This is a genomic window from Streptomyces sp. NBC_00009, from assembly GCF_045040855.1.
GTDB lineage: Bacteria > Actinomycetota > Actinomycetes > Streptomycetales > Streptomycetaceae > Streptomyces > Streptomyces aureus.
The window spans coordinates 7,185,400-7,639,478 of sequence record NZ_CP108312.1 but is presented as its reverse complement, the minus strand read 5'-3'; the positions used below and the strand labels follow the sequence as shown (position 1 = coordinate 7,639,478).

398 protein-coding genes, 15 pseudogenes and 1 riboswitch (2 of these 414 only partly in view) are annotated in these 454,079 nt (G+C 70.3%); of the genes and pseudogenes, 181 read left to right on the top strand and 232 right to left on the bottom strand.

Annotation, left to right across the window (positions count from 1 at the left end):
* Nucleotides 1-1,103: the 5' portion of an acyl-CoA synthetase gene (locus tag OHA58_RS34610; protein ID WP_405483656.1), read on the bottom strand. It extends 418 nt beyond the left edge of the window; 1,103 of the gene's 1,521 nt are visible here — the first part of the coding sequence; its start codon is at nucleotides 1,101-1,103; its stop codon lies off the left edge, out of view.
* A gap of 140 nt (nucleotides 1,104-1,243) precedes the next feature.
* Here OHA58_RS34610 and OHA58_RS34605 point away from each other — a divergent pair, with 140 nt between their 5' ends.
* On the top strand, nucleotides 1,244-3,661 hold the full coding sequence (locus OHA58_RS34605; RefSeq protein WP_405483655.1) for a penicillin acylase family protein: 2,418 nt from the start codon (nucleotides 1,244-1,246) through the stop codon (nucleotides 3,659-3,661).
* A 60-nt stretch (nucleotides 3,662-3,721) separates the two neighbouring features.
* On the opposite strand, the gene OHA58_RS34600 is transcribed toward OHA58_RS34605, so the two are convergent.
* Both OHA58_RS34600 and OHA58_RS34595 read right to left on the bottom strand, forming a co-directional pair.
* Nucleotides 3,722-5,278 carry an acyl-CoA synthetase gene (locus OHA58_RS34600; RefSeq protein ID WP_405483654.1) on the bottom strand — a complete coding sequence of 519 codons (1,557 nt, stop codon included), beginning with the start codon at nucleotides 5,276-5,278 and terminating at the stop codon, nucleotides 3,722-3,724.
* 123 nt (nucleotides 5,279-5,401) lie between these two features.
* On the bottom strand, nucleotides 5,402-6,517 hold the full coding sequence (locus tag OHA58_RS34595) for an NAD(P)H-dependent flavin oxidoreductase (protein ID WP_405483653.1): 1,116 nt from the start codon (nucleotides 6,515-6,517) through the stop codon (nucleotides 5,402-5,404).
* Between the two features lie 161 nt (nucleotides 6,518-6,678).
* On the opposite strand from OHA58_RS34595, the gene OHA58_RS34590 reads away from it, so the two are divergent.
* Complete coding sequence (locus OHA58_RS34590; protein WP_405483652.1) at nucleotides 6,679-8,499, top strand: serine hydrolase; 1,821 nt, start codon at nucleotides 6,679-6,681, stop codon at nucleotides 8,497-8,499.
* A gap of 76 nt (nucleotides 8,500-8,575) precedes the next feature.
* On the opposite strand, the gene OHA58_RS34585 is transcribed toward OHA58_RS34590, so the two are convergent.
* From OHA58_RS34585 to OHA58_RS34570, 4 genes are all read right to left on the bottom strand, one after another.
* Nucleotides 8,576-10,126, bottom strand: coding sequence for a phytoene desaturase family protein (locus OHA58_RS34585; protein WP_405483651.1), 1,551 nt, complete (start codon nucleotides 10,124-10,126; stop codon nucleotides 8,576-8,578).
* Between the two features lie 357 nt (nucleotides 10,127-10,483).
* A complete protein-coding gene (locus OHA58_RS34580) occupies nucleotides 10,484-12,742 on the bottom strand; it encodes a tetratricopeptide repeat protein (protein WP_405483650.1) in 2,259 nt (752 codons plus the stop codon).
* Nucleotides 12,715-13,692: an oxygenase MpaB family protein gene (locus OHA58_RS34575; RefSeq protein ID WP_405485327.1), complete on the bottom strand. Its 978-nt coding sequence runs from the start codon at nucleotides 13,690-13,692 to the stop codon at nucleotides 12,715-12,717. The genes OHA58_RS34580 and OHA58_RS34575 overlap by 28 nt, the downstream gene beginning before the upstream one ends.
* An 83-nt stretch (nucleotides 13,693-13,775) precedes the next feature.
* Nucleotides 13,776-15,260, bottom strand: a complete 1,485-nt coding sequence (locus OHA58_RS34570) for an MFS transporter (protein ID WP_405483649.1) — start codon at nucleotides 15,258-15,260, stop codon at nucleotides 13,776-13,778.
* Between the two features lie 232 nt (nucleotides 15,261-15,492).
* Here OHA58_RS34570 and mptB point away from each other — a divergent pair, with 232 nt between their 5' ends.
* Both mptB and OHA58_RS34560 read left to right on the top strand, forming a co-directional pair.
* The gene (gene mptB / locus OHA58_RS34565; RefSeq protein ID WP_405483648.1) at nucleotides 15,493-16,956 is read left to right on the top strand and encodes a polyprenol phosphomannose-dependent alpha 1,6 mannosyltransferase MptB; all 1,464 of its coding nucleotides are present in this window, start codon (nucleotides 15,493-15,495) and stop codon (nucleotides 16,954-16,956) included.
* Between the two features lie 279 nt (nucleotides 16,957-17,235).
* A complete protein-coding gene (locus OHA58_RS34560) occupies nucleotides 17,236-17,934 on the top strand; it encodes an SDR family oxidoreductase (RefSeq protein ID WP_405483647.1) in 699 nt (232 codons plus the stop codon).
* Nucleotides 17,935-18,038: 104 nt separating this feature from the next.
* Here OHA58_RS34560 and OHA58_RS34555 read toward each other — a convergent pair whose 3' ends face one another.
* The 12 genes from OHA58_RS34555 to OHA58_RS34500 all read right to left on the bottom strand — a co-directional run bounded on the left by OHA58_RS34555 (nucleotide 18,039) and on the right by OHA58_RS34500 (nucleotide 32,315).
* Entirely contained in the window at nucleotides 18,039-19,163 is a 1,125-nt protein-coding gene (locus OHA58_RS34555; RefSeq protein ID WP_405483646.1) for an alpha-hydroxy acid oxidase, read from the bottom strand.
* Nucleotides 19,164-19,183: 20 nt separating this feature from the next.
* Nucleotides 19,184-20,518, bottom strand: a complete 1,335-nt coding sequence (locus OHA58_RS34550) for a PLP-dependent aminotransferase family protein (RefSeq protein WP_405483645.1) — start codon at nucleotides 20,516-20,518, stop codon at nucleotides 19,184-19,186.
* A gap of 3 nt (nucleotides 20,519-20,521) precedes the next feature.
* A complete protein-coding gene (locus OHA58_RS34545; protein WP_405483644.1) occupies nucleotides 20,522-21,430 on the bottom strand; it encodes a prephenate dehydrogenase in 909 nt (302 codons plus the stop codon).
* A complete protein-coding gene (locus OHA58_RS34540; RefSeq protein WP_405483643.1) occupies nucleotides 21,430-22,347 on the bottom strand; it encodes a phytanoyl-CoA dioxygenase family protein in 918 nt (305 codons plus the stop codon). The genes OHA58_RS34545 and OHA58_RS34540 overlap by 1 nt, the downstream gene beginning before the upstream one ends.
* Before the next feature lie 53 nt (nucleotides 22,348-22,400).
* Nucleotides 22,401-23,465 (bottom strand): 4-hydroxyphenylpyruvate dioxygenase, encoded by a 1,065-nt coding sequence (gene hppD / locus OHA58_RS34535; protein ID WP_405483642.1) that lies wholly within the window; start codon nucleotides 23,463-23,465, stop codon nucleotides 22,401-22,403.
* 98 nt (nucleotides 23,466-23,563) lie between these two features.
* A complete protein-coding gene (locus OHA58_RS34530; protein WP_405483641.1) occupies nucleotides 23,564-24,070 on the bottom strand; it encodes a flavin reductase family protein in 507 nt (168 codons plus the stop codon).
* A 123-nt stretch (nucleotides 24,071-24,193) separates the two neighbouring features.
* Complete coding sequence (locus tag OHA58_RS34525; protein ID WP_405483640.1) at nucleotides 24,194-25,438, bottom strand: MFS transporter; 1,245 nt, start codon at nucleotides 25,436-25,438, stop codon at nucleotides 24,194-24,196.
* A gap of 52 nt (nucleotides 25,439-25,490) precedes the next feature.
* Nucleotides 25,491-26,735: an acetyl-CoA carboxylase biotin carboxylase subunit family protein gene (locus OHA58_RS34520; RefSeq protein ID WP_405483639.1), complete on the bottom strand. Its 1,245-nt coding sequence runs from the start codon at nucleotides 26,733-26,735 to the stop codon at nucleotides 25,491-25,493.
* A gap of 3 nt (nucleotides 26,736-26,738) precedes the next feature.
* Nucleotides 26,739-27,962, bottom strand: coding sequence for an ATP-grasp domain-containing protein (locus tag OHA58_RS34515; protein ID WP_405483638.1), 1,224 nt, complete (start codon nucleotides 27,960-27,962; stop codon nucleotides 26,739-26,741).
* Nucleotides 27,959-29,017, bottom strand: coding sequence for an LLM class flavin-dependent oxidoreductase (locus OHA58_RS34510; RefSeq protein WP_405483637.1), 1,059 nt, complete (start codon nucleotides 29,015-29,017; stop codon nucleotides 27,959-27,961). The genes OHA58_RS34515 and OHA58_RS34510 overlap by 4 nt, the downstream gene beginning before the upstream one ends.
* Nucleotides 29,018-29,088: 71 nt before the next feature.
* Nucleotides 29,089-30,315, bottom strand: coding sequence for an ATP-grasp domain-containing protein (locus OHA58_RS34505; RefSeq protein ID WP_405483636.1), 1,227 nt, complete (start codon nucleotides 30,313-30,315; stop codon nucleotides 29,089-29,091).
* An 809-nt stretch (nucleotides 30,316-31,124) separates the two neighbouring features.
* Nucleotides 31,125-32,315 carry an acyl-CoA dehydrogenase family protein gene (locus OHA58_RS34500; protein WP_405483635.1) on the bottom strand — a complete coding sequence of 397 codons (1,191 nt, stop codon included), beginning with the start codon at nucleotides 32,313-32,315 and terminating at the stop codon, nucleotides 31,125-31,127.
* A gap of 240 nt (nucleotides 32,316-32,555) precedes the next feature.
* Between OHA58_RS34500 and OHA58_RS34495 the strand changes: the two genes are divergently transcribed.
* Nucleotides 32,556-33,446: a GNAT family N-acetyltransferase gene (locus tag OHA58_RS34495; RefSeq protein WP_405483634.1), complete on the top strand. Its 891-nt coding sequence runs from the start codon at nucleotides 32,556-32,558 to the stop codon at nucleotides 33,444-33,446.
* A gap of 203 nt (nucleotides 33,447-33,649) precedes the next feature.
* Nucleotides 33,650-34,807 carry a hypothetical protein gene (locus OHA58_RS34490; protein WP_405483633.1) on the top strand — a complete coding sequence of 386 codons (1,158 nt, stop codon included), beginning with the start codon at nucleotides 33,650-33,652 and terminating at the stop codon, nucleotides 34,805-34,807.
* Nucleotides 34,808-34,894: 87 nt separating this feature from the next.
* Here OHA58_RS34490 and OHA58_RS34485 read toward each other — a convergent pair whose 3' ends face one another.
* Nucleotides 34,895-35,530 (bottom strand): HdeD family acid-resistance protein, encoded by a 636-nt coding sequence (locus OHA58_RS34485; RefSeq protein ID WP_405483632.1) that lies wholly within the window; start codon nucleotides 35,528-35,530, stop codon nucleotides 34,895-34,897.
* Between the two features lie 138 nt (nucleotides 35,531-35,668).
* On the opposite strand from OHA58_RS34485, the gene OHA58_RS34480 reads away from it, so the two are divergent.
* The 4 genes from OHA58_RS34480 to OHA58_RS34465 all read left to right on the top strand — a co-directional run bounded on the left by OHA58_RS34480 (nucleotide 35,669) and on the right by OHA58_RS34465 (nucleotide 41,026).
* On the top strand, nucleotides 35,669-36,052 hold the full coding sequence (locus OHA58_RS34480) for a DUF488 domain-containing protein (RefSeq protein WP_405483631.1): 384 nt from the start codon (nucleotides 35,669-35,671) through the stop codon (nucleotides 36,050-36,052).
* Between the two features lie 372 nt (nucleotides 36,053-36,424).
* Complete coding sequence (locus tag OHA58_RS34475) at nucleotides 36,425-37,789, top strand: dipeptidase (protein ID WP_405483630.1); 1,365 nt, start codon at nucleotides 36,425-36,427, stop codon at nucleotides 37,787-37,789.
* A 22-nt stretch (nucleotides 37,790-37,811) separates the two neighbouring features.
* Nucleotides 37,812-39,635 carry an alkyl/aryl-sulfatase gene (locus tag OHA58_RS34470; protein ID WP_405483629.1) on the top strand — a complete coding sequence of 608 codons (1,824 nt, stop codon included), beginning with the start codon at nucleotides 37,812-37,814 and terminating at the stop codon, nucleotides 39,633-39,635.
* Nucleotides 39,632-41,026, top strand: coding sequence for a hypothetical protein (locus tag OHA58_RS34465; protein ID WP_405483628.1), 1,395 nt, complete (start codon nucleotides 39,632-39,634; stop codon nucleotides 41,024-41,026). Before OHA58_RS34470 ends, OHA58_RS34465 begins: the two co-directional genes overlap by 4 nt.
* An 18-nt stretch (nucleotides 41,027-41,044) precedes the next feature.
* Here the strand turns inward: OHA58_RS34465 and OHA58_RS34460 are convergent, their stop codons facing one another.
* Nucleotides 41,045-41,656 (bottom strand): TetR/AcrR family transcriptional regulator, encoded by a 612-nt coding sequence (locus OHA58_RS34460; protein ID WP_405483627.1) that lies wholly within the window; start codon nucleotides 41,654-41,656, stop codon nucleotides 41,045-41,047.
* A 227-nt stretch (nucleotides 41,657-41,883) separates the two neighbouring features.
* On the opposite strand from OHA58_RS34460, the gene OHA58_RS34455 reads away from it, so the two are divergent.
* The 6 genes from OHA58_RS34455 (at nucleotide 41,884) to OHA58_RS34430 (ending at nucleotide 47,402) form a co-directional block, all read left to right on the top strand.
* A complete protein-coding gene (locus OHA58_RS34455) occupies nucleotides 41,884-42,810 on the top strand; it encodes an acyl-CoA thioesterase (RefSeq protein WP_405483626.1) in 927 nt (308 codons plus the stop codon).
* Nucleotides 42,811-42,852: 42 nt separating this feature from the next.
* Nucleotides 42,853-43,341: a PaaI family thioesterase gene (locus tag OHA58_RS34450; RefSeq protein WP_405483625.1), complete on the top strand. Its 489-nt coding sequence runs from the start codon at nucleotides 42,853-42,855 to the stop codon at nucleotides 43,339-43,341.
* A gap of 51 nt (nucleotides 43,342-43,392) precedes the next feature.
* Entirely contained in the window at nucleotides 43,393-45,081 is a 1,689-nt protein-coding gene (locus OHA58_RS34445) for a class I adenylate-forming enzyme family protein (RefSeq protein WP_405483624.1), read from the top strand.
* A gap of 284 nt (nucleotides 45,082-45,365) precedes the next feature.
* On the top strand, nucleotides 45,366-46,124 hold the full coding sequence (locus OHA58_RS34440) for an SRPBCC family protein (protein WP_405483623.1): 759 nt from the start codon (nucleotides 45,366-45,368) through the stop codon (nucleotides 46,122-46,124).
* A gap of 69 nt (nucleotides 46,125-46,193) precedes the next feature.
* Entirely contained in the window at nucleotides 46,194-46,706 is a 513-nt protein-coding gene (locus OHA58_RS34435; protein ID WP_405483622.1) for a DinB family protein, read from the top strand.
* A gap of 66 nt (nucleotides 46,707-46,772) precedes the next feature.
* Entirely contained in the window at nucleotides 46,773-47,402 is a 630-nt protein-coding gene (locus OHA58_RS34430; RefSeq protein WP_405483621.1) for a TetR family transcriptional regulator, read from the top strand.
* Nucleotides 47,403-47,422: 20 nt separating this feature from the next.
* Here OHA58_RS34430 and OHA58_RS34425 read toward each other — a convergent pair whose 3' ends face one another.
* Nucleotides 47,423-49,120: an AMP-binding protein gene (locus OHA58_RS34425; RefSeq protein WP_405483620.1), complete on the bottom strand. Its 1,698-nt coding sequence runs from the start codon at nucleotides 49,118-49,120 to the stop codon at nucleotides 47,423-47,425.
* Between the two features lie 56 nt (nucleotides 49,121-49,176).
* The gene (locus tag OHA58_RS34420) at nucleotides 49,177-52,410 is read right to left on the bottom strand and encodes a carboxyl transferase domain-containing protein (RefSeq protein WP_405483619.1); all 3,234 of its coding nucleotides are present in this window, start codon (nucleotides 52,408-52,410) and stop codon (nucleotides 49,177-49,179) included.
* A gap of 180 nt (nucleotides 52,411-52,590) precedes the next feature.
* On the opposite strand from OHA58_RS34420, the gene OHA58_RS34415 reads away from it, so the two are divergent.
* The 3 genes from OHA58_RS34415 to OHA58_RS34405 all read left to right on the top strand — a co-directional run bounded on the left by OHA58_RS34415 (nucleotide 52,591) and on the right by OHA58_RS34405 (nucleotide 54,548).
* The gene (locus OHA58_RS34415; RefSeq protein ID WP_405483618.1) at nucleotides 52,591-53,241 is read left to right on the top strand and encodes a TetR/AcrR family transcriptional regulator; all 651 of its coding nucleotides are present in this window, start codon (nucleotides 52,591-52,593) and stop codon (nucleotides 53,239-53,241) included.
* Between the two features lie 106 nt (nucleotides 53,242-53,347).
* Nucleotides 53,348-53,905 carry a DUF6069 family protein gene (locus tag OHA58_RS34410; RefSeq protein WP_405483617.1) on the top strand — a complete coding sequence of 186 codons (558 nt, stop codon included), beginning with the start codon at nucleotides 53,348-53,350 and terminating at the stop codon, nucleotides 53,903-53,905.
* Nucleotides 53,906-53,963: 58 nt separating this feature from the next.
* Nucleotides 53,964-54,548: a nucleosidase gene (locus tag OHA58_RS34405; protein WP_405483616.1), complete on the top strand. Its 585-nt coding sequence runs from the start codon at nucleotides 53,964-53,966 to the stop codon at nucleotides 54,546-54,548.
* Nucleotides 54,549-54,614: 66 nt separating this feature from the next.
* Here the strand turns inward: OHA58_RS34405 and OHA58_RS34400 are convergent, their stop codons facing one another.
* The 5 genes from OHA58_RS34400 to OHA58_RS34380 all read right to left on the bottom strand — a co-directional run bounded on the left by OHA58_RS34400 (nucleotide 54,615) and on the right by OHA58_RS34380 (nucleotide 58,403).
* Nucleotides 54,615-55,781, bottom strand: coding sequence for an alpha-hydroxy-acid oxidizing protein (locus tag OHA58_RS34400; RefSeq protein ID WP_405483615.1), 1,167 nt, complete (start codon nucleotides 55,779-55,781; stop codon nucleotides 54,615-54,617).
* A gap of 166 nt (nucleotides 55,782-55,947) precedes the next feature.
* Nucleotides 55,948-56,490 (bottom strand): TetR/AcrR family transcriptional regulator, encoded by a 543-nt coding sequence (locus OHA58_RS34395; protein WP_405483614.1) that lies wholly within the window; start codon nucleotides 56,488-56,490, stop codon nucleotides 55,948-55,950.
* Between the two features lie 11 nt (nucleotides 56,491-56,501).
* Nucleotides 56,502-57,086 (bottom strand): sugar O-acetyltransferase, encoded by a 585-nt coding sequence (locus OHA58_RS34390; protein WP_405483613.1) that lies wholly within the window; start codon nucleotides 57,084-57,086, stop codon nucleotides 56,502-56,504.
* A 79-nt stretch (nucleotides 57,087-57,165) separates the two neighbouring features.
* The gene (locus tag OHA58_RS34385) at nucleotides 57,166-58,155 is read right to left on the bottom strand and encodes a hypothetical protein (RefSeq protein ID WP_405483612.1); all 990 of its coding nucleotides are present in this window, start codon (nucleotides 58,153-58,155) and stop codon (nucleotides 57,166-57,168) included.
* Nucleotides 58,156-58,265: 110 nt separating this feature from the next.
* The gene (locus OHA58_RS34380) at nucleotides 58,266-58,403 is read right to left on the bottom strand and encodes a hypothetical protein (RefSeq protein WP_405485325.1); all 138 of its coding nucleotides are present in this window, start codon (nucleotides 58,401-58,403) and stop codon (nucleotides 58,266-58,268) included.
* Nucleotides 58,404-58,459: 56 nt separating this feature from the next.
* Here OHA58_RS34380 and OHA58_RS34375 point away from each other — a divergent pair, with 56 nt between their 5' ends.
* A complete protein-coding gene (locus tag OHA58_RS34375) occupies nucleotides 58,460-58,690 on the top strand; it encodes an integrase core domain-containing protein (protein ID WP_405483611.1) in 231 nt (76 codons plus the stop codon).
* A gap of 252 nt (nucleotides 58,691-58,942) precedes the next feature.
* Here the strand turns inward: OHA58_RS34375 and dmpG are convergent, their stop codons facing one another.
* The 3 genes from dmpG to mhpD are packed head-to-tail and all read right to left on the bottom strand — an operon-like array spanning nucleotide 58,943 to nucleotide 61,754.
* Complete coding sequence (gene dmpG / locus OHA58_RS34370) at nucleotides 58,943-59,971, bottom strand: 4-hydroxy-2-oxovalerate aldolase (RefSeq protein WP_405483610.1); 1,029 nt, start codon at nucleotides 59,969-59,971, stop codon at nucleotides 58,943-58,945.
* Complete coding sequence (locus OHA58_RS34365) at nucleotides 59,968-60,921, bottom strand: acetaldehyde dehydrogenase (acetylating) (protein ID WP_405483609.1); 954 nt, start codon at nucleotides 60,919-60,921, stop codon at nucleotides 59,968-59,970. Before OHA58_RS34365 ends, dmpG begins: the two co-directional genes overlap by 4 nt.
* Entirely contained in the window at nucleotides 60,918-61,754 is an 837-nt protein-coding gene (gene mhpD, locus OHA58_RS34360; RefSeq protein ID WP_405483608.1) for a 2-keto-4-pentenoate hydratase, read from the bottom strand. Before mhpD ends, OHA58_RS34365 begins: the two co-directional genes overlap by 4 nt.
* Before the next feature lie 134 nt (nucleotides 61,755-61,888).
* Between mhpD and OHA58_RS34355 the strand changes: the two genes are divergently transcribed.
* Nucleotides 61,889-62,611, top strand: coding sequence for an IclR family transcriptional regulator (locus OHA58_RS34355; protein WP_405485323.1), 723 nt, complete (start codon nucleotides 61,889-61,891; stop codon nucleotides 62,609-62,611).
* Nucleotides 62,612-62,626: 15 nt separating this feature from the next.
* On the opposite strand, the gene OHA58_RS34350 is transcribed toward OHA58_RS34355, so the two are convergent.
* The 5 genes from OHA58_RS34350 to OHA58_RS34330 form a co-directional block, all read right to left on the bottom strand.
* Nucleotides 62,627-64,033 (bottom strand): peptide MFS transporter, encoded by a 1,407-nt coding sequence (locus OHA58_RS34350; RefSeq protein WP_405483607.1) that lies wholly within the window; start codon nucleotides 64,031-64,033, stop codon nucleotides 62,627-62,629.
* A gap of 428 nt (nucleotides 64,034-64,461) precedes the next feature.
* A complete protein-coding gene (locus tag OHA58_RS34345) occupies nucleotides 64,462-65,445 on the bottom strand; it encodes a zinc-binding alcohol dehydrogenase family protein (RefSeq protein ID WP_405483606.1) in 984 nt (327 codons plus the stop codon).
* A gap of 25 nt (nucleotides 65,446-65,470) precedes the next feature.
* A complete protein-coding gene (locus OHA58_RS34340; RefSeq protein ID WP_405483605.1) occupies nucleotides 65,471-66,298 on the bottom strand; it encodes an ABC transporter permease in 828 nt (275 codons plus the stop codon).
* The gene (locus OHA58_RS34335; protein ID WP_405483604.1) at nucleotides 66,295-67,149 is read right to left on the bottom strand and encodes an ABC transporter ATP-binding protein; all 855 of its coding nucleotides are present in this window, start codon (nucleotides 67,147-67,149) and stop codon (nucleotides 66,295-66,297) included. The genes OHA58_RS34340 and OHA58_RS34335 overlap by 4 nt, the downstream gene beginning before the upstream one ends.
* Nucleotides 67,146-68,147, bottom strand: coding sequence for an ABC transporter substrate-binding protein (locus tag OHA58_RS34330; protein WP_405483603.1), 1,002 nt, complete (start codon nucleotides 68,145-68,147; stop codon nucleotides 67,146-67,148). Before OHA58_RS34330 ends, OHA58_RS34335 begins: the two co-directional genes overlap by 4 nt.
* 263 nt (nucleotides 68,148-68,410) lie before the next feature.
* Here OHA58_RS34330 and OHA58_RS34325 point away from each other — a divergent pair, with 263 nt between their 5' ends.
* From OHA58_RS34325 to OHA58_RS34290, 8 genes are all read left to right on the top strand, one after another.
* Entirely contained in the window at nucleotides 68,411-69,745 is a 1,335-nt protein-coding gene (locus OHA58_RS34325; RefSeq protein ID WP_405483602.1) for an MFS transporter, read from the top strand.
* Nucleotides 69,746-69,831: 86 nt separating this feature from the next.
* Nucleotides 69,832-70,623, top strand: a complete 792-nt coding sequence (locus OHA58_RS34320) for an IclR family transcriptional regulator (RefSeq protein ID WP_405483601.1) — start codon at nucleotides 69,832-69,834, stop codon at nucleotides 70,621-70,623.
* A gap of 79 nt (nucleotides 70,624-70,702) precedes the next feature.
* Nucleotides 70,703-73,030, top strand: a complete 2,328-nt coding sequence (locus OHA58_RS34315) for a CoA transferase (RefSeq protein WP_405483600.1) — start codon at nucleotides 70,703-70,705, stop codon at nucleotides 73,028-73,030.
* A gap of 94 nt (nucleotides 73,031-73,124) precedes the next feature.
* The gene (locus OHA58_RS34310; protein WP_405483599.1) at nucleotides 73,125-73,907 is read left to right on the top strand and encodes an enoyl-CoA hydratase/isomerase family protein; all 783 of its coding nucleotides are present in this window, start codon (nucleotides 73,125-73,127) and stop codon (nucleotides 73,905-73,907) included.
* A 71-nt stretch (nucleotides 73,908-73,978) separates the two neighbouring features.
* On the top strand, nucleotides 73,979-74,749 hold the full coding sequence (locus OHA58_RS34305) for an SDR family NAD(P)-dependent oxidoreductase (protein ID WP_405483598.1): 771 nt from the start codon (nucleotides 73,979-73,981) through the stop codon (nucleotides 74,747-74,749).
* 95 nt (nucleotides 74,750-74,844) lie between these two features.
* Nucleotides 74,845-75,690, top strand: a complete 846-nt coding sequence (locus OHA58_RS34300; protein WP_405483597.1) for an alpha/beta fold hydrolase — start codon at nucleotides 74,845-74,847, stop codon at nucleotides 75,688-75,690.
* A 65-nt stretch (nucleotides 75,691-75,755) separates the two neighbouring features.
* Nucleotides 75,756-76,610 carry an alpha/beta fold hydrolase gene (locus OHA58_RS34295; RefSeq protein WP_405483596.1) on the top strand — a complete coding sequence of 285 codons (855 nt, stop codon included), beginning with the start codon at nucleotides 75,756-75,758 and terminating at the stop codon, nucleotides 76,608-76,610.
* Nucleotides 76,610-77,557, top strand: coding sequence for a zinc-binding alcohol dehydrogenase family protein (locus OHA58_RS34290; protein WP_405483595.1), 948 nt, complete (start codon nucleotides 76,610-76,612; stop codon nucleotides 77,555-77,557). Before OHA58_RS34295 ends, OHA58_RS34290 begins: the two co-directional genes overlap by 1 nt.
* A gap of 118 nt (nucleotides 77,558-77,675) precedes the next feature.
* Here the strand turns inward: OHA58_RS34290 and OHA58_RS34285 are convergent, their stop codons facing one another.
* Nucleotides 77,676-79,166 (bottom strand): AMP-binding protein, encoded by a 1,491-nt coding sequence (locus OHA58_RS34285; RefSeq protein WP_405483594.1) that lies wholly within the window; start codon nucleotides 79,164-79,166, stop codon nucleotides 77,676-77,678.
* Between the two features lie 170 nt (nucleotides 79,167-79,336).
* Between OHA58_RS34285 and OHA58_RS34280 the strand changes: the two genes are divergently transcribed.
* The 8 genes from OHA58_RS34280 (at nucleotide 79,337) to OHA58_RS34245 (ending at nucleotide 87,186) form a co-directional block, all read left to right on the top strand.
* Nucleotides 79,337-80,569 carry a Rieske 2Fe-2S domain-containing protein gene (locus OHA58_RS34280; RefSeq protein WP_405483593.1) on the top strand — a complete coding sequence of 411 codons (1,233 nt, stop codon included), beginning with the start codon at nucleotides 79,337-79,339 and terminating at the stop codon, nucleotides 80,567-80,569.
* Nucleotides 80,570-80,684: 115 nt separating this feature from the next.
* Complete coding sequence (locus OHA58_RS34275) at nucleotides 80,685-82,040, top strand: M20 family metallopeptidase (protein WP_405483592.1); 1,356 nt, start codon at nucleotides 80,685-80,687, stop codon at nucleotides 82,038-82,040.
* Nucleotides 82,037-82,996, top strand: coding sequence for a catechol 1,2-dioxygenase (locus OHA58_RS34270; RefSeq protein ID WP_405483591.1), 960 nt, complete (start codon nucleotides 82,037-82,039; stop codon nucleotides 82,994-82,996). The genes OHA58_RS34275 and OHA58_RS34270 overlap by 4 nt, the downstream gene beginning before the upstream one ends.
* On the top strand, nucleotides 82,993-83,823 hold the full coding sequence (locus OHA58_RS34265; RefSeq protein WP_405483590.1) for an IclR family transcriptional regulator: 831 nt from the start codon (nucleotides 82,993-82,995) through the stop codon (nucleotides 83,821-83,823). The genes OHA58_RS34270 and OHA58_RS34265 overlap by 4 nt, the downstream gene beginning before the upstream one ends.
* 148 nt (nucleotides 83,824-83,971) lie before the next feature.
* Nucleotides 83,972-84,973: an NAD(P)/FAD-dependent oxidoreductase gene (locus tag OHA58_RS34260; RefSeq protein WP_405483589.1), complete on the top strand. Its 1,002-nt coding sequence runs from the start codon at nucleotides 83,972-83,974 to the stop codon at nucleotides 84,971-84,973.
* 5 nt (nucleotides 84,974-84,978) lie between these two features.
* A complete protein-coding gene (locus tag OHA58_RS34255) occupies nucleotides 84,979-85,299 on the top strand; it encodes an indolepyruvate ferredoxin oxidoreductase subunit alpha (protein WP_405483588.1) in 321 nt (106 codons plus the stop codon).
* A complete protein-coding gene (locus tag OHA58_RS34250) occupies nucleotides 85,296-86,348 on the top strand; it encodes an LLM class flavin-dependent oxidoreductase (RefSeq protein ID WP_405483587.1) in 1,053 nt (350 codons plus the stop codon). The genes OHA58_RS34255 and OHA58_RS34250 overlap by 4 nt, the downstream gene beginning before the upstream one ends.
* Nucleotides 86,349-86,391: 43 nt before the next feature.
* Nucleotides 86,392-87,186: an alpha/beta fold hydrolase gene (locus OHA58_RS34245; protein WP_405483586.1), complete on the top strand. Its 795-nt coding sequence runs from the start codon at nucleotides 86,392-86,394 to the stop codon at nucleotides 87,184-87,186.
* A 57-nt stretch (nucleotides 87,187-87,243) separates the two neighbouring features.
* Here OHA58_RS34245 and OHA58_RS34240 read toward each other — a convergent pair whose 3' ends face one another.
* The 8 genes from OHA58_RS34240 to OHA58_RS34205 form a co-directional block, all read right to left on the bottom strand.
* Nucleotides 87,244-88,770, bottom strand: a complete 1,527-nt coding sequence (locus OHA58_RS34240) for a GMC oxidoreductase (RefSeq protein WP_405483585.1) — start codon at nucleotides 88,768-88,770, stop codon at nucleotides 87,244-87,246.
* A gap of 51 nt (nucleotides 88,771-88,821) precedes the next feature.
* Nucleotides 88,822-89,718, bottom strand: a complete 897-nt coding sequence (locus OHA58_RS34235; protein ID WP_405483584.1) for a sugar phosphate isomerase/epimerase family protein — start codon at nucleotides 89,716-89,718, stop codon at nucleotides 88,822-88,824.
* 30 nt (nucleotides 89,719-89,748) lie between these two features.
* Complete coding sequence (locus OHA58_RS34230) at nucleotides 89,749-91,854, bottom strand: dipeptide ABC transporter ATP-binding protein (RefSeq protein WP_405483583.1); 2,106 nt, start codon at nucleotides 91,852-91,854, stop codon at nucleotides 89,749-89,751.
* A complete protein-coding gene (locus OHA58_RS34225) occupies nucleotides 91,851-92,726 on the bottom strand; it encodes an ABC transporter permease (RefSeq protein ID WP_405483582.1) in 876 nt (291 codons plus the stop codon). Before OHA58_RS34225 ends, OHA58_RS34230 begins: the two co-directional genes overlap by 4 nt.
* On the bottom strand, nucleotides 92,723-93,676 hold the full coding sequence (locus tag OHA58_RS34220) for an ABC transporter permease (RefSeq protein ID WP_405483581.1): 954 nt from the start codon (nucleotides 93,674-93,676) through the stop codon (nucleotides 92,723-92,725). Before OHA58_RS34220 ends, OHA58_RS34225 begins: the two co-directional genes overlap by 4 nt.
* 23 nt (nucleotides 93,677-93,699) lie before the next feature.
* Nucleotides 93,700-95,265, bottom strand: a complete 1,566-nt coding sequence (locus tag OHA58_RS34215) for an ABC transporter substrate-binding protein (protein ID WP_405483580.1) — start codon at nucleotides 95,263-95,265, stop codon at nucleotides 93,700-93,702.
* Between the two features lie 101 nt (nucleotides 95,266-95,366).
* Entirely contained in the window at nucleotides 95,367-96,287 is a 921-nt protein-coding gene (locus OHA58_RS34210; protein ID WP_405483579.1) for a sugar phosphate isomerase/epimerase family protein, read from the bottom strand.
* Nucleotides 96,288-96,328: 41 nt separating this feature from the next.
* Nucleotides 96,329-97,492: a Gfo/Idh/MocA family protein gene (locus OHA58_RS34205; protein WP_405483578.1), complete on the bottom strand. Its 1,164-nt coding sequence runs from the start codon at nucleotides 97,490-97,492 to the stop codon at nucleotides 96,329-96,331.
* 132 nt (nucleotides 97,493-97,624) lie between these two features.
* Between OHA58_RS34205 and OHA58_RS34200 the strand changes: the two genes are divergently transcribed.
* The gene (locus OHA58_RS34200; protein WP_405483577.1) at nucleotides 97,625-98,878 is read left to right on the top strand and encodes an ROK family protein; all 1,254 of its coding nucleotides are present in this window, start codon (nucleotides 97,625-97,627) and stop codon (nucleotides 98,876-98,878) included.
* A 643-nt stretch (nucleotides 98,879-99,521) separates the two neighbouring features.
* Here the strand turns inward: OHA58_RS34200 and OHA58_RS34195 are convergent.
* The 3 genes from OHA58_RS34195 to OHA58_RS34185 all read right to left on the bottom strand — a co-directional run bounded on the left by OHA58_RS34195 (nucleotide 99,522) and on the right by OHA58_RS34185 (nucleotide 102,799).
* Nucleotides 99,522-99,737: a hypothetical protein gene (locus OHA58_RS34195; protein WP_405483576.1), complete on the bottom strand. Its 216-nt coding sequence runs from the start codon at nucleotides 99,735-99,737 to the stop codon at nucleotides 99,522-99,524.
* 183 nt (nucleotides 99,738-99,920) lie between these two features.
* Nucleotides 99,921-101,495, bottom strand: a complete 1,575-nt coding sequence (locus OHA58_RS34190; protein ID WP_405483575.1) for an AbgT family transporter — start codon at nucleotides 101,493-101,495, stop codon at nucleotides 99,921-99,923.
* Nucleotides 101,492-102,799, bottom strand: a complete 1,308-nt coding sequence (locus tag OHA58_RS34185) for an amidohydrolase family protein (RefSeq protein ID WP_405483574.1) — start codon at nucleotides 102,797-102,799, stop codon at nucleotides 101,492-101,494. The genes OHA58_RS34190 and OHA58_RS34185 overlap by 4 nt, the downstream gene beginning before the upstream one ends.
* Nucleotides 102,800-102,953: 154 nt before the next feature.
* Between OHA58_RS34185 and OHA58_RS34180 the strand changes: the two genes are divergently transcribed.
* Entirely contained in the window at nucleotides 102,954-104,096 is a 1,143-nt protein-coding gene (locus tag OHA58_RS34180; protein ID WP_405483573.1) for an Lrp/AsnC family transcriptional regulator, read from the top strand.
* 19 nt (nucleotides 104,097-104,115) lie between these two features.
* Here the strand turns inward: OHA58_RS34180 and OHA58_RS34175 are convergent, their stop codons facing one another.
* The 3 genes from OHA58_RS34175 to OHA58_RS34165 form a co-directional block, all read right to left on the bottom strand.
* The gene (locus OHA58_RS34175; RefSeq protein ID WP_405483572.1) at nucleotides 104,116-104,271 is read right to left on the bottom strand and encodes a hypothetical protein; all 156 of its coding nucleotides are present in this window, start codon (nucleotides 104,269-104,271) and stop codon (nucleotides 104,116-104,118) included.
* A gap of 495 nt (nucleotides 104,272-104,766) precedes the next feature.
* Complete coding sequence (locus tag OHA58_RS34170) at nucleotides 104,767-106,131, bottom strand: nucleobase:cation symporter-2 family protein (RefSeq protein WP_405483571.1); 1,365 nt, start codon at nucleotides 106,129-106,131, stop codon at nucleotides 104,767-104,769.
* 13 nt (nucleotides 106,132-106,144) lie between these two features.
* The gene (locus tag OHA58_RS34165) at nucleotides 106,145-107,167 is read right to left on the bottom strand and encodes an isopenicillin N synthase family dioxygenase (protein WP_405483570.1); all 1,023 of its coding nucleotides are present in this window, start codon (nucleotides 107,165-107,167) and stop codon (nucleotides 106,145-106,147) included.
* A gap of 1,118 nt (nucleotides 107,168-108,285) precedes the next feature.
* On the opposite strand from OHA58_RS34165, the gene OHA58_RS34160 reads away from it, so the two are divergent.
* A complete protein-coding gene (locus OHA58_RS34160) occupies nucleotides 108,286-110,964 on the top strand; it encodes a SpoIIE family protein phosphatase (RefSeq protein WP_405483569.1) in 2,679 nt (892 codons plus the stop codon).
* Nucleotides 110,965-111,287: 323 nt separating this feature from the next.
* Here the strand turns inward: OHA58_RS34160 and OHA58_RS34155 are convergent, their stop codons facing one another.
* From OHA58_RS34155 to OHA58_RS34140, 4 genes are all read right to left on the bottom strand, one after another.
* Nucleotides 111,288-112,004 (bottom strand): plastocyanin/azurin family copper-binding protein, encoded by a 717-nt coding sequence (locus tag OHA58_RS34155; protein ID WP_405483568.1) that lies wholly within the window; start codon nucleotides 112,002-112,004, stop codon nucleotides 111,288-111,290.
* A complete protein-coding gene (locus OHA58_RS34150; protein ID WP_405483567.1) occupies nucleotides 111,992-112,516 on the bottom strand; it encodes a hypothetical protein in 525 nt (174 codons plus the stop codon). Before OHA58_RS34150 ends, OHA58_RS34155 begins: the two co-directional genes overlap by 13 nt.
* 101 nt (nucleotides 112,517-112,617) lie before the next feature.
* Nucleotides 112,618-113,700, bottom strand: coding sequence for a cupredoxin family copper-binding protein (locus OHA58_RS34145; protein WP_405483566.1), 1,083 nt, complete (start codon nucleotides 113,698-113,700; stop codon nucleotides 112,618-112,620).
* A 47-nt stretch (nucleotides 113,701-113,747) separates the two neighbouring features.
* Nucleotides 113,748-115,037 (bottom strand): copper resistance CopC/CopD family protein, encoded by a 1,290-nt coding sequence (locus tag OHA58_RS34140; RefSeq protein ID WP_405483565.1) that lies wholly within the window; start codon nucleotides 115,035-115,037, stop codon nucleotides 113,748-113,750.
* Nucleotides 115,038-116,092: 1,055 nt separating this feature from the next.
* On the opposite strand from OHA58_RS34140, the gene OHA58_RS34135 reads away from it, so the two are divergent.
* Entirely contained in the window at nucleotides 116,093-116,410 is a 318-nt protein-coding gene (locus tag OHA58_RS34135) for a hypothetical protein (RefSeq protein ID WP_405483564.1), read from the top strand.
* 31 nt (nucleotides 116,411-116,441) lie between these two features.
* Here OHA58_RS34135 and OHA58_RS34130 read toward each other — a convergent pair whose 3' ends face one another.
* The 6 genes from OHA58_RS34130 to OHA58_RS34105 all read right to left on the bottom strand — a co-directional run bounded on the left by OHA58_RS34130 (nucleotide 116,442) and on the right by OHA58_RS34105 (nucleotide 122,689).
* The gene (locus tag OHA58_RS34130) at nucleotides 116,442-117,461 is read right to left on the bottom strand and encodes a LacI family DNA-binding transcriptional regulator (RefSeq protein ID WP_405483563.1); all 1,020 of its coding nucleotides are present in this window, start codon (nucleotides 117,459-117,461) and stop codon (nucleotides 116,442-116,444) included.
* A gap of 62 nt (nucleotides 117,462-117,523) precedes the next feature.
* Nucleotides 117,524-117,844: an L-rhamnose mutarotase gene (locus OHA58_RS34125; protein ID WP_405483562.1), complete on the bottom strand. Its 321-nt coding sequence runs from the start codon at nucleotides 117,842-117,844 to the stop codon at nucleotides 117,524-117,526.
* Between the two features lie 79 nt (nucleotides 117,845-117,923).
* The gene (gene rhaS, locus OHA58_RS34120; RefSeq protein WP_405483561.1) at nucleotides 117,924-119,012 is read right to left on the bottom strand and encodes a rhamnose ABC transporter substrate-binding protein; all 1,089 of its coding nucleotides are present in this window, start codon (nucleotides 119,010-119,012) and stop codon (nucleotides 117,924-117,926) included.
* A 62-nt stretch (nucleotides 119,013-119,074) separates the two neighbouring features.
* The gene (locus OHA58_RS34115; protein ID WP_405483560.1) at nucleotides 119,075-120,115 is read right to left on the bottom strand and encodes an ABC transporter permease; all 1,041 of its coding nucleotides are present in this window, start codon (nucleotides 120,113-120,115) and stop codon (nucleotides 119,075-119,077) included.
* Nucleotides 120,108-121,163 (bottom strand): ABC transporter permease, encoded by a 1,056-nt coding sequence (locus OHA58_RS34110; protein ID WP_405483559.1) that lies wholly within the window; start codon nucleotides 121,161-121,163, stop codon nucleotides 120,108-120,110. The genes OHA58_RS34115 and OHA58_RS34110 overlap by 8 nt, the downstream gene beginning before the upstream one ends.
* Nucleotides 121,160-122,689 (bottom strand): sugar ABC transporter ATP-binding protein, encoded by a 1,530-nt coding sequence (locus OHA58_RS34105; protein WP_405483558.1) that lies wholly within the window; start codon nucleotides 122,687-122,689, stop codon nucleotides 121,160-121,162. Before OHA58_RS34105 ends, OHA58_RS34110 begins: the two co-directional genes overlap by 4 nt.
* 481 nt (nucleotides 122,690-123,170) lie before the next feature.
* Between OHA58_RS34105 and rhaI the strand changes: the two genes are divergently transcribed.
* The 8 genes and pseudogenes from rhaI to OHA58_RS34065 form a co-directional block, all read left to right on the top strand.
* Nucleotides 123,171-124,337, top strand: a complete 1,167-nt coding sequence (gene rhaI / locus OHA58_RS34100; protein ID WP_405483557.1) for an L-rhamnose isomerase — start codon at nucleotides 123,171-123,173, stop codon at nucleotides 124,335-124,337.
* Between the two features lie 52 nt (nucleotides 124,338-124,389).
* Nucleotides 124,390-126,429, top strand: coding sequence for a bifunctional aldolase/short-chain dehydrogenase (locus OHA58_RS34095; RefSeq protein ID WP_405483556.1), 2,040 nt, complete (start codon nucleotides 124,390-124,392; stop codon nucleotides 126,427-126,429).
* 86 nt (nucleotides 126,430-126,515) lie between these two features.
* A complete protein-coding gene (locus tag OHA58_RS34090) occupies nucleotides 126,516-127,997 on the top strand; it encodes a rhamnulokinase family protein (protein WP_405483555.1) in 1,482 nt (493 codons plus the stop codon).
* Entirely contained in the window at nucleotides 127,997-128,740 is a 744-nt protein-coding gene (locus OHA58_RS34085; protein WP_405483554.1) for a (Fe-S)-binding protein, read from the top strand. The genes OHA58_RS34090 and OHA58_RS34085 overlap by 1 nt, the downstream gene beginning before the upstream one ends.
* Nucleotides 128,737-130,161 (top strand): LutB/LldF family L-lactate oxidation iron-sulfur protein, encoded by a 1,425-nt coding sequence (locus OHA58_RS34080; protein WP_405483553.1) that lies wholly within the window; start codon nucleotides 128,737-128,739, stop codon nucleotides 130,159-130,161. The genes OHA58_RS34085 and OHA58_RS34080 overlap by 4 nt, the downstream gene beginning before the upstream one ends.
* A complete protein-coding gene (locus tag OHA58_RS34075; protein WP_405483552.1) occupies nucleotides 130,158-130,820 on the top strand; it encodes a lactate utilization protein C in 663 nt (220 codons plus the stop codon). The genes OHA58_RS34080 and OHA58_RS34075 overlap by 4 nt, the downstream gene beginning before the upstream one ends.
* A 272-nt stretch (nucleotides 130,821-131,092) precedes the next feature.
* Nucleotides 131,093-131,296, top strand: a pseudogene (locus OHA58_RS34070) (DUF4158 domain-containing protein); the annotation flags it as partial.
* A 45-nt stretch (nucleotides 131,297-131,341) separates the two neighbouring features.
* Nucleotides 131,342-132,728: pseudogene (locus tag OHA58_RS34065) on the top strand (Tn3 family transposase); the annotation flags it as partial.
* Between the two features lie 272 nt (nucleotides 132,729-133,000).
* Here OHA58_RS34065 and OHA58_RS34060 read toward each other — a convergent pair.
* Complete coding sequence (locus OHA58_RS34060) at nucleotides 133,001-133,978, bottom strand: aldo/keto reductase (protein WP_405483551.1); 978 nt, start codon at nucleotides 133,976-133,978, stop codon at nucleotides 133,001-133,003.
* Between the two features lie 344 nt (nucleotides 133,979-134,322).
* Here OHA58_RS34060 and OHA58_RS34055 point away from each other — a divergent pair, with 344 nt between their 5' ends.
* The 3 genes from OHA58_RS34055 (at nucleotide 134,323) to OHA58_RS34045 (ending at nucleotide 137,583) form a co-directional block, all read left to right on the top strand.
* Complete coding sequence (locus tag OHA58_RS34055) at nucleotides 134,323-135,210, top strand: helix-turn-helix domain-containing protein (RefSeq protein WP_405483550.1); 888 nt, start codon at nucleotides 134,323-134,325, stop codon at nucleotides 135,208-135,210.
* 141 nt (nucleotides 135,211-135,351) lie between these two features.
* Complete coding sequence (locus OHA58_RS34050; RefSeq protein WP_405485321.1) at nucleotides 135,352-136,197, top strand: aldo/keto reductase; 846 nt, start codon at nucleotides 135,352-135,354, stop codon at nucleotides 136,195-136,197.
* Nucleotides 136,198-136,677: 480 nt separating this feature from the next.
* Nucleotides 136,678-137,583 carry a recombinase family protein gene (locus tag OHA58_RS34045; RefSeq protein ID WP_405483549.1) on the top strand — a complete coding sequence of 302 codons (906 nt, stop codon included), beginning with the start codon at nucleotides 136,678-136,680 and terminating at the stop codon, nucleotides 137,581-137,583.
* Nucleotides 137,584-137,782: 199 nt separating this feature from the next.
* On the opposite strand, the gene OHA58_RS34040 is transcribed toward OHA58_RS34045, so the two are convergent.
* From OHA58_RS34040 to OHA58_RS34025, 4 genes are all read right to left on the bottom strand, one after another.
* Nucleotides 137,783-141,007: a family 78 glycoside hydrolase catalytic domain gene (locus OHA58_RS34040; RefSeq protein WP_405483548.1), complete on the bottom strand. Its 3,225-nt coding sequence runs from the start codon at nucleotides 141,005-141,007 to the stop codon at nucleotides 137,783-137,785.
* A gap of 188 nt (nucleotides 141,008-141,195) precedes the next feature.
* On the bottom strand, nucleotides 141,196-142,458 hold the full coding sequence (locus tag OHA58_RS34035; protein WP_405483547.1) for an ABC transporter substrate-binding protein: 1,263 nt from the start codon (nucleotides 142,456-142,458) through the stop codon (nucleotides 141,196-141,198).
* Nucleotides 142,459-142,560: 102 nt separating this feature from the next.
* On the bottom strand, nucleotides 142,561-143,382 hold the full coding sequence (locus tag OHA58_RS34030; RefSeq protein WP_329577625.1) for a carbohydrate ABC transporter permease: 822 nt from the start codon (nucleotides 143,380-143,382) through the stop codon (nucleotides 142,561-142,563).
* Nucleotides 143,379-144,182, bottom strand: a complete 804-nt coding sequence (locus tag OHA58_RS34025) for a carbohydrate ABC transporter permease (RefSeq protein ID WP_405483546.1) — start codon at nucleotides 144,180-144,182, stop codon at nucleotides 143,379-143,381. The genes OHA58_RS34030 and OHA58_RS34025 overlap by 4 nt, the downstream gene beginning before the upstream one ends.
* Before the next feature lie 498 nt (nucleotides 144,183-144,680).
* Between OHA58_RS34025 and OHA58_RS34020 the strand changes: the two genes are divergently transcribed.
* Nucleotides 144,681-145,721, top strand: coding sequence for a LacI family DNA-binding transcriptional regulator (locus tag OHA58_RS34020; RefSeq protein WP_405483545.1), 1,041 nt, complete (start codon nucleotides 144,681-144,683; stop codon nucleotides 145,719-145,721).
* 117 nt (nucleotides 145,722-145,838) lie between these two features.
* Here OHA58_RS34020 and OHA58_RS34015 read toward each other — a convergent pair whose 3' ends face one another.
* The gene (locus tag OHA58_RS34015; protein ID WP_405485319.1) at nucleotides 145,839-146,372 is read right to left on the bottom strand and encodes an alpha-L-rhamnosidase C-terminal domain-containing protein; all 534 of its coding nucleotides are present in this window, start codon (nucleotides 146,370-146,372) and stop codon (nucleotides 145,839-145,841) included.
* Nucleotides 146,358-146,720 (bottom strand): annotated as a pseudogene (locus OHA58_RS34010) (alpha-L-rhamnosidase); the annotation flags it as partial. The gene OHA58_RS34015 and the pseudogene OHA58_RS34010, both read right to left, overlap by 15 nt.
* Before the next feature lie 117 nt (nucleotides 146,721-146,837).
* Here OHA58_RS34010 and OHA58_RS34005 point away from each other — a divergent pair.
* Entirely contained in the window at nucleotides 146,838-147,101 is a 264-nt protein-coding gene (locus tag OHA58_RS34005) for an integrase core domain-containing protein (protein ID WP_405483544.1), read from the top strand.
* A gap of 42 nt (nucleotides 147,102-147,143) precedes the next feature.
* Here OHA58_RS34005 and OHA58_RS34000 read toward each other — a convergent pair whose 3' ends face one another.
* Nucleotides 147,144-148,061 carry a helix-turn-helix domain-containing protein gene (locus OHA58_RS34000; RefSeq protein ID WP_405483543.1) on the bottom strand — a complete coding sequence of 306 codons (918 nt, stop codon included), beginning with the start codon at nucleotides 148,059-148,061 and terminating at the stop codon, nucleotides 147,144-147,146.
* A gap of 611 nt (nucleotides 148,062-148,672) precedes the next feature.
* Between OHA58_RS34000 and OHA58_RS33995 the strand changes: the two genes are divergently transcribed.
* Entirely contained in the window at nucleotides 148,673-149,650 is a 978-nt protein-coding gene (locus OHA58_RS33995; protein WP_405483542.1) for an aldo/keto reductase, read from the top strand.
* Nucleotides 149,651-149,675: 25 nt separating this feature from the next.
* Nucleotides 149,676-150,527 carry an aldo/keto reductase gene (locus tag OHA58_RS33990; RefSeq protein ID WP_405483541.1) on the top strand — a complete coding sequence of 284 codons (852 nt, stop codon included), beginning with the start codon at nucleotides 149,676-149,678 and terminating at the stop codon, nucleotides 150,525-150,527.
* 85 nt (nucleotides 150,528-150,612) lie between these two features.
* Here OHA58_RS33990 and OHA58_RS33985 read toward each other — a convergent pair whose 3' ends face one another.
* Nucleotides 150,613-151,101 carry an aldehyde dehydrogenase family protein gene (locus OHA58_RS33985; RefSeq protein WP_405483540.1) on the bottom strand — a complete coding sequence of 163 codons (489 nt, stop codon included), beginning with the start codon at nucleotides 151,099-151,101 and terminating at the stop codon, nucleotides 150,613-150,615.
* An 11-nt stretch (nucleotides 151,102-151,112) separates the two neighbouring features.
* Between OHA58_RS33985 and OHA58_RS33980 the strand changes: the two genes are divergently transcribed.
* Entirely contained in the window at nucleotides 151,113-151,850 is a 738-nt protein-coding gene (locus OHA58_RS33980) for an IclR family transcriptional regulator C-terminal domain-containing protein (protein ID WP_405485317.1), read from the top strand.
* Between the two features lie 177 nt (nucleotides 151,851-152,027).
* On the opposite strand, the pseudogene OHA58_RS33975 reads toward OHA58_RS33980, so the two are convergent.
* The 8 genes and pseudogenes from OHA58_RS33975 to OHA58_RS33940 form a co-directional block, all read right to left on the bottom strand.
* Nucleotides 152,028-152,216: pseudogene (locus tag OHA58_RS33975) on the bottom strand (phenolic acid decarboxylase); the annotation flags it as partial.
* A complete protein-coding gene (locus OHA58_RS33970; RefSeq protein WP_405483539.1) occupies nucleotides 152,213-152,854 on the bottom strand; it encodes an NAD(P)-dependent oxidoreductase in 642 nt (213 codons plus the stop codon). The gene OHA58_RS33970 and the pseudogene OHA58_RS33975, both read right to left, overlap by 4 nt.
* 204 nt (nucleotides 152,855-153,058) lie before the next feature.
* A complete protein-coding gene (locus OHA58_RS33965; protein WP_405483538.1) occupies nucleotides 153,059-154,063 on the bottom strand; it encodes an ABC transporter substrate-binding protein in 1,005 nt (334 codons plus the stop codon).
* 463 nt (nucleotides 154,064-154,526) lie between these two features.
* Nucleotides 154,527-155,891 carry an MFS transporter gene (locus OHA58_RS33960; RefSeq protein ID WP_405483537.1) on the bottom strand — a complete coding sequence of 455 codons (1,365 nt, stop codon included), beginning with the start codon at nucleotides 155,889-155,891 and terminating at the stop codon, nucleotides 154,527-154,529.
* Nucleotides 155,892-155,917: 26 nt separating this feature from the next.
* A complete protein-coding gene (locus OHA58_RS33955) occupies nucleotides 155,918-156,682 on the bottom strand; it encodes an N-acyl homoserine lactonase family protein (protein ID WP_405483536.1) in 765 nt (254 codons plus the stop codon).
* A 64-nt stretch (nucleotides 156,683-156,746) separates the two neighbouring features.
* A complete protein-coding gene (locus OHA58_RS33950) occupies nucleotides 156,747-157,796 on the bottom strand; it encodes an NAD(P)-dependent alcohol dehydrogenase (protein ID WP_405483535.1) in 1,050 nt (349 codons plus the stop codon).
* A gap of 13 nt (nucleotides 157,797-157,809) precedes the next feature.
* Nucleotides 157,810-159,222, bottom strand: coding sequence for an aldehyde dehydrogenase family protein (locus OHA58_RS33945; protein WP_405483534.1), 1,413 nt, complete (start codon nucleotides 159,220-159,222; stop codon nucleotides 157,810-157,812).
* 421 nt (nucleotides 159,223-159,643) lie between these two features.
* On the bottom strand, nucleotides 159,644-160,606 hold the full coding sequence (locus tag OHA58_RS33940; protein ID WP_405483533.1) for an NADP-dependent oxidoreductase: 963 nt from the start codon (nucleotides 160,604-160,606) through the stop codon (nucleotides 159,644-159,646).
* A gap of 100 nt (nucleotides 160,607-160,706) precedes the next feature.
* Between OHA58_RS33940 and OHA58_RS33935 the strand changes: the two genes are divergently transcribed.
* Nucleotides 160,707-161,162, top strand: coding sequence for a winged helix-turn-helix transcriptional regulator (locus tag OHA58_RS33935; protein ID WP_405483532.1), 456 nt, complete (start codon nucleotides 160,707-160,709; stop codon nucleotides 161,160-161,162).
* Nucleotides 161,163-161,622: 460 nt separating this feature from the next.
* Here the strand turns inward: OHA58_RS33935 and OHA58_RS33930 are convergent, their stop codons facing one another.
* The 3 genes from OHA58_RS33930 to OHA58_RS33920 form a co-directional block, all read right to left on the bottom strand.
* The gene (locus OHA58_RS33930; RefSeq protein WP_405483531.1) at nucleotides 161,623-162,798 is read right to left on the bottom strand and encodes a MaoC family dehydratase N-terminal domain-containing protein; all 1,176 of its coding nucleotides are present in this window, start codon (nucleotides 162,796-162,798) and stop codon (nucleotides 161,623-161,625) included.
* 56 nt (nucleotides 162,799-162,854) lie between these two features.
* Nucleotides 162,855-164,024: an iron-containing alcohol dehydrogenase family protein gene (locus tag OHA58_RS33925; protein WP_405483530.1), complete on the bottom strand. Its 1,170-nt coding sequence runs from the start codon at nucleotides 164,022-164,024 to the stop codon at nucleotides 162,855-162,857.
* A 105-nt stretch (nucleotides 164,025-164,129) separates the two neighbouring features.
* Nucleotides 164,130-165,317: a CaiB/BaiF CoA transferase family protein gene (locus OHA58_RS33920; protein WP_405483529.1), complete on the bottom strand. Its 1,188-nt coding sequence runs from the start codon at nucleotides 165,315-165,317 to the stop codon at nucleotides 164,130-164,132.
* A 135-nt stretch (nucleotides 165,318-165,452) separates the two neighbouring features.
* Here OHA58_RS33920 and OHA58_RS33915 point away from each other — a divergent pair, with 135 nt between their 5' ends.
* Complete coding sequence (locus tag OHA58_RS33915; protein ID WP_405483528.1) at nucleotides 165,453-166,607, top strand: NAD(P)-dependent oxidoreductase; 1,155 nt, start codon at nucleotides 165,453-165,455, stop codon at nucleotides 166,605-166,607.
* 50 nt (nucleotides 166,608-166,657) lie between these two features.
* The gene (locus OHA58_RS33910) at nucleotides 166,658-167,062 is read left to right on the top strand and encodes a carboxymuconolactone decarboxylase family protein (RefSeq protein WP_405483527.1); all 405 of its coding nucleotides are present in this window, start codon (nucleotides 166,658-166,660) and stop codon (nucleotides 167,060-167,062) included.
* 176 nt (nucleotides 167,063-167,238) lie between these two features.
* Here OHA58_RS33910 and OHA58_RS33905 read toward each other — a convergent pair whose 3' ends face one another.
* Complete coding sequence (locus tag OHA58_RS33905) at nucleotides 167,239-168,723, bottom strand: aldehyde dehydrogenase family protein (RefSeq protein ID WP_405483526.1); 1,485 nt, start codon at nucleotides 168,721-168,723, stop codon at nucleotides 167,239-167,241.
* A 510-nt stretch (nucleotides 168,724-169,233) separates the two neighbouring features.
* Between OHA58_RS33905 and OHA58_RS33900 the strand changes: the two genes are divergently transcribed.
* Together OHA58_RS33900 and OHA58_RS33895 are read left to right on the top strand one after the other, a co-directional pair.
* Nucleotides 169,234-170,511, top strand: a complete 1,278-nt coding sequence (locus OHA58_RS33900; protein ID WP_405483525.1) for an MFS transporter — start codon at nucleotides 169,234-169,236, stop codon at nucleotides 170,509-170,511.
* On the top strand, nucleotides 170,508-171,257 hold the full coding sequence (locus OHA58_RS33895; protein WP_405483524.1) for an N-acyl homoserine lactonase family protein: 750 nt from the start codon (nucleotides 170,508-170,510) through the stop codon (nucleotides 171,255-171,257). The genes OHA58_RS33900 and OHA58_RS33895 overlap by 4 nt, the downstream gene beginning before the upstream one ends.
* 122 nt (nucleotides 171,258-171,379) lie before the next feature.
* Here the strand turns inward: OHA58_RS33895 and OHA58_RS33890 are convergent, their stop codons facing one another.
* The 3 genes from OHA58_RS33890 to OHA58_RS33880 all read right to left on the bottom strand — a co-directional run bounded on the left by OHA58_RS33890 (nucleotide 171,380) and on the right by OHA58_RS33880 (nucleotide 175,083).
* Nucleotides 171,380-172,420: an NAD(P)-dependent alcohol dehydrogenase gene (locus OHA58_RS33890; RefSeq protein WP_405483523.1), complete on the bottom strand. Its 1,041-nt coding sequence runs from the start codon at nucleotides 172,418-172,420 to the stop codon at nucleotides 171,380-171,382.
* 41 nt (nucleotides 172,421-172,461) lie between these two features.
* Complete coding sequence (locus tag OHA58_RS33885; RefSeq protein WP_405483522.1) at nucleotides 172,462-173,877, bottom strand: aldehyde dehydrogenase family protein; 1,416 nt, start codon at nucleotides 173,875-173,877, stop codon at nucleotides 172,462-172,464.
* A gap of 147 nt (nucleotides 173,878-174,024) precedes the next feature.
* Nucleotides 174,025-175,083, bottom strand: a complete 1,059-nt coding sequence (locus tag OHA58_RS33880; RefSeq protein ID WP_405483521.1) for an MBL fold metallo-hydrolase — start codon at nucleotides 175,081-175,083, stop codon at nucleotides 174,025-174,027.
* A gap of 160 nt (nucleotides 175,084-175,243) precedes the next feature.
* On the opposite strand from OHA58_RS33880, the gene OHA58_RS33875 reads away from it, so the two are divergent.
* The gene (locus tag OHA58_RS33875; protein ID WP_405483520.1) at nucleotides 175,244-176,788 is read left to right on the top strand and encodes an MFS transporter; all 1,545 of its coding nucleotides are present in this window, start codon (nucleotides 175,244-175,246) and stop codon (nucleotides 176,786-176,788) included.
* Here OHA58_RS33875 and OHA58_RS33870 read toward each other — a convergent pair.
* From OHA58_RS33870 to OHA58_RS33850, 5 genes are all read right to left on the bottom strand, one after another.
* Nucleotides 176,768-177,538 (bottom strand): IclR family transcriptional regulator, encoded by a 771-nt coding sequence (locus OHA58_RS33870; protein ID WP_405483519.1) that lies wholly within the window; start codon nucleotides 177,536-177,538, stop codon nucleotides 176,768-176,770. The genes OHA58_RS33875 and OHA58_RS33870 overlap by 21 nt on opposite strands.
* Nucleotides 177,539-177,576: 38 nt before the next feature.
* Nucleotides 177,577-178,323 (bottom strand): enoyl-CoA hydratase/isomerase family protein, encoded by a 747-nt coding sequence (locus tag OHA58_RS33865; RefSeq protein WP_405483518.1) that lies wholly within the window; start codon nucleotides 178,321-178,323, stop codon nucleotides 177,577-177,579.
* Complete coding sequence (locus tag OHA58_RS33860) at nucleotides 178,320-179,915, bottom strand: class I adenylate-forming enzyme family protein (protein WP_405483517.1); 1,596 nt, start codon at nucleotides 179,913-179,915, stop codon at nucleotides 178,320-178,322. Before OHA58_RS33860 ends, OHA58_RS33865 begins: the two co-directional genes overlap by 4 nt.
* A 106-nt stretch (nucleotides 179,916-180,021) precedes the next feature.
* Nucleotides 180,022-180,654: a zinc-binding dehydrogenase gene (locus tag OHA58_RS33855; protein ID WP_405483516.1), complete on the bottom strand. Its 633-nt coding sequence runs from the start codon at nucleotides 180,652-180,654 to the stop codon at nucleotides 180,022-180,024.
* The gene (locus tag OHA58_RS33850) at nucleotides 180,654-181,103 is read right to left on the bottom strand and encodes an alcohol dehydrogenase catalytic domain-containing protein (RefSeq protein ID WP_405483515.1); all 450 of its coding nucleotides are present in this window, start codon (nucleotides 181,101-181,103) and stop codon (nucleotides 180,654-180,656) included. Before OHA58_RS33850 ends, OHA58_RS33855 begins: the two co-directional genes overlap by 1 nt.
* Nucleotides 181,104-181,501: 398 nt before the next feature.
* Between OHA58_RS33850 and OHA58_RS33845 the strand changes: the two genes are divergently transcribed.
* From OHA58_RS33845 to OHA58_RS33820, 6 genes are all read left to right on the top strand, one after another.
* Nucleotides 181,502-182,857: an MFS transporter gene (locus OHA58_RS33845; protein ID WP_405483514.1), complete on the top strand. Its 1,356-nt coding sequence runs from the start codon at nucleotides 181,502-181,504 to the stop codon at nucleotides 182,855-182,857.
* Between the two features lie 4 nt (nucleotides 182,858-182,861).
* On the top strand, nucleotides 182,862-183,569 hold the full coding sequence (locus OHA58_RS33840) for a 2,3-bisphosphoglycerate-dependent phosphoglycerate mutase (protein ID WP_405483513.1): 708 nt from the start codon (nucleotides 182,862-182,864) through the stop codon (nucleotides 183,567-183,569).
* 20 nt (nucleotides 183,570-183,589) lie between these two features.
* Complete coding sequence (locus OHA58_RS33835; RefSeq protein ID WP_405483512.1) at nucleotides 183,590-184,333, top strand: alpha/beta fold hydrolase; 744 nt, start codon at nucleotides 183,590-183,592, stop codon at nucleotides 184,331-184,333.
* Entirely contained in the window at nucleotides 184,330-185,682 is a 1,353-nt protein-coding gene (locus tag OHA58_RS33830) for an MmgE/PrpD family protein (protein ID WP_405483511.1), read from the top strand. The genes OHA58_RS33835 and OHA58_RS33830 overlap by 4 nt, the downstream gene beginning before the upstream one ends.
* A 409-nt stretch (nucleotides 185,683-186,091) precedes the next feature.
* Entirely contained in the window at nucleotides 186,092-187,465 is a 1,374-nt protein-coding gene (locus OHA58_RS33825) for an MFS transporter (RefSeq protein WP_405483510.1), read from the top strand.
* A gap of 103 nt (nucleotides 187,466-187,568) precedes the next feature.
* Nucleotides 187,569-188,312, top strand: a complete 744-nt coding sequence (locus tag OHA58_RS33820; protein WP_405483509.1) for an alpha/beta fold hydrolase — start codon at nucleotides 187,569-187,571, stop codon at nucleotides 188,310-188,312.
* A 91-nt stretch (nucleotides 188,313-188,403) separates the two neighbouring features.
* Here OHA58_RS33820 and OHA58_RS33815 read toward each other — a convergent pair whose 3' ends face one another.
* Nucleotides 188,404-189,315 (bottom strand): helix-turn-helix transcriptional regulator, encoded by a 912-nt coding sequence (locus tag OHA58_RS33815; RefSeq protein WP_405483508.1) that lies wholly within the window; start codon nucleotides 189,313-189,315, stop codon nucleotides 188,404-188,406.
* A 231-nt stretch (nucleotides 189,316-189,546) separates the two neighbouring features.
* Here OHA58_RS33815 and OHA58_RS33810 point away from each other — a divergent pair, with 231 nt between their 5' ends.
* From OHA58_RS33810 to OHA58_RS33775, 8 genes are all read left to right on the top strand, one after another.
* The gene (locus OHA58_RS33810; RefSeq protein WP_405483507.1) at nucleotides 189,547-190,524 is read left to right on the top strand and encodes an aldo/keto reductase; all 978 of its coding nucleotides are present in this window, start codon (nucleotides 189,547-189,549) and stop codon (nucleotides 190,522-190,524) included.
* A 72-nt stretch (nucleotides 190,525-190,596) separates the two neighbouring features.
* On the top strand, nucleotides 190,597-191,448 hold the full coding sequence (locus OHA58_RS33805; RefSeq protein ID WP_405483506.1) for an aldo/keto reductase: 852 nt from the start codon (nucleotides 190,597-190,599) through the stop codon (nucleotides 191,446-191,448).
* Nucleotides 191,449-191,584: 136 nt separating this feature from the next.
* Entirely contained in the window at nucleotides 191,585-192,361 is a 777-nt protein-coding gene (locus tag OHA58_RS33800) for an SDR family oxidoreductase (protein ID WP_405483505.1), read from the top strand.
* A gap of 80 nt (nucleotides 192,362-192,441) precedes the next feature.
* Nucleotides 192,442-192,954 carry a flavodoxin gene (locus tag OHA58_RS33795; protein ID WP_405483504.1) on the top strand — a complete coding sequence of 171 codons (513 nt, stop codon included), beginning with the start codon at nucleotides 192,442-192,444 and terminating at the stop codon, nucleotides 192,952-192,954.
* 227 nt (nucleotides 192,955-193,181) lie between these two features.
* Nucleotides 193,182-193,508 (top strand): carboxymuconolactone decarboxylase family protein, encoded by a 327-nt coding sequence (locus OHA58_RS33790; protein ID WP_376252690.1) that lies wholly within the window; start codon nucleotides 193,182-193,184, stop codon nucleotides 193,506-193,508.
* Between the two features lie 10 nt (nucleotides 193,509-193,518).
* Nucleotides 193,519-193,932 carry a cupin domain-containing protein gene (locus OHA58_RS33785; protein WP_405483503.1) on the top strand — a complete coding sequence of 138 codons (414 nt, stop codon included), beginning with the start codon at nucleotides 193,519-193,521 and terminating at the stop codon, nucleotides 193,930-193,932.
* Complete coding sequence (locus OHA58_RS33780) at nucleotides 193,922-195,055, top strand: alpha/beta hydrolase (RefSeq protein ID WP_405483502.1); 1,134 nt, start codon at nucleotides 193,922-193,924, stop codon at nucleotides 195,053-195,055. Before OHA58_RS33785 ends, OHA58_RS33780 begins: the two co-directional genes overlap by 11 nt.
* A 64-nt stretch (nucleotides 195,056-195,119) precedes the next feature.
* Complete coding sequence (locus OHA58_RS33775) at nucleotides 195,120-195,956, top strand: oxidoreductase (RefSeq protein ID WP_405483501.1); 837 nt, start codon at nucleotides 195,120-195,122, stop codon at nucleotides 195,954-195,956.
* A gap of 210 nt (nucleotides 195,957-196,166) precedes the next feature.
* On the opposite strand, the gene OHA58_RS33770 is transcribed toward OHA58_RS33775, so the two are convergent.
* Complete coding sequence (locus tag OHA58_RS33770; RefSeq protein WP_405483500.1) at nucleotides 196,167-197,381, bottom strand: RNA-guided endonuclease InsQ/TnpB family protein; 1,215 nt, start codon at nucleotides 197,379-197,381, stop codon at nucleotides 196,167-196,169.
* Nucleotides 197,378-197,827, bottom strand: coding sequence for a hypothetical protein (locus OHA58_RS33765; RefSeq protein ID WP_405483499.1), 450 nt, complete (start codon nucleotides 197,825-197,827; stop codon nucleotides 197,378-197,380). The genes OHA58_RS33770 and OHA58_RS33765 overlap by 4 nt, the downstream gene beginning before the upstream one ends.
* A 294-nt stretch (nucleotides 197,828-198,121) precedes the next feature.
* Here OHA58_RS33765 and OHA58_RS33760 point away from each other — a divergent pair, with 294 nt between their 5' ends.
* From OHA58_RS33760 to OHA58_RS33730, 7 genes are all read left to right on the top strand, one after another.
* Nucleotides 198,122-199,075, top strand: coding sequence for an FAD:protein FMN transferase (locus tag OHA58_RS33760; RefSeq protein WP_405483498.1), 954 nt, complete (start codon nucleotides 198,122-198,124; stop codon nucleotides 199,073-199,075).
* A gap of 76 nt (nucleotides 199,076-199,151) precedes the next feature.
* On the top strand, nucleotides 199,152-199,619 hold the full coding sequence (locus tag OHA58_RS33755; RefSeq protein ID WP_405483497.1) for a hypothetical protein: 468 nt from the start codon (nucleotides 199,152-199,154) through the stop codon (nucleotides 199,617-199,619).
* Between the two features lie 213 nt (nucleotides 199,620-199,832).
* A complete protein-coding gene (locus tag OHA58_RS33750) occupies nucleotides 199,833-201,230 on the top strand; it encodes an MFS transporter (protein ID WP_405483496.1) in 1,398 nt (465 codons plus the stop codon).
* A gap of 114 nt (nucleotides 201,231-201,344) precedes the next feature.
* Complete coding sequence (locus OHA58_RS33745; RefSeq protein WP_405483495.1) at nucleotides 201,345-201,797, top strand: FMN-binding protein; 453 nt, start codon at nucleotides 201,345-201,347, stop codon at nucleotides 201,795-201,797.
* A 41-nt stretch (nucleotides 201,798-201,838) separates the two neighbouring features.
* On the top strand, nucleotides 201,839-202,210 hold the full coding sequence (locus OHA58_RS33740; protein ID WP_405483494.1) for a DUF2255 family protein: 372 nt from the start codon (nucleotides 201,839-201,841) through the stop codon (nucleotides 202,208-202,210).
* A 72-nt stretch (nucleotides 202,211-202,282) separates the two neighbouring features.
* Entirely contained in the window at nucleotides 202,283-203,323 is a 1,041-nt protein-coding gene (locus OHA58_RS33735) for a zinc-dependent alcohol dehydrogenase family protein (RefSeq protein ID WP_405483493.1), read from the top strand.
* A gap of 324 nt (nucleotides 203,324-203,647) precedes the next feature.
* Nucleotides 203,648-204,556 carry a helix-turn-helix transcriptional regulator gene (locus OHA58_RS33730; RefSeq protein ID WP_405483492.1) on the top strand — a complete coding sequence of 303 codons (909 nt, stop codon included), beginning with the start codon at nucleotides 203,648-203,650 and terminating at the stop codon, nucleotides 204,554-204,556.
* Here OHA58_RS33730 and OHA58_RS33725 read toward each other — a convergent pair.
* From OHA58_RS33725 to OHA58_RS33700, 6 genes are all read right to left on the bottom strand, one after another.
* On the bottom strand, nucleotides 204,553-205,248 hold the full coding sequence (locus tag OHA58_RS33725) for a flavodoxin (RefSeq protein ID WP_405483491.1): 696 nt from the start codon (nucleotides 205,246-205,248) through the stop codon (nucleotides 204,553-204,555). The two genes, OHA58_RS33730 and OHA58_RS33725, sit on opposite strands and share 4 nt — an antisense overlap.
* Before the next feature lie 86 nt (nucleotides 205,249-205,334).
* Nucleotides 205,335-206,609: an FAD-binding oxidoreductase gene (locus OHA58_RS33720; RefSeq protein ID WP_405483490.1), complete on the bottom strand. Its 1,275-nt coding sequence runs from the start codon at nucleotides 206,607-206,609 to the stop codon at nucleotides 205,335-205,337.
* 602 nt (nucleotides 206,610-207,211) lie between these two features.
* Nucleotides 207,212-207,589, bottom strand: a complete 378-nt coding sequence (locus OHA58_RS33715; protein ID WP_405483489.1) for a hypothetical protein — start codon at nucleotides 207,587-207,589, stop codon at nucleotides 207,212-207,214.
* Nucleotides 207,590-207,886: 297 nt separating this feature from the next.
* Nucleotides 207,887-209,224, bottom strand: coding sequence for an amidohydrolase family protein (locus OHA58_RS33710; protein WP_405483488.1), 1,338 nt, complete (start codon nucleotides 209,222-209,224; stop codon nucleotides 207,887-207,889).
* 40 nt (nucleotides 209,225-209,264) lie between these two features.
* Complete coding sequence (locus OHA58_RS33705; RefSeq protein WP_405483487.1) at nucleotides 209,265-209,747, bottom strand: nucleoside deaminase; 483 nt, start codon at nucleotides 209,745-209,747, stop codon at nucleotides 209,265-209,267.
* A 49-nt stretch (nucleotides 209,748-209,796) separates the two neighbouring features.
* Nucleotides 209,797-211,209: a purine-cytosine permease family protein gene (locus OHA58_RS33700; protein ID WP_405483486.1), complete on the bottom strand. Its 1,413-nt coding sequence runs from the start codon at nucleotides 211,207-211,209 to the stop codon at nucleotides 209,797-209,799.
* Nucleotides 211,210-211,444: 235 nt separating this feature from the next.
* Between OHA58_RS33700 and OHA58_RS33695 the strand changes: the two genes are divergently transcribed.
* Complete coding sequence (locus OHA58_RS33695; protein ID WP_405483485.1) at nucleotides 211,445-212,980, top strand: PucR family transcriptional regulator ligand-binding domain-containing protein; 1,536 nt, start codon at nucleotides 211,445-211,447, stop codon at nucleotides 212,978-212,980.
* 131 nt (nucleotides 212,981-213,111) lie between these two features.
* Here the strand turns inward: OHA58_RS33695 and OHA58_RS33690 are convergent.
* Nucleotides 213,112-213,402: pseudogene (locus tag OHA58_RS33690) on the bottom strand (transposase family protein); the annotation flags it as partial.
* Between the two features lie 41 nt (nucleotides 213,403-213,443).
* Here OHA58_RS33690 and OHA58_RS33685 point away from each other — a divergent pair.
* Nucleotides 213,444-213,734 (top strand): annotated as a pseudogene (locus OHA58_RS33685) (transposase); the annotation flags it as partial.
* 36 nt (nucleotides 213,735-213,770) lie between these two features.
* Here OHA58_RS33685 and OHA58_RS33680 read toward each other — a convergent pair.
* Entirely contained in the window at nucleotides 213,771-214,508 is a 738-nt protein-coding gene (locus tag OHA58_RS33680; RefSeq protein WP_405485315.1) for a transposase, read from the bottom strand.
* A gap of 113 nt (nucleotides 214,509-214,621) precedes the next feature.
* Between OHA58_RS33680 and OHA58_RS33675 the strand changes: the two genes are divergently transcribed.
* Nucleotides 214,622-215,389, top strand: a complete 768-nt coding sequence (locus tag OHA58_RS33675; protein ID WP_405476455.1) for a transposase — start codon at nucleotides 214,622-214,624, stop codon at nucleotides 215,387-215,389.
* Between the two features lie 375 nt (nucleotides 215,390-215,764).
* Nucleotides 215,765-218,491: a SpoIIE family protein phosphatase gene (locus OHA58_RS33670; RefSeq protein ID WP_405483484.1), complete on the top strand. Its 2,727-nt coding sequence runs from the start codon at nucleotides 215,765-215,767 to the stop codon at nucleotides 218,489-218,491.
* A 179-nt stretch (nucleotides 218,492-218,670) separates the two neighbouring features.
* On the opposite strand, the gene OHA58_RS33665 is transcribed toward OHA58_RS33670, so the two are convergent.
* The 6 genes from OHA58_RS33665 to speB all read right to left on the bottom strand — a co-directional run bounded on the left by OHA58_RS33665 (nucleotide 218,671) and on the right by speB (nucleotide 228,278).
* Entirely contained in the window at nucleotides 218,671-219,096 is a 426-nt protein-coding gene (locus OHA58_RS33665) for a hypothetical protein (RefSeq protein WP_405483483.1), read from the bottom strand.
* Between the two features lie 995 nt (nucleotides 219,097-220,091).
* The gene (locus tag OHA58_RS33660; RefSeq protein WP_405483482.1) at nucleotides 220,092-221,084 is read right to left on the bottom strand and encodes an ABC transporter permease; all 993 of its coding nucleotides are present in this window, start codon (nucleotides 221,082-221,084) and stop codon (nucleotides 220,092-220,094) included.
* Nucleotides 221,085-221,107: 23 nt separating this feature from the next.
* Nucleotides 221,108-222,001 (bottom strand): ABC transporter permease, encoded by an 894-nt coding sequence (locus OHA58_RS33655; protein WP_329577331.1) that lies wholly within the window; start codon nucleotides 221,999-222,001, stop codon nucleotides 221,108-221,110.
* A complete protein-coding gene (locus OHA58_RS33650; protein ID WP_405483481.1) occupies nucleotides 222,001-225,381 on the bottom strand; it encodes a dipeptide ABC transporter ATP-binding protein in 3,381 nt (1,126 codons plus the stop codon). The genes OHA58_RS33655 and OHA58_RS33650 overlap by 1 nt, the downstream gene beginning before the upstream one ends.
* A 7-nt stretch (nucleotides 225,382-225,388) precedes the next feature.
* The gene (locus tag OHA58_RS33645; RefSeq protein WP_405483480.1) at nucleotides 225,389-227,014 is read right to left on the bottom strand and encodes an ABC transporter substrate-binding protein; all 1,626 of its coding nucleotides are present in this window, start codon (nucleotides 227,012-227,014) and stop codon (nucleotides 225,389-225,391) included.
* Between the two features lie 52 nt (nucleotides 227,015-227,066).
* The gene (gene speB, locus OHA58_RS33640; protein ID WP_405483479.1) at nucleotides 227,067-228,278 is read right to left on the bottom strand and encodes an agmatinase; all 1,212 of its coding nucleotides are present in this window, start codon (nucleotides 228,276-228,278) and stop codon (nucleotides 227,067-227,069) included.
* A gap of 267 nt (nucleotides 228,279-228,545) precedes the next feature.
* On the opposite strand from speB, the gene OHA58_RS33635 reads away from it, so the two are divergent.
* Nucleotides 228,546-229,577: a LacI family DNA-binding transcriptional regulator gene (locus tag OHA58_RS33635; RefSeq protein ID WP_405483478.1), complete on the top strand. Its 1,032-nt coding sequence runs from the start codon at nucleotides 228,546-228,548 to the stop codon at nucleotides 229,575-229,577.
* A gap of 67 nt (nucleotides 229,578-229,644) precedes the next feature.
* Complete coding sequence (locus tag OHA58_RS33630; protein ID WP_405483477.1) at nucleotides 229,645-229,818, top strand: hypothetical protein; 174 nt, start codon at nucleotides 229,645-229,647, stop codon at nucleotides 229,816-229,818.
* Nucleotides 229,819-229,871: 53 nt separating this feature from the next.
* Here the strand turns inward: OHA58_RS33630 and OHA58_RS33625 are convergent, their stop codons facing one another.
* The 3 genes from OHA58_RS33625 to OHA58_RS33615 all read right to left on the bottom strand — a co-directional run bounded on the left by OHA58_RS33625 (nucleotide 229,872) and on the right by OHA58_RS33615 (nucleotide 232,377).
* The gene (locus OHA58_RS33625) at nucleotides 229,872-230,009 is read right to left on the bottom strand and encodes a hypothetical protein (RefSeq protein WP_405483476.1); all 138 of its coding nucleotides are present in this window, start codon (nucleotides 230,007-230,009) and stop codon (nucleotides 229,872-229,874) included.
* A gap of 37 nt (nucleotides 230,010-230,046) precedes the next feature.
* Entirely contained in the window at nucleotides 230,047-231,042 is a 996-nt protein-coding gene (locus OHA58_RS33620) for an LLM class flavin-dependent oxidoreductase (protein ID WP_405483475.1), read from the bottom strand.
* A 63-nt stretch (nucleotides 231,043-231,105) separates the two neighbouring features.
* Nucleotides 231,106-232,377 (bottom strand): MFS transporter, encoded by a 1,272-nt coding sequence (locus tag OHA58_RS33615; protein ID WP_405483474.1) that lies wholly within the window; start codon nucleotides 232,375-232,377, stop codon nucleotides 231,106-231,108.
* A 65-nt stretch (nucleotides 232,378-232,442) separates the two neighbouring features.
* On the opposite strand from OHA58_RS33615, the gene OHA58_RS33610 reads away from it, so the two are divergent.
* The 3 genes from OHA58_RS33610 to OHA58_RS33600 all read left to right on the top strand — a co-directional run bounded on the left by OHA58_RS33610 (nucleotide 232,443) and on the right by OHA58_RS33600 (nucleotide 234,466).
* Entirely contained in the window at nucleotides 232,443-232,805 is a 363-nt protein-coding gene (locus tag OHA58_RS33610; protein WP_405483473.1) for a MerR family transcriptional regulator, read from the top strand.
* 94 nt (nucleotides 232,806-232,899) lie between these two features.
* On the top strand, nucleotides 232,900-233,856 hold the full coding sequence (locus tag OHA58_RS33605) for a nuclear transport factor 2 family protein (protein ID WP_405483472.1): 957 nt from the start codon (nucleotides 232,900-232,902) through the stop codon (nucleotides 233,854-233,856).
* A 64-nt stretch (nucleotides 233,857-233,920) separates the two neighbouring features.
* The gene (locus OHA58_RS33600) at nucleotides 233,921-234,466 is read left to right on the top strand and encodes an LLM class flavin-dependent oxidoreductase (RefSeq protein WP_405483470.1); all 546 of its coding nucleotides are present in this window, start codon (nucleotides 233,921-233,923) and stop codon (nucleotides 234,464-234,466) included.
* Between the two features lie 330 nt (nucleotides 234,467-234,796).
* Here OHA58_RS33600 and OHA58_RS33595 read toward each other — a convergent pair whose 3' ends face one another.
* Nucleotides 234,797-235,120, bottom strand: a complete 324-nt coding sequence (locus OHA58_RS33595) for a hypothetical protein (RefSeq protein WP_405483469.1) — start codon at nucleotides 235,118-235,120, stop codon at nucleotides 234,797-234,799.
* Between the two features lie 227 nt (nucleotides 235,121-235,347).
* On the opposite strand from OHA58_RS33595, the gene OHA58_RS33590 reads away from it, so the two are divergent.
* Entirely contained in the window at nucleotides 235,348-235,590 is a 243-nt protein-coding gene (locus OHA58_RS33590) for a hypothetical protein (protein ID WP_266667170.1), read from the top strand.
* A gap of 380 nt (nucleotides 235,591-235,970) precedes the next feature.
* On the opposite strand, the gene OHA58_RS33585 is transcribed toward OHA58_RS33590, so the two are convergent.
* Nucleotides 235,971-236,597, bottom strand: coding sequence for a LysE family translocator (locus tag OHA58_RS33585; RefSeq protein WP_405483467.1), 627 nt, complete (start codon nucleotides 236,595-236,597; stop codon nucleotides 235,971-235,973).
* 106 nt (nucleotides 236,598-236,703) lie between these two features.
* On the opposite strand from OHA58_RS33585, the gene OHA58_RS33580 reads away from it, so the two are divergent.
* Entirely contained in the window at nucleotides 236,704-237,675 is a 972-nt protein-coding gene (locus tag OHA58_RS33580) for a LysR family transcriptional regulator (protein ID WP_405483465.1), read from the top strand.
* A gap of 342 nt (nucleotides 237,676-238,017) precedes the next feature.
* Here OHA58_RS33580 and OHA58_RS33575 read toward each other — a convergent pair whose 3' ends face one another.
* Nucleotides 238,018-238,590 carry an ATP-binding cassette domain-containing protein gene (locus OHA58_RS33575; RefSeq protein WP_405485313.1) on the bottom strand — a complete coding sequence of 191 codons (573 nt, stop codon included), beginning with the start codon at nucleotides 238,588-238,590 and terminating at the stop codon, nucleotides 238,018-238,020.
* A 63-nt stretch (nucleotides 238,591-238,653) separates the two neighbouring features.
* Nucleotides 238,654-239,349, bottom strand: coding sequence for a TetR/AcrR family transcriptional regulator (locus OHA58_RS33570; protein ID WP_405483464.1), 696 nt, complete (start codon nucleotides 239,347-239,349; stop codon nucleotides 238,654-238,656).
* A 348-nt stretch (nucleotides 239,350-239,697) separates the two neighbouring features.
* On the opposite strand from OHA58_RS33570, the gene OHA58_RS33565 reads away from it, so the two are divergent.
* Both OHA58_RS33565 and OHA58_RS33560 read left to right on the top strand, forming a co-directional pair.
* Nucleotides 239,698-240,864: an FAD-binding oxidoreductase gene (locus tag OHA58_RS33565; RefSeq protein ID WP_405483462.1), complete on the top strand. Its 1,167-nt coding sequence runs from the start codon at nucleotides 239,698-239,700 to the stop codon at nucleotides 240,862-240,864.
* A 540-nt stretch (nucleotides 240,865-241,404) separates the two neighbouring features.
* A pseudogene (locus OHA58_RS33560) lies at nucleotides 241,405-241,706 on the top strand (transposase family protein); the annotation flags it as partial.
* 60 nt (nucleotides 241,707-241,766) lie between these two features.
* Here OHA58_RS33560 and OHA58_RS33555 read toward each other — a convergent pair.
* From OHA58_RS33555 to OHA58_RS33470, 18 genes and pseudogenes are all read right to left on the bottom strand, one after another.
* Nucleotides 241,767-241,940 (bottom strand): annotated as a pseudogene (locus OHA58_RS33555) (hypothetical protein); the annotation flags it as partial.
* Between the two features lie 373 nt (nucleotides 241,941-242,313).
* Nucleotides 242,314-243,423: a CaiB/BaiF CoA transferase family protein gene (locus OHA58_RS33550; protein WP_405483460.1), complete on the bottom strand. Its 1,110-nt coding sequence runs from the start codon at nucleotides 243,421-243,423 to the stop codon at nucleotides 242,314-242,316.
* A complete protein-coding gene (locus tag OHA58_RS33545) occupies nucleotides 243,416-245,023 on the bottom strand; it encodes a long-chain-fatty-acid--CoA ligase (protein ID WP_405483458.1) in 1,608 nt (535 codons plus the stop codon). The genes OHA58_RS33550 and OHA58_RS33545 overlap by 8 nt, the downstream gene beginning before the upstream one ends.
* Nucleotides 245,023-245,742, bottom strand: a complete 720-nt coding sequence (locus tag OHA58_RS33540; RefSeq protein WP_405485311.1) for a crotonase/enoyl-CoA hydratase family protein — start codon at nucleotides 245,740-245,742, stop codon at nucleotides 245,023-245,025. Before OHA58_RS33540 ends, OHA58_RS33545 begins: the two co-directional genes overlap by 1 nt.
* A gap of 38 nt (nucleotides 245,743-245,780) precedes the next feature.
* Nucleotides 245,781-246,875 carry an MBL fold metallo-hydrolase gene (locus tag OHA58_RS33535; RefSeq protein WP_405483456.1) on the bottom strand — a complete coding sequence of 365 codons (1,095 nt, stop codon included), beginning with the start codon at nucleotides 246,873-246,875 and terminating at the stop codon, nucleotides 245,781-245,783.
* A 225-nt stretch (nucleotides 246,876-247,100) separates the two neighbouring features.
* Entirely contained in the window at nucleotides 247,101-247,976 is an 876-nt protein-coding gene (locus tag OHA58_RS33530) for a LysR family transcriptional regulator (protein WP_405483455.1), read from the bottom strand.
* 29 nt (nucleotides 247,977-248,005) lie between these two features.
* Nucleotides 248,006-248,770, bottom strand: a complete 765-nt coding sequence (locus OHA58_RS33525) for an SDR family NAD(P)-dependent oxidoreductase (RefSeq protein WP_405483453.1) — start codon at nucleotides 248,768-248,770, stop codon at nucleotides 248,006-248,008.
* Between the two features lie 30 nt (nucleotides 248,771-248,800).
* Nucleotides 248,801-249,946 carry an acyl-CoA dehydrogenase family protein gene (locus OHA58_RS33520; protein WP_405483452.1) on the bottom strand — a complete coding sequence of 382 codons (1,146 nt, stop codon included), beginning with the start codon at nucleotides 249,944-249,946 and terminating at the stop codon, nucleotides 248,801-248,803.
* Between the two features lie 27 nt (nucleotides 249,947-249,973).
* Nucleotides 249,974-251,104 (bottom strand): acetyl-CoA C-acyltransferase, encoded by a 1,131-nt coding sequence (locus tag OHA58_RS33515; RefSeq protein WP_405483450.1) that lies wholly within the window; start codon nucleotides 251,102-251,104, stop codon nucleotides 249,974-249,976.
* A 99-nt stretch (nucleotides 251,105-251,203) separates the two neighbouring features.
* Nucleotides 251,204-252,523, bottom strand: coding sequence for an MFS transporter (locus OHA58_RS33510; protein ID WP_405483448.1), 1,320 nt, complete (start codon nucleotides 252,521-252,523; stop codon nucleotides 251,204-251,206).
* A gap of 64 nt (nucleotides 252,524-252,587) precedes the next feature.
* Nucleotides 252,588-254,201 (bottom strand): acyl-CoA dehydrogenase family protein, encoded by a 1,614-nt coding sequence (locus tag OHA58_RS33505; RefSeq protein WP_405483447.1) that lies wholly within the window; start codon nucleotides 254,199-254,201, stop codon nucleotides 252,588-252,590.
* On the bottom strand, nucleotides 254,201-255,412 hold the full coding sequence (locus OHA58_RS33500) for an acetyl-CoA C-acetyltransferase (RefSeq protein ID WP_405483446.1): 1,212 nt from the start codon (nucleotides 255,410-255,412) through the stop codon (nucleotides 254,201-254,203). The genes OHA58_RS33505 and OHA58_RS33500 overlap by 1 nt, the downstream gene beginning before the upstream one ends.
* A gap of 64 nt (nucleotides 255,413-255,476) precedes the next feature.
* Complete coding sequence (gene fabG / locus OHA58_RS33495) at nucleotides 255,477-256,217, bottom strand: 3-oxoacyl-ACP reductase FabG (RefSeq protein WP_405483445.1); 741 nt, start codon at nucleotides 256,215-256,217, stop codon at nucleotides 255,477-255,479.
* Complete coding sequence (locus OHA58_RS33490) at nucleotides 256,201-257,511, bottom strand: CoA transferase (protein ID WP_405483443.1); 1,311 nt, start codon at nucleotides 257,509-257,511, stop codon at nucleotides 256,201-256,203. The genes fabG and OHA58_RS33490 overlap by 17 nt, the downstream gene beginning before the upstream one ends.
* Before the next feature lie 5 nt (nucleotides 257,512-257,516).
* On the bottom strand, nucleotides 257,517-258,287 hold the full coding sequence (locus OHA58_RS33485; protein WP_405483442.1) for an SDR family oxidoreductase: 771 nt from the start codon (nucleotides 258,285-258,287) through the stop codon (nucleotides 257,517-257,519).
* 43 nt (nucleotides 258,288-258,330) lie between these two features.
* Nucleotides 258,331-259,101, bottom strand: a complete 771-nt coding sequence (locus OHA58_RS33480) for an enoyl-CoA hydratase/isomerase family protein (RefSeq protein WP_405483440.1) — start codon at nucleotides 259,099-259,101, stop codon at nucleotides 258,331-258,333.
* Complete coding sequence (locus OHA58_RS33475) at nucleotides 259,098-260,255, bottom strand: acyl-CoA dehydrogenase family protein (RefSeq protein ID WP_405483439.1); 1,158 nt, start codon at nucleotides 260,253-260,255, stop codon at nucleotides 259,098-259,100. Before OHA58_RS33475 ends, OHA58_RS33480 begins: the two co-directional genes overlap by 4 nt.
* 49 nt (nucleotides 260,256-260,304) lie before the next feature.
* Entirely contained in the window at nucleotides 260,305-261,996 is a 1,692-nt protein-coding gene (locus OHA58_RS33470) for a class I adenylate-forming enzyme family protein (RefSeq protein ID WP_405483438.1), read from the bottom strand.
* A gap of 284 nt (nucleotides 261,997-262,280) precedes the next feature.
* Between OHA58_RS33470 and OHA58_RS33465 the strand changes: the two genes are divergently transcribed.
* From OHA58_RS33465 to OHA58_RS33455, 3 genes are all read left to right on the top strand, one after another.
* Complete coding sequence (locus tag OHA58_RS33465) at nucleotides 262,281-263,171, top strand: LysR family transcriptional regulator (RefSeq protein WP_405483437.1); 891 nt, start codon at nucleotides 262,281-262,283, stop codon at nucleotides 263,169-263,171.
* Between the two features lie 28 nt (nucleotides 263,172-263,199).
* Nucleotides 263,200-263,346 (top strand): LuxR C-terminal-related transcriptional regulator, encoded by a 147-nt coding sequence (locus OHA58_RS33460; RefSeq protein WP_405483436.1) that lies wholly within the window; start codon nucleotides 263,200-263,202, stop codon nucleotides 263,344-263,346.
* Nucleotides 263,347-263,409: 63 nt separating this feature from the next.
* Nucleotides 263,410-263,814 (top strand): integrase, encoded by a 405-nt coding sequence (locus OHA58_RS33455; protein ID WP_405483434.1) that lies wholly within the window; start codon nucleotides 263,410-263,412, stop codon nucleotides 263,812-263,814.
* Between the two features lie 237 nt (nucleotides 263,815-264,051).
* On the opposite strand, the gene OHA58_RS33450 is transcribed toward OHA58_RS33455, so the two are convergent.
* Nucleotides 264,052-265,131 (bottom strand): TDT family transporter, encoded by a 1,080-nt coding sequence (locus OHA58_RS33450; protein ID WP_405483432.1) that lies wholly within the window; start codon nucleotides 265,129-265,131, stop codon nucleotides 264,052-264,054.
* A 567-nt stretch (nucleotides 265,132-265,698) separates the two neighbouring features.
* Between OHA58_RS33450 and OHA58_RS33445 the strand changes: the two genes are divergently transcribed.
* Nucleotides 265,699-266,742 (top strand): GlxA family transcriptional regulator, encoded by a 1,044-nt coding sequence (locus OHA58_RS33445; protein ID WP_405483431.1) that lies wholly within the window; start codon nucleotides 265,699-265,701, stop codon nucleotides 266,740-266,742.
* A gap of 32 nt (nucleotides 266,743-266,774) precedes the next feature.
* Here OHA58_RS33445 and OHA58_RS33440 read toward each other — a convergent pair whose 3' ends face one another.
* Nucleotides 266,775-267,179, bottom strand: a complete 405-nt coding sequence (locus tag OHA58_RS33440) for a nuclear transport factor 2 family protein (RefSeq protein ID WP_405483429.1) — start codon at nucleotides 267,177-267,179, stop codon at nucleotides 266,775-266,777.
* Nucleotides 267,180-267,382: 203 nt separating this feature from the next.
* Here OHA58_RS33440 and OHA58_RS33435 point away from each other — a divergent pair.
* Nucleotides 267,383-267,877, top strand: a pseudogene (locus OHA58_RS33435) (integrase core domain-containing protein); the annotation flags it as partial.
* On the opposite strand, the gene OHA58_RS33430 reads toward OHA58_RS33435, so the two are convergent.
* The gene (locus OHA58_RS33430; protein WP_165914391.1) at nucleotides 267,875-268,828 is read right to left on the bottom strand and encodes an IS481 family transposase; all 954 of its coding nucleotides are present in this window, start codon (nucleotides 268,826-268,828) and stop codon (nucleotides 267,875-267,877) included. The pseudogene OHA58_RS33435 and the gene OHA58_RS33430 overlap by 3 nt on opposite strands.
* Before the next feature lie 332 nt (nucleotides 268,829-269,160).
* Nucleotides 269,161-269,991 (bottom strand): dienelactone hydrolase family protein, encoded by an 831-nt coding sequence (locus OHA58_RS33425; RefSeq protein WP_405483428.1) that lies wholly within the window; start codon nucleotides 269,989-269,991, stop codon nucleotides 269,161-269,163.
* A 143-nt stretch (nucleotides 269,992-270,134) separates the two neighbouring features.
* On the opposite strand from OHA58_RS33425, the gene OHA58_RS33420 reads away from it, so the two are divergent.
* A complete protein-coding gene (locus OHA58_RS33420; RefSeq protein ID WP_405483427.1) occupies nucleotides 270,135-271,181 on the top strand; it encodes a GlxA family transcriptional regulator in 1,047 nt (348 codons plus the stop codon).
* 14 nt (nucleotides 271,182-271,195) lie between these two features.
* Here OHA58_RS33420 and OHA58_RS33415 read toward each other — a convergent pair.
* Nucleotides 271,196-271,773, bottom strand: a pseudogene (locus tag OHA58_RS33415) (IS5 family transposase); the annotation flags it as partial.
* 120 nt (nucleotides 271,774-271,893) lie between these two features.
* Between OHA58_RS33415 and OHA58_RS33410 the strand changes: the two are divergent.
* Nucleotides 271,894-272,668: pseudogene (locus tag OHA58_RS33410) on the top strand (integrase); the annotation flags it as partial.
* Nucleotides 272,669-273,297: 629 nt separating this feature from the next.
* On the opposite strand, the gene OHA58_RS33405 reads toward OHA58_RS33410, so the two are convergent.
* The 13 genes from OHA58_RS33405 to OHA58_RS33345 all read right to left on the bottom strand — a co-directional run bounded on the left by OHA58_RS33405 (nucleotide 273,298) and on the right by OHA58_RS33345 (nucleotide 289,158).
* A complete protein-coding gene (locus tag OHA58_RS33405) occupies nucleotides 273,298-274,698 on the bottom strand; it encodes a glycoside hydrolase family 172 protein (RefSeq protein ID WP_405483426.1) in 1,401 nt (466 codons plus the stop codon).
* Nucleotides 274,699-274,750: 52 nt separating this feature from the next.
* Entirely contained in the window at nucleotides 274,751-275,599 is an 849-nt protein-coding gene (locus OHA58_RS33400) for a carbohydrate ABC transporter permease (protein ID WP_405483425.1), read from the bottom strand.
* Nucleotides 275,583-276,563 (bottom strand): carbohydrate ABC transporter permease, encoded by a 981-nt coding sequence (locus tag OHA58_RS33395; RefSeq protein WP_405483423.1) that lies wholly within the window; start codon nucleotides 276,561-276,563, stop codon nucleotides 275,583-275,585. The genes OHA58_RS33400 and OHA58_RS33395 overlap by 17 nt, the downstream gene beginning before the upstream one ends.
* A gap of 1 nt (nucleotide 276,564) precedes the next feature.
* Nucleotides 276,565-277,986 (bottom strand): ABC transporter substrate-binding protein, encoded by a 1,422-nt coding sequence (locus OHA58_RS33390; protein ID WP_405483422.1) that lies wholly within the window; start codon nucleotides 277,984-277,986, stop codon nucleotides 276,565-276,567.
* Nucleotides 277,987-278,057: 71 nt separating this feature from the next.
* Complete coding sequence (locus OHA58_RS33385; protein WP_405483421.1) at nucleotides 278,058-278,990, bottom strand: PfkB family carbohydrate kinase; 933 nt, start codon at nucleotides 278,988-278,990, stop codon at nucleotides 278,058-278,060.
* A complete protein-coding gene (locus OHA58_RS33380; protein ID WP_405483419.1) occupies nucleotides 278,987-280,471 on the bottom strand; it encodes a glycoside hydrolase family 32 protein in 1,485 nt (494 codons plus the stop codon). The genes OHA58_RS33385 and OHA58_RS33380 overlap by 4 nt, the downstream gene beginning before the upstream one ends.
* A 37-nt stretch (nucleotides 280,472-280,508) precedes the next feature.
* Nucleotides 280,509-281,897 carry a glycoside hydrolase family 172 protein gene (locus OHA58_RS33375; protein WP_405483418.1) on the bottom strand — a complete coding sequence of 463 codons (1,389 nt, stop codon included), beginning with the start codon at nucleotides 281,895-281,897 and terminating at the stop codon, nucleotides 280,509-280,511.
* 93 nt (nucleotides 281,898-281,990) lie between these two features.
* Nucleotides 281,991-283,019, bottom strand: coding sequence for a LacI family DNA-binding transcriptional regulator (locus OHA58_RS33370; RefSeq protein WP_405483417.1), 1,029 nt, complete (start codon nucleotides 283,017-283,019; stop codon nucleotides 281,991-281,993).
* 235 nt (nucleotides 283,020-283,254) lie between these two features.
* Nucleotides 283,255-284,718 (bottom strand): glycoside hydrolase family 32 protein, encoded by a 1,464-nt coding sequence (locus OHA58_RS33365; RefSeq protein ID WP_405483416.1) that lies wholly within the window; start codon nucleotides 284,716-284,718, stop codon nucleotides 283,255-283,257.
* Nucleotides 284,719-284,759: 41 nt separating this feature from the next.
* Entirely contained in the window at nucleotides 284,760-285,644 is an 885-nt protein-coding gene (locus OHA58_RS33360; protein ID WP_405483415.1) for a carbohydrate ABC transporter permease, read from the bottom strand.
* Nucleotides 285,641-286,606 carry a carbohydrate ABC transporter permease gene (locus OHA58_RS33355; protein WP_405483413.1) on the bottom strand — a complete coding sequence of 322 codons (966 nt, stop codon included), beginning with the start codon at nucleotides 286,604-286,606 and terminating at the stop codon, nucleotides 285,641-285,643. Before OHA58_RS33355 ends, OHA58_RS33360 begins: the two co-directional genes overlap by 4 nt.
* A 99-nt stretch (nucleotides 286,607-286,705) precedes the next feature.
* A complete protein-coding gene (locus OHA58_RS33350) occupies nucleotides 286,706-288,034 on the bottom strand; it encodes an extracellular solute-binding protein (protein WP_405483411.1) in 1,329 nt (442 codons plus the stop codon).
* 86 nt (nucleotides 288,035-288,120) lie between these two features.
* Nucleotides 288,121-289,158, bottom strand: a complete 1,038-nt coding sequence (locus OHA58_RS33345) for a LacI family DNA-binding transcriptional regulator (protein ID WP_405483410.1) — start codon at nucleotides 289,156-289,158, stop codon at nucleotides 288,121-288,123.
* A gap of 252 nt (nucleotides 289,159-289,410) precedes the next feature.
* Between OHA58_RS33345 and OHA58_RS33340 the strand changes: the two genes are divergently transcribed.
* A complete protein-coding gene (locus OHA58_RS33340) occupies nucleotides 289,411-291,810 on the top strand; it encodes a GH32 C-terminal domain-containing protein (RefSeq protein ID WP_405483408.1) in 2,400 nt (799 codons plus the stop codon).
* A gap of 40 nt (nucleotides 291,811-291,850) precedes the next feature.
* Here OHA58_RS33340 and OHA58_RS33335 read toward each other — a convergent pair whose 3' ends face one another.
* The 3 genes from OHA58_RS33335 to OHA58_RS33325 all read right to left on the bottom strand — a co-directional run bounded on the left by OHA58_RS33335 (nucleotide 291,851) and on the right by OHA58_RS33325 (nucleotide 295,928).
* Nucleotides 291,851-292,144 carry a putative quinol monooxygenase gene (locus OHA58_RS33335; protein WP_405483407.1) on the bottom strand — a complete coding sequence of 98 codons (294 nt, stop codon included), beginning with the start codon at nucleotides 292,142-292,144 and terminating at the stop codon, nucleotides 291,851-291,853.
* 32 nt (nucleotides 292,145-292,176) lie between these two features.
* Entirely contained in the window at nucleotides 292,177-294,741 is a 2,565-nt protein-coding gene (locus tag OHA58_RS33330) for a GH32 C-terminal domain-containing protein (protein ID WP_405483405.1), read from the bottom strand.
* 233 nt (nucleotides 294,742-294,974) lie between these two features.
* Nucleotides 294,975-295,928 carry a carbohydrate kinase gene (locus OHA58_RS33325; RefSeq protein WP_405483403.1) on the bottom strand — a complete coding sequence of 318 codons (954 nt, stop codon included), beginning with the start codon at nucleotides 295,926-295,928 and terminating at the stop codon, nucleotides 294,975-294,977.
* 288 nt (nucleotides 295,929-296,216) lie between these two features.
* Between OHA58_RS33325 and OHA58_RS33320 the strand changes: the two genes are divergently transcribed.
* The 9 genes and pseudogenes from OHA58_RS33320 (at nucleotide 296,217) to OHA58_RS33280 (ending at nucleotide 303,322) form a co-directional block, all read left to right on the top strand.
* Nucleotides 296,217-297,239: a sugar ABC transporter substrate-binding protein gene (locus tag OHA58_RS33320; RefSeq protein WP_405485309.1), complete on the top strand. Its 1,023-nt coding sequence runs from the start codon at nucleotides 296,217-296,219 to the stop codon at nucleotides 297,237-297,239.
* 101 nt (nucleotides 297,240-297,340) lie between these two features.
* Nucleotides 297,341-298,336 carry an ABC transporter permease gene (locus OHA58_RS33315; protein ID WP_405483401.1) on the top strand — a complete coding sequence of 332 codons (996 nt, stop codon included), beginning with the start codon at nucleotides 297,341-297,343 and terminating at the stop codon, nucleotides 298,334-298,336.
* Nucleotides 298,333-299,169: an ATP-binding cassette domain-containing protein gene (locus OHA58_RS33310; RefSeq protein WP_405483400.1), complete on the top strand. Its 837-nt coding sequence runs from the start codon at nucleotides 298,333-298,335 to the stop codon at nucleotides 299,167-299,169. The genes OHA58_RS33315 and OHA58_RS33310 overlap by 4 nt, the downstream gene beginning before the upstream one ends.
* 76 nt (nucleotides 299,170-299,245) lie before the next feature.
* Nucleotides 299,246-300,265: a LacI family DNA-binding transcriptional regulator gene (locus OHA58_RS33305; protein WP_405483398.1), complete on the top strand. Its 1,020-nt coding sequence runs from the start codon at nucleotides 299,246-299,248 to the stop codon at nucleotides 300,263-300,265.
* A gap of 230 nt (nucleotides 300,266-300,495) precedes the next feature.
* Complete coding sequence (locus OHA58_RS33300) at nucleotides 300,496-300,603, top strand: transposase (RefSeq protein WP_405483397.1); 108 nt, start codon at nucleotides 300,496-300,498, stop codon at nucleotides 300,601-300,603.
* 185 nt (nucleotides 300,604-300,788) lie between these two features.
* Nucleotides 300,789-301,016 (top strand): annotated as a pseudogene (locus OHA58_RS33295) (transposase); the annotation flags it as partial.
* 136 nt (nucleotides 301,017-301,152) lie between these two features.
* Nucleotides 301,153-301,437 (top strand): annotated as a pseudogene (locus OHA58_RS33290) (hypothetical protein); the annotation flags it as partial.
* 405 nt (nucleotides 301,438-301,842) lie between these two features.
* Entirely contained in the window at nucleotides 301,843-302,190 is a 348-nt protein-coding gene (locus OHA58_RS33285; RefSeq protein ID WP_405483395.1) for a hypothetical protein, read from the top strand.
* Nucleotides 302,191-302,512: 322 nt separating this feature from the next.
* Nucleotides 302,513-303,322, top strand: coding sequence for an IS630 family transposase (locus tag OHA58_RS33280; protein WP_405483394.1), 810 nt, complete (start codon nucleotides 302,513-302,515; stop codon nucleotides 303,320-303,322).
* Nucleotides 303,323-303,352: 30 nt separating this feature from the next.
* Here the strand turns inward: OHA58_RS33280 and OHA58_RS33275 are convergent.
* Nucleotides 303,353-303,841, bottom strand: a pseudogene (locus OHA58_RS33275) (transposase); the annotation flags it as partial.
* Between the two features lie 337 nt (nucleotides 303,842-304,178).
* Here OHA58_RS33275 and dhaK point away from each other — a divergent pair.
* From dhaK to OHA58_RS33250, 5 genes are all read left to right on the top strand, one after another.
* The gene (gene dhaK, locus OHA58_RS33270; RefSeq protein WP_405483392.1) at nucleotides 304,179-305,171 is read left to right on the top strand and encodes a dihydroxyacetone kinase subunit DhaK; all 993 of its coding nucleotides are present in this window, start codon (nucleotides 304,179-304,181) and stop codon (nucleotides 305,169-305,171) included.
* Nucleotides 305,172-305,215: 44 nt separating this feature from the next.
* Nucleotides 305,216-305,818 (top strand): dihydroxyacetone kinase subunit DhaL, encoded by a 603-nt coding sequence (gene dhaL, locus OHA58_RS33265; protein WP_405483391.1) that lies wholly within the window; start codon nucleotides 305,216-305,218, stop codon nucleotides 305,816-305,818.
* Nucleotides 305,811-306,254, top strand: coding sequence for a PTS-dependent dihydroxyacetone kinase phosphotransferase subunit DhaM (locus tag OHA58_RS33260; protein WP_405483390.1), 444 nt, complete (start codon nucleotides 305,811-305,813; stop codon nucleotides 306,252-306,254). The genes dhaL and OHA58_RS33260 overlap by 8 nt, the downstream gene beginning before the upstream one ends.
* A 205-nt stretch (nucleotides 306,255-306,459) precedes the next feature.
* The gene (locus OHA58_RS33255; protein WP_405483389.1) at nucleotides 306,460-307,446 is read left to right on the top strand and encodes a fibronectin type III domain-containing protein; all 987 of its coding nucleotides are present in this window, start codon (nucleotides 306,460-306,462) and stop codon (nucleotides 307,444-307,446) included.
* Between the two features lie 272 nt (nucleotides 307,447-307,718).
* Nucleotides 307,719-308,822: a Gfo/Idh/MocA family protein gene (locus tag OHA58_RS33250; RefSeq protein WP_405483388.1), complete on the top strand. Its 1,104-nt coding sequence runs from the start codon at nucleotides 307,719-307,721 to the stop codon at nucleotides 308,820-308,822.
* On the opposite strand, the gene OHA58_RS33245 is transcribed toward OHA58_RS33250, so the two are convergent.
* The 3 genes from OHA58_RS33245 to OHA58_RS33235 all read right to left on the bottom strand — a co-directional run bounded on the left by OHA58_RS33245 (nucleotide 308,819) and on the right by OHA58_RS33235 (nucleotide 311,952).
* Nucleotides 308,819-309,403, bottom strand: coding sequence for a PadR family transcriptional regulator (locus OHA58_RS33245; RefSeq protein WP_405483387.1), 585 nt, complete (start codon nucleotides 309,401-309,403; stop codon nucleotides 308,819-308,821). The two genes, OHA58_RS33250 and OHA58_RS33245, sit on opposite strands and share 4 nt — an antisense overlap.
* Nucleotides 309,404-309,464: 61 nt before the next feature.
* A complete protein-coding gene (locus tag OHA58_RS33240; protein WP_405483386.1) occupies nucleotides 309,465-311,486 on the bottom strand; it encodes an FAD-dependent oxidoreductase in 2,022 nt (673 codons plus the stop codon).
* Nucleotides 311,487-311,685: 199 nt separating this feature from the next.
* Nucleotides 311,686-311,952: a hypothetical protein gene (locus OHA58_RS33235; RefSeq protein WP_405483384.1), complete on the bottom strand. Its 267-nt coding sequence runs from the start codon at nucleotides 311,950-311,952 to the stop codon at nucleotides 311,686-311,688.
* A gap of 68 nt (nucleotides 311,953-312,020) precedes the next feature.
* Here OHA58_RS33235 and OHA58_RS33230 point away from each other — a divergent pair, with 68 nt between their 5' ends.
* The gene (locus tag OHA58_RS33230) at nucleotides 312,021-312,485 is read left to right on the top strand and encodes a MarR family winged helix-turn-helix transcriptional regulator (RefSeq protein ID WP_375989120.1); all 465 of its coding nucleotides are present in this window, start codon (nucleotides 312,021-312,023) and stop codon (nucleotides 312,483-312,485) included.
* Between the two features lie 29 nt (nucleotides 312,486-312,514).
* Here the strand turns inward: OHA58_RS33230 and OHA58_RS33225 are convergent, their stop codons facing one another.
* Nucleotides 312,515-313,234 (bottom strand): GNAT family N-acetyltransferase, encoded by a 720-nt coding sequence (locus OHA58_RS33225; protein WP_405483381.1) that lies wholly within the window; start codon nucleotides 313,232-313,234, stop codon nucleotides 312,515-312,517.
* A 196-nt stretch (nucleotides 313,235-313,430) separates the two neighbouring features.
* On the opposite strand from OHA58_RS33225, the gene OHA58_RS33220 reads away from it, so the two are divergent.
* The gene (locus OHA58_RS33220) at nucleotides 313,431-314,063 is read left to right on the top strand and encodes a peptide deformylase (protein WP_405483380.1); all 633 of its coding nucleotides are present in this window, start codon (nucleotides 313,431-313,433) and stop codon (nucleotides 314,061-314,063) included.
* A 51-nt stretch (nucleotides 314,064-314,114) separates the two neighbouring features.
* Here OHA58_RS33220 and OHA58_RS33215 read toward each other — a convergent pair whose 3' ends face one another.
* Nucleotides 314,115-314,906 (bottom strand): VOC family protein, encoded by a 792-nt coding sequence (locus tag OHA58_RS33215; protein WP_405483379.1) that lies wholly within the window; start codon nucleotides 314,904-314,906, stop codon nucleotides 314,115-314,117.
* A 209-nt stretch (nucleotides 314,907-315,115) separates the two neighbouring features.
* Here OHA58_RS33215 and OHA58_RS33210 point away from each other — a divergent pair, with 209 nt between their 5' ends.
* Nucleotides 315,116-316,141, top strand: coding sequence for an NAD-dependent epimerase/dehydratase family protein (locus OHA58_RS33210; RefSeq protein WP_405483377.1), 1,026 nt, complete (start codon nucleotides 315,116-315,118; stop codon nucleotides 316,139-316,141).
* Between the two features lie 33 nt (nucleotides 316,142-316,174).
* Here the strand turns inward: OHA58_RS33210 and OHA58_RS33205 are convergent, their stop codons facing one another.
* Nucleotides 316,175-317,287, bottom strand: coding sequence for a sensor histidine kinase (locus OHA58_RS33205; RefSeq protein WP_405483375.1), 1,113 nt, complete (start codon nucleotides 317,285-317,287; stop codon nucleotides 316,175-316,177).
* Entirely contained in the window at nucleotides 317,280-318,092 is an 813-nt protein-coding gene (locus OHA58_RS33200; RefSeq protein WP_405483373.1) for a response regulator transcription factor, read from the bottom strand. The genes OHA58_RS33205 and OHA58_RS33200 overlap by 8 nt, the downstream gene beginning before the upstream one ends.
* Nucleotides 318,093-318,214: 122 nt before the next feature.
* On the opposite strand from OHA58_RS33200, the gene OHA58_RS33195 reads away from it, so the two are divergent.
* From OHA58_RS33195 to OHA58_RS33185, 3 genes are read left to right on the top strand one after another with little or no spacing between them, the layout of a single operon-like run.
* Entirely contained in the window at nucleotides 318,215-318,949 is a 735-nt protein-coding gene (locus OHA58_RS33195) for a glycosyltransferase family 2 protein (RefSeq protein ID WP_405483372.1), read from the top strand.
* Entirely contained in the window at nucleotides 318,946-319,614 is a 669-nt protein-coding gene (locus tag OHA58_RS33190; RefSeq protein WP_405483370.1) for a DUF2064 domain-containing protein, read from the top strand. The genes OHA58_RS33195 and OHA58_RS33190 overlap by 4 nt, the downstream gene beginning before the upstream one ends.
* Nucleotides 319,611-320,264: a class I SAM-dependent methyltransferase gene (locus OHA58_RS33185; protein ID WP_405483369.1), complete on the top strand. Its 654-nt coding sequence runs from the start codon at nucleotides 319,611-319,613 to the stop codon at nucleotides 320,262-320,264. The genes OHA58_RS33190 and OHA58_RS33185 overlap by 4 nt, the downstream gene beginning before the upstream one ends.
* On the opposite strand, the gene OHA58_RS33180 is transcribed toward OHA58_RS33185, so the two are convergent.
* A complete protein-coding gene (locus tag OHA58_RS33180; RefSeq protein WP_405483367.1) occupies nucleotides 320,219-320,770 on the bottom strand; it encodes a hypothetical protein in 552 nt (183 codons plus the stop codon). The genes OHA58_RS33185 and OHA58_RS33180 overlap by 46 nt on opposite strands.
* Entirely contained in the window at nucleotides 320,770-322,002 is a 1,233-nt protein-coding gene (locus tag OHA58_RS33175) for a molybdopterin-dependent oxidoreductase (protein WP_405483366.1), read from the bottom strand. Before OHA58_RS33175 ends, OHA58_RS33180 begins: the two co-directional genes overlap by 1 nt.
* Before the next feature lie 154 nt (nucleotides 322,003-322,156).
* On the opposite strand from OHA58_RS33175, the gene OHA58_RS33170 reads away from it, so the two are divergent.
* The gene (locus OHA58_RS33170; protein WP_405483365.1) at nucleotides 322,157-323,515 is read left to right on the top strand and encodes a hypothetical protein; all 1,359 of its coding nucleotides are present in this window, start codon (nucleotides 322,157-322,159) and stop codon (nucleotides 323,513-323,515) included.
* Here the strand turns inward: OHA58_RS33170 and OHA58_RS33165 are convergent.
* Nucleotides 323,502-325,247 carry a phosphatidylglycerol lysyltransferase domain-containing protein gene (locus tag OHA58_RS33165; protein ID WP_405483364.1) on the bottom strand — a complete coding sequence of 582 codons (1,746 nt, stop codon included), beginning with the start codon at nucleotides 325,245-325,247 and terminating at the stop codon, nucleotides 323,502-323,504. The genes OHA58_RS33170 and OHA58_RS33165 overlap by 14 nt on opposite strands.
* Nucleotides 325,248-325,404: 157 nt before the next feature.
* On the opposite strand from OHA58_RS33165, the gene OHA58_RS33160 reads away from it, so the two are divergent.
* Nucleotides 325,405-326,631 carry an alpha/beta hydrolase gene (locus OHA58_RS33160; RefSeq protein ID WP_405483363.1) on the top strand — a complete coding sequence of 409 codons (1,227 nt, stop codon included), beginning with the start codon at nucleotides 325,405-325,407 and terminating at the stop codon, nucleotides 326,629-326,631.
* A 137-nt stretch (nucleotides 326,632-326,768) separates the two neighbouring features.
* Nucleotides 326,769-327,254 (top strand): DUF4440 domain-containing protein, encoded by a 486-nt coding sequence (locus OHA58_RS33155; RefSeq protein WP_405483361.1) that lies wholly within the window; start codon nucleotides 326,769-326,771, stop codon nucleotides 327,252-327,254.
* A 32-nt stretch (nucleotides 327,255-327,286) separates the two neighbouring features.
* Here OHA58_RS33155 and OHA58_RS33150 read toward each other — a convergent pair whose 3' ends face one another.
* Nucleotides 327,287-328,012: a class I SAM-dependent methyltransferase gene (locus OHA58_RS33150; protein WP_405483359.1), complete on the bottom strand. Its 726-nt coding sequence runs from the start codon at nucleotides 328,010-328,012 to the stop codon at nucleotides 327,287-327,289.
* A 410-nt stretch (nucleotides 328,013-328,422) separates the two neighbouring features.
* Between OHA58_RS33150 and rho the strand changes: the two genes are divergently transcribed.
* The 3 genes from rho to OHA58_RS33135 all read left to right on the top strand — a co-directional run bounded on the left by rho (nucleotide 328,423) and on the right by OHA58_RS33135 (nucleotide 330,720).
* Nucleotides 328,423-329,583: a transcription termination factor Rho gene (gene rho, locus OHA58_RS33145; protein WP_405483357.1), complete on the top strand. Its 1,161-nt coding sequence runs from the start codon at nucleotides 328,423-328,425 to the stop codon at nucleotides 329,581-329,583.
* 60 nt (nucleotides 329,584-329,643) lie between these two features.
* On the top strand, nucleotides 329,644-330,132 hold the full coding sequence (locus OHA58_RS33140) for a GNAT family N-acetyltransferase (RefSeq protein ID WP_405483356.1): 489 nt from the start codon (nucleotides 329,644-329,646) through the stop codon (nucleotides 330,130-330,132).
* A 153-nt stretch (nucleotides 330,133-330,285) separates the two neighbouring features.
* Entirely contained in the window at nucleotides 330,286-330,720 is a 435-nt protein-coding gene (locus OHA58_RS33135) for an inorganic diphosphatase (RefSeq protein WP_405485307.1), read from the top strand.
* Between the two features lie 36 nt (nucleotides 330,721-330,756).
* Here the strand turns inward: OHA58_RS33135 and OHA58_RS33130 are convergent, their stop codons facing one another.
* Entirely contained in the window at nucleotides 330,757-331,119 is a 363-nt protein-coding gene (locus OHA58_RS33130) for a metalloregulator ArsR/SmtB family transcription factor (protein WP_100597286.1), read from the bottom strand.
* An 89-nt stretch (nucleotides 331,120-331,208) separates the two neighbouring features.
* Nucleotides 331,209-331,433, top strand: a riboswitch (cobalamin riboswitch).
* 28 nt (nucleotides 331,434-331,461) lie between these two features.
* Between OHA58_RS33130 and OHA58_RS33125 the strand changes: the two genes are divergently transcribed.
* From OHA58_RS33125 to OHA58_RS33090, 8 genes are all read left to right on the top strand, one after another.
* Nucleotides 331,462-332,556 (top strand): HoxN/HupN/NixA family nickel/cobalt transporter, encoded by a 1,095-nt coding sequence (locus tag OHA58_RS33125; protein WP_405483353.1) that lies wholly within the window; start codon nucleotides 331,462-331,464, stop codon nucleotides 332,554-332,556.
* Between the two features lie 42 nt (nucleotides 332,557-332,598).
* The gene (locus OHA58_RS33120) at nucleotides 332,599-333,312 is read left to right on the top strand and encodes a YoaK family protein (protein WP_405483351.1); all 714 of its coding nucleotides are present in this window, start codon (nucleotides 332,599-332,601) and stop codon (nucleotides 333,310-333,312) included.
* A 91-nt stretch (nucleotides 333,313-333,403) separates the two neighbouring features.
* Nucleotides 333,404-334,126, top strand: a complete 723-nt coding sequence (locus OHA58_RS33115; protein ID WP_405483350.1) for a hypothetical protein — start codon at nucleotides 333,404-333,406, stop codon at nucleotides 334,124-334,126.
* A 541-nt stretch (nucleotides 334,127-334,667) separates the two neighbouring features.
* A complete protein-coding gene (locus OHA58_RS33110; RefSeq protein ID WP_405483349.1) occupies nucleotides 334,668-336,383 on the top strand; it encodes a sensor histidine kinase in 1,716 nt (571 codons plus the stop codon).
* 117 nt (nucleotides 336,384-336,500) lie between these two features.
* Entirely contained in the window at nucleotides 336,501-336,920 is a 420-nt protein-coding gene (locus OHA58_RS33105; protein WP_405483348.1) for a roadblock/LC7 domain-containing protein, read from the top strand.
* Nucleotides 336,917-337,276, top strand: a complete 360-nt coding sequence (locus OHA58_RS33100; RefSeq protein ID WP_376252563.1) for a DUF742 domain-containing protein — start codon at nucleotides 336,917-336,919, stop codon at nucleotides 337,274-337,276. Before OHA58_RS33105 ends, OHA58_RS33100 begins: the two co-directional genes overlap by 4 nt.
* On the top strand, nucleotides 337,257-337,871 hold the full coding sequence (locus OHA58_RS33095) for an ATP/GTP-binding protein (protein WP_266667251.1): 615 nt from the start codon (nucleotides 337,257-337,259) through the stop codon (nucleotides 337,869-337,871). The genes OHA58_RS33100 and OHA58_RS33095 overlap by 20 nt, the downstream gene beginning before the upstream one ends.
* On the top strand, nucleotides 337,868-339,112 hold the full coding sequence (locus OHA58_RS33090) for a cytochrome P450 (protein ID WP_405483345.1): 1,245 nt from the start codon (nucleotides 337,868-337,870) through the stop codon (nucleotides 339,110-339,112). Before OHA58_RS33095 ends, OHA58_RS33090 begins: the two co-directional genes overlap by 4 nt.
* Before the next feature lie 56 nt (nucleotides 339,113-339,168).
* Here the strand turns inward: OHA58_RS33090 and OHA58_RS33085 are convergent, their stop codons facing one another.
* Both OHA58_RS33085 and OHA58_RS33080 read right to left on the bottom strand, forming a co-directional pair.
* Nucleotides 339,169-340,392 carry a cytochrome P450 gene (locus OHA58_RS33085; RefSeq protein WP_405483343.1) on the bottom strand — a complete coding sequence of 408 codons (1,224 nt, stop codon included), beginning with the start codon at nucleotides 340,390-340,392 and terminating at the stop codon, nucleotides 339,169-339,171.
* A 113-nt stretch (nucleotides 340,393-340,505) separates the two neighbouring features.
* Nucleotides 340,506-341,387 (bottom strand): MBL fold metallo-hydrolase, encoded by an 882-nt coding sequence (locus OHA58_RS33080; protein ID WP_405483341.1) that lies wholly within the window; start codon nucleotides 341,385-341,387, stop codon nucleotides 340,506-340,508.
* A gap of 407 nt (nucleotides 341,388-341,794) precedes the next feature.
* Here OHA58_RS33080 and OHA58_RS33075 point away from each other — a divergent pair, with 407 nt between their 5' ends.
* Both OHA58_RS33075 and OHA58_RS33070 read left to right on the top strand, forming a co-directional pair.
* A complete protein-coding gene (locus OHA58_RS33075) occupies nucleotides 341,795-342,304 on the top strand; it encodes a transglycosylase SLT domain-containing protein (RefSeq protein ID WP_405483339.1) in 510 nt (169 codons plus the stop codon).
* 67 nt (nucleotides 342,305-342,371) lie between these two features.
* Nucleotides 342,372-343,508, top strand: a complete 1,137-nt coding sequence (locus tag OHA58_RS33070; RefSeq protein ID WP_405483338.1) for an LCP family protein — start codon at nucleotides 342,372-342,374, stop codon at nucleotides 343,506-343,508.
* A 19-nt stretch (nucleotides 343,509-343,527) separates the two neighbouring features.
* Here the strand turns inward: OHA58_RS33070 and OHA58_RS33065 are convergent, their stop codons facing one another.
* Nucleotides 343,528-343,974, bottom strand: a complete 447-nt coding sequence (locus tag OHA58_RS33065; protein WP_405483336.1) for a hypothetical protein — start codon at nucleotides 343,972-343,974, stop codon at nucleotides 343,528-343,530.
* Nucleotides 343,975-344,078: 104 nt separating this feature from the next.
* On the opposite strand from OHA58_RS33065, the gene OHA58_RS33060 reads away from it, so the two are divergent.
* Both OHA58_RS33060 and OHA58_RS33055 read left to right on the top strand, forming a co-directional pair.
* Nucleotides 344,079-345,140: a nitrous oxide reductase family maturation protein NosD gene (locus tag OHA58_RS33060; protein ID WP_405483334.1), complete on the top strand. Its 1,062-nt coding sequence runs from the start codon at nucleotides 344,079-344,081 to the stop codon at nucleotides 345,138-345,140.
* Between the two features lie 52 nt (nucleotides 345,141-345,192).
* A complete protein-coding gene (locus tag OHA58_RS33055) occupies nucleotides 345,193-346,221 on the top strand; it encodes a methyltransferase (RefSeq protein ID WP_405483333.1) in 1,029 nt (342 codons plus the stop codon).
* An 88-nt stretch (nucleotides 346,222-346,309) separates the two neighbouring features.
* On the opposite strand, the gene OHA58_RS33050 is transcribed toward OHA58_RS33055, so the two are convergent.
* The 7 genes from OHA58_RS33050 to OHA58_RS33020 all read right to left on the bottom strand — a co-directional run bounded on the left by OHA58_RS33050 (nucleotide 346,310) and on the right by OHA58_RS33020 (nucleotide 351,618).
* A complete protein-coding gene (locus tag OHA58_RS33050; RefSeq protein WP_227293243.1) occupies nucleotides 346,310-346,642 on the bottom strand; it encodes a TcmI family type II polyketide cyclase in 333 nt (110 codons plus the stop codon).
* A gap of 31 nt (nucleotides 346,643-346,673) precedes the next feature.
* Nucleotides 346,674-347,150 (bottom strand): SRPBCC family protein, encoded by a 477-nt coding sequence (locus OHA58_RS33045; protein ID WP_405483331.1) that lies wholly within the window; start codon nucleotides 347,148-347,150, stop codon nucleotides 346,674-346,676.
* Between the two features lies 1 nt (nucleotide 347,151).
* The gene (locus OHA58_RS33040; RefSeq protein WP_405483329.1) at nucleotides 347,152-347,412 is read right to left on the bottom strand and encodes an acyl carrier protein; all 261 of its coding nucleotides are present in this window, start codon (nucleotides 347,410-347,412) and stop codon (nucleotides 347,152-347,154) included.
* A 26-nt stretch (nucleotides 347,413-347,438) separates the two neighbouring features.
* The gene (locus OHA58_RS33035) at nucleotides 347,439-348,686 is read right to left on the bottom strand and encodes a ketosynthase chain-length factor (protein ID WP_405483328.1); all 1,248 of its coding nucleotides are present in this window, start codon (nucleotides 348,684-348,686) and stop codon (nucleotides 347,439-347,441) included.
* Nucleotides 348,683-349,951, bottom strand: a complete 1,269-nt coding sequence (locus OHA58_RS33030) for a beta-ketoacyl-[acyl-carrier-protein] synthase family protein (protein WP_405483326.1) — start codon at nucleotides 349,949-349,951, stop codon at nucleotides 348,683-348,685. The genes OHA58_RS33035 and OHA58_RS33030 overlap by 4 nt, the downstream gene beginning before the upstream one ends.
* A complete protein-coding gene (locus OHA58_RS33025) occupies nucleotides 349,948-350,427 on the bottom strand; it encodes a cupin domain-containing protein (protein WP_405483325.1) in 480 nt (159 codons plus the stop codon). Before OHA58_RS33025 ends, OHA58_RS33030 begins: the two co-directional genes overlap by 4 nt.
* 66 nt (nucleotides 350,428-350,493) lie before the next feature.
* Nucleotides 350,494-351,618, bottom strand: coding sequence for a SchA/CurD-like domain-containing protein (locus tag OHA58_RS33020; RefSeq protein WP_405483324.1), 1,125 nt, complete (start codon nucleotides 351,616-351,618; stop codon nucleotides 350,494-350,496).
* Nucleotides 351,619-351,848: 230 nt separating this feature from the next.
* On the opposite strand from OHA58_RS33020, the gene OHA58_RS33015 reads away from it, so the two are divergent.
* The gene (locus tag OHA58_RS33015; protein ID WP_405483322.1) at nucleotides 351,849-353,540 is read left to right on the top strand and encodes an FAD-dependent oxidoreductase; all 1,692 of its coding nucleotides are present in this window, start codon (nucleotides 351,849-351,851) and stop codon (nucleotides 353,538-353,540) included.
* Nucleotides 353,541-353,555: 15 nt separating this feature from the next.
* Here the strand turns inward: OHA58_RS33015 and OHA58_RS33010 are convergent, their stop codons facing one another.
* Nucleotides 353,556-354,326: a class F sortase gene (locus OHA58_RS33010; protein WP_405483321.1), complete on the bottom strand. Its 771-nt coding sequence runs from the start codon at nucleotides 354,324-354,326 to the stop codon at nucleotides 353,556-353,558.
* A 222-nt stretch (nucleotides 354,327-354,548) separates the two neighbouring features.
* Nucleotides 354,549-355,568 carry a hypothetical protein gene (locus OHA58_RS33005; RefSeq protein WP_405483320.1) on the bottom strand — a complete coding sequence of 340 codons (1,020 nt, stop codon included), beginning with the start codon at nucleotides 355,566-355,568 and terminating at the stop codon, nucleotides 354,549-354,551.
* A gap of 715 nt (nucleotides 355,569-356,283) precedes the next feature.
* On the opposite strand from OHA58_RS33005, the gene OHA58_RS33000 reads away from it, so the two are divergent.
* Nucleotides 356,284-357,672, top strand: a complete 1,389-nt coding sequence (locus OHA58_RS33000; protein WP_405483318.1) for an MFS transporter — start codon at nucleotides 356,284-356,286, stop codon at nucleotides 357,670-357,672.
* Nucleotides 357,673-357,810: 138 nt separating this feature from the next.
* Here the strand turns inward: OHA58_RS33000 and OHA58_RS32995 are convergent, their stop codons facing one another.
* The 4 genes from OHA58_RS32995 to lnt form a co-directional block, all read right to left on the bottom strand.
* The gene (locus tag OHA58_RS32995; protein WP_405483316.1) at nucleotides 357,811-359,754 is read right to left on the bottom strand and encodes a helix-turn-helix domain-containing protein; all 1,944 of its coding nucleotides are present in this window, start codon (nucleotides 359,752-359,754) and stop codon (nucleotides 357,811-357,813) included.
* Between the two features lie 90 nt (nucleotides 359,755-359,844).
* A complete protein-coding gene (locus tag OHA58_RS32990; protein ID WP_116500480.1) occupies nucleotides 359,845-360,636 on the bottom strand; it encodes a 3-hydroxybutyrate dehydrogenase in 792 nt (263 codons plus the stop codon).
* Nucleotides 360,637-360,691: 55 nt separating this feature from the next.
* Complete coding sequence (locus tag OHA58_RS32985; RefSeq protein ID WP_405483315.1) at nucleotides 360,692-361,171, bottom strand: NUDIX hydrolase; 480 nt, start codon at nucleotides 361,169-361,171, stop codon at nucleotides 360,692-360,694.
* Nucleotides 361,172-361,181: 10 nt separating this feature from the next.
* On the bottom strand, nucleotides 361,182-362,780 hold the full coding sequence (gene lnt / locus OHA58_RS32980; RefSeq protein ID WP_405483314.1) for an apolipoprotein N-acyltransferase: 1,599 nt from the start codon (nucleotides 362,778-362,780) through the stop codon (nucleotides 361,182-361,184).
* Between the two features lie 225 nt (nucleotides 362,781-363,005).
* On the opposite strand from lnt, the gene OHA58_RS32975 reads away from it, so the two are divergent.
* Entirely contained in the window at nucleotides 363,006-364,076 is a 1,071-nt protein-coding gene (locus tag OHA58_RS32975) for an O-antigen ligase family protein (RefSeq protein ID WP_405483313.1), read from the top strand.
* 14 nt (nucleotides 364,077-364,090) lie between these two features.
* Here OHA58_RS32975 and OHA58_RS32970 read toward each other — a convergent pair whose 3' ends face one another.
* Entirely contained in the window at nucleotides 364,091-364,642 is a 552-nt protein-coding gene (locus tag OHA58_RS32970; RefSeq protein WP_405483311.1) for a hypothetical protein, read from the bottom strand.
* 106 nt (nucleotides 364,643-364,748) lie between these two features.
* Nucleotides 364,749-365,537 carry a glutamate racemase gene (locus OHA58_RS32965; RefSeq protein WP_405483310.1) on the bottom strand — a complete coding sequence of 263 codons (789 nt, stop codon included), beginning with the start codon at nucleotides 365,535-365,537 and terminating at the stop codon, nucleotides 364,749-364,751.
* Nucleotides 365,538-365,595: 58 nt separating this feature from the next.
* Here OHA58_RS32965 and OHA58_RS32960 point away from each other — a divergent pair, with 58 nt between their 5' ends.
* Nucleotides 365,596-366,771, top strand: a complete 1,176-nt coding sequence (locus tag OHA58_RS32960) for a glycosyltransferase (RefSeq protein ID WP_405483309.1) — start codon at nucleotides 365,596-365,598, stop codon at nucleotides 366,769-366,771.
* 13 nt (nucleotides 366,772-366,784) lie between these two features.
* Here the strand turns inward: OHA58_RS32960 and OHA58_RS32955 are convergent, their stop codons facing one another.
* A complete protein-coding gene (locus OHA58_RS32955; RefSeq protein WP_405483308.1) occupies nucleotides 366,785-368,086 on the bottom strand; it encodes a TerD family protein in 1,302 nt (433 codons plus the stop codon).
* Between the two features lie 260 nt (nucleotides 368,087-368,346).
* Between OHA58_RS32955 and OHA58_RS32950 the strand changes: the two genes are divergently transcribed.
* The 4 genes from OHA58_RS32950 to OHA58_RS32935 all read left to right on the top strand — a co-directional run bounded on the left by OHA58_RS32950 (nucleotide 368,347) and on the right by OHA58_RS32935 (nucleotide 372,956).
* Nucleotides 368,347-368,784, top strand: a complete 438-nt coding sequence (locus tag OHA58_RS32950) for a DUF6643 family protein (RefSeq protein WP_383003474.1) — start codon at nucleotides 368,347-368,349, stop codon at nucleotides 368,782-368,784.
* 45 nt (nucleotides 368,785-368,829) lie between these two features.
* A complete protein-coding gene (locus OHA58_RS32945; RefSeq protein ID WP_405483306.1) occupies nucleotides 368,830-369,654 on the top strand; it encodes an MOSC domain-containing protein in 825 nt (274 codons plus the stop codon).
* A gap of 172 nt (nucleotides 369,655-369,826) precedes the next feature.
* A complete protein-coding gene (locus tag OHA58_RS32940) occupies nucleotides 369,827-370,432 on the top strand; it encodes a hypothetical protein (protein ID WP_405483305.1) in 606 nt (201 codons plus the stop codon).
* A 115-nt stretch (nucleotides 370,433-370,547) separates the two neighbouring features.
* Entirely contained in the window at nucleotides 370,548-372,956 is a 2,409-nt protein-coding gene (locus tag OHA58_RS32935; RefSeq protein WP_405483304.1) for a right-handed parallel beta-helix repeat-containing protein, read from the top strand.
* Here OHA58_RS32935 and OHA58_RS32930 read toward each other — a convergent pair.
* Nucleotides 372,926-375,265 (bottom strand): hypothetical protein, encoded by a 2,340-nt coding sequence (locus OHA58_RS32930; RefSeq protein ID WP_405483302.1) that lies wholly within the window; start codon nucleotides 375,263-375,265, stop codon nucleotides 372,926-372,928. The genes OHA58_RS32935 and OHA58_RS32930 overlap by 31 nt on opposite strands.
* 216 nt (nucleotides 375,266-375,481) lie before the next feature.
* On the opposite strand from OHA58_RS32930, the gene OHA58_RS32925 reads away from it, so the two are divergent.
* Nucleotides 375,482-376,309 carry a DeoR/GlpR family DNA-binding transcription regulator gene (locus OHA58_RS32925; RefSeq protein ID WP_383995021.1) on the top strand — a complete coding sequence of 276 codons (828 nt, stop codon included), beginning with the start codon at nucleotides 375,482-375,484 and terminating at the stop codon, nucleotides 376,307-376,309.
* Nucleotides 376,310-376,375: 66 nt separating this feature from the next.
* Nucleotides 376,376-376,873, top strand: coding sequence for an SRPBCC family protein (locus tag OHA58_RS32920; RefSeq protein WP_405483300.1), 498 nt, complete (start codon nucleotides 376,376-376,378; stop codon nucleotides 376,871-376,873).
* Between the two features lie 15 nt (nucleotides 376,874-376,888).
* Here the strand turns inward: OHA58_RS32920 and OHA58_RS32915 are convergent, their stop codons facing one another.
* Nucleotides 376,889-378,046: a PLP-dependent cysteine synthase family protein gene (locus OHA58_RS32915; RefSeq protein ID WP_405483299.1), complete on the bottom strand. Its 1,158-nt coding sequence runs from the start codon at nucleotides 378,044-378,046 to the stop codon at nucleotides 376,889-376,891.
* A gap of 305 nt (nucleotides 378,047-378,351) precedes the next feature.
* On the opposite strand from OHA58_RS32915, the gene OHA58_RS32910 reads away from it, so the two are divergent.
* Both OHA58_RS32910 and OHA58_RS32905 read left to right on the top strand, forming a co-directional pair.
* Nucleotides 378,352-378,696, top strand: coding sequence for a hypothetical protein (locus OHA58_RS32910; protein ID WP_405485305.1), 345 nt, complete (start codon nucleotides 378,352-378,354; stop codon nucleotides 378,694-378,696).
* A gap of 212 nt (nucleotides 378,697-378,908) precedes the next feature.
* Entirely contained in the window at nucleotides 378,909-379,427 is a 519-nt protein-coding gene (locus OHA58_RS32905) for an ATP-binding protein (RefSeq protein ID WP_405483298.1), read from the top strand.
* Between the two features lie 47 nt (nucleotides 379,428-379,474).
* On the opposite strand, the gene OHA58_RS32900 is transcribed toward OHA58_RS32905, so the two are convergent.
* The 3 genes from OHA58_RS32900 to OHA58_RS32890 are packed head-to-tail and all read right to left on the bottom strand — an operon-like array spanning nucleotide 379,475 to nucleotide 383,108.
* On the bottom strand, nucleotides 379,475-382,036 hold the full coding sequence (locus tag OHA58_RS32900; RefSeq protein ID WP_405485303.1) for an ABC transporter permease: 2,562 nt from the start codon (nucleotides 382,034-382,036) through the stop codon (nucleotides 379,475-379,477).
* A gap of 5 nt (nucleotides 382,037-382,041) precedes the next feature.
* Nucleotides 382,042-382,830, bottom strand: coding sequence for an ABC transporter ATP-binding protein (locus OHA58_RS32895; RefSeq protein ID WP_405483297.1), 789 nt, complete (start codon nucleotides 382,828-382,830; stop codon nucleotides 382,042-382,044).
* Entirely contained in the window at nucleotides 382,827-383,108 is a 282-nt protein-coding gene (locus OHA58_RS32890) for an SHOCT domain-containing protein (RefSeq protein ID WP_405483295.1), read from the bottom strand. Before OHA58_RS32890 ends, OHA58_RS32895 begins: the two co-directional genes overlap by 4 nt.
* A 183-nt stretch (nucleotides 383,109-383,291) precedes the next feature.
* Between OHA58_RS32890 and OHA58_RS32885 the strand changes: the two genes are divergently transcribed.
* From OHA58_RS32885 to OHA58_RS32875, 3 genes are read left to right on the top strand one after another with little or no spacing between them, the layout of a single operon-like run.
* On the top strand, nucleotides 383,292-383,852 hold the full coding sequence (locus tag OHA58_RS32885; protein ID WP_405483294.1) for a TetR/AcrR family transcriptional regulator: 561 nt from the start codon (nucleotides 383,292-383,294) through the stop codon (nucleotides 383,850-383,852).
* A 19-nt stretch (nucleotides 383,853-383,871) separates the two neighbouring features.
* On the top strand, nucleotides 383,872-384,456 hold the full coding sequence (locus OHA58_RS32880; protein WP_405483292.1) for a DUF4865 family protein: 585 nt from the start codon (nucleotides 383,872-383,874) through the stop codon (nucleotides 384,454-384,456).
* A complete protein-coding gene (locus OHA58_RS32875) occupies nucleotides 384,453-385,373 on the top strand; it encodes a phosphotriesterase (protein WP_405483291.1) in 921 nt (306 codons plus the stop codon). Before OHA58_RS32880 ends, OHA58_RS32875 begins: the two co-directional genes overlap by 4 nt.
* Nucleotides 385,374-385,382: 9 nt before the next feature.
* Here OHA58_RS32875 and OHA58_RS32870 read toward each other — a convergent pair whose 3' ends face one another.
* From OHA58_RS32870 to OHA58_RS32855, 4 genes are all read right to left on the bottom strand, one after another.
* Nucleotides 385,383-385,970 (bottom strand): DUF1097 domain-containing protein, encoded by a 588-nt coding sequence (locus tag OHA58_RS32870; RefSeq protein WP_405483289.1) that lies wholly within the window; start codon nucleotides 385,968-385,970, stop codon nucleotides 385,383-385,385.
* A 90-nt stretch (nucleotides 385,971-386,060) separates the two neighbouring features.
* Nucleotides 386,061-387,311 (bottom strand): amidohydrolase family protein, encoded by a 1,251-nt coding sequence (locus OHA58_RS32865; protein ID WP_405483288.1) that lies wholly within the window; start codon nucleotides 387,309-387,311, stop codon nucleotides 386,061-386,063.
* A 130-nt stretch (nucleotides 387,312-387,441) separates the two neighbouring features.
* A complete protein-coding gene (locus OHA58_RS32860) occupies nucleotides 387,442-388,506 on the bottom strand; it encodes an acetamidase/formamidase family protein (RefSeq protein ID WP_405483286.1) in 1,065 nt (354 codons plus the stop codon).
* Complete coding sequence (locus tag OHA58_RS32855) at nucleotides 388,503-389,534, bottom strand: carbamate kinase (protein ID WP_405483284.1); 1,032 nt, start codon at nucleotides 389,532-389,534, stop codon at nucleotides 388,503-388,505. The genes OHA58_RS32860 and OHA58_RS32855 overlap by 4 nt, the downstream gene beginning before the upstream one ends.
* A gap of 171 nt (nucleotides 389,535-389,705) precedes the next feature.
* Here OHA58_RS32855 and OHA58_RS32850 point away from each other — a divergent pair, with 171 nt between their 5' ends.
* From OHA58_RS32850 to OHA58_RS32835, 4 genes are all read left to right on the top strand, one after another.
* Nucleotides 389,706-391,322: a PucR family transcriptional regulator gene (locus tag OHA58_RS32850; RefSeq protein ID WP_405483282.1), complete on the top strand. Its 1,617-nt coding sequence runs from the start codon at nucleotides 389,706-389,708 to the stop codon at nucleotides 391,320-391,322.
* Between the two features lie 132 nt (nucleotides 391,323-391,454).
* The gene (gene fdrA / locus OHA58_RS32845; protein ID WP_405483281.1) at nucleotides 391,455-393,083 is read left to right on the top strand and encodes an acyl-CoA synthetase FdrA; all 1,629 of its coding nucleotides are present in this window, start codon (nucleotides 391,455-391,457) and stop codon (nucleotides 393,081-393,083) included.
* A complete protein-coding gene (locus OHA58_RS32840; RefSeq protein WP_405483280.1) occupies nucleotides 393,080-394,528 on the top strand; it encodes a DUF1116 domain-containing protein in 1,449 nt (482 codons plus the stop codon). Before fdrA ends, OHA58_RS32840 begins: the two co-directional genes overlap by 4 nt.
* 38 nt (nucleotides 394,529-394,566) lie before the next feature.
* Nucleotides 394,567-395,541 carry a DUF2877 domain-containing protein gene (locus tag OHA58_RS32835; RefSeq protein WP_405483278.1) on the top strand — a complete coding sequence of 325 codons (975 nt, stop codon included), beginning with the start codon at nucleotides 394,567-394,569 and terminating at the stop codon, nucleotides 395,539-395,541.
* Here OHA58_RS32835 and OHA58_RS32830 read toward each other — a convergent pair.
* The gene (locus tag OHA58_RS32830) at nucleotides 395,531-396,700 is read right to left on the bottom strand and encodes an RNA-guided endonuclease InsQ/TnpB family protein (RefSeq protein ID WP_405483276.1); all 1,170 of its coding nucleotides are present in this window, start codon (nucleotides 396,698-396,700) and stop codon (nucleotides 395,531-395,533) included. The genes OHA58_RS32835 and OHA58_RS32830 overlap by 11 nt on opposite strands.
* A gap of 24 nt (nucleotides 396,701-396,724) precedes the next feature.
* Here OHA58_RS32830 and tnpA point away from each other — a divergent pair, with 24 nt between their 5' ends.
* A complete protein-coding gene (tnpA, locus tag OHA58_RS32825; protein ID WP_405483274.1) occupies nucleotides 396,725-397,153 on the top strand; it encodes an IS200/IS605 family transposase in 429 nt (142 codons plus the stop codon).
* Nucleotides 397,154-397,302: 149 nt separating this feature from the next.
* On the opposite strand, the gene OHA58_RS32820 is transcribed toward tnpA, so the two are convergent.
* The 5 genes from OHA58_RS32820 to OHA58_RS32800 all read right to left on the bottom strand — a co-directional run bounded on the left by OHA58_RS32820 (nucleotide 397,303) and on the right by OHA58_RS32800 (nucleotide 401,742).
* On the bottom strand, nucleotides 397,303-397,794 hold the full coding sequence (locus OHA58_RS32820; protein WP_405483273.1) for a levansucrase: 492 nt from the start codon (nucleotides 397,792-397,794) through the stop codon (nucleotides 397,303-397,305).
* 63 nt (nucleotides 397,795-397,857) lie between these two features.
* On the bottom strand, nucleotides 397,858-399,120 hold the full coding sequence (locus OHA58_RS32815) for an ROK family protein (RefSeq protein ID WP_376252430.1): 1,263 nt from the start codon (nucleotides 399,118-399,120) through the stop codon (nucleotides 397,858-397,860).
* A gap of 69 nt (nucleotides 399,121-399,189) precedes the next feature.
* Entirely contained in the window at nucleotides 399,190-399,906 is a 717-nt protein-coding gene (locus OHA58_RS32810; protein ID WP_405483272.1) for an alpha-ketoglutarate-dependent dioxygenase AlkB family protein, read from the bottom strand.
* 60 nt (nucleotides 399,907-399,966) lie between these two features.
* On the bottom strand, nucleotides 399,967-400,818 hold the full coding sequence (locus OHA58_RS32805; RefSeq protein WP_405483270.1) for a ketose-bisphosphate aldolase: 852 nt from the start codon (nucleotides 400,816-400,818) through the stop codon (nucleotides 399,967-399,969).
* A gap of 39 nt (nucleotides 400,819-400,857) precedes the next feature.
* Complete coding sequence (locus OHA58_RS32800) at nucleotides 400,858-401,742, bottom strand: SIS domain-containing protein (RefSeq protein WP_405483269.1); 885 nt, start codon at nucleotides 401,740-401,742, stop codon at nucleotides 400,858-400,860.
* A 179-nt stretch (nucleotides 401,743-401,921) separates the two neighbouring features.
* Between OHA58_RS32800 and OHA58_RS32795 the strand changes: the two genes are divergently transcribed.
* The 3 genes from OHA58_RS32795 (at nucleotide 401,922) to OHA58_RS32785 (ending at nucleotide 404,868) form a co-directional block, all read left to right on the top strand.
* Complete coding sequence (locus OHA58_RS32795) at nucleotides 401,922-402,701, top strand: DeoR/GlpR family DNA-binding transcription regulator (protein ID WP_393875186.1); 780 nt, start codon at nucleotides 401,922-401,924, stop codon at nucleotides 402,699-402,701.
* A 152-nt stretch (nucleotides 402,702-402,853) separates the two neighbouring features.
* Nucleotides 402,854-404,071: an MFS transporter gene (locus OHA58_RS32790; protein WP_405483267.1), complete on the top strand. Its 1,218-nt coding sequence runs from the start codon at nucleotides 402,854-402,856 to the stop codon at nucleotides 404,069-404,071.
* Nucleotides 404,072-404,136: 65 nt separating this feature from the next.
* Nucleotides 404,137-404,868, top strand: coding sequence for a maleylpyruvate isomerase family mycothiol-dependent enzyme (locus OHA58_RS32785; RefSeq protein ID WP_405483265.1), 732 nt, complete (start codon nucleotides 404,137-404,139; stop codon nucleotides 404,866-404,868).
* Between the two features lie 31 nt (nucleotides 404,869-404,899).
* Here OHA58_RS32785 and OHA58_RS32780 read toward each other — a convergent pair whose 3' ends face one another.
* Complete coding sequence (locus OHA58_RS32780; protein ID WP_405483264.1) at nucleotides 404,900-405,304, bottom strand: MarR family winged helix-turn-helix transcriptional regulator; 405 nt, start codon at nucleotides 405,302-405,304, stop codon at nucleotides 404,900-404,902.
* A gap of 87 nt (nucleotides 405,305-405,391) precedes the next feature.
* Here OHA58_RS32780 and OHA58_RS32775 point away from each other — a divergent pair, with 87 nt between their 5' ends.
* Complete coding sequence (locus OHA58_RS32775; RefSeq protein WP_405483263.1) at nucleotides 405,392-406,930, top strand: MFS transporter; 1,539 nt, start codon at nucleotides 405,392-405,394, stop codon at nucleotides 406,928-406,930.
* Between the two features lie 148 nt (nucleotides 406,931-407,078).
* Here OHA58_RS32775 and OHA58_RS32770 read toward each other — a convergent pair whose 3' ends face one another.
* The 3 genes from OHA58_RS32770 to OHA58_RS32760 all read right to left on the bottom strand — a co-directional run bounded on the left by OHA58_RS32770 (nucleotide 407,079) and on the right by OHA58_RS32760 (nucleotide 409,912).
* Nucleotides 407,079-407,744, bottom strand: coding sequence for a response regulator (locus OHA58_RS32770; RefSeq protein ID WP_405483262.1), 666 nt, complete (start codon nucleotides 407,742-407,744; stop codon nucleotides 407,079-407,081).
* Nucleotides 407,741-409,033 carry a sensor histidine kinase gene (locus OHA58_RS32765; protein WP_405483261.1) on the bottom strand — a complete coding sequence of 431 codons (1,293 nt, stop codon included), beginning with the start codon at nucleotides 409,031-409,033 and terminating at the stop codon, nucleotides 407,741-407,743. The genes OHA58_RS32770 and OHA58_RS32765 overlap by 4 nt, the downstream gene beginning before the upstream one ends.
* Before the next feature lie 144 nt (nucleotides 409,034-409,177).
* Nucleotides 409,178-409,912 carry a TetR/AcrR family transcriptional regulator gene (locus tag OHA58_RS32760; RefSeq protein WP_405483260.1) on the bottom strand — a complete coding sequence of 245 codons (735 nt, stop codon included), beginning with the start codon at nucleotides 409,910-409,912 and terminating at the stop codon, nucleotides 409,178-409,180.
* Between the two features lie 289 nt (nucleotides 409,913-410,201).
* On the opposite strand from OHA58_RS32760, the gene OHA58_RS32755 reads away from it, so the two are divergent.
* Nucleotides 410,202-410,684 (top strand): nitroreductase family deazaflavin-dependent oxidoreductase, encoded by a 483-nt coding sequence (locus tag OHA58_RS32755; protein WP_405483259.1) that lies wholly within the window; start codon nucleotides 410,202-410,204, stop codon nucleotides 410,682-410,684.
* Here OHA58_RS32755 and OHA58_RS32750 read toward each other — a convergent pair.
* A complete protein-coding gene (locus tag OHA58_RS32750) occupies nucleotides 410,668-411,975 on the bottom strand; it encodes a geranylgeranyl reductase family protein (RefSeq protein WP_405483257.1) in 1,308 nt (435 codons plus the stop codon). The two genes, OHA58_RS32755 and OHA58_RS32750, sit on opposite strands and share 17 nt — an antisense overlap.
* 211 nt (nucleotides 411,976-412,186) lie before the next feature.
* Between OHA58_RS32750 and OHA58_RS32745 the strand changes: the two genes are divergently transcribed.
* On the top strand, nucleotides 412,187-413,545 hold the full coding sequence (locus OHA58_RS32745) for a dipeptidase (RefSeq protein ID WP_405483256.1): 1,359 nt from the start codon (nucleotides 412,187-412,189) through the stop codon (nucleotides 413,543-413,545).
* Between the two features lie 93 nt (nucleotides 413,546-413,638).
* The gene (locus OHA58_RS32740) at nucleotides 413,639-414,376 is read left to right on the top strand and encodes an MBL fold metallo-hydrolase (RefSeq protein WP_405483254.1); all 738 of its coding nucleotides are present in this window, start codon (nucleotides 413,639-413,641) and stop codon (nucleotides 414,374-414,376) included.
* A gap of 15 nt (nucleotides 414,377-414,391) precedes the next feature.
* Here OHA58_RS32740 and OHA58_RS32735 read toward each other — a convergent pair whose 3' ends face one another.
* Nucleotides 414,392-415,432 (bottom strand): NUDIX domain-containing protein, encoded by a 1,041-nt coding sequence (locus tag OHA58_RS32735; protein ID WP_405483253.1) that lies wholly within the window; start codon nucleotides 415,430-415,432, stop codon nucleotides 414,392-414,394.
* Nucleotides 415,433-415,580: 148 nt separating this feature from the next.
* On the opposite strand from OHA58_RS32735, the gene OHA58_RS32730 reads away from it, so the two are divergent.
* Together OHA58_RS32730 and OHA58_RS32725 are read left to right on the top strand one after the other, a co-directional pair.
* Nucleotides 415,581-415,811, top strand: a complete 231-nt coding sequence (locus OHA58_RS32730) for a hypothetical protein (RefSeq protein WP_405483251.1) — start codon at nucleotides 415,581-415,583, stop codon at nucleotides 415,809-415,811.
* Nucleotides 415,812-415,872: 61 nt separating this feature from the next.
* Nucleotides 415,873-416,250 carry an anti-sigma factor antagonist gene (locus tag OHA58_RS32725; protein WP_405483249.1) on the top strand — a complete coding sequence of 126 codons (378 nt, stop codon included), beginning with the start codon at nucleotides 415,873-415,875 and terminating at the stop codon, nucleotides 416,248-416,250.
* Nucleotides 416,251-416,264: 14 nt separating this feature from the next.
* On the opposite strand, the gene OHA58_RS32720 is transcribed toward OHA58_RS32725, so the two are convergent.
* Genes OHA58_RS32720 through OHA58_RS32710 form a run of 3 tightly spaced genes read right to left on the bottom strand, consistent with a single transcriptional unit; the run spans nucleotide 416,265 to nucleotide 419,397 of the window.
* The gene (locus tag OHA58_RS32720) at nucleotides 416,265-417,197 is read right to left on the bottom strand and encodes a carbohydrate ABC transporter permease (RefSeq protein WP_405483247.1); all 933 of its coding nucleotides are present in this window, start codon (nucleotides 417,195-417,197) and stop codon (nucleotides 416,265-416,267) included.
* Complete coding sequence (locus OHA58_RS32715) at nucleotides 417,194-418,117, bottom strand: carbohydrate ABC transporter permease (protein WP_405483245.1); 924 nt, start codon at nucleotides 418,115-418,117, stop codon at nucleotides 417,194-417,196. Before OHA58_RS32715 ends, OHA58_RS32720 begins: the two co-directional genes overlap by 4 nt.
* A gap of 11 nt (nucleotides 418,118-418,128) precedes the next feature.
* A complete protein-coding gene (locus OHA58_RS32710; protein ID WP_405483244.1) occupies nucleotides 418,129-419,397 on the bottom strand; it encodes an ABC transporter substrate-binding protein in 1,269 nt (422 codons plus the stop codon).
* Nucleotides 419,398-419,664: 267 nt separating this feature from the next.
* Here OHA58_RS32710 and OHA58_RS32705 point away from each other — a divergent pair, with 267 nt between their 5' ends.
* A complete protein-coding gene (locus OHA58_RS32705; protein WP_405483242.1) occupies nucleotides 419,665-421,731 on the top strand; it encodes an NPCBM/NEW2 domain-containing protein in 2,067 nt (688 codons plus the stop codon).
* A gap of 69 nt (nucleotides 421,732-421,800) precedes the next feature.
* Here OHA58_RS32705 and OHA58_RS32700 read toward each other — a convergent pair whose 3' ends face one another.
* Complete coding sequence (locus tag OHA58_RS32700) at nucleotides 421,801-422,748, bottom strand: ROK family protein (protein WP_405483240.1); 948 nt, start codon at nucleotides 422,746-422,748, stop codon at nucleotides 421,801-421,803.
* Nucleotides 422,749-422,908: 160 nt separating this feature from the next.
* Here OHA58_RS32700 and OHA58_RS32695 point away from each other — a divergent pair, with 160 nt between their 5' ends.
* Entirely contained in the window at nucleotides 422,909-423,946 is a 1,038-nt protein-coding gene (locus OHA58_RS32695) for a LacI family DNA-binding transcriptional regulator (protein ID WP_405483238.1), read from the top strand.
* A 31-nt stretch (nucleotides 423,947-423,977) separates the two neighbouring features.
* Here the strand turns inward: OHA58_RS32695 and OHA58_RS32690 are convergent.
* The 6 genes and pseudogenes from OHA58_RS32690 to OHA58_RS32665 form a co-directional block, all read right to left on the bottom strand.
* A pseudogene (locus OHA58_RS32690) lies at nucleotides 423,978-425,712 on the bottom strand (protein kinase domain-containing protein).
* 92 nt (nucleotides 425,713-425,804) lie between these two features.
* Nucleotides 425,805-427,097 carry a DUF6986 family protein gene (locus tag OHA58_RS32685; RefSeq protein WP_405483236.1) on the bottom strand — a complete coding sequence of 431 codons (1,293 nt, stop codon included), beginning with the start codon at nucleotides 427,095-427,097 and terminating at the stop codon, nucleotides 425,805-425,807.
* 173 nt (nucleotides 427,098-427,270) lie between these two features.
* Entirely contained in the window at nucleotides 427,271-428,233 is a 963-nt protein-coding gene (locus OHA58_RS32680) for an electron transfer flavoprotein subunit alpha/FixB family protein (RefSeq protein WP_405483140.1), read from the bottom strand.
* A 62-nt stretch (nucleotides 428,234-428,295) separates the two neighbouring features.
* The gene (locus OHA58_RS32675) at nucleotides 428,296-429,081 is read right to left on the bottom strand and encodes an electron transfer flavoprotein subunit beta/FixA family protein (protein WP_405483142.1); all 786 of its coding nucleotides are present in this window, start codon (nucleotides 429,079-429,081) and stop codon (nucleotides 428,296-428,298) included.
* Between the two features lie 168 nt (nucleotides 429,082-429,249).
* Nucleotides 429,250-429,756, bottom strand: a complete 507-nt coding sequence (locus OHA58_RS32670; protein ID WP_405483234.1) for a flavin reductase family protein — start codon at nucleotides 429,754-429,756, stop codon at nucleotides 429,250-429,252.
* A 210-nt stretch (nucleotides 429,757-429,966) separates the two neighbouring features.
* Nucleotides 429,967-430,374, bottom strand: coding sequence for a TlpA family protein disulfide reductase (locus OHA58_RS32665; RefSeq protein WP_405483232.1), 408 nt, complete (start codon nucleotides 430,372-430,374; stop codon nucleotides 429,967-429,969).
* A 76-nt stretch (nucleotides 430,375-430,450) separates the two neighbouring features.
* Here OHA58_RS32665 and OHA58_RS32660 point away from each other — a divergent pair, with 76 nt between their 5' ends.
* Both OHA58_RS32660 and OHA58_RS32655 read left to right on the top strand, forming a co-directional pair.
* A complete protein-coding gene (locus OHA58_RS32660) occupies nucleotides 430,451-430,867 on the top strand; it encodes a DUF4395 domain-containing protein (protein ID WP_405483230.1) in 417 nt (138 codons plus the stop codon).
* 175 nt (nucleotides 430,868-431,042) lie between these two features.
* Complete coding sequence (locus OHA58_RS32655; RefSeq protein WP_389533707.1) at nucleotides 431,043-431,771, top strand: lysophospholipid acyltransferase family protein; 729 nt, start codon at nucleotides 431,043-431,045, stop codon at nucleotides 431,769-431,771.
* A 40-nt stretch (nucleotides 431,772-431,811) separates the two neighbouring features.
* On the opposite strand, the gene OHA58_RS32650 is transcribed toward OHA58_RS32655, so the two are convergent.
* The 7 genes from OHA58_RS32650 to OHA58_RS32620 all read right to left on the bottom strand — a co-directional run bounded on the left by OHA58_RS32650 (nucleotide 431,812) and on the right by OHA58_RS32620 (nucleotide 438,761).
* Complete coding sequence (locus tag OHA58_RS32650) at nucleotides 431,812-432,498, bottom strand: B3/4 domain-containing protein (RefSeq protein WP_405483228.1); 687 nt, start codon at nucleotides 432,496-432,498, stop codon at nucleotides 431,812-431,814.
* Between the two features lie 34 nt (nucleotides 432,499-432,532).
* Nucleotides 432,533-433,126 (bottom strand): transglutaminase family protein, encoded by a 594-nt coding sequence (locus tag OHA58_RS32645; RefSeq protein ID WP_405483226.1) that lies wholly within the window; start codon nucleotides 433,124-433,126, stop codon nucleotides 432,533-432,535.
* A gap of 105 nt (nucleotides 433,127-433,231) precedes the next feature.
* Nucleotides 433,232-434,302, bottom strand: coding sequence for a low specificity L-threonine aldolase (locus OHA58_RS32640; protein ID WP_100598786.1), 1,071 nt, complete (start codon nucleotides 434,300-434,302; stop codon nucleotides 433,232-433,234).
* Nucleotides 434,299-435,057, bottom strand: coding sequence for an SDR family NAD(P)-dependent oxidoreductase (locus OHA58_RS32635; protein ID WP_405483223.1), 759 nt, complete (start codon nucleotides 435,055-435,057; stop codon nucleotides 434,299-434,301). Before OHA58_RS32635 ends, OHA58_RS32640 begins: the two co-directional genes overlap by 4 nt.
* 26 nt (nucleotides 435,058-435,083) lie before the next feature.
* Nucleotides 435,084-436,502 (bottom strand): DUF6421 family protein, encoded by a 1,419-nt coding sequence (locus OHA58_RS32630; RefSeq protein ID WP_405483221.1) that lies wholly within the window; start codon nucleotides 436,500-436,502, stop codon nucleotides 435,084-435,086.
* A gap of 82 nt (nucleotides 436,503-436,584) precedes the next feature.
* Nucleotides 436,585-437,529: an alpha/beta hydrolase gene (locus OHA58_RS32625; RefSeq protein WP_405485301.1), complete on the bottom strand. Its 945-nt coding sequence runs from the start codon at nucleotides 437,527-437,529 to the stop codon at nucleotides 436,585-436,587.
* An 89-nt stretch (nucleotides 437,530-437,618) separates the two neighbouring features.
* Nucleotides 437,619-438,761: an LLM class flavin-dependent oxidoreductase gene (locus tag OHA58_RS32620; RefSeq protein WP_405483219.1), complete on the bottom strand. Its 1,143-nt coding sequence runs from the start codon at nucleotides 438,759-438,761 to the stop codon at nucleotides 437,619-437,621.
* A 154-nt stretch (nucleotides 438,762-438,915) separates the two neighbouring features.
* Here OHA58_RS32620 and OHA58_RS32615 point away from each other — a divergent pair, with 154 nt between their 5' ends.
* On the top strand, nucleotides 438,916-439,500 hold the full coding sequence (locus OHA58_RS32615) for a PadR family transcriptional regulator (protein WP_405483217.1): 585 nt from the start codon (nucleotides 438,916-438,918) through the stop codon (nucleotides 439,498-439,500).
* 292 nt (nucleotides 439,501-439,792) lie between these two features.
* Nucleotides 439,793-440,476 (top strand): glycerophosphodiester phosphodiesterase, encoded by a 684-nt coding sequence (locus OHA58_RS32610; protein ID WP_405485299.1) that lies wholly within the window; start codon nucleotides 439,793-439,795, stop codon nucleotides 440,474-440,476.
* A 100-nt stretch (nucleotides 440,477-440,576) separates the two neighbouring features.
* Here the strand turns inward: OHA58_RS32610 and OHA58_RS32605 are convergent, their stop codons facing one another.
* Nucleotides 440,577-441,128 (bottom strand): GNAT family N-acetyltransferase, encoded by a 552-nt coding sequence (locus tag OHA58_RS32605; RefSeq protein WP_405483215.1) that lies wholly within the window; start codon nucleotides 441,126-441,128, stop codon nucleotides 440,577-440,579.
* A gap of 79 nt (nucleotides 441,129-441,207) precedes the next feature.
* On the opposite strand from OHA58_RS32605, the gene OHA58_RS32600 reads away from it, so the two are divergent.
* Both OHA58_RS32600 and OHA58_RS32595 read left to right on the top strand, forming a co-directional pair.
* On the top strand, nucleotides 441,208-441,594 hold the full coding sequence (locus OHA58_RS32600; protein WP_405483213.1) for a VOC family protein: 387 nt from the start codon (nucleotides 441,208-441,210) through the stop codon (nucleotides 441,592-441,594).
* Between the two features lie 135 nt (nucleotides 441,595-441,729).
* Nucleotides 441,730-443,088, top strand: coding sequence for an NAD(P)/FAD-dependent oxidoreductase (locus tag OHA58_RS32595; protein ID WP_405483211.1), 1,359 nt, complete (start codon nucleotides 441,730-441,732; stop codon nucleotides 443,086-443,088).
* A gap of 18 nt (nucleotides 443,089-443,106) precedes the next feature.
* Here OHA58_RS32595 and OHA58_RS32590 read toward each other — a convergent pair whose 3' ends face one another.
* The 6 genes from OHA58_RS32590 to OHA58_RS32565 are packed head-to-tail and all read right to left on the bottom strand — an operon-like array spanning nucleotide 443,107 to nucleotide 450,868.
* Complete coding sequence (locus OHA58_RS32590) at nucleotides 443,107-445,443, bottom strand: penicillin acylase family protein (RefSeq protein ID WP_405483209.1); 2,337 nt, start codon at nucleotides 445,441-445,443, stop codon at nucleotides 443,107-443,109.
* Between the two features lie 19 nt (nucleotides 445,444-445,462).
* Nucleotides 445,463-447,004 carry a sodium:solute symporter gene (locus OHA58_RS32585; RefSeq protein ID WP_405483207.1) on the bottom strand — a complete coding sequence of 514 codons (1,542 nt, stop codon included), beginning with the start codon at nucleotides 447,002-447,004 and terminating at the stop codon, nucleotides 445,463-445,465.
* Nucleotides 447,001-447,324, bottom strand: a complete 324-nt coding sequence (locus OHA58_RS32580; protein ID WP_405483205.1) for a DUF3311 domain-containing protein — start codon at nucleotides 447,322-447,324, stop codon at nucleotides 447,001-447,003. Before OHA58_RS32580 ends, OHA58_RS32585 begins: the two co-directional genes overlap by 4 nt.
* A 37-nt stretch (nucleotides 447,325-447,361) precedes the next feature.
* On the bottom strand, nucleotides 447,362-448,150 hold the full coding sequence (locus tag OHA58_RS32575) for an SDR family NAD(P)-dependent oxidoreductase (RefSeq protein ID WP_405483204.1): 789 nt from the start codon (nucleotides 448,148-448,150) through the stop codon (nucleotides 447,362-447,364).
* Between the two features lie 37 nt (nucleotides 448,151-448,187).
* A complete protein-coding gene (locus OHA58_RS32570) occupies nucleotides 448,188-449,636 on the bottom strand; it encodes an aldehyde dehydrogenase family protein (RefSeq protein WP_405483202.1) in 1,449 nt (482 codons plus the stop codon).
* Nucleotides 449,633-450,868: a M20 family metallopeptidase gene (locus OHA58_RS32565; protein ID WP_405483200.1), complete on the bottom strand. Its 1,236-nt coding sequence runs from the start codon at nucleotides 450,866-450,868 to the stop codon at nucleotides 449,633-449,635. The genes OHA58_RS32570 and OHA58_RS32565 overlap by 4 nt, the downstream gene beginning before the upstream one ends.
* A 142-nt stretch (nucleotides 450,869-451,010) precedes the next feature.
* Here OHA58_RS32565 and OHA58_RS32560 point away from each other — a divergent pair, with 142 nt between their 5' ends.
* Nucleotides 451,011-451,790, top strand: coding sequence for a FadR/GntR family transcriptional regulator (locus tag OHA58_RS32560; protein WP_405483198.1), 780 nt, complete (start codon nucleotides 451,011-451,013; stop codon nucleotides 451,788-451,790).
* Nucleotides 451,791-451,866: 76 nt separating this feature from the next.
* On the opposite strand, the gene OHA58_RS32555 is transcribed toward OHA58_RS32560, so the two are convergent.
* Both OHA58_RS32555 and OHA58_RS32550 read right to left on the bottom strand, forming a co-directional pair.
* Nucleotides 451,867-452,397: a MarR family winged helix-turn-helix transcriptional regulator gene (locus tag OHA58_RS32555; protein WP_405483197.1), complete on the bottom strand. Its 531-nt coding sequence runs from the start codon at nucleotides 452,395-452,397 to the stop codon at nucleotides 451,867-451,869.
* Nucleotides 452,394-454,079, bottom strand: partial view of an FUSC family protein gene (locus OHA58_RS32550; protein ID WP_405483195.1) — the 3' portion only. It continues 63 nt past the right edge of the window; only the last 1,686 of its 1,749 coding nucleotides appear in the window; its start codon lies off the right edge, out of view; the stop codon is at nucleotides 452,394-452,396. The genes OHA58_RS32555 and OHA58_RS32550 overlap by 4 nt, the downstream gene beginning before the upstream one ends.

Here is a 454,079-nt window from a genome sequence, read left to right as displayed (position 1 = left end):
TAGCCGTCGCACAACTGCGGTGAGCGGTAGACCACTTCACCGGCGGTGCCGTCGGGCACCTCCTTCCCGTCCTCGTCGACGACCCTTGCCTCGACGAACAGGACGGGCCGCCCGCAGGAGTCCATGCGGCCCTCGTGCTCGTCGGGTCCGAGGACGGTGGCGAGCGGTCCGATCTCGCTCTGGCCGAAGCAGTTGTAGAAGGCGAGTCCGGGCAGGTGCGCGCGGAGCCGTTCCAGGACCGGCACCGGCATGATCGACGCGCCGTAGAAGGCCTTGCGCAGGCCGCTCAGGTCCCGGGTCGCGAAGTCCGGGTGCTGCGAGAGGCCGATCCAGACGGTGGGCGGCGCGAAGAGGCTGTCGGCGTCACCGGCCTCGACGTGGTCGAAAATCTTCGCGGCGTCCGGCGCGTCGAGGATCGTGTTCTGCGCGCCGACGGCGAGGTACGGCAGCAGGAACACGTGCATCTGCGCCGAGTGGTAGAGCGGCAGGGAGTGGACGGGCCGGTCCGTCTCCGTGAGGCCGAGGGCGTGGATCGCGCTGACGTACTCGTGGACGAGCGCCCGGTGCGACATCATCGCGCCCTTGGGCAGCGCGGTCGTGCCGGAGGTGTACAGGAGCTGCACCAGGTCGTCGGCGTCGGGCTGCGGTCCGTCGTACGGCTCGGCGGACGGGATCCGGGCGAGCAGGGAGTCGTCCGCGTCGCGCAGTTCCAGGGTGCGCACGCCCGCGGGGAGCCGGTCCGCCAGGTCGGGGTCGGTCAGTACGAGCGCGCAGCCCGACTGGCCGACGATGTAGGAGAGGTCGTCTCCGGTGAGGTTCTGGTTGACCGGCACGTGCACGAGCCCGGCGCGCGAACAGGCCAGGAAGCCGATCAGGTACGCGTCCGAGTTGTGCCCGTACGCGCCAACGCGGTCCCCGCGTCCGAGTCCCAGGCCGCGCAGCACGCCGGCCGCGCGCGAGACGGCCGCGTCGAGTTCGGCGTACGTCCATGCGCGCGGGCCGTAGCGGACGGCGACGCGCTCGGGGGCGCGTCGCGCGCTGCGGCGCAGCGTCCCGTCGACCGTGCTGGCGCGTACGTCTTGTGCATCCCGGACACCCGTCATGGCGCGATCCTGTGCCCCGGCCGACGCGAAATCAAGGCCGGTGACGCGCGTCGCGCGAAGGCCGCACCGGACGCCGCCGTTCCGGGCATACCGGTTGGTACGCTCAACTGCCCCTTCCCTCACTCCAGTTGGGAGGCACGATGCGCACCCGCCCAAGACGCCTCGCGGTCATCGGTTTCGCCCTGTTGACCGCGTTGAGCACCACGGCCTCGCTCCCGTCGGCGGCCGCCGGCGGCCACGGCCCGCCCGAGCGCCACCCGCACGGCGGCGGCCTGTCCGCCACGATCCGCTACACCGAGTACGGCATTCCGCATATCGTCGCCAAGGACTACGCGGGCCTGGGCTTCGGCACCGGGTGGGCGCAGGCGGCCGACCAGGTGTGCGCGCTCGCCGACGGATTCGCCACCGTGCGCGGCGAGCGCTCCCGTTACTTCGGGCCCGACGCGGCCCCCGACGGCTCCCTGTCGTCCGCCACGAAGAACGTCTCCAGCGACCTCTACTTCCGAGGTCTCCGCGAGGCGGGGACCGTCGAGAAGCTCCTCGCCGAGCCGGCGCCCGCGGGCCCGAGCCTCGAGGTGAAGGAGACGATGCGGGGCTTCGCCGCCGGGTACAACGCGTGGCTGAAGCAGAACCGGATCACCGACCCCGCCTGCAAGGGCGCGGACTGGGTGCGCCCGGTGACGACCCTGGACGTCGCGGCGCACGGCTTCGCGCTCGCCGTGCTCGGCGGACAGGGCCGCGGCGTGGACGGCATCACGGCCGCACAGCCACCCTCCGCGGGCACCCCTGCCCGTACGCCGGACAAGGCCACGACGGCCGCGGCCGCCAAGGAGCTGTTCTCGAGCGAGGACGCCGACATGGGGTCCAACGCCGTCGCGTTCAGCGGCGCCACCACGGCGAACGGCCGCGGTCTGCTCCTCGGCAACCCGCACTACCCATGGCAGGGCGGCCGCCGCTTCTGGCAGTCGCAGCAGACGATTCCCGGCGAACTGAACGTCTCGGGCGGCTCGCTCCTCGGCTCGACGACGATCTCGATCGGGCACAACTCCCGTATCGCCTGGAGCCACACCGTCGCGACGGGCGTGACGCTCAACCTCCACCAGTTGACACTGGACCCGGCCGACCCGACCTCGTATCTCGTCGACGGCAAGCCGGAGCGGATGACGAAGCGGACCGTGAGCGTCGCGGTGAAGGACGGCGCGCCGGTCACCCGCACCCAGTGGTGGACGCGGTACGGACCGATCGTGAACTCGCTGAGCGCGTCCCTGCCGCTGCCCTGGACGGCCATGACGGCGTACGCGCTCAACGACCCGAACGCCCTGAACCTGCGTGCCTCCGACACAGGGCTCGGGTTCAGCAAGGCACGCTCCACGGACGACGTGCTGCGTTCCCTGAAGCGCACACAGGGACTGCCCTGGGTCAACACGATCGCCGCCGACGCGTCGGGGCACTCGCTGTTCGCTCAGGCGCAGGTCCTGCCCCGGATCACCGACGACCTGGCCGCGCGCTGCTCGACGCCGCTCGGCAAGGTGACGTATCCGGCGTCCGGCGTCGCGGTCCTGGACGGCTCGCGCGGCGACTGCGCGATCGGCTCCGACAAGGACGCCGTGCAGCCGGGCATCTTCGGACCGTCCAGGATGCCGGTCCTGAAGGACGCGCCGTACGTGGAGAACTCGAACGACAGCGCCTGGCTGGCCAACGCCGACCGGCCGCTGACGGGGTACGAGCGGGTCTTCGGGACGGTGGGCACGCAGCGGTCGATGCGGACGCGCGGCGGCGTCGAGGACGTCTCGGCGATGGCGGGTCGGGGCGGCCTGACCGTCCCCGACCTCCAGCGTCAGCAGTTCGCCGACCGGGTGCCCGCGGCCGATCTGGCGGCGGCGGACACGGCGCGCGCGTGCGCGGCGCTGCCGGGAGGCACGGCAACAGGCAGCGATGGCAAGGCCGTTGATGTGAGCCAGGCCTGCGATGTGCTCAAGAAGTGGGATCACACGATGCGCACGTCGAGCCGTGGCGCGCTGCTCTTCGACCGGTTCTGGCGGGGGCTCACGGCGGCCGTGCCGAACGACAAGCTGTGGAAGGTGCCGTTCTCGGCCGCCGACCCGGTGCGCACGCCGAACACGCTGAACACGCAAGCGCCGGGCTTCGCGACGGCACTCGCCGACGCGGTGGGCGAGCTGCGGTCGGCCGGGATCGCCCTGGACGACCCGCTCGGCGCGCACCAGTTCGTCGTACGCGGCGGCACGCGCATCCCCGTCCACGGCGGCACGGAGTCCCTCGGTGTGTGGAACAAGGTCGAGACGGTGTGGGACGCGAAGGCGGGCGGCTACACGGAGGTCGTCCACGGGTCGAGCTACATCCAGGCCGTCGGCTGGAACGGCGGCGGCTGCCCGGTGGCCCGCACCCTGCTGACGTACTCCCAGTCCTCGAACCCGAACTCGCCCCACTACAGCGACCAGACGCATCTGTTCTCGAACGGGCAGTGGGTGACCTCGCGCTTCTGCGAGAAGGACATCCTGAAGTCACCGGCGCTGAAGGTGGTGCGGGTGCACGACTGAACGACAGGAGCGGCTCGGGGGAATGCCCCGGGCCGCTCCTCCGTCAGACCTCCGCGTGGGTCACATCGCGCGGGTGCGGCCCTCCCAATAGGGGTCGCGCAGGCGGCGCTTGTAGAGCTTGCCGTTCGGGTCGCGTGGCATCGTCTCGATGAAGTCGACGGTCTTGGGCCGCTTGTAGCCCGCGAGTTGGCGCTCGCAGTGGGCGAGGATCTCGGCGGCGAGCGCGTCTGTGGCCACGTGCCCCTCCGTGGGTTCGACGACCGCCTTGACCTCCTCGCCCCAGTCGTCGTGCGGGATCCCGAAGGCCGCGGCGTCGGCGACGGCCGGGTGGGTGAGGAGTGCGGACTCGATCTCGGCGGGGTAGATGTTGACGCCACCCGAGATGATCATGTCGATCTTGCGGTCGCGCAGGAAGAGATATCCGTCCTCGTCGAGAATGCCGAGGTCGCCGACGGTGAAGAAGTCGCCGATGCGGTTCTTCTTCGTCTTGCTCTCGTCCTTGTGGTACGAGAATCCGCCGGTGCTCATCTTCATGTAGACGGTGCCGAGTTCACCGGCCGGGAGCCGGTTGCCGTCGTCGTCGAACACGGCGAGTTCGCTGATGGGCCAGGCCTTGCCGACCGTGCCCGGCTTCTTCAGCCAGTCCTCGGCGGTGGCGAAGGCGCCGCCGCCCTCACTGGCCGCGTAGTACTCCTCGACGCTGTGGCCCCACCAGTCGATCATGGCGCGTTTGACGTGGTCGGGGCAGGGCGCGGCGCCGTGGATGGCATGCCGCATCGCCGACACGTCGTAGGCGCTCCTGACGCTGTCGGGCAGGGCGAGCAGGCGGTGGAACTGGGTCGGCACCATGTGCGTGTGGGTGCACTTGAAGGTGTCGATGAGGCGCAGCATGTCCTCGGGGGTCCACTTGTCCATCAGGACGAGGGTGTGTCCGATGTGCAGGGACGCGCCCGCGAACTGGAGCACGGCGGTGTGGTAGAGCGGCGAGCAGACGAGGTGCACGTTGTCGTCGAACGGCTTGATGCCGAAGATGCCGAGGAAGCCGCCGAGGTAGGTCTCCTCGGGGAGCTTGCCGGGCAGGGGGCGGCGGATGCCGCGGGGGCGGCCCGTGGTGCCCGAGGTGTAGTTCATGACCCAGCCGAGGGTGCGGTCGTCCGGCACCGACTCGGGCTGCCCGTCGAGGAGTTGGGCGTAGGGGCGGAAGCCGTCGACGGTTCCGACCGCGTACCGCTGCCCTGCGGGGAGTGCCGCCTCGTCGGCGGCGGCCACGGCCTGTTCGGCGAACCGCTCGTGTGCGATGAGGACCTTCGCTCCGGAGTCGGCGACGATCCAGGCGATCTCGGGGCCGACCAGATGGTGGTTGACCGGTACGAGGTAGAGGCCGGCCTGGGAGGCGGCGAGGAACGCGGTGAAGAACTCGACTCCGTTGGGCAGGACGACGGCGAACGCGTCACCTCGTTCGAGCCCGGCGGCGCGCAGGCCGTGCACGAGCTTGTTGACGTCGGCGTGCAGCCGGCCGGCGGTCCACGCCTCCCCGTCCGGGGCGTACAGGACGGTGCGGTCGGGGTCGGCGCTTGCTTGCGCCCAGAAGCCGTTCGGGGCGGTCTGATCGGGCATGGGGTGCATCCCTTCTGCGGGTGGGGGTCGTCGCGGCTTCTCGTCTGCCGGAGGGCTGTGCGCTGCCGGGTGCGGGCTTCGTCGTGGCTGGTCGCGCAGTTCCCCGCGCCCCTCAGCGGCGCGTCATCGGCCGGCGATGCGGTTGATCCGGTCGACGGCGCGCTCGAAGCCGCGCGTGAGGTCGTCGAACACGGCCTGGACGGGGCGTTCGCTCGTCATCCGGCCGACGATCTGCCCGACGGGCGTGCCGAGCAGCGGATCGACCTCGTACTTCTGGATGCGGGAGACCGCCTCGGCGACGAGCAGCCCCTGGAGCGGCATGGGCAGCGTGCCGGGGCCCGCCGGGTCGTCCCACGCGTCGGTCCACTCCGTGCGGAGCTGGCGCGCGGGCTTGCCGGTCAGGGCGCGGGAGCGGACGGTGTCGCCGGACCCGGCCGCGAGGAGTTTGCCGGTGAGGGCGCGGGAGTGGAGGTCGGCCTCGGTGGTGGTGAGCCAGAGGGAGCCGAGCCAGACGCCCTGGGCGCCGAGCGCGAGGGCCGCCGCGATCTGCTCCCCGCTGCCGATGCCGCCGGCCGCGAGGACGGGCAGCGGCGACACGGCGTCGACCGCTTCGGGCGTGAGCACCATGGACGCGATCTCGCCGGTGTGTCCGCCCGCCTCGTAGCCCTGCGCGACGACGATGTCGATGCCCGCGTCCGCGTGTTTACGGGCGTGCCGGGCGCTGCCCGCGAGAGCGGCCACGAGTACGTTCTGGTCGTGGGCGCGCTGGATGACGTCGGCGGGCGGTGAACCGAGCGCGTTGGCAAGGAGTTTGATCGGGTAGTCGAAGGCGACGTCCAGCTGGTTGCGGGCGACCTGCTCCATCCAGCCGGTGATGCGCCAGCCGGACGCCTCGCCCTCGGCGAGCTCGGGCACGCCGTGCTTGGCGAGGGTGTCTCTGACGAACTGGCGGTGCCCTTCGGGGATCATCGCCTCGACGTCGGCCTCGGTCAGTTTCTGGTGGTTCGGGCCCTCGACCTTCTTCGCGGGCATCACGACATCGAGCCCGTAGGGCGCGCCGTCGATGTGTTCCTCCATCCAGTCGAGGTCGCGGGCCAGGTCGTCGGGTGCGGTGTAGCGGACCGCGCCGAGCACACCGAACCCCCCGGCCCTGCTGATGGCGGCGGCCACCGCCGGGAAGGGCGTGAAGCCGAAGATGGCGTGCTCGATCCCCAGTTTCTTACTCAGCTCCGTCTGCATGGGCGCAGAATGCCGCACTCCTCCGAACGAGGGAAGACACTTTCTGATGCTGCGTCAGATTTCTGCGAGGCAATTCCGAGGCTTGACACGACCGGAACCTGACATGAAAGTTTCATCCGTCGAGCTAGATCCCGAAAGATACTTTCAGAAGGGGTTCGTTCATGACCGACGGCGCGGCGGACAGATTGCACGACACGGACGACGGGCTCTCCCGTCGCCAACTAGGCGCGAGTGTGCTGGCGTTGAGCGGGGCACTGGCCCTCGCCCCGTTCCCGGCGGGGCCCGCCGCCGCGGCGGACACACACACGGACGGGCCCGCCGACGGGCACGGAACCACGCTGCGCCGCGGGTCCCCGGAGCGGGCCGGTCTGATCGCCGGGCATCTGCGCCAACTCGTCGCCGACGCCGAGAAGTTCCTCGCCCCCTCCCCCAAGCACCCCTGGTACGCGGGCGCCGTACTGCTCGCCGGCCGCGGCGGCACGGTCGCGCTCCACCAGCCGATCGGCAAGGCCGTGCGCTACTCGGCCTACGACGACAAGACCGACACGGGTGTGGAGTTCCCCGCCGACCAGCAGATCGCGGCGGCCGAGGACACGGTCTACGACCTGGCCTCCGTGTCGAAGCTGTTCACCTCGCTCATCGCCGTGCAGGAGATCGAGCGCGGCAAGCTGGAGCTTGAGGCCACGGTCGCCTCGTACATCCCCGACTTCGCGGGCGCCGGCAAGCAGGACATCACGATCCGTCAACTCCTTACGCACACCTCGGGATTCCGCGCCTGGATCCCCCTCTACAAGCAGACGACGCGCGAGGGACAGCTCCGCCTCATCTGGAACGAGGCGCCGCTCAACCCGCCCGGCACCAAGTACCTCTACTCCGACCTCAATCTGATCTCCCTCCAACTGGTCCTGGAGCAGCTCACCGGGCAGACCCTGGACGTGCTCCTGCGCGAGCGGATCACCGAGCCCCTCGGCATGCGCCGCACCCGCTACAACCCGCCCGCGTCCTGGAAGCCGAAGATCGCCGCGACGGAGGACGCGCGCCTGCCCTGGTCCGGCCTCGACCGCGGACTCGTCTGGGGCGAGGTGCACGACGAGAACGCGTTCGGCCTCGGCGGTGTGGCGGGCCACGCCGGTGTCTTCTCCTGCGCGTGGGACCTCGCGATACTCGGCCGCACCCTCCTCAACGGGGGTTCGTACGGCAAGGCGCGCATCCTGTCCGAGGAGTCCGTGCGGCTGCTGTTCACCGACTTCAACCAGGCGTTCCCCGGCGACGAGCACGGCCTCGGCTTCGAGCTCTACCAGCACTGGTACATGGGCGCGATGGCGACGCCGCGCACGGCCGGGCACACCGGCTTCACCGGCACGTCCATCGTCCTCGACCCGACGACCGACTCGTTCCTCATCGTGCTCGGCAACTCCGTGCATCCCGTGCGCACTTGGCGATCCGGCTCCGCTCCCCGGGTCGCCGCGGCGAACAACCTCGCCCGCGCCGTAGCCGTACGCCCCGCGCACGGGCGCGCCGCCTGGTTCTCCGGCATGGCGAGCGCCACGTCGGCGACGCTCAGGCTGCCCGCTCTCGACGTCACCTCCGACACGGCGAGCCTCGGCTGCGACCTGTGGTGGGACACGGAGCCGCACTCCGACTTCCTGTATCTGGAGGTGTCGGCCGACGCCGGGGCGACCTGGCAGCCCCTGCCGTTCACGACCACCCGTAAGGGAGAGGACGCCGAGGACCACCCCAAGGGCACGGCCGACGGCTGGTCGGGCCGCACCTGGCACCGCCTGACCGCCGCTCTCGGCGCCTTCAAGGGCGGCAACGTCCGCCTGCGCTGGCGCTACGCGACGGACCAGTTGTACGTGGGGCGCGGGGTGTACGTGGACGGGGTGCGCGTCACCGACGGCCGCCGGACGGTGTTCGACGAGGCACGCCCGTCCGACGCGGGGCGGATCGAGGCGGTGGGGTGGTCACCGTCGCAGGACTGAGCGGGGCGCGGGCCCCCTTCGGGGGCCTGGGTCAGGCCTGAGTCGGCGGCTTGAGTTGGGGGCCGGGGCCGGCGGCTCACTTCCCGAGTACGGCCATCGCCGCGTTGTGCCCGGGGATCCCGCTGACCCCGCCGCCGCGCACGGCGCCCGCGCCGCACAGCAGGACGTTGGCGTGGGCGGTCTCGACGCCCCAACGGCCCGTCCCTTCCTGGGAGTAAGGGAAGGACAGGTCGCGGTGGAAGATGTTGCCGCCCGGCAGGCGCAGGTCCCGCTCCAGGTCGAGCGGGGTCTTCGCCTCGATGCACGGCCGGCCGTCGGCGTCCAGGGCGAGGCAGTCCTCGATCGGCTCGGCGAGCTGCGCGTCGAGCTGGGCGAGGGTGGCTTTCAGGAGCTCGGCGCGGGCGGCGTCGTTGTCGCCCGCGAAGAGCCGGGCGGGTGTGTGCAGGCCGAACAGGGTGAGGGTCTGGTAGCCGCGCGCGACGAGGTCCGGGGCGAGGATGCTCGGGTCGGTCAGCGAGTGGCAGTAGATCTCCGACGGGGGCGCCGCGGGCAGTGACCCGGCCGCCGCCTGGCCGTACGCGGTCGCCAACTGCTCGTAGCCCTCGGCGATATGGAACGTTCCGGCGAACGCCTCGCGCGGGTCGACGGATGTGTCGCGCAGCTTCGGCAGCCGGGTCAGGAGCATGTTGACCTTGAGCTGCGCGCCCTCGGCCGGGGCGGGCGGCTCGTCGCCGACGAGGGCGGCGAGGGCCTGCGGAGACGCGTTGACGAGCACGTGCCCGGCGCCCACGCGGCCCGCGCCGCGCTCCGACTCGTACGTCACCTCGGCGTGCCGCCCGTCGGTCTCGACGCGGGTCACCTCGTGCCCGGTGACGAGCTCGGCGCCGGCCGCGCGGGCGGCGTTGGCGAGAGCGTCGGTGAGGGCGCCCATGCCACCGACGGGCACGTCCCAGTCGCCGGTGCCGTTGCCGATCACGTGGTAGAGGAAGCAGCGGTTCTGCTGGAGGGACGCGTCGTGGGCGTCGGCGAACGTACCGATGAGGGCATCGGTGAGGACCACGCCGCGCACCAGGTCGTCCCTGAAGCGCTCCTCGACGGCGGCGCCGATCGGCTCCTCGAAGAGCATCCGCCAGGCGGCGTCGTCGTCGACGCGCCGCCGGAGCGCGTCCCTGGCCGGCAGCGGCTCGGTGAGCGTGGGGAAGACCCGCTCGGCGACGCGGCGGGTCGTCTCGTAGAAGTCGGTCCAGGCCGCGTACTCGCGCCCGCCGCCGGTGAGGCGCTCGAAGGAGGCGCGGGTGCGCTCCTCACCACCGCCGACGAGCAGCCCGGTCGCCCGCCCGTCGCGCTCGGTCGGCGTGTACGAGGACACGGTGCGCCCGCGCACGGCGAAGTCGAGCCCGAGATCGTCGACGATCTTGTGGGGCAGCAGGCTGACCAGGTACGAGTACCGCGACAGGCGCGCGTCGACCCCGGCGAAGGGCCGCGTCGACACGGCGGCACCGCCGGTGGCGCCGAGCCGCTCGAGGACCAGGACGGAACGTCCGGCCCGGGCGAGGTAGGCGGCGGCGACGAGGCCGTTGTGACCTCCGCCGACGATGACGACGTCGTAGCGCTCGTGTGCTGGCATCCCTCTTGGTAACACGAGCCGATCATGCCGGGCCAGACCCTGGCTCAGGGGATCGCGAAGCGGAGGAGTACGGGCGGGCGCGCGTGGGCAGGCGTCCGCAGGCAACCCATCCCAGGCGGACGATCGCGGGCAGGCGCCGCAGGCCCGCGGCCGCGAGAGGTCGACCGCAGGCACAGGAGCCTGGAGGTCACTCGCGGGGGAGCCGACCGCAGGCCAGACCCTCGGGCGTCCCTCACGGGCAGATGATCACGGGGAGCCGAACCCAGGCAGACGACCGCAGGCAGACGACCCGAGGCAGGCCACCGCAGGCCCCACTCCCGGGCAGACGCCCCCACCCAGCCGACCACACGCAGCCCCTCAGTGTCCCCCCGACGCCCGCTGCTGGCGCAGCGCAGCCACTCGCCGGTACAGCTCGACCGCCTCCGTGCCGCGGCCGAGCTGTTCCAGGCAGTGCGCCTCGTCGTTGCGGCTGGCGAGGGTGTCCGGGTGGTCGGCGCCGAGTACCTGTTCGCGGGCCGTGGCGACCCGCCGGTACTCGGCGAGCGCGTCGGCCCACCGGCCGAGCCAGCCGAGACCGACGGCCACCTCGCGTCGGCTGACCAGCGTGTCGGGATGATCGGCGCCGAGGACCCGGGCGCGGATCGCGCAGACGTCGCGGGCCTCGGCGAGCGCTTCCTCCCAGCGGCTCATCCGCCCCAGATTGACGCCGAGGCCATGGCGGGCGCGCAGGGTCTCGGGGTGGGCCGGGCCGCTGACGCGCGTACGGTCGTCGATGAGGTCGCGGTAGAGGCCGAGGGCCTCGGCGCTGCGGCCGAGACGGCCGAGGCTGATGCCCACCTCGTAGCGCGCGGCGAGGGTGTCCGGATGGTCGGGGCCGAGCGCCTGTTCGCGGGCCTCCGCCACTTCGTGGTAGGTGCGCAGGGCCTCGCTCCAGCGCCCCAACTGGCCCAGTGCGTAAGCGACTTCGCACCGTGTGACGAGCGTGTCCGGATGGCTGGCGCCGAGTACGCGGGCGCGCGCCGATGCGACCTCGCACGCCATACGGTACGAGTCCTCGAGGCGCCCGAGCCGGCTGAGGTTGTACGCGAGGTTGTGGCGGCAGCGCAGGGTGTCCGGATGGTCGGGCCCCATGGCCCGTTCACGCGTGGCGAGCACCGACGTGTACACCTGGTGCGCGTCGAAGTGCCGCCCCAACTGGCCCAGTACGTACGCCATTTCCTGCCGGGCGCCGAGCGTCTCGGGGTGCTCGGGGCCGAGGACGCGCTCACAGCCCTCGGTGACGCGGCGGTACTCGCGCAGGGCGTCGGCGGGGCGGCCGGTGCGGCTGAGCGTGAAGGCGACCTCGTAGCGGCTGGCGAGCGTCTCGGGGTGGTCGGGGCCGAGCGCGTGCTCGCGCTCCGCCGCGACGGCGCGGTGGACCTCGCCGGCCTCCTCCCAGCGCCCGAGTCGGCCGAGGCTCAGGCCCGCGTTGTGCCGAGCGGTGAGGTGGGTGACCAACTCCGGTGCAGGCGTGGGGCGTTCCGTGCGCACGGGCTGCTCACTGCGCCGCGACTCGGGGCGTGCGATCCACTCTCCGGCAAGCCCCGCCCCCGCGTCGGGCGGCGTGCCGCGCAGGACGGGCGGGCCGGCCGCCTTATGGCCGGTCGTCATGCCGCGCGTCCAGGACGGCAGCCGCGGCTCACGGGACAGCGGCTGCTGCGGCTCAACCGCAGCCTGGCGCAAGGGGGTTGTCGTCACCGTCGGCACATATCCGGACGGGGAACGGCCGTCACCGATCCGGCGGGCCAGTTCGCGGGCGTCCCGCGGCCGCTCGTCCGGCTCCTTCGCGAGCAGGTCGAGAATGATCCGGTCCAGGAAGCCGGGAAGCTCGGCCCGGTGTGTGCGGGGTGGTTCGGGCACGGTGTCGCGGTGCCCGACGAGGACGGCCCAGGCGTCCTCCAGGTCGAACGGTGGCGCTCCGGTCGCGATCTCGTAGAGCACGCAGCCGAACGAGTACAGGTCGCTGCGCTGGTCGACGTGGTCGCCGCCGATCTGCTCGGGCGACATGTAGTGCGGGGTGCCCATCGCGATGCCGGTGCCGGTGAGGCGTGCGGTGAAGCCGATGTCGTGGCCGAGGCGCGCGATGCCGAAGTCGCAGATCTTCACCGTGCCGTCGGTGAGCCGCATGATGTTCGCGGGCTTCAAGTCGCGATGGACGATGCCCTGTTCATGTGTGTAGGCGAGCGCGGCCGAGACCTGGCCGGCGATCTCGACGATGTCGGCGACGGGTAACGGGTGCTGCTTGTTGTCCTCCAGGAGCTGGCTGAGGTTCTTGCCCTCCAGGAGCTCCATCACGAGGTACAGCACGCCGTCGTGCTCACCGAAGTCGTGGACGACGGTCACCCCGCGGTGTTGAAGGGCGGCCGCCACGCGGGCCTCCCTGCGGAAACGCTCCCGCAGGACACGGGTGAAGGACTGGTCGTGCTGCGGCCCCATCGGCTTGAGGCACTTGACCGCGACTCTGCGCCCGAGCGACTCGTCCCTGGCGCGCCACACTTCGCCCATACCGCCCCGCCCGATGAGATCGAGCAGCCGGTACCGGCCCTGGATCAGCCTGGTCTCCCCCGACTCCGGCATCTCGCGCTGTCGCCCCCGTCGCCTCGCTGTGCCCTCCCCCGCCTGTCCAGTATGGCCGTCCGACTCCCGATTTTGTACGGTGCCGGGCGGCTGCCGGGGCCGAGTCGTGACATGGCGCGCAGGATGTGTTTCGGCGGGAGTTGCCAGCGCACACGTGCGGGAACGCAGCGCAGGACGGTGCCGGTGAACCGCAGCTCTCGGGTCACGGCGGCCGGTGTGGGGGCCGGCCTGCCGTACAACTCGTGGGCGTACGGCGGCAGAGAGGCGTACGCCAGATGCGACACGCGCCTCCAGAGTGTCGCGCGCGCCGGGATCAGCAGCGGGTGGACGGGCGGCCTGCGCAGGAAGTCGTCGACGTCCCGGGCCTCAGGACCGGCGGCGAGCAGGGGCCTCGTCTTCTCCAAGTACGCGGCGAGTTGGGCCCGGTCGCCGGGCACGTCGGCGGGGTCGAGGCCGACCAGCCGGGCGCTGGTGCGGTGTTCGGCGATGTACTGGTCGGCCTGCGCGTCCGTGAGCCGGAATCCGGAGCGGCGCGCGACGTGGAGGTAGGAGTCGATCTCGGCGCAGTGCACCCACAGGAGCAGCTCCGGCTCATCGACGCCGTACCGCTCACCGGTGTCGGGGTCGGTGACCTTGAGATGACGGTGGATCTTCCGCACGCGAGCACCGGCACGCTCGGCGGCCTCAGTGGTCCCGTACGTGGTCGTACCGACGAAACCGGCCGTCCGCATCAGCCGCCCCCAGGCGTCCTTCCGGAAGTCCGAGTTCTGCATGACGCCGCGCACGGCCCGCGGAAGGAGGGCCTGAAAGTAGAGCGCACGCACACCGGCAACCCACATCATGGGATCCGCGTGCACCTGCCAGGTCACCGATCCGGGCCCGAAAAGCCCGGGATCGCCCCGCCCCTCTTCCGTCCCTGTGCCCACCACGTCGCCGCCTCTCCCTCGCATCAGCGGTCCCAGCGCGTTCAAGGATCTCTCCTTGGCGCTTCAGCACAACGCTACCGGTGAGTTGACGCGGTCGCCCCAGGGGTTCAGGCCTTGGCTGCCGCCGTCTCGGACCGCGTCCGTTCCTCCGCGTCCGCGTCGAAGCCGATCGGCTCCCAGCGCTTCGACAGCAGAGCGATCATTCCGAGGACGGGGGCGGCGAGGATGACCCAGTAGACGTGGGTGCCGAGGCCGGTGCTGAGGATGGGGAAGAAGAACAGGGTCAGCGTCGAGCCGAGGCGCAGCACGGCCTGGTTGAAGCCGATACTGACGCCGCGCATCGACGTCGGGAAGCCCAGCGAGGCGTAGCTCATGATGTGCGCGCCGGGGCCGAAGCCCTGGGCGAACATGAACGCGCCGAGCATCAGGATGCCCCCCGTCACGAAAGCCGTCCCGGACGGATCCCCGATGAGACCGAGCACCGTGATGGCGACGAGCTGGATCGCGAAGCCCAGCGTCATCATCGGCCAGGCGCCGCGGGTGGACGCCCAGCGGATGCCGAGCAGTCCACCGGTCAGGGCGAAGACGAGGTTCAGGGCGAAGGAGGACGCGATCGTGGTGAGCGGGCCCTGGGTCATCAGTGTGGCGATGATGATCGGCAGTCCGAACGCGACCGCGTTGTAGCCGAAGGTCTCCGCCAGACCGACCGCCACCGACTGGATCGTGCGCGTGCGGTACGGAGGGGTGAAGAGCCGTGCGTACGCGCCGAGGCCGGTCCGGGGCGGACGGGATGTCGTCCTGGGCGCGTCGTCGGCGACGCGCACGTCCACGCCGTACGACTGGCGCAGGATCTTCGCCGCGCCTTCCAGGTCGCCCTGGTCGGCGGCCCAGGTCGGGGACTCGTTCATGTAGCGCCGGCGCAGCAGCAGTACCAGCAGCGCGGGCACCGCGCCGAAGCCGACGGTGAACCGCCACAGCCAGCCCAACTGGGCGTCCGGCAGGAGGAAGTACAGCAGCATGATCACGAGGTAGCAGCCGCTGGTCGCGGTGTACCAGGCGGGTGACCAGGCGGCCGTGCGGGAGCCCTTGCTGCCCTTGCCGTGCAGTCGGGAGAACTCAGCGAGGAACGCGATCGCGACGGGGATGTCCATGCCGACGCCGATGCCCATCACGAAGCGTGCGGCGATCAGCGTCCACACGTCCTGCGCGACCGCGCACACCAGCGCGGTGGCGACGAAGAAGAGCATGTTGGCCATGAAGACGCGGTAGCGGCCGATGCGGTCCACCAGCCAGCCGCCGACGAGAGCGCCGAGGAGCGAACCGACGCTGATCGAGGCGGTGACCGTGCCGGCCATCGTGGAGCTGAGGCCGAACTGCTCCGTGATGTCGGGCAGCCCGTAGGCCAGGGAACTCAGGTCGTAGGCGTCGAGGAAGATGCCGCCGAGCGCGATGATCACGATCATCTTGGCGTGGCGGCCGCGCGCCGTACCCGAGTTGACCAGATCGGAGACGTCGGCCGTGGAGCGGATCAGTACCGTGCCCGACGGCGTCACCGGAGATGTGCTGGTGGACAGGGGGGAGGTGGAGCTCACGAGCGCCTTCCGGTGTGGTGCGGGGACGTACCGTCGGATCGTATGCACCGGCCGGAATTCGCCCGTGCGCATGTCCACATCCTGGTCATCCTTGTGGACTCGGCCGCGACGCGTGATCCAAGCTGTGAACGTGGACCCGACCCGGCCGCGGACGCAGGCGACATCCTGCGTTTGCCGTCCATTGGGGCGGAGCTGGGTGCGGTGATCCGCAAAGCGTTCTACCTTCGACCGAATGAGAGCGGCGGAAATCGATACACGGGTCTGGGCACGACGCGGCATGTGGGGTTCTGTGCTCCTCTCAGCAGGTGCCTGGGGCGCCGGCGCTCTGCCGCGCGGCGTACCGGACGGGATCTGGGGAGCCCCGGGCCCCGCTCTCGCGCTGATCGGTGCAACGGCGGCGTATGCGGGACTCGGTCTGCTGCTGTGGTCCTGGTGGCAGTTGGGCACGCTGCTGCGGGCCGGTGCGGTGATGAGCAAACGGCGTCAGTGGCTCACGCTGGGCGGCTGGGCGCTGCCTCTGCTTCCGGCGCCGTCGCTGTTCAGCATGGACATCTACAGCTACGTGGCTCAGGGCGCACTGGCCGGGCGCTCCTGGAACGTCTACGAGATCGGCCCCTCCGCACTCGGCGGGCCGCTCGCCGCGAACGTCCCGGAGGTGTGGCAGGACGCTCCGGCTCCGTACGGACCCCTGTCCATTCTGGTGAGCCGGGCCGTGGTCTTCGTGACCGGCGAACACCATGTGGTCGCCGCGGTCGTGCTCCATCGGGTGGCCGCGCTCGCCGGGCTCGCCCTGCTGGCCTGGTCGGTTCAGCGGCTCGCGACGCGGTCGGGCGGCGACGGCTCAGGAGCCTGGTGGGCGGCGTCGCTGAATCCGCTGGTGCTGGCCCACCTGGTGGGCGGGGCGCACAACGAGGCGCTGATGCTCGGCTTGATGATGGCCGGTCTTGTGGCGTGCCGGTCCGGACGATGGGTTCTGGGCGTTGTCGTGCTGACGTGCGCCGCGCTGGTGAAGGCCCCGGCCGCGGTGGCCCTGGGGTGCGCCGCCCTGGTGGCGGTCGCAGGACAGACGGGCTGGTGGCGACGTCTGGGCCGCGCGGCGGGGATCGTCCTCGCGGCCGTCGGGACGCTGGTGCTGACGGTGGCGCTCTGCGGGCTGGGCTGGGGTTGGCTCCATACGATCCGCACGCCGGCCCACTCGTACACGCCGATGTCGGTGACCACGGACGTCGGCCGGCTGCTGAGGTGGATCGGGACCGAAGCCGGCTGGGTCACCACACCGGACCCGGTGACCGTGATGCGTACGCTCGGGACCTTGGCAGGGCTCTGCGGGGCCTTGTACTTCCTGGCGCGCGCTCCGCGCATCGGCGCCGAACGCGCCGCGGCCCTGGGGCTGTTGACCCTGGTGGTGTGCGCTCCCGCCGTGCAGGGCTGGTACCTGCTGTGGGGGGCGGTGCCCCTGGCCACGGTCGCATGGCGCGCGCTGGCGGACACCAGGGTCAAGGCAGCGGTCGTCGTGCTGGTTCTCATGGTGTTTCCGTCGGGCCGGGGGCCCACCGTCACAGATGTGGCCGGCGTTGTCCTAGGGGGCTCGGCGATCCTGCTGTGGGTGGCGTGGACGTCTCAGCGAGCCCGTGACGCAGGGCTGCAGCCTTCCCCTCGGCCCAGTTACGGAGAGGCGCCCTTGCGGTTTCCCTGACGCCCATTCAGGGAGTTCGTCAAGGGAGCGCGAGCGCCCGGGCCCTGCGCGTCGCGGGGCCCAACACGCGGGCCGACAGGGCCGGTTCGGCCACTTTGCACGGCATCGTGGCCGGTCAGCGACGGTTCACCGGCTCGGCGGGAAGGTCTCTGGGTATAGTGCAGGCGTTCCGGGGAACCGGCGGCCCGGAGTCGGTCGACCTCACGCGCCACCTCGCGTTCATCGACGTCCGGGACCCTGGTGGACCCCCGATGACCGCATCACCGAGGAGGCCGTCCCATGGAACCCGTCACGCTGATCACCGGTGGCTCGACCGGAATCGGCGCCGCCACCGCCCGCGCCCTGCTCAAGCAGGGCCACCGCGTGGGCGTCACCGGACGTGACGCGGAGAAGCTGGCCGCCTTCGCCGCTTCGGCCGGAGCGGGCGAGCGGCTGCTGACGATCACCGGCGACACCAGCGACGAGCACGACGTCGCGTCCGCCGTGCGCCACGTGGTGGACGCGTGGGGCCGGCTGGACAACGTCATCGCCAACGCCGGGTTCTCGCTGCCAGGCAACCTGGAGAGCCACGCCCCCGAGGACATGCGCGCCATGGTCCTCACCAACGTCCTGGGCCCGGCCCTGCTGGTGCGGGAGACCCTGTCGCACCTCAGGGAGTCCAAGGGCCGGATCGTGATCATCGGTTCGGTCGCCGGGGTGCGCAACACGCCCGGCAACCTGTACTCGGTCACCAAGTGGGCCGCGCACGCGCTGGCCGAGAACACCCGACTGCTGGTAGGCAAGGACGGGGTCGGCGTGACCGTCGTCGCCCCCGGGGTGGTGGACACCCCGTTCTGGGACAAGCGCGGCGGCACCCCCGAGACGGCGCCGGCGATGACCGCCGAGCACATCGCGGACACTATCGTCTTCGTCGTCAACCAGCCCGCGGGCGTGGACATCAACCACATCACCATGCGCCCGGCCGGGCAGGTCGGCTGACGCCGCGCTCCCAACTAACTTACGAATAGGCGCCCTTGGCCCCCGCCGCGTATCACGCGGTGCGGGCCGAGGGCGCCTTCGGGCGTCCGAGTGGACGCGCGGCGTCAGGCAGGGATGTGGGCGCACCCGGGAAGGACCACCCCGGACCGCTCGAAGTCGGCCACGGTGGGCGCCCCCATCAGGGCCATGACCTCCTCGAACTCGCCCATGAGCAGCCGCAGGACGTCCACGACGCCCTCCGCTCCGGAGTGGGCGAGCCCCCACAGGGCCGGGCGTCCGACCATCACCGCGTCCGCGCCCAGGCACAGGGCCTTGGCGATGTCGGCGCCGTGCCGGACCCCGCCGTCGAGGACGACCGCGCACCGCCCGTCGACGGCGTCCGCGATCTCTGCGAGGGCGTCGGGGGCGCTGCGGGAGAAGTCCAGCTGGCGGCCGCCGTGGTTGGAGACGACCAGCCCCGAGACGCCGTGCTTGACGGCCAGTTCGGCGTCCTCGCCGGAGAGCAGCCCCTTCAGCACGAGGGGCAGGGAGGTCACTTCGCGCAGCCAGGCGAGGTCCTCCCAGGTGATCGAGGCGTCGAACTGCTCCTTGGAGTGCCGGGCGATGGCCGACTCCCCGTCCCGGCCGCCGTGCGAGGCGGCCATCACGTCGTGCGCCACATTGACCGCCCGGATGCCCGGGGGCACCGCGAACCCGTTGGCGGCGTCCCGGGGACGGAATGCAACCCTGGGCGCGTCGACGGTCAGGACCAGCGCGCGGAAACCGGCGGCCTCGGCCCGGCGGATCAGGTCCACCAGGAGGTCGCGGCGCTTGAGCCAGTACAGCTGCAGCCACAGCGGGCCGGTGGCCGCGGCGGCGATGTCCTCCAGCGTCCGGCTCGCGAACATGCTGACCGTGAACAGGGCGCCGGCCTCACCCGCGGCCCGCGCCGCCGCCACCTCGCCTTCCGGATGGGCGAGTTGGTGGTACGCCATGGGGGCGATGCCCAGGGGGGCGGCAAGGCCCGCCCCGAGCAGCTCGGTGCGGGGGTCGCAGTGGGAGACGTCGACGAGACAGCGCGGCCGCAGCCGGATCCGGTCCAGGGCCTCCCGCCCCGCCGTCAGCATCGACTCGGTGCCGCTGCCGCCCGCGAAGAAGTCCCACACCGGTCCCGGCAGCCGCTCCTTGGCCACTGCCTCGTAGGCGTGCAGCGCCAGCACCACATCTTCTCCGTTCGCCGTACTGTTCAAGGGGTTCAGGGCACCGGCCGTCAGGCGGCGGCGCCGGTGCTCTGCGCGGTGATGAAGGCGGCCAGCCTTGCCATGCCCTCGGCGATGGCCTCCGGGCTCTGCGCGCTGCACGACAGGCGCAGTTGGTGGGTGCCGCCGCCGTCCAGGTGGAAGTCGCTCATCGGCGTCCACAGCACCCCGTAGGTGCGCGCGGACAGCTCCAGGGCCTTGTGGTCGGCGGCGAAGGGCACGGTGACGACGGCGAAGAAGCCGCCGTCCGGACGGTTCCAGGAGATGCCGAGCTCGGCCCGGCGCTCCGCGGGGAAGTGCCGCTCCAGCTCGTCGAGGAGCGTGTCCATGTTCGTGCGGTAGTACGCGATGGCCCCGGCGTTCGCCTCGCGCAGCCGGCAGTCGCTCTCGATGAGCAGTCCGCCGATGACGGCCTGGCTGACGGCCGAGGTGTTGACGGTCGTCATGCTCTTGATCTTGGACAGCTCGTCGGCGAGCAGCGACCGCCGGCCGCCCGGGCCGATGACCTCCTGGTCGGCGATGACGTAGCCCACCCGGGCCCCGGGCAGCGCCGTCTTGGCGAAGGAGCCCAGGTGCACCACGCGGCGGCCCGTGTCGAGGGCCTTGAGCGTGGGGCGGGCCGAGCCGGTCCGTACGAAGAAGCCGTAGGGGTCGTCCTCCAGGACGAGCAGGTCCTCCTCCTCGGCCACCCGCAGCAGTCGCTCGCGGGCCGGGAGACCCATGCTGGTGCCGGACGGGTTGGCGAAGTCCGGGACGACGTAGAAGGCCCGGGGGCGTTCGCCGGCTTCCCTGGCGGCGCGCGCGGCCGTCAGCACGGCCTCCGGGTCTGGTCCGGCGGGGCCCTCGGGTACGGGCCGCACCCGGATGCCCAGGAGCCGGGCCACGCCGGTGATGCCCACGTAGCACGGCGAGCTGACCAGCAGCGTGTCCTCGGGGGCGGCGAACAGCGCCCGCAGAGTGAGGAGCATGGCCTCCTGACAGCCGGTCGTCACCACGACGGCTTCCGGGGGTACCTCGATCCCCTCGTCGTTGGCGACCGTCCGGGCGATCAGCTCGTGGATGATCCCGTTGGTGCGGCCGTACTGGAACAGCTGGGTGCGCACCCGGTCGCGCGACCACCCCAGGGTCTCTTCCAGATAGCTGGTGTACGTGTGCAGGTGGCGCGCGACGTCCTCGGGCTCGAAGTCGCCCTCGGTGGGCCGACCGGGCGCGAAGGAGATGGCCTGCGGGAACCGGCCGACGACCTCGTTGAGGAAGTTCATGGCGTCGAGGACCGGGTCGCTGAGCGACCCGTGCAGCTCGCCGAGCGCCAGGGCGTGCGGGGACTGCGGGGCGGCTTGTGTCACCGCTCAGACTCCTCTCGGCGCGGCCGCGTAGGCCGTGTTCAGGGTGGGGGCCGTGCTGCGTGCGGGGATCTTGGCCCGGCCCTGGACGCCGCGGACCAGGGCCGTGGTGAGCCGGTCCGTGTGGACGCGCTGCCGCTCCGGCTCGTGGGCGGCGCCCAGGCCCTGCAGGGCGTCGACCACCTGGTGCAGGTCCTGGGCGAAACCGGCGAGGACGTCGGCGACGGCCACGGCGTTGGAGCCGAGGATGTCGGTCCACAGGTCGGCGCTGCCCGCGGCGAGGCGGGTGATGTCCTGCAGTCCCTGTCCGGCGAGCACCAGCTGGGACGGGTCGCCGTGCAGCAACCGCCCCGCAAGCAGGCTCGACACCAGGTGCGGGGCGTGCGAGGTGAGCGCGACCGCCCGGTCGTGCTCGGCGTGGGCCATCACGACCGGCCGGGCGCCGCACAACTCGGCCAGGTGCCGGGCGCGTTCGACGGTCTGCGCCCGGGTGTGGGCGGAGGGGGTGAGCACCCAGGGCCGCCCGTGGAACAGGTCGTCCCGGGCGGCGAGCGGGCCGGACTGCTCCCGGCCGCCCATGGGGTGCCCGCCCACGAAGCGGGTCAGGTCGCAGCCGGCCTGGGCCGCTTCCCGCTGGGGCAGTTCCTTGATGCTCGCGGCATCCGTGAAGTCGTGGGCGAGTTCCTGCAGTTGGTGTTCCTTCAGCGCCGCCGCGACGTGCCGCGGTGGTACCGCGATGACGGCCAGGTCGACCGGTCCACGAGGTGTTCCTGCGATACCGGCCCCGAGGTCCGCGGCGGTGCGCGCCGCTTCCGGGTTCGCGTCGATCAGGTAGGTGGTCACGCCCCGGCCCCGAAGGGCCAGGGCGATCGAGGTACCGATCAGGCCGGTTCCGACCACTGCGGCACTTCGCATCAGTGGTCGCTCCACAGGAGCGGGAGGTACTCGGGGTCGCTGTAGTCGGGGGTGCCCGCGGCGGTGCGGCGCACGAGCACGTCGTGGTTGTAGTTGACCTGGGTGCCGTCCGAGCGGAGGAAGTCGCGGTAGCGGTTCTCGCCGTCCTGCAGGTGGAAGGAGATGGCGCGGCGCGGGCGGTCACTGACGTTGGCACCGCTGCCGTGGTAGGTGCGGCAGTGGTGGAAGTTGACGTGGCCCTTGGGGATGAAGACCGGGATCTTTTTGACCTCGACCCCGTTGAAGGCCGCGTTGTCCTCCAGCATCTGGTCCAGCTCGGAGCCGTCGCGCTCGGCGAAGTGCAGGGAGGTGGCGTCGTTCTCGGCCGTCTCCTTCCACAGGTGGCTGCCGTCGACCATCGTGATGGTGCCCATCTCCTCACCGCAGTCGTGGAAGGGGATGAACGCGGTCAGCATCCGCTCGGAGGTGGAGGTGGACCAGTAGTGGCGGTCGAAGTGCCAGGGCACGATGTTCGACTGCTCCTGCGCCGCCGGGGGCTTGTAGATGAGCGTCGACTGGAACACCCGGATCTGCTCGGCCTCGGCCAGGCGCGCGGCGACGGCGGCAAGGAGCGGCTTGCGCAGGATGCGGCCTATGGTGTCGTCCTCGTAGTGGATGTAGTCGTTGTGCCGCTGGACGTCGCCCTTCTCCGGCTCCCAGTAGGCCAGCTTGGGCGGGCGTACCGGCAGGGTGCGGTCGCGGTGGCCGGCGTAGAAGCGCTCGCTGGCGGCCTCCAGCTGCTCGGCCTCCTCGTCGGTGAACAGCTTCTTCGACAGGTACCAGCCGTGCTCGGCGTAGAAGGCGACGTCCTCGTCGGTCGGGAGCAGCGCGCGCTCCTCGTCGGTGAGGGTGAAGCTCTGGGCGTCCTGGATGGTCATGGTCTTCCTTAAAAGGTGCGTGGTTCGGCGGAGGGACGGCGCACGGTGCCGGGTCAGGAGACGGCCTTCTCGCGGGCGACCGCCGCGTAGAGCGCCTTGATGTTGCCGCTGCCGAAGGTGCGGGCGCCGTGCCGGTCGATGACCTCCCAGAAGTACGTCTTCCGTACGTGCTGGGACTGGGTGAAGATCTGGAACACCTGGCCCCAGTGGTCCTCGTCGATCAGGACGTTGGTCCGGCGCAGCTCCTCGACCTGGATGTCGGGGCGCTCGAACCGCTCCTGGAGCTCGTCGTAGTACGAGCCCGGCGTCTGCAGGAAGTTGGTGCCCCGCTTCTCCAGGGTCTGCACGGTGTCCACGATGTCGTCGCAGAGCAGCGCCAGGTGCTGCACGCCGGCGCCGCCGTGGCGGGCCAGGAAGGTGTCGATCTGGCCGGGCTCGCGGTCGGTGACCGGCTCGATCAGGGTGAAGGTCACCTTGCCGGACGGGCTCTGGACGACCTTGGAGTCCATGGCCTGGGTGCCGACCTCGATGAACTCCTCGAAGATCTGGGAGAAGCCGAAGACCTTCTCGTAGAACGCGACCGTGGGGCGCAGTTGGCCCGCGGGCAGGCAGATCGCCGCGTGGTCCACGGTGCTGAGCAGCTCCTCGCCCGCCTCGGGGTCGGCGGCGATGATGTCCATCACGCCGGGCAGGAACTGCTCGCGGTCGCCGGTGCGCTGGACGAACCGGTGGGCGACGTCACCGAAGCCCAGGACCGCGGCGGTGACCACCTCGGTGCCGTCCTTGCTGTGGACGGTGGGCTGCTCGACGGCGGTGGCGCCCCGCTCGACGGCCAGCTCGAAGGCCTTGGCGGCGTCGCTGACCTCGAAGGCGATGTTGGCGACACCGTCACCATGCCGCATCACGTAGGACGCGGCCGGGTGGGAGAAGTTGAGGGCGGAGGTCAGGACGACCTCGATGCCGCCCTGGCGCAGCAGCAGCGAGCGGTAGTCGGTCTGTCCGGTCTCGGGACCGGCCTGGCCGCAGATACGGAAGCCGAAAGCGGTGCAGAGGTAGAACGCGGACTGCTGGGCATCTCCGACGTAGAACTCGACGTGGTCTACGGCCCCGATATTCATGCAAAACCCTTCTGTTTCCATGTCCGACAAGAGAAAGCCGAGATGTTTTCAGAGAGTGGCGAGCGGGTGAATCGAGAGATTCGACCCCGAACCTCGCTCTAGAGAGTGGAGAACTCGTTCAGCGGCGACCAGACACCGTAGTCGCCCCGACGGTAGAGAAGTGGCTCACGGGGGAATATTTCGTAGCCTTCCACCCGGCCTATGACCAGCCAATGGTCACTCACCTCGATCGCGTTTTCAACCCTGCATTCTGCAAGACCGAGTGCGATTTCGGTGAGCAAAGGCGCGCCTTCGGCAAGGGCCGAGGGGCGCCATTCGACATTGGCGAACTTGTCCGTGACCTTACTCGCGAAAACCTGAGAGGCGTCGCGCCCGGACGAGGAGAGGAAGTTCACCGCGAACGCCCGCGACGACATGATCGCCGGCAGTGTGCGGGACCCCTTGCCGACGGAGACCAGCAGCGTCGATGTAGCCGCCGACACCGCACAGACGGCGTTGCTGGTGAAACCGTACGGCTCACCGCTTCCATCCGTTGCCGTCACGATGGCGATCGGGGTCGGGAACGAGCCAAAGAGTTCACTGAAACGTATTGAACCGACGTCCATCAAGTTCCTCCGCGGAGCAGCTCGTGAATCGTTTTCGGGCAGGGCGAAGCAACCAACGGCCCGTGATGGTGATTTCGTAACCGCCGCCGCCCCTTCGCGGCGGCGGTTATTCCGCGGTGGCGGTTATTCCGCGGTGGCGCCCACGAGAGTCGCTTCCCGTGCGGCAATCGCGCCGCCGAATGCCCGGATCGTCAGCGGCAGCATGAGCGCACCGAACGCGGTGAGCGCCACGGCCAGTACCAGGACGAGTTGTTGCGGGCCCAGATTTGATCCGGAGCCGGCCACCAGAATTCCCGCGATGGGCATGGCCAGCATATTGAGCAGATAGAACGGCCCCATCACCTTTCCGAGGTGTTCCTCGGGAAGGACCTTGATGCGCTGCGTCCGGTTGAAGACGTTGAAGTACGTCACTCCGACCATGGCCGCCACGAACGCCGGGGCGTACAGCTGCATGGAGGAGGCGAAGCCGATGAGCAGCAGACAGGAGCAGAGCAGGGCGAGGCCGAAGATTCCGAGCACCCGCACGTTGACGTACCGGAGCAGGAACGGGATGACCAGGAGGTTGACGATCCCCAGCACGCCGATACAGATGTTCAGCAGGGCGAACGACGACTCGGGGGCGTGGAACACGCCCGTGACGAGTGCGGCGTTGGCGGCGAGCACCACGGCGAAGACCAGGTTGATCGAGAAGTTGAGCGAGGCCAGCAGGACCAGCGGCCTGCTGCGGACCAACAGGGCCCAGCCCAGCCGGAGTTCGGCGACGATCTCCGCGACTCCGCCGGTGCTGGAGGTGCGCAGCCCGCGCGGCAGCGGCAGCCAGCAGGCAGCGGCGGCGGCGAAGACCGCCGCGGCGGCGCCGAGCAGCCAGACCTTGTCGATGAAGGCCACGCCCAGCATCGCCAGGGCAGGGCCGACGGCCATCGCCGAGACCTCCATGCTCTGCACCAGGCCCTGGATCTTGGCCATTTCGGTGCCCTTGGCCAGCTGGGGCACGACCTTCTCGACGGACATGCGCACCGGTGCCATGAGCAGCGAGAGCAGCGGCGCGGCCGTCATCAGGATGGGCGTCAGGAGTGAGGGCGCGGCCAGACAGCCGACGAGGGCGCCGCCGAGGACGACGGCCCGGCCGGCCGTGACGACGGAGAACAGGCGCGCGCCGCCGTCACGGTCGGCGAGGAGTCCGGCGAAGGGGAACGCGAGGAGGGCCGGGAGCCACTCGATCGCGTATGCCAGGCCGAGGGCCGACACCTCCTTGGTGTCCTGGAAGATGAGCAGCGGGACGGCGAACAGCACCATCTGCTCGGCGACCACCCCGAGGAGGACACCGCAGGCGAACAGCCGTCGGTGCAGCACGGATCGCGTGGTCATGAGATCGATCGCTCCCTTGTGCTCGGCCGGGCGCGGCCCGGCCCCGGACCCCTCACCGCGCCACCGGAACGGTTTCGAGGTGGAAACCGGCGATGATCTTCCGGATGTCCTCCTCGACGGCCGGTTCGTCGCCGGTGAAGATGAACCGCCCGCTGTGCACCGCGTCATAGCTGCCGCCGGGCTCCATCACCTCGCCCGGGGCGGGCACCAACTCCCGCCAGATCGTGGCGAAGCGGTCCCGCATGGAGGTCACCGAGACGACCTCGGCCGGCAGTCCGGCGGGCTTCGGGATGATCAGCCAGCCGCCGGACGGGTCGCCCGTCTGCGGCGGGACCGTCGCCCGGCCCTCGCACAGGGCGTCCAGCCAGAGCTCGAAGAGGTTGACCCCGAAGAGCTTGTCCGTGAGGTACGGCACCTCGGCCCCGCCGATGCGGCCCGCGATCTCCAGGAACACCAGGTCCCCGTCGGGCGTGACGAAGAGTTCCAGGTGGAACGGCATGGAGGTCATGCCCAGACCCGACACGCAGCGCCGGGCGAACTCGTGCACACGGGCGCGCAGCGGGGAGTCCTGGACGACGACCGAGCCGAGCGGCTGCCCGCCGGCCTCGAAGGCGAGGCAGTCGTTGATGTAGCGGGACACCGCCATGAACGGGATCCCGGCGTCCGCGTCCGCGAACCCGTCGACGTGGTGGATCACGCCTTCGACGAACTCCTCGAGCTCGTAGTCGGCGAGGTCGACCTCCGACAGGAGCGCGGTGAGCGCGGCCTCGTCCTCGACGCGGTGCACGCCCATGCTCGCGGCCCCGGAGACCGGCTTGAGGATCAGCGGGAACCCGGTGGCACGGGCGAACTCCAGCGCGGACCCGGCGCTTTCGCAGGCGTCGAAGCGGGGTACGCGTACGCCCGCCTTGGCGACGAGCTCCTTCATGCGCAGCTTGTTGCGGTAGACCGCGACGTCCTCCGGGCGGGGCCCGGGGATGTCGAGCGCCTCGCGGACCTCGGCCGCGATGCCGAGGGTGAACTCGGAGACGGCGATCAGCCGGTCGACCGGGCCGACCTCGTCCGTGACCCGGCGGACCGCGTCGCGCAGCGCCTCGAAGTCGTTGACGTCCTCGATCTGGACGGTGCTCGCGATCCGCTCGGGATCGGCGAGGATCCCCGTGGCGCCGACCGCGTCGACGACGTAGCTGACGCGGTGCCGCTCATGGTCGATGAGCTCCTCGAAGCGGCCCATCGAGAAGTCCCAGCGCGGCCCTTGTGTGAACCGCGGCCAGCGGTTGACGACGACAATGTGCACGTCTTACTCCTCCGTAGCCACGGGAACCGTCTTGATCGACAGGGTTCGCCGGACGAACTCGATGGCTTCTTCCAGCTCCTCGCGTGAGTCCGCGGCGAGTACCGCGTACCCGGTGCGCTGCGGGGAGGAGGAGGTGCGCCGGACCAGGTCGCCGGCCTTCACCTTGGCGGCGGCGTCCACGACGGCGGGGTGCGCGCGGATCTCGTCGACACCGTCGACGGCGATCACCTCGCCGGGATCGGAGACCACGAAGAGGCTGGCCGAGAACTTCACCGGCCCCTCGGGCGGCGGCGGCAGCTCGTCACCGACGGCGAGCCGCAGCACCAGCTCGAACCAGTCCGTCCCGTACGCCAGGGAGCACAGCTCCATGATGTAGTCGCCGGGCGTGCGGACCGCGACCTCCATCACCGAGGGGCCGGAGCTCGTCATCCGGAATTCCAGGTGCGCGATGCCGGTGCGCATCCCGATGGCGGCGATGACGGACCGGCCCAGTTCGGCGACCTGCTCGGCCTCGGCGGGCGGCAGGGACACCGCGGCCCGGTGCTCCAGTTCGATGAAGTCGGGTGCGCCCGTGGTGGTCTTGGCGGTCAGGTTCGCGAACCAGACCTCGCCGTCGCGGACCAGGGCCTCCCAGCTGTACTCGGGGCCCTCGACCGCGCTCTCCACCAGCAGCGGCCGCTCCGAGGCGCGTCGGACCGCCGCGGCGTCGAAGGCGGCGGCGTCGGCGACGAGTTCGACGCCGTCGCTGCCGGCCGACGACAGCGGCTTGATCACCACGGGGAGCCGGGACTCGGCCCACTCGGCCGCCCCGGCCAGGTCGTTGGTGAGGTGGTGGTCGGGCTGGCCGATCCCGTGGGCGCGGAACCGCCCGCGCTGCAGTGCCTTGTTCCGCGAGATCACGGCCGCCCCCAGGGACGGTCCGGGCAGCCCGTGGGTGTCCTGGGCCAGGGCGGCGCCCAGGACGTGGCACTCGGTGAACGCGACGATCCCGGCCGGGCGGCTGCGCAGGGCGGCGTCGTGGGCGGTCTCCGCCCACAGCTCGTCCAGCGAGCCGTACTGGCCCTGGCTCGGCTCGACGGCGTCGACCAGGCCCTCGATGCCGGCGGCCCAGTCCTGCGACTCGATGCCGCGCACCCGCAGGCCGAGCCGGCGGGCGGCCGCCACGTACGGGCGGCCCATGACCCCGACGCCGACGAGCAGCAGTTCGCGCTCCTCCCGCTCGCTCATGACTCCTGCTCTTCGAGGCGACGGATCAGCGGGGCGACGTGGGTGAAGAAGTTCCGCATCTCGTCGCGGGTCGGCCAGCCGGAGAAGATGAACTCGCTGATGCCCGCGGCCTTGTAGCTGTGGATGTAGCGGGCGACTTCCTCGTGGCTGCCGACGATGCACAGCGCCGGGCCGCCGCGGTAGGCCACGGCACCGGTCCAGATGTAGGGCGAGAGCCACTCGTCCTTGGCGCTGTCCGCCAGCTGGTACGAGGACTTGACCGCCTCGGAGTCGGTGGTGTCCACCCACTGGCGGATCCATGCCGTGTGGTCCTCGTCCGGGTTGCGCATGAGGTTGGCGAGCTCCGCCACGGCCTCCTCGCGGGTGGCGCGGGACAGCACGTGCATACGGGTGCCCACGCGGCGGCCGGCGTCGAGGAGCGGCTTGCTCGCCCTGGCCATGCCCTCGGGGGTGTCGCCGTAGCGCAGCCAGCAGTCGCCGGAGGCGATCGCCGTCTCCTGGGCGACGGCGGAGGCGCCGCTGATGTAGATCTCCGGGCGTCCGCCGCCCTTGTGGCCGAGGCCGAGCGCGGCGTCCTTGACGGTGTAGTGCTGCCCGTCGTAGCTCATCGGCGACTCGCCCTCCCAGAGGCCGCGGATGACCTCGAGGAACTCGTTGCACCGGGCATAGCGCTCGTCGTGGCTGAGGAAGTCGCCGTAACCGGCCTGCTCCGCCGGGGAGATGCCGGAGACGATGTTGAGGGACATGCGCCCGTCGGTCATCCAGGACAGGGTGTTGACGACCTGCGCGAAGAGGGTCGGCGACATCAGGCCCGGGCGGTAGGCCAGCATGAACTTGACGCGGTCCGTCACCTGCGAGAGGGCGCCGAGCACCGGCAGCGGGTCGGGCAGGTAGTTGGAGATGCCGAACAGCAGGCTGTCGACGCCGAGTTCTTCGGCTTCCTGGACGAAGTCCTTGACCTCGCCCATGTCCAGCTTGCCGATCTTGTACGTGTCCGTGGGCGTCGCCTGTCCCGTGTCGGGCGGCGAGCACCAGTGGAGACGGAGGGGTTCCATCGTGTTTCTTCCTTCCGTTGCAGGCACCGGGCACGCGGTCGCGTCCCAGGTGCCGGGCACGCGTTGACGATTCAGGCGCCGAGCACGCGGACGCGGTCGCCGATCTCGGCCCAGCGCTCGTGGGCCTCTTCGGGGGAGTCGGCGGTGAAGACGACTGCGGCGATGCGGCAGCTGTAGTCGGCCTCGTCCGTCTTGATCCCGGCGCCGGGCTCGACGAGGAGGTGGCTCGCCACCACCCAGGGTTCGGCGGCGAGTTCGTCCCAGCCTTCGAGCCGCGCGTACGAGCCCGCGCCGCCGGCCGTCAGGAAGCGGATGCCGGCCGCCTTGGCGACGGGCTCGCGGTACGCCCCCGAGCGCTCCGGGTCGGCGCCGGTGATGTCCGCGAGGACCTTGCCCGGGAGCATGAGGCCGGTGGCCATCTCCATCAGCTCGGTGATCTTGTCGCCGGGCAGCCGCGCGGCCACCTCCATGAGGACCGGGCGGCCCTCGCTGAGGCGCAGTTCGCAGTGGAACGGGCCGGTCGTGATGCCCACGGCGTTGACGACACCTGTGGCGTACGACGCCAGTTCGTGGCGCGTCGCCTCATCCAGCGGGGCGGGCGTGAGGTGTCCGAGTTCCAGGAACCGGGGCTCGGGGCCGAGCAGCTTCCGGGTCACCGCGACGACGACCACTTCTCCGTCGCGCACATATCCGTCGGCGCTGAACTCCACACCGGGCACGTATTGTTCGAGGATCGCGTCGTGGGTGAGCGGGCGGTCGAATTCGAGCCCTTCCTCGGCGTGCATCGCCCCCAGTGCCGCGCGCGTCTCCTCGATGGTGTCGACGCGCGAGACGTGCACGCTGCCACCGGAATCGACGGGCTTGATGACCGCGGGGAATCCGACGTGCGCACAGGCCTCTTCGAGGTCCGCCGGGTCGCTCACCACCACGAACTTCGGTACTTCCAGGCCGGCTTCGGCCACCGCTTGGCGCATTTTCCCCTTGTGCCGGACCTGGTCGACGGCGGTGGGGGTCAGGGCGGGCAGTCCGAGACGCGCCGACAATTGTGCGGCACCGGGTACGTAGTATTCGCCTCCGGCCACCACGGCGTGAATCGCGTTCCGCTTGTGGGATTCCACGACAGCGGCCTCAAGGGGCACATTGTCATTGGTATCCACCGTGATTATCTCGCTGGCAACGGAGCGTACCGCGTCGGCGATTACCCGGCCCTCCTTCTCATAGGAGGCCACGACGACATCCCAGCCGAGGGAGCGTGCGTGCGCAATATAGGCGTTCGCCGAGAACGCAGGCTGCACCACTAGGACACGATAAGACACAGGAGTTCCTCGAAATCTCGCTCTGAGGTCGGCGATGGTTCATCCGGGCACACTCGGACCGCGTCACGGCATGGCGAAACCCAGCCACCGCACCAGGGCATGAGTCATGCCAAAAATCCGCGAAGCGTCGTGAACGCCGCAGTAATCAGTAGAAGTTGACGGCTTAACTTCCGCACGGGATCCGTGGGTCAGTCAGCCGTGGATGCTCACCTCAGGCCGGGCCCATCAGGCGCAGCAAATCCCAAGGTGGAAAGAAGAACACAATCATTCGGGCCCCCGTGTCGTGGTCAGTCGACAATTTTCCCGCGTGTTGATCAAGACCCTAGGCGCTGGCACGGTTCGAGGTCAAGAATCCCTGAGCCCCATTCATGTGCGGCAGTTGGCGCCCTATGCCCGTTTTGGTTAAACAAGATCGCGATTCACCCCCCGATGCCGTCCGCGTCATTCCCATGTTTACCAGAGGGGCATGAACGGCACGTGTCCCCGGCCGGTCGGGAAGCGAAAGCGGCGCACGGTGTGACGCACGTTACGAGGCGCCCGCGCCATCGACACGTAAGAGCGGGAGCGACTTCGATACACAGAATTAACGAACTGGGCTGCCACGCAGTGCAGTTGATCGCTCACATCCCACCGTAGCCGACCGGTCACGCCCGCGTACCGCGGGAGGGGGGCCGGTACGGCGGGCACGGGCGGGCCGGGAGCCCGGGGGCCGGCCCCGTATGTCACAGCCGGCACCTGTGGCCGCGAAGCCCCAGCCGCGGACGCGAAGCCTCAGCCGCCGACGCGAAGCCTCAGCGGCGGACGCGGGGCATCCCCAGGCCTATCCAGGAGATGATCTCGCGCTGGATCTCGTTGTTGCCGCCGCCGAACGTGAAGATCACGGCTGATCGGTAGCCGCGTTCGAGTTCGCCGTGCAGGACGGCGCCTGCCGAGCCCTCCTTGAGCGCTCCCGCCGCGGCGACGACCTCCATCAGCCAGGCGTACGCCTCGCGCCGCGCCTCGGAGCCGTACACCTTCACGGCGGAGGCGTCCTGCGGGGTGAGGCTGCCTTCCTGGACGGCGTTCACCATCTGCCAGTTGAGGAGCTTCATCGCGTCGAGCCGGGTGTGGGTCTGGGCGAGACGCTTCCTCACCCAGCCGAGGTCGATGACGCGGCGCCCGTCGGCCAGTTTGGTGTCCATGGCCCAGCGCTGCACGTCGCGCAGCGCGCGGATCGCCATGGTGCCGTGGGCAGCGAGAGTGACCCGCTCGTGGTTGAGCTGGTTCGTGATGAGCCGCCAGCCCTTGTTCTCCTCACCGACGCGACGGCTGACGGGGACGCGGATGTTCTCGTAGTAGCTGGCCGTGGTGTCGTGCGAGGCAAGGGTGTTGATGATCGTGCAGGAGTAGCCGGGGTCCGACGTCGGCACGAGGAGCATGGTGATGCCCTTGTGCGGCGGGGCGTCCAGGTCGGTGCGCACGGCGAGCCACACCCAGTCGGCCGTGTCGCCGTTGGTCGTCCAGATCTTCTGCCCGTTCACCGTGTAGTGGCCGGTGACCTCGTCCCCGTCGCGCACCGCCCGCGTCTTGAGCGCGGCGAGGTCGGTGCCCGCGTCGGGCTCGCTGTAGCCGATGGCGAAGTCGAGCTCCCCGGAGAGGATCCTCGGCAGGAAGTACGCCTTCTGCTCGTCGCTGCCGTACTGCATGATCGTGGGGCCGACGGTGTTGAGCGCCATGAGCGGCAGGGGCACGCCCGCCTGCGCGGCCTCGTCGAAGAAGATGAACTGTTCCATGGGCGTGAGGCCACGCCCGCCGTACTCCTTCGGCCACCCGACGCCGAGCCACCCGTCGGTGCCGAGCCGGCGCACCGTCTCGCGGTAGAACCGCTTCTGCGCCGCCGGGTCCTCGTAGCGGGCGTACGCGTTGTCGGGCACCAGCTCCGCGAAGTAGGCGCGCAGTTCCGTGCGCAACTGCTGTTGCTCGGGCGTGTATTCGAGGTGCACGGCCCCTCCTGGCGGTCGCTGGTACACCGGGTCCCGGTCCTGACGGCGCACACAGTAGAACTCGTTCCAGAAATAGGGAATGGGCGCGGGCGGACGGTTCCGGCACACGGCCTGAACGCGCCCGGCCCGTGCACGCCCGGCCCCTGCACACTCGGCCCGTGCGTGCTCAATTGCTTTGCGGGGTCGCGCCGGCCCGGTTAGGTTCTGCCGCGTCCGCAACTCCCCGTACAAGGAGCCCTCTTGTCGCTGCACCTCACACCGCTGACCGATCCGGCCGGCGGTCCGGACGCCCGCCGCCTCGCATGGCTGGCGTCCGACGCCGACGGAAACCCGGTCGGCTCCGCGTTCCTGCGGCTCATCGACCGGGACGGGCAGCGGCATCTCGCCCAGCTGTCCCTCCAGGTCCATCCCGCGGAACGCCGTCGCGGCGCGGGTACCCGGCTCCTCGACTCGGCGGTGACGGCCGCGCAGGCCGACGCACGCCGCTCGCTCACCGCCCCGGCCGACGACGGTTCACCCGCCGACCTGTTCCTGGCCGCGCGAGGGTTCCGCCGGGTGCTGAACCTGACATACGCCCGGCTCCCGCTCGCCGACGCGGACATCCCGGCCCTCACGCGGACGGCGCGCGCGGAGCACCCCGGATACCGGCTCGTCTCCTGGGAAGGCACGGTTCCGGACCACCTGGCCGCGACGTTCGCCGCGTCGCGTCGCGCCATGGACGACATGCCCATGGACGACACCGACTACGGGACGGTCCCGTGGGATGTGGACCGGGTCCGAGCGGTGGCCAAGGCCGTCGAGGAGCGCGGCGAACACCTCGACACGGTCGCGGCGGTCGACGCCTCCGACGGCACCGTCGTGGGGTTCACCGAGCTCGTCGTCCCCGGTGACGGCACGGGCGACGGGCAGCACTACGGCACGGGCGTGCTGCCCGAGCACCGCGGTCACGGCCTCGCGCGCTGGATGAAGGCCGAGGCCGTCCTCCGCGCCCGCGACCGCCACCCGGAGCTCGGGGGTCTGCTCACGGACACCGCCGACAGCAACACACCCATGCGCGCGGTGAACGACGGACTGGGCTACGTGCCGACGCATCGGACGTACGAGTACCAGCTCGACCTCCAGCAGGCCTGACGACCTCGGCCTCCAGCAGGCCGAAAGGCACGCGCGATGGCCACCGCGGGTTCGCGGTGGCCATCGTCACACTCTCCCCCGGGCCCCATCGGCGCGAGATAGTTGTACAGTACAACGTGAGCGAAGGTTGTAAACACCAACCCATTGAGTTGTATACGCCAACGCCCGCGTCTGCTCTCCGTCCATCACTGGAGGTCCTGCCCATGCCCGCCGACCACAAGGCACACCGCTCCGAGTCCTCGGGCGCCGTGCACGGCGTGCGGAATCCGGCCCTGCGCCATGTCCTGACGCACCTCATCACCCCGCTGCTGATGTGCGTGGGCATGGGGCTGGCGTACATGGGGGCCTTCGTGGCGCCCGAGCCGCACCATCTGCCGGTGGCGGTCGTCGGGGCCGGGCCCGAGACGAAGGTCTTCGCCCAGACGGTGAAGGACAGGGCCGGCGACGCGCTCGACGTCCGTACGCTCGACAGCCGCTCGGCCGCCGTCGAGCAGCTCCGGTCCCGTGACATCGACGGCGCGTACGTCCTGAGCGCGAAGTCCCCCGAGCTGATCGTCGCGACCGCCGGGTCCGACATGAGCACGATCACCGCCGAGAAGATCTTCACGCCGGTCGCCACGCAGCAGGGCGTGCCGCTCAAGGTGACGGACGTGACCCCGACCGTCTCGGACGACCCGACGGGCCAGGGCCTGTTCTTCCTGCTGGTGGCGCTGAGCATCGGCTCGTACGCGTCGGTGGCCGTGGTCGGCGCGGCGGGTTCCGCCCTGTCGATGCGGACGCGGGCCGCGCTCGTGGTCGGTGTGTCCGGCGTGGTCAGCCTCGTCGGCGCGGCTCTCGCGGGACCGGTGTTCCACCTGGCCCACCACGGGCTGTGGGGCATGTGGTCGATGTCCTGGCTGTACTCGGCGGGCATCCTCTTCATCGGCGTGGGTCTGCACACGTTCCTGAAGCGGTGGACGACCCTGGCGCTCATGGTGCTGTTCGTGATGCTGAACTTCACCAGCTCCGGCGGCCTCTACCGGCCCGAGCTCCAGAACGGCTTCTTCGGCACCCTGCACTCCTTCTGGAACGGCGCCGGCTTCGTCGAGGGCTCGCGCAGCCTGCTCTACTTCGGCAGCCACGACCTGGCCGGGAACGTGTGGACGCTGGCCGTCTGGCTCGTCGTCGGCCTGGTCGTGATGGGTCTGGCCGCGCTCACGGAGCGGCGGCGCAGTGCCGCCGCCGTCGAGCCCCGGCAGCAGGCCGCGCACAGCGTGGCGCAGGCCCCCGCACGCTCTGCGCGAAGCGAGGCCGGGGAGGCCCAGGAGGCCCAGGAGTCGGAGGCGGCGGAGGAAGAGATGGAGGAGACGGTCGCGGTCTGACCGTCACCGAGAGGCCGAAGCGGTCGCGCCGGGCGTCCCCATGGGGGCGCCCGGCGCTCGCGTGCCCGCCCGCCCCCGTCGGCACCGTCACACCCCGTGCGGAATCCGCTTCGCCTTGCCCCGCAGCTGGAACGCCGTGACGATCTCCACGACGCCGACCGCGAGCAGCCAGCAGCCGCCGACCAGCGTGAGTACGGCGACGGACTCGAACGGCGAGACGATCAGGACCACACCGGCCAGCGCGCTCACGACGCCGAGGAAGATCTGCCAGCCGCGCGCCGGCATCGCCTCGTCGGAGACGGCCGCGACGGTCTGGGTGATGCCGCGGAACAGCCAGCCGATACCGATCCACAGCGCGAGCAGCAGGATCGACTGTGTCGCCCCACGGAAGCAGAACAGGCCGAGCAGGATCGACAGCGTGCCGCTGATGAAGGCCATCACGCGCAGCCCGGTCGTGACATGGGTGCCGAACGCGGCCACCAACTGGAAGACGCCGGTGACCAGGAGATACACGCCGAAGAGCACTCCAGCGGCGAACAGGGACGCCCCTGGCCAGACCAGGACCAGTACGCCCAGGATCAGGGCGGCTATGCCGGCCAGGAGCACTACTTGCCACGCGGATTGAGCCAGGCGTCCGAGCGGACCCTGGGGCGAGGTGGGGCGCTCTTCGTGGGCGGCGCCTTCGGCCGTCGGGATTCGGGGTTCATGCGGTGCGTGCGTCATGTCCGACTGTTCACACGGCGTCGGCGCGACCGCCACTCGGGTGAGGCGAACGACGTACGCCCCCGGCAGCCGGGGGCCGTCACCGGAGCGGCGGACGACCGCGGACGCGAGGCGGGGAAAACTCCGCACAATTGGGCCATGACAGAACGCTCCAAGAGCTCCAAACCGCAGTTCCGCGTCCGCCGGGTCTACGATCCGCCGTCGTCGGACGACGGAATCCGGGTCCTGGTGGACCGCCTGTGGCCGCGCGGCGTCTCCAAGGAGCGGGCCGATGTCCAGGAGTGGATGAAGGACCTGACGCCGTCCTCCGCGCTGCGCTCCTGGTACCACGAGGACCGCGAATCCCGCTTCCCGGAGTTCGAGCGCCGCTACCGCGACGAGCTCGCCGAGCCGGACCGCGTGGGGCTGACGGACAAGCTGCGCGCGCTGGCCCGTACGAGCACGGTCACGCTGGTCACCTCGGTCAAGGACATCGAGCACAGCCATGTGCCGGTTCTGGTGCGGCATCTGACCGAGGGCTGACCGGCCCGGGGACGGTGCGGATCCCCTCCCGCCGCGCCCCGCGGGCGTACGGGCCCGACCCGACAGCAGGTGCGAACCGGCACAAGCTATGCCAATTTTGTGCAACGACGCACCACTTGGACGCATGGCGTCGTCCGAGCGACGCGGGCACCGGTGGCGCCGGGGCCCGCCGACGCGCCCTGGGAGGGCCCGTATGACCACCATGGATGACCCGTCCGACGAACCCGTACCGCGGGTAAAGGCGGCGCCACCGGTAGTGGCGCCCGCCATGAAGTGGGCGACGCCCTGGGCGTCTACTGCCCCGACAAGCTCGAGAAGATCCGGGACAAGGCCGACGACCTCAAGACAGACGACACAGTGAGGCGATGAAGCATGCCCGCGCCCGACCTTGAACTGGTCGCCCGCATCGCCGAGTTGATGCCCCGGGCGATGGCCGACCTGAGCGAGCTCGTCGCCATCCCGTCCGTCGCCGACCCGCGCCAGTACCCGCCCGAGGAGTGCCGCAAGGCCGCGCAGTGGGTCGCGGACGCGTTCAGCGAGGCGGGTCTGCGCGACGTCCATCTCGCCGAGACCCCTGACGGCAGCCACGCCGTCATAGGGCACCGGCCCGCGCCGCCCGGCGCGCCGACCGTGCTCCTGTACTGCCACTACGACGTGCAGCCTCCGCTCGACGACGCGGCCTGGACGACCCCGCCGTTCACCCTCACCGAGCGCGAAGGACGCTGGTACGGGCGGGGCACGGCCGACTGCAAGGGCAACATCGTCATGCACCTCACGGCGCTGCGGGCCCTCGGGGACGACATCCCCGTCGGCATCAAGTTCGTCGCCGAGGGCTCGCAGGAGCAGGGCACGGGCGGCCTGGAAGCGTACGTCACCCGGCACCCCGAACTGTTTCTGGCGCACGCCCTGTTGATCTGCGACACCGGGAACGCCGCGGTCGGTACGGGCACGGCGACGACGTCCCTGCGTGGCCTCACCACCGTGTTGGTGAGCGTCGACACGCTGGCCGGCGAGGTGCACTCGGGCATGTTCGGCGGCCCCGCGCCCGACGCCCTCGCCGCGCTCGTCCAGATGCTCTCGACGCTGCGCGACCCGAAGACGGGCGCCACGCGCATCGACGGGCTCGACGGCGAAGGGACGTGGGCGGGCGCAGGCTACGACGAGAAGCAGTTCCGCAAGGACGCGGGCGTGCTCGACGGGGTGCGGCTGACCGGGACCGACTCCGTCGCGGACCGGCTCTGGGCGCGTCCGGCGGTCACGGTCCTCGGCATCGACTGCCCGCCCGTGGTCGGCTCGTCCGCCTCGATCCCGGCGAGCGCCCGCGCGCGGGTGAGCCTGCGCGTACCGCCCGGCACGAACGCCGACGCCGCGCGCAAGGCACTCACCGCCCATCTCGTGGCGGCGGCGCCGTGGGGTGCGCGGGTCAGCGTGGAGGCCGAGTCCACCGGCGCCCCGTTCCGGGCCGCCACGGACGGTCCCGCGTATGCCGCGCTGGGCCGGGCCATGGCCGACGTATACGGAAAACCCATGGAGTTCCTCGGCCGGGGCGGCTCCATCCCGCTGTGCAACATCCTCGCCCAGGCGTATCCCCGCGCGGAGATCGTCCTGATGGGGGTGGAGGAACCGCAGAGCCTGATCCACGCCCCGAACGAGAGCGTGGACCCCTCCGAGATCGAGCACATGGCGCAGGTGGAGGCGCTGTTCCTGCGCGCGTACGGCACCGAAGCGCGGCGCTGACACACATCCCCGGGAGACCCACGTGACCACATCCGACACCCCTGCCTCTGCCCCCGACTTCGCCGACCGGTCCGACTTCGAGGAGGCGGACCGGGGTCTCGTCTCCCCGCCGCTCTCCTCGACGATCACGACCGAGGACGGGCGCGTCGTGTGGAACTTCGACGACACGACGTTCCTCGACGAGGACTGTCCCGACACCGCGCACCCGAACCTGTGGCGGCAGTCCCAACTGTGCGCGCGGGCCGGTCTGTTCGAGGTGACCGAAGGTGTCTACCAGGTGCGCGGGTTCGACCTCTCCAACATGACGCTGATCGAGGGCGACCACGGTGTCGTGGTCGTCGACCCGCTCGCCTCTGCGGAGACGGCGGCCGCAGCTCTGGAGCTCTACCGGTCGCTGCGCGGCGAACGGCCGGTCGCCGCCGTCGTGTTCACCCACTCCCACCTCGACCACTTCGCCGGTGTGCTCGGCGTCATCGGACCCGACGACGACGTGCCCGTGGTCGCTCCGCAGGGCTTCATGGAGCACTCCGTCGCGGAGAACGTGTACGCGGGTACGGCGATGCTGCGCCGCGGCACCTACTACTCGGGCGCCAACCTGGAGCGCGGGCCCGAGGGTCTCGTCGGCATGGGCCTCGGCTTCACCGCGTCCACCGGCACCGCGGGGCTGGTCGCGCCCACCGTCGAGGTCCGGCACACGGGACAGGAACTCACTCTCGACGGCGTCGTGTTCCGCTTCCAGATGACGCCGGGCACCGAGGCGCCGGCGGAGATGAACTTCCTGCTGCCCCACCGGCGCGCCCTGTGCATGGCCGAGAACGCCACGCACAACCTGCACAACATCCTGACCCTGCGCGGCGCCGTGGTCCGCGACGCCCGGATCTGGGCCCGCTACCTCAACGAGGCCATCGAACTCTTCGGCCACGACGCGGACGTCCTGTTCGCCTCGCACCACTGGCCGACCTGGGGCTCGGACCGGATCAGGTCGTTCCTCGCGGAGCAGCGCGACCTGTACGCGTATCTGCACGACCAGACGCTGCGGCTGCTCAACCAGGGGTACACGGGGGCGGAGATCGCCGAGCTGATCGAGCTGCCGCCCGCGCTCTCCGCGGCCTGGCACGCACGCGGCTACTACGGCTCCGTCAGCCACAACGTGAAGGCCATCTACCAGCGTTACATGGGCTGGTACGACGGCAACCCCGCCTCCCTCTGGGAGCACCCGCCCACCGAGACCGCCGAGCGCTACGTCGACTGCATCGGCGGGCTCGAAGCGGTGCTCGGCAAGGCGCGTACGTACCTGGAAGAGGGCGATCTGCGGTTCGCCGCCCAGCTCCTGAGGCACGCCGTGTTCGCCGCGCCGGACAACGCCGACGCCAAGGAACTGCTCGCGCAGGCCTTCGAGCGGCTGGCGCACGGCTCGGAGAACGCGACCTGGCGCAACTGCTACCTCACCGGCGCCCAGGAGCTGCGCGGCGACATCAGGAAGACCAGCATCGGAGGCGGCAACATGACCGCCGCGCTGAACGTCGAGCAGCTCTTCGACTCACTCGCGGTCCGCGTCGACGGGCCCCGGGCGTGGCAGCACTCGCTCACCCTGCACTGGCATCTGTCGGACCTGGGCGAGATGTACCGCATGACGCTGCACAACGGTGTCCTGGTCCACACCCGCACGACCCGGCCCGCCGACAGCGCGGACCTGTCCCTCACGCTCACGAAGCCCCAACTCCTCGCCCTGCTGGCCGGGAAGGGGCTCAACGGCGTCTATCACTCGGGCGACCTGGGCGCCCTCGACACCCTGCTCTCGGTCCTCGACGAGAGCGATCCGGACTTCGCGATCGTCACCCCGTGACGGTGGTGACGGGGTGCGACGGCCGCCCGTACGCACTAACCCAGCGCGCCCTCCACCACCGCATGGCATCCCATGAGTACATGACACCGGACCGTGAGGACCGTCCCCCGTCGGACGCGAGCGACGAGATCGCCGAGCTGCGCACCCGGGTCGCCCAGTTGGAGTCCGCGGGGCCGGCGCGGCCCCGGCCCCGGCCCCGGCACCATCTGCGCTCGTTCTTCGCGGGCCTCCTGATCGTCCTCGTGGCGATCCTGACGCCGCTCAGCGCCGTCGCGACATGGGCCAGCGACATCGTCGGCGACACCGATCGCTATGTGGCGACGATGGAGCCGCTCGCTTCCGACCCCGACGTCCAGGCGGCCGTCACGAACCGCGTCACGAACGTCGTCATGGAGAACATCGATCTCAAGACGCTCCTCAGCGACGTGGCGCCCGCCGACCGGCCGAGGCTCGAAAAGGCGCTGGGGAGGCTGAGCGGCCCGCTCACCAGCGGACTCAGCGGCTTTGTGCACAACACCGTGCAGAAGTTCGTGTCGAGCGACGCGTTCGAGAAGCTGTGGACCGGCCTCAACCGGCGTGTGCACACGGCGGTCGACAAGGCGCTGACCGGGAGCGGCGGCGGCGCCGTCAAGCTCACGAACGACACGGTCACGATCGACCTGGCTCCCGTCATCGAGGAGGTGAAACAGCGGCTCGTCGACCGCGGCCTCGGGGTCGCCTCGAAGATCCCCGAGGTGCACACCGACTTCACGGTCATGAAGTCCGACTCCATCGGAAAGATCAAGAAGGGCTTCCGGCTGCTCCAGCTCATGGGGGTCTGGCTGCCGATCCTCACCCTGGTCCTCGCGGCCGTCGCCGTCCTCCTGGCCGTCCGCAAGCGGCGCGCCCTGGTGGCGGCGGGGATCGCCATCGCCGTGGGGGCCGCGATCCTCGGCATCGGCCTTTGGGCCTTCCGCGCGATCTATCTCGACGGGCTGCCCTCCGGGGTGTCGCAGCCGGCCGCCGGCGCCGTCTACGACGCGCTCGTGCGGTTCCTGCGGACGACGGTACGCATGGTGATCACCGTCGGCGTCCTGGTGGCGCTCGCCGCGTGGCTGACCGGCGAGGGCCGGGCGGCAACCCGGGTCATGGCCATGTGGCGCGGCGGCATCGGCGCGGTGCGCGACGCGGCGGGCCTCACGGGCGGCCCGGTGGGCGCGTGGGTGCACCGGGCGAAGACGTGGCTGAACTGGACGGTCGTCGCGGTGTCAGGCGTGATCATGCTGGTGTGGGACCGTCCGACGGGCGTCGTCATCGTGTGGATCGCCCTGTGCGCGCTCATCGCTTTTGCAGTGATCGAGTTCCTGGACGACGACGGATCGCCGCATATGACGGCTGCCCCCTCCGGGTGACGCCGTTGCCGTTCGGTGTCAGGCGCGCGCGGGGCGCCGCACCGCACGGGGGCGATACTCGACCACGGTCAGCGCCAGGGCCACGTACCGCTCCACCAGCTCGTCCACGGACACCGGGCCCTCCGCCTGGTACCACTGCGCGATGGCGTTGCACATCGCGATGACCGCGCGCCGGGCGTCGTCCGGATACGGGGTGAGGAAGATGCCCTGCGCCACGCCCCGCTCGACGACCTCGCGGAACTGCTGGGTGCCGCGCGCCTCGTTCTTCCGGTAGCGCGCCAGGTGCTCGGGCTCCAGGCTGCGCCCCTCGGTCAGCACGATGCTGCTCTTCACGGGGTGGTCGGTACGGAACCGGACGGTCGCCGCGACGAGCGCCTCCAGCTGCTCGGCGGGGTCGTCACCCGCCTCCTCCAACGCCTTGTCACATGCGCCGAAGTAGGCGTCGAGACCGTCGTCGAGGATGGCGACCAGCAGGTCCTGCTTGCCCTTGTAGTAGTAGTACAGGGCGGACAGGCTCACCCCGGCGCGCTGGGCGATGTCGCGGATCGAGGTCGCGCCGTAGCCCCGCTCGGAGAACTCGTGCCGGGCAGCCTCGACGATGGCCTTGTGGCCTGCGGGTCGCGTGGACACAGCTCTCCGATCCCCTGCTTCCGCCCCGGCGCCGTGCGCACTGAACGAACGGTCGAACAGTCGTAGCGGGACGTCGCCGAGTGTACTGGCACACGCCGCGAACCGGCCGGTCACAGGGCAAATGACCAGCACGGACGCCTCGGACGTCCGATCCGGGGCGGCACGGCTGCGGGCCGCGTGATCACCGTCACAGCCACAGGGCCCCCGGGGCTGGCAGCATGCCGACCATGGGTGCTCAATACAACCAACTCGCCGTGGCGCAGCCGGATGCCACGTCCGACCGCGCGGACCTGCTTCCCCTCGGCGAGCTGCTGGGTCTCGAGGTGTCGGGCGACAGCGCCTTCACCGGCATGCCCCACATGGGCCGGCCGCCGCGGGCCTTCGGCGGGGTCACGCTCGCGCAGGCCCTGCTCGCGGCGGGGCGCACGGTCGACGGCGGGCGGCAACCGCATTCCCTGCACGCCTACTTCCTGCGTTCGGTCGCCCCGGAAGCCTCCGTCGCGTACGAGGTGGAGCGGCTGCGGGACGGGGCTTCCTACGCGGCTCGGCAGGTGGCCGCGCGCCAGGACGGCATGACGGTGCTCAGCCTCTCCGCTTCGTTCAAGAAGCCCGAGAACGCGCTCGACCATCAGCCGGAGATGCCCGGCGCACCGGCGCCGGACGACTGCGAGGCCCCGTACGAGGTGATGGCACGGGAGCACTCGGAGCTCTACGCGGAATCCGTCATCCCCCGCGCAGTCGACCTGCGGCTCGTGGAGGCGGACGCCGCCGAGCTGGCGGCGCGGGCCGACGGCATGTCCCGGCGGCGCTGCTGGCTGCGGGCGGCGCGGCCGCTGCCCGACGAGCCGCTGCTGCACGCCGCCGCGCTCGCGTACCTCTCGGACCTGACGATCTCCCCCACGGCCGCGCTGCCCTGGGAGCCGCACGGGGCGCGGAGCGCCCGCCGGTCGAGGGTGATGCTGGCGTCGCTGGACCACGCCATGTGGTTCCACCGCCCCGCGCGCGCCGACGCCTGGCTGCTGTACGCCCAGCACACCACGAACCTGTCCGACGGCCGCGCGATGTCACGCGGTGAACTCTGGTCGCAGGACGGTCAGTTGGTCGCCTCGGTGCTCCAGGAGGCGCTGATCCGCCACCGGCCCGCAGCCGCCTGACCCCACCTGCCCCGCAGCACAACCGGAAGGAATCCACTCCACATGCTCGACTTCGCCTGGGGTGCCGGCACCGGCCTGGACCGCATCCGCACGCTCGCCGAGGAGCTGGCACACTCGCCGCACGTCCCCTACACACAGTTCGGCCTGAGCATCACTCAGGTCGACAAGGGGCGGGTGGAGATGGCCTGGACTCCCGGGGAGTCCCTCCTCAACCGGGGCGGTGTCGTGCACGGCGGCTTCATCGCGACCACGCTCGACGAGGCGTGCGGCGCCACCGTGATGTCCGGGAGCGAACCGCTGACGCCGTTCCTGACGATGAGCCTGAACATCGAGTACCTGCGCCCGCTCCGGGCGGGCGCCACGTACAAGGTGGTCGGGACGGTGCTCAAGCCGGGCCGCCTCCGGACGCTGGTGCGGGCCGCCGTCGAGGACGCGGCGGGCAGGCTGTGCGCGGAGGGCACCGCTTCGATGACGCCCAACCGGGCCCTGCTGCAGACGTCTGGACACGCGCCGACGGGGACCGTAGCTTAACGAATGTTCTGGCTTCACGCCCGTCGCACCCGCCGACAAGGGAGTTGCCGCGTGATCCGTCGCCATCCGAAGGGCATGCCGGCCCGCCTCTCCTACCCGGAGGCGTCCGTCGGGGACATCCTCGCCGGCTCGGCCAGGAGATACCCCGACCGGGTCGCCCTGCGCGACGGCGACGACACGCTGACCTATGCGGAACTCCACGAGCAGGCGCTCCGCTTCGCGCGGGGGCTGCGCGAGCGCGGCATCACCGAGGGCGACGCGGTGGCACTGCATCAGCCCAACTCCCTCTGGTTTCCGGTCACTTACTACGGGATCCTGCTGGCCGGGGCCATCGTGGCGCCCATCAACCCCACCCTTCCCCCGGCGGCCCTGCGCGCACAGCTGGACGAGGCGGGGGCCCGGGCGGCCGTGACGCACCCGGCCACGGCCCCGGCGCTCCTCGCCGCCGGCACCGACGGACTCGAACTGGTCGCCGTCGTACCGCCGTCGGCCGTCGCACCCGGCGATCCGGCGCATCTCGACGGCACGGTGCCGCTCGCGGAGCTGCTGGCGGGCGACCCGGAGCCCGGCCCGCGCGTCCCGCCCGACGCGGTCGCCCATCTGTCCTTCACGGGCGGCACGACGGGGCGCTCGAAGGCGGTCCAGGTGCTGCACCGTCATGTCGTGGCGAACTGCCTCCAGTTCACCTGCTGGCGCGCGGCCGCCGTGCCCGCGGTGGACCCCGACGGGGGCATCTTCCTCGACCCGGTGGCCGAGGCAGCCACCGAGTACACGAACCAGCCCGGACAGGGCGTCTCGATCGCCGTCGCGCCGTTCTTCCACGCGATGGGCCTGGTCGGCCAGTCGATCGGCGCACTCGCCGGACTGACGAGTGTCCTCGCCGGCCGTTTCGACCCCGAGCGGTTCCTGGAGCTGGCCGAGAAGTTCGGAGCGACCCAGATCGCCGGGTCCCCCGCGCTCTTCCACGCCCTGCTCGCCGCCCCCGCCGCACAGGGCCGCGCACTCTCCGCGGTCCGCGTGGTCAACTCGGGCGCCGCGCCCATCGATACGACGACACTGCGGGCCCTGCGGACGCTGTTCCCCCGCGCGTGCGTCGTGGAGGGCTACGGACTGACCGAGGCCACCATGGGCGTCACCTCGGGGATCGTCGACCCGGACGATCCGGTCCCGATCGGGTCGGTCGGCCTGCCCGTCTTCGACACCGAGGTCGAGATCCGCGACCTCGTGCAGACCGGGAGTTGCGTGCCCGACGGCGAGACGGGCGAGCTGTGGGCCCGCGGCCCGCAGATCACCGCGGGCTACCACGGCCACCCGGAGCTGACGGCCGAGCAGTTCGTCGACGGCTGGCTGCGCACCGGCGACCTGGCGCGGTGCGACGAGCGCGGCCACGTCTACATCGTGGGCCGCGCCAAGGACATGCTCATCTACAAGGGTTACAACGTCTATCCGGGCCAGCTGGAAGAGATCCTCAGCGGCCATCCCGCGGTCGCGCAGGTCTCGGTGATCGGGGTTCCCGCGGCCGACGCGGGCGAGATACCGGCGGCGTACGTCGTGGCGCGTCCGGATGCCTCGCCGGCCCCCGGCCCGGCTCTCGCGGAGGAGCTGATGGCGCACGTGTCCGCCCGCGTCGCGCCGTACCAGCGGGTGCGCGAGGTGCGGTTCCTGGAGGCGCTGCCCACCTCGGCCGCGGGGAAGGTCCTGAAGGCGGAGCTGCGGCGGGCACACAAGGCCCGGCTTTAACGAACGTTCAACACGTCCGGCGCCGGGTCCCCCGATCGGTGACGGCCCGGCCCCGCCTCCCTCACACCTCCCCCGCACCTCCCTCACGCCCCCGGCCGCCCTTTACCGCATGGCAGGCGGTGTTCCGGGCAGGCGACCACCGTACGTGCCTGCCCCATCACCCGTTCGGGCTAACCCGAGATGTCGTGGAGCCGATCCGCACGCACGTTTGGAACGTAGAGCCCGTGGGGTGCGTACCCGTCGGCACCGCGCCGACGACCGGACGGGCGCCGGGGAGGTGCGTGATGCCAGAGATTTCCGTTGACGTTCACATCGGCCGATCCGTCACTGAGGTGTACGACTTCCTTTCCGACGCACGGAATCTCGAACTCTGGTTCTCGGGAGTCGACACCGTCGCCGAGAGCTCAGAGCCCGCAGGTCCCGGCGTGGCCCATGTGTACCGCTTTCCTGGGCGCCACCGGGACCAGCGGCTCCAGTGCGTGGCGTACGTCCCGGGCGAGCACCTCGTCTTCCGCGGCGACCGGATGTGGAACGCCCTCGGCGCCCAGACGCCGGTGTACTCGTTCACGCTCTCCCCGCGCCCACGCGGCACCCTCCTGCGCCTGACGGTGCAGTGCCGCCTGGCAGGCGCGCTGACGCTGTTCGCGCCCGTGGTCGCCATGGCCTGGCGGCGCGACCTGCCGAGGGACGTGCGCCGGCTGGGCGAGCGCCTCGGCGCCCCGCACTGCCACGTCATATCCGCCCCGCGGCGGGTGCGCCTGCCCATATCCGCGTTCACCCCGGCCTCCTCGCCCACGACCGTTTCACCGGCCATCGCGCCGCCGGCCCCACCGCGGCCGCAGCTCCGCCCCGAGCCCCGCCCTGAGCCCCGCCTGGAGCCCCGCCCTGAGCCCCGCCTGGAGCCCCGCCCTGAGCCCCGCCTGGAGCCCCGCTCCGAGCCCCGCCTGGAGCCCCGCCCAGAGCCGCGCCCAGACCCGCACCCCGAGCCGCGTCCCGCCTCGGTCCCTGCCGCCAAAGAACGCGCGCCGCGCCCTGCCGCGTAAGGCGGCCCGAAGCCACCCACGGGAAATTCCCGTGCGGCGGGGGCGACCCGGCCAGTAGCGTCCCCACCCATGACTCCTCCTCGCATACGCCCTCCCTACGACGCCGACGAGCGAACGCAGTTGGTCGCCTGGCTGGACATGCAGCGTGCCGTCGTCGAGTGGAAGTGCGAGGGCGTTTCCGAGAAGGACGCCCATCGCTCCGTGCTCCCCGCGTCCCCCGCCATGACCGTGGCGGGGGTCGTGTCGCATCTGCGGTGGGTCGAGCACTGCTGGTTCGAGGTCATGCTGATGGGCGGCGCGGCCGAGGGCCCCCAGTTCGACGACGGGCCGGAGGACGCCGACATGCTCGTCGACGACGTCCCCCTCGACCAGCTGCTCGGCGAGTACTCCCGCCAGTACGCCCGGTCGAACGAGATCACCGCCGCTCACTCCCTCGACCAGGCGGGCCGGCACCCCGACTTCCGTGCCGGGTCCGCGAATCTGCGGTGGATCCTCCTGCACATGATCGAGGAGACCGCCCGGCACGCCGGTCACCTCGACGCGATCCGTGAGCTCCTCGACGGCGAGAGGGGCTACTTCTGACCCGGGGCGTTCGATGGCCTGCGGGGCCCTGTGCGGGCGCGTCGTGCGACCTGCGAGACTGTCGCCATGCCCAGTCCGGTCCGTACGTCCGCAGCAGGCGAGGGCCTTCGCGCGAGGCGCCGCCGCGAGACCGAGCACGCGATCCACGCCGCCGCGGTACGGCTCGTCGAGGGGCACGGCCTGGCCGGGGTGACGGTCGACATGATCAGTGCCGCCGCCGGGATCTCGCAGCGCACGTTCTTCAACTACTTCCCGAGCAAGGAGTCGGCGCTCACCATCGGCCCGCCCCCGCTGCCGGACGCGCTCCACCGGCGCCTCGCGCACGGCGACCCGGCGCCCCGGGCGACGCTCACCGAACTGCTGGACGTCCTGTCCGCGCACATCACCGACGATGTCGCGCCCGACCGCGAACTCGTCCAGGCCACCTTCCGGATCGCCGACCGGCACCCCGAACTGCGGGCGGCGCTCCACGCGCGGTTCGACGCCTTCGAGGAGCAGGTGAGGGAGGCGGTGGCCGAGCGGCTGGCCTCCCCTCCGGCCGACCCCCGGCCCCGCCTGCTCACCGGCATCGCGCTCGCCGTGGCCCGCACCGCGCTGGAGCAGTGGTCACTGGGCACCGCCGGCGACCACGCCTCGCCCGAGCCGGACCTCCGCCAGTGCATCGATCTGCTGCACACACTCATGCCGAAGACCTGAGGCACCCGCCGACACGGCCTTCAGCGGTCGTCGGCGAGCTGCTGCGCGCGGGCCGTCAGGTCCACCTTCCGGATCTTCATGGTCGTCGTCATCGGCATCTCGTCGACTATCTCCACGAGGGGAACCTTGTAGGTCGCCATGCTCTCGCGCGCCCAGTCACGTAGCACCGAGGCTTCCACCGCACCTTTTTGACAGAGTGTCACGAAGGCCACGGGGATCTGGCCCTTCGTCGGGTCGGCGGCCGGGACCACGGCGGCCGTGTGCACCTCGGGGTGGCGGCACAGCAGCATCTCGACCTCCGCGGGGAAGACGCTCATGCCCTTGACCTTGATGAGGTCCTTGTCGCGGCCGAGGTAGTGCAGGCAGCCGTCGTCGTTGATCCGGCCGTTGTCCCCCGTGTGCAGCCAGCCGTCGCGCAGCTGGCGCGCCGTGGCGTCGGGCTTGTTCCAGTAGCCGGTCGTCACCGAGGGGCTGCGGACGACGATCTCGCCCGCCTCGCCGAGCGGCAGCGGTTCACCGGTGACGGGCGAGACCACGGCGATGTCCGTGCCGGGCATGGGCAGTCCGCAGAAGACGGGTTCGGCGTGCAGATCCTGGTCCCCGTCCTGGAACCCGTAGGGCGTCACGTCGATCGTGTGGGTCTCGGTCATGCCGTACGCAGCCTCGCGCAGGACGGAGTGGGTGCCCGCGGCGCCCTCCCAGCGCCGCCGGACGCCGACGTCGAGTTTGCGGATGAACGAGGTGCAGAGCGGGTCGACGAGGGAACTCAGGTCGTACGAGGCGAAGTCGGGCCGGTCGAGAAGTTCGAGGTAGTTCTCCACGGTGCCGACCATCGTGGTGACCTTGTGCGCGTCGATCGCCCGCAGGACGCGGGCCGGGTCCCAGCGGGGCATGAGGACCGAAGTGCCGCCCAGCATCAGGGGGTTGAGGATGCCCAGATCCTCGCCCGCGATCCAGAAGACCGGGATGTAGCACAGGACCACCACCTCGCCGTCGGCCGTCTGGCGGGTGGCCCCGGCGCTGGTGGCGATGGTGTAGATCATGTGCCGCTGGGTGTGCATGCAGCCCTTGGGGAGGCCTGACGTGCCGCCCGTGTAGTTCAGCGCGGCCAGGGCGTCGAGGTCGGCAGGGGCGCCGTCGACCGGCTCGTGCGCCACGGCCTGCGCCCAGGTGTGGACCGCGAGCCCTTCGATCGCCACGGCGTCCGGTGCGGTCGCAGCCAAGGCCATCTCGGTGAGCGAGGTGACGAACACCCGCCGCACCGCGGTCTGTTGGCGTACGGAAGCGAGCAGCGGGAGCGAGGTGTCGAGGGTGATGACGGTCTCGGCGCCGCAGTCCTCGAGTTCGTAGGCGAGTTCGGCGCCCTGGAACATCGGGTTGACCGGCACGTGCACCGCGCCGAGGCGCAGCACGGCCAGGAAGGCGATCAGGAACTGGGGGCAGTTGGGCAGGTGGACGGCGACCCGGTCGCCCGAGCCGACGCCCTCGGAGGCGAGGCGTCCCGCCACGCGGCGGCTCAGCTCGTCGAGTTCGCGGTAGGAGACGGTGCGGCCCTCGAAGACGACCGCGGTCCGGTCGGGGCGCAGCCGCGCCCAGTGCGCGACATGGTCCGGCACGGAGATCTCGCCGAGCGGGTACACGACGTCGGACGGTGTGCCGTGCGGGCGGACCCGGGCCTGACGGGCGCGCAGATCCTCCAGGTACTCCTCAATCTTCATGCGGCTCCTCGGTTGTTGTCCCGACCTGACCTACGTGGACCTTCACCGCAGGGGCGTCACCACGTGTCGACGAAGCGACGGCGGGTGTGCCCCTCGGGCGGCTGTGGGCGCGGATGCGTGCGGTGCTGGGCGAACGTCGTGCTGATCCAGCGGCGGGTGTCGGCCGGGTCGATCACGTCGTCGACCTCGAAGGTCGTCCCCGCGTTGAGCGCCTTGCCCTGCTCGTAATGCTCCGCGAGCAGCGCCTCGTACGCGGCCCGGCGCTCCTGCGGGTCGGCGATGGCTTCGAGTTCGCGGCGGTAGCCGAGCCGGACGGCGCCTTCGAGGCCCATCGGGCCGATCTCGCCGGTGGGCCAGGAGACCATCGCCGTGGGGGCGCGGAAGCCGCCGCCGGTCATCGCCATCGCGCCGAGGCCGTAGCCCTTGCGCAGGACGGCGGAGAAGACCGGCACGCCGAGGTGGGCTCCCGCGACGAAGAGCCGGCTGAAGTGCCGTACGGTTGCGGTCTTCTCGGCGTCCGGGCCGACCATGAACCCGGGGGTGTCGCACAGGGTGATCACGGGCAGGCCGTGGGCGTCGCACAGTTGCAGGAAGCGGGCCATCTTGTCGGCGGCGTCGCTGTCGATGGCGCCGCCGAGATGCTGGGGGTTGTTGGCGACCAGGCCCATCGGCCGCCCCTCGACCCTTACGAGTGCGGTGATGACGCCGACGCCGAACTCGCGGCGCAGTTCCAGGACCGAGCCGGTGTCCGCGAGGAGGGCGACCGCCTCCCGGACGTCGTACGCGCGCAGCCGGTTCTCGGGGACGACGTGCCGCAGGAGGCGCTGGTCCGCGCAGTCCCAGTCGCTCAAGTCGCCCTGGAAGTACGAGAGATACTTCTTGGCGACCGCCACGGCCTCGGCCTCGTCGTCCACCAGGATGTCGACGACGCCGTTCGGGACCTGGACCGGCATCGGGCCGACCTCCTCGGGCAGGAACTGCCCGAGGCCGCCCGCCTCGATCATCGCGGGGCCGCTCATGCCGACGGTGGCGTCGGCCGTCGCGATGACGACGTCGCAGCAGCCGAGGAGCGCCGCGTTGCCCGCGAAGCAGCGCCCGGCGACGATGCCGACCGTCGGCACCTGCCCGCTCAGGCGGGCGAGGGTGGCGAACGTGGGGACGTCGAGTCCGGCGACCGCCATCATGTCGGTGTCGCCGGGGCGTCCGCCGCCGCCTTCGGCGAAGAGCACGACCGGGATCTGCTGCCGCTCGGCGAGTTCGAGCATGCGGTCGGTCTTCTTGTGGTTGAGCATCCCCTGTGTGCCGGCGAGGACCGTGTAGTCGTACGCGAGCACGGCGCACTGGCTGCGCCGGTCGCCGAACCGGGCGCCGTTGATCCGGGCGACGCCGGTGACGATGCCGTCGGCCGGTGTGCCGGCGATCAGGTCGTCGAGGGTCCTGCGGCGGCGCTGCGCGGCGATCGCCAGGGCGCCGTACTCGGTGAAGGTGCCCGGGTCGCAGAGGTCGGCGAGGTTCTCGCGTGCGGTGCGGTGGCCGGTGCGCCTGCGGCGCTCGACGGCCTGCGGCCTCGCCTCGTCGAGGGTGACGCGATGGCGCTCGACGACCTCGGCGAGGTCCGGCCTGAGCACGTCGAGATCGACCTCGGCCGCCGCCTCGTCGACGCTCTCCTCGCCCTCCGAGGGTGCGAAGACAACGAGTTCGGCGCCGGCCGGGACGACGTCCCCGACGCTCGCGCGGACCTCGCGCACCACTCCCCCGCGCGGCGCCGTCAGGACGTGTTCCATCTTCATCGCCTCGAGTACGACGAGCGGCGCGCCGGCCGCCACCTCGGCGCCCGGCTCCACGCAGACGTCGACGACACTGCCCGCGGAGAGCGCGGTGAGGGCCGAGCCGTGACTCTCCTGGGAAGGGGCTGCTCCCGGTACGAGCTTGTCGAGGTGTTCGTTGACGAAGGCGGTCGTCACCGTGCCGTCCCGGAAGGTCTCGTGGCGCAGGACGGCGCGAAGGAGCGGCAGGTTCGACGGGACTCCGGAGAGCGTGAACTCGCCGAGCGCTCCGGCCGCCTTCCCGGCCGCGTCGGCGAAGTCGCCCCGGACCGTACGGGTGATCACCTTGGCTACGAGGGAGTCGTACGAGCCCTTGATCTCCAGGCCCGCGCGGCCGTGGGTGTCCACGCGCACGCCGGGGCCGCCGGGCGCCTCGAAGGCGGTCAGCGTGCCCTGCGAGGCGCGGGCCGTGCCGTCCGCGGACAGCTCTTCGAGATTGACGCGGGTCTGGATCGCGAAGCCGCGCGGCTGCGGGACCTCCTCCTGGAGGAGGCCGAGTTCGGCGAGGGACCTGCCCTGGGCGAGGCGCAGTTGGGTGGCCACCAGGTCTACGCCGGTGAGTTCCTCGGTGATGGTGTGCTCGACCTGGAGGCGCGGGTTGGTCTCGATGAAGTAGTAGGCGTCCGGGTCGTCCGCGTCGACGAGGAACTCGAAGGTCCCGAGGCCGAGATACCGGGTCGCCGAAGCCATCGTGACCGCGGCCTCGATCAGCAGGTCACGCGTGCGCGCGGGGAGCCACGGGCTGGGCGCGACCTCGATCAGCTTCTGGTTGCGGCGCTGGACCGAGCACTCCCGGTCCCATAGGTGGGTCACCCGGCCGGTGCCGTCCCCGACGACCTGGATCTCGATGTGCTTGGCGCGGGGCAGCAGTTGCTCGACGTAGACGTCGCCGTTGCCGAAGGCGCGCTCGGCCTCGGAGCGGCAGCGTTCGTGGGCCCAGGCGAGGTCCGCCGCGTCGTGCACGGCGCGCATGCCGCGGCCGCCTCCCCCGGCGACCGCCTTCACCATGACGCCGTCGCGCACGCCTGCGAGGAACTCCGTGGCCTGCGCGAGGGAGGTGGGGGCGCCGGTCGCCGCGAGGACGGGGACGCCGTGCTGTACGGCGAGCGCCCGTGAGCTCGCCTTGTCGCCGAAGAGGGCGAGGAGTTCCGGGGTGGGCCCCACGAAGGTCAGCCCCGCCTCGGCACACGCCTTCGCGAAGCCGGCGTTCTCGCTGAGGAACCCGTAGCCGGGATGGACCAGATCGCACCCCGCGCGCCCGGCGATCCCGACGATCTGGCGCGCGTCGAGATAGGCGGCCACGCCGTCGCCCTTGAGCAGGTGGGCCTCGTCGGCGAGCCGCACATGGGCCGCCGAGCGGTCGTCCGCGGAGTGCACGGCCACGGTCCGCAGGCCGAGCGCCGACGCCGCGCGGTGGATCCGGACCGCGATCTCGCCCCGGTTGGCGATCAGCACACCTGTCATCGGACGTCTCCTCCACGGGCCCGTGACGCGGGCCTTCTGTACGTGACGGCTTCGGGCTGCACATGACGGTTCCGGGCGTGCCGGACCTGCCGACGCGCCCTTGACGTTGACGCTGGCGTCAACGTCAACGGCGGGCCCAGTCTGCGTTGACGCCATCGTCAACGTCAATAAGCTGGGGCCATGCCGATCGCGAGAAACTCCTGGACCGTGCGCGACAAACTGGACCGCCAGGACAGCGCCACACGCGCCCGGCTGCTCACGGCGGCCCGCACGGTCTTCGAGCAGCGGGGCTACGCGCGCACGACGATCGCCGACATCACGGCGGAGGCCGATGCAGGCCGCGCCACGTTCTACGTCTACTTCGCCTCCAAGCAGGACGTCTTCGCCGTGCTCGCCGCCGATCTGCGCGACCGGTTCCTCGCGGCGCAGGAAGCGGCGGACCCCGAGGCCGAGGACCCTTACCTGCTCGCCGAGCGGACCAACGCGGCGTTCCTGGACGCCTACGTGGACAACCTCGCGTTCATGACCGTGCTCGAACACCAGTCGCTCACGGACCCGGCGATGCGCGTGCTCCGCGACGAGATCAGCGACCGCCCCCGCGGGCGCACCGCGCGCTACATCGCCCGCCTGGTGCGCCAGGGCCTGGCCGAGCCGGCCGGTTCGCCGGAGTCCGTGGCCACCGCCGCGGCCGGTATGGTCGCGGGCTTCGCCCGGGCCGTGGCCGCCGACCCGGCCTGCCGGGACCGGGCGGTCGCCGATCTGACGGCGATGTATCTGCGGCTGCTCGGCCTCACGCCCCGCGCAGGCGCCACGGCCCCCGGCCGCGACTGACCCCACGACTCCTCCGGCCCGTCCATTCGGCCCATGCCCGCTCGCGCCACACCGCCGCCTCTGTGTTGGCTTGAGCCAAGCGTCCGGACGGAGGGGGAAGTTCCTCATGGAGACACCGCATACGCCCTATGGCCAGGACCCCGGCTACGGGCAGGATCCGCACCAGCTCTACGGGCCTGACCCGGCGCACCCCTCCTACCCTGCGTACGGGCCGTACGTCGACAGCGCACCGCCTCCGCCCCCGCAGTCGCGCGTCGACGCCCGCAAGATCTGGTCCGGCGGCCTGATGACCGCGCTCGTCGCCGCGCTGACCGCCGTGGCCGGTGTGCTCCTCGTCCGCGGTGTCCTCGGCGTCGCCGTGTTCGCGCCGGAGCGCGACGGCGCGATGGGGGACGCGTCCACCGGACTGCTCGCGGGCGGCGCCGCCGTCGCGGCCCTCGTCGCGACGCTGCTTCTGCATCTCCTGTGCCTGGGCACACCGCAGCCCGGGCGGTTCTTCGCCTGGATCGTCACGCTGGCGACGCTCGTCATGGTGCTGCTGCCCTTCACCACGTCGGTGGCCATCGTGACGAAGGTGGGCACGGCCGCCGTCTATCTCGCCGTCGGACTCACCATCGGGATGCTGCTGACCCCCGTGGCGCGCGGCGCGGTGCGCAGCCGCTGACCAGACGTTCCCTGCCCCGGCTGCGCGTGGGCGACCGGCCCGCAGCTACCGTTGCGGCATGGAACTCATAGGTGAGATCACCGCCGGCCGCCCCCTGCTCGTGCTGGCCGTGAAGGAAGAGGCGCAGTTCCTCGACACGAATCTCCCCGTCCTGCTCACCGGCATGGGCAAGGTCAACGCGGCGACCGCGCTGGCCACCGTCCTGGCCCGCGGCCCGCACCCCTCGGGCATCGTGAACCTGGGCACGGCGGGTGCGCTGCGCCCCGGCTGGACGGGCACCCACGTCATCGGCTCCGTGATCCAGCACGACCTGGACAACGCCGTGCTCGCCTCCCTGACGGGCGAGATCTACGGTGCGCCGATCGACCTGCCCGACCACGGCGGGCCCGTCCTCGCGACCGGCGACTCCTTCATCTCCGACGAGGCGGCCCGCGCCCGCCTGGCCGCGCACGCCCCGCTCGTCGACATGGAGGGCTACGCTCTCGCGTCCGCCGCCCAGCAGGCCGGTGTTCCGCTGCGCATCGTCAAGCACGTCAGCGACGAGGCGGGCGACGGCGCGGCCAGGACATGGCGCGAGACGGTCGCCGACTGCGCACGCGTCCTCGCCGACTGGACCGCGCGGAACGTCCCCGTACGCCCCTGATCCACGACTCCCCCGGCAGGCTGCGGGGGCGGCGATGAGACCGGGCCGCGCCCCACGCGCCCGAGGTCAGTGCCGGCGACGCAGCGCCTGCGGAGTGAGGTCGGCGAGCGTCGGGTAACCGTCGACGGCCATGATCAGGTCGGTCTCCGCGAGCAGGGACCGCAGCACGTGGACGATGCCGTCGACGCCGCCGAGGGCGAGGCCGTAGGCATAGGGACGGCCGATGCCTACCGCCGTCGCGCCGAGGGCGAGCGCCTTGACCACATCGGCTCCGGAGCGCACGCCCGAGTCGAACAGCACGGGCAGACCGTCGGCGGCCTCCACCACGTCCGGCAGGGCGTCGATGGCGGCGAGTCCTCCGTTGGCCTGACGTCCGCCGTGGTTCGAGCAGTAGATCCCGTCGACGCCGCCGTCCTTGGCCCGCCGTACGTCCTCGGGGTGGCACAGGCCCTTGACGATCAACGGAAGGTTGGTGAGCGAGCGCAGCCAGGGGAGGTCGTCCCACGTCAGGGGGTTGCCGAAGACGCTCGCGAACTGCATGACGACGGCCTGCGTGTCATCGGCGCGGCCCTGCGGGAGCCGGGAGCGGAAGACCGGGTCCGAGGTGTAGTTGCTGAGGCAGTGGCCGCGCAGCTGGGGGAAGTTGCCGGTGGACAGGTCGCGGGGCCGCCAGCCGGTGACCCAGGTGTCCATGGTGACGACGATCCCCTTGAAGCCGGCCGCCTCGGCCCGCCTGACGAGGCTCTCGGCGAGGTCACGGTCGGTCGGCGTGTAGAGCTGGAAGAAGCCGGGGGTCTCGCCGAACTCCTTGGCCACGTCCTCCATGGGGTCCGCGGACAGGGTGGAGGCCACCATCGGAACTCCCGTGCGGGCGGCGGCCCGTGCCGTCGCGAGGTCCCCGTGCCCGTCCTGTCCGCAGAGCCCGATCACGCCGATGGGGCACATGAACAGCGGGCTGTCGAGCTTCAGCCCGAAGAGGTCGACGGTCAGGTCCCGCTTGCTCGCCCCGACGAACATGCGCGGCACGAGCCCCCACTGTTCGAACGCGGTGACGTTCACGCGCTGGGTGAATTCGTCGCCCGCGCCACCCGCGACGTACGACCACACGGACGGCGCGAGTGCCTCACTGGCCCGCTGCTCCAGCTCCGCGAAGGCCATGGGCAGCTCGGGGACGACACCCCCGAGCGCGTTGAAGTAGATCTCGTGCTGGTAGTCACCGAACTGCTGCGTCATCGCGGCCACCCTCCTCGTCGAGCGCCACCGTGTCCTGGCGGTGGCGATCAGACACTAGTGCGCAGGGCGGCGGTTGGGGGCCCGTGGGGTGCGGGGTCAGGTCCGCACCCCACGGGCGGCTCGAGGCCGGCTGCGCACCGAGGGCCGGCCGGAGACCAGGCGGAGATCAGCCGGAGGTCAGGCGCCGCACGGCCGCCCGGGTGAGCTCGCGGCGCTGCGGGGCGGTGTCGAGGGAGCGGTGCAGGACCAACCCCTCGATCAGCGCGTCCAGTTGGCGGGCGGTGTCCGCGTCGAAGTGCCGCTCCAGGAGGTCGCGGCTGCGGGCCATCCAGGCGTGGGTGAGTTCGCGGTACTCGTCGCGGCGGGCGGCGAGGGCGTAGAGCTCGTGGGTGAGGACGAGATCGCGACGCGAACCTGCGGACAGCGCGTGGATGAGGTCGGTGACGGCTTCGCGGGCCTGCTCGGGGGTGCCGACGTCGGCCAGGTGCCGCTCGAACACGGCCACGATCTCGTCGGCGAACCGGGTGAAGGCCTCGCGCAACAGGTCGTCGATGCCGGCGAAGTGGTAGGTCATCGAGCCGAGCGGCACGTCGGCGCGTACGGCGATCTTGCGGTGGGAGACCCCGGCGACGCCCTCTTCGGCGATGTGGTCGAGGGTGGCGGCGAGGATGCGCTCGCGGCGCTGCGGGTCCGTGCGTCCGGTGGCCATGGGGGCGCCGGTCAGAGGGTGCGGACGGGGCGGGCGGGGTTGCCGACGGCCACGACGTTCGCCGGGACGTCCTTGGTGACCACGGCTCCGGCGCCGATGACGGAGTTGTCCCCGATGGTCACTCCGGGGCACACGATGGCCCCGCCGCCGAGCCAGACGTTGTCGCCGATGGTGATGGGCAGCGCGGCTTCCAGCTTGTCGCGGCGGGGCTGCGGCTCCACCGGGTGGGTGGGGGTGAGGAGTTGGACGTTGGGGCCGAGCTGGCAGTCCTCGCCGATGGTGATCCTTGCGACGTCGAGCGCGGTGAGGTGGTAGTTGACGAAGGTGCGGGCGCCGATGGCGATGTTGCTGCCGTAGTCGACGTACAGCGGCGGCCGCACCTCGACGCCCTCCCCCAGGGACTCGAGCAGGTCGGCCAGGATCGGCCGGGCCTTGTCGGCGTCCTCGATGAAGGCGTCCTGATAGCGGGCGGCCAGCCGCATCGCCCGCTGCTGACGCCGGGCGATCTCCGGATCGTCGGCGATGTAGAGGTCACCCGCGAGCATGCGCTCCAGGTTCGTCCGCGGGTCGTCGGCGAAGTAGTCCGTCGTCGTCATGCGTACGATCGTACACTCGGGAATGTACGAACGTACGCTCGCGATCGGCGAGTCACTGAGCGCAGGGTGCTCGGCCCGGCTAACCCGGCTGCCGCATCAGCATGTCCCGGACCCCGATGCCGTAGTGGGCGCGCAGCCGGTGCAGTTCCCACAGGCCGACGGCGGTCACCGAGACGGGGGCGCCGAGCATGAGCAGCACCCGGAGCGGGCCCGGCACACCCGCGTAGGCGCCGGTGAACAGGTCGACGAGCGTCATCTCCCAGACCAGCGTCATGGCCAGCAGCGGCGGCACGGTCTCGTGGATGTCCGCGGTGCGGAAGACATGTACGAGCGCCAGGCCGATGCCCCAGAAGATGAAGGGCACCACCCACACAAAGGTCAGCACGAGGACGGAGTACGTGACGACGGCCATCACCGGGTTGGTGGCGAACCTGCCCTCCATGAAGCCGGTGAGCATGATCGCCGGGAACACGCCCACCGCCGCCACTATGGACACCATCGCGCCGAACGACTTGGCGGCCCGGCGCAGCAGCTCGCGGCGGGCCGAGGGAGCGGCTAGGGCGAGCAGTACTCCCACGGCGACGGGGAACGTCACGGACAGCATCAGGACGCTGAGCCAGGCCTGGTCCCCCCGGTCACTGACGACGTCGCTCACCGAGTTGGCGAGCTTGTAGGACATCGACACCCACACCACCGCGCCCAGACCGACCAGGGTGCGGATCTTCTGGACACGGGCGACCAGGGCGTCGTCGACGATGCCGGAGCGGGACGGCTTGAACACCCGGCGCGCGGTGTGGATGGGGCCGACCTTCTGCCGCAGCCGCTGGAAGGGGCCGGGGGCGGGTGGCGGGCCGGGGTGCGGCGGGTATGGGTGCGGCCCGTTGGGAGGGGGCCCGTAGGGGTGCGGGATCTGCGGCGGGTAGCCGCCGTTGGGCGGCTGTGGCGGGTACGGGCCCTGGGGCGGCGGCGGGTACGGGCCCTGGGGCGGCGGCGGGTACGGGCCGGGCTGGGGCCGGTGCCCTGCCTGCGGGTCGTAGGGCGGCTGCCCGCCCGGATTCCAGGCGTTCATGTGTTTCCCCCGAGGTATGACTGATGGAACAGGAGCGGCAACAGAATAGAGGCGCCGCGTCCCGGCGGACCCCTACCGGACGATGCGGTGGCGGTATCGATGCCGGCGGTTCAACCGGCGGAGGCCGGGCGGTAGCGCACGTTCACCACGAGCGACGGTTCGCTGCCGTTGACAAGGCCGAGTCGGACCGGCGAGCCGGCCGGGTCGTCGAACAGGCGGACCCCGTCGCCGAGCAGGACCGGCGCGATGCGCAGGCCGATCTCGTCGATGAGCGCGCGCTCCAGGAGCTGACGGCCGATCGAGGGTGACAGGACCTCAACTCATCGCCGGTGAACACCACCTGCGAACTGCCCTGGACCGGTACACCGAGCACTACAACACAGGCAGACCCCATCGATCGCTGGGACCTAAGAGCGCCGTGCGACGCCTCCGTCGGCACGGTCTCCCGCGATGCCGTCCGCCGCACCCTTCGCGCCGAAGGCGCCCCTGTCTCCATCCGCACTCGCCGCCTGCCCCAACGAACCGTCCTTCATGAAGTCGACGTCGATGTTGTCCTTGCGGGCCCACTAGTCCTCGTACGCGAACCGGGCGTTGGTGCGAATCTGCAAACCAGGTGGCCGCGGTCGGGGTGTCGCACATGGAGTCGGCCGCTGCAGGCGAAGTCCCGCTGGCGCTCGTCGAGTTGGCTGAGGATGTGGGGTGTCGCCGCCCCGCAGGGAGACGAACATGCAGCCTCTTGGAGGGGCCAACCGGGCCCGCGGGGCCCCTCCAAGGGCCGCGACAGGGCTCAGGACGATGCGTTCTCCCGCTCGCCGACCAGGTCCAGGGCGATGTCAGTGATCATGTCCTCCTGGCCACCGACCATCCCGCGCCGGCCGACCTCGACCAGGATCGTGCGGGTGTCCAGGCCGTAGCGCGTGGCCGCCGCCTCCGCGTGGCGCAGGAAGCTGGAGTACACGCCCGCGTAGCCGAGGCTCAGCGTCTCCCGGTCCACCCGGACCTCACGGTCCTGCAGGGGACGTACGAGATCGTCGGCAGCGTCCATCAGCGGGAAGAGGTCACAGCCGTGCTTCCAGCCCTGCAGGTCCGCGACCGCGATGAAGGCTTCGAGCGGGCAGTTGCCGGCGCCCGCGCCCTGCCCTGCAAGGGAGGCGTCGACGCGGGTGACGCCCTCCTCGACGGCGACGACCGTGTTGGCGACGCCGAGCGCGAGGTTGTGGTGGGCGTGGATGCCCAGTTCGGTCGCCGGGTCCAGTACGTCGCGGTAGGCGCGGAAGCGGCTGCGTACGCCGTCCATCGTCAGGCGGCCGCCGGAGTCGGTGACATACACGCAGTGCGCGCCGTAGGACTCCATCAGCTTCGCCTGGCGGGCCAGGTCGGCAGGCTCGGACATGTGGGACATCATCAGGAACCCGGCGACGTCCATGCCCAACTCCCGTGCTGCAGCAATGTGTTGGGCGGCGACATCGGCCTCGGTGCAGTGGGTCGCGACGCGTACCGAGCGGATGCCGAGCGCGTGCGCCTGCTTGAGGTCCTGGATGGTGCCGATGCCGGGGAGGAGGAGGGTGGTCGGGACGGCGTTCTTCGTCGCGCCAACGACCGCTTCGATCCACTCCCAGTCGGTGTGCGCGCCGACGCCGTAGTTGACGCTGGAGCCGGCCAATCCGTCGCCGTGGGAGATCTCGATGGCGGCGACCCCGGCGGCGTCGAGTGCGCCGGCGATGGCGGCGGCCTGCTCGACGGTGTAGCGGTGGCGGATGGCGTGCATGCCGTCCCGCAGGGTGACGTCCTGAACGTACAGGCTCTTGGCGCTCATCGGGCGGCCACCTCCATGGCGCGGTGGGCGGCCATGCGCTCGGCGGTGCGCAGCGCGGCCGAGGTCATGATGTCGAGGTTCCCCGCGTAGGCCGGCAGATAGTGGGCGGCGCCCTCGACCTCCAGGAAGACGGAGACCTTCAGCGCCTCGCCGGTCCCGGTGGGGACGAGGTCGTGCAGGGCATCGCCGGGGCGTACCGCGTCGTACTGGACCTGCTGCTTGAGGCGGTAGCCGGGGACGTACGCCTGGACGCGGGCGACCATCTCCTCGATGGACGCGGTGACCGCTTCGGTGGAGCAGGCGGAGACCAGACAGTGCACCGTGTCGCGCATGATCAACGGGGGTTCGGCCGGGTTGAGGACGATGATCGCCTTGCCGCGGGCCGCGCCGCCGACCTGTTCTATGGCCGAGGAGGTGGTCTCGGTGAACTCGTCGATGTTCGCGCGGGTGCCGGGGCCCGCGGAGCGGGAGGAGATGGAGGCGACTATCTCTCCGTAGTGGACCGGGGTGACCGCGTTGACTGCGGCGACGACCGGGATGGTCGCCTGTCCGCCACAGGTGACCATGTTGACGTTCGGCGCGTCGAGGTGGGCGTCGCCGTTGACAGGCGGGACGACGTAGGGGCCGACGGCGGCCGGGGTCAGGTCGACGAGGGTGCGGCCCAGCGGGCGCAGCACCTCCTCGTGGTGGCGGTGGGCGCCGGCCGAGGTCGCGTCGAAGACGATCTCCACGTCCGCGAACTCCGGCATTTTCACGAGGCCTTCGACGCCCTCGTGCGTCGTGGCCACCTTCAGGCGGCGGGCGCGTGCCAGGCCGTCGGAGTCCGGGTCGATGCCCGCCAGCGCGGCGATCTCCAGGGTCTCGGAGAGGCGCAGGATCTTGATCATGAGATCGGTGCCGATGTTGCCGGAGCCGATGACGGCGACCTTCGTCTTCGTACCGTTGCTCACTTGTCCGCTCCCTCTGTTGCCTCTGTCGCGAAGGTGACCTGGACGGAGCCGAGGCCGGTGATGGTCGCGTCGAACACGTCGCCCGCGGCGGCGGGCACCATCGGGCCGAGTGCTCCGGTCAGGACGACATCTCCCGCCCGCAGTGGGTCGCCGCGTTCGGCGAGGGTCGAGGCGAGCCAGGCCGTCGCGACGAGCGGGCTGCCGAGGCAGTCGGCGCCGGTGCCGCGCGAGACGGTCTCGCCGCCGCGGGTCATGGTCATCTCCACGGCGCGCAGGTCGATGCCCGTGAGCGGTACGGGTGTGCCGCCCAGGACGTACAGGCCGCAGGAGGCGTTGTCGGCGACGGTGTCGACGAGGGAGATGCCCCAGTCGGCGATGCGGCTGTCGACGATCTCCAGGGCGGGCAGCGCGAAGTCGACCGCGCGCAGCACGTCGGCGACGGTGCACTGCCGGTGCGGCAGGTCGCGGCCCAGGACCAGGACGACCTCGGCCTCCACCTTCGGCTGCAGCAGTCGGCCGGCGGGCACCTCGCCGCCCTGCGGCACCTCCATGTCGGCGAACAGGGCGCCGAAGTCCGGCTGGTCCACGCCGAGTTGGTCCTGGACCGCCGGGGAGGTGAGGCCGATCTTGCGGCCGACGAGGCGGCGCCCCGCGGCCAGGCCGCGCTGAACGTTCAGCCGCTGCACGGCATACGCCGTCTCCAGGTCACCCTCGTCGAACAGCGGGCGCACCGGCGGGGTGGCGACCCGGGTGCGAGTGGCCTCGGCCAGCGCGTCCGCTGCCTTGACCACGGTCGGCGGGGCGTCCTCGCCCGGCGGGACGGCTGACGACATGGGCGACCTCCAGAAGGACGGAACGGCAAGGGTTCCGGGGCTGCTCGCGGCTCCCGGTGTTGCCTCCGGTATAGACAGCAGGCCCGCTCAGGAGCAAGGTTTGTTCCGTGACACGGAACAGCGAGGGCGGGAACATGCTGGACAAATCCGCCCAGATACTGGAGACCTTCCTTCCCGACGGGGGCCCGTACCGTCTTGCGGAACTCGTGGAGCGGACCGGCCTCACCAAGCCGACCGCGCACCGGCTCACCGCGGACCTGGTGCGACTCGGCTGGCTGGAGCGCTCGGGCGCGCACTACCAACTCGGCGCGAAGCTCTTCGAGTTCGGGTCGCTGGTGCCGCGCAGGCGCGATCTGCGGGAGACCGCGCTGCCGTTCCTCCAGGACCTCTTCGAGGCCACGCACGAGACCGTGCATCTCGGGGTGCGCGAGGGCCTCGAAGTGGTCTACCTGGAGCGCATCCACGGCCATGACGCGCCGTGGCTCCCCTCCAGGATCGGCGGCGGCCTGCCGCTGACGTGTACGGGCGTGGGCAAGGCGCTGTTGGCCTTCTCCGGCGCCGAGCTGTTGGACGAGGTTCTCGCCCGGCCGCTGCCGAGCCTCACCCCGTACTCGATCACGGACCCGGAGCGGCTGCGGACGTCCCTGGAGAAGGTCCAGGTCGCGGGTCTCGCCTATGAGGAGCGGGAGGCCGCGCAGGACGTCAGCTGTATCGCGGCACCGGTGTTCGCGGGCGGGACCGCGGTCGCCGCCCTCTCGGTGGCGGTGCCGCGGACCCGGTTCCGGCCGGCCCAACTGGCGCCCGCGGTACGGACGTCGGCACTGGGCCTGTCGCGCGTGCTGCGCAGGGGGATGTGAGCCGAGCGGTTCGGTTCAGCTCCCGAGCCCCGATTCCAGCAGTCTCCCCACCGGCTTGCGTACGGCGAACAGGATCAGACCGATGCCGATCCCGCACACGGCGGTGACGGTGAAGTACGAGGCATTGTCGATCACGGTGAACAGCTGCCCGAGCAGTCCCGCGAGCGACGAACCCAGCGCCAATGTGAGGAAGTTCAAGCCGACCATCTGCGAGCGGAACTTCTCCGGCCCGATCCGGGTGGCCAGTGACAGGCCGATCGGCCCGATGAACACCTCCGAAGATCCGGCGGCCATCATGAACAGCAGGATGAGGAACAGCGGGATCACCGCGTCGCCGGTGGCCTCGGAGATGATCAGCAGGAAGAGATAGGCGCAGCCGATCTGGGTCAGTCCGATGGCGACCTTGGTCACCGGGCCCGGCTGCCGCTCCCCGAGGCGCTTCCACAACCGGGCGATGAGCGGGGTGATGAGGACCGCCGCCAGGGGGCTGACGGTGGTGATCCAGGCGACGGGGAACGTCCAGCCGCCTATGTGCAGATCGATCCGCTCGGTGATCAGGATCGAGATGGCCGTGAACTTCTGGAACAGGAAGCCGAAGTAGACACCCGAGGCGAGGAACAGCGGCAGATAGCCGAGGATGCGCCGGCGCTCGTCGCGGGTGACCTCCGACGACGTCGTCATCGTGAGGAAGTACGCGGCCGCGGCCACCAGCGCGGTGATCGTGACCACGGTGGACAGGTTCCCCGCCCGGAGCAGACCGGTGGCGACGGTGCCGCCCACGACCGCGATGCAGGCGAGAGCCCCCACGGCGATGAGCGGTCGGCGCCCCGCCGGCAGCGGGTTGTTGACTATCTTGGCGCGCTCGGGGAGCCGGTTCATCGACACGACGTACTGGATGAGCGCCCCGGCCATACCGATGGCCGCGAGCCCGAATCCGAAGTGGAAACCGAGCTCGTTCTGGGCGAGCCCGGTGGTGAGCGGGCCGACCACCGCGCCGATGTTGATGGCCATGTAGAAGTACGAGAATCCGGCGTCGCGGTAGCGGTCGTCCGTGTGCTGGTCGAGGACGAAACCGACGATCGACGTGATGTTCGTCTTGAGTGCGCCGGTGCCGAGCACGATGAGGACGAGGCCGGCGCCGAGGCCCGCGAGGCCGGGCGCGAAGGCGAGCACGACATGCCCCGTGGTGATGACGACGGCCCCGTACAGGACCATCTTCCGGGGGCTGACGAGCCGGTCACCGAGCCAGGCGCCGAGGATCTGCGACAGATAGACCGCGCCGCCGTATGCGCCGACGATGCCGGAGGCGAGGGCCGGGTCGAGGGCCAGGCCGCCCTCCCCCACCTCGTACAGCAGATAGAACGAGAGGATGCCTTGAAGTCCGTAGAACGAATAGCGCTCCCACAGTTCCGTGAAGGCCATGCTCCACAGGCCTCGCCGGAAGTCTCCCGCGGGTGGTGTCGTGGCGGGTGTCCCGGACGGCTGCTGCGATGCCGGTGTCGTGGTCGGTGTTGTTGGGGTTCTCATTCGCTGAGTCCTGCCAGTCGGGAGCCGAAACGGGCGATGAGCGAGGTGTTCTGTGAGTGCCGGCTCTCCTCCCAGCGGTCGGCGACGCCGAACAGCCGGTACATGCCGTGGACGCCGATCCAGCGCAGGGGGTCGGGCTCTCAGCGTCCAGAGTCGTGGTCGTTCCACGGCAGCCGGGTCAGCTCGGTGTCCAGGCCGGCGGCCCGGTCGAGCAGTGTGCGGGCGGCGAGCTGCGTGGCGGTCACGCCGTGTCCGGCGAAGCCGCGGACGACGCCGACGCGGGTGGCCGGGTCGAAGTAGACGCCGGCGCACCAGTCGCGCCCCTAGCCCAGGTCGAGCACCACGCGGCCGACCGCCGCACCGGTGCGCAGCCGCGCCACCGCTTCCGGCAGCTCCTCGATGCCGTACCGCTCGTGCGGGAGCGACAACTCGCCGGACGCCAGGTCGGGCAGGAGGCGTACGACGTCGGGGGCGACCTCCTTGCCGCGGCTGATCATGTTCACCGGGAGCAGGGTGACATCGGCGAGGAAGAAGTCGGCCAGATCCAGGGTGAGTTCGCGGCCCGCGGTGTAGCCGAGGAGGGCGGCGCGGCCGCGCGGACGGACCAGGGTGAGCGCGTCGCGCAGCACCGCACCGCCGACGGTGTCGATGAGCACGTCGGCCGGGCCGCCCATCACTTCCGCGCAGAGCTCGGCGGCGAGGACCGGCTTGGCGGGGGCGGGCACCTGTCCCAGCTTGGCCGGGCGGCCGACCACGCCGATCACCTCGGCGCCGGCCCGCGCGGCGAGCTGCACCACGAGGGCGCCGACCGCGCCGGACGCCCCGGTGACAAGGACCCGCTCGCCCGGCTGTACCCGGGCGATGGGGTGCACGGCGGCGAAGGCGGTCCCGACCGGTGAGAAGTAGATGGCGGCCAGGACCGGGTCGGTGCCCTCGGGCATCACCTCGACGGCGTTGTCCGGCACCAGCAGGTGCTCCGCCCAGGCCCCGTCACGGGTGAGCCCGAGCCCCTCGCCACGGACCCGGACGAGCGCGCCCTCTGGGTGCACAGCAGAGGCGAGGACGGTGCCGCTGCCCTGAGTGCCGGGCACGAACGGCCGCTCGGGCAGGATGCCGAACTGCCCGTCAAGGATGTTCAGGTCCAGATGCGCGACGGTCGCCGCCCGTGTCCGGACCAGCGTGTGGCCGGTCCGCGGCGCGGGGACCGGCCGCTCGACCAGCCGCGGCAGGGTCCCGAACTCCTCCAGGACAAGGGCCCGCGACTCCTCCGGAACGAGGGCCTGCGAGGCGGAATCGATCGTGCTCACTCGTTGTCTCCGTTCTCCCCGCGCCTCATACCTTAGCCCCGTACCTGCGCAGTACACGTACCGCTACCAGCCGCAGCACCCGGTCGTACACGAACCCGAGGACGCCGAGGGTGATGATGCCGACGAAGACCCAGTCGATGCGTCCGTAGTTGCGTGAGGTCCAGATCAGCGAGCCGAGGCCCACCTGGGAGGCGACGATCTCGGCCGAGACGATGGTGAGGAAGCTGTTGCCCATCGCGAGCCGGGCGCCGGTGACGATGTACGGGACGGTCGAGGGCAGCACGACCCGCTGCAGGATCTGCCGGCGGCTAGCGCCCAGGCTGGCGGCGGCGCGCAGCTTGGACTCGTTCACGGCCATGACGCCCGCGCTGGTGTTGAGCGTGACGATGAAGACGGCCGTGTAGAAGATCAGCACGACCTTCGACGACTCCCCGATGCCCAGCCACACCACGGCCAGGGTCACGAACGCGACCGGCGGGATGAAGCGGAAGAACTCGATGTAGGGCTCCAGGAGTTGACGGACGATCCGGATCTGGCCGACGAGCAGGCCGATCGGCGCACCGACCAGGATGCCGAGGCCCCAGCCGATCAGGATGCGGCGGCTGGAGGCGACGACGGAGTTGAACAATGTGCCGTCGCGGGCGAGTTCCTTCGCGGCCGACAGCGTCTGGGCGGGTGAGGCGAGCAGCGACGAGCCGTACTTCATGGCGAGGAGCTGCCAGATGCCGAGGCCGACGAGGACGGAGAGGGTGTAGACGGCGAGGGTGCGCAGGCCGCGTACACCGGGACGGCCCGTGGTGCCGGCCGTTGCGCGGCGCGGGGGCGCCTTCGGGTCGGCTGCGGTGAGGGTCATCGGGTTGCCTCCTCAGGGTCGAGGCCCTGGTCGCGCAGGGCCTTGCGGACCTCTTCGCCGATGTCGTCGCGCAGCTTGCGGCGCAACTCGATCGCGGCCGGGTCGGTCTCGTCGCGGGGGCGCGGCAGGTCCACCTCGTACACGGACTTGATGGCGGCCGCAGGTCCCGCGGTCATGACAGCGACCCGGTCGGCGAGCAGGATCGCCTCGTCGATGTCATGGGTGACGAAGACGACGGTGCAGCCGGACGAGCGCCAGATGCGGTCCGTCTCCTGCTGGAGCACTTGCCGGGTCTGGGCGTCCAGCGCGCCGAACGGCTCGTCCATGAGGACGACTTGTGGCTCGTTCGCGAGGACACGCGCAATCTGGACGCGCTGCCGCATTCCGCCGCTGAGCTGCCCGGGGAACCGGTCCGCGCAGTGCCGCAGGCCTACCAGTGCGAGGAACTCGTCTGCCAGGCGGGCCTGTTCGGTGCGGGAGCGGCCGCGCATCCGCGGGCCGAAGGCGACGTTCTGGCGCACGGTGGCCCAGTCGAAGAGGGCCTCGCTGCTCTGGAAGACCATGCCGAGTTCGGGTCCGGGGCCGGTGATCGGCGCACCGTCCACCGTGAGGGCGCCCTCGCTCACCGGCACGAAGCCCGCCATGGCCGAGAGGAGCGTGGACTTGCCGCAGCCGCTCGGACCGAGCAGGCAGAGGAACTCGCCGGCGGCGATGTCGAGGTCGATGCCACGGACGGCCTGGAAGGCGTCGAAGTGGATACCGACGCCTTCGGCATGCAGGGCGGCGCCACGCCCGTGGCCAATCAGCTCCGCCTCTTTCGAGGGCTGTTGGGGTTCGGTCGTCCTGGTCATCGGGCTTCCTTCCTGTGCTCGGGCAGCCAGCCGTCGAGTACGGCCCGGTTCACGTCCGGTGCGGCTTTGACCTTGCCGGTGCTCGCGTAGAACTCGGCCGTGTTCCGATAGCCCTTCAGGTCGGCGGTGGTGAAGTCGCGGACACCGAAGTCGATCTCCTTGATGGCCTTGACGGTCTGCTCGGTGGGCACCTTCGCGGCCTCCTTGGTGGCCCGGGCGGCGGCGTCCGGGTCGCGCTCGGCCTGCTTCGTCGCCTCCGTGAGGGCCGCGGCGACCTTGGCCGCCGTGTCACTGTTGGCCTTCAGCCAGGGCGAGGTGGCCAGCAGCCACTGCTGGTACGACAGTCCGTAGTCCCCGGTCGTCGCCACGACACGCGCACCCAGTTCCTCTCCCTTGGCCGGCCAGGGCTCCCACAGGACATACGCGTCTATGTCGCCCTTCTTCGTGAGGGCCGGAATCTCGGCGGGGTCGGCGGTGACGAGGTCGACCGTGGCGGGGTCGATGCCCCGCGACTCCAGGAAGCGGGTGGCGGCGAGTTCGGAGAGGCCCGGAACGACCGCCATCTTCCTTATCCGGGCAGGGGACTTCACGTGCGGGCCGAGGACGGCCTTGAGGTAGTCACCCGAGTTCTCGTACACGGCCAGCGCCCTGAGGTCCGGGTTCTGGGCGAGGACTCCGATGGTGGTGGTGTCCGAGTTGCCGGCCAGTTGCACCTGCCCGGCGGTGAGCGCGTCGACGCCCTCCCCGCCCTTCGCGAACTGGACGACATCGACGTTGACCCCGTGCTTTGCCCACAGGCCCTCGGCATCGGCGAGGAAGAAGGGCGCGAACGAGGCATCCACACCGACGGCGATCCGGACGACAGGCCCGGGGGCGCCGCCTCCCGAGCCGCCCGCCGAATCGACGGTCCCCGCCATACAGGCGGGCAGGGCGAACAGGGCCGCGACGATCGGGACGGAACGGGCCAGAGGGAATCTCGGACGTGACGCCGGCTGCATGGACACCTCGGATCGGGTCGTGTGGCGACAGATTTCGGCTGAGGGAGGCAGGGGGATGGGGTGCGGGCCCGCGAGTCGGCGAAAGCTACTGCCCCCGGGCGCCGCGTCGCACGGCCGGCGGTCTGCTGAACGGACCGGACCGCGGCGGTGGAGGTCCGGCCCCCGGGGCGGGTGTCCCGCCTGGTGGACCGACCCGGTTGAGCGGGCGGACGGGCGTTCGTACGCTCCGTCGATCCCCGGGCACGATCGGCAAGGAGCCTCGCATGACTGAACAGCCGACTGAACAGTTCACGTCCGACGAGCCGCCGTCGGTGCGACGCGTCGTTCTCGCGTCCGTGGCCGGCAACATGCTCGAGTGGTACGACTTCTTCCTCTACACCACGGCCGCGGCGATGGTTCTCGGCTCGGTCTTCTTCCCTTCGGACGGGAACCCGCTGCTCGGCACGATCGCGGCCCTGGCGGGGCATGCCGTCGGGTTCGCGGCGCGGCCCATCGGGGGCCTGGTGTTCGGGCACATCGGCGACCGGCGGGGGCGCAAGGCGGCGCTGCTGTCGACGATCTCCCTGATGGGCGGCGCCACGTTCTGCATGGGGCTGCTCCCGTCGTACGCGACTGCGGGCATCCTCTCGCCGCTGCTGCTGGTACTGCTTCGCATCCTGCAGGGCGCCGCGGCCGGCGGTGAGTGGGGCGGCGGGGTACTGATCATCACCGAGAACGTGCCGGCGAACCGCCGCGGTTTTCTCGCCTCGTTCAGCTCGTGCGGCATGGGACTCGGCTTCGTCCTGTCGTCGCTGGCGCTATGGCTGGCCGAGCGGGCGACCGGCGACGCGTTCACCGCGTGGGGCTGGCGGCTGCCGTTCCTGGCGAGCGGCGTGATCTTCGTCGTGGGCCTCTACATCCGGCGCAACCTCGGTGAGACGGCGGGCTTCGAGGAGAAGAAGGTGCACGAGGCGCGTTCGCCCCTGCGCGAGGTGCTGCGGCGTCACCCGCGCCAGATCCTGTTCGCCATGGCCCTGCGCTTCGCGGACAGCGGCGCCAGCTACATCTTCATGTCGTTCTCGCTCGTCTACGGGGCATACATCGGGATCTCCTCGACCGTGCTGCTGTGGGCGGGAATCACCGGGATGCTGGTGGACTCGGTGATGATGGTCGTCTTCGGCAGGCTCTCCGACCGGGTGGGCAGGCGGCCCGTCTATCTCGGCGGAGCCATCGGCATCATGGTCTGGGCGGCCCCCTTTTTCCTGCTCATGGACACCGGGGAAACGGCCGCGGTGTGCCTGGCCTTCATCGTCGGGCACATCGCTATCGCCGCGATGATCGGGGTCCAGCCGTCGTACTTCTCCGAGCTGTTCAGCACCCGTACCCGCTACTCCGGGATGGCGATCGGCCACGAGCTGTCCTCCGCGGTGGCCGGTGGCCTGTCCCCGGTGGCCGCCACGGCGCTGCTCGCCGCCACCGGGCACTTTCTGCCGGTGGCCCTGCTCACTGTCGGGATGGCGCTGGTCACGACTCTGGCTCTGGTCTTCGCCGGGGTCGGCCGGGCACAGGAGACGGAACCCGTCGCGCCCGCGCACGACGTCGCCACACCTGTTGCCTGATCTTTACACCGGGGTCCCTCTATGCAACACGGCCTTGTTGCACTTCAAATGGCATTTGCCGCCATTCGAAGGACGAGAGGACGCCGATGGAGACGTACGCCGACCAGGACACCGCCACGAGCGATCTGCTGCCCAACTCCGTCCTCGGGAAGGCGCAGCTGCTGCTCGCCGCCTTCGAGTCGGGTGCGGTGCGGCTGCGCCTGAGTGAGCTGAGCCGCCGCTCGGGCGTGCCGAAGGCGTCGGCGTACCGGCTGGCGCAGGAGTTGGTGCGGTGGGGTCTGCTCGACCGGCACGAGGAGACGTACCAGCTCGGTATGCGGCTCTTCCATCTCGGGCAGCGGGTGCCGGCCTCCGCGGTGCTGCGGTCCGTCGCGCACCCGCTGCTCACCGATCTGTTCACCCGCACCCGCACCACGATCCATCTCGCGGTGCTCGACGACGCCCATGTGCTGTTCCTGGAGAAGATCGCCGGCGAGGCGAACGTGCTGACGCATTCGCAGGTCGGCGGCAGACTGCCGGCGTCGTGCACGGCCACCGGGAAGGTGCTGCTCGCCACGGTGACGGGCGCGCGAGAGTACTCCGCCGGCGCGGACCTCGCGGTTCTCACCGAGCAGTCCGTGCGTTCCCCCGACGTACTGAGGCGCCAGTTGCTCATCGTGCGGCAGCAGGGGTACGCCCATGAGGTCGGCGAGGTCCGGCCCGGCTATGCCTCTCTCGCGGTGCCCGTGGCGGGGCCGGGCGCGACGACGTGTGCGGCCCTGTCGACGACGGCCCCGATCTCCGAGGTGTCCGTCGAGCGGCTGCTGCCCGCGCTGCGCACCACGGCGTCCCGTATCACCCGGGCGCTGGAGGCCGCCGCGATGCCGGGAGTTCACTGAGCGGAACAGGCCGGTGGCCGCCCTGCCCCGGGGAGGTGATCGTGAGGCTCCGCTCACACAACGTTGGGGAGGAGCCGTGGTGGGAACAGCAGCAGACCCGTCGCCGCTGCGCGTACTCGATCTGACCGATGAACTGGCCTACCAGGGCGCCCGGTTGCTCGTGGGCCTGGGCGCCGATGTCGTACGGATCGAGTCCGGCGCGGAGCTGGACGCCGCGGCCAGGGCCCACTGGCACGCCGGGAAGCGCTGGGTGCGGGTCCCAGACGACGCGGCACTCGACGAGCTGGCGCGGGGCGCCGACGTCGTCCTGGAGAGCGGGCCCGCGGCGCGACTGCGCGGGGTACGGGCCGAGGACGGTACGTCGCGGTGGCCGCATGCGGTGCATGTGGTGGTGACGCCGTTCGGCCTGACCGGGCCGCGGCGCGACTGGCTCGGCGACGATCTGGTGCTCGCTTCGGCGGGCGGAATGACGTGGATGGGCGGCCGGTCCGACGGGCAGCCGAAGCCCCCGCCCCGCGAGCAGGCCCTGCAGACGGCCGGGGCGCACGCGGCGATCGGGGCGCTGCTCGGCGTGGTGGCCGGTACGCCTCAACTGGTCGATGTCTCCGTTCAGGAGGCCGTCGCCGCCACGCTGGAGACCGGCGCCCTCGCCTGGATCCACGCGGGCCGCCACCCGGTGCGCAACGGCGGCGTGTACGAGCATGTCGCCCATCGGATCTTCGAGGCTGCCGACGGGTATGTCGCCGGTGGCTACTCGGGCAGCAACCGCATGTGGACCGATCTGCTGGCGTGGATGGCGGAGCGCGGCGAGGCCGGGGACCTGGTCGAGGAGCGGTGGAACGACGCCGTGTTCCGCTGGCGGCAGCGGCCCCATGTCGACGAATTGGTACAGCGGTTCGCGAAGAAGTGGCCCGCCGCCGAGCTGGCCGAGGAGGCCCGGGCACGCGCCCTGCCCTGGGCCGAGGTGGTGACGCCGGACCGGCTCACGGACAACCCGCAGCTGCGCGATCGAGGTTCCCTCGTCACGGTCACCGGCGACGCGCTGCCTCGGGGCGGCGTGCAGAACGTCGGCTTCCCGTGGACCCCGCTGCCGCGCCCGCTCGTGCTCGACGAGCTGCACGAGGCGCCGCAGCCCGAGCGGCCTGAGCAGCCCGAGCGGCCCTGGCGGTCGGCGGCACCGCGCGGACTGCGCTCCGAAGGCACCAAGTCCCGTGCCCTGGAGGGGATCCGGGTCCTCGACCTGACCTGGGTGCTTGCGGGCCCGTACGTCACCAAGCAGCTCGGCGAGCACGGCGCGGACATCGTCAAGGTCGAGTCGAAGCACCGGCAGGACCCGACGCGGTTCGCCCCGTCGATGCATCTGCGGCCGGGCACCGACCCCGACGGCAGTGGCTACTTCCTCAACTTCAACCGCAACAAGCGCAGCGTCGCTCTGAACCTGCGCACCGGCGAAGGACAGCGTCTGCTACGGGAATTGGTGCCGCACTGCGATGTCGTCGTGGAGAACTTCAGCCCGGGGGTGCTGGCCCGCTGGGGCATGGACCACGCGTCGCTGCGCGCACTCAATCCGGACGTGATCCTGGTGTCGATGGCGGGTGTCGGGCAGACCGGGCCGTGGCGCAAGGCGGTGACGTTCGCGGACACTTTGGCGGCCATGTCCGGACTGTCCAGCGAGACCCGTGACCCGGGCGGCCCGCCGCAGGGCCTCACGTTCGGGCTCGGCGACATGGTCGCGGCCAACGCCGCCGTCCTCGCCACCCTGTTCCTGATCGCGCGCGGCAGCGGCGGGCACGTCGACCTGTCACAGCTGGAGGCGATGGCCGCGACGATGGGGCCTGCCGCGCTGGAGCCGGTTCTGGGGGCGGGACTGCCGGAGCCGCGGACCGGCGCGCACCCCAACCGGTCGCCGCACGCCGTGCCGCACGGGGTGTATCCGGCGGCTGGGGACGACCGGTGGGTGGCGGTCGCCGTGACGGACGACGCGCACTGGCGCGCGTTGACCGGCCTCATCGAACTCCCTTGCACCGACGGCGACTTGGCGGTACGTCGCGTTCACGAGGACGACATCGACGCGGCGCTCGCCGCCTGGACGCGGGGCCACGACGCGCACCGCCTCGCGGCGCTGCTGCAGGGCGCGGGCGTGCCCGCGGCCGTCGTCGCGACCGGGCAGGACCTGGTCGAGGCCGACGAACACCTCGCCGCCCGCGGCTTCTATCCCGTACTCGAGCACCCCGTCGCCGGGCCGGTACCGCACGAGGGCATCGTCCCGCGCCTCGCCGGGACACCCGGGGCGCTGACCGCTCCCGCGCCGCTCCTCGGGCAGCACACCCGCGAGGTCCTCACGGAGCTGCTCGGCCTCGACGAGGAGCGCCTTGACGCGCTGACGGCGGACGGGGTCACGGAATGACGCGGCCCAGAGCCGCGGACAAGCCGTGACCGACTCCCTCTGGCCGGTTCCCCGTGACCAGTCCCCTAGACCGTACGATCCAGGAGAACACCCCATGACGGCAACGGCACCCTCCGTCCTCCACGTCACCCACGACGGCGCGGTGGCCACGATCCGCGTCGACCGGCCGAAGGCGAACGCCGTGAACCCGGCGATGATCGAGGAATTCCTCACGGTCCTCGCTCCCCTCGCGGCCGACCCCGAGGTCCGCTGCATCGTCATCACCGGCACCGGCCGGTTCTTCATCGCCGGCGCGGACATCGCCGTGATGCGTGACCTGTCGGCCGGCAACCAGGCGAAGATGCGCCGCTGGATCGATGTCCAGCGGGTCATCGAGCAGGCGCCGAAGCCGGTGGTCGCCGCGATCAACGGGCATGCCCTCGGCGGCGGTGCCGAGCTGTCGCTCGCCTGCGACCTGCGGATCACGTCCGCGGACGCCACGTTCGGGTTCCCGGAAATCAGGCTCGGCCTTTTCCCCGGGGCCGGCGGAAGCCAGCGGCTGCCGCGGCTCGTGGGGCCGCATCTGGCGAAGCGGCTGATGATCGAAGGTGAACGCCTCGCCTCGGGGCGGGCGTTGGAACTCGGCCTGGTCGATCTCGTGGCGGAGCCCGACGACTTCGACGCCGTCGTCACCGAGCAGGCCCAGCGGCTCGCCGCCCGTCCGACGGCCGCGATCGCGCTCCTGAAGCGGGTCGTGGACGAGGGGTACGGGCTCCCGGTCGAACAGGCCCTGGCGCGCGAGGAGAAGGGCGTGGCGGATCTGACCCGGACCGCCGACGCGGCGGAGGGCCTCCAGGCGTTCCTCGACAAGCGGGAGGCGGTGTTCACCGGCCGGTGACGCCCGGGGGGCGGTCCGGTCAACGGACCGACCACGTTGGCCGGTTGACGGTGAGTGCGCACCCTCACCGTATGACACCCACGACGTCCACCTCCCCCACGACCACCGCCGGCCCCGTCCTCGTCACCGGCGGCACCAGCGGCATCGGCCTCGCCGTCGCGGAAGCCGTCGCCCGCAGCGGCCGGCCCCCCGTGGTCATCGGGCGGACGGCCGACCGCTGCCACGCCGCCGAGATCGGCCTGAAAGCCACCGGCGGCCCGCACCTGGCCATCGTCGCGGACACCACCGACCCGGACGCCCTCGCGGCGGTCGTCGCCCGGGCCGCCGACCGCTGGGGCCCGGTCACCGGACTCGTCACGTGCGCGGGCCGCCTCGCCCGCGGCTCCGTCCTGGACCTGCCGACCGCCGAACTGCGCGCGGCACTGGAGACGAACGTCGTCGGCACCTGGCTGGCGATCCGCGCCGTCCTGCCGGGCATGCTGGACGCCGGTTTCGGCCGGATCGTCACGGTCGGCTCCGTCCTCGGTTCGACCGGCGCCCCCGAGCGGGCCGGATACGCCGCCACGAAGGGCGCGGTCGCCTCCCTCACCCGTAGCGCGGCGCTCGAACTCGCCGACACCGGAGTGACCGTCAACTGCGTGGCCCCCGGCCCGGTCCGCACCCCCATGAACGCGGATAACACCGACGAAGCCGCCGACGCCGCTTTCACCGCCAAGGTCCCGCTCGGCCGCTGGGGCCGGCCCGAGGACATCGCGCACGCCGTCCTCCCGCTGCTCGCGCCCGGCTCCGCCTTCACGACCGGCACCGTCGTCCACGTCGACGGCGGATACACCGCCCAGTGACCCCGGTTCGCTGAGCGGACCGCGGCGCTGGGCCGAAGGCGGCCACGGTGATGGGCTCGACCCCGCAGCACCCGGCAACGTAGGGAAGGACGCACATGTCAGCAGCACCGGAGAGCCACTACGCGGACGGCGCGGGGGTCCGCTACCACTACCACGACCTCGGCTCCGGACCGGACACCGTCTTCCTGCACGGCGGTGGCCCCGGGTGCACCGCGTGGAGCGACTTCGGGCCCGTCGCCCCGCTGTTCGCGGCCGACCGGCGCTGTCTGCTCGTCGACATCCACCAGTACGGCCGGTCGGAGAAGTCCCGGATCGAGGGGCCGATGTGGGATCACCACGCGGCCAAGACGGTCGGCCTCCTGGACACCCTCGGTGTGGACCGCGCCGACTTCGTGTGCAACTCCTGGGGCGGCACCATCGCGCTCAACCTGGCCGCGAAGTTCCCGGACCGGGTCCGCTCCCTCGTGATCACGGGCTCCATGCCGGTCTTCTACGGGCCGCTCGCCCCGCTCCCGGAGAACGGCCACCGCGGCCGCACCGCCCGCGACGTGTACTACGGCGGCGAGGGCCCGACCCGGGAGAAGATGCGGCAGCTGATCACGAAGCTCGAGTGGTACGACGGCGAGAAACTCCCCGAGGAGACCCTCACCCTGCGCTACGAGCAGAGCCTCGACGAGGGCGAGCGCGCGCTCGCCGCGATGTCGGACTCGCCGCGCGGCGACTGGCAGGACCTGACCGACGAGCTCGGCCGGATCCAGGCGCCGACGCTGTTCATGTGGGGCATGCAGGACGCGTTCCTCACGCCGGACTACCCGCTGATGCTCGCGCGCATGGTCCCGAGCGGAAGCCTCCATGTGATGGACCACGCCTCGCACCACCTCCAGGAGGAGCGTCCCGAGGCGTACCACTCGGTGGTCTCCGGCTTCCTCTGCGCGCACTGACCCACCACACCACCGCACCGCACCCCCTTCTCTCTCCCGCTCAACTCCCGAACGGAGCAACCCCCGTGACCATCTGGACCGAGATCAGCCCGACGCCGTTCCGCGTCGAGTACGTCGATGCCGCCGGCGTGCCCACCCGCACCCTGCGCGCGGGCGACCCGGCCGCACAGGCCGTCGTCTTCCTGCACGGCACGAGCGGTCACCTGGAGGCGTTCGCGCGCAACATCACCGCGCACGCCGCGTACGACCTGCACGCCATCGACATGCTCGGCCACGGCTACACCGGCAAGCCCGACCACCCGTACGAGATCGCCGATTATGTCGCCCATCTCATCGCCTACTTCGACGCGGTCGGCATCGACAGCGCCCACATCGTCGGCGAGTCCCTCGGCGGCTGGGTCGGCGCCCGCGCCGCCCTCGACCACCCCGAGCGCATCCGCAGCATCCAACTCCTGTGCTCCGGTGGCACGGTGGCCAATCCCGAGGTCATGAACCGCATCCGTACCAGCACCAGGAACGCCGTCGAGAACGACGACATCGAGCTGACCCGCAAGCGCATGCGGCTGCTGATGGCGGACGACGAGGACGCCACGGAGGAGCTGGTCGAGGTCCGGCACGCGATCTACCACACGCCTGAGTTCGTGGCCGGCGTCGACAACCTGCTCTCCCTCCAGGACATGGAGCGCCGTCAGCGCAACCTGCTGCGGCCCGAGCACCTGGCCCAGATCACGCAGCCGACGCTGATCGTGTGGGGCCGGCAGAACCCGTTCGGTGAGACACCCGAGGCGACCGCGATCCACCAGGCCGTCCCCGGCTCACAGTTGGAGCTGCTCGACGACTGCGGTCACTGGCCACAGCACGAGCAGGCCGAGCGCTTCAACGCCCTCAGCCTCGACTTCCTGCGCAAGGCGGCCGCGTGATGCGTGCGGCACGGATCCACGCGTGGGGCACGGCGCCGGTCGTCGAGGAGGTACCCGAGCCGGTGCGCGGCGAGGGCGAGGTGCTCGTCCAGGTGGAGGCGGGCGGCATCGGTCACCTCGATGCCACCATCGCCTCCGGCGAGTTCGCGATGAAGCCGACCCCGCCCTACATCGGCGGGGTCGAGGGCGCGGGCACGGTCCTGGAGGCCGATGCCGACTCCGGCCTGGCGCCGGGTACCCAGGTCGTCCTGCGCGGCACCGGTCTCGGCATGCTGCGGGACGGTACGTGGACGGAGCGAGTCAGCGTGCGCCGCAAGGCGGTCACCCCGCTGGAGGCTCCCCTCGAACCGGCCGTGGCGGCGAGCTTCTTCGTGCCCGCGACGACGGCGTACGTGGCGCTGCACGATGTCGGACGGGTCGAGAAGGGCGAAGAGGTCATCGTCGTCGGCGCGGCCGGCGCGGTCGGCGCGATGGTCGCGCAGCAGGCGCTCGCGGCGGGGGCGCGGGTGACCGGCGTGGTCGGCCGGGCCGATCAGCTGGCCGATGTTCCCGAGGGAGTCGAGGCGGTGCAGCTCACCGACGCGGAGGCCCTCGGAAAGGACCGCGCGGCCTCCCTCCTCGTCGACACCCTCGGCGGCGAGGGCCTGCTCGGCCGCAGCCGGTGGGTGCGGCAGGGCGGGCGCGCGGTCGTCATCGGGTACGTGGCGGGCCCTCGGGTCGAACTCGACCTGCCGAGCTGGCTGTTGGACGAGGTCGCGCTGCTGCCGGTCAACATGATCCGCGCGGAACGCCGGGCCCGCGAGGTGTCGCCCGACCTGGTGCGCCGCCTGTCGCAGGGTGAACTGACCCTGGCGGTGGAGAAGTTCGCACTGGACGACATCCCTTCGGCCCTGGACGCGCTCAAGGCGGGCCGTGTGAGGGGCAGGGCAGTGGCCCTGCCGAGCTAGTCGGAGCCGGTTCCCCCGCGCCCTGCCAGGGGCGCGGGGCTGTGTCGATGGGCGGCTCCGCCGCGTGAGCGCGAACAACCACGACGCCGCCTCACCCGGCAACGAATCCCCCGAGCCCTCACCCGAACCGATCGAACGTCCCCCCGCTCACGCCCCGCTCCCGCAACACCCCCTTGCGCACCTTCCCGGTCTCCGTCAGTGGCAGCTCCCCCACCACATCCACGAACCGCGGCACCGCGAACCCCGGCAGCTCGGCCACACAGTGCCGCACCACGTCCGCCGGCTCCAGGACGGAGTCCACCGGCACCACGGCCACCATCACCTCGTCCTCGGCGAGTTCCGAGGCCACCGGGAACGCCGCCACCGCCGCGACCCCCGGATGAGCCAGGACCGCGGCCTCGACCTCGTACGAGGAGATGTTCTCGCCGCGCCGCCGGATGCAGTCCTTGACGCGGTCGACGAACCGGAACCAGCCGTCGGGCTCCCGGACCACCCGGTCCCCGGTCCGCCGCCAGGCGCCCGGCGGTTCCTCGTCGCATCCCACGTAGCCGGTGGCGAAGGCGAAGGATTGCTCGGCGCGCACCATGAGCTCGCCGGGCACGCCGTCCGGCACGGCGGCCGACGCCGTGTCGACGACCCGCGCCCCGAAGCCGTCCCGCACCTTCCCCATGTACCCGGGCCGAACATCATCCGGGGTGTGCCCGATGACGAGATTGGTCTCGGTCGAGCCGAACCCGTCCACGAGCCCGACCCCGAACCGCTCCCGGAACGGCACCCACAACTCCCCCGGCGTGGCCGGCGCGAGAGCCCGCCACGCCCGATGCGCGCGGTCCCCGGGGCCCGCCGCCTGCGCGAGCAGCATCGGCACCATGGCCCCCAGCAGATACACGCACGTCGCATCGGCAGCCGCCACCCGTGCCCAGTACCGCGAGGCGGAGAACCGCCCGTCCACGACGACCGTCGCCCCCACTGTCATGGCCTGCGCCAAGCAGTTCAGTGCGTTCGTGTGGAAGAGCGGCAGGCACGTGTAGAGCGTGTCTTCGGCGCCGATCCGCAGCGCGTCGGAGACGTTCCGCCCCCACCACACGAACTGGGCCTGCGGACAGCGCACACCGCGCGAGGGTCCGGTGGTGCCCGAGGTGAAGAGAATCGCGGCGGTGTCCCCGGGCAGCGACGGAAATGCGTCGGCCTCGGCCGCCGCGAAGGGCACCGGCGCGTCCCGCGCGCCGACCGTCCACACCCGCCCGGTGTAGCCGACCTCCGCCACCCGACCAGCCAACTCCTCCTCGGCATAAAGGCATTGTGGCTGAGCGACGCTCAGTGCATGCCGCAGCAGCCGCCCGTGCAGTGCCGTGTTCAGCGGCACCACGACCGCGCCCAGCCAGGCACAGCCGAGGACGAGGTCGACCAGCTCCACCCGGTTGGACATCAGCGCGGCCACCCGGTCGCCGGGGCGGACGCCCCGCGCGGCGAGTGCGCCCGCCATCGTGGCCGCGGCCGACCGCGTCTGCTCGTACGTCCGCCGGACGGAGTCCATGCGCAGGAAGGTCCGGTCGCCGAAACGGTCGGCTGCAGCGTCGACGAGGCCGGGAAGCGTCATGCCGTTCATGGGCGGATGGTGTCCGCCGTCCATTCCGCGTTCAAGAGCACTGGTTCGCTGACCGGTCCGTGCGGGGACCGGTCCGTTCACCGGAACAGGCCCATAGGCGGGATCGGGTGCCGCGCCGGATGCTCGTGCCGCACACCGACAGGAGCACCGGAGCAGGAGGCCAGGGCAGGATGACGACGAGCGACGAAGCACCGGCTCGCGGGAAAGCCGAAGCAGCCGCGCCGGCGCGCCCGCGGCGCGCGGCAGGCGACAAGATGGGCCGTCAGGACTGGTCCTCGTGGCCGCACTATGACAAGGCGGCGTCCGGCTTCCGCGGCTACTGGTACCCGGTGACATGGTCGAGCCACATCACCGACGACCCGGAGCCGTTCACGATCTGCGGCGAGAAAATCACGCTGATCCGCGACAACGGCACGGCGTACGCGCTGCACAACCGCTGTCCGCACCGCGGCGTCCCGTTGTCCGAGGGCAACCAGCAGTTCCCCGGCACGGTCAGCTGCCCCTACCACGGCTGGACCTTCGACCTGCCCACCGGCAAGCTTTCCGCGGTCATCACGGACGGCCCCGGCTGTCGGCTCACCGGCAAGCTGGGGGTGCGTACGTATCAGGTCGAGGAGCGCCTCGGCATGGTGTGGGTGTACATCCCCGTCGCCGACGAGGAGCCGCACCCGATCGACGAGCAGCTGCCCGAGGAACTGGTCGACAATGCGTTCGTGATGGGCGGCCGGATCGAGCCGCGCGGCGGCAACTGGCGGTTCGCCTGCGAGAACGGATTCGACGAAGGCCACGCCAAGTACCTGCACCGCACCGCCCTTTGGCGTCTCTTCAAGCCGATGCCGACGTGGAACACCACCCGGATCGTGCCCAAGGACCGGTGGATCTTCCGGGTGCAGGACGAGGTGCACTGGGAGGCGGACTTCCCGGGCGTGGGCCACTGGTCCAACAAGCGCTGGTGGAAGAAGCAGCCGCCGAAGGAGACCTTCAACATCGGCAACACCGGCGCTGCCGACGCGATCGACCCGGTCATCGAGGCACAGGACTTCCCCGGTTTCGCGTCGCTGTCGATGCCGGGCGTGCTGCGGATCGCGTACCCGAAGTTCATCCACTACGAGTTCTACGTGCCGGTCGACGACGACAACCACCGCTATGTCGGCGTCATGGTCAACTTCACCCAGGGCTGGGAGACGCTGCGCTTCTACGGCAAGTACCTGGGGGCGATCCGCTGGCTGTTCCACGGCCAGTTCTCCGGTCAGGACGCGTGGATGGTCGATGTGACCGACGCGCCGCCGGAGAAGCTCTACCGCCCCGATGTCTCGCTCACCGCCTGGCGCAATCTCAGCGAGGACGAGTACGGCAAGAAGCTGGCCGCCACCGGATCCCTCACTCAGCAGAAGGAGGCCTGACCATGGCCCGCACCCTGTTCAAGCTGCTGGTCGGGGCCGCCGTCGCCGTGGCACTCCCCCGTGTGAAGCGGCGCATCGCGCAGACCACCATGACCCAGGTCCACCGGGTGAACCAGTGAGCGCCCAAGAACTCGATGGCCTCGACGAGCAACGCCGGGCCTGGACCGAGGAGGCGTGGGGGCATGTCACGGCCGAGCGGTTGCGCGAACTGATCGTGGGGCTGGTCGGCGTGGCGAGCCCGACGGGTGACGAGCGGCCGCTGGCCGAGCACATCGCCGCCTCGCTCGCCGGCGTCGGCCTGCGCGCCACCGCGCAGCCGATCGACGACCGCCAGGCCAACGCCTGGGCCCGTCTCGAAGGCGACGGCACCGGGCCCGACCTGATGCTCTACGCGCCCATCGACACCCTCACGGTGGGCGAGGAGAGTGAGGACGTGCCGTGGATCGGGCCTCAGCTGCGCGAGGACATGCAGCCGCGGGCGACCGTCTACGACGATCTGGTGACCGGCCTCGGCGCCTCTAACCCGAAGGGCCACGCGGCCTGCGTGATGATGGCGGCCGAGGCGATCGCGCTCGCCGGGATTCCGCTGACCGGGGATCTGGTGGCGGCGTTCGGCGCGGGCGGCATGCCCACGAACGCCCGGCCCGGCAGTGCACGCGCCAACACCGGTCAGGGCGTGGGCTGTTCGTTCCTCCTGGAGCAAGGCGTGTGGACCGACTACGCGGTCATCGCCAAGCCCGGCTGGACGGTGTCCTGGGACGAGGTCGGGCTCGCATGGTTCGAGGTCACCGTGCACGGCACCCACACCTACGTGGGCTCGCGCCACCGACTCCCGTACGACAACGCGATCGCCCGCGCCGGCGATGTCGTACGGCACCTGGAGGAGTGGTTCGTGGAGTACGCCGAGCGGCACACGGACGGGACGGTCGCCCCGCAGGGCATCGTGTCGTCGGTGCGGGGCGGCTGGCCGCGGATGGCCGCGGTCACCCCGGCCGCCTGTACCCTGCGGGTCGATCTGCGGATCTCCCCGGACACGACGCCGATGCAGGCCAAGCGCGAATTCGCCGCTGCTGTCGAGGAGTTGAAGCGCAAGCTGCCGGGTCTCGACGCCTCGGTGGAGATGATTCTGGCGATTCCCGGCACCGCCACCAGCCGCGAGAGCTGGATCTACCGCAGTGCGGCGGGCGCCTGGGAGGCGTTCGAGGGCAGGCCGCACGAGCCGATCCGCGGCAACAGTGGCGCGACCGACGCGAACATCCTGCGCGGACGGGGTATCCCGACCGTGCGAGTCGGCATGCCGAAGGTGTCCGGCGAGCAGGCGCCGTTCGACATCGACTTCGCGCGCGGCATGAACACCGTGTCCGTACGGGAGATGGAGCGGCTCACCCGCCATCTGATCCGCACGGCCGTCGACACCGTGACCCGCTCCCGCGAGGAACTGGAGCCGGAGCTGGAAGGAGCAAGGGCGTGACCGAGATCGTGCTGGGCGTGGGAGCCTCCCACAGCACCCTGATGAACACCCACTGGGACCAGACGTTCCACAAGGACCGTGCCGAACGGTTCCGTGCCGCGCTCGGCGAGGCCCGCGAGGCGATCGCGAAGACGCGCCCGGACACCGTCGTCCTCGTCGGCTCGAATCACTTCCGCGGGTTCTGGCTCGACCTCATCCCGGCGTTCACCCTCGGCGTCGGCGAGTGCATGGCGAGCGGCGAGTCCGGTACGCCGAAGGGGCCGCAGGCCGTGGATGTCCCGCTGGCCCGGCACCTCGCCAACTCCCTTGTGGAGGGCGGGCGTTTCGATGTGGCGTTCTCGGCGAAGTTGCAGATCGACCACGGGCAGTCGCATGCGATCCAGTACCTCCTTGACGGCCTGGACGTGGAGTTCGTGCCGCTGGTCGTGAACGTCTTCGCGCATCCGCTGCCGACGCTGGAGCGCTGCGAACAGCTGGGCCGCGCGATCCGTGAGGCGGTACTCGCCTTCCCGGGCGACCGCCGGGTCGCGGTGGTCGGCTCGGGCGGCCTCTCGCATCGGCTGCCCTGGCCGGACTGGCGTGAACCACACGGCGAGGACGAGGAGTTCATGGTCGGCGCCTGGCTCAACGGCCGGGACAACTGGCAGGACTACGACGCCCGCCGCCGCGAGATCATCCGTGCCGCCGAGGCCGCCCTCAACCCGGAGTTCGACGAGGAGGTCCTGGCGCTGATCGAGCGGGGCGAAGCCCACCGTCTGACCGCCTACAGCACCGAGGAGTTGGAGAAGGTGGCGGGCAACGGCGCGCAGGAGCTGCGCACTTGGCTGCTCATGGCGGCCGCGCTCGACCACACGCCCGGGCGGCGGCTCGCCTATGAGCCGATGCCGGAGTGGCTGACCGGGATGGGGGTCGCGGTCCTGGATCCAGGGGCGCCGGACCCCGGGCCGCGGCCATGAGTCTCCCGGCGGAGGCACCAGCGGCTGCCGCGCGGGGCCTCGCCCTCGGTCCCAGGCCGGCCGGCCCCGACCCCGCTGCCGACACCGCCGCCGAGGCGATGAACTCCGTTCTGGGAAAGGTCCGTCCGATCCTGGAGGCGTTCACCGCGGACGACGGCGCGCTGCCGCTCGCGGAACTGGTGCGCCGCTCGGGCGTGGCCAAGGCGACGGTGCACCGGCTGGCCCAGGAGCTGGTCGCCTGGGGCCTGTTGGAGCGGGAGGGCTGCGACTACCGTCTCGGGCTGCGCCTGTTCGAGTTGGGACAGCGGGTGCACCGGCAGCGGATCCTGCGCGAGGCCGTGCAGCCGTACATGGAGGATCTGCTCCTGATCACCCGGGAGACCATCCACTTCGCGATCCACGACAGCCTGGACGTCGTGTACCTGGACAAGATCTTTCCGCATCGCGGGCTCAACGCGGAGTCGCGGGTGGCGGGCCGGCTCCCGCTGTACTGCACGGGGACGGGCAAGGCGATCCTGGCGCACTCGCCGCCGTCGCTCTTCGTCGATGTCGTACGCGCCGGACTCAAGCCGCTCACCCGGCACACGGTCGTCTCCCCCGGCCGGCTGCGCGCGCAGCTCGACCGGATCCGGGTGGAGGGCATCGCCCTGGAGACGGAGGAGATCCGGCTCGGCTACGCGAGTCTCGCGGTACCCGTCTTCGCCCAGCGCACCGGCAGCCTCGTCGGCGCGCTGTCCGTCACCGCGCCGACGTACCGGATGGACGCGGGAGGTCACGCGGCGGCACTGCGGACCGCTGCGCTGGGGATCGGGCGCTCGCTCACGTAGGCCTGCCGAAGAACGACGCTGCGGGGCCCGCCATTTGGCGGGCCCCTTCCGCTGTACGGCTGCCCGGAAAAGTGCTGTTGGGCGGCGTCCTGCTCAGCGGAACAACTCCGTAGGCCGGTCCCGGGCGGTGTTCCTACGCTCAGCGACCATGAGCCAACTCCCCGACGGAATCGTCGACTCCGACGTCCTGATCATCGGCGCCGGTCCGGCCGGCCTCTACGGCGCGTACTACGCGGGGTTCCGCGGCCTGAGCGTCGCCGTCATGGACGTGCTGCCCCAACTCGGCGGTCAGATCAGCGCGATGTACCCGGAGAAGCCGATCTTCGACATCGCCGGGTTCCTGTCCGTGCGCGGCCGCGACCTGGTGGACGGCCTGGTCGCGCAGGCCGAGCCGTACGCGCCCCGCTATCTCCTCGGCCACCGCGCCGCCGAGTTGTCGTACGACCCCGAGGACGGCCGCCCCGTCGTGCGCAGTGACCAGGGGGCGACGGTTCGGGCGGGGGCCGTCGTGATCACGGGCGGGGTGGGCACGTTCACCCCGCGGCCGCTGCCCGCCGGCGAGGAGTTCCTCGGGCGCGGCCTGGAGTACTTCGTGCCGGATCCGGCCGCGCACACGGGCAAGGACGTGGTGGTCGTCGGCGGCGGCGACAGCGCCTTCGACTGGGCCGCGACCCTGGCGCCGCTCGCCGGCTCCGTCACCCTGGTCCACCGTACGGCCCGCTTCCGGGCGCACGCGGCGAGCGTGGAGAAGGTCCGCTCGCTCGGCGTCGAGCTGATCACGGATTGCGAGGTGAGCGCCCTGCGCGGGTCAACTCGCCTGCAAGAGGCGGAAGTTCGTCACCGTACGACGAAGGAGACCCGCCTCGTCCCGGCCGACACGGTCGTCGCGGCGCTCGGCTTCCTCGCCGATCTCGGGCCACTGCAGCACTGGGGCCTGGATCTGGCGGCCCGGCGGATCACCGTCGACACGCGGATGGCGACGAACCTGCCCCGGGTGTTCGCCGCGGGCGACATCACGGACTACCCCGGCAAGGTCCGTCTCATCTCGGTCGGCTTCGGCGAGGCCGCCACCGCGGTCAACAACGCGGCCACCGTCATCGACCCGGAGGCCGCCCTGTTCCCCGGGCACTCCACCGAGAAGGAGCACTGAGAGTCATGGCGTACGTCATCGGCGCGTCCTGCGTCGACATCATGGACCGGTCCTGCATGGAGGAGTGCCCGGTCGACTGCATCTACGAGGGTGAGCGCAAGCTCTACATCAACCCGGCGGAGTGCATCGACTGCGGGGCCTGCGAAGTGGCCTGCCCCGAGCAGGCGATCACCGTCGACCGCAAGGCCGACCCCGACTTCCGCGCCGACAACCGCCGCTTCTTCGACGAACCGCTGCCGGGCCGCGAGACACCGCTCGGCGCCCCGGGCGGGGCCACGGGTCTGGGCCCGGTCGGCGTCGACACGGCGCTGGTGAGCGGGCGATGAGCGGCGCGGTGCAGCCACCGCTGCGGGTCGGGATCCGTATCCCGCCGTGCGAGCGCGCCGACCGCATCGTCGAGACGGTACGGCGGGCCGAGGAGCTCGGGTTCAGTGACGCCTGGTTCCCGGACTCGCAGTTGCTGTGGCGGGATGTGTTCACCACGCTCACCGCCGCCGCCCTCGGCACCGAACGGATCGGCCTCGGCACGGCCGTGACGAACCTGGTGACCCGGCACCCGGCCGTCGTCGCCTCCGCCGCCCGGAGCGTGGCCGAGCTGGCGCCGGGGCGGTTCACGCTCGGGCTCGGCGTGGGCAACAGCTCGGTCGGTCCTGTCGGGCTGAAGCAGAGCACCAACTCCGCGATGCGTGCGGGGCTCGCCCAGCTGCGGGCCCTGCTTGACGGAGCCGACTGGGACTTCGAGGGACCGGCCGGAACCGTACGGTCCCGGCTGCGGGACCCCGGGCCCGACGTGCCGCTGCACCTCGCCGCGAGCGGGCCGCGGAATCTGCGGCTCGCGGGTGAAGTCGCCGACGGAGTCGTCCTGTTGAGCGGTGTCTCGCCGCGCACCCTGGCGGGCGCCACCGCCCGGGTCCGGGAGGGCGCGGAGGCCGCCGGACGGGACGCGGCCGCACTGCCGCTGACCGTCTCGGCGTACTGCGCGGTGACCGACGACATCGAGGCGGCGGCCCGCCGCCTCAAGCCCATCTGCGCCTCGATCGCGCACAACGGCGGAGCGCCTTTCCTCGCCCTCGCCGGCATCCACGTCGACGTACCGGACGTCCCCGACATCAACGCGGGCGTGTACCCGGATCTGGTGCACGCGGAGGACTGGGACGCCGCCGTGAAGATCACGTCCGAGTGGGTCGGTGACGAGGCGGCGCTGCGGTTCGCCGAGGAGTTCTGCCTCGTCGGCACCGCCGAGCAGATCGCGGGCCGGCTGCGGGCCCTGCGCGCCGACGGCGTCAGCGGGGTGTTCCTGCAGCACGTCGGCTCGTACGACCCACCGACCGAACTGATCGAAACCGTCGGCGCCTCGGTGCTGCCGGCCCTGTAACTCGTAACGCAACGAGAGCGAGCACCGGATGAGCGAGCACCAAATGGCAAACACCCTGCGCAAGGGCTATGTACCCAGCCCCTTCGGCCAGTTGCACTATGTGGAGGTGGGCGAGGGTACGCCCGTGCTGCTGCTCCATCAGACGCCACGCTCGTGGACCGAGTACCTCGACGTGCTGCCCCTGGTCGGTGCCCGGCATCGGGCGATCGCGATGGACACTCTCGGCTTCGGCGCCTCCGCCAAGTCCGAACTGCCGCATACCATCGAGCGGTTCGCCGACGCGGCGGGCGCGCTGATCGACGAGCTGGGCCTGCAGCGGGTCCATCTCGTCGGGCACCACACCGGAGGTCTGATCGCCGTCGAGCTGGCGGCGCGGCTGCGGGACCGGGTGGCGAGCCTGCTGCTGTCCGCGACACCGTTCGTCGACGACGAGAAGCGGCGGACGGCGGCCGTGCGGCAGCGCATCGACCATGTCGACCCCGCGCCGGACGGCTCGCACCTGCAAGGGCTGTGGGAGCGGCGGCGCGCCTTCTACCGCGCCGGCGAGGAGGCGCACCTGAACCGCTACGTGGCTGACGCCCTCGCCGTGCTCGACCGTGTCGAGGAGGGTCACGAGGCGGTACGCCGCTACGCGATGGAGGAGCGCCTCGCGCACATCACGGCCCGCACGCTGGCCGTCTGCGCGCCCGGTGACCACTACTCGCTGCCGTCGCTGGAGAAGTTCGCCGCTGCCCTCGGCTGCGCGACCCGGGTCCTGTCGGACGGGCATGTCGCGGCGCCGGAGCAGGTGCCGCACGAGTTCGCCGAGGTGGTCCTGGAGTGGGTGGGCCGGGACTGAGTTCCGCCCTGCGGCGGCGCCCCACCGGACTTCCGGTGGGGCGCCGTCGCCGCATCCTCAGCCCGCGCTGAGCCTGCCGATCACCGACCTGGCCGCGCGCACCGCAGTCACCGCCCCGGTGAGGGTGGAGTTGCAGACCAGGGCGGTCGGGACGACGCCGCAGCCGGCCAGGTACAGGTTGTCGAAGTCCCAGACGCGGGTCTGAGGGTCGCAGACGCTGGTGCCGTCGTCGGCGGGGCCCATGCGGACGGTGCCGGTCATGTGGAGCGAGGTGCCGGGCGGGAGGGTCTCGCTGTCGGTCGCGGAGTCGAATCGGCCGAGGCGGCGGCCCGCGCGGAGTTGGGCGGCGCGGGCCTCGTCAAGGAGGCGGCGGTCCTCGTCGGTGTAGTCGAAGACGACGCGCATCTTGGGCATGCCGAGGGCGTCGAGCTCGGTGTCGGAGAACTCGACCCGGTTCGTCTCCTGGATCTCGGTGGGGACGTAGAGCGCGATCCCCGCGGAGAACTCGGCGATCCGGCCGTCGCCGTCGACCCGCGCCGTACCGCTGAACTGGCCGTTGAACGGCTGGGCCTTGCCGCTGTGCGGGAGCCAGTACGAGGCGTGCCGCCACTCGCTCCCATCCCTGAGCGTCGCACCGGCGAGCTTCGCGCCGTCCAGGCCCACGGCGTCCGGGTCCACGTGAACGCGGCCGGTCTGGAAGATGTGCTCGTTGAGGTGGCGGCCGAGGGCCCGCGGGCGGATGCCAGAGGCGAAGAGCAACTGCGGGGTACGAAAGACATCGGCGCACACGACGGTCGCGGCAGCGGTGACGGTGTACTCGCGGCCGGTGGCGATCTCTCGGACGACGGCGCCCCCTACCGTGCCCCCCTTGTGCAGGAGGCGCATGACCTGGGCGCCGGTGCGCAGCTCGAAGTGCGGGTCGCCGCCGGCGATGGCCGGGAAGACCCGGTTGGGGCCGGTGCGCACCAGGGCGCCCTCGCCGTCCTCGTTGACGGCCATAGGCAGCGCCTGTACCTGGCGGCCGGGCTCCGCGTGCGGCCCGAACACCTCATTGAGGGCGCCCATCAGCGCGGTGCGCAGCGGGGACGGGCCCATGGGGTCGGTGTTGACGTGAAGGAAGCGGGACGCCTCGTTGATATCGCGCTGCCAGGCGTCCGGGTCGATGAAGTCCGGGATCTCGCTGCCCCAGGCGGCGGGGGTCGCGGCGGTCCAGTGGACGCTCATGCCGCCGGTGTTCCAGGCGAGGGCGGCGGCGGGCAGGGCATCGGCGTCCTCGCCGACGCCGGCGAGCCGGTACATGCCGGGCTCGCGGTCGGCCACGCCGACGCCCGCGTCGTCGGCGACGTTCTCGGCACCGACGTACATGCCCTGGACGCCGGAGGCGATCCGCTCCTGGTGGCGCAGACGCAGCTCACCGTCCGGCAGGTCGTGCAGGTGCTGGCCGGGGACCGGGCCGAGTACCGGGCCCGAGTCAAGCATCAGGATGCGGGCGGTGGGCAGGGCGTCGCGGACGAGGCGGGCAACGCCCGCCCCCATGATCCCGCTGCCGACGATGAGCAGGTCGGGGCGGCTGTCGGCGGGCACGTGGGGCTCCTCTGGATGGGTGTGATGTCTCGCGGTGCGCAAAGCGGTGTCTCAGCCGTCCAGCGCGAAGGCGGACCGCATCCACCGCGCCGACGCGACCGCGCTCTCGTACGGGTCGGTGAGGGCGGGCCGGTCGACCTCGACCATGAGGCAGCCGGCGAAGTGGTCGGGCAGGGCGGCGACGATGCCGATGAGGTCGAGGTCGCCGCGGCCGGGTTCGGTCCACAGGCCGTCGACGACCGTCCGCTGATAGTCCTGCCCGGCGGCCCGCCCCTGCTCGGCGACTGCCATCCGTGCGTCCTTGATGTGCAGGAACGGGATGCGACTGCCATAGTCGGCGACGAGTCCCGCGACGTCCGCGCCTGCCCAGGACAGGTGCCCGGTGTCCGGGAGGAAGCCCAACTGCTCGGCGGGGACCGCGTCGAGGACGGCCCGGGTCTCGGCCTCCGTCTCGATCCAGGTGCCGACGTGCGGGTGCAGGGCCGGGCGGACGCCCTCGGCCCGCATCGCCTCGGCGAGCCTGCCGAGCAGGTCGGTGAGGGCGGCCACCCGGCCCGCGTCCGGCTCGGTGCCCTGAGCGGGCCGCAGGATGCGCGGGCCGCCTTTGATCATCGGCAGGCCGAGTCCAATGTCGGTGAGGCCGAGTTCGGCGTGGTCGCGGGCGGCAGCGGCGGCGGCCTCGATCACGGCCGGGGCGTCGGCCGGGTCGCCCTGCGAGCGGCAGACGAAGTAGCCGGGGGCGGGCCGCAGCCCGGCGTTGTCAAGGAGTGCCGCGTAGGCGGCGACGGTGTGCCCGGCCGGGACGGCGGCCATGACGGCGTCGAAGCCCGCCTTCTTCACCAGAGCGAGGAGTTCGGCCGGCTGCGGGGCGAGGCCGGGGTCGAGCCAGCCGTCGTCGGTGGCCCACCACTGGATGGGGTTGAGGGCCAGGGTCATACGGGACGTCACGTGTGTTACCTCGGAATCCTGGGAGAGGGGCTATCGGCTTGTGGTTGCGGCGAGTTCGCCGGGGAAGTGGCAGGCCACCCGCTGTCCGTCCCCGGCGGCGGTGAGCTGGGGGTCCTTCTCCTTGCACACCGTCCGCTCCTTGTTGACCAGCGGGCCGATGGGGCAGCGGGTGCGGAAGCGGCAGCCCGACGGTGGCGCGGCCGGGCTCGGCAGGTCACCGCCGAGCACGATCCGCTCCCGGCCGCTCTCGCCCTCCCTCTCCCCCGGCACGGGCGAGGGGGAGGCGGAAAGAAGTGCGGCCGTGTACGGATGCTGCGGGTTCGCGTACACGGCCTCGGCGGGCCCGTCTTCGACGATCCGGCCGAGGTACATCACGGCGACGGTGTCGCTGAGGTGGCGGACGACGGAGAGGTCGTGGGCGATGAAGAGGTAGCCGACGCCGAGTTCGTCCTGGATCTCCTCGAGCAGGTTGATGATCTGTGCCTGGACGGAGACGTCGAGCGCGGAGACGGGTTCGTCCAGGATCAGGACGTGCGGCTGCCGGGCGAGCGCCCGCGCGATACCGATGCGCTGCCGCTGGCCGCCGGAGAAGGCGTGCGGGTAGCGGTCCAAGTGGTCGTCGCGCAAGCCGACTTGGCGCATCAGCTCGCGGGCTCGCGTCTCCTGTTCCGCCCCCCGCACGCCGCTGAGCGCGAGCGCCTCGGAGAGCGACTGGCGGATGGTGCGGCGCGGGTTGAGGGAGGCGTAGGGGTCCTGGAAGAGGTACTGCACATGCGAGCGGACCCGTTCGCGCTCCGGCTCCTCCATGGCGGTCACGTCCTGGCCCTCGACCTCGACCGTCCCGCCCGCGATCTTGTTGATCCCGACGAGCGCGCGCGACAGCGTCGACTTGCCACAGCCGCTCTCCCCCACCAGACCGAGCGTCCGCCCGGACTCGACGGTGAGGCTGACAGAGTCGACCGCGTACACGGCCGGTTCCCGCCCGAAAAGTCCGCGCCGCCGCGACCCGACGTCAACCCGAAGGTCCCGGACCTCCAACAGGGCTTTGGTGGCGGTCTGTTCGGCCTTGCGTACATGCCCCTTGCCTTCCTCGGGTGCCGTGATCTCACCTCCGCGCTCGGCGACGAAGCAGGCCGCCAGGTGCCGCGGCCCGCCGCCGGGAGACGTCAGCAGCACTGGCTGTTCGCTGTGGCAGCGCGACTCCGCGACCGCGCACCGCTCCGCGAAGGCGCAGCCGGCCGGCAGCCCGGCCGGGTCCGGTGGGGCGCCGGGGATGGCGGCGAGCGGGCGTCCGCTGCGGACGTCGTCGATCCGCGGCATCGCGCGCAGCAGGGCGGCCGTGTAGGGGTGGCGCGGCCGGGCGAAGACCTCCGCCACGCTGCCCTTCTCGACCGTGCGGCCCGCGTACATGACCACCACGTCCGTGCAGAGTTCGGCGACGACACCCATGTCGTGGGTGATGATCGCGACGGCGATGCCGAGTTCGCGGCGGAGCCGGTCGAGAAGACCGAGGATCTGCGCCTGGATCGTGACATCGAGGGCGGTGGTGGGTTCGTCGGCGATGAGGAGGGCGGGGTCGTTGGCGAGCGCGATGGCGATGACGACGCGCTGTCGCATCCCGCCGGAGAACTGGTGCGGATAGTGGTCGATCTTGGTGTCGACATCCGGGATGCCGACGGCCTCGAGGAGTTCGCGCGCCCGCTGCCGGGCCTGCGTACGCCCGCGCCCGTGCGCGGTCATCGCCTCGACGATCTGCTCGCCCACCCGCATCGTCGGGTTGAGGGCGGCCTGCGGGTCCTGGAAGACCATGGCGACCTTGCTGCCGCGCCACGTGCGCATCTCACGCTCGGGAAGGGCGAGCAGGTCGGTGCCGCCGTAGCTGACGCTGCCCGCGGTGACTTCACCGGGCGCGCGCAGCATCCGCATCACCGAACGGGCGGTGACGGACTTGCCGGAGCCGGACTCGCCGACGATGCCGAGCACCTGCCCGGGCCGGACCTCGAAGCTGACGTCGTTGACGGCGGTGACCGGGCCGCCGGGCACCCGGAACTCGGTACGCAGCCCGTCGACTCGGAGCAGCGGCTCCGCCTCAGGCGCCGGGATCTCCGTCCCGGAGGTTTCCTTGGTCAGACTCACTTCCGATTCACCGCCTCGTTGAACGCGTCGGACAGGAGGCTGAAGGCGACCGCCAGCAGGAGCAGCAGCAGTGCCGGGCCGACGACGTAGGTCGGGGACTGCGTCACGAACCGCAGGCCGTTGTTGAGGAGCACGCCGAGCGAGGGGGTCGGCGGCTGGATGCCGAGGCCGACGATGGACAGGCCGGCCTCGATGTAGACGCCGACGACCATCCACACGGCGGTGTTGACGACGCAGGCATCGAGCGCGTTGGGCAGCACATGTCGGGTGAGCAACTGCCGCCGTTTTACCCCCAACACCCGTGCGGCCAGGACGTATTCACGGTCCTGCTGGCTGAGCCAGGCGCTGCGGGCGTAGCGCCCCGCCGAGGGCAGACCGCTGATGAAGATGGTGAGGAAGAGGGCGAACCAGCCCGCGCCGAGGATGGCGACCAGGCATACGCCGAGGATGAGTCCGGGGAAGCCGATGATGACGTCGAGAACGCGCTGGGTCGCCGCTCCGAGCCGTTCGGAGAGGGCGCCGGTCAGTCCGAGGAGGGTACCGAGGGCCGCGGCGGCGGGGACGGCAGTGAGGATCAGACTGAGGTCGATGCGCAGGCCGTAGACGGAGCGGACGAAGATGTCCCGGCCGAATTCGTCGAGGCCGAAGGGGTGGGCGACGGAGGGTCCGATGAGGGCAGTGGCGCCCTGCTGGTCGTAGCCGCCGGGGAAGAGGACAGGCGCGAGGAGTGCGGCAAGGGCGAGGACGGCGAGGACCACCCCGCCCGTGAGGCCCTTGGGCGTGCGCAGGGCGGAGAGATAGCGGGCGAGGGTGGGGTCGATGCGGCGGGCCGGGCGGCTGTGGCCCTTTCCGTCTGCGGCGATGGACGTCATGCGGATTCTCCCAGTCGGACCCGCGGGTCTATGGCCGCGAGGATGATCTCGGTGAGGATCTGGCAGAGCGCGGCGGTCAGGACGACGCCGAGGATGAGCACCTGGAGGACGCTGAAGTCGCGGGTCTCCACGCTGGACACGGCGAGCTGTCCGATGCCGTTGCGGCTGAACACCGCCTCGATGATCACCGCTCCCGCGATCAAGTTGCCGGCCTGCAGGCCGATCCCGACGACCGCGCTGCCGACGCTGTTGCGCAGCACATGGCGGCGGGTGATGCGGTGCGGGGCGACGCCCTTCGACTTCGCCAGGTCGACGAAGTCCTCGCCGCGTACCTTCGCCATCTCGGTCTGCAGCATCCGTCCGACGACGGCGCCGGGCGCGAGGGCCAGGACGAGGGCGGGCATGAGCAGGTACTGGAGGCCGATCCAGGGGTCTTCGAGGAGGCTGACCTCACCGCTGGCGGGGAGCCAGCGGTTGTAGACGCCGAACAGCAGGATCAGGCCGAGGGCGAAGAGGAACGAGGGGACGGCGATCAGCAGGCTGCTGGTCGTGTCGAGGACGCCGCGCACCCAGCGGCGGCGCGGTCCGCCGCCGATGATGCCGAGGGTGAGTCCGATCAGGATCACCAGCAGGAGGGAGAGCAGGGCGAGTTCGAGCGTGCTGGCGAGCCGGTCACCGATGAGGCTGGCGACGCTGCGCTGCAGCGCCTGTGACGTGCCGAGGTCACCGTGGAAGAGTCCGGACATCCAGTCCCAGTACTGCAGGACGAGTGGCCGGTCCAGGCCGAGCTGTTGGCGGATGGCATCGATCTGCGCCTGGGTGGCGTCGGTGCCCGCGATGGAGACGGCGACGTCGCCGGGGGCCATCCGGGGCAGCGCGAAGGCGACGGCCGAGCCGGATATCAGGACCAGCAGGAGGGAGGGCAGTCTGCCCGCGAGATAGCGCAACATGGGGAATCGGTTCCGTCCTTCGCCTACCGGGCCCGCGCGAGCCAGACGTGGTTGAGGTCCATGAATCCCATCTGGGTGTAGGTGATGCCCTGCACCGCCCGGGAGGCGACCGTCATCGACGGCCGGGTGATCAGCGGAACGGCGAACGCCTGGTCGAGGAAATGGTCGTTCCAGGCATGCAGGGCCGCGGTCTGGTCGTGCTCGCCGGTGGCGACGGTGAGGTGTCGGGAGAGTTCCGTGTAGCGGTCGTCGCCGTAGTGGCTGGGGTTTCCGTCCGCGAGGAGTTCGGCGCGGCCGACGACGGCGCCGGCGGGCGAGAGCCCGTTGCTGGCCTGCTGGAGGAAGACCGGTGCGCCCATCTCGCCCGACGCGAGCCGCCCGTCGAACTCGGCGGCGGCGAGCGGCACGGCCTTGACGTCGACGCCCACCGCTTCGAGGTTGTTGCGGACGATCTGGAAGATGCCGGTGGCTTCGGGGGTGTTGAGGGTGACCATCTCGAGGGAGAGGTGCTTCACCCCTGCCCGCGCCAGCAGTGTGCGGGCCTTGTCGGGGTCGTAGCGGTAGCGCCCGGCCTGCTGGTCGTCGTAGCCGATGGTGTTGGTGCGCCAGGGCAGCGAGGCCGCCGTCGCCTGTCCGCCTTCCACCTGGCGGTCGACCCGTTCGCGGTCGATCGCGTACTGGAAAGCCTGCCGGACCCGTTTGTCGTCGAAGGGCTTGTCCCTGACGTCGAAGGTGAGCGGGATCGCCGAGCCGCCGGCTGTGATCAGCTGGAAGCCGGGCTGGCGGCTGAGGGCATAGGCGTCCAGGGCGCCCATTCCTACGCCGTACTGGATGCGGCCGCTGCGGATGGCGGAGACCATCGCCGTGGGGTCGGTGATCACATTGATCTGGATCTTGTCCAGGTGGATGTCGTCGGCGTCCCTGTACTTCGGGTACTTGGTCAGGACGACCTTCGCGCCCGGAGTCCAGGACGTCCACTCGAACGGGCCGGTGCCATCTACGACTTCACCGGCCGCGTACATGTCGTACGTGTCCGGGTTGAGGACCGGCATGGTCTCGAAGAGGTCGTAGATGTTCGGCAGCGGCCTGGAGAAGGTCAGCTTCAGCTCGTCGTCGCCGACGGCCTTCATGCCCGAGATCGCGGCGGCGACGGGCTGGTTGGCGGCTCCGGTGGCCGGGTCGCGCACCTTCTTCAGCGTGAAGAGGACATCGTCGGCGGTGAGTTCCGCCCCACTGTGGAAGGTCACGTCGTCGCGGAGCACCACGTCCATGCTCTTGCCGTCCGCCGCCACCTTCCACGACTTGGCCAGCACGCCCTCCGGCTTGCCGGTCTTCTGGTCGATGCGGGTCAGCGTCTCCAGGACCGAGTACTCGGCGAGGATGTTGCCGATCGACGTCTTCAGGAACGAGCCCGGGGCGGGGTCCTGCCCCTGTGCGGCCACCAGCGTCCCGCCGTCCTGCGGGGTGTCCGGGACAACGACGTCCTGTGCCCCCTGTTGCTGCACCGCCGACCTGCATCCGGAAAGCACCAGGGCGAGGGCGCACACCGCCGCCGCGGCACCGCCCCACCTCTTTCGCGACCGCACCATGGAGCACCCTCGCTTCTCTCTGATCTGGGATGACGTGACGTGACGTGATCTGAACCGGCCCGACTCGAACGGGCGGACCGGCCCGCAACATGGCTCGTGTCTCAGCCGATGAGGAGCGGGCGCAGGCTGCGGTGGGCGATCTCCAGCCCCTGGCGGACGCGGTCCGGGGTGCCGCCCCAGACCGGGTCCTCGTGCTCGACGGACAGAGTGCCGGTGAAGCCGTGCTCGTAGAGGGCGTCGACGACCGCATTCCAGTCGACCTGGCCGCGGCCCGGTACGCGGTACCGCCACCAGCCGGTGTCCCAGGGGTCCTTGCGGCCGGTCGCCTTCCCGAAGAAGCCGTAGCGGTCGATGCGGCCGGCCTGGATCTCGATGTCCTTGGCCTGGGCGTGCACGATGCGGTCGGCGTAGGGGGCGATGGTGGTGACCGGGTCGATGCCGATCCAGGTGAGGTGCGAGGGGTCCCAGTTGAGGTAGAGACCGAGGTCGAACATCCACTCCCACAGCTCGGGCGAGTAGGCCAGGTTGCCGGGGTAGCCGTCCGGGTGCCAGCCCTCCATCACACAGTTCTCGATGACGATGCGGACATCGCGTTCGCCCGCGTACTCGACGAGTTCGGGCAGGATCCGCTCGGCCTCGGCCAGGTTCTCGGCGACGGGACGGGTCCAGTCCCGGCCGACGAACGTGCCGACGTACGGGACACCGAGGGCCGCGGCGACGTCAATCGCTCGCTTGAGGTGGGTGCGGATCGCGGCGCGGCGCTCGGGGTCCGGGTGGAGGTTGTTCTCGTAGTAGGCGAGGGCGGATATCGACAGTCCGTGGCGGTCGAGGAGAGCGAGGGTGTCGTCCCGTTCCCGTGTGCCGAAGTCGGCGGCGGGCAGGTGGGCCGCCTCGAAGTCGCGGCCGCCGGTGCGCGGCCAGACAGCTACTTCGAGGGCCTCGTAACCGGTCTTCGCCGCCCAGGCGGCGATGTCGTCGAGGGAGGCGTCTGGCAGGCAGGCGGTGAGCATGCCGAGTTTCATGACGAGGGCTCCTTGCGGTGGTGCATGAGGAAGGGGAGGTTTCAGGCAACGGCGAGGGCCCCACGGCCGACGTTCGTCCAGGTGTCTGTACCGGCCGAGTTCAGGACCGCCTCGACGAGCCTGGCCGAGCGCAGTCCGTCGGCGGCGGTGGGCAGCCCATCCGGCAGGCCCTCGCCCGCGACAACCTGGTGGACGTCCCGGGTGAAGGCGGTGAAGCAGTCGGCGTAGCCCTGGGCGTGGCCGGCCGGGAGGTGCGCGAGCCGGCGCTGTGCGACGCTGCCTTGCCCGGGGTCGCGGACCAGGATGCGGGCACCGTCCAGGCCGCCCAGCCAGACGCGCTCCGGCTCCTCCTGGTCGAAGACGGCGCTGGCCCGGCCACCGTCGAGCTCGAACCAGAGGCGGTTCTTGCGCCCTGCGGACACCTGGGAGACGGTCAGGTTCGCCAGGACGCCGTCGCCGGTGCGCAGCAACAGCACGGCTGCGTCCTCGGTGCTGACGGCGGCGCGCTCGAGCGGTCCGGCCCCCTGCCGTTCCGGTCCGCCGAAGCTGGCCGAACTGCCCATCGGGCGCTGCGCGACGGTGGTCGCGAGGCGGGCGATGACCTCGGTGAACTCGACGCCCGCCGTCCACTCGACCAGGTCGCACCAGTGCGAGCCGATGTCGGCGAAGGCACGGGAGGGTCCGCTCGCGGCCGGGTCGGCGCGCCAGGTGGCAGTGTCGGGCGGGAGCATCCAGTCCTGCAGATAACTACCGTGCAGCAGCTGCCAGTTGCCGAACTCGCCGACCTGCCGGCGGGCCCGGATCTCACGCACCATCGGGTGGTAGCGGTAGACGAAGGGAACGGCCACAAGGCGGGCCGCCGCCCGGGCCGCCGCGACGACGCGTTCGGCGTCGGCCACCGAGGTCGCCAGGGGCTTCTCACAGATCAGGTGTTTCCCGGCGGCGAGCACGCTCAGGGCCTGCCGGGCGTGGAGAGTGTTCGGGGTGCACAGGTGCACGATGTCGACCGCGTCGTCGGCGAGCAGGGCGTCCAGGTCCGGGTAGGCGTGGGGCGCGTCCAGGTCGGCGGCGGCCTGGGTGCTGCGGGCCGCGGAGGAGCCGAGGACGCCGTGCAGCACGCCGCCGGCCGCGCGGACGGCCCGAGCATGAACGGCGCCGATCATCCCTGTGCCGACGATGGCTGATCGAGGATGCGGTGTCGTCATGCTGAGCCTCCGTGGTGCATCAACTGCATGGGGTGTTACGTCGCCTCTCGGCGTTTACATGGCCGGTCCGTTGTGCAGAGAGCTTTGTTCAGGCTCTGGACGGCCACAAGATGCCTTCTTTAATTTGTTGTCATGCATAAAGAACGCGAGCGTCGTCCGGCTGTCCCGTCCGCTCGCCCCGCTCCGCCGGGCACGCCGGCCCAGCCGGTTCCGGTAGCGCTGCACACCGTTCTGACGCTGGTCGCGCGGAGCGAGGCGGCGAGCCGGGCCGAAATCGCCCGGCGGTCGGGGCTCGCCCGTTCCACGGTCGGCCACCAGATCGACGAGCTGCTGCGGCGCGGCATCATCACCGAGACCGTCGTGGGCCAGTCGGTGCGGGGACGGCCGCCGCGCACGCTCACCATCAGCCCGGAGGCCGGGACACTCGCTGTGGTGTTCGTCTCCCCCGAGGCGACCGGCGTCGCGGTCACCGACCTCAACGGCGACCTGATCGCCCAGGACACCCTCGACCTGCGGGTGGAGACGGGACCGGACACGCTCCTCCCGGCCGTCGCCGAACGCGTCCGCACGCTGCTGACCGAGCACGGGCGCACCGGCAGTCCGGTGCGCCAAGTGGTGGTCGGCTTGCCCGCCCCGGTGGACTTCGTCCGGGGCTGCCCGGTCCGCCCTCCGATCATGCCGGGCTGGGACGGCTTTCCGGTCGCCGCCCGGATGACGGAACTCCTCGGCGCACCCACCCTCGTCGACAACGACGTCAACCTGATGGCCCTTGGCGAGGCCGAGCGGGGCACCGGCGGCGACGTCCCGCTGCTCTGCCTGAGCGTCGGCACCGGCATCGGCGCGGGCCTGGTCACCGCGGAAGGCACCGTGCACCGGGGTGCGGACGGCGCGGCGGGCGACGTCGGGCACACCCGCGTGCCGGGTCATGACGAGGTGCTGTGCGCCTGCGGCAAGACGGGCTGTCTGGAGGCCGTCGCCTCCTGCCGGGCAATCCTCGCCGCACTGGACATGCCGGAACACACTCCGGACGATCCCGCCCACGGCCTGCGGCTGCTCTGCGAACGTCTGGCCAACGGCGACGCCCAGGCCCTGCACGAGGTGGGCCGGGCGGGCGTGGAGATCGGCGAGGTGGTGGCCATGCTGGTCCTCGCCTTCAACCCGCGCACCCTCATTCTCAGCGGCCCGGTCGCGGATGCCTGCGACGAACTTCTGGCGTCGATCCGCGCGGTGGTCTACCGGCGTGCCTTGTCCCTGGCCACCCGCAAACTCGTCATCACCACCAGCCAGTTGGGAGCCCGGGCCGGTCTGATCGGCGCGGTCGTCCTCGCGGTCCAGCAGACCTTCAGCCCGGATGGAGTGGGGCGGCTGCTCGGCTCGGCGCGCTGACGCGTCGGCCGGCACCCGTGCGGCCACGCCGTCTGCGGTCGCTTCAGCCCCACGCCAGTGCCGCGGTCCGCGCAACCCGATACCCGCCACCAGGCACACCCCGTCCGTTCAGATTCCACCTGGTCAGCCACTCGACCACCAACGCGGCGGGGGGCAGGGCGAACTGCCCCGGCCAGCACGTCCACCGGCGATCCCGGCAGCGCCTGCACCAGGCAGGGGGTCAGGATCGACAGCAACCAGAGCCCCACCAGGCCGCGGGCCCGGACGCCCCAGCACGAGGGGCAGGGTGGGTGGAACGGGACGGTGCCCGGTAGCCGGTCGCGCAGGACGGGACTGTGGTCGGTCGGCGCGGGCTCTGTGCTCACCATGGCTTCCTTCCGGCTTCCAGCGGGGATGCGGGAAGAGTGGTGTCCGCCATGACAGTTCACCAGGGGCGCGGTCCGTTGAGCGGACCGTGGGACCAGCCGTCCCGCTCAGCGGATCGCACACCTGGTGGCGGAACACGAGCGGAGACAACACGATCCCTTGTCGTCGGCAGTCCGGCCGAGGAAGGCGGCGGCAAGGTCCCCCTCATCGACGACGGAATCCTCGACGGCGTCGACGCGGCCGTCATGCTGCACCCCTCCAGGACCGAGTGGCGGGCCTACTGCTCTCCGCCACTCCGTTCGTCGACGACGAGAAGCGGGGCGCAGCGGGCACGCACGCCCGGATCGACCACGTCGACCCGAAGCCCGACGGCTCGCACCTGCAGGAACTGTGGAACAAGCCCAGCGGCTTCTACCGTCCGGGCGAGGAGGCGTCCCTCACCCGCTATGTCATCGACGCGCTGACCGTCCTCGACCGCGTCGAAGAGGGCCACGAGGCCATACTCGCCTACGACATGGAGCGCGCCTGCCCGACCTCACCGCGCGCACCCTCGCCGTCTGCGCACCGGACGACCACTACTCGCTCCCCTGAACGCAACGATGGTGCCCCACCGGAGAGCTTGAGTTCCGGTGGGGCACCGTCGTTGCGCCGGCCCTTCGGCGTTACGGCCCTGCGGTCACTTGAGGCCGATGCCCGCCCCGGGTCCCAGCGGCAGGTCGAAGCCGTAGAACACAGCGAGGATGGCGAGCCACACCCCCAGGAACGGCACGACGAAAATCGCGAGGCGCGAGATGAGCGTGCCCAGACGTGCCTCTGGTTCGTAGCGCTGCAGCAGCGCCAGGAGCAGGAACACGTAGGGGTTCATCGGTGTGATGACGGCGGTCGCCGAGTCACCGATGCGGAACGCCGCCTGGCTGAGTGCGGGGTTCATGCCGAGGAGCATGAACGCCGGGACGAAGACCGGTCCGATCAGTGACCACAGCGCGGAGCCGGAGAGCACGACCAGGTTGAGGCACGAGACCAGGAGCACGAAGGCGACCAGGGCGCCGAAGCCGGTCAGTCCGATGGACTGCAGGAACGCCGCGGCCTTCACGGCGAGCAGCACGCCCAGGTTCGACCAGTTGAACACGGCGATCACCTGCGCGGCGACGAACATCATGACGACGTAACCCGCCATGTTCTTCACCGAGTCGGTCATCGCGGTGACGACACCGTCGGAGCCGCTCAGCGTCTTCACCGTGAATCCGTAGACCACTCCCGCGAGCAGGAACGCGCCGAAGAGGACCGGGACGATGCCGGTGAGCAGCGGCGACGACACCAGCGCCCCGCCGTCACCGCGCAGCGGCGCGCCGTCGGGCAGCCACAGGGACAGCACCACGGCCGCGTACGCGACGACGGCCAGGGCGCTGAGCAGCAGACCGCGGCGCTGGGCCGGGGTCAGATGGACGTCCTCGTCCGCCGGCCCATCGTCGCCGGACTCGTAGGCGGGCAGGCGTGGTTCGAGCACCCGGCTGATCAGGAACCCGCCGAGCAGGCCGAGGGCCAGGCTGCTGGTGGCGGTGAAGAAGTAGTTCGCGAGGATGTTGACGTCGACGTGGTGCGAGGCGGGCAGGACCTCGACGGCCTGCTGGGTGATGCCCGTGTAGAGGGCGTCGAGAGAACCGATCGTGAACCCGGCCGCGTAGCCCGCGGTGACGCAGGCGAAGCCGCCGATCAGGCCCGCCGCCGGATGCCGGCCCGCGCTCTTGAACACGACGGCGGCCAGCGGCGGCAGCACGATGGCCGCTACATCGCTCATCATGTGCGCCTGACAGGCGACCAGCGCCACCAGGTACGGCAGGAAGGCGCGTGGCGCGCGGGCCAGGGTGGCCCGCATCGCGGTCTCAAGGAGGCCGGCCTTCTCCGCCACGCCCACCGCCATGATCATGAGCAGGACGGCGGCGATCGGCGGGAACGCGGCGAAGTTGGTGACCAGGTTCTCCACCAGCCAGCGCACTCCCTCGCCGGTGAGCAGGCCGGTGATCTGCTGCGTGTCGTCCGTGCCCGGCACGGTGACGGACACATCGGCGAGGGCCAGGGCGGTGGAGACCACGGCGACCACCGCGAACAGTGCCGTGAACAGGACGACCGGGTTGGGCAGGGCGTTGCCGGCCCGCTCGATCCAGGAAAGGACCCGGTCGACACCACGCGGCTTCTCCTCCCCGCCCGTGCCCTGCCCGGAGGCGGAAAGTTCCTTCACGGACGACGTCATGGCCGCCCTCCGTCCGCGCGCGCCGCGCCGTCGGCGAGTCCCAGGAGGTCCTTGCGGACGATGCCGTCCTGGACGACACAGACGATGTTGCCGGGGTCGCCGAGGACGCCGATGTCGGCGAGCGGGTCGCCGTCGCACAGGACGAGGTCGGCGACGCGCCCCGCCGTCACGCTGCCCAACCGGTCGTCGACACCGAGCAGTTCGGCCGACGTGCGGGTGCCCGCGACGATCGCGGCCATCGGATCCATGCCCAGGTCGACCAGGTACGACAGCTCCATCAGGTTCACGCCGTGCGGGCCGACGGCGGCGTCCGTGCCGAGGGCGATCCGCGAGCCGCGCTCGATGGCGTGGGCGATGTTCTCCTTGGTCAGGCCGGACCAGCGGGTCTTCTTCTGGTAGTGGTAGTCCGGCATCGTGTCCTTGTTGATGCCCGCGTACACGGTGGACAGCGTCGGCACGACGAAGACGCCGCGCTCGCCCGCAAGGTCGATGGCCTTGTCGTCGATCCCATAGCCGTGCTCGATGCTGGTGACGCCGCCGCGGATCGCGTTGAGGATGCCCGCGTTGCCCTGGGCGTGCGCGGCGACCGGCCGGCCGCCGTGCCGCCGGGCCTCGTCGACGACCGCGCGGATCTCCTCCTCGTAGAGGCCCTCGTCGTCCGGGTCGTCGTACGGGCTGCCCATGCCTCCGGTCGCACACACCTTCACCAGGTCGGCGCCCTCGCGGATCACGCGGCGCACGGCGAGCCGTGCCTCGTCGGTGGTGTCAGCGAGTTCGGACATGCCATCGCTCAGGTCGGTGCCGTCGGGCAGGCGTACGTCGCCGTGGCCGCCGGTGTGGCTGATGACGCGGACGGCGGTCTGCAGCCGCGGGCCGACGATCCGTCCGGTCTCGACGGCCGTACGGTATCCGGCCGACAGGCCCGCCAGGTCACGGGCGGTGGTGATGCCCGCGTCGAGGGTCTGCCGCAGTCGGGTGGCGGTGTCCAGGGTGACCAGGACCGGGTCGAGCTCGGCGCGGCGTCCCGGGTGGGCGCCGTGAGCGTACGACATGTGGACGTGGCAGTCGAAGAAGCCGGGCAGCAGGGTGCGGCCGCCGGCGTCGACGCTGCGGACCCGGTCGCCCGCGGCAGGCCCGGCGCTCGGGGGCGCTTCCGCCGCGGGGCCGGCATAGGTAATGATCCCTGTGGCGTCGACAGTGACGACGGCGTCATCCACCGGAGGCGTACCGGTGCCGTCGATGAGCCGGGCGTTGTGGATCCGCAGGGGGGTCCGGGGGGCCTGCGGCGTGGTGGCGAGGGTCATGGCGTGCTGTCACTCCTGTGCGGTACGGAGGGGCCTTGGAAGTCGGTAGTGGGTGGGGCCCGTTGGAGGGGAGTGTGGGATGCACGCGTCATCACGGCGTGACAGCGCAGATTTCGCACCGGATTCGCGCGGGGCACGCAGGAAAGTGCCACGCGTGGAAGTGCAGGAATACGCCGGGCCGATGCAGGACCGCGACGGGTCCCGCACGCTCGGCGGACTCGGCGCACCCGGCGAGCAGCCCGAACTGGACGCACTGGACGCACTGGACGAACTCGACCGCGGCGTCGTGCACGCCCTGCAGGTCCATCCGCGGGCGTCGTGGGCACTGGTCGGCGAGGTGCTCGGGGTCGATCCGGTGACAGCGGCGCGGCGGTGGCGCCGTCTGGAGAAGGCCGGGCTCGCCTGGGTCACCGCGTACCCGCGCCTCAGCGACGCCCGGATCGTGGTCACGGGCGTCATCGAGGTCGACACCGAACCGGGCGCCGCCGAGGACGTGGCACAGGCCCTCGCCGACGATCCGGCGGTGCCGAACGTCAAGCTCACGGCGGGCGGCCGCGACGTGGTGGCCTCCGTGCAGACCCGAACCCTGGACGAACTGTCGCGCCTGTCCGGCTCCTTGTTCCGGCCGATCCCGGGCGTGCGGGCGACACGTACACACGTGTCTACGGGGCTGCCCACGGAGGGCAGCCGATGGCGGCTGCGCAGCCTGGACACGGTACAGACCGGGCGCCTGGAGCAGGAGGCGAGGCCGCCCACCCCCACCGCCCCCACCGGCTCCACCGGCTCCACCGGCTCCACGGTCCCACCCCGCTGGGACTCCCTCGACGCGCGCCTGCTCGAACTGCTCAGCGTGGACGGCCGGATGTCGCTGCGCGACCTGTCGGCGGCGAGCGACGCCCCCCTCACGACGGTGCGCCGCCGGGTGAGGTCCCTGCTGGCCTCACGCCTGCTGCTCCGCTGCGACCTGGCGCGGCCGCTGTCCGGCTGGCCTCTGTCGGCCGTGTACTTCGCGTCCGTGCCGGGTCAGTACCTGGAGGAGACCAGCCGGGTACTGTCCCAGGTCCCCGAGGTGCGCTCCTGCGCGATCACGGCGGGCCCGCACAACCTGGTCGTCGACGTGTGGTTGCGCACCCTGCACGACGTCCACACCTTCGAGGCCCACCTCTCCCGCAAACTGCCCCGCCTGACCGTCGCGGACCGCTCCGTGGTGCTGCGCACGGTCAAGCACATGGGCCGGCTCCTCGACCGCGGCGGCCGCAGCGTGGGGGTCGTACCGCTGCGACATCCGGAGGACTGACAGACATCCGCCACCGGGCTCACCCCGTCCGTTCGGCTTCCACCCGGTCCAGCCACTCGCTCGCCAACCCGGCGAAGGGCGCGGGCTGTGCGAGCTGCTGGTTGTGGCCGACCAGGTCGAGGACGGCAAAGCTACCGACTCCAGCACCGCCGTGAACCAGCCGCACCCAAGGCATGCGACCACACTGCGACCACCACGCCCCGGAACACACGAAAGGCCGCCCTCTCGATCACGCGAGAACGGCCTCCGACCTGCGACAACACAAGTCGGGAGGGCAGGATTTGAACCTCGCCCCCTTGACTCTGTGGGACTCGGCTATTCATCGCTGCTGGTCAAAAGGGCCATGCCTCTGCACGTAGTTCTGCGACCATGCTCGGGTGATCGTGTCGCTCCTGTACGAGGTGACCCGATGTCTACTCTCCGTTCCTGCAGTGCTGTTGTGCCAGGACACGACGACGGCTGCAGAACTGCTCGTGCTGCGGCACGAGAATGCGGTGCTGCGACGCCAGCTCCGTGCACCCGTACGATACGAACCCGCGGACCGGCTGTGGCTCGCGGCCCTGTCCTCGCTGATCCCCCGCCGCCTCTGGACGCACGTCTTCCCGATAGAACGCCGAGCAAAGAGCGACAGTTGTAGAGGTCGTTCAGTCGGCTCGACGACGGACCTGCGCTATCGGACGTATTCCGCCGGGGTGGTGGACGTCGGCCGAGACTGCTTCTCTGCCTCTGCCTCGTCGTCCGCCGTGTGTGCCGGGCGGGTCCGGTTGAAGGCCAGGTTCAGCCCGAACGCGATCAGGGTCGCGCTCGTCACCGGTGAGCCCAGCACGATGCGCGCACCGTCCGGGAAACGGGAGTAGAGGTCCGGTGCCACATCGGGCGCCAGGCCCACGCCGATCGACACGGCGACGATCAGCAGGTTGTGCGTTCCCTCGAACTCGACCCTCCGCAGTGTGCTGATGCCGACGGCAGCGACCGTGGCGAACATGACGAGCCCCGCCGCGCCCACGACCGGTCCGGGCAACCCGGCCACCACCGCCCCCAGCTTGGGAACCAGGCCCAGGACAACCAGGATGGCGCCCGCGACGGTGGCCACGTGGCGGCTGCGCACCCGGGTCATCGACACCAGGCCCACGTTCTGGGCGAAGACGGTATCGATGAAGGCGTTCATCACTCCGCCGAGCACCCCGGACAATCCGTCGGCGGCCAGCCCGCGTGCCATGTCAGCGGTCGTCAGCTCCTTGCCGGTGAGTTCGGCGACCGCGATCAGGTCCGCGGTCGACTCGGCGAACAGGACCAGCATCACGACACACATGGAGATGACCGCGACGGGCGGGAACTCGGGCGCGCCGAAGTGGAACGGAGTGCTCACCCCGATCCAGTCCGCGCCACGGGCGGCGGACAGGTCCACCAGACCCAGCGGTACCGCCACCGCCGTACCGGCCAGCAGCCCGAGCAGGACGCCGGTCTGGGCCAGGAAGCCCCGGCCGAACCTCGCCACCAGCAGGATCACGATGACGACGAGGGCGGCGAGGGCAAGGCGCGACGGCGCCGCGTAGTCCGCCGCTTTGGGGTCGCTGCCGACGACGAGGTTGACGCCGACACCGATCAGCGCCAGGCCGACCACAGTGATCACCACACCGCTCACCAGCGGCGGGAAGAAGCGCGCTGCCTTGGCGAACGGCCAGGCGACGAGCAGGCCGAAGATCCCAGCGGCGAGCATCGAACCGTATACGGCCTGGAGCCCGTACTCACCGGCGATCAGGATCATCGGCGTCACAGCGGTGAAGGCCGCGCCGGCCATCACGGGCATGCGGACGCCGAGCACCCGCCCGACGCCCGCGCCCTGAATCATCGTGACGACGCCCGCGACCAGCAGGTCCGCGTTGATGAGCAGAGCAATGGTCGAGGCATCGAGCCCGGCGGCCGCGCCGAAGACGAGCGGCACCGTGACACAGCCCGTGTACATCACCAGAACGTGCTGGAGACCCAGCACCGCGAGCCGCCCGAACGGCGCCCGCTTTTTCGCGGACATCATCACAACAGCACCTCTATCGTGCGAAGTTGGCAGCGATGCGCTGCTGGATGTACTGCTCCGCCGTGATCGGCGGATACCGGCCGTCCGGCCCCTCGATCACCACATCACGGTCTGCCTGGGCGAAGAAGGCGATGCTGTAGCGGGCACCCCGGTCCTCGCCGGGGCCCGGCGACTTGACCCGGTGGAAGTTGGACGGAAGCCGGTCGTCGCTCCACCGCATCAGCATGTCGCCGATGTTGCAGGTGATGGCGTCGGCCGAGGGCACCACGGGAGTCCACTCCTGCGCCTCGGCCTCCTTTCCCGGGCACACCTGCAGCCCGCCCTGACCGTCCCGCTGGAAGAGCAGCGTCAGGCAGTCGAAGTCGGTGTGCGCACCGGCCCGCCACACGTTCGGGTCGGGCTCGGCGTCCTCGGGGATCGCGAAGTAGTGCAGCATTCGCAGGGTGGACTGGTAGTGCCTGCTCCGAGGGTCGTGGGCGCGGGTGAAGAAGTCGCCGGGGAAGCCCAGCTGGTCGGCGAAGCAGGACAGGACCCGCATCGCCACCTCGCGGCAGCGCGCCTCGAAGTCGAGGGCGCGCAGCCGGAATTCGGGCAGGACGTCGTCGGGCCACAGCCCCTCCATGTGAGGCCGGGTGACCTGGTACGACTCCTTCTGGTCCGGTGTCCCGACGGACGGCCTGACCTGGGTCATGGACTCCCACCCGGAGTTGAGGCCCTTCTTCAGCCCATGCCGGGCCTTGTGGGCCTCGGGCAGCGCGAAGAATGCCTGGGCGTTCGTGAACGCCTCGTCCACCAGGCTCTGTTCGATGCCGTGGTTGACCAGCTGGAAGAACCCGATGTCCGTGGCCGCCGCCCACAGCTCCTCGGTGATCTCGGCCTTGCGGGCCTCGAAGTCGGAGAGGTCGATCCGGCGGATCTCCCGAGCCGTGGTCTCGGTTCCGGCCCCGCCCATGCGGGTTTCCTTGTCGAGTTCGGCGAGGCCGTACGTCGATCGAGGCCTTGTGTCCGGCACAGCACGCGTCGTGATGTCATTCATCGCGGCAAGTACTCCTGAGTACGTCGGAGTGGTGTTCTCCTGGTCCTACGAGGTGCAGTCACCGCCCCTGCACCCCCACCGCGGACACACAGAGGTCCGCGGGCACGGTCGGCCTCGGACCCGTCCGTGGGCCCGGCGCCGTGGGCTGGCATACGCCCCGTCGACAAGGGCCATGCGCGATGAAGTCAGCCTGGCGTCACCGTGTTTCATCCGAGAACCAGTCCTGTTACTGCGGCAGCACGTCCACGACGAACGGCGACGTGGGTGTGGCGGCGGTACGGGCCGAAATCGGGACCATCCCCCCGATGCTGTGCGCTCGGCGCCGCCCGCCCTGCGCGAAGAGCCATCACTAGAGGGTGGCCACTATCGCGACAACAGGTCCACCAGGAACGCCTCGGAAAGGCGCGCACTGCGCCCGTCCCGCACCACCGCCTCGCCCGCCACCAGGACCGTGTCCACGGTCCGGCTGCTCGCGCAGGTCAGCAGCGTTGCGCCACTCGGACAGCGATGTCCCGATGGTGCCGGCGCGCCGGAACCGCCCGCTGCCGATGGCCCGTCGCGTGTCATCCGGCACGACCGCCTTGGCGGCCGGCCTCATCCACAAATACGCGCAGGTCGCATAAGGGTGACGAGGATTGTCGGCACGCACAGGCCAGGCGGCCGCCCGCGAGTGCGGCCGTCATGGCGGGCGACCCAAGGTGTCGACAACGACATGGCCGACTACGCCCGCGCCCAGGGTGTTCCTGTCCCACTGATCGCGAGCAAGTTCGTCATCCCTCGGGCAAGTACAAAGGCGAGCACCCCTCGGTCGCCACCGCCTGCCGCCTACTCGCCGAAGCCGACGGCAACGCCGATGAGTGAATTGGTGGGGCGCTCAAGGCTTCAAGATCATCTCATTGTCCCTTTGGCGTGGCACATCTCGGTCACACCCCTACCCGGGCGCCCCACAGCAGGGCAGAAAACAGTGCTAGAAAGTGAATATGAAGGGATTTCCCAGCCTAAAACGGCATGAGTCACACCGTCTCTTCGCCGGCCCCGCGTCTGGTCAACGGGAGTCCGCGGGCTCGGGGCTGCGCTCTCTGCTGAATCTGCGCAGCGTCGCCGGGCAGGTGTTCGTTATGCAGGTCGTGATCGTGGTGCTGCTGGTTGCGGCCGCGGTGACGGCCCTGGTGCTCCAGGCGGGGCGTGACAGTACGCGGGAGGCCGCGCGCCAGTCGCTGACCGCAGCAGAGGCGTTCGCGAACGCCCCGGGCACGGTCCAGGCCTTGAACAGCAAGGATCCGACGGCCGTGCTGCAGCCGCGTGCCGAAGCGGCCCGGAAGCGGGCTGGGGTGACCTTCATTGTTGTCATGGACACCAACGGAATTCGCTATACGCACCCCGACCCGCGACAGATCGGGAAGAAGTTCATTGGCACCATCAAACCCTCGCTGGAAGGCGGCACCACCATCGAGAGCGCCCGCGGGCTGCCCCTGGCCGAGGGCAGCGGGCCGGTCATCCAGGCGGTGGTGCCGGTGACCGATGACCGCGGCTCGGTCGTCGGCCTGGTTTCCGCCGGGATCAAGGTCCGCAAGGTGACGACCCTGTCGGCACGGCAAATGCCGATCATTTTCGGTGCCGGGGCGGCCGCGCTCGCCTTGTCCACTCTCGGGACGGCATTGGTGGCCAGGAGGTTGCGTGGGCAGACGCACGGTCTGGGCCCGGCGGAGATGACGCGGATGTACGAGCACCATGACGCGGTGCTGCACGCGGTCCGGGAAGGGGTACTGATCATCGGTGCCGACGGGCGGCTGATGCTGGCCAACGACGAGGCGCGGCGGCTGCTGGAGCTACCGGCGGATGCGGAACAGCGGCAGGTGGCAGAGCTGAGGTTGGATGCGGATACGGCGCGGCTGCTGACGTCGGGCGAGCCGACCACAGATGAGGTGCATCGCGCGGGGGACCGATTGCTGGCGGTCAACATGCGACCCACTGCCCCGTACGACGGTCCGGCGGGCTGGGTGGTGACGTTGCGGGACACCACGGAGCTGGCGGTGGTCACCGGACGGGCGGAGGTGGCGCGGGAGCGGCTGACGCTCTTGTACGACGCGGGGGTACGGATCGGTACCACGCTGGACGTGGTGCGCACCGCGCAGGAGCTGGCGGATGTGGCGACCCCGCGGTTTGCCGACATCGTCACCGTCGATCTGCTGGAGTCGGTGGAGCGGGGCGAGGAGCCGACCAGGACGGCGGGTATGCGCCGTACCGCAATCAGCGAGGGGTATCAGGAACGGAAGGGGATCTACCCGGTCGGAGAGCTGATCACCTACTCGCCGACGGCTCCGCAGGCGCGGGCCCTGGAGACAGGGCGGGCGGTGCTGGAGGACGACCTGCGACAGGCCCGGGGGTGGCGGGAACAGGACCCTGACGGGGCCAGTAGGGCCCTGGAGCGCGGGGTGCATTCGCTGGTGACCGTGCCGCTCCAGGCGCGTGGTGTGGTGCTGGGGACGACGAACTTCTGGCGCACGGGGGATTCGCCCCCGTTCAAGGAAGAAGACCTCTCCTTCGCAGAGGAGCTGGCGGCGAGGGCGGCGGTGGCCATCGACAACGCCCGCCGCTTCACCCGCGAGCACACGATGACGGTGACCCTGCAGCGAAGTCTGCTGCCGCAAGGGGTACCGGAACAGGGCGCATTGGATGTGGCCTGGCGGTATCTGCCGGCCGAAGCCGGAGTGGGCGGGGACTGGTTCGACGTCATCCCGCTGCCGGGCGCCCGGGTGGCACTGGTGGTCGGTGACGTGGTCGGCCACGGGCTGCACGCGGCCGCGACGATGGGGCGGCTGCGCACTGCGGTACACAACTTCTCCGCCCTGGACCTGCCGCCGGACGAACTGCTCGGGCACCTGGACGAACTGGTCACCCGCATCGACAGCGACGAGAGCACCGGCGACGGCCCGCAGGGCCGGCAAAGCGAAGCGGTCACCGGGGCGACATGCCTGTACGCGATCTACGACCCGGTCACGGGAGTGTGCACGACGGCGCGAGCAGGGCACCCGGGCCCGGCGGTGGTGCATCCGGACGGGACCGTCACCTCTCCGGAAGTGCCCGCTTCGCCTCCTCTCGGCCTGGGCGGCCACCCCTTCGAAACCACCGAGCTGCGCCTGCCCGAGGGCTCACGACTTGTGCTGTACACCGACGGGCTGATCGTGAACCGCGACCGGGACATCGACACCGGACTGGCCCTGCTGCACCAGGCGCTGGAGGGGGCGGGGAGGACTCCGGAGGAGACGTGTCAGGCGGCGATCGACGCGATGCTGCCGGTGCACCCGTCCGATGACATCGCGCTGCTGGTGGCGCGCACCCGGTTGCTCGAGCCGTCGAGGGTGGCGCAATGGGAGGTGCCGCCGGATCCGGCGGCGGTGGCCCCGGTCCGTGCGGAGTGCGGGGCACAACTGCAGGCATGGGGGCTGAATGACATCGGGTTCACCACGGAACTCATCCTCAGCGAGCTGATCACCAACGCCATCCGGTACGGCTCGCCGCCCATCAGAGTGCGGCTGCTGCACTACCGCAGCCTGATCTGCGAGGTGTCGGACGGCTCCAGCACCTCGCCACATGTGCGGAGGGCAGCGACCACGGATGAGGGCGGCCGTGGGCTGTTCCTGGTGGCGCAGTTCGCCCAACGGTGGGGCACGCGGTACACGCCGGGCGGCAAGGTCATCTGGGCCGAACAATCGCTGCACGACGGTGCCGCTGCCCCCATGAGCGACACGCTCACCGAAGCACTCCTCGACCAGTTCGACGATCCCACCCTCTGAACGCACGGGAACGCAGCGACACTTGAGCGGGTCCCGGTGCCAGCGCAGAAGCGTGTCCGGGGCGATCAGGGCGCCGTCTACGATCCACAACTGCGTCGACCGGGCGGGAAGCCAGCTCGATCGCCACAAGCGGCCGAAGTCGCCGGTCCGGACATCGGGTTGCAGCAGACTCATTCCCCCACCGCCTTCGTACTGGTCAAGTGCCTCTTTGGTCGGAGCACAGGATGAGACGCAGGCCGTGTTCCCGTCGCCGCAACCCTCGTACGAGCGATCACGTTCGGGACATCGTTCGAGGTCAGACCATGAAGAACAAGCAAGCAAGGTCAGCCCTTGGCCGCACCCCCCTGACCCGCGGCAGCCCCGGTCGCGGATCGTGATCCCACCAGCAGCAGACACAACACGGCAACCCCCGCCACGACGCCCGCCAGAATGAGCAGGGGATCGAGTGGCCGGGCGGAACCGGCGGCGGTGTCGGCCGCGGCAGCGGGCTGTACCGGGACGCCGCGATCAGCGGGCGTCGAGGGCGCGGCGCTGCTGGGGGCCGGAACGGCTGCGGCCGTCGACTTGGTGCGGTGCGGGTGCGCGGACGAGGTGGCCGGGGCCGGTTCACGCGCCGGACTCGCGGTGCTGTGAGCGGGGTTGTCGTGACGGTGGGCGGGTGGCGCCTGAGGCGTCGGCGTGCGCGGGGCAGCGGCTTTGACCACGAGTTGTGCGGTCATGCCGGGGTGGACGGTGCAGACGTAGCCGTACGAGCCCGCGACGGTGAAGGTGTGGCTCCAGGTGCCGGCCTTGTCGAGCATCGGGGAGTGGACGGGCTCGGGGCCCGAGGTGGTCTTCACGTCGTGTGGGGCGGAGTCCTGGTTGACCCAGGTGACGGTGTCCCCGGCCGTGATCGTGAGCGTGCGGGGGCCGAACGCGTAGCCGGACATGACGATTTGGTGGCCGTTGGCGTGGGCGGAGGGAGCGTCTACGACCGTGAAGGCGCCGCCGAGCAGGAGGGTGGCGAGCGCGACGCGCGCGAGCTTGGTCAGACGGGGCATGTGAACTCCGCGGCGACGAGCAGACGCAGGCGGTCTGCGGGGCGGATGCGGGACAAGGTGAAGCCCGTGGAGCGGCGCAGTGGGCCGTACGGGACACGGGTGGTGCCGAGGACGAGGAGGCTGTCGTCGGTGCGCTCGACGACACGCAGCGTCAGCGTCGCCGGTACGGCCGGCACGGTTGGGTCGGCCGTGGCGAGTTCACCGGGGAGGCGCAGCCGCGAGCCCTCCGCCTCGGGCTCTACGGCGGTGCTGACGAAGGAGAGTGCCTCGCCACCGAGCGCGGCGCCGGTCAGCTTCAGGCTCAGAACGCAGTCTACGGCGGTGGGCGCGACGGTCAGGGCGGCTTCGTCCGCGGTGAGGCGGCGGCGCAAAGTAACCAACGGGCCGAGCCGGGCGGTGAGTTCGACGACACAGCGGTCGCCGGTGGCCATGTATGTGCCGGGCCCGGGAAGCCACGCTGGGCCCTCGGGCACGGGCGGGAGGGTGGCGGTGGGAACGGTTCTGGTGGTCACGGAGTGCACCTCGATGGATGAGGGACAATGTCGGCGGTGGCGGGCCGGCCGACTGCGACTCGGCCGGCCCGCCACGTCTCGTTGTCGGTCCGGTCAGCAGGTCAGCAGGACGTGGTGAGGTACTTCTGGGTCGGGGCGAGCAGGTGCTCGGCCCAGACGGTGTGCGTCTTCACGTACTGGTCGGGGTTGAGGATGTCGGTGACCTGCTGGCCGAGGGACTCCTCCAGGTGGGCTGAGTTGATGTGCTGGAGGAGGACGGTGAGGGTGTCGTCGAGGGTCGCGCCGCCGCCGTTCACGGCCGGCGTGAGGATCGACTCGACCCACACGGTGTGCATCTTCAGGTAGCTGTCGAGCTTCAGCGCGTCCTGGACCTGCTGCCCCGGAGACTCCTCGAGGTGGGCCGAGTTGATGTGCTGCAGGATCGGCATCAGGACCTGCTGAACGCTGTGGCACTGCTCGTCGCCACCGCTGTCACCACCGTCACCGCCGGTCGAACCACCTGAGTGGCCACCACCGGTGCCGCCGCCGGACGAGCTGCCGCCGGTCGACCCACCGCCGCTCCCGCCGGAGCTGCCACCCGACGTCCCCCCGGAAGCGCCGCCCGAGCCGGACCCTCCCGAGTCCGAGCCGCCCGATCCGGACCCTCCGGAGGAGGAACCACCGGAACCCGAACCGCCACCTGTGCCACCGGAGTTGTCGGCGACGACCGTGATGGACGCCTTCATGTCCGGGTGCACGGCGCAGTAGTACTCGTACGTTCCGGCCTTGGTGAAGGTGTACGACCAGCTGTCGCCCTTCTGCAGCGTGCCCGAGTCCAGCTTCGCGGGCCCGCTGGTCGTGGTGACCGTGTGCGGAGCGGTGTCCTCGTTGACCCACTTCACGGTCTCGCCGACCTTCACGGTGAGCTTCGGCGTCGCGAACTTCATGCCGGTGATCTTCACAGTGTGGTCGGCGGACTTCGCGGCCGCCGGCTCGGCCTGTGCCATCGAGTGGGCCTCGGCCGCCGGCGCCGCCGTGGTGGCGGCCGGTGCGCCGCTCGCCGTCTGGAGGAGCCCCAGACAGCCCACGGCGGCAACGGCCGCGCCCAGGCCGGCCGCCAGCAGCGCCCGGTTGCCACGCCGCGGCGGCAACCCCTGTCGTGCCTGTCGCCGCGCGCCGGGGGCGGCGGATTCGTCAGTACGCATAGTCGTGCGTCTCCTTATAGGAAGGGTGTGCCGGGTGGTGCAACCGGTCAGCGGCCGGGAGCGGCCGTGACCAGCAGACTCGTCGCGGCCAGGACGACGAGGACGAGCCCCGTCTCGGCCGCGACCGAGTGGACGAAGGGCCGTACGGTGGCGCGGTCCCCGCGCAGCAGTACGGCGATGTCGAGTCGCGTGCGCACCCACCTCCGGCTGTGCTGCGCGATGAGCAACACCACGGCCAGGACGGCGAGTTTGATCAGCAGCAGGCGTCCGTAGCCGGTGGCGAAGAGGGCGCCGAAGGAACCCACCACCTGCCAGGCCAGTACGGCACCGGCCGCCACGATCGCCGCGACGGACACGCCCGCGAGGGTGGAGTAGCCGGAGACGGCGGCGGACAGCTCTTCGGGGCGGCGGCGCGGCAGGACGCCGAGCAGCAGCAGTGTGAGTCCGCCCAGCCACAGCGATATGCCGAGCAGATGGACCAGATCGGCGACCGCGCCCCAACCAGGGTGCGTGCCCTCCGAGTTGTGGCCCGTCATGCCCGTCGTACGCAGCAGACCGACGCTCACGAAACCCGCGCCGACGCGCCAGCCGGGCGACCTCGCGGCCCGCTCGCCACCCTGCAACAGTGCGGCCAGGACGACGGCGGCAAGCAGCCACATCAGGGCCCGGCAGGCCAGCACGATGCCGACGTCGCCGCTGCCCAACAGGTCGGTGTACGTCGACAGTCGGAGTACGTCGCCGAGCGAGCCCATCGCGCCGTACGCGCCTTGCAGTCCGGCACCCACCACCGTGGCGGCGAGCCCGCACACCCAGGACGCAGCCAGGATGCGGCGAGTCCTGCGGTCTTCGGTGCCTTGCGGCCACAGCATCGCGAGGAACCCGAGCCCGCCGACGAACAGGGCGAGCGCGAGGTAGCCCACCCAACGGGAGACACCCCAGGCGGTGCGCACGGTCGCGGAGGGGGAGACCGCGGCGTCGCCCGTGTCCGGGTGCGGTGCGCTCGCGCGGGAGCCGCCGTTGCCGATGCGGAAGGCGAGCGTGCCGGAGGACGGATGCCCGTCCTCCATGTCGCGTACCTGCCAAGCCAGGTTCAGGCGGGTATCGCCGGATCCTTTCGGGACACGGACGACAACAGTGTCGGGCTTGCCGGTGGCCGCCGGCTCGACGGTCAGCCGCTTGCCGTGCGCCGTGACATGTATGTCGGCGGGGTCGACCCGCTCGCTGAAGGTGAGCTTCACCGTGCGCGGGGTTCGCGCCAGATGGGCTCCGCCCTTCGGCGACGACGAGTCCAGTTCCGTATGCGCGGACGCGGACGGCGCGGAGAGCACAAGAGTCACGAGGGCCAGAACACCCGTGAGACACAGGCGAGTTCTCATGGCGTCAGCCCCGAAAGGAGGGAAATCGAGGGCGTTACGCCAAGACAGAGGGCCCCATCGGACATAGCTGGCATGGATGACGTAGACGCCGACGGCGAAAGAGAGGCAGAGGGAGAGGGAGAAGCAGTGACCGGCAATCCGTCCAGGAGGCCGGCTACCGCGTCGTTCGTGCCGCTGAGCAAGGGCTGCACAAGTCGCACCTGACCGTCGTCACACGATTCGCTCGGCGCGGGAGACGGACTCGGGGACGGCGATTCCGGGGGCGTTCGGGAAGGTCCCGTCGAATCCCCTGCACCCCCCTTGCCGTTGTGCCCACCGTGCCCACCCGCTCCCGTTCCGCCAGTCACTGGGGGTGTGTCGCCCACGGGCAGGACGCCCGACCCGGCCCCCGCACCGGCACCCGCGTCCGCGGAGGTGGCGGGCGGCTCGGCGGAGCCGGGAGTGTTCGACGCGGGCGGATCCGCTGGAGCTGTGGTGGCAGGCGGAGCGGCGGTGTCCACGCTCTGAGGTGCGGGGGCGCCGATTCCGGAGGCGTATCCGAGGACGACGATCACAGCGGCGGCGAGCGCACCGGCGACGACCTCGTCACGGTGATCTCCTGGCCAGGAAGCCCTGGCGAAGAAGGACATGGATCCTCCAGACAACTGCACGGGGACTTGCTCAGGGATCGCCCGGGGAACACGTATGGCCCGCATGAGGGACACGGAGGAGTCATGCGGGCCATGCGCTGACGGCGATGCCAAGGAGTGGATCGACGGGAGGATTCCCCGCAGCTACGCATCAGTTAATGCGCCGTTTCATTGCCTCACTCTTGAACCGGCCATCGATGTGAGATGGGGACCTTCCCCGCCCAATGCCCGCATTACCTCCCGTGAAGAAGAGGTGAATGCGAACACGCCACGCGTCAACCCTTCACCGGATTACGCGTATGCATATGCGACTGGCCACACGTCACGCGGCCCACGCCGCGGCCCGCACCGACATGGACCACATCGGCAACGTGGACCTGTTCCCGGATGCGACGTTCAGCATGGGCCCGCCGTGAATTCGAGTTCTGGACGGGTCCCTATGCCGAACGTCCGTGCCTCGCGCTCGCGCTCGGCGAAGCGGAACTCGGGGCGGTCAAGAAGCTCGAACGGCAAGGGAGGCTCTTCCTCGTCGAGGAAGCCACACACGAGGTGTACCCGGGCATCCGGCTGATCACGTCGCCCGGGCCGGAACCCGCCGAGCGACCACAACTGCCGTCGGGCCGGCATAGAGACGCCAGCACCTGTGCCGTCGAAGACTCGTCGCCGCTGGTCAGGGGTGGGTTCCCTACCGACACCCGGCACTGACCTGCCCGAACGCAGCCTTCTGCAACACGCTTCAGCCGTCGTGCCCGCCCATGCTCGACCTGCGCACCACCAACTCCGGTTGCAGCACTACGTGTTGGTGTCGATGATCCGTCGCCGCCGCTCCGGTTTCCTCCAGCAGCAGCTCCGCGGCGATGGTCCCGAGAGTGTAGGCGGGTTGGCGTACGGAGGTGAGCGGGACGGTCGCGGCCGCTGCGAACTCGATGTCGTCGTATCCGACGATCGCGATGTCCTCGGGAACCCGGACGCCAGCGGTGTACAGGGCCTGCAGAACGCCGAGGGCGAGCAGGTCGTTGGCGCAGAACACGGCAGTAGGGCGATCGGCGAGGCCGAGAAGGCGGGCGCCGGCGTCGCGGCCCGCGGCCACGTCCATGCGTTCGGTGGGCAGTTCGCGCAGTGCGTCGAGAGGGAGACCGGCCTCGGCGAGCGCGGCCAGGGCTCCGGTGCGCCGGTCCTGGACCTGCTTGAGATGCGGCGGACCGCTGACGAACGCGATGCGGCGATGACCCTGTGCGACGAGGTGGCGCAGGGCGAGCGCGCCGCCCGCCTCGTCGTCGACTGAGACCGAGCAGCCCTCTTCGTCCCCGGCGACGCGGTCCACGACGACGTACGGGATGCCGTGCCTCCGGAAGTCACGCAGCGTCCCACCGCTCGGGTCGGCCGGGGCGACAAGAGCCCCGCGTACCCGCTGCTCGGCGAAGTGGGCGAGGTAGTCGGCCTCCTCGGCCGGGTCCTGTCCGCTGTTGCACACCATGACGCCAAGTCCGGCGTCACGCGCGGCGCGTTCGGCGCCCCGTGCGATGTCGACGAAGAACGGGTTGCCCATGTCGAAGACGAGCAGCGAGATGATGCGGCTGCGGCCGGCCCGCAGTTGCCGGGCGGACTCGCTGCGGACGTAGCCGAGACGAGTGATGACCTCCTGCACCTGACGGCGGGTGCCAGCGGAGACCCGGTCGGGCTGATTGAGGACGTTGGAGACCGTGCCGACGGAGACGCCCGCCGCCTGCGCCACGTCCTTGATGCCAACCGTCATGGGTTCCCCTCGTACGTGCTCTGAGCAGCATTCATTCTAGTAAGTCGGTACCTGTCCGCCGCTCAGGCAAGGTGGAAGACCTCGGTGAGGGGGCGCATCGCGGCGTCGGGAGCCTGTCCGTCCAGCTCCTCGAAGAAATCGCCCATTTCTGCCTGCCAGCGGGCGTTGACGTCGGTGGCGTCCATCGCGGCTCGGGCCGCGTCGAAGTCCTCGGTCTCCAGGTAGCCGACGAGCAGACCGTCCTCGCGCAGGAAGAGTGAGTAGTTGTGCCAGCCCGTGACGGTCAGCGCCTCCCGCATCTCCTGCCACACACCCTGGTGGCGGACGCGGTACTCGTCGATCCGGTCGGCCTTGACCTTGAGCAGGAAGCAGACCCGCTGCATGCTCATCTCCTTGTTGGATGACGGAGCCGGGGCCACCGTCCATGAAGTGAACGGCGGCCCCTTCTCCCTTATGTGCGGATCAGAACTTGTAGTTGTCGATGTTCGACTTGTCGAAGACGGTCGGCTTGCCGAGGGAGACGACACCGTCCTTGCCGATGGTGAACTCGCCCAGGTCACCGGCCTTGAAGGTCTGCCCCTCCTTGCCGCTGATCTGGCCGGACTCGAGGGCGACGGCGGTGTGCGCGGCCAGGGCGCCCAGCTTGGCCGGGTCCCACAGCTCGAACGCGTCCACGGTGCCGTTCTTGACATAGGCGCGCATGTCATTGGGGGTGCCGAGGCCGGTCAGCTTGACCTTGCCCTTGTACTTGGAGCCGGACAGGTACTGGGCGGCGGCCTTGATGCCCACCGTGGTCGGGGAGATGATCCCCTTCAGCTTCGGGTGCTCCTGGAGGAGGCCCTGGGTCTGCTGGAAGGACTTCTGGGCGTCGTCGTCACCGTAGGCCGTCGTGACGAGCTTGATGTCCTTGTACTCGGGCTTCTTCAGCTCGTCCTTCATGTAGTCGATCCACGTGTTCTGGTTGGTGGCCGTCTGGGCCGCCGAGAGGATCGCGATCTCGCCCTTGTTGCCGATCTGCTTGGCCATCTGCTGGACCTGGGTGCGGCCGAGGTCCTCGGCGCTGGCCTGCGAGACGAACACGTTGCGGCAGTCCGGCTTGGTGTCGGAGTCGTACGTGACGACGCTGACGCCGTTCTTCATGGCCTGCTTCAGCGCGGTGCACAGCGCGCCCGGGTCCTGCGCCGACACGGCGATGCCGTCGACCTGCTGCTGGGTGAGCGTGTTGACGTAGGAGACCTGGCCGGAGGTGTCCGTACCACTGCTGGTGCCGACCTCCTTGTACGTCGAGCCGAGCTCCTCGACCGCCTTCTTGCCGCCGTTGTCCGAGGTGGTGAAGTACGGGTTGTTGACCTGCTTGGGCAGGAACGCGATGCTCAGGCCCTTCTTGGTCGCGGCGTTGGCGTCGGCCTTGCCCGCCGCGGCGGAGCCGGCCTCCTTGTTCGCGTCGTCCTTGGTGGTGCCACCGCAGGCGGTGGCACCGAGAACGAGGGCGGTGGTGACGGCGAGGGCCGCGGTGAGCCGACGGGTTCTGGCGGTGGTGGTGAGAGACATGGGCTTCTGCCTTTGCGTAGTACGACGGTGTACAGCGGTTGACCGAACAGGAGCTGGTGGTTCTATGCAGTGGCGGGCGCAGGTGATGACGGTGGCGCTGCCGCCGTCTTCTTCCTGGCCCTGGCCTGAGAGATCTGGCGACCGACGCGCGGGGCGAGGACCGAGAACACGAGCAGCACGCCAGTGACGAGGATCTGGGACTGTGCCGACACGTTGACCAGGCTCATCACGTTCTGCAGGGTGCCGAGCAGGAACACGCCCGCGATGGCGCCGCCGAGGGTTCCCTTGCCGCCGTCGAAGTCGATGCCGCCGAGCAGCACCGCCGCGATGACGGACAGCTCCAGGCCGGTCGCGTTGTCGTAGCGGGCACTGGCGTAGTGCAGGGTCCAGAAGACGCCGGTGAGCGCTGACAGCACGCCCGTGGTGACGAACATGGACAGCTTCAGGCGCTTGACCCGGATGCCCGCGAAGCGTGCCGCTTCCTCCGAGGCGCCGATCGCGAACAGCGAGCGGCCGATCGGGGTGGCGTGCAGGACGACGACCGCGATCCCGAACAGGACCAGGAACGGCAGGGCGGCGTACGGGATGAACGTGTCACCGATCCGGCCCGCGCCGAAGTCCAGGTACTGCGAGGGGAAGTCGGTGACCGAGTCCGATCCCAGGATGATCTGGGCGATGCCGCGGTAGGCGGCCATGGTGCCGATGGTGACAGCGAGGGAGGGCAGCCCGAGCCGGGTGACGAGGAGGCCGTTGATGAGGCCGCAGACGACACCGAGCAGCAGGCACAGCGGGATGATCGTCTCGATGGCCATGCCCTCGTTCCACAGGGCGCCCATCACCGCGCTCGAGAGACCGACCGTGGATCCGACGGACAGGTCGACCTCACCGGAGATGACGAGCATCGTCATCGGCAGCGCGATCAGAGCGATCGGCAGCGTGTTGCCGATGAGGAACGAGACGTTGAGCGCGTTGCCGAAGTTGTCGACGAACGAGAACGAGAACAGCAGCAGGAGCACGAACAGGACGCCTACCGCGGTGTCCCAGCGCACCGCCCCGGCCAGGCCACGACGGGCCGTCGGCTTGGGGCTCGTGATGTCAGTCATGGCGGGCACTCCTCATCTGTGCGGCCTTCTTTCGCAGCACCGCGGCGACCCGCAGCGCCAGGATCCGGTCGACGGCGATGGCGAGCAGGAGCAGGATTCCGTTGATCGCGGTGACCCAGACCGAGCTGACGCCGATCGCGGGGAGCACGCTGTTGATGGAGGTCAGCAGGACGGCGCCGAGCGCGGCCCCGTAGACGGTGCCGGCGCCGCCGGTGAAGGCGACGCCGCCGACCACGACGGCGCTGACGACGGTGAGTTCGTAACCGTTGCCGGTGGCGGAGTCGACGTTGCCGAAGCGGGCCAGGTACAGGGCTCCGGCGAGTCCGGCCAGGGCGCCGCACAGCACGTACGCGGTCATGATGCGCTTACGGACGGGCACGCCGGCCAGGTTCGCCGCTTCGGGGCTCGATCCGAGGGCGTACATGTCGCGGCCGCTGCGGTAGCTGCGCAGGTAGTAGCCGACGCAGAGCAGCACGGCGACGGCGAGCAGCGCCAGGTAGGGCACGACCCAGATACCGTCGTGGCCGAAGTCGACGAAGCTGCTGGGCAGTGCATCGGCCGTGATCTGCTTGGAGCCGACCCAGATGGAGTCGATGCCGCGGACTATGTAGAGAGTGCCGAGGGTGACGACGAGGGCGGGTACCTTGCCGAGGCTGACGAGGGCGCCGTTCAGAATGCCGAAGACTACGCCGAGTGCGACCGCGAGGAGCACAGCGACGAGTGGGCTTCCGCCGTCCCGAAGGTAGTTGCCGGCGGCGAAGGCGGAGATACCGAGCACCGAGCCGACCGACAGATCGACGTTCTTGGTGATCACCACGACGGCCTGGCCGACCGCAACGAGCACGAGAATGGTGGCGTTGAGCATCAGGTCCTTGATGCCCTGCTCGGACAGGAACTCGCCGTTGTAGATCTGTGTGGCACCGAGCATCACCACCAGAACGGCGACGACGGCCAGTTCGCGGGCCTTGAACACCTTGTCGATGAACCGGCGCGAGGCGGTGGCCTGCGGTGCGCTCTCGTTCCGCACCGGTTGCGCGGTCATGGTCATGCGGCCGCCCTTCCTTCCTTCGTACGGCCGGTGGCCGCAGCCATCACGGACTCCTCGGTCGCCTCGGAGCGTGGGATCTCGGCGGTGAGCCGGCCCTCGTGCATGACGAGGACCCGGTCGGCCATGCCGAGGATCTCCGGCAGGTCGGAGGAGATCATCAGGACCGCTACGCCGTCGGCGGCGAGCGAGGACAGCAAGCGGTGCACCTCGGCCTTGGTTCCGACGTCGATGCCGCGCGTCGGCTCGTCCACGATCAGCACCTGCGGAGCGGTCGCAAGCCATTTGGCGAGGACGACCTTCTGCTGGTTGCCGCCCGACAGAGTGCCGACGACATCGGCGAGACGCGCGTACTTCACCTGGAGCTTGACCGCCCAGTCGACGGCTCGGCTGCGCTCGGCCGTGCGGTTCATGAGCCCGGCGCGGGTGGTGTCGGCGAAACCGGTGAGTCCGATGTTGCGCTCGATGGACATGTCCATCACCAGACCCTGGGCGCGGCGGTCCTCCGGCACGAGGGCGAGGCCCGCGGCCATCGCCAGGCTCGGGGCACCGGGCTTGAGTCGCTTGCCGAGCACCTCGACCTCGCCGCCGTCGAAGCGGTCGACGCCGAACACGGCCCGGGCCACCTCACTGCGGCCGGCACCGACGAGCCCCGCGAGGCCCACGATCTCCCCGCGCCGCACGTCGAACGACACGTCGGTGAAGACACCCTCACGCGTGAGCCTTCGCACGGTGAGCGCGACGTCACCCACCTCGGTGACCTGCTTGGGGTAGAGCTCGTCCAGATCGCGGCCGACCATGCGCCGTACGAGATCGTCCTCTGTCAGCCCCTCCAGCGGCTCGCTGCTGATCCAGGCGCCGTCACGCAAGGTGGTCACCCGTTGACACAGCTCGAAGATCTCCTCCAGGCGATGCGAGATGAACAGGATGGCGGCGCCCTGCGCGCGCAGGGTCCTGACGACGCCGAAGAGGCGGGCGACCTCGCTGCCGGTGAGCGCGGCGGTCGGCTCGTCCATGATCAGGACGCGGGCGTCGAAGGAGAGCGCCTTGGCGATCTCGACAAGCTGCTGGTCGGCGATGGACAGGCCGCGGGCCGGCTGATCGGGATCCAGGTCGACACCGAGGCGGGTGAACAGATCGGCGGCTGCCTGCTTGACCGCGCGGTGATCGACGCGGCCCAGGGAACGCCGGGGCTGGCGGCCCATGAAGATGTTCTCGGCGACGGAGAGGTCCGGGAAGAGCGTCGGCTCCTGGTAGATGACGGCGACGCCCGTGTCGCGGGCGTCCGCCGGACCGTTGAACGCCACCGGCTCACCGTCGAGCAGGACCGCGCCTGAGTCGGGGCGGTGCACCCCGGCAAGCGTCTTGATCAAGGTCGACTTGCCCGCGCCGTTCTCTCCTGCGAGGGCGTGCGCCTCTCCGGGGTACAGCCGCAGCGAGACACCACGCAGGGCGCGTACAGCGCCGAAGGACTTGCTCACCCCCTCCAGCGCGAGCACCGGAGTGGTCTCCGGTTCAGAAAGCGTCATTGCGTCTCTCCATGGGTGTGCCAGTGGTGTGCCGGGGAGTCTGCCGAGGTGGTGTGTCGTCGAGCGCGGCCAAGAATGCCGAAGAAGTCACCCGGCCTGAAATGTTTCAGTGAGGTTGCCCGGAAGCTAGCCCCGCGCAACCGGCAGGTCAAGAGGTCACTTTGATCTCCCGGCCTCCCCACGTGGGCACGTCGAGCGATGAAGGCCCCTTGAACTGCACGAAACCGGGGGCGTCCTGGACCCGCGAGGGGCGAACGACACGATTCCGTAACGTCGTGGAGAGCCTCTCCCGATCGACTGGAACCCCTTGACGGCCGCCAGCCGAGGGGGTTACTTTCCCGAACGGAATGAATCGATTCACATCGTCATCCGCATGCGCTGATCCGCCGATTGCCGCAAGCGGCCACACACGTGGTCGGTTCGTGTACCTGTCGCCCCAGCTTCCGGGGCACCCCATTCCTTCAGTCACCCCGAGGTGAACATGCCTGACATCGCCGCCGTGAAGGCCGCACTCGCCGGCCAGCGGATCGAGACACCCTCCTGGGGCTACGGCAACTCCGGCACGCGGTTCAAGGTGTTCGCGCAGGCCGGTGTGCCGCGTACCCCGCGGGAGAAGCTGGACGACGCGGCGAAGGTGCACGAGTTCACCGGCATCGCGCCCAAGGTGTCCCTGCACATCCCGTGGGACAAGGTCGACGACTACGAGGGCCTCCGCACGTACGCGAAGGAACGTGGTGTGGAACTCGGCGCCATCAACTCCAACACCTTCCAGGACGACGACTACAAGCTCGGCAGCGTCTGCCACCCCGACCCGAAGGTGCGCAGCAAGGCCGTCGACCACCTCCTGGAGTGCGTCGACATCATGGACGCGACCGGGTCCAAGGACCTGAAGCTGTGGTTCGCCGACGGCACGAACTACCCCGGGCAGGACGACATCGTGGCGCGCCAGGACCGGCTCGCCGAGTCGCTGGCCACGGTGTACGAGCGGCTCGGCGACGACCAGCGTCTGCTCCTCGAGTACAAGTTCTTCGAGCCGGCCTTCTACACGACCGACGTGCCCGACTGGGGAACCTCGTACCTGCAGTGCCTCAAGCTGGGCCACAAGGCTCAGGTCGTCGTGGACACGGGGCACCACGCCCCGGGGACCAACATCGAGTTCATCGTCGCCACACTCCTGCGCGAGGGGAAGCTCGGCGGCTTCGACTTCAACTCACGGTTCTACGCGGACGACGACCTGATGGTCGGCTCCGCCGACCCGTTCCAGCTGTTCCGGATCCTGCACGAGGTCGCCAAGAACGGCGGCTTCAAGCCGGAGACGAACGTGGCGTTCATGCTCGACCAGTGCCACAACATCGAGGCGAAGATCCCGGCGGTCATCCGCTCCGTGATGAACGTGCAGGAAGCCACCGCCAAGGCGCTCCTCGTCGACCTCGACGCGCTCGTCGCCGCGCAGCGCGAAGGTGATGTGCTCGGCGCGAACCTCGTGCTGATGGACGCCTACAACACCGATGTCCGGCCTCTGCTGTGCGAGCTGCGCGAGGAGCAGGGGCTGAATCCGGATCCTGTCGCCGCGTATGCCGCCTCCGGGTGGCAGGAGCGGATCGTGGCCGAGCGGGTGGGTGGGGAGCAGGCGGGGTGGGGGGCCTGAGTCTTCGCTCCGTTCCGTACGTTCACCTCTCTTACAAGGACTGATCCACGCCATGTCTACGCACCCCGAGGTCGCCGCGCTGCTGGCGCGCTCCAACCGTCTCGGCGCCGACCCCCGCAACACCAACTACGCCGGCGGCAACACGTCCGCCAAGGGCTCCGAGACCGACCCGGTCACCGGCTCCGATGTCGAGCTGATGTGGGTGAAGGGCTCGGGCGGCGACCTGGGCACACTCACCGAGGGTGGGCTCGCCGTGCTGCGCCTGGACCGGCTGCGGGCGCTCACCGACGTCTACCCGGGCGTGGAGCGCGAGGACGAGATGGTCGCCGCGTTCGACTACTGCCTGCACGGCAAGGGCGGCGCCGCACCGTCCATCGACACGGCCATGCACGGCCTGGTCGACGCCGCACACGTCGACCACCTGCACCCCGACTCCGGCATCGCCCTGGCCTGCGCGGCCGACGGGGAGAAGCTGACCGCCGAGTGTTTCGGCGACAAGGTCGTGTGGGTGCCGTGGCGCCGTCCCGGATTCCAGCTCGGCCTGGACATCGCGGCCGTCAAGGCCGCCAACCCGCAGGCCGTCGGCTGCATCCTGGGCGGTCACGGCATCACCGCGTGGGGCGCGACGGCCGAGGAGTGCGAGCGCAACGCCCTCTTCATCATCCGCACCGCGGAGACCTTCCTCGTCGAGAAGGGCAAGGACGAGCCGTTCGGTCCGGTCCTCGAGGGATACGCGGCGCTCGGCGCGACCGAGCGCCGGGAGCGCGCCGCTCAGCTCGCCCCGGTCATCCGAGGGCTTGCGTCGATGGACCGCCCGCAGGTCGGCCACTTCAACGACTCCGAGGCCATCCTCGACTTCCTGGCGAGTGCCGAGCACCCCCGCCTTGCCGCGCTGGGCACCTCCTGCCCCGACCACTTCCTTCGCACGAAGGTGCGCCCGCTCGTCCTCGACCTGCCGCCCACAGCCGAACTCGGCACCATGGTCGACCGGTTGAAGGAACTGCACGCCGAATACCGCGCGGAGTACACCGCGTACTACGCCCGGCACGCCACACCCGAGTCGCCCGCGATGCGCGGTGCGGACCCGGCGATCGTGCTGGTGCCCGGAGTCGGCATGTTCTCGTTCGGAAAGGACAAGCAGACCGCGCGGGTCGCAGGCGAGTTCTACGTCAACGCCATCAATGTGATGCGCGGCGCCGAGGCCGTTTCCGCGTACGCGCCCATTGAGGAGTCGGAGAAGTTCCGCATCGAGTACTGGGAGCTGGAGGAGGCCAAGCTGCGGCGCATGCCGAAGCCCAAGCCCCTCGCCACCCGGGTGGCCCTGGTGACCGGCGCCGGCTCCGGTATCGGCAAGGCCATCGCCCACCGGCTCGCGGCGGAGGGCGCCTGCGTCGTGGTCGCCGACCTGAACGGGGACAACGCCGCTGCTGTCGCCGAGCAGCTCGGAGGGCCGGACAAGGCCGTCGCCGTGACCGTGGACGTCACGTCGGAGGAGCAGATCACGGAAGCGTTCAAGGCCGCTGCTCTCGCCTTCGGAGGCGTCGACCTCGTCGTCAACAACGCCGGAATCTCCATCTCCAAGCCGCTCCTCGAGACGACGGCGAAGGACTGGGACCTGCAGCACGACATCATGGCGCGCGGCTCCTTCCTCGTCTCCCGCGAGGCCGCCCGGACCATGGCCGAACAGGGGCTCGGCGGCGACATCGTCTACATCGCCTCCAAGAACGCCGTCTTCGCCGGCCCCAACAACATCGCCTACTCGGCCACCAAGGCAGACCAGGCCCACCAAGTCCGCCTGCTGGCAGCCGAGTTGGGAGAGCAGGGCATCCGCGTCAACGGCGTCAATCCGGACGGCGTGGTGCGCGGCTCCGGAATCTTCGCGGGCGGCTGGGGTGCACAGCGCGCGGCGACGTACGGCATCGAGGAGAACAAGCTCGGCGAGTTCTACGCCCAGCGCACCCTGCTGAAGCGGGAGGTGCTGCCCGAGCATGTCGCCAATGCGGTCTTCGCCTTGACCGGCGGCGACCTGACCCACACGACCGGCCTGCACATCCCGGTGGACGCGGGGGTCTCGGCAGCCTTCCTTCGATGACCTGCAGCATGTCGGGTGCGGGAGCCGGTGACCAGCCGGACCGCCCCGCACCCGGCCGCTACACCTAGCCCCTCTCCGGAGCCCGCATGCACAACCTCACCTTCGCCGCCGCCGACCTGGGTGCCACCAGCGGCCGTGTGATCCTCGGCCGCGTAGGCCCAAGTCACCTGGACCTCACGGAGACGCACCGGTTCCACAACACACCGGTCCGCCTCCAGGACGGGCTCCGCTGGGACGTACTCGCCCTCTACCAAGGCATACTCGACGGCCTGCGCGCAGCAGGTCAGGTGTCCTCCATCGGCATCGACACCTGGGCCGTCGACTACGGCCTTCTCGACGCGGACGGCGCCCTGCTCGGCCAGCCGTTCCACTACCGCGACACCCGCACCGAAGGCGTCGCCGCCCTCGACGTATGGCCCAAGATCGGGCCCCAAGAGCTGTACCAGGTCACCGGCCTGCAGCACCTGCCCTTCAACACCGTCTTCCAGCTCGCCTCCGCCGCCGGAAGCGCCCAGCTCGGCATCGCTCGAACCCTGTTGATGATCCCCGACCTGCTGATCCACTGGCTGACCGGATCCATCGGCGCGGAGGAGACCAACGCCTCCACCACCGGCCTGTTCGACGCCCGCACCGGCACCTGGGCCGGCGGCATCCTCGACCGGCTCTCCCTCGACCCAGGGCTCCTGCCTCCGCTGCGCTCCCCCGGCGACCCGGCGGGCACACTGCTCCCGCACGTCGCCGCGTACACCGGCCTCGCCCCCGACACCCCCGTGACCACGGTCGCCTCGCACGACACCGCGTCGGCCGTGGTCGCCGTGCCGGCCACGACACCGGACTTCGCGTACATCTCCTGCGGCACCTGGTCTCTTGCCGGACTCGAACTCGACGCTCCGGTCCTCAGCGAGGAGAGCCGCGCTGCGAACTTCACCAACGAGTGCGGCATCGACGGCACCGTCCGCTATCTGCGCAACATCATGGGCATGTGGCTCCTCGAGGAGTGCCGCCGTACCTGGGCGGCGCAGGGTCTGCCGGACGACCTGCCCGCCCTCCTCACCAGCGCCGCCCAAGCCGAGCCGTTCGCGTCCGTCGTCGACCCGGACGCCCCTGAGTTCATGACACCCGGCGACATGCCCGAGCGCATCCGCGCGTACTGCCGCCGCACCAACCAGCCGGCCCCCAGCAGCCAGGGGGCCATCGTCCGTTGCATCCTGGAGAGTCTGGCCCTGGCCCACCGCCGCACCCTGCGCCAGGCATCCGCCCTCGCCGACCGCGACATCCGCCACATCCACCTGGTCGGCGGCGGCTCCCGCAACGAACTGCTGTGCCAGTTCACCGCCGACGCCACCGGCCTCCCGGTGATCGCGGGCCCCACCGAGGCAACGGCCCTGGGCAACATCCTCGTGCAGGCGCGCGCCCACGGACTCGTCGGCGACCTGTCGGCGATGCGCAGCCTCGTAGCCAACACACAGGAGCTACGCCACTACACACCACGCGGCAACAGCGCCGCCTGGGCCGCGGCCGCGGCCCGTCTCTCCCCCACGGCCACCACTTCCGGCAAGGACTCGTGATGCGCGTCGCCCTCTTCGCCACGTGCGTCAACGACGCCGTGTATCCCTCCACCGCCGTCGCCACGGTCAGGCTCCTCGAACGCCTCGGCGTGAAGGTGGACTTCCCGGCCGCTCAAACCTGTTGCGGACAGCCCCAGTTCAACACCGGCTACCGCCGCGAGACCGAACCCCTGGTGCACCGCATGGGCCGCGCCTTCGAGGGCTACGACTACGTGGTCACCCCGTCCGGCTCCTGCGTGGCGATGGTCCGCGACAACTATCCGCGCATCGCCGCGAAGGGCACCGACCCACGGCTGACGCGAGTGTCGGACTCCCTCGTCCCTCGTATTTACGAGCTGACCGAGTTTCTGGTGGACGTGCTCGGTGTGACCGATGTCGGCGCCTACTTTCCGCACAAGGTCACGTACCACCCCTCGTGCCACGGCCTGCGCATGCTCGGCCTGGGCCACCGGCCGACGCAACTCCTCAATGCGGTCAAGGGGCTTGAACTGATCGAGCTGCCGGGCGCCGAGGAGTGCTGCGGCTTCGGCGGCACCTTCGCGGTGAAGAACTCCGACGTGTCGACGGCAATGGGAGCCGACAAGGTCAACAACTCCCTCTCCACCGGCGCGGGCGTCCTGTGCGGCGCGGACAATTCCTGCCTGATGCACATCGGTGGCATCCTGCGCCGTCAGGACGCCCCACAGCGAGCCCTGCACCTCGCGGAGATCCTCGCCAGTACCGAAGAGGAGCCCTGGTCATGAGCGGAACCTATCTGGGCATGCCGTCCTTCCCGAAGGCGGCCCACGAGGCCGTCGGCAACACCACCCTCCGCGCGAACCTCCGGCACGCCACGCACACCATCCGCGACAAGCGGGCCAAGGCCGTCGCGGAACTCGACGACTGGGCGCTCCTGCGCGAAGCCAGCAAGCAGATCAAGGACCACACCCTCCGCCATCTCGACACCTACCTCGTGCAGTTGGAGGAGGCCGTCACCGCGGCGGGCGGCGTCGTCCACTGGGCCACCGACGCCGACGAGGCCAACCGGATCGTGACGCACCTGGTGAAGGAGACCGGCGAGTCCGAAGTGGTCAAGGTCAAGTCGATGGCCACCCAGGAGATCGGCCTCAACGAAGCGCTCGAAGAAGCCGGGATCGCCGCCTCCGAGACCGACCTCGCCGAACTGATCGTGCAGCTCGGCCACGACCGCCCCTCCCACATCCTCGTCCCGGCCATCCACCGCAACCGCGGCGAGATCCGCGACATCTTCGCCAAGGAGATGGGCGAGTGGGGCCGCCCGGCCCCCGAGGGTCTGACCGACACCCCCGCCGAGCTGGCCGAGGCCGCGCGCCTCCACCTGCGCGAGAAGTTCCTGCGCGCCAAGGTCGGCATCTCCGGGGCGAACTTCATGGTCGCCGAGACCGGCACCCTCGTCGTCGTCGAGTCCGAGGGCAACGGCCGCATGTGCCTCACCCTCCCCGAAACGCTGATCTCGGTCGTCGGCATCGAGAAGATCGTCCCCACCTGGCGCGACCTCGAGGTCTTCCTCCAGACGCTCCCCCGCTCCTCGACGGCCGAGCGCATGAACCCGTACACGTCGATGTGGACCGGCACCACCGACACCGACGGCCCGCAAGCCTTCCACCTGGTCCTGATCGACAACGGCCGCACCGACACCCTCGCCGACGAGGTCGGCCGCCAGGCCCTGCGCTGCATCCGCTGCTCAGCCTGTCTCAATGTGTGCCCCGTGTACGAGAGGGCCGGCGGCCACGCGTACGGCTCCGTCTACCCCGGCCCGATCGGCGCGATCCTCAGCCCTCAACTGAGGGGCACGGCAAGCGAGATCGACGCCTCGCTCCCCTACGCCTCCACCCTGTGCGGCGCCTGTTACGAGGTGTGCCCGGTCGCCATCGACATCCCCGAAGTCCTCGTGCATCTGCGCGAGAAGGTCGCCGACCAGGGCGGCAAGGGGCACCGCCTGGAGAAGGCCGCGATCAAGGCGGCCGGCTGGGTCCTGGACCACCCAGGTGCTTTGGCAGCGGGCGAACGCGTCGCGGCGAAGACCCGCAAGCTGCACCCGAAGAAGCTCCCCGGACCGGGAGCCGGGCAGTGGACGAACAGCCGAGACCTGCCGGAGATGCCCGCCGAACCGTTCCGCGACTGGTGGAAGAAGAACCGCACATGACCTCCCCCACGACACCCTCGTCCCGCGAGCGAATCCTGTCCCGCGTGCGCAAGGCCCTTGTCGACGCACCCGCGGCAGACCACCCCACGCGTACCTACTTCCAGACCCATACCGCCGACGACCCGGCCACGATCCTCGACCTGCTGCACGAGAACCTGGCCGACTACCGGGCGATCGTGCACCGGGCCCAGAACAGTGAACTCCCCTCGCTCATAGCGAAGTTGCTCAAGGAGCACGGAGCCCGCACGGTCGCCGTCGCACCTGGCCTGCCGGACACCTGGCTGTCCGACGCGGCGGTGGAGCAGCGCCCGGACGAAGGTGCGGCAGGGGGAACACCCCTCACGTCGTACGACCTCGATGCCACGGACGCCGTGGTCACCACTTGTGCCCTCGCCATCGCGGAGACCGGCACGATCGTCCTGGACGGCGGCCCCGGCCAGGGCCGCCGCGCGCTCACCCTCGTCCCCGACCTGCACATCTGCGTCGTACGCGCCGCCGACCAGGTCGTCGCATCGGTCCCGCAGGCCCTCCCCCGCCTCGACCCCACCCGCCCGCTCACCTGGATCTCGGGACCCTCCGCCACCAGCGACATCGAACTCGACCGCGTCGAGGGCGTGCACGGCCCGCGCACCCTGCACGTAGTACTGCTCACCGGATGAGGACCGGCGTCTTGAGCGGCCGGAAGGCCGTTCCCGTGGACTCGTGACGGGGACTGCCGCCTTGTCGAGGTGGGTCTTGAGCCGGCGCAGGACGGCTCGGTGGTCGGGGTTGTCGGTCCGGGAAAGCGCGCGGGGTTCAGCGTTGGGGACCAGCGGTACAGCCGTTGGCGCTAAGTACCTGATCTTGGGTACCTAGCACAGGTGATCTGCCTGCTACGGGGGTTCTGTGGAAGATTCTCGACCACTGGCGGGGGCTGGCTACCGTCCGCCGCATGCCAGTGGAATTTTTGACTGATGAGCAGGCCGAGGCGTACGGGAAGTTCGCCGGGGAGCCGACGAAGCCTGAGCTGGAGCGGTTCTTCTTCCTCGACGACGAGGACCGGAAGCTGATCGCGAAGCGGCGTGGTGACCACAACCGGCTCGGCTTCGCTCTCCAGATGTGCACGGTCCGCTACATCGGGCTGTTCCTGGAGGATCCTCTGGCCGTGCCGTGGCCGGTGGTAGAGCATCTGGCCACGCAGCTGGAGCGTGACATCTTCGCCTCCCCCTCACACCGCTGGTCCGACCCGCGCGCCCGCCTGCTGGACGGCAAGGGCTGGGAGTCGGTGCGCGAGGACGTCCTGGCCGCCGGGCTGAGCCTGGAGGAGGACGCCGAGGAACACCTGCGGGAGCTGACGGAGGTCCTGGATGCGACGTGGTAGCAGATGGCCGAGCGCCTGGAGGAGGCCGGCACCGACGCGTAGATCAGCATCGAGGTCCAGCCCAACGGGCGGGCGAAGCTGAACGTGGAGAAGCTCCACGCGCTCGGCGAGCCGAAGTCCCTGGCCTGGCTGCGCGGCCGGGTAGAGAAGATGCTCCCGAAGATCGATGCCGGACCTGCTGTTCGAGGTGCACGCCTGGACCGGATTCCTGGACTCCTTCGTGCACCTGGGCGACGGCCGGACCCGTATGAAGGACCTGGCCACCTCGGTCGTAGCGCTGCTCGTGAGCGAGGCGTGCAACATCGGCATGACCCCGGTCGTCAACCCGAACTTCGAGGCGCTCACCCGGGCCCGGCTCGTCCACGTCGACGAGTATTACCTGCGCGCCGACACCATCGCCGCGGCGAACGCCGCCCTTATCGAAGCCCAGGCCCGGGTGCCGATCGTGCAGTACTGGGGCAAGGGACTGCTCGCCTCCGTCGACGGCGTGCGCTTCGTCGTCCCCGTCCGCTCCATCAACGCCGCCCCGAGCCCCAAGTACTTCGCGGAGAAGAAGGGCATCACCTGGCTGAACGCCATCAATGACCAGGTCATCGGCATGTGGCAGATGGTGGCGCCCGGCACCCCGCGCAACTCCCTATTCATCCTGGACGCCCTGCTGAACCTGGACGGCGGGGTGAAGCCGGAGATGGTCGCCACCGACAACGCCTCGTACTCCGACATGGTCTTCGGCATCTTCAAGATGCTCGGCGACCGCTTCTCCCCACGCTTCAGGGACCTCGAAGACCAGCGGTTCTGGAAGGCCCAGATGCCCGGCGCCGAGACGGCGCGCGGGTACGGGCCGCTGGAGGCACTGGCCCGCAACAAGGTCAACGTGAAGAAGGTGCTCACGTCCTGGCCGGGCATGATGCGGGTGGCCGGCTCCCTGGTCACCAACCAGGGCAGGGCCTACGACCTGCTGCGGATGTTCGGCCGCGAGGGCCACCCCACGCCACTGGGGTAGGCGTTCGCCGAGTACGGGCGGATCGCCAAGACCCTGGACCTGCTCGCCGTCGTCGACCCGGTCGACGACGCCTACCGGCGCCAGATGCACAAGCAGCTCACCGCCCAGGAGTCGCGCCACAAGCTCGCCCGCGACATCTGCCACGGCAAGAAGGGCACGATCCACCAGGCGTACCGGGACGGGATGGAGGACCAGGCCGGCTCACCTTGGCGTCGAATCGCTCCTTGCCCAGCCGCTCCACGAGACGGGTGAGGTACTTCAGCTGCGCGGCCGCGATCCGGTCCTTCTGCGACGCGGCCTTCCACTTCGCGATCTCCTCGCGAATCCGCCCGTAGTACTCATCGTTGGCCACCTTGCGCTTCGCCTCCGCCTACTGGCTGCGGACCTGCACGCCCTCGTGCCAGGTCTGGGGTCGGCGACGACGCTGGGCGCTCGACGGCGGCCCCGAGCTGCGGGCCCGGCAGTGGTTGGCCGGATCAGAAGAACGTGGGCAGGCGCGGGGTGTAGGGGTCTTCCAGCGTGGCGATCTCGTCTTCGGTCAGCGTGAGGTCGAGCGCGGCGACGGCGTCGGTGAGGTGGCGGGTCTTGGTGGCGCCGACGATGGGCGCGGACACGACGGGGTTCTTCAGTACCCACGCCAGCGCGACCTGAGCCATCGGGACACCGTGCGCGTCGGCGATCTTCTGGACCGCGTCGACGATGGCTTCGTCGGTGTCGACGAACAGGGGGCGGCCGGCGAAGTCGGTATCGGGGGTGGTCTTGGCCCGTGCGGTGCTGTCCTGGCCCCAGGGGCGGGCGACACGGCCGCCGGCCAGGGGGCTCCAGGGGATGGAGCCGACGCCGGAGTGGGCGAGCAGGCCGAACATCTCGCGCTCCTCCTCCCGTGCCAGCAGGTTGTACTGGTCCTGCATGGACACGAAGGGAGTCCAGCCGTGGCTCTGGGCCGCGTGCTGCATGGTGGCGAACTGCCAGGCCCACATCGAGGAGGCGCCGAGGTAGCGGACCTTGCCGGCCTTGACGACGTCGTGCAGAGCTTCCATGGTCTCCTCGACCGGGGTCTGCGGGTCGAAGCGGTGGATCTGGTAGAGGTCGACGTAGTCGGTGCCCAGCCGGGTCAGGGAGGCGTCGATCTGCTCCATCACGGCCTTGCGCGACAGGCCCGACCCACCGGGTCCGTCGTGCATGGGGTTGAACAGCTTGGTGGCCAGGACGACGTCGTCGCGCTTCGTGTACTTCTTGATCGCGCGGCCCACGATCTCCTCGGAGGTGCCAAAGGCGTAGATGTTGGCGGTGTCCCAGAAGGTGATCCCGGACTCGACGGCCTGGCGGAAGATCGGTTCGGCGCCGTCGTCGTCCAGAGCCCACGGCATCTGCGAGGTGTCGCCGAAGCTCATGCATCCGAGTGCGATGCGGCTGATCTTCAGTCCCGAGGTGCCCAGACGGGTGTACTGCATGACGTGTTCCTCATCGTCGGTGCAGCCGGCCGACACCGGCTGCCTCGTCATCGAGGCTAGGTAACCGACGGTGGCGGTGGGAGATGCTGCCAGCACCCCCTACCGAGCAGGCGACATGCCTGCCGTCGCGGTATGGGCCGCCTGGGTGCGACGCTTCCTGGCCGCCCGACGGGCGCGGATCACCCCCAGGCCAGCTCGGCCGGATCCGCGGTCAGGTGCGCGCGACGACCCGCATCCCGGAATGATCGTGCGGTGGCGCAGCGGACTCCGCCGTGCGGGATGCCGCTGAGGGGGGTGCTGGCAGCATCTCCCACGTCCGAAGCAGAGCTCGTAGCGTGAAAGACATGAACAACCGCAGCGAGGTACGGGACTTTCTGATCTCACGCCGCGGGAAGGTCACGCCCGAGCAGGTGGGCCTCGTCGATCACGGCGGCACCCGCCGTGTGCCCGGTCTGCGACGCAGCGAGGTGGCCGACCTGGCAGGGGTGTCGGTGGAGTACTACACCCAGCTCGAACGCGGCAACGTGCGCGGCGCCTCCGAGAGCGTCCTGGACGCCGTGGCCCGGGCGCTGCTGCTGGACGAGGCCGAGCGGGCACACCTGTTCGACCTGGCGCGTGCGGCCAACAGCGGCCCGGCGGTACGCCGGCGCCCGGCGGTGCAACGGGTACGTCCGGCCATCCAGGCGATCCTGGACAGTCAGCTGTCCCCGGCCTATGTCACCAACGGCCTCGGGGACGTCATGGCCACCAATACGCTGGGCAAAGCCCTCCTGTCCCCGCTGTACGAGGATCCCGCCCGCCCGGTCAACGCCGCACGGTTCCGCTTCCTGAACCCCCGCGCGGCCGGCTACTACCTCGACTGGGACGCCACCGGCCGCGACAGCGTCGCCGCGCTGCGCCTCATGGCCGGCAAGAACCCCTACGACAAAGCACTCACCGATCTGATCGGGGAGCTGTGCACCCGCAGCGAGGAGTTCCGCACCCGGTGGGCCTCACAGGACGTCCGTATGCACCGCACGGGAGTCAAGCGGTTGCACCACCCGGTCGTCGGTGATCTTGAGCTCTCCTACGAAGCCCTGGATCTGCCTGCCGACGCGGGTCTCGTGCTGATCGTCTGCACCGCGGAACGCGGATCACCCAGCCGCCAGGCTCTCGATCTGCTCGCCAGCTGGGCTGCCGCGCCGGATTCCGTCGAGCGCGCTCAGGAAGAGCCGAGCGACCGCGGCCAGTAGCACCTGGCCCACATTCCCCAAAACCATCCAGCCCGCCGCTGGCCACCGGCTGAGCACGGGCAACGAACCGCCGTTCCCACACGTGCCGGTGCGCACCCTCGCACCCCTCAGCACCACCCCGAAAGGTTCACCATGTCCAAGATCCCCCATGTCACGCTGAACAACGGTGTCCAGATGCCGATCCTCGGCTTCGGCGTCTTCCAGGTCCCTGCCGAGGAGACCGAGAGGGTCGTCACCGACGCCCTCGCCGCCGGCTACCGCCACCTCGACACCGCCGCCGCCTACGGCAACGAGGAGGCCGTAGGCAAGGCCGTCAAGGCCAGCGGAATTGCCCGTGACGAGCTGTTCATCACCACCAAGATGTGGGTCAACGAAAAGGGCGAAGAGGGCGCCAAGGCAGCCTTCGACACGTCCCTGCGCCTGCTCGGACTGGACTACCTGGACCTGTACCTGATCCACCAGCCCTTCGGTGACTACTACAGCTCCTGGCGCGCCATGCAGGACCTGCACCGTCAGGGTCTGATCAAGGCGATCGGCGTGTCGAACTTCTACGCCGACCGCCTGGTCGACCTGATCGACCACAACGAGATCGTCCCGGCGGTCAACCAGATCGAGACCCACCCGTACTTCCAGCGCGCCGACGACCAGGCGCTCATGGCCGAGCGCGGCGTGCAGATCGAGTCGTGGGGTCCGCTGGCCGAAGGCCGCAACAACATCTTCAGCGACCCGACGCTGAGCGCCATCGGTGAGGCGCACGGCAAGTCCGTGGCCCAGGTAGTACTGCGCTGGCTGACCCAGCGCGGTGTCGTGGTGATCCCCAAGTCCTCGCGACCGGAGCGCATGGCCGAGAACATCGCGGTCTTCGACTTCGAGCTGACGGGCGACGAGATGGACCGCATCGCCGCGATGGACACCGGCGCAAGCATCGTCTTCGATCACCGCGACCCGCAGACGGTCAGCGCCGTCGGCGGGTACCGCCTCGGCTGAGAACCCTCTGCGTCCTCCTCTCCTGGACGCCGGCCAGCGGTGCCTCCCGCACGCTGGGAGCACCTGAGTGTCGGAAGGGGGCGCGGTTACCTTCGACCCCTGCACCCGTCTGATCGGAAGCAGCCAGCAGAAACCTGGGCGCGAGAGCCCAGGTTTCTGCATGTTGCCGGGTCCTGTGGCATCAGGGAGCCACCGGGCCCGCCGGCGCGCGCCGGCGGCGGCCCCTGACTACCGACAGCGCAATCAACAACCCAAGTGCCAACTGGTGCCAGTTCAAGCGCGAAGGCGCCACCTTGCGTGCTAAGTCACAGCTGGGCGACCTCCGGCAGCAGACGTCACACACGGCGGTCACTCTCATAAATGTTCATCTGTGAGAGTTCTGCGACAGGCCCCGAAGCGATCAGATTCCGCAGGTCGCCGTTCGCAAAAGTCCTCTCGAAACCTGCATGTTGTGCGAGGCATTTCTGAGAGGCTTCTGCCATGGGCCTCACACCCGATCAGGCCGCATTGGCAGTAGAACGTCACAACTGCCCGAACTGTGACGCGCCCGCCGGCAGTGCCTGCCGCACCCGGGGCGGGAAGACCGCCGCGAAGTACCACACCCCCCGCTTCGTCCTCGTCCCCGCGCCCCGCACTGAGCGTCCGGTCCGCATTGGGTACGCGAGGACGTCGACCGCCCGCCAGGAGCTGGCGAGCCAGCTCGAAGCCCTCCACCGTGCGGAGTGCCACAAGGTCTTCAAGGAGCAGATCAGCACCCGGGTGAAGGTGCGGCCCGAGCTGGAGAAGGCACTCGCGCTGGCCCACCAGTTCAAGGAAGCCGCCCCGGAGACGTCCGTCATCCTCACGGTGCATGAGCTCAAGCGTCTGGCCAGGAACGCGGCCGAGCTGATGACGCTGTCCGCCGAGCTCCAGGCCGGCGGCATCCAGCTCGAACTCCTCACCGGCCCGCTCACCGGGGTCTACGACCCCAACGGCATGGGCGCCATGTTCTTCGCCGTGCTCGCCGTCGCCGGGCAGATCGAGCGCAACTACATCCGGGAGAAGACCCTCGAAGGCCAGGTCATCGCCGCGTCCAAGGGCAACCACGGCGGACGGCCCAAGGTCATCGACGACGACATGCTCACCTTCGCCGTCGCACTCAAGGACAAGGGCGTCCCCGTGCCCGAGATCGCGAAGAAGCTCACCATCAAGGTCGGGAAGAACGCGGGCAAGTCCCCCTCGGTTGCCTCGCTGTACCGGGCGCTTGCCGCAGCGGACGACGGCCTGACGCTCCGGCCCAAGTCCGTCCGCATCCGTCGGCCCGAGGACCCGCTCGCCCCCGAGGAGATCGACCTCCGCCAGCGCCTCCAGGCCCAGCCCCACCCGAACGCGGAGACCCGCAGCTAGCGACCATGTTCAAGGGCTTAGCGCCAACGGCTGTACCGATGGTCCCCATGGCCGGGGTTCCTCGCAAGAGCAAGCTGAATCCGGACCGCCTCGCGGCAGCAAGTGAACAGAATCGGCATCGCGGCCGAGAACCGCGGTTCACCGGGCGGGGGCAGGCCATGGGCCTGCCCCCGCCCGGACCCGTTGGGCCGCTCAGGTGCTACGTCGCGGGGTGCACGCCTCGCACGGTGAAGTCGTACGTTCCCGACCCGACCTTGTAGACGACGCGCTCCCCCTCGACGCGCTGGAAGTCGGCGCCGCGGGGTGCGTCCGGGGAGCCCGTGCCGCCCTTGGGGACGCGTACCTCCGCTGTGGTGTTCGGCGGCACCTGGATCGTCAGCCGGAAGGTGTCGTCCTTAAGGGTCCACTCCGATGCGACCTCGCCGTACGGGGTCTGGTAGCTGCCCTCGACGTGGGTGAGGTCTCCGACGATCCTCGGGTCGATCACCAGCTCGCGGTAGCCGGAGGAGCCGGGCGCCTGCCGGATACCGGCCAGGCCCGCGTGGAACCACTCCTCGACCTGGAGGAGGATCATGTGGTTCTTGGAGTTCCCCATGTCCCACTGCTCCGGGAGGGTGGTCAGGCCCTTGGGGTTCGCGGCCGTGGGGGCCAGGAAGAAGCCGTAGCTCGGGCGGGTGTCCTCCTGCAGCACCTTCCATAGGACGTCGTCGCGGCCACCGGCCGTCAGCGCGCGCACGATCGGTGCCAGGCCGATGGTGCCGCCGCTGAAGTGCGGACCGCCGCCGAACGGCTGGAATCCGTTGACCAGTTCGACGAGCGCGTCGAGGACGCGTTCGCGTTCGCCGCTCGGGACCAGCCCCTCGTCGAGCGCGAGGGCCTGGGCGGCCTGGGTCGCGCCGGTGGAGCCGAGCGGGCCCTCGCTGGTGTAGCGGCCCAGGGCCGGGTTGTAGAACGCGTCGTTGAACGCGCTCTTGATGGCGGCGGCCAGGCTGCGGTACTCGGCGGCGTCGGACTTACGGCCCAGCAGCGCGGCCATCTGCGCCATCCGGTCGGCGATCTGGTGATAGCCCCAGGTGCCGGTGATGCGGCCGGACGTGGCTTCGGCGCCGATCCAGTCGCCGAGCGCCGCGTCGACGATGTGGGAGTTCGCGCCGGTGCCGGCCTTCTGCGTCCGGATGTAGGTGAGGAAGGCCTGCATCTGGGGGTAGTAGCGGGCCATGGTCTGGGTGTCGCCGTAGATCTCGTAGAGGAACCAGGGGGTGAGGATGATGCCGTTGCCCCAGTTGATCTCGTCGCCGAACCGGCCGGTGTAGCCCCAGTCGTAGACGGGTGCCTTCAGGGCGACGTTGCCGATGTTGTCGCCCGCCTTGGACTGGCCTTCCGCGAGATGGCGTTCCATGGTCCGCAGGAAGGCGGCGTACCCGAAGTGGCGGTGCAGGGACGCGAAGGGCTGCAGGTAGTCGGCGGGGTAGGCGAGCTTCTCGCGGCCGGGGCAGTCCGTGAACGTGGACATCGTGTTGCTCATGACCGAGTACCGCGCCATCCGGTGGATGCGGTTGATGCGGTCGTTGGAGGTGGTGAGGTGCCCGGCGACGGGGACGTCCGCGTGGAGCTGGAGTCCCGTGATCGTGTCGGCGGTGGGCCGGTATCCCTCCGGCAGCCCGGTCACCTGCACCCACTGCATGCCGAAGTAGTTGAACTCGGGGTGCCAGCTCTCGCCCTTGGTGCTGCCGCGGGTGGTGTAGGCGGCGAAGATGTCCGTGCCGCGGCTGCCGCCTCCGCCCATGATGGATGCCTGGTCGACGGTGCCGTCCGCGTTCAGGGACTCCGCGGGAAGCATCTTGACCGTCACCCCGGCAGGGATCTTCCCCTCCAGGGTCAGTTGGGGCCAGCCGGCGAAGTTCTGGCCGAAGTCGAAGACCCACACGCCCGGCTGGGGCTCGGTGACCGAGACGGGACGGAGACGGTCGGCGATCTTCACCGGCTCGCCCGCGCGCCAGACGAGGTCGGTCGTCAGGTTGGGCGGCGGCGCGATACCCGCGGTCACCCAGCCGACCGGTGAGCCGTCGCGGCGGCGGGCGCCCTCCCCCAGGTCGGCGCCGGGGTCGGTCCACGCGGCCTGTTCGCGACGGGCGTCGTAGTCGGTGCCGGAGTACCAGTTGTTCGTCGTGGTCGGGCCGAGCGAGGTCTTCCACGTGCCGTCGCTGACGACGGTCTCGACCGAGCCGTCGGCCCGGGTGATCTCAAGGCGGGCGATCATGCGGGGTGTGACGGCGGCACCGGCGCTGGGGTCGATGCTCGCCAGGGAGTTGCCTGAGCCGGTGACCGTGGCGCCGGCGGCGTGCGGCTTCTTGAGGGCGGGCTGGAAGGTGATGCCGGTGCCGTCGGCTCCCGCTGTGCCGATCGCGGTGATGGTGCGCGACTCGAGGCGCTCCCCGCCGTCCCCGGTGTCGATGTTGACGGTGCCGCCGACGTGGTAGTTGCTCGTCGCGCTCACCTTGACGGTGGTGTCACCTGGGGCGGCGGGGGCCGCGAGGGTGCCACTGCCCTTGAACTGGCTCTGCCACCAGCTGTACGGGGCTGACCGGCCGGTCGCCGGGTTGGTGACCGAGCGGGTGACCAGAGCGGGTCCATGGCCCAGTTCGACGCCCACGGTGTTGGCGCCCGTGCGGATCAGGTCGGTCACGTCGTAGGCGCGGTACTCGGCGGAGAGCTGGTAGTTGGAACTGCCGGGGGCCAGCACCTCGTCACTGACCCGCTCGCCGTTGACGTACGCGAGGTGCAGGCCGACTCCCGACAGGTACAGCCGCGCCTTGGTGACCTTCGCGCCCGCGCGCCTGCCGGTGGTGAACGTCCGCGCGAAGAGCGGCAGCGGGTCGCCGACGCTGCGGCCGGGGTGTTCGATCCACTCTGCGTCGCCCCAGTCGTCGCGCTTGAGCAGGCCCGTCTCCCAGGTGGCGGGGCGGCTCCACGGTGTGGCCTTGCCGTCCTGGTCCCAGGCCCTGACCTGCCACACGACCGGCTCACGGGCCGGGAGGCCACGGCCGCGCCAAGGGATGTCGGTCTGGGCGTCGGAGTGCACCTTGCCCGAGTCCCAGAGGTAGGGGCCGTGGTCGAGTTCGTGGGCGGTGCGTGCGGCGCGTATCTGGTAGGCGGACTGCACCCAGCCGTCCCGGTGGGTGGTCACGCGCCAGCTGAGCCGGGGGGTCGTGTCGTCGACACCGAGCGGTTCGTCGAGGCGGCCGTTGATGCCGAGCAGACCGACGGCCGCACCGGCGGCCGCCGCGGTGGCGGTGGTGTGGCGGGCAGGAGTGGCAACGGCTGAGCCGCCGGCCACGAGGGGCAGGGCCATTCCGGCCGTCCCGGCGGCGAGGATTCCCACGACGTGTCTGCGGCTGAGCGCGTCACGCGGCTCTGCGGGCATGCTGAACTCCTTGAATGTGCTTGCCTGTTGGGCAGGGGTGTCTTCCCCGAGGGCGTGCTGCCGCCCTCGAGGTGCGGACCGGAAACGGATGTCTCCGGCCGGTTGGGGTGGGGTTCGGTGGCGGTGCTGATCCGGGGCGCGGCCGCGCCAGGTGATGCCCGTGCGTAGCGGCCGCGCTCGCCGGAGGATCAGTCCCCGGCCTGGTAGTCGGCGTCCATCGCCTTGAGTACCTTCTCGGGCGTGGACTGGTCGCTGAAGATCTCCTGCAGACCGCTGAGCATGGTCTGCTGCACCTTGGTGTTGGGCCACAACTGGTCCATGAACGGAACGGTCCTGCCGTCCTTGATGAACGTCGACAGCTCGGTCAGCGACGGGTCGGCGGTGTAGCCGGTGTCGGGGAGGGTGGGCAGGCCTCCCTGCTTCTTGGCGTACAGGTTCATGCCTTTCGGTGACATCACGAAGTCGACGAACTTCAGGGCGAGTTCCTCGTTCTTGGCCTTGGCGTTGATGCCGTAACCGGCGCCCGCCGCGGCCGGGACGATCGTCCTGGTGGGGTCGTCGACGGCCGGCAGCGGCTTGAGGGTGTAGGTGGCTTTCGGGTTCTTCGGCTTGAGCAGGGCGATCACCCAGTTGCCCTGGACGATGCCGAGGGTCTTGCCGGTGGCGGCCAGTTGCTGGCTGGCTTCGTAGGTGGTCCCGAGCGGGTTCTTCTGGAAGCAGCCCGTCTTCTCCATCGTCAGGTACTTGTCCAGGGCGGTGGTCCACTGCGACTCGGCGAACGTGGCCTTGCCCGCCTGCATCTTCGTGTCGAAGTCCCGGTCGGGCCCGTAGACGGTCGTGGCAACCAGCGCGTACAGGACGATCTGTGTCACCCAGTTGTCCTGGTTGCCCAGCGCGAAGGCGGGGGTGCCCTTGGCTGCGGCGTCCTTGCAGAATTTCAGCAGCTGCGTCCATGTGGTCGGCGCGGTGAGGCCTGACTTCTGCAGGGCCTGCTCGTTGTAGACGGCGCCGATGCCGTTCTGCCCGAAAAGCGCGGTGTACGTCTTGTCGTCGTACTGGGCGACGCTCTTGACGGCGTCGGGTAGCTTCGCCGCCCAGGGCCGGTCGGAGAGGTCGCGCAGATAGCCGGGCTCGGCCAGGACGTGCGTGGCGGCCGGGTTGCCGTTGCCCGGCCAGACGGACATCACGTCCGGGGCGGTGCCCGAGGACAGCTGGGTGCGGATCTGCTGCTGGTACTGGTCCGCGCCGCTGGTCGTGTAGCGGACCTTGACGCCCGGGTTGGCCTTCTCGAACGCCTTGACGACGTCTTCGACGGAGCCTTGGTCGACCGAGGCGAGAGTGAGCGTCCGGGTATCGCCCTTGTCGCCCGCGGTGGTGCCGCCGCTGCACGCGGCCAGCACGGCGACAGCGATGGTCGCGGCTGTCAGGGCCGTCAGTCGGGGTGTCTTCATGGTGTCTCCCGCGAGGATGGACTGCGGTGCAGGGGCATGGGACAGAAGGGGACGAGGGGGCAGTGCTGCGTGTCGCGCACCGGGAGGGTGCACCAGTGCCGGTCAGCCACGCAGACCGCCGGCGAAGCCGTTGATGATGCTGCGCTGGAGGGCGAAGTAGACGGCCAGGACCGGCACGACGCTGATCACCAGTGCGGCGAAGATGAGGTTCCAGTCGGTCGCGTACTGCCCGACGAAGCCGGCGATGGCGACGGGCATGGTCTGCTGGGCGCTGCCGCTGAGATACAGCAGCGGGGTGAAGAAGTCGTTCCAGACCGCCACGGTGTTGAGGACGAGCGCGGTCACCGTGACCGGCTTGAGCATGGGCAGGACGACGTGGCGGAATCCTTGCAGAGGTGTGCAGCCGTCGATCAGGGCGGCGTCCTCGAAGTCACGCGGCAGTGCGCGCAGGAACCCCACGTAGAGGAAGACGGTGAACGGCACCTGCAGACCGGCGTAGAAGAGGATCAGCGCCCACGGAGTGCCCAGCAGGCCGAGGTCGCGCATCGTCTGGTACAGCGGCAGCGACGCCAGCTGGAAGGGCAGCACCAGTCCCAGCATGATCAACAGGTATGTCCCCCGGGACCAGCGCGCCGCGACCCGCGCCAGGGGGTAGGCCGCCAGCGAGGACACTGCCAGCACGATGACGACGCTGACGGCCGTGACCAGGACACTGTTGGCCAGCGCGCCGCCCAGCGCGCCCTGCTGCCAGGCCTGTTGGAAGTTCTCCAGCGTGGGTGACGCGGTGGGCCGGATCGGCGACGAGGTGTCCGAGGGGGCGCGGAGGGCGAGGTTGACCAGCACGTACACCGGGAAGCCCACCACCAGGGCCGCGGCAATCATGGACAGTTCCAGGGCGAAGGTACGGCGGCGGTAGCGGTTCACGACGCGGCCCTTTCGTTGCGGGACAGCACGACGTACTGGCCGGTGGAGGCGACGGCCACGATGACGGTGAGGACGACCGCGAGGGCGATGCTGTAGCCGAACTCGCCCAGCGTGAACGCGTTCTTGTAGATCAGCGTGGAGATCGTGTCGGTGGCATGGCCGGGGCCGCCGCCGGTCAGCGCGTACACCTGGTCGAACAGCTTGATTCCGCCGATGATCGACAGCATCAGGTTGATGGTGATCGCCGGAGCGAGCAGGGGCCGGGTGACGGACCAGAAGCGGCGGACCGGGCCGGCCCCGTCGATGGCCGCGGCCTCGTGGATCTCCTTCGGGACCGACTGCAGCCCGGCCAGGAAGATCACCATCGAGTAGCCCGCGAACTGCCACACGATCACTCCCACGACCGCCCAGAGCGCGAGGTCCGGATCGCCCAGCCAGTTCTGCTGCCAGGAGTCCAAGCCGACTGCACCGAGCGCGCTGTTGACTGCGCCGTCCGGGCCGAGCAGGTTGCGCCACAGGTAGGCGGTCACGATCGGTGTGATCACGGCCGGGGCGAACAGGAACACGCGCAGGACGTTGCGCGTCTTGATGGTGCTGTTCACTCCCAGCGCGAGCAGCAGCCCGATGAGGTTCTGGACGACGGTGATCGACACCGCGATCAGCAGCGTGTGCCAGATCGCCCGAACCGCGTCGGGGTCGCCCGTCATGTCGGTGAAGTTGTCCAGGCCGACGAAGGACAGGTCGGGGTCGAGACCGTCCCAGTCGGTGAAGGCGTAGTAGATCCCACGGGCGCTCGGCACCAGGACGACGAAGGCGAAGAGAACCAGCGCCGGAAGCGCTAACCACCACGTCGACGCCAGGGGTGTGCGACGAGCGGGTACTGAGCGAGCCTCCTGTGGAGGCCGATCGGTTGGAGCGGTCATCACCGGTGGACCCGTCTGTTTGAAACGATTCAATAAAGCACCTGGATCGAGCACTGGCACAGCTGCGCGCGGAGGAGCCCCCACCGCCCTCGTTCCGGTGCGCCCCAGGTCCCAGACTCCAGGCCCCAGGTGGACTGTCGCGCACCCAACCGGCCAGGGGCTGGTTCATGAGAATGGGCAACGTTTTCCAGAAGTTGCGCTGACCTTAGGGTCGGCCTCGCAAGACGTCAAGATGTCCCGCATGCTGCGACTTCATAACGGGAGAAGCTCCATGTCACCCGGCCCCGCAGCACGGGTAGCGCCTCGGCGGCGTGGCTTTTCGCGCCTTCGGCTCTACACTCTGCGGCAACGTTTCCCACTCCCGGAGGCCCCCGGATGGCACCGCCAGCCCAGCCGCGGCGTGTGACGATCGTCGACGTCGCGCGCCATGCCCAGGTCTCCACGACCGCCGTGTCCAAGGTGCTGCGGGGCGCCTACGGCGCGAGCCCGAGGATGCGGGAGAAGGTGCAGCAGGCGATCGCCGAACTCGGGTACCGCCCGTACGCGGCGGCGCGGGGCCTGCGTGGGCAGACGTACACCATCGGCGTGATGCTTCCGGACATCCGCAACCCGTTCTTCCCCGAGATCCTCGACGGTGTCACGGAGTGGTTCGAGAACACCGACTACCAGGTTCTGCTGGGGCCTGGGTGCAACGGCGAGGAGGCCGAGGCCCGGGTCACGGACGCGATGATCGACCGCGGCATGGACGGCCTGCTTCTCGTCGCCCCCGTGTCGTCGCGGGCCCGGCTCGAGCACCTCGCCGGTGCAGTACCGATGGTGGTCATCGGCCGTCACGGCCAGTCCACGCGCTACGACACCGTGGTCGACGACGATCTCGCGGGCGCCGCGCTGGTCGTCGACCACCTCGTCTCCCAAGGCCACCGGCACATCGCACACATAGAGCACCTGGAGACCGACCCCACACGCAGCGAGGAGATGCCCAACGCGCGGCGGGCGGAGGGCTACCGCCGCGCCATGCGGGCTCATGGTCTGGCGGACGAGATCGACATCGTGTCCACCAGCTACACGCAGGAGGGCGGATACCTCGGTGCGCGGGAGCTGCTCGCCCGCACCCGACGCCCCACAGCGATGTTCGCGGGTGCCGACGTCGTCGCCATGGGGGTCCTCGACGCCCTGTCCGAGGCCGGGCTTTCGGTGCCCGATGACATCGCAGTAGCCGGATACGACAACACCACACTCGCCGCACTGCGCCAGATCTCCCTCACCAGCGTCGACCAGGGCGGCCGCGCCATAGGCGGCAACGCGGCACGCCTGCTGCTGGAGCGCATCACGGACCGCGCCAAGCCGACGGCCCAGGTGACGCTCTCCCCCACCCTGATGCCACGGAACTCCACGGCGCCCCCAACCGAAGGGTGAACAGCGCGCGTCGCTTTTCCCTCCTGCCGACGGCACCTCCTTTGCCATCGGCCACACCCTGTCCATCGACGGCGGCCGGACCGTCCGGCATCGGTACCCACACGCAGTCCGGTCGACTCAGCCCGCCGTGTGCTCGCTCGGCAGCGCGGCAAGAGCCGCCTCCACAGCTGCCAGAACGGTGACGGGCGCCTTGTCCAGGGGCTCCCGTAGTTCCCTGCCGCGCCGCCAGCGGGTCGTGCGCCGGAAGGTCTCCGAGCGGGCCTCGTCGATGTTGTGGATGGCATCCAGTACGGCTTCGTACGCCTGCCGGTCATCGATGATCTCCGCGAGAATGCTGCGCAGGGTCAGCCGGCCGCGCTCCTGGAGCGGCCGCGGATGGGCTTCCGTCCAGGTGTGCGTCCCGCTGCCCACCTCATACCGCGTTCCGGAGGGAAGCTCGACGACGGCCCGCGCATTCGGCGGGATCTCGGCGTGGAAGTACACCTGGTCACCTTGCCGTCGCCATCCGGCACGGGCACGCCCGTACGGAGTCTCGTGGCAGGCCGAAGCGTCGTCGAGGTCGTCGAGGAGGGTGGGCGCGACACGGATCACGCGATACCCCGGCTCCAGCGGGGCGAGGCCTGCGACGCTGCGGTGCAGCCAGTCGGCCACGGCTCCCAGCGCGTAGTGGTTGAACGAGGTCATCTGGCCCGGGTTGATCGACCCGTCCTCCAGCATGGAGTCCCAGCGTTCCCACACGGTCGTCGCACCCATGGTGACCGGGTACAGCCAGGACGGGCACTCGGTCTGGGTCAGCAGGCGTGATGCCGCCGTCGCGTGGCCGGTGGCGGTGAGCGCGTCGCCGATGATCGGGGTGCCGACGAAGCCGGTGGCGATGCGGTATCCGGCGGCCCGAACCAAGTCACGCAGCCGGTCGCCCATGGCCTGCCGCTGCTCGCCGACCACGATCTCGAAGGCGATGGCCAGCGCGTAGGCGGTGGGTGCGTCGGACATCATGCGGCCGTCGGGTGTGACCTACGCGTTGCGGAAGGCTTGGGCGATGCGGGCGGCCAAGTCCGCGTACGTACGGGCTTCGGGGAGAGGGAGGTGCCGCTCAGCGCGCCCCGAACTCCTCGGATGAACGCCCACTGCGAGCGGGTGACCGGCACGATCCGCCGAGAAGCCCTGGACCACGTTCTGACCATGAACGAGGCCCACGCCCGACAGGTCCTCGCCGAGTACCGGAATCACTACAACCGGCACCGGCTGCACCGATCCGGGACCAACGACCGCCCGAGGCCCAGGAACAGCCAGCACTCCTGCACCAGCTCGAGCCCAGACGGCCCTGCGCACACACGCGTCCTCGGCGGATTCATCAACGAGTACCAATACGCCACTTGATCTGCAGCAATGACTTTCCGAGCCCCCACAGGCTCCGCTTCTTCAACCACGCTGGGACTGCCCCGTCGCTGACCCGCGCGAGCGCCACCCGCCGCGTTCCGAGTCGAGCAGGACCAGCTTGTCGTGGTCCGGACCGCCCGGCTCGGCGAAGAAGAGGACGAAGCGCTGCTTCGGGGTGTGCTCCAGTGCGATCGACTCGTAACCGAGGCGTACGTCTCCGACGTCGGGGTGGTGGAAGGTCTTGGGATCCGGCGCATGCGGCTTCACATCGAAGCGGTTCCACAGGTCGACGAAATCCCGGCTCTTCGCCAGGAGTTCGTCGACCAGCTCAGCCAGGTCCGGTGCGTCCGGCTCGGTGCCGGCCAACGCGCGCAATCTGGCGACACAGGCGCGGGCCTGCTCGTCCCAGTCGTCGAGCACCTCGCGCGCGAGTGGGTGGAGGAATGCATACCGTGCGAAGTTCCGCTTCTGCGGCGGCCAGTCGTCCATGCCGGCGAAGAGCCGGAGCGCTCCGGGGTTCCAGGCCAGCAGGTCGAGGGTGCGGCTGACGACGTAGGCGGCATTCGGGCGCACGGACTCCAGTAGCACGGCCAACTGCGGTCGCACGGTGCCGCCGGGCGCGGGCGGCGGTTCGGCGACATGGACGGCGCGGGCTGCCAGCTCGCGCAGATGGTTGTGCTCGTACGCGTCGAGGCACAGGGCACGAGCCAGGGAGTCGATGACGGAGGGACTGGGGCGGGTCTCCTTGCCGCGTTCCAGGCGCACGTAGTAGTCGATGCTGATCCCTGCCAGGGTGGCGAGTTCTTCCCGTCGGAGTCCCGGCGTCCGGCGCGTTCCAGGCGTGGTGCCCAGCCCTGCCTGCTCCGGGGTGACCTGCGCGCGGCGTGCCCGCAGGTAGGTGCCCAGTCCGCTGGAGGCGTCCGCCGCGTGGCCCTTCGTCTTCTCCGCTCCACGCGCCATGAGGCCATTTTGCCCGTTTTTCAGGTAGAGCGTCCTGGTCATCGGCCTCGTGGCCGGGTCGGGCTCGCCTGTACGCGGTGCAGGACTGAGTGCCGAAGCCGGACGCCCGTCGGATTCGGAAGCGGTAGTGGCGACAGGGCGTCGTGATCGGGGGTTCCGGAGCGGCCGTGCAGACGCCGAGGCCTTGGCCAGGGGCGCCGTCCCAGTGCGTCGTACGGGCGGTAGGACGGATCGCACCGACGAGGGGGCATCGGAAGGTCTTGAGCGCGGGCTTGCTGCCATTGGCCATCAGCTGCGACCGCGGAAGAACAGCGGCCCGAGGGGGGCGGCGGCACGGACTGCGGGCCGCTCGGCCAGTCGTGGGGGGCCCTGTCATCCCCCTGAACAACTCGGCCCCTCAGCAAGGGCGCGCAGACACGAATACAGAGGCAACCTGGCCGTACGCTTCCGGCGAGACGTACGGCCGCAGGGCCCGACCCTGGGACACCGGTGACGGGCCGCGCACGCCGCCGTGCTGCGTCCGGCCTCGGCGCCCCCGCCCGCGAGCAGCGGCCACCGGCAGACCGGGCCGGAGCGGAACCAGCCCGAAGACGACGGAGCGGAGAGCACTGATGCACCACATCCACCTGCGTGACCTGGACGTTTCCCGGATCGGTCTCGGGGCGATGGGCATGTCCCAGGCGTACACCGGCGCGGGGACCGACGAGGCGGAGTCCATCCGTACCGTCCACCGGGCCCTGGAGCTCGGCGTCACCTTCATCGACACCGCCGAGATCTACGGTCCGTACACCAACGAGGAACTGCTCGGACGTGCCCTGAAGGGGCGCCGCGACCAGGTGGTGCTGGCGACGAAGTTCGGCCTGGTGTCGCACGGCGGCGACGGGCCGGGCAACCAGGACTCCAGCCCGGCCAACATCCGCACCGCCGTGGAAGGATCGCTCGCCCGCCTCGGCACGGACCACATCGACCTTTACTACCAGCACCGGGTCGACCCGAACGTCCCCATCGAGGAGACGGCGGGCACCGTGGGCGAGCTGATCGCCGAGGGCAAGGTCCGCGCATTCGGCCTGTCCGAGGCCGGGCCCGACACCATCCGCCGAGCGAACGCGGTTACACCGGTCAGCGCCGTCCAGTCCGAGTACTCCCTCTTCACCCGCGACCCCGAAGCCCGCGTCCTGCCGACGCTGCGCGAACTCGGCATCGGCTTCGTCCCGTTCTCGCCCCTGGGACGCGGCTTCCTCACGGGAACGATCCGCTCCACCGAGGGCTTCGACAAGGACGACTTCCGGCGGGACAACCCGCGCTTCACCGGCGAGAACTTCCAGCACAACCTGCGTCTGGCAGACGAGGTCAGGGAGGTCGCCACCGAGGCCGGCGCCACCCCGGCCCAGGTCGCCATCGCCTGGCTGCTGGCCCAGGGCGACGACATCGCTCCCATCCCCGGCACCAAGCGCGTGACCCGTCTCGAGGAGAACGCCGCAGCCGACACCCTCCGGCTCACCCCCACCCAGCTCGACCGACTGACGAGCCTCCCGCCCGCGGCCGGCGCCACACACAACGAAGCCCAGCTGAAGATGCTCGAGCGCTGACCCGCCCGCACCCGAAGGAAAACACATGCAGCACGTCACCCTGAACAACGGCGTCGAGATGCCGGTCATCGGCTTCGGCGTCTACCAGATCCCGGCCGAAGAAACCGAACAGGCCGTCACCGACGCCCTCGCGGCCGGCTACCGCCTCCTCGACACGGCGGCCTCGTACGGCAATGAGGAGGCCGTCGGCCGCGCCATCAAGAACAGCGGCATCCCGCGCGAGGAACTCTTCGTCACCACCAAGCTGTACGTCCAGGACGCGCCTGCCGAGGACAACACCAAGCGTGCCTTCGAGACGTCGCTGAACAAGCTCGGCCTCGACTACCTCGACCTGTACCTGATGCATCAGCCCTACGGCGACGTGTACGGCCAGTGGCGCGCCATGGAAGCCCTCAACCGCGAGGGCCGTGCCAAGGCCATCGGCGTCGCCAACTTCTACCCCGACCGGCTCCTCGACCTCATCCTCAACAACGAGATCACACCCGCGGTCAACCAGATCGAGACCCACCCCTTCTTCCAGCGCACCGACTACCAGGACCTCATGCGCGAACACGGCGTCCAGCTCCAGGCGTGGGGCGGGTTCGCGCAGGGCAAGAACGGCCTGTTCACCAACCCGGTGCTGAGTGGGATCGGCGAGAAGTACGGGAAGTCAGTCGGCCAGGTGGTGCTGCGCTGGGCCGTCCAGCGTGGTGTCGCCTCGATCCCGAAGTCGGTGCGCCCCGAGCGCATGGCGGAGAACCTCGACGTCTTCGACTTCGCGCTCACCGACGACGAGATGGCGTCCATCGCCACCCTGGACACCGGATCCACGCTCTTCTTCGACCACCACGACCCGGAGATCGTCAACTGGCTCAGCGCCCGGCGCCTGGACAGCTGAACCGGAGCGCCCTGGCGATGAGCGAGTTCGCCCTCCCCTCCGCATCCGCGTCCGCGAAGGCGTGGCTGGATCAGCGACCAGGGCGTCAGATCGGGAAGTGGGCGTGGCCCTCCGACTGGACGGTGATCCAGCGGGTGTCGGTGAAGGACTCAGCCCCGGCCTGGCCGCCGAACCGCCCGTACCCGGAGTGACCTACGCCGCCGAACGGCGCCTGGGGTTCGTCGCCGATGGTCTGGTCGTTGACGTGCACGATGCCGGTACGCAGCCGACGCGCCACCGGCAGACCGGCCGCCAGGTTCTCGCTGATGACGCCTGCGGTCAGGCCGTGCGGGGTGTCATTGGCAAGGCGTACGGCCTCGTCGTCGCTGTCGGCGACGTAGATGGAGGTGGCCGGGCCGAACAGTTCGCCGTGGTGGACGGCCATGTCGGGGGTCACGTCGGCCAGTACGGTCGGTGCGATCAAGGTGCCGGGCTCTTCCGCCTTCCCGTTGCCGGCGACCAGGCGGGCCCCCTTGGCCACCGCGTCGGCGATCAGCGCGGTCACGCGCTGCGCGGCCCGCTCGTTGCTCGTCATTCCTCCAGGCGCTGGCCCGCGGCCTGACCGTGCTGCGCGCGCTGAACCGCCCGGGCGGCAGCACCCTGGCCGAGACGGCCGAGGCGACCGGACTGTCCTACGCCGCCGCCCGTCGGCACCTGCTGGCCCTCACCGACCTCGGATACGTCCGAAACCAGGGCCGCCGCCACCTGCCCACCCCACGCGTCCTCGAACTCGGACACGCCCCACTGTCGACCCTCACCCTCCCCGACATCGCCCAGCCACATCTGGTACAACTCACCGCCGAACTGGGCCAGTCGAGCTCCCTGACCGTCCTCGACGGCTCCGACGTCCGCTATGTCGCCCGCAGCGCGACCAGCCGGATCACCAGCGCCGCGATCGCCACCGGCACACACCTGCCGGCCTACGCCACCGCCATGGGCCGCGGCCTGCTGGCCGCCCTTCCCCACGACGAGGCCCGCACCCGCATCGACGCCGCAGGGCCGCGGCCCACCTCACCCGCGGCACTCCTCGCACAGCTGGACGCGACGCGCGAGACCGGACACGCGCTCGTCGACCAGGAACTGGAGGACGGGCTGCGCTCCATCGCCGTCCCCGTCCACGACCACGCACACCACACCGTCGCCGCCGTCAACGTGGCCCTGCACTCCGGACCGGAAACCCCCGAACAGTCCTTGGCGGCGATCCTCCCCGCCCTGCGCCACTGCGCCGCGGCCCTGTCCGCCGACCTCGCCGCCGCTTTCCCCCACGGGCCGGTACCGCGCTGACCCAACGTGCCGACCGGGCGGGACGCCCGTCGCGCAGCACGATGCCGCCCGGCCCCGCCTGTCCGCTACAGGCTGTGCCGCCTCCGGTTCGCCGTGGGCCAGGGCGCGTACCGCGTCGAGAAGTTCCTGGTCGTATCCGGTGGTGCGTTCCCGGTGCTGGCGCAGATGCTCGTCCCTGCCCGGCACGTTGGAGAAGAGGCTGACGCAAGTGCCGGTCGGCTCGTGCCAGTCGGCCTTGTCCCGCCCGTCGCCCAGCCGCGCGAGGTTCATCGCCTGCCGGATGACCCAGCGGTCACCGACCAGACCGTGGCGGATGCGGTAGTCGCACTCCTTCTCGTTGCGCGTGCTCGCGCTCCGGTTCTTCAGTAGCCGACGGTGAAGCGGGTGTCGAGGTGGGAGGCGGTTTCGATCTCGTCGACAAGGGCGAGTGCGTAGTCCTCGTAGGAGATGCCGAAGGTGCCGTCGGGGCGGGTGACAGGGTGGTCGGTGCCGGTGCGGTACTGACCGGTGCGTCTGCCCGGGGCGAAGTTGCCGGGCGGCGGGGACACGTACGTCCAGGTGACACCCGTGCTGGCGCGGTAGTAGTCGAGGGCGGCAGCTTGGCCGAGGACCTCGTCGCGCAGCTCGGCCGGGAAGCCGGGGACGTCGACCATCCGTACGCCTTCGTCGTTCAGGAGGCTGCCGCCGCCTCCGCAGTGGATGATGCGGGGGGCCGTGTCTCCGATCCTCTTGAGCGTGGTGACCAGGGTGCGGGCGGTAGTGAGGTAGACGGCCTTGTCGGGGCCGCCGACCGCGCTGACCAGGACGTCGGTGCCGGTGGCGAGGGTGCGTACGGAGTCGGGGTCGGTGGGGTCTCCGACCTGGGCGGTGGCGCCGTCGTGGAGGGTGGTGAGGTGGTCGGTGGTGCGGGCGACGGCGGTGACGTGGTGGCCGCGGAAGGCGGCCTCGGCGACGATGCGGGAGCCGAGCCGGCCGGCGGCTCCGAAGATCACTATGCGGGACATGGCGACTCCAAAGGGCGTTGTTCCAGAGGACACGAATTCCTTGGGGGTGGGAGGGAGCGGAGGAGCGGGGAGGTCAGAACAGGCCGTTGGAGTGCGGCAGTTCGCCGAGCACGAAGTCGCCCTCGGCGACCACCTTGTGAATGGTCTGGTGGAGAAGGTTCTTGCCCGCCAACGGACCAGCCGATGACACACCTATGCGCACCATCAGGCGTGCCGCGTGGGGCGCGGGCCCAGCCAGCCAGGAGTCGGTTCACCCCGGACCTCGCCGAAGAGCAGCACCATGCTCTGGCGCCACCACTCGACCAGCGCCCGGTCCTCCATGAAGGCGTAGAACTCCGCCACGTGCGCTTCAGGGAGATCCCACACCGCGGGGCCGCTGTCGGGGAGCACGTCGGTGCGCACCCCCCAGCCGAGGAAGCCCGTGCGCTGCACGTCGGCGGAGAGCATCCAGTTCAGGTAGAGCCGGGCCGCCGCCGGGTGGGGAGCACCCCGCAGCATGGCGGCGCGCTGGCCCCAGGCCAGGAACGGGTGTGGGGCGGTGGGCAGGCGCCAGTCCACGCCGGGGAGTCCTGCGGCGGCCCCGGCGAGGCCGACCGGATGGGTCTTGGCCGCGACGGCCTCGCCCGGGGAGTTCGTGCCCCGGTGGAAGGCGAGACCCTGGTCCGCCAGCGCGGTGAGCCAGTCCCAGCCGTACACATCGGCGTACTTCTTGAACAGGAACAGCGTCGCGTCGTCGTCCCCGGGATGGGAGGAGGCGATCTTGCCCTTCCACCGCGGGTCGGCCAGTTCCTCGGGCGAGGCGGGGCCGCCCTCGACGCCGGTCAGGTAGCTGAACGCGTAGACGGCCACGGCCACCCACGAACCGTCCGGGTCCTTGAACAGATCGTGAACCTGGTCGAACCCGGCGGGCTTGTAGTCCGTGAGAAGGCCCTGCCGCTTCCAGCGGGTGAAGTCGAAGCTCGTCTGGAGCTGGGTGACGTCGGCGACGAGCGATCCGGTGGCGATCTGCCGGTCGATCCGAACGTCGTGGTATTTGCTGTAGTCGACGATCATGTCGAGGTGGACGTCGGCGAAGGCAGCGGCGAAGGCGTCCAGCACACCGTCCTGCTGAGTGGGGATGTCCCCGCCGGCGTACACGGTGAGCCTGCCGCCCTCTGCGCGAGCCGCTTCGTACAGCTCGCACAGAGGTCTCGTCTCTTCGTCCACCATGGGTTCGATTCCTCTCGGTGCTGCCGGCGCGGACGCGCCCGGCCTGAGGTCGAGCGGCCTGGCCGCAGTCGGCCCGGATCGGACCGACTGGCTGACCGGCACGAGCATCAACCGCGCCACCACTCACACAGCAACGATTCTGCGTAACCCCGCGCCGCCCCGCCATCGCTGCACCCCGTCGAAGGGGCCCGTAAGCCACCCCCTGACATCCGCTTCTTCGCCGAGTCGCGGTTCTGCGGGCCGTTCATGGGGGCGGGCTCGCCGGTCACATCCGCCCGGAACGCACGGTGTCTCGGCTTCTGCCCGGGCGTGGCAGGAGGACGTGAGACGTGGTCGGTCGCTGCGCGAGGTCGAGGTGCCGCCCGAAGTGGTCCTGCTGCTGTTCCTGCCGGTCCTGCTGTCCTGGGAGGCGCTGGCCGTCTCACTGCGCACCATCCGCCGGAAGCCGTCGCAGGGGCCCGAGTCAGCGTGGCGACGCGCGAACATCGGAGAGGTCCCGGCCGCGTGTCTCCGGCAGGCCGATCGCGCTGAGCAGACTGATCAGACAAAGGAAGGCCAGGAAGAGGCCGAATGAGAAGGCGCCGTACGAGGCGGTCATCGAGGCGCCGATCAGGGGAGGCACGGCCCCGCCGACGACCAGCCCGATGTTGTAGGCGAACGCGGAAGCCGTGTATCGGTACCGGGTGTCGAAGAGTTCGGAGAGCATGACGTTGATGGGGCCGATCTCCAGCCCTGCGAAGAACATCGTCACGCACAGGAGCAACAGATACTCCCCAGCCGATGCCGACTCCAGGAGGGTGAAGACCAAAAGCGCCCAGACCACCGCGCCGGCCGTCGCCATCAGCAGGACCGGGCGTCTTCCGAACCGGTCGGACGCGGTCGCGCCAGCCACGACGCCGAGTGCCCAGCACAGCCCTCCCGCGATCCCGGCGCCGAGCACCGTGTTCCGGGTCAGGCCCAGTTGCCCGGTGCCGAGGTTCGCGAAATACGTCGCGCCCAGGTAGGTGAACGCGGCCTGCATGATCGAGATCCCTGCGACAAGGAGCATCTGTCGCGGCTGGTGCCGCCACGCCTCGACGAACGGGATCTTCGACCGCCTCTCCCGGCGGTCCGGCTCGGCCGTGGCCTCGGCTTCGAACACCGGACTCTCGTCGATCTTGAGGCGGATGTACAGGCCCACCACGACGAGCAGGGCGCTCGCCAGGAACGGGATCCTCCATCCGAACGAGGCGAACTGCTCGTCGGACAGACCGGCGCCCACCGCGAGCAGCGTCGCGTTGGCGAGAACGATCGAGAACCCTCCCCCGAGCGAGGTGAACATCGTCCAGAATCCACGTCGCGCTGTCGGCGCGCTCTCGGTGCTGAAGAGCGCGGCTCCCGCCAACTCGCCTCCTGCAGCAACGCCTTGGACGATGCGCATAAAGACGATCAGGATGGGAGCCGCAACACCTATCTGGTCCGCTGTCGGCATCGCGCCCACCACGACCGTCGCTCCTCCCATCAGGAGCAACGTCGTGACCAGCATGCGTTTGCGCCCGAGCCGGTCGCCGAAGTGTCCGAAGATCATCGCGCCGATGGGGCGGGCGACGAACGCCACCCCGAGCGTGCCGAACGACGCGATCGTGCCGGCTGCCGGACCGAGGGCGGGGAAGAACAGGTCGGCGAACACCAGGGAGGCGGCCACGGCATACAGCGTCAGGTCGTAGAACTCGATCACAGTGCCGGTGAAACCTGCCAGTGCAATGCGGCGCATCTGCTTGTCGTCGCGAGCGGGCACGGACGCCGTCCGTACGGTCTGCTGCTGATCCTGCTGGTCGGGCAATGTCATCGATCCTCCTGGGGCGCCCCAAGGTGTCAGTAGCCGAAGGTCGCCTTCTCGACCACCGCGAGATCGTGGCTGGGCAGGGGGGTCCAGCCGGTGCCCTTCAAGCGGGCGAGGCTGGCGCGGTAGGCATCGAGATCGGTGAAGCGGCCGGACGGAAGCGGCAGTTCGGCGCCTGCGTTGTCCCAGTTGTCGAAGGTGTCCACGCAGTCACCGGTGATGACGAAGGTGCCCGCGCCCGTGTCGACGCGGACGCCCTGCGACCCCGGTGAATGTCCCGGCAGCGGCAGGACGCCGAGCCCGGCCGCGATCTCGCTCGCGCCGTCGAGGGGGCGGACCCGCTCCAGGCACCGGGCGAAGGGCGGAACCGAGTCACCGTGAATCCCGTAGGCCCCCGGGGGCTCCGGGGACGGCCCGGTGGCATGGCCCAGTTCCGCGCGTTGGACGAGGATCTCGGCATTGGGGAACGCGTCGTTGTTCGAGCAGTGGTCCCAGTGCAGATGGGTGTTGACCACCAGATCTACGTCGTCGGCGCGCACCCCCAACCGGGCGAGCGCGGTCCCCACGCGCTCCCCCTCGCCCACCACGTACCCGTACGGAATCCTGCGGCGGATCTGTTCCTCGTCGGCCGGGCCGCCCGTGTCCACGACCACGGTCCGGTTGCCCGACCTCAGGACGAACATCACCAGGGGCATGCTGACGACCCGAGGGCTGTCGTCGTCGAGGTAGACCTCCTTGGCCGGGACGTCACGGAGCTCACCGAGTTTCACGGCGTCAATGACCCAGTTAGTCGTCATCTACGGACGGCCTTTCCACTTCGTTGTGGTGTTGTCGCGATACCCGTGTCACCGGCCTGCTGGCTCAGCCGGCCGCCATGGTCGCGATGTCGATGACGAACCGGTACCGGACGTCGCCGGCTGCGATCCTGTCGTACGCCGTGTCGATCTCGTCGGCAGCGACGACCTCGGCCTCGGGGGTGATGCCGTTCTGCGCACAGAAGTCGAGCATCTCCTGCGTCTCATCGATGCTGCCGACCAGGGTGCCCGCGAGCGATCGCCGGTTGTTCAGCAGCGAGAACACATCGAGTGAGATGCGCTTCTTCGGAACGCCAAGGTTCACGAACGTCCCGTCCAGCGCGAGCAGTTCCAGGAAGGCGTCGTAGTCGAGGTTCGCGGGCACCGTGGAGAGGATGAGGTCGAACGTGCCGGCGAAGTCGGTGAAGATCGCCGGGTCGGTGGACAGCCGGTAGGCGTCGGCCCCGCGGCGGTAGGCGTCGGCCTCCTTGTCCATCGTGAGGTCGAAGACGGTGGTGTGCGCCCCGAGTGCCGCCGAGATCGGTACTCCTACGTGCCCGAGTCCGCCGAATCCGATGATGGCGACCTTGACGCCCGGCCCTGCTTTCCAGTGCCGCAACGGGGAGTACAGCGTGATCCCTGCGCACAACAGCGGGGCGGCCGCCTCCAGCGGGATTCCGTCCGGGATCCGGACGACGTAGCCCTCGTCGACGACGATCTTCTCGCTGTAGCCGCCCTGGGTGTACTCCCCGGTGCGGTCAAGGCAGTTGTAGGTCCGGATGTGGCCGTTGCGGCAGTAGGGCTCCATGCCGGCGCGGCAGTAGTCGCACTCCCGGCAGGAGTCGACCAGACACCCCACGCCCACCCGGTCGCCGACCGCGAACTTGCGGACCTGGGATCCGACGGCGGAGACGATTCCCGCGATCTCATGGCCGGGGACGAGCGGGTAGTGCGTCTGGCCGAACTCGCCGCGTGCGCGGCTTACGTCCGTGTGGCAGATACCGCAGTAGGCGATGTCGATCAGGACGTCGCCCGGACCGACGTCCCGACGTACCAGCGTCATCGGCTTGAACGACTCTTCAGGGCCCGCGATCGAGCGGGAATTGACCGTGATCATGTCGCTCTCCCGGTCAGCCGATGGACTTGTACTCGAGGAACTCCTCGATGCCGTAGCGGCCGAACTCGCGGCCGATGCCGGAGAGTTTGAAGCCGCCGTGGGGAGCTCGCTGGTTGACCGGGGAGCCGTTGATGCGGATGCGTCCGGCGCGCAGCCTGCCGGCGAGGCCGCGGGCACGCTCGTCGGTCCCGGCCCAGATCGCCCCGGCGAGTCCGTACTCGGTGTCGTTGGCGATCCGGAAGGCGTCGTCCTCGTCGTCGAACGGGATGATCACCACGACCGGGCCGAAGATCTCCTCGCGTGCGACGCGCGCAGTGTTGTCGCCGGAGAACACGGTGGGCCGTACGAAGAAGCCGCGGTCGAGTCCCTCGGGAGCCTCCGGGCCACCGGTCAGCATTCGTACGCCCTCGTCGAGTCCGGACTGGATGTAGTCGCGGATCCGCTGACGCTGGTGAACGTTCGCGACCGGGCCGAGCGTGGTGGCGGCGTCGTAGGGGTCGCCCAGGACGTAGCTCTCGGCCTTGCGGACAGCGATCTCCTCGGCCTCGGCCAGCCGGGAGCGGGGTACGAGGACTCGGGACAGTCCTCCGCACACCTGCCCGGAGTTCCGGAAGGCGTCCTCCATGCCGACTTCGATGGCGCGCGCCAGGTCGGCGTCCTCCATGATGACGTTCGCCGACTTGCCGCCGAGTTCGAGGGCGACCTTCTTGACGCCCTGGGCGGCCAGCTCCATCACCCGACGGCCCGCACGGACGGATCCGGTGAGGGAGACCATGTCGACCAGCGGGTGGGTGACGATGGCCTCGCCGACCTCGGGGCCCGTGCCCGAGACGAGGTTGAACACCCCGTCGGGCAGGCCCGCATCGGCGACCATCTCGGCGAAGATGAATGAGCTGAGGGGTGCGACCTCGGTGCCCTTGAGCACGACAGTGCACCCGGCTGCGATCGCCGCGCCGGCCTTCATGCAAACCATCCGCATGGGCCCGTTCCACGGCGTGATCGCGCCGACGACGCCGGCCGGCTCCCGGGCGACGACGGTGTGGTCGACCTGCTCCTGCCAGGTGATCCCCGGCAGGCTGTCGGCGATGCTCACCAGGTCCACCACGGCGGAGGACCCCTGGGCCTCGGCAGCGATCGCGTAGGGCTGGCCGATCTCGCTGACGACGGCCCTGGTGATCTCGTCGGAGCGCTTCTCCGTCAGCTCGGCGAGCTTGCGCAGGAATCCCGCACGCTCCTCGACCGTGGTCTTCGACCAGGCCGGGAAGGCTGCGGCTGCCGCCACAGCGGCGGCGTCGACGTCCGCGGCCGTTCCGGCCGGAACGGTGACGACGGCCTCCTCGGTGACGGGGTTGATCACCTCGATGACATCGGTGCCCGTCGAGGGCACCCACTTGCCGTTGATGAAGATCTGGTCGCGTTCGATCACCGAACACACTCCTCGAGCATCGTCGCAGCAGCCATGTTGTTCGTATATAAGAACCATCGATCGTTATTGCGGCTGTAACGCTACGGACACCCGCCCGAAAGTGTCAACGCCCTGGCCTAGCCGTCTTCCGACAGCTCTCACGAACCCGGCTCGAGACGTGCCTCGCGGTTGTCGCGGCCAGCGACGACAGCGATGTTGAGCAGGTCGGCGAACGCCGACCAGCGCCACGATGATGGCGATCAGGCCCTGCACCGTTGAACCGGACGGCAGGAGGAACCGGACGGCAGAAGAGGGAAGCAGGCCGAACACTTCGAAGACGAAGGGGATGGTGCATGTACTGATGACGGTTGTGCCGCACCGGCGGCGTCAGCTCTCGTCAAAACCCAAGGTCAGGGGATGCTTCGACACGCCCCCGTTCTGGTCAGAGGATGAGCACGAGACGGCCGCGGACACCGCCGGCTTCCAGGCGACGGTGCGCTTCAGAGGCCTGGGCAGCGGGATATTCCGCGGCGACCCGCATCGTGAGTTCTCCTCGCTCGGCGTGCACACGAAGGGCGTCGAGCTTGCCCTGCTCGTAGACGTACTCCGGAACGAAGACCTCGTGGATGGTGACATTCGGGTGCTCACCCAGGGGGGCGACGCCGGGCATGTCGGACCTGCGGCCCATGACGAGCTGTCCGCCCGGGCGGACAGCCGGAAGGACTTCTCGCCCCAGGAGCGCCCCGTCCATGAGGCTGGAAACGCCGCCGGGGACGGCGTCGAGGATGCGGTCGGCCACGCCCGGGCCTCGGGCAACGATGCGATCGGCACCCAGTGATCGCACCAGTTCCTCGTCGGCGTGGGCGGCATCAGCCACCACGTGCAGCCCAGCGGCCTTGGCCAACTGGATGGTGTAGCCGCCCACCGCACCGGCGGCACCGGTGACGGCCATCCAGTCTCCAGCAGTCGGCGAGAGGAGATCCATGGCCTGCTGCACGGTCAGCCCGTTCGACGGGATAGTGGCTGCTTGGGCGTGGCTGCTGCCGGCCGGCGCGAGAGCCACCTGCCGTGGATCCAGAACGAGATGCTGTGCGTAGGCGCCCCCGGACGACATGTAGGGCACGACAAACGCCATCACCCGGTCCCCGAGCTTCAGGTCAGTCTCGGCGTCAGGCCCGATCTCGTCGACCACGCCCGCAGCCTCGTTACCTGGGCTGAACGGTGGGACGAGGCGGCCCTCGAACAGTGCCGCCGCCTCCCCCCTGCGGACTACTGCGTCCGACGGGTTCACCGTTGCGGCGTGCACGCGCACGCGGATCTGTCCGGGACCCGCGTGCTGGTCGGGGACATCCAGCCACCGCAGAACCTCCGGACCACCGAACTCCGTGACCACGACCGCCTTCATATCGCTCCCATCAGGCCAATCCGGCTGTGCACATACGGGGCCGCGAACACCACGCCCTGGTACCTAGCCAGCATGTAGGTATACGAGTGATACTACCTCTGTGACTAACGAATCGGATGTGTGCCAGGAAGAGGGCAGCCAGAAGGACACGCCCGCCGCCCTACCGGAGAGTTCCTCGAAGCCGCCGGTGCCGGCGCACTGGAACGACGAGCGGCGGGTGGCGCTCGTGCGCGGCATCCTGGCCCGGATCGGCGACAAATGGAGCGTGACCACCATCTGCTCGCTCGGGCAGCGGCCTCGCCGATTCAACGAGTTGCGACGCGACGTCGCCGGCATCACGCAGCGGCAGCTGACTTCCACCCTCAGGGCGCTGGAACGCGACGGCATCGTGTCACGCACGGTCTTCCCCTCGACTCCCCCTGCCGTGGAGTACGCGCTCACCGATGTCGGCCAGGACCTGGAGCGGGTCGTGTACACCCTCGCCGCATGGGCCGACAACCATGCCGACACCATCCGAGCTGCCCGCATTCACTACGACAGCCGGGCCGACACCTGACACCAGAGCCCGCATCGCCCACGGCACATGCCTGCCGTGAGCGACTCCGGCGCCGGCGGAGGCGGCGGGCCTTCCTCGAAACCGGCCTCAGACATCTCTGAACCCTGCCCACCGCCGTCGTCCCCGTCCAACCACCGCGCGTCCGGGTCGCGCAATGACGGCGACGGGCCCGGAGGCGGCGTAGCTGTACGGCCCAGGACGTTGAGGTTGCGATGGTTGAGGGGGACAGACGGGCGAATGGTTGACCGCCACGCAGGCCTGGTCGCGGTGCTGACGCAGCACGGCCGGCGCCACGGCCCCGAGTTCCTCGTACGAGCTTGCGGCGGGACGGGCCTCGCGCGAGGCCGCGCAGGAGCACGGCCAGATCCGCCGCGACGCCGACCTCGGCAACCTCATCGACCTGATCCGGGGCGCCTGCCGCATCCGTCTGCTGCCGCCCTGCCTCACCGTCACTCAGTGATCAGGCAGTGCCTTCCTGGCGCCGCGGGAGGATGACGGTCGCCGTGCCCGGCATGCAGTTCTGCTCGCGCTGGTTGTACGCCCAGGTCTCCAGGTGCACCACGGCGTCGCCATCGGCGTCGACCTCCTTGCCCACGACCTTGCCGCCAAGGCGGACCACGTCCGACAGGTAGACATGCGCCCTGTACTGACCGTGGATCGCCTTCACCGCACCGGTGTCCCCGATCCAGTGAGTGAGGGTGTGGAGCTGCCAGCACGTGCGCTGGATGCCCACGTCATAGGCGATCTGCGCGCCCTGCAACCGAGCGGCGTAGTCGTTGTAGTGCACCGAGTACACCGGCTCGAGGGCGTGCGTGCTGGGGTCACGGAAGGCCCACTTCGGGTGCTTGCGGTAGCGGCGCAGCGCGACGCCGTGCGCGGACAGGCGCGGGATCGGGGCTGCGCCGGAAGCCACGTAGGCGATCTCGTCGGTGAGCCCGATCGGGCCCTTGGTCAAGGTGTCGAGCTCGTCGCCGATCTGCACGTCCTCCCAGTACCGCGGCTCGGCACCGCGCGGGGTCTCGGCGAGAATGTCGTCCTCGACCTTCGCGAGTTCCTCGTCCGTCCACGGGTGCGGGAGCTCGATCGCGCGCGAGCTGCGGCGCTTCTGCATCTCGCCGCGTTCGAAGCGCATCCGCGAGCAGATGAACCTCGCGACGAGCCGACCGTCCTGGTTCCAGTACTCCTGACGCAGGTAGTCCTTGATCCGGCGGCCGCCGAAGGCGCTGTCGATCGGGTCGTCGAAACCGTCGAACCAGACGCGTGCCGTGATCTTGTCGCCGACGCGGATGGGGGCGTGGAAGGTCACGTCGGTCTCGGCGTGGAATCCGCCGAGACCGCGCCACCCGACCTGGACCGAGCCCAGGCAGGCGAAGATGAAGCTCGGCGGGGCGACGATCTCGCCGAACGGCCCGGCTGCGGCGTACTTCTCGTCCGTCCACAGCGGGTTGTCGTCACCGATGCCTTCGGCGAACCGCAGGATGGCCAGTCGGGTGGCGTATTCGTTGTTCACGCACGCGTCCGTGCGGAGCTCGGTACCGATCAGGTTCCGCATGCTCGTCAGCATCTCTTCGGTGAACTTGCCGGCGGCGAGTTCCTTGCCGAACCTCTCGCCCTGCGGGGCTTCCGTCGTCGTCATCGCACTTCCTCTGTGATCGTCAATCGTCGTATCGGTTCGCAATGGGGATTCGGCTGCTACCAAGCACCGTTGATCAACTCGCGGACGTCCTGCTCCTCGGGAAGGCGCGGCCCGGCGGTGATGGCCCAGTCGTCCATGGCGTGGGAGGCCGCCTCGGCGAGCGACTCCTGCTCGACACCGATGTCCTGGAGGCGGCGAGGCGCCTCGAAGACGTCCAGAAGGCGCTCGACCTCCGTGACGGCCGCTTCCGCGCTGCTGTCGGCAAGGCCCAAGTACTCCCCGATGGCCGCGAGTCGGCCGGGGACGACGCTCGCGTTGAATCGCATGGCGTGCGGCAGCAGCAGGGCTTCGACGACGCCGTTGGGCGCAGAGGACCTCGGCCCGATGGCGTGCGACAGGGCCTGCGCGAGTCCTCCGCCGGTGTGGTCGCTCCCCTGGCCGCTCGTGATCGCCGCAAGCATCAACTGCAGGCGTGGTGCTGCCAGTTCCGGGTCCTTCGCGACCCGCGGCAGCCAGGTCACGACCGTGCGCAGCGCGTGCGCCAGTTGCGCGTCGGCGAGCGGATCCACCCGGCGAGACTGCAGGCCCTCCACCGCCATCGAGAAGATGTTGAGAGCGGCCGACCAGCTCAGCCGTGGGGGCGCGGTGAGCGCCATCACCGGGTCGAGGACGACGCCTTGGGCGCGGGCCTTCGGGTCGTAGAGCGCGAGCCGCTCTCCCGTCTCCGGGTCGCGTACGGCGGCGCCCGCCTTGGCGTAGGCCGTGGTCGGCGAGCTCGGCACCACCCACTGCGGGAGCTTCGGCGCGGCGAGCTTCGGGCTCACGAGCCGGCCGTCCTCCCGCCGGGTGCACAGCTGCCGTACGTCCTTGCCCTCGCCCAGCAGGATGGTGGCCGCGCGGGCGGTGACGACCGACGAGCCACCACCGATGGCGATCAACGCGTCCGCCTCGTGCTCGGCCAGGAAGTCCCTGGCACGCTCGACCGAGGGCAGAGGGCTGTGTTCCTCGACCCCGTCGAACTGCCCGACGAGGCGCTCGCCGAGCACCTCATGAACACGGCCCATCGCCTCGGTGTGCGCCGCCACCGCGGGAATGCAGATGATCACCGCGCGGCGTGCGCCGACCCGCGCCAGTTCTCGCGGCAGGGCATCCAGTGCTCCCTCACCGCAGAACGTGCGGAAGGCCGGGGCAACATGCCGGATCCTCAGATCAGGTTCAGCGCTCACGTGCTGTCGCTCCTTCTGTCGTGTCGCGTCACGGGCGGGCAGCTCGTACGCGGTACTCCCACATGGGTAGTTGGGCTGGTTCGTTCACCGGCGTGTGAGCGACGGTCAGATGGCTCCGGCGTCGCGGAGCTTTGCAATGTCTTCGGCGGTGAGGCCGAGTTCTTCGGTGAGGACCTGGTCGGTGTGTTCGCCGAGTCCGCCGGAGCGGGTGGGTTCGACCATGGGTGAGTCGGAGAGGAAGAGCGGGCTGCCCAGGGTCATGAACGAGCCCTGCTCGTCCTCGACAGTGCGCAGCACGCCGCGTTCGCGTATGTGCGGGTCCTCCAGGAGTTCCGGCAGGGTCACCACCGGCGCGCACGGAATCTTGAGGTCCTTCAGCGCGGCGACGATCTCGTCCTTGCTCCGCGTCCGGGTCCAGGCGCCGACGACGGCGTCCACCTCGTCCATGTGCTCGCAGCGGCCGGGCATGGTGGCGAACCGCGGGTCGTCGGCGGCCGGGTCGTTCATCTGCGCGCGCAGCCGGTCCCAGTGCTTGTCGGTCGGGCAGAGCACCGTCACCCAGCCGTCCGCGGCCGGGTACGCGTTGTAGGGCGTGACCGACATGCCGCCGTGGCGGTTGCCGGTGCGTTCGAAGTCGGCGGTGTTCTTGCTGAGCAGTCCGGCGATGTTGGACGTCAGGGACGGGACAACCGCGTCTTGGAGAGCGACCTCGACGTGCTGGCCGCGCCCGGTGTGCGTCCGCTGATACAGCGCGGCGAGCACGCCGGCCAGGATGTGCGTCCCGGCCATGAAGTCCACCATCGAGGGTCCGGTGCGGACGGGGGCGCCGTCGGCGAAACCGGTGGTGCTCATGATGGCGGAGCGGGCCTGGATGGTGAGGTCCATGGCGGATTCGCCGGCGTAGGGGCCGAAGGATCCGAAGCCGGTACCGGAGGCCATGATCAGGCGGGGGTTGATGGCGCTGAGCTCGTCGTAGCCGAGGCCGAAGCGGTCCATGGCGCCGGGGGAGAGATTCTGCACGAGGACGTCGGCGCCATTGACGAGGTCGCGCAGGATGTCCTGGCCGGCGGGCTGGGTGAGGTCGAGGCGGATGTTGCGCTTGCCGGAGTTGAGGAAGCGGAACTGGATGGGGTAGCCGTCGTCGTCGACGGTCGGCAGGCGCCGGTAGGGGTCGCCCTGGGGCGCTTCGACCTTGATGACGTCGGCGCCGAGGCGGGCCATCAGCATGGTGCAGTACGGGGCGAAGTAGAACTGTCCGACACAGATCACCTTCACGCCTTCAAGGGCGGTCATGCACAGCCTCCGTCACATCGGGCGTCACTCACGTCGCGGAAGAAGGAACCTCACGCCGCTCTGCAGCGGCAGACCCTGGGCGCGGGCGCCGCAGGCGAGGCCCAGGATGACTCCACACCGGAATGCCCCACTTGAATGGTTCGTCATTATGAACCCTGGTCCGTATTTACAACCACGAGGCTAGGGTTGCGCCCTGCCGATGTCAACGGATGCGCAGCCCTCGGCGACGTTGACACCCGGACATGCGAGTCCTACCGTTCATTCGCCTATACGGTCAGCCGTTCGCAATTACGATCCAGGTGGCTAGGTGGCCGCGGTTCTCGACGACGCCGCCACTGTCCGTTCACCGACGAAAGGACAACCATGAAGGTCGGCTTCATCGGGCTGGGTTCCATGGGCCAGGGCATGGCTCTCAACTTGCGGCGAGCGGGACACGAGCTCGTCGTGCACGATCTCAACCGGTCGAGCGGCGCAGCGCTCGAAGAGGCGGGGGCGACCTGGGCGGACTCCGTCGCCGAGCTCGCAGGTTCGGTCGACGTGGTGTTCACGTCTCTGCCCGGCCCTGTGGAGATGCGGCAGATCGGCGTGGGCGACGAAGGGCTGTTGAGTGCGCTCAAGCCGGGCAGCACGTGGTTCGACCTGACTACCAACTCCCCCACGGTCGTGCGCGAGGTCCATGAGGCCTGCCGCGAGCACGACGTGGAGCTCTTCGACGCCCCGGTCAGCGGCGGCCCGAAGGGGGCCCGCTCCGGCAAACTCGCCATCTACGTAGGCGGGGACCGCGGCGCGTTCGACCGCGTGGGTTCGGTCCTCGAAGCCATCGGTGACCAGATCCTGTACGTGGGAGAGATCGGCGCCGGCAACACGGCCAAGCTGGTGCACAACTGCGCCAGCATGATCATTCGTTCGGGGATCGCCGAGGTCTTCACCATGGGGGTCAAGGCGGGCGTCGAACCCGACGCCCTCTGGCACGCCCTGCGTCAGGGCGCCATCGGCAGGGCCCGGACCTTCGACCGGGTCGGCGACCGGTACCTGCAGGAGGCCTTCGATCCGCCGTCGTTCGCGCTGGCGCTGGCGAACAAGGACCTTCGCCTTGCCCTGGAGCTGGCCGACCAGTTCGACGTCCCGATGCGCGCCGCCCGGCTGGTCCAGGAGGACTTCAAGGAGGCCCTCGACCGCGGTTGGGGCAACCGGGACTCGCAGACGCCGCTGCTCCTGCAGAACGAGCGAGCGGGCGTGACGATCAAGCTCAGCGCCGAAGAGGTCCAGGCCGTTCTCGACCGCGGCTGATCCACTCTCACTTCCCTGACTACGCGGAACCGGCTACGAGGAGACGACAGATGGACACCGCTGACACCACGGACGCCAACGGCATCAAGACCACCGGCCGACGGATCATGAACGAGCTCATGGGCGACGGCTACGTGGAGAAGAAGGACCAGAACCGCAACAGCTTCAACGACGTCATCCAGGACTACTCCGAGGAAGTCTGTTTCGGCCGTGTCTGGGCCCGCGACGGCATCGACCGCAAGACCCGCAGCATCATCAACCTCTCGGTGCTGACCGCGCTGGGCCGACCCGCGCAGCTCGCTCATCACGTCGAGGGAGCGATCAACAACGGCGCGACGGTCGCCGAGATCAAGGAGGTCCTCCTCCAGACCGCGGTGTACTGCGGTCTCCCCGCGGCCGGTGAGGCCTTCAAGGTGGCCGAAGGTGTTCTGCGGGCCGAGGGCCACCTCGACTGACCGCTCCTCCCGACTCCACGTCAGCAGGGTGGCCGCACATGCGCGGCCACCCTGCTGACGTGGTGCACGAGGTCCGTTGCCTAAAGCTGAGCCCACCTTGGCCCACGGGCCGGCGCCACCACGACGACAGCGGCGGCGGGCGCCCCATGCGCCCGCCGCCGTCTCACGTGCCGTGCTCAGGCGAGCTGCGACACCACCGACTTGGTCTCGAGGTAGTTCTCCAGGGCTTCCGGGCCGCTCTCCCGCCCCCAGCCCGACTGACGGTAGCCACCGGCAGGCATGTAGGCCCCGCCCGCACGGTGCACATTGATCCCGACGCGGCCCGCACGCAGTCGGCGCGCCACCGAGTGAGCCAGCGCACCATCGCGGGTCCAGACGCTGGAGGCGAGACCGTAGGAACTGTCGTTCGCCAGCGCCACTGCCTCATCGGTGTCGGAGAAGGGCATGATGCCCAGCACCGGGCCGAAGATCTCCTCCCGCATGACCGTCATCGACTGGTCGACATCCACCAGGACGGTGGGCTCGAAGAAGAAGCCCTGATTCCCAACTCGCTTGCCACCGCTGACGATTCGGGCGCCGTCCTCGATGCCGCGGCCGACGTATCCTGACACCCGGTCGAGCTGCTTCTGGGAGATGAGCGGGCCGAGTTCGGCCGTGGGATCCGAGCCCGCACCCAGGCGCATAGCGGCGCCGATCTCCGCCACGCCGCGCACGACCTCGTCGAACACGGACTCGTGTACGAACAGCCGTGTTCCCGCGGCGCAGACCTGACCGGAGTTCCAGAAGACCGCCGATGCCGCACCGGGGATGGCGGCCTTGAGGTCGGCGTCGCCGAACACGATGACCGGGGACTTGCCGCCGAGTTCGAGCGACAGCTTCTTCATGTTGCCTGTGGCTGCGTTCACGATGAGGCGGCCGACCTCGGTCGACCCCGTGAACGACACCGTGTCGACGTCCGGGTGCTCCGTCAGGGCGGCGCCGGCCGTTTCACCGACTCCGGTGACGACGTTGACCACGCCTGCCGGAACGCCCGCCTCAAGCAGAAGTTGCCCGAGCCAGAGCGAGGTCAGCGGTGTCTCCTCGGCGGGCTTCAGCACACAGGAGCATCCGGCCGCCAGGGCCGGGGCGAGCTTCTTGGCCGCCATACTCAATGGCGCGTTCCACGGCGTGATGAGCCCGGCGACACCCATCGGCTCGCGCAGCGTGTAGCCCTGGACGCGGCGCTCCGCGGGTCCGAGGTCGATCGTGCGGCCGTGGATCTTGTCCGCCCACCCCGCGTAGTACCGGAACTGGGCGGCAGCCTCGAGGACCATGCTCCTGGCCTGTCCGACCGGCAGGCCGAGGTTCAGGCTCTCCAGTCGCGCAAGGTCGTCGGCCCGCTCCCGCATGAGGTCGCCGACGCGCCAGAGCACGGCGCCGCGGTCGGGCCCGGACATGCCGCGCCACCGCCCCTCTTCGAAGGCGCGTCGCGCCGCCGCCACCGCCGTCTCGACGGCCTCCGCACCGCCGTCGGGCACGGCCGCGATGGCTTCTCCCGTGCTGGGGTCGAACACCGGGGTGGTGGACGCCGTCGGACACGTCCACTCCCCGTCGATGAGCATGGGGACGGGTTCGTCGTCCTGGTGCAGCTGTCGGGGCCAGGCACTCGTGGTTGCGGACATCGCTGTCGCCAAACCTTCCAGATGTCACCGCGGCCTGCTTGTGGCCGCGTCGGTGATCGTCCCGATACGGAGGAACGCGGACGGCGTCACCGGACCGGATCACATTCGTTCCTAATTCAGAACCATCGATCGCCATTATGAATCGCTTCCGAGGCGGGATGTCAACGCCGACTACGGACGTACCGCCACTCCCCCAGCGGCTGCCCGGAGTATTGACCCAAGCGGACCGACGCGGTTACGTTCCCCGCAAGCGGTTCCTAATTCCAGATTCGAGTTCTTATATACGAACCGCTTCACGTTGTGCTCCGGCGGCGAAAGCATCCGAAGCGCACACCGGACGAGCCGCCCGTTCATCCACCTCGCTCTCAATGACGAGTCATTCGAGGAGTCGGTCCGATGCCCACACGACGTCCCCCCGAGGATCTGGCACCCCAACCCGCCGGCCCCGCAGAGTCCCTTGAGCCGTCCTCATCCACATCCACGGATGCGAGGCCGGTGAAGATGCGCAAGGTGGCCGCAGCCAGCTTCATGGGCACTGTCATCGAGTTCTACGACTTCGGCATCTACGCCACCGCTGCCGCGCTGGTCTTCGCCGACACGTTCTTCCCGGCGCTGGGCGAGCACGCCGGCACCGTCGTCTCTTACGCGACCCTCGGTGTCGCCTTCATCGCCCGCCCGCTGGGCTCCATCCTGTTCGGACACTTCGGCGACCGCCTCGGGCGCAAGCGCACGCTCATCGCCACGATGTCGATCATGGGCGCGGCCACCGTACTGATCGGCCTGCTGCCGACCGCGGCAGCCATCGGTGTCGTCGCGCCCATCGCGCTCGTCGTGCTGCGGATCGCCCAAGGACTCGCAGCCGGTGGAGAGTGGGCGGGCGCCGCTCTGTTCACCTCCGAGCACTCGCCGCAGGCCCGCCGGGGCTTCTGGGCGATGTTCACCAACCTAGGCGGCGCGTTCGCCAACATCCTCGCGCTGGGGACGTTCCTGATCACCGGCCTCTACATGAGCGACGAGACCTTCGCGGCCTGGGGCTGGCGGCTGCCGTTCGTTCTCAGCATCCTGCTCGTCGTCGTCGGGCTCTTCATCCGGCTGCGGATCGAGGAGACCCCTGCCTTCGCAGCGCAGGCCAAGCGCCGCCGGGCAGGCGACGGCCTGCCGTTCAAGGACGCCTTCACCCACCAGTGGAAGGAAATCCTGCTCGGCGCGGGCTCGTTGGTCATGGCCTTCTCACTCGGATACATCGGCATCGCGTTCCTCACCAACTACGGCACCGCCACACTGGACCTGCCACGGCCCCAGGTGCTGGGCGCCGGCATGTTCGGCAACCTGCTGAACTGCCTGGCCATCATCGCGGGCGGCATCCTGACCGACCGGTTCGGGCGTCGACGGGTCCTGCTCATCGCCAACATCGTGGGCATCCCGTGGGCCTTGGCCCTGTTCCCGCTCCTGGACACCGGGACGCTCGGCGCCTTCTGGCTCGGCATGTCGGTGACCTTCCTGATCGCCGGTGTCGGATTCGGTGTCGCCGGATCGTTCCTGTCCGAGCTCTTCCACACCCGCTACCGCTATACCGCCGCCGGACTCTCCTACAGCCTGGCCGGCGTGCTCGGCGGAGCAGTCCCGCCGCTGGTGGCGGCGACCTTGATCAGCAGCTACGGCGGCTTCGTCTTCGGCGTCCTCCTCGCCGCCTACTGCCTCGTCGGCCTGATCTGCACGCTCGCCCTGCGCGAGACCCGCCACCGGGAACTCACCGAGCCGGCGCTGCCCGTAGGAGAGGCCGCATGACACTCACCATCACCGCCCTCTCCGTCGGCCGCGTCTTCGGACTCCACAAGCCGTCGCTCACCTACGTACGGGGATGGGGCGAGACCCTGGACATCCCGCTCATCATGTTCGTGATCCAGGGGGCCGGCGCCCCCGTGATCGTCGACACCGGCGCCGGCTTCGACCGTGCCGTGAAACACCACGGGATCAAGATGGAGCAGACGCCAGAGGAGCGCCCCGAAGCCGCGCTCAGGGAACTGGGGGTGGATCCTGCGGACGTCGGTGTCGTCATCAACACCCACCTGCACTGGGACCACAGCTCGAACAACCACCTGTTCCCGAACGCCCGCATCGTCGTCCAGCAGCGCGAGATCGACTACGCGAGCGATCCGGTGCCGTGGCACCGCCGTCAGTTCGAGCACCTGCCGGACCTGACGGCCGCGTGGCGCCGCGCCGAGGACAGGATCGACGCGATCGACGGCAACGCCGAGGTGGCGCCCGGCATTTCAGTGGTCGCGCTTCCCGGTCACACGCCCGGATCACAAGGGGTCGTCGTCGAGGCAGAGACGACGCGCTACCTACTGGCCGGCGACTGCATCGATCTCTACGAGAACTGGGAAGGCGACGCCGAGGACGAGCACATCCCGTCCGGCTCCTTCACGGACATCGTGGCGTACAAGAACAGCCTGGACCTGATCGAGAAGCTCGGGTGCGAGGTCGTCCCGAGCCATGACCCGCTCGTGGTCGAGCGTCGCGAGTTCCGCTGAGGCATCCGGGTCCCTCCTCGTAGAGACAGTTCGGCCCGGTGAGACCGCGCTCCGATGCGGCAACGGCCAAGGCCCCAGTACCCAAGAGCGGGTACTGGGGCCTTGGCCGTGTGCGTACGTCCTCAGGCAGCGGAGATGGTCTCTGTGTCGAGCACGAACCGGTACCGCACGTCACCCGCCGTCAGACGGTCGTACGCCGTGTCCAGCTCCTTCGCCGCGATCACCTCGACCTCGGCCTTGATCCCGTGCTCGGCACAGAAGTCCAGCATCTCCTGCGTCTCGGGCATGCCACCGCTCATCGAGCCGGCCAGCTTCCGCCGATTGGTGAGCAGGGTGTACGGATCGATCCTCAACGGTTCGTCGGGAACACCGAGGCTGACGAACGTGCCGTCGAAGTCGAGCAGTTCGAGATGGGCCGAGAGATCGAAGTTCGAGGGGACCGTCGACACGATGAGGTCGAAGGAGTCCCGCATCGCCGCCAGGTCACCGGTCGTGCGGAAGTCGTCCGCGCCGAGTCGCTCGGCGTCGGCGCGCCGGTCCTCGGTAAGTTCGAGGACCGTCGTGTGCGCGCCGAGGGCGTGCGAGATCTGCACGCCGATGTGGCCCAGTCCGCCGAATCCGAGGATGCCGACCCGCTTGCCGGGGCCTGCGCCCCAGTAGCGCAGCGGCTGGTACATCGTGATGCCGGCGCACATCAGAGGCGCGGCGGACTCCAGCGGCAACCTGTCGGGGATGCGGGCCACGAAGCGCTGGTCGGCGACGGTGCGTTCGCTGTATCCGCCCAGTGTGACCTGCCCGTCACGGCCGACCCCGTTGTACGTCAGCACCTTGCCGCGGCGACAGTAGGACTCCTGCCCCGCCCGGCACACCGCGCACTCCCGGCAGGAGTCGACCAGGCATCCGATGCCGACGTGGTCACCCACCATCAGCCCGGTGACCTCGGCGCCGACTTCACGGACGACCCCGGCGATCTCGTGACCCGGGACGATCGGATACCGGGTGTGCCCGAACTCGGCCCGGGCGTGGTGGACGTCGGTGTGACAGACGCCGGCGTAGGCGATGTCCAGCAGCACGTCCGTCGGGCCGACGTCGCGGCGTTCGATGGTGACAGTGCTGAACGGGGCGGTCGGCCCGGTCATGGCCCGGGCCTGTGCGGTGATCAACGCTCGCTCCTTCCAAGGGGGTTGGTCTGCGCTTCCGACGCTCAGCTGATGAGGGACTGGTACTCGAGGTACTCCTCGATTCCGTACCGGCCCATCTCGCGGCCGATGCCCGACAGCTTCAGACCACCATGAGGAGCACGCATGTCGATGGGGGCGCCGTTGATGCGCACACGCCCGGTGCGGATGCGCCGACCGATGTCGCGGGCCCGCTCCGGATCGGCGGACCAGACACCACCGGCGAGCCCGTAGTCGGAGTCGTTGGCGATCGCGACGGCGTCGTCCGCGTCCTCGTACGGAATGATGACGTTGACCGGCCCGAAGACCTCCTGCCGCGCCAGCGTGTCGTTGTTGGTGCCGCTGAACACGGTCGGCCGCACGTAGTAGCCCCGGTCGAGGTGTTCCGGCGCCTCCGGACCGCCCGTGACCAGCCGCATCCCCTCGTCGATCCCCGTCCGGATGTAGCGGCGCACGCGCTCGCGCTGAACCTCCGAGACCACCGGGCCGAGGGTCGTCGCCTCGTCGAAGGGGTCGCCGATGACGAACGTCGCCGCCTTGGCCGCGGCGATCTCCTCGGCCTCGGCAAGCCGCGACCGCGGCACGAGCGTCCGCGAGAGTCCGCCGCAGACCTGACCCGCGTTACGGAAGGCGTCGGTGAGCCCGTCCGTGATGGCCTTCTCCAGGTCGGCGTCCTCGAGGATGATGTTGGCGGACTTGCCGCCGAGTTCCAGTGCCACGCGCTTGACCGACTTGGAAGCGAGTTCCATCACCCTGCTGCCGGCGCGCACCGAGCCGGTCAGCGACACGATGTCGACCAACGGGTGGGTCGCGAGCGCCTCACCGATCTCCGGGCCCGGGCCGCTGACCACGTTGAATACCCCGTCCGGCAGCCCCGCTTCGGCGGCGGCCTCAGCGAAGGCGAACGAACTCAGCGGCGCGACCTCGGTGCCCTTCAGCACCATGGTGCATCCCGCCGCGAGCGCGGCACCCGCCTTGAGCGTGATCATCCGCATGGGGCCGTTCCACGGGGTGATCGCCGCGGCCACACCCGCGGGGATGCGCCGCACGATCGTGTCGTCGAACCGCTCCTCCCACACGATGTTCTTGATGCTCGCCGCGGCGATGCGCAGGTCGTTGATGGGGGTGGCGACATGAGAACTGCGGGCCAGCGCGATCGGTGTGCCGATCTCGCGGACGGTGGACCGCGTCAGTTCCTCGGCCTTCGCTTCGAGGATGTCGGCGATGCGGGTGATGACCGCAGTCCGTGCCTCGAGTGAGGTACGTGACCAGGTCTCGAATGCCCGGGCCGCAGCCTGGGCGGCACGGTCGACATCAGTGGTGTGGCCCCGTGGCACTGTCGCGATCGGCTCTTCGGTCGCCGGGTTGACGACGGTGAGCACCCCGGTACCCGCCGATTCGACCCACTTGCCGTCAATGAAGATCGCGTCCCGCTCGATCACGACTCTCTCCCTCGTGCAAGCACCACCGAGGCCGTTGGAACGCGCATCGCCAGTGATCGCATATACGAACCAGTGTCCCTTATTGCGATTCTGACGCTACAGGCGGCTACTGGGCGCGGTCAATGGGCAGGTCAACGCACCCGCCCCTCAGGGGGCGACCGCACGCCAACGCTCCGGCCTGCCCCCACTGCGCCCGATCCGCCCGCTCGCACCCAGCCGCATCAAGTGCGCCGAGGTCTCGGCGAGCGCCGACCGCAGCGAGCGCGGGGTGAAGGTGGCGAACTCCCGTGCCCAGGACACCGCCTCGGCCACCTTCCATACCGTGTCGCACCCGTGTACGACGGCACGCTCGATCTCCGCGAGCCGCTCGTCGTGGTGCTGACGCAGGACGTCGAGACGACGGGACAGCCGGTCGAAGGGCCACTCGTGCCCGGGGAGCACCGTCGCGGAGTCCGGGATGCGGTCCAGACGCGTCAGGGAAGCCAGGAATTCCCGCAACGGGTCCGGGCCGGATCCGGGCCGGCGCGCGACGTTCGGCGTCACCCTCGGCAGGACGTGATCGCCGGTCAGCAGCAGGTTCCGCTCGCGTTCGTGGAAGCACAGGTGCCCCGCGGTATGGCCAGGGGTGTGCACGGGAATCAGCGCTCCCCCCGTACCGGGGACCGGCACCCCGTCCCGGAGCTCCACGTCCGGCTCGACCGCCGGCAACACCGCGTCGAGTGCGCGCAGTTCACCGTCCAGCTCGCCGAGCAGGGGCCCCGGTACGCCACACTCCCGCAGCCAGTCCGCGATCTCCGCGCGCCGCGCACGGCGCTCCGCCGCGCCGACCCGGATCTGCGCGCGCTCACCCGGGTGAGTCCCGATCCACACCGATGTGTGCTCCCGGATACGGCGAGCAAACCCGTAGTGGTCCGGATGGGCATGGGTGACCACGACGCCCATCACCTCGTCGAGACCGGCGCCCGCCCGTGCGAGCCCGGCGAGGAAGGCGTGCCACGCCTCATCGGAGTCCCAGCCGAGGTCGACGACGACGATCCCGTCCGGATAGCGCAGCGCGTAGGAGTACGAGTACGCCAGCGGACTGGGGAACGGGACCGCAGTTGCCCAGGCCCCGCCGGCCACCGCGAATCCCTCGATCCGTCGAGTGGGGCGCTCCTCGGGGCGACGGTAGGCCTCGGCGATGTCTTCCTGCGGCGACGTTTGCATCACACCTCGATCAAGTTCGTTATGGCGAACACTGGATCGTAATTACGGGCGCACACGATAGGCTGCATCCGAGCCGCGGGTCAACGCGAGCCAAGCCGCAGCGCTCTCCGAAGCATGCGACCCAGTGACGACGTCTGGCGACGGAAGGACCCCTCGCAGCATGACCGGGACCCACGAGAGCACACACCAGGGCAAGGACTCCCAACACCGGCTTCTCCTGCCGGCGTTGATGTTCACGGCACTCTCCGTCTCAGCGATCAGCACCCTCGGCGCCCCGATGGTGCCGACCATCGCCCGTGAGCGGCACGTGTCGCTGAGTGCCGCTCAGTGGGTCCTGACCGCGACTCTGCTGGCCGGGGCGATCGCCGGGCCCGTACTCGGCCGACTCGGGGACGGTCCGCGCCGGAAGGGAGCCGTTCAAGGAACGCTTGTCGGCGTGTTCGCCGGGAGTGTTCTGGCGGCGCTCGCCCCCGCCTTCGGCCTGCTGCTGGCGGGACGCGCGCTGCAGGGACTGGGCATGGGGCTGATGCCGCTGACCATCGCCGTGGCCCGCGACCATCTCCCCGCGCCGCGGATGCGCTCGGGGATCGCGGCGCTCTCGATCACGACGTCCGTCGGCGCCGGACTCGGTTACCCCCTGACGGGCCTCATCGCTCAGCACCTCGACTACCGTGCGGGCTTCTGGTTCGCGGCCCTGCTGAGCGCTGCCGCGCTGATCGTGGTCACCCACGTCATACCTGCGAGCTCCTCCGCCGCACAGCACCCCCTCGATATCACCGGGGCCGTGCTGCTCTGCTCGGGCCTGGCCGCGATCCTCCTGGCCCTGAGCCAGGGCGAGGCCTGGGGTCCGGCGTCCGGCACCACTCTGAGCTGTCTCGGCGCCGGTGTACTGCTCCTGGCCGTGTGGATCGCGCAGGCTCTCCGCGCGCGGCACCCGCTGGTCGACATCCGGCTGATACGCAACCGCGCGGTCCTGGCGGCCAACGCGACGGCGCTGCTCGTGGGCATCGGCATGTACGCCGTACTGTCCCTGGTCAATCTCTACACACAGGTTCCCGCGGCGGCCGGATACGGGTTCCACCTCTCGCTCTCCGCCACGGGGCTCGTCCTGATGCCCATGTCCCTGGGGAGTCTCACCGCGAACCGGGCCGCTTCAGCGCTGGTCTCCCGCATCGGGCTCTACCGCGTGCTTCCCCTGGGTGCGCTGGTGGTCTGCGTCGACCTGGTTCTGCTCGCCCTGTGGCGCGAGCACGTCGCCGTCCTCGTGCTCGGCACCTTCCTGCTCGGCACGGGCGTGGGGGCCGCCTATGCCGTGATGCCCATCCTCATCGTGCGGCACGTCCCTCCGGCCGAGACCGGCAGCGCGACGAGTTTCAACCAGGTACTGCGTACGGTGGGCGGCTCCGTGGGCAGCGCGGCGATTTCAGCGATCATGCTGTCCTACACCCCGCCTGCGGGCGACATTCCTGACGGCACCGCCTACACCACGGCGTTCCTGGTGACCGCCGCGGCATCCTTCCTCGGTGTCGTAGCGGCGGTCGTGCTCCCACCGCGCCGGGGCGCAGTGGCCGACCCTGGGGACGGTGTCGCGGCACGGGGACGCGAGGCGCACAAGCAGACGGCCGGGCCGCGGCGCGGCCCGGCCGAACTCCCGGTGCATCCTGGGCAGGAAGACGTCCCCTGCTCAGATCGGCTCCCTCGCTGAGATCTTCTGCGCCGACCAGGAGTCGACGTGCTTGAGGAGCGTCTTGCGCAGCTTCGCCTCACGGGGCCTCATCTCGGCGGCCTGACCGATGAGGATCGCCACGCCGACGCTGTCGCCGGCCTGATTGCGCACGACGGCCGCGAGCGCGAGCTGAGCACCGTGGTGACGAAGGTTGGTGGCGACACGGCTCTTGCTGATGTCCGCGAGCTCGGCGAGGAACTCCGAGACGAGCTCCGGGTTCTCCGCCTGCTGTCGACGAAGGTAAGCCTCCCGGTCCGCGTCCTGGCGCGCTACCAAGAGGGCTTTGCCACCCGCGGTGTTGAGCAGAAGCCGCCGAATGTTGCTGCGGGCCGCGAACCCTGTGAGGGCGTCCGTGCCCGACTCACCGATATAGATCAGGTCATCGCCGGCCTCGACGCCCAGAAAGACGGTCAGGCCGGTCGCCTTGTGCAGTGCGTCAAGATCGGCCTGCGTCACCTGTCCGGCACGGATGTGGCCGCTGGCCAGCGTGAGACCGTACACGGCCGGGCCGAGATAGAAGCGGCGGTTGTCCTCGTACAGCCAGCCCTTGGCCTGCAGGCCCCGGATGAAGCCGTGTACCGAGCTCTTCGGGGCGCCCAGCGCCCGGGCGATCTCGGCGAAGCCGATGCCCGGGTGATAGACGACCTCTTCCAGGATCTGGGTCACCCGGTCGATGGTCCGGTGGTTCTTCGGACCGCTGTCATCGGAAGCTGAAGACGTGTCTGTCACACGGCCCAATGTAATGGAATCCGACCAGGGATTCATAATTACGAACTCGTAAATCGAGGCTGCCGCTTCTCGACGGAGGCCGCGATCCCCTCGGCGAAATCCGCCGTCCCCAGCAGCGCGGCCTGGGCGTTCGCCTCGATGTCGAGAGCCGCCGAGACCTCGGCCACCATGTCGCGTCGCATCGTGGCCCTGATCGCCGGCAGCGAGAGCGGGGCGGAGGCGGCGATCTGTGTGGCGAAGTCGATGGCCGCGGCGCGGGGATCGTCGGCGACCCGGTCGCACAGCCCCAGGCCGACGGCTTCCTCGCCGCTGACGGACCGCCCGGTGTAGAGCAGCTCCAGGGCGCGCTGCTGGCCGAGCGCCCTCGGCAAGGTCACGCTCAGGCCGAAGCCGTGGTGAAAGCCGAGGCGGGCGAAGTTGGCGGTCAGGCGGGCATCCGCGGCCGCGACGCGGAAGTCCGCGGCCATGGCGAGACCGAGACCGCCACCGACCGCGGCACCGTGCAGGGCGGCCACGACCGGCTTGCGCCCGGAGAAGATCCGAAGGGCCTGCCGGTAGAACCGGCGGATCCCCGCCGCTCCGATGCCCCGCAGGTCGACGCCCGCGCAGAAGTGCTTGCCCTGCGCGGCGAGCACGACGCACGAGACCTCGTCGTCATCGTCGTAGGCAAGGAGCGCGTCGGCCAGTTCGGTCAGCGCCTTCTCGTCGACGAAGTTGTGGGGCGGTCGGCACAGCTCCAGCAGGGCTACGCGGTCGGCCACTTGCTCGCGCACGATGTCGCTCATGCTCCTTCACCTGCCTTGACGGTGAGAGCCGCCCGCGCCTGTGCCGCCAGCGACTTCTTGTCGATCTTTCCGGAGTGGTTGGTGGGCAGCGGCTCGTGCTGCAACTGCCACCGGCTGGGGACGGCGAAGGACGCCAGCTTGGCACGGAGCTCCTCGCGCAGCCGCTGTTCGGTCAGGCCGCTCTCCACGGCGACCACCGCCATCACCTCCTCCCCCAGGTCCGGGTGCGGGACGCCGAACACCGCGGATTCGACCACCCCGGGAACGCCCGCGAGCGCCTCCTCCACCGCGGCCGGCGCGATGTTCTCACCGCCGCGGATGATCATGTCCTTCGCCCGCCCGGTGATCCACAGGTAGCCGGCGTCGTCGATGTGCCCGAGGTCGCCGGTGTGCAGCCATCCGTCGCTGTCGATCGGTGACTCGTCCAGGCCGAAGTACCCGACCATCTGGGTGGGGCTGCGCACCAGGATCTCGCCGTCCCCGAGGTCGGCGGATTCGAGAACCTTCAACTCGACACACGGCAGGGGCCGTCCGCTGGTCCCGGGCAGCTGTGTGGTGTCCCGGCCGGACGCCGCCGTGGCCTGGCCTCCGTTCTCGGTCAGGCCGTAGCCGGTCGGCACCCTCGGCTCGACGCCGGGCAGTCCCGCCCGCAGCTGCGCGAGGAACTCGGCGTGCACCGGTGCTCCGCCGACCGTGATCGAGCGCAGGGACGTCAGGTCGCGGCGATGGACCTCGGGGTGCTCCAGCACGCGGGCGACCATCGTCGGTACGGCGCTCCAGCGGGTGATACCCCACTCCTCGACAAGCCGCAGGGCCTCCCCCGCGTCGAACCTGCCGGACGGCATGACCAGGGTGTCGCCGACCGTGATGGCGCGGATGAGCGTCTGGACACCGCCGATGTGGAACATCGGCCCGGTGTGCAGGCCGGCGTCCCCCGTGGACTCGTCCACCTGGTGAGGCAGCCGTCGTGTGATGTGCAGCAGCATGTGCAGTCCGGCCAGGAGCGAGCGGTGCGAGAGCACGACCGCCTTCGGACGACCGGACGTTCCGGAGGTGAAGACGATGGCCGCCGGCGCGTCCTCGTCGTCCTGTCCGCTCTCGTCGGAGAGCGAGTGTCGATGGGTACCGGCAGAGTCATCGCAGGCCCAGCGCCCCACCGGCGCGCCGGCCGGGAGATTGGCCGCGCCCCGCGCGTCGGCGAGGATCAACTTGGGGCTCAACAGCGCCAGACTGTCGGCGAGTTCCGCCTTGCCCCACCAGGCGTTGGCAAGGACCGGTACCGCGCCGACGCTCACGCAGGCCCAGAAGTTGGTGATCCATTCCGCGCTGTTCCACCCGAGCAGCAGGACCTGGTCTCCGCGTCCGACCCCGGATCCCTCGAGTTCGACCGCCTTGGCGGCGACCGCGTCGCGCAGCCCCGTGAAGGTGACGACCTGCTCGCCCTGAGCGATGTGAGCCCGCTCGCCCCAGCGATCGGCGAAGGTCAGCAGTCCGGCGATGCTGCGTGGGCGGTCCCGGTAGGTGCGAAAGGCGGTGCCGCGGACGGTCTCGACACCGATCTCTTCGCCCCATACAGATGTCGTTGAGTTCATGTGTTCCTCCATGGGCTGCAGACGCCGTAGGCGCTGCCTGCCCCTTGGTTCAGTGCTGGACGATGGGTTATGGCAGAGGCACGACTACCGTTCCAGGCTCATCGGCTCATCCCCCGAGTTCGACGACGGCACGGCCCCGTACGCGCCCGTCATGGAGTGCCTCGACGGCGGTGTTCAGCTCGTCCAGCGTGAACCGGTCGGTCACCAAGGCGCTCGGGTCGAACCGGCCGTCACGGGTCCAGTCGACGAAGGTCTCGAAGTCGCGCGCCGGGGCGCAGCTGCCGCCGACGCAACCGAGCAGGCCCTTCTCCCCGTTCAGCAGGTCCATGCTGTCCAGCGGGAACGGCGTCCGCGGGATGCCCACGAGTACGTCTGCCCCTCCGCGGATGCCTGCGCCGCGGATGCCGGGACGTACGGAGGCGAGGCTCACCGGGATGTTCGTGCCGATGCCGGTGCAGTCGAAGGCGTAGTCGACCCCTTGTGTCCCGTCGTCGTGCGGGGTCAGGGCGCGGATGGCCGCAACGGGGTCGGTCTTCTTGACGTTGATCACCTCGGTCGCCCCGAACTGCCGCGCGAGCTTCAGCTTGTCGTCGTCGACGTCGACGGCTATGACCGGCGTGGCCTTGAGGATGGCGGCGCCGGCGATCGCGCACAGACCTACACCTCCGGCTCCCCAGACGGCGACGCTCTGCCCAGGGCGGACCGCGGCGCTGTTCATCACGGCGCCCGCCCCGGTCATCAGTGCGCAGCCGATGATCGAGCCCAGGTCCTGGGGGGTGCCGTCCGGGGCTTGACCACATATTGCTCGTCGACGACGGCGTGCGTGCCCCAGGTGAACGTGTTGTGCGTCCTGGCCACGTCCCCATTGGCGAAGGCGACGTGAGAGGGCACGGGCGGGCGACCGTCCAGTGGCGCCCGGGGGATCCAGGTGGTCAGCACCCGGTCCCCGGGCGCCACGTAGTCCACCTGGTCACCCACAGCGGCCACCGTGCCGATCGACTCGTGCCCGAGGAGCATCGGTTCGGTCCTCGAGTGGTCGTAGATCCTGTCCAGTTGGCTGTGGCAGACCCCGAAAGCCTGCTGCTCGACGGCGACTTCGTGCGGCCCGAGGGCGTCCAACGTGACGTCACGTATTTCCAGACGCTGCTGCCCGGGCGGGAGGACCGCGATGCGTGCGTCAATGGTCATGACGGTTCAGCTCCTTGTTCCGTGCGGTCGCTCAAGGGGCTACCGACACCCTGAAGTTCATATATACGATCCCTGGTACGTATTTACAGCCACGAGGCTATGAACGCGACCCCGCACTGTCAATGGGTGCACCTATCGCCGCACCCCCGAAAAGCCCCGCGCACGAGCATTGACACACCCCGGGCCGAACCTTACGGTCGATCGCACATACGTCTATTGGTTCGTATATAAGAACTCAGAATTTCCCGTATCGATGAAGGTCTCAGGACCCACGGGATTCCCCACTGACGCTCAGCAGAGCGTGCGCGGTATCCGGCCGCACCCTGCCGACGGCCGGCCTCGCCATCCGTCGGTCCCCTGACACGGCGACGACGCCGCGTCACCAACAGGGAGATGCAATGACGCACTCGCAGGAACAGACACTCGGGCCGGTGGGAGTACCGAACCCCGTCGACGAAACCGTGTCCCCGCCGGGCATGGGACGAGTCGCCACCGCCAGTTTCATCGGCACCGTCATCGAGTTCTACGACTTCGGTATCTACGGGACGGCCGCCGCGCTGGTCTTCCCCGAGGTCTTCTTCCCCGCCCTGGGCCCGGCCGCGGGAATCACCGCCTCCTTCGCCGCCCTCGGAGTCGCCTTCGTGGCACGGCCCTTCGGCAGCCTCCTGTTCGGACACTTCGGCGATCGCCTGGGACGCAAGAAGACCCTCATCGCGACGATGCTGCTCATGGGGCTGTCCACCATCCTCGTCGGCTGTATGCCCACCGCCGATCAGATCGGCATGGCAGCGCCCGTCCTGATCGTGGTGCTGCGCGTCCTGCAGGGCCTGGCCGCGGGGGGTGAGTTCGCCGGGGCGGTCCTCTTCTCCTCCGAACACGCCCCCAAGGGCAAGCGTGGTTTCTGGGCGATGTTCCCCAACTTCGGTGGAGGAGGGGCCATCACGCTCGCCAACCTCACGTTCTTGCTCACCACGCTCTTCATGAGCGATGACACCTTCATCAGCTGGGGGTGGCGCGTCCCCTTCCTGGCCAGCTTCCTGCTCGTCATCGTCGGGCTGTGGATCCGGCTGCGGATCGACGAGACCCCTGTGTTCAAGAACCAGGTCGCACGATCGGTCCCCTCCCGACTGCCCTTCCTGGAAGCCCTCAAGCACCAGCCGCGCCAGGTCCTGCTCGCCACCGGCACCGTGATGATCGGCTTCGCGCTCACGTACATCGGCGGCACCTACCTGGTCAGCTACGGCACGACCGTTCTCGAGCTGCCCCGCGCCTTCGTCCTGAGCATGGCGATGGTGGGCGGGATCACGATCTCCGCCGGAGTCGTGCTCGGTGCGGTCCTTTCCGACCGCATCGGCCGTCGCTGGGTGATCGTCGGCGCGGCGGGCGTCGCTGTCGTGTGGGCGCTGGCTCTGTTCCCGCTCCTCGACCTCGGCTCTCGCGGGGTCTTCGCCATCGGAGTTCCGGTGACGCTGTTCCTGTCAGGGATCGCCACCGGGCCGCAGGGGGCGTTCCTCTCCGAGCTCTTCCACACCCGCTACCGCTACACCGCGGCCGGCCTCAGCTACAGCCTGGCCGGCATGCTCGGCGGCGGTATTCCGCCGCTGATCGCGCCGTCCGTCATCGACTCCCTCGGCAGCTTCTCCTTCGGCTGCATTCTGGCCGGTGTCTGTCTCATCAGCCTGATCTGTGTGCTGGCCGTCGGCGAGACGCGCCAACTCGACCTCGATCGGGTCACGGTCGACCCCATTGCGTGATCACATGGCAGGCCCGCCGCACAGCCTGGTGCTTCTGCGCCACGGTGAGAGTGTCTGGAACGCGCAGGACCTCTTCGCCGGCTGGACCGACGTTGCCCTGTCGGCTCGGGGGAGGACTCAAGCGCGCTTGTGCGGCGAACAGTTGGCGACAGCGGCCCTCCGGCCCGACGTCGTGCACACCTCGCTGTTGCGCCGTGCCATCTCGACCGCGGACTTGGCGCTCGATGCCGCCGACCGGCATTGGGTCGATGTCCGCCGCAGCTGGCGCCTCAATGAGCGCCACTACGGAGCTCTGCAGGGCAGATGCAGAAAGCAGGTTCGCGACGAGTTCGGCGACGAGCAGTTCCGGCGCTGGCGGCGGTCCTGGGACGTGTCTCCTCCCGCCGGGGACGGCAGCATGTCGTGCCCGGAGACCGAGGTCCGCTACCGCGGACTGGGCGTTCCGATTCCGGCGGCCGAGTCCCTCAAGGACGTACACACCCGCCTGTTGCCGTACTGGGAAGCGGCCATCGTCCCCGACCTGCGGGCGAACAGAACCGTGCTGGTCGTCGCGCACGGCAACACCCTGCGAGCCCTGATCAAGCTCATCGACGGCCTCGCCGACGACGCCATCAGCGGGATCGACATCCCGACCGGCGTTCCGTTGCACTACCGCCTCGACCACGCCCTGCGCCCTCTTTCTCCGGGCGGCTCCTCTCTTACATCCCCCTAGACCCGAGGAGGTGACGCGCGATGTCGGCAGATCCGGCCTCCGCACGTCCACCCTTTGTCCTTGTGCACGGCGGCCGACACGGCGGCTGGTGCTGGAAGCACGTGGCCACCGCTCTGCGGCAGACCGGCCACATGGTGTACACCCCGACCCTGACAGGACTCGGGGAGCGAGCACACCTGCTCAATCCGACGATCGGCCTGAACCACCATGTCCAGGACCTCGTCGCCACCTTCGAGTTCGAGGACATCCAGGACGCCGTGCTGGTGGCACACAGCTACGGCGGAATGGTCGTGTCCGGCGCCCTGGAGCACATCGCGGACCGGGTGCGCCGAGTCGTCTACCTCGACGCACACCTCCCACGCTCCGGAGAGTCCGTCTTCGACTTGATCGGCGCCGACCGCGCCGCGAACCATCTGGCGAACGCCAAGAACAATGGTGAGGGCTGGTTCATCCCACCGGCCGACGCCTCCTGGTACGGCGTCACCGATCCGGACGATGCCGCGTGGGTCAACTCCCGCATCACAGCACAGCCGTTGAAGACCTACCAGGACCCGGTCGGCGACACCGGCCGGGCCTGGAGCCACCCGGGCATGTTCATCGAATGCGTCCCGTCCTCGCTGGAGCCGCACATCTTGAACCGCGCACGCGAGCGGCACACCACCGATCCCGCCTTCTCGTACCACGTCCTGCACGCGACACACGACGCCATGGTCACCGCACCCGACGCGGTGACCGACCTGCTGCGCGCGGCGGTGGGCTCGTGACCACCTCGCCGACGCACGCACTCGCGGAATACGCGGCCTCCACCTCTCTCGACGCACTCCCCCGCGACGTGAGGGAACAGGCGAAGCAGGTGATACTCGACGAGATGGCCAGCGCCCACTTCGGCCGGCAGCAGCCGGCCGGCGCCCTGGCGGCCCAGTACGTCGCGACTCTGGCCGGCCCGTCGGAGTCACGGGTCCTGGGCACCGCCCTGCGGACTTCCGCGCCCTTGGCCGCTCTGGCCAACGGAACCGCGGGGCACGCGGACGAGATCGACGGCGCGCACGTCGTCGGCGGTCACCCGGGCGCGACGCTCGTCCACGCCGCGGTCGCCGTGGCGGAACGGCAGGGCTCGACAGGCGGCGGCCTGCTCAATGCCGTCGTCCTGGGCTACGACGTGGGCGTCCGGCTCATCGCCGCGTGCGGCGGTCTGTTCAGCGTCAAGGAACGCCACCACCTGAACTCCGACTTCCTCCACGCCCTGGCCGCCGCCGTGGCATGCAGCCGGCTCATGGGGCTGACGCCGGAGCAGTACCGCCACGCGATGGCACTGGCGACGTTCCAGGCGAACGGGCTGTGCGCCCTCTTCCGCGAACGGCAGCACCTCAGCAAGGCGTTCTGCAACGGCCAGTACGCGATGGCGGGGGTCAGCGCCGCACTGCAGGCCGCCACCGGGTTCGAGGGGTGCGACGACGTCCTGGGTGAGCGGCACGGCGTGTTCGACGCATGGGGCGCGGACGATGCCTCGGCCACCGTGACACGAGGCCTCGGCAGCGACTTCGCCGTGATGGGTGCCAACTTCAAGTTCGTACGTGCCGGGTACCCGATCCACGCGCCGGTCGAAGCAGCCCTGTCGTTGATGGCGCGCCATCAACTCACCGTCGACACCATCTCCGCGGTGGAGGTGGGAATGCCGGCACGTGCGCTACGGGTCGTCGACAACCGGCAGATGCACAACATCTGTGCACAGGACATGCTCGCCGTGGCCCTGCTGCGCGGTGGGCTCGCGCTGAAGGAGGACCCCTTCCCCGCCGTGCTCGACGATTCTGCCTTCCCTGCGATGCGCGCCCGCATCACTCTGGTCGTGAACCCTCTGCTGGAGGCTCAGGCGCCCAACGGCCGGGGGGCAGTCGTCACCATCAGGACCCACGACGGCAGGAGCGTGAGCGAACGGGTCGACCATCCGCGGGGGCACAGTGCCCGAGGCGGGGTCAGCTGGGACGACCTCTCCATCAAATGGCATGACGCCTCCCCCGATCAGGACGTGGACTCCTGGGTCGCTCGCGCCCGCGAGCTGGAGGACGTGAAACACGTGGAGGACATGTCGAGCCTCTTCGCCCAACAACCCTGATCACCTGGGCTGTTGACGTCGCCTCAGGCTCGAGAGGGATTCTTCGCGGGCCTGAGGCAGCTTCGTTTCACACCCCTCCGAGGTCGCTGCGTGGTAAGCGGCCACCTCGCTCGTCCGCGCGCCCGGGCCGGCGCCGCCCCCGCTGCACCTTCGCTCCGGGAAAGCTCATGCACGGGCGTTGACACGGTCTGCCCCGCCTCTCTACCTTCGATCGCAGATACGGCCCAACGTTCTTATATACGAACCATGGGCATTGAGCTCGGCACGACGAGCTCATGGGACGTCCTCCTGCATCCGCCATCCACTGCGGCACGCACGACGCAACCCCGCCTTCGGCCGATGCCACGGCCTCAGCGCCACTCGGCCTCCAGACGCCGCGACGAAGCCGCGTCGACGACAGGGAGATGCAATGACGCACTCACGCGAACAGTCCGATCCACCGATCGCCGGATCCGGATCCGCCCCCGCGGAAGCAGAGCCGCCCGGGATGCGACAGGTCGCGACCGCCAGCTTCATCGGCACCGTGATCGAGTTCTACGACTTCGGCATCTACGGCACAGCGGCCGCCTTGGTCTTCCCCCAGGTGTTCTTCCCCGCACTGGGCGAAGCCGCAGGCACCATCGCCTCGTTCGCTGCGCTCGGCGTCGCGTTCCTGGCCCGACCGTTCGGCAGCATCCTGTTCGGTCACTACGGCGACCGGCTCGGCCGCAAGAAGACCCTGATCGCCACCATGCTCCTCATGGGGCTGTCCACCGTGCTGGTGGGACTCATGCCCACCGCCAACCAGATCGGAGTGGTGGCACCCGCCCTGATCATCGTCCTCCGCGTCATGCAGGGGCTGGCGGCCGGCGGCGAGTTCGCCGGCGCCGTGCTCTTCTCCTCGGAACACGCACCCAAGGACAAACGCGGCTTCTGGGCGATGTTCCCGTCACTGGGCGGAGGCGGCGCAATCGTGCTCGCCAACGCCACGTTCTTCCTCACCTCCGTCCTCATGAGCGAGGAAACCTTCGTCAGTTGGGGCTGGCGGGTCCCGTTCCTCGCCAGCTTCCTGCTCGTCATCTTCGGGCTCTGGGTACGACTGCGCATCGACGAGACTCCGGTGTTCAAGAACCAGAAGGCACACTCCGGCACGTCCAAGATGCCGTTCGTCGAAGCGTTCAAGCACCAACCGGTCCAGGTGCTGTTGGCGACGGGTACGGCGACCGCATGCTTCGCCCTCACCTATATCGGCGGGACCTACCTCATCAGCTACGGCACATCGGTGCTGGACCTGCACGGCACCTACGTCCTTGGAATCGCGATGATCGGGGGACTGGCAATCTCCGCCGGCGTCGTACTCGGCGCCGTACTGTCCGACAGGTTCGGGCGGCGCGTGGTCATGGTCTGGAGCACGTGGGCGGCAGTCGTGTGGGCACTGGCGCTCTTCCCCATCCTCGACCTGGGATCGCGCACGGTCTTCGCGATCGGGTTGCCCGTCACCATGTTCCTCTCCGGGCTCGGCAGAGGCCCCCAGGGAGCGTTCCTGTCCGAGCTCTTCCACACCCGCTACCGCTACACCGCGGTCGGTCTCAGCTACGCCCTGGCCGGAATGATCGGCGGGGGTGTGCCGCCTCTCGTCGCTACCTCGATCATCGGCTCGCTCGGCAGCTTCGTGTTCGGCATCATCCTGGCCGGCACCTGTGCGGTCAGTCTGATCTGCATCCTCTTGGTCGGTGAGACCAAGCAACTCGACCTAGACCACACGACATCGATGACACCGCGCCCTGACCACGTTTCAGGCTGAACGCCGGCGAATCAGCGGGGTGGGCTTGTCTCGTAGCCCACCCCGCATTTCTCGCAGCCCCTGCCTCCGTCCCCCATCCCCCGAAAACAGAAGGTGATCTGCCATGTCTGCGCACTCGTCCTCGGCGAGTCCCCCCTTCGTGCTTCTCCACGGCGGCCGTCACGGTGGCTGGTGCTGGAAACACGTGGCCGCCGCGCTACGGCAGAAGGGGCTGGTCGTGCACGCGCCCACCCTGACCGGCCTCGGCGAGCGATCACATCTGCTGAATCCCGGCATAGGCCTGGACGTTCATGTCCAGGACCTCGTCGCCACCTTCGAGTTCGAGGACATCCAGGACGCCGTTCTCGTGGCCCACAGCTACGGCGGCATCGTCGCGTCCGGCGCGATGGAACGGATCGCCGACCGCGTCAGGAGGATCGTCTTTCTCGACGCGCACCTCCCGCGGACCGGGGAGTCGCACTGCGACATGGTCGGCCCCGCCCGCGCCGCGGAGCACATCGCGATGGCGGAACGCGGCGGCGAAGGCTGGTACATCCCGCCCTCCGACGCCTCCTGGTACGGCGTCACCGACCCGGATGACGCCGCATGGGTCAACAGCCGTACCACAGCACAGCCGTTGAAGACGTACCAGGACCCCGTGGGCAATACCGACCGCGCCTGGACCCACCTCGGCATGTTCATCGAATGCGTGCCGTCGTCCCTGCAGCCGCACATCCTCGAGAGGGCGCGTAAACGACACGCCGAGGACCCCGCGTTCCCGTATCGCCTGCTGCACGCGACGCACGACGCCATGGTCACGGCGCCCGAAGCGGTGACCGAACTGCTCCTTGAGGCGATGAACCCGTGAGTGCGTCAGCAACGGCTATCACGCTCGGGCGGAAAGGAGTGCCCGGCCGCCGTGCCGATAGCAGGCTCGGCGGCTCCAACGCTGACACAGGTCAGGACGATGCGTGCCGTTGCTGCTCAGTGGCCGTCGCGCTCTGAACCCCTGCCGGCTGCTCTGCCATCATGTCGAGCAGGAGCATGGCGTCGTAGTCAGGCGTCCCGGGTTCGGCGGTGTACACCCCGAGTCGTTGGCCCGCAGTGCCTTCCAAGTGCATGCTCTGCGCGCTGAGGCTGAGGATGCCGATCTGCGGGTGGTGGAAGGTCTTCTGGATCTTCTTGCGGCCGACGACATCGTAGCGTTCCCAGAGCTTCGCGAAGTCGGGGCTCTTGAGCAGGAGTTCGCCGACGAGGTGGGTGAGGTCGGGTGCGTCGGGGTTGGTGCCGGCCTGCGCCCGCAGCCGGGCGACGCAGGCGCGGACCTGGGTTTCCCAGTCGGGGAACAGCTCGCGGGCCGTGGGGTGGAGGAAGAGGTAGCGGGCGAGGTTGCGCTGTTTGGCCGGCCAGTCGACGAGACCCGCGTACAGAGCCAGACCGCCGGGGTTCCAGGCGAGCAGGTCCATGCTGCGGCTGACGATATAGGCCGGGTTCGGCCGCATCGTCTCAAGGAGAAGCTTCAGGTGCGGACGCACCGTGCGGCTGGGCGGCGGGGGCGGCTCGGGCGCGTAGCGGGCGGCCCGGACGGCGAGCTCGCGCAAGTGGTGGTGCTCGTCGTCGTCCAGGTGCAAAGCACGTGCGAGGGCGTCGACGACGCCGGGGCTGGGCCGGGTTTCCTTGCCGCGCTCGAGGCGCGTGTAGTAGTCGATGCTGACCCCGGCCAGAGTGGCGAGCTCTTCCCGGCGCAGGCCGGGCGTGCGGCGTACGCCGGGGCCGGGGGTGAGGCCCGCGCTCTGGGGACTGGTCTGGGTGCGGCGGGCGCGCAGGAAGCGTCCCAGCTCGTCTCCGCCGGTGTGCTGGTCGGGTGTCATACCGCCAGTGTCACCCCGGCTGCCACTGGGGTGGAATCCGCGAGGGGGGCCCTGTCATGACCCCCGTTAGCCACCCCCCTGAACGATCCGGCCTGCCTCTGTCGCGCGCGAAGAGGCAGGGTGGATGACGTCGCCGGATCACCCCTTTCAAGCACTTCGTGCCCGTGCGGCACTCCGATTGCAGCAGTACGGACCGGAACGGCAAATAGTCGAAGGAAGGGAGCCACGACAATGAAATACATCAAGCTGCGTGACCTGGAGGTTTCCCGGATCGGGCTGGGTGCGATGGGGATGTCGCACGGCTACACCGACTCCGGGACCGACGAGGCGGAGTCGATCCGCACGCTGCACCGGGCGCTGGAACTGGGCGTCACGCTGATCGACACGGCCGAGATCTACGGCCCGTACACCAACGAGGAACTCCTCGGCCGGGCGCTGAAGGGCCGCCGTGACCAGGTGGTACTGGCGACGAAGTTCGGCCTCGTCTCACACGCGGGCGCCGGAGCGTGGAATCTCGACAGCAGTCCGGCCAACATCCGCACCTCTGTCGAAGGCTCCCTGAAGCGTCTCGGCACCGACCACATCGACCTCTACTACCAGCACCGGGTCGACCCGAACACCCCCATCGAGGAGACCGCGGGGGCCGTGGCCGAGCTGGTCGCCGAGGGCAAGGTCCGTGCATTCGGCCTGTCCGAGGCCGGACCCGACACCATCCGCCGCGCCCACGCCGTCCACCCCGTCAGCGCCGTCCAGTCGGAGTACTCGCTGTGGACGCGAGGTCTGGAGGAGCGCGTGCTGCCGGTACTGCGCGAGCTGAACATCGGCCTTGTGCCCTTCTCCCCGCTCGGGCACGGCTTCCTCACCGGCACGATCCGCTCCACCGACGACTTCAAGGAAGGCGACTTCCGGCACGGCAACCCGCGCTTCACCGGCGAGAACTTCCAGCGCAACCTGCGCCTCGCCGACGAGGTCCAGGCCGTCGCCGCCGCAGCCGGCGCCACACCCGCGCAGGTCGCGCTGGCCTGGCTGCTCGCGCAGGGCGACGACATCGCGCCCATCCCCGGCACCAAGCGGGTCCACCGCGTCGAGGAGAACACCGCCGCCGACGCCATCGAGCTGACCACCGAGCAGCTCGACAAGCTCAGCAGCCTCCCCCCTGCCTCCGGGGAAACCCACACGGAGGCAGGCCGCCAGATGCTCGAACGCTGACCCGCCCCACGACCCACCCGCACAGACCGGCCCCTGACCGGCCGGCCACGCTCGCACATGGAAAGAATTCGCATGCAGAACGTCACCCTGAACAACGGCATCGAGATGCCGATCCTCGGCTTCGGCGTCTACCAGATCCCCGCCGACCAGACCGAGCAGGCCGTCTCCGAGGCCCTCGCGGCCGGCTACCGCCTGCTCGACACGGCAGCCGCCTACGGCAACGAGGAGGCCGTCGGGCGCGCCATCAAGAACAGCGGCATCGCGCGCGAGGAACTCTTCGTCACCACCAAGCTGTGGATCCAGGACGCGCCGGCGCAGGAAAACACTGAGCGGGCCTTCGAAGCGTCGTTGAACAAGCTCGGGCTCGACTACCTCGACCTGTACCTGATGCACCAGCCCTACGGCGACGTATACGGACAGTGGCGCGCCATGGAGGAACTGAACCGCGAGGGCCGCGCCAAGGCGATCGGCGTGGCGAACTTCTACCCGGACCGGCTCCTCGACCTGATCATCAACAACGAGATCACACCCCAGGTCAACCAGATCGAGACCCACCCGTTCTTCCAGCGCGCCGACTACCAGGAGCTCATGCGGGAGAACAACGTCCAGATCCAGTCGTGGGGCGGGTTCGCCGAGGGCAAGAACGACCTCTTCACCAACCCCCTCCTGGCCGACATCGGCAAGAAGTACGGCAAGTCCGTCGCCCAGGTCGTCCTGCGCTGGCTGACCCAGCGTGGCGTCGCCGCGATCCCGAAGTCGGTCCGCGCGGAGCGCATGGCGGAGAACTTCGACATCTTCGACTTCGAGCTCACCGACGACCAGATGGCGGCCATCGCCACCCTGGACACCGGCACGTCGCTGTTCTTCGACCACCACGACCCCGAGATCGTCGCCTGGCTGAGCAAGCGACGCCTCGACGGCTGACCCGGTCGGGCGCACCGGCGCCACACCACACATCTCTCGCGCGGCTGCCTTGGTCCCCGCAGGCCGAGGCACCCGCGCGAGGAATCCGTCATGGCCGTCCCGCCGACGGCCCCACCTCATGGACCAGGGCTTCACCATGTCTCAGCAGAACATCACCGACGTGCTCGTGGTCGGCGCGACCGGCAGCATCGGACAGCTCGCCGTCCGGTCCGCACTGCGCCACGGTCTACGCCCACGGGCACTGGTACGCGACCTGCAGCGAGCAGAACACCTGCTCCCCGGTGTCGAACTGGTACAGGCAGACCTCGAGGACACCGCCTCCCTGCTGCGCGCGGTCGATGGAGCCGACGCCCTCGTCCTCACCCATGGTTCCGGTGGCGACCCCCGCCCGGACGCCCGTGCCCACATCGACTACGGCGGGGTACTCAACATCCTGCGGGCCCTGGACGGCGCCAGACCACGCGTCGCGCTCATGACCTCCATCTACGCCACACGCCGTGACGTCCCCGGTGCCACCCCGTGGAAGCGCCGTTCCGAGCGCCTCCTGCGTGCCAGCGGCCTGCCCTACACCATCGTCCGGCCCGGCTGGTTCGACCACGCCGGCGCCGGCCAGCGGCGCCTCGTCCTGGAGCAGGGCGGTACGGGCGACGGAGGAATCGCCCGCGACCAGATCGCCGAGACACTCGTGCAGAGCCTGCTTACTGACACCGCTCTGGGCAAGACGTTCGAGCTCATCGCCACCGAGGGCGCACAGCAGTCGGACTGGGCGAAGCTTTTCGGTGCCCTAAAGTCCGATGAACCCGGCTCCGTGGACGGCGTGCTGGACCCGGCCGACCTCCCCGTCGAAACCGAACCGCCCACACTGCGCACCGAGCTCGAGGCCATCCGTTCCCTGAGCGGGAGGAACGGCTGACCGTGGGCACATCCAGCACAGAGAAGAGGAAGTCCCCCCACAGGCCCGACCCGACCGCCTCGCCCGGGAGGAGGGTCCTCTTGGCCTACTTCTCCAGGCCGGGCGAGAACTACTACTACGGCCGACGTACGACCCTCAAGACGGGGAACACCGAGGTCCTCGCGCGGATGATCAGCGAACGCATCGAGTGCGACGTGCACCGCATCGAGGCCGTCGACCCCTACTCCGACGACTACGACGAGACGGTCGCGCGCAATGTCCGCGAACAGCAAGCCGATGCACGGCCGGCCATCGCCAACCTCCCGACGACGCTGGACCGTTACGACACGGTGTTGCTGGGCAGCCCCATCTGGAATGTCCGAGCGCCCATGATCATGTCGACCTTCGCCGAGAAGTTCGACTTCCGCGGCAAGACGGTGTTCCCCTTCACGACCCATGCCATGAGCGGGCTGGGCACCACCGGGCGCGACTACGCCACGTCCTGCCCGGGCGCAGCGATGGGGGAAGGTCTCGCGGTGCGTGGCGAGGAAGTCCAGGACGCCGGCCCCGAGGTCCAGTCCTGGCTGCGGCGCATCGGCGTTCTCCGGGGCTGAACCAGCGCTCCAGCAGCCCGCCCTGTCAGCTCCGACCCTCGCGGCACCGGTGTGAAGGGGGCCCTCTCACGCCCTGGCTGGCCGTCCCCCGGCACAACACGGCCTGGTACACGGCTCGTCGGCCGAGCAGGCTGGACGGGAGCCGAAGGGCCACAGACCGCAAGACGACGGCCGTACCGCTCGCCCGATGAGCGGCGCGCCGCAAACCGAGGAAGGCACGTACACGAATGACGCAGGAACCCACCCGAGCCCAGCAGCTGCTCGGTGAACTCGCCCCGAAGATGGTCCAGTTGACCGACGACGTGTTGTTCGGCGACGTGTGGAAGCGCGAGGGACTCTCCCCGCGGGACCGCAGCCTGATCACCGTCTCCGTCCTGGCCGCCACGTACCGCCCCGACCAGCTCAACAGCCATCTACGTCTGGCGATGCAGAACGGGGTGACCAAGGACGAACTCGTCGAGGCCCTCACCCACGTCGCGTTCTACGCCGGCTGGCCCAGCGGCATGGGCGCGCTCGTCCAGCTCAAGGCCATCGTCGCCGAAGCCGCCGAGTAAGGGGAGCGGCATGGAGTTCCTGGAGAAGAAGCCCACGGCGAAGGGTGCTGCCGAGCGATTCACCGGTGATGTCTGGGTGGACATGACCGTGGAGGGTGAAGCTCCCTCCCGGCTCCGCGTGGGCGTGGTGCGCTTCGCGCCCTGTGCCCGGACGGCCTGGCACCGGCACGCGCTCGGACAGACCCTGCACGTCACTGAGGGCGTGGGCCTGGTGCAGACCCGGGGCGGCCGGATCCAGGTGATGCGTCCCGGTGACACCGTCTACACACCACCGGGCGAATGGCACTGGCACGGTGCCGCACCCGCCCACTTCATGACCCACCTCGCCCTGTCGGAGAGCTCCGGCGATCCGGCGGTGCCCGACGTCGAGTGGGGCGAGCACGTCTCCAACAGCGACTGCGAAGGAACCTTGAGTGAAGCGTAGAAACGTCATCCTGGGACTCACTTCCGCTGCTGCCACATCGGCAGTCGGTTTCGCCTCCGGCGCGGACGCCTCCGATGCCGGCTCCTACGGGCAGTTCGGCATGCCCGCGGAAGGCGGACGGGGAGGTTTCGCTCCTCTGACTATCCGGGAGCAGGGTGGTTTCGCGGTCGGGGGCACGGTCACCACCACGCCCGGGACTTTCGACCCGCGCAATCCGACGAACCCGGCGGGCCAGACACTGCACGGCGATCACGCCCGCGTCTTCTACCAAGTTCCGGTGCGTCCAAGGAAGTTGCCACTGGTTCTGTGGCACGGCTACAAGCAGTCGGGCGTCGGCTGGGGAACCACCCCGGACGGTCGAGAGGGCTTCCAGACCATCTTCCTGCGTCGCCGCTTCACCGTGTACACCCTCGACCAACCTCGCCGGGGCAGCGCCGGTCAGACGACGGTGGGTACCACCACCGATACGGCCACCTCCGATCAGTGGTTCTACAACCAGTTCCGATTCGGGCTGTGGCCGGACCTGTACCCCGGCGGGCAGTTCCCGAAGGGCGAGGAGGCGCGCGAGCAGTTCTTCCGGTCGATGCTCCCCGACACCGGGCCCATCGACGGCGACGTCCTCGCCGACAGCGTTTCGGCGCTCTTCGACGAGATCAACCAGGGCATCCTCGTCACCCACTCCCATGCCGGCGGGTTCGGCTGGGACGCGACGATGAAGAACCCGAACATCAAAGCCGTGGTCGCGCTCGAGCCGGGCAGCGGCTTCGTCTTCCCGGACGGCGAGGTGCCGGAGCCAATGCCGAGCTCCGCGGGCACACTCGCGGGCGAGGCCGTGCCGCTGAAGGAATTCCGGCGCCTTACGAAGATCCCCATCGTCGTCTACTACGGCGACAACATCCCCACCGAGCCGACCGACATCGCCGGACGGGACAACTGGCGTGTGCGCCTCGCGATGGCCCGGCTCTTCGTCGACGCCATCAATCGGCATGGCGGCGACGCCTCCCTGGTTCACCTGCCGGAGATCGGCATCAAGGGCAACACCCACTTCCTCTTCTCGGACCTCAACAACGTCCAGATCGCCGACCGGATCTCGGACTTCCTCGCCACGAAGGGCCTGGCCTGACCCTGACGGTTCTCCTCCGCACCTGACCCATCCATGCTCTTCATTGCAACGTAGAAGGTTCCCCATGTCTGCTTGGTTCGTCACCGGAGCCTCTCGCGGGTTCGGCCGCGAGATCGTCGAGGAGGTACTCCGCCGCGGCCACCAGGTCGTGGCCACAGCCCGGCGTCCCGAAACCCTCCGAGACGTGTTCCCCGACGCCGGCGACTCGCTCCTTGCGGCGCCCTTGGACGTCACCGACGCCGACCAGGTGCACGACGCCGTCGCCCAGGCCATCAACCGCTTCGGCCGTATCGACGTCCTCGTCAACAACGCCGGTCACGGCACGCTCGGGGCCGTCGAGGAGGTCAGCGACGCCGAGGTGCGGTCTGTGTTCGACGTCAACGTCTTCGGTCTCCTCTCGGTCACCCGCGCGGTCCTGCCGGTGCTGCGTCGGCAAGGCTCGGGAACGGTAATCAACATCTCGTCCTCCGGCGGCTTCGTGTCCCACGCCGGATGGGGCGTGTACTGCGCGACCAAGTTCGCCGTCGAGGCGCTGGGCGAGGCCCTGCGTCAGGAAGTCGCACCGCTGGGAGTGGCCGTCACGACCGTCGAGCCGGGCGGGTTCCGGACGGATTTCCTGGACGGCAGCAGCCTGAGCACGGCGAAGAACGTCATCGACGACTACGCCGGGACGGCGGGCTCCACGCGGCAGTGGGCCGAGGCCACCAACCACGCCCAGCAGGGGGATCCCGCCAAGGCGGCCCGCGTCATCGTCGACCTCGCCGGGCGCGCCGACCTGCCCGAGCGGATCCAGCTGGGCGAGGACAGCTTCACGTCGGTGGCTGACAAGATCACCCGCGTCCGGCGCGACCAGGCCGCCTGGCGGGACGTGTCCCTCTCCACCGCGCACGACGACGCCTGACCGTCAGGTCTCATCCGGCATTGAGCTGATCACGGTCCGGCGCCGCCGCGTCGAGGAGCAGCATCTTGTCGTAGTCCGGGGTTCCGGGCTCCGCGTAGTACGCGCTGAGGCGATGTCCGGGCGGGCGTGCCCTCCAGTTGCGTGACTCCTCCCCCTCATTCCGACTCCGTTGGGATTTCCCAACGGAGTCACGAATGAGGGGGTTTCTCGCTACGCCGGTGCGGCGTCGCGACGGACCAGCCCGGCCCGTAGAACGTTGGTGGCTCCCACGGTGTCAGCGTGCGCCGAGTGGCCGCATGAAACGCAGTGGAACTTTTCCTGTGTGGGCCGGTTCTCCGCGCCGGTATGCCCGCATTCGGGGCATTGGCGGGAGGTGTTGCGGGGGGCCACGGCGATCACTTCCCGTCCGGCGCTTTCAGCCTTGGCGGCCAGGATCGTCAGGAACACCCCCCATCCGGCATCGGCGATCGAGCGGTTGAGTCCGGCCTTCGCCCTGGCCCCGTTGGGCAGGAAGGCGCCCGACGTGTCAGGGTCGGGCTTCGGCGCGGCACGCCGGACCATGTTGCGGATCTTGAGGTCTTCGTGCGCGATGACATCGTGTTCGCGCACGAGGTCAAGGGCGGTTTTGTGCGCGTGGTCGAGGCGCTGCCGGCGGACCTTGCGGTGCAGCCTCGCGACCTTCTCGACCGCACGCCGGTGGTTGGCCGTCCGCTGGTCACGGCGCACACACGGAAACCTCGACAGGGCCTGCTGTGCGGCTTCGAGCTTCGCGGCGCCCTTCGCCCCGTGGCGCGGGCTAGGAACGAATCCGCCGCCGGAATCGGCGAGGAAACTGGCTACGCCCAGGTCGATCCCAACGACGGAACCCGTCGCGGGCAGCGGTTCGGGCTGGACCTGCTCGGCGGTCAGCACGACGAACCACTGACGACCCTCACGCTTAACACTGACCGTCTTGACCCTGCCGGCCACCGCCCGGTGCTGGTGCACCCTGACATGCCCGACACCTTGAAGGCGGACACGAGTCACCGGATCGTGCGGCGTGGAGTCCCACCGGCAGCCGTCCCCGTCCTTCGGAAACTCCACCGTGTCGAACCAGTTCACCCCGCGAAAACGCGGATAGCCCGGCTTCTCACCGGACTTGACCCGGCGAAAGAACGCGGAAAACGCCTTGTCCAACCGCCGGAGCGTGGCCTGCTGACTGGAGAACGACCAACGGCCCTGACGCTCCGGATCGAAGGACCGGATGTCCTTCAGCTGCACGGACTGCTGCCCGTACTTGATGCTGGTCTTCGAGGCGTGCCGGTAGGCGTCACGGCGTTCCTGCAAAGCTCCGTTGTAGAGGGAGCAGTGATCACGCAGCATCTCGCCGAGCGCCTGAGTCTGCCGCACCGTGGGCCGCATGACGAACTTGTACGCACGAATCACCCGGCCCACCCCCTTCGGCTCTTGTCAGCAACATAACCGAGGCCACTGACAACCCCTCCGCAGACGGAACACCCATGCACACATGACCCGTCACAGCAGCCCGCAGATGCGTTTCCCGCCCCGGCTGAAGCCGGGGATACCCACGCAAGATAAGAGATGGGCTGGTAGCCCAGGACGATGTCACCGACCTGCGGGTGGTGGAAGGTCTTGTCTCCGTGGGTGTGCAGCCGCACGTCGTACTGCTCCCAGAGGCGGGCGAACGCCCGGCTCTTGTGCAGGAGCTCGGCCACGAGTTCCACGAGTTCGGGGAGGTCCGGGTCGGTGCCTGCCAGGACGCGAAGGCGTTCGATGCAGGCGCGGGCCTGCTCTTCCCAGTCGTCGAAGAGCTTGGGGGCGTCGGGATGGAGGAAGAGGTAACGCAGCACGTTCCGGGTCTTGCTCAACACGCTGTACGGGCTCGGCCCAGGCGTCCCGCTCCTGTGGATCTTGACTACCGGTCCAGAGTGAGGGGCGCATTCGGCGCGTGGCAGACCGTGGTGTGCCAGGGAATAGGGAGCCGGGGAACGGGGAGCGGGGGCACGACAGGGCCCCCTTGGCGTCTGGCTACCAAGGTCAAGGGAGTGCAAAGCTGATGAGCCGATGCACGTTCACCGGGGGCGATGTCGACAAGGCGTCGGCCGCGCGGCCTCAGCGGCCGCTGATCAAGACGTGACAGGACGATCCCACAGGAAGCAGCAGCTGTGAACGACGCGAGGCGGGATACGGAACACACCTCAGAGCCGGCCGTTCTGGATAGCCCGAAGGCGCCGGGCGGTCAGTTCTCCTTCGATGCCATCGGTACCCGCTGGCAGATCGACACGGACCAGCCGCTGAGCCCGGACCTGCGCGCCCGCATCCTCGACCGGACCCGACAGTTCGACGCCATGTACTCCCGCTTCCGTCCGGACTCACTGGTCTCCCGGATCGCCGCCGCTGCCGATGGGGGCCGGTTCGAGTTCCCCGAGGACTCGCTCGCCCTCTTCGGTCTCTACGACCGCCTGTACGCCGCCACCGAAGGCGCCGTGGACCCGCTGGTCGGTCGAGACCTGGAACTTCTCGGCTACGACCCGGCGTACTCCCTCAGGCCCGCACCCGACGAGGTGCGGGCGGCCGAGCGTGCCCGGGGACGTCCGACCTGGGCTGCGGACGTGGTCCGGGACGGCACGACGCTTGTCACGCGGCGGCCGCTGGTGATCGACGTCGGGGCGGCCGGGAAGGGCTACCTGGTCGACGTCCTGTCGGCGATGCTCCGAGGGGCCGGTCACACTCGGTTCGTCGTCGACGGGAGCGGCGACCTGCTCCATGCCGGCGAGCGGACCATCCGGGTCGGCCTGGAGCACCCCTTCGACCCGCAGCGGGTGATCGGCGTCGCCCACCTGCAAGGCCAGGCGCTGTGCGCATCCGGAGTCGCTCGGCGGGCCTGGGGCGACGGCCTGCACCACGTGCTCGACGCAAGGACCGGTGTCCCCGTCGACGGAGTGGTCGCCACGTGGGTCGTGGCCGACGAGACAGCACTGGCCGACGGCCTGGCGACGGCACTCTTCTTCACCGAGGCGCAGCGGCTCGCGGAGACCTTCCAGTTCGCCTACGTACGCATGTACGCCGACGGCCGCGCCGAGCACTCACCGGATTTCGTCGGCGAACTCTTCACCTGAGGACATGCCGTCCAGGTCTCACGTAGAAGCCGCGACAAAGACAAGAAGCGCAACAAGAACAAGACCCAAGGAAGTCATGCCACCCCTCAGCAAGAAGTTCACCACGGCGCTGGTGGGCATCTCCGTGACAACCGTGATCGTGGGCTGCACTGCCACCGGCACCGGCACGAACGGCGCGAGCTCACCGTCCGCCTCTACCGCAAGTCCCTCGCCTTCCCGCTCGTCCGCCGACCGTGGCCCGTACGCGGACGGCGAGTACAGCGTGGACGGCGAGTACGGCACCCGGGGATCAAGCATCGGGGTGACCCTCACGCTCCAGAGCGGCGAAGTCTCCGCCGTCGACGTCACACCCCACGCGACGGACGAGACCTCGCTCGGATTGCAGAGGCGCTTCGCCGAGGCGGTCCCGGCCCTGGTGGTCGGCAAGGACATCGACGACGTGGACCTTGACCGAGTGGCCGGCAACAGCCACACGCCCGACGGGTTCAACGACGCCCTCGAAAAGATCAAGGCCGAAGCCTCGGAGCGCGTAACGCGATCATGAGGCGGCGTTCCGCCTTCCCCGACACCGAGGTGCTCACCGGGAGCCTTCCCGGCGTCTGACCTGCGCGGGACACCTGAGGGGGGACCTGTCACAGCCTGGCTGGCCACTGCCTGGCATATCTCGGCCTGGTTGGAGACAGCGCACAGCGAGAGGGTGAAGAACGTCGCCGCTCACCCCCCTGCGGCACGTTCATTTCAAGTAGGAGCACTCTTCGTGTCCACCTCCCTCACCTCCCCTGCCGTCACCATCGGCCCGGTGACCCCGCAGCGCCCTGCGAGCGCTGGCTGGGCCCTCGGAGCCGCGCTGCTCGGCTTCTTCGTCATCACCCTGGACGCACAGATCGTGAACGTGGCCCTGCCCGCGATCCGGGACGGCTTCGACGGCGGCATGACCGCACTGCAGTGGGTGGTCGACGGCTACACGCTGATGTTCGCGGCCTTCCTGTTGTCGGCCGGCTCACTGACCGACCGGTTGGGAGCGCGTCGTACGTTCGGCATCGGGATGGCCCTGTTCGTGGCCGCTTCCGCGGCCTGTGGGCTCGCCCCCAACCTCGGCATGCTGGTGGTCTCCCGTCTGGTGCAGGGTGCGGGCGCCGCGGTGATCGTGCCGTCGTCGCTGACGCTCATCCGTGAGGCGTTCCCGGATGCGCGCCGTCGCGTCAAGGCGATCTCCATCTGGGCGTTGGGCGGGTCCGTCGGCGCGGCCGCGGGACCGGTGGCGGGCGGTCTGCTGAGCCTGCTCACCTGGCGCATGATCTTCTTCGTCAACCTGCCCGTCGGTCTCGCGGCCCTCTTCTTGCTGGCCCGCACCGCGCGGTCCCCGCGCCACTCGCAAGGATCCTACGACTGGGCAGGACAGATCGCGGCTGTGGTCGCCCTGGGCGCCCTGACATACGGAGCGATCGAGACGGGCGCGGTCGGATTTACGGCCGGACGCGTTCTGGCGTCGTTCACGGTCGCGGTGATCGCAGCAGTGGTGTTCGTGACCGTCCAGGCACGGCGCGAGCACCCGATGGTGCCGCTGACGCTGCTGCGCTCGCGGACCATGGCGCTGACGGCCGGGATCGGCTTCGCACTGAACGTCGGCTTCTACGGCATGATCTTCTTGCTCAGCCTCTACCTGCAGCAGACCCGAGGGCTGTCGGCGCTGGCCACGGGCCTCGCATTCCTGCCGATGGCCGCGCTGACCGCGTTCGTGAGCCCGAGCGCCGCCTGGTTCACCGCCCGATTCGGCGCCCGCATGCCGGTTGTCACCGGGCAGGTGGCGATGGTCCTCGGTCTGGTACTCCTGGCGTTCGTTCCGGCATCGGCGCCGACCTGGCTGTTCGTGGCCCTGATGGTCCCGGTCGGCGCGGGCGGTGGACTGGCCGTGCCGGCGCTGACCTCGCTGCTGCTCGACCACGTCCCCGCCCAGCGGGCCGGGACCGCCAGCGGTGTCCTCAACACCTCCCGGCAGGTCGGCGGTGCCCTCGCGGTGGCCGTGTTCGGCGCGATGGTCGCCGGCCGCTCCGGCTTCCTGCCCGGTATGGACGCGAGCCTGCTGATCGCCGCCGCGGCGGTACTGATCACTACCGTCGCGAGCTTCCTGCTCAAGCCCGCGTCGCGGTCATGAACTCGTAACACGCGATCCCCCGCGGCGCACCTCGACAGAGGGGGTGTGTTGCACCCCGAATGGACGGCCGGGCAACGGGAAATGCCTCCCGTCCCTGGCCCGAAAGAAGACACCATGAACATCAGCGTCCGGAAGAAGGCACTGGCCGCGGGCGCGGCCGCCCTCCTCTCGGCGGGTCTTGCGGCCTGCTCCAGTGCCGACAACGACAGTGCGAGCGCCCCGAGTTCGGCCTCGGCGAGCCCGTCCGCCCCGTCGCCCTCCGCGAGCCGCACCTACCGGGACGGCACCTACTCGGCCGATGGCGGATACGGCTCCCAGAACTCCAGCATCGGCGTGTCCGTCACTCTCGACAACGGCGTGATCACCGACGTCGAGGTGACGCCGCACGCCACCAACACGACGTCCCGCGGGTACCAGGAGCGCTTCGCAGACGCGGTCCCGGACCTCGTCGAAGGCAAGGCCATCGACGACGTGCAGCTGGACCGCGTGGCCGGCTCCAGCGGAACGCCTGACGGCTTCAACGCAGCCATCGACCAGATCAAGGACGAGGCGGCGGCCTCCGCGTGACCTCCACCCGCACAGCGAAACCCACGGAAGGAAGTTCCACCATGCCGACGTGGACCATGGACGAGCTCAAGCGCATCGCCGAGGCCACGGAACTCGATCTGGAGTCGGAGCGATCCGACGGCAGCCTCCGCGAGCCCGTCACCATGTGGGTCGTGCGCGCGGGCGACGGCGTCTACGTCCGCTCCGTCAAGGGCCGTAGCGGCCCGTGGTTCCGCGGCGCCCAGGCGCAGCGCCAGGGACGCATCAGCTCCGGCGGCGTCCGCAAGGACGTCACATTCACCGACGCCGACCCCGCCGACTGGCCGTCCGTCGACGCGGCCTACCACGCGAAGTACGACGCCTACCGGGGAATCGTCGACCGCGTCCTGACCGAGCAGGCCCGCGAATCCACCCTCAAGCTCCTCCCCCACTGACTCCGCGGCACCTGCCCGGAACCAACCCGAACCCGAAATCCCGAAACCGATCACGGAACGAAACGGAACACCATGAAGGCCACCCTGCTCTACGCCGCCGGAGACGTTCGCGTCGGGGACGTCCCCGACGCCAGGATCCAGCAGCCCACCGACGCCGTCGTACGCGTCGTCGCCTCCTGCGTGTGCGGCAGCGACCTCTGGCCGTACAAGAGCGCGCCGGCCACCGACCACCCCCGGCACATGGGGCACGAATTCCTCGGCACGGTCGAGGAGTTGGGCTCCGAGGTGACCGGCCTCGCCGTCGGAGACCTGGTCATTGCGCCCTTCGTCTGGGCCGACGGCACCTGCGAGTACTGCCGGTCCGGTCTGCCCACGTCGTGCCTGCACGGCGGGCAGTGGGGCCTCAACGGCGTCGACGGCGGACAGGGCGAGGCGGTACGCGTGCCCTTCGCCGCCGCCAACCTCGTCAAGCTACCCGACACCACCGCCCCGGACTCGGCGCTCATCCCCGACCTGCTCACCCTGTCCGACGTTCTGTGCACCGGCTACCACGCTGCCCACACCGCGGGAGTCCGGAAGGGCGAGTCCGTCGCCGTGATCGGCGACGGCGCGGTCGGCCTTTCCGGCGTGATCGCCGCGCGGCTGCTCGGTGCGGAGCAGATCATCCTACTCGGCCGTCACACCCAACGCACCGACCTGGGTGGCGAGTTCGGGGCGACCGACGTCGTCGCCGAGCGCGGCGAGGAGGGCGAGACCCGCGTACGCGAGCTGACCGGCGGGCTCGGTGCCCACCGCGTCCTGGAGTGCGTCGGGACCGAGCAGGCCCTGACCACCGCGTACGCCACTGTGCGGGACGGCGGGGCGATCGGTCGTGTCGGCGTGCCCCAGTACGCGCAGGGCCCGATCGGTATGGACATGATCATGCGGAACATCACGCTCACCGGGGGCGTGGCGCCGGCCCGCACCTACATCGAGCAGCTGCTGCCGCACATCCTGGGCGGGGAGATCCACCCCGGCAAGGTCTTCGACCGCACCGTCACGCTCGACGACGCCCCCGACGCCTACCGCGCGATGAACGACCGCGAGGCGCTCAAGGTGCTCATCCAGCCCTGACCTGAACCGCACGCGGCGGCACGGCCGTGACAAGGGGGTGCTGGGATCCCGCAGGAAGGGGCATCGCGTTCGCGTCCCCCGTCCAGGGCCGGCAAAGCCCAGCGTCTCAAGGACACCGTCGAGGACAGCAGCCGTGTCTCCACGCTGAGACGCTGAGCACGCTGCTGTCCATCGGCGTTTTCGCAGGCGGTGTTCTCCGCGCACCCGCCGCGCCCAGCGCCCCTGGGTATGCGCAGGGGCAACAGCCAACATCGCGGTGAGGGGGTGTGACAGAACCCCCCAAGCGCCGTCCATCCCCGTCAGCCCAATGTGAAACTGGCGTGTATGGCATCTCAGCAGCCCGGGGGATCGGAACTGGGGCGCTTCCTGCGTGCCCGGCGTGAACAGACCACTCCGGAAGGTGTCGGGTTGACCGTGGGCTCGGGGTCGCGGCGCACGCCCGGTCTGCGGCGCGCGGAACTCGCCACCCTCTCCGGGGTCAGCATCGACTACTACACGCGCCTCGAGCGCGGCAAAGAGGCCCGCCCCAGCCCTGAGGTCGTAGACGCTCTCGCCCGTGCGCTGAAACTGACCGCCGACGAACACCAGCACCTGCGCAGTCTCGCCGCCCGCGCCGCCCGCTTCGGTCCGGCGACGCCTGTCACGCCCGACCGCACCGTGCAACCTCAGACACGGCTGCTCCTTGAGATCCTGCGTCCGCACCCGGCATACGTGATCAGCCGGACCCTCGACCTGCTGGCGGCGAATCCCAGCACGCTGGCCCTCTGCGCGGGCATCTCGGACTGGCCTGCCGAGCAGCGCAACATCGCCCGCTACCTCTTCCTGCATCCTGCGTCCCGGGAGATCTTCGACGACTGGGACAACCAGGCCATCAGCGGTGTGGCCCGGCTCCGTGCCGTGACCGCCACCGAGCCGGATGCTCCCGACGTCACAGCCCTGGTCGACGAACTCAAGGCCAAGAGCCCTCACTTCGCCGAGCTGTGGGAGCGCTACGAGGTCAAGGGTCGCCGCAGGGACGGACAGAAGACCTTCCACCACCCGCAAGTCGGCACAATCACACTGAGTTACCAGTCCATGGAGATCGAGGGATCCACTGGTCAGCGCCTCGGCATCTTCACGGCCGAAGCGGGCACACCCGACCATGCAGCGCTCGCCCGGCTTGACGACACGGCTGACCAGCGCCCAGCCGTCGACGAAGCATGCGCTCCGTCGACGGCAACAGCGACTCGCTAGCTGACGCTCTTGAGCCAGTCGCGCACCTCTCCTTCGGCGTCACCCATGTCGTCCCGCGAGATGGTGAACCCATTGCTGAGCACCGTGGCATCGGGGAGCTTCTCGGTGACCGTTTCGACAGTTCCTGAAAGGCCGTTTCCGCCGTGCGTGGTGAACAGAATGACGATCTTGCCCTTGAAGTCGTTCTCCTCGAGGAACGTGTGGATGGGCATCGGCATCTCGTACCACCAGATCGGGTAGCCGATGAAGACGGTGTCGTAGTCCTTGAAATTCCGGATCTTCGACTTCAGCTTCGGCCGCTCGTCCGCTTCCTGCCAGGAGAGTGCGAGATCTTCGAGCGCACCGTGATCACGGGGAAGATTTTCCACCGTCTCGATGCGGAACAGTTCCGCGCCAGTACGCTGCCCGATGATCTGCGCGACGTATTGAGTGTTTCCGAGAACCTTGCCGTTGACGACGTGCGTACTGTTCGCCTCGTCCTCGGTCATACCGTTCGGGTCATCCGTTTCCGGCCTCGAGAAGTACGCGACGAGGGTGCGCGCCTTGTTGATCGGCTTGGGCGCCCTGGAGGGGCCGGAAGCGGTGGAGGAATCACCGATCCCGAGTGTCGAGCAGCCCGCGACACCGGCCCCGGCGAGGGCGGCGGCGCCGAGCGCGAGGAAATTGCGGCGTGTCCGTGTCGTGTGCGTCATGTCAGAAAGCTCCGTGTCGTGAGTAGTGCGTTCCCTTCCGGGACGCAGGAGGAAAAGGGGGCCCCGGGCTGCCGGCGGCACGCCGCCTACATGGTCAGGCGCTCATCGTGGATACGTCGCACGCCGACTCCGATGCGCCGGAGCAGGCGCCGATTCGCGAGGACTGCGGGGTTCGGGCCCACGATGAAGAACTGACCCTTCTCGACTTCCTTGGCGGAAAGGGCGCGGGCCAGGTCGTCGCGGCGGAAGCGACCGATACTCGTGGTGACCTGGAAACGTCCTTCGGACGCTGCCTGGTATTTCTCGAGCTCGTCGAGGTAGTAGGCGTCCTCCGGCTTGCGCACCGCCCACAGCAGGTGGATGTCGCGCGTGGTGTGGTGGGCTGCCGTGAGGCTGAGCAGCGGCGCCACGCCCGCGCCCATACCGAGGAGGACGAGCGGAGCGTCCGCGCCGCGGTCCTGGAGTATCGATTCGAACCGACCGAACGGCCCTTCAAGGCGCACCGCGGTTCCCGGGGCGACCCGGCCGAGGCGGCGCGTGAAGTCGCCGTGCTGGCTGATCGTGAAGGTGAGCGTTTCCTGGTTGTCGTCGGTCACGGAAAAGGGGTGCCATTCCCTGCTGACGGCCGGGGTGCCCTCGAAGCGGAGGAACAGGGAATCGCCCGGCTGCAGCTTCGCTGCTGTGCCGTCGAGCGCCACGGACATCTTGCGGGTGGACTCGCCACGCGCCTCGTTTCCGATGACGGTCCCCGTCAGATAGGTGTCGGGCGCGATCCATTTCTTCCACGCATAAGCACCGACGATGACGACCGTGTACAGGTCGAGGAGCACCATGAAGGAAAGGTGCTGGTTCACACGGAGAAGGAGGTGGGTGTGCACACAGATCATGGCCACGATCAGCACATTGAGGCGATGGATCCACACGGAGATCTGGTGCCGGAAGATCCTCTCCAGAGTTCGCTTCACCGAGAGCAGCAGCCTTGACCGGTCGGTCAGCCACCCGCTCATGAAGAACACCGAGTAACTGAGCACGGTGAGTGCCCCGTAGAAGCTCCAGTCCCCGAGGTCTCGCGCCAACTGGCTCGGTGCGTACGAATTCTCGCTGTGAAGATACGCGGCGCAGATCGCCAGAACACCGAGCATCCCGTGCAGGCCGTAAATCGCCGGAAGTCCGACGAAGCGGTCGAGCCAGGGTGGTCGCACACTCAGCGCGATGGCCAGCAACCACCAGCTGTAGGCGATCAGGCCGAGGAAGATATAGAACCGCAGTTGCTCGGGTTCCGTGGCCACCGAGTCATAGGTGAGCACCAGCGGAAGCGGAAAGATGACCGCGACGCTCCAGAACAGAAATTTACGCAGCATCGCTGAGACTCCGCCCCGGTACACCGTGGGGATCCGTCGAGAACGGACCGCCTCGGGTCGATCCGATGTCACCGGACGAGACCGCTCCGCGCGGGCCCGTGTCCCGTACGTGTTGCAGGTTGATGTAGAAGAGAGCCGACATGGCCAGCACGGCCAGGGCAATCAGGACGATCAGCTTATGTTTCGTTTTCACGCGCCATCCCACTTCGGCGAGGAGTTGTGGTGATGGCTTATCCGGCCCATGGATTCTTCGCCTTCGGCCGGATTCGAGGTATGACTCATCGAGGTTCTTCCTGGTTTTCATGGTGCGGTGTGCCAGGTGGTGCGCCGGTTCGTGCCAGCCGGTCGTTGCCCTGCGGTGGGCTCCTCGGTGGGGGCCGTGGGCGGGTGTCGTCGGGGCGCGGCGGATCAACGGCGCGATGCGAGGCAGGGGAACACGACCGGCAGGGGAACACGACCAACCCCACCCCGGGCCTCAGTGCCGCGAGGGGTGTACGGACGAGGCGCGTAGCGCAGACGCGCAGGGCCGGACATGGGCCCAACTGCCGGTGTACTAACGGTGTTTCAGAGACTGGACGGCACGTCGGCCGTCGCAGCCAGGCTCAGCAGCGGAACACCTGAAGTGACCCCGGCGACTGCGCGGCTCTCGACGCGAGATGCGACGCCGGGAGGCTTCCTGGCGGCAGCGCGGTGTACTCGTCGTTCTCCCGGAAGCCTCTCGCAGAGGCCTTCGTGTCGGGCTCTGCAACGGGGCGGTGGCGGTCACGGCCCGCCGGCCAGGCGTCCGGGTCCACGATCTCCTCGGCGTCACCGCAGGTGGCGAACGCGTCGGCGCTGTCTTCGACGAGCAAGGCGGTGGAGGACGCCGCGGCCGACGGCGACGCGCTCGCAGGCGCGGGCGTGAGAACACCGATGAACGGCAGGGCCACCAGGAGTACGGCAAGAACAAGCACGAGGAGCTGCTTCCGGTCTCGCGCCATGCGTCTCCTCCTGCCCGGTCTCGTTCGAACGCCATGCACGTGTGACCCCATTGTGCTGGGAACTCTCCGAGAGTGGCAGGCCGCGCTGTGCCGGGGTGTGCGCAGCAAGGTTGCGACAGGGCCCCCCAGAACGGCCCCAGGCGGAGCCGTTGTCTGCTAGGCAGTCTCATGCGCCGCGACGGCACACCATGACGTATGCCCACGGGGCCAACCACCAGGACGTCACCGTCAACCAGCCACCACCCCGACGCAGGAGAGCCGGTGCACGCTACGAGCGTGCACCGGCACCAGGATCGCTCAGCGTTCGAGGTCCGCCCGTCGGCGGAAGAGGTCCTCGGCGGCCCGCTGCGCTCGCTCGCGCACCTGCCCGGCGTCGACGCTGAGCACTCGTCCCCCGTCGACGAGCAGGGTGCCGTCCACCCACACCTGCTCCACGTCGGCGGCGCCGGCGGAGAACACCAGGTGGGCGGCGGCGTTGAAGTCGTCGCCGTGCAGCAGGGGGGTGGTGTGCAGGCCCAGCAGGTTCACGGTGACGATGTCGGCCTGCTTTCCCACCTCGAGCGATCCGGTCACCCCGTCGAGGCCCAGCGCGCGGGCTCCTTCCAGCGTGGCCATGGTGAGGATGTCCCATGGGTCGCCTGTCGTCGGGTCGAGCGTGGAGACCTTCTGCAACAGCGAGGCGAACTTCATCTCCTCCAGGAGATCCAGGTTGTTGTTCTCCTTCTCGCCGTCGCTGCCCAGACCCACTGCGATGCCCTTGCGGCGCATGTCGATCACCCGGGCGGGCCCGGAGGACAGTTTCATGTTCGAGCACGGGCAGTGCGCGACGCTGGTACCCGTCCGCGCGAGGAGTTCAATCTCCCGGTCGTCGAGCCATACGCAGTGGGCCACCACGGTGCGCGGGCCGAGGATGCCCCGGTTGTAGAACTCCTCGATCGGGCGGCGTCCGAACTGCCGGAGGGATTCCTCGACTTCCCAGATGGTCTCGGAGGAATGTGTGTGCAGTCCGGTGTCGAACTCCTCGGCAAGCGCGGCGGCCGCCTTGAAACCCTCCGCGCTGCAGTAGAAGAGGTGCTCGAGTCCGACCCAGGAGCGGACGCGGCCGCCCGCGTAGGTGCGATAGTTCTCCAGCAGTCGCCGGTTGGTTTCGAGCGTCTCGAAGTAGTCGTAGCCGGGGAGGTCCGCGACGTACGGAACGAGAGTGGCGCGGATGCCGACCTGCTCGGCGGCGTGGGCGGAACCTTCCATGTGGCGCCACATGTCCATCACGGACGTGGTGCCGGCCCGCAGCGACTCGGTGTAGCACAGGAGGGACGCGGCCTCGGCGATGTCGGGGGTGAGGGCCTTGTGGGCGGGATCCACATAGTCGCGCAGCCAGTCCCAGAGGGACTTGGACTCCGCCGTGCCGCGCAGGAGACCTGAGTGCAGGTGGGTGTTGTGCAGGCCCGGTATGACGGCGTGGCCGGTGGCGTCGACGATCTCGGCGTCCGCGGCGGCCGCGTCCAGCTCCTCGACCGTACCGACGGCAGCGATCCTTGTGTCCTCGATCAGGACGGATCCGGGGTCGAGGACGGCCTTTCCTCCCTCGCACGGGATGACGATGCCGTTGCGGATGAGGGTGCGGGTTCGTGGCATGGTGCGGCTCCTCGGTTCGGGGGGTGGGGTGCGACGGGGGTCAGTGCCAGAAGCCGTCGTGCACCGACGCGGCCTTCTCGTACAGGAAGGGTCCGCGGACATCGACCGGCCGCTGACCGGCGGCGAACACCTCGCGGCAGGGCAGCGCCATCGTCGGGTTCTCTTCGTTGGCGCCGGTCAGCGCGAGCAGTTCGTCCTCGCCCAGTGCGTACACGACCCGTCCGATGCCGCTCCAGTAGACGGCCCCTGCGCACATCGCGCAGGGCTCGGTGCTGGTGTAGAGCGCGGCGCGTGCCAGTTGCTCCCGGCGGTAGGTCCTGGACGCGAGCCGTACGAGGTTGGTCTCGGCGTGCCCGGTCGCGTCGCGGTCGGTGATGACTGTGTTGCCGGCTTCAAGAACCGGTTCACCGTCAAGGACGAGGAGCGCGCCGAAGGGGTGGTTGCCGCCCTCGCGGGCACGGGCTGCGCGCTCGATCGCGGCGAGCAGGAACTTCTCGTCTTCGACTTCGGGGGTATGGGACACGGGTTCTCCTTGGCAGACGGTGTTCTCAGGGGTCATTCGACGTCAGGGCTCATTCGACGGCCGCAGTCGCCGTGTTCGGCGTTGTCGCCTCGGGGGCGGTGGCGGCGGGTGTTGCTCTCCAGGCGGTCAGCGCGGCGTACGACAGCCCCGAGACGGCGAAGCCCACGAAGAGGCCAAGCGGACCTGCGGCGGGGTGCGCAGCGGCGATCGGCCCGGTGTACAGGGACTGGTTCATGAACGGGATCTCCACGACCAGGGCCAGGAGCACGCTGGGCAGCCCCCAGCCGAAGCGGTGACGGGCGTCGAACAGCTTGGTCAGACCGCACGAGTGCCGCTCTCGCACCCAGTACGCGACGATCAGTACCGCAGCCCAGGGAGCGAGCCAGTATCCGGTCATGAGGAGGAAGTCCTGCAGTTGCCGGGCGAAGTCGCCGTGTCCGGCGTACCAGGAAGGCGCCGTGCCGAGGCCACCGACGACAAGGACCGATACCCAGCGGGGCAGGGGAAATCCGGCCACGAGCGCGGCCATTGCGCCCGAGTACAGGTCGATGACGGTCGAGGCGAGCGTGGACAGCAGCAGCGAGAGCAGTACCACCGTGCCGAGCGCCTCGGGCAGCAGGTCACTGACCAGGGAGCTCGGATTGTCGACAGCTCCTGCCGTACCGATCGCCGCGCCGAGCGCACCGATCCACCCGCCGGCGAGGGCGCTGCCGCCGCCTGCGGCGAGGAACACCCGGCGGGGCGGGGAGGTGGCGGGCAGGTAGCGGCTGTAGTCGGAGGCGTACGCCGACCAGCCCAGCACTCGGGCCGCTGTCACGGCGACGACCAGCAGGAACGCTGCGGCACTCCCCGCGTGCGGCTCGCTCGGTGCCTCGGCGTGCGCCTGCCCGAACCCGTAGACGGACACCACCACGAAGACGATGACGAGGAGGACGGCGAGTCCGCGCTCGACGTAGTGGATCATCCGGTAGCCGACGATGGCCAGGGACAGCTGCGCCACAGCCATGATCACCAGGGCCGTCGTGAAGCCGACGCCGGCCACCTCACGCAGGATGAAGGTGCCGAGCAGTGTGTCGACCACGCACCAGCCGACGCCGTTGACCACGGTGAAGGCGGCCGACGGCAGATTGCCGAGTCGGCCGAACGGCCCGCGCGCCTGGATCAGTTGGAGCACTCCTGTCAGCGGCCCTCGGGTCGAGAAGAGACCGACGAGGGCTGAACTCAGCAGGGTCCCCAGGGCAATGGCGCAGACGGCTGGCACGAGATCCAGGCCGAAGACCGCGGTGGACAGGGCTCCCACGCTCAGCGTCGCAAACTGCACATTGGCGCCGAACCACAGCGTGAACAGGGACCAGGGCCGACCGTGCCTGCGATCCACCGGCACCGGCTCGGCTCCCAGCCTTTCGATACTGAGCGCGGTCTCGGCCGGTGGTGGTCCGGCGGGGAAACGGCTGGCACGCATGAAGGTCTCCTCACGGGAAGCGGGGGCGCCCGGGACGTTGGGCATGCGGGCTTGAGCGGGTGTGCACCAGGAACGGCATCAGTGAACCGGTGCCGGCTCGCCAAGGGCACTGCACGGTCCTACAGCTGAGAGACGCGAGAGGGCGTGTGGGCCCGTACTATGCTCCAAACTCTGTGCACACCGGGGTGCATGTCCGTAACACGCGCCGATGATCAGGCGGCAAGGAGGACGACCGGTGCTGTTGACCGACCTGCTGGGCATCCCCCGCCTCGGCCTGGTGCCGGTGGTGCCCGCCACCTCGGCGGGCCAGAGGGTACGGAGCGTCTACACCACCGATCTGCCCGACCCCGGCCGCTATCTCGACGGCGACGAACTCGTCCTCACCAGCACCACCTGGTACCGCGAACCACGCGACGCCGATGTCTTCGTCGCGGCCCTCGCCGGGGCCGGGGCCGCGGCACTCGTCGCGGGCACCGCGGGGATCGGAGAGCTCCCCGACGCCCTGTTGCAGGCCTGTACACGGCACGGCCTCGCGCTCTGCACGGTCGGCGACGAGGTGTCCTACGCGGCCCTCACCGAGGCGGTGCTGGCTCTGCTGGCCGGACCCGCCCATCGTTCGCCGGGCAGCGGGCTGCACCGCGGACTCGTCACGAGCATGGCCTCCGGGGCCGGGGCCGAGGGGCTTGTGGATGTATTCGCGCGTGCCACAGGCGTGTGGTGCGCGGTCCTCTCCGCGACGGGCCGGCAGACCGCCGGGGGTGTTCCCGCCGTGTCGGACCACCATCTCGGCCTGGCGCACCGCGACGCGCTGGTCACCGGTTCCTTCCCGTGCGTCCAACCCGTTCCCGGAGGCGGGACGCTCACCTTCTTCGCCGTTCAGTCGCCGGTGGCCCACCGGCCTCCCGCCGGCTATCTCGCGGCGGCGGGCGACTTCCGCGACTGGGCACCTGGGGTGTCCGATGCCGTCGCGGAGGTCTGCGCGCTCCTTGCCATGGAACGGGTCGCGGCGCAGGAGCGCCGCCGGATCGAGGCGCGCTTCCTGAGCGAGTCCATCGAACTGATCCGGCAGGGGCGGACGGAGGGGGCAGAAAGCCGGTTGCGCAGCCTCGGTCTCGACCCGGACGGGCGTCTGGCTGTTCTGTACGTCAGCACCACGGGCAGCCCCTACGCGGGCGAGCTCGCGGCCGTCATCCTGGACGAGGTGGCCGACGTGATTCCCGGCTGTTCCGCCCCGATATCAGACGAGGACGGCTACCTGATACTTGTCCCCGCCGAGCAGGCAGATGCCGAGCGGGCCGCGGCGGAGGAAGCGGCGGGCAGGCTCGCCCCGCTGATGGCTCACGGGTGTGCCGCCATCGGCATCGGAAGCCCGGCCACCAATGCGGCGGGGCTGCGCACGTCGCTGGACGAGGCACGACTCGCACACAACATCGCACGATTGGGCTCCGGGGCGGTGCGGACCGCCACCGCGGACGACCTCTCCTCGTCCATGCTGCTGCTCGCCTCGGTCCCCGACGAGGTGCGCCGGCTCTACCGCGAGCGGCTGATTGGCGTACTGGAGCGTTACGACGCCGAACACCACAGCGACCTGGTCGGAACCCTGACCGCGTTCCTGGACGCATCCGGCTCGTGGCACCGCTGCGCCGAGCAGCTCCACGTCCACGTCAACACCCTGCGCTACCGCCTCCAACGGGTCGAGCAGCTCACCGGACACAGCCTGGCGACACTGCGCGACCGCGTCGACTTCTGCCTGGCGCTCAGCATCCGCTGAGGAACGCTCAGCGGAGTGGTGCTTGCCATGACGGGGCTTCCTACCTGCAGGGAAGAGGCAGTGAGAGGGGAGACGGCGCACCGCTCCCCCGGCCCCTGCCCGGGTGTTCACGCCTCGGGAATGTACCTCGAGTGGTCGATGACCCGGTCGGCGCAGGACTTCGACACCCCGAACAGCGGGGCCAGTTGTCGCAGCGTGAGGTTGGTACGCCAGTACGCGGCCACCAGCAGCAGCAGGCGATGCTCCAGCGGCAGCTTCCATGGCCGCCCCCGGGCCGGGGCGTCGGCTTCCTCTCGGCGCAGCTGCTTCACCGACTTCCCGAAGATCCACGGGCTCAGCCCGCTGAAAGGGGCTGTCCAAGTCGGCCCCGACGCCGTGATCACACCAGCCGCATCAAGATCATCCCAGGGGGACGGCTCGATCCCGATCACCCAGTCCTTCAGCTGAAGACCTTGACATACCAGTGATCCGCTGGCTCGCTCAGCTCGACGCGGCCTGCCGAGCCTGCGAAGACCTGGCGCGTGACACTGCGGAACTCTTTCTCCAGCATCCCGATGCAGAGATCATCACGAGCTTTCCCGGTCTGGCCATACTCACCGAGGCTCGGATCCTCGCCGAAATCGGAGACGATCGCTCCAGGTTCGGAACGGCCCGGGATCTGAAGGCCTACGCCGGAAGCGCCCCGGTGACCCGTGAATCCGGCAAGAGTCGACGAGTCAGCCATCGCCGGATCAAAAACAGCCGCCTGGCCGAGACCGGCCGACACTGGGCGTTCACCGCGCTTACCGCTTCACCCGGAGCCCACGCTCACTACAAGCACAGACGAGACACAGGGGATCGCTACTACGCCGCCCTCCGCCGCCTGTTTCAACCGCATGCTCGGCCAGCTCCACCACTGCTTGACGACCCGCCAGAAGTTCGACGAGGCATCGGCTTCGCCCCGCCGACTCTGCCCCCGCTCGCAGCAGCTGCTTGACCCGATAGCTGCATGGGGTGTCTTGTCGGCCAGGACCGCGTCCGGTCCGGGGGCGTCCGCGGCGCCTGGGAACGCGCGGGCGGACCATGACGTCGATGAAGGCGGGTGCGTCGCCGGCCTGTCCGGCAGTGAGGACGAAGGCCAGGGGGCGGCAGCGGGTGTCGGCGACGAGGTGGATCTTCGTGGTCGGTCCGCCGCGGGACCGTCCGATGGCGTGGTCGTCGGGCTCGCCGGCTGGGGCCCCTTTTTTTGCGGGCCCCAACGGCGTGCTGGTGGGGCCCGCACGATGGTGGAGTCCACCGAGACGGCCCAGTTCAGGTCGTCTTCGGCGTCGGCCTGGGCCATCAGCGTCGCGAACACCCGCTCCCAGGTGCCGTCTATCGCCCACATCCGCAGCCGGTTGTAGACGCCTCGCCAATTGCCATACTTCTCCGGCAGGTGGACCCACTGCGTTCCGGTCTGGAGCTTGAAGGCGATGGCGTCGATCACCTCGCGGTGATCCCTCCACCGGCCACCCCGTTTCGGCGTCCGGTCCGGGAGTAACAGCTCAATCCGCGCCCACTACGCGTCAGTCAACGGCACACCCGGACCAACGACCGGCTGATCCAACGAAACTGCCTAAGGGTTGTCCCGTAACTGCTGGTCACAGGTGAGATGATCTTGGTGTGGCTGGTGTGATCACGGCGTCGGAGCCGTCCTGGATAGGCCCGTTCACCGGGCTGAGCCCGCGCTGCTTCGGGAAGTTGGTGGCTGCGCTGCGCCGCGAGGGCGCGGACGCGGTGCGGCGGGGCCGGCCGTGGGGTCTGCCGCTGGAAGACCGCGTGTTGCTGGTCGCGGCGTACTGGCGCACGAACTTGACGATGCGCCAGATAGCCCCGCTGTTCGGCGTCTCCAAGTCGGCGGCCGACCGCATCATCGACCAGCTCGGCCCGCTCCTCGCCCTGCAGCCCAGGAAGCGTTTCGCGAAAGACACCGTGCTCATCGTGGACGGCACCCTGGTCCCCACCCGAGACCACAGCATCGCCGAACAGTCCAAGAACTACCGCTACTCCACCAATCACCAGGTCGTCATCGACGCCGACACCCGCCTGGTCGTCGTGGTCGGCGAGTCCCTTCCCGGCAACCGCAACGACTGCAGGGCGTGGGAGGAATCCGGAGCCAAAGCCGCCGTCGGCAAGACCATGACGATCGCCGACGGCGGCTACCCGGGCACCGGACTCGTGATGCCCCACCGGCGCCGCAAGGGCGAGGAACTGCCCGAGTGGAAGGAAAGGCACAACAAGTCACACAAGCAGGTACGGGCCCGCGTCGAGCACGTCTTCGCGCGCATGAAGTGCTGGAAGATCCTCCGCGACTGCCGGCTCAAGGGCGACGGCGTCCACCACGCCATGCTCGGCATCGCACGCCTGCACAACCTCAACCTCACCGGATAGGCAAGGCCGCCGACGACCGAGCCGCCATGCCCTCATCGACCCGGTGATCATTTACGGGACAACCCTTAGCCGTCGATCACCGAGGCGGTCATCGTGGACACCGTCTGCTGGGACACGCTCGAGTCATGGACCTCCGTCGAGTGCGTGGAGATCCCGCCATGGGTGAGTCACTTCGAGGACAACCGAGGACGAATGTCGGGTGGTGCAGCAGTGCGTGCCTTGCCTGCCTTCCACTGCCCCGCTGCCTTATCTCACTTCCTGGCATCGGTCTGTGACCGTACGCATGTGATCACTCCAGAAATTGAAGGGCAAGCGCACAATTGACGTATGTGCGGATTTCGCATCCGCCCCAGTTCTTCCCCGGACGCTCGATTCATGGGCAGTGGCACCAGCAGCCGGCGGAAGGGGCCGCCTTCGGTGCTGGGTGTCCGTAGCGTCGTCGGCCAGATGTTCGTGCTGCAAGTGGCGGTCGTTCTACTACTTGCCGTCGGAGCCGTCGTGATGCTCGCGCTGACGTCCCAGCGCGATAGCAGCCGCGCGGCCAGCGATCAATCACTCGCTGTCGCGCAGGGCTTTGCCAGCTCTCCGGGGCTCCTGGGTGCCCTGAGGTCACCCCACCCCACCGCAGTGCTGCAGCCGCGGGTCGACGAGGCCCGGAAGGGCTCCGGCGTGGACTTCCTGGGCGTTCTGAACCGGGACGGAATCTACTACGCCCTTTCCTCCCGTACGGGTCGCCCCGGCAGCCACACCGCTACCAACATGGCTCCTTTGTTGGCCGGCCAAAGCGTACGAGAGGAAGGTGTTGGCTCTCTCGGCCCTCAGATTCGGGCCTTTGTCCCCATCAAGGAACCGACTGGGGCAGTAGTCGGCGCGGTCGGAGCCGGGATTACGGTTGAACACGTCAGCGCCGTGGTCACAGCGCAGTTGCCAGCCGTCCTGGGCACTGCGGCCGGCGCGGTGGCCGTCACCACGGGCGGAGCGGCGGTTCTCAGTCGACGGCTGCTGCGTCAGACCCGCGGCCTCGGCCCAGCCGAGATCACGCGCATGTACGAGCACAACGACGCGGTACTGCACTCGGTGCGCGAGGGCGTGCTGATCATCGGTGGCGACGGGCAGCTGCTGCTGGCCAACGACGAGGCACGGCGACTGCTCGACCTGCCCGCGGACGCGGAGCGCCGCCATGTCTCGGCTCTCGGCCTGGAGCCACCCCTGGCCGGATTGTTGATCTCCGGGCGAGGAGCGACCGATGAAGTGCATCTGGCGGGCGACCGTCTGCTGGCGGTGAATGTGCGGCCGACCGGCCCCTACGGAGGGATTGCCGGGAGTGCGGTAACGCTGCGGGACACCACCGAGTTGCGGGCGCTTGCGGGCAGGGCGGAGGCGGCCCGGAAGCGTTTGAAACTGCTCTACGAGGCGGGGGTGCGGATAGGCACCACACTGGATGTGGCGCGCACCGCGCAGGAGCTCGCCGACGTGGCGGTCCCGCGCTTCGCTGACGTCGTCACCGTCGAGCTGCTGGAGCCGGTACTGCGGGGCGATGAGCCCCCCGAGGGGAGCACCGCAATGCGGCGCGCGGCCGTCAGCGGCGTCCGGCAGGACTCGCCCTTCCCACCGGTGGGTGAACTCGTCACACTCACGCTCAGCGCTCCGATGGCGTCGGACGTGGCGAGCGGCCAGGCGGTCCTCGAGGTCGACTTGCCCACGGCGGACAGCTGGCAGGCCCAGCATCCCGAGCGGGCCCGGCAGATCCTGGACTACGGCGTCCACTCGCTGATCAGCGTGCCGCTACAGGCCCGCGGTGTGGTGCTGGGGCTGGCCGATTTCTGGCGCGCCGCGACCCTCGAGGCCTTCGGGGAGGAGGATCGGTCCTTTGCCGAGGAGCTGGCCGCCCGGGCGGCGGTGGCCATCGACAACGCCCGTCGCTACACCCGCGAGCGCACCATGGCCGTCGCCCTGCAGCGCAGCCTGCTGCCGCGGGGACTGCCGGAAGTCAGCGCCATGGAGGTCTCCCACCGCTATCTGCCCGCGCAAGCGGGAGTGGGCGGGGATTGGTTCGACGTCATCCCGCTGCCCGGCGCCCGGGTGGCCCTCGTCGTCGGCGACGTCGTCGGTCACGGAGTGCACGCGGTGGCCACCATGGGCCGCCTGCGCACCGCCGTGCACAACTTCTCCGCCCTGGACATGGCCCCTGACGAACTGCTGGCCCACCTGGATGAGCTGGTCGCCCGAATCGACGCCGACGAGGCCGCCGAGGAGGAGGGGCAGCAGATCACCGGCGCCACCTGCCTGTACGCGATCTACGACCCGGTCTCGGGTATGTGCACCATCGCGCGCGCCGGCCACTTCGGTCCCGCCCTGGTCCAGCCCGACGGCACTGTCACCTTCCCCGACACCCCCGCCTCACCACCCCTCGGCCTCGGTGGCGCTCTCCCGTTCGAAACCGCCGCACTGCGGCTGCCCGAGGGCAGCCGACTGGCCCTGTTCACCGACGGGCTGCTCCAGGACCGCGACCGTGATCTCGACACCAGCCTGGACCTCCTGCGGGGCGCCCTGTCCCATCACGACCGCACCCCGGAACAGACCTGCCAGGCAGTCATCGACGCACTGCTGCCCGAACGCCCCCGCGACGACGTCGTCCTGCTCATCGCCCGCACCCGGCTGCTGAACCCCTACCAAGTCGCCGACTGGGACATACCCTCCGATCCAGAGGCCGTCTCCCGCGTCCGCGCCGGTGTCACCCGTCAGCTGGAGACCTGGGGCCTGGGCCAGCTGGCCTTCACCGCCGAACTGATCGTCAGCGAGCTGGTCACCAACGCCATCCGGTACGGCGCCCAGCCCATACGGCTGCGCCTGCTGTACGACAGCAGCAATCTGATCTGCGAGGTCGCCGACGACTCCAGCACCTCGCCGCATCTGCGCCGAGCGGCGGCCACCGACGAGGGCGGCCGGGGACTGTTCCTGATCGCCCAGTTCGCTGGGCGCTGGGGCACCCGGTACACCGCCCACGGCAAGATCATCTGGGCAGAACAAGCCCTGCACGACGGAGCCGCAGAACCCGGCACCGACCTGGCCGACATCCTCCTTGGCCAATGGGACGAATGAGTAGGCACCTGGCGCGAGCGCCAGACAGCCGTCCTCGCAGACCCGTCCCTCGCAGCCCCCGGCCCGTCCGGGCCGCACATCAGCGACGACGAGCCTGCGCACGGCGTTCGAGACCAACCGGCTCCGGCTCATGGACGAGCGCGACAATGACCTCACCGTCTTCTCGCCGCGTGCCTCCTTTATGAGCCACCACATCGGCGCCTTGGCTGCCGGCGGCGCACGAACTCGTCGCCACCGTCACCGAGGTGCCGCCGTCCTTCTTCCGGGGCAGCGCCTTCGTGGCCGGAGTGCCGGTGCAGCCGTTCTTCTCGCGCCACAGCTTCCGGGTGTCGGCGACCGAGAGAACGGGGTCGGTGCCCGCCCCGACACGTCCGGTCGTGCCCGTTCGCTGTGGCCTTCACCGAACCGCCGTCGAACGGCATGATCGGGTCGGCGGTACCCGCGGTCTCCAGAACCGGCATCGGCTCGGACGGATCGCAGGTGCTCTGCTCGGCCTTGGGCAGGGAGCCGATGACGGGGGCGATTCCGGCGATCTTGTCGGACAGCTTGCAGCCGAGGGCCTGAGTGAAGACGCCGCCGTTGGCGTGGACACGGGACGCGTCCACGTTGTCGTCCTCGACGAGCTGGTCGATGAGCGCCGAGACGAATGCGTAGTCGTCGACGCCGTCCTGGTTCGCCTTGGTGTGTGCGGGCAGCGCCGCAAGCGCCAGAGGCCGTCCGTGAGGCGGTGTGCTCGTTCCACTCGGCGCCGATGTGCGCGGTGGCCTCGGCCTCGATCAGCTCTTGCAGCATCCGCTCGGCCACGTTGCGGACGAGTTCGATTCCGTCGGACGAGCGTAGTGACTCCAGCAGGCGTACCAGGTCAGACTGAGACAGGGCCATCGTGCACTCCCACCGCATGAACTGGCCTTCTAACAGGGAGAGTTGCACGATGGCCCGCCCCTTGGTCAGGGAGCGGCCACCCGCATCAGGTGTGCGCCCCCGGCGAACGCCCGCGCACTCCCACACCTTGATCGGCTACATCACGACAAGGGGCACGATCAAGTTCCACTGCCAGTCGTGCGGCCACACGGCGCACGCCGACACAGTGTGAACACTCAATGTTCTACGGGCCGGGCTGGTCCGTCGCAACGCCAACACGGCGTAGCGAGTCCCCCCTTGAGGGCGGGGAGGAGTCACCGGAACGCGATCGGCACGACATGGCTCAACTCCGCCCCGCCTTCGGGATCGACACCCACTTTTGGTTCAGCTCAGTGGGTTGACGGCTCGGAGTTCCGCCTCTCGCTGCCGAAGCCCGCCCACGTCTCACGTGATCGTTTGCCAATCAATACAATCGGCGCAGGTCAGCGCGGACGGAAGCGACTAACTTCGCTGTCAAAGGGGCGGGCACGGCACGGAGATTGGCGATCCAGACCGTGACCTGGGCGGATGTTTTTTCGGCACCCGCAGCGGCGCAGGTCATGAGCTCGAAGAGCGCGCGACAAGGTGTCAGCGCCGTGTACCTGCGCCGAGCGTGGGGGCTCTCCACTGTTACGCCACCGGTGTGGTTACCGAACCGCACGGGCAGGTGTTGCGGCCCTGGGGGTGTTGTCGCCTCCGCTCAGATTGCGATGCGTGGGTCGGCGGTCGCCTGGAGGATGTCGGCGAGCGTGTTGGCGATGATGTAGACGGAGGCGAGGATGAACGTCACGCCGGCCACGGCGGGGAAGTCGGAGACCGGGATGGACGCTCCCAGGTAGCTACCGAGGCCGGGCCAGCTGAAGACGTTCTCCACCACCAGCACGCCGGCGAACATGAAGCCGATCTGCAGACCGCTCATGGACAGCGCGGCGTTCACCGAGTTCCGCACGACGTGCCGGAAGACGATCGACCGTTCGTGCAGGCCCTTGGAGCGGGCGGTGCGGACGAAGTCGGCTTCTAGGGTCTCCAGCAGGCTCGAGCGGAACACCCGGCCGATGGCCAGTGCCGGGCCGGCTGCGAGCACGAGTGCCGGCAGCACCAGGTGTCGCAGAGCGTCGCCGCTCAGGCCGAGGTCACCGGTGAGAATTCCGTCCAGTACCAGCAGTCCTGTCGGCCCGTCTGGTGGTGTGTCCCCGCTGGTCCGCCCACTCGCCGGGAACCAGTGCAGCTGCTGGTAGAACACGATCAGGCCGACGATGCCGAGCAGGAACGTCGGCGCGGTGGAGCCTAGGAACAGCACTCCGCGGAACACGCTCGCTCCTTTCCAGCGCAGCACGCTGGAGACGGCGAACAGCAGCGCCAGCAGCACTGCCGCCAGCAACGCGAAAGACACCAGCTCCACGGTGGCCGGCAGGTAGGTGCCGATGTCTGCGGTCACCGGGTTCTTGGTGCGGAATGAGGTACCCAGGTCGCCGGTGAACAGCCCGCCCAGATAGTCGGCGTAGCGCTCGATGGGTGGTCGGTCAAGGCCCAGCCGGGCCCGCTCGGCGGCCACCGCCTGCGGCGACGCCGTCGGTCCGAGCGTCGCAGCCACTGCGTCGGCGTGCGAGACCTCCTGAAGGACGAACAATACGATCGAGAGCGCGAGCAGCAGGGCGAGCAGTGAGGCTGCGCGTGAGGCGAGGAAACGCATGTTCATGGTCGGAAATCCCTTCGTCAGCGGCCGCGACGGGCCAGCACGTTGCGCACCGCGTCGCCCCCGAGGTTCGCCACCAGGCTCAGGAGCATCACGGCCAGGCCCGGGATCACCGGGATCCACCAGTGCGCCAGCAGTTCGGACATGCTGCGCGCGGTGTCGGCGCCCAGCTCCGGCGCCGGCGCGGACTGCCCGAGCCCCAGGAACGACAGGCTGGCCAGAACCAGCACCACATTCCCGATATCCAGGCTCGCCGTGATCACCGCGGCGGGTACCACGCCAGGCAGCAGGTGTCGCAGGATGATGCGCCTCCGGCCCACCCCCGCCATCCGCGCTGCTTCCACGTGCGGCCGCGCGGCAAGCGCTCTCACCTCGCCGCGGATGATGCGGGCGTAGAAAGGCCACCACACGATCGAGATCGCCACGAAGGTGTTCCACAAACCCGAGCCCAGCGCCGCCGCGACCGCAATCGCTACCAGCGGGGCCGGCAGGGCCAGGAAGAAGTCCGTCACACGCATCAGCACGGTGTCCACCCAGCCGCCGAAGGCACCGGCCACCAAGCCGGTCACCGCACCGACCAGCAGGCCCACCGCGACCACCACGATCGCCATCAGCCAACTGGTGCGCAGCCCCAACAGGGTGCGCGACAGCAAGTCCCGTCCGATCGCGTCGGTGCCCAGCAGGTGCCCGGCCGAGCCGATCTGCGCATACATCTGCCCTGTGGGAGCCACCGGGTCGAACGGGGCCAGCATCGGCGCCAGCAGCGCCACCATCGTGACCACGCCCAGGAGGCCCAGCATGGCCCAGTCCAGGTAGCGGTAGCTGGCGGCCAGTTGGGGGCGGCGCAGCCGCCCACGGATCGCGGGTGCGGCCGTCAGCGTGCCCGCCGTGCCTGCCGCGTCGGTTGCAGACATCAGATCTCCCCTCGGTGGACGCAGGCGACGCTGCGCCGCTGAGACGGCCGCTGCGACCGGGCGGTGCCCGGCGGGCGCATCCCGATAGGCATGAGTTGGATGCCGGTCGCGGTGTCGGAGCACTCCCTGCGGGCGACTGGGCAGCGCGGGTGGTAGGCGCATCCGCTGGGTGGGTCGAACGGGCTGGCCGGCTCGCCTGCAATCTCCGGCAGTGTCATGCCCAGCCCCGGCACGGCCTGGATCAGGGCGCGGGTGTAGGGGTGCTTGGGGTCGGTGATGACCTCCTCTGCCGATCCGGCTTCGACGATCTGCCCCAGGTACATCACCGCGATGCGGTCCCCGATGATTCGGGCGACGGACAGGTCGTGGGTGACGAAGACGACGGCCATGCCCAGTTCGCGGCGCAGCTTGCCGATCAGGTTCAGCACGCTCGCGGCGAGCGAGACGTCCAGGGCGCTGGTCGGCTCGTCGCACAGCAGCACCTTCGGCGGGACGATGGTGGCGCGTGCCAGCGCCACCCGCTGCCGCTGCCCGCCGGAGAGCTGGGTGGGACGGGAGTGCATGGTCTCGGCGGGCAGGCCGACGGCCTGCAGCGCCTCGGCTACGCGCTTGTCCTTCTCGGCCTGGTTCCAACGTTGCCCGGCGAACCGTTCGGCCAGCAGTTCCCGGACGGACAGCCAGGGGGTGAGGGAAGCTCCGGCGTCCTGGAACACCATCTGCACTTCGCCCCGGTCGGGGCCCTCCAGACTGCCGCCGGTGGCCTTTTGCAGCTCGGCGATGATTCGCAGCAGGGTGGACTTGCCAGAGCCGCTCTCCCCGACGAGCGCGATGGACTCGCCCGCCTCGAGATCGAGGGTCGCCCCGCGCAGCGCACGGAGCAGGGCCTTGCGGCCGCGCCGGTCTCGGACGGGGAATTCGCAGCGCACCTCGGTGGCGTTGAGCGCCACCTCGCCCGAGCCGCCGGTCCCGACCTCTGGGACGTCGGTGGTCTGCTGTGCACCCTCTGGCGGGCGGGTTTCGTCCATCCGCTCGCTCGCCTCGGCGGCTCGGAAGCATGCGGAGGCGTGGAGGTCGGCCCCTGGGGCATCGAGCTGCGGGATCTCCCGTTCACACCGCTCCACCGCCAGCGGGCAGCGCGGCCGGTAGGCGCAGCCGCCGTCGACTGCAGACCGCCCGGCCGGCTCGAGAACGAGGGTCTGCAAGGGGGCGTGCCGGTCGGTGCCGAAGTCGATGCGGGAGCCGAGCAGGCCCATGGTGTAGGGATGGCGGGGCTCGCGCAGCACCCGTTCGGCCGGGCCGACTTCGGCGACCCGCCCGGCGTACATCACCGCAATGCGGTCGGCTATCTGCCCAGCCACACCCAGGTCGTGAGTGATCATCAGGATGCTGCAGCCGATCTCGTCGGCCATCTCCCGCAGCAGCCGGAGGACTTGGGACTGAACGGTGACGTCCAGCGCTGTGGTCGGCTCGTCGGCGATGATCAGTTTGGGCCCGCCGGACACGGCCATGGCGATCATGACGCGTTGGCGTAGCCCACCGGACAGCTCGTGCGGATAGGCCCGCATCCGGCGCTCCGGCTCCGGGATACCGACCGCGCGCAGCAACCGGACAGCCTCCTCGGCAGACCCGGCGGCCTCCGTGACCTGGTCTCCGATCCGCATGGTGGGATTGAGGGACGTCATAGGGTCCTGGAAAACCACGCCCAGGTCGTCGCGGCGGGCCCGGCGCCGGTCCGCCTCGGATCCTGAGACCATGTCGGTGCCGCCGACGGTGACGGTGCCCGTGACGCGTGGCGCGGAGGCGTGCGGCAGCAGGCCGAGCAGTGACAGGCTCAGCATGCTCTTGCCGGAACCGGACTCGCCGACAAGGCCGAGGATCTCGCCGGGCCGGATGTCGAGGTCGACGCCGCGTATGACGTCGCTGCGGGCGCCGTGGCGCGCCAGGCTGACCTGGAGACTGCGAATAGACGCCACGGGCGCCGCCACACGGTCCAGTGGGATGTGCTGATCGATGGTGGGAAACATCTGTCCGACCTCGCTATCGAAGTGCGGCGGGTGAGGGGGATCGGGCGTCGGCGGACGTCGCGGCCGCTGGACCGCGGGATGACCACTTTCGGCCTCCGGATCCGGGACGGTACGGGCGACGCGGGCCTCCCGGGAGCGGGCGGTAAGTGCCAGAAACGCGGCCACCAGCAGGCAGGCTGCGGCGCACCCACACCACAGGACGGTGCTACCGAAGTACTGCAGGACGGTGCCGCCGACTTGAGGCCCAGCCATGGTGGCTGCGGAAAAGGCGAGCGCGTAGGTCCCCAGGTAGCGGCCGCGGGTGTGCCGGGCCGACATGTCGGCCGCGATAGACTGCGCGGAGGGGTGGGCGCCCATCTCGCCGAGGGTCCAGATGGCGACGGCGGCGGCGTAGAACATCCAGGAGTCCGCGATGGCCTGGAGGCCGACGCCGAGCGCGGTGACGCACAGCGCTGCGCCGAGCACCCTCTCACGGCGCCAACGGTTCAGCATGCGCGCAGACGGGATCTGCAGCGCGCACAGCAGCACGCCGTTCAGAGTGAGCAGGAAGCCGTACTCCTGGGTGCTGAAGCCGTCGTCCACCAGGGTCACCGGGAGCGAGACGGTGGACTGCACATACACCGTGGAGTAGACGAACATGGCGGCCGTGAAGGTGAGGAAGACCCGGTCGCGGAGCACGTCTGCGAGGCGGGCGACAGGAGCCGGCGGGCCGACAGCTGAGCCGTGAGCGGCGGCGGCCAGGCGGGCGGCCCGCCGCTCACGGGCGGGGTATGTCTCGGGCACGCGGGCCACCACGATCGCCGCCGCCATCAACCCCACGCAGGCCTGACCGTAGAAAAGGAACTCGAAGGCTCGGTCGGCGATCAGCCCGGCGATCACCGGGCCGACGGCGTAACCGAGGTTGACCGCCCAGTACTTGTAGGCGAAGGCGGCCCGCTGGTGCTCCGGCCCGGCCAGATCCGTCACCAGCGCCGTCACGGCCGGCTGCGTGGCGCCGTTGACCAGGCCGAACGCGAACAGCAGGAACGCAATCACGGCCGGGGCCTGGAACGACGGGATCACCGCCATGGCGGCCGCCGACAGCACCAGGCTGGCGACCAGGGTCCGCTTGCGACCCACGGCGTCCGTGAGCACACCGCCGACGAGCGTCGAGACCACCACACCGCCGCCGTAGCCGGAGACCACCAGCCCGGCCTCGGAAGCGGACAACCCGGCGTCCCGGGTGAGAAACATCGTCATGAACGGGATGACGAACCGTCCCGTCCAAGTGACCAGCACCGCGAACCACAGCCACCAGAAGGCGGCGGGCAGGTCGCGGGCACGGGTCCGACGGACTGTCGGCTGACGGCGCAGCACCGGCCGGCTACTGCTTCTCACGAGCCTGGCCGCGCTGGATCTTCAGGGTGTTGAAGTCCAGCGTGTACGGCTCGGCGATGCTGTGGGACTGCTTGACGTTACCCAGCCAGGGCTGCGTCACCACGAAGTCGTTGGCGTAGGCCCAGGTAGGGGTGCAGGCAGCCGCTGTGATGGCCCTTCCTGCGGCGGCATAGGTCTTCATGTCGCCGGTCCGAAGCGCCTTGGCAAGCAGCGCCGTGGTCTTCGTGTCCGAGCACTGGAGGTGGTTGAGGCCGCCGTCCTTGTCCCAGAACACATGTCCGTACATGTATGGGTTATTGGCGTCCGGCCACGTGCTGGAGGCGATGTAGAGGTCCGGAGCGTTCTTGGGGTCCTTGGCGAACTTTCCGAAGACCTGGGAGGTCTGGTAGGCGGTGATGGTGGCGTCGATACCCATGCTCTGCAGCTGCGCGGCGATGAGGTTGGCTATCTGCGCGTCGTCGGCGCTGTTGGAGCTGTGGCCGATGACGACCTTCTTGGCGGCGGCCGGCAGGCTCGCGGCGTACTTCGTGAGCGCCGAGGGGTCGTGTTTCATGGCCTTGCTATCAATGCCACCGGTGACCGCTCCGCGCGAGTAAGCACCGGTGGCAAGCTCGGCCTTGTACGTCACCACCTGCTTGATGACGCTGCGCCAGTCCACGGCGTCGAACATGGCATGGCGCGCCTTGGCGGTGGCCATGAATGGCCGGTTGGGGTTCATGTACAGCACACCAACCTGGAAGGACGGCAGGCTGTACGAGTTGAAATTGCGGTCCTTGACATAGCGGGCCTGGGAGGCGGAGGGGACGGCGCCGATGATGGCGCTGAGCCGGCCGTTATTGAGGGCCAGCTGCATGGCGGAGGTGTCGGAGTACACCGGCATGTCGATGGTGGTGAAGGTGGCCTTGCCGCCCCAGTACCCCTCGTACGCCTTCATCTGGTACTGGTCGCCGACGCGGGCCTGGGTGAGGCGGTAGGGCCCGGTGCCGGCGGAATGGGTGCGCAGGTAGGTCTGGCCATGGTCCTTGCCGACGTGCTCCTTCAGAGCGGTCGGGCTGAGCATCCGGGGTCCATAGGGCGAGGCCAGGCTGTCCAGGAAGGCGGAGTTCGGCTTCTTGAGGGTCACCACGGCGGTGTAGTCGTCGGGGGTCTTGACGGACTTCACGTCGGCGACGGTGTAGGCGGGGCCGGCGCCGACGGCGGTGCGGCGGTCGAAGGACGTCTTCACTGCGGCCGCCGTGAACCTGGTGCCGTCGTGGAAGGTGACGCCCTTGCGGAGCGTGAAGGTGTAGACGCGGTTGTCGTCCGAGACCTTCCAGGAGGTCGCCAGGCTGGGCACGATCTTCGACTCCGCGGTTCCCGGCTCGTACTTCACCAGGCCCTCGTACATGTTGGTGGTGAGCGCGAGGCCGTTGCCCGCGTAGTAGACGTCGGGATCCGGGGGCTGGCCGATGTCGCTGAGCAGGCCCACGCGCAGGACGCCGTTCTTCGGCGCCGCGGAGGGACCGGCGCCGTCGCCCGATCCGCCGCAGGCGCTGACGGCGAGAGCGAGGACGGCGGCCATGGAGGCCGCTCGCGCGGGGCGGGTGGCTCGTCGCGGAAGTGATCTGGTCATGGGCGGTCGCTCCAGAGCGAGTAGGGAGAATCGGTCCGCGGGCGCCGGAGGGTCAGCCCGTGGCGCCGTGCCTGGTACTGGCCCGGCCCAGAGCGTGGGGGTGCAGATAACCCCGCTCCGTGAGGCCCTTACGGCGCATGGCGATGCCGGTCAAAGCCTCGCGGACGGCCCGGTTGGCGAGCAGCGCCGTGATCTCGCCTCGGTCGTCGTAAGGCGGGCTCACCTCGACCACGTCCATCCCGACGATGCCCACCTCCGCGCACAGCCGGCGCACCGCGGTGAGCACGTTGGTGCTGGTCAGTCCGCCAGGCTCAGGGGTGCCAGTGCCGGGCGCGAACGCCGGGTCGGCGACGTCGATGTCGAGCGAAATGTAAAGGTGATCAGCTTGATCCAGGGCCTCGTCCACCGCGCGCTCCAGCACCGTGTCGAATCCGTCGCGGTTGATCTCGGCCATGAAATGCGTACGCATCCGCTGATCGTCCATCCAGTCCAGCACCTCCTGGTCGGGCCAGTAGCCGCGCAGACCGACCTGGACGAAGTTCTTGCCTGGAATGGCGCCGCTCTCGATGAGTTTCCGCATCGGAGTGCCGTGGCTGGCGAGGGTGCCTGGCACGTCGGTGCCGGTGTCGGCGTGCGCGTCGAAGTGGACGATGCCGACCTTGCCGTAGCCGTAGTGGTCTGCGACGGCGGTGGCGGAGGGCCACGTAGTCGCGTGGTCACCGCCCAGGATGATCGGAATCGCACCGGAGTCCACGATGGTGCCGACAAACTTCCGGATGCCCTCAAAGGTTGTCCAGGTGTTGCCTGTCTTGACCGGGGCGTCGCCGTAGTCACAGCAGTTGAGGGTCTCGAACGCGTCGACATGTACGTCGAGGGAGTAGTGCGGCCGACCGTACCCGCCCTTGTAGTCGCAAGCCCGGATGGCCAGTGGGCCGTGGTTGGTGCCGCTGCGGCCTCCGGCGGTGGCGTCCCACGGAACACCGCAGACCGCCACATCGATCTTGCCGGCTTTGAGGTCTTCAGGGGTGAGACAGACGGGGAGCTTGGCGAAGGTCTGGATGCCCGAGAATCCGCCCTCGTTCTTGCGGTTGACGAAGATCGGGCCAGGCTTGCGGCCGACATTGAAGTCGTCGACGGCGCCGTGGCCCTCGAGCCCCTGACCGAGCCGCGGTGGCTGCCCCCAGAAGCCCTCAGGGAAGTCGTGGTGATGGTGGTGGCCGTTATGGGTGTGGTCGTGCTCGGGTGTGGAGCCGTTATCAGGCATGAACTCTCTCATCACGGATTCAGTTGGCATCGACGAACGGCCCGGGCGTAGCTGGAAGTTATGAACTGCCGGATCGATCCGTCAACGGCGTAGCCCCCTGCCGAGCCCGGTGTTTACAGAGCCGACCACCAAGCGCAGTTCCACGACTCCGCCGGACTCGCCGCCGAAGCCTGCACGTAACAGGCGCTCGGTGGCCCAAGGTCCTTGGGGTGAAAAGGGGTTCACGGAATCCTGAGGCTCTGCGGCGGGATTCATAGGATGTGCCGCATGAAGCGCCAGGCTGTCACCCTCAAGGACGTCGCCCGAGCCGCGAACGTCTCCCGGAGCACCGCGTCCGACGCACTCTCCGGCACGGGCCGAATGACCGACGCGACACGCCAGGCCGTCCTCGACGCGGCACGCAGGCTGAGCTACCGCCCCAACCCGGTCGCCCGCGGGCTGCGCACCGGGGCCGTCCGCTCCATAGGCCTGCACCACCTGCACGCGGGCGACCGCTTCGCGTCCGACTATTTCCGCGAGTTCGTCACCGGCGCCCTAGAGGGCACCCAGGCCCACGACTACGACCTCACACTGCTCTCCAGCAACCCGCAGGTGCCACGCAACCTCATACCCCGCGTGGACGGCGTGATCATCGCCGACCCCATAGCCGACGACCTACGTGCTCGGCAGCTGCTGGAGGCCGGCCTGCCCATCGTCGCCGGCGAGCACTACCCCCCAGGCGTGCCCGGCTCGCCGATCGTGGTGGCCGACCACGAACGGGCGCTCCGCGAGATCCTCGATCACGCACTGGACCAGGGAATCACGCACCCTGCCTTCATCGGCCCAGACGTCAACAGCGGCTGGGGCGTGCTGCTCCGCACGGCCTTCCTCGCCTGGTGCCAGGAGCGAGGCCTGCGCGGCACCACCCGGCAAAGCCGATTCGGCAACACCGACACCGACGAGCACGAGGGCCAGGTCCGGCAACTGCTGGCAGACGAGCCCGCCACCGACCTCCTCATCGCGTCGTCCGAACCCATAGTCCGGGGCGCGCTCGCCGCCCTGCGGCACCTAGGACGCACCCCTGGCAGGGACATCCTGCTGGCCTGCTGTGGCGACAGCCCTACCCTGGCGATAACCTCGCCCCCCATAACGGCAATCGACATACACCCGCGCGCCCTGGGGCGGGAGTGCGCCCGACTCCTGATCCACATGATCGAACACCAAGGACAGGCCCCACGCCAACGAACCGTCGTACCAGCCGAGACCCACTGGCGCGACTCCACTACCCGCCACCCAACACCCGGCAGAACACCACGCTGAGGACGGCCACGAGCGCCGCAATGCCGGCTCCGCGCTCGCCGGGCAGGCCCTCGCCTCCTCCCTCGGCGTGACCGGACCCGCCCTGATCGGTGCCGTCTTCGCGGGCCTGACCCTGCTGCCGCTGATCGCCCTGGCCGTCACAACCCGGCGCGCCACGACGCGCACCGTCGCCCACGGCACTCCCGACAGGACCGCCCCCGCAGCACGCACGACCACGGACACGGCATCGGCGCGGAGCTGAACTGGACGACCGCCCGCCCCTCACCCACGTGGAGCACCCCCATGAACTCCGTGTTAGTCGCTCATCAATGCGGTGGGGGTGCCGTCCGCTGCGGCGCGGGCCCGGCTCATCGGTGCCATCGCAAAGCGGTTCGGCACCGTGAGAGCGCCCGCTGTCGCATTGTCGAACAGGGTCTTGCTCGTCTTGTTCACGGCGTCGGTTCCTTCCTCAAGAGGCGGTGGCTGGGTGTCATGCGTTCTTCAGCTCCGCCAGGAGTTCGTAGCTGCGGATGCGGTCCTTGAAGTCCCAGGTCTCGGTCAGGACGATCAGTTCGTCGGGCTGCGCGCTCTTGACCAAGTCGTCCAGGCCCTGGCGGACAGTGGCCGGCGAGCCGACGGCGGAGACCCTGACCATGGAGCCAACGGCGGCGGCCTCGTGCTCGGACCACAGTTGGTCGATGTCGTCGACGGGCGGCAGGTTCTGCAGTTCGCCGCGGATCAGGGTGAGGAACTTGCGCTGCAGGGTGGTGAAGATCCGCTGGGCGTCGCGGTCGGTGTCCGCGGCGACGACGTTCACACCGACGATGGCGTGCGGCGCCGCGAGGCTCTCCGAGGGGCGGAAGTTGCTCCGGTATACGTCCAGCGCGGCGTGCAGCTGGTCGGGCGCGAAGTGCGAGGCGAAGACGAAGGGCAGGCCCTCCTGCGCGGCCAGGGCGGCGCCGAAGGTGGAGGAGCCGAGGATGTACAGGGGCACGTTGGTGCCCTCGCCCGGGATGGCGCGCACCCGGCGGGTGGGCGCGCCGGGACCGAGGTAGCGGCGCACCTCGGTGACCTGGGCGGGGAAGTCCTTGGCGGTGGCTTCGCCTCGGCGCAGGGCCTGCGCGGTCCAGGGGTCGGTGCCGGGGGCGCGGCCCAGGCCCAGGTCGATGCGTCCGGGGTAGAACGAGGCGAGGGTGCCGAACTGCTCGGCGACGACGTACGGGGCGTGGTTGGGCAGCATGATGCCGCCTGACCCGACCTTGATCCGCTCGGTGGCCGCGGCCACCTGGCCGATCAGGACGGAGGTCGCCGAGGAAGCGACGGCGGACGTGTTGTGGTGCTCGGCGATCCAGTAGCGGTGGTAGCCGAACTCCTCGGCCTTGCAGGCGAGTTCGATGGTCTCGTGCAGCGCCTCGGTGGCGGCGCCGCCCTTGCGGATGGGGGCGAGGTTGAGCAGAGACAGCGGAATGTCGCGCAGGTGCTTCACGGTGTGCGGGATCGCCTTTCCGAAACGGGAGTGAAGGGAAGCCGGGCGGCGTGGACGCCGCGCTCAGGACTGGACGGATGCCTCGGGACGAGGCTCGGTGGTGCCGCGGGCCGGTGCGGGCTCGGGGGTGGACCCGGCCCCGACGACCGAGCGGGAATGCGGGCTCCGGGGGAAGGCCGAGGTGCGCGCTCCGAGGACCAGGAGCCAGGCGAGTACGGCGAGTACGGCTGCCACGGCGGGGAGCGCGGGTGCGCCCAGGTGGTCCAGGATCTGCCCGCCGACCAGCGATCCCCCGCCGATGCCGAGGTTGAAGCCGATGATGAAGAGGGCGGAGGCGGCGGCCTGCGCGGCCCCCGCGGCCTTCAGCGCGGCCGACTGCAGGAAGGTCGGCAGGGCCGCGTAGGCCAGCCCCCACACCACGGTCAGAGCGATCGTCGCCGGCGTGAAACTGCCGAAAGCAGCCAGCGCCGCGAGGGCGAGGACCATGATGCCCACCGCGCCCAGCAGGGCACCGCGCGGACGCCGGTCCACCAACAGGCCCGCGCACCACACCCCCGCGATCCCGGCGACGCCGAAGGCGAACAGCACAGGGCTGACCGCTTGCTCGGTGACACCGGCATGCGCCAGGTACGGCGCGACGTAGGTGTAGAGGGTGAAGTGGCCCAGCATGATCAAGGTGGTTGCCAGCGCAATGGCCAGGACTCCGGGGATCCGGAAGGCCTTGGTGACCGAGGAGTCGCTGGAGCGGGCGCCGGGGGCCTGCGGCAGCAGGGCCGGGGCCAGCGCCGTGATCACCGCGGCCGCCACGGCCAGCGCGACGAAGGCCGATCGCCAGCCCAGCGCATTGCCCATGGCTGTCCCCAAGGGGACGCCGAGGGACAGCGCCGCGCTGTTGCCCGCGTAGACCGTGGCGACCGCGCGCCCGGCCCGTTCGGGGGTGACCATGCGGGTGGCGTAGGCGGCCATCATCGACCAGAGCACCCCGTGCACCAGTGCGGCCACGAGGCGGCCGACTATCGCGACGGGGAAGCTCGGGGCGAGGGCCATCAGCAGGTTGCTCACGGCGAAGGCCGCCATGATCCCGAGGAAGAGCCGACGCCGCGGCCAGCGGGCGGTCCACGAGGCGAGCGGCAGCGTCACCACCATGATCACGAAGGCGTACACCGCGACCAGCAGGCCGACCTGCGACTCGGAGGCCCCCAGGCCCTTGCTCATCTGTGGAAGGAGCCCCATCGGCAGGGTCTCGGTGGTGATGGTCAGGAAGGCGGCCACGAACAGAACGAGGAGGCCGAGACCGCCTCGACGGGGCAGAGAGGAGTGTTCTACGTCGTTCACGGCACCGAAGCTAAACTTGCACATCAATGTCAAGGTCAAGCCGGAACGGAGTGACGTACCACACCATGAAGATCGGCGAGCTCTCCCGCCGTACGGCGGTCTCCACCAGGCTCCTGCGCTACTACGAGCAGCAGGACCTGCTGCACCCCGACCGCCTGCCCAATGGCTACCGGGACTACCCCGAGAGCTCGATCCAGCGCGTGCGGCAGATCCGCGACCTGCTCCAGGCGGGGCTGAGCACCGAGGTCATCCGCGAGATCGTGCCCTGTTTCCTCGGCGCGGGCACCTCCCTGCGCCCGATGGTCGACCCGGCGCTGGCCGCGAACCTCGCCCGCGAGCTCGGGGAGATCGAGCGGCGCATCGACACACTGACACGTAATCGCGACGCCATCCGCGCCTACCTGACAGTCGCGAGCCAGGCGGCGTAGGGCCTGCGCGGAGGCGCCGCCCGGACCTGAGTGGCACGTCGCACGCCGCCCGCGTTTGACACTGACATTGATGTCAATGTTTAGCGTCGCCAGCATGACCTCCCACAACCATGGCTCCCGCGCACACCGGACGGCCAAAGACGTGCTCGCCGTACTGGAGACCCTCGCCAACGGCTGGGCGAACGGCGATACATCCGCGCTGGCCGGCGTCTTCACCGAGTCGAGTGAGCTGTGCTCCAGTGCGCACGGCGAGGCTCGCGGCGCCTCGGACATCGCCGCCGTGCTCAGCGCGGACTTCGCCCCGGACTCGGCCCAGCCCTTTGCCATCACCACCACCAACCACTACGTCGGCGGCAACGACGAGCGGGCGGTCCTGACCTCCTACCTGTACGGCGTCAGCCCGCAGCGCGGCCCGGCCGCCTCAGTCTTTGGCGCGACGCTTCTGGCCGACCTCGTCCGCACTGACGTCGGCTGGCGCATCGAGACCCTGCGGCTGTCCATCCCGTGGACCGACGGCGACCCGGCCCGGTTCCACAAGTGGACCCTCCCGTCCGTCGAGGGCTGGAAGCTCGGCGACCCGACGCCCACCATCGTGAGCGAACTCGACTCGCCCTGGGCCCGCGGCATCCCGGACCTCGACCCCGACGACGCCATACGCCAGGCCGAGGACTTCTACTCGCGCTACTCCTGGGCCATCGACCAGGGCGACATCGCGCTGCTGAGTGACTGCTTCACCGACGACGCCTTCGGGTCGTTCCCACCGATGGGCGACCGCCAGGGGCGGCACGACGTCATCGGGCAGATGAAGCCCTTCCGGCGCCTGTGGCCCTGGATGCAGCACTTCGGCCGCCCACTGAAGATCACCGTCGACGAGGCCGGCACCACCGGGCACCTCGTCGTGGGCCGCATCATCCCCCAGCAGCCGACCACGCCCACCGGCAGGGACCTCTACGGCGCGCACTACCAGCTGGATCTCCGCCGCGAGAACGGCACTTGGCGCATCTCCCGCTTCGACTACATCCCCGGCTGGATCTCCACGACGGAGGAGTAGCCCACCTAGGCACCTGGCTTCCTTCGCCGTCGGCACCCTCATCCGCAAAGAATCGACACAACTCATGACCAACCCCGCCCCCGGCCCGGCGCTGTCCCTCCTGGACCTCGCCCCCATCCGCCGGGGCCACTCCATCGGCGACGCCCTGCACCGCACGGTCGAACTCGCCGCCCACGCCGAAAACCTGGGCTTCCACCGCTACTGGCTCGCCGAACACCACAACATGGCGGCAATGGCGAGCTCCGCCAACATCATCCTGGCCGGAGCCGTCGCCGCCGGAACCGAGACCATCCGCGTCGGTACCGGCAGCCTGAACCTGTCCAACTACGCGCCTCTCGTGGTCGCCGAACAGATCGGCACCCCGGACGCCCTGCACCCCGGCCGCTTCGACCTCGGCCTCGGCCTCGCACCGGGCACCGACCCGTGGACCCGGCCGCCGCCATCCGCCGCGGGCGCCCGGCCGACCAGGACTTCGCTGCCCAACTCGAGGACCTCCGGTTACAACCTCGTCGGCCGCCCGCCCGTCGTCGCCGTGTCCGACAGCATCGCGCGCGTCCTCGTACGCCGTGAATCGCTGGACGACATGAGCCGCAGGGACGTCGGCCTGTAGCCCAAGTACCGCCGCCCTGAACGTGGTTACGGACTCCGCCGAAGCTGCCTCGCGGTGGAGACCGCTTCACGGGATCAGCCGGTACGGCACGACGCACACGACGACGTCGTTACGGGCCCTGAGCGCGGCCGCAAGCAGGAGGCCACGCTGGTTCTGGAAGATCTGGTGGCGGCTGTGGAGGGGGCTCCACGTCAGATATGAGGACGGCGATCTGCCGTCCTCATTCCCGGGCCGTCGCCACCCGCTTCGACAAGCCAGGCCACGTCTTCCACGGCACCATCACCGTGGCTGCGATCCGCCTAGGCTCCGGCCGTGATCCGCTGGCACCCTTCAGACACCTGAGGGATCGGCGTGATTCAGGTTTTGGCGGAGCGGCAGCAGCTGGCTGAGGGCAATCAGGAGTAGCCCAGCCAACAGCAGGGCGTTCCCAGTGAAGAAGCGGGCCTCCCAGGAAACGCTCGGCAGGACTCGAAAGTAGAAGAGGCCCTGCAGAACGACGGAAGCGCCCGTGAGCAGGGCACCGAGACCGTGGAGTTGGGGCCTGGTGACGTGGCAGCGCGCCGTGGGCAGCATCCACCCTGTCCGGAGCGTGACGATTCCCAATGCGATCGCCAGCAGCCCCAGGAACGCGCCCGTTCCTACTACCCATGCCATGGTGTCACTCCGCTCCGACCGCAAGAGGCCCGGAACGCGAGTAACGCCCGGCCCGAAGATGCCCACATTGTCGCTGGACCCGGTGGTGCCTGACCATGCCGGTGCCAGGCAATCTCCGTGCGGCTGCGCTGCCGTCTGTGCGCTGCATGCTCAAGATCCGCCGGACACTGCCTGGGCCCCGGAGCGGTTCAGGCCCCATCGAAGGCGAACGCGGTCTGCAACGAGCCGTGGGCACCCTGCGCCGCGAGATCCTCGACCGGATCCTGATCTGCAACGAGTCCCATGCTGTGAAGTCACTAGCCGAGTACATCCAGCACTACAACGGCCACTGTCCCCACCCCCGGCGGCAACTGCCCTCGGACAGCGCCGAATTGCCCGCCCCGGCCATCGTCACCGATCTCCAAGCCCGCCGGATCCGACGACAACCCATCCTCAGCAGCCACATCAACGAGTATCACCTCGTCGCCTGACCGAACGACATCACCGCAGCTCACCGCGCCGCATCGTATTTCCGAGCGGGACAGGCCCACGACACCGCGGTCGCATCCGCCTTCCGTGGCCTGTGGAACCTGAACGCTCAGATCCGGCAATAGCAAACGGCGCCAATCGCCACAGAAATGTCTGCGCGGGCCCAGGTTCATGCGAGTTCGCTGTGCCCTGTGGGTGAGATGCCGCAAGCACGTCCCGGACTTCAGGGCCGTGTCGCGTCCTCAGGGCGCGCTGACCGTGACGCCTCCCGGCTGCCACCCTGCGCTAGGCACGGCGTCCAACAACCCTTGTGTGTAGGGATGTTCGGGGGCGGCAGCGCCCAATCCCGCGTCCCCTGCCCGGTTCGACCGGCGCCGGCGGCTCACACCCCTGCGGCGACGCCCACACCGAGCAGGACCAGGACCACGCCCGTGCCGATGCTCAGCCCTCGGCGCACAGCGGGCCGGGAGAAGAAGGTGCCGCCCCGGCCGACGACCCAGGTGAAGAGCAGGTACCAGCTGACGTTGATCGCGGTCCAGAGCGCGCCGAGGGCGAGGCTGGACAGCAGCACCGGGCCATCGGGGGTGACGAACTGAGGCAGTACGGAGATGGCGAACACTCCTGCCTTGGGGTTGCCAAGGGCGGTGCCGAGCCCGGAAAGAAAGGCGGCACGCCACCGCCTGGGCCTTTCTGCCTCCGCAGAGGGCGTGTCGGTGCACGCGGCCTTGCGGGCCGCACGGAGGGTGGTGACGCCGAGAACCACCAGGACGCAACCGCCCACCGTTCGAAGCACTTCGTATATGTCTGGGTTGGTCATGAGGACGGCAGACAGACCCGTCGCGGCAGCCGTGGACCAGACCAGCAGTCCGGTGGCATTTCCCGCGATGGTGGCGCGCGCCCGGCGGTGGCCGCCCGCCAGGGTCTGCCGGACCATGACCGCTTGGCCTGCACCGGGAAGCATGGTCAACAGCCAGACAGTCGCCACGAAGGCGGGCAGGTGAGTGGGCACGGTGAGGAAACCTTTCCTGGGCAGGCGGGGATCCGCCTCTCCAGGCTGGCGCGCGAGCTGATTTCACAGAAGTAAAGGAAGAAGCTGCCAGCGTTAAGATAAGTGAATGCACGACCCGGGACAGCTGCGACTGCTCGCCATGATCGAACAGCACGGTTCACTCACCGGCGCCGCGCACGCCCTCCGGCTCAGCCCCGCTGCGGTGACTCAGCAAGTGGCGCGCGCCGAACGGGACTGGGAGGCCCCCCTGGTGCTGCGCGGCCCGCGCGGCGCCTCGCTCACACCGGCGGGTGCGCTCCTGGCCCGACACGGGCGGGCGGTGGACGAGCACACGGAAGCCGCAGCTGAAGGGCTGGACGCGTTGCTGGGACGGCTGTCGCTGCGGCTGCGGGTCGGCGCCTTCCAGGCCGCCGCGCTCCATCTGCTCCCGCCCGCCCTGACCGCTCTGCGCCACCGCCATCCGCAGGCGGACGTGTCTGTGGAGGACCTGCTGTCCGAGCGCGGCCCCGACGAGGTCGCCGAGGGACGCCTGGACCTTGCGGTGATCGCCTCATGGAGCGAACTGCCCGATCCGCCCCCGCACGTCGCCGTCCATCACCTGCTCCGTGACCCGATGGTGGTCGCTCTGCCCGACGACCATCCGCTGGCCACCCGGAAGCTGCGTGAAACCCCGCTCCAACTGGCCGAATTGCAGCACGAGGCGTGGGTGGTGATCGTCGCCGGAACCGCCGCCCGGGACCAATTCGACCAGGCCACGCAGAGGGCGGCCTTCACCCCGCGGATCCGCTTCCAGACCGCCTCCTACGCAGTGGCCCAGGCTCTCGTCGGAACCGGCATCGGCGTCGCACTCGTGTCCCGTCTGGCCGTGACCCGGACTCCCGGGATCGTTCACCGAGATCTCGCGCCACCGCAACCCCACCGCGAACTGCATGCGGTCACCATGGCCGACACCTCACTCACGCCGCTCGCCGGGGTCTTCCTGACGCTTCTGCGCGAGGTGGCGCAGGAGATCACCACCGGTGGAGACGTCTCCACGGCCAGACCAGCGCGCAGCACACCGCCCCAACCACACGATTGATCTTGATGCCCAGCATGCCTCGGGCGTACGGGGCCAGGCCGGCTGAGGCTCTCTCAACCGTGGACGGAGCTTGGCCACCACAACGGAACTCGGCGAACACCGGCGCAAGGCCGGGACCTGCTGCGCCCCCGGCGCAATGTTCGGCCCAAGCAGTGCGAAGCAGTCCTGGAGGAGCACATCACCCACAACCGTTCACAATCGCGGCTTCGGTGACCCTGCGTGGCCCGGGCACCGAGGTGATCCAGAACCACCCTTCGAGCGCCGCCAACACGGCGACGGCCTCAATGCCTGTACGTCCTTTCCGGCCGACACCCCCAAAGAGTCCAGGCAAGGGAGGCGGCCTCAGAGTGGACTGGCAGCGGCGCCTCCCGGCCGCCACCCCGCACGCGGCACTGCATCCAACAACCCGCGCGTGTAGGGGTGTTCGGGGGTCGACAGGATTCGGTCCGTGGGCCCCTGCTCGACGACGCGGCCGCGGTGCATGACCAGAACCGCGTCGGTGATCTGCTGCGCGACGGCCAGGTCGTGGGTGACGAACACATAGGAAACGGCGAGCTGTTCGCGCAGATCCGCGAGCAGGCCGAGGACCTGCGCCTGGACCGAGACGTCGAGGGCGGACACCGCTTCGTCGAGGACTAGGACGGCGGGTTGCGGCACGAGCATCCGGGCAATGGCGACGCGCTGGCGCTGCCCGCCGGAGAGCTGTCCGGGCCGGGAGCCCGCGATGCGGTCGCTGAGGCCGACTTGGTCGAGCAGTTCGGCAGCGCGCTCGCGACATCGGTCGCGATCACGGTCGAGCTCGTGCAGACGCAGGAGTTCGGTGAGGCCCGCCCCGACCGTCTGGCGGGGGCCGAGGGAGGGGGACGGGTCCTGGAAGACCATCTGGATGGCGGCACGATCCTGATGCCGTGCTATCAGGCACGGGGCGGCGAGTCGGCCGCCTGACGGTACGAGCTGCCTCCCCGCCGCAGCCGTTCGTCACAGGCCGTGCGTTGCCCGGAAGAACAGATCGATCTCGCGGCGACCGGGCGGGGGCAGGGCCAGCTCCTCCGAGCCCGGAGCCCGAAGTCCGTCGAGAAGTACGCCGAGGAAGCGGTCCGCCAAGTCCGCCGTGACGACGTCGTCCGGCTCGGTGGGCAGGCGCGACGGAATCGAGTTGAGCATCAGCACGACGTCGAAGGCGTTCACGTCGTCACGCAGGACCCCCGCGCGCTGAGTTACCTCCACCAACTCCTGTAGTGCGGCGAGGAGTTCGGTGCGGATTCCGGCCAGTTCAGGCCCCGGCTCCGTGGCGCGCCCCCGGGAGACGGGGAAGAGCTGGCTGCTGCGCAATCCCATCATGTGGCGCACCACTCGGGTGAAGCCATTCCAGGAGTCCGACCCATCGGCCAGGGCACGGCGCACCTCGATCAGGCTCTCCCGCATCACCTTGATCGCGATGCGCTCCACCAGGACAGCCTTGTTCGGGAAGTGCCGGTAGATGGTGCCCATACCCAGGCCGGAGCGGCGGGCAACCTCGGCGATCGACGCCTTGTAGCCGAGATCGGCGAAGACCTCCTGGGCGACCTGGAGGATCTGCTCCGCGTTCTGGCGGGCGTCGGCGCGCAGGGCGCGGCCGTCGGCAGGGAGTGGGTTGCCGTCAGTAGGGGGCGATGGAGGCGTCGAAGAGTTCATGTGTGTCCGATGCTAGCCTCCCTGACTGTAAGCGGAAATTGAATTTCCGGTTAGCTCTCGCGTCCCTGCCCAGGAGGCCCCCCATGACCACCACGTCAGCAGCTCCCGGCACCCACCCCGACTTCTCCGACTTCCCGGCCGGCTTCCGCGGCGCGTTGCTACGGCCGGACAGCGCCCGCTACAACACGGCCCGCGCGCTGTATCAGGGCCGCGCCGCCGACGAGGGCCCCGCGCTGATCGCACAGTGCCTCGATGAGGACGACGTGGCGACCGCTCTGGGCTACGCCTCCACCCGCGGCATTCCGGTAGCTGTGCGCGGCGGGTGGGCACGGCTCCGACGGCTACGCGATGCCCGATGGTGCGCTGGTCGTCGACCTCTCGCCGATGAAGGCCGTCACCGTCGATCCGAAGGCACGGGTGGTGCGGGCCCAACCGGGCGTACTGCTCGGCGAGTTGGACGCGGCTGCCCAGCGGCACGGCCTCGTCGTACCCGCCGGAACCGTCAGCACGACCGGCGTGGCCGGACTGACCCTCGGCGGCGGAATCGGCCACCTGATGCGCCGTTACGGCGCCACCGTCGACAACCTGCTGGCCTGCGAGATGGTCACCGTCGACGGCCGCAAGGTCCGCGCCGACGAGGCGGAGAACGCCGAGCTGTTCTGGGCGCTGCGCGGTGGTGGCGGCAACTTCGGCGTCGTCACCGCCTTCGAGTACCGGGCGCACCCGGTCGGCCCCGACGTCGTGGCCGGGCAGCTGATCTTCCCCATCGAGCAAGCCGCTGACGTACTCGGCGGGCTCCCCGCGGTGATGGCCGCTGCCCCGCGCGAGCTGGGTCTGCTGGCCGCCGTCGCCCCTGCCCCCGCCCTGCCGACGCTGCCTGAACAGGCGCACGGCAAGCCGGTCCTGGTCCTTGTCCCGGTCCACAGCGGAGACGTCGCCACCGCCCACCGGGGCATCGACCCGCTCGCCGCGCTCGGCCGGCCGTTGGCGGACCTTGTCGCGCCGATGCCCTGGTTGAAGGCGAACAGCATGCTCGACGCCATCGCGCCCCATGGCATGCGCATGAACCTGCGCGGTGGCTACCTGCCTGCTCTCTCCACCGATGCCGTCACCACCCTGCTGACGAACGCCGCTGCCTCACCCTCGCCCTCTGGAGCTGCCACGACCATCAACCTCTGGTGCATGGGCGGCGCCATCTCCGAGGACACGGCGGAGGACGCCACGGCTTTCTCCCGTGAAGGAGCCGCCTGGCTGTGGGAAGCGGTCAGCATGTGGGACACACCCGAGCACGACGCACAGTACGAGCAGTGGGCGAAGGCGATCACCGCGGCGATGCGACCCCATTCACTGACGAACGGCTACACCAACCTCACCGACGACCAGGGCGCGGAGTGGCGCCGCACCGTGCACGGCAGCGAGGCCAAGCAACGACGGCTGCGCGCCGTCAAGGCCATCTGGGACCCCACCAACCTGCTGCGCTTCAACAAGAACATCACCCCCGAGACCGCCGATTAGTCCCTCTTCCAGCGGCGGCTATGGCTACGCAGTGCTCAGGTCGCGAACTCCGCAGCCGGTCGACACTCCCAACGACGAGAGGCATGCAGGCCGGTTGCGGGTTCCACCGTCGCACCATGTCCGGGTCATGGCTGGGAGCGACGGGGTGCCATGTTCCGCCAGCGTTGACGGGTCACTTGCTGGCCTCGCCAACCACCGTGGATGCATGAAGTGTTCGTGTGTCGGCAGATCTCCCATGAACTGGGCAAGGTCGACGTAGTAGCTGCAGTCGGCGCTGCGCGTGAGTTCGCGCAAGCGGGGCGATTGCGGTTGCGGTTGCGGTTGCGGTTGCGGTTGCGGTTGCGGTTGCGGTTGCGGTTGCGGTTGCGGTTGCGGTTGCGGTTGCGGTTGCGGTTGCGGTTGCGAGATCGTCCTGGGCGTCGAGCGCTGAGTTGTTTCCAACTGGGGAGGTGGCCCATGAGTTGGACGGATCGGCGGAACGACAAAGCTCCTGGTAGACGGTGTCACGTCCAAGATCCACCGTGCTGCCAGGAGCCTCGCGTGCTTGTCTACCCGTCCTCGATCGACCTGTCCAGCCGCACCTTGCAGTACCTGGCCGGGCAACTGCCGCTCGACGGCGGGAGATCGGCACACGGTGGCGGCGCCTTGCGGCCGGGCGTCAGGCCCTCCTGGTTCTGGCCCACCTGCGGTGCGGTGAAACCTGTGCCCAGCTGGCTACCGAGTTCGGCATCGGTATAGCGACCGTCTACCGCTACATACGCGAGGCGGTCGGCGTCCTGGCTTCCCTCGCCCCGGACTTGGACCAGGTGATGAAGACGGCCCGGACGAAGGCGTTCGTCATACGCGTGGTCCACAACTACCAGATCCCTGCGGCCCGCAGTCATCTGCCGGTAGATCTGCTCGCGGCCTGAGGCAGTGGGCGGCATCCGTTCCGACGCGATGCCCATCTGCCGCAGTAGGTGCAGCAGAACAGTGGCGGGCTCCGGACCGAGTCCACCCGAAGCGTCACGCAGGTCGACGTAGAACTGTCCGTCCGGAAACCGGGCGCAGAGCTCGGCGCCCAAGCGCAGGGCCACCGCGGTGGTACCGATCCCAGGCGGCCCGTGCAGCAGTGCGACACGTGGCCGCCCAGCGGCACGTTCCGGTTCCTCCAGCTCGCCCGACAGCCCTACTACCGTTGGCTCGAACGTGTCCGGCTCAAAAATACGATTCGCTGCTTTGGCCTGCACGTTTGCTGATTCTGATGACGCGGTCGGTCCCCGGCGAGCGCACCGCTCCGCAGTCGCAGCGCGGGGTCGACGCCGAGCGCTGCCCACGAGTTCCTGGCCGATGGCGTCACCGGGGATCACTGCGAGACTGGTGTCGAGGAACGTAGGAGCGTCACTCCACTTCACCGGATGGCAGCGGTCAGCACCCCGGCCCACTGGGGAACCGCCCAGAGCGCTGCCGTCAAACTCCGACGCGGGTCGCCGACCACTCGGCGACGATGGTCCGCGGATCGGGTTCGTCGACCGGTGGGGTCGGCGTGCCGGGCCGGCTGCGGGAGAACCGGGGCGCCGGGGCGGGCTGGACGACCCCGTCGATCTCGACGAACGCCTCTCGTCGCGCGGCGTGCGGGTGAGCCGTGGCCTCGGCGAAGGTCAGTACCGGGCTCACGCACGCGTCGGTGCCGGAGAACACCGCGGCCCACTCGTCCCGGGTCCGGGTCGCGAAGGCGGCGGCGAACGTCTCGTGCAGCCGCAGCCAGCCGCTGCGATCACGTTGGGCGGGCAGGTTCGCGGCGGACAGGCCGAGGCCGGTCAGCAACTGGGCGTAGAACTGGGGCTCGATCGCGCCGACCGCCACGTAGCGCCCGTCGGCGCAGGCGTAGGTGTCGTAGAACGGTGCCCCGCCGTCGAGCACGTTCGTACCGCGCTCGTCCGACCAGCTGCCCTGACCGCGCATCGACCAGATCATCTGGCTCAGCAGGCCCGTCCCGTCCACCATCGCGGCGTCGACGACCTGTCCCGCACCCGAGTGGGACCGTTCGCACAGCGCGGCGAGCACACCGACCACCAGCAGCATCGAGCCGCCACCGAAATCACCGACCAGGTTCAAGGGCGGGGCCGGGCGCTCTCCCGCCCTGCCAATGGCGTGCAACGCGCCGGTCAGCGCGATGTAGTTGATGTCGTGTCCCGCGCGAGGCGCCAACGGACCGGCCTGCCCCCAGCCGGTGACGCGCGCGTAGACCAGCCGCGGATTACGCCGCAGGCATTCATCGGGGCCGAGGCCGAGCCGCTCGGTGACGCCGGGCCGGAAACCCTCGATGAGGATGTCGGCGTGCTCGATGAGGTCCAGCACGGAGTCCGCACCGCCCGGTGCGCGCAGGTCGATCCGGACGCGCCGACGGCCCCGCAAGGTCGCGTCACCTTCTGCGGGCGAGCCCGGTCGCTCGACGCGGACCACCTCGGCGCCGAGGTCGGCGAGTTGCATCGCGGCGTGCGGGCCAGGGCCGATGCCGGCGAGCTCGATCACCCGTAGCCCCCGCAGCGGCCCGTTCTGGGATACCCGGTCAGACAAGGTGGCCTCCCCTGTTCAACGACCGTGCCCCGTCACGGAGTTCGTTCTTGCGCACCTTCCCGCTCGGGTTGCGCGGCAACGCGTCCACGATGGAGACCCGGCGCGGGCATTTGTACGGGGCGAGCCGTTCCCGGCACCAGCGCGTGATGTCCTCATCGGTGGGCGGCTCGGCGGGGTCGGCGGGCACCACGACCGCCATCGGCGTCTCGCCCCATTTCTCGTCCGGCACACCCACGACGGCGACTTCAGCCACCTGGGGATGGGCCGCGAGCACGTCCTCCACCTCGACGCAGTAGATGTTCTCCCCGCCGGAAATGATCATGTCCTTGAGCCGGTCGACGACGTAGAGATAGCCGTCCTCGTCCTGCCTCACGAGGTCCCCGGAGTGGAACCAGCCGCCGGCGAAGGCCGCCGCGGTCTCGGCGGGCTTGTTCCAGTACTCCGTCATCACCGAGGGGCCGCGGTAGACGATCTCGCCCACCTCGCCCGGCGAAACGTCCGCCCCCTTCGCGTCGACGACACGGACCTCCGTGTTGAGCAGGGGAGTTCCCACCGATCCGATCTTGCGGAGTGCGTCCTCGCTCTGCAGGATCGTCGTCACCGCGCAGGTCTCGGTCTGGCCGAACGTCGTGGTGATGTCGGCGTGGCCGAACAGCTCCACCATCCGTCGGAGCAAGTTCGTGGACGCGGGAGCGGCACCCCAGGAGACCAGCCGCAGCGCCGACAGGTCCCGCTCGCCGATGTCCGGCAGGTCGCAGATCGCCTGCCACTGGGCAGGCACGAAGAAGCAGCAGTTGACCCGCTCCCGCTGGAGCAGATCCACCGTCGCCGACGCGTCGAAGGCGGCGGACCGGGCGAGCACCGTGTGCCCGCCGACGAACATGCTGGTGGCCATGGACGCCAGGCCCGCTATGTGGAACATCGGAGTGGGGATCAGCCAGGTCCGGCAATCCGTGCGCATCCCGACGTGGAGGGCCTTGCTGACCGTCTGGATCAGCACGTTGTAGTGCGTGAGCACCGCTCCCTTGGGCCTGCCCGTAGTCCCGGAGGTGTACATGATGAACGCGGGCGCGGACAGATCCACCGCCGACGGGACGTGGTCGGGCGACGCCGCGCGCAACGCGTCCTCGTAGGGCTCGGTGTTCTCGTAGGGCTCAGTGTCCCCGTCGGTGTCGTCTGTTCGGCCGACAACGAGACACGTGGGCGATGTCCCCGCCCGTGACCGGGCGTCGGCGAAGGTGCGGGCCAGCGGGGCGTCCACAACCGCGAACACCGCTTCACTGTCGGCAAGTTGGTAGGCGATCTCGTCGGCCACCAGCCGGAAGTTGAGCGGGACACAGATGGCACCTGCCCTGGCGCACGCCAGGTACGTCTCCACGATCTCCAGGCCGTTGTAGGCGAGCACCGCGACCCGGTCACCCTCCCCGACGCCCCGCTCGGCCATCGCCTGCGCGAGCCTGCTGACGCGGTCGTCGAGCTCCCCATAGGAGCGACGGGTCCCGTCGAAGGTGAGCGCCACCGTGCCCGGCGTCATGCGGGCGTGCCGGGCCAGCTGGTCGCTGATCGTCATTCCGGCGAAGGTGTGGGGATACGTCGTCATCACTGTCCCTTCCAGACCGGCGCCCGCTTGTCCGCGAAGGCACGAGCCCCTTCCTTCGCGTCGGCGGAGGCCATGACCATTTCCACGGCTTCCCTTTGCGACGCGAACGCGTCGGCGTCGCCGTAGTTCACCGCCGCGGTGACTATCTGCTTCGAGACGCGGACCGCGAGCGGGCCGTTCGCCGCGATCCGGGCGGCCAGTTTCCTGGCTCCCGCCAGTGCATCGCCAGGCTCGGTGAGTACGTTGACCAGGCCGTGAGCGTGGGCGGCCTCCGCGGTCAGGGGGTCGCCGGTGAGCACGACCTGCATGGCCAGCTGGTGCGGCAGCACCTTGGGCAGCCGCAGTAGGCCACCGCCCGCTGCGACCAGGCCCCGCTGGACCTCCGGGAGACCGAACTTCGCGTCCGTGGCGGCGACGATCAGGTCGGCCGCCAGGGCGAGTTCGCAGCCGCCGGCAAGTGCCCAGCCCTCGACCGCTGCGATCAGCGGTTTGCTCGGCGGTCGCTCGGTCACGCCGGCGAAGCCGCGGCCCGGCAGGGACGGGCGCTCGCCGCGCGAGAAGGCCTTGAGGTCCATGCCCGCGCAGAACGTGCCGCCCGCGCCGGTGATGATCCCCACGGCGAGGTCGGGACGGGAGTCGAACTCATCCATCGCGGCGGCGAGTTCCTTCGCCACCTGGAGATCGACCGCGTTGCGCGCGGTCGGCCGGTTGATGGTCATGACCGCGATGCCGTCCGCGAATTCGGTCAGGACTGTACTCACCTAGGGAACTCCTTGACTGTCGTCTGCGAAACCAGAAGGGGACCGTCGTCCACCGGGCAGGGGTACCAATGGGCCACCGGATCGACGGTTTCCCGCACGCGCCCCAGCTCGGCGAGGACGACCAGATGGGCGAGGATCTCGCGCAGCGCCAGCCGCTGCGACGGCTGCGGCATCTGTTCCAGGGGCCGGGACCATGTCAGCCGCTCAGTCACCTGCCACGCAGTGATCCCGGGGGCGGCCCCGACCGCGCGCTCGATCTCGGCCAGTCGGTCGTCGTGGTGCCGCAGCATGGTGTGCACCCGGTCGCGCAGCCCGCGGAACCGCCACTCGTGGGCCGGCAGCACCTCGTCGACGTCGAGATCGGCGATCTTGCGCAGGGATGCGACGTAGCTCCCCAAGGGGTCCGGATCGTGGCCGGGCGAGAGCAGGATCGTGGGGGTGACGCGCGGCAGCACATGGTCGCCGCTGAGCAACACGCCCAACTCACGCTCCACAAAGCAGAGATGACCGAGGGTGTGTCCCGGCGTCCACACCGCCTGCAGGTTCCATCCCGGCAGATCGACGCGGTCGCCGTCGTGCAGCACGTCGTCGGCTCCGTCGCCCGCGTCGAAGCGGACCAAGGGCATGGCGTGCTGCCCGGCGTAGAGGTCCCGAGGGCAGCCGGCCCGGTGCAGCTGATCTCGGGAGGCGTGTGCGAAGTCCTCCTCGTCGAGCCGGTCGCGGTGCCCGAGCAGATGCGCATCGGCGGGGTGCATGGCGACGCGCGCCCCGGAACGAGCCCGGACCCTGTGGACGAGCCCGAAGTGGTCCGGGTGCAGATGAGTGACCAACACCATCCGTACGTCGGAGATCCGGTAGCCGGCCGTCGCGAGCCCGGCCACCAGACCCTCCCACGCCTCGTCGCAGTTCCATCCCGCGTCGACGATCGCGACCCCGTCCTCGAGCGCGAACGCGTACACCAGTACGTATCGGAGCGGGTTGCGGGGAAAAGGCACCGGGATCGACCAGAGGCCGGGCCGCACCTCCTCGACGGGCGGCAGAACGCCCTGCTGCCAGGCCCGTTGCTGCCGGACTCCTGTCACCTCCACCACTGCCTACCTCCTCATCGAGCGCCGAGTCGAACGCCGAGCCGAGCGCCGAGATCGAGTGCACCACCGAGCTTCGTACGAGCACAAAGACCGGGCTCCACAAGGACAGTTAGGCGTAACCTATACCTGCTGGTCACAGCCTATGTTCGCCGACCACAACCTAGGGACGGATGATCAGGTGGGGGCTTCGGAGGGGACTTCAGCAGATCCCGGTCTACGTCACCGACATCAGCGCTGAGCCAGCTCGACGAACGCCCGCCCCGCGGGCGACAACGCCGACGTGTCGTACACCAAGCCGTACGGCGGACTGATCGTCGCGTCGGTCATCCGGACCACGACGCCACGGGCCGCGGCCGCCTCCTCCGCCGCCGAACGCTCCATGAAGGTGCACCCCACGCCGGCGAGCACGTACGGCAGCCTGGCCTCGCGGTGCTGCACCACTACGGCGGGACGCCGCACCTGTCCCGACTCCGCGAGGGCCCGTTCGAACTGGCCCAGGTAGGACCCGCCGCGCGGAACCACCACCTGGGGTATGTCCGGCAACTCCGAGAGGGGCAGGGGGTCTTCAGGGGGCAACGCGGTGCCGGGCGGGAACACCATCGCGTACTCCTGCACACCGAGCTCGATCACGTCGAGCCCGTCCAGGCCCGGGATCGGCAGGTGGCAGAAGAGGAGTTCGCAGTGCCCGTCCCGGAGCAGCGTCGTGGCGGTCTCCTCGTCCCGCAGGTCACTGATCCGGATGAACACCTTGCGATGTTGCCGGCGAAACGCTCCGACCAGACGCGCCACGGGATCGGCCGCCAGCGAGGGCTGGGCGCAGATGTCGAGGCGGCCGCGCAGGTGCCCCACGGCGTCGGGCAACGTGCCCTCCGCGGCGACAACGCCCCGCATGAGCCGGCGGGCCGGACCCGTGAAGGCGTGCCCCGCGGAGGTGAGCACCATCCCTCGCCCGATCCGGTGGAACAGCTCAACGCCGAGATGGCGCTCGAGCTCCCGGATCGCCTGCGACACGGTCGGCTGGGCCAGGTCCAGGCTGGTCGCGGCGGCGTTGATTCCGCCGTGGTCGACCACGGCGAGGAAGTATTCGACCTGGTGCAGTTGCATGGGAGCAGACCCTACGTTCTCCCCCTGGGTCACCTCGGGGCCATGCGGATGGCCCCGTCCAGGCGGATCGTCTCCCCGTTGAGGTAGGGGTTCTCCAGGACCTGGCAGGCCAGAAGGCCGAACTCGTCCGGGATGCCGAGGCGGTGCGGGTGGGGCACCGACTCCGCAAGGGATGCCCGGACGTCCTCGCGCAACCTGCCGAGCAGCGGGGTATCCATGATCCCGGGCGCGATCGTGCAGACGCGGATCGCACGGCTCGCCAGGTCGCGGGCGGCGGTCAGGGTCATTCCGACGATGCCGGCCTTGGCCGCGGTGTAGTTGATCTGGCCGATCTGGCCTTCGTACGCGGCGACCGAGGCGGTCAGCACGATCGCACCGCGCTCCCCGTCCGTCTCGTCCTGCCGGGCGATCCTGGCGGCACCGAGGCGCAACGCGTTGAACGAGCCGATGAGGTTGAGCCGGATGACGAACTCGAAGTCCTCCAGCGAGCCGGGGTTTCCCTCCTTGTCGAGCACCCGCATCCTGCGTCCCGCGCCCGCGCAGTGCACGAGTGCGCGCAGCCCGCCCCGTTCGTCGGCGGCGTCAAGGGCCGCGCCGAACTGCTCGGCGTCGGTGACGTCGGCCGGGACGAAGTGCGCGGCCTCACCCAGTTCGCGGGCCGCCTCCGCGCCCGCGGAGCCGGGCAGGTCGATCAACGTGACCTTCCCGCCGGCCTTGACCAGGCGCCGCGCGGTGGCCAGGCCGAGGCCCGACCCGCCGCCGGTGATGGCGGTCGAGAGTCCTTCCACACGCATATCCGCTCCTCCGATCCTTTTCCCGCCTGATCACAGGCCGAGAGACTTGGCGATGACGGTCTTGAGCACCTCGGTGGTGCCGCCGTAGATCCGGGTGACGCGCGCGTCCGCGTACAACCGGGCGATGGGGTACTCGCTCATGTAGCCGTAGCCGCCGAACAGTTGCAGGCAGCGGTCGACCACCCGCCCCTGCAGTTCGGTGCAGAAGATCTTGAGTTTGGCCGCGTCTGCTCCGGACAGTTCCCCGGCGTCGTGGGCGAGCAGGGCGCGGTCCAGCATGGCCCGGCCCGCCTCTGTCTCCGCCGCGCAGGCAGCGAGCTCGAACTTGGTGTTCTGGAAGGCCGCCACCGGCTTGCCGAACACCTGCCGCTCCTTGACGTAGTCCACTGTGGTCGCGATGGCCGTCTCGGCGGCGGCGACCGCGGTGACCGCGATGTGCAGCCGCTCTTGCGGCAGATTCCCGGTCAGGTGGCGGAACGCCTTGCCTTCCTCACCGAGCAGGTTCGCCACCGGCACATGGACGTCGTCGAAGAACAACTCCGCGGTGTCCTGGACCTTCAGGCCGATCTTGTCCAGCTGCCGGCCGCGCGTGAACCCCTGCATGCCGCGCTCGACGACCAGCAGAGACAACCCGTCCCTGCGGTCGTCGGCGTGCGCGGTGCGGGCGACCACGATCACCAGATCGGCGTTGACGCCACCGGTGATGAAGGTCTTGGCGCCGCTGAGGACGTAGTGGTCTCCGTGGCGCCGCGCGGTGGTGGCCATCCCGGCCAGGTCGGATCCGGTCCCCGGTTCGGTCATGGCGATGGCACTCATCAGCGCTCCGCTCGCCATGCCCGGCAGCCAGCGCCGCTTCTGCTCGGCGTTCGCGCATGACAGGAAATAGGGAAGCACCACATTGGTGTGCACGCTGAGCCCGCCGAAGTGCACATGGGCGCGGGCGGTCTCCTCCAGCCAGACCGCGTTGAACAGAAAACTCTGCGCGCCTCCCCCTCCGTACTCCTCCGGAATCTGAAGGCCGGGCACACCCAACTCGCCCAGTTCGAGGAAGAATTCGCGCGGAACGAGCCCGGCCTCTTCCCATTCCGGGAAGTGCGGAACGACCTTCTTGGTCAGGAACTCGCGCGCCACTTCCCGAAAACTCTCATGTTCCTCGGTGTAGTTGGTGCCGTACACCTCGTACCTCGCCTTCCGTTCGAGCGATCAGAGAAGTTCGAGAATGGTGGCGTTCGCCAGCCCGCCCGCCTCGCACATCGTCTGCAGCCCGTAGCGGATTCCGTTGTCCCGCATGTGATGGACGAGCCGCGTCATGAGGATCGCGCCCGAGCCGCCCAGCGGGTGCCCGACCGCGATGGCGCCCCCGAGTGGGTTGAGCCGTTCCGGCTTCGCGCCCGTCTCGGCGAGCCACGCCAGGGGCACCGGCGCGAACGCCTCGTTCACCTCGAACGCGCCGATGTCGTCGATACCGAGGCCGGATTTACGCAGGGCCTTGGCGGTGGCGTTGATCGGCGCGGTGAGCATGACGACGGGGTCGTCGCCCGCGAGCACCGCGGTGTGCACCCGCGCGATGGGGACGAGTCCGCGCCTCTTCGCCTGCTCGCTCGAAGTGATCAACAGCGCGCCGGCGCCGTCGGAGATCTGGGACGAGTTGCCCGCGTGGATGACACCGTCCTCGCGGAACACCGTCCTGAGTGCGGCCAGGCTCTCCAGGGACCCTCCGCGTCGTACGCCCTCGTCGGCACGCAGCCCGCCGACCGGGGCGACTTGGGCGTCCAGAGCACCGGCGTCGATCGCGGTGGCCGCCAATTCGTGGGAACGCAAGGCAAATTCGTCGAGCTGGGTACGAGAGAGATGCCATTTCTCGGCGATCGCCTCGGCGCCGGTGCCCTGACTGAACCCCTCGACGCCGTAACGCTCCAGCACGCTGGGCGGGTTGGGACGGCCCCCTTGCCCCGCGCTGCCCATCGGCACCCTGCTCATGGACTCGACACCGCCTGCGACCGCGAAGTCGTACTGTCCCGCGATCACGCCGGCGGCGGCGAAGTGCACCGACTGCTGGCTGGACCCGCACGCACGGTTCACCGTGGTCGCGGGCACGCTCTCCGGCCAGCCCGCCGCCAGCACGGCCGTCCGCCCGATGTTGACTGCCTGGTCCCCGACCTGGCTCACACAGCCCCACACCACGTCGTCGACCTCCTCAGGCCGGATCCCGGTGCGTTGCGCCAGCGATATGAGGACGTGCGCCGACAGGTCGGCGGGATGAATTCCGGCAAGTGCGCCCTTGCGCTTGCCCACCGGAGTGCGCACCGCGTCGACGATGACAGCATCATTCATATTCGGTCTCCTGACTCAGGAAATGCTGCCGTCTTGAATGAATCACGGCCGGGTGCGGCCGGGCCAAGACGGGGCGTTTATGGGACTGTTCGGCGTTGCCTATGCCTTGGTCGCCGGGCCGAGCAACCGGCGTGCGTCGCGTTCGGGATTCACCGTGAGCAGCGCGATCACGCCCGCGACGGCCGCGACGGCTCCGAAGACCTGGAAGGCGGTCGCGTAGCCCTCGGCCGGTGAACTCGACGCGTCCACGATCACCCCGGTCAGGTACGGCGCGACCAGGCCGCCCAGCGACATCAGTGCGAGGAACACGCCGAGCGTGCCCGCCAGTTGGGCGGGCGGGCAGATCTCCGAGATGGCCGCGTTCAGCAGCGGGAAGATCATGCTGCCGATCCCGTAGCCCAGGGACACCACGACGACCACGAGCAGCGGAACGCCGATCATCGGCAGGACCGCCAGGGCAAGACCGCAGATCAGCAGGCCGGCACCGGGCAGGACACCCCGCGCCGCCCGGGAGCTGGTTCCCCGGCCGAGCAGCTTGTCGCTGACGTAGGACGCCACCACCAGCGAGGCCAGGGAGACGATGCTGGGCAGGGCGAACATGGTGCCCGCCTCCACCCTGCTGTAGCCGAGCCCGACCTCGAAATAGGACGGCAGCCAGGTCAGGACGACGGTCACCAGTGCGTACATGGCGAACATCGCCGCCGCGCCGCCCAGGAACGTCGGGGTCCGGAAGATCTGACCCCAGGGCACCTTCGGCTGCCCCGCGTCCGTTGCCGAAGCGCTCGACTGCGGTCCCTTCGCGTAGGGGCCGTCCTTCCACATCGCCAGCCACAGCCCGCACCAGACCACGCCGGTCGCGGCCAGGATGATGAAGGCTGGTCGCCAGCCCCAGGAGGCGATGACGAGCGCGAGAACCGGAGCGACAGCGATCTTGGCGATGGACGAACCGGCGGTGATCCAGGCTCCGGGAAGGCCACGCTTCTCCGGCGGGTGCCACGAGTACACGGCGGTGTACGCCAACGCCGACGTCGGCCCTTCGGCGAGGCCCAGCACGAGCCTGCTCACCAGCAGGGTCGCGAAGCCGGCCGCCACGACGATCGGCACCATGGTCGCCGCCCACGCAAGGGAGAGCAGGACCAGGACCCAGCGCACGGACATCAGCTTGCTGAGCGGACCGGCGAAGAAGCCGCCGACGGTATACGCCAGGAAGAATCCACTGCCCACCAGGCCGACTTGTGACGCCGTCAGACCGAACTCCTCGGCCAGCGGCTGGGCCACCAGCCCCAGGATGGCTTTGTCGCTCCAGTTGACGATGTACAGGACGACCACAACGGCGGTCAGGCTCCATGCCTGGGCCCGGGACTCGTTCTGTTCTCCCAATGAAGGTCTGCGGGAGGCTTTCAGGCCTGTCGAAGTCACGTCATTGTCCTTTCGACATCAAAACGGATCGTCGAACACGGAGATCGGCATCTCCTGTGCCGTGTCAGGGCTTCACCAGTTGGCGGGCGATGACCCGCAGGGCCAGCACCTCATCGGCCCCTTCGAAGATGGACAGCACCCGGGCATCGACGAACAACCGCGAAATGCTGTACTCCTCCGCGTAGCCGTAGCCACCGTGCAACTGCTGTGCTTCTCGGGTGACCCATTCGGCCGCCCGGCAGGAAAGCTGCTTCACCTGCGCTGCTTCGAGTTGGCCGTCGCCGGCCGTCACCGCCCGTCCCGCCGCGAACGTGAAGGTCCGGCACGCGGCGATCAACGCGGCCATCCTGGCGATCTTGGCGCGGGTCAGCTGGTGGTCCGCGAGCGCCCGGCCGAAGACGGACCGCTGCTGCGTGTAGTCCACGGCGAGCTCGAGCGCCGACTGCATGACGCCGACGGCACGGGCGGCGGTCTGCAGCCGCGCGTTGGCGAATGCCTGCATCTGCAGGTAGAACCCGCGTCCGAGACCGCTGTCCGTCCCGATCAGGTCTTCGGCGGGGACGCGCCAGCCGTCGAAGCGGACCTCGAAGGAGTGCATGCCCCGGTAGCCGAGGGTGCGGATCGCCCGTCCTTCGATGAATCCGCCGCCCTCCTGGGTCACGCGCCATTCATGACCGGCGAAGGACGGCTTCTCGACGACGAACAGCGACAGTCCTCGATGTCCGGCGGTGCGGTCGGGGTCCGTACGGGCGAGGACGAGGAGGAGATCCGCACGACCGGCGAAGGTGCACCAGGTCTTCACGCCGTTCAGCACCCAGTCGTCGCCGTCGCGGATCGCACTCGTGGCGATCCCTGCCACGTCCGACCCGTGGTCCGGCTCGGTCACCGCAACCCCGCACAGCTTCTCCCCCGCGGCGATCTCCGGCAGCCATCGCTGCTTCTGCGCCTCGGTGCCACCGCGGGCGATCGCGGTGCCGATGATCTCAGGACGCGTGATGAGCGAGCCGGCGGCGCCGAGCGAGGCCCGGGAGAGCTCCTCGGTCACGACCACCATGCTCAGCAGCTCGTCGGCTCCGCCTTCCGCACAGCCGCCGTACTCGGCCGGGATCGACAGCCCGAAGCACCCCATGTCCGCGAGTCCGTCGATGATGTCGGCGGGGATGTCCTCGTCGTCGCGATGGATCCGGTCCGCCACCGGGAGGACCCGCTTCTCCGCGAACCCGCGGAAGGTGGAGCGGACCATCTGCAGCTCATCGGAGAGGTGGCGCGGCCCCGCCTCGCGGGTGGCCAGTACCCGCTCGGCCACGCGGTCCAGGAAGGCCGGGTCACGTCCCGCCGCGACATGTCCGGCGACGCTGTCCAGGGCCGAACTGTCCACGCCCCACAGGGATTCCCGCCCGGCCATGCGCCCCGCCAGGTCCGCGGCGACGTCGGCGGCGTAGAGCAGCGCCAGATCCGCTTCGGCCTGGCCTGCAGCTCCGTGGTCGAGAAGTTCCGCCGCCGCCGCGACAGCCGACGAGATCGACGCCAGGTCGTATGACACCGTCTGGCTCGCCTCCGTCGGCGATGACGCGAGGTGCGCGGCCGCCTTGCCGACAGCAGCCTGCAGCACCTCGACGACGGCACGCGCGCCGGCAAGGTTCGGCCACCGGTTCGTCTCGCTGTTCGACAACACCATCACGCAGTCACCCGCTCGAAGACCGCAGCGAGCCCCTGGCCGCCGCCGATGCACATGGTCTCCAGGCCGTACCGGGCGTCCCGGCGATGCAGCTCCCGGGACAGCGTCGCGAGCATCCGTACGCCGGTCGCCCCGACCGGATGCCCCAGTGAGATCCCGGAGCCGTGGACGTTCGTGCGCTCCAGGTCCTCGGCACCGAACTTCCACTCCCGCATGACCGCGAGCGCCTGAGCCGCGAACGCCTCGTTCAGCTCGATGAGATCCATGTCGCTGAGGTGGAGACCGGCGCGGTGCAGGGCGGCCTCGGTGGCGGGGACCGGGCCGATCCCCATCGTCTTCGGCGCGACTCCCGCCACCCCCCACGAGACGAGGCGGACCAGCGGTCGCAGCCCGAGCTGTTCGGCGCGCTCGGGCGTCGTGACGAGGCACATGGCGGCCGCGTCGTTCTGGCCGCTGGCATTGCCCGCCGTGACCGTCGCGTCCGGATCGGAGGCGCGCAGGAGCGGCTTGAGCCTGCTCAACGACTCCAGCGAGGCGTCGGCGCGCGGATGCTCGTCGGTGTCGATCACGATGTCGCCGCTCCGGGTCCGCACCGTGGTCGGGATGATCTCTTCGGCCAGGATCCCGTCGGCCTGCGCCGCGATCGCCCGCCGGTGGGACGCGAGAGCCAGTTCGTCCTGTTCCTCGCGTGGGATCGAGTACGCACGGCGGAGGTTCTCGGCTGTCTCGAGCATGCCGCCGGGGACGGGATGGTTCTTCCCGCCGGCCGTCTCCCTGGCGCGTACGAGACCGTCGTGCAGGGCGACGCCGTTCTTCGCGCCCCGCCTCATGTCGACCGAGTAGAACGCGGCGTTACTCATGCTTTCGGTACCGCCTGCGACGACGACCTCGTGGACACCGGTCTGCACCTGCATGGCGGCTTGAATGACAGCCTGGAGACCGGAGCCGCACCGGCGGTCGATGTGCAGCCCGGGGACGGTGACGGGAAGACCGGCGTCGAGCGCGACGACGCGGCCGATCGCCGGCGCCTCACTGTTGGCGTTGCAGTGGCCGAGGACGACGTCCTCGATCAACTCCGGTGCTATGCCGGTACGTTCGAGCAGTCCCTTGAGCGCGGCCGAGCCGAGGTCGGCCGCCGTCAGGCTCTTGAACATCCCTCCGTAGCGGCCCACCGGGGTACGGACGGGTTCACAGATGACCGCTTCACGCATGGCCGATGCCTTCCTGGCGGGGATCGAGTTCGAGTTGGTGCTGCGCAGTTGCCGGCTCACCGGGCTACATGAACCGTCCGCCGGTCACTTCAAGCACCGTGCCGGTCATGTACGAGGACAGGTCGGAGGCCAGGAACAGCGCGACGTTGGCTACTTCCCGCACCTCGCCGGCGCGCTGCATGGGGATCTCGGCCATCTTCTGGTCCCACGCCTTCTGCGGCATCGCCTCGGTCATCGCGCTGCGGATCAGGCCGGGTTGGATGGCGTTGACCCGCACGCCGTGGTGCGCCAGCTCCTTGGCGGCGGCCTTTGAGAGGCCGACGATGCCGGCCTTGGCGGCGGAGTAGTTGGTCTGGCCGACCATTCCGACCTTGCCCGACAGCGACGAGAGGTTCACGATCGCGCCGCTCTTCTGCTCGCGCATGATCGCGGCCGCCTTGCGCGTACCGTTCCACGTGCCCTTGAGGTGTACGTCGATGACCTGGTCGAACTGCTCCTCGGCCATCGTCCGCATCGTCGCGTCGCGGGTGATCCCGGCGTTGTTGACCATGATGTCCAGTGAACCGAAGGCCTCCAACGCCACCTGGATCAGTGCGTCCACCTCGGAGGAGCTCGTGATGTCGCACCGCACCGCCCGGGCCACCGCGGGGCCGCCGAGTTCCTTGGCCGCCGCCTCGGCGGTTTCCAGGTTCAGGTCCCCGAGGACGACCCTCGCCCCCTGCTTGACGAACAGCTCGGCAATCGCGCGTCCGATGCCCTGTGCGCCGCCGGTGATGATCGCGGTCTTGTCAGCGAGTAGCGCCATGGGTCAACAACTTCCCTCGGTCGTAAGGCTTTTCATGTTCCGCGTCGCCATCGGCACGGGTCCCGATGACGCCTGAGCCGGACAACTCGGCGACGTCGGTCGCGGTGAGTCCGAGTTCGGCCCGCAGCACCTCGCCGGTGTGCTGGCCCACGAGCGGCGACACCGCGGGCGGCGACTGCTCCCCGTCCATCACCACGGGCGATCCGGGCGCCCAGTGCCGGCCGACTCCGGGCTGCCGGACCTCCGCCATCAGCGGGTTCTGCCGCAGCACATGCGCGTCGTCAGCGGCGAGTTCGGTGAAGCTCCGGTACGTCGACCACAGCACGAGCGTCGCCCGCAGCGCCGCCTCCGCCTCGGCCAGGGGACGGCCCTCGAACCAGCCCGCCAGCAGCTCGCCGAGCACCTTGCGGTGCCGATAGCGCGTCGACTCCTCGGCGAAGTCCACCCCGAGCGCGGAAGCCAACGCGGACACCGCATCGGTGAGTCCGGTCGCGGCGAGGAGGTCCCGCCAGTGCCGGGCGGTCAGCGCCACGATCATCAACCGCCCGCCGTCAGCGGTGGCGAAGTCACGGCCGAAGCTGCCGTAGACGTAGTTGCCGCTGCGTTCCCGCGGCGTGCCGCTCAGTTGCGCCTCGGCCAGGTAGCCGAGGTTTCCGGCGGTCGCCAGGGCAACGTCCTCCAACGCGACCCGCACCTGCTGCCCCTCGCCCGTCAGCAGGCGGTGCCGTTCCGCTGCCAGCAGTCCGACCGACAGGTAGAGCCCGGCCGCGACGTCCCACGCGGGCAGCAGGTGGTTCACGGGCTGTGTCGAGTTCTCGGGGCCGGTCAGCAGGGCGAATCCGGTGGCCGCCTGGACGGTGTAGTCGACTGCGGTTCCGCCGTCCCGGCGGCCGCTCAGCAGCACGTGGATCAGATCGGGGCGGCGTGCGCGCAAGGTGTCGAAGGTCAGGTCCTGATGACGCTCGGAGTTGCTGATCACGATGCCGCCGCGGCGGCCTCCGGCGACGATCAGATCACCGACGAGCCGGCGTCCCCGCTCGCAGGACAGGTCCACCTCGATGGCGCGCTTGCCCTTGTTGAGCCCCGACCAGTACAGGCTCGTCCCGCTCTCGGCCAGCGGCCGGCGGGTACGGTCGACGGCACCGTCGAGCGGCTCGACCCGGATCACGTCGGCGCCCAGCTGAGCCAGCGTCATCCCGCCCAACGGGGCTGCCACATAGCTGGAGATCTCGACGATCCGCATGCCGCGCAGTGGCTGGGACCGCAGGGAGTCCTTCTCCCCGGGACCGCGCACGGCGGTTACAGCCTTCCGAGGGAGCGGCCGCCGTCGAGCACGAGCTCGGCCCCCGTCATGTAGCCCGCGTGGTCGCTCAGGAGGAAGCTCGCCACCTGGGCGATCTCCTCACGGGTGGCAAGGCGGCCGAGGGGGACGGTCCCGACCGCCCGGTCGAAGTCCTCCTGCGTCTGGTGGAGAACCTCGACGCCGGTGGTCCCTTCGGTCATCCCCGGAATGAGGACGTTGACGCGGATGCCGTACGGACCCCAGGCCACCCCGAGCGACTTGGTCATCGCCCGCACACCGGCCTTGGCGCTCGCGGAGTGGACCGTGTCCGGGCCGCCCTGCTGCGACATCGTCGAGCCGATGTTGAGGATGGACCCGCCGCCGCGTTCGATCATGTGCCTGCCCACGGTCTGCGTGCAGTGCCAGGTGCCGTCGAGGACGATGTCGACGACCGCGTTCCAGGCGTTCGGCGACATCTGCTCCGGCGCCACCCTGAAGTTGCCCGCGGCGTTGTTGACGAGATGGTCGACGCGGCCGAAGTCGGCGACCACGGAATCGATCACCGCCTCGACCCGGGCGCGGTCGCGGATGTCCACCTGATAGCCCTTGGCCGTGCCGCCCGCGGCGTTGATGTCCGAGCAGACGGCATCGAGCTTGTCCCGGGTGCGGCCCAGAACGGCGATCTTCGCGCCGAGACGGGCGAGTTCCCGGCTGATCGCTTCCCCGATGCCCGATCCGCCGCCCGTGACGACGGCCACGCGGCCGTCGAACGTTCCCTGCTGCAACATGAGTTCTTCTCCGTATGGAGGGGGTCGATGTGGTCTACGTGGCTCAGCCGGTGAAGGCCGGCGTACGACGCTCCAGGAACGCGGCGCGTCCTTCCGCGAAGTCGTCGCCGGCCAGCAACTCGACCTGCACCTCGGCCTCGGCGGCGAGGACCGACTCGAGGTCCTGTCGATCCTGAGCGAAGATCCTCTTGGTTCCCGCCACCATGGCCGGCGACGCCGCGGCGAGCTGTCCGGCCCGCTCCATGGCCCGGTCCATGACCTCCGCCGCCGGCACGACCTCGCTCAACAGGCCCATCCCGTGCGCCTGTTCAGCGGTGAGTTCGCCCGCGAGCAGGATGATCTCCTTGGCGCGACCGGGGCCGACCCGCTGGGACAGGCTCCAGAACAGGCCGGTGTCGGCGGTCAGTCCGAGCTTGGCGAACGAGGCCACGAATCTCGCGTCCTGTGCCGCCACGACGTAGTCGCTCGCGGCGACGAGGGACAGTCCGAGGCCGAACGCCCCACTTTCGACTGCGGAGATCACCGGCTTCGGCGAGCGGACCAGAGCGCGCGCGATGTCGTTGACGACCGCAAGGCGGGCCCGCGCCACCTCGGGGTCCTGCGACATCGACCTGATGTCACCGCCCGCACAGAACACTCCCCGGGCCCCGGTGAGCACCACTGCCCGGCAGCTGCGGTCCCCCTCGGCGGCCCGCAGCGCGGTCAGCAGTTCCCGTCGGTCGTCGAGGTCCAAGGCGTTGCGACGGCTCGGCCGGTTCAGGGTGAGCGTCCGGACGGGGCCGTCCTGCGCTACGAGTACGGCGGGGTCCGTCATCGGCCCGCCCCCTTGAGCATCTGCTTGGCGATGATGACCTTCTGGACCTCACTGGTCCCCTCGTACAGGCGGAACAGACGGGCGTCGCGGTAGAACCGCTCGACCGCGACCGACCGCATGTATCCGAGGCCGCCGTGGATCTGGACGGCGCGGTCGGCCACCCGGTCGACCATCTCGGAGCAGAAGAGCTTCGCGCACGACGGAGCCATGCGGCGGTCACTGCCGTCGTCGTACGCCTTCGCCGCCTCCAGCACCATCGCCCGGCCGGCGAGGACCTCGCTCTGCGAGTCGGCGAGCATCGCCTGCACCTGCTGGAACTCCGCGATGGGACGGCCACCTTGGCGGCTCGTCGCGGCGTGGTTGACGCTCTCCTCGACGAGCCGCTGAGCGAGCCCGACGCAGATGGCCGCGATGTGCAGCCGCCCCCGTGCCAGTGAGCGCATGGCGGCCGAGAAGCCCTCGCCTTCGACCCCGCCGATCAGCGCGGACTCGGGTACGAAGACGTCGTCGAGGAACACCTCCGCGGTGTGCGCACCACGCTGTCCCATCTTCTCGTCCTTGGGGCCGATGGTGAGGCCCTCGCTGCCGGACTCGACGGCGAAGACGGAGATGCCCTTGGTGCCTTCGGTGTCCCCGTTGTCGGTGGCCGTCCTGGCGAAGACCATGAACAGGTCGGCGCGGGTCGCATTGGTGATGAACCGCTTCTGGCCCTTGAGCAGATAGCCGCCTTCGACCCGCACCGCCCGGGTCCGCAGACCGCTCGGGTCCGAGCCCGCTTCGGGCTCGGTCAGGGCGAACGAGGCGATCGTGTCGCCTGCAGCCAGACCCGGCAGGTACCGCTGCTTCTGCTCATCGGTGCCGAAGTTCACCAGCACCTGTCCGGCGATGCCGTTGTTGGTCCCGAACATCGAGCGGAAGGCCGGTGCGGTGTGGCCGACCTCCATCGCCAGCCGGACGTCCTCGGCCATCGAGAAGCCGAGTCCGCCGTACTCCTCGGGCAGCGCGTAGCCGAAGAGCCCCATCTCCGCCGCCTTCGCGCGGATGGCCTCGGGGATCTCATCTGTCTTCTCGATCACCTCCTCGGCCGGCACGACCTCCTTGCGCACGAAGGTCCTGATCGCATCCAGCACGGCTTCGAAATCCGCGGCTTCCATGGTTCTCTCCGTCCTCTCCGTTCTTACGTTCATGGGGCGTCTCTTACGTTCATGGGGCGTCGGTCGGCTCGGTCCGCGCGCGCAGCTCGGACTTGAGGACCTTTCCGGCGGCAGTGGTGGGCAGCGCGTCGACGATGTGGACGGCCCGGATCTTCTTGTACGGGAGGACCCGTTCGGCGACGTACGCCATGACGTCGTCCGGATCGACGGCCGCGCCGGACCGCGGCACTACGAAGGCGACCGGCTCCTGTCCGACCCGGGCGACGGACCGGCCGACGACTGCCGCCGTCCCCACGTCCGGGTGGCTGTGCAGGACGTCCTCGAGTTCGCGCGGATAGACGTTGTAGCCCTTGTAGATCAGCATCTCCTTGGCTCGGCCGGAGATGAAGACGAAGCCGTCCTCGTCGACGTACCCGAGGTCCCCCGTGCGCAGCCAGCCGTCGACGAACTGCTCGGCGGTGGCATCCGGTTGGTCCAGGTACCCCGCCGTGACCTGCGGGCCCCGCACCCAGAGCTCACCGACCTCGTCCGGTCCGAGCGCGGCCCCGCCGCCGATGACCGACCGGGCCTCCACCGTGGTGTCGACGACCGGCAGGCCGACACTGCCGAGCCGGTGCTTTGCACCGCGCAGCAACGGGCCGGCGGTCACCAGGCACGTGCCCTCCGTGAGTCCGTATCCCTCACTGACCAACGCTGCGGGAAAGGCGGTTTCGAGGGCTTGGAGCGTGGCGGGGTCGATCGGGGCCGCCCCCGAGGAGATCCCCCGGACCGAGGAAAGGTCCCGGTCCCCCGCCTCAGGACTGTCCAGGAGCGCATGCCACATGGTCGGGCTGCCTGTGATGTACGTGGCGCGGTGGCGCTCGACCGCTTCGAGTAGGCGCTCGGGAGAGAAGCGACCGGTGAGCACGACGGTGGTGCCGCACAGCAGAAGGAAGTTCATGTTGATGAGCGCATGTGCGTGGAACAGCGGTGACACCACCACCGTGACCGCGTTTCCGGGTCGCAGGGCCGCGTCGGGCAGACCGGCGATCGGGCGAAGCTGCAGATCGCCGTCCTCGTCGGTGGTGACCCGGTGGGCGGCGCGCCAAGCCGTCATCTGAGTGACGTTCGCGACCACGTTTCGATGCAGGACCCGAACCCCCTTCGAGACGCCGGTGGTTCCGCCCGTGTAGGCGATGTGGGCCACACCGTCCGTGGTGGCGGTGGTCTTCGGAGGGGCGGCGGCTCGGCCCGCGGTGAAGTCCGCGAGGGCCACCACACCGGCATCGACCGGAACGGGCTCGGCGGACGGCGCACAGGCACTCGGCGGAACGACCACGACCGTCCGCAGCGCCGACCCCGCACCGGCCTCGAGCAGCGTCGCGACGTGGGCGGGGTGGCTGACAGCTAGAGCCGCACCGGTGTCGAGGAGTTGGGCACGCAGCCCCTGCGCCGGCTGCAACGGATTGGCCGGCGATACTGTGGCTCCAGCAAGCAACGCGCCGTAGTAACCGACTAGGAACCACGCACTGTTGGACAGGTGCAGGAGGACGACGTCGCCCTCGCGGACACCGGCGTCCCGGACACCCTGGGCAAACGCGGCGGCACGCTCGTGCAGTTGGGCGAAGGTGAGCTGCTCATCGCCATCGACGACAGCGGCCCGGTCGCCGTACAGCTTCGCCGCGGATGTGAACACCTCTCCGAGGGTCGACTCGGGGTACTCGAGCGAGGTCGGCATACCCTGCGGCCAGTACGCGTTCACAGCAGGTTCCTTCCATCAGCGGCTCTTCGATGTCGTCGGAGGCGACGACGGTGGTCTTACGGGTCTCAGTGGTCAACTTCCCAGCTCCTGAGGGGCCGAGGGACGGGGCGGCGACCGCGACGCAATCCCCTGTCGGTCGCGTCCCGGTACACCTGACTGCACCACTCACGGGCCCGGGCACACAAAGACCAGTGTGTGTACGGATCTATCGCCAAAACCTATGAGCGCAGCTCCGGGCCGTCCTGTCCGGGAGAGATCTACTGGAGGTGGCGTATCGTCCGACCATGGACCTGCGGCTCGTCTCCTACTTCGTTGCGGTGATCGACCACGGCGGCGTCACCAAAGCCGCGCAGGCGCTCTTCATCGCGCAACCGTCCCTGTCCCAGGCGATCCGCAGCCTGGAGCGCCAGCTCGGCGTCGAGTTGTTCGACCGGTCCGGCCGGCGGCTGACCCTGACGGCCGACGGCCAGTCGTTCTCCGGTCCTGCGCGGCAGATCCTGGCCGACGTCGAGCGCGCCAGGAGCAAGGTGCACGAGGTCAGGGACTTGGACACCGGACGCCTCAACATCGCTGTGCTGTCGACGCTGTCCGCCGATCCGCTCCCCGAACTGACCAGCAGGCTGCACCAGTCGCACCCGGGCATCCTGCTCTCCGTTCTCGATCCCGGCAGCTCATCCGGTGTCGCGAGCCGAGTCCGCAAGGGGGAGGCCGAGTTGGGCCTTACGGACCTGCCGGTGAAGAGCGACACGTTGCAGACCCGCGAACTCTGGGACCAGGAGATCGCCCTCGTCCTGCCGCCGGACCTGGCCGAGGGCCTTCCCGATCCCGTTCCGCTCGAAGCGCTCAAAGAGATCCCCTTGGTACTGGAGTCCTCGGGATCGGGGAGCCGAGCCTCGATCGACGAGGCCGTGGACCGAGCCATCGGCTACGTGGCCGTCGAATGCGCGCACAGGCAGGCGATCTGGGAGCTGGTCATGCACGGAGGCGGCGCGACCTTCCTGCCCCGGCAGATCGCGGAGAGCGAGCTCCGCAACGTGGTGGTGCGGTCGATGGTGCCGCAGATCCGACGGACGGTCGGCCTCGTGTTCCGCCCCGGGCCGCTCTCCCCCGCCGCCACGGCCTTCTTGACCGCTGCCGAGGCGATGCGCCAGGAGCGCTCGCCACACCCGACTTGACGGACGTAGAAGACCGGCATCCGACCGATTGACGCAGAACGCCCGCCCCATCCGTCCGCAGCCCACTCCGATCGAAGATCCGGGCACGACGGTGCAGTACCACCTCACGCACATCTACGCGAAGCTCGGCGTCCGCTCGCGCAGCGAACTGGCGGCGAGTTTCAGTGCACAGTGACCGCGCTGTCGTACGTCACGCACTGGTGACGCGTTTGGTGATGGCGGCGGCGGAGGCGCGCAGGTGGCTCCTGTCCCGCTCGGAAATACGATTCTGGTTCTGGTCTGCAGCTTCTCCGCGCAGGGCGCCGACGTGCACAGCGCCTGGGACGATCTGCCGATGCCACTGTCGATCGTCACCGCGTTGGCCCGAAACCTGATCAAGGTGCCCGCTGCCGTGCTGCGCAGCCACGTGGCCAAGGACGCAGAAGTCTTGGCGTTGCGGCACGAGAACGCGGTGCTGCGCCGCCAGATCGCCCGAATCCGCTACCTGCCTGCCGATCGGATCTGGCTCTCCGTCCTTTCCCGACTGGTCCCACGGGAACGCTGGCACCAAGCATTCGCAGTCACGCCGACCACGCTGCTGACCTGGCACCGCCAACTCATTGCGCAGAAGTGGACGTTCCCTCCGCACCATCACCCCGGGTAGGCCGTCCACCGCACGCACCATCAAGCAGCTGGTGGCCGCCAAGCTCCGGGCCCGCCCCACGACCGCGCACGTATCCGCCGATGCGGGGCAGACGGGCCGCCCGCAGAGCACCGCCTCGACGCCGCCCGGGGCGCTGCCATAGGAACGGGTGCCCCTGCGGCGCTAACCCAGCTGCCCGCCAGCAAGCAGCCGGGTTAGCGCTGCGTCCGTGTCATGCGGAGCGGTACACGGCCCCTGTCATCCGCGGGCGCGCTCACGCTGCCGGGCAGCATGGCGCAAGGAGTGCCAGGCGACCACCGCCCAGGCGGCGACGAGCAGGGCATACAGGACGACAGCGATCCAGACGAACAGCTGCGAGCCGGTACGGGCGGCGAGCGCGCTGGTGCCGGTGACGCAGGCACCGAGAGGGAAAATGAAGGACCACCAGGTGGGTGCGAAGGGCAGCCCTCTGCGGATTTCCCGTACGGTCAGCGCCGTAGCCAGCGCCAGCCACAGCAGGGAGAAGCCCCAGATCCCGAGCCCGCCCAGGAGCGCTAGGACCGCACTCCCGCGCGCGTACGGGGCGGGTAGCGCGCTCGGCGCCGCCGTGGCCAGCGTTCCCAGCGCCGTCACCGCCTGATCCAGCGCCCCCACACCGATCCACACCGTGGGCACCACCGCACCGCCGGGCGCGTCATGATGCACCAGGCGGCTGTAGACCATGGCCAGCACCAGCAGGACCGCGACCAGCCCGAGCCCGAGCATCGAGTAGCAGCCCAACACCAGTGCCAGCCGCACCTGCCCGGCCGGCGCCCGCGGGACGAGCAGCGCGCCCGTCGCGGCGGAGACCATCGGGGGAACCACCGGCAGCAGCCAGCCTCCGAACGCCGCGTCCGGCGTGAAACGGTGCCGCGTGATCATCAGATACGGAACCGCGCAGGCGGTGGCAAGACCCAGCACCGTACCTGCCGACCACAGCACCCAGTCCACATCCACCGCCGCACGCTCCCCGATCAGCCGCCGGCCGAGCAGCAGCGTCCCGGCCCCTACGGTGAGCAGCGCCATCGGCAGCGCCCCGAAGAACTGGGCCAGTACCGGATCACCGGCATGCGCCCGCAGCGTCCGCTGCCTGGTATAGCTGCCGGCGAGCACGATCAGCAGCAGCGCGGTCCCCGCCCAGACCACCGTGGCGGCCTCGCCGAGCCCGGGGAAACTGCGCGGCAGGGTGGCGGCTGCGACGGCGACGATTCCGCTGCCCATGACGGCCGCGAACCAGCCGGGACCGAGCCGACCCCGCTCCCTGCCGTTCGCCTCGTCCGGCTGGTCACGGGCATGCACGGACGATCTCGAGGCCGGGCCGACCTGGGACGGGACCGCTGGGCTGGTACTGGGGTGGGGTGTCACGGCGCGGAGTGCCTTCTCTTCTCGTGTCGGATTCGTCACCGCCTACGTTCAGCGGCGGTGACCGGCCGGACCGCACCCAGCAGCTCACGGGACGCGGCCGAGGCCGTCGGCCCGTTGGCGCCCTCGACGCTATGGCGGAGCACAGCTCCCGCCACAGAACAGCACGCGCCATGACGCCCTCACACCAGGACATCGAGCGCCGGCAGACCCGTTGCCGCGTGCCGGCCGGGTGCCCCGATGTCCCTGTCCGAGCATGTTGTGGCCGCATATGCGGCCATGACGAGACGGCAGGCGACCGCTGAAAGCGAGTGAGGGCGCCGAATCCCGACGCCTCGATCCATGCAATGGAACGCAGCATCGTGCCGCAGGGACGCGGACGACACTCAGTACGGGCGCGGGCGGGGCGTCGTCAGGCGGATGATGGTGTCTTCCGCTGTGGGCCCCAGTCCGTCTGTGGGCCCCAGTCCGTCTGTGGGCCCCAGCCCATCCGGGAGGCGCACGATGAAGGACAGGCCGTCAGGCAGAAAGCCGCTGCTGGTGACCGTGCTGGTCTTCCCTGGCGTACGGCTGCTCGACGTCACCGGCCCGATCGAGGTGTTCGCGACGGCCAACGAATTCGGCGGCCGTTACCGCGTGCGCACGGTCTCCCCGGACGGTGCCGACGTGGTTACCGCAGCCGGCACCGGACTGCGCGTCGACCTGGCTGCCGCGCAGGTGCAGGAGGCCAGCGATGTGGTCGTCATCCCCGGCGGCCCGGAGTGGCCCTCCCTCATCAAGGACGACGCCCTGCTGGACGCCATAAGGGCGCTCGACGCACGCGGCTGCCGCACCGCGTCCATCTGCACCGGAGCCTTCCTCCTCGCCGCGGCCGGGCTACTCGACGGACGCAGAGCGACCACTCACTGGCGCTTCGCCGACCAGCTAGCTTTGCGCTACCCGCAGGTGACCGTAGAGGCGGACGCCCTGTTCGTGCGTGACGGCCACATCATGACCTCCGCGGGCGTCAGCTCGGGCATCGATCTCTCGCTCGCCCTGGTCGAGGAGCACCTCGGCGCCGATGTCGCCCGTGCCGTGGCCAAGGACATGGTCGTGTTCATGCAGCGTCCGGGAGGCCAGTCGCAGTTCAGCGTCCGCACCCACACCCCGCGCGCGAGACAGGAGATGCTGCGCCGGGTCCTGGACGCGATCGCCGAGGACCCGTCCGCCCCACACACCCTTGCCACCATGGCGCGCCGGGCGGGTGTGAGTGCCCGCCACATGACACGCCTGTTCCACGACGAGATGACCACGACCCCGGCCCGCTACGTCGAGCAGGTTCGCATGGAAGCCGCCCAGGCGATTCTGGAAGACAGCGACGACCCCATGGCCACGGTGGCCCGGCGCACCGGCTTCGGGTCGGCGGAGTCGCTGCGCCGGGCCTTCACGCGCAACCTCGGCATCACGCCGGGGGCCTACCGGGCACGCTTCCGTACCACGCCACCGCAGGTGACGGCAAGCGGGCCTGACACCCTGGAGGTATCCGGCGAGCACAGGCAATCGCCGTAATCCGACAGGCCGGCCGTGCCGGATGAGGCCAATCAGGCCTCCTCGACAGTCCGCCCCGGCATCGGCTCTGCGAGCGCGGCCCGCCACGCGGGCATGCCGAAAGGACCGGCGAAGTACTGCGTCTCGTGTACGACCTGCCGGTCGGCGAATTCCATGACGCTCACCGAGTACGAAGGCGAACCGTCGTAGGCGATGACGCATTCGCTCACCCATACATTCGCGTGGCCGGTGATGCGAAGGATGGTGAAGTGCCGGTCTGCCGGGTGCCCGCCGCGTTGCGCCGCGATCGTCTCGCGGCCCCGGAAACGCTCGCCCGACTGCGGATAGTCCAGCATCGCGTCCGCAGCGTAGATCGCATGCTCGGCCTCGATGTCTCCTCGTTCCGAAGCCCGCCAATGCTCCTCGATCGCGGCCCTGATCTGGGACTCGGCATCCATGGCACCGCCCCTTCCCTAGCAGTCTCAGCCTAGATACCTCCGACCGCAGCCGCCCAGACGCCTTCCGCGGACGACCTACCGGTCACGAGCGCGAGCATCCAGGACCGCGACGCCAGCATGCCGCTGCTGGAACAACTCCGCCAACTCCACCACAAGATCACACTCTCGTGGGCCAACGGCGGCGATTCCGGCCGACTCGTCGGCTTCGCCCGCGAAAACCTCGCCCTGGCCCTGACCATCGTCAAACGACCCGACGAGACGCGCTGCTCGCGTGCGACTTCTTCGAGACCCGCACCCTCACCCGGGCGCGTCTGCATGTCTTCGCCGTCATCGAGCACGCCACCGGGCGCATCCGGATCCTCGGTGCCACCGCACACCCCACCGCGGACTGGGTGGTGCAGCTCGCGCGCAACCTCATCATGGGCTTGGAGGACGTGGGCAGCAAGGCCAGGTTCCTCATACGAGACCGGGACTCCAAGTTCACCGACACGTTCGACGCCGTGCTGGCCGATGCGGGGCTGCAGGTCGTCACCAGCGGTATCCAGATGCCGCGGATGAACTCGATCACGGAGCGCTGGATACAGACCTGTCGTCGGGAATTGCTGGACCACACGCTGGTTTGGAACCACAGCCATCTCCTGCACGTGCTCCGCGAGTTCGAGTCGTACTACAACGGGCATCGGCCACACCGGGCCCTAAGTGTGTTGTTCTGACACGTTGGTGACGCGGCTGGCTGGGGTGTGGCCGCTGATTCCGGTGTGGGGTCGGTGGTAGTTGTACCAGTCGAGCCAGTCGCCAAACGCTGCCTGGCGTTCAGCATCGGTGGTGTAGGGCCGCTGGTAGGCCCATTCTTCGAGCAGGGTGCGGTGGAAGCGCTCGACCTTGCCGTTGGTCTGCGGCCGCCAGGGCCGGGTCCAGCGCGGCTGGATGCCCAGCTGCCGGCAGGTCTCGCGCCAGGTGGTCTTGCTGTAGGCCCAGGCGTTGTCGGTCAGCACGCGTTCGATGGTGATGCCGTGGTCGGCGAACCAGGCGGTGGCCCGCTGGAGGAAGCCGGCGCAGGTCATGGCGGTCTCGTCGGGCAGGTCTTCGGTGTAGGCGAGGCGGGAGTGGTCGTCCAACGCCGTGTGCAGATAGGCCAGTCCGGCGCGGTCGCGGTTCTTGCGGCCTGCGGCCCGGCCCAGCATCTTGTGGCCACCGCCGTTGGGGATGCGGCCGAGTTTTTTGACGTCGATATGGAGCAGTTCGCCGGGCCGGCTGCGTTCGTAGCGGCGGATGGGCCGGCCGGTGGCCCGGTCCAGCGTGGCCAGCGGGGGCAGGCGGTGGTCACGCAGGATGCGGTGAACGGTCGAGGCGGCGACGCCACTGCGGACCGCGATCCGCTGGGGGCCGATCCGGTGTTCCTGGCGTAGCCGCACGACCAGTTCCTCGACGTCGGCGGGGGTCTTGTGCGGGCAGTGGTGCGGGCGGCTGGAGCGGTCGTTCATGCCCGCCCAGCCCCGTTGCCGGTAGCGGTCGGCCCAGCGTTTGGCGGTGGTGTGACTGACCTGGAACCGCTCCGCGGCCCGCCGCAGCGGCCAGCCGTCCTCAACGATGCACCAGGCCAGGCGCAGCCTGCCGGTGGGAGTCAGAGGAGCGTTACGGTGGCACATGAGGGCCTCCTGCACTCGGCGGTAGATGTCGCAATCACCACCGAAACCAGAAGGCCCTCACCCACGCAAGACCACCCTGCCGTCACCAACGTGCCCGAACAGAACACCTAAGGCTTGTCCCCCAAAAGCCGGCACCCATCGACCACGTCCTGCACTGGTCACACTGGCGACAGCGACGACAACACCAAGCCTGCACCAGCCACCAACGCGGACACTCACTACCCGAAACTGAGTCCCCATCACACAGAAGACCGATCATTGGTCGAGCCAGATGAGGGTGTCGGCGAGGGCGATGGCGGTGAGGTCGCGGTGCCCGGCGGACCAGGGCCCGGTCAGGTGGCGGGCAGCGGTCGGTTCCCATGCGGGTGCAGGCGGTCGGTGAGGAAGGCAAGTATCTCGTCGCGGGCCCGGACGGTGGGGTGGCCGGCCTCGTCGACGAGATGGGCGGTGACGACGCTGTGCGGGGTGCCGACATGATCGGCGAAGAAGGGCGGCGGAGCCGGGTTGGCGGCGCTGTCCGGGAGGACACGCCCGTCGAAGGCGTCGCCCAGTAGCGATCGGTAGGCGGCGAAGCGCTGCCCCGTGCACCAGCGATCGCCCTCGAAGCGGTAGGCGAGGACGGTGAGTCCGTCGCGGTCGAGCCGGTCGCGCACCGCGCGCGCGTCCGCCGCGTCGAGTTCGAGTCCGCCGGGGTCGTCGAGCGGCAGCGACGGGTGGTTGACCACCGGGGCGATCACCGCCGGCTCCAGGGCCATGGTGAGGGCGAAATTGCCGGTGAAGCACAGGCCGATCGCACCCACCCCTGGCCCACCGCACGCGGTGTGGGCCTGGCGCGCCAGGCCGCGTAGCCAGACCGTCACCGGGCTGGTGCCGCCCCCGGCGAAGGCGCGGAATTCGGCGCTGACACAAGCGCGGCGGACGACCTCCCGGCCGCCCTCGACCGTGGGGAAGGCGCCATCCGTCCCGAACAGGGAGGGCACATGGACGGTGAAGCCCGCGTCCCGCACCCAGCGCGCGAGCCGCAAGACGTCGGGACTGATGCCCGGCATCTCCGGCAGCACCACGACCGCAGGCCCGACCCCGGCTACGTACACCGTCTTCTCCACCCCCTCCACGGCCACGCTGCGGCGGGTGAAGTCGGTGATCGGATCGTCGAAGCTCATGGGGCCAGCCTGGCCCCGGAGCCGGCCGCCGGGTGAGGAGCGGGATCGCCAAGGACAGGGGTAATCTCGCCACACGCGAGGAAGGCGAGCGGTACGCGGTCGGCGACACGGGGCCAGGGAAACCAGGGGGTACGGGAGGAGCGATGGCCGAGGCGACGCGGCAGGCAAAGGAGCGTGCGGGTCCGGGCGCCGGGCCGGATGCGCTGCGGGTCGGGGTCCTGGCGTACCCGGACTGCTTCGCGTCCGAAGTGTTCGGCGTCCCCGACCTGATGACGATGGCCGGGCACGTCGCCGGACCGGACGCGCCCGGCTACCGGGTGTCGGTCATCTCGCCCCGCCGCCGGGTCACCGCCTCGGGCGGCGCGAGGCTGGACGTGCGTCCCGTGCGCGAGGTCGACGTCCTCGTGGTCCCCGGCTTCGAACTGCGCCCGGACACGGACCTCGACGCGCGGCTCGCCCGGCTCGCCCCCGAGATCGCGGCGATCCGCGCGCAGGCCGCCGCCGGCACCGCCGTCGTCTCCCTCTGCGTCGGCGCGTTCCTGCTCGCCGAGGCTGGGCTCCTCGACCGGCGCCGGGCCACCACCTCCTGGCTGCACGCCGGCGAACTGGCCAGGCGCTGCCCGGACGCCGACGTGCGGCCCGAGCACCTGGTCGTCACAGACACGGGGGTGACGACCACGGCCGCCTTCAGCGCCATGTACGACTTCGCGCTGGACCTGATCCGCCGACACAACGGCGCCCGGGTGGCCCGCAACACCGCACGGTTGGCGCTGGTCGACGACGCGCGGACTTCCCAGACCCCGTACGTCGACCCCCGACTCCTCCCGCAGCCCGGCGGGGAGTTCTCCCAGCGCGTCATGCGGCGGCTCGACCAGAACCTCGCCGAGCGGTACGACCTCGCCACGCTCGCGGACGCCTTCCGGGTCAGCACCCGCACGCTGCTGCGCCGCTTCTCCGAAGAGGCCGGACGCAGCCCGCTGGCCCATCTGCAGGCTTCCCGGGTCCGCCGCGCCCGCCATCTGCTGGAGACCACCGACCGCACCGTCGCCGCCGTCGCCGCGGCCGTCGGCTACCAGGACCCTGGTACCTTCGCCGCCCTCTTCGCCCGCCACACCGGCCACCGCCCGAGCGCGTACCGCGCCGCCTTCCGCCGCACGGCCCAGGCGTCCGCCCAGGACGGCGGCGCCTAGGTTCTGCCTCTTGGTCAGCGTTGTGCCCAGATGAGGATGCTGGCGAGGTGGAGTGCGGCCTGGTAGGCGATCGCGAGCTTGTCGCATCGCATGGCCAGGCCGCGCCACTGCTTGAGGCGGTTGATGCAGCGTTCGACGGTGTTCCGCTGCTTGTAGGCCTCGCGGTCGAAGCCGGGTGGGCGGCCGCCTTGGCGGCCTCGCCGGAGTCGGCGTCCGATCTGGTCGGACGGCTGCGGGATGACCGCGTGGATTCCCCGGCGCCGAAGATGCGCCCGGATAGCACGCGAGGAGTAGGCACGGTCGGCCAGAACAGCGTTGGGCCTGGTCCGAGGCCTGCCCAGGCCCGCTCGGGGCACGCGGATGCGGGCCATCACCGTCTCGAAGGCCGGCGCGTCACCGGCCTGGCCTGCGGTGACGGTGAAGGCCAGAGGCCGGGCCCGGCCGTCGGCTGCCAGGTGGACCTTGGTGCTCAGGCCTCCGCGGGAGCGTCCGAGCGCGTGATCAGCCGGCTCGTCTCGTCCTGCTGCCCCCTTTTGAGCCCCCCGGCGGAGTGCTGGTGGGCCCGGACGACGGTGGAGTCCACCGACACTGCGTGTGCCGATAAATCATCCGGCCAGGTCAGGACTTGATCGTCGATGACAAGTCCCTCAGCTGCAGAGCTGGCCGCGCCCATGTTGTTTCACGTGGACAGCGGGCGGCATCATGATCTGTCGTGCTGCTGCGCCCGGCCTACCTCGCCGTGACCAACACCTTCGCGCTCCTACGGCTGCTGCCGATGAGCGACCGGGACAAGGACATCGAGATCCTCACGCTGCGGCACCAGCTGCTGGTCCTTCAGCGCCAAGTAGGCAAGCCCGCGTTCACCGACACTCGCGAGCCTTCTCCATCACCTCCCAAGGGACCAGCTGCGGCACCTCCTGCTGCTGGTACGCCCCGACACGATCTTGCGGTGGCACCGCGACCTGCTCAAACGGCGCCATGCCGCGACCTGCGTGCCGAGGCGACGCGGACGCCCGCCCACCGTTCGCTCGATCCGCACCCTGGTCCTGCGCCTCGCCCGCGAGAACAGTTCCTGGGGGTATCGGCGCATCCACGGTGAGCTGGCGGCGCTGGGCATCAAGGTCGCCGCCTCCACCGTCTGGGAAATCCTCAAGGAGCACGGTATTCCGCCCGCCCCCGAACGCCAGAGCACCACCTGGGCCGCCTTCCTGCGCAACCAGGCGGACGCGCTGGTGGCGTGCGACTTCTTCGAGACCCGCACCCTGACCGGGGCACGCCTGTACGTCTTCGCCGTCATCGAGCACGCCACCAGGCGCATCCGGATCCTGGGCGCCTCCGCGCACCCCACCGCGGACTGGGGGGTGCAGCTCGGACGCAATCTCCTCATGGATCTGGAGGACGCGAGCAGCCGGGCCCGATTCCTGATCCGCGACCGCGACTCGAAGTTCACGGCCGCCTTCGACGCCCTGCTGGCCGACGCCGGACTGGATCCGCATCCCGGTCCGCACAGCCCATGCCGGCCCGCATCGCACGCGGACCGGAGCCTGCTGTTCTCCAGAAGGCGAGTAGGACCTTGCCTGCCCAACTAGGCGGTCGCAGCCAGTGGCGGAGGCGACCTTGATTCCCAGTGCTCCTACTGAACCGGCTGCTGGACCGGGCCGGATGACGAGCAGCAATTCGCCCGCAGGGTCGGGGACTGGCACGGTGGCTGAACCCCCGTTTCCAGTCCCCGCCGCTGCACAACGGCCGCGACCCATCGGCTTCCCGCTCGCCCTACTGCGCGTGTGCCTTCTCGACGTGCGCCACCTCCGCGGCATACGCGCGCGGGGGCTCCCGCGGCGAGTTGCGGATGAATCGTGAGACATCGCCGCCGACGCCCGCCGTGACCGGCGGGACGACGATAGCGGACTCGCACGGCCGCCCAGGGGAGAGCAGCCCGGCGGCCGACAGCCGGCGGCATCATCCATACGTTGGCGGCCAAGCCGGCGAGCAGCCGGCAGTTGGGCCACACCGTGACCGCCCGAGTCAGGAACGTGTGTCGGACCAACGCGGTCGGCCGGTCACCCGCCGGGAACCTGCAAGGCGGTGCAGGTGAGACGCCCCAAGGGCCCTATGGTCACCGCTCTTTGGCAGCTCCGAGAAAGCGATCACGCACTCGGGCCGCCAACTCGTTGTTCTTGAGAGCCCGTTCACGCGATTCGACCGCTCGGCGCTCGAACCATTCCCGTCGCTGCGCGGTGAACTCGGTCATACGCGCGTCCCTCTGCTCGTACATCACCTGGCGGCGTGAGTCGAGGCGGGAGCGGTCCACGACGGGGAGGTCCTTCATCGAGGGTCCTTCCGCGCGGCGGGGCAGGCGCTCTTCGGCGGGGAGGATGTCGAAGCGGGGCGAGGGCAGGGTCTGGTACCAGTAGGCGGTCGTGGACCAGTCGTCGGCGAGGTGGTTGGCGTGGCCGTGTTCCATGGTGACCTTGATGCGCTCGTTGAAGCGGACCGGGTCGGCGAGGTGGAAGCGGTAGTGGACCTGGAGGCCGGGCACGTCCTCTTCGTGGATGATGGTGCCCTGGAAGGGGTAGTTGATCTTCTGCATCCCCCAGCCGTGGCTGAAGTAGTCCTCTCCGCCGGTGCCGTGCATGGACGGCGGCCAGCTGGTGGTGCCGTCGGCGTTGAAGTCCTCGTCGATCCAGATCATGTCGTCGCCCTCGCCCCACCAGGTCTCGGTGAAGTGGTTGACGGTCTGGACGCAGCCGATGAAGTTGCCGGCGCCCTCGGTCTCCAGGATGACGTAGTTGTCGTGGCCGTCGAGGTTGGGGACCTGGGTTTCGAGGCTGTTGACCTGGAGGTCGGGGCCCCAGCCGTCGCAGGGGTTGTTGCGGCGCCACTGGGCGTGGAAGTAGAGCGTGTCCTCGGGCAGGTCCTCGGCGAACAGTTCGTAGTCGATGTAGAAGTACTGCATGTACGGGTGGTCGCCCTGGTTCTCGACCTCGATGCGGGCGCGCCGGTTGAACGGCATGGGCAGGAAGCAGTTGAAGGCGGCGGGGCCGCCGTACTTCTTCTCCGAGTCGTCCTTGACCGAGACCGTGAACGGCATGGACTGGAAGGCAGCCGGCATGGAGTTGCCGACGCCGAAGAAGTCGCCGAGCGGGGCGACGACGCTGGGCTGCTCCTGGTCGTCCCAGTACATCTTGATCAGGACGTTGCGGTAGAAGTCCGGGTCGTTGACTTCCCAGTTGTAGCCCAGCGCGTTGTTGAACTCGACCATGGCGGTGCCGGCTTCACGGGCGTCGAAGAGGCCGGGGCCGAGCACGACGCGGCAGCCCTGCACGAACCACAGGTGGGTGATGGCGCCGGGGCCTTCGAGGTCGGCGAGGACGGCTGTCTCGCCGGGCATCACCGTGAACGCGTCCTCGTTGAGGCCGGAGTGATCCCAGCTGGCCACGCGGGCGGAGCGGGCGCGGCGGCGCTGGGCCGCGCGGCCGAGCAGATCGTCACCGAGAGAGAAGGAGGGGGTGGGCATGGTGCAGGGCCTTTCAGGTGCGTAAGCAGCGTGCGGGTACCGGGAGTTGGGGTCAGCCCTTGAGACCGGAAGCCTTGACGGACTCGACGATCTGGCGTTGGAGGACGAGGAAGAGAAGCAGGGTAGGGACGGCCGCGACGAGTGAACCGGCCATGATCAGGCTCCAGTCGCCGCCGTACTGGTTCTGGAACTGGGACATGCCGACCTGGACCACCCACAGGTCGGAGTCCTTGGCCACGGTCAGCGGCCACAGGAAGCTGTTCCAGGTGGACAGGAAGGTCGTCACGGCGAGCGCGGCCAGCATGGAGCGGCTCAGGGGCAGCACGATGGTGACGAAGCGCCGCAGGTAGCCGCAGCCGTCGAGGTCTGCGGCCTCCTCCAGCTCGCGGGGGAACTGAAGGTAGAACTGCCTCATCAGGAAGATCGGAAACGCGGTGAAGGCGACCGGCAGGATCAGGCCCGCGTAGCTGTTCACCAGGCCCACCTTGGCCACGACCATGAACAGCGGCACCAGGATGACCGGCATCGCCACCATCAGTGTGGAGAAGATCACCGCGAACAGCGGCTCGCGGCCGCGGAACTTCAGCCGGGCCAGCGCGTACGCAGCCATGGAGCCGAAGAAGACCAGCAGCAGCGTCACGATCACGGACGTGAGCAGGGAGTTGAAGAGGTACTTCGCGTACGGGATGCGGGTGAAGACCTCGGTGATGTTGTGGAACGTCGGGTGTTGGGGGATGAGTGAGGCGCCGCGCGCGTCCTCGGTGCTCTTGAACGCTCCGGAGACCATCCACAACAGCGGGAAGAGCTGGACGAGGGCGAGGACGGTCGCCAGCGCGAGCCGGACGGCCTTGCCAACGTCCAATCGCCCGCCGCTGCACGGGAGTTCAGCTGTCGTGCTCAAAGCGGCCTCCTCGGGTGACGCGGAAGGCGACGGCCGTCATGGCGAGGAGCGCGAGTGCGTAGACGGTGGCCATGGCCGATGCGTAGCCGACGTTGTTGAACTTGAACGCCTGTTGGTAGATGTAGAAGACGCCCATGCTGGTGGAGTTGGCGGGGCCTCCCTGCGTCATGACATAGATCAGGTCGAACGCCTGCAGTCCCGCGAGGCCCGCGATCGAGGCGAGCACGAGGACGAAAAAGGTGGTGGGGCGCAGCATCGGCAGGATGACGCTCCACAGGGTGCGCCAGGGCCCCGCCCCGTCCATGCGGGCGGCTTCGAGGATCTCGCTGGGGATCTCCTGGAGACCGCCGAGCAGGATGATCATGTAGAAGCCGACGAAGAACCAGATGCTGATCACGGCCATACACCACAGGGCCCAGTCGGGATCGCCCAGGAAGGACGGAGGGTCGTCGACCCCGAGCCAGGTCAGGGCTTGGGTGAGGATGCCGGTGGAGTCGGCCAGGATGTACTTCCAGACCAGGCCGACCACGACGAGGCTCACGGCGTACGGCGCGAAGAACGCGGTGCGGAAGAAGGCCCGGGCCGGCAGTTTTCCGTTGACGAGCAGCGCCATCACCAGGGCGACGATGTAGACGCCGGGCACGAACACCACCACGTACAGGACGGTGGTGCGCAGGCTGCTCCAGAACAGCGGGTCCGAGAGGGCCCGTTGGTAGTTCTCCAGGCCGATGAAGCGCAGGTTGCCGAAGCCGTCGGCGTCGGTGAAGCCGAAGACCAGGGCGAGCGCCATCGGGACGAGGACAAACAGGGCGATGCCGAGGGTGGCCGGGGTGACGAAGAGCCACCCGGCGATCTCCTCCCGGCGGGCCCGAAGGCCGGGACGGTTTCGGTTCTCGGCGGCCGGCGGAGCGGTCCGGCGGGTGGCTGTGCCGCTCAGGCGGGGGATGTCGGTGATGTCGGCCATGTCAGGATCCCATCGGTGCGCCGCGGTAACCGGTCAGGGCCGAGTCGATCTGGTCGCTGGCCCGGCCCGCGGCGGTGCGCGGGTCGGTGCCGGAGAGCATCACGGCCTGCAGGGCGTCCATCACCGCCTTGGCGACCTCGGGCGGGAAGCGCGGCTCGCCCCGGCCCAGCGGGGTGGTGGCGCTGCCGGGGTCGCTCTTGGGCAGGCCCACGACGTCGTACGCCGCGAACTTCATCACCTTGTCGTCGGCGAGCCGGCCGTCGGAGATCGCCTGTTCCATCACCGAACGGCGGGCAGGCAGTGTCTTCTTGGCGTCGAAGGCCCAGTCGACCATCCGGGAACGGCTGTCCGATCCGGCGACCGCCCAGACCGCGAACTGTGCGGCGAGCTTGGCCCGCGGGCTCTTCTTGTTGACGCAGATCGCCCAACCACCCATGCAGGTAAGGGGCTTGGCACCAGGCTCCGGTACCGGGAGTGGGAACATGCCGTACCGGAAGCCCTTGGCGCCCTCGTCGAGGAAGGCGCTGCCGGGGATCGTCATCTGCTGCATCGCCGTGTAGCCGGAGGCCAGGTTGGCGACCAGGTCGCCGCCCCCGCCGCCCTGTGTGGTGCGGGGTGCCACACCCTCGCGTACGGCGTCGTGCCACAGCCGCAGGGCCTTGACCGCGGCCGTCGAGTCGAACGCGGAGCGGGTGCCCTCGGTGACCTCGCCGCCGGCCTGCCACAGGAACGGGTACCAGCAGAAGACCTGGTAGACGTTCGGGTTGGTCTCCAGCATCAGCCCGTACTGGCGCCGGGTGCGCAACTTGTCGGCCACTGACAGGAGTTGGTCCCAGGTCGTGGGCAGGTCACCCTCCGACAGGCCCGCCTTCTCGAAGGCATCCACGCCGTAGAACATGGCGAGCGGTTCGTTCTCCATCGGCAGCGCGTACACGCGGCCGTCCACCGTACGGGTGGACAGGGCCGAGGCGTAGAAGTCGTTGGCCTGATCACCGAGTTCGTCAGTGAGGTCGTACAGGACCCCACCGTCGTAGTACCGCAGGAAATCGCCGGGGCTGATGATGAAGAGGTCTGGCGCCTGGTCCGCGGAGAACGCCGCCTGCAACTGGGTGCCCTCGGTGTACTGCGACACCGGAATGTAGGTGAGGTCGAGGTCGGTGCCGCTCTGCCGCTGCCAGTCCTTGAGCAGCTTCGCGAACCACTGGTTCTGCTTGCCGACGGCGTAGCCGCCGCCCGACTGGGGTGCGTACCACTGCCAGAAGTCGAGGGGGCCGGTGGTCGCGGAGGCCGGGTCGGAGCAGGCGGCGAGGGCCGGTGCCAGGGCGCCCGCGCCGGTGAGTGCGGCGCCGGTGCGCAGGACCGACCGTCGGCTGGTCGGCAGGGTGCGGCCCGGTGAGACGTGAGGTCGATGGGGGTGATGCATGGGGTCTCCCTCCGCGCGGCGACTGCCCGTCCCAGGCAGCCGGCCGCGGTAGGAACGCCGTCCGGAGCAGGTCAGGACTGGGCGGTGAGGGCGGCTTCCAGCCGCGCACGGGTGGGTGGCTGGGCGCCCGCCTGCTGACAGGCGAGTGCTCCGGCGGTGACGGCCTGGCGGAGCACGCTCGCCAGACCGTTCTCGTCCGTGGGCAGGACCACGGTGTACGTTCCGTTCGGCTGCGGCTGCAACAGCGCCGCGAGCAGGGCTGCTTGGAAGGAGTCGCCGGCTCCGATGGTGTCGACGACGTCCACGGCGGGCGCGGGGCATCTGGCCTCGGCGCCGTCGATGACGCCGTAGGCTCCGGCGCTGCCGGAGGTGACCACGACCAGGCGGGGTCCGCGCTTCAGCAGTGCCCGCGCGGCCTCTTCGGGAGTCGACTCGGGGTAGAGCCAGGTGAGGTCCTCGTCGCTGGCCTTGAGCACGTCGGCGTCGCCCACCATGGCGTGTACGGCGCAGAGGTAGGTGTCTCGGTCGGGCTGGGCCGAAGGGCGGACGTTGAGGTCCACGGCCACGGCGCCGCCGGGGCGGCTGCGGACGGTGCGTGCGGCTTCCCGGACCTGAAAGGCGCCGGGTTCTACGACGATGGCGAGGGACCCGGTGTGCAGGAGTGTCACCTCCGGCGGTATGTCGAAGCGGATCGGGTCCCAGGCCGCCAGGAAGTCGTACGTCGCCGCGCCCGATTCCTTGTCCACGTAGGCGAGTGCCAGGGTGGTGCGGCCCGAGGCGGTGGCGGCCCGGTCGATGGGGAGGCCGGTGGCGGCGAGGTGGGCCTCGACGAGTTCGCCGGGCACGTCGTCGCCCCAGGTGGTCGCGAGCCGTACGGGGCGTTCGAGGCGGTGCAGTCCGACGGCGACGTTGGCGGGGCTGCCGCCGGCCAGCGGCACGATGGCCTCCGCGCCCGCGCGCCACACCAGGTCGACGAGCACCTCGCCGATGACGAGTGCGGTCATGGCCTCACCTCCGTCGCGATCTCCAGGTCACTGCCCAGGTCCGTCTCTATCTCCGGGTTCGGCCGCTTGTCCTCGACGGCGGGTGCGTCGATGTCCCAGGCGTCGACCGCGTAGGACTCGGTACCGGTCGTGGCGAGCCGCCACGGTCCGTCGCCGCCCACCGGGTAGAACCGGACGGTCAGCGCCTGCCCGTCCGAGGTGAAGACCTCGGCCACCGAGCGGTCGATCAGGATGCGCAGCTCCACGGTCCCGCGAGCGGCCGGAAGGCGCCAACTTCCCCTCTTTGCACGGGAGTCGATCGAGGCACGCGAGCGGTCGACGACCACGTCGCCGGTCGCCGGATCCCGTCGTACGTCCAGGAACTCGTCGCCGTCGGCGGAGGTGAGCAGCCGCAGCCCGCAGTCCGCGCCAAGGCGCGCCGCCAGGTCGGCGCTGCGGCCGATCTCGCCGAGCGGGGCCGCGCCGGCGCCCTCCGCGTGCACCCGGTGCGCGGCACGCATGCCCTCGATCTCGGCGGCCGGACGCTGACGGACCGTTCCGGCCTCGTTGAGGCTCAGCTCGCGCGGCACGCTAAGCATGCCGGCCCAGCCGGCCTCGTCGGTCCAGTCGCTGGGCGCGCCGACCCGTTCCTCGTCGCGCGCCTCCCAGATCCAGGCCCACATCAGCATGCGACCGTCGGGAGCGGGCAGCAGGGCCGGGGCGTAGAAGTCGGGGCCGTGATCGAGACGCTGCGGGGCACCGGCGACGAACGCGCCGTCCTGCTCGTGGCCCGGCCAGGCCGCCGTGCACAGCGCGCCCTCGTCCGGGTCCCAGGCGCTGACCAGGACCGCGCCGCGCCCGTCGCCCAAGGGCGCGTACTGCGCGCACTCCCAGCCTTCCTCAGTGTCCCGGCCGCCGGGCAGCGGCTCGGGCGACCGGGCCAGGAAGAACCCGTCGTACGTCCAGTGCTCCAAGTCCTGCGACTCGTACTGCAGGGCCGCGCCCCGGCCATCGTCCAGGGCGGCGCCGACGAGCATCCGCCACCGCTCCCCGTCCCGCCACACGTAGGGGTCGCGGAACATGGTCGTGCCGGCGGGCGGCTCGGCGATCAGCAGGCCGTCGCGCTTGGCGAACGTGCTGCCGCCGTCGCCGGAGCGGGCCGCGGTGACCGGCTGGTACCAGCGATCGTCGCGCTTGGCCGAGTAGAACGCGATCAGGTCGCCGTCCAGTCCGGTGACGGCGTTGCCGGACCAGACGCCGTCCGCGTCCGCGCCGCCCGGCGTGGGTGAAAGCGCGATCGGCAGCAGCTCCCAGTGCACGAGGTCGGCGGAGCGGAAGTGACCCCAGTGCATGGCTGCGTGACGGGCGCTGTGCGGGTTGTACTGGAAGAACACGTGATAGTGGCCGTCGTGGAAAACGAGGCCGTTGGGGTCGTTGACCCAGTTGCTCGGCGGGCGCAGATGGAATGCGGGGAAATGAGGGTCCCGCGCGGGTGAGGACACGTCACGGTGCCTTTCGTACGTGGGCGGTCGGCGCGGGTCAGTTCTCGCTGCTGGTACGGGAGTTGTATGCGTCGTAGCGGCGGCGTAGGTCGGCGGAGTGGCGGGCGTTCGCCTGCGACTCCGCCAGCGAACGCTCGCCGCGCTGCCGGGTGCGCTCGGCGAGGCGCTCCTGGTAACGCTGCCAGCGCACCTCGTACGCTGCGCGCATCTCGACAATCTCCTCGGCGGTCGTCCCGTGACGCGGCGACGGCTCGGGGCGCGGGTGAGCCGCCGGGCGCACCGGGAGCCGGTCGGCCAGCGGCAGGATGGAAGCCGGCGGGGACGGCAGTGTCTGGTACCAGTACGCGGTGGAGGCCCAGTCGTCGGACAGGTGGTTGCCGTGGCCGTGCTCGATGGAGACCTTGATGCGCTCCTCGAAACGGACCGGATCGACCACGTGCTGGCGGTAGTTGACCGCGTAGCCCGGCACGTCGCCCTCGTGGATGATCGCGCCGTGGTAGAGGTATGCGTTCTTCTGCATCCCCCAGGCGTGGTTGAAGTAGTCCTCGGTGCCGGTGCCGTGCAGGGAGGGCGGGAAGACGGTGCTGCCGTCTTCGCGGAAGTCGTCGTCGATCCAGATCATGTCGTTGCCCTCGCCCCACCAACTGCCCTGCCGGTGGAAGACGGAGAGGTTGCAGCCGACGTAGTGACCCGTGCCCTCGACGTCGAGCACGACGTAGTTGTCCTCGCCGGTGTCGTCAACGATGTTGACCTCGGGGCTGTTGGTCTGCAGGTCAGGTGCCCAGCCGTTGCACGGGTTGCTGCGGTTCCACTTCGCGTGGAAGTAGAGGGTGTCCGCCGGGAGTTGCTCGGGGTAGAGCTCGTAGTCGACGTAGAAGTACTGCTGGAGCGGCAGGTCGTTCTCGTTGACGATCTCGATCTTCGCGCGCTTGTTGAACGGCATCGGCGCCCAGCAGTTCAGTGCCGCGCTGCCGCCGAAGATCAGTGACTCCTCGGGCTTGGCGGAGACGGTGAACAGGGCCGACTCATAGCTGTTGGGCATGGAGTGGCCGACGCCGAAGTAGTCGCCGAGCGGCACCAGAACGGCGGGCTGCTCCTCGTCGTCCCAGGTGATGCGGAGCAGGACCTTGCGGTAGTAGTCCGGGTCCGGTTCCTCCCAGTTCACGCCGAGCGCGTTGTGGATCTCCATGACCGGCGCGACGGTGTCGGCCTCCAGCGGGTCGATGAGGCCGGGGCCGAAGGTCTGGCGGCAGAACTGGGTCATCCAGATGTGGGTGATCCGGCCGGGGCCCTCGATGTCGGCCAGGAGTCGGGTGGAGTGCGCGGGTGTCGTCCAGTAGTCCTGGTTGCGGCCGCGCTGGTCCCAGCTGGAGACGCGTACGGTGCGCGCCTTCTTGGTCTGGGTGAGGTGGTCGAGGGACGGCATAGACTGTGCCTTTCGGTGATGCTGTCACTGAATTCCGGTGGTGGGGGACTGGACCTCCCCCGCCACCGCCTTGTTCTTCTGGCTGTACGTACGTCAGGACGCGCAGCCGCACGACGTGCGGTAGACGATGCGGGGCTTGAGACGAATGACCTCGCTCCCCCACGCCTCCCCGTCACCCGGCTTCTGCGTGATCCGCTTCTGCAGCAGACGCATCGCGGTGACCCCGATCTCGAAGGCCGGCTGCTCGACGGTCGTCAGGCGCGGCTCGAACAGGTCGGCGTGCGGGAATCCGTCGAACACGGCGATCTTGAGGTCGTCGGGGATGCGCAGGCCGAGCCGGGACGCCGCCTCCAGGACCCCGATCGCCGTCTCGGTGCTGGAGCACACCACCGCGTCGGGCGGCACGAGCGGACCCCTGTCGCCGAGCATGTCGAGCGCGGCGGCACACGTCTCCTGCGACAACCCGGAGCCGGTGATGACATGGCCCGGGTGCACCGTGAATCCGGCCTCCTTCACGGCTTGGGCGTAGCCGAGGTACCGCTCGGAGATCGTGGACACGTTGAGGTTGCCCGCGGCCAGGGCGATCGCACGGCAGCCGTGGCCGACGAGATGCGCAACCAACTCCCGTACCGGCGCGAGGTTTTCCACGCCGACCTGGTCACCGGAATCGCCGCTGCCGACGCGGTCCATCAGCACGACGGGGGTGCCCGAGTTCCGGATCGCGTCGATCGCCTCGCCCGACGAGCCGGCGGACGGGGCCACGATCAGTCCGTCTACCCGGCGCGCGCTGAGTGCTTCCAGCGTCCGGGCCTCCTGCTCCGGGTCCTCGCCGGAGTTGGCGAGGAGCAGGGTGTACCCCGCCTTCGTGGCCTCGGCCTCGACTCCGCGCACCATGTCCGCGAAGGCCGGCTGCCCGGTGTCGGAGACGACCAGGCCGATGGAGTCCGTGAGGGAGCGGCGCAGCGAGCGGGCGAGCGCGTCCTGACGGTAGCCCGTCTCCTCGATGGCCTTTAGCACGCTCGCGCGCGTCTTTTCGGCCACCCGCCGGGTCCCGTTTACGACGTGGGAGACGGTCGAGATCGACACCCCGGCCCGCTCCGCAACATCCACGATGGTCGCCACGAGCTGAATACCTCTCCTTCACAAAACATGAGGTCAAGCGTCTTCGGCGCGATGTAAAACGTTTGCGCGAAACGTTTGCTTCGATTCTGTTGCCGCATCCTGCGGGATGTCAATGAGTCGGTGTCCGGAATCTCTGCGGCAGACCGGCCGGGCGAAAGCCCTAGGGACCGTACGCCGCGTGTGACGCGGTACGTACGGTCCCGGCCCCTGACCTCCCGGCGAGCACGCGCCCCCTTTACGCGGGAGCGGCCGCGTCCGGTGTCCGCAGCGCGTGCGCCGTCACGGTCACCTCAACCGCGTCGCTCGCGAGACCGCGGGACACCAGGGTCCACGTCTCGCACTGCGCCGGATAGAAGCGAAGGGTCAGCGCCTCACCGGAGCCACTGAAGACCTCCGCGATGGAGTGGTCCAGGATGATCCGCAGCTCGATCTCCCCTTCTGGGGCGAGCTCGGACAACGGCATCCGGTAGGCGCCCACGTGGGCGCGTGCATCGGCCGAGGCGTGCCCGCGGTCGACCCACAACGCGCCGTCACGGATCTCCAGGTCCAGGTGACCGGTGTCGTCGCCGTCACCGGCACTGTCCGTCCCGCACACAAGCCGCAGTCCCCAGGCCGCGTCCCGGGCGAAGCCGAGGCGGACACTGATGTCGGCCGCGGGACCGATGCCACCGAGCACGGATGTGGTCCCAGGCCGTGCTCGCGTCGCCTTCAGCCACGTACGCGTACGCAGACCGTCGAGCTCGCGCGCCGGCGCCTGGTGAGGGCTTCCGTCGGGGCGCAGGGTGAGCTCCCGGGGGACGGTCAGAACTCCCGCCCAGCCCGCCTCCTTGGCGCAGGATTCCTCCCGCGCCTCCCAGGACCAGCCCCACAGCAGCCATCGGCCGCCGGGTGCGCGCATAAGGGCTGGTGCGTAGAAGTCGGGTCCGTGATCGAAACGGGTCGCCGCCTCGAACTGGAAGTCACCGGCCGCCTCCCGATGTCCGGTCCAGGCCACGACGTGGGACGGGCCCGTGCGTTGATACCAGGCGCTCGTGAGCAGCAGGGCGCGTCCGTCGTCGTAGACGGCGAGTTGGGGGCATTCCCAGGCTTCCCCCGTGCGGACCGTGGGGTCGCCGTCCGGTGTCGTGTCCCCCCGGCGGTGGAGGGGGCCGTCGTACGTCCAGTCAGCGAGGTCGTGGGAGGTGTACGCGAGTGCGGCGCCGTCACCGTCCGCGTAACCGGCTCCGACGAGCATGCGCCAGCGGTCGCCATCCCGCCATACGTACGGATCACGGAACGTGGTGACCCCCGACGGGGCCTGCGCCACCAAGAGTTCGGGCCGCTTGACGAAGGTGCTCCCGTCCGGGCCTGAATCGGCCGCGGCGACGGGCTGCCAGGGGTGTCCGACGCGGTGTGCCGAGTAGAAGGCGGTGATCCTGCCGTCGTGCGAGACGGCGTTCCCGGAGAAGCAGCCGTCTTCGTCGGGCCGCCCGAAGTCGGGCGCGAGCGCGAGGGGTTGGGGTTCCCAGCGCAGCAGGTCCCGGCTGCGGTAGTGACCCCAGTGCACGTGGTCGTGGGTGGGCGCCTCCGGGTTGTGCTGGAAGAAGACGTGGTACCAACCGTCGTGGTGGACCAGGCCGTTGGGGTCGTTGATCCAGTTGACCGGCGGTCTCAGGTGCACCTCGGGGAGGTGCGGGTCCCGGATGCGGTCGTCGGCCATGGGCCGCCTTTCTGTGGGAGAAGGGGCCTGTGTGTGTGCGGTCATTCCTTGACCGCCTGCGCCGCCACGCCCTGCACGAAGGCACGCTGGAAGATCAGGAACACCACGAGCGTGGGGACGGTCATCATCGCGGCGAACGCCATGATGTCTCCCCACTGCAGGGGCGGCAGTGTCTGGAATACGGACATGCCGACCGGCAGTGGCCGTACGTCCTCGCTGCGTGTGGCCATGACCGGCCACAGGAGTTGGCCCCAGGTCATCAGGAAGCTGAGGATCGCCACCGACGCGTACGCGGGCTTCGACAGCGGCACGATGATGCTGCGGAAGGTCCGCCAGGGCCCGGCTCCGTCCACCCGCGCGGCCTCCTCCAGCTCCCGGGGCAGCGCGAGGAAGAACGAGTAGAAGAGGTAGATGAAGAACGGGTTGGCGATGAACGGCACGATCTGCGCCTGGTACGTGTCCAGCCAGCCCAGCTCCGTCATCATCAGCAGCAGGGGGATGGCGAGCGCCTCGAACGGGATGATGATGAGCGCGACCACGGCCGCGAGCACGACGTTGCGGCCGGTCCAGCGGAGCCGGGCGAGCGCGTAGCCGAACATGCTGTTGACGAAGAGGCCGAGGCCGACCGTCGCACCGCACACGACAAGGGAGTTGAGCAGCAGACGGCCGAAGTTCGAGCGCTCCCAGGCGCTGGTGAAGTTGTCGAGCGTCGGGTGCAGCGGGATCAGGGCGCGCCAACTGCCGCCGTCGGCGAGGACGTCGGCGTTGGGCTTGAGTGCTCCGGCGAACATGAAGGCCAGCGGGAGCAGCATCACGAGAGCGATGAGGCCGCAGATGACGTAGTGGAGAAGGAGGTTGTGGGTGGGGCGGGAGCGTTCCGGGGAGCCCTTCGTCGAGCGGCGTCCGGGGGCGGTGAAGAGGGTCATCGGACGGCGCGCTCCTCACGGCCGAGCCGGCGCTGGATGAGCGTGACGGCGAGAACGAACAGGAAGAAGACGACGGCGATGGCGGACGCCTGGCCGATCATGCGCCGGGTGTATCCGGTCTGCAGGAGCTGCAGCATCATCGTGCGGGTGGAGTCTGTGGGCCCGCCGGGGAACTGCGGCATCATGTAGACCTGATCGAACAGGCGGAAGGCGAAGATCGCCGTCACGTTGATCACGAACACCAGGGTGTTGCGCAGGCCCGGGAGCGTGACGTGGCGAAACTGCTGCCAGGCGTTCGCCCCGTCGACCCGCGCCGCCTCGTAGAGCGAGGCGGGGATGGCCTGGAGACCGGCGAGGAAGATCACCATCTGGAATCCGACGCCCTGCCAGACCGAGGTCAGCACGATCGCGGGCATCGCCCAGCTCGTGCTGGACAGCCAGCCGGGGTGGAGATGCCCGAAGGTGAGCGTCCCCAACACCCCGTTGACGAGGCCGGAGTCGGGGAGCAGGAGAACCTTCCATACGACGGAGGCGACGGCCATCACCGTCACCGTGGGCAGGAAGTAGACCGTGCGGAAGAAGAGGCGCAGGCGCAGGCGCCGGTTGACCAGGACGGCCAGAGCGAGGGCGGCGGCCGTCTGTACGGGTACGACGATGGCCGCGAAGAGGGTGTTGTTGCCGAACGAGCGCCAGAACTGCGCGTCGGTGAAGATGCGCTGGTAGTTCTCCAGCCCGGTGAACTCGACCGGGAGCGGCGAGGCGAGTCGTTGGTTGGTGAACGACAGGACGATGGCGGAGACGAACGGGAAGATCAGGAAGACGGCCAGCAGGGCCACGGCCGGGGCGGAGAACAGGATCGCGGAGGCGCGGCCTCGGCGGCCTGCCCTGGCAGGGGTGCGGCGCCGGGGCACCGGGGCCGGTGGTGCCCCTGGGGCTGGTTTCGTGAGGGTGGTGTGGGACATGGTGGGTCACCTCAAGGCGCAGGACGTGGTGCGGTGGTGGAGCGTGAAGCGCCCGGTGTGGCGGCGGGGTCGGGGAGGCCGCCGCCACACTGGGCCGTCTCACTTGACGGGGTAGCCGTCGTTGTCCTTGATGTCCTGGTCGATCGTGTCGACCGCCTTCTTCAGGGCATCGGGTACGTCCTTGCCGAGGCTGATGTCGTCCACGGCCTGCGAGAACGCCTGCGTGATGGTGGGGTAGGCCGGAGTCTGGGGACGCGGGACCGCCACCATGGGCGCCTGGTTGAGGCTTTCGGTCACCAGGCTCATCGGGCCGTTCGGGGCGTAGATGTCGGTGGCCTTGAGCGCCGCCGTGGTCGAGGGCGGGGCGCCCACGGCGTCGTACATGGTGAGCAGGCTCTTCTTGGTGAGCAGGTACTCCAGGAACGCCGCCGCGGCGTCGGGGTCCTTGGCCTTGCGCGTGATGCCGAACTGCCAGGAGCCCATGCCGGTCTTCGAGCCGGTGCCGAAGTCGGGAAGGGGGATGACGGCGAGGTCGTCGCCGGCCGCCTTCTTGTAGCCGTTCTTGTACGCCCACATGCCGTTCCAGGCGATCGGGCTGGTCTTCTTCAGAAACGGGGTGTCGTCCTGGGCCTCGGTGTCGACGTATTTGTTCGTGTACCAGGACTGGAAGGTCTTCATCGCCTTGACGACCTCGGGCTTGTCCAGCGCTCCCGCCGCCGTCTTGTACCCGTCCCGGTCGATCAGGTCGCCGCCGGCGGACTGCACGATGGGGCTGAAGGCGTAGGAGAACCACTCCCCCTGGCGCCCGTACCACATGTGCATGTCGAGGGGCCGGGCATAGCCGGCCTTCTTCAACTTGCCGAGGATGTCGGTGAATTCTGCGGCGGTCCACGCGTCGTCGACGCCGCTCGGGATGCGGGCGCCGACCTTCTTGAGGGCGGACTTGTAGGCGTACAGGACGATGCCGGAGTCGAACGCGCCGACACCGTACAACTGCTTGTTGTAGGTGCCCTGTTGGACGATCGAGGGCAGCAACTGCTTGCGCGTCGACGCCTTGAGGCAGTCCTTGAGGGGTATCAGGTCGCCGTTCCAGGCGTAGTTGTAGAGGTTGGGGCCGTCGAAGTCGAGGACGTCGGGCAGCTTGTCGGAGGCGGAGGCGGCCTGGACGGCGTCGTTGTACGTGCCTTCGGGGACGCTCTGCACCTTCACGGTGACCTGGTCCTGGCTCTTGTTGAAGCTGTCGACCACGCTGAGGAACGTCTTCTTCTCCTCACCTCCACCGTGGTAGAAGGTGCTGATCGTCCGCTTTCCGTCGATCTTTCCGTCGCACGACGCGCCTGGCGAGGAGGCCGTGCCTCCGGATCCTGAGCAACCGCTGACGGTCAGTCCCAGGGCGGCACAGGCCGCGACTACGATGGTTCTGCGCATGGAGGTTCGTCCGTTCTTGAGTTGAAGGGCACGGATGAGCTGCGGTGGGGCCGGGTCGCACCCCGGCCCCACCGGATGTGCAGGTGTCAGTCCGCCGGGCGGGGAGGTCCGACGGACTCGCGTTCACGCAGGGGCATGGGGACGCGGTGGGTCGTCGCGTCCAAGGGGTCGTCGCTGAGGATCAACTCGATGGCCCGGCGGCCGAGTTCGTGGTGGGGCAGGGCGACCGTGGTGAGCGCCGGCTTGAGCCAGCCGGCGATGTCCTGGTCGTCGAAGGAGACGATCGAGACGTCCTGCGGCACGGACAGACCGGCCTCAGCGAGCGCCTGGTAGGCGCCGAAGGAGACCCTGTCGGTGGAGCACACCAGCGCCCGCGGGCAGTGGCCCTCCGCGAGCAGGCGGGACACTTCCCGGTAGCCGTCCTCGGCTCCCCACTCGCACTCGACCACGCCGTCGAGACGAGCACCGGAGCTTCGCAGGACTTCCTGCAGGCCGCGCATGCGCTCGAGCCCGGCGAAATTGCCGTCCGGGGAAGCGGGTATCGCCTGATGGCCGCCGATGGCCCAGATTCCGTCGGCATGCCCCGCGGCCAGCAGCGTGCGGCCCGCTGTGCGGCCCGCCTCGATCTCGTCCGGGATCACCGACGGCGCGTCGAAGCCGGGGGCCAGGCAGTTGAGCAGGACCACGCGCCGCCCGTGCAGTTCCGGGGGCGGGGTGACGTAGTGGGTGTACATCGCGGCGTAGATCACCGCGTCGACCTGCCGGTCCAACAGGCCGTTGACCAGGCCGGATTCCACATCCCTGTCGCCGCCCGTCTCCGTGATGAAGAGCAGGTTCTCCTTCTCGCGCGCCGCGTCGAGGGCTCCGCGGATCACCTCGCCCGCGAAGGGGGTGGTGGTGATGGTGTCGGACACGAAGCCAATGGTCTGGCTCGACTTCGTCCGCAGACTGCGCGCCGTAACGTTGGGGCGGTAGCCCAGGTCAGCCGCCGCTGCCAGGACCTTGTCCCGGGCCGCGTCCGAGATCCGCATGTCGGTCCGGCCGGACAGCGCGAAGGACGCGGTCGTCGGGGACACCCCCGCACGGCGGGCGACGTCGGCCATGGTCACGCGGTTCCCGGGCATCGACTTCCCGACCTCCGTTAAATCGGATTAGCAAGTGCGGATTGAGGATGCTGCCCGCGCCATGTCCTGTCAACGTCTTGGACATCTGCGATCAACAAGAACCGCATCTATGGGTAGTTGATCCCGTTTTGGCGACTCATTGATGTAACCAGCGCTGCGTTAGCCCTTGCGTTAGCAGCTCCAGCCGCCGAACGATGCCTGCCGTCCGCAGAGTTAAACCGATTTGGCACCACCCATCACTCAGGAGCCGCCATGAAGAGAAGAACAGTCCTGCGCGTCCTGTCCGTCGCCGCCGGCGGAGCCCTCGTCCCGCTCTCCCGCCCCGCCACGGCCTCGACGGCCACCGACCGGCAGCTGGCCGCCGGCCTCACCGCCTACTGGGACTTCCCCGAGGGCGCCGGTGCGAGCACGCGGGAACAGGTCACACAGTCCACGAATCCGATCAACTACGTCTTCAACGACGCCGTCTACAAGCCGGACAGCGATCCGCTGTGGACCGCGAAGCAGCAGGCGGACGGAGTTCTCTCCGGCGCTCTGCTCTTCGACGGCTACTCCACCTGGATCGCCCGCGACGCCTCGGCCACCACGCTCCCCACGGACGGGCTGACCGTCGAGGCATGGGTCGCACCGCGCGCCTTCGAGTGGGGCGACGACGGCAAGCCCTCCGTCGTCATCAACCAGCAGGACAAGGGCGCCCGGCGCGGGTTCTGCCTGGGCGTCGGCCGGCACGGCGTCTGGCAGTTCGGGATCGGCACGGGAGACGCCTGGTACGAGGTCGCCTTGCCGAAGTCGGCCGCGCTGGCCGCCGGCGAGTGGGCGCACGTCGCCGCCGTGTTCTCCCCCGCCGACGGTGCGGTCAGGCTGTTCCTCAACGGTGAACCGGTCGCGCAGACGGCGATCCCGGCGGCCGCCCGGCTGAGCAAGGCGGACGTTCCGCTGCTCGTCGGACGGCACAACCAACCCGCCGTCATCAACGGCACGTTCGCGGTGAACATGTTCAACGGCCTGATCGACGAGCTGAAGCTGCACGGCGGCGCTTTGACCGACACCGAAGTCGCGGCCAGTCACCAGGCGGACCTCAAGACTTTCGACGGCGGCACGATCCCCAAGGCCGCCCTGGCGATGAACCGCTCCCGCTACGACGGCGACCGCTACCGTCCGGCCTTCCACTTCACCGCGCCCAACCACTGGATGAACGAACCGCACGCCCCCATCCAGGTCGGTGGCCAGTACCACCTCTTCTACCAGCACAACTCCCACGGCCCGTACTGGCACAACATCTGCTGGGGGCACGCGGTCAGCGAGGACCTGGTGCACTGGCGGGACCTGCCCGTCGCTCTCGCGGCCACGGCCGACAGCGTGGCTCCCGACGGCGTCTGGTCCGGGGCCTCGACCCTCGACGCGAACGGCGTCCCGGCCCTACTGTTCACCGCCGGCAACGACTCCCAGCGCCCCAACCAGGCGGTCGGTCTCGCCCGTCCCGTCGACCCGAGCGATCCCGACTTCGCGCAGTGGACGATGCATCCCTCGCTCGTGATCAGCCAGCAGGCCGATCTCGACGTCGGCGCCGACCGCAAGGTCCGCTTCGGGGACTTCCGGGACCCGTTCGTCTGGCGGGAGGGCGACACCTGGTTCCAGCTGGTGGGCTCGGGCGTCCAGACCTCGTCCGGTGGCGCCGTCGGCGGCACCGCGCTGCTCTACACCTCCACGAACCTCACCGACTGGACGTACCGAGGGCCGTTGATGGTCGGTGACGTGGCGACGTACCCGAAAACAGGGCAGGTGTGGGAGCTGCCGACCTTCCTGCCCATCGGGAAGGACGCCCAGGGCCGCGAGCGCCGCGCCCTCCTCATCAACCCGGCCTTCCCCGACGGTCCCGGCGAGTACAGCAGCAAGTACGTCTTCTACTGGGTCGGCGTCTGGGACGGCTCCTCCCGCACTTGGACGCCCGACACCACCGTGCCCCAACTGCTCGACTATGGCGACCACTTCACAGGCCCCAGCGGCACGGTCGACGACAAGGGGCGCTCCCTGGTCTTCACCATCGCCCAGGACCGGCGCTCCGAGCAGGGTCACTACGACGCCGGATGGGCGCACAACGCGGGCCTGCCGATCGTGCTGTCCCAGCGGGCGGACGGCGACCTCGCCTTCCAGCCCGTGGCCGAGGTCGCGAACCTCCACGACGGCGCGGCTCTCGTGACCATTGACAGTGCGACCTCCGTCTCCGCCGCGAACGCCGCCCTTGCCTCGGTCAAGGGGGACCTGCTCCACATCAAGCTGACGATGGAGGCGGGCAGCGCGGGCACGCTCGGACTCGACGTACTGCGCAGCCCGGGAGACGAGGAACGCACCCGCCTCTTCTACGACACCGCGGCCAAGGAGCTGGGAGTGGACCGGACCCGGTCCGGCAACGTCTCCAGCGCCGTGCCGGACCTCGGCATCCAGAAGGGCCCGCTCACCCTCGCCGACGGCAAGCTGACCTTGGACGTGTTCGTCGACCGCTCGATCATCGAGGCGTACGCGAACACTCACCGCTCGATCACCACCCGGGCGTATCCCTCCCGCACGGACTCCCTCGGCCTGCAGCTCTTCGGCGAGGGCAGCACCGTCACATCCTTGACGGTCTGGAAGATGGGAGGCATGGCGGCCTGAGACCGCCGTCGACGTCGCGCCCGCCACGCCTCCTACGACGTCAGGTCACCGGGTCGAGGAAGGTCAGCACCGAGGCATCTTCCTCGATCAGCGGGGCGAGCGCGGCGTTGAACGGGCCGCCGTAGGGGGCCTTGAGGTGCGCCTGGAACGCCGCCTCGTCCCGGTACACCTCGAAGATCCAGTAGGCGCGGGGCCGGGACGCCTTGGTGTAGACATCGAAGGCGAGGTTGCCGTCTTCCTCACGCACCTCCTTGGCGTACTCCAGGATCAGGCGGGCGACGTCGGCCTCCGCGCCCTCGCGTGCGGTGAATTCGGCGAGCAGAGTCTTGTTCATGGTGGCGTGTCCTGTGTGTGGTCGGGGTCGGGTCAGTCGCGGTAGGAGTTCAGGTGCCAGACGCGGGCCTGGTCCAGCGTCACCGAACCGTTCTCGGCGAAGACCTGGACTCCCTGGCTGTCCGGGTTCGGGAAGATCTGGTCGGTGATGGCTGCCGCGCCGTTGCCGCCGAAGACCTCGACGGACGACCAGTCGACCAGGACCCTCAGCTTCACCTTCCCGTTCTTCGCCTTCAGCGGCGCGCGCTGTACGCCGGGGAAGGCGTCGCTGAAGTCCACAGCGCCGGAGCGGGTGCGGTCGACGTACAGCTCCTGCGTGGTGGTGTCGTATCCGATGACGGTCTCCTCGCCTCCGGCACCGGTACGCACCTTCAGGCCGAAGCCGTCGGCGTCCTTGAGGGAGAACGTCGCCTCGATGTCGAGCGCCTTCCCCGTGGCCGCCGAGCCGCCCAGGGGCTGTGAGGTGTCCTTGACCGTGACACCGGTCGCCGTCACCGCGGTCTTCTGCCGCAGGGACTTGAGGCTGTCGACCGGCTCGCTGGTCAGCCGAATCCGGCCGTCGACGGTGCGCAGAGCCATCTGCCGGGGAACGCTCTGCGCGCTCCGCCAGGGAGAGGTGGGGATGGCGCCGCCGTACTCCCAGTCATTCATCCAGCCGATCATGTAGCGCTTGTCGCCCGGCACGTTCTCCCAGGACACGGCCGCGTAGTAGTCCTTGCCGTAGTCGGCCCAATTCGCCCGCTGCACAATGGACTTGGCGGGCTCGGCGGCGGCAGTGAACTGGTCGGCCAGGATGTGACCCATGCCCGCGGTGTTCATGTCGACGATCTGGATCTGCGCCTGCTTCCCCGCGTAGGGACGGAGGTCGAAGGAGGCCCAGTCGAGGCTCTCGGTGTCGGAACCGGTGGCGGTGCGGACCACCTTGCCGTCGACGATCAGGTTGACGGAGGTCTCCTGGGAGACGGGCTGAGCCTTCGTATCGGACAGCACGATGTGGTCGATGTTGAGGTGCCCCCAGCCGCCGGTGTTGTCGTCGACGATTCTGATCTGCGCCTTCTTGCCGTCGAGGTCCTTGACGTCCCAGGAAGCCCAGTTGAGCGCCTCGGTGTCCTTGCCGGTCGCGCTGCGCACCACCTGGCCGTCCACGAGGAGTTCTACGGCGGTGGGGTTCTCGGAGCCGGCCGGGTGATTGCCGCCGCCGACAAGGAAGTTGACGTAGTCCTTGTCGAGGGTGAACTCCGGCGAGGTCAGCGTGCCGGTGGTGGAGTCGCCGTCGCGGAAGGTGTTGACCAGGCCGCCGCCCAGGTATCCGGAGACCTCCTGTTGGTTGGGGAGGGTGCCGGTGGCCGGTGCCGGGCCGAAAGCGTCGCCGGTCGTCGTCCAGTCGCCGTAGCTGCCGCCCTCGAAGTCGGCGAGGACCGTGCCCGTGGGCGGGTCTCCCTGTTCCAGGACTGTTCCGTCCCGGTGCGGGTGTCGTCCGCCGCCGACCTTGAAGTTCAAGTAGGCGCTGTCGACGGTGAATGGGGGTGAGGTGAGGATGCCGGTGGTGCGGTCACCGCCGTGGAAGCTGTTGGCGAGGCCCGAGCCGTCGAAGCCGGTGACCGCGCTCTGTCCGTCCAGGGCACCTGCCGCGGGGCCGGCGCCGAACGCGGTACCGCCGGCCGTCCACGTACCGAAGCCGGTGCCTTCGAAGTCCTGCCGCACGGTGCCGGGCGGCGGGGTGTACGAGCCCGTGTCCTCGGCCGTGAACTTCTTGCCGTCGAAGTCGCCCACGAAGTACTGGGATCCTGAACCCCCCGCGATGCCACCGGGGTTGAGGTTGACGACCAGCACCCACTTGGTTCTCTTCTTGTCCCCGTCGACCGGGAGGGGGAACAGGTCGGGGCACTCCCACACACCTCCCGTCGCACCGGCCGGACCGAACTCGCTGAGCAGGTTCCAGTCCTTGAGGTTCTTGGACGAGTAAAACCGCACCTTGTGCTCGGTGGAGAGCGAAACCGTCATCAGCCAGCTCTTCGTCGGCGCGTACCACTGGACCTTGGGGTCGCGGAACTCCTTGGAGCCAATGTCCAGGACGGGATTACCCCGGTACTTGGTCCAGGTGCGGCCCCGGTCCGTGCTGTAGGCGAGCGCCTGCGCCTGTACGCCGGTGGCCTTGTCGAGGCTGGTGTAGATCGCCACCATGGGCGGGTTCTGCTTCGTGCCGAACCCGGTGGTGTTGTCCCGGTCGACGACCGCGCTGCCGGAGAACACCATCTCCTTGTCGTCGTGCGACAGCGCGAGCGGAAGCTGCTTCCAGTGCACGAGGTCCGTGCTGACGGCGTGCCCCCAGGACATGTCGCCCCAGGAGTTGCCGTTGGGGTTGTACTGGTAGAAGAGGTGGTACTCGCCCTTGTAGTACACGAGCCCGTTGGGGTCGTTCATCCAGTTCTTCTGCGGGGTGAAGTGGAACTGGGGCCGGTAGGTCTCGGAGTACGAGGGCGCGTCGGACGCTGCGGCGTGGGGAGCCAGCGGGGCGGCAGAGAGAGCGCAGACGGTCACCGTCGCCGCCGCAATCAGCCGTCTGTGGGCATGCCGGAATACACGTACAGGGCTCATGAGGTCTCCTGCGCTGCGGCCGTCCGCGCAACAGGTCAGCTGGGCCTGGCGCGGACTGATCGGAAGGGGCTCCTCGCCCGGGCCGTCGTCCACGGCGCGGGAAGGAGAGAATGTCATCGATGACTTGTGTCATCGATGACATCGTGGCGAGCTGATGATGAGCGCAATCCGGTCACCGCGTCAACGGCTCTGGCGCAACGTCCCGTTGAACGACAAACCGCCCGTCAGGCGCGCTACCGCGTGGCGAGCTGCTCCACCTGACTCCGCCACGGGGGGTTGGGTCCGGGAACCGAGCAGGTCAGAGCCGCGACGCGGGTGGCGAACCGACAGGCATCCGCCACGTCGTCGAGACGGAGCTTCGACAACCGGCCTCCGAGGAGTCCGCCGGCGCCGAGGTGGTGCAGCAGCCCGGCGGTGAAGGAGTCGCCCGCGCCGACCGTGTCGGCGACGACCGCTGGCGCGGCGGGCACCCGGAACCGTTCGCCGTCGAGCGAGGCCAGGACCCCGTCTGCACCGCGCGTGATCACCACGAGCCGTGCGCCGGCCGCGTGCCAGATGTCGCACGCCTTCTCGGGCGAGGCGTCCGGCAGCAGGAGCTCCAAGTCGTCCTCGCTCAGGCGCAGCACGTCGGCAAGGTCGCACCAGTGCGCCAACCGGGCGCGGTAGACCTCGGGCCGCACCAGCAACGGCCGGACGTTGGGGTCGATGCTGATCGTCGCGTCGGGGGCGGCGGTCGCCAGGAACTCCTCCACGGCCGCCGCGCCAGGCTGCCGCACCAGAGCCAGAGAGCCGGTGTGCACGCAGGCGGTCCCGGACAGGTCCACCCGCGCCAACTCCCTTGCCGTCCACTGCCAGTCGGCCGTGTTCTGCGCGTGGAAGGAGTACGTGGCCTGCCCCTGGGCGTCCAGTTCCGCTATGGCCAGCGTGCTGGGCTCGTCGGCCTCGACGGCGTACGTCAGATCCACGCCAGACGCCTCCAGGTGGCTCCGGAACAGCCGGCCGAACACATCGCCGGACAGGCGCGCCAGGAGTCGGGCCGAGGTGCCGAGCCGGGCCAGCGCCACCGCCGTGTTCGCGGGTCCGCCACCCGGCAACACGCGCAGCGCGAGTTCGTGCGCGGCCTGCGCCGGCTCGGTGAAGGCGTCGGCGACGCACTCTCCCAGGACGGTTATCTGACGTGGGGTCATGGGCTGCTCTTCTCTCGGAACGTACGGGCAAGGAAGGCGCATCACGGCGCAGCCGCCGCTCGGCTCCGCGGGCTCGACGGTCATGAGCAGGGGGTCGACGACCGATGAGCGTTGCCGATTTGTGACGGGCGGAAGGCATTGACGTTGCCGGGATCGAGAGTCCATCATCCTCGCCAGGCAGTGTCAACGATGACATAAGTCAACGATGACACCTCGGGCAGCCGCACCGTGAACCCGGCCCGTGCCGTTCGCCATCCCACAGGAGTCGCCATGTCTCGCAGCACGCATATGTCTCGCACCACGGGTATGTCCCGCTCCGTTCTCGGAGCCGTCGCCGTCACCGCGGTCGCCACCCTCACGCTGACGGCCTGCGGATCCGGCTCCGGGTCCGCTTCCGCCGGTGGCGGTTCGGGCAAGGTCAAGGTCGGCCTGATCACCAAGACCGACACCAACCCGTTCTTCGTGAAGATGAAGGAGGGCGCGGAGAAGTCCGCGAAGGAGCACGGCGCCCAACTCCTCACCGCTGCGGGCAAGTTCGACGGCGACAACGCCGGGCAGGTCACGGCCATCGAGAACATGGTCGCCTCCGGCGTGAAGGGCATTCTGCTGACCCCGAGCGACTCCAAGGCCATCGTCCCGGCGATCGAGAAGGCCCGCGCCAAGGGCGTCCTGGTCATCGCCCTGGACACACCGACCGATCCGCAGAGCGCTGCCGACGCCCTCTTCGCCACCGACAACCTCCACGCCGGGGAGCTGATCGGCGCGTACGCCAAGTCCGCCATGAAGGGCAAGACCGCGAAGATCGCCACCCTCGACCTGGCCCCCGGTGTCTCGGTCGGCGTCCAGCGGCACGACGGCTTCCTCAAGGGCTTCGGCATCGGCGCCAAGGACAAGTCGATCGTCTGCTCCCAGGACACGGGTGGCGACCAGGCCAAGGGCCAGACCGCGATGGAGAACTGCCTCCAGAAGGACCCCGGTATCAACCTCGTCTACACCATCAACGAGCCCGCCGCCCTGGGCGCTTACACCGCGCTCAAGGCCAAGGGCCGGGAGAAGGACGTCCTGATCGTCTCCGTCGACGGTGGCTGCAGCGGGACCCGGGCGGTCAAGGACGGCCAGATCGCCGCCACCTCTCAGCAGTACCCGTTGAAGATGGCCGCCGAGGGTGTCGACGCCGTCGTCAAGTACGCCAAGGACGGCAAGAAGGCGTCCGGTTATACCGACACCGGCGTCACCCTGATCACCGACAAGACGCAGACGGGCGTCACGTCCAAGGACACCGGGTTCGGCCTGAAGAACTGCTGGGGCTAGAGCCTGCCCGGCGGTCAGGGCGCATCACCTGCCCGCCGCCCCTCCCCGTCCGCCGGCACGGACGGACCAGAACAGCTTCTGTCTTCCGACAAGGACTTCGCATGACAGCCACCACCACGCCGTACGCCGAGCTCAAGGCGCCGACAACGGTCCGCAGACTGCTCACGGCGCCGACCACCGGCCCTCTGGTCGCCCTCCTCCTGGCCTGCGTCTTCTTCTCCGTATCGACCGACCAGTTCCTCACGGGCGGCAACTTCTCACTGATCGTGCAGCAGGTCATGGTCGTGGGCACCCTCGCCATCGGCCAGACGCTGATCATCCTCACGGCGGGCATCGACCTGTCGTGCGGTGCGGTGATGGCGTTCGGCAGCATCGTGATCGCCAAGATGGCTGCCGAGGGTGCGCTGCCCCCGCTCGTCGCCATCGCGCTCGGCCTGGCCGTCTGCGCGGGATTCGGGCTGCTCAACGGGCTGTTGGTGCAGAAGATCCCGCTGCCGCCGTTCATCGTCACCCTCGGCATGCTCAATGTGGCGTTCGCGCTCACGCACATCTACTCCGAGGAACAGACGATCACCAGCCTGCCCGGGCCGCTGACGGCTCTCGGGCGGACGTTCCCGCTCGGCCACACGGACATCACCTACGGTTCCCTGGTCACCATCGCCCTGTTCCTCCTCCTCGCCTACACGCTGAGCAGCACCGGCTGGGGCCGGCATGTCTACGCGCTCGGCAACAGCCAGGAGGCGGCACGCCTGAACGGCATCCGCACCTCCCGCCTGACCATCGGCATCTACGCTGTCGCGGGCCTCATGTACGGCATCGCCGCCCTGCTGCTCGTCTCCCGCACCGGAGTCGGCGACCCGCAGGCCGGCCAGACGGACAACCTCGACAGCATCACCGCCGTGGTCCTCGGCGGCACCAGCCTCTTCGGCGGCCGGGGATCGGTGCTTGGCACCTTCATCGGCGTCCTGATCGTCGGCGTCTTCCGCAACGGGCTCCAGCTGATGGGCGTCGCCTCCATCTACCAGACGCTGATCACCGGAGTCCTGGTGATTCTCGCCGTGACCGTCGACCAGATCTCCCGGAAGAGGGCCCGATGACCGCCACCAGCACCCCCACTCCCGTCCTGCAGGCCCGCGGTCTGGTCAAGCGCTACGGCCATGTCACCGCCATCGACGGAGCCGACTTCGACCTGCTGCCCGGCGAGGTCCTCGCGGTCATCGGCGACAACGGCGCCGGTAAGACCAGCCTGATCAAGGCCCTCACCGGTGCGGTGGTCCCCGACGAGGGCGAGATACGCCTCAACGGTGAACCGATCCAGTTCGCCGGCCCGCAGAGCGCTCGTGCCCACGGCATCGAGACGGTCTACCAGGACCTCGCCGTGGCCGCCTCCATGGACATCGCCTCGAACATGTTCCTCGGCCGCGAACTGCGCCGCCCCGGCGTCCTCGGCAACGTCTTCCGCATGCTGGACAAGAAGCGCATGCGCCAAGAGGCCGCCGAGCACATGGCCGACCTGAAGATCGGCCTGCGCTCGCTCACACAGTCGGTCGAGACCCTCTCGGGCGGACAGCGCCAGGCTGTCGCGGTCGCGCGTTCCGTCGCCTGGGCGCGCTCCGTCGTCGTCATGGACGAGCCCACCGCCGCCCTCGGCGTCAAGGAGTCCGGTCAGGTCCTCGATCTGATCCGCCGGGTCCGCGACAAAGGCATGCCCGTGGTCCTGATCAGCCACAACATGCCGCACGTCTTCGAGATCGCCGACCGGATCCACGTCCACCGGCTCGGCCGGCGCGCCGCGGTGATCAAGCCGTCCGACTACACCATGGCCGAGGTCGTCGCCATCATGACCGGTGCTCTCACCCTCGACGCCGCCGGGGATACTGTCGTAGCGGATTCCAAGGCTGCGAAGGCCGCAGGGGTCCGCGCCAACTGACCGCACAACTAAAAGCACTCACAGGTTCCGGCCGGGCCCGCGGCCGGAACCGACGAGCAAGGGGGCCATCTCCTCCATGGCAGCGAACCGCCGCCCGACCCTGGCTGACGTCGCCCGGGAAGTGGGCGTCAGTGCCAAGACCGTGTCTCGTGTCCTCAACGAGGACGGCCCTGCCTCGGCGCAGACCAGGGAGCAGGTGCTCGCCGCCGTCACCAAACTCGGCTTCCAGCCGAACCTGATGGCCCGCAACATCCGTGTCGGTGGCCCCGACACCACGGTCGGCCTGGTCATCCCCGATCTCGCCAACCCGTTTTTCGGAACCGTGGCGAGGAGCATCGAGGACACCGTCTGGGACCGCGGTCTGACGCTTCTCATGGGTTCCTCCGCGGACGACCCCGACCGCGAGCGCGCGCTGACGGACAAGTTCCTCGCCCGCCGCGTCAGCATCCTGATGGTCGTGCCGTCCGTCGGCGCCGGCCACGCCCGTCTCAAGACCCACCGTGCCACCGGCCTGCCGATCGTCTTCATCGACCGTCCGGGCTCGGGCCTGGCCACGGACAGCGTCGTCAGCTCCAACCGCGCGGGCGCTCACGACGGCGTCGCCCACCTCATCGCCCACGGCCACCGTCGCATCGGCTTCGTCGGCGACCTTCCCGCCAAGCTCTACACGCGCCGTGAACGTCTGGCCGGATACCGCTCGGCCCTGCAGGGAGCCGATATCCCCTACGACCGCTCACTCGTCACCAACGCCCACGACCAGCAAGGGGCCGAAGCGGCGGCCAACCACCTGCTCGACCTGGCCGATCCCCCCACAGCCCTGTTCGCCGGCAACAACATCATGGCGCTGGGAATCGTCGCCGAACTCGCCCGAAGCGGACGAAAGCACGTGGCGGTCGTCGCCTTCGACGACGTATCGCTGGCCGATGCACTCGAACCGGCCCTGACCGTCGTCGCCCAGGACCCCGAAGAAATCGGCAGAACAGCAGCGACGACTGCCCTGGCCCGGCTGGACGGCGACCGCTCCCGTGCTCACACCATCACCGTTCCCACCCGATTGATCGTCCGCGGATCGGGCGAGCAGCCCGTGCCGGCGTAGACCTGCACGTGACCTGGCAAGAGTTTCGTCTGCATCCAGGACGTGAAGAGGGCCGGAACAAGAACGTGGCCAGGGTGGCGGGCGTCTCCCTGGCCATCCGCTTCACTGCGCTGAACCGGCCGCTGTCCCTCCCCTCGTAGCGTGAAGACCATGGCTGCAGGGGAGTTTGGAGTCATAGCGGAGAAGCGACGGAAGTACGAGCCGGAGTTCCGTGAGGGGCGGTACGGATCGTGGCGGAGACTGGGAGGTCGATCGCTGAGGTCGCCAAGGACCTGGGGACCAACAAGACGACGCTGGCCACCTGGGTGTCCCGGGACCGCGCGGGCCGGCGGGGGTGATGAGCTGGAGCGACTTGCGGCGGGAGAATGCCCAGCTCAAGAGGGATAACAAGGAACTGGTCATGGAGTGTGATGTCCCAAACGCTGCATGGTCCTGTGGGTGAAGTACCCGTGACGGACCCGGCCCAAGTGGTCGGGGTGATCAGCGACTTCAGGACCGAGCACGGCATTTCGCACCGCGTCCCGTGCCGAGCGTTGGGCGTGAGCGAGTCGTGGTTCTACAAGCACCGCACCTCCAGCCCACCCGGCGGGAAGTGCGCCGCCAGCGTCTGAGCGAGGTGGTGGCCGAGGAGTTCGCTGCCTCCGGCGGCACTTGCGGTTCGCCGAAGATCTGGATCCAGCTAGCGCGGCAGGGCTGGGGTGTCTCGGAGAACACCATCGCCAAGCTCATGTCCGAACTGGGCCTGGTGGCCCGCAAGGTGCGTCACGCCGGGGCTGACCCGGCCGGGGAAACGGCCGGCCACCCCGGACCTCGTGCACCGCGACTTCACCGCCGCGGAACCCGACCTGGTGTGGTGCGGCGACATGACCGAGATCGAAACTGGCGAGGGCGAGCTCGTCCGGGCCGGCTGGATGAGGCTGTGGGAAACCGTGCACCTGTCGCTGGGTGCCGATATCCACGAGATCACCGGCTTCTTTGCCTGCGGCATGCTCGGCAACACTGCGGGTGCCGATAAATCATCCGCGCAGGTCACGGCCTTGATTACCTATCGGCGAGCCGCGCACACCGACCTTATCCGTCCGGTGATCGCCGAGCGAGGCCGAGATGGCAACAGGTGGAGCCTCAGGCGGAAGCGCAGTCTTGGGAACTGGAGTGGTTGCCGGCGGGGCTAAGGCCCTGGGCCGCACCGAGCGACAGATCGACATCGATCCGAAGAAGTATGAATACTTCTTCGGAAGGGTGAGGTCTAACGTGCACAACACGGATAGATCGCAGCAGAATATGCGTCAGTTGGCGTCAATCGGAATCCATGACACCCCGGATGGTCGCGCTGTCATGGAGGCGCACTGGCATGATGCAGTGAACAGGGACGGAAACATCGCAGAGACCTTCACCTCAAAGAGCGGCTTGCCTTCAGAAGTGCGGGAATCCTTGCTGGCCGGACCAAACGGATTCCTGATGACGAAAAATACGTTCGAAGTATCTGGGGATACTTATAGACTTACGACCATGATTCCGGTAGGCGGTAATACCAGGTATCGAACGAAGTGAATGACGGAAAGTGGAGGTAGGGAGCCATGGAAATCCCCGATGGTGATGAATTTCTAATTGCATTCGGAGTCGAGCCCGCCCCCTCCGCGCTGGATGCCGACATCTACGAGATGCGGATCCCCGGCGACGAATTGGCCGTAGTCTTCTCCTATAGTGAAGGTGGAGAATCGGTCAGGGTTTCCTGGGAGCGGAAGGGTTCACCTCTGATGGAAGCTTTCAGGGAAGGTGTCGAGGCGGTAAGAATTCGCGACGTGGAAGGGCGGGTCGGGATTTCATGTCTGAGTCGAATGGGCCCCTTTGTTGGGGTTCTTGATATCGACATCTATCCAAACCTCAAAATCAAGGATTCAATCCTGCTGGAAGAATCTGAATAGTGCAAGTTCATGACGCGGTGGCGCAGCCGCTGTGAGGGTTCTTTCTTGGCAAAGTTTCCAACACGCTGCGGTTGCCGGGATAGCCTCGGTAGATACGTGCGTTGCTTACCGATCCGAAACGCCTGTGATTCTTGGTCGTTGAGCTGGGTGTGAGTGATCTGGTGGGGGACGCGCGGCATCTGTCGCCGTCGGCGCAGGGGGTGCTGCGTCTACGGGCGGTGGCCGCGCTGGTGGCGGGGCGGGACCGGGAGGACGTCGCGGCGGTCTTCAAGGTGTCGTTGAAGGCCGTGGACAACTGCTGGGCGAGGCGGAACAGGCCGCGGTGCGGCAGGCGGTGCTCGATCACTGTCCGTGCGATGTGGGTCTGGTGGGGCAGTTGTGGACGTGGACGCTGGTCTGTGACCTGATCGCGAAGCTGTACCGGGTGCGGCTGAGTGAGCCCGGGGTCGGCAAGTACCTGAAGCGGTGGGGACTTTCCTTCCAGCGGCCCGACAAACGGGCCGCGGAACAGGACCCCGAGAAGGTGGCCCGCTGGCACGAGCAGACCTGGCCGGCGATCCGGGCCAGAGCCAAGGCCGACGGCGGCGAGATCCTCTTCGCCGACCAGATCGGGGTCCGTTCCGACCAGGTCACCGGCCGGACCTGGGTCGAGAAGGGACGCACGCCCATCGTCCGCCACACCGGCAACCGGTTCTCCGTGAACGCGATGTCCGCGATCAGCACCAAGGGCCGGATGCACTTCATGGTCTTCATCGAGAGCTTCGACTCCGCCGTGATGTGCCGCTTCCTGGACCGCCTCGTCAAACACTTCGACCACGAGATCCACCTGGTGTTCGACGGGCACTCCGCGCACCGCTCGAAGAAGGTGAAGGACTGGCTCGCCGACCACGCCGAGGAGATCGAGCTGCACTACCTGCCGCCGTACTCGCCCGAGCTGGACCCCGACGAGCTCGTCAACGCGGACCTCAAGCACAGCCTCCCCAAAAGCCACCGAGCCCGCAACCAGGACCAACTCGCCGCAGAGACCCGCCGGTTCTTCCGCCGACGCCAACGCCAGCCCCACATCGTCCGCGGCCGCTTCCACGGCCCCCACGTCCGCTACGCCCTCAAAGAGAACCCTTTGAGTTTCTGATCAATACAACTCCGGCAAGAAGCGGCACCCGTCCCACGGACACAGCCGGACCACATCCAGCATGGCAGTCCACGACGTCCGCCCTGGCTCCAGGGCGGCGACGAAGGAATCGGGCCACCCAGGGATCATCTGGGCCGAGCCCCTGCCCCGGCCATACGTGTGACAGAACAGCCGGTCCGGGCTGGTATTCGCATCCGGCTGCAGCCAGTTGCTCACATCGACCGCCAGCACCAGCCGCCCTTCAGCCCTCCGTGGAAGCGGCAGCTCGGCCAGCGCCATGCGCAGCCGAGACAGGTCCAGATGCCCGCGGTTCAACCCGCCATACAGTGCACCATGCCCACGCTGATGCTCAGGCGCCAGGGACAATTCGACCAACGTCTTCACCGGGCCGTCCGCACACAGCAGGGCGTCGCCCAGCTCGAACAAGGCATCGGGTCCGTGGGCCAGGCAGGCATATAACTCCGTCCGAAACCGTGACAGTTCGGCAAACGCATCCCGCGGGACATCCCGCTGCAGCACCACACCCAGGCCATCCTCTGCCGCGCACGGCGCCCAGCCGACGTCCTCTTCGCCACGCTCCGCGACGACACCTCTGCCAACCACCCACGCCGCACACGTGACCAGGGCCCCGCGAGAGCCGATACTGCCGTGAGTGAGCGGTTGGGAGCGCCGGTCCGCAACTACACAGCCACCTGATAGTCCGTCAGCAAAGTCAGCAATAGGTCAGCAACAGCCCCGCCAGAACCCGCTTCCAGCCGCCACGGACCACCAAGATCTATAACCTTCCAAACCCGCTTTGACCAGGGAGAACACTGGTCAAAGGCCCAGATGCTACGCCGCTCACCTGGAGGTACCCATGAAGATGCTCATCAACGTGGCCGAGACCGTGGTCGCCGACGCGTTGCGGGGAATGGCCGCGGCCCATCCGGAGCTGGTCGTCGATGTCGAGAACCGGGTGATCGCGCGCCGGGACGCCCCCGTCGAGGGGAAGGTCGCGATCGTCTCCGGCGGCGGGTCGGGGCACGAGCCGCTGCACGGGGGGTTCGTGGGGTACGGGATGCTGTCGGCCGCCTGTCCGGGTGAGGTGTTCACGTCGCCGGTGCCCGACCAGATGGTGCGGGCCGCGGCCGCCGTGGACAGCGGCGCCGGGGTGCTCTTCGTGGTGAAGAACTACACGGGTGACGTGCTCAACTTCGACATGGCCGCGGAACTCGCCGAGGACGAGGGGATCCAGGTCGCCAAGGTCCTCGTCAACGACGACGTGGCCGTCACCGACAGTCTGTACACCGCGGGCCGGCGCGGCACGGGCGCGACCCTGTTCGTCGAGAAGATCGCGGGCGCGGCGGCCGAGGAGGGGCAGCCGCTGGAGCGCGTGGAGGCGATCGCCCGTCAGGTCAACGCGAACGCGCGGAGCTTCGGTGTGGCCCTGAGCGCGTGCGCCACGCCCGCCAAGGGCAGCCCCACCTTCGATCTGCCGCCCGGCGAGCTGGAGTTGGGCGTCGGTATCCACGGTGAGCCGGGCCGCGAGCGGCGCGCCATGATGACCTCCCGCGAGATCGCCGACTTTTCCGTGGACGCCGTCCTCGAGGACCTTCAGCCGACCGACCCGGTACTCGTCCTCGTCAACGGCATGGGCGCGACCCCGCTGCTCGAGCTCTACGGGTTCAACGCCGAGGTCCAGCGCGTGCTCACCGAGCGCGGCGTGCCGGTGGCACGCACCCTCGTCGGGAACTACGTCACCTCGCTCGACATGGCCGGTGCCTCCGTCACCCTGTGCCAGGTCGACGAGGAGCTGCTGCGCCTGTGGGACGCGCCCGTCAGCACGGCGGGCCTGCGCTGGGGCATGTGAGGCGGCCCGTCGTCCGAACCATCACCACCACGCAAGGAGATGACGTGCTCGACGCCGATTTCTTCCGACGCTGGCTCACCGCGGCCACCGCGGCCGTCGACCGGGAGGCGGCCCGGCTCACCGAACTCGACTCGCCGATCGGTGACGCCGACCACGGCAGCAATCTGCAGCGCGGCTTCTTCGCCGTGAGCGCCGTCCTGGAGAAGGAGGCACCGGCCACCCCCGGCGGTGTCCTCACCCTCGCCGGGCGCCAGTTGATCTCGACCGTGGGCGGCGCGTCGGGCCCGCTGTACGGGACGCTTCTGCGCCGTACAGGCAAGGCGCTCGGGGACGCCCCCGAGGTAAGCGAGGCGGAACTCGCCGCGGCGCTGCGGACCGGGGTGGACGCGGTCATGACGCTGGGCGGTGCCGCGCCGGGCGACAAGACCATGATCGATGCGCTGGTGCCCGCGGTCGACGCGCTCGGCACCTCCTTCGACGCGGCCGCCACCGCCGCCGAGCAGGGCGCGCTCGCCACGACGCCGATGCAGGCGCGCAAGGGGCGGGCGAGCTATCTGGGCGAGCGCAGCATCGGGCATCAGGACCCGGGCGCCACGTCGTCGGCGCTGCTGATCGGGGCGCTGGCCGAGGCGGCCCGCGATGAGTGATCCCGGGATCGGAGCCAGCAGTGCCGGCGGTCAGGAGAAGGTCGTCGGGATCGTCCTCGTGTCGCACAGCCGTGCCGTCGCCGAGTCGGTGGCGGAGCTGGCGACGGGGCTCGCGGGCGGCGGTGCGGTCGTCCCCCTGGCACCGGCGGGCGGCACCGAGGACGGCGGGCTCGGCACCAGCGCCGAGCTGATCTGCGGCGCCGCGCGGTCGGTGGACCGGGGTGCGGGCGTCGCCGTGCTCGCCGATCTGGGCAGCGCGGTGCTCACGGTGAAGGCGCTGCTCGCGGAGGGCGACGAACTCCCGGACGGGGCGCGCCTGGTGGACGCCCCCTTCGTCGAGGGGGCCGTGGCCGCTGTCGTCACGGCGTCGGCGGGGGCGGATCTGGACGCGGTCGAGGCGGCTGCCGTCGAGGCGTACACGTATCGGAAGGTGTGAGCGACCCGGGGCGGCGGCTCACCCGTCGCCCCGACGCGCCGTGCGCGTCCGTCGCCCCAACTCGGTTCATTCTGAGCGCACTTGAGCGTGCAGTCCACCGCTCGGGGTCCGGACGGGAACGACGCGCGCGACACCGCCTCTTGATGTGACCCCGTCACTCATGACATACAGGTCTGTACCAATGCTTCCGAGCGGAAGGCCTGCCGTGCGACGCATCCCCGGACGCACCCCGCTGGCGTACACGACCTGCGCCGCCGCGCTGCTGTTCGCCACCTCGTGCGGCCTGCTCGACGACGGCACCCGGCAGGGGCCCGCCCTCACGGCCCCCGCCGGAGTCACGGCGCAGGCGGGCAGCGCCACCTCCGTCCACGTCATGTGGAGCCGCCCCGAGGGAGCCGCCGAGGTCAAGGGCTACACGGTGTACCGGGGCGCCACCAAGGTGAAGGAGGTGCCGGGCGAACAGCACATGGTCGACATCGTCGGGCTGCACCCGCGCTCCGCCTACACCTTCTCCGTCCGGGCCGAGGACACCGACGGCACACTCGGACCGCTCAGTCCGAAGGTGGCCGTCACCACCCCGGCCGCCATGGCCGAGGACCGGTCCGCCCCGACCCGGCCGGGAGCGCTGCGCGGCCGGGCGGACGGCGGCCGGGCGGCTTCGCTGTCGTGGGGCGCGTCCAAGGACGACAAGGGCGTCGTCTCGTACGACATCTACCAGGGCGCATCGAAGATCCACAGCGTCGACGGGGGCGAGACCCGGGCGCTGATCACCGGGCTGCGGCCGGGCACCGCCTACTCGTTCACCGTGAAGGCGCGCGACGCCGCCGACAACACCTCCCCCGCGGGCCCGGCCCTCAGGCTCACCACCGCGAAGGGCTCCGACGATGGCCCCGGCACCGCCCCCACCGACTTCCGCGCCACGTCCCGCCGGGCCGGCGGCGCGTACTACATCGACCTGTCGTGGACGCCGCCGCGCACGGGCGGCACCGTGCCCGCGTACCGCATCTACCTCGACGGCCGCCAGGCCACCACGCTCGTCTGGGGCGACGCCCCGCCCAAGGGCACGGCGCGGAACAGTTTCTACGTGGGCAAGGAGGCCAGCGTCCGGCACCGGGTACGGATCCGGGCCCAGCTGCCCGACGGGACGTGGGGCGCCTACTCCGCCGAACGGAGCGTCACCACCGGGTCCTGAGCAGGGCTCTCCGGGCCGGACGGCCGCCGGGGCCCGGTGGGCCGGACCATGGAACCTGTCCTCTGCCCGGCTCCCGTCCGCATGCGCCCCGCCCGGCCCACAAGTTGGCTCTACGTCAGGCGCAGGCGTGGAGCACACCACCGGACCCAGGTCCGTGGCATCGCTGTGTCACGCCCGGGACGCGCCCTTGTCTGCTCCCCTCCGGGCGTCCTACCGTCTCCGGAGCCGCGCGGGAGCGGCCGCATCACCTACGCATCCGCCTTGGGGGCAGCGTGAGTTCGGGGCCGGTCGGTGTCGCCGTCGTCGGGGCGGGCGTCATCAGCAAGGAGTATCTGCGGACGCTGTCCGCCTTTCCCGATCTGCGGGTGGTGGGTGTCGCCGACCTCGACGCGGGCCGCGCCACGGCCGTCGCGCGCGAGCACGGCGTACCGGTCGCCGGCGACGTGGCGACGGTGCTCGCCGTTCCCGAGGTCGAGCTCGTCGTGAACCTCACCGTGCCGACCGCCCACGCGCAGGTCGCGACGCAGGCGCTGCGGGCCGGGAAGCACGTGTACGGCGAGAAGCCGATCGCCCTGGCCCCCGGCGAGGCCGAGAAGGTGCTCGCCCAGGCGGCGGAACGGGGGCTCCTTGTGGGGAACGCGCCGGACACGTTCCTCGGCGCGGGGCTCCAGTCGGCGCTGCGGGCCGTCGGGGCGGGGCACATCGGCGAGCCGGTGGCGGCGACGACGGCGGTGCAGGGCCTTGGGCCGGAGCGCTGGCACCCCGACCCGGCGTTCTTCTACCAGCCCGGCGCGGGACCGCTGTTCGACCTCGGGCCGTATTACCTGACGGCGCTGGTGGCACTGTTCGGCGGGGTGTCGCGCGTGGCGGCCTCGGCGGCACGCGCGCGCGAGGATCGCGTCGTCGGGTCGGGGCCCAAAGCGGGGCAGGTGTTCCCGGTGGCGGTGCCGACGCATGTGTCGGCGCTCGTCGAGTTCGCGTCGGGGGTGCGGGCGACGTCGGTGTTCAGCTTCGACTCGGCGCTGCCGCGTATCCAGTTCGAGGTCACCGGCACGGAGGGCGTCCTCGCCGTGCCGGACCCCAACACCTTCCGCGGGCCGCTGAGGGTGCGGGCCAACGGGGCGGACGACTGGCGCGAACTGCCGGTCGCGGGGCGCGTCGACGGGCGCGGGCTCGGCGTGCTCGACCTGGCGCGGGCGATCCGCCGGGGCGGTGCGCCACGTGCGTCGGGAGCACTGGCCCTGCACGTCCTGCAGACGATGACGGCGATCACGCACTCGGCCGAACATGCCGAGTTCACCCGGATCGCCACGTGCCCGACGCCACCACAGCCCGTGCCGGCGGACTGGGACCCGGGGGCGGCGACCCTCGCCTAGGCCTTGTCGTCACCGGGCAGACGGGAAGGTGACGACAATGCCTGGGACGGGTCGAGGCCGAGTTCCTCCAGGGTCTGTTCGAGCCAGCGCGCCCAGAACGTCTCCAGGTCGATGCCCGCGCGCAGCACGACGTGCTGCAGGCGGTCCTCGACGGAGTCGAGGCCGGGCGGGAAGTCCCGCTTCTCGATCTCCTCGTACTCAGCCAACTGCCGCCGGTGCAGGTCGAGATGGCGGCGCAGGTCGGCCTCGATGCCGTCGGTGCCGACGACGGCGGCGGCGCGCAGGCGCAGGAGCAGCGGGTCGCGCAGCGGTTTGGGGTCCTGGCTCGCGGCGGTCCAGCGGGCCAGTTCGGCGCGGCCCTCGGGCAGGACCTCGTACTCCTTCTTCTGACCGCGCGCGGGCGTCGGCGCGGGCAGGGCCCTGATGTACCCCTCGCGTTCCAGGCGGCCCAGCTCGCGGTAGATCTGCTGGTGCGTGGCCGACCAGAAGTAGCCGATCGACTTGTCGAAGCGGCGCGTCAGTTCGAGGCCCGACGACGGCTTCTCCAGGAGGGCCGTGAGGATCGCGTGCGGGAGTGACATGGCTGCACCTTATGCGGAGGCGGTCACGCGGCCGGCGGGCCCGGCCACGTGACCGCCGGTCTCACAGCGCCGCGGCCAGCTCGGTGCCCTGGCGGATGGCGCGCTTGGCGTCCAGCTCGGCGGCCACGTCTGCGCCGCCGATCAGGTGCGCCTCGCGGCCCGCGGCGAGCAGGTCGTCGTACAGACCGCGCGCCGGGTCCTGGCCGGTGCACAGCACGACGGTGTCGACGGGGATGACGGTGGAGTTGCCGTCGACGGTGACGTGCAGGCCCGCGTCGTCGATGCGGTCGTAGGTGGCGCCCGCGACCATGGTGACGCCGCGGTGGCGCAGTTCGGTGCGGTGGATCCAGCCGGTGGTCTTGCCGAGTCCGGCGCCGACCTTCGAGGTCTTGCGCTGGAGGAGGTGGACGGCGCGCGGCGGGGCGGGGCGGTCGGGCTTCGCGAGGCCGCCGCGGCCCTGGTAGTCCATGTCGACGCCCCACTGCCGGAAGTACGTGGCCGGGTCCTGGCTCGCCTTGTCGCCGCTGTCGGTGAGGTACTCGGCGACGTCGAAGCCGATGCCGCCCGCGCCGACGATCGCGACGCGCTCCCCGACGGGCGCGCCGTCGCGCAGGACGTCGAGGTAGCCGACGACGCTGGGGTGGTCGAGCCCCGCGATCTCGGGGGTGCGGGGGGTGACGCCGGTGGCGACGACCACCTCGTCGTACGCGTCCGGGGCGAGGTCGGCGGCGGTGACGGGGGTGTTCAACCGGACGTCCACGCCGTGCAGTTCGAGCTGCGCGCGGTAGTAGCGGAGGGTCTCGTCGAACTCCTCCTTGCCGGGGACCTTGCGGGCGACGTTGAGCTGGCCGCCGACCTCGGACGCGGCGTCGAAGAGGGTGACGGCGTGGCCGCGCTCGGCGGCGGAGACCGCGCAGGCGAGACCCGCGGGGCCCGCTCCGACGACGGCGACGCGCTTGCGCAGGCGGGTCGGAGCGAGGACCAGCTCGGTCTCGTGGCAGGCGCGCGGGTTGACGAGGCAGGAGGTGATCTTGCCGCTGAACGTGTGGTCCAGGCAGGCCTGGTTGCAGCCGATGCAGGTGTTGATGGTCTCCGAGCGCTCGGCCTGGGCCTTGGCCACGAAGTCCGGGTCGGCGAGCAGGGGCCGCGCGAGGGACACCATGTCGGCGCAGCCGTCGGCGAGCAACTCCTCGGCGATCTCAGGGGTGTTGATGCGGTTCGTGGTGACGAGCGGGATGGAGACCTCGCCCATGACCTTCTTGGTGACGAAGGTGTACGCGCCGCGCGGCACCGACGTCGCGATGGTCGGGATGCGGGCCTCGTGCCAGCCGATGCCGGTGTTGATGATGGTGGCGCCGGCGGCCTCGATCTCCTTGGCGAGCTGCACGACCTCTTCGAGGGTGGAGCCGCCGGGCACGAGGTCGATCATCGAGAGCCGGTAGATGAGGATGAAGTCCGTGCCGACGCGCTCGCGGACGCGGCGGACGATCTCGACGGGGAAGCGGATGCGGTTCTCGTACGAGCCGCCCCAGCGGTCGGTGCGCCGGTTCGTGGCGGCGACGATGAACTCGTTGATGAGGTAGCCCTCGGAGCCCATGATCTCCACGCCGTCGTAGCCGGCGCGCTGGGCGAGTTCGGCGGCGCGCGCGAAGTCCTCGACGGTCTGCTCGACCTCGGCATCGGTGAGTTCGTGCGGCGGGAAGGGGCTGATCGGCGCCTGGAGCGGGCTCGGGGCGACGAGGTCCTCGTGGTAGGCGTAGCGGCCGAAGTGGAGGATCTGCATCGCGATCTTCCCGCCCGCCGCGTGCACCGCGTCGGTGACCTGGCGGTGCTCGTCGGCCTCCGCCTCGGTGGTCAGCTTCGCGCCGCCGGCCCAGGGGCGTCCGGCCTCGTTGGGGGCGATGCCTCCGGTGACCATGAGGCCGACGCCGCCGCGGGCGCGGGTGGCGTAGAACTCCGCCATGCGCGCGAAGCCGTTCTCCGCCTCCTCGAGTCCCACGTGCATGGAGCCCATCAGGACCCGGTTGGGCAGCGTGGTGAATCCGAGGTCGAGCGGGGTGAGCAGGTGCGGGTATCGGCTCATGGTGGCCCTCCGTGCGCGGCGAACGTCGTCACAGTTGTAGACGACGACACCTCGCTTTTGCAACAAGTTGCATAAGAGAGCTGCGCCACGCCGCACAGCGCCGCCGCGCCCCGCCGCCACGACGAGGCACGACGGGGCACGACGGGGCACGACGGGGCACGACGGGGCACAACGGGTCACGGCGCGGCCGGGCGGCCGGTCAGTCCGCGGCGATCTCCGCCACCCACCCGTACGGCAGCTCGTCGCCGTCGACCGTCACGGCCTCGACGGAGCGGGTGAGCGGGTCGATCTCCACCTGCACCCCTTCGCCCTCGAAGCGCGGATAGCCGGACTCCCCGGACGATCCCGTGGCCTCGACGGACACCACGCGCAGGGGGTTGCCGTGCACGGGGTGACCGTCCTTGTCGGCGAGTTGGGGCTTGACCAGGACCGTGTAACGGGCGGGCACATCACTGGGGTCGCTCATGCTCAGGAGGCTAGCTCCGGGCACGGGAACGCGCCTGCCCGCGGCGCACACCTGCCCTCGGTTGTAGAATGCAACGAGCAGCGGGGAGAGGACAGCACGTGACAGACCGAGAGACGGCCGTCGAGACCATTCAGCGCGAGATGACGTCGTTCGCGCGGCGTGCCAGAGCGATGGCCGGACGGATGCACCCCGAGCTGTCGCTCGTGTCGTACACCCTGCTCAGCCACCTGGACGAGAAGGGCGGCTGCCGGGCGACGGACCTCGCCACGCACTACGCCCTCGACAAGTCGACGGTGAGCCGGCAGGTGTCCGCGCTGGAGCGGGCCGGGCTCGTGATGCGCCGGGTGGACCCGGACGACCACCGCGTCCAGGTCCTCCATCCGACCGAGGCGGGCGCCGACATCCTCGCCCAGGTCACCGTCAGCCGCCGTCAGGCGTTCCAGGAGCGGGTGGCGGACTGGCCCGAGGAGGATCTCGTCCGCTTCGCGGACTATCTGCTGCGCTACAACGCGCAGGTCCAGGAAGAAGCCTGAGCCACCGCGAAGACCGCGCGCGTCATCGCTCAGCGGGCGGCGGCGTGGTCGAACTCCGGGACCCGGGCCGCCATGAACTTCGTGGTGCGCCGCAGCCGGAAGCCCAGGGACTCGTAGAGCCTGATGGCGTTCGCGTTGCGCGCCGCCGTGTGCAGGAACGGCGTCTCACCGCGGTCCTTGATCCCCGCCGCCACGGCCAGGACGAGGCGGGCCGCGAGCCCCTGGCCGCGATGGTCCGGGTCGGTGCAGACGGCGCTGATCTCCGTCCAGCCCGGCGGGTGCAGCCGCTCCCCCGCCATCGCCACGAGCGCGCCCTGCCTGCGGATCCCGAGATAGGTGCCGAGTTCGACGGTGCGGGGCAGGAACGGCCCCGGCTGGGTGCGCGCGACGAGGTCCAGCATCTCGGGCACGTCGGCCGCGCCGAGCAGCACGGCCTCCGCGTCCGGCGCCGCGGCCACGCCGTCGTCGACGAGTTGCACCCCGTCCATGCTCATCGTGAGTTCCCAGCCCTCGGGCGGCGCCGTGCGCATCCCTGGCAGCGGGACGGTCTCGCCCGGCCCGGCGAGCGCCGCGAGATCCGCCCAGTCTCCGGGTCCCGGCTCGTCCGGCAGCGCAAGCCACGGCGACACGTCAAGGGGGTACCGCACGACCCGGCCCCGCCGTTCGGCGAAGTGTGCGTGCGGGCCGGTGAGGGAGGCGTACGCGGGGTTGTCGAGCGGGTGGGCGGTGGCGGCGGCCGGGACGGACATACGGCGGGCTCCCAGGAGGCGGCGGTGGGCGTGCGGGCGGTGGAGCGGCCGTGCCTACCATGGCCGCCCTCCGATGAAAGCCCATGTCACCGCGGTCTGATTCCCTCACCGGGGGAATGTTCACGAGCCCGCAACGATGATGCGCGCGGCACGGTGGACGTTGCCGACGCGTGATCCTTCTTGGCATGCTGGCGCGATGCCCTCCGTACCCCTGAGTGACCGCGTCGAGGAACTGCTCGCGGGCGAGCACCCGTTGCCGGTCGTGGAGGCGGGCGACCCCGTGCTCCGGTCCCCCGCGCTGACCTACGACGGTCAGCTCGAACCCGCGCTCCTGGAGCGTCTGATCGCCGCGATGCGCGCGTCGATGCACGCCGCTCCCGGCGTCGGTCTCGCCGCACCGCAGATCGGCGTCCCGCTGCGGATCGCCGTCGTCGAGGACGCGGCCGAGGTCCCCGAGGAGGTGCGGGTGGCGCGCGGCCGGGTGCCGCAGCCGTTCCGCGTCCTGATCAACCCGTCGTACGTGCCCGTGGGGGCGCACCGCGCCGCGTTCTTCGAGGGCTGCCTGAGCGTGCCCGGCCTGCAGGCCGTGGTCTCCCGGCACCAGAGGGTGCGGCTGCGTGGTCTCGACGAGCGGGGCCACGCCGTGGACGAGGAGTTCACGGGGTGGCCCGCCCGGATCGTGCAGCACGAGACGGACCATCTGCACGGAACGCTCTATCTCGACCGGGCGGAGCTGCGCTCGCTGTCCACCCGGAACGCGATGGCCGAGCGCTGGACGCAGCCCACCGCGGAGCTGGCCGCGGGAGCGCTCGGCTTCTCGATTCCCTGAGGACCCGTGCCCCTGAGGACCCGTGCCCCTGAGGACCCGTGTGCCCTCCCGTCAGGTGAGGTCGGGCATCTCGCCCTCGGTCGTGCTCAGGTCGATCACCGAGAACGCGGCGCCCTGCGGGTCCGTCACCGCCGCGAAGCGGCCGAACGGGGTGTCCATCGGGCCGTAGTGGAGCTTTCCGCCGAGCCTGGTCACCGTGGCGACCGCCGCGTCGCAGTCGTCGACCGCGAAGTAGACGTTGACGTACGACGGGACCTGCGGCGGGAAGTCCCCGGTCATCTTGAAGCGGCCGAGCTGGGGCTGTCCGTCGAGCTGCCAGATGTTGAAGTCGACGTTCTCGTCGGCCATCTTCCGGACCTCGTACGGGAAGGCGGCCTCGAAGAATCCGTCCGTCTTCCCGGTGTCACGCGTGGTCACCTCGGCCCAGGCGTACGAACCGGGCTCGCCCACCTTCTCGAACCCGTCGTGCGTACCCGGCTGCCAGAGGCTGAAGAAGACGCCGGCCGGGTCCTGGACGGTGACCATCGAGCCGAAGTCGCCGACCTCCATGGGCTCCATCAGCAGGGTGCCGCCGGCCTCCTTGACGCGGGCCGCCGTGGCCTTGACGTCGGGTGTGGCCAGGTACAGGTTCCAGGCCGGCGGGGTGCCCTCCATGCCCGGCATCTGCGGCGAGAGCGCGCCGACCCGCTTTCCGTCCGACTTCGCCTGCGTGTAGTTGCCGAACTCCTCCTGGCCCTCCTCGAACGTCCAGCCGAGAAGCTCGCCGTAGAAGCGCTTCGCGGCCTCCAGGTCGGGGAACATGGCGTCGGCCCAGATGGGCGCGCCCTCCGGTCGTGCGGCCATGGCGCGAACCCTTCTTCCGAGTGGTGGTGGTTCCGGGGGTGGGACGGTCCCGGCAACGGTGGTGCGATTCGTCCCGGTTCCCCCGATTCACGCTAGCCGCGTACAGGCCGCCGCGCGATACCGAACTCCGTTCGCACAAGCCTTACGGAGCCATGACGTGTCGGCGAGGAGAGCCCTCGCGGCGCCCTGTCCCGCATAGCGTGGGCGGCATGCGTGTACTGGTCACCGGCGGTGCCGGGTTCATCGGGTCCGCGGTCGTGGACGCTCTCTCCGCACGAGGACATGAGGTCGTCGTGCTCGACGTCCGGCCGCCCGGCCCGGACGAACGCCGGCCCTGGGTCGTCGCCGACGTACGCGACCCCTCCGCCGTGGAGTCGGCCCTCGCCGGCGTCGACGCGGTGTGTCATCAGGCGGCGAAGGTCGGCCTCGGCAAGGACTTCGCCGACGCGCCCGACTACGTCTCCCGCAACGACCTCGGCACGGCCGTGCTGCTCGCCGCGATGGCCTCGGCGGGGGTACGGGATCTGGTGCTCGCCGGGTCGATGGTCGTGTACGGGGAGGGGCGGTACGAGTGCGGGCGTCACGCAGTGGTGCGCCCGGGACCGCGCGCCGAGGCCGACCTGCGGGCGGGCCGCTTCGAGCCCGCGTGCCCGCAGTGCGGCGACGCGCTGAGCCCCGGCCTCGTCGGCGAGGACGCCCCCACGGACCCGCGCAACGTGTACGCGACGACGAAGCTCGCCCAGGAACATCTGGCGTCCGCCTGGGCGCGGGCCACCGGAGGCCGCGCGGTGTCGCTGCGCTACCACAACGTGTACGGGCCGGGGATGCCGCGCGACACCCCGTACGCGGGCGTCGCGTCGTTCTTCCGGTCGGCGCTGGCCCGGGGCGAGGCCCCGCGCGTCTTCGAGGACGGCCGCCAGCGGCGGGACTTCGTGCACGTTCACGACGTGGCCGCGGCGAACGCGCTCGCCCTCGAGACCATGGGCGACCGGCCCTCCGACTCGTGCGTCGCGTACAACACGGGCAGCGGGGACCCGCACACGGTGGGCGAGATGGCCCACGCACTCGCCGCCGCGTACGGCGGGCCGATGCCCGTCGTGACGGGCGAGTACCGGCTCGGCGACGTACGGCACATCACGGCGGACCCGGCCCGGCTCAGGGCGGAGCTCGGGTGGCGCGCCGAGGTGGGGTTCGAGGAGGGGATGACGGAGTTCGCCAAGGCGGAGCTCGGGTGAGGTGACTCTGCCGGCCGCCGGGGCGCGCGCCCGCTACGCCCCCGCGGCCGGGAGCGTCACCTCGAAGCAGCAGCCGCCGGCCACATTGCGCACGGCGGCGCTGCCCCGGTGGGCCTCCACGATTCCCCTGACGATGGCGAGCCCGAGGCCCGCGCCCGACGGGGGTGTACGGGCGTGGCTGCCGCGCCATCCCGTGTCGAAGACGCGCGGCAGATCCTGCTCGGGGATGCCGCCGCAGCCGTCCGTGACCGTGAGGACCACACCGTCCGTGGAGCCGGCCGCCGCCACGGCGACCGTGCCGTCGGCCGGCGTGCGACGGATCGCGTTCACGAGGAGGTTGCCGAGGACGCGGCTCATCTCCTTGCCGTCGACCTCGACGGGAATCTTGTCGATGCGGTCGCCGACGAGGCGTACGCCGTGTTCGCGGGCGAGCGGGTCGGCGCCCGTGAGCGCGTCGCCCACGAGGTCATGGAGGGAGATCCTGGACGGGCTCAGGACGAGGGTCCCCGCGTGGATGCGCGACAGTTCGAAGAGGTCGCCCACCATGTCGTTCATGCGCTCGACCTCGGTGCGGATCTGGCGCAGATAGCGGTCCGGGTCGGCCGCCATGCCGTCCTCCAGGGCCTCGGACATCGCGCGGAGCCCGGCGAGCGGGGTGCGCAGATCGTGCGAGATCCAGGCGACGAGCTCGCGACGCGAGGTCTCCAGGGCGCGCTCACGGTCCCTGGAGGCGGCCAGCTTGACGCTGGTGGCCTCCAACTCCCTTGAGAGCGCGGCGAGTTCCGCCGTTGCGGGGACGAGGGGCGCCGCGAAGCTGCCGCCGTCACCGAAGGAGCGGGCGGCGAGGGTGAGCGCGTTGCTGCGGGCCACGACCCAGCGGCCGAGGAGCAGCGCGGTGGCCAGTGACACGGTGGCGGCCATCGCGGCGACGGTCGTCACGACGGTCAGGTCGTGCGGGGACAGGAACATCGCCCAGGCCACGACGAGCGTTCCGGCGAGCATCGCAGTCACCGCGACGGCGGCGACGACCGTGAGCGACACCGTCAGGGAGCGGCGGCGCAGGACGAACAGGGCGAGCGCGCCCAGCAGGCCCGCACCGACGGCGCCGAGGAACGCGAAGAGGGCGATGAGGAGCATGTCATGCACGGGGTTCGATCCAGTCTGCCGGTGCGCGATCGGGCCGAGGGACTTCCGGTGCACGGTCGGACCCAGGGACTTCCGGTGCGCGGTCCGATCGAGTGGCGTCGCCGTGCGGGCCCGGGTCCAGGCGGTAGCCGACGCCCCAGACCGTCTGGATGAGGCGCGGGGCCGCCGGGTCGTCCTCGATCTTGCCGCGCAGTCGGCGGACGTGGACCGTGACGGTCGACAGGTCACCGAAGTCCCAGCCCCACACCTGCTGCATGAGCTCCTCGCGGGAGAAGGCGCGGCCCGGGTGACGCAGGAAGAAGGCGAGTAGGTCGAACTCCCTTATGGTCAGGGCGAGTTCGACCCCCGCCTTGGCGGCTCGGCGTGCCGCGGGGTCGACGGTGAGGGCGGCCGCGCGCAGCGGTCCCGCCGGCCTGGGTGCCGTGGCGGCGCGGGCCCGGCGCAGCACCGACTCGACCCGCAGGACCAGCTCGCGCGGGCTGAACGGCTTGGTCACGTAGTCGTCCGCGCCGACCTCGAGGCCGAGGATGCGCTCGTCCTCGTCGCCGCGCGCCGTCAGCATGATCACGGGGACCGGGCCGCGGGCCCGGAGTCTGCGGCACACCTCGATGCCGTCCATGCCGGGCAGCATGAGGTCGAGGACGACCAGGTCGGGCCCGTGCGCGTCGGCGCGGTCGAGGGCGGCCGGGCCGTCGGCGGCGCGGTCGACGTCGTAGCCGGCGCGGTCCAGGTAGCCCGCGACGACCTCGGCGACGGTCGGGTCGTCGTCGACGACGAGGACACGGCCGAGCGGTGGTGTCTGCATTCCACCAGCGTCGCACCCGAGGTGCCGGTCGGAGCCGCCGGAGGGGTCGCCCGCGTGCGACGTCCGCGTTTCGTAAGGAGCTGAGGGCCTAAATGTCCGGTTTGGATTCGTAGGGTGACACCGTGATCCCCCCTGACTATCCCTCCCTCCCCGCTTCGGCCCCCTCGGTCGATGTCGTGCTGCCCTGCCTCGACGAGGCCGCCGCGCTGCCGTGGGTGCTGGCCCGCATCCCGGACGGCTGGCGGGCGCTCGTCGTGGACAACGGGTCCACCGACGGCTCCCCCGACGTCGCCCGTTCCCTGGGCGCGACGGTGGTGACGGAGCCCCGGCGCGGCTTCGGGGCCGCCTGCCACGCGGGCCTGCTGGCGTCCGACGCGGACGTCGTCTGCTTCTGCGACTGCGACGCGTCGCTCGACCCGGGTCTGCTGACGCCGTTCGTCCAGGACGTCGTCGCGGGCCGGGCCGATCTCGTGCTCGGGCGGCGCAGGCCGCAGGGCCGCGGCGCCTTCCCCGTGCACGCGCGCGCCGGGAATCTCGCGCTGGCGGGGATGCTGCGCCGGCGCACCGGGCTGCGGCTGCACGACCTGGGCCCGCTGCGTGCCGCGCGCCGCACCTCCCTCCTCGCCCTGGACCTCGCGGACCGCCGCAGCGGCTACCCCCTCCAGATGGTCGTCCGGGCCGCCGACGCGGGATGGCGCATCGAGGAGCGCCCGGTGCCCTACCGGCCCCGTACGGGAAAGTCGAAGGTCACGGGCACCTGGCGGGGCACCTGGCAGGCGGTACGGGACATGCGCGCGGTCCTCGCGGAGGAGCCGCTGCCGGCGCTCCCGTCGCGCGGAGAGGCGGCATCGCGGTGAGCGCCGACGGGTCGCCCGCAGCGCGGTGGCACGGCACCACCCTCCTCGTCATCGCCAAGTCCCCGGTGCCCGGCCGGGTCAAGACGCGGCTCACGCCGCCGTTCACGCCCGAGGAGGCCGCGCGCCTGGCCGAGGCCTCGCTCGTCGACACCCTGCACGCCGCGCTCGCCACGTCCGCGCGGCGTCGGGTGCTGGTGCTCGACGGGGCGCCCGGAGCATGGCTGCCGGCCGGGATCGACGTGGTCGCGCAGTGCGCCGGCGGCCTGGACGAGCGGCTCGCGGCGGCGTTCGCCGGGTGCGACGGGCCCGCCGTCCTGATCGGGATGGACACGCCTCAGGTGACGCCCGCGCTGCTCGCGCCCGCGCTCGGGCCCGACGCCTGGCGGGACTGCGACGCATGGCTCGGGCCCGCCGACGACGGCGGGTTCTGGGCGCTCGGGCTCGCCGAGCCCGACCCGGAGCTGCTGCGGGGTGTGCCGATGTCGACGGCGCACACGGGTGCGGCCCAGCGGACCCGGCTCACGGATGCGGGGCTGCGCGTACGGGACCTGCCGGTCCTGCGGGACGTCGACACGGCCCACGACGCCGCCGTGGTGGCGGCCGCCGCACCGGACGGCCGGTTCGCCGCCGAGCACGCGCGGCTGACGCGGGTGGTCCGCTCATGACCACGATGCGCGAGGCGGCACCGGCCTGGTGTACGGACCCCTATGCCGACGCCGTGCGCAACGAGCGCGGCCCCCTCTTCCTGCGGCGCGCCGACGGATGGCTGCTGCCGCTCGAGGTGGAGCGCTGGTGCGCGGTCGCCGACGCCGCCGACCTGTCGGCGCTGCGCCGCTGCGAGGGCGCTGTCCTCGACATCGGCTGCGGCCCGGGCCGGCTGGTCGCCGCACTGGCCGCGGCCGGACACCGCGCGCTCGGCATCGACGTGAGCGAGGCCGCGGTCGCGCGGACGGTCCGCCTCGGCGGCGCCGCGTTGCAGCGGTCCGTCTTCGACTCCCTGCCCGGCGAGGGCCGTTGGGGGACGGCACTCCTCCTCGACGGCAACATCGGGATCGGCGGCGACCCGGGGGCCCTGCTGTCCCGAGTCACCGAACTCACCGCTCCCGGCGGGCTGTTGATCGCCGAGACGGCTCCGCTCGACATGGATGAGCGGGTGGAGGTGCGGGTGGACGACGGGCAGGGCACCGCGGGCTCGCTCTTCCCGTGGGCCCGGGTGGGCACGCGCGCGCTGCTGCGGTACGCGCGCCCGCTCGGCTGGCTGCCGGTCGCTCAGTGGTCCGAGGGCGGGCGCTCATTCGTCTCCTTGCGCCGCTGACGCTCCCGTTCACGCTCCCGCGCCCGCTCTTCCCGGCGCGCCCTGCGTGCCTGCCTCCAGGGCGACGCGGGAGCGAGGAACGTCACGGCCACGAACCACAGGGCCGACGCGGCGAACAGCGCGGCCGTAAGGAGCAGCCACCGCGGCAGGAACGCGTCCCCCGAATGTCCCGTCACGAGGACGAAGTGGTCCTCCCGCGCCCGCGTGATCAGCGGGAACCACACCAGGAGCAGCAGGCCCGACAGGAACGCGGGGACGCGTACGTACGTCATCGCCGTGCGGCTCCGGTCGCCGAGCGCCTTCTGCGCCGCGACGTCCGCGAGCGAGTACACCGGCACGAGCAGCAGGTCGTGGACGAGGGCCGCGCCGACGAACCAGGCCGCCACGCCCCACGCGTCGCCTTCGAGGAGCCGCACGCCCGCGTATCCGGCGAGGGCGAACGAGGCTGCCAGGAGCAGGAGTTGGAGCGGGCTCTCGCCGTGCCAACGGCTCAGGAGTCGGTTCATCACAGCGCTCCGAACGTCATGCGGGCGACCCACTTGGTGTTCAGGACGCCCGGCGCCGCGGGGACGATGACACGGGCCGGGTAGCCGTGGTCGAGGGTGAGGTCGGCTCCGTTGACGCGCAGGGCGAGCAGGGAGCGCGGGTCGTGTACCTGGTTGTGCCGCAGGGCCGCCTTCCGGAACGCGCCGTGCTGTTGCAGCGATTCGACGAACACGTCGGTGTCGCCGTCGGTCCCGGCGAGGGCGGCGAGGTCGCGCAGCCGTACGCCGCTCCAGTGCTGGTCGTCCGTGGACCAGCCTTCGACGCAGGCGATGGGCAACGCGCTGGTGTGCTGCGGGAGTTGGAGAAGGTCGTCGCGGGTGAGCCGGTGGACGGTGCCTTTCGGTCCCGTGACGACGAGCCGCCACGGCTCGCCCGTGTCGGCGATACGGATGCCGGCCACGGCAGCGGTCTTGTTGATCTGGAAGCGGCCGGGGCCGGTGCCCGGGTCGGCGCCGCCGTGCGGGGCGAGCAGAGCGGTGCGGCGCCATACCCCGCCGATGCTCTGGCCGGCCGTCGTGACGAGCAGCAGGAGCGAGCCCGCGCCGACCATGGCGAGCGCCCCGCGCCGCGAGACCGTGGGCTCGGCGGGTTTCGCCGGCACCAGGTCACCCGTCTCGGGCAGGCCCGCCTTCCGCTCGCGCAGCACGCGCCGCGCCTGCGGTACGCGCAGTACCGCGTGCACGATGAACGCGCTGATGAACACCCAGGCGCCGTAGAAGTGCAGCGGGTAGAAGGAGCCGGGGAACAGGTAGTCGAGCTGCACGTTGAGGATGCCGGTCACGAACTCGAAGAGCGCGCCGCCCACGAGCAGGAGCAGCGACAGCCGTTCCAGGGCGTGGCCGATGGAGCGCGCGGGCGGCAGCGCGAACAGTTTGGGCACGACCGACCACAGCTTGGCGAGGAGCACGGGCACGAGCACGACGCCCACGGTGACGTGCAGTCCCTGGGTGAGGCGGTACAGCCAGTGCGGGTCCGTCGGCCAGGAGAACAGGTAGAAGCCGAGCAGGCCCTTGCCGGGCGTCTTGTCGTTGACCGCCGCGAGGTTCGGGTTGTAGGCGGCGTACGACAGGAGGCCGGTCACGAAGAGCAGGGTCATGCCGACGAGCAGGACGAGGCCGAGGACCGCGGTGAAGCGCGGGCCGCGCAGGGGGCTGCGCCACGGATCGGGGAGAGTGCGGGGGAGGACGCCCATGTGGTTCCTTCAGGCTGTGCGCGGCGGGGGCCCGCCGACCTGTTCCGACCGTATTGCGCACAGCCCGCGGATCGGCGCAGGAAGATCTGACGGTTCGGTGACGCGACCCCGCGGTGCCACCATATGGGCGGTGCGGGCACCTAGCGTTCCGGGTGTGAAGCTCGAAGCTCCCCCCGACGCCCCCCGCGCCGCGCCACCCGCCACCGGGACTCGCCGCGACCTGATTGCCGCCGCTGCCGCCGTGGCCCTGGTCACGGCGGCCGTCCTCGTGGGCCGGTACATCGAAGACCACTACGGCACTCTGCACGTCAACTGGGCTCCCCTGTACGCCCATTGGGAACCACACGTGGGCCCGGGGACCCCGGCGGCGATCTCGGTCGCCGTACTGGTCGTCGCGTACGGGCCTGTGGTGGCCGCCCGGCTGCGGTGGCGGCTGCTGCTGCCCGCCGTGTGGGCCGCGTCGGCGGCGTGGACGTTCTCGCTCGCGCTCATCGACGGCTGGCAGCGGGGCATCGCCGGGCGCCTCACCACGTCGTACGAGTATCTGCAGGTCATCGACCGGTTCGACGACGTCGGCGCGACGCTGCGGGACTTCACGCGGCACATCCTGCTGCACTCCCCCGACCACTGGCCGCCCCATGTCGCGGGGCATCCGCCCGCGGCGACCCTGACCTTCGTCGGCCTGGACCGGATCGGGCTCGGCGGGGGTGCGTGGGCCGGGGTGTGGTGCATCACGGTGGGGTGCACGGCGGCGGTCGCCGTCCTCGTCACGGTGCGCGCGCTCGCCGACGAGCGGACGGCGCGCAGCGCGGCGCCCTTCCTGGCGCTCGCGCCGGCCGCGGTCTGGATGGGCACGTCGGCGGACGGCTACTTCGCGGCGGTCGCCGCCTGGTCGGTGGCGCTGCTCGCGGTGGCGGCCACCCGCGGCAGCCGCGGGGCGGCCCTCGGCAGCGGACTGCTGTTCGGGCTCACCTGCTATCTGTCGTACGGGCTGACGCTGATGGCCCTCGTCGCGGCGGCCGTGCTGCTCGCGACGCGGACACCGCGGCCGCTTCCGCTGTTCGTCGTGGGGGCGGCCGTGGTGCCCGTCGCGTTCACCCTCGTCGGGTTCAACTGGTGGGAGGCGTACCACCTGCTGACGGAGCGTTACTACCAGGGTGCGGGCGGGATCCGGCCGTACGGCTACTGGGTGTGGGCCAACCTCGCGTGCACCGTGCTGATCGTCGGGCTGGCCACGGCGGCGGGGCTGCGCCGGGTTCCGGGACGTGTCCTGCGCGCGCGTGCGGAGCCGGAGGGGCGGCTCGCGCTGGTCGTCCTCGGCGCGGCGCTCGCCCTCCTGGCCGCCGATCTGTCGGGCATGAGCAAGGCGGAGACGGAACGCATCTGGCTCCCGTTCGGCGTCTGGCTCATCGCGGCCACCGCTCTGCTGCCCGCGCGGTGGAGCCGCGGGTGGCTGACCGCGCAGGCGGTACTCGCCCTGCTGGTCAACCACCTGCTGGTCACGGGGTGGTGACCTCGACCGGCTGCGGCTTCTCCTCACGGGCGGCGGGCCGGTTCCGCAGCAGCTGCCGCAGCCGCTCCGCCGGGTGCGGCAGGACGACGAACGCCTCGGCCTGGAGACAGGCCCAGCTGATCCTCGGCAGGTCGCGCACTGTGGGGTAGACGACGAAGCGCGGCTCCCACTCGGGCCGGAACTTCGCGTTGAAGCGGTACAGGGACTCGATCTGGAACCAGCGCGACAGGAACACGAGCAGCCCCCGCCACACCCGCAGCACCGGGCCCGCGCCGAGGCGCTCGCCGCGCGCGAGAGCGGCCCGGAACACCGCGAAGTTGAGCGACATGCGGCGCACTCCGAGCCCGGGGGCGCCGCGCAGGGCGGCCACGATGAGGAGTTCGTTCAGGCCGGGCTCGGCCGTGCGGTCGCGACGCATCAGGTCGAGGGAGAGACCGTCCTCGCCCCAGGGCACGAAGTGGAGCAGGGCGCGCACGCGGTCGTTGCCCGCCTCGTCGTCCTGGTGCGCGGTGACGACGACGCAGTCCCCGTCGTCTGGGTCGCCGAACCGGCCGAGCGCCATGGAGAACCCGCGTTCGGTGGCACTGCCCCGCCACGCGGCGGCGGCCTCGCGCAGCCGCTTCTTCTCCTCGTCGGGCAGATCGCGTACGCGCCGCATGCGGCAGGTGTAGCCGGCGCGTTCGATGCGGTTGACCATCTGCCGGACGTTGCGCATGGTGCGCCCCGAGAGGCTGAAGGCCTGGCAGTCGACGATGGCCTCGTCGCCCAGCTCCAGGGCTTTGAGGCCGCCTTCGCGGATCCAGACCTGTCCGCCGAGTTCGCTGCACCCCATGACGGCGGGGGTCCAGGCGTGCAGGGCGCACTGCCGCAGGAACTCCTTGATGGCGCCGGGCCATGCCTCGTAGTCGCCGATGGGGTCGCCGCCTGCCAGGGCGACGCCGGACACCACGCGGTAGGCGACGGCGGCCTTGCCGGAGGGCGAGAAGAGGACGCTCTTGTCGCCGCGCAGCGCGAAGTAGCCGAGCGAGTCGCGCCGCCCCTCGTCGGCCAGCAGGGCGCGCAGCCGTTCGTCGCTGTCGGCGCGGCGCAGGGTCACGGGCCGCAGGGCGAGATAGACGCTGGTGGCGGCGGTGACCACGCCGAGCGCCAGCAGCGAGAAGTACACGATGTCGCCGGCCCGGTCGCTCCTGTACGCGATGGGGCCTGACGCACCGAGCAGGCCGTAGCCGACCTCCTGGACCCGGTCGGCGAACGTGATGGCGTGGCCCGCCTCCTGGTTCGCGCGCACACCGACGACGAGCAGGCCGAGCCCGAAGCTGCTGCCGCCGAGGACGACGAGGTTCCACAGGGCGCGCGTTCTGCCGCGCGGGTCGCCGAGTGCGTAGAACTCCTCGCGGTAGGCGACGAGCGCGACGCACAGGACGACCGAGACGGTCGCGGGGATCAGGGCGTGATGGCGCACGCCCTGGACGAGCGCGCTGACCGCGAGGAGCCCCACGGCCGCCTCCCAAGCGCGCCGTTTACGGCGGCGCAGGCCTCTGGCGAGCATCACGAGCAGCAGTCCCGCGGCGAGCGCAGCGGCGCGGGCCACCTCCTCGGCGAGGCCCGGCACGTAGGGCGCGATGCGCTCTATACGGGTCTCCTGCATGTGCGGGGAGATCGCCGACGCGATGTCCAGAATTCCGATGATCAGGCACGTGTGACCTGCCACGGCGGCGGGGCGTTGTTTCACAGTGACCGAGCGTAGGAGTGCTCCACCTCGCTGGAGTAAGAGCGACACAGGAGCACGGTAAGAACGCGGTGGCCGGCAAACCTTCCTCGGTCATCGCGCCTCTTTCCCGGTGAAAACTGCCGAACAGCGCAGATGACGGCTGAAAGTTGAGGAAGACATGGGCCTGACGAGCCGGGCACTCGAGTACGCGACGGTGCTGGCCGCCCTGGTGTGTGTGGGGCTCGCGGTCTGGGTGTGGCCGCGGCTCGCCCGGCGCGGGCCGGTGGCCGTGCTCGGCCGCCTCGGCGTGATCGGCGCGACCCAGCTCACGATCCTCACCGCGTTCGCCGTCGCCGTGAACACCAACTTCGACTTCTACGGCTCGTGGGACGAGCTGCTCGGCCATGTCGACAAGGCGCCCGCCGAGGTCACGGCGCTCGGCCACGGCGGCATCTACACCACGGTCGGCGCGGTGCGCGGCGGTCTGGTGCAGCCCGCCGGGCCGCAGGGCCTCGATCGGGTGAAGGGCATTCCGCGCGGGCCCGCGGCGGAGGTCGGCCGGGTGGAGTCGGTCAAGATCGTCGGACGGCGCAGCAGGGCCGTGAACCCGGCGTTCGTGTATCTGCCGCCGCAGTACTTCCAGAAGCAGTTCCACCGCCAGCGCTTCCCCGTGATGGTCGCGATCAGCGGCTACCCGGGCGGCATCATGAACCTCGCCCAGTACCTCCAGGTCCCGCAGACCGCCGACCGGCTGCTGAGGGCGGACAAGATCCAGCCGACGGTGATCGTGATGGTGCGCCCGACGATCGCGCCGCCCCGTGACACGGAGTGCGTGGACGTACCCGGCGGTCCAAAGGCCGAGACGTTCTTCACGAAGGATCTGCCGGAGGCTCTCAAGCGGTCGTACCGCGTGGGTCACGACCCCAGCGCGTGGGGCGCTCTCGGCTATTCGTCGGGCGGCACGTGCGCGCTCCAGCTCACCCTGCGCCACCCCGGCGTGTACACCTCGGCGGCGGCGCTGTCGGCGGACTACAGGATCGGCGACGACCTGACCACCGGCAGCCTCTTCGGCTCGGGTCCCGGCGCCGCGCGGCGGCAGCGCGAGCACGACCTCATCTGGCGTCTGGAGCACCTGCCCGTGCCGCGCGTGTCCGTCCTGGCCGCCAGCAGCAGGTCGGGTGAGAAGGACTACAGCGACACGATGAAGTTCCTGCACGCGGTGAAGCCGCCCATGACGTCGGCCCAGATCATCCTGCCGCGCGGCAGCCACCACTTCACGACATGGCAGCGGGAGATCGCTCCGGCCATGCGGTGGATGAGCGGCCAGCTGATGTTCCCGCAGGACACCACGCCCTCACCGCACCGCCGGCCCACGACACAGGCCGCGAACCGGCCACACCCGTAGCCGCGCCTGCGTCGGTGTCCCGCCTGCCCGGGCCTCGCTTCAGCCCGACGGATCACCCGTCACCGACGACCCGTTACGGTGGCCTGGCATCGGCGCCGACCCGGCGCGCCTCCCCCGTCCGACCAGGAGCAGCCCTCATGCCCGAGTCCGCCGTGTCCGCCCGCCCCGCACTGGCCAGGCCGGGCGCGGCGCCCGGCGACGTGGCCGCCGTCTGGTCCGTCGTGACCGGCATGTACGAGGCGTACGCCACCGGGGACCGCGCCCAGATCGACGCCCGGCTCGACCCGGAGGCCACGATCTGGGACCCGGCCACCGAGCCGCTGCTGCTCGGCAAGCCGGACCTGGACCGGGTGCGGGACGAGCGGCCCGAGTCCGGGGACGGGCACGCGGGGAGCGGGCTTCGCCCGTACGACCCGGTCGTCGACGTCTTCGGTGACACGGCGGTCCTGCGCTACTGGCTGCGCGTCGCGTACGCGCCCGGCCCGAACGGCACCCCGCTCCGTCCCGAGCTGCTGCGGAACACGGCGGTCCTGCGCAAGGACCTCTCGGTCGGCCGCTGGCTGATCGTGCATCTCCACGAGGACGTACGGCAGGCGGGCGGGGAGCCCGAGACCGCCGTTTAGGGCCAAGCCCGGCATGATCCAAACGAGAGGCCCTAGCGGGGCGCGCCGGTCTTCGTGGCCACCAGGAGGCGGCACCTGGGGCTGCCGTCGGAGCGCTCGCCGAGTTCGGGCAGCGCCCGGAGCTCCACGTCGAAACCGGCCCTGACCAGCTCGCTCCGCACGTCGCCGAGGCGGAAGCCGCGGTAGTACATGACGAAGGACGGCCGCCACAGCGCGTTGCGGACCCGCATCGCGCCGTCGAAGGCCAGCATCGACCAGTAGCCGCGGGAGCCGGGCCGCGCGGGCGCCGGCACCGGGAACGCGAAGCGTCCGCCCGGCCGCAGCACGGAGTGGACCTGGGCGAACAGGGCGGGCCGCTGCCGCGGCAGGAAGTGGCCGAACGCCCCGAAGCTGACGACCAGGTCGAAGGCCGGTCCGAAGGGCAGCGCGAGGGCGTCGCCGCGCACCAGGTCCGCGCTGCTCCCGTGGGCCGCGCGGCCCGCCGTGAGCATGCCCGCGCTGATGTCGACCCCGACGGGCCGCTCGCGGCACACCTGCGTCAGCACGCCGAACCCCGCGCCGGTCCCGCAGCACAGGTCGAGTCCGCGCTCGAAGGGGCCCATGCCGCGCAGGGCACGGGTCGCGGGTGCGAGGACCGACCGGGGCGTGCGGAACGGCGTGCGGTCGAACTTGGGGGCGAGCAGGTCGTAGCCGTGCTCGACGGAGGACAGCGCCTGGACGGCGAGCTCCCGGATTGTGGGGCCTTCGGGTGCGAACATCGGGGCTCAGCATAGGCCGCGCCCGGCGTCGCGGGGGCTCTGCTCAAGGGGTCGAGCAGGGGTGAAGGGCCGGCTGAGAACGGCGGCCCGTGACGTGAGCCCTTGCGGGACGGCGCCCCCATGGTGTTACAGTGCCAATGGCACGTGTGCTAGCCGCCTCTTCGGCGCCAGTGCCAGTCTCCCTCTCCGAATCGCCGCGACAGCGGGATTCGTCGAATCGATGTCAGCGATGCGCCAGGCGGCGCCGACGCGCCGTACCCCGCATCGCTTCTCCCCGGCCACAGGCTTCTCAGGGCTTTCACGGGCCTCTCCGCCCGCCCGCCTCGCGGGGCGTGCAGTCACCGCCCCGATCCCGCCGGATCCCCCTCTCTCATGCTCTCGTACGAACGTCCGCGAAAGGACCGATTCCGATGACCACCACACTCGAACCCCCCACCACCACAAAGGCGTTCACGACGCAGCCGAAGGAGGTCGCGGTCCATGCCGCGGGCGTCCTCGACATCTCGGGCAACGGGCCCGGGTTCCTGCGCCTCGCCGACCTCCTGCCGACATCGCACGACGTCCAGGTGCCGGCCGCCCTGATCCGCCGACTCGGCCTGCGCAAGGGCGACTTGCTCCAGGGGACGTGCGGCAGGCCGCGCGTCCTCGTCGAGGTCGAGCGCGTCAACGGGCGCCCCGTCCAGGAGCTGCGCGGGCGGCCCCGGTTCGGTGACCTCACTCCCCTGCACCCGCGGCAGCAGCTGCGTCTCGAAACCGCGAGGGGCGGCGTGACGCCCCGCGTCGTCGATCTGTTCACCCCCATCGGCAAGGGGCAGCGCGGGCTGATCGTGGCGCCGCCCAAGACCGGCAAGACGGTGCTGCTCCAGCAGCTCGCCGCGTCCGTCGCCACGAACCACCCCGAGGCCCATCTGATGGTGGTGCTCCTCGACGAACGGCCGGAGGAGGTCACCGACATGCGGCGCTCGGTGCGCGGCGAGGTCTTCGCCTCGACCTTCGACCAGCCCGCGAAGGCGCATATCGCGCTGGCCGAACTGGCCGTCGAGCGTGCCAAGCGGCTCGTCGAGGGCGGCCGGGACGTCGTCATCCTCCTCGACTCCCTGACGCGCCTGTGCCGCGCCCACAACAACACGGCCTCGTCCGGCGGCCGTACGCTCAGCGGCGGTGTCGACGCCTCCGCGCTGATCGGGCCCAAGCGGTTCTTCGGAGCGGCGAGGCTCGCCGAGGAGGGCGGCTCGCTGACCATCCTCGCCACGGCGCTCGTCGACACCGGCTCCCGCGCCGACGACTACTTCTTCGAGGAGCTCAAGAGCACGGGCAACATGGAGATCCGCCTCGACCGCACTCTCGCCGAGCGCCGGATCCACCCCGCCGTCGACCTCACCCAGTCCGGCACGCGCCGCGAGGAACTCCTGCTGCCCGAGGCCGAGTTGGCGGTCGTACGAGGTCTGCGGCGCGCGCTTCAGTCGCGGGACGGGCACGCCGGGCTCGAGACGCTTGTCGAGCGGATCCGGCAGACGCCGGACAACGCGACGTTCCTGCGGCAGGTGCAGTCCACCGTTCCCACCGCGTGAGACGGCCGCCGTTCACCGTCCGGGGTAGATCGGCGCGACAGGATGCGTAATACTCTCAGTATGACTTCGAGCATTACATCCGCGGGGGGCGTGGCGGACGCCGGGACGGTCCGGGTGCGCAGGGCGACCGCGCGCGACGCCAAGCGGCTGACCCGGCTCGTCCGTACGTCCCGCGCCTACGAGGCCCCGTACGCGTCGATGGTGGCCGGCTACCGGGTGGGGCCCGACTACATCGAGGCCCATCGCGTCTTCGTCGCGGCCGGCACCGATGACCTGGTGCTCGGGTTCTACGCGCTCACGCTCGTGCCGCCGGAGCTCGACCTGATGTTCGTCGCCGACGCGGCGCAGGGGCTCGGCATCGGGCGGCTGCTCGTCGCCCATATGAAGGACGAGGCGCGCGCCGCCGGACTCACCTCGGTCCGTGTGGTCTCGCACCCGCCCGCCGAGGGCTTCTACCGCAGCACGGGAGCCGTCCGCACCGGCACCGCGGCCGCCGATCCGCCCGCCGTGATGTGGGACAGGCCCGAATTGGAGTTCCCGATCGGCTGACGCGCCCGCACTCCCGGGAGCACACTCGGGGTGGACGAGGAGGCCGGCTTGGACAACGAGGTCCGACACACCGACGCAGCCCACGGCACCGACGCGGTCCACGCGTTCGACGTCACCGTGGAGATCCCCCAAGGCTCCCGCAACAAGTACGAGATGGACCATTCCGTCGGCCGGATAAGGCTCGACCGGATGCTGTTCACCTCCACCCAGTACCCGGCGGACTACGGATACATCGTCGGCACCCTCGGGCGCGACGGCGATCCGCTCGACGCGCTCGTCCTGGTGGGCGATCCGACGTTCCCCGGCTGCACCGTCGAATGCCGGGCGATCGGCATGTTCGTGATGCGGGACGAGAAGGGCATGGACGAGAAGGTCCTGTGCGTGCCCGCGCACGATCCGCGCCATGCGTCTTTGCGGGACATCGAGGACATCCCCGAGTTCGACCGTCTGGAGATCACGCACTTCTTCGAGGTCTACAAGGACCTGGAGCCCGGCAAGTCGGTCGAGGGCTCGCACTGGGAGGGCCGCGACCTCACCTACGCGGAGATCGCCGCCGCGCGCCGCCGGGCCGCCGCCCGAGGGGACTGAAACCGCGGACCCCTGCGACGGCGCGCACGTGTCGATTCAGTGCGCGCCGTCCGTAGCGCAGTGCTCGAGCAGGTCCGCGGTCGCCGCGTCGACGACGCGGTAGCGCACGATCCTGCCCTCCTTCTCCCCCTCGACCACACCGGCCGCGCGCAGCAGCCGCAGCGCCTGCGAGACCGCCGGGTCGTTCATGCCCGTGGCCACGGCGAGATCCGACACGGCCAGCGGCCCCGCCCGGTACAGCGCGAGCAGCAGCGCGAGGCGCCGGGGATCGGCGAGCAGGGAGAACCGGTCGGCCCAGGCGCGGACATGTCCTGGCTCACCGATGGCGGCGATGGCCTCGCAGACCCGGTGGCCGTCGATCGTGCGGCGGTCGGCGCGCTCGGCAGGGACGAGATGCATGGCCCCATCCTCGCAGCCGCCGATGTGATCTTGAATACCCGCGCACACCTACGCAGCTGTGCAGCCTTGCAGTCGTCGCCGACCGGACTCTACTGTGGGCGGGCCGTGGTGCTCGGGAATTCGGTGACGGTCCCTCAAAGGACCCAGACCGAAGCGGCCCTCGCCACTGTGATCGGGCCCCGGGTCCCTCGGCAACGAGACGACTCGGGACGCCTCGCCCCACCACGCCACTGGCTGCCGCGCGCAGCTGGGAAGGCAGGGGCGGACGCGGACACCCGTCAGCCAGGAGACCGGCCACGGCATCTCACGAAGTGATTCCACGAGGTGTTGGAGCGTGACCGCATGACCCTGTCCGTGAAGTCCCCGGAAACCGGACGCGACGCGTTCCACTGGCGGCGCGAGGACACCGTCCGCACCGCCGGGCTCCTGGCGGTGATAGCCGCACTCCATGTCGTCGCGTTCGGGGTGCTGTTCCTGCTCGTCGTGCCGGAGCACTACGAGGTGGGGTCGAAGGCCTTCGGCATCGGCCTCGGCGTCACCGCGTACACCCTGGGCATGCGGCACGCGTTCGACGCGGACCACATCGCCGCGATCGACAACACGACCCGCAAGCTGATGGCCGACGGCAAGCGCCCGGTGTCGGTGGGCTTCTGGTTCGCGCTCGGGCACTCCAGCGTGGTGGTCGTGCTCGCCGCGCTGATCGCCGGGGGCACCCAGCTCGCCGGGCGGATCATGAACGAGGGCTCCGCCACCCATCAGACGCTCGGTGTCATGGGCACCACGATCTCCGGGTCCTTCCTCTACCTCATCGCGGCGCTCAACCTCGTCGCCCTGGTGGGGATCCTGCGGGTGTTCCGGGCGATGCGCGCGGGCTCGTACGACGAGGCGGAGCTCGAACAGCACCTGGATTCACGGGGGTTCATGAACCGGATCCTCGGCCGGTTCACCAAGTCCATCACCCGGCCGGGCCAGATGTACCCGCTCGGCTTCCTCTTCGGCCTCGGCTTCGACACGGCGACCGAGGTCACGCTGATGGTGATGGCGGGCAGCGGCGCGGCGGCCGGACTGCCCTGGTACGCGATCCTGTGCCTGCCGCTCCTGTTCGCCGCCGGAATGAGCCTGTTCGACACCCTGGACGGGACGTTCATGAACTTCGCGTACCAGTGGGCGTTCTCGAACCCCGTGCGCAAGGTGTTCTACAACCTCGCCATCACCGGTCTCTCGATCGCCGTCGCGTTCCTGATCGGCACCATCGAGCTCGTGGGCGTCCTGCACGACAAGCTCGACCTGCGGGACTCGGTGACCGGCTGGATAGCGGGGCTCGACCTGGACAACGTCGGGTTCATCATCGTGGGCCTGTTCATCGTCGTCTGGGCGGCCGCCATCGGGTACTGGCGGCTCGCAAAGGTCGAGGAACGGTGGGCCGTGCGGACCTGATCCGGCGGGCCGCCGGGACCGGGACTCCGTATGGTCGTGCGGGTGAGTGAAGCCAGCGTTCCCTCAGCGGCGCCCGCGCCCGTGCCACGCAGGTCCGCCCTCCCCGCGGCCCTCACGGTCCTCACGGTCGTGAGCGGCTTCGTCGACGCGGTCAGCTATCTGGGCCTCGGCCACGTCTTCGCGGCGAACATGACCGGCAACGTCGTCATCATCGGCTTCGCCGCCGCGGGCGCTCCCGGGTTCTCCGTCCTCGGGTCGCTCACCTCCCTAGGCGCGTTCCTCGCGGGGGCCGTGTGCGCCGGGCGGCTGACCGGAGTGTTCGCCGGGCGGGCGCGGGAGACCTGGGTGCGGTCGGTGTTCGTCACCGAGGCGGCCCTGCTCGCCGTGGCGACGGTCGTCGCGTTCGCGTGGCCGGGCGGGGCGACGTACGCGCTCATCGCCGTCCTCGCATGGGCGATGGGGCTGCGCAACGCGACCGTGCGCAAACTCGCGGTCCCGGACATGACCACGACGGTCCTCACGATGACGCTGACCGGGCTCGCCTCGGAGTCCTCGCTCGCGGGCGGCACCGATCCGCGGGCGGGGCGGCGGATCGTCTCCGTGGTGGCGATGCTCGCGGGCGCCGCGCTCGGCGCGCTGCTCGTGCTGCACCACGGCCTCGGCTGGCCGCTCCTCGTCGGCACCCTGCTCGTGGCGGCCGCCGCGGCCGGATATCGCGAGCCGGCCGCCGACGGGGTCGACCTCCGATCGGCCTAATCCTGCAGGCGCCGTCCGCCCGGGCTCACTAGCGTCCTGACCAGGACCGCAGCTCCCCCTGCCGCTGCGGCACAGGGACCGGAGACGCCTCATGTTCTGCCCGATAGCCACCGTCATCACGACGACCGCCTGCCTCACCGCGCTCGCGCCCGGGACCGCAGCCGCACAGCACCCCGTCACAGCGCCCGCCTCGGTGACCGCACCCGATGAGGTGGGCCGGACCGACTCGGTGGGCCGGACCGACCCCTTGATCCGCTCCGACTCGGGCGACGGAACCCGCGACCGGGGCTCGGACGACGGAACCCGCGACCGGGGCTCGGACGACGGAACCCGCGACCGGGGCTCGGACGACGGGACCCGCGACCGGCAGGACGGCGGCTCCTTCCCGGAGGCCTTCCTCTCGCCGTCCACGGTGGCGGCCGCGTCCTCCGTCGACATCACGGTCTCCTGCGCCGGCGGCGGCCGGGGCTCCATCACGGCCCGCTCCGAGGCCTTCGCCGCCGGCTCCGTCACACTCCCCGTGTACGGCGGCGGGAGCGGGCGGGACGGGCGCACCCAGTACCGGGGGACGGCACGCCTTGCCGGCGAGGTCGGGACCAGCTCGCAGATGTCCGTGCGGGGAGCGTGCCCCGACGGCAGGGAGTGGAGCACCCCGATGAACGTGACACGCGACGGCTATCGCGGCGCACGCGCCGGAGTCGGCAGCACCGCGGACGGCGGCCTGGACCTGGGCCGGATCGGCTTCGGCGCGGCACTCACGGGCGGGGCCGCCTACGTGCTGTGGCGCAGGACGCGCGCCCCGCACGAGGACTGACCGGTCCATCCGCCAACCGTCACGCACGAGGCAAGTGCGCCGTACGTCCGTTCCGCCCCTGACCAACCGCGCTTTGCCGACAATCGCCCCCATTGAGGCCGGCCGAACGGCACCCCCGAGGCTCCACATGCATGACGCGGCACGGCGCATCCGGCCGGGGTTGGCTGAAAACAGCCTCCCGGCAGTAACGCGAGAGCCGCTCAGGGCAGCCGTTCACCGGCCAACGCACCGGTGAACGCGCCCCGGCCCGAGCCCACTCACGCCCGGCCGCACCCAACACCCGTACACCTGTCCCCATTTGACACACCCTGGCGGCGAAGGCCGTTACCACGGGCCCCCGACAGGCTGGCGACTTCGCGACGAACTTCGCCGCCGGGCGCTCTGCGTTCATTGTCCCGGTTCTCACACCGCGCGCGGTGGCTAGCATGAGCGCCACATACGTGCCGGAAGATCACCATCCCGTTGATGGGACCGGCCGTGCGGCCGACCCGAGCCGATCGGCCACGACCTTCCCGCACGCAAGCACCGATGGGACCGCGGAATGCCAGTGCCTGCCCTCCCGAGGCCGCGCCGAACACCCACGTCGCTGCGCTCCACGCTCGCCGTCCCCCTCGCCGTCCTCGTGGTGGCCGCAGCGACCGTCGGCGCGGTGACCGCCGCGGCTCCGCAGGCCGCCCGCACCTGGGTGCTCGTCACGCTCCTGGTCAGCTGGCTCTGCATGGCCGCCTCCCTCATCACGGGCGCCCTGCTCCAGCAGCGCGCCCGTGGTGCCATGGACGCCGCCCAGGGCGAATCGCTCGCGCTCCAGCAGCAGTTGACGCAGCGCGGGGCCGAGGCCGCCCATCTCGTGAACGTCACGCTCCCCTCCGTGTCGAAGCGGCTGCGGGACGGCGCGGGCGCCGAGGAGGCACTCGCCGCCACCGCGCCGCCCGCGGACCACCAACTGCGCCAGGCACTTGAGGCGTTCACCGCCGAACTGGACGACGCCGTACGGCGCGAGGCGTCCGCAGTGGCCACCGCTCAGGACACGGCCCGCCGGATCGCCCGCACCGACCACGACCTGGACGAGCTGGCCACCGCGACCCTGCCGGCCGCCGTCGCGGCGCTGCGCGAGGGCTCCACCGCCGACGCGGTCCTCTCGGGCCTCGACCACCCCGACGACGCGCACCTGCGCACCCTGACGGAGTCCTTCGTACGGGAACTCGCCACCAGCGAGCGGCGGGCAGCGGCCGCCCAGGCCGCCAGCGCCAAGGCCCTCAGCCGGGTGCAGGCCAAGTCGGTCAGCATGCTCGCCGATCTGCGCGACATGCAGGACCGGCACGGCGAGGAGGTCTTCGGCGATCTGCTCAGGCTCGACCACAACACGTCCCAACTCGGCCTGCTCACCGACCGGCTGGCCCTCCTCATGGGCGGCCGCGCCAGCCGCGCGTGGAACAAGCCGATCGTCATGGAGAGCATCCTGCGCGGCGCGGTCGGCCGGATCGCCGCCTACCAGCGGGTCAGGCTCCACTGCGCCACGAACGCCGCGATCGCCGGCTTCGCCGCCGAGGGCGTCATGCACCTCCTCGCCGAACTGATGGACAACGCCGCGAACTTCTCGCCGCCCATCGACGAGGTCCACGTCTATGTCGAGGAGCGCAGCGCCGGGATCGTCGTGACGATCGAGGACAGCGGCCTGAAGATGGCCGACGCGGCCATGCGCCGGGCCGAGGCCGCGGTGTCGGGCCGCGAGACGGACCTGGCCTCGCTCCAGGGCACCCGGCTCGGCCTCGCCGTGGTGGGCCGCCTCGCCGCCAAGTACCGGATGAGCGTGAACTTCCGGCCGTCCTCCCGCGGCGGCACGGGTGTCGTGGTCCTCCTTCCGCCGCAGCTGCTCGCCCAGCAGCGCGACCCCGCCCCGCAGCAGCCCCCGGTCCGCCGCGCCGCCGCCCCCGCCGCACCTGTGACGGCACCGGACCCCGCGCCGCAGACGTCCGACGACACCACGCCCGGGATTCCCGCCCAGGCGGACCCGCCGTCCGCGACGCCGGGCGGCCTGCCGGTACGGGCGCCGGGGCGCACCATGGCCTCGGCCGAACGCGACCGCAAGGACCGTGCCCCCGCCGAAGGCGGCGCGCCCGCGGAGGAGTCCGTGCGTGCGCCGCGCGACGCCGGTGCGCAGTTCGGCGCCTTCCACCGCTCGCGGCGCGCCCGCGACGAAACGCCCGGCACGTCGCCCGAGGTGCCCCACCAGGCCGACGAGTCGCCGGCCGAGTAGCCCGCCCCGCTCCCCGCACGCGCCCGGGCACCGGCGCCCCCATCCCCCGTACGAGAACGTTTGATTGGAGGCACGGGCTGGTGACCGGTTCGCCGGGCACAACCCGCCCCACACGCCATGCGGACCACTGACAACAGCCTGACCTGGCTCCTGGAGAGCCTGCTGGACCGCACGCCCGGCACGCGCCACGCCCTGGTGCTCTCCCGGGACGGTCTGAAGCTGTGCTGGAGCGAGCACCTGACCCTCGACCAGGCCGACCAGCTCGCGGCCATCTGCTCCGGCATCCAGGCACTCGCCCAGGGCGCCTCGGTGGAGTTCGGTGACGGGACGGGCGGTGTACGGCACTCGATGACCGAGTTCCACGGCGGTCTGCTGTTCATCGTCGAGGCGGGCGAGGGCGCGCATCTCGCGGTGATCGCCGAGGGCGGCGCCGACCCGGGCGTGGTCGGCCACCGGATGAGCGAGCTCGTCGAGCAGATCGGCGAGCACCTGCGGGCCGAGCCGCGGACGGACGACGGAGAGAGCGCGTCCTCATGACGCGCCGGCCCGTCGACACCGGTGACCCGGACCGGCTTTACACGGTCACGGGTGGCCGCAGCCGGGCCGACGACGACACCTTCGATCTGGTCACCCTGGTCGTCGCCGAGTGTGAGCCCACGCCGGGGATGCAGTCGGAACAGGTCCGCATCCTCGACATGTGCCGGCATCCGGCGGCCGTGGTCGAGATCGCGGCCGAGATGAAGCTGCCGATCACGGTGGTGCGCATCCTGCTCGGCGATCTCCTCGCGACGGGCCGTATCACCGCCCGGCATCCACGCGCGGCGCGGTCCGTCGCCTCGCTCCCCGACTCCGCCCTTCTCAAGGAGGTGCTGCATGGACTCCGCAACCTCTGAGCTGCCCTCCCGTACGCCGCTTGCCGACGTCGCCGAGACCGGGCTCAAGATCGTCATCGTGGGCGGGTTCGGCGTCGGCAAGACGACCCTGGTCCGGTCCGTCAGCGAGATCCGGCCGCTGAACACCGAAGAGGTCATGACGCAGGCGGGCGTCGGCGTCGACGAGCCTGCCGCGGTCTCCTCGAAGACCACGACGACGGTGGCATTCGACTTCGGGCGCATCAGCCTCACCGAGCGGATGGTGCTCTATCTGTTCGGCGCCCCCGGGCAGGAGCGCTTCTGGTTCCTGTGGGACCGGTTGTTCTCGGGAACGCTCGGCGCGGTCGTGCTCGTCGACACGCGGCGGATGAGCGACTCCTGGTACGCCATCGACCGTCTGGAGCACCACAGGACGCCGTTCGTGGTGGCCGTGAACCGGTTCGACGGCGACGGGACGCGGTTCTCCCTCGACGAGATCCGCCAGGCGCTCACGCTGCCCGAGCACGTGCCGCTGATCGACTGCGACGCGCGCGTCAGGTCGTCGGGCAAGCACGTCCTGATCACCCTCGTCGACCACCTCTACGAACTGGCCATGGCCCGGGAGAAGACACCATGACCGACGCGACCCCGCCGCCCGGCTGCCCCGCCCACTCCGGCGCGGTGGCCCTCAGCGGCCTGGAGTACCAGCAGACCCCCTCGGAGCTGTACCGGTCCCTGCGCAGGGAGCACGGCGCCATCGCGCCCGTCCTGCTCGACGGGGACATCCCGGCGTGGCTGGTCCTCGGCTATCCCGAGGTCACGTATGTCACGAGCCACGACGAGCTGTTCGCCCGGGACTCTCGGCGCTGGAACCAGTGGGAGCACATCCCGGCCGACTGGCCGCTGATGCCGTTCGTCGGCTACCAGCCGTCGGTCCTGTTCACGGAGGGCGCCGAGCACCAGCGGCGCGCGGGCGTCATCACTCAGGCCCTCGAAGCGGTCGACCAGTTCGAACTCGCCCGCGACTGCGAGCGCATCGCCGACCAGCTCATCGACGCGTTCGCCGGCAGCGGCCGGGCCGAGCTGATGGCCGCCTTCGCGCACGCCCTGCCGATGCGGGCGGCGGTGCAGTTCTGCGGGATGCCCGCGGGCAGCACCGACACCGAGCAGCTGGTGGACGATCTGCGGATCTCCCTGGACGCGGCGGAGGGCGACGACCCGGTGGCCGCGTACGGCCGGGTGGGCGCGCGCATCCAGCAACTGGTCAAGGAGAAGCGGGAGTCGCCGGGTCCTGACGTCACGTCACGGATGCTGGCGCACCCGGCGGGCCTCACCGACGAAGAGGTCGTCCAGGACCTGATCTCCGTCATCGCGGCGGCGCAGCAGCCGACGGCCAACTGGGTCTGCAACACGCTGCGTCTGCTGCTGACCGACGAGCGGTTCGCGCTGAACGTCTCCGGCGGGCGGCTCAGCGTCGGTCAGGCGCTGAACGAGGTGCTGTGGCTGGACACGCCCACGCAGAACTTCATCGGCCGGTGGGCAGTGCGCGACACGCAGCTGGGCGGGCGGCAGATCCGGGCGGGCGACTGTCTGGTGCTCGGCCTCGCGGCGGCCAACACCGATCCGCAGATCTGGCCCGATTCCCAGGTGGGCGCGGAGAACTCGGCGCATCTGTCGTTCAGCAACGGCGAGCACCGCTGCCCGTATCCGGCCCCGCTCCTCGCGGACGTCATCGCCCGTACGGCGGTGGAGACGCTGCTCGAGCGGCTGCCCGACCTGGTGCTCGCCATGGAGCCGCAGGAACTGACCTGGCGCCCGTCGATCTGGATGCGCGGACTGACCGCGCTGCCGGTGCAGTTCACTCCCGTGTCGCACTGAGACCTGCGGACACCGCGCGGCCGGGACCGGTCAACTGCCGTTCCCGGCCGCGTGGTTCACGCAGTGACGGGCGTGAACTGCACCGGCAGGGACTGCGGGCCGCGGGTGAACACCCCTTGTTCCACCGGGTCGAACCCGTCGGCGAGCCGCACGTCCGGCATCGCGTCGAGGAGCTGGCCGACGCCGATCTCGACCTCGGCCTTGGCGAGCAGCGCGCCGACGCAGAAGTGCCGGCCGAGCGCGAAGGACAGATGGTCGGCCGCCGCCGAGAACGCGTTCGTGGCGGTGAGGTCCTCGCGGAAGATGTCGAAGCGGTCCGGCTCCGTGTAGCGGTCCGCGTCGCGGTTGGCGGCGCCGATCAGGCAGGTGACGGTCGCTCCCGCGGGGATCGTGCCGCCGCTCACCTCCACGTCGGTCGCCGACTGGCGCATGATCATGTGGACGGGCGGGGTGTAGCGCAGCGTCTCGGCGAAGGCGCGGGCGATCAGCGTGCGGTCCTTGCGGACGGCGTCGAGCTGCTCGGGGTGGGTGAGCAGGTTGGCGAAGATGCTGGCGATGGCCTTGTCGGTGGTCTCGCCGCCGGCCGCGAGGAGCAGGCTGCAGAACGCCTTGATGTCCTCGTCGCTCATGCGGACGCCGTCGACCTCGGCGGCGCAGAGCGAGGAGAGCAGGTCGTCGCCGAGGTTGTCCCGGCGCTGCCGGATGATCGGGATCATGTACTCGGCGAACTCGACGCGGGTGCGCTCACCGGCCGCCGCGACGTCCTTGTCCCCGGACAGGTTGCCGAGGAACGCGATGACGGTGGTGTACCAGCCGTGGAAGCGCGCGTGGTCCGCCTTGTCCAGGCCCAGCATGTCGGCGATCACGTTGACGGGGAAGCGGGTGGCGTACGCGTCCACGAGGTCGACGGAGCCGGTGGCGCGGAACGTGTCGATCAGTTCGCGGGAGTTGCGCTCGATGACCGGCAGGAACTTCTCCTGGAGGTCGCTCCCGCGGAACGCCGGTGCGACGAGGGCACGGCGGACCGCGTGCTCACGCCCGCTGAGCTGGAGGATCGTCTTGCCGTGCACCGGCTCGATCTGCCAGTTGTAGTTGTCCGTCGTGAACTGCGACTCCTTGTCCTTGAAGACGCGCTCGACATCGGCGTACCGCGAGATGACGTAACTCTGCGTGGCCTCGTGCCAGATGAGCGGAGAGTGCTCACGCATGGCCGCGTAGGCCGGGTACGGATTCTCGGCGAACTCCGGCGACAGTATGTCGGGGACCTGTGCGGTGGACATGAAGCTCCCTCGGTGAGTAACAGGCAACGCCCACCAGGTTATTGATCATCCGTCGGCGGAGACAGACCCCCTCATGGATTGCCGGTGACGGCCCGCGTGGTAGGCCGGGGCGCTCAGTCGTCCGAGCGGCAGATGATGAAGTCGGGGAAGACGTGGCGGCCGGGCCGGTCGCCGATCTCCTCGATCGCGCGGCGGATGTCCCGCAGTTGCCCGACTGTCATCTCCAGCGGTGGCTCGTCCGGCTGACAGGTCGTCAGGACTGGGTAGTCGACGCCCGGCTTGCTGCTCATCTCGATGTGGCAGCCCAGCACATGGGTGACCGTACGAGTGGCCGCAAACTCGACCATGCGATCGATGGACTCGGTGAACGCCGCCCAGTCCTCGACGTACAGCCGCCCCGGATACACCGTGTCACCGGTGAGCAGGAACCCGGTGTGCGGGTCGTAGTACGTGACGGCCGCCGCATGGTGGCCGGGTGTGGCCAGACACTCCAGCACGCGGCCGCCCAGGTCGACGCGGGCCACTCGGCCTTGGTCGTCCGCGAACCCGAAGAACTCCCAGGCACTGTCACGATCCGCCCCGACCACGCGCGTGTGGGGCCGGTCGGCGAACTGGACGTCTCCCGCGACATGGTCCCCGTGGGCGTGCGTGTGCAGGACGAGGAGTTCGTAGGTGTCCCGGGGGTGCCCGGCCAGCCAGTCCTCGATGAGCTCGTCGACGACCCGGCGCAGGGGAAAGTACTGGGCGGACGCGGTGGCTCCCGTGTCGATGAGTACGGCGCGTGCGTTGCCGAACAGCAGAAACAGGAACGGTGCCTCGTAATGCACGGCCATGTTCTGGCGCAGGACGACCGTGTGCTCGTCATAGGGGTGCACCTGGATGTCCGGGTCCGTGTTGTGCTTCGCCGACTCCGATCCATGGATCCAGCGCACGTCCAGCGCGTGCGGCACGGGCCCCTCGGTCACGAAGTCGACCTGCCGCGCGGTTCCACCCATTCCGCCTCCTTAAGAGAGTCGCCCTGCGAGGGCATCATCCTGGCCTCCGAACCGGGCTGAACGCGTGACCTGGGTAACACGGAGGGGGGTCGAGCCTGTGAAGCACCCCATAGGAGCCAGATCACATACTAAAGGCGATAGTGGCCCGTGGGGCCGCCCAGAAGAGCATAGAAGGCGCTCCATCGGGTCATTTCGGACATTTCTCCGATGTGGGGTAGTACGTCACATCCTTGCGCCCTCTCCCGGGCATCGCTAACTATGGCTGTCGTCCCGGAGAGCGGGTCGGAGCACGAGCGAAGGCGCTCGCTCCGGACCCCCGGGTCAGGACGCGGATCCCGACTCCGCTCCAGGCGCCACCACACAGGCCGGCGCCGCACGATGTCCCCGAACATGAAGAGGTAACCCCGTTGACCTTCTCCACCCCGATCACCGCTGCCGCCCGCCCCACCCGCTTCAAGCGCGCCACCGTCACGGTCCTGGCCGCCGCCGGTCTCGCGGGCGCCGCACTGACCTTCGCCCCGTCCCCCGCGCAGGCCGCCGAGCCCACCGCGGCGCCGAAGGCCGCTCACTCGGTCTCGACCAAGAAGGCCACCGACGGAAACAACGTCGACGGCTGGATCAACGAAGCCCTCAAGATCATGAAGGCCAAGGGCATCCCCGGCTCCTACGAGGGCCTGCACCGCAACATCATGCGCGAGTCCTCCGGCAACCCGAACGCCGTGAACGGCTACGACGTCAACGCGGTCAACGGCACCCCGTCCAAGGGCCTGCTCCAGGTCATCCAGCCGACCTTCGACGCCTACCACGTCGCCGGCACCTCCAAGAGCCTGACGGACCCGGTCGCCAACATCACCGCGGCCGCCAACTACGCCGCCAACCGGTACGGCTCCATCGACAACGTCAACTCCGCGTACTGAGCCGTCGTCACCACACGCCGTAACTGATCCACGGCACATCTCAACCCTCGAACGGAGGGCAGCCCCCATGCCGCACACCAGCGGAGACGAAGGGCACGCGCCCTCAGCCAATGCCCTTGACCACCCCGACTACGGGCCCGCGAACCTGCACCGCTCACGAGGCAGGTCACGCAGGAAACGGCTGCGCGTCACCACGTGCACCGCACTCGGCGCCGTCCTCATCGGCGGCGGTGGCGTGGCCTACGCATGGTCGCACCTGAACGGAAATCTCAAGGGCACGGACATCAACGCCGCACTGGGCAAGAACCGCCCGGACGCGGGCCACGACGGAGCGATGAACATCCTCCTCCTCGGCTCCGACTCACGCGCCGGCACACACGGCAAATACGGCCGTGGCGTCACCGGCGCCCGCTCGGACACGGCAATGGTGCTGCACGTCGACAAGAGCCACAAAACGGCCTCCGTCGTCAGCATCCCCCGCGACACGATGGTCGACCGGCCGCAGTGCACGAAGCCGTCGGGCGCAACGGCGCCGGGCGAGCATCAGTCGATGTTCAACGCGGCGTACCAGGTGGGCGGTCCCGCCTGCACCGTGAAGACAGTGGAGAAGATGTCGGGCGTCCGCATGGACCACTACCTCGAGGTCGACTTCAAGGGCTTCCAGAAGTTCGTCGACGAGCTCGGCGGTGTCGACATCACCACCCACCGGGCCATCAAGGACGCCGGCAGCCACCTGTCCCTGAGCGCCGGCAAGCACACCCTCAAGGGTGAACAGGCTCTGGCGCTCGTGCGGACCAGGCACGGCGTCGGCGACGGCAGCGACCTCGGCCGGATCCAGCTCCAGCAGACGTTCATCAAGGCACTGATCCACCGCGCCGAATCGATCGGCGTGGTGAGCAACCCCGCCAGGGCGTACGAGCTCGCCGACACCGCGACCAAGACCGTGAGCGCCGACTCCGGTCTCGCGTCCGCGGACAAACTGCTCGGCCTGGCGAAGGACCTGAAGGGCATCAGCCCCGACCACATGAACATGATCACGCTGCCCGTCCGCTACGACGCCCAGGACGCCGGCCGCGTCCTGCCGCTGACCAAGGCGTCCCACCAGGTCTGGCAGGCCCTGCGCGACGACCGCCCGATCCCCAAGTCCGCGACCGACAACTCGGTCGCCGCGCGAACCGACTCACCGGTGACCGCCGGCGCCTAGCGCCACTCGACCCGTGCCGTCACGGCAGGTCGGTGCGGCCCAGCCAGGCCGGCTTCACCGGCACCCCGTCCGCGTACCGGTCCACGGTCGGACCCGAGGGCGCCGGAGCGGCGTCCTCGGGCGGCGCGGCGGGCAGGGGCGCGGCGTCCTCGGGTGTCGGCACGGGCGTCGGCTGCGGCTCGGGCGGCGGCGCGGCGCTGTCCTTCACCAGCTCCGCGACCGTGAAGCGGGAACTGAAGGACTGCCAGGCACCGTCGACGACGAGCAGGAACCCGTCGGCAGTACGGAAGACGCGACTGCGCTTCGGACTGCGGGGATGCTCCGGCGTGTAGCGCCCGATCCACTCCCCCAGCTCCGCCAGGGCCTCTTCACGCGAGCCCTCCACATGCGCGAGCACGGACGCCTCCATGTGCTTGCGCTCCCCCGTTCCCACGGTCATCTCGACGATCAGCCCCCAAGTGGCCATGCGCCGCCCCCTTTCCGCTCGTTCGGCTCACCCACAGCGTAGGCGGCTGCCCACCTGGGCGATCAGCGGTGGCGGGCCGGAACACCCGCTCGTAGCTTCGCCATATGACCAAGCGACAGATTGCGTACCTCGCATGCACCGCGGCCGTCGTCGCGTCGGGGGTGGGGGCCGCGGCCCCGTCGGCCGACTGCCGGACGGTGCACCGGGTGAACCCGGGCGAGTCGATCCAGAAAGCCGTGAACACGGCAAGGCCGGGAGACGTCATCGTCCTCTCCCCCGGCACCTACCACGAGAGCGTCAGCATCAACGTGTCCGGACTGACGCTGCGGGGCGCGAGCGCCCGGTCCACCGTCATCGTCCCTGACGCGGCGTCCGCCGACAGCGCATGTGCCAAGGCCGGCAACGGCATCTGCGTCACCGGGACCAAGAGCAAGCCCGTCGAGCACGTCACCGTGCGCTCGCTGACCCTTCGCGGTTTCAAGAAGAACGGTCTGTTGGCGACCGGGACCGATCGCCTCCGGGTCGAGGGAGTGACCTCCGAGAAGAACGGCCAGTGGGGCATCGCCCAGGAGAGGTCCGTGCGCGGGGTGTTCCGCCACGACATCGTCGAGGCCAACGGTGACGCCGGCCTTTTCCTGGCCAACACGATCGACGCCGAGGAGGGGGCCCCGAACTCCAAGGCGGTGATCAGCAACAACCGTCTGCTCGGCAACCGGATCGGCGTCACCGTGCGGCGGCTGCGGAACGTGGCCGTCGACCACAACGAGGCGACCGGCAACTGCGCCGCGATGATGCTCGTGGGTGACGAGAACAAGCCGCGCCCCGGCGCACTGAAGGTGCGCAACAACTACGTCCACGACAACAACAAGTACTGCGCCGCGACCGCGCGCCTGCCCTACCTCCAGGGGTCGGGCATCGTCCTCACCGGCGTCGAGGACTCGCTGGTGGCGGAGAACAGCGTCGTGGACAACGTGGGCAAGGCCCCGATGTCGGGCGGCATCGTGCTCGCCAAGAACTTCAAGGGTGCCCTCAACCAGCGCAACGAGATCCGCGACAACGTCGTGATCGGCAACGGCACGGCCGACCTGGCCAGCCAGGACAAGGGCAAGGGCAACACGTTCCGCGACAACGCGTGTGCGGTCTCTGTGCCCGCCGGAATGTGCTGAGGGCCGACGCCATGCCCGCACACCCATCACGCCAGCAGAAGCGAGGCAACAGATGACGACCGTTGATGAGGCTCCCCAGTCACCCATGCGCCTGCGGGAGCTGGTTTTCGGGGCCGCGTGCGCCGCCGCCGTACGCGCGGCCGCCCGCCTGGGCGTGGCCGACGCCCTGGGCGACACGCCCATGAGCGTGGAGGACCTGGCGGCCGAGGTGAAGACCCAGCCGTTGACACTGCGCCGACTGCTGCGCGCACTGTCCAGCCAGGGCGTCTTCACGGAGCGCCCGGACGGCACGTTCGCGCACACGGACATGTCCCGGCTCCTACGCGAGGACGACCCGCACAGCCTGCGCTACATCGCGCTGTGGTGCACCGAGCCGTGGACCTGGAAGGTCTGGCCGAAGCTCGACGAGGCGGTGCGCCACGGCCGCAACGTCTTCGAGGACGTGTACGAGAGTGAGTTCTTCACCTATCTCAACCAGGAGGCTCCCGAGTCGGCGCACGTGTTCAACCGCGCCATGACGACGTCCAGCGAGCAGTCCGCGCGCGACGTCGCCGCCCTCCTCGACCTGGAGGGCGTGGCCTCGGTCGCGGACATCGGCGGCGGTCACGGGCAGGTCGTGGCCAGCCTGCTGGAGAAGCACCCCGACATGCACGGCACGCTGCTCGATCTCCCGGGGGTGGTCGAGAACGCCGATCCGCGCCTGCGCGAAGGCGGTTCGCTGTCCTCCCGGGTGCGCATCATCGCCGGTGACTGCCGCGAGGACATCCCGGTCCAGGCGGATGTCTACATCATCAAGAACATCCTGGAGTGGGACGACGACAGCACCCGCAGGGCGCTGGCCAACGTCCGCAAGGCGGCGCGGCCCGGTGCCCGCGTCATCGTCATCGAGAACCTCGTCGACGACACCCCGTCGATGAAGTTCACGACGTCCATGGACCTGCTGCTGCTCCTCAACGTCGGCGGCGCCAAGCACACCCGGCTGAGCATGGTGGAGCGGCTGACGGACGCGGGTCTCGTCCTCGGCGAGGTCCGTCCCGTCAACGCGTATCTGCACGCCTTCGAGTGCACCGTGCCCGCCTGACCCGCACACGGTCTCCGGACACAACCCGAGGCCGCCGGCTCCGCGTCTGACGCGGGACCGGCGGCCTCGGGTTGTGTCGTGCCCTCAGTCAGGAGGGGTTGTTCCGGTCCCAGTGGTAGAAGCGGTGCGCCATGGCGTCCTTGGGGCTGCGCCATGTCTGCGGGTCGTACGCGCTGACGTACGCCGACAGCTGATCGCTGACACTGCGGAACTCGGGGTGCCCGGCCACCTGCGCGATGGCGGGCGCCGGGTCCTCGTCAGACTCGATGAGGTGCAGGTACACGTCGCCGAACTGGAACAGGCTGCGGCTGTTGACGCCGATCAGGCGCGGGAGCTCACCTCGGTCGGAGGCGGCGAACACGTCGGAGATCGCCGGCGCCGAACCGGGCGCCATGCGGGCGACGATCAGGGCGTGATGCATCGGGTTTCCTTCCTGGACGGGCGGTCGGCGATCAGCGGGGCACGGCGGCCTTCTGGCGGTCACGGGCGACGCGCTCGATCCGGTCGCGGATGAGGCCCATCTGCGTGACGGAGTTGCGGTTGATGTTGTCCGTCATCCAGGCGTCGTCGACCGGGGCCTCGGGCTTCATGGCGAAGTCCTGCACCCAGTCCATACGGGTGCCTTCCGGGGTCTCCGTGTAGTCCCACCGGATGTCCATGTGCGCGAAGGGCCCGGTCTCGACGCGGCGGGCACGCACGGTCCGCTTGGCGCGGTCCATGGTCCGCTCCGAGACCCAGCTCCAGACCTTCCCGTTGTCATCCGGGTGCATGGTCAGGCGGAAGGTCGTCGTGTCGCCCTCGCGGGAGAGCACTTCGAGGGACGCGTACTCGCTGAAGAGCTGCGGCCAGTTCTCGATGTCGTTGGTCATGTCCCAGACGAGGTCGAGGGGGGCGTCGATGGTGATGCTGTTCTCTGTGTGTCCTGACATGTCAGGCTCCAGCCTTGAGGGTGCTGTTGACGAGGTCGAGGAACTCGCGGGGCGTCTTGCAGCGCTCCGAGTCCTGGGGAAGCGACTGGCCGTACCGGTTCTCGAGCTCGCCCACGATGCCGAGCAGGCCGAGGGAGTCGAGGCCGACGGAGTCGAACGGGTAGTCCGGCGACTGCCTGAGTTGCTGGGGGTCCACGGTGACTCCGGCCGCCTTCTTCATCAGGCCGGCCAGATCGTCGAAGGTCAGTTCTGCGGTGATCATGCGGGTGTTCTCCTTCCCGCCCGGTCCTACCGGGCGGAGTCGCCACCGCGGCGCACTACCAGCGCCGCGTTGGAGCCCATGAGTCCCCTGCTGAGGACCAGGGCCGTGCGCAGCTCGGCGGGGCGAGCGCGAGACATCACCAGGTCGAGGTCGTGGCAGATGTCGAACACGTTGGGTGTGGGGGGTACGAGGCCGTTCTCCATGGCGAACACGGCGGAGACGACGTCCAGGACGGGCGCCGCGCAGTAGGCCCGCCCCGTACCGGTCTTGGGTGCCGTGACGGGGACGCGGCTGCCGTGCGCACCCAGTGCGTCGGCGATGGCCAGCGCCTCGGCGCGGTCCGCCTCCGGTACGCCCATGGCGTCGGCGAAGACGACGTCGATCTCCTCCGGGGCGCAGCCCGCCTCGTCGAGGGCACCCTTGATCGCTCGGGCGAGCCCCTCTCGGGACTCCTCCCAGCGGGAGGCGCCGGTGAAGGTGGCCGAGTGGCCGGCCACCACGGCCCGGATGTCCGTCCCCCGTTCGCGGGCGCGGGTCTCGTCCTCGACGACGAGCATCGCGCCGCCCTCGGCGGGCGCGAACCCGCGGGCTCCCTTGGTGAAGGGCAGGTAGGCCCGGTCGGGGTCCTCGGCGGTGCTGAGCTCGGGGTAGCCGAGCTGGCACACCATCGAGTACGGGGCGAGGGGTGCCTCCGCGGATCCGACGACCATGGCGCCGGTTCCGCGCCGTACGGTGCGGGCCGCGTGCGCGATGGCGTCCAGACCGCCCGCCTCGTCGCTCGCGACCACTCCGCACGGCCCCTTGAAGCCGCTCCAGATGGAGATCTGTCCGGTGCTGGCGGCGTAGAACCAGGCAATGGACTGGTAGGGGCCCACGAATTTGGAGCCCTGACCCCAGAGCTTCTGGAGCTCCCGCTGTCCGAACTCACCACCGCCGGAACCGGCCGCGGTGACCACGCCGATGGAGTACGGCTCCGCGGGGTCACCGCGGCCGATCCCGGCTTCGTCGAGAGCGAGCGCCGCAGCGGCCATACCGAAGTGGGTGAACCGGTCCGTCTGGACGAGGAACCGCTCCTCGATGAGGCCAGCGGGATCGAAGCCGCGGACCTCACCACCGACGCGGAGCGGCATGCCCTCGCATCCTTCGCGGGTGATCCGGTCCAGGGCGCCGAGGCCCTCCCGGACGGATTTCCAGTACGCGTCGGCGCGCAGTCCGTTGGGCGCGATCACACCGATCCCGGTGATGGCCGCGCCGCGGGCGCGTTCACTGCTCATCGTGTCCTCCCACCTGGTTCGGTCAGGAGCACCGCGGACTGGAATCCGCCGAATCCGCTGCCGACGGAGAGCACGTTCCGCAGCTTTCGCGGGCGTGCGGTGCGCGGTACGTAGTCCAGGTCGCACTCGGGGTCGGGGGTCTCGTAGTTCGCCGTGGGCGGCACCACCTGGTGCTTCATGGCAAGGACGCAGGCGACCACCTCGATCGCGCCGATCGCGCCCAGGGAGTGGCCCACCATGGATTTGATGGAGCTCATGGGTGTGTCGTAGGCGTGAGCTCCCAGGGACACCTTGACCGCGGCCGTCTCGTGGCGGTCGTTCTGTCTGGTGCCCGAACCGTGGGCGTTGACGTAGTCGATCAGCGTGGGGTCGATGCGGGCCTGGCCGAGCGCGTTGTCGATCGCCCGGGCCATCTCCAGGCCTTCGCTGGTCAGACCGGTCATGTGGTAGGCGTTGCCGTAGGTGGCGTAGCCGCTGAGCTCGCAGTAGATGTGCGCGCCGCGCGCACGGGCGTGCTCGTAGTCCTCCAGGACGAGCACCGCGGCGCCCTCGCCCATCACGAAGCCGTTGCGCTCGGCGTCGAAGGGGCGGGAGGCGTGCTCAGGGTCGTCGTTGTTGGGCGACGTCGCCTTGATGGCGTCGAAGCACGCCATCGTGATCGGGGAGATCGGCGAGTCCGACGCCCCGGCGATGCAGATGTCGGCGCGGCCTTCCTCGATGGTGTGGAAGGCGTAGCCGACCGCGTCGAGCCCAGAGGTGCAGCCGGTGGATACCGTCTGCACCGGGCCCTGGGCACCGAACTGCTCGGCGACGACCGAGGCGAGTGTGCTCGGCGAGAACGCCATGTGCAGTTTCGGTTGGGCCGCGCGGTGGTCCACGTCCCACCGCTTCCCGCCCTCGCTGACCAGCACGTAGTCACGCTCCAGGCGGGTGGTGCCGCCGATGGCGCTGCCGAGGGACACCCCGATGCGCCAGGGGTCCTCGACCCCGGTGTCGAGTCCGGAGTCCTTGACGGCTTCGTCGGCGGCGATGACCGCGAACTGGATGTACCGGTCGGCGTGTTCGACCAGTTCCGGGTCGAGGCCGTGCGCGACCGGGTCCAGGTCGCACTCGGCGGCGATGCGTGAGCGCAGGCCCACCGGGTCGAAGAGCGTGATGCCGCGGGTCGCGGTACGGCCGTTGGCGAGAAGGTCCCAGAAGGCTCTCGCCCCGATACCACCCGGGGCGACTACACCGACTCCGGTGACAGCCACCCGCCGGGTCACGTTATGGCCCCACTACGCTCGGACGGCTGTCCGTGTCCTGGCGCGGTCAGGTCCGGACCACCGGTGATGAACCCGGGTCCGTCCTCGGCGCCCTCGGTCACCTCCGTGTCGACGTGGCCGAGGCTGGGGCGCGGGGCGAGCGGGCCGAGGTGGAAGACCATACGGGCCTCCACGTCGCCGACGTTGCGGAAGCGATGGCGCATGTTGATCGGGATCAACAGGCCCTGATCCGGGCGGAGTTCATGCGTCTCGCCGTCCAGGTCCACCTCGAGGGCGCCGTTGACGACGTAGACGAACTCCTCCGAGTACGGGTGGTAGTGCTCGCCGATGCGCTCGCCGGGCTGGACGAGGGCCAGGCCCATGAACCCGCTCGTGGAGCCGACCGTCGCGGGCGTGAGCATGGCCCGCAGGTCACCTCCTCGCCGGCGGTTGGGTTCGGTCTCGCTCAAGTCCACGATGCGTGGATTCTTGGTCATGGTTGATACCTCCGGGTGCGGCGGTGGCGTCCGGGGCAGCGCCCGCGGACACCCCGCAGTTGTCCGTCAGGAACCCGCCGAGCTGCGGTCGGTGATGGGCATCATGTCGGCGTGCGACAGGAGCCGGTTGATGTTGCGCTCCGTCTGCAGGGAGCCCTCGACGCCGATCGCGGCGCCGTCGAGGAGCTGCTCGAGCTCCGCGCTCTTCTTCGCGCCCTTGAGACCTAGGGAGGCGACGGGGTCGCTGTCGAGCTCACCGGTGATGTCGATGAGGCGCACCACGATGTCGTCGCGCTGGAAGACGGTGCTGCCGTACACCGGGTTGTCCGGGTCGTCCGCCGCGGTCGCGTCCTGCTCGGCCAGCAGCCGGGCCAGGTCCATCCCGCGCCCCTTCTTGGCCGGGTAGTACAGGGCGTGACGCCGCAGGTCGCGCGGTTCCGGAACATCGGACACCACATGGTGGACGGCCGGGAGCGCGGCCCGGGTGAAGAAGACGCGCGCCGAATCGGCGTCGGACAGGTCCCGGTGCTGCTCGAGGTAGGGGTTGATCGCTTCCTCGACCGCCTGCACCTCGGGCTGGCGGGCGACGTGACGCAGCGCGGCGAGGAGGTCTCCCTCCACCTCCACGGCACGCACGACGCGGTTGCCGTGCATGAAGAGCGAGGTGCGGCGCAGGCGGGTGGTGTCGTCGACCTGGGCCTGGGGCGACTGATACCCGGCCAGGATCTCCGCGACCTTCGACTCGGAGCCCGGCTTGACGGTGAAGGTGAGGGCGTGGCGGGCCGCGCCGTCGCCCACCCGGGCCGCCACCGCGTTCGCCGCCGCCGGCGCCGGCGTGACCGGCTCGGCGGGGTTGGTCTCCCGGAGGATGCTGTAGCGCATCGACCGGGTGTCCTTGACGCAGCTGTGCATCGGCCTGACGGTCTCGACATGCTCCTCGCTGTTCACCCAGGCGAGGAAGGGCGGGGCGCTCTCCCACTCGCTGGTGATGAGCCACTGCGAGGGGTTCTCGATCGACTGGCAGAGCTGGTCGCTGAGGTGACCGGGCACGGACGCGACCTGATTGCGCATGTGCTCGTACGCGTCCAGGAACTGCTGCTGGGCTCCCTCGTACAGATCGAGCAGGAGGATCACTCGCAACCTGGAGCCGTCGAAGGCCGACTGCGATATGCGTCCTGAGATGGGGGTCATACGGCGCACCTCTCCTCTTCCTCACAGAAGATCAGGAACGACCACCGCGTCCGAAATGCCGGGGTCGCCATGAGCCGATCGTCGATCGGGCCCCCGGGGGGCGCGATCCACAAGCGCCGGACGGGTGACCAAGGCACCCGTCCGGGTGCTCCGGGGGGCGAAGCGACGCGGGGAGGCATGGACTGTGTTCCAACCCCCGACTCACCCGCGGCTGCGGCTGGAGGCAATCAATGAACCGATCGGAAGAGGCCCCCGAGGGCGCTCAACACGTGCCGGTACTCATAGTCGGCGGCTCCCTGGTGGGCCTGTCGACCTCGCTGTTCCTGGGGCGTCTCGGCGTCCCGCACATGCTCGTGGAGCGCCACTCGGGCACGTCGATCCATCCCCGCGGGCGCGGCAACAACGTGCGCACGATGGAGTTGTTCCGGGTGGCCGGAATCCAGCAGCGCATCGAGGACGCCGCATCGGTCCTGGCCGACAACCACGGCATCCTGCAGACGCCGACCCTGGTGGGCGACGCCGGCGAGTGGCTGTTCAAGGAGATCGACCCCGGTGGCGGGCTCGCCCGCTTCAGCCCCGGCGGATGGTGCCTGTGCAGCCAGAACGACCTCGAACCCGTACTCCTGGAGAGCGCGCGGGAGCTGGGCGGGGACCTGCGGTTCCACACCGAACTGATGTCGTTCGAGCAGGACGCCCAGGGTGTGACCGCGCAGCTCAAGAGCCGCGACACGGGCGAGCACACCACCGTCCGGGCGGACTACCTCGTCGCGGCGGACGGCCCGCGCAGCCCCATCCGCGAGCGGCTCGCCATCGGGCAGAGCGGCCCGGGCGACCTGTTCCACAACGTGAGCATCACGTTCACCTCGCGCGGCCTCGCGGACGCCGTCGGCGACCGGCGCTTCATCGTGTGCTACCTCACGAACCCGGAGGCCGACGGCGCCCTGCTGCCGGTCGACAACCGTGAGCACTGGGTGTTCCACGCTCCCTGGCACCCCGAGAACGGTGAGACGCTCGAGGAGTTCACGGACGAACGCTGCGCGGAACACATCCGGCGGGCCACCGGAGTCCCGGACCTCGATGTGCAGATCACCGGCAGGGCCGCCTGGCACGCCGCCGAGCGGGTCGCCGAGCGGTACTCGGACCGCCGGGTGTTCCTCGCCGGCGACTCGGCCCACGAGATGTCCCCCACCGGGGCGTTCGGCTCCAACACCGGTATCCAGGACGCGCACAACCTCGCCTGGAAGCTGGCCGCCGTCCTTGGCGGCTGGGCCGGCGCCGGTCTACTGGAGTCCTACGACCTGGAGCGCCGGCCGGTCGCGGAGGCGACGAGCGCCCGCGCCTCGACGCGATCGGTCGAGCACAGCCACCCGGGATACACCCCCAACCCGGAAGCCGGCGGACCTGGCGGACCTGGCGGACCGGGAGCAGGCGGACCCGGCGGCAAGAAGGGCGGAATCCTCAACGTGGCGCTGGGCTACCGCTATCCGCGCGGCGCGGTCCTCGGCGCCGACCCGGCGACGCCTGTCGTACCCGAGGGAATGCGGCTGACCGGCGAGCCCGGGAGCCGCGCGCCCCACATGTGGCTGAACCGCGCCGCCACCCGGGTCTCCACCCTCGACCTGTACGAGCGGTCGCTGGTGCTCCTGAGTTCGGGGGACGGCGACGGCGCGTGGCACAACGCGGCCACGGCCATCGCGCAACGGATGGCCGTGCCGCTCGACTCGTACCGCATCGGCAGTGGGCCCGACGCGGAGCTGTCCCCCGTGGGCGACGTGGACTGGGCGGAGACCCACGGTGTCGCCCCGGGGGGTGCGGTCCTCGTCCGCCCCGACGGGTTCGTCGCGTGGCGGTCCGAAGGACCGTCGGCGGATCCCGGGAAGGAACTGCGGGACGCCCTCATGGGAGTCCTGGACCGGGACTGACAACTCCCGTCGGCCTCAGACAAGATGGGCGAAGACCACCAGGTTGTCGATGTAGTCCTTCTTGACGCGGTCGTAGACCCCGGTGCAGGTGATCAGCCGGACCTGGGCCTGAGGCGTGTCCCCGTACACACGCTCGTTGGGGAAGGCGTCCTTCGCGAACGTCTCGACGCTGTCGACCACGAAGGAGGCCGTGCGCGAGTCGTCCCTCTGGACGGTGAAGGTGTCTCCCGTCTTCAGATTCCTGAGGCCGGCGAATACCGCGGCGGACGTCTTCGTGTCGACATGCCCGGCGATGATCGAGGTACCGGTCTCACCCGGGGACACGCCGTCGGCCATCCAGCCGACCAGGTTCGTGTCGGCGGCGGGCGGAGGCTGCAGCTGGCCCGTGGGGCCGATGGCGAGCTCGGTGAAGGGGGCGTCCACGCCGATCTTCGGGATGAGCAGCCGCGTGGGCTTGGCCCGCGGCAGATGCTTTCCGACGGGGGACACGGGTGGCGCGGGCGGCTCTGACGGCGCGAGCGGCGCTGACGGCACCGGTGGCTCTGCCGGCACGGGTGGCTCTGCCGGCGCGGGCGGCGCGGCGTCCGAGGACGGCGCGTACGCCGCCGCGGGCGGCCGCGACGCACCGGAGGAATCGGAGGTGTCTGACGACGTCTCATTACCGCCGAACAGACTCACCGCCAGGATGACGATTCCGACGGACCACACGATCCACGCGCCGATGCGGGATCGGCGCCCGGGCGGCACGGACTCGGTCTGATCGGGGGAAGGCAACCGGGCTGCCATCTGGCATCACCTCACTGGAACGAGCAGATCGGGAACAGCACAAGAAGTCGGGAACAGCACAAGAAGATCGGGATCAGGAAAAGGGTCCGGTAACAGCGCAAGCGCGGTCCGGGACCGCGCAGCCAGGTCGGGGGCTTCAAGAGGGAACTACGCAAAAGAGAAGGCAGCCGGGCCGCCGCGACGTGTTAACGCGGCGGCCTCGGCCGCTATGACGGGCACCGGTCAGGACGCGTCGGACGCGCGCTTACGGCGCATCGCGAACGCGCCGGCCGCGGCGACCGCGAGGACCGCCATGCCGCCTGCCGTGACACCCGCACTCGGCGTGGCGAGCCCGCCGCCACCGGTGTGCATGCCGCCACGCGGCTTGCCGTAGCCGGAGCCGGAGCCGGAGCCGGAGCCCCACGAGTCCTTGCCGTAGCCCTCGTCGTCCTTCTTGTAGCTCTCCGGGTCGTACTTCTCCTTGTCCTTGGTCCAGTCGTCGTCGTTCACCAGGGTGAGGGCGCCGCCACCGGCGTGGATGCCACCACGCGGCTTGCCGTAGCCGTCGCCGCGCTCCTTGCCGCCTTCCTTGCCGTAGCCGCCGCCGTGGTCTTCCTTGCCGTAGCCGCCGCGCTCGTCCTTGCCGCCCTTGTCCCCGTGCCCGTCCGAGTCGCCCTTCTTGTTCTCGTCCTTGCTCCAGTCGTCACCCTTCACCACGGAGAGGGCGCCACCACCGGCGTGGATGCCACCACGCGGCTTGCCGTGGTCCGAGCCGTAGCCGCCGCCGTGGTCGCCCTTGCCGGAGCCGCGCTCGTCCTTGCCGTAGCCGTCGCCGCGCTCCTTGCCGCCCTTGTCCCCGTGCCCGTCCGAGTCGCCCTTCTTGTTCTCGTCCTTGCTCCAGTCGTCACCCTTCACCACGGAGAGGGCGCCACCACCGGTGTGCAGGCCACCACGCGGCTTGCCGTGGTCCGAGCCGTAGCCGCCGCCGTGGTCGCCCTTGCCGGAGCCGTGGTCTTCCTTGCCATAGCCGCCGCCGTGGTCGCCCTTGCCGGAGCCGTGGTCTTCCTTGCCATAGCCGCCGCCGTGGTCGTCCTTGCCGGAGCCGCGCTCGTCATTGTGGTTGCTGTCTTTGTCGTGCTCCGCGCTGTAGGAAGAGTCATCGTTGTCCCAGTCGCCTGCGGCGGCGGCGAACGCACCAGGAGCAGCGATGGCGAGTGCGGCCGTAGCCGTCGCGGTAGCGAGGAGCATGCGGGCAGTACGCATCGTCGTAGTCCTTCCGCCACGGCCGAGCCACTGACGATTTGTCAGCTCGAATTACTCGGCCCCGACCTCATCACCGTCAGCCACATCCAGCCCGCGCACCACTCGACCCGCCCGCCCCGCTAATGGCCGCGCCGTCACCCAATCGGCCTCCAATGGCTCAACCCGGGGGCAAGTCACAGATCCTGACCAGGCATTTCGCCACAGGGGTCTCCGTGACTTCCGGCTCGCAGATCACTGCGGGCACAACCCGATCGGCCCCGACACGACTGCACGCACCTGGCCCATCCGAACCAGCGGCCCGGCGCACCCCGATCGCTGACGACGGGTCCGATCCCCACGCCCTCATCGCTGACGCCCAGTTCGATCCGGCCGTTCCTCTTCGCTGACGAGGCGTCCGACCCGCGCCCGCCCTGATCCGTGACGACGGTCCGATTCGCCGGTCGTCATCCCTGACGACGGGTCCGATCCCGACGCCCTCGTCGCTGACGATCAGTCTGATCCGCCTGGCCCAGTGACGGGGGAGGCTCATGGGCGTCGCGCTGTCGCGACACGCCGACGCGCACTGAACTTGACGCTGCTCACCGTCTCCTCATGGTGGCTCCCCGCATAGCACCGCCCAAAACTATGGTGCCCCACCACATGTGCCGTTGACCTGCGTCTTTCTACCTTGTGCCGACACGTACCCGTCCCCGCCCAACGCCTGGAAGTGGTCCACATGGCCTCCGCAGCAACCGCTCCCCCACCGCCCGCGAGCCTCCGGCGGATCGTCGCCGCGAGCCTCATCGGCACCACGATCGAGTGGTACGACTTCTTCCTCTACGGCTCCGCCGCCGCACTGGTCTTCAACAAGCTCTTCTTCCCCAACACCGACCCGCTCGTCGGCACGCTCCTCTCGTTCCTGACGTACGCTGTCGGATTCGCGGCGCGGCCGCTCGGCGCGCTCGTCTTCGGGCACTACGGCGACCGCTTCGGCCGCAAGAAGCTGCTGGTCCTGAGCCTGCTCATGATGGGCGCGGCGACGTTCGCGATCGGCCTCCTGCCGACGTACGCCACAGTCGGCGTGGCGGCTCCCGTACTGCTCACCCTCCTGCGTCTGATCCAGGGCTTCGCGCTCGGCGGTGAGTGGGGCGGCGCCGTGCTCCTCGTCTCCGAGCACGGGGACGCCAAGCGGCGTGGCTTCTGGGCCTCCTGGCCGCAGACCGGAGCGCCCGCGGGACAACTGCTCGCCACCGGCGTGCTCTCCTTGCTGACCGCGCTCATCTCCGACTCCGCCTTCACCTCGTGGGGCTGGCGCATCCCGTTCCTGCTGTCCGGCGTCCTCGTCATGGTCGGACTGTGGATACGTCTCTCTGTCGATGAGTCACCTGTCTTCAAGGAGGCGCTGGCCCGGGCCGAGGCACGCAAGGCCACGGAGGGCGGCGCGAGCGAGAAGACGCCGCTCGTCGCCGTACTGCGCCATCACTGGCGCGACGTCCTCGTCGCCATCGGCGCCCGCATGGCCGAGAACATCAGCTACTACGTCATCACCGCCTTCATCCTCGTGTACGCCGTCACGTCGACCGGTGTCTCCAAGCAGACCGCGCTGAACGCCGTACTCATCGCGTCCGCCGTGCACTTCGCGGTCATCCCGGCGTGGGGCGCGCTCTCCGACCGGATCGGCCGCAGGCCGGTGTACCTGATCGGGGCCGCGGGCGTGGGCCTGTGGATGTTCCCGTTCTTCTCGCTCATCGACACCGGGGGCTTCGGGAACCTGATCCTCGCCGTGACCGTGGGCCTCGTCCTGCACGGGGCGATGTACGCACCACAGGCGGCCTTCTTCTCCGAGATGTTCGCGACGCGGATGCGCTACTCGGGCGCCTCCATCGGCGCGCAGTTCGCCTCGGTCGCCGCCGGAGCGCCGGCGCCGCTCATCGCCACGGCGCTCCTCGTGGACTACGACAGCTCCACCCCGATCGCCCTGTATGTGATCGCCGCCGCCGTCGTGACGCTGATCGCGGTGGGCGTCGCGAAAGAGACCAGGCATCGCGACCTGGCCCAGATCGAGGAGGACGGCGCCGGCGAGAAGTCGGCCGCGGCCCGACCGGCGGACGCCCGCACCGCCTGACCCGGCAACCGCTCCCCCCGGCCCCCGTACGCACCCCGCGTACGGGGGCCTTGCCGTCACACGACACACCGAGCACCAAGCACGGAGCGCTGAGCACTGCGCACCGCGACCCGCGACCCGCGACCCGCAACCCGTCCGTCAGCCCGATATCGCCCCGGCCAACCTGTGCAGCCGCAGCGCGAGTTGGATCTCCAGGGCACGCGCGGGCGACTGCCAGTCCGGGCCGAGCAGGCGCCCTATTCGCTCCAGGCGCTGCGCCACCGTGTTCACGTGCACGTGCAGCGCGTCCTTGGTGCGGGCCGGGCTCATGCCCGAGGCGAAGTACGCGTCGAGCGTGCGCACGAGGTCGGTCCCCCTGCGCCGGTCGTACATCACGACCTCGCCCATGGTGCGTTCCACGAACCCGGAGATGTCCCGGCTCTCCGCGAGGAGCAGGCCGAGAAAGCCGAAGTCCTCCGCGGCCGCGCCCTCCCCCGCTCTGCCGAGCAGGCGCAGGGCGTCCAGGCAGCGCTGCCCCTCCGCGTAAGCAGCGGCGACAGTGTCGGTGCGGTTGGCCAAGTCCTCCACGGGGGCCGACGCGCCGACCGTCACCTGCTCGTGGACCGCGGAGGAGAGGTGCTTGGCGGTGCGGCGGGCGAGGTCGGAGGCTCGGTCCGCGGCTCTCAGGGGAAGCAGCAGGACCGTTCCCCCGTCGCGCGCGGCGGCGAGCCCGTGCCGAGTGGCGGCGAGGTGGGACGCGGCGGACCACAGGCGGCGCCGTGCGGCGGCCTCATGTTCGGCGTCGGCGCCCGGGGTCTCCAGGCGCGCGGCCAGGACCACATGGGTGGCGTCCAGGTCGGCGTGCAGCCGCGCGGCGCGCTCCCGCAGCAGTCGCGGGTCCCGGTCCCGCGCGTCGAGCAGATCGTCCAACAGCTCGCCCCGTACGCGCTGTTCGGCCTCGGAGGCGGAGCGCCGGGCGAGCAGCAGGAGCGAGGTGACCATGGCGGCGCGCTCCAGGGTGCGCTGGTCGACGGGGTCGAGTCCCGGGTGGCCGCGCAGCACGAGCGCGCCGAGGAGTTCGCCCCCCGCCGCGACGGCGGCGACCCAGTCGTCCCCGTCCCGCACGGCGTGCCCGTCGGCGCGCGAGGCGTCGAGGGGTTTGTCGGGTGCGGTGACCGCGTCGGCGAACTCCACTGTCCCGTCGAGGACTTGGGACACGGCGGCCGCCACGTCGTGGACGCCGCCGCCCCGCAGGACGAGTTCGGCGAGGCGGTCGTGGACGTCGGACGCGCGCTCGATGACGTCGCCGCGGTCCCGGATGATCTCGTTGGCGCGCTCCAGCTCGCCGAGCGCTGCCCGGGTCTCGGAGAGCAGGTTGGCGGTGTCGATGGCGGCCGCGGCGAGCGCCGCGAACGAGCCGAGCAGCGCGATCTGCTCCCGCTCGAAGACCCGAGCGCGCCGGTCCGCGGCGAACAGCACGCCGATGACATGGGGGCCGAGCATCAGAGGCACGCCCAGGATCGCGACGAGACCCTCGTCGTGGACACCGGTGTCGATGGTGCGCGTGTGCTTGAAGCGGACGTCCTGCGCGTAGTCCGCGGTGACGTACGGCCGGGCGGTCTGGGCGACGAGTCCGCCGAGGCCCTCGCCCATGCCGAGCCTGAGCTGCTGGAAGCGCGCGGCGACGGAGCCCTCGGTGACTCGCATGTAGGTGTCGCCCCTGGCCGGGTCGTTCAGCGTCAGATAGGCGACGTCCGTGCCGAGGAGGGAGCGGGCGCGCTGCACGATGGCCTGGAGGACGGCGCCCAGGTCGCGCAGGCCCGCGAGATCGTGCGCGGTCTCGAAGAGCGCGGACAGCTCCGCCTCGCGGCGGCGCCTGCCTTCGAGGTCGGCTCGGACGCGCAGGGCGAGTCCCTTGGCGTGTTCGAGGGCGTCGATCCGCGCCGGTGGCTCGCCCTCGGCGCGGGCGACCAGCACGGGCTGTTCGTAGGCGTCGGCGGACGCGCCCCGGGCGAGGAGCTCGAGGAACGGCGCCTCGGCACTCGATGCGGGGCGTTCAGAGCCTGCGGGGCCTGACGGGGACTGTGCTGGATCGTGCGACATGCTCAACAGGATTACCCGTCGTACGGCCGGCCCCGCCAGCCCTGTGGACAACTCAATGGATCAGACAATCGCCGCCACCCGCGAGGGTGATCAGTGTGCGGTCCAGCCGCCGTCCAGGACGAGCGACGTCCCGGTGATGAAGGAGGCCCGCGGGCTGCACAGATACGCGACCGCCTCGGCGACCTCGTCGGGTTCGATGAGCCGCTTGAGCGCGCTGTCCTGGAGCATGACCTCGGCAAGGACCCGCTCCTCGGGGATGCCGTGGGCGGCGGCCTGGTCGGCGATCTGCTTCTCGACCAGCGGCGTGCGGACGTAGGCGGGGTTCACACAGTTCGAGGTGACGCCGTGCGGAGCGCCTTCGAGCGCGGCGGTCTTGGAGAGCCCTTCGAGGCCGTGCTTGGCGGCGACGTACGCGGACTTGAACGCGGACGCGCGCAGGCCGTGGACCGAGGAGAGGTTCACGATGCGCCCCCAGCCCTGCTCGTACATGTGCGGCAGGGCGCCGCGGATCAGGCGGAAGGGTGCCTCCAGCATCACCGTCAGGACGGTGTGGAAGACGTCGGGCGGGAACTCCTCGATGGGGCGGACCAGTTGGATGCCCGCGTTGTTGACCAGGATGTCGGCGCCCGCGGCGCACTCCTCGGCCGCGTCCAGGTCGGTGAGGTCGAGGACGCGCGGCTCGATGCCGCCGGGGGTGGCGCCGGCCTGCTCGGCCAGCGCGTCAAGGCCCTCCCGGTCCCGGTCGACCGCTCTCACCTTGGCCCCGGCCGCGGCGAGCCGCAGCGCGCAGGCGCGGCCGATGCCGCCTGCGGCGCCGGTGACGAGTGCGATGCGGCCGCCGAGATCGAGCGGCGCGGTGAGGGGTGCGTTGGGCGCGGTCATGCTCCGCACCCTAGGCAGCGCTCGCGCCCCGCCCGATGTGGTCAGCACCCATACTTCAGCGCTCGGACATGGTCTCGAACCATGTCGGCCCGTCGGAGGCCGCCTGCTTGATCCGGAGCAGGCAGAAGTCGCCCAGCGGCGGCAGCGAGTCCAGCTCGAACCAGCCCACCTCGAGGGACTCGTCGTCGTTGACCCGGGCCTCGCCGCCGGTCGCCCGGCACCGGAAGGACGTGTCCGTGAACTGGCACCGGTCGCCGTTCGGGTACGTCACCGGCTTGAGGGTCTTCACCAGGACGACCCGCTCGGCCACGCACTCGACGCCCGTCTCCTCGTACACCTCGCGTACGGCGGCTTCGGCGGGCTGCTCCCCCGGCTCCGGGATTCCGGCGAGGACCGCCCACTTTCCGGTGTCGGCGCGGCGCCCGAGAAGGACCCTGCCGGCGTCGTCGAAGACGACGGCGCTGACGCCGGGCAGCAGGAGAAGCTGGTGGCCGACGCTGGCCCGGATCTTGCGGATGAACTCTGGGGTAGCCATGCCTGCGACCCTATCCGGCGGCGGACCCGCTCCGGCGGGAGCGCACTACGGCCCAGCCGAGACCGCCCACGCCGATGGCCACGAGCAGCAGCTCCGGCCATCCGCCCAGGCGGGTGGCAAGGGTCAGCGAGGTCCGCTTGGGCACGTCGGCGACCAGGGTGTCGGCGACGAACATGCCGGTGTGCTGGGCGACGGATCCGTCGGGCCTGATGATCGCGCTGACGCCGCTCGTCACCGGCACCATCACGGCGCGGCCGTGCTCCACGGCGCGCACCCGGTCCATGGCGAGCTGCTGGTAGGTCATCTGGCTGCGGTCGAAGGTGGCGTTGTTGCTGGGCACGGAGAGGATCTGCGCGCCCGCCTCCACCTGGTCGCGCACGACGGAGTCGAACGCGGCCTCGTAGCAGGTCACCGGGCCGATCCTGGTGCCCGCCATGTCGAAGACGACCGGCTTCTTTCCGGCCACGAAGTTGCCCGCGCGGTCGACGTCCTTGCTGAAGATGCGGAAGAAGCTCCGGTAGGGCATGTACTCGCCGAACGGCTGGAGCTGCCGCTTGTCGTAGACGGCGCCGGGGCCCGTCTTCGGGTCCCAGAGGATCTGCCGGTTGCGGGGCGTGCCGTCCTTGAGGGTGACGACGGCGCCGACGGAGATGGGCGCGCCGACGGCCTTGGCCGCCTTGTCGATCTCGGCGTACGCGTCGGGGTTGACGTAGGGGTCGATGTCGGAGGAGTTCTCGGGCCACAGCACGAGGTCGGGCTTCTTGACCTGGCCCGCCTCGATCTTCGTGGCGAGCTTCATCGTCTCCCGTACGTGGTAGTCGAGCACGGCCCGGCGCTGGGAGTTGAAGTCGAGGCCCATACGCGGCACGTTGCCCTGGATGACGGCCACGCGCGCGGTGCCTTCTTCTGCCGCGGTGGAGACGAGGGGCGCCGCGACGGCTCCCGCGATGACGGGCGCGACGGTGAACGCGGCGGCGACGGCCAGGCCCCGGTCACGTACACCGCGTACGTCCTTGAGGCGCAGCGCGAGAGCAGTGAGGCCGAAGCCGCACAGGACGACCGCGAAGCCCAGGAGCGGGGTGCCGCCCAGCGAGGCGAGCGGCAGGAACAAGCCACTGGGCTGACCGAACGCGACCTTGCCCCAGGGGAAGCCGCCGAAGGGGAAGCGAGCCCGCAGCGCCTCGTCCGCGATCCACACGCCCGCGGCCCACAGCGGCCACAGCGGCAGCCGTGAGACATAGGCGATGCCGAGTCCGGCCAGGGCCATGACGAGCGATTCCGCGAGGGCGAGGGCCAGCCACGGCAGCGGCCCGACGTCGACGCCCGTCCACGACAGGAGCGGCACGAGGAAGCCGAGGCTCATGAGGAAGCCGAGGCCGAACCCCGCGCGCATCCGCCGCCCGTAAACGGACGCTCCGAAGAGCGCGAGGGCCAGGGGCGCGAGCCACCACAGCTCACGGGGCGGGAAGCCGACGTACAGCAGCACTCCGGAGAGCACCGCGGCGGCGGCCGGAGCGATCCGTCGGGGCAGGCGGGCCCAGCGCGAGGCGGGCGCCGACTGCGGATCGAGCTGTTCCGGCTCGTCTACGGAGGTTGCGGTGGCGGTCACTCGGGGAGTGTACGGCGGGTCACCTGCCGGGCGACACGGCGGTCTGCGGGGGTCGCACCGGCCGCGCGGACCACCCCGTGCAGCATCGTTCCTGCGCAACCCGTGCACAAACCGGTGCATCAGCCGTTACGGTGTGCCCCGAGTCCCCGAGCAACGGCCGTATCCGGCCATGACGCTCGGGGCCCGTCACAGTCGGGGGGCGACGGGGTGGTGGGGACCACGGGGATGTCGTCGACGGCCGGTCCGTCGGCGGAGTACGAGCGGCGCAATGTCGCCGACGCGGCGGGCGTCTTCGCGCTCGGGGCGTGCGCCGTCTGGTCGCTGATCACCGCGACCGCCCGCGCGGGCAGGCCGGAGGGCGTGCTCCTGGCGGTGCTCGCCGTGGCGGCGGGCTATGCGTGCGGCCGGATCTCCGGCGCGCTGCTGCCCATGGCGGCGCCCTGCGCGGCGGCCTTCGCGGGACTCGGGCTCGCGCTCGCGTCCCCGCACGCGGTGCCCGCGCCCGACACCGGCTCTCCGCTCGGCCGTACCGGCGCGACGGCGGCACTCCTGGCGCTGTCCACCGGGGCGGCGTGCTGCGCGGCCTGGGCGGCGCGGCGCCCGCCCGTGCGTGCGGCCCTGTTCCTGCTGGCGGGCGGCACGGTCGCGGCTGCTGCCGCCGCCGGATCGATCGCCGGTGTCACCGTGTGCACGGGAGTGCTGCTGTGCTCCCTCGCCTCGGTGAGGATGCGGCACCACAGGGGCCTCGGCCTCGCCGGTCTCGGCGTCATGACGGGGCTGGTGACCGGGCTCTCCCTGGCACTGCTGAAGGGCGTACTGCCCTCGGGGCTCTCCGCTTCCCTGGAGGGGCAGCTCTCGCAGCACCGGATCCTTCTGTGGCAGGAGGCGCTGCGCCAGGCCGAGTCCGATCCGGGCCTCGGGGTGGGCCCCGGCCGCTTCGGGGAGCTCAGCCCCACGGTCGGCGAGACGCTGCTGCCCGACGGCAAGCCGCACTCCGCCCCGCTCCAGCAGGCCGCCGAGCAGGGACTCGTAGGCGTCTGCCTGCTGGCCGCGGTGTTCTGCTGGCTCCTGTACGTCCTGTGGCGGTCGGCGCGCTCCACGCCGGTGGTCCTGACGGCGGGCGCGGCGCTGACCGCTCTCGCCGGTCTGGCGATGCTCGGCAACGCCCTGAGCTTCACCACCGTCACCGCGGGCGCGGGCCTGCTCGCGGGGGTGGCGACGGCGAGACCCTGGGGCGACGAGCCCTCGGACAGCACTACGGCCGCCCCGGTACGTGTCCGGGGCGGCCGTGTGTAAGTGTGCGGGTGCCGTCAGGCGACGGGGCCGACAGAGGTCGGCTTGAGCCGGTCGTGGATGGCGCGCACCGCGGACTCGGCGTTGTCCACGGTCACCGTGAATTTCCTGCCGTCGCCCATGATCAGCACGACGCCCTCGCCGCGCCGGACGATGACGGCCGTGCCCTGCTCGGGGCGCCAGCGGTATCCCCAGCCGCCCCACTGGCGGGGCGTGACACGGGGTTCGAACTCGGCTCCCACCACATGGGCGAGCAGGATGCGGCGGCGTGGCACTCCTATGTGGCCGCACCGCACTTCCAGGTAGTCCTTGTCGACCTTCACGGCCACATGGACGAAGGCAAGGGTCCCGAACAGGATCAGAAGACCCGCGGCGATGCAGCCGACCACCGACATCACCAGCGCGGCGATACCGGAAGTCCACTGGGAAGCCACGGCGAGCTCGATGCCGAGCGCCACACACGCGGCGCCGCCCAGCGCTGCCAGCCACTGCACGCGATTGTGTGCACGGCCTGTCCAGACCTCGGGGGCGACGGACGCGCGCCGCTCACTACCGGAGTGGTCCCTCATGGAACTGAGACTACTCATCTTCCGCAGTGAAGGCACTGTGCCGCGGAGAGTGATTGCGCACGGCCCCGGGACGCCTGGGCCGTGCCCGAAATCCCGGGCGCAGCCGTCACTGTGCGTGGCTGACGGCGGCCTGGAGCAGCCGGCCCTCCGCGTACGCGAGTGCGGCGGGCGGCAGCGCGGAGGTGCGGCCGCTGAGGATGACGGTGAGTGCGCCCTGCGCACCGCTCTCGGCGTCGGGCCCGGCGCCGATCCTGCGCAGTGCCTGCGCGGCGACGGCCCCGGCGCTGCCGTGCAGGACGAGCGGCGGCATGCCGGGCTGCTGGACGGCGGCGCGGATGCGTTCCGCCACGAGTTCGTAATGGGTGCAGCCCAGGACTACGGCCCTTACATCGGTCGGGGTGAGCGCAGCGGCGGCCGCGATCGTCCTGTCGATGGCCTCCTCGTCCGCGTGCTGCACGGCGTCGGCGAGGCCCGGGCAGGGCACCTCGGTGACCTCTACCCCGTCCGCGAAGTCCCGGATCAGTCCCCGCTGGTAGGGGCTTCCGGTGGTGGCGGGAGTGGCCCAGATGGCGACGGGTCCGGCGCCGGCGGCGGCCGGCTTGATCGCGGGGACCGTGCCGATGACCGGGATGCCGGGTTCGAGGCGGGCCCGCAGGGCCGGCAGGGCATGGACCGAGGCGGTGTTGCACGCCACGATCAGCGCCTCGGGACGGTGCTCCGCGGCGGCCTCGGCGACGGCCAGGGCCCGCTCGGTGACGTCCTGCACGCTGCGCGGCCCCCAGGGCATCCCGTCGGGGTCGGAGGACAGGACGAGATCGGCGTCGGGCCGCATGCGCCGTACCGCGGCGGCGGCCGCGATGAGTCCGATTCCCGAGTCCATCAGCGCGATCTTCACCCGGAAACCATAGACGATGGCCCTCACACCAAGGGTGCGGTGGGGCAGACTGCGGCGGATGGACGCCGTTGTGTGGATCACCGCAGCATCACTGGCCGCGTGGGTGTGGCTGCTGCTCGGACAGGGCTTCTTCTGGCGCACGGATCTGCGTCTGCCCCCGCGCACGGACCCTTCGGAGTGGCCCTCGGTGTGTGTCATCGTCCCTGCGCGGGACGAGGCGGCCGTGCTTCCGGAGAGCCTGCCCTCGCTCCTCGCGCAGGACTATCCGGGGCGCGCCGAGATCTTCCTGATCGACGACGGCAGCACGGACGGCACCGGAACCCTGGCCGGGGAGCTGGCCCTGCGCCACGGCGGGCTGCCGCTCACGGTCGACTCGCCGGGCGAGCCGCCGGCGGGCTGGACCGGCAAGCTGTGGGCGGTGCGGCACGGTATCGGCCTGGCACGCGCGCGTGACCCCGAATTCCTGCTCCTCACGGACGCCGACATCGCGCATGAGCCCGACAGCCTGAGGGAGCTGGTGGCCGCGGCCCGTACAGGCGGGTTCGACCTCGTCTCGCTGATGGCGCGGCTGCGCGTGGAGAGCGTGTGGGAGCGGCTCGTCGTCCCGGCCTTCGTGTACTTCTTCGCCCAGCTGTACCCGTTCCGCTGGATCGCGCGGAAGGGCTCGCGCACGGCGGCCGCGGCAGGCGGCTGCGTGCTGCTGAGCGCCGCAGCTGCCGACCGCGCCGCGATCCCCGACTCGATCCGGCACGCCGTCATCGACGACGTCGCGCTCGCCCGGGCGGTGAAGGGCTCCGGGGGCCACATCTGGCTGGGCCTCGCCGACCGCGTCGACAGCGTGCGCCCCTACCCGCGGCTCGGCGACCTGTGGCGCATGGTGTCGCGCAGCGCCTACGCCCAGCTGCGGCACAACCCGCCGCTCCTCGCCGGGACCGTGGCCGGACTTGCGCTCGTCTACCTGGCGCCGCCGGTCGCGCTCGTCGCCGGACTCGCCACAGGCCATGGGCTCACCGCGCTGCTCGGCGGGCTCGCCTGGCTGCTGATGACGGCGACGTACGTCCCGATGCTGCGTTACTACACGCAACCGCTGTGGCTGGCGCCGCTGTTGCCGGGTACCGCGTTCCTGTATCTCCTCATGACGGTCGACTCCGCCGTGCAGCACTACAGGGGGCGGGGTGCGGCCTGGAAGGGGCGTACGTATTCCAGGCCGGACCCCGCGCCGGAGCGGCAGTAGCCGACTGGGGCGGCTACTTTCTGCCGGGCGTCCAGTTCATGCCCCACCCGTAGGCGTAGTCGACGGTGCGCTGCGGGCTCACGCCGCGCTCGGGCACGAGGTAGCGGGCCTCGCGCTGCACGGTCAGGTCGCTGCCCGTGTTGGTGATCAGCGCGAGCGCGCACACCGTCGACGGGACCGTGCACTCGTCCAGGGAGAAGTCGACGGCCGCGCCGAACTGGGGCTGGAGCGTGACGGTCGCGTGCAGGTCGGCGAAGCTGCGGGCGCCTTCGTAGATGGTGACGAAGATGAGGACGCGCCGCAGGTCCTTCATGTGGTCGAGGTTGATCGTCAGGTTCTCGCCGCTGGAGACGGCGCCGGTGCGGTCGTCGCCGTCGAGGTGGATGTACGGCGGGCGGTTCAGGGCGCCGAAGGCGTTGCCCAGTGCCTGGACGACACCCTTGCGGCCGTCGGTGAGTTCGTAGAGGGCGCACAGGTCCAGGTCGAGGTCCGCGTGCTGCGCGACGGCGCGGCCCAGCTTGCTGCCCCACCCCTTGAACTGCTTGCGCACCTCCCAGTTGAGGTTCACGCGCATCGAGCCCGACGTACCGCCCTGCTTGGCCAGGGAGACGGAAGGAGCCGCCTTGGTGAGCGTCACCTTGGTCAGGCGGACGGGCTGCTGAGGGGGTGCGGCCGGGGGCGGCGGCGCGGTGACGGGGGCCGCGACCGGCGGTGCGGGGGCAGGCGTGACCGCGGGCGTGGGTGCGGGTGCGGGTGCAGTTGCGGGTGCAGGTGTCGGCGCGGGTGTCTGGGGTTCGTCGACCGTGATCCCGTAGTCGCCGGCGAGGCCCGCCAGGCCGGTGCCGTACCCCTGGCCGACGGCACGGAACTTCCAGGCGCCCTGGCGCCGGTAGAGCTCGCCGAGGACGAAGGCGGTCTCCACGCTCGCGTCGGCGCTGTCGTAGCGCGCGATCTCGGCGCCGTCCGCCGCGTCGAGGACTCTGATGTACAGCCCGGGGACCTGCCCGAACGAGCCGCCGTCCGCCGACGCGGCGAGCACCACGTTCTCGATCGCGGGCTCCACGCGCGCGAGGTCGACCGCGATCGTGTCGGTCACCTGGCCGTCCGCGCTCTGCTTGCCCTCGTGACGCACGGCCCCCGAGGTGTGCGCCGGCTGGTTGTAAAAGACGAAGTCCGCGTCCGACCGGACCTTTCCGGCGACGAGCAACAGCGCGGAGGCGTCCGCGTCAGGCACTCCCGCGCCTGAACGCCACCCCAATTCGATCCGCACGGCCGACGCCGGCACGACGACATTCGAACCTTTAGACATTGACATGTCCGCCCCCAACAGAGATCTCCGGCTTCCTGGTCAACCTATTCCCCACGACCGAAAGCGGCACAGGGGCACGCGTTTGATGATCACTGGCCAACCGCCGGTAACCCACCAAGAACTCGCCTTTACACGATCCGAACGCTGAACGACGACCGATTTTGCCAAGTTCGCTCGCATTGGGGATCTCGAGTCACTGCCGACACGCAAAACAACCCTCTTATCGGTCTCCCCAACCAGCACATCGTGGGCTTAACTTATGTGCCATGACCTCCCCCCGCTCCACCTATGGCGGCGGTTACTACTCCGCGCCGTCCTTCCCGGACACTCCGATCTACGACTCCCTCGTCGCAGAGCGGGGCACACCCCAGATCGCCCCGATCCGGGTTCCTGCCATGTACGACACCGGCAGTCATCTGCCCGCGCTCCCGTCCGCGCTTCCCGCGCTGCCGGCCGCGCCCTCCGCACCCATGCCCCAGTACGGTTACGCGACCCCGCAGCAGGCGCCTCTCCAGCACGCGCCGGCGCCGTACATCCCGCAGCAGGCCTCCGGGCCCCGCGGCTACACGGGCATGCAGCAGCCGCAACAACAGCAGCAGCGTCCGGCGCCCGGCACCGGCTACGAGGCCATGCGCCCCGCGGCGCCCCGCCCTGCCGCGCCCTACGAGGATCCGTACAACCGTCAGCAGTACCGCGGTTATTGATCTCCCGGACATGGGGCTGTCCGTGCCTGCTGGCAGGATGGCCCCATGCCGAATGCCTCGCTTCGTTCGATCCACATCCACCCACTGAAGTCGGTTCGGGGGCACGCGCCGCGCGAGGCGGACGTGGAACCGTGGGGTCTTGCAGGAGACCGCCGGTGGGTACTCATCGATGCCTCGGGCAAGGTCGTCACCCAGCGACAGCACCCGCGTCTCGCGCTCACTTCGGCCGAGACCCCGGACGGCGACGTTCTGCGCATGTCGGCCCCCGGCCGCGCGCCCCTGACCGTGCCGGTGCCCCGGCCCACCGGGACGACCACGGTGAACATCTTCGGGGACAAGGTCGAAGCCGTGCTCGCCGACGACGCGGCGCACGCCTGGTGGAGCGCGCATCTGGAGGCCGACGTGCGGCTCCTCCACCTCGACGACCCGGCGACGCGACGCCCCATCGACCCCGAGTACGCGAAGCCCGGCGAGACGGTCAGCTTCGCCGACGGGTATCCGCTACTACTCACCACCCTGTCCTCCCTGGACGCCCTCAACTCCCTCATCGCGCAGGGTGATCACGCGGACGAGGGCCCGCTGCCCATGAACCGCTTCCGGCCGAACGTCGTGGTGGACGGCACCGCGCCCTGGGCGGAGGACGACTGGTCACGCATCGCGATCGGCGCCGTCACGTTCCGTATCACCAAGAAGTGCGGCCGCTGCGTGGTGACCACCACGAACCAGTCGACTTCGGAGCGTGGCAAGGAACCACTGCGGACGCTCGCCCGCCACCGCCGCTTCGGTGACCAGCTGTGTTTCGGGACGAACCTGGTCCCGGAGACGACCGGGACGGTCCGGATCGGTGACGCGATCACGATCCTGGCCTGACACCTGGCCGCGCGGGGAACCCCGCGCCGGATCACGGTCGTTGGAGCACAATGGAAAGGCGGGGACAGGCGGAGAGCTTCGTCGAGTGGGGTGATTTCGCTCTCTCTTCGCCTCACCTGCGCGTGAGCCGTGCCGTTCACGGTTAAGACGGACGCGGAAGGGGGTGCTGGCTGTGCGGGCAATCGCCGGACTCTGGCGGTGGCGGCACAATCCGCTGCGCCGCGCGACCGACCTCGCCGAGGCCTGGGTCGCGCTGGTGGCGGTGCTGCTCATCGTCGTTGTCGCACCGATCATCGGCGTCGCGACGGGATCCCTGGCACAGGGCGCCTTGATGCAGTCGGTCCAGGAACAGCACAAGAACCGCCGGGAAGTTCCCGCCACGGTCGTACGGAAGCTGGCCCAGCCGCCCCTGGACTCCGACCCCGAGACATCCACAGCGAGAGACGCGCACAGCAGGGTCGTCGCCGACTGGACGGCACCCGACGGCGCCCACCGCACGGGCCGCGTCCTGTCGAGCCTCAAGACCCCGCATCCGGGCGACCGGTTCACGCTGTGGGTCGACGGCACGGGTCAGGTCGTGGGCCGCCCGCTGGACAACGCGACGGCGACAACTCACGCCGCGCTGGCCGGATTCGGGACCGCGGCGGCCGCGGCCGGGCTCGTCGAGGGCGCCCGGCGCCTGATCGTGTGGCGCATGGTCCGCCGCCGGTACGACCGTTGGGACCGCGCCTGGGACAAGGCGGGCCCGGACTGGGGCAGGACAGGGACCGGCAGCTGAGCGGCCTTCCGCTCCGGTCAACTCAGCGGCTGCGCGCACGCTACGGTTGACCCACCTTCGCCGCGGGGATCGCAGCGAGGACCCGCGTACGACGAGGTGGGGGCACGACAAAGCCATGGCACAGGGCACGGTCCAGGTGACGCACACCGGCACGTCGCGGTGGCGGCGCCGCACTGGGGAGTACGCATCGCTCGCCGCGGCCCTGGAGGCCGCGGGTGACGGCGACGTACTGACCGTGGCGTCGGGCACGTACAGAGAGAACCTCGTCGTGGAGCGCGCGGTGACGCTGCGTGGGCCGGAGGGCTCGCCCGGGTCCGTGCGGATCGCGCCGGTCGACGGGGTGCCGCTCACGGTGCGCTCGTCCGCGACCGTCCTCGATCTGCATGTCGAGGGGCAGGACTCGGCGGCCCCCGCGCTCCTGGTGGAGGAAGGCGCTCCCGAGCTCTGCGATCTGCGCATCGTCACGCGCTCCGCGGCCGGCATAGAGGTGCGGGGCGGCGCACGGCCCACCGTGCGGCGCTGCACCGTCGACAACCCCGGAGGGATCGGCATCGCCGTGCTCGACGGCGGGGGCGGTGTCTTCGAGGAGTGCGAGGTCGTCTCGGCGGGCCAGGCCGGAGTGGCCGTACGCGGCGGCGCGCACCCTCGGCTGGAGCGCTGCAGGGTGCATCACGCGTCGGGTTCCGGACTGTCCGTCACCGGCGAGCACAGCGGCCTGGAGGCCGTCGGCTGCGAGGTGTACGAGGTCAAGGGCACCGGCGTGCAGATCACGGGGCGCGCATCGGCGCACCTCACGGACTGCGATGTGCACCGCACCACGGCGGACGGCGTCACGCTCGACACGGATGCGGTGCTCACCCTCGCCGACTGCCGTATCCACGACATCCCGGAGAACGCGATCGATCTGCGCTCCCGGTCGGTCCTGACGCTGACGCGCTCGACGGTGCGCCGGTTCGGACGCAACGGCCTGTCCGTCTGGGACCCGGGCACGCGCGTGGACGCCAACCAGTGCGAGATCCACGACAGTACGGGCGACTACCCGGCGGTGTGGGTGAGCGACGGCGCGACCGTCGTCCTCGACGCGTGCCGGGTGCACGACGTGCCGGACGCGCTGTTCGTCCTGGACCGGGGCTCCCGCGTGGACGTCGTCGACAGCGATCTCTCCCAAGTCCGCAACACGGCCGTGTCGGTGAGCGACGGCGCCACGGCCCAGCTGGACGACTGCCGGATCCGGGAGGCCGCGACGGGTGCCTGGTTCCGTGATCACGGGAGCGGCGGCACCCTCGCCAACTGCACGGTGGACGCCGTCCAGACCGGCGTGATCGTCACCAAGGGCGCCGACCCGACGATCGAACGCTGCACGGTCACCTCCCCTGCCGAGGCCGGCTTCTATGTGTCGGCCGGGGGCCGGGGCAGCTTTCACGGCTGCCGCGTCACGGGCAGCGAGGGCTACGGCTTCCACATCATCGACGGCTGCCGTACGACCCTCAAGAAGTGCCGTACGGAACGGTGTTCGCGCGGGGGTTACGAATTCGCCGAGGACGGCCCCGTGGTCGAGGACTGCACCAGCGACGAGAGTGGCGGGGCGCGCTCCTCCGGGCAGGCCGCCGCCCCGGCACCGGGCGTCCAGAAGGCCACGCAGACCGTGGGGCTGCTCAGCGCGCTGCCCGACCAGCGTGCCGTGACACCCGACACCCAGGCCCCGGCCACGACCCGTACGTCGACGGATGTCCTCGGTGAACTCGACACCCTGGTGGGCCTGGAGAGCGTCAAGCGCGAGGTGCGTGCCCTCACGGACATGATCGAGGTCGGCCGGCGCCGGCAGCAGGCGGGCCTCAAGGCGGCTTCCGTCAGGCGGCACTTGGTGTTCACGGGCTCCCCCGGCACCGGCAAGACGACCGTGGCACGCCTGTACGGGGAGATCCTCGCCTCACTGGGCGTCCTGGAGAAGGGCCATCTCGTCGAGGTGTCCCGGGTCGACCTGGTCGGCGAGCACATCGGCTCGACCGCCATCCGCACGCAGGAGGCCTTTCAACGGGCCACCGGGGGCGTGCTGTTCATCGACGAGGCGTACGCCCTGTCCCCCGAGGACTCCGGCCGCGACTTCGGGCGCGAGGCGATCGACACGCTGGTGAAGCTGATGGAGGATCAGCGCGACTCCGTCGTGGTGATCGTCGCGGGCTACACCTCCGAGATGGAGCGCTTCCTCTCCGTCAACCCCGGTGTGGCGTCCCGTTTCTCACGGACCATCACGTTCTCCGACTACCTGCCCGAAGAGTTGCTGCGGATCGTGGAGCAGCAGGCCGACGAGCACGAGTACCGGCTCGGCGAGGGCGCGTCCGAAGCCCTCCTGAAGCACTTCACGGCACTCCCGAAGGGGCCCGCCTTCGGCAACGGCCGCACGGCGCGGCAGACCTTCGAGTCGATGGTGGAGCGCCACGCGGGCCGGGTCGCCCAGCTCGCCGAGCCGAGCACGGACGACCTGACCCTGCTCTACGAGGACGACTTGCCCGAGCTGCCCTGAGGCGCGGCGGGCTCGCCGTCCGGGCGTGGCCCCGGGACCTCTGGGCGCAGCCTGGCGAGGAGGCGGGCCCGTTCCTCGGCGAAGACGGGGTCGGCCTGGTAGTCGGAGTGGCCCAGGATCGGTGCGGGCAGCGGGTGTTGCTCGGTGCGGCCGTAGGCGAGCGGGTCCTTCAGTGCCGGGTGGTCGACCTGGGGGCCGTCCTCGCCGGGCAGCCGGACGGGTCCGCCGATCGGGTCGGTGGTGCGGTGCAGATTGCGCCAGCAGTCGACCTGGCGGTGCAGGGCGCCGAGCGCGGCGGGACCGAAGTGGGCCGGGAACCAGCGCCCGTAGAGCCGCTCCAGAGGCGAGCCGTAGGTGAGCAGGGCGACGCGTCGGCGGACGGTGGGATGCAGCTGCCAGGCGGCCGCGGCGGCGAGGACGCTGCCCTGGGAGTGCCCCGACAGGACGAGGCGGCCGCCGGTGGCGCGGGTCCAGGTGGCCATGCGCCAGGTCAGGTCGGGCACGGCGCGCTCCGCGTAGCAGGGCGGCGCGAAGGGGTGCGCGGCGCGCGGCCAGAACGTGCCGACGTCCCACAGGATGCCGATCGTGCGGCGGGCCGACGCGTCGCGGTAGGCGCGCCTTCCCCAGGTGACGAAGAGTATGAAGCCGAGTCCGATGAGCCAGGAGCCCATCGCCTGCGCGGTCTGCGCGGCGCCTTCCACGATGTCGTACGTGCCCTGTGCGGCCTGGCCCGGGACCTGGTGGGTCGCCCACGCGCCGATGAGCGCTCCCGCGCCGAGGAGGAGAGTCACCGTCGAGACCGCGCCGATGATCATGGGCGCCTGGTCGGTGAGGGCGGCACGCGCGCGCGTGCCCGCGATGCGGCTGGTGCGGGCGGCGTCCTGGGGCTCCCCCGGGTAGTCGGTCGCGACGGTGGCCGTCTCACGGCGCTTGACCCGGATGGTGCGCTGGGCGAGTACGGCGCACACCACAGCGACGACGATCAGCAGGGGCGGGATCACGGAGGCCTGCCAGGACAGCAGGACGGGCGGTCCTTCGATGGTGCCGCCGGCTCCCGGCGTGCCGGAGCCGTCCAGCCAGTCGGCGACGCGCTGGGACACTCCCCCGGACATCACACCGCCCAGGGCGCAGGCGAGCATCGCGGTCGCGGGTCCGCCGAGGCCGCGCAGGGCCGCACGGGAGTCACGGGCGCGGCGGTGGATGGCGTGGGCGACCACGGCGAGCGCCACGACCACCGCGCCCTGGACGAGGACGATCCCGCCGAACGTCGCGTCTCCGGGCAGGCGCCCGTGCGACCGCCACTCGGGGCGTGACCAGCCCGCGTACAGGAACGTGAGCAGCAGGAGGGCCAGGGCGGCCGCGGGCAGGAGGCGGACGACGGTCCGGTCGAGGGTGCGGTCGACGGTGTTCTCGCTGCGGCCCCTGCGGCACACGACCCAGACCACGATGCCGGTGCCCACGACGAGCGCGCCGTCGAGGATCCGGCCGAGCACGTCGAGGAGCACGGGGCCGCCGCTCCCGCGGTCGAAGCGGGCGGCCGAGGTGCCGACGGCGGCCGCCACCGTGAGCAGGCCCGCGGCGGTGTGCGCGGCGCGCAGCCGGGCGACGAGACGGCGTCCGTACCAGAACCCCGGCCGGCCGAGCGCGTTGGTCGGGGCCTCCTCCTCGGGGTCGGGCTGGTGGGGCAGCGGCTGCTGGGACTCGTACGCGCCCCAGGTGCGGTGGGAGAGGTACCAGAGAAGTCCGACGAGGGCGGCCGGGACGGCTGCGGCGAGGGCAAGGCGGCGGCCGGGCTGGCTCCACCATCCGCCGTGTCCGTGCGCGTCGACCGACAGGAAGCCCAGCCAGGAGCGTCCCTCGGCGCACGCGTGCGTGCCGGCGCACTGCCAGGCCACCAGATCGAGCGCCACCTCGCAGGCGGCGGCGACCAGGAGGACGGTGAGGCTGAGCCCCGCGAGGCGCACCAGAAGGCCGTAGGCGCGCACGGTCCGTGTGCGGCGGTGGGCGTTGGGGCGCATCCAGTGGGCGAGGTTGACGACCATGAACGGCAGGAGCAGCAGCCATAAGGCGCGCGAGCCGTTGCCGGACGTGAGGTTGCACCAGACGTACGCCTCCGGGACGGGCTTGCCCCGGTAGTCGTCGGGGCGTTCCTCCGCGTCGGCGTCGTCGGCGCGGCGGTACACCGCGGCCGTGTCGTCGCCGGAGACCCGGACCGTGCGCGGGTCGCCGAGCATCGCCTCGGGGGTGGTGCCCCCTACGCCGTGGACCAGAAGTTCGAGGGCGGTCTCGTCCGCCGTGTCACGCTCCACCGTTCAGCATCCCCCGATTGACGTGCGCGTGTGGTGCCGGAATCAGAATCCCCGCTCACGGCCGCGCTACGCATCCCTCCTCACCGAATCTCCTCCATCCGTGCGACCGCGCGTCATACGGCGGGCGCGAGCGGGCAGTGGCACGGCTGTCGGCGGCGCGTGCGAGGATGTGGCGACCATGGACGGCTGTGACGAGGCGAAGGGATCCGACAGGACGTGAGCGAGAATCAGAACCTCCTCGCGGAGCAGCGCCGGGCCCTGATCCTCGACGAGGTCAGGCGCCGTGGCGGCGTCAGGGTCAACGAGCTCACTCGCAAGCTGGGCGTCTCCGACATGACGGTCCGCCGTGATCTCGACGCGCTCGCCCGGCAGGGTGTCCTGGAGAAGGTGCACGGCGGCGCGGTCCCCGTGGTCGAGGCGAGTACGCACGAGCCGGGCTTCGAGGCGAAGTCGGGTCTGGAGCTCAGCGCCAAGGAGGACATCGCGCGGACCGCCGCGGCCCTGGCGGTGCCGGGCACGGCCATCGCGCTGTCCGGCGGCACCACGACGTACGCGCTGGCCCACCACCTCCTCGATGTTCCGGACCTGACCGTGGTGACCAACTCGGTACGGGTGGCGGACGTGTTCCACGGCGCGCAGCGCTCGTCGGGACAGCGGCAGGGCGCGGCGACCGTCGTCCTCACGGGCGGGGTGCGGACGCCTTCGGACTCGCTGGTGGGGCCCGTCGCGGACCAGGCCATCGCGGCGCTCCACTTCGACGTGCTGTTCCTCGGTGTGCACGGCATATCGCTGGAGGCCGGCCTGTCGACGCCGAACCTGGCGGAGGCGGAGACGAACCGGCGGCTCGTGCAGTCCGCGCGCCGGGTCGTCGTGGTCGCCGACCACACCAAGTGGGGGACGGTGGGCCTGAGTTCGTTCGCCTCGCTCGACCAGGTGGACACGCTCGTCACGGACGCGGGGCTGCCCGCGGACGCGCGCGCGGAGATCTCCGAGGAGCTGCGGCTCGTCATCGCGGGCGAGCCCGGAACAGGTACAGACATCTGACGGTTCGCCAGCTATGGTGACCCCTGCCCGGTCAACCGCCCGATTCCGCTTGGGGGCTGAACGTCCATGGCACGCCGACTGAAGCCCGTGGGGCTCGAGTTCACCGAGTCCGCGCCGCTGCGCCTGGTCTTCGCCCGCGAGGTGTCCGCGCCTGCGCAGGCGGTGTTCCGGGCGCTCGCCGAGGACGTGACGGGCTGGCCCGAGTGGTTCTCCGCCGTGACACTCGCCCGCCCGACGGACGACGGCGCGGGGCGCGAGGTGCGGCTCAGGGGCGGTACGCGCATGCGGGAGACCATCCTCGCGGCCGACCCCGACGAGGTGTACGCGTACCGGGTGGACGAGACCAACGCGCCGGGGATACGCGCCCTGGTCGAGGAGTGGCGGCTCACGCCGTCGGGCACCGGTGGGACGCGGGTGCAGTGGACGTTCGCCGCGGACGGGGTCGCCTCATTCCGGGTGGGCCTGCGCCTCGGCCGGGCCGGACTCGGCCGCGCGTTCCGTGACGCGGTGGCCGCGCTCGACCGCAGGATCGCGGCGAACTCCCGGGATTCCAGGGCGAGTTGATACCGGCCCGGGTCCTCAGTCGGCGCTCGGCCAGGCTCCCGTCGCGAGCAGCGTCTCGATGGCCCGCGTGTACGGCGCGATGTCCAGGCCCTGGTGGGCCAGCCACTGGTCGGAGTAGTACTTGTCGAGGTAACGGTCCCCCGGGTCGCACAGCAGCGTGACGACGCTGCCGGTCCTGCCCTCGGCGACCATCTCGGCGACGATCTTCAACGCGCTCCACAGGCCCGTACCGGTCGAGCCGCCCGCCTTGCGGCCGATGGCCCCCTCCAGGGCGCGCACGGCGGCGATGCTCGCCGCGTCCGGCACCTTCATCATGCGGTCGATCGCGCCGGGCACGAAGCTCGGCTCCATGCGGGGCCTGCCGATGCCCTCGATGCGGGAGCCGCAGTCGCAGGTGACGTCCGGGTCCCCGGTGGTCCAGCCCTCGAAGAAGCAGGAGTTCTCCGGGTCCGCGACGCAGATGCGGGTGTCGTGCTGCATGTAGTGGACGTACCGGGCGATGGTCGCGGAGGTGCCTCCGGTGCCGGCGGTGGCGACGATCCAGGTGGGCTCCGGGTAGCGCTCCAGCTCCAGCTGCCGGTAGATCGACTCCGCGATGTTGTTGTTGCCGCGCCAGTCCGTGGCCCGTTCCGCGTACGTGAACTGGTCCATGTAGTGGCCGCCCGTGTCGACGGCGAGAGCCGCCGACTCCTCGTACATCGTGCGCGAGTCGTCGACGAAGTGGCACCGACCGCCGTGGAATTCGATCAGGCGGATCTTCTCCGGGCTGGTGGTGCGCGGCATCACGGCGATGAAGGGCACCCCGATGAGCTTCGCGAAGTAGGCCTCGGAGACGGCGGTCGAGCCGCTGGACGCCTCGATGACGGGGCGGCCGGGCCGGATCCATCCGTTGCACAGGCCGTAGAGGAACAGCGAGCGGGCGAGCCGGTGCTTGAGGCTGCCCGTGATGTGCGTCGACTCGTCCTTCAGATAGAGGTCGATGCCCCACTCCTCGGGGAGCGGGAAACGCAGGAGGTGAGTGTCGGCCGACCGGTTGGCATCGGCCTGCACCTTTCGTACGGCTTCTTTGAGCCAGCTTCTGTACGTGGCGTCCGTGTGGTCCACGTCCAGCGTGGCCACCGGGTCCGGCCCTTGGGGGGTCCCGGCTGACTGGTCCTGCTGAGGGGTGCTCACCGCATGGCTCCTTGGCGTCGTTCCGAGCGCCGGTCCGACGCCGTCCACACCCGGCCGTCGTCTTACGACCGGTCGGACGCCCCGATCATAAACACCTTCCGCACGCTTCTCACCTGCATAAACACCCCTTTGAGCAACTCAAAGGAACGCCTGTCCCAGGACAGGAACGGGCGTGCGGAGGAACAAAGGCGTGAGTCGGCCCTTCCCCTGCCGGGCGCACTGCCTCACGCACTGGTGCGGACGCCTTCGTGCGGGCAGACTGCACCGCGGGGCCGGTGAGAGCTCACACCAAGGGGGCGGACGACATGGCGGAGCCGGAGTTCACGGCGACGGGTGTGCGCATAGGGCGACTCCTTCGCTCGCTCACCCGGGCAGGCGAGGTCCGCATCAAGGGCGGCCGTCTCGAACTGCTCACCAGTTACGGCAGCGAGATCGACAGCGCGCCGCTCCAGGAAGTCCGCGCCGGCAAGGCCTGGTTCGCGCCCGGCGACCGAGCCCTCGCCGATGTCGGCGGCAGGCGCTACCTGCTGAAACTCGGTGCCGATCATGAACCCGGCGACGCGGTGCCCCGTCTCGTCGGCGAGAACGGGCCGCCCACGACGCGTCGGTTCCTCGAGGCGGTGCGCAGGGCGCGCGGCCGGCTGACGTAGCGGGCCGCGTACTTGGGGGACGGCGTGCGCGAGTTGCAGGCTCGCACCCCCTGAGTCACTCTGGTCACACATCACTACTCAGGGTTTACCGGCGATAACGCTGCGAACCAGCCCGCCGGACACGCAGCAGGCGGGCCTCGGCTGTCAACGCGGCCCACTGCTGGATCGGTACTCCGCCTTCTTCCGGACCTTCAATTCGGGGAGTCGCAGCCGTGATCACCCACCCAAGCAGGCATTGCACGGTGGAGCTCCAGGCCCTGCCGTCGCGGATCCGCCAGGTCCGCAGAATCGTATCGGCGCAGTTGCGCTACTGGCATCTGGATCCGCTGATAGACGAGGCGATGCTCGGCGTGACCGAGTTGTTGACCAACGTCCACCGGCACGCGGGTCCCGACAAGATGTGCACCGTCGAGATCGAGCTGCTGCTCGACCGCCTCACGGTGTCGGTGCACGACCACGACCCGCACCTGCCGCAACCGTGCGAGGCCGACCCGCTCGCGACCTGCGGCCGGGGCCTCGCCCTGGTCGCCGCGGTCAGCGAGAGCTGGGGCGCGCGGCCGCAGGGCGAGCACGGCAAGGTCGTGTGGTTCACGCTCCCCGCGCCGTCGGCGGCGATGCCGCTGCCGCCGCTTCCCGAGTACCGGGTGGCGGACGCCTTCCCCGAGCTGGACTCCCCGGCGGACCGCCGCGCGGCCCGACATGCTCCCGCCCGGTCGGCCGTTGTCGGCTGACCGGGCGGTGACCACCCCCTCTTACGGCACGGTCTGCGCGGTCTACGTCATTCGGTGGCGATGGCCCGCAGCACGTCGAGGCGTGCGGCGCGGCGGGCCGGGCGCAGGCCCGCGAGCGCTCCGGCGGCGAGGCCCACCAGGGCGACGACGACGAGCTGGAGCGGGGGCAGGGCGAACGCGAACGCGCTGTCGCTCGCGCCGTCCGACGCCTCGACCAGGACCCAGCCAAGGAATCCGCCGAGCGCCAGGCCACCCGCGGTACCGAACGCGGCGACCAGGACGGACTCCCACCGGACCATGGCCCGCAGTTGGGCGCGGGTCTGGCCGACGGCCCTCAACAGCCCCAGTTCGCGGGTGCGTTCGTGGACGGCCAGGGTGAGGGTGTTGGCGATGCCGAGCAGGGCGATCAGCACGGCGAGGGCCAGCAGCGCGTAGACCAGGGTCAGCATCATGTCGATGCCGCCGGCGGACGACCGCGCGTACTCGTCGCGGGTCTGCACCTCCGGATTCCCGTACGCCGCCGTGACCTTGGAGACGGCGGCCTTGCCGTCGGCCGTGCTCACGCCGTCCTTGAAGGTGACGGCGATCAGGGTGTCGGAGTCCTGGGCGCGGTGCGGGGCCCAGGCCTCGCGCGTGATGACGTAGTCCCCGGCGAGCTCCGACCCGCCGTAGACCGCGCGGACGGTGAAGTTCTGCTGCTTGCCGTCGGTGAAGGCCAGGCGGGCGGTGCTGCCCGGTTGGAGGTGCTGCTTGTCGGCCTCCTTGCGGGTGAGGGCGATGCCGTCCGTGCCGAGGTCGTCGAGCGAGCCGCGGACGGTGCCCAGGTCGAAGGACCTGGCGAGCGCGGCCGGGTCGGTGACGGTGAGGGCGCGGCCCTCGCCGTCGACGTCCGCGACGCCCTTGCCCAGGCCGACGGCGGTCGCGACCTGCGGCTGTCCGGCGATGGCCGGGGCGAGCTTCGGGCTGAGGCCGCTGCCGCCCGCGCCGAACGACGGGGCGGACACGGCGATGTCGCCGGCGAAGGAGCGGGACACCGTCTGGTCCATGGTCGCCTTCAGCGAGGCGCCGAAGACGGTGAACAGGGAGACGACGGCGACACCGATCATCAGGGCGCTCGCGGTGGCCGCGGTGCGCTTGGGGCTGCGCAGGGCGTTGCGCCGGGCGAGGCCGCCGGTGACGCCGCGCAGCTTGTCGAGGGGGCTGCCGAGGACACGTACGGCGCGCGACGAGGCGACCGGACCGAGCACCACGAACGCAATGAGGATGAGCACGCTGCCGAGGCCCGCGAGCCAGATGGACGGCGAGGCGAGGACTCCGACCAGGGTGACGGCGACCGCTGCGACGCCGAGCGCCGTGCCGATGACGGCGCGGCGGCGCGAGGCACCGGACTGGTCGACGGCCGTCTCGCGCAGGGCCGCGAGGGGTGCGGTGCGTCCGGCCCGTACGGCGGGCAGGAGCGCGGAGCCGAGACAGACGAGGATGCCTACGGCGAGCGGGAGCAGCATGGACAGGCCGCTGATCACGAGAGCGCCGTCGGGGAACGGGAAGCCGATGGCGGGGAACAGCGCCTGGAGCCCGGCCGCGATGCCGATGCCGCCGGCGAGACCGGCGACCGACGCGAGAACGGCGACGGCGCTCGCCTCGACGAGCGTCGTGGCAGTGACCTGGCGGCGGGAGGCGCCGAGGGCGCGCAGGAGCGCGTTCTCACGGGTGCGCTGAGCGACGACGATCGCGAATGTGTTGTGGATCGAGAAGGTCGCCACGAGCAGGGCGATGCCGGAGAACACGAGGAGGAAGGTGGTGAAGAGGGTCAGGAACTGGCCGGAGATCATGTCCGTGTTCTCCTGCGCCGACGCCTCGCCGGTGATGGCCTCGACTCCCTTGGGCAGTACGGGAGTCAGCTCGTCGACGAGTTCCCGCTGGCTGGTGCCGGGGCCGGCCCGCACCTGGATGGACGCGGCCTCGCCGGGCCTCGGCGTGAGGTACTTCTCCGCGTCGGCCTGCGTCATGCCGGTGTACGTCACCTGCGCCATGCCGTCCTCGCCGCCGAAGGTCGCGAGGCCGACGATCGTCACCTTGACGGGGTCGGGGGTGCGCAGGGTCGTGGTGTCGCCGATCTTGAGGTCGCCCTTCTCCGCGGCTCCCCGGTTGACGACGACCTCGCCGGTCTTCGAAGGGGTGTGTCCTTCGGCCAGGCGGTAGGGGTTGAGTTCGGGGTCGTTGATCCAGTTGCCCGCGAGGGTGGGCGGGCCCTGGCCGCCGATCGCCTTGCCGTTGCTGCCGACGAGCTGGCCCGCGCCCTGGATGCCGGGCACGGCGGCGGCGACGCCCGGGGCGTCCGCCAGCTTCTTCGCGAGCGACGCGGCGACGGGCTGCCGGGTGCCCTGGCTCTCGCCGGGGGTCGTGATCACGTTCGTGCTGCGGACGACGGCGTCCGTGCCGCTCGACGCGTTGCCGAACATGGTGTCGAAGCTGGCGCGCAGGGTGTCACCCATGACGAGCGTGCCGGCGAGGAACGCGACGCCGAGCAGGACGGCCAGGAAGGTGCCGGCGAAGCGCCGCTTGTGGGCGCGCAGCGACGACAGGCTCAGGCGCGCGGAGGTGCTCAGGGAGCTCATGACGGCGCCTCCCCCGCATGCCGTGCGCCACCGGCCGCGTCGAAGGCCTTCATGCGGTCGAGGACCTTGTCCGGGGTCGGCGCCTGCATCCGGTCGACGAGGCGGCCGTCGGCGAGGAAGACGACCTCGTCGGCGTGGGCGGCGGCCACCGGGTCGTGGGTGACCATGACGACCGTGCGGTCCATCTGCCGTACGGCGCGGCCGAGGAGCCCGAGCACCTCCTCGCCGGAGCGCGAGTCGAGGTTGCCGGTGGGTTCGTCGGCGAAGACGACGTCGGGGCGGCCGGCGAAGGCCCGGGCCACGGCGACGCGCTGCTGCTGTCCGCCGGAGAGTTCGGACGGCCGGTGGTGCAGCCGGTCGCGCAGGCCGACGATGTCGACCAGGGCGTCGGTCCACTCCCTGGAAGCGGCGTCGTCCTTCGCGCCCGCGAGGTCCATCGGCAGGGTGATGTTCTCCGCGACCGTCAGCGTCGGCACCAGGTTGAAGGCCTGGAACACGAAGCCGATCCGGTCGCGGCGCAGCAGGGTCAGACGGCGGTCGTCGAGGTCGCTCAGGTCGGTGTCGCCGATGAAGGCGGAGCCGGCGCTGAGGGTGTCGAGGCCCGCCGCGCAGTGCATCAGCGTGGACTTGCCGGAGCCGGAAGGACCCATGATCGCGGTGAACCTCCCGGCCTCGAAGCCGACGCTCACGCCGTCCAGGGCCCGGACCGCGGTGTCGCCACTGCCGTAGACCTTCACGGCGTCGACGACTCGGGCCGCGGTCCGGGTGAGCGTGGCGGTGGTCATGCCGCACCGCCCTTGGTACGGCCGAACTCCTCGTTCAGGACGGAGCTCCGGCGCCAGTACTCGTCCTCGTCGATCTCGCCCGCGGCGAAGCGCCGGCCGAGCACGGTGAGGGGCGAGTTCTCGTCGGCGGCGGGCCGCCAGGGGCCGCCACGGCGGCGTCCGCGCCACACCGTGCGGCGCAGCAGCGTGACGACGCCGATGACGACGGCCGCCCAGATCAGCGGGAAGAACAGGATCCACGGGCCGGGCCCGCCGTCCCAGTCAGCCAGGGTCTGCATGTGACTCATCTCCTCGGAACATGTGCTCACGTTTTCTCGATGACTCGAGACTCGCTCCGCAGGGGGGTCGAAGTCGTCGTACAGCCAGCGGCAGCGCGCGTACCCCCACGGGAGTACGGGGCCCGCTTCCGCCTACTCTCCCCACCCTCGACTTCTGTACCTACTAGTATGTACAGTGGCTTCATGGGCACTTCGGACCGGTTGATCGAGTCCACTCGTGAGCTTCTGTGGGAGCGGGGTTACGTGGGCACGAGCCCCAAGGCGATCCAGCAGCGCGCCGACGCGGGGCAGGGCAGCATGTACCACCACTTCGGCGGGAAGCAGGACCTCGCGCTCGCCGCGATCGAGCGCACGGCGCTGGAGATGCGGGCCACCGCCGCGAAGTCGTTCGGCGGCGGCGGTTCCGCGTATGCCCGCATCGAGGCGTATCTGCGGCGCGAGCGCGATGTGCTGCGCGGCTGCCCGATCGGCCGGCTCACGATGGACCCGGACGTGATCGCGAGCGATGCGCTGCGCGCACCGGTCGACGACACGATCGACTGGCTGCGGGAGCAGCTCGCCGGGATCGTCGAAGAGGGCAAGGAGCAGGGCGAGTTCGCGCCCTCGCTGGACGCCGAGGAGATCGCGGCGACGATCGTCGCGACTGTCCAGGGCGGCTATGTCCTGGCCCGCGCATCGGGCTCGCCCGCCGCCTTCGACGCGGGGGTGCGCGGACTGCTTTCGCTGCTCGCACCCGCCGCCTGAGCCGAGGAGAGACACGACCGTGCACGCGATGCAGTACGAGATCACGCTGCCCGCCGACTACGACATGGGCATCATCCGCAAGCGGGTGGAGACCAGGGGGCATCTCCTCGACGCCTTCCCCGGACTCGGCCTCAAGGCCTATCTGATGCGGGAGCGCGGTGTTGCCGGGTCAACCGTGAACCAGTACGCGCCGTGCTACCTGTGGAACACCCCTCAGAGCATGAACTCGTTCCTGTGGGGGCCCGGATTCCAGGGGATCGTGGACGACTTCGGGCGGCCCGAGGTGCAGCACTGGGCCGGAGTCGCGTACGAGGAGGGCCCGGCCCCGCAGGCCACCCCGAGGAGCGCGGTACGCCGCCGGACACCCCTCACCGGGCAAGCTCCGCTCGCCGAACTGACGGACGCCGCCGTGCGCGACGCGGCCCGCATCGCCGGGCAGGACGGGGCGGTGTGCGCGGCCGTCGCCGTCGACCCGCGCCGCTGGGAGCTGCTCACCTTCTCCCTCTGGGACCACGCGTCACCGGACACACCGGGCGACCTCTACGAGGTGCTGCACCTGAGCGCCCCCGAGCGCGACCGGCTCCCCCTGGGGAGGCAGTGGTGACCGCGACCGTTCGGACCGTGCTCGGGGACGTGGCGCCGGAGGAACTCGGCGTGTGCGACGCGCACGACCACCTCTTCTTCCGCAGCCCCCTGCTCCCCGGTCAGGAACTCGACGACACGGCCGCCGCCGAGGCGGAACTGCGCGCCTACCGGGATGCGGGCGGCGGCGCGGTCGTCCAGTGGACACCGCACGGGCTCGGACGCCGGGCCGAGCTGCTGCCCGAACTGTCGACCGCGACGGGCGTACGCATCGTGGCCGCGACGGGACTCCACCAAGCCGCCCACTACGCACCGGAGTTGCTCGCCCGGCTGCGTCCCCTCCTCGCCGACGTGTTCGTGCGGGAACTCACGGAGGGGATCGGCGACAGCGGTGTGCGGGCCGGCCTCATCAAGGTCGCGGGCGGCTTCCACGCCCTCGACGACCACGCGGTGTGGACGATGCGGGCCGCCGCCGAGGCCCATCACGCGACGGGCGCACCGATCGCCGTCCACCACGAGCTGGGAACGGGCGTACTCGACGTACTCGACCTGCTGTGCGGGGAGTTGGGGGTGATGCCGGAGCGGGTCGTGCTCGGGCACCTCAACCGCTCCCCCGACTTCGCCGTGCACCGGCAGGCCGCCGAGTCCGGCGCGTACCTCGCCTTCGACGGGCCGTCGCGCGCCAACCACGCGACGGACTGGCGGATGCCGGATGCGATGGCGGCGCTCGCCGACGCGGGTTACGGCGACCGGCTCCTGCTCGGCGGCGACACGACGACCGCCGGAGCGCGCTCGGTGAGCGGCGGGCCCGGGATGCCGTATCTGCTGCGCCGCGTCCGCCCACGGCTCGAACTGGCCCTGGGCAAGGAGCTGGTGGACCGGATCCTCGTCGACAACCCGGGCAGGGCGTTCGCGGTGGAGCGCCTGCCCGGGGAGTGACGGACGGCCTCACTCGGCCTGCGCGGTTCCCGGCGGCGTGCGGCCGTCGTGGTGCACAGGGCCCGCGGACGCCACGACCGACGTCGGCACCGGCGAGAAGACCGGGTACATGAGCCGGTTGGACAGATAGGCGAAGACCGGCCCGAGCGCGTTCATCGCGACCACGCAGACCCACGCCGCCCAGATGTTGCCCGGCTTGTAGCCGAAGCCGCCGAAGAACGTGGCGAAGTAGCTGGCGAAGCCTAGGAACATGCCGGGAATCAGCGAGAACGCCTTGATGCGGCCCGTGTACATCAGGACGGTGTTGACGACCATGATCACCAGGGCCAGCACCGCGTTCCGGGCGAACTGGCTGTCGCCGAACGCCGTGCCCACGTGCTGGTCGATCAGCACGATGATCAGGGCGAAGGCGGAGCCGGCGGGCATCGTGCACCACAGCCTGCGTGCGTTCGCCCAGCTCGGCCCTCCGAGTGCGAAGACGGCCGCCCACGAGATGAAGATCGCCCAGGGCGGGAGATGGAGCGCGGTCCCTCCGATGAACGCCGTCAGACCGGCGAGTACGGAGGCAACGATTTCGTGAGAGAGGCGTTCGCGCATGGGGATTCCTCTGCTGGAGTCGGATGGCAGAGCGCGGTGCCGTGCGGGGGCGTGTGGGGGGGCTGGTGGGGGTGCGAAGGGAGGGGAGGCTCAGTGGACGAGGAGTTCGCTGGTCCTGACCGTGCGGGCCACCACCTTCCCCGCCTTGATGACATGGGCGCGTTCGGGCCGGTCCAGGACGATGTCGTCGTAAACCTGCGTGTCCAGCACCACCAGGTCGGCGCGGGCGCCCGGCCGTACGCCGTAGTCGTCGGCGACGCCCACGACCCGGGCCGCGTCGTGCGTGACCATGCGCAGCACCCGGTGGAGGTCGGTGGGCCCGGACAGGTGGCCGGTCTGCGCCAGCAGGAGCGCCGTGTCCAGGGGGTCCGCGCGTCCGAACGGGGTGAAGGCGTTGCGGATGTTGTTGGAGGAGCAGGCAGCGAGCACGCCGTGGTCCCACAGTTCGCGGACCGGGGCGACCCCCCGCCGGACCGCCCGGGTGTCCCGTCGCCCGCCGAGGTGCAGGTCGGTCGCCGGGAGCGGCACGACGGCGACGCCCGCGTCGGCGAGTGCGGCCATCGCCCGCGCCCGGTCCGCGGGCTCCCGGCCGCCGAGTGAGGTCATATGACCGAGCGCCACCCGACCGCCCAGGCCCCGGCGCGCGGTCTGGCCCGCGATGAACTCGGCGAGCGCGTACCGGGGGTCGGACGCGTCGTCGGCGAAGTCCGCGTGCAGATCGGCCGGCACTCCGTGCTGTACGGCGAGGTCGAGCACGAGCTCGACGTGGCGGCGGCAGTCGTCCAGGGTGGCCTCGTTGTAGGTGCACCCGCCCACCACGTCGGCGCCCGCTGCCAGCGCCGCGATCAGCAGCTTCTCGGTGCCGGGTGACCGCAGGACGCCCTCCTGCGGGAACGCCACGATCTGGAGGTCCACCATGTCCGCGTATTCCTCACGGAGTTGGAGCAGGACCTCGACGCCGAGCAGCCCCGCGATCGGGTCGACGTCCGGATGGGCGCGGATCACCGTCGTGCCGTTGAGGACCGCCGCCTCGAGGACGCGCCGCGCACGAGCCAGTACGTCCTCGTGCGTGAACGCGCTCTTCAGTTCGCCGGTCACCGCGATCGCTCCGGCGAGGGTTCCGTCGGGGTTGCTTCGTACGCCGTCCAGGAGGGCCTTGTCGAGATGCAGATGCGGTTCGACGAAGCCGGGCAGGACGACCCGGCCCGCGCAGTCGATCACCTCGTCGGCGCCCTGGCCCGAGGCGTCCCCGACGGCTCGCACCCGGCCGCCGTCGATCACCACGTCGCAGGGCGACCGGGCGTCTTCGACGCGCGCTTGACGCAGTATCAGTTGAGGCATACGGGCTCCCGGTGAGTGGATGGGCGGGGGCGGATGCAGGGAGGGTGACTGGCGTACGCGGCAGGCGGGATCAGCCGCGATCGGACTGGATTGGACCGGACTGGATTGGACTGAATCGGACCGGACTGGATCAGTCAGGGAAGTCCGCCTTGCGGATGAGGCAGTGCACTCCCTGGACCTGGTCGACGACCTGCGAGATCTCGAAGTCGGCCGCCGCGCTCAGGTAGGCGTACGCGGTCGGCCCGTCCATGCCGAAGCGGTCGGTGAGGAAGCGAACGGCGGCGCGGACCGCTTCCCGCATCGCCTCGTCGAGGTCCTCGTGCAGCCCCACGGGGATCCAGTGCCGGTCGGTCTCGCCGAAGGGGTGCGTGAGGGTCGAGGCCGCCGCGCGGGCCCGCGCGCCCTTGAGGAGGGTGAGCCGGAACGTGGCGCGCAGCGGCGCCTCCAGGGCGGTGAGGGCGACTTCGCCGTTGCCCTGGGCGTAGTGCGGATCTCCGGTGTAGAAGCCCGCTCCGGCCGTCTGTACGGGCAGATACAGCGCGGAGCGCGTCTCGAGTTCCTTGATGTCCAGGTTGCCACCGTGCCGTCCCGGCGGCACCGAGTGCTGCGATCCGTCCGTGTCGGTGGCCACGCCCATGATGCCCATGAAGGGTCGCAGCGGGAACCGGGCCGCCCGGCCCTCGGCGTAGCGGATCACGCCGACGTCCCGGCCGTCCGCACGCTCCACCTCGCAGAAGGTGAACTCCGGTGCTGTGCGAGCGAATTCGTCCGGCAGGGCGCCACGGCCGTGCCTGCTGGAGATGACGCCGTAGTCGGCGCGCCGGTGCAGGGACAGCACCTCGGCCTTGAGGAGGTCACCCGGCTCGGCGCCCCTGATGTGGACGGGCGCACTGACGACATGGGGGCCGTCCCCGTCCGGGTCCCGTGGCGGCGGGGACTTCGCCAACAGGCGGGCGTCGGAGAGCACTTCGGTCGCGGCGATGCCGTACCGCCCGAAGAAGGCCACCGGATCGCGCCCCTGGTCCTCCAGGATGCCCTCGTGCGAAACAGTGTCGAAGGTGACGCTGTCGCCGGAGTCGATCGTGAGCGCCGGCGCTGTGGCGCGGCAGGGCAGCCGCCCCCAGCCGACGGTCTCCGGAGTGGCCCGCAGATAGTGCGTGCCGTCGATCGGGCCCTGTCCCACTTCGAGTATCACTGCGGCCTCCCTGCCGTGACGGTGCCGTTGAGGGGTTCTTCGGTGGTCCGCGCCGGGTCGCTGTCGAGCCACGTGCCGCCGTGTCCGTCGAGGGCGGCGCCCAGCTGCTGCGGTGAGGTGATGAGCACCTGGCGGCCGGGGGCGCCGCGCAGGAAGTCGAGAGCGGCGCTGATCTTGGGGCCCATGCTGCCCGGCGGGAACTGGCCCTGGGCGAGGAGCCGTTCGGCCTCGCCGCAGGTCAGCCGGTCCAGGAAGCGCTGCGTGGGGCGGCCGTAGTCGACGGCTACGCGTTCGACTGCGGTGGTGATGACCAGCAGGTCCGCGCCGAGTTCCGCCGCGAGATGCGCCGAGGTCAGATCCTTGTCGATGACGGCTTCGACGCCCTGGTAGCCACCGTCGTCGCCTTCTACGAGAGGGATTCCGCCGCCACCGGCCGCGATCACCGTGAATCCCGCCGAGGACAGTGCCCGTACGGACTCCGTCTCGAGGACCCGGCGCGGCCGGGGCGACGGGACCACGCGCCGCCAGCCCCGCTCGCCCTCCTCCGCCACGGTCCAGTCGTGAAGGTCCGCCAACTCCCTTGCTCTGATTGCCGGATAGAAGGCTCCTATGGGTTTGGTCGGGTGGCTGAACGCCTCGTCGTGCGCGTCGACCACGGTGTGGGTGATCAGTGCGGCGACCCGGTCGTCGGCGCGCCCGAGCGACCTGAGGCGGCCCGCGATCGCGGTCGCCAGGATGTATCCGAGGCCGCCCTGCGAGTCGGCCACGCACATGTCGAGGCCGAGGGCGGGCAGTTCGGGGGCCAGGGCTGCCGCGAGGTCCGCACGGCGCTTGATGAATCCGACCTGGGGGCCGTTGCCGTGGGTGACCACGACCCGCCACCCCGTGTCGGCCAGCGCCACTACGGGGGGCGCGAGCCGGCGCGCGGCCTCGACCTGTTCGGCGACGGTGGCGTGGGTGCCACCGCGCAGCAGCGCGTTGCCGCCGACGGCGACCACCGCTGTCCTCGGCACGGCTCGGGGAGTCATGCGGGTCACCGTAAGAGGGGCGGGCCGAGCCGGTCATGGGCACCGGACGCCAGGATGAGGGGTCCGCCGTTGACACCCGCTGACAAGGGGCGTCCCCAACCGCGGTGGGAAACATGGAAGTTACGCGCGGGGTATTACAGGTTACTCGCGGCTGTCGCATAGTGACTGTGCATGACAGGCATCGGTATCGGTACCGCCCCGACCGTCCCCTACGGCCTTTCTCCCGGGCTGACCGTGAGCGAGGCGCTGACCCTGCCCTGCCTCAGCGGCGCACGACTCGTCGCCGGGGCGAGCGGCCGCGGCCGCCGTATCCGCGTCGTCAACATCATGGAAGTCCCCGACATCGTGCGCTGGATGCGCGGCGGCGAGCTGCTGCTGACCACCGCCTACGCCGTCCGTGACGACGCGGAGGCGCTGAGCGACCTGATCCCCGTACTCGCCGAGCGCGGCCTCGCCGCCCTGGCCGTGAAGGTGGGTCCCTATCTGCCCGCGCTGCCGCCGGTGATGCTGGCGGTGGCGGACGAACTCGGTTTCCCTGTCGTCGAGTTGCCGGGCGCCGTCATGTTCAACGACATCCTGTCCGAGGTGCTGGGCACCGTACTGAACCGCCAGGCCCTGGAGTTGGAGCGTTCGCGCGCCATCCATGAACGGCTCACGGCGGTGGCCCTCGACGGAGGCTCCTACCAGGAGCTCATGAACGTACTGCTCGAACTGTCCGGCTGCGCGGCCGCCGTGCTCGACGAGCACGGGTGGATCCTGGCCTCCGCGGGCTCCCCGCCTTCCGACCGTCCGCCCGCCGCCGAGCGCGCCATCGAGACGGGCACGGGCGCGAGCGGCGCCGTGGCCCTGTGGCGGGACGACGCGGAGGCCGCGGACCACGGGGCCGGGGCGGCCATGCCTTCCACTCATGAGCTCGACACTCATCAGAGGATGGCGCTGGAGCACGCCACGACCGTCGCGGCGACCATCGCCGCCCAGGAACGCGCCCTGGCCAGCCGCCAGCAGCGCTACCGCACGCTGCTCCTGATGGAACTGGTCTCACGGCCTCCGCGCGACCGCGCCGAGACCGCGCGCCGCGCCGCGGCCATGGGCTGGAACCTGCGTCTGCCCCGCGCGGCCGTCCTCGTCGAGGTCGCCTCCACCGGCACCGGCGGCCCCGCCGACACCGAACTCGCTCTGGAGGAACGGCTGTTGCCCCTCGTACGGTCGGCGGCCGGGCCCGGCGCGATCATCTGGGGCAGCCAGAGCGGACTCGTCCTGCTGATGGAACCGGGGCCGTCCCTCAACGGCCGATGTCAGGCCCTGCACGCGGCCGTCACCGCCGCACACCCCGACTGGGACGTGGCGGTCGCCGCCGGAACCGTCCGGGACGACTTCACCGACTACCACCACAGCTACGAGGAAGCGGCGCAGACCCTGACGCTCGGCCGCGAACTGCACGGCCCCGACTTCGTCCGCGGCCATGCGGACCTGGGGGTGTACCGGCTTCTCGGACTACTGCCCGCGGCGGAGCTCACGGCTCTCGTCGACGACGCGCTCGGCCCGCTGCTCGCCCATGACGCCGAGCACGAGGGCAGCCTCGTCGAGACCCTCAGCGTCTATCTCCTCCAGGACCGCAACGGCGTGGCCACCGCCGCGCGGCTGCACGTCCACTACAACACCCTGCGCTATCGACTGCGCCAGATCGACCGCCTCACCGGCGGTCTCGAACGCCGGCCGACGGCCCGGCTCCAGACCGAACTGGCCGTCCACGCACACCGGTTGCTCTCTGCGCGCGACCGGCGCTGAGCAAGCCCTCCTTGCGGCCGACGCTGATCCTCGAAAGGCGGGTCACTGTCACCCGTTGCCGGTAAATCCCCTGCCGGTTCTGGCACTTCGAGCCATGCTGCAAGGGGCGGGCCGCTGCCTAGAGTCGGACCCATGGTGCTGCGAAACGCCGTGCACAAGGATCATTACGCCGACTCCGTCGCCCTCATGAGGGTCGCCGCCCGCCTGGCCGAACCGCCGGGCGTCGAGACCATCAGCCTCGTGATGGGCACACCCGCCAACCGCGACGTCCTCGCGCGGTCGGGGCTGCTGACCACCCCTGGCCACGACGCCGGACCCAACGACCTGCTCGTCGCCGTCCGCGGCGAACCCGACGCGGTGGACACAGCCCTCGCCCTGGTGGTCGATGCCCTGTCCGGTCCCGGCGAGGGACCGGGCGCAGGACCGGAGGCCGGTGCGGACGCCGGGCCCCCGGTGCGCTCGCTCGTCGGCGCCCCGGCCGGCGCGAGTCTCGCGCTGATCTCCACCCCAGGCCCGTACGCGGCCGCCGAGGCCCTCAAGGCGCTGCGCCTGGGCATGCACGCCTTCGTCTTCAGCGATCACGTGCCGATCGAGCAGGAGGTGCTCCTGAAGCGCGAGGCCGCCCGCCGCGGGCTGCTCGTCATGGGCCCGGACTGCGGAACCGCCGTCATCGGCGGCATCCCCCTCGGCTTCGCCAACGAGGTGCGGGCGGGCTGCGTCGGCCTGGTCGGGGCCTCCGGTACGGGCCTGCAACAGGTGTCGAGCCTGCTGCACTCCATGGGCTCGGGGGTCAGCCACGTGATCGGCACGGGCAGCCGCGACGTGAGCGCGGAAGTGGGCGGGCTGACGATGCGGGCCGGGCTCGACGCCCTGGCCGCGGACCCCGCCACGGAGGTCATCGTCCTCGTATCCAAACCGCCCGCACCACACGTGGCCGAGCAACTGCTCCGGCACGCAAGCGCGTTGGGGAAACCGGTGGTGGCCTGTTTCCTCGGCACGGACGGGACTGCCCCCGCCCCGGCCGGAGTGACGCTCGCGCCCACCCTCTTGGAGGCAGCGCAGTCCGCGGCCTCCCTTGCCGTCGGCGGAGCGCTGCCGCCCGACGAAGAGCTGCCCAAGCTGCCCGCCCCCGCTCCGCCGCGCCGCCTGCTGCGGGCCCTGTACGCGGGCGGCACGTTCGCCCATGAGGCGGCCCTGCTCCTCGGCCCGGCGCTCGGTGACATCACCCGCACCGCTCCCCCGCCGGTGCCGGGCGCCGCCCCGCGCCTGCCGGACCGGCATCTCGTACTCGACCTGGGCGACGACGAGTTCACCGCCGGGCGCCCCCACCCGATGATCGACCCCACGGTCCGCACCGAGTACCTGCGGGCGGCCCTCGCGGACCCGCGGAGCGCCGCGGTCGTCCTCGACGTGGTCATCGGACACGGCGCAGCGCCGGATCCGGCAGCGGCTCTCGCCGGGGCCCTGACCGAGGCCCCCCTCGACGCCCCGCCGGTGATCGCGTTCGTCGTGGGCACCGACGACGACCCGCAGGGGCTCACCGCACAGCAGCGGATTCTGCGTGACGCGGGTGCGTACGTCGTCGACAGCAGCACGACCGCCGCGCGGGTCTGCGCCGAACTCCTGTGCACCGGTGGCGACTTGATGCCCGGCCCCGCAGCCGCCCCTGGCTCCGCCTCTACCTCTACCTCTACCTCCGCCTCCGCCTCCGCCTCTACCTCTGCCTCTGCCTCTGCCTCCCGGATCGGAGAGACCGCATGACCGCACAGGCCTCGCCCGCACAGGCCTCGCCCGCGCAGGGCCTCCTGACCGGCGTACCGCACGTCGTGAATGTCGGTGTCGACGCGTTCGCCGGGCCGCCGCGGGCCGCGGGCGCGACGGTGACGGCGGTCGACTGGCGCCCCCCGGCCTACGGTGATCCGGAACTCGGCGCCGGGCTCGCCCGCCTGGTCGCGCACCCGGCCGTCGAGGCGGCCAACGCCGAAGCACTCGAGCGGATACTCGGCGTCGTGCCGCTGTGGACCGACGTCCGCCCGGCCGGGGAGCTCATCCCTGAACTGGAGCGGGAGAGGCTCCTGTTGCACGCCGGACCGCCGATCGAGTGGGAGCGCATGTGCGGCCCGATGCGGGCCGCCGTCGTCGGCGCCGCACTCCTGGAGGGCTGGGCCGCGACCGCACCGGAAGCGGAAGCACTCGCCGACGCGGGAGCCATCCGCTTCGCCCCCTGCCATCACCACGACACGGTCGGCCCGATGGCGGGCGTCATCTCCGCGTCCATGCCCCTGCTCGTCGTGGAGGACGAGGCCACGGGCCTGCGCGCCTACTCCAACCTCAACGAGGGGCAGGGCCGTTGCCTGCGCTACGGCGCGCTCGGCGACGACGTGATGAAGCGGCTGCGCTGGATGGGAGAGCGCCTCGGCCCCGCGCTGCGCGCGGCGATCGGCTCGCTGGCCGAGCCGGTGAACCTGCGGTCGGTCACCGCGCAGGCCCTTCAGATGGGCGACGAGTGCCACAGCCGCAACACCGCCGCGAGCGCCCTGCTCACCCGCGAGCTCTCCGCCGCGCTCGCCCGGCACGCGGAACTCGGCGGGATCGAGGCGCTGGACTTCCTGCGCGACAACAACTACTGGTTCCTCAACTTCTCCATGGCCGCGAGCAAGCTGGCGCTGCTGGCCGGGCACGGCGTGCCGCACTCCACGGTCGTCACCGCCTTCGCGCGCAACGGTGTCGACGTCGGCATCCGCGTCAGCGGCCTCGGCGACGCCTGGTTCACGGCGCCCGCCGCCCCCGTGGACGGCCTCTACTTCGCCGGATACGGGCCCGCCGACGCCAATCCCGACATCGGTGACAGTGCCATCACCGAGATGCACGGCCTGGGCGGATTCGCGCTGGCCGCCGCCCCGGCGATCGTCGGCTTCGTGGGCGGCACCCCCGAAGGGGCCCGCCGCGTCAGCCAGGAGATGGCGACGCTCACCGTCGGCCGGCATCGCGACTACCGCCTCCCCGGCCTCGACTTCGTCGGCAGCCCCGTCGGCCTCGACATCCGCAAGGTCGTCGACACGGGCCTCGAACCGGTCATCACCACGGGCATCGCCCACCGCGAACCGGGCATCGGCCAGATCGGCGCCGGCCTCACCCACGCCCCGATGCGCTGCTTCACGGACGCGCTGAGCGCCTTCGACGTGCCCCCGGAGCCCGGGGAGTGACGGGCACGGCGGCCGGCGGGGGTTCTGTACGGGCTGAGGTGACCTGCCCTGCGTACGTACACCATGACACCGTCGGTCACGCACACCACGGCCCCCTCAGTCACCTGCACCTCGGCACCATCAGCACGGCCGTCGCCCCGCTGCTGCACGGTCCGCCCCGGCCGGCCCGCGTCGTCGCCACCACCCGCCACGCGGTCCATCTCGCCACCGGCGACCAGGAGTTGCCCGCGCTCGCCGTGGTGACCAGGGACGCAATCCGCCTGCCGAACGCGCTCGTACTGCCCTTCTCGTCGGCGGACCGCCCGTTGGACCTGAACACACCATGGGCCGGCTTCGGGGCAGGCCGCGTAGTCATCGGGCCCGTTCGCTTCGAGCCGGAGGCGTCCTGGACACCGCCCCGTGTCCAGGACGCCTTCTCCCCACCGGAGTCCGCGCGCATCAGGCAGGTGAGGGTGCTGCTCGACGCCCTGGCGCAACCCCTGCCGCCCCCGCTGGCACCCCGCATGACCGACCTGCGCCACGCCCTGCACACCGATGACGCGGGCGAAGTCCGGCGGACCGCCCGCGCGCTGGTCGGCCTCGGCCCGGGGCTCACCCCGTCCGGTGACGACATCCTGTGCGGCGCACTGCTGGCGAGCCGAGCGTGGGGAGGCCCTCTCGCGCCCCTCTCGGAGGCGGTCACGGACGCGACCCTGCGCACACCGCTGCTGTCAGCGGCACTCCTGAGGCACGCGGCACGCGGCGAATGCGTGCCGCAGGCCCACGCGTTCCTGCGGGCACTGAGCGGGGACGGCGCCCTGGAACCCGCGCTACGCGAACTGCTCGCCGTCGGACACCACTCGGGAGGCGACTTGGCGCGCGGGGTACTCGCGGTGGGCCTGAGCAGAGCGTGCGCGGCGACCGGTGACCGTGACGACTACCCGGTCAACTACCCGAGGCTGAAGCCCGGGCTTGCTGCTCGGGTCATCACTGGCGATGATGAGGCCCGGCTGCATCCAGCGCTCACGCGATGAGGGTGAGCGCAGGGGCCTGTGACTCAGCCCCGCGAACCCACGTCCACCAGCCGCGTGCGGCGATGTTGTGGGACGAGTTCAGATCCGCGTGCTCAACGAAGCCGCAGACCTGGCACGCGAACCGGGCCTGCGAGGGCCGGTTGCGTCTGTCGGTGTGATGACACTGGGAGCATTCCTGGCTGGTGTACGCCGGATCGACGTGCACCAGCGGGACCCCGGCTCTTTTCGCCTTGTAGGCGATGAAGGCGCCGAGCTGATGGAAGGACCAGGAGTGCAGCGTGACGCGTTGGGGCTTCCTGAGCCGTGCCCGCTCGCGAATACCGCCCAGGTCTTCCAGGGCGATCCCGCGGCCGGTGCGTTGAGCCTCTGCCACGATGCGCTTGCTGATCTTGTGGTTGATGTCCCGGGCCCGCCGTGCTTCCTTGCCCGCGTGTTTCTTCGCCCGCCGCTTCGCGGACTTCGTGCCCTTCGTCTGTAGTTTGGCCCGCAGTGTGCGGTCCGCCTCGCGGCGCCGGTTCAGACGGCGTCCGCTGTGGCGGGTGCCGGTGGAGGTGGTCGCGATGTTCACGATCCCCAGGTCCACCCCGACGAAGGACGCCGGGTGCGCGTCCAGTTCGGCCTCTGCAACCTCACACGTGGCGATCAGATACCACTGCCCGTCTCGGTACAGCAGGTCACTCTCGCCCTTGCGGTACGCCTCAAGGACGGCGAGTTGCTCCGGTGAGCCGGTGAAGGCGATGTGCTTCATCCGGCCCGTGACGGTCCAGATCGACACCGTCCGCTCGCCCATCTGCCACGACAGACAGCGGTCATCGAAGGGCTGGGCCGCGACCTCACGGAAGACGACCGGCTTACCGGTGGCCCTCGCATGCCGCTGGGAGCCGGGCTTGCCGAGGTTTCCGGCCATCAGGTTCGCCGTCAGGGTGCTGTACGCGTCGGCGACCTTGCGCAGCACATGCAGCGCAGGCTGCGCCGACAGCCCGCGAGCCCTCACCTCGCAATAGGCCATCGCCTGCAGTCCGGCCCGGGAGAACACCCTGCGCTCGAACGCCTGAGTCGACAGCCAGGTCGCCGCCTCGTTACAGACATGCAGGGTTGCCTCAAGCGCCAATGCTTGTACGGGCGTTGGCAGCAGCTTCACCCGCACCACCAGCTTCATGCCGACCATGCTACTGCTTGACCTGTGTCACCACGATGGGAACCAAATCCGAATATCCGCAGGGGTCGTAGCGTCATCTACACCCTGCACGCCCATTTGGTCCTCGTCCCCAAGTACCGGCGTGCGGCCTTCACCGACGAGATCCTCACCCGCTGCGAAGAGATCATGGCCGAGGTGTGCGGCGACTTCCGGGCCGAGCTGACCGAGTTCAACGGCGAGGCGGACCATGTCCACCTGCTCGTGCACTATCCCCCGCAGATCGCTCTGTCCCGGATGGTCGGCTCCCTCAAGGGCGTCTCCGCCCGCCTGCTGCGCAAGGAGTACCCGGAGCACATCCACCGCCACCTGTGGGGCGAACACTTCTGGTCACCGTCATACTTCGCCGCCTCCACCGGGGGCGCCCCACTACAGGTGGTCAAGGAGTACATCGAGAACCAGAAACGTCCCGGCTGAGCAACACCCCGGCTCCGCCGGGACGGCAATGCGCCGCTCCGCGACGACCATCGGGTCGGCTCCGCCGACACGCCACCGCGCCCCTCCGGAGCGCCGCCACAGGATGCGATTCCACCCGATGGCTAAAGCCACGGGATTCCTCGCAAGATTCAGTTGAAGTAGCGGTTGCCCTTGTCGATGAGGTGGGAGGCGTAGACGCGGCCGATGGCCGGCTTGCCGCGGTAGAAGCCGACGTAGCGCTGTGCGCTGTCCACGACGACGGGGCGCGCGAAGCAGGCGAAGCGGTTGCGCTGCTGCTGTTCGGCCCAGGCCATGGCGGCCGGGTCGACGCGCTCGCTGACGAGGACGGGGAAGGCCGCGACGCCGGTCTGCAGGCCGACCGGAAGGCCGCCCTTGTTCTGCTTCGCGTACGTCAGGACCTGGGAGGTGAACGCGTCGACGCTCTGCGGAGTGATCTCGGGCACGGCCGCGGCGACGGTGAACAGGTGCAGGTTGGTGGCCATCCAGCGCATCCGGAAGTCGGCCCGCCGCCCCACGAGGGCGGGCACACCGAACCAGTCCTCCCAGCGCGTCGCGCAGCCGTCCGCCTGGAGGCGGCTCTCCACCGAGGCCAGGTAATTCCGGGCCGATTCACCGATCATGGCGGTGATTGTGCACGGTCAAGCCCTTGCAGGACCAGCCGCGGTGCGACGGTTGCCCGCGCGTCAGGCGAGGCCCAGCGCCGAGAGCGGGTCGTCGAGGACCGGCTGCCACGCCAACTCGGCTGCTCCGACCAGGCTGTTGTGGTCGAGCGTGCACGCCAGGATGGGGACGCCCCCGCTGCGGCCCCACAGGCTGCGGTCCGCGACGACGGCCCGCAGACGGTCCGGGTCCGCGTCGAGGAGCGCCCGGTGCAGGCCGCCCAGGATGATGCGGTCGGGGTTGAGGATGTTCACCAGGCCCGCGAGGCCGAGTCCGAGACGGTCGATCAGGGCCTCGGTGGCCATCCGCACCTTGGGGTCGTCGAGGCTGCCGGCGATCAGGTCGCGGGCCTGCTGGAGCAGGGAGCCGTCGGGTCCGGGTTCGCGGCCCGCCGCGTCGAGCAGGGCCAGCGGGTCGGTCTCCACGTCGAGGCAACCGCGGCTGCCGCAGTAGCAGGGCCGGCCCTCGGGGTTCACGGTGAGGTGCCCGACCTCCAGGGCGAGGCCCGAACTGCCGGTGTGCAGACGCCCGTCGAGGACGAGCGCGCCGCCGACGCCGCGGTGGCCGGTGGCGACGCACAGCAGGTCGCGCGCGCCGCGGCCCGCGCCGTGGCGGTGTTCGGCGAGGGCGGCGAGGTTGACGTCGTTCGCGGCGAACGCCGGCCGCCCGATGCCTGCCTCCCGTACGCGCTCGGCGAAGATCTCGCGGACGGGCGAGCCCGCGGGCCAGGCGAGGTGGAGCGGGTTGAGGGCGGTGCCGTCGGGCTCGGCCACGGCGGACGGCACTGCGAGGCCTGCTCCGACGCAGTGGCGGCCGGTCTCGCGCAGGAGCTGGGCGCCGGCCTCCACGACCGAGCCGAGTACCTGCGCCGGGTCCGGGTCGATGATCTCGCAGCCGGGCGTGGTCGCGACGATGCGGCCGCCGAGGCCTACGAGGGCCGCGCGGTAGCCGTCCGCGTGCACCTGCGCGGCGAGCGCCACGGGTCCGTCCTCGGCGACGGACAGCCGGTGCGAGGGGCGCCCCTGCGAGCCGGCTGCGGCGCTCGGCTTCGCGTCGATCCTGATGAGCCCGAGCGCTTCCAGCTCGGCGGCGACCGCGCCCGCCGTGGCCCGGGTCACCCCCAGTTCGGCGGTGAGGACGGCGCGGGTCGGCGCGCGGCCGGTGTGCACGAGTTCGAGCGCCGGGCCGAGGGCACCACGGCCCCGCTCGAGACGGGGCGCACGCGCGGAACCCTCCGCCTCGCCCGCCGTCTGCCCCCCGGCCCCGGAGGCCGCCTTGCCACGCATCAGCAACTCCTCGCCCTGATCACCGTGTCGCATCGTATCCGGTGAACGCCGCAGCCCCTGCGGGTGAACTCACCCCTGTGGGGAGGGTGCGGAGGGCGGTCCGGTGAGTCCGGTGACGCGCATCGTGAGATTCAGGCGGCCCCGGGAGAGCCCGATGGCCGGGTCGCCGGTGCCGGGGTACACCTTCGGCACCCCGTGGAAGGCGAGCCGCGACGGCCCTCCGAAGACCAGCAGGTCCCCGGAGACCAGCTCCATGTCCTCGTACGGTTTGCCGCGGTTCTCGGTGTTGCCCAGCCGGAAGACGCAGGTGTCGCCGACGCTGAGCGAGACGACGGGTTCCCGGGCGCGCTCGTCCTTGTCCTGGTGCATGCCCATGGTGGCGGCGCCGTCGTAGAAGTTGATCAGTGCCGTGTCGGGGTCGTAGCCGTCACCGGCCGCGTCGTCCTCGTACGCGTCGACGAGCGCGCGTCTGCCCAACTCCCGTAGCCAGTCGGGGAATTGGGCCACCTGGGCGCCATTCACATCGGATGCCGTACGCGTGTAGCGGTAGGGCTGCCAGTGCCATCCGACGCACACGGTCTGCACGGACATCACGCCGCCGCCCGGCAGTCGTGTGTGGCGCATCGGCACGGGCCCGGCGGCCCAGCCGCGGCAGGCTTCGACGAGTGCGCACTGGGCCTCGGCGTCGAGCCAGCCGGGCACGTGCACGGCGCCGGGGGTGATCTCCCGGCGCTCCCGGTGCACCGGGAAGAGCGGGGGCGCGTGCGGTTCGTGCTGACCGGCCATGGCCCCATTGTCCCCGGTACGAGGTGTCTTCCGCGTACCGGGGCGGGAGCGGGGGACGGGTCAGCGGCGCATCACCTCGACCAGCTCCGTCACCGTGCGGGCCATCGCCTCGCGGCCCACGCTCAGGTACTTGCGGGAGTCGACGGCGTCGGGATGTGCGGCAAGGAACTCCCGGATGGCCGCCGTCATCGCTATGTTCAGGGCGGTGCCGACGTTCACCTTGGCGATGCCGCCCCGGACGGCCTGCGAGAGTTCGTCTTCACCGACACCGGAGGAACCGTGCAGGACCAGCGGTACGTCGAGGCCCTCCGAGAGCTGCTTGAGGAGGTCGTGGTCGAGCGTCGCGGTGCGGGTGGTCATGGCGTGCGAGGAGCCGATCGCGACGGCGAGGGCGTCGACGCCCGAGTCCGTCACGTAGGCGCGGGCCTCCCCCGGGTCCGTGCGGGCACCCGGCGCGTGCGCGTCGAGCGGCGCCGAACCGTCCTTGCCGCCGACCTCGCCCAGCTCGGCCTCGACCCACAGCCCGTTGGCATGGCCCCAGTCGGCGGCCGCGCGGGTGGCCGCGAGGTTCTCGTCGTAGGGGAGCCGGGCCGCGTCGTACATCACCGAGCTGAACCCGGCGTCCGCGGCCTGGCGGAGCAGCTCGTCGCTCTGGACGTGGTCGAGGTGGAGCGCCACGGGCACCGAGGACGCCTCCGCGGTGTCGGCCGCGGCCCTCGCGAGGGGCAGCAGGCGCCCGTAGCGGTAACGCACGGCGTTCTCGCTGATCTGGAGGATCACCGGCGCGTTCGCCGCCTCGGCGCCCGCCACGACGGCCTCGATGTGCTCCAGGGTGATGACGTTGAACGCGGCCACCGCGGTTCGCGCCGCGGTGGCCTCGGCGACGAGCGCGCCGGTTGCTGCGAGGGGCACAGCCCCTCCTTTCGGAAGGCTCGGAAGCTCGGTCGACGGTCAGCCGGCGGTGAGGATCACCGAGCGGGTGAGGTGGCGCGGCTGGTCGGGGTCGAGTCCGCGGGCGGCCGCGACGGCTACGGCGAGGCGCTGCGCGCGCACGAGTTCGGCGAGCGGGTCGAGGCCGCCCTCGACCCAGAGCGCGCCGGTGCCGGTCACCTGCTCGGCGAGCCCCTCGGGCGCCGTGCCGATCATCCAGGTGGCGGTGCCCGCGGTGGTGACGCTGATGGGGCCGTGGCGGTACTCCATCGCGGGGTACGCCTCGGTCCACGACAGGGACGCCTCGCGCATCTTCAGGGCGGCCTCGTTCGCGAGGCCGACGGTCCAGCCGCGTCCCAGGAAGGTGAACTGGCCGCACTCCACGAGGCCTTCGGGCAGCGGTGTCTCCAGCGCGGTGCGCGCGTCGGCGACCGCCTGCTCGGTGTGCAGGCCGAGGTGGGCGCGCAGGAGCGTGAGCGCCGTCGTCGCGAAGCGGGTCTGGACGACGGACTGCTCGTCGGCGAAGTCCAGGACGATCACGTCGTCGGCGGCGGAGACGATCGGTGTGTTCGGGTCGCCGATGACGGCGGTCGTCCGGATGCGCCCCTTGACCGCGGCAAGGAGCTCGACGACCTCGGTCGTCGTGCCGGACCGGGACAGCGCGATGAGACGGTCGTACGGGCGCCCGGCCGGGAACTCCGAGGCCGCGAACGCGTCGGTCTCGCCCTGCCCGGACTGTTCGCGCAGCGCGGCGAAGGCCTGCGCCATGAACCACGAGGTGCCGCAGCCCACGATCGCGACGCGCTCCCCCGGCGCGGGCAGCTTGGCGGCCTCGCCCGCGGCCAGGCCCGCCGCGCGCGTCCAGCACTCCGGCTGGCTGTTCAGCTCGTTCTCGACATGGCTCATGCCGTGCCCACTCCCTGATGTGTCGTGTCCGTGGACCGGTCGAACACGTCGCATGCGTCGCGCTCGAACGGCCCTATCGAGCGTATGCTCGTTCCTGCAAGAATTCGATACCTTTCGAGCATAACCAAGCATCAGGTAGTGCGCTAGGGTCACCGGAGAACGACGATTGGAGGCCGCGGATGTCCCGCGACGCCCGCTGGAAGTCCCTGCTGGAACTGCTCGTGGAGCGGGGGCGCCTGGATGTCGAGGAGGCGGCGGCCGACCTGGGGGTGTCCGCGGCCACGATCCGGCGCGACTTCGACCAGCTCGCCGAGCAGCAGATGCTCGTACGCACCCGGGGCGGCGCCGTCGTCCACGGCGTCTCCTACGAGCTGCCCCTGCGCTACAAGACCGCGCGCAACGCCTCCGAGAAGGAACGGATCGCCAAGGCCGTCGCCGAGCTGATCGCGCCGGGCGAGGCGGTCGGGCTGACCGGCGGCACGACGACGACCGAGGTGGCGCGCGCACTCGCGGTCCGCCCCGACCTCGCCTCCGGCTCCCCGGCCCTCACGATCGTCACGAACGCGCTGAACATCGCCAACGAGCTCGCCGTGCGGCCCCAGTTCAAGATCGTGGTCACGGGCGGGGTCGCCCGGCCGCAGTCGTACGAGCTCATCGGCCCGCTCGCGGACGGCGTGCTGAGCCAGATCACTATCGACACGGCCGTGCTCGGTGTCGTCGGCTTCGACGTCGCGCACGGCGCGGCGGCGCACGACGAGGCGGAGGCGGCCATCAACCGGCTGCTGTGCGAGCGGGCGGAGCGCGTCGTCGTCGCGGCGGACTCCAGCAAGCTGGGCCAGCGCGCGTTCGCCCGGATCTGCTCGACGGAGCGGATCGGCACCCTGGTCACGGACAGCGCCGTGGACGCGGCGACGGTGGAGCGCTTCGAGGAGGCGGGGGTCAAGGTCCTCGCGGTGTGACGCCCCGAGCCACACCTACGGCTTTCATGGCTGCGGCCCCTCCCGGACGGGTGGGGCCGCAGCCATTTCTTCGTGCCGGTCCGGCGGATGTCGTGGCCGTCACGCCTCGAACCGTCTTGTCCCCGGCCGGGGTGGCGCCCTACCCTGACTTTGTGCCGACACTAAACAAACTCCGGGCCGTCAAGGACGACAGCCCGCGGACCCCGTCCCTCACCCGCCTGCGTATCGCGCTCACGATCTTCTTCGCGCTCGACGGCTTCATCTTCGCGGGATGGGTCGTGCGCATCCCCGCCGTGAAGGAGCAGACCGGCGCTTCGGCGAGCACGCTCGGGCTCGCGCTCCTCGGCGTCTCCGCGGGGGCCGTGATCACGATGATGCTCACGGGGCGCCTGTGCAGGCGCTTCGGCAGTCATCCGGTGACCGTAGTGAGCGGCGTGCTCCTGGCGCTGAGCGTCGCGCTGCCTCCGCTCACCCACTCGGCGCTCACCCTCGGCCTGGTCCTGCTCGTGTTCGGCGCCGCCTACGGCGGGATCAACGTGGCGATGAACAGCGCCGCGGTCGACCTGGTCGCCACCCTGCGCCGCCCCGTCATGCCGAGCTTCCACGCGGCGTTCAGCCTTGGCGGCATGCTCGGCGCCGGGCTCGGCGGGCTGGTCGCGGGCCACGTCTCCCCCACCCGGCACCTCCTCGCCCTCACCGTCATCGGCCTGCTCGTCACGGCCGCCGTCGGCCCCACACTCCTGCGCCACGACGCCCCCACGGCCCCGGACGACCGCGGTCGTATACGGAACGAGCCCGCGCCGGCGTCCGAGCGTCCCGCCGGGCGTGTGCGCGGACTCGTCCTCGTCTTCGGCCTCATCGCCCTGTGCACCGCGTACGGAGAGGGCGCGCTCGCGGACTGGGGTGCCCTGCACCTGGAGGAGGACCTGCACGCCCATCCCGGAGTGGCCGCGGCAGGCTATTCCTGCTTCGCCCTGGCCATGACCATCGGCCGGATCAGCGGGACGACGCTGCTCGAACGCCTGGGCAGGACACGCACGTTGGTGTTCGGCGGCGCCACCGGCGCGGCCGGCATGCTGCTCGGCTCGCTCGCCCCCAGCGTGTGGCTGGCACTCCTCGGCTTCGCCGTCACAGGTCTCGGCCTCGCCAACATCTTCCCCGTGGCGGTCGAACGCGCGGGGGCCCTGGCAGGACCGACCGGCGTCGCCGCCGCGTCCACGCTCGGCTACGGCGGCATGCTCCTCGGGCCGCCGATGATCGGCTTCATGGCGGACTGGTTCTCGCTCCCCGCCGCGCTGACCAGCGTGGCCGCACTCGCGGGCGTCGCCGCCCTGATCGGCTTCGCGACCCGGCGCGCGGCCGTCTCCTGACCCGCACGCGACGAGCATCCTGCAAGGACGCATTCAAGCCAGGTCCCATCGGGCAGACTCCCGCCATGGAGACTGCGGAACACATCGAGACGCTCGACGAGGAGGGCCGCCTCCTCGCCCGGGCCGCCGAGACGGCGGGCACCGACGCCAAGGTGCCGACCTGCCCGGGCTGGGCCGTACGGGACCTGCTGCGGCACGTGGGCATGGTGCATCGCTGGGCCATGGCGTTCGTCGCCGAGGGGCGCACGTCGTACCACCCCGACGACGGTCTGCCGGATCTGGACGGCGCGGAGCTCATCGCCTGGTTCCGTGAGGGCCACGGCCGGCTCGTCGGGACGCTGGCCGACGCCCGGCCCGACGTGGAGTGCTGGACGTTCCTGCCCGCGCCGTCGCCGCTGGCGTTCTGGGCGCGGCGGCAGGCGCACGAGACGACCGTCCACCGGGTGGACGCGGAGTCCGCGCTCGCCGGGACGCCCGGCGTCATCCCCGCGGAGTTCGCGGTCGACGGCATCGAGGAACTGCTGCTCGGCTTCCACCCGCGCGGCCGGAGCAAGGTGCGGTCGGACACCCCGCGCCTGCTGCGCGTGCGGGCCACCGACACCCGCCGGGCATGGACCGTACGGATCTCGCAGGAGCCGCCGGTCACCGAGCGGGACGGGGCGGGTGAGGCCGACTGCGAGCTGTCGGGTCCCGCGGCGCGGCTCTATCTGTCGCTGTGGAACCGGCTGCCGTTCCCGAGCCTCACCGGCGACGCCTCACTGGCGGCGCTGTGGCGAGAGCGGTCGGGGGTCACCTGAAGCTGACGACCGGCCTGGCCGCCCGAAGGCATTAGCCCCGAGAGCGACCCGCGAGCATCCGCCCCAGTACCGCGCGCTGCAACGGCCGGACCTCCGTGTGCAGGTCGCGGCCCTTCTGCGTGAGGCAGACCCGTACGCCGCGGCGGTCCTCGGGGCACATGCCGCGCTCCAGGAGGCCGTCCTTCTCCAGGCGGCCGATCAGGCGCGACAGGGCGCTCTGGCTGAGATGGACCTGAGCGGCGATCTCCTGCACGCGGAAGGAGGAACTGCCGTCCTCCGTCGCGCCGTCGGCCAGGACGTCGAGCACCTCGAAGTCGCTGGCGCCCAGGCCGTGCTGATGCAGCTCACGATCGAGCTCGCACATGGTGCGCGCATGCACCGCAAGGATGTCCCGCCACTGATCCACGAGGCCGGGCTCGGCCTTTTTCGCCGCCATAACCGCACCGTAGCAGAAAAGACGGGCATTGTTGCATCGGAATTAAATGCACTTGCAGTCAATGCATACGCATGTAGTCTGCTCCGCATGACCTCTCCGCTCGCCAACACTTCTGCGTCCCAGGAACGTTGGTCCCCCCGTCTGTGGGGCACACTGCTCGTCCTCTGCGCCGCGATGTTCCTCGACGCACTCGATGTGTCGATGGTCGGAGTCGCCCTGCCGTCCATCGGCTCGGAGCTCGACCTGTCGACGTCGACGCTGCAATGGATCGTCAGCGGCTACATCCTCGGCTACGGCGGCCTGCTGCTGCTCGGCGGTCGCGCGGCCGACCTGCTCGGCCGGCGCCGGGTGTTCCTGATCGCCCTCGGCGTCTTCGCCCTCGCGTCCCTGCTCGGCGGACTCGTCGACTCCGGGCCGCTCCTGATCGCAAGCCGCTTCATCAAGGGCCTCAGCGCCGCGTTCACCGCGCCGGCCGGCCTGTCCATCATCACCACGACGTTCGCCGAGGGCCCGCTGCGCAACCGCGCGCTCTCCATCTACACGACCTGCGCCGCCACCGGCTTCTCCATGGGCCTCGTCCTGTCCGGCCTGCTCACCGAGGCCAGCTGGCGCCTGACCATGCTGCTGCCCGCGCCGATCGCCGTGATCGCGCTGCTCATCGGCATCAAGCTCATCCCGCACAGCGAACGCGAGAAGAACCACCGCGGCTACGACATCCCCGGCGCCATCACCGGCACCGCGTCGATGCTGCTCCTCGTGTTCACCGTCGTCCAGGCGCCGGAGGCGGGCTGGGCCTCGGCCCGCACCCTGCTGTCCTTCCTGGCCGTAGCCGTGCTGCTCGCGGTCTTCGTCTCCATCGAGCGCCGCTCGCCGGGCCCGCTGATCCGCCTCGGAGTGCTGCGCTCCGGCTCACAGATCAGGGCACAGCTCGGCGCGATGGCGTTCTTCGGCTCGTACGTCGGCTTCCAGTTCCTGGTCACCCTGTACATGCAGTCCCTGCTCGGCTGGTCCGCGCTGCACACCGCGCTGGCGTTCCTGCCGGCGGGCGCCCTCGTGGCGCTCTCCTCGACGAAGGTCGGCGCGATCGTCGACCGGTTCGGCACCCCGCGCCTCATCGCGGTCGGCTTCACCTTCATGGTGATCGGCTACGCGCTGTTCCTGCGCATCAACCTCGACCCGGTCTACGCGTCCGTCATCCTGCCGACGATGCTCCTGATCGGCGCGGCCTGCGCCCTGGTGTTCCCCTCGCTCAACATCCAGGCCACGAACGGCGTCCACGACGACGAACAGGGCATGGTCTCGGGCCTGCTCAACACCTCCGTGCAGGTCGGCGGCGCCATCTTCCTCGCCGTCGTGACGGCCGTCGTCACCGCGAACTCCGGCGGGGGCTCGTCCCCGCAGGCCGTCCTCGACAGCTTCCGGCCGGGGCTCGTGGTCGTCACCGCGATCGCGCTGGTGGGCCTGCTGATCACCCTCACCGGGCTGCGGACACGGCGTCCGCAGGGCACGGTCCTGATCGCGAAGTCGGTGCGGGAGGAGGAGTCGGTGCGGGAGTCGGTGCGGGAGTCGATGAAGGAGGAGGCGGACGCAGCCGCGCGCACGGAGCGCGTCGCGGTCCACGACTGACCCACGGTCCACGACTGACCCACGCACCTCGACCGACCCACGGGTCCTCGCCGCGACCCCACACGCTCGACGCGACCACACATGGGTGCGCCCGGCCGGCAGTCCCCTGCCCGCCGGGCGCACCCGTGTGTCTGCGGCGCATGTCCGCTCAGCCGAGCCAGCCGGGCCGCACGAGGCCCGACTCGTAGGCGAGGACGACCAGTTGGGCCCGGTCACGCGCGCCGAGCTTCACCATCGTGCGGCTCACATGTGTCTTCGCCGTGAGCGGACTGACGACGAGACGGCGGGCGATCTCCTCGTTCGACAGGCCGATGCCGACCAGCGCCATCACCTCACGCTCGCGCTCGGTGAGCTGCCCGAGCGACTCGGCGGCCGCGGGCTCCTTGGAGCGCGCCGCGAACTCGGCGATCAGACGCCGGGTCACCCCCGGCGAGAGCAACGCGTCCCCGTGCACCACCGCCCTTACGGCGCGCAGCAGTTCCTCGGGCTCGGTGTCCTTGACGAGGAACCCGGAGGCTCCGGCGCGGATCGCCTCGAAGACGTACTCGTCCAGTTCGAAGGTGGTCAGCATGACCACCTTCACGGTTTCCAGCGCGGCGTCGTCGCTGATGCGGCGGGTCGCGGCGAGACCGTCGAGGACCGGCATCCGGATGTCCATCAGGACGACGTCGGGCCGCAGTTCGCGTACGAGCCGCACCGCCTCGTCGCCGTCGGAGGCCTCCCCCGCGACCTCGATGTCGCTCTGCGCGTCGAGCAGCGCCCTGAATCCGGCGCGGACGAGCGACTGGTCGTCGGCGAGCAGTACGCGGATCAACGGTTCTCCTCCGTCGGCGTGAACGGCAGTTCGGCGAGCACCCGGAAGCCGCCGTCGGGCCGCGGTCCCGCCTCGATCGTGCCACCCAGCGCGGCGGCCCGCTCTCGCATTCCCGCAAGGCCGTTCCCGCTGCCGCCGGCCGCCTCATGGCTCGCCGGCCCGTCGTCGTCGATGCGCAGGGACAGCGCGGTCCCCGTGTACCGCACCTCTACGCGCGCGTTGCGCGACTCCGAATGCCGTACGACGTTGGTGAGCGCCTCCTGCACGATGCGGAACGCCGCGAGGTCGGCTCCGGGCGGCAGCGCGGCTCGGGATCCTTCCGTGGCGATGTCGACGGTGAGGCCCGCGCTCGCGGCCTGCTCCACGAGTTCCGGGAGCCGGTCGAGGCCCGGGGCGGGGGCGCGCGGCGCGTCGCCCGGGGTCCGGAGCGTGTCGAGGACCTGGCGGACCTCGCCCAGCGCCTCCTTGCTCGCGGACTTGATGGTGGTGAGGGCGGTACGCGCCTGCTCGGGGTCGGAGTCGAGCAGCGCCAGACCCACGCCCGCCTGGACGTTGATGACCGAGATGGAGTGCGCGAGCACGTCGTGCAGCTCCCGCGCGATCCGCAGGCGCTCCTCGTCCGCGCGCCGCCCGGCCGCCTTCTCCCGCTCGGCACGCTCCTTCGCCCACTGCTCGCGGCGCGTCTTGACCAGCTCGGAGAAGGCGACGATCGCCAGGACCCACGCGGCGATGAAACCCTCCTGACCCCAGGACGCGGCCTCGTCCCCCGACGGCGGCAGATACGCGTACAGCCAGTGCGCTACGAGGACATGCCCCACCCAGAACATGCCGACCGCCGCCCACGCGGCTCTGCGGTGCCCCGCGACGATCGCGGCGTAACAGCCCACGGCGACAGTGATGAAAACCGGCCCGTACGCGTAGCCCGCGCCGAGGTAGAGCGTCGCGCAGGCCGCCGTGCCGAAGGCCACGAGGACCGGGTACTGCTGACGCCACAGCAGGAGAACGCCGCCCGCGAGCAGCAGCACGCGGGCGAACACGTCGAGGTCGGCCCGATCGGTCTGGGCGTGCGCCGCGAAGGTCGAGCCGACGAGGACGAACGCGGTGATCAGGACGGTGGACCGCCAGGGCCGGCGCGGCCCCTGGTCCGAGGCGCCCCACCAGGGCGGCCCGTAGTGACCGCGCCGGGCGGCACCGGCCGCCGTCCAGGGCGGCCCGTAGCGCCTGAGGTGCGGCGGACCCGCCCAGGTCCGGGGCGGGCCGCCGGCCCCGCGTACGTGCTGCTCATCCATGACCGCAACGCTAGACGCCGCACGCCCTCGCGGGCGTCAGCCGGGCGTGGTGATCACACCTACTCCCCGGGGAGTACGCGACGCAGTTCGGGCGGCGCGCGTCCCGCCCGGGGCAGCGACTTCCATTCCCGGGCCGAGGGCATGTCATTCCCGGGGCAGCACCAGGCCCACGCCGTGGGCGAGCTGGGTCGCGGCGTGCGTGAAGAAGGTGGCACGGTCCTCCACGACCCGGTTGAACTGGCCGAACAGTTCGAAGCCGATCAGGCCGAACAGCTGCGCCCAGGCGGCGACGAGCGCGGCCACCACCGCGGGCGGCAGGTCGGGGGCCAGGTCGGCGCCGAGCCGCTCGGCCTCGGGCCGCAGCTCCTCGGGGAGCGGCGGCTCCGCGATCCCGCGGCCCTGATAGGCGTCGCGGACGATGCCGAAGAACAGCAGCCCGACGCGCGACGCGGCCGGGACGGTCGTCATCGGCGCGGTGTATCCGGGTACGGGCGAGCCGAAGATGAGCGCGTACTCGTGCGGGTGGGCCAGCGCCCAGGCGCGGACGGCTTCGCTGACGGTGGCCCAGCGGCGCACCGGCGCGATCGCTCCCGCCTTGCTGGCGGTGCTCTTCGCCGCCTTCTTGAGCAGGGCGGCGTCCGCCTGCTCGGCCGCCTCGCCGATGGAGTCGTACGCGTCGATGATGAGCGCCGTCAGGAGGTCGTCGCGGCTGGGGAAGTAGCGGTAGAGCGCCGAGGAAACCATGCCCAGCTCGCGGGCGACGGCGCGCAGGGACAGCTTGGCGGCGCCCTCGGCCGCGAGCTGTCTGCGGGCCTCGTCCTTGATGGCGGCGGTGACTTCTTCCCGTGCCCTGGCCCTGGCTCCTCGTGCGGTGCTCATACGGGCAGTGTCCCACGCCTTCGGAGCAGTGCACACGTTCCGGATCGATGCACGCGTTATGGATCGGTGCACTCATTTGGGAGCAGTGCACTCAGTGGCGAGCGGCGCACCCGGCGGCGGCGAACAGAAAAGAGAGCAGTGCTCTTGCTTTGGATCACCGATCTCGTGCACACTGATCTCAAGCGAGAGCAGTGCTCTCGAAACCGAGATCGAGACCGACTCCGGCGGCGCCCGCATCGCGCCACGCGACACCCACACCCACACCCACACCCACACACAGGAGAACCCCATGACCGCGAACGCCCAGTCCGGCTCGTCCTCCACCCCCGGCCCCTACTACCTGAAGGGCAGCCGCCTCAACGTCCGGCTGAACGGCATGATCGGCTGGCTCGCACGGCACGGCGTCAGCCTGATGGGGTCCGCCGAGCTCTCCGTGCGCGGCCGCAAGAGCGGCCAGATGCAGCGCATCCCGGTCAACCCGCACACGTACGGGGACGCGCAGTACATCGTCTCGGCCCGCGGGCACTCCCAGTGGGTGCGCAACATGCGCGTCGCCGAGGCCGGCGAGCTGCGCGTCGGGCGCAAGGTCCGTACGTTCACCGCGACCGAGGTGCCCGACAGCGAGAAGCTGCCGATCCTGCGCAGCTACCTGGAGAAGTGGGGCTGGGAGGTCAACCAGTACTTCCAGGGCATCACCGCCAAGTCGACCGACGAAGAGCTGACCGCGGCCGCGCCGGACCACCCGGTCTTCCTCATCACGGTCGAGAAGTAGCCTCCGGATCGTCGTCGACCGATGGCGCGGCCGAGGACGCGGCCGCCGCTGCCGGCCGGTCCAGACGGCTCAGGACGCGACCCGCCATCGGATACGTCCTGACGATCTCGCCCAGCGTCGTCGAACCGCGGGTGATTCGGGCGAACGCCTTCCACGCGGGCCGGAACCCGGTGATCGCCGCATGCAGCACCCCGGGCCTGCGCTCGAAGACCGTCAGCATCCGCTTGCCGACGCTCATCTCGACACCGAGGCCCGCCTTGACCGCGAACGCGTAGTTCAGAGCCTGCCGGCGCGCGTCCACCGCGTCGTGCGCCTCGGAGACGCGGACCGCCCACTCCCCCGCGAGACGGCCGGAGCGCAGCGCGAACGAGATGCCCTCGCGGGTCCACGGTTCGAGAAGTCCCGCCGCGTCACCACAGACGAGTACGCGGCCGCGCGAGAGCGGCGAGTCGTCGGCGCGGCAGCGCGTCAGATGGCCGGAGGAGACCGAAGGTTCGAAGCCGGCAAGGCCGAGCCGGGCGATGAAGTCCTCCAAGTACCGCTTCGTGGCGGTGCCCTCGCCCCGCGCCGAGATCACTCCGACGGTCAGGGTGTCCCCCTTGGGGAAGACCCAGCCGTAACTCCCGGGCATCGGGCCCCAGTCGATGAGGACGCGGCCCTTCCAGTCCTCGGCGACCGTCTCGGGCACGGGGATCTCCGCCTCGAGGCCGAGGTCGACCTGGTCGAGCTTCACCCCGACATGAGCCCCTATGCGGCTGGCGCTGCCATCCGCCCCGACGACGGCGCGGGCCAGGATCGTCTCGCCGTCCTGGAGGATCACGGCGACCGTGCGACGGTCGGGCACGGCCGAGCCGTGCTGCTCGACCCGCGAGACCGTCGTCCCCGTGCGCAGTTCGGCGCCCGCCTTCTGGGCGTGCTCGACGAGCCGGTGGTCGAAGTCGGCGCGGTTCACCAGGCCGAAAAGCATGTGGCGGGAGCGCCGGGTGCGGGTGAACTTCCCGTCGAGGGAGAACGTCACCGCGTCGATCCGGTCCCGGAACGGCAGCTCGAACCCCGGGGGCAGCGCGTCCCTGGAGGGGCCGATGATGCCGCCGCCGCATGTCTTGTACCGGGGCAGTTCCGCCTTCTCCAGAAGGAGGACGCTGCGTCCGGCGACCGCTGCCGCGTAGGCGGCGGAGGCGCCCGCGGGACCGGCGCCCACAATGACGACGTCCCACACCTGCCCGCCGCCACCGGCGTCCGCCGCGTGCTCGCCCGTACCGTTGCCGCCCGCCGAGTTCTCGCTGCTCACGATGGTCTACTGCTCCCGATCCAGCCGCCTGCCGCACCTTTCCCAGGCATCCTACGGCGGTGTCCTGCCGACCCCTTGTGGGAGGATCGGCGCTGCATGCCCTGTGCACGAAACGCTCACGCACACCAGCCGACGGCGGACCCGCACGGACGCGTGCGAAAGCCGCATACGTATACACACGTGCAACGTCGCACCCACGAGGAGCGTTCCCATGTCACCGAATCCGATCGCCGAGACCGTCGCCTCGCTCATGCCCGGGGCCCGGACCGAGCTCGCCGAACTGGTGGCGTTCAAGTCGGTGGCGGACTTCGACCAGTTCCCGAAGAGCGAGAGCGAGGGCGCCGCGAACTGGGTGGCGGACGCGCTGCGCGCCGAGGGCTTCCAGGACGTCGCGCTGCTCGACACCCCGGACGGGACGCAGTCGGTCTACGGCTTCCTGCCGGGCCCCGAGGGCGCGCCGACCGTTCTCCTGTACGCGCACTACGACGTGCAGCCGCCGCTGGACGAGTCGGCGTGGGTCACACCGCCGTTCGAGCTGACGGAGCGCGAGGACGGCCGCTGGTACGGGCGCGGCGCCGCGGACTGCAAGGGCGGGGTCCTGATGCACCTGCTCGCGGTGCGGGCGCTCAAGGCCAACGGCGGTGTCCCGGTGAACGTCAAGGTGATCGCCGAGGGTTCCGAGGAGCAGGGCACGGGCGGTCTCGAGCGGTACGCCGAGCAGCACCCGGAGCTGCTGAAGGCGGACACGATCGTCATCGGTGACGCGGGCAACTTCCGGGTCGGCCTGCCGACGGCCACGTCGACGCTGCGCGGCATGACACTCATCCGGGTCCGGGTCGACACGCTCGGGGGCAACCTGCACTCGGGGCAGTTCGGCGGCGCGGCCCCGGACGCGCTCGCGGCGCTGGTGCGGATCCTCGACTCGCTGCGCGCGGAGGACGGCTCGACGACGGTCGACGGTCTCGCGACCGACGCCGCGTGGGACGGCCTCCAGTACGACGAGGGCCAGTTCCGCAAGGACGCCAAGGTCATCGACGGTGTCGAGCTGATCGGTTCGGGCACGGTCGCCGACCGCATCTGGGCCCGCCCCGCCGTCACCGTCATCGGCATCGACTGCCCGCCGGTCGTCGGCGCGACGCCGTCCGTGCAGGCCGGGGCGCGCGCCCTGATCAGCCTGCGGGTGCCGCCGGGCACGGACGCCGTGGAGGCGACGAAGCTCCTCATCGCGCACATCGAGTCGCACACCCCGTGGGGCGCCCGCGTCCAGGTCGAGCAGATCGGGCAGGGCCAGGCGTTCCGCGCGAACACCGACAGCCCGGCGTACGCGGCCATGGCGGAGGCGATGAGCGTCGCGTACGACGGTCAGGAGATGCAGTACGCGGGCCAGGGCGGCTCGATCCCGCTGTGCAACACGCTGGCGTCGCTGTACCCGGAGGCGGAGATCCTGCTGATCGGCCTGAGCGAGCCCGAGGCGCAGATCCACGCGGTGAACGAGAGCGTGTCGCCGCAGGAGCTGGAGCGCCTCTCGGTCGCCGAGGCGCTGTTCCTCCAGAACTACGCCGCGATCTGAGCCGCGCGGCCGTCACCTTCGCCCCGGGCGGAACTCTTCTGCCCGGGGCGTAGCCATGTCCCCCGGGCAGCCGTCTGTCCCTACGGTCGGCGTATGAGTATCTACGCCATCACCGATGTGATCGAGGTCGTCCCCCGCCTGCACCTGTTGCGCTTCCCGGTGGGGCAGGCCTATCTGTGGGACGACGGGGACGAGTTGACACTGGTGGACGCGGGGGCGGCCGGCGCCGGGGCGGCGATCGCCGACGCCGTACGCGCGCTGGGCCGGCATCCGCGCGAGGTGCGCAGGATCGTCCTGACGCACTTCCACGAGGACCACGCGGGCGGCGCGGGTGAGTTCGCGGCGCTCAGCGGGGCGGTGGTGTGGGCGCACCGGCTCGACGCGCCGTTCGTACGCGGTGAACGGCCGGGTCCTGCCCCGGAGTTCGAGGACTGGGAGCGCCCGCTGCACGCCGAGGCGCTGAAGCTGCTCCCGCCCCCGCCGGCGGATCCCGTACTGCCGCGTGAGGTACGGGAGTTGGCGGGCGGTGAGGTGCTCGACTTCGGCGGTGGCGCCCGCGTCGTCGCGGTGCCCGGGCACACGGACGGCAGCATCGCGCTCCATCTGCCCCATCACGGTGTGCTGTTCACGGGTGACGCCGTGGCCGCGTCCCCGCTGGACGGGCAGGTCATGCTGGGCGTGCTGAACCTCGACCGCCGCCGGTCCATCGAGTCCTTCCGCACCCTGGCCTCGCTCGACTCCGACATGGCGTGCTTCGGGCACGGCGACCCCGTGAGGAGCGGGTCGGCGGCGGTCCTGCGCGCGGTGGCCACGCGCCTGGACGCCGCGTAGTCACCCCGTACGGCGTCAGCCCACCGGCACTCCGGCCTCCAGGTAGAGGGCGGCGCCGCGCTCGCGGGCCCGCAGCGCCCAGCGCAGGCGCTCGTACCGCACGGGAGGCAGGAGTCCGGCGGCCTCCTGCTCGGTGACGAACCGCCAGCCGCGCAGCTCCGGGCCCGGAAGGATCATGCGGCGGGCCTCGGCGCCGTCGAGACGCCCGCCGTCGAAGAGCAGCCGCAGGCCGCCGTACGCGGGTGGTGCGGGCGCCTCCCAGTCGATGACGAGCAGGCCGGGCAGCTCGGGGAGCTGGATCCCGGTCTCCTCGGCGACCTCCCGTACGCCGGCCCTGGCGGGGGCCTCTCCGGGTTCCACGACGCCGCCGGGGAACTCCCAGCCGGCCTTGTACGTGGGGTCGACGAGCAGGACGCGGTCGTCCTCGTCGAAGAGCAGTACGCCCGCGGCGACGGTCTCCCCGGTGGGCTCGGGTGTCTGCACGATGTCGCAGGGCTCGACGGCGCCGGTGCGCACGGCCTCCGCGATGCGGACGGCCGCTTCGTACGCACTCAGTGCGCTGGTGTCGACGGGGTGGGCGTCGGTGGTGAGCCAGGTGGCCAGGGCCGTGCGGTAGGCCTCGATGTGGTCGTAGGACCACTGCCGGACGCGTATCTCGCCGTCGGGTGTCTCGGGCGGTATCTCGCGGCGGGCCATTCGCTCGCGCAGGATCGTTTCGGCCGGGGCTAGGAGCACATGGCGTACGGGGATCCTGCGGGCGGCGAGACCGCCGAAGATCTCGTCGCGGTACTCCTGCCTGAGCAGGGTCGCCGGGACGACGAGAACGCCGCCCATCTCGGCGAGCAGCGCGGCCGCCGTGTCGACGACGAGTCGCCGCCAGATCCGCAGGTCCTGGATGTCGGTCACCTCGGCCAGCTGCTTGGCGGGCAGCAGCTGCGCCAGTTCCCCGCCGATCACGTCGGGGTCGAAGAGCGTGCTGTTCGGGATCAGCTCGATCAGTTCCTGTGCGGTGGTGGACTTCCCCGCACCGAAAGCACCGTTGATCCAGACGATCACGGTTCCCCCTCCTCTGTCGGCCCCCTGAGGCTTGCCCGCAACAGCGTGCGGCGGAAACCAGCACCTGATGGGGGCGCGCCTCGCGTACGCCTCGCGCACGTCACCGAGGTCCTCGAACGAGCCGCGAGGGCCGCCTAGGATCCGCTCCGTGGACCTTCCCGAAGAGTTGATTCGCATGCAGCACGACGCCGACGACAAGGGCCGCACCCTGGAGCACCTCGATGACGGGGAGCGCCAGGCGCAGCGGGAGGCCTGGTTCGAGGCGGCGGCCAAGGTCGAGGCGGCGGTCACGGCGTACGCGCAGGAACAGGGCCTGAACCGGCACGACGTGGCGAAGACCCTGCGCCAGGCCGCCCGCCGGCCGCACTCCCAGAGCTGACTCCGGACGGTGTACGGGAGCGCTCCCCCCATGAGGTGTGCCCGCGCGGCCGAGGGGATCCATGCGACAGGGTGAAGATCGCCGCGGCGGCACGGACACGCCCCCGGCGCCTCCGGTGGTCTACCAGACCGGTGACTGCGTCGTCGTCGAACTGCACGGTGAGGTCGACATCGTGACGCTCCAGGGCTCCGTCGCCCTGCTCGAGACGGTGGCGGCGGGCCCGGCCGCCACCGTGGTGATCGATCTGACCCGCACCACGTTCCTCGACTGCTCGGGCCTGACCCTCCTCCTGCGCACCCGCCGCCGCGTCGAGTCCCGCGGCGGCCGCCTCAGACTGGTCTGCGACCAGCCCCTGACGCTGCGCCTGCTGGAGGTGACGGGCCTGCTACCGGTTTTCGCCCCGGCCCCGACCGTCGAGGCGGCGGTACGGCAGAACTAGAGCGGCCGGCCCGGCTACCCCTTGCTCGACCCCAGCGTGAGGCCCGCGATGAAGTGTCTCTGCAGGAGCAGGAACACCATGATCGTGGGGAGCGCCACCAAGACCGAACCGGCGGCCAGCAAGTTGTAGTCCGTGAAGAATTGACCGCGGAGATTGTTGAGGGACGAGGTGATCGGGAGTTTGTCGGGGTTGGAGATGAAGATCAGGGCCCAGAGGAAGTCGTTGTAGATCCAGGTGAATTCGAGCGTGCCGAGCGCGGCGAGTGCCGGGCGGCACAGTGGCAGCGTGATGCGCCAGAACTGCGTCCACAGCCCCGCGCCGTCGACGATCGCCGCCTCAAGGATCTCCTGGGGAAGCGTCCGCATGAAGTTCGCCAGGACGAATACGCAGAATCCCAGCTGGAATCCGATGTTGACGATGATCACGGCCCAGTACGAGTCGTACATCGTCAGTGAGTCCGACATCCACCAGGGCAGCGGAATCTTCAGGAAGAGGACGTACAGCGGGGTGACGAGAACCTGGGGTGGCAGCAGGTTTCCCGCCGTGAAGAACATCAGGAGCACGATTCCGCCGCGCACCTTGATGCGCGACACCGCGAAGGCGACGAACGAGGCGAGAAAGAGCGTGATCAGGACGGCCGGGACCGCGATGATCAGAGTGTTCTTGAAGTACTCGCCCATCCCCGAGTCGCTGAGGGCCTCGCGGTAATAGTCGAACGACAGGTGTTCGGGCAGCGAGAAGTAGCCGTGCTGCGCGGTCTCCTCGTAGGGCCGCAAAGAGGCGTAGACCGCGAGCAGGAGTGGCGCGAGGAAGGCCAGGGAGACGGCCATGAGGAAGATGTGCACCCCGAACCGGCCGCGCCGGCGCGGGTGTTCACCGCGCCGGTCGCCGCCGGCCAGGGAGCGGTCCCGGGCGGCGGGGGACGTCGTACGGATGTCGGCGGTCATCGGTCGCGCGCACCTCGCAGCTCTTGGACCAGGAACGTCACGATGAATCCCAGGGAGACCGTGAGGAGGACGACCGCGATGGCCGAGCCGAAGCCGATGCGGCTGGCCTCGCCGATGACGTTGTCCGTGATGAGGACGGACAGCAGCTCCAGGCCGTTGCGGCCCTTGTTCACGGCGTAGACGATGTCGAAGGCGCGCAGCGACTCGATGACGGTGATGACGCCGACGATGACATTGACGGGGCGAAGCGTCGGGAAGACGACGCGGAAAAAGGTCTGGCGGGCGTTCGCGCCGTCGATCGCCGCGGCTTCTTTGAGTGTCGGGTCGACGGATTTGAGGCCGGCGAGATAGAGGATCATCACGTATCCGGTGTGCCGCCAGCTCGCGGCCAGCATCATCATCCAGATGTTGATGTCGGAGTCGCCCAGCCAGTCGACCGGGTTCTCGTGGTTGTTGAGAACGGTGTTGACGACGCCCTGGTCGGTGCCGAGGATCAGCTGCGCCATGAATCCGACGACGGCCAGTGAGAGCACGACCGGCATATAGAGCGTCGACTGGTAGAAGCGGCTGAAGCGCACGCCCCGGTCGATGAGCACGGCGAGCAAGAGACCGAAGGGCGTGGCGATCAGGCCGAGAAAGGCGAGCCACAGGAGGTTGTGGCGCACGGCCGGCCAGAACGGCGGATAGTTGTCGACGAGGTTCCGGTAGTTCTCTCCACCGACCCAGTGAATGTCGCCGATGCCGTCCCACGACGTGAAGGACAGGCCGATGGAGGCGAGCGTGGGGCCCCAGATGATGACGATGTCGAGCAGTACGGGTATTCCCAGGAGCACGACGAGAACGGCGAGGTCACGGCGTGTGAAACGCCGTGACCTCCGCCGCCCTGCGCGCCGCGCGGTCTTCAGCGCCACGGAACGCATTCCCCCACTACTCAGCTGACCGCGGACGAGAAGATTTCCTTCTTCTGCCGCTCGATCCGGTTGACGAGGCCGTCGACGTCGTTCGGATTTCCGATGAAGTCCTGAAGTGCCTTGATCATCACGGTCTGCGCGAAGTCGGGCCGGGTGTCGCGGTCCATGAACTGCGATATCTGCTTGGCACCGGAGACGAGTTCGGCCGACTTCTTCTGCAGCGGGGTGTACTTGGACGTGTCGGCGCCGTCGTTCACGGCGACGTTGTTCGGGTCGCCGGCGAGGTAGATGTCCTCGGCCCCGGGAGTGCCGAGGAATGTGAGGAGCGCCTTGCCCGCTTCGACGTTCTTGGCCTTCTTCGCGATCAGGAAGCCGTCGATGGGAGCCTCCACCGCGTCCTGCCCGTACTGGGGGTCGATCTCCGGGAACGCGAAGAAGTCGATGTCCGCGCGTTCGTTCTCCGGGAACTGCTGGCCCGGGTGCGGCATTCCGAAGACGGCCATGCCGGTCTGACGCTTCTGCAGGCCCTGAGCGGCTTCCTCCCAGGTCCGGCCGAGGGCGCCCTTCTGGTAGTACGGCATGAGTTCGCGCCAGAGGTCGAACACCTTCTTGACCTTGGTGTCGGTCCAGGCTTCCGTACCCGCCATGAGGCCCTTGTGGAAGTCGTATCCGTTCAGGCGCATGTTGATGTAGTCGAACGTGCCCATCGCGGGCCAGCCGTCCTTGTCGCAGAACGCGACCGGGGTGCCGTCCTTGTGCATCTGCTTCGCCAGGGCGATGAAGTCGTCCCAGTTCTTGGGCTGTTCGTAGCCCTGCTTCTCGAAGAGGCTCTTCCGGTGGAAAACGGCCCACGGATAGTAGTAGTACGGCACGAAGTACTGCTTGCCGTCGTGCGTGGACTGGTCCTTGAGCGCCTGTGAGAAGCCCTTGAAGCCCTTCCAGACGTCGTCCACGTCGGTCAGGAGGCCCTTTTCGGCGAAGTACTGCATGCGGTAGCCGGCGAACCACATGAAGACGTCGTCCGGGGTGCCCTGGAGATAGCGCGTGATGTTCGTCTGGAACTCGTTGTGATCCGTGGTGTTGACGTCGACTTTCTTGCCGGACTTCTTCTCGTACGCCGTGAAGGCCGCCGCGAACGCCTTCTTCGGCACCGCGTCCGAGGAGTTGGACCCCACGGTGACGGTCTTCTTGTCGCCGCCCGGGCCGTCCCCGCACGCCGTGAGCAGTGCCGGAAGCGTGAGCGCACCGGCGCCCACCGCCGCACCCCGCAGGAGACCCCGACGGGACATCCGATGTCCTGTCGCGCTCCCGGGCGCGCCAGAACCGTTGAACGATGACTGTGCCATGTCCCCCTCCTGGGGCCGCAACCCAACACAACCGAACGCGAGGGTTGGATCCCACTCCCAACTCCTGAGATCGTCAAGGGTTCTGACGGGACATCGGGCAACCGTTACCGCATCTCTTCCAACAGAGTCCAACACGGCCTACCGTAAACGCGCGCCACTGACGCGAACATGACGTCACCCCACCTTTCGCGAGTACGGAGGAACGTAACGATGCGTCACCTTCCCACCCGCACCTCTCGCACCACCCGCCGAAGAGTCGTCGGAGCGCTGGCCACCGGGCTGCTGTGTGCCGCGGGCGTCACGGCACCGGCCGCGATCGCCGACCCGCCGAAATCCGGCGCGTCCGGCTCGCAGGGCGCAAGCGCTCAGGAAGCTTCGCCCACGCTCGACGACGGGCTCGCGCTGACCCCTCCGATGGGCTTCAACAACTGGAACTCCACGCACTGCCGCGCCGAGTTCAACGAGGCGATGGTCAAGGGCATCGCCGACATCTTCGTGGACAAGGGCCTCAAGGCCGCGGGCTATCAGTACGTCAACCTCGACGACTGCTGGGCCCTGCCGCAGCGCGACGCGAACGGCAAGCTCGTGCCGGACCCGGCGCGCTTCCCGAACGGCATCAAGGCCGTCGCCGACTACGTCCACTCCAAGGGCCTCAAACTCGGCATCTACACGAGCGCGGGCACCAAGACGTGCAGCGACATCGGCTTCCCCGGCGGCCTCGGTCACGAGTACAGCGACGCCCAGCAGTTCGCCGACTGGGGCGTCGACTACCTCAAGTACGACAACTGCAACAACCAGGGCGTCGACGCCAAGCAGCGCTACCGCACGATGCGTGACGCCCTGAAGGCCACGGGACGGCCCATCGTCTACAGCCTCTGCGAATGGGGTTCCAACAAGCCGTGGGAGTGGGCGGCCGACGTCGGCCATCTGTGGCGCACCACCGGTGACATCAGTGACAGCTGGGGCTCGATGCTCTCCCTGATGAAGCAGAACCTGCCGCTCGCGCAGTACGCGGGGCCCGGGCACTGGAACGACCCCGACATGCTCGAGGTCGGCAACGGCGGCATGACCGCGACCGAGTACCGCACGCACTTCTCGATGTGGTCGATCATGGCCTCACCGCTGCTCATCGGGACCGATCTGCGCAAGGCCTCCGCCGAGACCCTCGACATCCTCAGTAACCGCGAAGTCATCGCGGTCGACCAGGACCCGCTGGGCAAGCAGGGCACGGTGCTCTCCTCCGAGGGCGGGCGCTGGGTCGTCGCCAAGGAGATGAAGGACGGCAGCCGCGCCGTCGCCCTCTTCAACGAGTCGGGCAACGCGCAGCGGATCGCCACGTCGGCCGACGCGGTCGGACTGCCGCACGCGAGCGGCTACACGCTGCGCGATCTGTGGCAGCACAAGAGCTACAACACGGCCGGGGCCATCTCGGCGACCGTGCCCGCGCACGGGACAGTACTGGTACGGGTAGCCGCCGACGGCAAGTGGGCCGCGAACCCGCCCGCCGTCGAACTCGGCCTGGACGGCGCGCCGTTCGTCGAGGCCGGCAAGGCAGCCCGGCTCACGACGTCCGTCACCGATCTGGGCCGCACGCCCGCACGCCACGTGTCCGTCGCGCTGAACGGGCCCTCCGGGTGGAGCGTCAGGCCGGCCTCGCCGACCGGCGCCGGATCCGTACCGACGGGCGAGGCGCTCACCACGTCATGGACCGTGACCGCACCGGCGGGGACCGCGACGGGAGCGTACGACCTGTCCCTCAAGGCCACATACCGCTCGCCGGGCGGTGTGCGCGCCCAGAGCGTGCTGCCGCTGACCACGCACGTGGTGGTCGCACCACCGGCCGGTGCGTCGTCACTCGGCGATCTGCCGTGGCTGTCCACGACGAGCGGGTGGGGGCCCGTCGAGCGCAACACCAGCAACGGGGAGAGCGACGCGGGCGACGGGCATCCGATCACCATCGGCGGCGTCGTCTATCAGAAGGGGCTCGGCGTGCACGCGGACAGTGCCGTCGAGTACTACACGGGCGGCTCGTGCGAACGCGTCAGCGCGAGTGTGGGCGTCGACGACGAGAAGGGCACGAAGGGCACCGTGACGTTCGAGATCTGGGCCGACGGCAAGGAGGTGGCATCCACCGGCACCCTCACCAACGCGGACGCGGCCGAGCCGCTGTCGGCCGACGTGAGCGGGGCACAGGCGGTACGCCTCGTGGTGACCGACGCAGGCGACGGCGTGGACTCCGACCATGCGGACTGGGGGGACGCGACGCTGTCCTGCTGACGCGTCAGGGGGTGGCGTCGGGGCAGAGCTTCCTGCCCCGACGCCACCCCTTCGAACTCAGGTGACGCGTCAGAGTGTCGACACGTCCCGGTCGCGCGTGAGCGCCGCCGCTGCCGCGCCGACGAGGCCCGCGTCCGTGCCCATGCGGGCCGGGGCCACCGTGAGGCGCTGCACGAACGACAGCGTCGCGTAATCGCGCAGCGAGCGGCGCAGGGGCGCGAAGAGGACCTCTCCCGCCTTCGCCACTCCCCCGCCGATCACCGCGATGTCGATCTCCACGAGCGTGGCCGTCGCGGCGATGCCCGCCGCGAGCGCCTGGGCGGCACGTTCGAAGGAGGCGATGGCCACCTCGTCGCCCTCGCGCGCGGCCGCGGCCACCGCCGCGGCCGACACGTCGCCGTCCGCGCCGGGGCGCCAGCCGCCGGCCAGCGCGCGGCGCGCGATGTTCGGCCCGCTCGCGATCCGCTCGACGCAGCCGCGCGCCCCGCACGGGCACGGGTCCCCGTCCAGATCCACGCTGATGTGGCCGATGTGGCCCGCGTTGCCCGTGGGCCCCGGGTGCAGCTTGCCGCCGAGGATCAGGCCGCCGCCGACGCCGGTGGAGACGACCATGCACAGCGCGTTGTCATGGCCTTGCGCAGCGCCCTGCCAGTGCTCGGCTGCCGTCATCGCGACGCCGTCCCCGACCAGTTCGACCGGCAGGCCCCCGGTGACCGCGCGGACCCGGTCCACGAGCGGGAAGTCGCGCCAGCCGGGCACGTTGACCGGGCTCACCGTGCCAGTGGTGGCGTCCACGGGACCCGCGCTCCCGATGCCCACGGCCCGCGCCCGCACCCACAGCGGCGCGGCGGTCAGCTCGCGCAGCACGTCCTCGACGGCCCGCATCACCGTGTCCCCGTCCTCCTTGGCCGGAGTCGGCCGCTGCGCGCGCAGCAGGATGCGGCCGCGGTCGTCCACCAGGGCCCCGGCGATCTTGGTGCCGCCGATGTCGAGCGCGGCGACGAGGTCGGTCTGCATCAGTGTGAGGTCCCCTGGTGAAATGGCAGGTCGGAGAATGCGATGGATAGTCTCTCCCGCATCTGACAACGTTGTCCAGGGCCTATGCTCGACGCCACATCCCCATACAGCATCATGAACCCCCTGGAACCGCAGCGACGACAGGACAGGACAGCCCACCGTGGACCGCACCGCCCGCCGCCCCGACAGCCGTTACGGCAACCGCCCGACCATGAAGGACGTCGCGGCGCGCGCCGGAGTGGGCCTCAAGACGGTGTCCCGCGTCGTGAACGGCGAACCGGGGGTCACCCCCGACACCGAACGCCGCGTCCAGGAGGCCATCGAGGCCCTGGGCTTCCGCCGCAACGACAGCGCGCGCGTCCTGCGCAAGGGCAGGACCGCGAGCATCGGCCTGGTGCTCGAGGATCTGGCCGACCCCTTCTACGGGCCGCTGAGCCGCGCCGTCGAGGAGGTCGCCCGCGCACATGGCGCGCTGCTCATCAACGGGTCGAGCGCCGAGGACCCGGAGCGCGAGCAGGAGCTCGTCCTCGCGCTCTGCGCCCGCCGGGTGGACGGGCTCGTGGTGATCCCGGCCGGCGACGACCACCGTTACCTGGAGCCCGAGATCGCCGCCGGTGTCGCGACCGTGTTCGTCGACCGTCCCGCCGGGAAGATCGACGCGGACGTGGTCCTGTCCGACAGCTTCGGGGGCGCGCGCGACGGCGTCGCGCATCTGATCGCGCACGGCCACCGCCGTATCGGCTTCATCGGTGACCAGCCGCGCATCCACACCGCCGCCGAGCGTCTGCGCGGCTACCGGACCGCGATGGAGGACGCCGGGATAGCCGTCGAGGACGCGTGGATGTCGCTCGGCGTGACCGATCCGGAGCGGGTGCGGCGCGCCGCGGAGGAGATGCTCGCGGGCCCCGATCCGGTCACGGCGATCTTCGCGGGCAACAACCGTGTGACGGTGACCGTCGTACGGGTCCTGTCCGAGGTGGACCGCCCCGTGGCGCTGGTCGGCTTCGACGACATCGAGCTGGGCGATCTGCTGCGCCCCGGCGTGACGGTCGTCGCGCAGGACGCCGCGCAACTGGGCCGCACGGCCGCCGAGCGGCTGTTCCGGCAGCTCGACGGGGTGTCGCTGGTGCCGGAGCGGATCGAGCTGCCGACCCGGCTGATCACCCGCGGCTCGGGTGAACTCCCCCCGGCCGACTGACAGTTGAGCCATCAAACGGCTCGGCGGACGGTCAGCAGACGGGGAGCCCGGGGAGCGGCGCGTTGTTGTCGCCGCCCTTGAGGTAGACATCGCTGACGAAGACGTTCGTGTTGCCGCTGTCGTCGTCCGTCTTCGCCCACCAGACGTTCGTCCACTTCCCGTACGTCTCACGGCGGCCCAGGTTCTGCTGGCAGTAAAAGTAGTTGGTGCCCGCGTTCAGGACGCCCGCGCGGTCCCCGGACGAGGTGTACGAGTCGGACGTGCGCCACACCGTGCAGTTGTACTTGCCTCCGCCGGCGGAGTGGCAGGCCGGAGCGGGTGTCGGGCTCGCCGCGCCGCCGCCTCCTCCCGTGGTGCCGCTCTTCGTGGGGCGGGGCACGGCCGGGGTGGAGGCGGAGGGCGCGGGCCGGGTGGCGGACGGCTTCGGGTCCGGCCTGTCCGACGCCTTGCCGTCGTCCGGCTCCCGCGACTTCTGGTGGCCCTGGCCCGGGGGCTTCCCCGTGCCGTCCAGGGCGCCCCGGCTGCGGTCGGCTTCCGGCGTGCCCGTGGTCGCCGCACCCGATGAGGCGGCCCGGTCCCCCTTGTCGCCGGACCCGTTGAGCGCGGCCACCGTCGCACCGGCCGCCCCGAGCACGGCGATCACGGCCGCCACGGCGAGCAGGACGCGCGTGCGGCCGGGCTTGCGCGGCTCGTCAGGCGGCGGGGCGATCGCAGGGGTAGGCGGCGGGGTGTTCACAGGGGTGGGCGGTGGGGCGTTCACCGGGGTCGGCGCCGGCCCGAAGCCGGGCGGCGGCACGGACGGCACGTTGCGCACCGTCGTCTCCCGGGGGCGCGGATCGGGCTGCCGGAGTGCGGCCGTGGCAACATCCGCCGGCGCCGCGGCGACCGCTTCGAGAAGCTCCCGGGCCCGATCGGCATCCGGCCACGTCAGCGGGTCCTTGGCCATCAGCTGCTGGAGTACGGGGGTGAGGCGGCCCTCCCGCCGGGGTTCGGGCAGCGGCTCGACGACGATCGCGTTGAGCGTCGACCACGTGGACGTACGCCGGAAGGGCGAAGCTCCTTCGACGGCCGCGTAGAGCGTGGCGCCGAGGGCCCATATGTCGGACGCGGGGCCGGGGTCCTGGCCCTGGGCTCGCTCGGGGGACAAGTAGTCCAGGGAGCCGACCAGTTCGCCGCTGCGGGTGAGCGAAGCGATGGGGGTCCCCCCGGCCGAAGGCTGGGGGGAGGGTCGCGGAGCCGTCCCCGGGGTCGTCCATCGCCGCGATGCCGAAGTCCGTGAGGACGACGCGGCCCGAGCGGTCGAGGAGGATGTTGCCCGGCTTCACGTCCCGGTGCAGGACTCCGGCGCGGTGGGCGGCCGCGAGGGCGTCCATGACCTTGGCGCCGATCGCGGCGGCCTCGCGCGGATCGAGCGGGCCCCGGTCACGCAGCACGTCGTCGAGCGACGGACCGTCGACGAGCTCCATGACGATGAGGGGCCGGCCGTCGACCTCGGTGACGTCGTGCACGGCGATGACTCCGGGGTGGCGCACGCGGGCGGCGGCACGGGCCTCGCGCTGCATCCGTACGCCCAGGTCGGCCAGTTCGGACCCGGCGGCGTCCGAATAGGTGCGCAGTTCCTTGAGGGCGACCTCGCGGCCGAGCACCTCGTCGACCGCGCGCCACACGACGCCCATGCCGCCACGGCCGAGCTGTTCCCCCACCCGGTACCGCCCGGCGAGGAAGCGGCCGCCTCCGCCCGTCTCTTCCTGATCCCCCGAAGACACCGCTGCCCCGTCCCTGTGACGCCTGTTCCAGTGGCGTCCAGACTACGGGGCAGCGGTGACAGTGCCGGATGCGCGTTGTCGGACCGGGACGGTCAGCGCTCCTGCGCGGTCAGGTCGCCGCGGCGCGGGCCCGCGAAGCCCTGGAGGCGGGCCAGGGTGAGGCCGGTGATCCGGGTGACCTCGCCCGTGTCGAGGGCGCCGCAGTCCAGGCCGCGCAGCAGATACCCGGCGAGCGCCTTGGCGGTGGCGGGCTCGTCCGCCACGTCGCCGCCCTCGTGGTGACCGGCGTAGGCGGCCAGGCGCGCGGCGGCCGACTCGAAGCCCTCGCGGTAGAAGGCGAAGACCGCGGCGTAGCGGGTCGGGATGTGGCCCGGGTGCATGTCCCAGCCCTGGTAGTAGGCGCGGGCCAGGGCGCGGCGGGTGAGGCCGTAGTGCAGGCGCCAGGCGTCGTGGACCTTCGCGGTCGTACCGACGGGCAGGACGTTGGTGGAACCGTCCGAGACGCGGACGCCGGTGCCGGCGGCGGCCACCTGCATGACGGCCTTCGCGTAGTCGGCGGCCGGGTGGTCGCTGGCCTGGTAGGCGGCGCTGACGCCGAGGCAGGCGCTGTAGTCGAAGGTGCCGTAGTGCAGTCCGGTCGCGCGGCCCTCCGCGGCGTCGATCATGCGGGCGACGGCTGCGGTGCCGTCGGCGGCAAGGATGGACTGGCTGGTCTCGATCTGGATCTCGAAGCCGATGCGCCCCGCCTCAAGACCGTGGGCCTTCTCGAACGCCTCCAGGAGCCGGACCATGGCGGTGACCTGCTCCGGGTACGTCACCTTGGGGAGCGTGAGCACGAGCCCGTCGGGAAGGCCGCCCGCCTCCATGAGGCCCGACAGGAAGATGTCGAGGGTGCGGATGCCACGGTCGCGTACCGGGGCCTCCATGCACTTCATGCGGATGCCCATGTACGGGGCGGCGGTGCCGTTCTTGTACGCCTCGGCGACGAGACGGGCGGCGCGGGCGGCGTCCTGGTCCTCGTCGGCGCCCTTGTAGCCGTCCTCGAAGTCGATGCGCAGGTCCTCGACCGGCTCGCGCTCCAACTTGGCGCGTACGCGCGAGTGGACGGCCTCGGCGAGGTCGTCGCTCAGACCGAGGACGGCGGCGAAGGAGGCGGCGTCCGGGGCGTGTTCGTCCAGCATCGCCAGGGCCTTGTCGCCCCACGTACGGATGCTGTCGGCGTCGAACTGCTCGCCCGGGATGTACACGGTGTGGACGGGCTGCCGGGTGCCGGGGTCTCCGGGGTAGCGGCGCTCCAGCTCCGCGTCCACCGGGGCGAGGGAAGCGCTGATGCCCTCGCTGACCGCTCCGGCGAGGCTCGTTGCCACCTTCTCTTGCTGACCCATTCCTGCACCCTCCACACTCTCGACGTTCCAGAGTTTCCGCTTCACGGAATCAAGAATCCGTATAGCGAAGTTATCTGCGCTCGCCACCTGCGTCAATGGTCCCCCGAACGCGAACGGGGCCGCGCGGTGAAGATCACCACGCGGCCCCGTTACCGTTACCGGCCCGGAGAAGCTCAGCCCTTGCGGGTGTTGATTTCCTGGGTGAGCTGGGGGACGACGTCGAAGAGGTCGCCGACGACGCCGTAGTCGACGAGGTCGAAGATCGGGGCCTCGGCGTCCTTGTTGACCGCGACGATGGTCTTCGAGGTCTGCATGCCGGCCCGGTGCTGGATCGCGCCGGAGATACCGTTGGCGATGTACAGCTGCGGGGACACGCTCTTGCCGGTCTGGCCGACCTGGTTGGAGTGCGGGTACCAGCCCGCGTCGACGGCGGCGCGGGAGGCGCCGACGGCCGCGCCGAGGGAGTCGGCGAGGGCCTCGATGACCGTAAAGTTCTCGGCGCCGTTGACGCCACGGCCGCCGGAGACCACGATCGCGGCCTCGGTCAGGTCGGGGCGGCCGGTGGACTCGCGCGGGGTGCGGGCGGTGACCTTGGTGCCGGTCGCCTTGTCGGAGAACGAGACGGCGAGCGGCTCGACGGTGCCGGCGGCCGCGGCGGGCTCGACGGGGGCGCTGTTGGGCTTGACGGTGATGACCGGGGTGCCCTTGGCCACGCGGGACTTGGTGGTGAAGGAGGCGGCGAACGCGGACTGCGTCGCGACCGGACCGGAGTCGCCGGCCTCGATGTCGGTGGCGTCGGTGATGATGCCGGAACCGATGCGCACCGCGAGACGCGCGGCGATCTCCTTGCCCTCCGCGGAGGACGGCACCAGGACAGCGGCCGGGGCGACGGTGTTGTAGGCGGCCTGCAGTGCATCCACCTTCGGCACGACCAGGTAGTCGGCGTACTCGGACGCCTCGTGCGTCAGGACACGCGTCGCGCCGTGCTCGGCGAGGGTGGCGGCGGTGTCGGCGGCGCCGGCACCGATCGCCAGGGCGACGGGCTCACCGAGGCGACGGGCCAGGGTCAGCAGCTCAAGGGTGGGCTTGCGGACGGCACCGTCCACGTGATCGACGTAGACCAGAACTTCAGCCATGGGACTTCTTCTCTCCTGCGTGCGAAAGATGAGGGCAGAGGGGTGATTCAGGCAGGCGGGGTTTAGATGAACTTCTGGCCCGCGAGGAACTCGGCGAGCTGCTTGCCGCCCTCGCCCTCGTCCTTGACGATCGTGCCCGCGCTGCGCGCCGGACGCTCAGCCGCCGCGTCCACGACCGTGAACGCACCCGCCAGACCCACCTCGTCGGCCTCCACGTCCAGATCCGAGAGGTCCCAGGACTCGACCGGCTTCTTCTTCGCCGCCATGATCCCCTTGAACGAGGGGTAACGCGCCTCGCCCGACTGGTCGGTCACCGACACCACCGCCGGCAGCGAAGCCTCCACCTGCTCCGAGGCCGTGTCACCGTCACGACGGCCCCTGACCACACCGCCCTCGACCGACACCTCGGAGAGCAGCGTCACCTGCGGCACACCCAGCCGCTCCGCGAGCAGCGCCGGGACCACACCCGCCGTGCCGTCCGTCGACGCCATACCGGAGACCACCAGATCGAAACCGGCCTTCTCGATCGCCTTCGCCAACACCAGCGACGTGCCCACGATGTCCGTGCCGTGCAGATCGTCGTCCTCGACATGGACCGCCTTGTCCGCGCCCATCGACAACGCCTTGCGCAACGCGTCCTTCGCGTCCTCCGGACCCACCGTCAACACGGTGACCTCCGCATCGTCCGCCCCGTCCGCGATCTGCAACGCCTGCTCGACCGCGTACTCATCCAGCTCCGACAGCAGCCCGTCCACATCATCACGGTCCACCGTCAGGTCATCAGCGAAATGCCGGTCCCCCGTCGCGTCCGGCACATACTTCACGGTGACAACGATCCTCAAGCTCACGCCGGCTCTCCTACTGCAATCGTCTTTACTGGGCGGCCTTGCTCCCTGCAGGCAGCATAGGCGTCCGAAGCGGACTCTCCCGGTCGGGGCGGCCCGCGCCCCGAACGAAATATTACTCGTCAGTACACCCAGGATTTGCCCGCTAAGCAAGCGCTTTGAACTGTGATCCTAGTCGCGCAGACCGTTGAAGCGGCCCTGGTGGTAGACGAGCGGCCGGCCGGTCCCCGCGGGGTCCCCGACGACGGCCTCGGCGAGCACAATGCGGTGGTCTCCGGCGGGCACGCGCGCGATCACCCGGCACACCAACCAGGCCAGGACACCGTCGAGTACGGGCACGCCCTCCGGGCCCTCGTACCAGCGCGTGGGCTCCCCGAAGCGGTCGGCGCCGCTCTTCGCGAACGTGGCGGCCAGATCCTGCTGGTGCTCGCCGAGTATGTGCACGCCGATGTGTTCGGCCTCGGAGACGACGGGCCAACTGGAGGCGCCCAGGCCGATGCCGAACGAGATGACGGGAGGTTCGGCCGACACCGACGTCAGGGAGGTGGCGGTGAAGCCCACGGGGGCGGCGCCCCGGGCGGTGATCACCGCGACTCCGGCCGCGTGCTGCCGGAAGACCGAGCGCAGCAGGTCGGGCGATGCGGTTGTGGCGGTGCGGAGATCGGGCGTGGCCGTCATGGAGTTGTCCTTCTGCCGGAGGGGTGCGAGCGGGATCCGTGGCTGCTCAGGAGCCGGGACAGCGCGCACTCGCGCAGCGGGCGAGGTCCACATGGACACGCTCGAAGAGAAGGAGTTCCGTGGGCATACAGTCAGGCTGACGATAGGTGGTGCGTGCAGTCAAGTGCGTCCCGCCATCTGGGAGAAGCGTCACCACGAAGTCACCACCCGTCAGACCGCCTCCCCGAGCGCAGCGATGACGTCGGCCTTGCGTGGCTGGCCGGAGGCGCGGCGCACGATATGTCCGGCCGCGTCGAGGACGAGCACGGTGGGCGTCTTGAGGACGCCGAGTTCCCGTACGAGGTCGAGGCGGTCCTCGGCGTCGATCTCCACGTGGGCCACGCCGGGAACCATTTCGGCCACTTCGCCGAGCACGCGCCGGGTGGCCCGGCACGGGGCGCAGAAGGCGCTGGAGAACTGCACGAGCGTGGCCCGCTCCCCCAGTTCCTCGCCCAACTGCGCCGCCCCGAGAGCCGCTTCGCCCTGCCGCACCTTCATCCTCCCGCTCCGCCGCCGTTGCATCAGCCCGAAGGCACTCGCCGCGGCGAGCACGGCCACACACACCACAAGTCCGGTCATCGTTCCAGTGCAGCATTCACGAGACCGCAAAGATTCCCCGGGTCCGCTCGGCGCACCGTTGCGGAATGCTGGGTTCATGGACATCGATGTGAGAGGGCCGCGGTTCGGCGCCGCGGTCACGACGGTTGTACTGGCCCTGGTGCTCGTCACGGGCAGCGCCTGGCTCCTGGCGTGGCAGACGCTGTGTTTCGCGCTCGGCGCGGCGGGCGGGGTGGGGCGTTCTCCCTACGCGTGGCTGTTCCGTACGGCGGTGCGGCCGCGGCTCGGGCCGCCCACGGAGTTCGAGGCTCCGCAGCCGCCGCGGTTCGCGCAGCTCGTCGGGCTCGTCTTCGCGTTGGCGGGTCTGGTGGGTCTGGTGTGGGGGCCGGGCTGGCTGGGGCTCGGGGCGACGGCCTGCGCACTGGCGGCGGCGTTCCTCAACTCGGTGTTCGGCTACTGCCTGGGGTGCGAGATGTACCTGCTCCTGCGGCGTGGCGCGGCACGATTTGGCTGATCAACGGGTTGCGCGGACCGCGTGGGAGTGACGAGGATCTCGCGCCCTGCCGGAACCAGGACTGGCTACTCAGCCGTTGATGGGGCACGATCTGCGCAAGCCACAAAACCTACGGCTGCGTAACTTCCCGCCGGGAGCCCCCTCCCCAGGCAGAGATGAAGGGTCCTCCCCCTCCATGGCAGAGCTCGTCTACCGTCCGGTCATCGGCGCGGCCCGCACGATGTTCAAGGCGCTCGATCTGAAGATCGACGTCAAGGGTGCGGAGAACATCCCGCGCTCCGGCGGCGCGGTCCTGGTCAGCAACCACATCAGCTACCTGGACTTCATCTTCGACGGTCTCGCTGCGCTGCCGCAGAAGCGCCTGGTGCGCTTCATGGCGAAGGAGTCGGTCTTCCGGCACAAGATCTCCGGTCCGCTGATGCGCAGCATGAAGCACATCCCCGTGGACCGGAAGCAGGGCGAGGACGCGTATGCGCACGCCCTCGACTCGCTGCGCTCCGGTCAGGTCATCGGGGTGTTCCCCGAGGCAACGATCTCGCAGTCGTTCACGCTGAAGAGCTTCAAGTCGGGCGCCGCGCGCCTGGCCCAGGAGGCCGGTGTGCCGCTGATCCCCATGGCGCTGTGGGGTACCCAGCGCCTGTGGACGAAGGGCCACCCGAAGAACTTCAGGCGTCAGCACATCCCGATCACGATCCGGGTCGGCGAGCCGATGGAGGCCCCGCGCGACCAGTTCGCCGGTGCGATCACGCGGCGGCTGCGCGAGCGTGTGCAGGAGCTCCTCGAAGCGGCGCAGCGCGCATACCCCGTACGCCCCAAGGGTCCGGACGACACCTGGTGGATGCCCGCGCACCTCGGCGGCACCGCGCCCACCGCGGCAGAGGTGAAGGCCGCCGAGGCGAGCTGAATCGGTACTGCAGACGTGCCGCGGGCCCGCCGCGGTGCGTCTACTCCGGCGCGTGGACGGTGATCCGCGCGCCGGGGCTGAACTTCTCCAGGAGTTCGGCGAGTTCGGTGCCGGCCGCCGTCACGTCGCAGTGCGGCCCCATCGCCTCCAGCAGGAAGAGCGCGTTGACCGATTCCCCGGTGAGGCGCGTGCGCGTGCCCTGGCGCCAGTTCCAGCGGCGGCAGGTCACGCCGTCGTCGTCGCACCAGACGACCTCGCCCGCGTCGGGGTGTTCCACGACGTCCGCTCCCCCGGCCACGGTGGCGAAGCCCTCTTCGCCGGTGGCCCTGACCAGGCGCATCCCTCCCTTGATGTGGTCCAGGTCCTCCCCGCCGACCGGGATCAGATGGGCCACACTGATCGCGTTGTAGACGTCGACCAGGGTGTTGATCCGCGGCAGTCCGCCGTCCGCGAGGGCTCTCTTGGCCAGTGCCTCCGCGGAGTTGCGGGTGCGGGAGGGCTTGGCGCCGAAGGCCGTGTAGGCGGCGCGCCAGGCCACCATGTGCGGGTCCTCGTGCGGGGCGCGTCCGTCGAGGCGTGCGGCGAGGCGGCGTGCGGCGTCGTCGAGAAGGGCCGAAGTCCCTTCCCCGCTCGGGCTGTTGACCAGCCCGTACGCCTCGATGGCGACGTGCCGGAACTCGGGTGCGAGGGTCCGTACCTCGTCGGACACGGTGAGGTGGAGGGTCATCGTCCGCCTTGCTGTTCGGGGTGCGCTTGCTGTTTCAGAGTGCGTCAGGGAGGTGTTCCCACAGGTACGGCCGGTCGGGGGCGTCTCGCAGGGCGCGCAGAACGGCCGGGTCCGGTACATCAAAGAGTACCGGATAGTCCACCTCATTGGACTCCGCGTCCGCGACGAAGGCCAGCCGCTCGCCGTCGAGGGAGAACTGGGCGTCGACCCCGGGCTTGTTCCCGCGGCAGTCCTGCCGGTGCCAGGCCCCGTGGAAGCGCACGGCGACCATGCCGTGCAGCACGTGCCCGGTCCCGGCGTCGTGCGTCAGCCGCTGGTAGCAGAGCGCGGCGGGGATGTCCTCGGCACGCAGGAGCGCGGCCAGCGCGTGGGACTTGGCGTGACAGATGCCCGTGCCCTGCTCCAGGACGTCCGAGGCGCGCCAGGTGACGCGGAGGTCCCCGCTGTCGGCGGAGTGCGGAATGGTGTCGCGCACGAACTCGTAGGCGACCTGCGCGTATGAATATGAGTCGGAGGCCTGGGCGGCGAGGCGCTCGGCAGTCTTCCGTACCAGCGGGTGGTGATGGTCGATGACCTCATCGGCCGCCAAGTAGGCAGACAGGTCAGGGTTTTTCTGGATCAGCTGCATGGACCGGGAGCATAGAAATGCGACCGACCGCGCGTCAATAGCTTTACGGTCGATCGCATATCTATGCAGCGACCCGAGAGGGTCAGGTGAGTCTGGAGGGGCCGCCTAGCGGGCCATTTCCTCCTTGAGGGCGGCGACGAAACCGTCGACGTCCTCCTCGCGGGTGTCGAAGGCGCACATCCAGCGGACGTCGCCGGCCGCCTCGTCCCAGAAGTAGAACCGGAAGCGCTTCTGGAGACGCTCGCTGACGTCGTGCGGCAGCCGCGCGAAGACGGCGTTGGCCTGCACCGGATAGAGGATCTCGACGCCGTGCACGGCGCGGACCCCCTCGGCGAGGCGCTGGGCCATCTCGTTGGCGTGCCGCGCGTTGCGCAGCCACAGGTCCTTGGCGAGCAGGGCCTCCAACTGCACCGACACGAAGCGCATCTTGGAGGCGAGCTGCATCGACAGCTTGCGCAGATGCTTCATGTGGCTGACGGCGTCCTGGTTGAGGACGACGACGGCCTCGCCGAACAGGGCGCCGTTCTTCGTGCCGCCCAGCGACAGGATGTCGACGCCGACCGCGTTCGTGAACGTGCGCATCGGCACGTCGAGGGAGGCGGCCGCATTGGCTATGCGGGAGCCGTCGAGGTGCACCTTCATGCCGCGCTCGTGGGCGTGGTCGCAGATCGCGCGGATCTCGTCGGGGGTGTAGAGCGTGCCCAGTTCGGTGTTCTGCGTGATCGAGACGACCTGCGGCATCGCGCGGTGCTCGTCGTCCCAGCCGAAGGCCTGCCGGTCGATGAGCTCGGGCGTGAGCTTGCCGTCCGGGGTCGGCACGGTGAGCAGCTTGAGGCCGCCCATGCGCTCCGGGGCCCCGCCCTCGTCCACGTTGATGTGCGCGGACTCGGCGCAGATCACCGCGCCCCAGCGGTCGGTGACCGCCTGGAGCGCGACGACGTTGGCACCGGTGCCGTTGAAGACCGGGAACGCCTCGGCCGTGGGTCCGAAGTGGGCGCGGATGATCTGCTGGAGGTTCGCCGTGTAGTCGTCCTCGCCGTACGCGATCTGGTGACCGCCGTTGGCGAGGGCGAGGGCCGCGAGGATCTCCGGGTGCGCGCCCGCGTAGTTGTCGCTCGCGAAGCCGCGGACGTCCGGGTCGTGATGCCTGCGGGCGTCGGTCTTCGGAGGATTCACGGCTTCTCTGTCAGCCACAGACGGGTCCCGTTCAATTCCTTGGCGGGCCGGTCCCAGACGCCGGCGATGGCCTCGGCCAGGTCCGTGACGTCCGTGAAGCCCGCGAACTTCGCGTTGGGTCGCTCGGCGCGCATCGCGTCGTGCACCAGCGCCTTCACCACCAGGATCGCAGCCGCCTGCTGCGGGCCCGCGTCACCCCCCGCCTTGCGGAAGGCGTCGCCGAGGGCGAGCGTCCAGGCCTCGGCGGCGGCCTTCGAGGCCGCGTACGCCGCGTTGCCCGCGGTCGGCTTGCTGGCGCCCGCGGCGCTGATCAGCAGGAAGCGTCCGCGGTCGCTGCGCAGCAGGGCGTCGTAGAACGCGAGGGAGGTGTGCTGGACCGTGCGGATCAGGAGCTTCTCGAGCAGCGCCCAGTCGGCGAGGTCGGTCTCGGCGAAGGAGGCACTGCCGCGCCAGCCGCCGACGAGGTGGACCACGCCGTCGACGCGCCCGAAGTCCTTCTCCACGTGGTCCGCCCACTCGCGGGTCGCGTGCAGGTCGAGCAGGTCGACCGTGTCCCCGATGACGGTGGCGCCGCCGTGCGCGTAGCGCGCCGCGTCCACGGCCTCCGCCAGGCGTGCGGGGTCCGCGTCCGCCCCGACGACCGTCGCGCCCGCCTCGGCGAGGCGCTGCAGCGTCGCGCGGCCCGCGGGTCCCCCCGCGCCCGCGACCGCGATGACCGCTCCGTCCAGCGTGCCGTTCCCGTTTCCTTCGGCCATGGCCGTCGCCTCCTCGTCGCGAACGCTCACGCGGCGGCCTGCTCGGCGCCCGCAGCGGTGATCCCCTTGGTGGAGGCGATCACGTTCTTCAGCTTCTTGGACAGTGCCTCATAGAACATGCTCAGCGGAAACTCGTCCGGAAGCACGTCGTCGACGAGCTTGCGCGGCGGCAGGCTCAGGTCGAGGGCTTCGGGGCCCTTGGCCCAGCGGGAGCCGGGGTGCGGGGCGAGGTACTGGGACACCAGGTCGTACGCGGCGAACCAGTGCACCAGCTTCGGGCGGTCGATACCGTCGCGGTACAGCTTCTCGATCTCGGCGCACAGCTGGTTGGTGACCTGCGGGGCGCGCTCCCAGTCGATCTGGAGCTTGTTGTCGGTCCAGCGCACCACGTCGTGCTTGTGCAGGTACGCGAAGAGGAGCTGGCCGCCGAGTCCGTCGTAGTTGCGCACGCGCTCGCCGGTGACCGGGAAGCGGAACATGCGGTCGAAGAGGACGGCGTACTGCACGTCGCGGCCCTGCGGGAAGCCGTCGGCCTCCAGCTTCACGGCCTCCTTGAAGGCGGTGAGGTCGCAGCGCAGCTCTTCGAGGCCGTACATCCAGAACGGCTGGCGCTGCTTGATCATGAACGGGTCGAACGGCAGGTCGCCGTGGCTGTGGGTGCGGTCGTGCACCATGTCCCACAGCACGAAGGCCTGCTGGCAGCGGTCCTGGTCGGAGACCATCTCGCGGATGTCCTCGGGCAGTTCGAGCCCGAGGATGCCGACGGAGGCCTCGGTGACGGCGCGGAAGCGGGCCGCCTCGCGGTCGCAGAAGATGCCGCCCCAGGAGAAGCGCTCGGGAGCCTCGCGCACGGCGATGGTCTCCGGGAAGAGCACGGCCGAGTTGGTGTCGTAGCCGGCGGTGAAGTCCTCGAACGTGATCCCGCAGAACAGCGGGTTGTCGTAGCGCGTCGCCTCCAGCTCGGCGAGCCACTCGGGCCACACCATGCGCAGGACTACGGCCTCCAGATTGCGGTCCGGGTTGCCGTTCTGCGTGTACATCGGGAAGACGACCAGGTGCTGCAGTCCGTCCTCGCGGTGCGCGGCGGGCTGGAAGGCCAGCAGCGAGTCGAGGAAGTCGGGGACCTGGAAGCCCTCCTCCGCCCAGCGGCGCAGGTCGGCGACGAGCGCCGAGTGGTACGCGGCGTCGTGCGGGAGCAGCGGGGAGAGCTGCTCGACGGCGGATATCGCGCGGTCGAGCGTCAGCTCGGCGACGGCCTTGGACGGGGCGCCGTCGGCGGCGAAGTCGATGGAGCCGTCCTTCTGCTGCCAGGGCCGGATCTCCTCCACGGCGGCCTTGAGCACGGGCCACGCCGGGTGTTCGACCACCCTGCTTTCGGGGCTTCCCCCGACCTTCTCCGGAGGAACCTTCCCCTCCACGCCCGACTGCACAAGAATTTCCGTCATTACCCATCCTCCACGGGAGAACCTCGCGTACAGACACCGTAAACGGGCGAGGTTCTCCACCACAAGGGGAGCCGGGAGGAAGTTATCCTGCGTGACCCCCTTGTTCACCGTCGTTTTTCCTGCCCGACACGGTTGAAACGATGGCCTTCGCCACATCCGCCACGGCAGTACGGGCGTCGCCGAGCAGCTCGGGGAAGCCGAAGAAGCCGTGGAACATCCCCGGGAAGTGGCTCTCGGTGACCTCCACACCCACCTCGCGCAGGGCCGTCGCGTACGCGAGCCCCTCGTCGCACAGCGGATCGCAGCCCGCGGTCACGATGTGGGCGGGCGGCAGCGAGGCGAGGTCGGCGAGAAGCGGCGAGACGTGCGGGTGGGACCGGTCGCCGTCCGGGCCGAGGTACTGCTCGGCGAACCAGCGGCAGTGCGCGGCGGTCAGGAAGTAGCGGTCGGCGTTCCGCGCGAACGACTCCGTCGACTGGTGGGCGTCGGTGGCCGGATAGACGAGGGCCTGGAGCGCGATGCGCGGGCCGCCCCGGTCCCGGGCCAGAAGGCAGATGACGGCCGCGAGGTTGCCGCCCGCACTGTCGCCCGCGACGACGAGGGCGTCCGCGTCGCCGCCCAGCGCGGCGTGATGGTCGGCCGCCCAGCACAGCGCCGCGTACGCGTCGTCGACGGCGGCCGGGAACGGCGACTCGGGGGCCAGCCGGTAGTCGACGGAGACGACCACGGCCCCCGCCTCGCGGCACAGCCCGCGGGCGGTGGAGTCGTGGCTGTCCAGGCCGCAGATCGCCCACCCTCCTCCGTGGAGGAAGACGACTGTGGGGCGCGGGCCGGGCGCGTCGTCGGGGTCCGGGCGGTAGATGCGTACGGGGATCCGGGGCGCTCCGGCCGGGCCGGGGATGTCTCGGTCCTCGACCGAGCCGACGACCGGCGGGGGAAGCGGCGACGCGGGCGCCGCGGCCAGTATGCGGCGGGCCTCGGCGGCGTCGGTGACGGCGCCGCCGAGGTCGGGGAAGAACGCGGTCATCGCGTCGACCAGGGCGCGGACGTCGGGTGCGAGGCGGTCCTCGGGCGCGGGGCATTCCTCGGATGCGAGGCGGTCCTCGGGCGCGGGGCTCATGCGGACACCGCCTGCTGCTCCTGGGCGCGGAAGTGCGGGATGACCTTCTCGCCCCACTGCCGCAGCGTCTCCAGACAGGCCTCCTGGGGAACGGTCCCCATCTGGACGAGGCACATGATCTCGTCGGCGCCCGCGTCGCGCAGGCGCTCGACATAGGCGATGGCGTCGTCGGCGGTGCCGTAGGCGTGGTCGGCGTTGAAGGTGGCCGTGGCGGTGGGGCGTACCGGGATCCGGTGTTCGTGGAGGCGGGCCACGACCTGTTCGGCGGCCCTGCGCATGTCGGCCGCCTCGTCGGCGCCCTCCACCACCGCCTCATCGGGGACGCCCGCGCCGCCGTACCAGTGCCCGATGGACTGCGCGAAGAACCGCTGCCCGCGGATGCCGATGTTCCGCGCCGCCTCCTGGTCGTCCAGGACGATGGTCGGACACAGGACGGAGAAGTGGTCGTTGACGACGCCGGACACGAAGCGGTCGGGAGTTCGGGCGGCGATGGCGTCGTCGTAGGCGCGGCGCATGCCGGCGATGGACTCGGGGCCCGCGAAGCCCATCACCAGGGCGCCGATGCCGAGTTCGGCGGCCTGGGTGAGCGTCTCGGTGCGGCTGCACGCGAGGAAGAGGGGCGGGTGGGGCGTCTGTTTCGGGCGGGGCAGGACGGGGTGCGGGTCGATGTCGAGGAGCTCCCCGTGGTGTTCGAGCTCGTCCTTCTCCCAGGCCTTCCCGATGATCCGCAGCGCCTCCTCGACCTCCTGGGTCGTGCGGTCCTTGTCGACACCGCACAGGGAGGTCTCCTGCTTGGTGCCGCCCCGGCCGGCCCCGAGGTCGAGGCGGCCCCCGGAGAGCAGGTCGAGCATGGCGGCCCGCTCGGCGACCCGCACCGGATGGTTGAAGTTGAAGGGCATGCAGACGACGCCGTGCCCGATCCGGATGGTGCTGGTGCGGGCGGCGACCCAGGTCAGGAAGATCTCCGGGGCCGACATGTGCGCGTACCACTTGAGGGAGTGGTGCTCGACGGCCCAGATCCGGTCGAAGCCCATCTCCTCGGCGAGGACCGCCTGTTCCACGCAGTCATGGATGACCTGGTGTTCGTGTTCGACGGTGGGATCGGCGAGCTGCGCCTCGAAGATGACGGAGAATTTCACGTTGCCTCCAGGGAGTTGAGCCACACGCACTATTCCGGTTAGGTATATGACTAACCGTCAGGTGCTGCGGCGGCAAGACCGGGGACGAGATTCGGCGACAAGGCACGTGCCGGGGTCTTGCGGTGACCGGCTCCCGGTCACTTCAATGCGGCGCATGGCTGACGACCTACCACCGACCGCCTGGGCCGTCCTCGGGCTGCTGTCGTTCCCCGGGGAACGGACCGGATACGAGCTGAAGAAGTGGGCCGACGCCTCCCTGCGGTTCTTCTACTGGTCGCCCGCCATCAGCCAGATCTACGCCGAACTGCGCCGCCTCGAATCACTGGGCTACGTCACGTCGCTGCACTCCGGGGCCGAGGAACCACGGGCCAAGCGGACGTACGCGATCACCGAGGAGGGGCGCGGGGCGCTCGCGGTGTGGGCCGGGGGCGGGCAGGGCCTCGGCGCGCCCGTGCTCAAGCACCCCGTACTCCTGCGCGTCTGGCTCGGGCATCTCGCCGCGCCGGAGCACTTGCGGGGCCTCGTGACGGAACACGTGGCCCGCACGAAGGGCGAGCTGAAGGAGGTCAGGGACGCGCTCGGGCGGACCGACGGGGTCGAGGCGTGGGCCCATCCGCAGATCGCGCTGCGCTGGAGCGAACGGCGGCTCGCGGCCGAAGTCGAACTGGCCGAGGCCATGCTGGACGACCTGGACGCGGTGCCCGGTCAACCTCCGGGGAACTCGCCCACCCACGGGTGATGCTTCCCGCGGCAGGCTGCCGAGGGCGGTAGGACGGACCGGTCCCCGTCCTTCCCCTGTCCCTCAGCCCCTCTGGAGCCCCGACCGTGAGCATCCGTGCCGTCCTGGTCGCCGCCGTCATCACTGGACTGGTCCTAGGAATCACCGCAACCAGAGCGGACCACTCCACTCCCTCGCGTCGGACCGGTCCCATCGTGGAGACGGGCCGTTAGGCTTCGGCCGTGCCGCGCGGGCGAGCCCGTCCGTGACCTCGCGCGGACGCCGAGCCGCCGTCGACGGAAGCGAGACGATCTTGAACTTCCTCACCATCGGGCATCGCGGAGTCATGGGTGTCGAACCCGAGAACACCCTCCGTTCCTTCGTCGCCGCGCAGGACGCGGGCCTCGACCTCATCGAACTCGATCTGCATCTGAGCAAGGACGGCGCCCTCGTCGTCATGCACGACGCCGACGTCGACCGCACGACGGACGGCCGGGGGCCCATCGCCGACAAGACCCTCGCCGAGCTGCGCGCCCTGGACGCGGGGCGCGGCGAGCGGGTGCCGGTCTTCGAGGAGGTGCTCGACGCCGTCTCCAAGCCGCTCCAGGCCGAGATCAAGGACGTCGCCGCGGCGCGCGCCCTCGCCGACGTCATGCTGCGCCGGGATCTGGTGAGCCGCGTCGAGGTGATCTCGTTCCACGACGCGGCCATCGCCGAGATCTCCCGGCTGGTGCCGGGCGTCCGTACGGCGCTGGTGGCCAGCCGCTACGGCACCGACGTGGTGGAGCGCGCCACCGCCGTCGGCGCCACGTCCCTCGTCCTCAACATCCGGCGCCTGACGCAGGAGATCGTCGAGCGGGCCCGCAAGGCGGACCTGCGGATCATCGGCTGGGTCGTCAACACGCAGGACGATCTGCGCCTGGTGCGGGCACTCGGCCTGGACGGCGCGACGACCGACTACCCGGAGATCAAACGGACCGGCCGCTTCACGGCCTGAGCCGGACGAGCGGCCCGGGTCATGCCCGGGACCCGAGCCGGCCGAGCGGCCCGCGTCAGCCGAAGGGTCTGCGTCAGCCGAGGGAGCCGACGGGGCTGCGTCAGCCGAGGGGCTTGACCAGCAGCTCGAACTGGAGGTCGTCCCGCTGCGGGATGCCGAAACGCTCGTCGCCGTACGGGAAGGGAGTCATCTCTCCCGTACGGCGGTAGCCCCGGCGCTCGTACCAGGCGATGAGGTCCTCGCGTACGGAGATCACCGTCATGTGCATCTCGCGCACGCCCCACGCCTCGCGGGCGGTGCGCTCCGCCTCCGCGATGATCACCTTGCCGAGCCCCCCGCCCTGGAGGGCCGGGCTCACGGCGAACATGCCGAAGTAGGCGTGCTCCCCGCGGTGCTCCAACTGACAGCAGGCGACGACCGCCCCGTCACGCTCGACGATGAGCAGTCGGCTGTCCGGCGACTTGATGACGTCGACGACGCCCTGCGGGTCGGTGCGTTGCCCCTCCAGGATGTCCGCCTCCGTGGTCCAGCCGGTGCGGCTGGAGTCCCCGCGGTACGCCGACTCGATCAGCGCGACGAGCACGTCGACATCGGCGTCGGTGGCGTCCCGGAAGGTGAGGTCGCCGGTCGTGGGGCGGGGAGCGATGGACATGGGACGGTCTCCGATCTCGTGCGCGGCTGTCGGCGCGGGCGCCGTCGAGCCTAACGCCGAGCCTCTACGCTGCGTTGGCATGGTTCACGTACTGAGCAGCAGGACGCTTCTTCGCCCCACCGATCCGGAGCGGTCGCGGGCCTTTTACGGTGAGGCGCTCGGTCTTGCCGTGTACCGGGAGTTCGGGACGGGGCCCGAGCGCGGGACCGTCTACTTCCTCGGGGGCGGCTTCCTGGAGGTGTCCGGCCGCTCGGAGGCACCGCCGTCGCCCGGGCTCCAGCTGTGGCTCCAGGTCGCGGACGCGGCGGCCGCGCACGAGGAGCTGACGGCGCGCGGCGTCGAGGTGCTCCGGCCGCCGGTCAGGGAGCCGTGGGGGCTGATCGAGATGTGGATCTCGGACCCGGACGGCGTGCACATCGTGATCACCGAAGTACCCGAGGACCATCCGTTGCGCTACCGGCCTTGAAGGAGCGGGTTCCGGGGTACGCGAGCGGAAGAACCCGTTCGGCGTGCGCGGCACCTGCGCGCGGCAGAGTATGGGCGGGACGGCCGGAGACGGCCCCTTCGCGTCCGGATGAGCCCGACCCTGGAGAGACATCACATGGCAGCTCCTCGGATCCTGATCGTCGGCGGCGGATTCGCCGGCATGGAGTGCGCGCACAAGCTGGAGAAGATCCTCAAGCCGGGCGAGGCGCAGCTGAGGCTGGTCAGTCCGTTCGACCATCAGCTGTACCTGCCGCTGCTCCCCCAAGTCGCCTCGGGCGTGCTCACTCCGCAGTCGGTGGCCGTTCCGCTGCGCCGCATGCTGCGGCACACCGGCATCGTGCCGGGCGGCGCGGTGGGCGTGGACCCCGAGGCGAAGGCCGTCGTCGTACGGAAGATCAACGGCGAGACGGTGGTGGAGCGCTACGACTACCTGGTCCTGACGCCGGGCAGCGTCACGCGGCAGTTCGACATCCCGGGTGTGGACCAGTACGCGGTCGGCGTGAAGACGCTGGCGGAGGCGGCCTGGATCCGCGACCACGTCATCTCGCAGCTCGACCTGGCCGCGGCCAGCACCGACCCCGCCGAGCGGGAGTCGCGGCTGCAGTTCGTGGTGGTGGGCGGCGGGTACGCCGGCACGGAGACGGCCGCCTATCTGCAGCGCCTGACCACCGCCGCCGCCAAGCGTCTTCGAGGGCTCGATCCGGCGCAGATCAAGTGGCATCTCGTCGACATCGCGCCCAAGTTGATGCCCGAACTCGGCGACCGGCTCGGCGAGAAGGCCCTGTCGATCGTGGAGCGGCGCGGGCTGCATGTGTCGCTCGGGGTGTCCGTGGCGAAGGTGACCGAGGACACGGTGACGCTCACGGACGGCCGGGTGCTGCCGTGCCGCACGCTGATCTGGACGGCGGGTGTCGCGCCGAGTCCGCTGATCGCGACGCTCGATGCGGAGACGAACCGGGGCCGGATCGTGGTGGAGCCGGATCTGACGGTGCCGGGGCTCGACGGTGTGTTCGCGCTCGGTGACGCGGCCGCCGTGCCGGACCTCGAGAAGGGCGCCGACGCGATCTGCCCGCCGACCGCGCAGCACGCCATGCGGCAGGGCTGGGCCGCCGCGAAGAACGTGGCCGCCGCGCTGCACGGCCTGCCGCTGACGCCGTACCGGCACAAGGACCTGGGGCTCGTGGTGGACCTGGGCGGCATTCAGGCTGTGTCCAAGCCGTTGGGCGTGCAGCTGACCGGGCTGCCCGCCCAGGTCGTCGCCCGGGCCTACCACTTGGGTGCGCTGCGCACCGGGACGGCCCGGTTCCGTACGGCGGCGAACTGGGGGCTCAACGCGGTCGCCGGTGACGACTTCGTGCGTACGGGGTTCCAGTCGGAGCGGCCCGCGACGATGAAGGACTTCGAGAAGACGGACGCGTATCTGACGCCGGAGGAAGTGCGCGCGATGGTGACGGCGCATGTCGAGGGCTGGTGACAGGGCCAGTGACGTGGACTATCTCCCGGTCGGGTCCTGAGTGGCGGCCGGCGCGGGCGGTCGCAGGGTGATTGTCCGCGCCGTGTGCTTCTCCACCTGCTCGCGGCTGTAGAGGAGCGGGAAGGAGCCGTCGGCGGCCCAGGTGGCGAACAGGTCGCTGTAGTGCTCGCTGTCCGGATTCCCTGACTGGCCGGGCGAGTTCATCGCAACCGAGTCGTCCCAGGAGCCGACGTCGACGACCAGGCGGAAGGTGGCGCCCGTCGTCTGGCGGAAGTCGGGTCCGTACGGGGCGACGCCCACCGTGTCGCCGCTGCCCCCGCGCGGAGCGGGACCGACGGATGCCCAGGGCGGCTGCGGTCCGTCGTGGAGCGCGGTCAACGGGTGGAACACGCGGGCGTGGTGGAGCGCGCCCCAGGTCCATGCGGCCGGGTCGGGGCCGAGGAGAGCGGAGAGTTCGCAAACCGCGGCCGCCAGGGTGGCGAGCAGCGTGCCGGGGTCGAGGGCCGTCTGCGCCCCGGTGAGCAGGTCCAGGTCGACGCGGGGGTCAGAGGTGGGGTCGTCGGGCGGCAGGATCCGGGCGAGGGCCGCCGCGCGTTCGGCCTCGGGGGCGAGGCCGTGCAGGGCCCGGTCGAAGACGGCGGGGCGCAGATGGCGGCGGTACCACATCTCGAAGAGCGCCGCGGCTGCTGATCCCACGGCCATGTCGGCGTCCCAGTCGCGCAGTAGTCCGATGGCCTCCGCGACCCGCGCGTCGTCGCTGGTCAGATCGGCGAGCAGCGGCACGATGCGGCGCGCGGGCAGGCTGACGGTGTCGGTCTGGAGGCGTACGCAGTCCTCGACGGTCCAGTCCGCGCGCGCGTCGAGCTCCTCGGCGATGCGGCGGTGGCGGGTGGGGGCGTACCAGTCGTAGGTGACCGTGTCGCGGTCGTTCGGGTAGCCGGACGGCAGGTTCATCTGGTTGGCGGTGGCGAACCAGCCCTGGTCCGGGTCCCGTTCGGCGGGCAGCGCGTCGGCGTCGACGAAGCCGTCCCATTCGAAGCGGCCGTCGCCGGGCACGGGCAGGGTGCCGTCCCAGTTCGGGCGGACCGGGACGCGGCCCGCGGGGCGCCAGCCGACGGTGCCGTCGGGCGCGGCGTACACCTGGTTCTCGCCGGGCGCGCCCCAGCGGCGCAGGGCGGCGAGGAACGCGTCGGGGCCTTCGGCTCGCATGTAGCCGGTGCTGCCGAGGTAGGGCGCCATGCCGGGGCCGAGCCACGCGGCGCGCACGGCGAACGCGGCGCCCCGCGTGGGGTGTTCGTGGGTGACGGGGCCGTGCCGGGTGAACCACAGCTCGGCCTCGACCGGTTCCCCGTCCTTGACCGGGATGGTCTCGGTGACGCGGGTCATGGGTTCCCAGCGGCCTCGGTAGCGGTAGGCGCGGGGATTGCCGGGCTCGGTCTCGTAGACGTACAGGTCCTCCTGGTCGATCGGGAAGATCGTGAAGCCGAACGCGATGTTCCCGTTGTGGCCGATGGAGAGGCCGGGCAGGGCGGGCTCGCCCGCGCCGATGACGTCGATGCCGGGTGCGGTCAGGTGCGCGATGTAGCGCAGGGCGGGCAGGGTGACCGCGCGGTGCGGGTCGTTGGCGAGGATGGGGCGGCCGGTGGCGGTCCGGGACGGCGCGAGCACCCAGTTGTTGGAGCCGTCGATGCCCTGGAGGGCGGCGGCGTCCGGCCAGGGCGGGACGGTCGCGAGGTCGTACACGCGCAGCACGTCGTCCGGGATGACGCTCAGGTCGAGGCCTTCGGGGATGGTGAGGTGGTGCGGGGCGGGTTCGCGGCGGCGGCGCAGGTCCTCCACGCCGGTGCCGTGGTCGCGCAGGGTGAGGGCGCGGGCGACCTCGTCGTGGAGGTTGTACTGGAGCCCGTGGCTGCGGATCCGGGCGACGTCCGAGGTCTCCCAGTACGCCGGCTCGTATCCCAATGCGGCGAATTCCGGGGGGAGTTGGGCGGGGTCGCGGCGGCACAGGGACACGTAGGCGTTGATGCCGTTCACGAACGCCGTGGTGATCTGTTCGGTGTCCTCGCCGTACGCGCTCCACTCCTCGGCCATGCCGCCGCGGTAGAGGAACAGGCGGGCGGCGCGGTCGTGTTCGACATACTGCCCGCCGAACACCTCGGACAGCAGGCCGAGTCCGCGGCGGCGCCACAGGTCGAGCTGGAAGAGGCGGTCGCGGGCCGCGTTGAAGCCCTGCGCCAGGAACAGGTCGTCCTGGGATTCCGCATAGAGGTGGGGGACGCCCCACCGGTCGACGAGGATCTCGACGGGTTCGGCGAGTCCGGGGACTTCGAAGTCCGTGACTGTTCGTGTGTTCACCGGTATGTCACCGCCATCATCATCGGAGTCCTTTCGTGGCCGGGGACGCCGAGCCGGCCGGGGCCGTGGCGGTCCGCCCATGGGCGGGGATCCGCGGGGCCGCCGGTGTGCCGGGTGAGAGCCGGGTGACCGCGAACGTCACCACGAGGTTCGCGGCCAGCGCGATGATGCCGCCGTTGACCCCGTGCCACGGGTCGTTGTCGGTGGCCCACAGCGCCGTCATCACGGCGAGTCCGGTGAGCATGCCGGAGATCCCGGCGCGTGCCGTCATCCGCCGCCAGAACAGGGAGAGCAGCACGACGGGCACGAGCTGGGCCAGGCCCTCGTACGACAGGACGGACAGCTGGACGAGCGTGTTGGGGTAGAAGAGGCTGCCGCCGAGCGCGACCAGGCCGGCGAGGACGCAGACCGCCTGCGAGAGGCGCTTGGTGCGCAGGTCGTGGTCGTGGGTGACGTCCGGCCGGGGGTGGCGCGGGTCAGAGCCGTTGCCGCCGCCGAGGACGGTCTTGCCCCACAGGGTGCCGATGGACAGCATGAAGACGCTCATCGGCACGATCGCCGACAGGGCGCCCGCGACGCCGATGACCGCCACGACGGGCGACGGCAGCGAGTCGGTGACCAGGCTGAACAGGGCGAGGTCGGGGTTGCCGAGGGTCGGCAGCACGAACAGCGCCGTGGCGCCGACCATCATCGGCACGAACAGGAGCAGCTGGTACCAGGGCAGCAGCAGGGCGTTGCGCCGCAGCGCGTTGGGGCTCTTCGCACTGAGGTAACCGGCCACGGTGGTCGGGAAGATGGTGATGGTGACGGCATTCAGGACGACGGTGCTCAGGAACCACGCGGCGTTGCGCCCGCCGGACGCGTGCCCGGGGAACGTGAGCCACTCGGGCTTCTCGGTGACCATGCGCTGCATGAAGTCGGAGAATCCGCCGAGGTAGTGCATGGGGATGTAGACCGCGAGGAAGACGACCGCGAGGATCACCAGGACGTCCTTGAGCGCGCTCACCCAGGCGGAGCCGCGCAGCCCCGACACGAGGATGAACACCTCGGCGACGACGAACGAGATCACTGCGGCGACGTGCAGGTCGACGCTCCCGTACGTCATCGCGTTGACGACGACGCCCATGCCCTGGATCTGCACCTGGATGTACGGCACGAGGAAAACGGTCCCGACGACGGCGACGAGGATCCCCAACGGCCGTGAACGGAAACGGAATTCGGCGATGTCGGCGATCGAGATGAGGCTGTGCCGGGAGGCGTACGTCCACAGGGCGGGGCCGACGATGTAGGCGACGGCGAAGCCGACGGTGAGGTAGGCGACGAGGTAGAGGATCGGCGCGCCGAAGGAGTACGACCAGCCGGCGGTCCCCAGGAACGAGAAGCTGGTGTACGTCTCGCCGGCCATCAGGAGCCAGATGAACATGACGCCGAGGCCGCGGCTGGACACGGACCACTCGGCGAGGCCCTTGGACCGGCCGCGCGCGCTGAGCACGCCGATCAGGATGGTGGCGACCATGGCCAGGCCGAACACGGTCGTCGCGACGGCTGCGGAGCCGCTCATCGGGTGCCTCCCTCGTCGGCGGGGACGGGTTCGACGGCGCCGGTGCGGTACGCCGGGTCGAAGCGGGCGACGAGCCAGATGGCGACGGGGCTGATGACCGTGGCCGCGATGACCCAGGCCAGCAGGAACGGGACGCCCAGGATGCGGGGTTCGATGCGGTTGGCGACGAAGGGCGCGGAGCCGTAGAGGACGACGGGCACGAGCAGCATCCAGAGGGAGCGGCGGGCCTGGCCGCCGAGGGTGGGGAGTCCTTCGAGGGGGTCGGCCTCGCTCGGGTCCGGCTCCGGGGAGCGGCCGGCGGCTTCGCCTGTGGGGGACATGAAGTTCCTTGGGGAGGGGGGAAGGGCGGCGGGTTGTTCAGAGCGCGGGGTCGTAGCGGCCGTCGACCGCGGTCCAGCCGCCGTCGACGGTCAGGACGCTGCCGGTGACGTACGTCGAAGCGTCGGAGACCAAGTAGGCGACGGCACCGGCGAGTTCGTCGGCACGGGCCCAGCGCTTGAGCGCGGAGGCCTGGGCGTAGGCGTCGTACCAGGCGGGGTCCGCGGCGATCTGGTCGGTGAGCGGGGTACGGACGACGCCGGGGGCGACGGCGTTGAACCGCACGCCGCGCGGGCCCCATTCGGCGGCGGCGGTGCGCAGGAACTGGATGAGGCCGGCCTTCGACGCGGCGTACACGCTCTGCCCCGGCTCCACCTGGAAGGCCCGCATGGAGGCGAAGCCGACGATGCTGCCGCGACCGCGCTCCGCCATGCCGGGGGCGAACGCCTGGACGAGGCTGACGTAGGCCCGCAGGTTCAGGGCGATGACGCGGTCGAACTCGTCGAGCGTGTAGTCGGCGATGCGTTTGCGGACGTTGGCGCCGACGGTGACGACGAGCGCGTCGAGGGGGCCCCACGCGTCGGCGGCGGCGCGGACCGCCTCGGGGTCGAGGACATCGAGGGCGTACGCGCAGGCGGTACCGGACCGGTCCGTGTCCGCGCCGGCCAGGGCGACGGTCTGCTCGGCGCCCTTCTCGTCCCGGTCGGCGACCACGACGTCGGCGCCCTGGGCGACGAGTGCGCGGACGGCCTCACGGCCGATGCCGCCCGCGCCGCCGACGACAGCGATCCGGCGGCCGTCGAGCCGGAACAGGTTGGCGTAGTCCATGAAGTGGTGCTGCCTTTCTCTCTGTTGAGGTGATCGGTCAGGGGCGGATGACGGCCATCCGCGTGACCGTCAGCTCCTCGATGGCGAACCGTGGCCCTTCGCGTCCGGTGCCGGAGTCCTTGACGCCGCCGTAGGGGGCGATGTCGCTGCGGTAGCCGGGGACTTCGTTGATGACGACGCCGCCGACGTCGAGCGCGTCGACCGCGCGGAACGCGGCGCCGAGGTCGCGGGTGTAGACCGCCGCGTGCAACCCGTACCGGCCGGCGTTGACCAGGTCGTACGCCGCGTCGAGGTCGGGGACCGCGCGCAGGCACACGACGGGCCCGAACACCTCCTCGTCCCAGGCGGGTTCGCCGTCGGGGACGTCCGCGAGCAGGGTCGGCGCGAGGCACCTCGTATCCGTGCGGCCGCCGCCCGCGACGACCCGGGCACCGGCCGCCCTGGCCCGCCCGATCCAGTCGAGGACGCGCTCGGTGGCGGCTTCGTCGATGAGGGCGGAGACGCGGGTTCCGGTGTCGCGCGGGTCGCCGACCACGACGTCGGGCAGCCGTTCTGCGATCTTCTTCTCCAGGGCGCCGGCGATCTCCTCGACGGCGATGACCCGCTGGACGGAGATGCACGCCTGCCCGGACGCGTAGTAGCCGCCGCGGGCCACGGCGTCGGCGGCCGCGTCGAGGTCGGCGTCCGCCGCGACGACGAGCGCCGCGTTGGAGCCGAGTTCGAGGACGACCTTGCGGGGCGCCGCGTCGCGCGCGATGAGATGGCCGACCGTGGCGGAGCCGGTGAAGGACACCGCCGCGACGTCGGGGTGCGTGGTGAGGGTGCGGCCCACCTCGGTGTCCCCGGTGACGAGCTGGACGGCCCCGGGCGGCGCCTGTGCCGCGGCGAGGCGCTCGCGGACGAGGTGGGTGAGCCAGAGGGTGGCGAGCGGGGTCGCCGGTGCGGGCTTCACGATCACGGGGCAGCCCGCGGCAAGGGCCGGGGCGATCTTGTGGGAGGCGAGGAGTACGGGGTAGTTGAAGCCGGCGATGCCGACGACGACCCCGACGGGCCTGCGCGTCCAGAACCCGAACATGCCGTCGCCGGAGGCCTGGAGGTCCAGCGGGACGGTCTCGCCGTGCAGGTGGGCGACCTCGTCGGCGGCGGCGCGCCAGGTCGCGGCGGCGCGCTGCATCTCGATGTCGCAGTCGACGCGCGGCTTCCCGGTCTCCAGGACGAGCAGCTCCGCCATCCGCGACGAGACGCGTTCCAGGTCGGCCGCGACACCCGCGAGGACGTCCCGCCGCACCCGCGCCGACAGGGCAGCGACCTCCTTGCGGATCCCGGCAGCGTGCTCGACGGCGCGCCGCGCGAGATCCACGTCACCGACGGGCGCCGAGGCGAACTCGCTCCCGTCGTAGGGGAAGACGACAGGCTGGTGCGAAGGTGCGGGCAGCCAGGCGTCCCCGACCGCCAGGCCCGCGGGCAGTTCTCGCGGATACGTCATCGTGCCGCTCCCTCGTCCGTACGGGCGTTGAGGAAGGCCTGTGCGGCGGCCGCGTACACGCGGGTGTACTCGGCGATCTCGCGGACCTCGACGTACTCGTCGGCCTGGTGGGCGATCCATTTGCCGCCGGGGCCGTACACGACGGTGGCGAGGCCTGCGTCGCGGGTCAGGATCGTGCCGTCGGTCGTGCCGGGCACGGCTCCGAACGGCGGTGCCTCGCCGTGTACTTGGCGGTGTGCGTCGACCAGCGCCGTGACCACGGGGTGGTCCTCGGGGATCTCGATGGCGGGCCGGTCGTCGACGACGGTGACGTCGACGGCCACTCCGACCCCGGCGGCCGCCCGGTCCGCGAACTCCCTTACACGGTCGATGAGTTCGGCGTGGTCCGTGCCGGGGATCGTGCGTACGTCGATGCCGACGACGCCGTGCGCGGGGATGACGTTGAGCTGGTCGGGGTCGCCGCCGAGGAGCACGGTCGGGGTGACGGTGACGCGGCCCGCGTGCGGGTGCTCGCCGTAGCGCTCCTCGGCCCACTCCTGTACCGCGGCGAGCGCCTCGACGATGCGGGCGCCGGCGACGATCGGGCTTCGGCCCTCCTGCGGCATGGCGCCGTGGGCCATCACTCCGTGCAGGTCGAGACGGAGGCGGATCCCGCCGCGCGCCGAGGTGCACACCTCGTAGCCCTCGGGTTCGCAGACGATGACGCCGTCCACCTCGCGGGCGAGCGGTGACGCGGCGAAGGCCTTCGCGCCGAGCATCAGCCCCTCCTCGTCGCAGAGCACGCCGACGACGATCCGGCCGGGGAAGGGGCCGGCCAGCTGAAGGGCACGGACGCCGTAGATCATGGCGGCGACACCGGACTTCATGTCCGCCGAGCCGCGGCCCCAGAGCTTTCCGTCGCGGATCTCGGCGCCGTACGGATCGACGGTCCAGTCGTCCGTGTCGCCCTCGGTGACAACGTCGATGTGCCCCTCGAACATCAGCGTGGGGCCGTCCCCGCCGCCGCCCTCGACCACCGCGACGGTGTTGGGCCGCCCGGGGACGACCTCCACCACCTCGTACTTCCAGCCGAACTCCGTGAAGAGCCGCTGGACGAGTTCGGCTGCGGGGCGCTCCACCTCGGTGGCTCCCGCGGCGTTGACGGTGCGCAGCCGGACGAGTTCCTGGGTGAGGGCGACCGCCGCCTCGGCGTCGGTCTCGGGGACGGACAGGGCTGTTGAGCGGGAACGCATGGAACCTCCAAGTCGGTCGGCCGCGAGGCCAGTCGACTGGTCAGACCAGTTGATTTCCCGTACTCTGCCCCCACGTTCACGCCCGGGTCAATGGTCGGATCATGGATTCACTCCGGCGCAACCGGCCGACACGGAGAGGCACATGGCGCCCGACGACGATCTCTTCCAGCCGGTGAAGCCGGTCCGCGCCTACCAGCGGGTGGCCCAGCAGATCGAGGAGCGCATCCTCAGCGGCGACCTGCCGCCCGGCTCCCGGCTCCCGGCGGAGCGCGAACTCGTCGTGCGCTTCGACGTGGGCCGCTCCACGGTCCGCGAGGCCCTGCGCGTGCTCCAGACTGCGGGCCTGATCCGCTCACGCCCCGGCGACCCGCTCGGCGCCGAGGTCCTCGGCGTCTCCCCCGACAACCTCAGCCAGGCACTGAGCCGCCTGACCCGTTCCCGTATCGCCTCCCTCGGCGAACTGGTGCAGTTCCGCATGGTGCTCGACGCGGAGAGCAACCGGCTCGCCGCACGCCTGCACACCGCCGACGACCTGGCCCGCATGCGGGAGCAGATCGACCGGATGGAGCGCCTCGGCGCGTCCTCGACGGGAAACCTGCACGCCTTCAGCGAGGCGGACGCCCTCTTCCACCGGGCCATCGCCGAGGCGAGCGGCAACTCCCTGCTCGGCCTGTGCGCCCGCGCCGTGCACGAGGCGGTGGTCGGGGTCATCGAGGAGAAGATCGCGGGCGCCACGGACGCCGCCGCCTGGATGGAACGCTCGATCGCCCACCACCGGCAGGTGCTCGACGCGATCAGCTCCGGTGACGCCCCGCGCGCCGCCCGGCTCGGCCGTGAGGCGCTGTACGAGTACTACGCCGACCATGTGGAGCCGGAGACACGGCGGTTGCTCGCGGCGGCCGTGGAGGATCCCTCGGAGTAGCGGCTGCCGCGTCCGGAACCAGTTGCCGGGCGGACGGCTGGGCCAACCCGGTCGGCGGCCACATCGAGCCCCGGGGTCAGGCGCGCGGACCACCCGGGCGCCCTTCGAGCTGACCGAGCAACTCGCCCAGCAGGACACTGAGTTGCCCCTGTCCGGCGTCACCGAGGCCGGACAGCACCGTTTTCTCGTACGCGAGCTGGTCGGGCAGCAGCGCGTCGACCAGCTCGCGGCCGGCGTCGGTCAGGCTGAGGTGGGAGACGCGCCGGTCGCGGGTGTCGCCGCGCCGGCCGACCAGACCGCGCTCCTGGAGCTGCTTGAGCCGCTTGGTGACGGCGGCGCCCGAGGAGAACGTCTCCCGCGCGAGGTCACCCGGGGTGAGTTCGTGACCTGTACGGCGCAGCGCGCCGAGCAGGTCGAACTCGGCGCGGGTCAGCCCGGCGCGGCGCAGCGGCGCGTCCTCGGCCTGCTGGAGGAGGGCGGCGCAGCGGTTGATCCGCCCGATGACCTCCATGGGCCCGGTGTCGATGTCGGGGCGGACCGCCTGCCACTGCCGCACCACCGCGGCGACGGTGTCGTCCGCCGCAGCCCTGCCGTTCCGTGTCGTCATGCTCGCGTGTTCTCCCGGGCGTCCGTGCCGCCCCTGTGCTCGTCGGTCTCCTGGACGGTCCGCCGCGTCCGGCGTCGTACCGTCGCCGCGAGCGTACGGTGTCCGGCCTGCTCGGCGGCGACCACACGCTCCTCGGGCAGGGCGCGCTGCCACCATTCGCCGGCCGCGGTGTCGTCGGCTGCGCGCAGTTCGACGAGGGCGGCGGCGAGCCTGCGGCGCCTGGTCTCCAGGTCGCCGGGCTCGGGACGCGGGGCGGCGAGGGTGCGCTCCGCGGCCTCGCGGGCGCGGTCGGTCGCTTCGAGGGCGAGCTCTATGTGGTCGGCGGCGCGCCGGTTGGTGACGATCACGGCGGCGACGATGCCGAGCAGCGCCCCGACGAGGGTGTCGACGACCCGGTCCGTGATGAGCTCGCCGGCCTCCTGTGTCCTGGCGAACTCGGTGATCAGCAGCGCCATGGGGGTCACGCAGACGCTGCCGAGCCAGTAGTTGCGGGAGATGAACGCCTCCGCGCCGAAGCTGAACAGCAGGCAGAACAGGACGACGAAGATCTGGCCGACGTGAGCGAGGGGCACCACGGCGGCGAAGACGAGCACTCCGGCGAGGTTGCCGGCGACGCGCTGCACGGTGCGGTTCCAGGTGAGGGTGACGTTGGCCTGGTAGAGCGAGGCGGCGGTGACCAGGGCCCAGTACGGGCGGCCGATGCCGAGGGCGAGTGACCCGTATCCGGCGAGGGCGCAGCCGACGGCGGTGCGCAGGGCGACCGGCAGGAGAGGCGAGCCGGGGGCGAGCCTGCGCCACAACGACGGCTTGCCGAAGGCGAGTTCGGCCTCGATGCCGAGGACTTCGTCGTCGACTCCACCGGCGTGGGCGTGGTTGACGCGCGGGACGGGGCCCGTGCCGCTCAGGCCGGCGGCCCAGTCGCGCAGGAGCGCCGGATCGGTGTCGGCGGGCGCGGCGAGGGCGACCTCGGCGCGCACGACGAGGCGCTCCAGGGCGCGGCGGGCGGCGCCGCGGCCGCCGGTGGCGAGGAGGGACTGCCAGGCGGCGTGGACGGCGGCGGCAGCACCGGCCCTGGCCCGCTCGCGCGCGCCGTCCTCGGCACTCACGTACGCGGCGGCGGCGTTCAGCGCGCGGGCGGTGGCGCGCCGCTCCGGGCCGTGCGGGCGCATGAGGGCGGGGGCCATGCCGACGAGCCAGGCCACGGCGCCCGCACCGGCGGTCAGGGCGAGGTGGCCGGGTATCTGCCCCAGGGTCTGCGGGGCGAAGAGGCTGGCGGAGCTGATGAAGGTGAGGATCAGGTGGCCGGGCGGTCCGATGCGGGTCGCGTCGCACAGGGTCTTCTGGGCCGCGGCGAGGAGCGCGCCGACCGCCACGAGCACGGCAGCCGACGAGGTGAGCGAGGCGGTGAGCAGGGCCACGGCGAGGCTCGCGAGCATGCCGAGGACGATCCAGGCGAGGGCACGGGCGCGCGCCGTGTACGGCAGGTTGTGGGCGTAGAGGGCGCACAGAGACCCGGCCATCGTGTACATCGCGAGGTCGAGGCGGCCGAGGGCGAGCAGCGTCAGGTTCGGCACCGCCGCGGACGCGACGACGCTCGTCGCGGGCTTGAACCAGATGTCGGACGGCTTGTTGAGGCGCAGCACCCCCGCGAGCGGGAGCCGCCGGACCAGCCTGGGTCTGGA

What these genes read in the sequence shown, in the direction of transcription:
- OHA58_RS32635 (WP_405483223.1), bottom strand. Translation starts at nt 435,057, where the DNA reads ATGGCCGAAGGAAACGGGAACGGCACGCTGGACGGAGCGGTCATCGCG.
- OHA58_RS33990 (WP_405483541.1), top strand. Translation starts at nt 149,676, where the DNA reads ATGCAGCACGTCACCCTGAACAACGGCGTCGAGATGCCGGTCATCGGC.
- OHA58_RS34170 (WP_405483571.1), bottom strand. Translation starts at nt 106,131, where the DNA reads ATGATGTCCGCGAAAAAGCGGGCGCCGTTCGGGCGGCTCGCGGTGCTG.
- OHA58_RS34040 (WP_405483548.1), bottom strand. Translation starts at nt 141,007, where the DNA reads ATGCCCGCAGAGCCGCGTGACGCGCTCAGCCGCAGACACGTCGTGGGA.
- OHA58_RS33820 (WP_405483509.1), top strand. Translation starts at nt 187,569, where the DNA reads ATGTCTGCGCACTCGTCCTCGGCGAGTCCCCCCTTCGTGCTTCTCCAC.
- OHA58_RS33210 (WP_405483377.1), top strand. Translation starts at nt 315,116, where the DNA reads ATGCGTGTACTGGTCACCGGCGGTGCCGGGTTCATCGGGTCCGCGGTC.
- OHA58_RS33970 (WP_405483539.1), bottom strand. Translation starts at nt 152,854, where the DNA reads ATGTCCCGCATAGTGATCTTCGGAGCCGCCGGCCGGCTCGGCTCCCGC.
- OHA58_RS34000 (WP_405483543.1), bottom strand. Translation starts at nt 148,061, where the DNA reads ATGGCGCGTGGAGCGGAGAAGACGAAGGGCCACGCGGCGGACGCCTCC.
- OHA58_RS33395 (WP_405483423.1), bottom strand. Translation starts at nt 276,563, where the DNA reads ATGGCCGACATCACCGACATCCCCCGCCTGAGCGGCACAGCCACCCGC.
- OHA58_RS33840 (WP_405483513.1), top strand. Translation starts at nt 182,862, where the DNA reads ATGGCAGGCCCGCCGCACAGCCTGGTGCTTCTGCGCCACGGTGAGAGT.
- OHA58_RS33610 (WP_405483473.1), top strand. Translation starts at nt 232,443, where the DNA reads ATGAAGATCGGCGAGCTCTCCCGCCGTACGGCGGTCTCCACCAGGCTC.
- OHA58_RS32665 (WP_405483232.1), bottom strand. Translation starts at nt 430,374, where the DNA reads ATGACCGGACTTGTGGTGTGTGTGGCCGTGCTCGCCGCGGCGAGTGCC.
- OHA58_RS33385 (WP_405483421.1), bottom strand. Translation starts at nt 278,990, where the DNA reads ATGACCGCACTCGTCATCGGCGAGGTGCTCGTCGACCTGGTGTGGCGC.
- OHA58_RS32645 (WP_405483226.1), bottom strand. Translation starts at nt 433,126, where the DNA reads ATGCAGCTGATCCAGAAAAACCCTGACCTGTCTGCCTACTTGGCGGCC.
- OHA58_RS33340 (WP_405483408.1), top strand. Translation starts at nt 289,411, where the DNA reads ATGAAGAGAAGAACAGTCCTGCGCGTCCTGTCCGTCGCCGCCGGCGGA.
- OHA58_RS33745 (WP_405483495.1), top strand. Translation starts at nt 201,345, where the DNA reads ATGAACATCAGCGTCCGGAAGAAGGCACTGGCCGCGGGCGCGGCCGCC.
- OHA58_RS32720 (WP_405483247.1), bottom strand. Translation starts at nt 417,197, where the DNA reads ATGACCGCCGACATCCGTACGACGTCCCCCGCCGCCCGGGACCGCTCC.
- OHA58_RS33940 (WP_405483533.1), bottom strand. Translation starts at nt 160,606, where the DNA reads ATGAAGGCGGTCGTGGTCACGGAGTTCGGTGGTCCGGAGGTTCTGCGG.
- OHA58_RS34405 (WP_405483616.1), top strand. Translation starts at nt 53,964, where the DNA reads ATGGAACTCATAGGTGAGATCACCGCCGGCCGCCCCCTGCTCGTGCTG.
- OHA58_RS33475 (WP_405483439.1), bottom strand. Translation starts at nt 260,255, where the DNA reads ATGGAAGCCGCGGATTTCGAAGCCGTGCTGGATGCGATCAGGACCTTC.
- OHA58_RS33790 (WP_376252690.1), top strand. Translation starts at nt 193,182, where the DNA reads ATGACGCAGGAACCCACCCGAGCCCAGCAGCTGCTCGGTGAACTCGCC.
- OHA58_RS34220 (WP_405483581.1), bottom strand. Translation starts at nt 93,676, where the DNA reads ATGTTGCGCTATCTCGCGGGCAGACTGCCCTCCCTCCTGCTGGTCCTG.
- OHA58_RS34355 (WP_405485323.1), top strand. Translation starts at nt 61,889, where the DNA reads ATGCTGGACAAATCCGCCCAGATACTGGAGACCTTCCTTCCCGACGGG.
- OHA58_RS33775 (WP_405483501.1), top strand. Translation starts at nt 195,120, where the DNA reads ATGTCTGCTTGGTTCGTCACCGGAGCCTCTCGCGGGTTCGGCCGCGAG.
- OHA58_RS34425 (WP_405483620.1), bottom strand. Translation starts at nt 49,120, where the DNA reads ATGAAGATTGAGGAGTACCTGGAGGATCTGCGCGCCCGTCAGGCCCGG.
- OHA58_RS33425 (WP_405483428.1), bottom strand. Translation starts at nt 269,991, where the DNA reads ATGAGCTTCGACGATCCGATCACCGACTTCACCCGCCGCAGCGTGGCC.
- OHA58_RS33240 (WP_405483386.1), bottom strand. Translation starts at nt 311,486, where the DNA reads ATGAGCCGATACCCGCACCTGCTCACCCCGCTCGACCTCGGATTCACC.
- OHA58_RS34090 (WP_405483555.1), top strand. Translation starts at nt 126,516, where the DNA reads ATGCACAACCTCACCTTCGCCGCCGCCGACCTGGGTGCCACCAGCGGC.
- OHA58_RS33600 (WP_405483470.1), top strand. Translation starts at nt 233,921, where the DNA reads ATGACCAACCCCGCCCCCGGCCCGGCGCTGTCCCTCCTGGACCTCGCC.
- OHA58_RS34135 (WP_405483564.1), top strand. Translation starts at nt 116,093, where the DNA reads ATGCGACGTTCAGCATGGGCCCGCCGTGAATTCGAGTTCTGGACGGGT.
- OHA58_RS33230 (WP_375989120.1), top strand. Translation starts at nt 312,021, where the DNA reads ATGCAACGAGCAGCGGGGAGAGGACAGCACGTGACAGACCGAGAGACG.
- OHA58_RS32595 (WP_405483211.1), top strand. Translation starts at nt 441,730, where the DNA reads ATGGCAGCTCCTCGGATCCTGATCGTCGGCGGCGGATTCGCCGGCATG.
- OHA58_RS33325 (WP_405483403.1), bottom strand. Translation starts at nt 295,928, where the DNA reads ATGACCCCACGTCAGATAACCGTCCTGGGAGAGTGCGTCGCCGACGCC.
- OHA58_RS33095 (WP_266667251.1), top strand. Translation starts at nt 337,257, where the DNA reads ATGGACTCCGCAACCTCTGAGCTGCCCTCCCGTACGCCGCTTGCCGAC.
- OHA58_RS32775 (WP_405483263.1), top strand. Translation starts at nt 405,392, where the DNA reads ATGACCTCTCCGCTCGCCAACACTTCTGCGTCCCAGGAACGTTGGTCC.
- OHA58_RS33955 (WP_405483536.1), bottom strand. Translation starts at nt 156,682, where the DNA reads ATGACGACTAACTGGGTCATTGACGCCGTGAAACTCGGTGAGCTCCGT.
- OHA58_RS33420 (WP_405483427.1), top strand. Translation starts at nt 270,135, where the DNA reads ATGGCCGAGGCGACGCGGCAGGCAAAGGAGCGTGCGGGTCCGGGCGCC.
- OHA58_RS32755 (WP_405483259.1), top strand. Translation starts at nt 410,202, where the DNA reads ATGACCGCGAACGCCCAGTCCGGCTCGTCCTCCACCCCCGGCCCCTAC.
- OHA58_RS33505 (WP_405483447.1), bottom strand. Translation starts at nt 254,201, where the DNA reads ATGGTGTTGTCGAACAGCGAGACGAACCGGTGGCCGAACCTTGCCGGC.
- OHA58_RS32995 (WP_405483316.1), bottom strand. Translation starts at nt 359,754, where the DNA reads ATGTCGCACGATCCAGCACAGTCCCCGTCAGGCCCCGCAGGCTCTGAA.
- OHA58_RS33865 (WP_405483518.1), bottom strand. Translation starts at nt 178,323, where the DNA reads ATGAGCGACATCGTGCGCGAGCAAGTGGCCGACCGCGTAGCCCTGCTG.
- OHA58_RS32575 (WP_405483204.1), bottom strand. Translation starts at nt 448,150, where the DNA reads ATGGACTACGCCAACCTGTTCCGGCTCGACGGCCGCCGGATCGCTGTC.
- OHA58_RS33895 (WP_405483524.1), top strand. Translation starts at nt 170,508, where the DNA reads ATGACACTCACCATCACCGCCCTCTCCGTCGGCCGCGTCTTCGGACTC.
- OHA58_RS33800 (WP_405483505.1), top strand. Translation starts at nt 191,585, where the DNA reads ATGTCTCAGCAGAACATCACCGACGTGCTCGTGGTCGGCGCGACCGGC.
- OHA58_RS34480 (WP_405483631.1), top strand. Translation starts at nt 35,669, where the DNA reads ATGACAGAACGCTCCAAGAGCTCCAAACCGCAGTTCCGCGTCCGCCGG.
- OHA58_RS32870 (WP_405483289.1), bottom strand. Translation starts at nt 385,970, where the DNA reads ATGCGCGAACGCCTCTCTCACGAAATCGTTGCCTCCGTACTCGCCGGT.
- OHA58_RS33055 (WP_405483333.1), top strand. Translation starts at nt 345,193, where the DNA reads ATGACGACCGTTGATGAGGCTCCCCAGTCACCCATGCGCCTGCGGGAG.
- OHA58_RS34580 (WP_405483650.1), bottom strand. Translation starts at nt 12,742, where the DNA reads ATGCCGGAGTCGGGGGAGACCAGGCTGATCCAGGGCCGGTACCGGCTG.
- OHA58_RS34225 (WP_405483582.1), bottom strand. Translation starts at nt 92,726, where the DNA reads ATGACGTCCATCGCCGCAGACGGAAAGGGCCACAGCCGCCCGGCCCGC.
- OHA58_RS33950 (WP_405483535.1), bottom strand. Translation starts at nt 157,796, where the DNA reads ATGATCACGGTCAATTCCCGCTCGATCGCGGGCCCTGAAGAGTCGTTC.
- OHA58_RS33130 (WP_100597286.1), bottom strand. Translation starts at nt 331,119, where the DNA reads ATGCATCTCGTCCCTGCCGAGCGCGCCGACCGCCGCACGATCGACGGC.
- OHA58_RS33915 (WP_405483528.1), top strand. Translation starts at nt 165,453, where the DNA reads ATGGTTCGTCATTATGAACCCTGGTCCGTATTTACAACCACGAGGCTA.
- OHA58_RS33570 (WP_405483464.1), bottom strand. Translation starts at nt 239,349, where the DNA reads ATGAACTCTTCGACGCCTCCATCGCCCCCTACTGACGGCAACCCACTC.
- OHA58_RS34440 (WP_405483623.1), top strand. Translation starts at nt 45,366, where the DNA reads ATGCCAGAGATTTCCGTTGACGTTCACATCGGCCGATCCGTCACTGAG.
- OHA58_RS34160 (WP_405483569.1), top strand. Translation starts at nt 108,286, where the DNA reads ATGCAGGTCGTGATCGTGGTGCTGCTGGTTGCGGCCGCGGTGACGGCC.
- rhaI (WP_405483557.1), top strand. Translation starts at nt 123,171, where the DNA reads ATGCCTGACATCGCCGCCGTGAAGGCCGCACTCGCCGGCCAGCGGATC.
- OHA58_RS34530 (WP_405483641.1), bottom strand. Translation starts at nt 24,070, where the DNA reads ATGGACGTCGGTTCAATACGTTTCAGTGAACTCTTTGGCTCGTTCCCG.
- OHA58_RS32740 (WP_405483254.1), top strand. Translation starts at nt 413,639, where the DNA reads ATGAGTATCTACGCCATCACCGATGTGATCGAGGTCGTCCCCCGCCTG.
- OHA58_RS33050 (WP_227293243.1), bottom strand. Translation starts at nt 346,642, where the DNA reads ATGCATCACGCCCTGATCGTCGCCCGCATGGCGCCCGGTTCGGCGCCG.
- OHA58_RS34385 (WP_405483612.1), bottom strand. Translation starts at nt 58,155, where the DNA reads ATGAACGCCTGGAATCCGGGCGGGCAGCCGCCCTACGACCCGCAGGCA.
- OHA58_RS34060 (WP_405483551.1), bottom strand. Translation starts at nt 133,978, where the DNA reads ATGCAGTACACCCGTCTGGGCACCTCGGGACTGAAGATCAGCCGCATC.
- OHA58_RS34325 (WP_405483602.1), top strand. Translation starts at nt 68,411, where the DNA reads ATGACTGAACAGCCGACTGAACAGTTCACGTCCGACGAGCCGCCGTCG.
- OHA58_RS34145 (WP_405483566.1), bottom strand. Translation starts at nt 113,700, where the DNA reads ATGCGTACTGACGAATCCGCCGCCCCCGGCGCGCGGCGACAGGCACGA.
- OHA58_RS32555 (WP_405483197.1), bottom strand. Translation starts at nt 452,397, where the DNA reads ATGACGACACGGAACGGCAGGGCTGCGGCGGACGACACCGTCGCCGCG.
- OHA58_RS34210 (WP_405483579.1), bottom strand. Translation starts at nt 96,287, where the DNA reads ATGAAACTCGGCATGCTCACCGCCTGCCTGCCAGACGCCTCCCTCGAC.
- OHA58_RS32855 (WP_405483284.1), bottom strand. Translation starts at nt 389,534, where the DNA reads ATGACTCCCCGAGCCGTGCCGAGGACAGCGGTGGTCGCCGTCGGCGGC.
- OHA58_RS33330 (WP_405483405.1), bottom strand. Translation starts at nt 294,741, where the DNA reads ATGAGCCCTGTACGTGTATTCCGGCATGCCCACAGACGGCTGATTGCG.
- OHA58_RS34175 (WP_405483572.1), bottom strand. Translation starts at nt 104,271, where the DNA reads ATGCCTTGGGTGCGGCTGGTTCACGGCGGTGCTGGAGTCGGTAGCTTT.
- OHA58_RS34215 (WP_405483580.1), bottom strand. Translation starts at nt 95,265, where the DNA reads ATGGTGCGGTCGCGAAAGAGGTGGGGCGGTGCCGCGGCGGCGGTGTGC.
- OHA58_RS34595 (WP_405483653.1), bottom strand. Translation starts at nt 6,517, where the DNA reads ATGCAGACGGAGCTGAGTAAGAAACTGGGGATCGAGCACGCCATCTTC.
- OHA58_RS33020 (WP_405483324.1), bottom strand. Translation starts at nt 351,618, where the DNA reads ATGACCCCCATCTCAGGACGCATATCGCAGTCGGCCTTCGACGGCTCC.
- OHA58_RS32570 (WP_405483202.1), bottom strand. Translation starts at nt 449,636, where the DNA reads ATGACGTATCCGCGAGAACTGCCCGCGGGCCTGGCGGTCGGGGACGCC.
- OHA58_RS32935 (WP_405483304.1), top strand. Translation starts at nt 370,548, where the DNA reads ATGGCACAGGGCACGGTCCAGGTGACGCACACCGGCACGTCGCGGTGG.
- OHA58_RS34190 (WP_405483575.1), bottom strand. Translation starts at nt 101,495, where the DNA reads ATGACGTCGTCCGTGAAGGAACTTTCCGCCTCCGGGCAGGGCACGGGC.
- OHA58_RS33065 (WP_405483336.1), bottom strand. Translation starts at nt 343,974, where the DNA reads ATGGCCACTTGGGGGCTGATCGTCGAGATGACCGTGGGAACGGGGGAG.
- OHA58_RS34075 (WP_405483552.1), top strand. Translation starts at nt 130,158, where the DNA reads ATGACCTCCCCCACGACACCCTCGTCCCGCGAGCGAATCCTGTCCCGC.
- OHA58_RS32785 (WP_405483265.1), top strand. Translation starts at nt 404,137, where the DNA reads ATGGAGACTGCGGAACACATCGAGACGCTCGACGAGGAGGGCCGCCTC.
- OHA58_RS33110 (WP_405483349.1), top strand. Translation starts at nt 334,668, where the DNA reads ATGCCAGTGCCTGCCCTCCCGAGGCCGCGCCGAACACCCACGTCGCTG.
- OHA58_RS33995 (WP_405483542.1), top strand. Translation starts at nt 148,673, where the DNA reads ATGCACCACATCCACCTGCGTGACCTGGACGTTTCCCGGATCGGTCTC.
- OHA58_RS33755 (WP_405483497.1), top strand. Translation starts at nt 199,152, where the DNA reads ATGCCACCCCTCAGCAAGAAGTTCACCACGGCGCTGGTGGGCATCTCC.
- OHA58_RS34260 (WP_405483589.1), top strand. Translation starts at nt 83,972, where the DNA reads ATGAGCCAACTCCCCGACGGAATCGTCGACTCCGACGTCCTGATCATC.
- OHA58_RS33150 (WP_405483359.1), bottom strand. Translation starts at nt 328,012, where the DNA reads ATGTTCGCACCCGAAGGCCCCACAATCCGGGAGCTCGCCGTCCAGGCG.
- OHA58_RS34350 (WP_405483607.1), bottom strand. Translation starts at nt 64,033, where the DNA reads ATGGCCTTCACGGAACTGTGGGAGCGCTATTCGTTCTACGGACTTCAA.
- OHA58_RS33540 (WP_405485311.1), bottom strand. Translation starts at nt 245,742, where the DNA reads ATGACCATCAACCGGCCGACCGCGCGCAACGCGGTCGATCTCCAGGTG.
- OHA58_RS32865 (WP_405483288.1), bottom strand. Translation starts at nt 387,311, where the DNA reads ATGCCTCAACTGATACTGCGTCAAGCGCGCGTCGAAGACGCCCGGTCG.
- OHA58_RS32885 (WP_405483294.1), top strand. Translation starts at nt 383,292, where the DNA reads ATGGGCACTTCGGACCGGTTGATCGAGTCCACTCGTGAGCTTCTGTGG.
- OHA58_RS33025 (WP_405483325.1), bottom strand. Translation starts at nt 350,427, where the DNA reads ATGACCAAGAATCCACGCATCGTGGACTTGAGCGAGACCGAACCCAAC.
- mptB (WP_405483648.1), top strand. Translation starts at nt 15,493, where the DNA reads ATGAGAGCGGCGGAAATCGATACACGGGTCTGGGCACGACGCGGCATG.
- OHA58_RS34400 (WP_405483615.1), bottom strand. Translation starts at nt 55,781, where the DNA reads ATGACGCAGCAGTTCGGTGACTACCAGCACGAGATCTACTTCAACGCG.
- OHA58_RS34200 (WP_405483577.1), top strand. Translation starts at nt 97,625, where the DNA reads ATGCATAAAGAACGCGAGCGTCGTCCGGCTGTCCCGTCCGCTCGCCCC.
- OHA58_RS34205 (WP_405483578.1), bottom strand. Translation starts at nt 97,492, where the DNA reads ATGACGACACCGCATCCTCGATCAGCCATCGTCGGCACAGGGATGATC.
- OHA58_RS33825 (WP_405483510.1), top strand. Translation starts at nt 186,092, where the DNA reads ATGACGCACTCACGCGAACAGTCCGATCCACCGATCGCCGGATCCGGA.
- OHA58_RS33310 (WP_405483400.1), top strand. Translation starts at nt 298,333, where the DNA reads ATGACCGCCACCAGCACCCCCACTCCCGTCCTGCAGGCCCGCGGTCTG.
- OHA58_RS32830 (WP_405483276.1), bottom strand. Translation starts at nt 396,700, where the DNA reads ATGAAGCTGGTGGTGCGGGTGAAGCTGCTGCCAACGCCCGTACAAGCA.
- OHA58_RS34525 (WP_405483640.1), bottom strand. Translation starts at nt 25,438, where the DNA reads ATGACCACGCGATCCGTGCTGCACCGACGGCTGTTCGCCTGCGGTGTC.
- OHA58_RS33815 (WP_405483508.1), bottom strand. Translation starts at nt 189,315, where the DNA reads ATGACACCCGACCAGCACACCGGCGGAGACGAGCTGGGACGCTTCCTG.
- OHA58_RS34110 (WP_405483559.1), bottom strand. Translation starts at nt 121,163, where the DNA reads ATGACCATGACCGCGCAACCGGTGCGGAACGAGAGCGCACCGCAGGCC.
- OHA58_RS34310 (WP_405483599.1), top strand. Translation starts at nt 73,125, where the DNA reads ATGACGGCAACGGCACCCTCCGTCCTCCACGTCACCCACGACGGCGCG.
- OHA58_RS32910 (WP_405485305.1), top strand. Translation starts at nt 378,352, where the DNA reads ATGGCGGAGCCGGAGTTCACGGCGACGGGTGTGCGCATAGGGCGACTC.
- OHA58_RS32725 (WP_405483249.1), top strand. Translation starts at nt 415,873, where the DNA reads ATGCGACAGGGTGAAGATCGCCGCGGCGGCACGGACACGCCCCCGGCG.
- OHA58_RS32670 (WP_405483234.1), bottom strand. Translation starts at nt 429,756, where the DNA reads ATGACGGCCACGCCCGATCTCCGCACCGCCACAACCGCATCGCCCGAC.
- OHA58_RS33335 (WP_405483407.1), bottom strand. Translation starts at nt 292,144, where the DNA reads ATGAACAAGACTCTGCTCGCCGAATTCACCGCACGCGAGGGCGCGGAG.
- OHA58_RS33260 (WP_405483390.1), top strand. Translation starts at nt 305,811, where the DNA reads ATGAGTGATCCCGGGATCGGAGCCAGCAGTGCCGGCGGTCAGGAGAAG.
- rhaS (WP_405483561.1), bottom strand. Translation starts at nt 119,012, where the DNA reads ATGTCTCTCACCACCACCGCCAGAACCCGTCGGCTCACCGCGGCCCTC.
- OHA58_RS33220 (WP_405483380.1), top strand. Translation starts at nt 313,431, where the DNA reads ATGCCCTCCGTACCCCTGAGTGACCGCGTCGAGGAACTGCTCGCGGGC.
- OHA58_RS34575 (WP_405485327.1), bottom strand. Translation starts at nt 13,692, where the DNA reads ATGCGAGGGAGAGGCGGCGACGTGGTGGGCACAGGGACGGAAGAGGGG.
- OHA58_RS32765 (WP_405483261.1), bottom strand. Translation starts at nt 409,033, where the DNA reads ATGGATGAGCAGCACGTACGCGGGGCCGGCGGCCCGCCCCGGACCTGG.
- OHA58_RS32560 (WP_405483198.1), top strand. Translation starts at nt 451,011, where the DNA reads ATGGCGCCCGACGACGATCTCTTCCAGCCGGTGAAGCCGGTCCGCGCC.
- OHA58_RS33670 (WP_405483484.1), top strand. Translation starts at nt 215,765, where the DNA reads ATGGGCAGTGGCACCAGCAGCCGGCGGAAGGGGCCGCCTTCGGTGCTG.
- OHA58_RS32745 (WP_405483256.1), top strand. Translation starts at nt 412,187, where the DNA reads ATGTCACCGAATCCGATCGCCGAGACCGTCGCCTCGCTCATGCCCGGG.
- OHA58_RS33175 (WP_405483366.1), bottom strand. Translation starts at nt 322,002, where the DNA reads ATGGGCGTCCTCCCCCGCACTCTCCCCGATCCGTGGCGCAGCCCCCTG.
- OHA58_RS34420 (WP_405483619.1), bottom strand. Translation starts at nt 52,410, where the DNA reads ATGACAGGTGTGCTGATCGCCAACCGGGGCGAGATCGCGGTCCGGATC.
- OHA58_RS33390 (WP_405483422.1), bottom strand. Translation starts at nt 277,986, where the DNA reads ATGCATCACCCCCATCGACCTCACGTCTCACCGGGCCGCACCCTGCCG.
- OHA58_RS33005 (WP_405483320.1), bottom strand. Translation starts at nt 355,568, where the DNA reads ATGCGTACTGCCCGCATGCTCCTCGCTACCGCGACGGCTACGGCCGCA.
- OHA58_RS33725 (WP_405483491.1), bottom strand. Translation starts at nt 205,248, where the DNA reads ATGACGCACACGACACGGACACGCCGCAATTTCCTCGCGCTCGGCGCC.
- OHA58_RS33040 (WP_405483329.1), bottom strand. Translation starts at nt 347,412, where the DNA reads ATGATCACCGCAGAACTGACCTTCGACGATCTGGCCGGCCTGATGAAG.
- OHA58_RS33225 (WP_405483381.1), bottom strand. Translation starts at nt 313,234, where the DNA reads ATGTCCGTCCCGGCCGCCGCCACCGCCCACCCGCTCGACAACCCCGCG.
- OHA58_RS33565 (WP_405483462.1), top strand. Translation starts at nt 239,698, where the DNA reads ATGCCCGATGGTGCGCTGGTCGTCGACCTCTCGCCGATGAAGGCCGTC.
- OHA58_RS34490 (WP_405483633.1), top strand. Translation starts at nt 33,650, where the DNA reads ATGCCCGCCGACCACAAGGCACACCGCTCCGAGTCCTCGGGCGCCGTG.
- OHA58_RS32820 (WP_405483273.1), bottom strand. Translation starts at nt 397,794, where the DNA reads ATGATCGGTGAATCGGCCCGGAATTACCTGGCCTCGGTGGAGAGCCGC.
- OHA58_RS34300 (WP_405483597.1), top strand. Translation starts at nt 74,845, where the DNA reads ATGTCAGCAGCACCGGAGAGCCACTACGCGGACGGCGCGGGGGTCCGC.
- OHA58_RS32710 (WP_405483244.1), bottom strand. Translation starts at nt 419,397, where the DNA reads ATGTCCCGTCGGGGTCTCCTGCGGGGTGCGGCGGTGGGCGCCGGTGCG.
- OHA58_RS34130 (WP_405483563.1), bottom strand. Translation starts at nt 117,461, where the DNA reads ATGACGGTTGGCATCAAGGACGTGGCGCAGGCGGCGGGCGTCTCCGTC.
- OHA58_RS34410 (WP_405483617.1), top strand. Translation starts at nt 53,348, where the DNA reads ATGGAGACACCGCATACGCCCTATGGCCAGGACCCCGGCTACGGGCAG.
- OHA58_RS33810 (WP_405483507.1), top strand. Translation starts at nt 189,547, where the DNA reads ATGAAATACATCAAGCTGCGTGACCTGGAGGTTTCCCGGATCGGGCTG.
- OHA58_RS33845 (WP_405483514.1), top strand. Translation starts at nt 181,502, where the DNA reads ATGACGCACTCGCAGGAACAGACACTCGGGCCGGTGGGAGTACCGAAC.
- OHA58_RS32970 (WP_405483311.1), bottom strand. Translation starts at nt 364,642, where the DNA reads ATGAGGGACCACTCCGGTAGTGAGCGGCGCGCGTCCGTCGCCCCCGAG.
- OHA58_RS34105 (WP_405483558.1), bottom strand. Translation starts at nt 122,689, where the DNA reads ATGACGCTTTCTGAACCGGAGACCACTCCGGTGCTCGCGCTGGAGGGG.
- dhaK (WP_405483392.1), top strand. Translation starts at nt 304,179, where the DNA reads ATGAAGATGCTCATCAACGTGGCCGAGACCGTGGTCGCCGACGCGTTG.
- OHA58_RS33545 (WP_405483458.1), bottom strand. Translation starts at nt 245,023, where the DNA reads ATGACGACGTATCCCCACACCTTCGCCGGAATGACGATCAGCGACCAG.
- OHA58_RS34450 (WP_405483625.1), top strand. Translation starts at nt 42,853, where the DNA reads ATGCTCGACTTCGCCTGGGGTGCCGGCACCGGCCTGGACCGCATCCGC.
- fdrA (WP_405483281.1), top strand. Translation starts at nt 391,455, where the DNA reads ATGGTGCTGCGAAACGCCGTGCACAAGGATCATTACGCCGACTCCGTC.
- OHA58_RS34340 (WP_405483605.1), bottom strand. Translation starts at nt 66,298, where the DNA reads ATGACCCTCACCGCAGCCGACCCGAAGGCGCCCCCGCGCCGCGCAACG.
- OHA58_RS32605 (WP_405483215.1), bottom strand. Translation starts at nt 441,128, where the DNA reads ATGTCCATCGCTCCCCGCCCCACGACCGGCGACCTCACCTTCCGGGAC.
- OHA58_RS33910 (WP_405483527.1), top strand. Translation starts at nt 166,658, where the DNA reads ATGGACACCGCTGACACCACGGACGCCAACGGCATCAAGACCACCGGC.
- OHA58_RS34055 (WP_405483550.1), top strand. Translation starts at nt 134,323, where the DNA reads ATGAACAACCGCAGCGAGGTACGGGACTTTCTGATCTCACGCCGCGGG.
- OHA58_RS33930 (WP_405483531.1), bottom strand. Translation starts at nt 162,798, where the DNA reads ATGACGACGACGGAAGCCCCGCAGGGCGAGAGGTTCGGCAAGGAACTC.
- OHA58_RS32795 (WP_393875186.1), top strand. Translation starts at nt 401,922, where the DNA reads ATGTCCCGCGACGCCCGCTGGAAGTCCCTGCTGGAACTGCTCGTGGAG.
- OHA58_RS33430 (WP_165914391.1), bottom strand. Translation starts at nt 268,828, where the DNA reads ATGTGCCACCGTAACGCTCCTCTGACTCCCACCGGCAGGCTGCGCCTG.
- OHA58_RS33215 (WP_405483379.1), bottom strand. Translation starts at nt 314,906, where the DNA reads ATGGCCGCACGACCGGAGGGCGCGCCCATCTGGGCCGACGCCATGTTC.
- OHA58_RS33345 (WP_405483410.1), bottom strand. Translation starts at nt 289,158, where the DNA reads ATGCCCGGGAACCGCGTGACCATGGCCGACGTCGCCCGCCGTGCGGGG.
- OHA58_RS32990 (WP_116500480.1), bottom strand. Translation starts at nt 360,636, where the DNA reads ATGACCGCGCCCAACGCACCCCTCACCGCGCCGCTCGATCTCGGCGGC.
- OHA58_RS34435 (WP_405483622.1), top strand. Translation starts at nt 46,194, where the DNA reads ATGACTCCTCCTCGCATACGCCCTCCCTACGACGCCGACGAGCGAACG.
- OHA58_RS32685 (WP_405483236.1), bottom strand. Translation starts at nt 427,097, where the DNA reads ATGGGTCAGCAAGAGAAGGTGGCAACGAGCCTCGCCGGAGCGGTCAGC.
- OHA58_RS33360 (WP_405483415.1), bottom strand. Translation starts at nt 285,644, where the DNA reads ATGACCCTCTTCACCGCCCCCGGACGCCGCTCGACGAAGGGCTCCCCG.
- OHA58_RS33015 (WP_405483322.1), top strand. Translation starts at nt 351,849, where the DNA reads ATGAACCGATCGGAAGAGGCCCCCGAGGGCGCTCAACACGTGCCGGTA.
- OHA58_RS32580 (WP_405483205.1), bottom strand. Translation starts at nt 447,324, where the DNA reads ATGTCCCCCACAGGCGAAGCCGCCGGCCGCTCCCCGGAGCCGGACCCG.
- hppD (WP_405483642.1), bottom strand. Translation starts at nt 23,465, where the DNA reads ATGAATATCGGGGCCGTAGACCACGTCGAGTTCTACGTCGGAGATGCC.
- OHA58_RS34290 (WP_405483595.1), top strand. Translation starts at nt 76,610, where the DNA reads ATGCGTGCGGCACGGATCCACGCGTGGGGCACGGCGCCGGTCGTCGAG.
- OHA58_RS32945 (WP_405483306.1), top strand. Translation starts at nt 368,830, where the DNA reads ATGCCGAATGCCTCGCTTCGTTCGATCCACATCCACCCACTGAAGTCG.
- OHA58_RS34250 (WP_405483587.1), top strand. Translation starts at nt 85,296, where the DNA reads ATGAGCGGCGCGGTGCAGCCACCGCTGCGGGTCGGGATCCGTATCCCG.
- OHA58_RS34330 (WP_405483603.1), bottom strand. Translation starts at nt 68,147, where the DNA reads ATGCAGCCGGCGTCACGTCCGAGATTCCCTCTGGCCCGTTCCGTCCCG.
- OHA58_RS33855 (WP_405483516.1), bottom strand. Translation starts at nt 180,654, where the DNA reads ATGACCGGGGCGGGCGCCGTGATGAACAGCGCCGCGGTCCGCCCTGGG.
- OHA58_RS33785 (WP_405483503.1), top strand. Translation starts at nt 193,519, where the DNA reads ATGGAGTTCCTGGAGAAGAAGCCCACGGCGAAGGGTGCTGCCGAGCGA.
- OHA58_RS33580 (WP_405483465.1), top strand. Translation starts at nt 236,704, where the DNA reads ATGCACGACCCGGGACAGCTGCGACTGCTCGCCATGATCGAACAGCAC.
- OHA58_RS32650 (WP_405483228.1), bottom strand. Translation starts at nt 432,498, where the DNA reads ATGACCCTCCACCTCACCGTGTCCGACGAGGTACGGACCCTCGCACCC.
- OHA58_RS33060 (WP_405483334.1), top strand. Translation starts at nt 344,079, where the DNA reads ATGACCAAGCGACAGATTGCGTACCTCGCATGCACCGCGGCCGTCGTC.
- OHA58_RS33180 (WP_405483367.1), bottom strand. Translation starts at nt 320,770, where the DNA reads ATGAACCGACTCCTGAGCCGTTGGCACGGCGAGAGCCCGCTCCAACTC.
- OHA58_RS33140 (WP_405483356.1), top strand. Translation starts at nt 329,644, where the DNA reads ATGACTTCGAGCATTACATCCGCGGGGGGCGTGGCGGACGCCGGGACG.
- OHA58_RS34510 (WP_405483637.1), bottom strand. Translation starts at nt 29,017, where the DNA reads ATGGAACCCCTCCGTCTCCACTGGTGCTCGCCGCCCGACACGGGACAG.
- OHA58_RS34515 (WP_405483638.1), bottom strand. Translation starts at nt 27,962, where the DNA reads ATGAGCGAGCGGGAGGAGCGCGAACTGCTGCTCGTCGGCGTCGGGGTC.
- OHA58_RS34590 (WP_405483652.1), top strand. Translation starts at nt 6,679, where the DNA reads ATGACCGACGGCGCGGCGGACAGATTGCACGACACGGACGACGGGCTC.
- OHA58_RS33000 (WP_405483318.1), top strand. Translation starts at nt 356,284, where the DNA reads ATGGCCTCCGCAGCAACCGCTCCCCCACCGCCCGCGAGCCTCCGGCGG.
- OHA58_RS32960 (WP_405483309.1), top strand. Translation starts at nt 365,596, where the DNA reads ATGGACGCCGTTGTGTGGATCACCGCAGCATCACTGGCCGCGTGGGTG.
- OHA58_RS33485 (WP_405483442.1), bottom strand. Translation starts at nt 258,287, where the DNA reads ATGTTGCAGCAGGGAACGTTCGACGGCCGCGTGGCCGTCGTCACGGGC.
- OHA58_RS32950 (WP_383003474.1), top strand. Translation starts at nt 368,347, where the DNA reads ATGACCTCCCCCCGCTCCACCTATGGCGGCGGTTACTACTCCGCGCCG.
- OHA58_RS34430 (WP_405483621.1), top strand. Translation starts at nt 46,773, where the DNA reads ATGCCCAGTCCGGTCCGTACGTCCGCAGCAGGCGAGGGCCTTCGCGCG.
- OHA58_RS34035 (WP_405483547.1), bottom strand. Translation starts at nt 142,458, where the DNA reads ATGAAGACACCCCGACTGACGGCCCTGACAGCCGCGACCATCGCTGTC.
- OHA58_RS33720 (WP_405483490.1), bottom strand. Translation starts at nt 206,609, where the DNA reads ATGCTGCGTAAATTTCTGTTCTGGAGCGTCGCGGTCATCTTTCCGCTT.
- OHA58_RS33105 (WP_405483348.1), top strand. Translation starts at nt 336,501, where the DNA reads ATGCGGACCACTGACAACAGCCTGACCTGGCTCCTGGAGAGCCTGCTG.
- OHA58_RS33355 (WP_405483413.1), bottom strand. Translation starts at nt 286,606, where the DNA reads ATGTCCCACACCACCCTCACGAAACCAGCCCCAGGGGCACCACCGGCC.
- OHA58_RS34020 (WP_405483545.1), top strand. Translation starts at nt 144,681, where the DNA reads ATGGCACCGCCAGCCCAGCCGCGGCGTGTGACGATCGTCGACGTCGCG.
- OHA58_RS34115 (WP_405483560.1), bottom strand. Translation starts at nt 120,115, where the DNA reads ATGACTGACATCACGAGCCCCAAGCCGACGGCCCGTCGTGGCCTGGCC.
- OHA58_RS32850 (WP_405483282.1), top strand. Translation starts at nt 389,706, where the DNA reads ATGACAGGCATCGGTATCGGTACCGCCCCGACCGTCCCCTACGGCCTT.
- OHA58_RS32985 (WP_405483315.1), bottom strand. Translation starts at nt 361,171, where the DNA reads ATGGCTACCCCAGAGTTCATCCGCAAGATCCGGGCCAGCGTCGGCCAC.
- OHA58_RS33320 (WP_405485309.1), top strand. Translation starts at nt 296,217, where the DNA reads ATGTCTCGCACCACGGGTATGTCCCGCTCCGTTCTCGGAGCCGTCGCC.
- OHA58_RS33085 (WP_405483343.1), bottom strand. Translation starts at nt 340,392, where the DNA reads ATGTCCACCGCACAGGTCCCCGACATACTGTCGCCGGAGTTCGCCGAG.
- OHA58_RS34545 (WP_405483644.1), bottom strand. Translation starts at nt 21,430, where the DNA reads ATGCGAAGTGCCGCAGTGGTCGGAACCGGCCTGATCGGTACCTCGATC.
- OHA58_RS33715 (WP_405483489.1), bottom strand. Translation starts at nt 207,589, where the DNA reads ATGGCGCGAGACCGGAAGCAGCTCCTCGTGCTTGTTCTTGCCGTACTC.
- OHA58_RS33115 (WP_405483350.1), top strand. Translation starts at nt 333,404, where the DNA reads ATGTTCTGCCCGATAGCCACCGTCATCACGACGACCGCCTGCCTCACC.
- OHA58_RS33805 (WP_405483506.1), top strand. Translation starts at nt 190,597, where the DNA reads ATGCAGAACGTCACCCTGAACAACGGCATCGAGATGCCGATCCTCGGC.
- OHA58_RS34390 (WP_405483613.1), bottom strand. Translation starts at nt 57,086, where the DNA reads ATGACGACGACGGACTACTTCGCCGACGACCCGCGGACGAACCTGGAG.
- OHA58_RS33405 (WP_405483426.1), bottom strand. Translation starts at nt 274,698, where the DNA reads ATGCCCACCCCCTCCTTCTCTCTCGGTGACGATCTGCTCGGCCGCGCG.
- OHA58_RS32840 (WP_405483280.1), top strand. Translation starts at nt 393,080, where the DNA reads ATGACCGCACAGGCCTCGCCCGCACAGGCCTCGCCCGCGCAGGGCCTC.
- OHA58_RS33500 (WP_405483446.1), bottom strand. Translation starts at nt 255,412, where the DNA reads ATGCGTGAAGCGGTCATCTGTGAACCCGTCCGTACCCCGGTGGGCCGC.
- OHA58_RS33985 (WP_405483540.1), bottom strand. Translation starts at nt 151,101, where the DNA reads ATGACGAGCAACGAGCGGGCCGCGCAGCGCGTGACCGCGCTGATCGCC.
- OHA58_RS34455 (WP_405483626.1), top strand. Translation starts at nt 41,884, where the DNA reads ATGGGTGCTCAATACAACCAACTCGCCGTGGCGCAGCCGGATGCCACG.
- OHA58_RS33010 (WP_405483321.1), bottom strand. Translation starts at nt 354,326, where the DNA reads ATGGCAGCCCGGTTGCCTTCCCCCGATCAGACCGAGTCCGTGCCGCCC.
- OHA58_RS33875 (WP_405483520.1), top strand. Translation starts at nt 175,244, where the DNA reads ATGACCGGGACCCACGAGAGCACACACCAGGGCAAGGACTCCCAACAC.
- OHA58_RS34005 (WP_405483544.1), top strand. Translation starts at nt 146,838, where the DNA reads ATGAACGCCCACTGCGAGCGGGTGACCGGCACGATCCGCCGAGAAGCC.
- rho (WP_405483357.1), top strand. Translation starts at nt 328,423, where the DNA reads ATGACCACCACACTCGAACCCCCCACCACCACAAAGGCGTTCACGACG.
- OHA58_RS32600 (WP_405483213.1), top strand. Translation starts at nt 441,208, where the DNA reads ATGGTTCACGTACTGAGCAGCAGGACGCTTCTTCGCCCCACCGATCCG.
- OHA58_RS33185 (WP_405483369.1), top strand. Translation starts at nt 319,611, where the DNA reads ATGACCACGATGCGCGAGGCGGCACCGGCCTGGTGTACGGACCCCTAT.
- dmpG (WP_405483610.1), bottom strand. Translation starts at nt 59,971, where the DNA reads ATGAGCGCCAAGAGCCTGTACGTTCAGGACGTCACCCTGCGGGACGGC.
- OHA58_RS33605 (WP_405483472.1), top strand. Translation starts at nt 232,900, where the DNA reads ATGACCTCCCACAACCATGGCTCCCGCGCACACCGGACGGCCAAAGAC.
- OHA58_RS34475 (WP_405483630.1), top strand. Translation starts at nt 36,425, where the DNA reads ATGCCCGCGCCCGACCTTGAACTGGTCGCCCGCATCGCCGAGTTGATG.
- OHA58_RS34245 (WP_405483586.1), top strand. Translation starts at nt 86,392, where the DNA reads ATGGCAAACACCCTGCGCAAGGGCTATGTACCCAGCCCCTTCGGCCAG.
- OHA58_RS33730 (WP_405483492.1), top strand. Translation starts at nt 203,648, where the DNA reads ATGGCATCTCAGCAGCCCGGGGGATCGGAACTGGGGCGCTTCCTGCGT.
- OHA58_RS32780 (WP_405483264.1), bottom strand. Translation starts at nt 405,304, where the DNA reads ATGGCGGCGAAAAAGGCCGAGCCCGGCCTCGTGGATCAGTGGCGGGAC.
- OHA58_RS33160 (WP_405483363.1), top strand. Translation starts at nt 325,405, where the DNA reads ATGGGCCTGACGAGCCGGGCACTCGAGTACGCGACGGTGCTGGCCGCC.
- OHA58_RS34415 (WP_405483618.1), top strand. Translation starts at nt 52,591, where the DNA reads ATGCCGATCGCGAGAAACTCCTGGACCGTGCGCGACAAACTGGACCGC.
- OHA58_RS34540 (WP_405483643.1), bottom strand. Translation starts at nt 22,347, where the DNA reads ATGACCATCCAGGACGCCCAGAGCTTCACCCTCACCGACGAGGAGCGC.
- OHA58_RS34165 (WP_405483570.1), bottom strand. Translation starts at nt 107,167, where the DNA reads ATGAATGACATCACGACGCGTGCTGTGCCGGACACAAGGCCTCGATCG.
- OHA58_RS32705 (WP_405483242.1), top strand. Translation starts at nt 419,665, where the DNA reads ATGCGTCACCTTCCCACCCGCACCTCTCGCACCACCCGCCGAAGAGTC.
- OHA58_RS32715 (WP_405483245.1), bottom strand. Translation starts at nt 418,117, where the DNA reads ATGCGTTCCGTGGCGCTGAAGACCGCGCGGCGCGCAGGGCGGCGGAGG.
- OHA58_RS32810 (WP_405483272.1), bottom strand. Translation starts at nt 399,906, where the DNA reads ATGGCCGGTCAGCACGAACCGCACGCGCCCCCGCTCTTCCCGGTGCAC.
- OHA58_RS33860 (WP_405483517.1), bottom strand. Translation starts at nt 179,915, where the DNA reads ATGAACTCAACGACATCTGTATGGGGCGAAGAGATCGGTGTCGAGACC.
- OHA58_RS34585 (WP_405483651.1), bottom strand. Translation starts at nt 10,126, where the DNA reads ATGCCAGCACACGAGCGCTACGACGTCGTCATCGTCGGCGGAGGTCAC.
- OHA58_RS32890 (WP_405483295.1), bottom strand. Translation starts at nt 383,108, where the DNA reads ATGCAGACCCTGGCTGACTGGGACGGCGGGCCCGGCCCGTGGATCCTG.
- fabG (WP_405483445.1), bottom strand. Translation starts at nt 256,217, where the DNA reads ATGGCGCTACTCGCTGACAAGACCGCGATCATCACCGGCGGCGCACAG.
- OHA58_RS33965 (WP_405483538.1), bottom strand. Translation starts at nt 154,063, where the DNA reads ATGGTGGACGAAGAGACGAGACCTCTGTGCGAGCTGTACGAAGCGGCT.
- OHA58_RS33700 (WP_405483486.1), bottom strand. Translation starts at nt 211,209, where the DNA reads ATGCGTGCCAGCCGTTTCCCCGCCGGACCACCACCGGCCGAGACCGCG.
- OHA58_RS34560 (WP_405483647.1), top strand. Translation starts at nt 17,236, where the DNA reads ATGGAACCCGTCACGCTGATCACCGGTGGCTCGACCGGAATCGGCGCC.
- OHA58_RS32565 (WP_405483200.1), bottom strand. Translation starts at nt 450,868, where the DNA reads ATGCGTTCCCGCTCAACAGCCCTGTCCGTCCCCGAGACCGACGCCGAG.
- OHA58_RS34395 (WP_405483614.1), bottom strand. Translation starts at nt 56,490, where the DNA reads ATGGCCACCGGACGCACGGACCCGCAGCGCCGCGAGCGCATCCTCGCC.
- OHA58_RS34125 (WP_405483562.1), bottom strand. Translation starts at nt 117,844, where the DNA reads ATGCAGCGGGTCTGCTTCCTGCTCAAGGTCAAGGCCGACCGGATCGAC.
- mhpD (WP_405483608.1), bottom strand. Translation starts at nt 61,754, where the DNA reads ATGTCGTCAGCCGTCCCGCCGGGCGAGGACGCCCCGCCGACCGTGGTC.
- OHA58_RS33525 (WP_405483453.1), bottom strand. Translation starts at nt 248,770, where the DNA reads ATGCGTGTGGAAGGACTCTCGACCGCCATCACCGGCGGCGGGTCGGGC.
- OHA58_RS34080 (WP_405483553.1), top strand. Translation starts at nt 128,737, where the DNA reads ATGAGCGGAACCTATCTGGGCATGCCGTCCTTCCCGAAGGCGGCCCAC.
- OHA58_RS33375 (WP_405483418.1), bottom strand. Translation starts at nt 281,897, where the DNA reads ATGCCGTCCCTCGACCACCTCACCCAGACCAAGAAGGCGCGCACCGTA.
- OHA58_RS33880 (WP_405483521.1), bottom strand. Translation starts at nt 175,083, where the DNA reads ATGCAAACGTCGCCGCAGGAAGACATCGCCGAGGCCTACCGTCGCCCC.
- OHA58_RS33080 (WP_405483341.1), bottom strand. Translation starts at nt 341,387, where the DNA reads ATGGGTGGAACCGCGCGGCAGGTCGACTTCGTGACCGAGGGGCCCGTG.
- OHA58_RS33710 (WP_405483488.1), bottom strand. Translation starts at nt 209,224, where the DNA reads ATGCCACGAACCCGCACCCTCATCCGCAACGGCATCGTCATCCCGTGC.
- OHA58_RS34280 (WP_405483593.1), top strand. Translation starts at nt 79,337, where the DNA reads ATGACGACGAGCGACGAAGCACCGGCTCGCGGGAAAGCCGAAGCAGCC.
- OHA58_RS32615 (WP_405483217.1), top strand. Translation starts at nt 438,916, where the DNA reads ATGGCTGACGACCTACCACCGACCGCCTGGGCCGTCCTCGGGCTGCTG.
- OHA58_RS34285 (WP_405483594.1), bottom strand. Translation starts at nt 79,166, where the DNA reads ATGAACGGCATGACGCTTCCCGGCCTCGTCGACGCTGCAGCCGACCGT.
- OHA58_RS32920 (WP_405483300.1), top strand. Translation starts at nt 376,376, where the DNA reads ATGGCACGCCGACTGAAGCCCGTGGGGCTCGAGTTCACCGAGTCCGCG.
- OHA58_RS32760 (WP_405483260.1), bottom strand. Translation starts at nt 409,912, where the DNA reads ATGAGCACCGCACGAGGAGCCAGGGCCAGGGCACGGGAAGAAGTCACC.
- OHA58_RS34185 (WP_405483574.1), bottom strand. Translation starts at nt 102,799, where the DNA reads ATGACCCTCGCCACCACGCCGCAGGCCCCCCGGACCCCCCTGCGGATC.
- OHA58_RS33960 (WP_405483537.1), bottom strand. Translation starts at nt 155,891, where the DNA reads ATGACATTGCCCGACCAGCAGGATCAGCAGCAGACCGTACGGACGGCG.
- OHA58_RS32975 (WP_405483313.1), top strand. Translation starts at nt 363,006, where the DNA reads ATGTCGTCGACGGCCGGTCCGTCGGCGGAGTACGAGCGGCGCAATGTC.
- OHA58_RS33315 (WP_405483401.1), top strand. Translation starts at nt 297,341, where the DNA reads ATGACAGCCACCACCACGCCGTACGCCGAGCTCAAGGCGCCGACAACG.
- OHA58_RS33200 (WP_405483373.1), bottom strand. Translation starts at nt 318,092, where the DNA reads ATGCAGACACCACCGCTCGGCCGTGTCCTCGTCGTCGACGACGACCCG.
- OHA58_RS34335 (WP_405483604.1), bottom strand. Translation starts at nt 67,149, where the DNA reads ATGACCAGGACGACCGAACCCCAACAGCCCTCGAAAGAGGCGGAGCTG.
- OHA58_RS33735 (WP_405483493.1), top strand. Translation starts at nt 202,283, where the DNA reads ATGAAGGCCACCCTGCTCTACGCCGCCGGAGACGTTCGCGTCGGGGAC.
- OHA58_RS32625 (WP_405485301.1), bottom strand. Translation starts at nt 437,529, where the DNA reads ATGACCGCGTTCTTCCCCGACCTCGGCGGCGCCGTCACCGACGCCGCC.
- OHA58_RS33350 (WP_405483411.1), bottom strand. Translation starts at nt 288,034, where the DNA reads ATGCGCAGAACCATCGTAGTCGCGGCCTGTGCCGCCCTGGGACTGACC.
- OHA58_RS32895 (WP_405483297.1), bottom strand. Translation starts at nt 382,830, where the DNA reads ATGACCACCGCCACGCTCACCCGGACCGCGGCCCGAGTCGTCGACGCC.
- OHA58_RS32700 (WP_405483240.1), bottom strand. Translation starts at nt 422,748, where the DNA reads ATGCAGACCGACCTCGTCGCCGCGCTCGACATCGGCGGCACCAAGATC.
- OHA58_RS33100 (WP_376252563.1), top strand. Translation starts at nt 336,917, where the DNA reads ATGACGCGCCGGCCCGTCGACACCGGTGACCCGGACCGGCTTTACACG.
- OHA58_RS32955 (WP_405483308.1), bottom strand. Translation starts at nt 368,086, where the DNA reads ATGTCAATGTCTAAAGGTTCGAATGTCGTCGTGCCGGCGTCGGCCGTG.
- OHA58_RS34600 (WP_405483654.1), bottom strand. Translation starts at nt 5,278, where the DNA reads ATGCCCGATCAGACCGCCCCGAACGGCTTCTGGGCGCAAGCAAGCGCC.
- OHA58_RS34305 (WP_405483598.1), top strand. Translation starts at nt 73,979, where the DNA reads ATGACACCCACGACGTCCACCTCCCCCACGACCACCGCCGGCCCCGTC.
- OHA58_RS34320 (WP_405483601.1), top strand. Translation starts at nt 69,832, where the DNA reads ATGGAGACGTACGCCGACCAGGACACCGCCACGAGCGATCTGCTGCCC.
- OHA58_RS33155 (WP_405483361.1), top strand. Translation starts at nt 326,769, where the DNA reads ATGCCCGAGTCCGCCGTGTCCGCCCGCCCCGCACTGGCCAGGCCGGGC.
- OHA58_RS33090 (WP_405483345.1), top strand. Translation starts at nt 337,868, where the DNA reads ATGACCGACGCGACCCCGCCGCCCGGCTGCCCCGCCCACTCCGGCGCG.
- OHA58_RS32680 (WP_405483140.1), bottom strand. Translation starts at nt 428,233, where the DNA reads ATGGCTGAAGTTCTGGTCTACGTCGATCACGTGGACGGTGCCGTCCGC.
- OHA58_RS33245 (WP_405483387.1), bottom strand. Translation starts at nt 309,403, where the DNA reads ATGTCACTCCCGCACGCGATCCTCACGGCCCTCCTGGAGAAGCCGTCG.
- OHA58_RS33660 (WP_405483482.1), bottom strand. Translation starts at nt 221,084, where the DNA reads ATGCGTTTCCTCGCCTCACGCGCAGCCTCACTGCTCGCCCTGCTGCTC.
- OHA58_RS33305 (WP_405483398.1), top strand. Translation starts at nt 299,246, where the DNA reads ATGGCAGCGAACCGCCGCCCGACCCTGGCTGACGTCGCCCGGGAAGTG.
- OHA58_RS33905 (WP_405483526.1), bottom strand. Translation starts at nt 168,723, where the DNA reads ATGTCCGCAACCACGAGTGCCTGGCCCCGACAGCTGCACCAGGACGAC.
- OHA58_RS33135 (WP_405485307.1), top strand. Translation starts at nt 330,286, where the DNA reads ATGGACCATTCCGTCGGCCGGATAAGGCTCGACCGGATGCTGTTCACC.
- OHA58_RS32800 (WP_405483269.1), bottom strand. Translation starts at nt 401,742, where the DNA reads ATGAGCCATGTCGAGAACGAGCTGAACAGCCAGCCGGAGTGCTGGACG.
- OHA58_RS33235 (WP_405483384.1), bottom strand. Translation starts at nt 311,952, where the DNA reads ATGAGCGACCCCAGTGATGTGCCCGCCCGTTACACGGTCCTGGTCAAG.
- OHA58_RS34485 (WP_405483632.1), bottom strand. Translation starts at nt 35,530, where the DNA reads ATGACGCACGCACCGCATGAACCCCGAATCCCGACGGCCGAAGGCGCC.
- OHA58_RS33835 (WP_405483512.1), top strand. Translation starts at nt 183,590, where the DNA reads ATGTCGGCAGATCCGGCCTCCGCACGTCCACCCTTTGTCCTTGTGCAC.
- OHA58_RS33850 (WP_405483515.1), bottom strand. Translation starts at nt 181,103, where the DNA reads ATGACCATTGACGCACGCATCGCGGTCCTCCCGCCCGGGCAGCAGCGT.
- OHA58_RS33515 (WP_405483450.1), bottom strand. Translation starts at nt 251,104, where the DNA reads ATGAATGATGCTGTCATCGTCGACGCGGTGCGCACTCCGGTGGGCAAG.
- OHA58_RS33045 (WP_405483331.1), bottom strand. Translation starts at nt 347,150, where the DNA reads ATGTCAGGACACACAGAGAACAGCATCACCATCGACGCCCCCCTCGAC.
- OHA58_RS34255 (WP_405483588.1), top strand. Translation starts at nt 84,979, where the DNA reads ATGGCGTACGTCATCGGCGCGTCCTGCGTCGACATCATGGACCGGTCC.
- OHA58_RS33530 (WP_405483455.1), bottom strand. Translation starts at nt 247,976, where the DNA reads ATGCAACTGCACCAGGTCGAATACTTCCTCGCCGTGGTCGACCACGGC.
- OHA58_RS33645 (WP_405483480.1), bottom strand. Translation starts at nt 227,014, where the DNA reads ATGACCAGATCACTTCCGCGACGAGCCACCCGCCCCGCGCGAGCGGCC.
- OHA58_RS33480 (WP_405483440.1), bottom strand. Translation starts at nt 259,101, where the DNA reads ATGACGGACCCCGCCGTACTCGTAGCGCAGGACGGCCCCGTCCGGACG.
- OHA58_RS34155 (WP_405483568.1), bottom strand. Translation starts at nt 112,004, where the DNA reads ATGCCCCGTCTGACCAAGCTCGCGCGCGTCGCGCTCGCCACCCTCCTG.
- OHA58_RS33740 (WP_405483494.1), top strand. Translation starts at nt 201,839, where the DNA reads ATGCCGACGTGGACCATGGACGAGCTCAAGCGCATCGCCGAGGCCACG.
- OHA58_RS33635 (WP_405483478.1), top strand. Translation starts at nt 228,546, where the DNA reads ATGAAGCGCCAGGCTGTCACCCTCAAGGACGTCGCCCGAGCCGCGAAC.
- OHA58_RS32815 (WP_376252430.1), bottom strand. Translation starts at nt 399,120, where the DNA reads ATGCGTGGCAAGGCGGCCTCCGGGGCCGGGGGGCAGACGGCGGGCGAG.
- OHA58_RS33285 (WP_405483395.1), top strand. Translation starts at nt 301,843, where the DNA reads ATGGAAATCCCCGATGGTGATGAATTTCTAATTGCATTCGGAGTCGAG.
- OHA58_RS33035 (WP_405483328.1), bottom strand. Translation starts at nt 348,686, where the DNA reads ATGAGCAGTGAACGCGCCCGCGGCGCGGCCATCACCGGGATCGGTGTG.
- OHA58_RS32630 (WP_405483221.1), bottom strand. Translation starts at nt 436,502, where the DNA reads ATGACGGAAATTCTTGTGCAGTCGGGCGTGGAGGGGAAGGTTCCTCCG.
- OHA58_RS34265 (WP_405483590.1), top strand. Translation starts at nt 82,993, where the DNA reads ATGAGTCTCCCGGCGGAGGCACCAGCGGCTGCCGCGCGGGGCCTCGCC.
- OHA58_RS33920 (WP_405483529.1), bottom strand. Translation starts at nt 165,317, where the DNA reads ATGACCGCCCTTGAAGGCGTGAAGGTGATCTGTGTCGGACAGTTCTAC.
- OHA58_RS33125 (WP_405483353.1), top strand. Translation starts at nt 331,462, where the DNA reads ATGACCCTGTCCGTGAAGTCCCCGGAAACCGGACGCGACGCGTTCCAC.
- OHA58_RS33070 (WP_405483338.1), top strand. Translation starts at nt 342,372, where the DNA reads ATGCCGCACACCAGCGGAGACGAAGGGCACGCGCCCTCAGCCAATGCC.
- OHA58_RS33595 (WP_405483469.1), bottom strand. Translation starts at nt 235,120, where the DNA reads ATGGCATGGGTAGTAGGAACGGGCGCGTTCCTGGGGCTGCTGGCGATC.
- OHA58_RS32585 (WP_405483207.1), bottom strand. Translation starts at nt 447,004, where the DNA reads ATGAGCGGCTCCGCAGCCGTCGCGACGACCGTGTTCGGCCTGGCCATG.
- OHA58_RS32660 (WP_405483230.1), top strand. Translation starts at nt 430,451, where the DNA reads ATGGACATCGATGTGAGAGGGCCGCGGTTCGGCGCCGCGGTCACGACG.
- OHA58_RS34095 (WP_405483556.1), top strand. Translation starts at nt 124,390, where the DNA reads ATGTCTACGCACCCCGAGGTCGCCGCGCTGCTGGCGCGCTCCAACCGT.
- OHA58_RS33465 (WP_405483437.1), top strand. Translation starts at nt 262,281, where the DNA reads ATGGACCTGCGGCTCGTCTCCTACTTCGTTGCGGTGATCGACCACGGC.
- OHA58_RS33365 (WP_405483416.1), bottom strand. Translation starts at nt 284,718, where the DNA reads ATGGCCGACGACCGCATCCGGGACCCGCACCTCCCCGAGGTGCACCTG.
- OHA58_RS33445 (WP_405483431.1), top strand. Translation starts at nt 265,699, where the DNA reads ATGAAGGACAGGCCGTCAGGCAGAAAGCCGCTGCTGGTGACCGTGCTG.
- speB (WP_405483479.1), bottom strand. Translation starts at nt 228,278, where the DNA reads ATGCCTGATAACGGCTCCACACCCGAGCACGACCACACCCATAACGGC.
- OHA58_RS34605 (WP_405483655.1), top strand. Translation starts at nt 1,244, where the DNA reads ATGCGCACCCGCCCAAGACGCCTCGCGGTCATCGGTTTCGCCCTGTTG.
- OHA58_RS34085 (WP_405483554.1), top strand. Translation starts at nt 127,997, where the DNA reads ATGCGCGTCGCCCTCTTCGCCACGTGCGTCAACGACGCCGTGTATCCC.
- OHA58_RS34045 (WP_405483549.1), top strand. Translation starts at nt 136,678, where the DNA reads ATGGGCCTCACACCCGATCAGGCCGCATTGGCAGTAGAACGTCACAAC.
- OHA58_RS33440 (WP_405483429.1), bottom strand. Translation starts at nt 267,179, where the DNA reads ATGGATGCCGAGTCCCAGATCAGGGCCGCGATCGAGGAGCATTGGCGG.
- OHA58_RS33655 (WP_329577331.1), bottom strand. Translation starts at nt 222,001, where the DNA reads ATGTCTGCAACCGACGCGGCAGGCACGGCGGGCACGCTGACGGCCGCA.
- OHA58_RS32655 (WP_389533707.1), top strand. Translation starts at nt 431,043, where the DNA reads ATGGCAGAGCTCGTCTACCGTCCGGTCATCGGCGCGGCCCGCACGATG.